Raw genomic sequence first — 458201 nt, 5'->3', positions numbered from 1 at the left:
GAACGCCTTGCCGGGGCCGGCGAGGATGTTCGAGACGGGCACGCGAACGTCCTCGAGGAGGACCTCGCAGTGTCCGAGAGGCTCGTCGAGCTGACCCATGACGGGCAGCGCGCGCTTGATCGTGACGCCGAGTGCGTCGGCCGGAACGAGGATCATCGAGTGACGCGCGTGACGGTCGGCGTCGGGGTCGCTCAGGCCCATGAAGACGAAGACCTTGCAGTCGGGGTGCGCGGCGCCCGAGCTCCACCACTTGCGACCGTTGATGACGACCTCGTCGCCGTCGATGACGGCCCGCGCGTCCATGTTCGTGGCGTCCGAGGAGGCGACCGCCGGCTCCGTCATGAGGAACGCCGAGCGGATCTTGCCCTCGAGCAGCGGCACGAGCCACTCCTCCTGCTGCTCCCTGGTGCCGTACTTGAGCAGCACCTCCATGTTGCCGGTGTCGGGGGCGTTGCAGTTGAAGATCATCGGCGAGAGCGGCGTGCGGCCGGTCTTCTCCGCGATGGCGGCATAGTCGATGTTCGACAGGCCCTTGCCGCCGCGCGTGCCGAAACGCTCGGCCCACTCGTCGCCCTCGCCCTCGGGCAGGAACAGGTTCCACAGGCCCGCTTCGCGCGCCTCGGCCTTGAGCTCCTCGATCTTCGGGTGAACGACGAACGAGTTCTCGCCCTTGGAGCGAAGCTCGGCGTAGTAGTGCTGAATCTCTTCTTCAGCGGGTTCGATGCGCTCGCGGACGAAGGCGTCCACCTCGTCGGCGAGTTCCTGGGCGCGGGGGGAGACGGTGAGATCCATGTCTTGACTGTACTCACTCTATTGAGCAATGCTCAATAGAGTGAGCGAGAAGATTTCCACCGCCCCGACCAAGCGGGTACGCCTGACGAAGGACGAGCGCAGCAAGCAACTCGTCATCATCGGCCTCAAGAAGCTGGCGTACCGCCCCATCCAGGAGGTCTCGCTCGACGAGGTCGCCGCCGAGGCCGGCATCTCGCGCGCCCTGCTCTTCCACTACTTCCCGACGAAGGCCGCGTACTACGAGGCTGTCGTGCACGCCGCCGGGCGCCGGGTCGTTCACACGGTACAACCGGACGCCGACGCCACCGGGCGTGAAGCGCTGCGCCAGGTCATCACCCGCTACATCGCACGCATTGCGCGACGACGCGAGATCTACATCGCCCTCGTGCGCGGCAACCTCAGCGACTTCGGCGGCGCGGAGGCCGCGGACACGTGGCGCGGTCGCGTCACCGACTTCGTCCTCGACGCCCTTGCCGACGACGGCGTGAGCGCCAGTCCCGTCACGATCCGCGGCTGGCTCGCCTACGTTGAAGACCTGGCCCTGTCGTGGACGAGCGGCGAAGCCGAGGGCGAACGCCCCGGCCGTGACGAACTCGTCGAGCACTGCGAGGCCGCGCTCGACGCCCTGCTCGCGGTGAACCGCACCACCCCCTTGCCGTGGGGCGAGAACCCCACCGCCTGAACCACTCGACACCCGACGAACCGCACCAAGGAGAAGAACGATGCGCGCAGTACAGGTCACCACGCTCGACGGCCCGTCGGCCGTCGAGATCAACGACATCGCCGAGCCCACCCCGGGTAAGGGCGACGTTCTCGTCGAGGTGCGGGCCGCGGGCCTGTGCTACCCCGACTCGCTGCTGACGCGCGGGCTCTACCAGATGAAGCCCGAGCCGCCCTTCGTCCTCGGCTCCGAGGTGGCGGGCGTCGTCGTCAGGGCCCCGGAGGGTTCGGGGTTCGGTGAGGGCGACCGCGTCGTTGCTTTCCCCGGCTTCAGTGGCCTCGCCGAGCGCGTGGCCGTGCCCGCGCCGTTCGTCTTCGCGCTGCCCGACGGCGTCTCCTTCGAGGAGGGCGCGGCCCTGCCGATGAACTACCTCACCGTGCAGTTCGCGCTCGACCGACGCGGCCGCCTTGCCGAGGGGGAGACCGTGCTCGTCCACGGTGCCGCCGGCGGCATCGGCATCGCGGCGATCCAGCACGCGAAGGCGCGCGGGGCCAAGGTCGTCGCCGTCGCGTCGAGCGAAGCCAAGCGCGAGATCGCGACGGCTGCGGGCGCCGACCACGCCATCGCGCCGGAGGGTTTCAAGGACGCCGTCATGGAAATCACCGAGGGCCGCGGCGTCGACATCGTCGTCGACCCGGTCGGCGGCGACCGCTTCACCGACTCCCTGCGCAGCCTCGGCGTCGAGGGCCGCATGCTCGTGCTCGGCTTCACCGGCGGCTCGATCCCCGAGGTCAAGGTCAACCGCCTGCTCCTCAACAACATCGACGTCGTCGGCGTCGGCTGGGGTGCGTTCTGGATGCCCCGCCCCGAGACGGTGCCCGAGCAGTGGAAGGCCATCGAGCCCCTCGTCGCGAGCGGCGCGCTCAAGCCGGTGCTCGGCCCCGTGCGTCCGCTCGAGAAAGCCGGCGAGGCCATCGCCGAGATGGAGGAGCGCCGCGCCGAGGGCAAGCTCGTCCTCACCCTCTGAGCTGATTTTTTCGGATGGGTAAGCGCATCGCGTACACCGAATTTCCGGGCACCGAAGTCGGCGTCCCCAAGGAGTATCACTTGGCGTTGCAGTACGTCCTGAAGCAACGCGGCGGGTGGCAAGCCTGGTGGGCGCCGGCCGAGGTGGATCATCTCGAAATCGAGCTCAATTTCCGGCACCGAAAGCGCGCCGGTGTCGTAGTGCGCCGTATCGAGCCGAAGGGGTTGCCTCCCCACATCCTGGCCTCGCTCACCAGGTTTCCTGACACGGTATGGCCAGTAGATGACCGCATCGAACTTGCGCGCTCAGATCTCGCCGTGTTGCTGCAGCGGGTCGCCGAACGCATGGGGCTAGATGCGCCGCCTGAGCTTCCGCCGCGGGGGGAGATCGCAGCGTACATTCGGGCGCTCCGGTAAAGACTGCTTCCGCTTCCGAGTGTGCCGACGTGAAAGGCTGGGGCCATGGCGTGGAGCAACAGGCAGATCGAGGTCGTCGAGCGGGCGCGGTTCGCTCCGGTCGCCGTCGGCGGGTACCACCCCGAGGATGTCGAGCGCCTGCGCCTGCGGGTGCTGACGGCGATGCGCAAGGCCAAGCCGTTGCCCGACCTCGACGCCATGGCGCTGCGGCGCGCACCCCGCGGCGGTGTCTCCCCGACGCAGGTCGCCGGTTTCCTCACGCTCATGTCGGTATGGTCCGCCACCACCGTCGTCGAGCACCCCGACGAGGTGGCGCGCCGCGAGCGCGACGCCGAGATCGCCGCGCTGACGACACGGGACGACGACACGACGCTGCGCTGGACGCACGAGCAGATGGACCACGTGCGCGAGAAGAAGTTCACCCTCGTCGGGCGCGCCTCGACGAGCTACGACGAACACGACGTCGACGACTACCTCGACTCGGTCGTCATCGCGATGCGCCGTGGCATCGAACTGCCCGATCCGCAGTACGCGCGGTTCGACTCGGCGGGGCTACGCCGAGGGTACGACCCCAAGGAGGTCGACGACTTCCTCGACGAGATTGCCCACATGCAACCGGAGGGCTGATGAGCGACCAGACGCACGAGCAGGAGCGCGAGATCAAGGCCAAGGTGGCCGCCGAACTGCGCGAGGCGACGGTGGCCGAGGCCTCGGCCGAGGAGTTGCCCGACGAGAACACCGTCTCCAAGGCGGCCGTCTACCTCAACACGAAGCTGCCCAAGACCCGCACCATCGCGCAGGCACTCGTGCGCGACGAAGCGGGCGGCGTCATGCTGTGCGAGCTCTCGTACAAGCGCTTCTGGGATCTGCCCGGCGGCGTTGTCGACCCCCACGAGTCGCCCGCACACGCGGTGGTGCGCGAACTCGACGAGGAACTCGGCGTCAAGGCCACCCTCACCGGGCTGCGCGTCGTGTCGTGGCTGCCGCCGTGGCGCGGCTGGGACGACGCGATGCTCTACGTCTTCGAGGCCACGCTCGACCGCTCGAGTGACGACTTCACCCTGCAGCGCAAGGAGATCGCCGGCATCCACCACGTGGCGCCCGGCGACCTCGACGACCACGTCGCGGCGTACACGGCCAAGGTGATCCGCCAGGCTATCGCGGCCGCCGACGCCGGACGCTTCGGCGTCTACCTCGAGAACGGCGAAGCGCCCGACTGGGCGTGATCGAGGCTCAGTAGCGCGACATCGTCGGCCCGCCCGGGCGACCGGGGCCGCGGCGGTCGTAGCCGCGCGGCGCAGGACGGCGGGTGTCGTCGTCGGTGTCGAAGAAGAGGCCCAGCACCCACGACACGAACGTCACGACGAGGGCGCCGAGCACTGCCGTCGGCCAGAACTGGTCGACGTGGAAGTCGAGACCGAACACTCCCGCGAGCCACGACGTCAAGGCCAGCATGGCCGCGTTGATGACGAAGATGAACAGCCCGAGCGTCACGATGAGGAACGGGAAACCGAAGAACTTCGCGACGGGCCGGACGACGGCGTTGACGAGGCCGAACACCGCCGCGACGACGGCGATGGTGAGCACCTTGGAGGTCGTGGTGCTCGCTCCGTCGGCCAGCGTGATGCCGTCGACGAGCGCTGCGGCGGCCCAGAGTGCGAGGCCGTTGATGGCGATCTTGAGCAGAGTGCGCATGGCCCCAGTGTGACCCCGGTAGCTGTGTCGCAGGTGGGAGGACCCCTGAATCGCCGTCGCCGTGCGTCGGTTACCGACCGCCCGAGATGCCGAAGGCAGCGCCCTGCGGATCGGTGATCACCGCGGTGAAGATGCCGCCCGGAGCCTCGTTCGGTCCGGTGACGATCCGGCCACCCGCCGAGCGAGCCCGGCCGAGGGCATCATCCACACTCGGCACTGTGAAGTAGCTGAGCCACGCCGGACCCTCCCGTCCACCGAGCTGCATGATGCCTCCCGCAGCCTGGCCGTCGATCTCGACGATCTGATACCCGCCCGATTCGCCCATCTCCAGCTTCTCGCCGGTGTTCCAGCCGAATACCGACGCGTAGAAGGCCACGGCGGCCTCCGGGTCAGTGGTCGTCAACTCGTGCCAACTGCCGTGGCCGATGCGCTCGGGTTCGAACGCTCGCGAGTTCGGCGGCTCCTCCGGCGGGCGTGGGGCCATGATCGAGAAGACGGCGCCTTGGGGGTCGGCGACGACGGCGAAGCGGCCAGTGTCCGGAATGTCGCTGGGCTCCATGAGTACCGCCCCGCCCGCTTCGGCGACGGCACGGGCCGACGCGTCGGCGTCCGCGACCTCAAGGTAGAAGACCCAGTTCGGCGGTGGTTCCCCCTCCTGGTCGGCGAGCCGCATCATGCCCGCCACACCGTTGCCGTCGGCGTCGAGGCCCACGACGTAGTCGGAACCGCCTTCGTTCGCCGTCTGCCAACCAAGGACGGCAGCGTAGAACTCGCTCGCCGCCTCGAGGTCGTCGGTGCCCAGTTCGTACCAGCAGGGCGGGCCGGGTCGTGCTGTGTAGGTGCTCGCCATCGTCGTTCCCCTTCCGTGGCGGCTCGCAGGGCGAGCCGTCGGGCTCTCACCGCCGGGCGGCAGCTTCTTCGACGGTAGAGCGGCGGTCCGGGCATGGCAACGGATCGAGCCGACTTCGTGCGACCGTATGGTGGGGCCCATGACAGACGAGACCCTCGCCACTCCCGTCCGCCTGCGTACGACGCTCGACTCGGTGCCCGGCTACAAGCCCGGCAAACCGGCCGCAGCTGAGGGGGACACGGTCGTCTACAAGATCTCGAGCAACGAGAACCCGTACCCGCCGCTGCCGTCCGTCGTCGAGGCCGTCCACGAGGCCGTCGCGACGATGAACCGCTACCCCGACATGGCCTCCTCGGAGCTCACGCACGCGCTCGCGCAAAAGCTCGGTGTCAGTGACGACGAGGTCAGCTTCGGCACCGGATCGGTCGGCATCCTCGCCGCGCTCATCGCGATCACGTGCGAGCCGGGTGACGAGGTCGTCTACGCGTGGCGCTCGTTCGAGGCCTACCCCATCGTCACCGCGCTGACCGGCGCACGCTCGGTTCAGGTGCCCCTCGACGCCGATGCCCGCCACGACCTCGACGCCATGGCAGCCGCCGTCACCGACCGCACCCGCCTGCTCATCGTGTGCACCCCGAACAACCCCACCGGCCCCAGCGTTCGTACCGACGAACTTCGGGCCTTCATCGAGAAGCTTCCGAAGGATCTGCTCGTCGTTCTCGACGAGGCCTACCTCGAGTTCGTCGAGGCCGACGACGCTCCGGACGCGCTCGCGTTCTACCGGGAGTTCCCCAACGTCGTCGTGCTGCGCACGTTCTCCAAGGCCTACGGCCTGGCGGGGCTGCGCGTCGGCTACGCCGTGGCGCGCCCGCGCATCACCAAGGCCCTGCGCAAGGCGGCCACGCCGTTCGGCGTCAACGACATGGCACAGAAGGCGGCTGTCGCCAGCCTCGCTGCGTACGACGAACTCGAGGAGCGCGTGCAGGCCCTCGTCGCCGAGCGTCGACGCGTCGTCGAGGCGCTCGCCGACGCCGACCTCAACATCCCCGACACGCAGGCCAACTTCGTCTGGCTGCCGCTCAGCGAGCGCACGGAGGAGTTCGCCGGCGTCGCGAAGGACGCCGGACTCGTCGTGCGTCCGTTCGCGGGGGAGGGCGTGCGCGCCACCATCGCGGAGCCGGAGGCCAACGACCGCCTCGTCGACGTTGTGAAGGGTTTCGTCGGCACTCGATGACCACATGGTGAGACTCTCCGCTCACCCCTCGAAATCCGCGGCGGCGCAAGGAAAAAGTGACGTGCGGGTAGTGCTTTGCAGGTCGTTTCGTCGGGTACCGTCATCATCGGTGGCGTGACCTGCGTCACAAGATCCCGACGAGGTGGTACGGCGCATCAACCGTCCACCACCGAACGCGGGGGTGACGCATCGTTCGCCTCCGCCGAGGAGGAACGATGACGATCTCCGGAGCATCGGAAGGCATCGACGGCGTCACGCACGTCGCAGGCCACAAGCTCGACGGTTTGCCCGACGTCACGGACGGCGGCCCGGACATGGTGCAGCTCATTGCGCCCGACGGTTCGCGCACGCCGATGTCGAGCGTCAACGAGCCGTACGTGGAAGCGCTCAAGGCCATCACGGCCGAAGAGGTGCGCGCCATGTACCGCGACATGGTGCTCGTGCGCCGGTTCGACATCGAGGGCTACAGCCTCCAGCGCCAGGGTGAGCTGGGCCTGTGGCCGCAGCTCCTCGGCCAGGAGGCCGCGCAGGTCGCCGCCGGCCACGCCATGCGTGAGCAGGACTTCGCCTACCCGGGCTACCGCGAGCACGGCGTCGCGTTCTGCCGCGGCATCACGCCCGCGCAGGTCTTCGCCACCTACCGCGGTGTGAGCCACGGTGGCTGGAACCCGGCCGACCACAACTTCGCCACGTTCACCATCGTCATCGGCAACCAGATGCTCAACGCCGCCGGCTACGCCATGGGCGTGCGCCTCGACGGCCTCGTGGGCACGGGAGACGACACGAAGGACACGGCCGTCATCGCGTTCACGGGTGACGGTGGCACGAGCCAGGGTGACTTCAACGAGGCCATGGTCTACGCGGCCGTCAACCACTCGCCGATGGTCTTCTTCATCCAGAACAACGGTTGGGCGATCAGCGAGCCCAACACGCGTCAGTTCATCATTCCGCCGTACAAGCGCGCGGACGGTTTCGGCTTCCCCGGTGTGCGCACCGACGGCAACGACGTGCTCGCCACCTGGGCCGTCACGCGCCGGAGCCTCGACAACGCACGCAGCGGGCTCGGCCCGACGCTCATCGAGGCCTTCACCTATCGCATGGGCGCCCACACGACGTCCGACGACCCGACGCGCTACCGCGAGGACGCGCACGTCGAGGCGTGGAAGGCCAAGGACCCGATCGCGCGTCTGCGCGCCCTGCTCGAGCGTGAGAACCACGCCGACGCGTCGTTCTTCGGCGATGTCGACGCCGAGGCGAAGGATCTGGCCGCCGGTTGGCGCCGCTCCTGCGTCGAGATGGCCGACCCGGAGATGACGGCGATGTTCGACCACGCCTACATCGACCTCGACCCGCAGCTGCGCGCGCAGCGCGAGGAGTTCGCCGAGTACCTCGCGTCCTTCGAGGAGGCGAGCGCGTGAGCACGTCGGAGACCGCTGAGAAGGCTCCCGTTCGCGCCAAGAAGCCGCCGAAGCTCTCGCTCGCCCGCGCTCTCAACGCGGCGATGCACGACGCGATGGTGGCCGACGACAAGGTCGTCGTCATCGGTGAGGACGTCGGTGACCTCGGCGGCGTCTTCCGCCTCACCGACGGCCTCAAGCGCGAGTTCGGCGAGCGCGTCATCGACCCGCCGCTGGCCGAGTCCGGCATCGTCGGCTCGGCTGTCGGACTCGCGATGCGCGGCTACCGCCCGATCGTCGAGATCCAGTTCGACGGCTTCGTGTACCCGGCCTTCGACCAGATCGTCAGCCAGGTGAGCAAGCTGCACAACCGCACCGGTGGGGCGGTGAAGCTGCCGATGGTCATCCGCATCCCGTTCGGTGGCGGCATCGGCGCCGTCGAGCACCACAGCGAGTCGAACGAGTCGTACTTCGTGCACACCGCCGGCCTGCGGGTTGTCGTCTGCTCGCGGCCAGTCGACGCGTACTGGATGATGCGCCAGGCCATCGACTCCGACGACCCGGTCGTGTTCTACGAGCCCAAGCGTCGCTACCACGAGCCGAGCCCCGACCAGCTCGACCTCGCAGCCGGCCCGCAGCGCGGCCTGTACGAGGCCGAGGTCCTGCGCGAGGGCACCGACCTCACGCTCCTGGCCTACGGCCCGATGGTGCGCACCTGCCTCGACGTGGCCAAGGCCGCCGAAGAGGAGGGACGCTCGCTCGAGGTCATCGACCTGCGCACGCTCTCGCCCCTCGACGAGGAGACGATCTGCGAGTCGGTTCGCAAGACCGGTCGCGCCGTCGTCGTCCACGAGGCCGCCCGCACGCTCGGTATGGGCGCCGAGATCGCCGCCATCATCCAGGAGAAGTGCTTCTACTCGCTCGAAGCGCCGGTGCAGCGCGTCACGGGATACGACATCCCGTACCCGCCGAGCCGCCACGAGCGCGAGTACCTTCCCGGCCTCGACCGCATCCTCGATGCCGTCGACGCAGCCTTCAGCTTCTAGGAGACACGCCAGTGCCTGTTCTGCAGTTCCCCCTGCCCGATCCCGGTGAGGGCCTCGTCGAGGCCGAGATCGTCACGTGGCACGTCGCCGCGGGCGACACCGTGGAGGTCAACCAGCCCGTCCTCGAGATCGAGACGGCCAAGTCGCTCGTCGAGCTGCCCATCCCGTGGGAGGGCAAGGTCGTCGAGATCCTCGTTCCTGAGGGTGAGACCGTCGAGGTCGGTACGCCGATCGTGACGATCGAGGTCGGAGGCGACGTCGACGTTGCCGAAGCCGAGGCCGCCGTCGACGGTGCTGCCGAGGTCGACGCCTCGACGTCCGAGACGCCGGCCGAAGAAGCGGCTGACGACATGCAGGCCTCCGCCGAGGTCGCGCCCCCGGCCGACGACGCTCCGGCGGCCACGGCAGCCGAGGGCGACGAGGAGCCGCAGCAGAAGACCCTCGTCGGGTACGGCCCGACGGCGTCCAGCACGAGCCGCCGCGCCCGTCGCAACCGCCCGGACGCAGGTGAGCGTGCGCTCGCCGCCCCGGCGACGCGCGGTTTCGCGAAGGCGCAGGGCGTCGACATCGACGAGGTGAAGGCCTCGCGCGACGACGGCGTCGTCAGCCGTGACGATGTGTCGGCTGCGGCAGGAGCGTCGACTCCCCGCCACATGCGTCCCGACGCGCCTGCGGCTCCGGCTGCCCCGAGCGCGGTCGACGCCGCTGCGGCCGCTCGCTCGACGGCCCCCGAGCGTCCGGTCGTTCCGGCAGCGGCCCCGGCTGCTTCGGGCGGCCTGACGGACGAGCGTCTGCCAATCAAGGGCGTGCGCAAGGTGACGGCCCAGGCGATGGTGAGCAGCGCGTTCACCGCGCCGCACGTCAGCGAGTTCTACACCGTCGACATGACGCGCACGATGGAGTTCGTCAAGGAGTTGCAACGCGACCGCGAGTTCCGCGACGTCAAGGTGACGCCGAACCTCATCGTCGCGAAGGCGTGCCTCATCGCGATGAAGCGCGAGCCGATGATGAACGCGCTGTGGGACGAGGCGAACGCCGAGATCGTCATGCGCTCCGAGGTGAACCTCGGCATCGCGGCGGCCACCGACCGTGGCCTGCTCGTGCCGAACATCAAGGACGCCGGACGCTTCGGGCTGCTCGACCTGGCGCGCGAGATGGCGAAGCTCATCGACATCGCCCGTCACGGCAAGCCGAGCCCGGCCATCCTCAACGGCGGTACGTTCACGATCAGCAACATCGGCGTCTTCGGAGTCGACGCCGGAACGCCGATCATCAAGCCCGGTGAGAGTGGCATCCTGGCCATCGGCGCGGTGCGTCCGATGCCGTGGGTCGTCACGAACGACGCCGGTGAGCAGGACATCGCGATCCGCCAGGTGGCCCAGCTCTCGCTGAGCTTCGACCACCGCCTCATCGACGGCGACGTCGGCTCGCGCTTCCTCTCGACGGTCGGCCAGATCCTCGAGAACCCCGCGAAGGGCATTGCCTGGGCCTGACGCCGCCCGTGTGGCAGGGCGGGGATTACGCTCGGGGCGGGCCGCAGTCAGGCGGCCCGCAGGGCGGAGATGGGAAGCCGATGCGTGATCAGTGGGTCAAACGGCTGAGGTTCCGGCACGCGGGGCAGGTCGTTGTCGCCGCATTCGCGGCAGCGGTCGCGGTCGGCACGGCGTTGCTCATGCTGCCGATCGCCACCACGGCGCCAGGCTCTGCGCCCGTCGTCACCGCTGTGTTCCACGCGACAAGCGCCGTATGCGTCACCGGCCTGTCGACCGTCGACACGCCGAACTACTGGACGCCGTTCGGCCAGGTCGTCATCCTCGTCCTCATCCAGATCGGCGGCTTCGGCGTCATGACGCTCGCGTCGTTGCTCGCCATCGTGCTGACGAAGAAGCTCGGGCTGCGCAGCCGCCTCACAGCTGCCAGCGAGACGAAGGCCGAGGGTCTGGGCGACATCCGCAACGTGCTGTTAGGCGTCGTGCGCGTGACGTGCACCGTCGAGATCCTCGTCGCGACAGCCCTGACTCTGCGATGGTGGCTCGGCTACGGCCATTCGTTCGGCCGTGCCGCGTACCTCGGTGTCTTCCACGCCGTTTCGGCGTTCAACAACGCCGGTTTCGCGCTGTTCAGCGACAATCTCATGAGTTACGCGCGTGACGTGTGGATCATTGCGCCCATCAGCGCCGCGATAATCCTCGGTGGGCTCGGGTTCCCGGTCATTATGGAGGTGATCCGGGTCCGCAGGCGGCGCCGTTGGAGCCTGCACACGAAGATCACCCTCATGATGTCGACGTCGTTGCTGCTCATCGGCGCCGTCGTGATCACCGCAGTGGAGTGGAGTAACCCGAAAACGCTCGGCCAGATGGGCCTCGGCGAGAAGCTCCTCGTGGGCACGTTCCACAGCGTCTCGCCGCGCACCGCGGGATTCAACGCGTGGGATTACGGCCAGGTCGACGAGGGCACCCTCTTGTCGACGATCATCCTGATGTTCATCGGTGGAGGATCCGCCGGTACTGCGGGCGGCATCAAGGTGACGACGTTCTTCCTCCTGTTCGTCGGCATCGTCGCGGAGATGCGCGGGGAGACGCATGCGACGATCTTCGAGCGGCGCATCGCCGATCGCACGATGCGCCAGGCGCTCAACGTCGCCCTCATCGGCATCGCGGCCGTCGTCGCCTCGACCCTGATCCTCACGCAGATATCCGACATTCGCCTCGCCGAGTTGCTGTTCGAGTCGACGTCAGCGTTCGCGACGGTCGGGTTGTCGACCGGTGTCACGGCCAAGCTGCCGGATGCCGGTCAGCTGCTGCTCGTCGCGCTCATGTTTCTGGGGCGCCTCGGGCCGATCACCCTCGTCTCTGCATTGGCGCTGCGCGAAAGCACACGCCGCTACACCTACCCGGAGGGGCGCCCGCTCATCGGCTGAGCGACCCACGCGCCGGACGTCAGTCGTCGGTCTCCCGGGCGGCCAGCTCGCGCATCGCTCCGGCCAGGCGGGCGTACTCGTGGCGCTTGGCCCACTCGGCCTTCTTGGCCTGCGACTTCTTCGCATTGCGGCGCGCCCCCACACCCCAGACGACGGCCAGGACGATGGGGAACCAGACCTTCGGATGGTCGAGCAGCCACACCACCCAGCCGGGCGGCGTCCAGTCCGGCCACGGGATGCTCGGCAGACTCGGCCACGGGATGTCGGGCCAGTTGATGTTGGGCAGATCGGGCCACGGGATGCTCGGCAGCGAGATGTTGGGCCAGCCGATGTCGGGCACGAGCGGCGCGAGCAACTCGACGATCCACGCGATGACGGTGGCGATGATCTCCGTGATGACCGGCGCGAGCAGGAGCATCACGATGGCCCACCCGCTCTTGCCGAGCCCGCCGAGCAGCGGGTAAACGACGCGCTTCCACGGGGACGCGTCCATCGCGTCCTGACGACGGGCAGCTGGGGAGTCCTCGGGCGGCTCGAAGGCGACGACCTCGTCCTCGGTCTTGAGGTGGATGTCGGTGAGGTGACGCCCCAGCGGGTCGGCCGTGATGTCGAAGCACGGCTTCGTCGCGGACGAACTCGAGGTGAACTTGCCGTCCGGCAGCGAGCGCGCCATCGGTGCCTTGCGCGAACCGATGCTCTGGTGGCGCGAGATCGTGCTCCCGTCACGGGTGATGACGAGCCCCTGGCGCTGCCACTGCTCGTTCATGCCGAGCATCGGGCGCACCCGACCGGCAAGGCGCCCCAGCCGTCCGTCGGCCTTCTTCGCCGCCGCAGTCTGCGCGAGCGCTTCGGGCGAATCGTCCTCGTCGGGTTCGGGGTAACTCGGGTCGATCTGGCGCAGTTCGTCATGCCATCCGACGTACGCCTCGAAGCGGCCGAGGCCCGGATGGTCCAGGCTCCATTTCTCCATCTTCGATCCTCTTCGCGCTCACGAGTGGTCGGCGTGCGCCGACATTCCATCACACGCAAATGCCCGCCCCGGCAGAGCCGGAGCGGGCATTTGAGGTGACGTCGTTCAGTCGTCCGATCGACGGTGACGCGGGGTCTTGTGTGCGACGTCCTCGCCCTGCTCGCGAAGTTCCACACGAACCTCGGCGTCGTGGACGGCCTCCGGGACGGGCTGACCGTCCGCGGCGATCTCCTCGATCGTCGGCGCTGCGCACCACGCGGAGCCCGTACCGACGACCTCCTCGGCCGGCGAGGTGCCACTGACGTGACCGTCGGCAGCGCGAGTGGTGGAGGGAGCCTCACCCTCGTCCATGCCATTGGCACTCGCAGCAGCGGCGGCCTCGCCCTCGGCCTTCGACTTGGCCGCAGCAGCGGCCGCCATGCCGGACTGCGTGCGCAGCTCGATCTTCGGCAGGAGCAGCAGCACGAGGAAGCCGAGGACGGAAATGCCCATCGCCGTGAGGAAGACGTGGTCCATGGCGTCCGCGAAGCCCGCCTCGAACGGGTGCGCGATGGCCTTCGGCAGACGCGAGATGACGGAGGAGTCCTCACTCACCGAGTTGAGCGCAGCGCCACCACCCTTCGGGTTCGCGAGACCCTGGACGATGCCGTAGGCCTCCTTGTCGGCCATGAGCGTCTTGTCGCCGAGCGCGGTCTGCAGAGCCTGCTTGAACTCCGGCGTCGCGGCGGCCGCCGTCATGTTCTCCTTGATGCGGTCGCCGACCGTCGAGAACAGCATCGACAGGAAGACGGCGACACCGATGGTTCCACCCATCTGGCGGAAGAACGTCGCGGACGACGTGGCCATACCGATCTCGCGCGGCGACACGGCGTTCTGCACGATGAGCGTCAGCGCCTGCATGCAGTTACCGAGGCCGAGGCCGACGAGGAGCATGAATGCCATGACGACCCACAGCTCGGAGTCGGCCGTGATGTGCGACAGCGCAAACATGCCGATCGACAACAGGGCCGTACCGATGATCGGGAAGATACGGATGACGCCGGTGCGCGCTGTGATCTGACCCGAAATGATCGAGGCCGACATCATGCCGAGCACAAGCGGAAGCATCATGAGGCCGGACTTCATCGGCGACGCGCCGTGCACGATCTGCATGTAGAGCGGCAGCATCATCATGGCGCCGAACATCGCCATACCGATGATGATCGAACCGACGATCGTCACCGAGATGGCGCGGCTCTTGAAGATGCGCAGCGGGATGAGCGCGTCGTCCTTCATGCGCGCCTCGACGGCGATGAACAGCAGGATGCCGATGATGCCGATGACGAAGCAGGCGATCGACTTCGTCGAGTCCCAGCCCCACGTGCGGCCCTGCTCGGCCACCGTCAGGAGCGGCACGAGGCCGATGACGAGCGCAGCCGCGCCCAGGTAGTCGACGCGAGCCTCGCGACGCTCGTGGTGCAGGTGCAGCGTGCGGGCCACGAGCATGAACGCGACAATGCCGAGCGGCACGTTTATGAGGAAGACCCAGCGCCAGCCCGTCAGGCCGAGGATGGAGCTCTGCTCGGCGAAGAAGCCGCCGATGACCGGGCCGAGCACCGACGTCGTACCGAAGACGGCGAGGAAGTAGCCCTGGTACTTGGCGCGCTCACGCGGCGGCAGGATGTCGCCGATGATGGCGAGAGCCAGCGACATGAGGCCGCCGGCCCCGATGCCCTGGATCGCGCGGAACGCGGCGAGCTGGTACATCGTGTCCGCGAACGAACAGGCGAGCGAGCCGATGATGAACGTGACGATGGCGAACAGGTAGAACGGGCGGCGCCCGAACATGTCCGACAGCTTGCCGTACAGCGGCGTCGCGATCGTCGAGGTGATGAGGTAGGCCGTCGTCACCCACGCCTGCGCGGACAGCCCGTGCAGGTCGTCACCGATGGTGCGGATCGCGGTGGAGACGATGGTCTGGTCGAGGGCTGCGAGGAACATGCCCATGAGCAGCCCGTAGAGGATGCGCATGATCTGCGCGTGGGTGAATTCGCCGGCTGCGGGCGCGGGGGCCGGCGGCGCTGCGGGTGACGTCACGTGTTGTTCCTTCGTGAGGAGTCTGTGGTGGGGGAGGCGGTGTCGGTCGCCGGCGCCGCGTAGGCGTCGAGCGAGGCCGAGAACTTGGTGAGGAGCCGTTCGAACTCGAGTGCTTCGTCGCTGCTCCAGTCGGACAGGAGCGACTGCACCCAGCGGGCGCGGCGCTCTCGCATGTCCTCGATGAGGGCGGTGCCCTCGTCGGTGAGGCTGACGAGCTGGGCTCGCCCGTCCTCGGGATCCTGGATCTTGGCCACGAGGCCGCCTCCGGAGAGGGCGCTCACCTGACGGCTGACGGTCGAGACATCCGAGTGGATGACCTCGGCGAGTGCGGAGACGCGTAGCGGCTCGGCCGCGAGGGCGTGGAGCAGCGGGAGCGACCCTTGTTCGGCGTGGGGGTGGGGGCGTGGGAGGCGACGCTTGTGCGCGCTGAGCGCTTTGAACGTGCCCACGAGCGACGTGGCGATTTCGCGCGCCACGGCTCGGTCGACGGTCATGATGTCCTTCGCGGGGTGGGTGGTGCCGCGTCGGGCGACGGGCGTTCTTTGGCGCGAACAACTATATGTTTGGTTGTGCCATACAAGCAAACCGTGCGGTCGCGAGGCCGTGATCGGCTTGTCGTGGCCGAACCGTATGCTTGGAACCATGTCGACGAACGCCCCCGAAACGCCCCGTGCCGGCTCTGCTGCGTCCACGTCGCGGGGGTCGGCTTCGGGGGTCAGCGGCCCTCAGGTTCTCCTCGTCGTCCTTTGTGTCGCGGTCGTCGTGGCTGCGGCCACCATCATCTTCACCGGCGCGAGCAAGGCCCAGCAGCTTCTCGACTCGGGTGCGCTCGTGCGCTGGGGCATCGCCGTGTTCAAGCCGGTCGCGGACGTCGCGATGGCGGCCACGATCGGATTCGCCGCGCTCGGCGCCTTCGTCGTGCCCGAGGGCAGCAAGACCGCTCGTGTTGCTCGGGCCGGACGCTGGGCCGCCATCAGCGCCACGCTGTGGTTCGCGGCGCTCGTCGTCGTCAGCTTCCTCTCCTACGGCGACCTCGCCGGTTTGCCCGTGAGCAGCCCCGGGTACGTGGGGCAGTGGTGGAGCAACACCTGGCAGATCGAGCTGCTGCGCAACCCCGCCCTGACAGCGCTCGCGGCCCTCGTCATCGCGCTCGTGTGTTGGTGGAGCGCCACCCGCGTCACGCTCGCCTGGATGACGGGGCTCGGTTTCCTCGCACTGTGGCCCATTGCGCTCAGCGGGCACGCGGCCGGATCGACCGATCACGAGACGGCCGTCGACTCGCTCATCCTGCACATCGCGCCGGTCGCCGCGTGGGTCGGCGGCATCATCGCGCTCGGCGTGATGTGGCCGCGCCTCGGCAAGGGAGCCGCGGCGTCGCTGCGCCGTTTCTCGGCCGTCGCCACGTGGTGCATCGGCCTCGTCGGTCTGTCGGGTGTTCTCGCTTCGACCCTGCGCGTGCACGAGATCGGCGAGTACTTCTCGACGCGCTACGGTCTCGTCATCGTGGCCAAGGCCGTGTGTCTTCTCGCGCTAGGAATCATCGGTTGGCAGCAGCGCCGCCGCGTCGTCGCCGTCCTCGAACGTGACGCCTCGGACAAGCCGAGCAAGGCCCTGTTCGCACGCCTCGCGTTCGTCGAGGCTCTCGTCATGGGTGGCGCGATGGGCCTCGCCGCCGCCCTGGCCCGCTCCGCCCCGCCGGTCGGTGAGGTGACGGAGAGCTCCGACCGCATCGTCAACCTCACGGGCTACGCGGCACCGCCGCCTCTGTCGGTCGAGAACTTCTTCGGCCAGTGGCGCATCGAGTGGCTGTTCACGGTCGTCGCGGTCGTCGCCATCGTCCAGTACGTGCGGTGGGCCGAGCGCCTGCGCCGGCGCGGTGACGCCTGGCCGATCCACCGCACCATCCTGTGGGTCGTCGCCTGGCTCGTCTTCCTCGTCACGGTCAACGGCGGAGCCGGCGTCTACGGGCGCGTCATGATGAGCGTCCACATGGCCGGCCACATGGTCATCTCGATGACGGTGCCCGTCCTCCTCGTCATGGCTGCTCCCGTGACGCTCATGCTGCGCGCCTGGGCGAAGCGCAAGGACGGCACGCGTGGCCCGCGTGAGGTGCTGCTTTCGGTCGTCCACAGCCGCTACCTCAACGTGGTGGCGAACCCGGCCGTCGCGGCGGCGCTGTTCTTCGTGAGCCTGTTGGCGTTCTACTACACTCCGCTGTTCGAACTGGCGCTCACGACGCACACCGGCCACATCCTCATGAACGTCCACTTCCTCGTGAGCGGTTACCTCTTCGCGTGGTCGCTCATCGGCATCGACCCGGGCCCCAAGAAGTGGCCCGCACCGCTGCGCCTGCTCGTGCTCCTCATCACCATCACGTTCCACGCGTTCTTCGGTGTCGCGATGATGACCGGCGACACGCTGCTCGCCCCGGGGTTCTTCGAGCAGCTCGGCTTCGTCGACAACCCGCTACGCGACCAGCAGGCCGCGGGAACCATCACGTGGGGTTCGGGTGAGGGCCCGACGTTCCTGCTGGCCATGATCGTGGCGTCCCAGTGGTACCGCTCCGACCGCATCGAGGGTGAGCGTGCCGAGCGTCAGGCCGAAAGGGACGACGACGCCGAACTTCGCGCCTACAACGAGTACCTCGCGGCGCGCGGTGGACGCCCCGCTTCGGGGGTGGAGCGTGACGGCGCCTCGTCGGCTACCGTCGAGAACGAAGAGGCCCGTTCGAACTCGTCGACCACGAAGGACTGAGAACATGCGCGTCGCAGTCATCCAGCTCGCCTACACCGACTCGGAGCCGATGGCCGAGCGCATCCACCGCGTTGCCTCGCTCGTCGAGTCGCAGGAGGGCGCCGACCTCGTCGTGCTGCCCGAGCTGTGGAGCGCCGGAGGTTTCGACTACCCGGCGTGGCCCGACAAGGCCCAGGACGTCGAGGGTCCGGTCGCGCAGGCGCTCTCCGAGGCCGCTGCGAACCTCGGCGCGTACGTGCACGCCGGTTCGATCATCGAGAAGTCGGGCGAACCCGGCCCCGAGGGGCGTGGACTGTGGAACACGTCGATGGTGTTCGACCCCGACGGTGAACTCGTCGGCACTTACCGCAAGATCCACCGCTTCGGGTTCGGCAACGGCGAGCCCAAGCTTCTCGAGGCGGGCGAGGATGTCGTCGTGCTTGACCTCGACGAGCCGTCGTCGGGGGACGAAAGCGGCAGCAACAGCGTCAAGGTGGGCCTCGCCACCTGTTACGACCTGCGCTTCCCGGAGCTGTTCCGCAAGCAGGTCGACGAGGGCGCCCAGATCTTCGTCATCCCCGCCGCGTGGCCGGCGGCACGCATCGCAGCGTGGCGCACGCTCCTGCAGGCACGGGCCATCGAGAACCAGGTCTTCGTCATCGCCTGCAACACTGCGGGCACGCACGCGAAGACGGAGATGGGTGGCAACTCGGCCGTCATCTCCCCGAGCGGTGAGGTGCTCGCCGAGGCGGGCCGCGGTGAGCGCGTGCTCACGCTCGACATCGACGTGGACGAGGTGCGCGCGGCCCGGGAGAGCTTCCCCGTTCTGTCGGACCGACGCCTGTGAATGGTTGTGTACGAGCGGGACGCCTGAGTCACGCTCGTACACAACCATGAGCGGAGAGATAGCGCTGGATCTGCGCGAAGAAGGGCTCCGGGCTGACACGTAGGGCCAACCGAGGGATACGCATCACGGTGAGTCCGCCCATCGCTATCTCGTTCTGACGCAGCGCGTCGGCCATGGGTACGTCGCCGACGTAGTGGTGCGCGCCGTCTATCTCGACATACAAACGTGCCGCTTCCCACAAGACATCGAGGTACATCCGCCCGCGGGGGCCGGGCCCCAGCACTTGCCGATCAGGTATCGGAAGGCCGCGGCGCCGACATTCGGCGACAAAGTCCAGTTCACCCATCGATTCGCTACCTCCGCTGATATCCGCAATCACGTCGCGGATGAAAGCGCGGCGTCGAAGTTTGGGAAGCAGGTCCAGCGCCTGCGTCATCCGGGGTGCGTGAACCAGCCGTTGCTGGACGCTCATGGACAGAAGTGCCGCGGCCTGACGGTCTGTCTCGGCCCACGCCGCCGCGCGCACGGCTGCGATGGCTTCGTGGGCGCGCGGTATGGGGTGGGGCCAGCGCAACGGCGTGACGGTGACGCGGTGGTGTCGAACCTCTGGCGTGGAGCGAGCCGAGGCGGTGGCGGGCATGGCCAGGTCGATGCAGTTCGACCGCCACCCGCTCAAGCCGGCGAGGAGAAGTGCACTCACCCCGTCTGCCCAGGCTGTTGGAGCGGCGTCGAAGGCTGCGGCGACGATGGGCGAGCGGACGTCGTTCCATGCCACGTCGACGACGCGCAGCGAGTGGTGCCCGAGGGGTTCCCACCGGCCGAGGCGGATCTGGGTGCGCACATCGAAGCGGTCGACACCCACGAGGGCGAGACGTCGCCTCGACAGGACGCCGTAGGAGGACGAAGCGAGCTCTCGGCCCAGGGCGGAGACGTCCCGATGTCTGCGAGTCATACGCCCCACTGTCGAAGAAACCGGTGGGGTGCTGCGGGAGCCCTGTGGACAACGCGAATGTTCGAGTATCAGCGTGACCGGGCAGTCTCGCTGATACCAAACATCGACCGTTAGGGTGTCGCGCATGAAACTTCGCGCCCCCGAACTGACCGGACGCGGCTGGCTCAACACCGGAGGCGGCGACGTGCGCCTGGCGGACCTGCGCGGCAAGGTCGTCGTTCTCGACTTCTGGACTTTTTGCTGCGTCAACTGCCTCCACGTCCTGGACGAGCTGCGCCCTCTCGAGGAGAGGTTCGGCGACAAGCTCGTCATCGTCGGGGTGCACTCGCCGAAGTTCGAGCACGAGGCCGACCCGGAGGCGCTCGCGGCCGCCGTCGAGCGGTACGCCGTGCACCACCCGGTGCTCGACGACCCGGACCTCGTGACGTGGCAGGCGTACGCCGCCCGCGCGTGGCCGACGCTCGTTGTCATCGACCCGGAGGGCTACATCGTCGCGTCGATGTCCGGCGAAGGTCACGGCCACGGCCTCACGACGCTCGTCGAGGAACTGCTCGTCGAGCACGAGGCCAAGGGCACCCTGCGCTCCGGCAGCGGCCCGTACGTTCCGCCGCCCGCGCCGAGCACGGCGCTGCGTTTCCCCGGCAAGGTGGCGCGCCTCGCCGACGGCACCTTTGTCGTGAGCGACACCGCGCATCACGAGGTCGTCCGCCTCGCGGCCGACGGTGAGAGCGAGCTCGCACGCTTCGGTGGTGAGGGTGTCTTCAACGAACCCCAGGGCCTGCTCGTCCTCCCGCCGGAGGTGGCCGAGCGCACCGGTGACGACCTGCTCGTCGCCGACAGCGTCAACCACGAGATCAAGGGCATCCGCCTGAGCGACGGGCGCGTGCGCACCCTCGCCGGAACGGGGGAGCAGCTGCGCGAGCGCGAAGGCTCCGGGCCGGGGCTCAAGCAGGCGTTGTCGACGCCGTGGGACCTCGCGTGGTGGTACGACCGTGTCGTCGTCGCCATGGCCGGAACACATCAGCTGTGGGTGCTTCACCTCGCCGAGGACCCGGCGCACAACACGGTTGCCGTGCTCGCCGGAACGTCGAACGAGGGCATCCGCGACGGTGCTGCCCACGACGCCTGGTTCGCCCAGCCGAGCGGCCTCGCCGCTTCGGCCGACGGTTCGCGCGTGTGGATCGCCGATTCGGAGACATCGGCGCTGCGCAGCATCGCCGTCACCGACGACGGTTTCGAGGTGACGACCCACGTCGGGCAGGGCTTGTTCGACTTCGGGCACGTCGACGGACCGGCCGGCGAAGCGCTCCTCCAGCACCCGCTCGGCATCGCGGAACTGCCGGACGGCTCCGTCGTCGTCGCCGACACCTACAACGGCGCACTACGCCGCTTCGACCCTGCGAAGGGCGAGGTCTCAACGCTCACGACCGGCCTCGCGGAGCCGAGCGACGTCATCGTCGTTCCGGCGACAGGCGACGACCGCGCCCATCTGCTCGTCGTCGAGGCGAACGCCCACCGCCTGACGCCCGTCGCGCTGACGCAGGAAGCACAGCACGTGCGCGGCGATGCGCACCAGACGCAACGACCCGTCACCGAGATCGCGAGTGGCGCAGCGGAACTCGTCGTCACGTTCGAACCGCCTGCGGGGCAGAAGCTCGACATGCGCTGGGGTGACCCGACGATGCTGCAGGTGAGCAGTTCGCCGGAGGCGTTCCTGCGCGAAGGTGCCGGCAAGGGCCAAGGGCTCACTCGATCGCTCGTCATCGACGAGAGCGTCGGCTCGGCGATCCTTCACGTCAGCGTGCGCGCGGCGGCCTGTGACGGCGATCCGGTCACCGGTGAGGTGCCCGAGCACGCCGCGTGTCACCTCTACCAGCAGGACTGGGGCATCCCCGTCATCGTCGTCGACGGAGCGCCGTCGACGCTGACGCTCGACCTGCGCGGAGTCTGAGCGCGGACCCGTAGCGCCCTCGGGCGTGCGCCGGGCTCAGACCAGAGGGGCGTAGAAGTAGCTCTGGCGGAAGGAGACCTTGCCGTCGGGCGCGAACCGGAAGAGGTCGGCGAACTCGAGCGACGCCTGATCGCCGTTCTTCAGCACGCCCTCGAACGAGCCGCCGACGAAGCCCTCGTCGCCCTCGAGCACGAGCGTGTGGACGCTGTGGCGTCCGCTCTCGATGACGCGCTCACCCTCGTAGAACGCCCGCAGTGCGTCCGCGCCCACCATGTCGGGGTAGCCGGGGCGGCGGTAGGTGGCATCCGGCGTGAAGATGTCGAGCACTCCCTCGACGTCGGCGGCGTCGACGACCTCGTAGTAGCGGTGGATGTGGGCCTTCTTGGCTTCACTCATGGCCGGTGCCTCCTGTGCGCTGTCGGGTTCGGTGCGACACACGATAGGGGTCGAGTCCGTGAGCCGTGGGTTTCGCACGCGCCGCGCGAACGGCAAGATGGGCGCATGACTTCGGCGCGCGGCACCCTTCACGTCCTCAACGGCCCGAACCTCAACCTGCTCGGCGAGCGTGAGCCCCACATCTACGGGGCCGACACCCTCGGTGACGTCGAGGAGCTGGCTCGCCGCACGGGCGGCGAGCTCGGGTTCGACGTCGAGTGCTTCCAGAGCAACCACGAGGGCGCGCTCGTCGACGAGATCCAGCGCATCCGCCGCACGAGCGTCGGCGTCGTCATCAACGCAGGCGCGTACACGCACACGAGCGTCGCCATCCGAGACGCCCTCGCGAACCTGGAGGCACCGTTCGTCGAGGTGCACCTCTCGAACGTCCACGCGCGCGAGCCGTTCCGCCACCACTCGTACCTGAGCGACAAGGCCGCCGCCGTCATCGTCGGTTGCGGTGTGCAGGGGTACGAGTTCGCGGTACGTCGCCTCGATGCCCTCGTTCCGGGTGGGGAGATCGCGGTCTGAGACGAATGCCCTCGCTAGGGTGGAGGCATGTCGCGCACCGTCTTTGTGACCTCGGCCGAAGGCGAGACGGGTAAGTCGACCGTCGCCTACGGCCTCCTCGACCTCCTCTCCCGCCAAGCGGGCCGCATCGCCGTCTTCCGGCCCGTCACGGCTGCGCGCAGGGACAAGGTCGTCGACCTCCTCCTGTCGCACCCGGCCGTCGATCAGAGCTACGAGGACGCCATCGGCGTCACGTACGACGCCCTGCACGACGACGAGCAGGCCGCACTCGGCACGATCCTGCAGCGTCGGGACGCCGTGGCCCAGAACGCCGACGTCGTGCTCGCCCTCGGCAGCGACTTCGCCGACGTCTCCACCGGTCGGGAGGCCGAGTTCAACGCGAAGATCGCCGCGAATCTCGGTGCACCGGTCGTTCTCGTCGTCCACGGGCGTGAGCGCACGCCCGAGGAGATCGAGCAGGTCGCTGTCATGGGCTGCGCGCAGCTTCGCGCCCAGCACGCGGTGCCCGTCGCGCTCGTCGTCAACCGCGCCACGAGCGGTGACACCGACGCCATCCGCGCCGCGCTGGCGCAGGACCCCGAGACCGAGAGCGTGCCCGTCGCAGGCGTCGTGCCCGAGGTGCCCCTGCTCGTCGCGCCGACGATCCAGGCGCTCGCGGACGCGTGCAACGCGACGCTGTGGCGCGGCAACCCCGAGTGGCTGCAGCGCGAGTCGCGTGGGTTCGTCGTCGCCGCCATGTCGCTGCCCAACGTGCTGACCCGCCTCGTCGAGGACGTCACCGTCATCGCCCCGGGTGACCGCTACGACGTGTTGCCCGGTCTCGTGCTCGCCCACCAGTCGGGCACCTTCCCGGGCCTCGCCTCGGTCGTCCTGACCGGCGGCTACCGCCCGCCCGAGAGCGTCCAGCAACTGCTCGACGGCACCGAGCTCGACGTGCCGATCCTCGTGACGAACGACGGCACCTTCGAGACGACAGCGGCGCTCGCGGGCACGCGCAGTGCCCTGTCCTCGGGGAGCCTCGCGAAGAAGCAGACGGCGCTGCGCGTGTTCAGCGAGTCGATCGACGCCGAGCGACTGCTCACCGCGATCGAGGTCGACGAGGCGGCCGTCGTCACGCCGCTCATGTTCGGCCACCGCCTGCTCGACCGCGCACGCGGCGACCGCAAGCACATCGTGCTGCCCGAGGGTGACGACATCCGCATCCTGCAGGCCGCCGACGAGGTGCTGCGCGCCGGCATCGCCGACCTCACGATCCTCGGCGACGAGAACCGGGTGCGCGGCCTCGCGAGCAGCAAGGGCCTGGACATCCGCGGGGCGCGCATCGTTTCGCCGCAGGACGAGGAACTCGTCGAGAAGTTCGCCACCGAGTACGCGGAGCTTCGCAAGCACAAGGGGCTGGAGCTCGAGAAGGCCCGCGAGATCGTTCAGGACGTGTCGTACTTCGGCACCATGATGGTGCACCTCGGGCTCGCCGACGGCATGGTCTCGGGTGCCGCGCACACGACGGCGCACACGATCAAGCCGAGCTTCGAGATCATCAAGACGGCTCCGGACGCGAAGATCGTCTCGAGCGTCTTCCTCATGGCGCTCGCCGATCGCGTGCTCGTCTACGGCGACTGCGCGGTCAACCCCGACCCGAGCGCCGAGGAACTCGCCGACATCGCCGTCAGTTCGGCGCGTACCGCCGAGGCGTTCGGCGTCGATCCGCGCGTTGCGATGCTGTCCTACTCCACCGGCACGTCCGGTAGCGGTGCCGACGTCGAGAAGGTACGCAGCGCAACCGAACTCGTGCGCGAGCGGGCGCCTAAGCTGCTCGTCGACGGGCCGATCCAGTACGACGCGGCCGTCGAACCGAGCGTCGCGCGCTCGAAGATGCCTGACTCGCCGGTGGCCGGACGCGCGACGGTGCTCGTCTTCCCCGACCTCAACACGGGCAACAACACGTACAAGGCCGTGCAGCGCTCCGCGGGCGCCGTCGCCATCGGACCGGTGTTGCAGGGGCTCAACAAGCCGGTCAACGACCTGTCGCGTGGTGCGCTCGTCGAGGACATCGTCAACACGATCGCCATCACCGCCGTCCAGGCGCAGGAGCAAGCACGATGACCCAGCGCGACGGCAACGTCCTCGTTCTCAACGCCGGCTCCAGCTCGCTCAAGTACCAGATCGTCGACCCCACCACCGGCGAGCACCTCGTCAAGGGTCTGATCGAGCGGATCGGGCACGACAACGCGACGATCACGCACGAGTACGACGGAGAGAAGACCCACCGCGAGGTGGCGATCGCCGACCACGCCGTCGCGCTCGAGCAGATGACGGACGTCATGAGCGAGACCGGTCTCGCACTGGCGGACGCGGGCGTCGTCGCCGTCGGTCACCGCGTCGTCCACGGCGGGCGAAACTTCTCCGCCCCCGTGCTCGTCGACGAGCGGGTGCTCGCCGAGATCAAGCGCCTCGGCACCCTCGCGCCGCTGCACAACCCCGCGAACGCGACGGGAATCGAGGCGGCACAGCGCATCCTTCCCGACCACGCCCACGTCGCCGTGTTCGACACCGGCTTCTTCGCGACGCTACCGCCCGCGGCGTACACCTACGCCATCGACGCCGCGCTCGCCAAGGAGCACGCCCTGCGTCGGTACGGCTTCCACGGCACGTCGCACGAGTACGTGTCGGCGCGGGTGCCGGAACTGCTCGGCGCCGATCCGGCCTCCCTCAAACAGATCGTCTGCCACCTCGGCAACGGTGCCTCGATGTCGGCCATCGACGGCGGTCGTGCCGTGGAGACATCGATGGGTGTGACGCCGCTGGAGGGCCTCGTCATGGGCACGCGCGGCGGAGACATCGACCCCGGTGCCGTGTTGCACCTCAACCGCGTCGCGGGGCTCGGCGTCGACGAGATCGACACCCTCCTCAACAAGGGCTCGGGCATCCTCGGCATGGCCGGTGCGACCGACTTCCGCGACCTCATGGAGCGCGTCGAGGCGGGTAACGAGACGGCGACGCTCGCGTTCGACGTCTACGTGCACCGCCTCGTCAAGTACATCGGCGCCTACACATCGGTTCTCGGTGGCGTCGACGTTGTGACGTTCACCGCCGGCGTCGGCGAGAACAACGCCGCGGTCCGGGCCGCCGTCTGCGAGCGTCTCGCGTGGCTCGGCGTCGAGCTCGACGAGGCCGCGAACGAGGTGCGCAGCGACGACCCGCGCGTCGTCTCGACTCCCGCCTCGAAGGTGGCCGTCTGCGTCGTGCCGACGAACGAGGAACTCGCCATCGCTCAGCACACCGTGGCCGTCATCGACTGAGCACCGTAGTGCCCGACCGGAGTCGTGCACAGCGATGTCAGCGAATTTTCACCTATCCTCCGCCCCGATGTCACCCCGCCTCTCCTAGCCTTGACCTTGCACAAGGGAACGCAGTACCAGGGGACACACATGAAAATTCGATCGATCTTCTCGACCGTTCTGTCGGTCACGGTCGCGGCGCCGTTCGCCGCGTGGGGAAACAGCGTGGCGGGTGCGGAACCCCATCCGTCGCCGGGAGCCGGAACCGTCGCATCCACGTCGCCCTCGGCACCGCAGGTGGTACCCGGCGCCGAGCCCACCACGACGGTGCCCGGTAACGCTTCGAGCACACCGCCGACGCCCACACCGTCGTCGTCCGAACCCTCGGCGTCCTCCCCGGCGACGAGCAGCAGCACGACTTCGTCACCGCCCACGCCGACGCCTACGGAGCCGACGAGCACCTCGCCCACCCCGGCGCCGATCCCCGTGGGTCCGCACGTCGCCACCGTCACCGGCATCGAAGCCCTCGGCAAGCCGACGAGCACCGAGCAACGGTGGTACCGAGCCGGTGGTGGTTATGCGCAACACTTCGAGAGGGGCCTCGCCCTGATCGCCGTGGACGCTTCGGGACGGCCGATTCCGACGATCGGTGGTGTGGTGCTCGACGGCTTTGCGGAGTACTACAAGGCGCATCCGAACACCGGCTGGCCGGTGAGCCCTCAGATGTCGGACGCGAAGGGTCTCTGGCAGCGGTTCGACTCGCCGAACCACGCGTACCGGGGCGCGCTCATGCGCGCCTCGGCCTCCGCCCCGATCCACGGGGTCGATTCACGGGTCTACGACTACTACGTCTCGAATCCCGCCGTTCGACAGATGGTGGGGAGCGCGACGGCGTCGTCGTCCGCGGTGAAGGCCTGGACGCGAGTCGGCGGAGGCACCGTTCATCCCTTCGCCGGCGGCTGGGTGACGGTGGCCAACTCAGGTGCGAAGGCCGTTGTGCCGGCGTCGTTCAAGCCGAACACGCGGGTGCCTGGCACGACGAAGTTCGCCTGGGACGGCATGTATGCCCACGGGTGGCCCAAGGGGCTCCCGACCACGCGGTGCGGTGGTGCGGCGATCCTGACGGAGAAGGGCACGGGATACGCGATGGGCGACACCCGGTGGTGCCCGAGTGCGAAATACGCCCAGCCTCTGACCGCCATCCCGAAGCAACCGATGCCGTACGCCCTCACGTCCGCAGGCGGCGGGGACGCAGGCTGGAATGTCAAGATTCTGCAGCGTTTCCTCGGGGTGCGCGACAGTAAGGGAACCGCCCACACCCGCTTCGGACCGCTCGAGCGGCTCACCGGCACGACGGCCTCCGCCCTCGCACGCAAGCGTGCTTCCATCGGTTGGGCCCGCACCCCCAGACTCGACAAGGGACTGTGGAACAAGCTCGGTATCGGGACGCCCTGGGATGAGGCGACGGAGCCGAATCAGCCTGTGCTCGGACTCGCGGCGACGCGGCAGGAGCGGATCAACACGATGATGAGCTACGTCCGGAACAAGACCTACGCGAACGGTTACGAGTACACGTACGGCGCGGCGGGCCCCGGGCGCGTCGGGTTCGACTGCTCCGGACTCATGCTCGCGGGGATGTACCACGCCGGTGTGTATCCGCGCAGCGCGAACATTCTCGACGACATCATCCACCCGACGAAGCTCACGCAGGCGCTCTACAACGACACCTCGCTCAAGAAGGTGCCGGTCACTCAGCGTCAGCCTGGCGACCTCATCTTCTACACCTCGAACGGCTCGGCTTCGGGGATCGGGCACGTCGGCATGTACGTGGGCCGCGACCGCACGTTCGACACGGCGAACAACGGTTACGAAGGGGCGAACCGTGACATGTACTGGCTGACGAGGTCCGGGAGCATGTCGATCATGCCGTACGCCGTCCGCCCCGTGGCCGAGGGATGACCATGATGCGTCGAGTGCCCGCAGCCGTCGCGTGCTTGGCCGTCGTCGCGGCGCTGACCGGCTGCAGCGATGAGGGGAACGTCGAGAGGAACGCTCCGAGTGGAACCCCGGTGCCGAGCGCCACACGCACATCGGACGCGGGAACCTCGTCGCCCGGATCCACGGCGCCGAGTGCACCGATTTCGGCCACGGGGACGAGGAGTTCGGGAGCGGCGCATGTCGGCATCGTCATCGACCAGCGCTTCCAGGTCATTCCGCGGCGGATGAAGACAGAGGGCGACGTGCTCCTGCTCGACGGGAAGGTGGATGCGCAGGGAGTCTTTTCCGGGGTGCGGGCCGGCGGGGAACTGCGGGCGCCCTCGTTGTCGGAGAAGGTGAACGTCGTGTGGATGTCGGCCGATACCGCGACGAAGGTCGAGTCCTGGGGACCGTGCGCGTCGTCGTGCAAGCCGGTGAAGGTGCCCGCCGGCGCCCAGTACGTCCTCGTGCAGAGCTCGGATGCCGGCCTCGTCGAGATCGCCGAAGGAACAGGAATCACCGTCCAGATGACGAAGGCGAACGTCCCCGCGAACAGCGCCCCGGACCGGGCGACATCGACCCTGGCACCGTGACAACAGCTCTCTCTGAGAAGGGGTGACGTAAACCACAGCCGAGGGAGTACTTTGAGCCATCGTTGTCGCGTCGTGCGGCGTCGAGCCATGGCAGATCGTTCTGATGTTCACACGCGACGCGCATGGTGGGGGGAGCGCCAGCGCTCACCGTCGCACTCGCTCCGGCTCCCGCAGCCATGGCAGCGACCGCACCCACGCTGGCGCAGAGCCGAGCTTTCGGTCTGCGGATGCTTGCCACCATGCGTCAGCACGAAGGGGATCGGTTCGTCTGCGGCGCAACGGGCCCGACGCGCTGGGATTGGTCGGGGTTCTTCCGGTGGGCGCACGAGGCAACGGCCGATCCGCTGGGTAAGCACGCGGGCTACTACCTCCCGCACAACGCCTCCGCCATCCGCTACTGCACCGTGCATCTGAAGCTGCGCGTGTAGGTTCCGATCCTCGAGGCCGCGAAATACGCTCAGCCCGGCGATGCCGTGTTCTTCCACGACAGGCACGGCGTTCACCACTGCGGCATCGCCGAGGGCGGCAACCGCTTCCACTCGGCCGCAGGATGGACCCGCCGGCGTGGGTCTGCTCCACGACCTTCGACTTCTACGCCAAGTACTCCATCGACTCGAGCGCCGAAGCCCAGGCGTCCGGCCGCTACACCCACGTCTCGATCTGCTCGTTCGTCGGACCGGGCGTCTCCGCCACGACGACGGCTCCCACCCCTGCGACGCCCGCACCGAAGGGCACGGTGACCAAGCGCGCCAAGGCAGGCGTGAAGCTCAACGTGCGGACCGCGCCCTCGACCACGGCGAGCCTCGTCGGCAAGCTGGCAGCCGGAACCGCCGTCACCGGAACCTTGTCCGGCGGATGGATGAAGATGACAACCGGCGTCTACGCCGGTCGCTTCGTCAGCGCGACGTATCCGTCGGCCGACCTGTGCGAGGTGCCGTCCTGGATGAACACCGCGTGGGCTCCCAAGACGCCTCGAACCCTGCAGTGCAACGCCCTCGCGGGTCTGCTCGAGATGAACAAGGCCTTCAAGGCGAAGTTCGGGTACAACCTCGTGCTCGACGAGGGGTTTCGCGACCTGCACACGCAGAACATGTACGCGAAGGTCTACGGGTTCCCACGCGCGGCCAAGCCGGGAACCTCCAACCACGGCTACGGGCGAGCGATGGATCTCCTCGGTAACACGAGCGCGCTGGCTGAAGGGCGCAGTAAGTCTCCGTTCGAGTTCGGGAGCACGGCCCATACGTGGCTCACCCTGAACCGGCAAGGCCTACGGGTGGGACCGCCCCGAGCACCTGGACCAGAACGGATCGAACCCCGAGTACTGGCACTACAACTGGATCGGCTGAGTTCGAAACGCTCGCTAGCCTGGGCGCCATGCCGCTTCCCCTGCCGATCGCTACCGCGCGCACGACCCTTCGTCCGTTCACCGACAACGACGTCGACGATCTGCTCGACTATCACGCGCGCCCCGGCGTGGCCCGCTATCTGCTCGAGGGGCCGCTCGATCGCGCCGGCGTGATCGCGAAGATCGAGCGGCACAAGACTCAGGTCGGGCTCGACACGGACGCCCGAGCGGTGGCCGTCGCCGTCGAGTACGAAGGCTCCGTCGTCGGTGACGTCGGCATCTGGCTTCTCGACGAGACGAACGAACGGGCCGAGATCGGGTGGGTGTTCTCCCCGGAGGTGGCAGGGAAGGGGTTGGCGACCGAGGCTGTGGCGGCCTTCATCGACGCCGTCTTCGCACACTTCCCGCTGCACCGCCTCGAAGCGCAGATGGACGGTCGCAACGATGCCTCCGCGCGCCTGTGTGAGCGCCTCGGGATGACGCGGGAGGCGTACCTGCGCGAGGACTTCTGGTCGAAGGGCGAATGGACCGACACGATCAAGTACGGATTGCTCGCCTCCGACCGGACGAAGTAGCCGTAGGAAAGCCGAGTGGCCCGGCACCCGGGGTGGGGGTGTCGGGCCACTCGCGTGGAGCGTTCGGATCAGAACGCAGCTTCGGGGACGTCCATGAGGGCGCCGTCCTCGGCGAGGGTGACGGCCTTCTCCGACGCCATGCGCGGCAGCACCGTGCGCGCGAAGAACTGCGCGGCGGCCACCTTGCCGGTGTAGAAGTCCTCGTCCTTGCCGGCGTCACCCGCGTCGAGACGGGCCTGCGCGACGACGGCGGCCTTGAGCAGCAGCCAGCCGATGACGACGTCACCCGCAGCCAGCAGCAGGCGCGTCGACGTCAGGCCGACCTTGTAGGCGTCCGTCGGCTTCTCAAGCGAGTTGATCGCAGCGCCGAACATGAACTCGCCCATGTCCTTGAGGTCGGTCGCGGCTTGGCCGAGCAGGCCGGCCTCTCGCTGCAGCGAAGCCGGGGCCTCGGAGATCGTGGCCATGATCTGCTTCTGCAGCTCACCGAGTGCGACGCCCTGGTCCTTGACGATTTTGCGGAAGAAGAAGTCGAGGCCCTGAATGGCGGTTGTGCCTTCGTACAGCGTGTCGATCTTCGCGTCACGCACGTACTGCTCGACGGGGTACTCCTTGAGGAAGCCCGAACCGCCGTACGTCTGCAGCGACTCGGTGCCGAGCAGGACCCAGGCGCGCTCCGAGCCGACGCCCTTGACGATGGGCAGCAGCAGGTCGTTGAGGCGAGCGGCCAGCTCTGCCTCGGTGCCCTCTTCGAGCTCGACGGCCGGGTTGCCCTTCTGCGCCTGGTCGACGATGTCCTGCTGGCACGCCGTGTAGACGACGAGCGAGCGCAGACCCTCGGCGTATGCCTTCTGCAGCATGAGGCTGCGGCGAACGTCCGGGTGGTGGGTGATCGTGACGCGCGGGGCGTCCTTGGCCGGCGTCGTCATGTCGGCGCCCTGGACGCGCTCCTTGGCGTACTCGAGCGCGTTGAGGTAACCGGTCGAGAGCGTCGCGATGGCCTTCGTGCCGACGAACATGCGGGCGTTCTCGATGACCTTGAACATCTGCGCGATGCCGTCGTGGACATCGCCGAGCAGCGTGCCGACGGCCGGGTGCTCGTCACCGAAGGTGACCTCGCAGGTCGTGGAGACCTTGAGGCCCATCTTGTCCTCGACGTTCGTCACGTAGGCGCCGTTGCGCTCGCCGAGCTCACCGGTCTCGAGGTCGACGTGGTACTTCGGGACGATGAAGAGCGACAGGCCCTTCGTGCCGGGGCCTGCGCCCTCGGGGCGGGCCAGGACGAAGTGGACGACGTTGTCGACCATGTCCGACTCGGCCGAGGTGATGAAGCGCTTGACGCCCGTGATGTTCCACGTGCCGTCGTCGTTCTGCGTGGCCTTGGTGCGGCCGGCGCCGACGTCCGAACCGGCGTCGGGCTCGGTGAGCACCATGGTGCAGTGCCAGGCGCCGTCGACGATGTGCTTGGCGAGCTTCTTCTGCTCGTCGTTACCCATGTAGTACAGGAGGGAGGCGAACGCGTAGCTGGCGGAGAACATGTGGACGGCCGGGTTGGCGCCGCAGACGAGCTCGGCGAGCGACCAACGCACCGACGGCGGAACCTTCATGCCCTCGAGCTCGACGGGGGCGTCGAGCATGCCCCAGCCTGCGTCGATGTATGCGGAGTAGGACTTCTTGAACGACTCGGGCATCGTGACCGACTTCGTTGCCGGGTCGTAGACCGGCGGGTTGCGGTCGGAGTCGACGAGGCTGGCGCTCAGATCGCCCTCGGCGAGCTTCGCCACCTGGTGGACGATGTCGCGGGCCACGTCCTCGTCGACGTCTTCGTAGATGCCGGTGCCCAGGACGTCCTGGCGGTTGAACACCTCGAAGAGGTTGAACTCGATGTCGCGAACGTTGCTCTTGTAGTGAGTCACGGATCCTCCGCAGCGTGAAAAATGGGTCTCCTGCATTGTGCTACTCGCGAGTAATGCTCGCAACACGGGGGTGCGCTTGCCCGTCCCGGGGCCTCGGGTGACGATGGAGGCGTGGGCGAAGCGAAGAGTCGGGTCGAAGCTGCGGTGGAGCGTCTGCGCGCTGCGGGGGAGCGGTTGACGCCGGGCCGCCGTGCCGTCATCGAGGTGTTGGACGCCGATTCGCGCCACCTCGACGCGGAGGCGATCGCGACGGCGGTGGCCGATCTCGAGCCGGGGGTGCACCGGGCGACGATCTACCGCTCGCTCCAGGCTCTCGTCGACGGAGGAATCGTGCGGCACACGCACGTGCCCGGCGGAGCCACGATCTACCACCTCGCGAGCCTCGAGCAGCTGTCCGCGGCAGGCGATGATGCCGCTGAAGATGCCCGTTCGGGTCACGCCGGGCACGGTCACGCGCATCTGCAGTGTGTGCGCTGCGAGCGCTTCACGGATGTCGACGTCGAGGAGTTCACGCCACTCGTGGCGCGGATTCGGGAGCTCACCGGCTTCTCGGTGGACGCGCAACACGCGGCATTGCTCGGGGTGTGCGCCGAATGTGCCGCTCGAAAGGCGGACGAGGACGACGTGTGATGGAGCGGGCGACGGGAATCGAACCCGCGTGTCCAGCTTGGGAAGCTGGCGCTCTACCATTGAGCTACGCCCGCACGGCCCCGGATTTCCGGGGCGTTTCGTTACTTTAGCGGGTCGCGGGGACGCGTGCACGCCGACCCTCCGCGCAGTGATCCGTTGCCGTTCTTCGAGCAGACTGCCTCGGGCGCCTGCTCCCGGAACGCCGGTCGACTACGGTGTGAGACGTGCTGCTTTCTGACCGGGACATCAAGCGACAGATCGACGACGAGCGGGTCGTGCTCGACCCCTTCGACCTGTCGATGATCCAGCCGTCGAGCATCGACGTTCGTCTCGACCGGTTGTTCCGCCTGTTCGACAACCACAAGTACCCCTTCATCGACCCGGCCGAGGAGCAGCCCGAGCTCACGCGCCTCGTCGAGGTCGAGCCCGACGAGCCGTTCATCCTTCACCCCGGCGAGTTCGTGCTCGGCTCCACGTACGAGACGATCACGCTGCCGGACGACGTCGCGGCGCGCGTCGAAGGAAAGTCGTCGCTGGGCCGCCTCGGTCTGCTCACGCACGCGACCGCCGGCTTCGTCGACCCGGGATTCTCGGGGCACGTGACCCTCGAGTTGAGCAACGTCGCCACCTTGCCGATCAAGCTGTGGCCGGGCATGAAGATCGGCCAGCTGTGCTTCTTCCAGCTCACCTCGCCCGCCGAGCACCCCTACGGCAGCGCGCGGTACGGCTCGCACTATCAGGGCCAGCGTGGCCCCACCGCCAGCCGCAGCTTCGCCAACTTCCACCACACCACGGTCTGAGCCGTGACGGGCGCCGAGGCGAGTAGCGCGAAGTCGTCGGGCGCTGCGGAAGCGCCGCGCTCCGAACCGGTGCCCGACGCGCCGGCCCGAACGGTCGACGAGAGTGAGTTCGGCGACCGCGTGGCCGACACCCTCGACGACGTGGCCGACTCCCTGCTCACCGACGGCTCGATCGAGGACGACGACGTCGCCTCCCTCGACGACGAAGCTGTCACCGTCGAGGCGCCCAGTCGGCTCGCGACGACGAAGCGATCCGGCAAGCCGGTCACCGCGAGTCCGGTGCTCTCGTTGCCGCGAGCCAAGCATCCCGAGGCCGTCGCCCTGTTCATCCACGGCGGCGAGGTCAACGCGAGCATCGCCATGTACCGCGGCGACCCGGCCTACCTGCGCGTCATCCCCTTCGCCCGCGACGTGGAGCGCCGCAGTCACGGACGGATCGGGGGCGCCGTGCTGCGCCTCGCGGTGCGCGGCTGGAACGACCCCGAGAAGCCGGCCGTTCAGGACGCCCGGTGGTCGCTGCGTGAGCTGCGCCGCCAGTACCCGGGGCTGCCCCTCGCCGTCGTCGGCCACTCGATGGGCGGACGCGTGGCCCTCGACCTCGCCACGAGCGACGAGGGCGATGACCTCGCGGCCGTCGTCGGTCTCGCGCCCTGGGCGAGTGACGAATACGAGGCCGAGCCGTTCGGCACGACGCCGTTCCTCGGTATCCACGGACGCCAGGACACCGTCACCGATCCGGCGGCGACCGCCGATCTCGTCGAGCGCATCACCGCCGCCGGTGGCGACGCACGGTTCGTCGATCTGCCGGGCTGGCACGCCATGCTGTGGCGGCCGATGCGTTGGCACAAGGAGTCGTCGCAGTTCCTCATCGATCACCTACTGCGCAACGGGAGCGGCGCGCCCGACGGATGGTAGGGCTCCGACTTTCCCTGGGGCGGTTGTGAGGGCTTCGTCTCGGAGGACGGATCCACCGTTGCGAGATCGAATGTGTAGGTGCGGGCGTTGCCGGTGAAGAACTTCTCGGTGGATTGCTCGTACTGCGCCACCTGCGATTCGGGATGGCTCCTGACCTGTTCCGAGATGGCCTGGTAGTTGTCCTTGTAGCGCGCCATGCTGTGCGCCTCGAAGTTGTCCGTCGAGCCGTCCGGCGCGGTGAGCGAGCCTGGATCCGTGAACACGACCCGGGTGCGGTTCGGTTCACCGGTTCCGTTGGCGCGCCCGTCGATCCGGTGCACGGGGTCGGCCGAGTTCTCGACGTTGAGCACGGAGGTCTTGTGCGGCACCTTGAGGTGTCCCACCGGCGAGCCGTACGTGACGACGTGCGTGATGTTGATGTCACCCTTCACCTGGTGGCGCGCCATGTTCGTGGCCACCATGCCACCCTGAGAGTGGCCGAGGACGATGACCGGCTCGCCCTTGCCTGCCACGCCTTCCTTCGCCATGGCCTGACGCAGGGCCGTCAGCGCCGCAGCTTCGACCGGACTCTGGCGGCCGGCTGCGGCGTAGAGGTTGCCGTTGCCGTTGAAACCGTTCTTGCCGTTCGGGGCGAACGTCGAGGTGCCCGGCAGGATGAGCGTCCACGCCCCCTGACCCGTTGTCGGATCGACGACGCGTTGCACCTGGATGTGCCCGGCGTTCTCGGGGTTCTTGTAGAGCTCCGGGATACGCCCGGCCGCCTCGCTCACGCTCCGCACCTCCGGTGCCTTAGTCGCCGAGTTCGGGTCGGACGTCAGTCGGGTGCCCACGCGTTTCGGGACGCCTGTGAGAACGATCGTGGCGGCGTGCAGGGCCGTGATGTCCTGGGCGTAGGGGCCGGGCAGCACATCGGAGACGACCTGGACGACCATGTCGATGGCATCGGGTGCCTCGCGTTGGATCGTGGCCAGATCGACGTCCTTGCCCGAGATGGCATCCGCGATGACGTGGTTGAGCTTCAGGCCGGTCATGACGAGGTCGGCGGGGAGGGCTAGCCGGTCGACGAACTGACCCGCGATCAGCTCTGCGTCCTCGTAGGTCTTGACCGAGTAGTCGAGGAACGCCGCCATGATGCTGGCGCGCACCTGCGCGGCCATCAGGCCCTGCTTGCCGATGGTCAGGCCGAGGATGGCCTTCGCACACGCCGCGCTCGTGCCCGGCGACAGGACATCGCCGCGGAAGGGCAGGTTCCACTCGATGGTGAAGACGGTGGAGAAATGACCGTCACACTCGTCGGCGACCGTGCGGAAGGTTGCGGCGGTGAGCCGCAGGTCGGACAGCTTCGCGTCGACGTGCGAGGCGCTCGGGCCGTGGACCTTGAACGAAACGGACGACGACCCGTCGGGCGCCCTCACGACGTCACCCCGGCCACCGTGAGCAGGTCGAGCGCCGCCAGGACGATGCCGCTCCGCACGTCCTCCCAGGTCGTCGGGGTCGGCTCGAGCGGCTGGCGAAGGGCGGTCCAGACACCTGCGCGTCGTTCGGCGAGCGCGTAGACCTGCACGTCCTCCTCGACGCTGACGACGGCCGCCACAGTGCACCGCTCGCTCGAATCCGCCTGCTCGACCTCACTCGTCAGGCGGGCGACGACGTCCTCGACCGCGATGGTCTCGGCGTCACCTCCGGCGACACCCACCGCGAATCCGTCGCCCACGGCTCGACACGTCCGCGTCGTCGAGGCGTCGCCCACGTCGACGCGCACGGACAGCTCCGGCCGCGCGCACGTCAGGCTGCTCACCACGCCGCACCTCCCCGGATGGCTTCGGTGGGGATGGGGCGAGACTGCGCGGGCGGTCCGGTCACGGCGTCGGCAACACGTCCCGGTAGGCCCGCGATCGCCTCGATCGTGTCGACGCGGGACTCGACGCTCGCCGCGTGCGCGTCGATCTTGGCCGCGAGGGCATGTGCGTCAGCGCTGCGCTGATCCATGATCCGCGTGAACTCCGTCAGCTTCTGACGGCAGAAGTCGGCCGACGTCGACTTCCAGTGCATCGTCGTGATCTTCGTGCGGGTGTTCGACGCGGTCGTTGACAGAGAGGTGCCGACCGTACGGGCCACCCGCGCCTGGGCCCTGATGTCGTCTGCGAGGCTGCTCATGCCCGCGACGTTACGAAGCGCTCACCGCGTCGTCATGCGCCGCCTCGAGCGACCTGTGGAAGGGCCCGCCCGGCCCGAGTGAAAGAGCCCGCAGCAGTCACCTCCTGTGGACGAACACCGCAAACAACGAGGCGTGGCACCCACCGAATCGGTGGGTGCCACGCCTCATGTCAGCCGTGCGGAAGCGATCAGACGGTCTGTTCCGCCTCGTCGTTCTCCTTCTGCTCCTCGCCGCGGCGCACAGCCGCAAGGAGCATGTTGGCGACGTCGACGACCTCGACCTCTTCGCGGGCGTCGCCGTTGCTCTGCTCGGCGGTGAGGCCGTCCGTCATCATGACGCGGCAGAACGGGCAGCCGATGGCGATGCGGTCGGCGCCGGTTGCGACGGCTTCCTTCGTGCGGTTGACGTTGATGCGCTGGCCGAGCTTCTCCTCCATCCACATGCGCGCGCCACCGGCGCCGCAGCAGAACGAGGTCATGCCCGAACGTTCCATCTCCTTGTACTCCACACCCGGCAGAGCCCCGATGAGCTCACGCGGCGGCGCGTACACGTTGTTGTGACGGCCGAGGTAGCACGGGTCGTGGTACGTGACGCTCTTGCCCGTGGAGGCAGCGCCCGACTTGTCCTTCGGCTGCTTCGCGAACTCCTCCGGAGCGGCCACCGGCGTCAGCTTCTTCTCGCGCACGAGGCGGTTGAGCAGCTGCGTGTGGTGGACGACCTCGAACTCGCCGCCGATCTGCGGGTACTCGTTCTTGATCGTGTTGAAGCAGTGCGCGCAGGTGACGACGATCTTCTTGACGTTCGCGTCGTTGAGCGTCTCGACGTTCTGGCCCGCGAGCATCTGGAACAGGATCTCGTTACCGGCGCGACGAGCCGGGTCACCGGTGCAGCTCTCGCCGTCACCGAGGACGGCGAAGTCCACGCCCGCGGTGTGCAGCAGCTCGGCGACGGCACGCGTCGTCTTCTTCGCACGGTCCTCGTAGGCACCGGCGCAGCCGACCCAGAACAGCCACTCGACGTCGTCGGCGGACTCGACGTCGGAGCCGATGACCTTGACGTCGAACGGCAGACCCTTGGCCCAGTCGAGGCGCGCACGCGCCGACATGCCCCAGGGGTTCTGCTTGTTCTCGAGGTTCTTGAACAGACCGGCGAGCTCCTGCGGGAACGCGGACTCGATGAGGGTCTGGTAGCGACGCATGTCGACGATGTGATCGACGTGCTCGATGTCGACGGGGCACTGCTCGACGCAGGCGCCACAGGTGGTGCACGACCACAGGACGTCCTGGTCGATGACGGCGTCGGGGCCGTGCGGGTTGTACGCCGTCAGCGGGTTCGCGATGTCGTAACCCGTGTCGCCGATGAGGGCCGTCTCGAGGAGGTTGACGTTGCTGTAGTCGCCCTTGGGTGCCTCACCGTCCGTCGTCGCGGGGGCGCTCTTGCCGGCCGCAGCGGCCTGCAGGAACGGCGCCTTCGCCGACGAGTGGTCGCGCAGCGTCATCATGAGCAGCTTGGGCGACAGCGGCTTCTCGGTGTTCCAGGCGGGGCACTGGCTTTGGCAGCGACCGCACTCGGTGCAGGTGGAGAAGTCGAGCAGGCCCTTCCAGGTGAAGTCCTCGACCTTGCCGACGCCGAAGCTCGTGTCCTCGTCGAAGTCGAGCTCCTCGACGTTCGTCACCGGCTCACCGTCGACCTTCATCGGCTGCAGCGCGCCGAGCGACGTGCGGCCGTCGGCGTTGCGCTTGAACCAGATGTTGAAGAAGGCGAGGAAGCGGTGCCAGGCGACACCCATCGTCGTGTTGAGGGAGATCGTGATCATCCAGGCCATCGAGATGAGGATCTTGATGGCGGCGACGGCGACGATGAACTGCTCGATGCCCCCTCGGCCCATCGACTCCAGCGGCATGCCGAGGAAGAAGGTGAGCGGGAAGTGCAGGGCGCTCGCGTGGTCGTTGTCCGTGACTGCGGCGAGGGCGTACTCGAGAGCGCGCAGCGTCAGGATGCAGGCGCCGACCCCGAAGATCGTGAACTCGACGTAGTAGGCCTGCCAGAATGTCGAACCGAAGAAGCGCGACTTGCGTCCGTCCTTACCCGCCGAACGCGCCGGGTGGTGCTTGCGGCGGTTCCAGATGAGCCACAGGATGCCGGCGAAGCCCGTCCACGCCATGAACTCGGTGAGCCACTCGTACGGCGGGAAGTGGCCGATGAGGGGCAGGGCGTAGGCCGGGTCGAAGATCTGGCCGTAGGCGTTGACCAGCGTGAAGAACAGCACGCCGAAGCTGATCATCGTGAACCAGTGGGCGATCGCGACGATCGGCAGGCGCGCCATGCGCGTGTGGCCGAGGAATTCGCGAAGGAGCGTGGCGGTGCGGGCACCCGGTGAATCGGTGCGCTTTTCGGGGGCGCCGAGTCGGAACAGCGACGTCATCCGCATGACCGCTCGCACCAGCAGCGCGACGCCCACGACGGTGATGACGACGCAGATCACTGCGGCGACGATCTGAAGGGCTGACATGCTCCTCATTCTAAACGGCGTTACCGGCGCGTAACTGCTGGGATGCACCATCACATGTCACCCGGGAATTAGTCAACGCCCCCGTGTGCTAAAGGAAGTGAAGCCATCGGGGGAAGGTTTCGCGATAACCGCACGTTGGTATGCTCATAAGCAGTTCTAATCATCCAGCTCACCCGGATCACACGGAGGTCAGTCCGCATGCCCATCCTCGACGACGTCACCCAGGCCATCGGCAACACGCCGCTCGTGCGGATCAACCGCATCATCGACTCGGGCGCCACGGTGGCCGCGAAGCTCGAGTTCAACAACCCCGGCGCGTCCGTCAAGGACCGCATCGGCAAGGCGATCATCGAGGCCGCGGAGGCCTCCGGTGAGCTGAAGCCGGGCGGCACGATCGTCGAGGCCACCTCGGGCAACACGGGTATCGCGCTCGCCATGGTCGGCGCCGCGAAGGGCTACGACGTCGTCCTCACGATGCCGGAGACGATGTCGAAGGAGCGTCGCGCGCTGCTCAAGGGCTTCGGCGCCGAGCTCGTGCTCACCCCGGGCTCGGAGGGCATGAAGGGCGCCGTCGCGAAGGCCGAGGCCATCGCCGAGGAGCGGGGCGCCGTCCTCGCCCGTCAGTTCGCCAACACGGCCAACCCCGAGGTGCACCGCCGCACGACGGCCGAGGAGATCTGGCGCGACACCGACGGCGCCGTCGACATCGTGGTCGCGGGCATCGGCACGGGCGGCACGATCACGGGCGTCGGCGAGGTGCTCAAGGAGCGCAAGCCCGAGGTGCAGATGATCGCCGTCGAGCCGGCCGAGTCGGCCATCCTCAACGGTGGTCAGGCCGGCCCGCACAAGATCCAGGGCCTCGGCGCCAACTTCGTGCCCGAGATCCTCAACCGTGAGATCTACGACGAGGTCATCGACGTCGACGCCGCCACCTCCGTCGAATGGGCGCGCAAGGCCGCCACCGAGGAAGGCCTCCTCACGGGTATCTCCTCGGGCGCCGCGCTCTACGCCGCCTCGCAGGTCGCCGCTCGTCCCGAGAACGAGGGCAAGACGATCGTCGTCATCATCCCGAGCTTCGGTGAGCGCTACCTGTCGACCATCCTGTTCGAGGGCGTCCTCGACGACTGATGTGGGGAAGACGACCGGCCTTCGAGGGGTTGACCCTCAAGGCCGGTCGCTTCACTGGTGACCTGACGAGGAGGAACGGTGGCGAAGAACCCACTCACGCGCGTGCGTGACGCAGGCAAGGCCGTGGCCCGAACCATGGCCGAGGACGTCGACGCTGCGCTGGCGCGCGACCCCGCGGGCGGCTCGCGCCTCGAGATGGCGCTCGCGTCGCCCGGTCTGCACGCCGTGTGGAGCCACCGCGTCACACACGCCATGTGGCAGCGCGGCGGGCGCTGGAAGCTGCCCGCGCGCCTCGGCTCGCAGGTGACGCGCGCCGTCACCGGCGTCGAGATCCACCCGGGCGCGACGATCGGTCGCCGCTTCTTCATCGATCACGGCATGGGCGTCGTCATCGGTGAGACGAGCGAGGTCGGCGATGACTGCATGCTCTACAACGGGGTCAACCTCGGTGGGCGCACGCTGGCCAAGGTCAAGCGTCATCCCACGCTCGGTGACGGCGTCACGGTCGGCGCGGGTGCCCGCATCCTCGGGCCCGTCGTCGTCGGCAACGGCGCTCAGGTGGGCGCCAACGCCGTCGTCGTCAAGGACGTCCCGGCCACGGGCGTCGCGGTGGGTGTTCCGGCGAAGGTTCGGGTGCCCCAGGCGCCTGCCGTCGACCCGTTCACGGACCCCGCGCTCTACATCTGAACGCACCCCATCCGACGGTTCACCCCGTCACCTTGGGGTGAACCTCCCGACCAAGGAGGTCATGTGCGCGCACCACGCGTAGCGATCATCGGTGCCGGCCCCGCAGGAATCTACGCGGCCGACATCCTCACCAAGGAGCACGAGAGTGCGACGGTCGACATCTTCGACCGACTTCCGGCTCCGTACGGGCTCGTGCGCTACGGGGTGGCGCCCGATCACCCGCGGATCAAGGAGATCGTCAAGGCGCTGCGACGGGTGCTCTCGGGGGATCGCATCCGCTTCATCGGCAACGTCGACTACGGCACGGACGTCGACCTCGAGCGTCTGCAGCAGCATTACGACGCGGTGATCTTCTCCACCGGGGCGTCCTCGGACCGCCCGCTCGAGATCCCGGGCATCGACCTTCCGGGCAGTTACGGCGCCGCGGACTTCGTCAGTTGGTACGACGGTCACCCGGACGCCCCGCGCGATTGGCCGCTCACGGCGAAGAGCGTCGCCGTCATCGGTGCCGGCAACGTGGCCCTCGACGTGGCCCGCATGCTCGCCAAGCCCGCGGACGAGCAGCTCACGACGGAGATCCCGGACAACGTCTACCAGGGCCTCTCGCTCAACGAGGCGACGGATGTCCACGTGTTCGCTCGCCGCGGCCCGGCGCAGCTGAAGTTCACGCCGATGGAGTTCCGCGAGCTGTCGCACTCGCCGAGCGTCGACGTCATCGTCGAGCCGGAGGGCTTCGAGATCGACGAGGCCGGCCAGGCGGCGATCAGCGCGAGCAAGTCGACGAAGCTCGTCGTCAACACGTTGCTCAAGTACCTCGACACCGAGCCCACCGGGGCACCGCACCGCATACACATCCACCTCTGCCAGGCGCCGGTCGAGGTGCTCGGTGAGGATGCCGTGACGGGGCTGCGCACCGAGCGCACCGAGTTCGTCGGGGACGGCAACGTGCGCGGCACGGGGGAGACGATCGACTGGGACGTGCAGGCCGTGTACCGCGCCGTCGGGTACTACTCGTCGCCGCTGCAGAACCTGCCCTTCGACGACGCCCGCGGCGTCGTGCCGAACGAGGCCGGCCGCGTGCTCGACCAGTCCGGAGAGCCGATTGCAGCGACGTACGTGACGGGCTGGATCAAGCGCGGCCCTGTGGGCCTCATCGGCCACACGAAGTCGGACGCGTCGGAGACGATCCGTTGCCTGCTCGAGGACCTGCCGTCGCTCGTGGCGCCGGCCGTCGACGACGAGGACGCGCTGTTGCGTCACCTGCTCGACAGCGGTGTCGACGTGACGCTGTGGGACGACTGGGAGCGCTTGGACGCGCAGGAGATCGCCCTCGGCGCGGGCGCGGGCCGCGAGCGCGTGAAGATCGTTTCGCGCGAGGACATGATCGCGGCCGGTCGCGCGCACGCGGAGCAGGTGGCTTCCTGACCCGAGTTCATCGTCAGGTCCGACGTTCGAGCATGACGAAGGGCCCGCGCCGTGTCGGCGCGGGCCCTTCGTGTGTCAGGCGTTGGGTCAGCCCTTGGCAGCAGCCTTGAGCTTGGAGCCTGCCGTGACCTTGGCGGCGTAGCCGGCCGGGATCTCGATCTCGGCGCCCGTCTGCGGGTTGCGGCCCGTGCGGGCGGCGCGCTCGACGCGCTCGATCGTGAGCAGACCCGGGAGCTGGATCTTCTCGCCGCGGCCGACGGCCTCGATGATGACGTCATTCAGGCCGGCGATGACGGCGGAGGCGTCCTTGACGCTGACGCCGGTGCGCTGGGCGATGGTGCTGGCAAGATCACTGCGGTTCATGGATGAATCCTCTTCTCTAACCTGTCGCAGCCAGAACGGTGCCCCGAAGGCCCCGCGTTAGGCCGCGTTGTCTGCGAATCTACGCGATGCGCCGCGAAATGTCGCGCCCGAAGGGGTGAAAGACCGGCCCGGAAGGCTTCACGACGCGTCGCAGTCGGAATTTGGGCGTACGACCCGAAAGGTCAGGGAAGCTTCTCGCCGCCCGGGCCGAAACCGCTCGTGTCGGCGTGGAGTTCGCCGTCCTCGCCGCGGTGGATGGTCTCCGGCAGGTCCTTGTCGCCGCGGTTCGCGACGGCGTCCTTGGCGTCGCCGGCCTTGGCGGCAGCAGCCTGGCCCGCGTTCTTGCCCGCGTCGGCAGCCTTCTGGCCGACGGCAGCAGCGACGGCGGGTGCCTTCGTCTTGACCTGCTCGGTTGCGGCGGTGACCTTCTCCTGGACCGCCGGGTTCTGCCAGGCCTTGTCGGCCTGCTTCTTGATCTGCTCGTAGCGCTTCTCCCCGGCGCGGGTGCCGAAGACGTAACCGACGGCGGCGCCGGCGAGGAATGAAACCTTGCCCATCATGGTGTGGCTCCTTCGTAGTCGTAACTTGCTTGTCACCCTACCGAATCCGCGGCTTTTCGCCAGGGGGCGTAGCATGGTTCCTCGCTGCGGCACGCCTTTCGGGGTGGGCCGTGGTCACACGAGGAGGGCTCGCATAGTGGCCTAGTGCGGCGGTCTTGAAAACCGCTATGGGTTTACGCCCATCGTGGGTTCAAATCCCACGCCCTCCGCAGATGAGTAGGACCCCCGCCGGATCAGCGATGAAGTCGCCCGGCGGGGGTCCTACTCATCTGCGGCATGACAGGTTGGGGATTTGGGAGGGGCGACGCGCGAGTGAGCGGTAGCGAGCCCGCGCGGCGCGACGGTTCCCACGCCCTCCCTCCTAACGGTGCAGAGCGACTCAACTGCGATTTTCGTCCACATCTGCGATTTTCGTCCACAACGATCGGCCGACTGTTGCTCCTGCACACCGTGGTCCTTGGGTGGCATGAGGACCCCATTCGTCGGGGCTGACGGTCGACATCAGGGAGCGCTGAAATGCTCGACGACACCCAGGACACAGGCGCCCGCACCAACACCACGCATCACGCCGGCGCCGGCGCCTACCCGTCCGGCATCCAGGGCGACGGTGTTCACGACAACACCCACCCGCCATACCCACGCGACGGCGCTCGTCGGACCACTACCCGCGACGCCGGTGCCCGCACGTCAGGCGCCGACGCCGACGTCAGGGCCGCCGGTGGACTCGACCCTGCAGGTGTGATCGTCGCCCAGGCGAACGAGGCGCCCACCGCAGAACGCCCCGTCGAGGGCGTCGTTCAGGTTCTCTCACCCCGCCAGGTTCCGCTCGGCGGGCTGCGTGCCCTCGAGGTGCGACGCACCCTGCCGCACCGCGACCGCTCGTTCGTCGTGGCGTGGTGCTTCGTCGACCACTACGGCCCGGAACGCGGCGTCGGCATGGACGTGCCGCCGCACCCCACACCGGGCTGCAGACGGTCTCGAGGTTGTTCGAGGGCGCCATCGAACACCATGATTCTGGTGGCGCGCACGCCGTCGTCCGCCCCGGCGAGGTCAACCTCATGACGAGCGGCCGCGGCATCGTCCACTCCGAGGTCTCGACGCCCGGCACCGAGACGCTGCACGGCGTCCAGCTCTGGGTGGCACTGCCCGACGTGACCCGCGACGGCGCCCGCGCGTTCGAGCATCACGCGCCCGAGTGCTTGCCGCTAGCGCGGCTCCGGCAATGGCGGCGAACCCGTGTTCGCAGATCATCAAGGGCCGTCCGCTGCCTGCGTCGGCGTTCTTCGCGTTCAACACGAGCGCCGGTGGCACGATGAACCTGACGAACGGCAAGAGCTACGCGTTGACGGGCGGCACCGGCGTCGCGGGCTCCGGTACAGCCGGCACGCCGAACGGCGGCTGCAGTGGTCCTGCCAGTTCAACAGCCCAGGACTGCAACACGTACATCGGCATCTCACTCACGAACTCCTCCGGCACGAGCAGCGCCAACCCGGCCCCCGTGTCGCTCAGTGACCTCGTGACTGTCGACGGCTAGGGCACGACAACCGTGACGCTCAACGTCGCGTCCTTCATCAAGGACGGCACCAAATGGGCGGGTCGGGCGTCACGTTCTCCTGACCATCGGAGCGCAGTGTCGGCGCACAACGCCTCCCCACCCAAGGATGTTGGGTCATGAACGCGCGCTATCTCGCGTGGTCGTGACACAACATGGGCCATCTCGATGCTCATTCTGCTCGGAGCGCCTGAGCCCCGACGGGGCCTGAACGGCCGCCTGTTTCACCACTTTCGCTGACCGGGCCGGCGCGACGTCAGCGCCTCAGCGCACCCGGTAGTCGATGGGTTTGCAGACGCCGGCGTTCGATTTCTCGGCCGAGCAGGCCGTCAGCCCGACGAACAGGTCGGCTTCGGCGCGGATGGCGAAGACGTCACCCGCCTGCGTCGGCGGCGGGTCGATGTGCAGTTCACCGTCGGGGCTCGTCCACACGTCCATGAAGATGTTGAGCGTCGTGCCGATGTGGTCGGGCGCGACGCCGACGGGTTCGAGCGCGCCGCACAGGTTCGCGAAGCAACTCGGGTGCGGGGCGCCGTCGAACTCGGGGTAGAGGATGTCGAACGTCTGCTGGCTGCACGGCGTCACCGTCATGTCGTGGATGCCCACCGAGTCCGCGACGATCGTCGCCATGACGCTGCTGCGGTTGCTCCACAACCGGTGCCCCGTCGATGGGTACAACGTGTTGTTGTAGTCGACGGTGCGCCCCGCCGAGAAGCACTCGGCGATGTCGCCCTGCATGACGGCGTAGAAGTCGCTCACCTGCTCACCGCACGGGTCGACGACCTCGAGCACCTGACCGGCCGCCAGCGGCACGAGCACCCCCGTCTGCGGGGCGATGCGCGACCAACCGTCGGCGGAAGCTTCGGGGCCGCCCGCGTACGGCGGCCGCGGCGTCGGCGGGTGGGGGGAGCGCGGGCGTCGCGGGTCAGTCATCAGGATTCTCCTTCGAAGGGTGCGCGGTGAACGGGGCACGCCAGTCGTCCTCCACGTGCCGCCCAGAGTACTGACGCGCCTCCGACGAGCGTCCATGATCGGTGACGACCGGATTGATCGAACCCTGCAACGCAGCATCGCGGCGGCGGATCGCGTCGCGCATCCGGTCGAAGCCGCCGTCAGCTCGCAGCTGCTCGAACTGATCGTGCAGGTTGAACACGACCGTCGTCAGCGGAGCACGGCGCGCGATGCGCGAGGCCCGCGGATGCAACCCGACGAGGAAGAACGGCACGCCGCCGAGGCTGAAACTGAAGTGCGGTGACGTCGTGTCGGGCGACACACGCTCGGCCCACGGCGCGTCGTCACGATCGTGCAATCGCTGCAGCATGCCCCACAGGAGGTTCTCGAACTCCCGCTCGTCACCCGCCCGCGGGCGACGGAAGACGGCGATGAACGAGCCGAACTCGCGCGGGCCACGCTCGATCGCGGCGAAGTCAGCCAGCTCAGCGCTGAGCGTTGAGAGGCACGCGTCATCGGTCATGTCGTCGAAGACGCGGACGAGCGCGCCGTCGCGTTTCAGCGCCGAACGCGCTCCGAGGCACGGAAACCGAGGGTGCTCGATCATCGCGCCGATGACGTCGCGGATGGTTGCCTCGTCCGCGCCCTCGAGGCCCGCGTCGGCTTGTTCGGCGAGCCACTCGGCGAGGTCACGGGCCTGCGACTCGTCGTCATCGGTTGGGTGCGTCGACGAGCCGGATGATGAGGTGGGGGCCGCGGCTGGCGGCCAGTGATCGTCAGACACATGACCACCGTAGCCGCGCGCCAGACCCCACAACACGGCTTGAGGGCGCGTCTGCACGTCCATCGCGCGGTAGGCGCCTCTGATGTGCGACTCGATGCTGTTGACGCTCAGGTGCAGGCGCTCGGCGATCTGCGCGTTCGGCATGCCCGAGCAGATGAGATCGACGATCTGCGCCTGACGTGCGGTCAGCCCGTCGGAGGGGACGGTCGGCCGCGCGTCCGTGGGGGAGGGTCGAAGCACCGCGGGGCGGACGATTCGACCCGCGACCACGTCATCGACCCCGGCGCGCAGATCGGCGGCGCTCGCCGACCGTCCGACGACTCCCGACGCGCCGCGCGCGAGGAGCCGGCTGATGGCGGCATCGTCGGTGTGCAGCGACGACACGAGCAGCTTCGTCGTCGGGTTCGCGGCGTGCAGCGCGCGCAGTTGATCCCAGGCGTTGCGGTTGGGTTCGTTCCACTCGAGCACGGCGACGTCGGCATCGAGCGCGAAATCGGCGCGCAGGCCCGGGCCACGCACGAGCACGAGGCGTGTCGCGACGCCGAACGCGTCGAGAGCCGCCATCGCGCCGCATCCGAACAGCTCGCTACGTGCGACGACGGCGACCGTGAGGCGGGGCACAACTCTCCTTCGAGCGATCCGACGATCAAGGGTCGTGAGGTGTCGGTGGTGATGAAAAGTGTTGTCGCTCACCGTTTTTCGCGCCACACCCGCAAGGAGGTGAAGCGTCGGCTGCCTGATGGACCGCCGGTGCGCGGCGCCATGCTGGAAAGTGGTGAGCGTCGACGTGCAGTCCGCGCGCGACGCCCCACAGCACCGCCTCGCTGCGGGAGGCGACGCCCATGGTGCGGTAGGCGGAGCGGATGTAGCTCTTGAGCGTGTTGAGGGAGACGTTGAGTTCGTTCGCGATCGCGCCGTTGGGCAGGCCGCGGCAGATGAGCGTGACGGCCTGCGCCTCTCGCTCGGTGAGCCCCTCGGCGGCGCCCGGGCCACCAGTCGTCACCCAGCTCGACGGGGAACGCGGGGTCGACGGCGCGCTCGCCGCGGGCGACGCGTTCGAGTGCGGTGACGAGCTCGTCGGCCGTCGCGTGCTTCGTCAGTATGCCCGCGACGCCGAAGTCGGTGAGCGCGCCGACGTGCGCCTGCGGAGGGTCGTTGGTGTAGACGACGAGGCGCGTGACGGTGGCTGTGTCGCGCAGGCGCGCCAGCGTCGCCCACCCCGCCTCGGGGGCGGCGAAGCAGTCGAAGAGCGCGACGTCGGTGAGTTCGGTGGGTACGCCGCGGCTGCACGTCGCCTCGACGCGTGCAGTGTAGGGCGAGAGGAGTGCCTGAAAACCGGCCATGACGAGGGCGTCGTCGTCGACGAGGGTGACGCGCAATGCGCAGGGTGCGGGCGCGCCCCTCGACTCCTCACCCGTCGCCAGACGGAGGTGTGCGGCTCCATCGGTGCTCGGGTGGGACGACATGCGGATACCTTGCCAACATGTCGCGACACAAGGAAATCAACCATGACGAAATTCCGACATCGACCGTGTTGCGTGGGGCTGGTCGCGTGCACGGTGACCTCCTGGGCTGACGATGGCACCCGTTCTCGCAGACCTGCAGGAGGTCGATCATGGAATCGCGCGACTAGTTCGTCACCAGCTACGTCGCTCATCACTGGGCCGCATCGAAGGGTGGGCTCGACCTGTTCGAGCGCGCGTCGCGCTCGCAGAGTTCGGCGCGCACGCGGAAGGTGCTCGCGACGCTGACGCGGGAGATCGCCGAGGACCGCGCACGCCTGCGCGTCATGGCCGACGCGCTCGGGGTGGGTGAGGCGCGGCTCGCGCAGCTCGCGCTGAGCGTCGGCGAGACCGTCAGCCGCGTGAAACTCAACGGCCGCTTCGTGCGCCGCTCCCCGCTGAGCGACGTGCTCGAACTCGAGGCGCTGCTGTCGGCCGTTCGTGGCAAGCGGGCCGGCTGGGAGGGCCTGCGCGTGCTCGCGACCGACGATGCGCGCATCGACGTCGCCGAACTCGACGACCTCATCGTGCGCGCTGACAGCCAGCTCGAACGCCTCGTCGCCGCCCACGCCGAAGCGGCCGCGACGCTGCGCTGAACTGACATTCGCTGCGCTCCGCTGGTGAGCCGTCGGACGAGTCGCCCCGCTGGACCGCTCGGGCGCCTCGCCTTGCCTGATCGCCCTGACGCGGCCTGACCCCAGCTGTCCAGGTTGGTCGGTGGTGTCCGCCATGTGTGGCGTCCCTCCCGAGGCGCTTTCATGGGCGCCACCTACGGGCCAAAAAGAACAAGGATCATTCACGTGTGGCGCTCACTACACTGCATGCCGCCGCGACATTCGAGGTGAAGTTCATCAGCACCCTGCTGTGCAATGTCATCGACGGCGAGGCACCGCACCGACGGCGACAGGCCGGCCTGGTGCTGAGCGGCCCCAGGCGTTGTGATTGCAAGCTCTGGGGGATGGGGTGGCCGCTGCGTCACCTTCGTCGATGGGATGGCGGGTGACTCACGGGTCGGCGCGTCGTTGCGTGCCTACCCGTGAGTTACCCGCTCTCCCGTCGCATGGCCGGGGGCGGGGCCGACGCGCTCAACCCATCGCGACGATGCGCTTGGCTTCCTCGACGGCGCCGTCGAACGCGAGCTCGGGGCGGGTGCGCAGCAGGTCGGTCGCGCGAGCATGTTCGGTGACGGCCGCGTCTTGGCTCCGGATTGCCGACGTGACCGCTGGGACGGCGGCGTCGCCGAGACCAAGCAATGCGACGCTCAACGCCATCTGCGTGCCGGCGTCACCACGGCCGAACTCCTTGACCAATTCGTCAGCGAGAGAGCCATGTTGACTCTCCGGGGCCAGCGCGGCGGCCGCGCGCCAGGCGGTGCGGGCGAGATCGTCGTCGGCGTCGTGCAGGAACTCGGGCGTGATCCAGGGCCATGCGCGCTCGTCGCCGACCTTCGACAGCACGTGCAACGCCTGCGTGCGCGCCTGGATGTTCTTCGACGCCAGCTCGCGCTGAACGCGCGGCAGGACGTCGTCAGCCGGCAGGCGCGTCAGCGCCCAGGCGAGGGTCTCGCGGACGAAGAAGTCGGGCTCGACGCCGCAGCGACGCACGAGCGTCTCCAACAGATCGGGATGCGGATGTGTGCCCGCCGCCATCGCGGCCTGCAACCGCACCGACTGATCCTGCACGTCGAGGGCGCGGGCGATGTTCGCGGCGTACTGCTCGGGCGTCATGCTCACTGCAGCGCCCGTCGCGCCCGCACTATTCCGCGCAGCACTCCAGGCGGCGCCGCCTGGACGTAGAACGCACGATGGCGGTAACTCACAGGTCGGCGCCTAACCGCGCGCCTACCCGTGAGTTACCCGCCATCCTGTGGTGGCCGGGCGGCCGGGTGGCCCAGCGTCTCGGTGGACGCCGACCCGATCCCAGGCCGTCAGTGCGTCAGGGCTTGAGGACGACCTTCTGGCAGCCGTCCTGCTTCTTCTGGAACACGTCGTACATCGTCGCCGCCTCGTCGAGCCCGACGCGGTGAGTCGCGAGTTGCTCGACGCCGAACGGGTCGGCGTCGACGAGCACGTCGCGCAGCTCGCCGGTCCACTGCTTGACGTGGCACTGGCCCATGCGCATCGCGATGCCCTTGTCGAACATCTGCATCATCGGCATCGGGTCGAGCGCGCCGCCGTAGACACCGGAGACGGAGACGGTGCCGCCGCGGCGGACGCTGTCGATCGCGGCGTGCAGCGCGGCGAGACGGTCGATGCCGGCATTCTTCGCGAGCGGCTCCGAGATCGCCGACGGCAGCTTGCTCACGGCCGACAGGCCCGCAGCGGCAACCGGGTTGCCGTGTGCCTCCATGCCGACGGCCTCGACGACGCCGTCCGCACCGCGCCCGTCCGTCAAGTCGCGCACCGCGTCGCCGACGGCGCTGACCTGCGAGCCGTCGAGGTCGTCGAGGTTGATCGTGCGGGCGCCGCGGGCCTTCATGCGCTCGAGGCGCTCCGGCACGCGGTCGACGACGATGACGTCCTCGATCCCCAGGTACTGCGCGCTCGCGACGGCGAGCTGACCGACGGGGCCGGCACCCATGACGGCGAGCGTGTCGCCGGGGCGCACGTTCGCCCATTGCACGCCCTGCCACGCGGTCGGCAGGATGTCGGACAGGTAGAGGTAGCGCTCGTCCTCGCCGGCCTCAGGCACCTTGATGGGGCCGAAATCGGCGTGCGGCACGCGGACGTAGTCCGCCTGGCCGCCGGGCACCGCACCATACAGGCTCGTGAAGCCGAACAGGCTCGCGCCGGTGCCCTGGTCGACGTTCTGCGTCGTCTCGCACTGCGCGAACAAGCCTCGGCTGCACATCCAGCAGTGGCCGCAGGAGATGTTGAACGGCACGACGACGCGGTCGCCGGGCTTGAGGTTCGTGACGCCCGAGCCGACCTCCTCGACGATGCCCATGAACTCGTGGCCGAGGATGTCGCCCTTCGTCAGGAACGGCGCGAGGACGGTGTAGAGGTGCATGTCCGAACCGCAGATCGCGGTCGAGGTGACGCGCACGATCGCGTCGGTGGGCTCCTGGATGCTCGGGTCGGCGACCTGCTCGACCGAGACCTTGCCCTGGCCCTGCCAGGTGAGTGCTCGCATCAGTTTCTCTTCGAGAGGATCACCGCGACGTGCGGCGATCGGGTGGTGGGGATGGGGTGGTGGGGAGCGTGGCGCCGGGAGCCGCCGCGCGTCGGTTCGGCTCCCGGGTTCGTCACAGCTCGGTCGTGGCGCTCTGGCCCTTCGGACGCTCGCCGCTGACGCGCGCCTTGACAATGCTCGCGAGCGCGGAGGCCTTGCCTCCGGGCTGGCCCCAGAACTGCGCGGACTCGCTGACGACGCGGACGAGACCGAGGTCCGGGTCGTCCTTGCCGCCGTCGTACCAAGCGGCGACGTCGTCGCCCCACAGCTCGTCGATCTTAGCGCGGTCGGCGACGAACTCGACGCGTCCCGCGACGGACAGCCACGAACCGAGGTGCGCGAACGACAGGTTGACCTGCGGGTTGCTCTGCAGCGCCTGCGCCTGCTCGGTGCCGAGGCCGACGAAGAACCACACGTCGGCGTCGTCCGTCACCTCCTGCGGCGTCATCGGGTGGCTGTGCAGGGCCCCGTCTACTGCGATCGAGGTGAGCATGACGAAGCGCTCACCACGCATGATCTCGACGACCTGCTCCTGCGAGATGTCGGACTTCGGGGTTCCAGCAGACATGGTGCGTACCTTTCGTCGGGGGCCTCGGATGGTCGGGTGGTTGGGTTCAAATCTTAGGGTGGCGCGACCCGGGGCCGCTCAACCCTCGGGTTCGAGGTTGCTGCGCGACGCGCGATCACCGAGGGTCGTGAGGAGCTTTACGAATCGTCCGGCCCTAGGTGCGAGCTTGGATCCGGGGACAGGCGTCGTCGCACCGGGAACGGGCCCGGGCAGCGCACGCCCGACGAGGCCCATGACGCGCGTCGTCACACCCGGCATGACGCCGTGGACGCGCGCGCCGAGCTTCGCGGCGGGCGTGAGGATGACGTACGGCTTGCCGGCGAGGACGCCGTCGACCATGCGTCGCGCGGCCTTCGTGGCGTCCATGCTGACGAACGGCAGCGACGCGGCGGGCGCAAACCACGCGTATTCGGCCTGCGCGTTGCCGTAGAACTGTGCGGCCGTGTGCGAGCCGGTGCGCATCAACCCCGGGGCGATAACGGTGGCGCTCACACCCGTGCCGGCGAGCGACGCGGCGAGGCCCTCGGTGTAGCCGATGGCCGCGAACTTCGCCGTCGAGTACGCGAGCAGGTGCGGTGCGCTCAGCAGGCCGCCGATGGAGGTGACGACGCCGAAGCGCCCGCGCCCGCGTTCGCGCATGCCGGGGATGACGGCGTCGGAGAGGTTGATCGGCCCCCACGCCATGATGCTCATCGCGCCTTCGATGTGCTCGTGCGTCGTGTTCTCGGCCGGGCCGACCTCTATGACACCGGCGACGTGGATGGCGACGTCGATCGGGCCGTGCTCGCCCTCGACCTGGGCGACGGCTCGAGCCACCCCGTCGCGATCGCTCACGTCCATGACGATCGTCGAGACGGCACTGCGCGCGTGACCGTGGGAGACAAGCGTGTCGGCGGCCTTCGCCAGGGCGTCGGCGGAGCGAGATGCGAGGACGACGCGGTGCCCGGCGTCGGCGAGGGCGGTGGCGACGAGAAAACCCAGCCCGCGCGAGGCTCCCGCGACGAGTGCCAAGGGCTTCTCTGACGAATCCGATGCATTCTGGTTCGGCAAACTGACCGGGTGATCCGACTGGCTGCGCGACGTCTCCATGAGTTTCACCCTAGAGTCGATCCCTAATTTTTCCCATGGGTTTCGCCTCTCACACCGAGTCGTCACCCACACGGGTGCCCGGCGGCTCATGTCCCGTCAGCGCCCTGGGCCTCCCTGCGATTATTGTCCACATCTGCGATTTTCGTCCACATCCGTAGGGGCGTGGTGAGAGGGGGGCGGTGGCCTTACTCTCCGACATAGGGTCGAGAGGCCATGATCGAACGACCACCAGCATGAGGAGAGCCATGAGCGACAACGAGCGCACCACGAGCCCCGACACGCGCGGCACCGGGGACGAGCTGCACCAGGGGGTGAGCGGTGGCAACGCCATGACGACGTCGCAGGGTATTCCGATGACCGACGACCAGAACCAGCTGCGTGCGGGCGACCGCGGCCCGTCGCTGCTGCAGGACGCCGCGTTCCGCGACAAGATCATGCACTTCGACCACGAGCGCATCCCGGAGCGTGTCGTCCATGCCCGCGGCTACGGCGCGCACGGCGTGTTCGAGAGCTACGACGACCACAGCGACCTCACGGCCGCCTACCTGTTCGGCAAGAAGGGCCGTCAGACGGAGACGTTCGTTCGTTTCTCGACGGTCGCCGGCAACATGGGCTCCGCCGACCTCGCGCGCGACGTCCGTGGCTTCGCGACGAAGTTCTACACCGAGGAGGGCAACTGGGACCTCGTCGGCAACAACATCCCCGTCTTCTTCATCCAGGACGCGATCAAGTTCCCCGACCTCGTGCACTCGGTCAAGGAGGAGCAGGACCGCGGTTGGCCGCAGGCGGCGAGCGCGCACGACACGTTCTGGGACTTCATCTCCCTCATGCCCGAGTCGACGCACATGGCCCTGTGGGCGATGAGCGACCGCGCGATTCCGCGCAGCTTCCGCTTCATGGAGGGCTTCGGTGTCCACACCTTCCGCTTCGTGACGGCCGACGGCAAGAGCTCGTTCGTCAAGTTCCATTGGAAGCCCGCACAGGGCATGCAGTCGGTGGTCTGGAACGAGGCCGTCAAGATCAACGGCGCCGACGCCGACTTCCACCGTCGTGACCTGTGGAACGCGATCCAGAGCGGCGACTTCCCCGAGTACGAGCTCGGTGTCCAGGTGTTCGACGACGCGTTCGCCGACAGCTTCGACTTCGACGTGCTCGACTCGACGAAGATCATCCCCGAGGAGATCGTCCCGATCCGCCCGCTCGGCAAGATGACGCTCAACCGCGTCGTCGACAACGTCTTCTCCGAGACGGAGCAGGTCGCGTTCATGACGCAGAACGTCGTGCCCGGCATCGACTTCACGAACGACCCGCTGCTGCAGGGCCGCAACTTCAGCTACCTCGACACGCAGCTGTCGCGCCTCGGCTCGACCAACCACACGCAGCTGCCCGTCAACGCGCCGAAGTGCCCCGTCGCGCACTTCCAGCGTGACGGTCACATGCAGTTCGCGCACCAGAGGGGCCGCGCCAACTATGAGCCGAACGGTTTCTCGGGTGACGACCGTGGCCCGCGTGCGCTGACGACGTTCCAGCCGGACACGTACCCGACGAAGGTCGAGGGTGAGGCGCGCCGTCTGCGTGCGGAGTCGTTCGCCGACCACTACAGCCAGGCCAACCAGTTCTGGAAGAGCCAGACGGAGGTCGAGCAGAAGCACATCGTCGACGCATTCGCGTTCGAGCTCGGCAAATGCGAGATCACCGAGATCCGCACGCGCATGCTCGGCAACCTGCGCAACGTCGAAGAGTCGCTCGCGCAGCGCGTCGCCGACGAGCTCGCGATGGAGCTGCCGGAGGCCTCGCCCGCGAAGGTGGCGCCGCGTCACGACCTGCCCGTCTCCGACGCGCTGAGCATCGTGAAGAACGGACCCGACAGCTTCGCCGGCCGCAAGATCGGCGTCGTCGTCAGCGACGGAACCGACGCCGACCTGCTCGCCGCGGTGCGTTCGGCCGCCGAGGCCGAGGGCACGGTCGTCGAGATCGTCGCGAAGGCCGTCGGTGGCGTCACGCTGTCGAACGGTGAGAAGCTCGCCGCCGATCACGCCATCGCCGGTGCGCCGTCGGTGCTGTTCGACGCCGTCGCGCTGCTGCCGTCGGCTGACGGTGCGGCGACGCTCGGCAAGGTCGCCGAGGCTCGTGACTTCGTGACGGACGCCGTCGCGCACAACAAGTTCCTGGCCCTCGGCCCGGACGCGTCGGGTCTCATCGAATCCGCGGGTGTGGCGTCGAAGAAGGACGACGGGTTCGTCGACGTCAGCGACGCGGCCGGCGCAAAGGGCTTCGTGGAGACGTGCCGTGCGCTGCGCTTCTGGAAGCGGGAGCTCTCCGCTTGAGCGAACCCTCTCGCGTGCTGTGCCGCCCCGATATCCCTGCTGGGGACGTCGGGGCGGCGCTTGCCGCTGCCGGTGAGTTCGCTTCCGCCGCAGCGGCGTTGGGCCGCGACAGCGCGGTGTATCTCGACACGCTCCGATCGCTCGGCGCCTTCGACCTGACGACGGCGCGCGTCATCGAACCGCACCTCGACGCGCTTGCGATCCTCGCCGAGGCGGGGGTTGCGCCGGGTGACGTGCTGCCCGGCGGTGAGGACGGCGCCTGGGGTGTGTTCGCGGCGCGGGCGCCGGGCCTCGCCGCGCGTCGCGAGGGTGACGGCTGGGTGCTCGACGGGGTGAAGCCGTGGTGCTCGCTCGGTGAGCAGTTGTCGCATGCGCTCGTGACGGCCGGTACGCCTGAAGGACAGCGGTTGTTCGCCGTCGACCTCACGGATGCGCGGGTGCGTGGCGCCGAGGAGCCTTGGGTGTCGCGTGGGCTCGTCGCGATCCGTTCGACGTCGCTGACATTCGACGCGATGCCCGCGACGCCCGTCGGGGAGCCAGGTTTTTATCTCGGCCGTGACGGTTTCGCGTGGGGTGGCATCGGTGTCGCCGCCGTCTGGGCGGGCGGCGTGGACGGCCTCGTCACAGCGGTTCGTGCGGCTGCGGGGCGGCGTGAACCCGATCAGATCGCGCTCATGCATCTGGGCCGGTTCGAGGTCATCGCGTATCTGCTCGACGCGGTGCTCGCCGACGCAGCCCGCGCGATCGACGGTGGAAACGCTTGCGGTGCAGCGGGTCTCGCGTTGTCGTCGCGCGTGCGAGCAGTCGTCGCCGATGCGGTGGAGCAGGCGCTGACGATCTGTGGCCACGCGCTCGGCCCCGGCCCGTTGACGAGCGACGAGACCCACGCGCGGCGCGTTGCCGACCTCGGCGTCTATGTGCGTCAGCACCACGCCGAACGCGACCTCGCCGCCATCGGCGCCGCCACGCTGGAGCGTCACTGATGCGCGGGATGCCCGCCGCGCCGGCCTCGTGGTCGTCGCGGGAGCCCGGCACGAGCGAACGCACGTGGTTGCGAGGGACGCCATGGGCGTCGCTCGGGCACCTCGACGTCGAAGCCCTCGCTGCCCGGTACAGCCGCGTCGTCGTCGTCGCGGCTCACCCCGACGACGAGACCCTCGCCGTCGGCGCATTCTTGGCGATGCTCGCGGACGCGGGGTTGGCCGTAGACGTCGCCCTCGTCACCGACGGCGAGGGATCGCACTCTGCGGCAACGGGATTGACATTCGAGGTCGTCCGCGAAGTCCGTCGTCGCGAGTTCGACGACGCTCTCGGTGTGCTGCTCGGCGGCGCGCTCGGGCGGGTTGAGCGCCTTGCGCTACCTGACGGCCGCGTCGCTGACCACCGTGCCGAGCTGGCCGCTGCGCTGGAGCGCGTCGTGCGGGTAACTGCGGCGGAGGCATCCACGGTGTCGGACCAGTCGCCCTCGAGAGCGGTCGGCTGCGATGACGCAGCCACCGATGTGACCTCGACGGTGGCGCCGTCGATGACGCCGGTGCGTGGGTCGGGAACTGAGCGGGTGCTCGTCGTCGCCCCGGCGGAGGCCGATGCGCACATCGACCACGACACGTGCGGAGCCGTGGCGCGTGACGTCGCGGCGCAGCTCGGGGCGGCGTGCGTCAGCTATCCGTTGTGGTGGTGGCACTGGGGCGACCCATCGTCGGTTGCCGAAACAGTCTGGGAGAGAAGCGTTCTCACTGTTCCCGACGTCGCCTCACTCCAGCGCAAACGCGCAGCCATCGCGGCGTACTCGTCACAGATCGGGACGTTCGCGCGCCCCGCAGCCGAGCCTGCGATGCTCGACGCCGGCGTCCTCGCCCACTTCGAACGTCTCGTCGAGACACTCTTCGACCCCGACGGCGCGCTGCCCCGCGTCGCCTCGTCCGATGATGGACGCACGCCGGCGGCATCCTTCGACGCGATGTTCGAGGGCAGCGACGACCCGTGGGGTGTCGAGACGCGCTGGTACGAGCGGCGTCGCCGTGCCCTCATCGAGGCGATGCTGCCTGAAGAGCATCTCGGGCGCGTGCTCGATCTCGGATGCTCCACGGGCGTCCTGACGCAGGTGCTCGCCGAGCGCGCCGACGGCGTGGTCGCGGTCGACGGGAGCGCCCAGGCGCTGGCGCGCGCTCGTCGACGTGACGTCGACGGCGTCGACTGGCGCCACGCCGAACTGCCTTCTGTGCTCGATGAACTCGCCGACGAAGGGCAGCGGTTCGACACCGTCGTGCTGAGCGAGATCGGCTACTTCCTCGACGGCGCGACGCTGCTGGCGACCCTCGCCGGCATCGACGCACTGCTGCGCGATGACGGTGTCGTCGTCGTGGCGAACTGGCTGCACCCGACGCGTGACATCCCCCTCGACGGGCGTCTCGTCGATGAGCAGGTGCGCCTCGTGTGGCCGACGCTCGCGCGTTACGAAGACGACGACGTCGCCATCGTGGTCGCTCGCCCGAGCAACGGCGATGCCCCAACCGCCGCAACGGCCCCCGTGTCGCGCGACACCCGCGCCGTCCTGCGAATCCCGTCCACATCGGCGAATCCTGTCTACACCGGCGATTTTCGTCCACATTCGTCGACTGACGGCGAGCGCGGCATTGGCGCCGTCAGCGGCGAAAGTGCCAGAGATGACGTCGAAGGAGAGGCCTCATGACAGTGCCTGCCGTCGAGGCGACGCCTCGCAACCTGCACTACGGCGAGTTCTACGGTCTCACCGACCCCGTGCCGACGGCCGATCCTGACGGCCGCCCGGTGCTCGTCGTCCACGGCAACTGCCAGGCGGAGTCGCTGCGCGTACTTCTCGACGGTCGGTACGGCGATCGCATCCGCACGATCCGCCTCGTCCCGGCGCACGAACTGGTCGCCGATGACGTGCCGCACCTGCATCGCACCCTCGCGCAGGCCCAGTACCTCGTCACACAACCCGTCGCCCCCGGGTATCGCGGCCTGCCCGTCGGCACGGAAGAACTGCCCACGGCGGCGCCGCACGTCAGGTCGACGATCGTGCCCGTCATGCGGTGGGCGGGGCTGCACCCGGCGCAGGTCATCGTCCGCACGCCCGCGGGCGAGCCGCCGATCGTGCCGTATCACGATCTGCGCGTCATCGCGGCGTGCCGCCGAGCGGGTGACCACGCGGCTCGTGTGACGAGCGCCGACCTGCCGCAGCTCGACGAGCGCGCCGTCGGTGCCCTGCGCGACGCATCCCTCGCCGAGCTGACGCGGCGCATCGAGGCGCACGGCGCCGTCGACATTCGTGATGCCCTCACGCGCCCTGGACGGCGCAGCGTCCACGTCATCAACCACCCGACGAACGACGTCCTCGTCGAGGTCGCCGACCGCATCGCGGCCGCCCTCGACCTCGGCGCACCCCGCGAGTACGACCCTGGCCGGTCGCTGCTCGGTGCCCTCGTCGCGCCGATGGACGAGCGCGCCGCCGCGCTCGCGCAGGTGCCGATGAGCGATGACGACGTCGCCCGCGTGTGGCAGGTGCGCGGTCAGGCGGTGGGCGAGGACGAGCTCGTCGCCGCCCACGCCGCGTGGTACGCCGAGCACCCGCAGGCACTCGCGGACGCGGTGCGTCGACATGCGACGTTGCTCGAGATCGTGGACGGTGACGTGTGAGCGCCGCACCGAGCGGCGATGCGTTCGAACATCCGACAGACGTCAAGATGACGAGAAGCGCCGTCGCACATGACAATACGAGGATGACGACGACGCGCCCGGCGAGCACTGCCGCTGAGGACCCCCGCAGCGCGCACGTTGCATCGGGTGATGCGGCTGCAACCGTCGACCACCTCCTGCTCGGCCCGCCCGAGCACGGGGTGACGCGCCACGGGGCGGCTCTCGCCGGTGCGCGCCGCACGTCGATGCTCGACGTGGGGACCGGCGCGCGTGACCTCGCGGCGTACCTCGCGGACGATGCCGGGCCCGTGCATGTTCACCTCACCGACGCGCTGCTCGGCGCCGACCACCGGGCGATCGAAGCCGGGGTGCGCGCGATCGAGGGCGCCGCACGGCCCGTGCACGTCACGCTTCACGACATTCCGCAGCCCGCCGAGGGGCAGGCGCGCTACGAACGTCGCGCTGCGCTGTATGCGCGCATCGTCGCGGCCGCCGCGTCTGTTCAGGTGTGCAGCGAGGCCGAGCGCGCGATGCTGGGTGACGTCGTCGCGGCGCCTGCCGGTGACGCTGACAGCGCCGCTCGGGGTTTCGGCGACGCCGATGTCGCTGGCGTCGGTGTCGCCACGTTGCCGGTCGATGCACGACCGAGTGCAACTGCGGCGGGCGACGCGGTGCTCGCCCTGGGCGATGACGCGCCCGTCGGCGTCCTCGGGTTCGTCCATCCGGGCAAGGATCCGCAGTTGGCGCTCGATGTTGCCGCGGCGCTGGGTCGCGACCTCGTCCTGCTCGGCGCGGTGGTCGAGGGGCACGAGAACTTCGTCGATGACTTGCGCCGCGCCGCGAACGCGCGCGGAATCGAACTGCGCGTTCTCGGGCACCTGAGCGAGGACGAGATGGACGCCGCGATCGCGACGATCGCCGTGCCGCTCGCGGCCTACCGTCACATCTCCGCGTCGGGTTCGATCGGCCGATGGATCGCCGCCGGTCGCCGGCCGATCACGCTGGCCACGCCGTGGGTCGGCGAACTGTCGACGACGGCACCCGGGTCGGTGGCGGTCGTCGAAGCTTCTACTAGTGCAGGCGAATCGGGCGATCGTGATGGTGTGATCGATGTGCTCGTCGATGCCGCCCGGGCGGCGCTGAGCGACCCGATGGTGACCGTGACGAACCCGTCGCATCCCGGCTTGCTCACGACGCCGGACGCCGCGCGTCGCCAGAGCGAACTGCTCGCCGCGCACCTGACGCCCCTGGGTGGTGTCGGGTGAACGCGAACGCTCGCGCGGGCGAGCAAGGGGCTGACCTGAGCGTGGGTGACGGACACGACGTCGACGTCGTCGTCACGCATTTCGAGGACCCACAGCGTCTGCGATGGGTTCTGGATTCCCTGGCGGCGCAGGATGATTCGTCGCTGCGCCTCCACATCGTCGTCGCGGATGACGGTTCAGCCACCCCGCCGAGCGTCCCCGACGGCGTCACGCTCCTGCGACAGGCGAACGAGGGCTTCCGCGCCGCGGCGGTGCGCAATCTCGGCGCGCGCGCCGGGTCGTCACCGGTCGTCCTCTTCCTCGACGGCGACACCGTGCCGACGCCCGGCTACTGTGCCGCGATGGTCGACGCCTTGCGAGAGGCGCCGGGTGCCGGCGCCCTCGTCGTCGGAGCCCGTCGGCATGCCGATCTCAGTGCCGTCGCTGCGCGGGGTGACGACGTCGTGTCCTGGTGTGCGGCAACCGATCCTGAGGCGCCGGCCGACGGTGACGTCCTCGCCGCACCCCAGTGGCTGCGCGACGGCTACGCGCGCACGAACGACCTGCGTGACGCCGGCGACGGCGACTGGCGACTCGTCATCAGCGCCGTCATGGGCATGACGCGCGACGCGTTCGAACGACTCGACGGGTTCGACGAGAGCCTCGTCGGGTACGGCGGCGAAGACTGGGATCTCGCCTATCGCGCCTGGAACACCGGCGTCGCCCTGCGTCATGCGCCGGCCGCGGTGGGCTGGCACGACGGCCCCGACGCGGGGGAGCGAGCCGATCTCGCGCAGCTCAAGGAGGGCGAGCAACTCGCGCTCGCTGCCCGCATTCCACAGCCAGACGTGCGGGGGCGCCACGGTATCTGGCGCGCCCCGCGCGTCGTCGTGTTCTGGCGGCCGGCGCGAACGGTGGCACCGAGCGGCGAGTACGCCGCCCTCGAGTCGTGGCTCGCGCTCGCGGACGTCGGGATCTGGTGCGGTGAACGCCGACCCGACGTGCTCGCCGATGACCCTCGCGTGTGCGCCGGCGAACCGTCCGACGACGTTCTGCAGCGCGCTGAGTTCATCGTCGACGTCATGCAGCCGTGCGTTCTGCGCGATGCCGAGGGTCTGCTCGCAGCGTGCGACGGCGCGCCATGGGTGGGCGGCGGCGTGACGGCGGCGCGCACCCGTCATCGGACGAATGTGGACGAAAATCGCAGAAGTGACAGGGTCGCTGGGCCGGTCGAATCGCTCGCGGATGCGTCACCGATCGTCGAAACCGTGCCCGCAGACGGGCCCCTCGACCTCGAGGCCTGGGGCCGACGGAGGTGGTCATGAGCGAGCGCACCTATCCGTGCGTGACACGTGCGCTCACTCGCAGCCGTGACGGTTCGCCTCGCCCTGCTCTCGCCGGCGCCACCGTCATCGTGCCTGCGCGTGACGAAGAGCAGGCGCTTCCGCACTGCCTCACGGCGCTCGAACGAGCGCTCGTCGAGGTTGCTCATCTCGCGCCGGCGATGACGTTGCGTGCGTGCATCGTCCTCGACACGTGCACCGACGACAGCGAGGCCATCGTGCGTGCCTTCGCGGGCGCGGCGGCGCACCGCGGGCAGTTCAGCGTGGAGCCGCTCGTCGTCACGGCGGGGAGCGTCGGGCGAGCGCGTGCCGCGGGAGTGCGCTGCGCGCTCGAATGGGCGGAACGTGACGGAATCGATGCCGACGCGCTGTGGCTCGCGTCGACCGACGCCGACACGCACGTCCCGCCGCACTGGCTGAGCGCCCACATCGCGACGGCCAACGCCGGCGCCGACGCGTACGTCGGCACCGTCGAACCGGATGCGGCTCTCACCGGCGCGCGGCGCGCAGAGTGGATGGAGCGGCACCATCTGCGGGAGGGGCATCCTCACGTGCACGGCGCGAATCTCGGTGTGCGCGCTTCTGCGTACCTGCGGGTCGGTGGGTTCGCGCCGCTGTCGCTGCACGAGGACGTAGACCTCGTCGAGCGGCTGCGCGCCGAGGACGAGCGCCTCGTGCGGGCGGCCGATGACGCGCGCGTCGTCACGTCGAGCCGTCTCGACGGGCGAGCTGTCGGCGGGTTCGCGACGTATCTGGCCAACCTGCGAGGAGGAGTCGCATGACGTCGCTGCGCATCGCCGTGCTCGCCACGAACCGCAACCCGTTGAGCGAGCCGTTCGCCGGCGGCCAGGAATCGCTGACGGCGGCGCTCGTCGCCGGGTTCCGTCGGCGCGGCCACCACGTCGTGCTGTTCGCGGCCGAGGGGACGCCGGCCGATGTGGCCGACGAGGTCGTGGCGTACCCGGCGCTGCCGCGGTTCTCGGCGGTTGCCGCGCTCGACCCGCAGCTGCCGGAGAAGCCGTTTCTCGACGACCATCACGCGTTCACGTTCGCGGCCGCCGAACTGGCGCGCCGGGATCGTGCCGGTGAGCTCGACGTCGTCGCCAACCACAGCCTGCACCACCTGCCGATGTCGCTGTCGCGCGCTTACGACGCGCCGGTCGTCACGACGTTGCATACGCCGCCGTTTCCGTGGATGGAGCTCGGCGCTGCCCTCGCCTCGCCGGCGTCGCGGTTCGTCGCGGTGTCGAAAGCCCTCGCGGCGCAATGGTCGACTGTGACGCGGCAGGTCGTGGCGAACGGTGTCGACGAGTCGCGTTTCGTCCTCGGGCCGGGCGCTGACGACGGCCGTCTCGCCTGGGTCGGTCGGATCACGCCGGAGAAGGCGCCGCATCTCGCGATCGATGCGGCGCGGATGGCCGGGCGACGGCTGGCTCTCATCGGGCCGGTCAGCGATGCGGCGTACTTCGAGGCGCAGATCGCGCCGCGGCTCGGGGGTGACGTCGAGCATCTCGGCGCGGTGCGGCCAGATGAGGTCGCGAAGGTCGTCGGGCGGAGCGACGCGTTGTTCGTCACACCGGCATGGGATGAGCCGTTCGGCCTCGTCGCCGTCGAGGGCGCGATGTGCGGGACGCCCGTCATCGCCCTCGCGCGAGGTGGTCTCGTCGAGGTGGTGCGACCGGACATGGGTGTCCTCGTCGACGCGTCGACGAATCCGGTCGTGGATTCGTCTGAGCTCCCGGCAGGAGCCATGACGGCGGCGCCCGACGACGTGCTCGTCGCCCGACTGGCCTCTGCCGTCACCGAACTCGACGCTCTCGACCGCGCGGCGGTGCGCGAGTGCGCCGTCCGCCATTTCTCTCTCGATGCCTGCATCGACGGGCATCTCGCGGTGCTGACGGAGGCGGCTGACGCGGCGCGCCGTTCGCAGCCTGCGTCGGGCGCGCGACCCGTCGAACGTTACACACCGCTGGACCCGCTCCCGAGCGACGCCGACGCGCGGCGGCTCGTCATCCGTGAGGACATGAAGCCTTCAGCCGGGGTTCGTCCGGGCGTGAGCGCGCAGAACGGCACGGGCAGTGACGTTGCGGACCGTCCGTTGCTCCCGGGGAGCCTGTCGGGCGACAGCGTCTCAGGCGGCGCCCAACCGGACGCGACAGGGGCGATGTCGTGATGCGCATCGGTTACTACGTGCACCATCACGGGCGGGGGCACGCGACGCGGGCGGGCGTCATCGGCGCCGAACTGACGCGGCGCGGGCACGTCATCACCTATCTCGGCAGCGGCGCACTGCCCGACGGGGATCAGGTCGCGCTCGCGTCGGATGCCGATGAAGCGGATGCACCGTTCGTCGACCCCGATGCGGGTGGGCGTCTGCACTGGGCTCCGCTCGGCGGTGGCTACGCCGAGCGTTCGGCGCAGATCGCGGCGTGGGTGACGCAGGCGCGCCCGGACGTCGTCGTCGTCGACGTCTCCGTCGAGGTGACCGCTCTCGTGCGGCTGCTCGGCGTCCCCGTCGTCGTCGTGGCTCAGCCCGGGCGACGCGACGACGCACCACATGCGCTGGCGTTCGACCTGGCGGCGGCTGTGCTGGCGCCCTGGCCGGCGCGGCTCGAGGTCGCGCCGCACCTCGAACGCCATCGCGACAAGACGGTCGAAGTCGGTGGCCTGTCGCGCTTCGCGGGTCGTGCTGCGGGGCCGAACGCTGCGGGCGGTGGTTCGTCGGCATGTGCCTCCCCGAACTCCTCGGAAAGTGTTGCGTCAGGCCCGCGGGCGGCCAGTTCCCGCGATGCCGGCGGCTGCGGCGTCGCGGCGGACGTCTCGCAGAGCACTGCACCGGGCGCCGGATCCGGCGGTGCAGCAATAGACGCTGCGGGAGGCCCTTCGCTGGGCGCACGGCGAGGGGCCTCGTCAGATGCCTTGGCGGGCAGCGATTCTGACGGTGCTGCGGTGAACGTTCCGGATGGCCTTTCGGCGGGCATGCCGAGAGGGGCCTTCTCGGACGCGAGATCGCGGGTCGCGCAAGAGATACCAAGGTTGCGTGGCGTGCTCCTCGTCGGCGGCGAGGGCTGGGACGACGCTGAGCTTCCGGGCGCCGTCGAACGCGCTGTGCCGCAGGTCCATTGGCGGACGCCCGACGCCGACCACCCCGTCGAGGTTCTGCTCGCGACGGCTGACGTCGTCGTCACCCACGCGGGGCAGAACGCTCTTGCGGACGTCGCTGCCTTCGGTGTTCCTGCCGTCGTCGTGCCGCAGGAGCGTCCGTTCGACGAGCAGGCCGACATGGCTCGTGCTCTTGACGACGCCGGCATCGCGCGCGGGCTGACTCTGGGTGCGACCGCTGACGAGGTCGCTGCCGGCATCCGTGAACTCCTCGCCGGGGACGACGAGCGATCGACAGGACGTGCGTGGGCGCGCTGGTGCGTCGACGGCGCTGTTGATCGCGCGGCTGACGTCATCGAAGCCGCAGCGCGCGGGGGCGTCGCTGACCTAGCTGCTGGAACTGACGCCGACGATCTGGAAGGTGCTGTGCGTGGGAGCAGGCACGGCATCGACGATGTTGCGCGCGCAGGTGTCGCAGAGCGAGGCGTCCGCGAAGCCGGCGGCGCGGCGCGTGGAGTCGTCGAGGGCGGCTCCGGCTGGCCAGCCGCTACCGGCGCCGAGGCGCCCGCACTCGGAGATGGGACGCTGCAGTGATGACCGACATGGGGTCGGGCCGGACGCTGCCCGTCGCCGTCGTCACTCCGGTGCGGGGGCGTCTCGAGCACCTCGTCAATCAGCGACGGTTCCTCGACGAGGTGGCGCCCGACGTACGACACGTCATCGTCGCCGTCGACATGCCTGATCTGGGTGACGACCTGCGCGCGGCGGGCGTCATGGGTGAGAGCGTCAGCATCGTGCCCCTCGACGATCACCCGCTGGGCATGCCGACCGCGCGGGCCCGCAACGTCGGCGCGACGGCGGCACTCGATGATGGCGCGGAACTCATCGTCTTCCTCGATGTCGACTGCGTCCCCCTGCCCGGTTTCGTCGATGCGTCGCGTGACGCGCAGTGTCAGCTCGATGCTCGCGGCGAGCGTGCCGTGCTCAACGGCATCGTCACGTATCTGGGGGAGGACGATCGTCTCGACGGTGAATTCCCGGCGGCTGCGAGACGTTTCGTCGCTCCGCATGCTGCGCGCCCCGCGCCGTCGTCGGGTGCGGTCGAGGTCGACGACGACCATCGTCTCCTGTGGTCGCTCGCGTTTGCGCTCGATGCCGACGCCTGGCGCGCGTGCGGCGGTTTCGACGAGCGGTACGTCGGGTACGGCGCGGAGGACACCGACTTCGGCATGCGGGCCCGTGACGCGGGCCTGCGGATGGCGTGGGTCGGCGGCGCGCACGCGTTGCATCAGTGGCATCCGAGCGCGAACCCGCCGCGCCATCACGTCGTCGACATCGTGCGCAACGCGAACCTCTACCGCGAGCGGTGGGGCACCTGGCCGATGGAGGGCTGGTTGCAGGCGTTCGCCGACGAAGGCCTCGTCGAGTGGACCCCTACGTCGTTGTCCCTGGCGTCGCCGCATTGAGCCTTGCGGTGTGCCCGAATGTGGACAGGATTCGCAGGCGTGTCCAAGAATCGCGAATGTGGACGAAAATTGCAGTTGTACACGGCGCGCCGGGGCCATCCTGCGATCTACGTCCCCATCTGCGAATCCCGTCCACCTTCGCGAACCCCGTCCATATTCGTACCGCGGGGTGGCGCAGCGCCACCGAGACGAAGAGCGCGGACGGGCCGGCTACGCGACGTCGCCGCCGCTGGGCGGGGAGGCCTCAGCCTGGGCGCTTTCATCGACGCGGATGCGGCTGTACATGAACATGTCCTTGCGCGAATCGCCCACCTGCTGCCAGGAACGCAGCAGCCCCTCGCGTTCGAAACCACAGGCCTCGGCGCAACGCCATGACGCCTCATTCCACGGCTCGACGTAGAGCTCGAGGCGGGCCACATCTTCGAGCGTCTCGGCCCAACCGCTCAGGATGGCGAGTGCGCGCTTCGCGTAGCCGCGTCCCCGGAACGCCGGCGCCAGCCAGTACCCCGTCGAGGCACGCCCCTGGTGGATGGAGCTGAGCCACAGGCCGATGTTGCCGATGCACTGATCGTGCTGGTCGGTGATGGCGAAGGAGTACCCGGCGCCGGTCCGTAGTCGCTCGTGCTGACGCGTTGTGTAACTCAGCGCGTCGTCATGGGAACCGCTCGCGGGGACGGTCGTGATGAGGGGAATCCGCGGGTCGCGGGCAACGCTGCGAACCAGATCCACGTCATCGTTCACGAAAGCGCGAAGGGTGACACGTCCGTCCCCCAGGTTCGGCAGTTCGGCGGGGAGCATGGTCTCACTCTCTCCCCATCGGCGATCAGCGGCAACCGGGTGACATGCGAAGGCTCAGGATGCGCGGTCAGGGGGTAAGTCTCGCGATACGGTTGGGAAGTTGCCTCGCGGTCTTCGTCCGTGCTGCACATCGCCTGAGCGTTATCGCCCCGATGATCGGAACCTCGAATGTTCTCGCTCGAATCGCCACTGCAGACCGACGCATGGGCCAAGGTCCAACGCAAGCTCGGCAAGCCGACGTCGACACTGCAGGGTGACGGGTGGTCGGCACTGTGCGTCGAGGAGAAGCGCGCGGTCGGCTCCTACCTGTACGTGCCGTACGGGCCGATCTGCCGTGACGCGGGCGCACTCGACGACGCCTTGCGTGCCATCCACGCCCATGCTCGTCGACGGCGAGCCTGGTGGGTTCGCGTCGAGCCGCGCAGCAGCGAACGCGAGGCCCTCTGGTCGGACCTGCCGCTGTGGCGGGACGTGCTCGAGGCCGACAGATTCCACCCGGCGCTGCACGATCACCAACCGAAGCACACTCGCCTCATCGACCTGACTGCGGGCCCGGACGCCATCCTCGCCGCGGCGACGGGCAGCATCCGCACGATTCACCGCAACCACGCGAAGAAGGGCCTGGAGGTGCGGACGAGCCGCAACCCGGACGACGTCACCATCCTCGCCGCGTTCCTGTCGCAGGCTGCTGGGCACAAGCACATCGTCGTCCGCTCGACCAGCTACCTGCATGCGGTGGCTTCCGCGATGATGCCGGTGGACGCGGCGACCCTCTATTCGACGTGGAAGGACGGCGCCCCGCTGTGCGCCACCCTCGTCTACGACAGCCCCACCCAGCGGCTCTTCGCCCACGCCGCGATGCCCGTGGAGCATCGAAAACTGCGTCCGAACCAGCCCCTCATCACGCGCGCGCTGCTCGACGCCCACGACGCAGGCATTCGGACCGCTGACCTGTTCGGCCTCGCACCACCGGACGAGCCGAACCATCCCTGGGCGGGATTCAGCGCCTTCAAGCGTTCCTTCGGTGGCGAGGACGTCACCCACCTCGGCACCTGGGAACGCGACATCGTGCCCGGAGCGCGACGTGCCCTCGAAGCCCGCGAGCATCTCGCGGAACGTCGTCAGACGCAGCGGGCTCGAGGCCCGGAGGCCACCGCGGACTCGTCGGCGCCCGTGGCGACGACGGTGTCAGCGGAGAACAGCTCGGTGCCGCACTGACGATTGGCCGACGGGTCAACGGCGCGACTGGGGCGTCGTAGGGTCCGCGGGGGGCGACGGGGCAGCGGTGGTGACCACGACATCGCCGATGTGACGAGGATTCGCAGACCGGGACGCGGCTCGCAGAGGTGGACGAAGATCGCGAATTTCGTGCACATTCAGGCACACGACGTATGTCGCTCACAGACGCGCCAGGGGCGACGTCGCTTCAACGAGTGGGAATGCTGGCGCGGTAGATCTCGGAGTGAACGCGTGCTCCGGCATCGCGTTCGTCGCGGCGTTCAGCGACGTCGGCCGGGGCGGCGCTCCCTTGGTCGACGGCGACCAGGATCGTGTCGGCAAGCCTGCGAGCGTCGACGGTGGCGTCCTCACTCGCGGCCGCACCGTCCTCGGCCTCATCGCCCCGGCCCGCGAGATCGTAGAGGACGGGCGCGTGCTGTTCGCCGTAGAACCCGATGTTCGGTGCCACGACGCGCACGCCGAGGTCGTGACACATCTCGATCCACCCCGAGTGGGCGCCCCAGACGTTCGCCATGACGCTGACGTCGAGGCCTCCGACGAACGCGAACAGCGTCGCGTCATCGATCGGCTCGTGCAGGATGAGCGTGATGGCGCCGCGCGTCGCCAGTGCCTCGGCGCGCTCGACGACGCAGGCGTCGTGACCGCGATCGGTCGGGTCCGCAACGGCGCGGTGCATCGTCACGACGATCTCGACGTCAGGCCGCTCATCGGCGACGAGGGCGAGTGCGTCGAGCGCTCCCGCTGCGTCGACGTTCGTGCGAAGACTCTTGAGGTGCTAGCCGATTCGCCGACGATTATTTCGCGCGGGCGCCGCTGTGCTGTCGTCGCTCGACCGCGCGTCGGCGCGGTTCGTCCGAGAGGAAGTGTCATCGAGCAGGAGCGCGGCCATGACGTCCAGCGGCACGATGTGCGGGTGGTGCACGACGACGGCGTCGCGACTCCAGCGAGCCAGGATCGCATCAGCCGCGCCCTGGGTCAGCGTGATGACGGCGTCAGCCGCCGGCACGAGCGCGTCGAGTCGGCTGAGCTGCGCCGCCGGGTCCTTGATGTGCGGGTTGCGCAGGTCGTGCACCGTGACGACGACGCCCTTGCCCAGCTCGTGCGCCACGTCGACGACCTCGCGCAGGTGCTCAGGGCTGAACGACTCGAACCCGAAGTGGACGTGCAGCACGTCGAACTCGCCGGCATGCTCGCGTAGCCAGGCCGGATCGAGGATGCGCGGCGGCCACCAGCGCGTCGAGCCGTCGTCAGCGATGACGGGCGGGTCGGTCAGGCGGATCACCTCGTCGCACCCGTCGCCTGGTGTCTCGCCGGTCGGGGAGAGGTGCGCGACGTAGGGGTGATCGGCCGGAACCGACGCGACACGAATCATGGCTTCTCCTGGACGCGATCTCATCGGCTACGACACTGAGCACGACACAGTGAACGCGACCGAGGGCGGGCGCCGTCACCCTACCCGCAGGCTCGCCCGTTGACGGATCATCGTTGCCCGGATTCGCGTCATGTTCGACGCCAATCCGGGCAACGATCGTCCCTCGGCCTGACAAGTGCATCGCGCATCTGCAGTCAGACGGTGCCGCCGACATGAGCCAGGCCCGGGGGAGGCGGCGCGAGGCAGCCCCGTCTTCATCGGCGCGGGCATGTCAGACGTGCTCCGGTGGACACGCGGCGGCGTGGGCCGTCACAGTGGGCGGGTGAGTGAACCCGAGCGCACCCCGGACGGTCGCTACATCGTCGTGAACGGTCGACGCTGGCGCGCGTCCGACCCTGGCATCCCGCCGAAGCTGCGGCAAGAACTCGTCGACGAACTGATGGCCGCCCGTCGCCTCGTGCGCACGGACGCCGAGCACGCCCGACCGCGCGTGCAGGAGGCCAAGATCGCTCTCGGCGAGCGGGGCTACGAATGGTGGACTACTCCGTCCGACGACGAACGCGACGTCCGCATCGAAGCGACGATCCGCGCGCTGCTGCGTCATCGCGCCGGCAAGAGCATCTGCCCCAGCGACGTCGCGCGCGTGGTCGGCAGCGGCGCGCACACTGACATCCATGGCGACGGTATTTCGAAGGCGAGTGGCCACGAGACGGAGACCCAAGTCGGAGGCGAGTCGACCACCACCGGGGGCAGCGATGCGACGAACGGCGATGACGGGTGGCGCGACCTCATGCCCGCCGTCCGCGCCGTGGCGCATCGAATGCGAGCGGCCGGCGAGGTGCTCGTCACCCAGGAGGGCAAGGCCGTCGACGAGACAGCTCGCGGGCCCGTCAGGATCATCTTTGCCGACGGTGGCGCTGACGATGACATTCGTGCTGACGCTGGGGAGCGCCCCTCGTCGTGATGTTCCCCGACATCGCGTCGCTGCCGACGCGATGTCGGCGAAAATCGCTGACGCTCAGTCTGACGACGGGGCGTATCGCTCGAGATCCGCCGCGACCGTCCCCCGACGCCGCGCTGAGTGCCAGCCTGGCACCACAGGTTGACTTCCACCGTAGATCGCAGCGGGGGGACACCCCACGTCAAGGGCGTCGGGCTGCCGATCTCACTACACGACGTGCGGCAGGACGAACAGCATGAGCATCGACCACGTCAGGTGCGTGACGATCGGCCCCGCGAGCGAGCCCGACTGCTGACGCAGCACGGCGACGACGAAGCCGAGCATCGCCGCGGCGAGTGCGAGCAGCGGAATGCCGGTCAGGGCCGTGACGGCCGTGTAGGCGACCGTCGTCCACAGCACGCGCTTCCTCGGCGACAGCACGCGCCAGAGCCCGCCTCGGTAGAACGCCTCCTCGGCGATGCCGTTGACGGCCGTCGTCAGTGCGACGATCGGCAGGCTGCCCTTGCGGGCATGGTCGAGCAGGTGCGAGACGGGGTCGCGCAGCGCCGGGATGAAGCGCACGAGAAACGCGCCGACGACGAACAACAGCGCCAGCGCGATGCCGATGCCGAACGCCTCGAGCAGTTCGCGTCCGTCAGCGCGCCAGCGCAGCCTGGTCGCGCCGACCCGGCCGGCCGCGAAGATCCCCGCTCCGTAGATGACGGAGACGAGGAACGTCGCCGGGTAGAACAGGGCCTGCCCCGGCTCGAGATTGAGCGACCACGAGAGGGCGACGGCGGCCGCGACGCCCGTCGCGCCGATGATGACCCGCGTCGCCCCGAGACGATGCTCCGGCACGGGATCGGCCCCGGCGTCACGTAGTTCGACGTCGCGTGCCCCTGCGAGCGCGGCGCCGAAGACGTGGCGAGGTGAGCGGTGCGATGTCGCCATCAGCGTCCCGGGTTGCGACGGGCGATGACGGCGCTGAGGACGGTGGCGAACCCCGTCCACGCCGCGTACGGCGCGAGCACGACGCCCTTCTCCGGCGACGCCCTGTGCGCGCGGCGCACGAGGTCGGCCGAACTGGCGGCGAGCACCGCAGCCTCCAGCACCGCCGGACGCAGCTCCTTCGCGGCGAAGAACGTTCCGTTCCAGCCGACGTTGAGGGCCAGGTTCGCGGCGAGCGCCGCGATGTACGCGCGCTGTTCCTTGGTGCGGCCCGTCTCGGCGAGGTCGGCGATCGTCAGGCTCGAGATGAATGCGAGGTCTGTGTAGAGCGCGCTCCACACGATCGGGAACGCGGCGGGCGGCGGCTGGATCTCCGGTTTGCGCAGCGTGCGGTACCACGCCGACTTCGGGTTGGTCAGCAGCGAGCCGGCGACGGCGGTCGCGGCGACGGCGGCGGACGTCAGCCCGAGCGTGCGTACCCAGCGCGAGGTGTCGAGGTCCTTCACGGCCGCGCGCACGGCATCCTCGAACGACGTGTGACCGCCCGGAGGTGCGCCGACGAGGTCGTCGAGGTCGCGTTCGTGGACGACGGTGTCGTGCTGCAGGCTGCCGATGAGCGGCGCCGCCAGGCTGCTGGAGACGGGCGTCACGAGGCCGATCCAGTGCCCGGCGAGTCCGGCCGTCGTCACCGGCGCGGTGCCCACGATGCGCGGCAGCCAGCGCTTCGTCGCCTTCGCGTAGCGCTTCATCATGTCGCCGTACGGCATCGGTTCGGGGCCGCCGATGTCGAAGGTGCGGCTGACGTCGGCGGGCAGGTCGGCGGCACCGACGAGATAGTGCACGGCGTCGGCGACGGCGATCGGCTGGATGCGGTTCTTGATCCACTTCGGCGCGATCGCGCCGGGCAGGCGCTCGCTGAGGTTGCGCAGCATGATGAATGACGAAGACTCGTCGCCGATGACGACGCCCGCCTGCAGCGCCGCCGTCGGAACGCCGGAGTCGATGAGCACGTGGCCCACCTCGACGCGCGAGCGCAGGTGGTCGGACAACTGCTCGACGTCTTCGTCGTCCGGGTGCAGGCCACCGAGGTAGACGATGCGCGAGACGCCGGCGTCGCGGGCGGCGTCGGCGAACGTCGAGGCCATCTCCTTCTCCTCGGAGACGAAGTCGTCGGACGTGCTCATGGAGTGCAGCAGGTACCAGGCGACGTCGACGTCCTCCATGGCGCGCGCGACGTCGGAGGCCTCGGACGCGTCACCCTCGACGACCTCGACGTGCTCGCCCCACGGCAGCGCACGCACCTTCTTCTCGCTGCGGCTGAGCACGCGCACGCGCCATCCCCGCTCGACGAGTTCAGCGGCCACCTGGCCGCCGACGTATCCGGTGGCCCCGGTGACGAGGGCGAGGCGAGAGGTCATGAAGTCCATCCGTTTAATCGAGGAATGCGCGTGGATCACGTTGGAATTTCAGGATAGTCGTACCTGACGCCGGCGTCAGCGGCGCCGGTCACAGCGGGGTTGCTCAGCGCGGGTGTCAGCTGCGCCGTTCATGCGGGCGCACCTGAGCGCCGCGGTGCGTGGGGAACGGCTCGCCGTCATTCCAGCCTGCCGGCGCCCAGAGGGGGCTGGGCGGCTGCGGCCTACACTCCTCGACGTGTCCGAACCTCAGGGCGAGCCCTCGCACCCGCCGCTCCGAGCCGAGCGCCGCTCGGCTCGGCGCGAGCTTTCGGCGGCTGCATTGCTCGTCCTCGGGCTCGTGCTGTGCGTGGGCGCGTACGTCGCGGCGGTGCATGCTCGGGGCGCGTCGTTCTCCTGGCGGCGCGCGATGATCAGCGACCTCGGACGCACGATCTGCCGCGACTGGCACGGATTCTGGGTCTGCTCGCCGCGCGCCGACCTCTTCAACGTCGCCGTCGGCGTCGCAGGAGCCTGCATCCTGACGGCGGGGGTTCTGACGCGCGATCGACTCGGACGATTCGTGACGGCGGCGCTCGTCTGCCTCGGCGTCGGACTCGTGTGGGTCGCGGTCTTTCCCGCTGACGGAGCCATCGGGGTGCACATGGTGGGTGGCGTGCTCGCGCTGCCGGCGCCGTCCGTCCTGTTGCTCGCACATGGGCTGGTGGGGGTGCGGTCGGCCGGCTCACGAGGGGATCGCGATCGGTTCGCGAGAGAGCGCGAGCCCCGTCACACGCTGACGCGCGTGCTCGGGGCGCTGGGTGCCGTGTCGTCGCTCATGAGTCTCGACCACGTCATGCCGGCGCCGGCACCCATCCCGCGCGGGGTGGCGGAGGGCATCTCGTTGCTGGCGCTCGCAGTTGCCCTCGTCGTCGTGGCGTTCGACCTGCTGCGACGCCCGCGCGACATCACCGCACCCTGACACACCCCGCCTCCCTCGATGTTGCCCGGGTGTCACGGCGCTCGCGCCCCAAGAAGCGGGCAACATCGCGGCCTTGGACGCGCGCCGCGCGACACGAGGAGCAGGGGAGTGCGCCTCAACCGCCGAGGCGGCGCAACGTCGGCCAGACGGCGCCCCATCCTCCTCGAGGGTCGGAACATCGCAGCATCGTCGTGCCGTCGAGGCCGAACGGGTCGTGCGGCGCGATGAGCCGCCCGGCGGGGTCGCAGCGCGTGAACGCCGCACGGATGCGGTGCTCGTCCCCGCCGACGGCGAGGACGTCACGCGTGCCCCCGTCGCTGCGTGGCGGCCCGAGGCTCCAGAGCGCGTTGTGCCACGAGGCGACGTCGGCACGCGGCACCCCGAGCGCAGGGCCGTACTGATGTGCAGCTCCCGCGAGGGCATACGAATCGGTGACGATGGCCGCACCCGTCGGACGGGCTGTCGCCATCTGAGCGGCGAGTGACGGCCAGTCGGTCTGGTCGCGCTGCATGGGGTCGAGGGCGGAGACGATGGAGAACGCCGGTGACGAAACGGGCGCGATCGGTAGGCAGATGAGGGCTGCGACGACGGCGTTCGCCGTCACGACGATGGGCGCGCGTCGCCACACGTACTCCTCGTCCGCAGCCGCCCGCGCCCAGCCGACCGCGACAAGCGGCAAGAACACCGCGACCGCGTAGTAGGGCTGCGCAGGGGAGACGAGCGCGAACACAAGGACGATCGCGCCCATGACGGCGAGCACCGGCCCGGTGCGCTGTTGTGGTGGGTCCGGGGCGATGCGGCCGGCGTGACCGTCGTCGGTGGAGAAAAGATCGTTCGTGACGCCGCCGAACGCCTTGACGCGGGCGTCGTCAGCGGGACGGCTGCGCCAGCCGTCCGCCTCGACGTGCCGACCGTCGTCGTCGCCGCCGTCAGCTCCGGGGTGGGCGGCGCGACGACTTCCCGGGCGCCACCACAACCCCCGCCATGCGACCTGGACGAACGGCGGTCCGACGAACACGACGAGCAGCGGCACGACGAGCCATCGGTTGAGCACCCCATGACGGGCGACGAGGTCGGCCGAGACGTCGAGCATCGGCACGCCGTGAACGATCTGCGCCCCCACCTGGAACCCTCCGAGCGCGACGAGCAACGCGGCGCCGCACCAGGCGTCACGGGTGCGCAGCACCCACCGGGCGCACGTGGCGAGCGCGACGAAGGCCGCGGCGACGAGCACGAGGACGAGCAGCTTGTTCCAACATGCCACCCCAGCCGCCGCGCCGGCCCACGTCAGCGCATGGCGACGCCCCGTCAGCGCAGCGACGACACCGAGCACGACGAGCTGCCACGCGAGCAGATCGAGGCTCGCCGTCAGCATGACGTGCCCCATGAGCAGCGGATAGACGGTGAACGCATGCGCCCACGCGGCGATGCGCTGCACCCTCACATCAGCGCCGAGAAGCCGCGGAAACAGCCCCGCGACGAGCGCGCCCGCCCCCGCCGCGAGCGGGGCCGGCAGCCGTTGCACCCACACCGCGTCACTCACCGACGCCGCTGCGTGCGCGAGCCAGACGGTGAGCGGCGGCTGATCGTCGTACCACCACGCGGGCGGCAACATGCGAAAGTACAGCTCGTCGCCGTGAAAACCGTGGCGCGACGCCGTCGCGAGCAGCACGATCATGACGGCCAGCGCTGCCGGAGCACCGGGGCGCCACCACGGCTGCGCCTCGACGAACCGCGCCGACACACGCCACCTCGATGAACTCGACGCGGACGGCGTCACGTCATGCCCCGCCGACGAACTGTTCGATGGCGGCGACGGCCGCGCCCGCGCCGTCCTCGGTCGCCACCTGACGTCCGAGATCCGCTGCACGCTCGCGCATTCCAGCACTCATCGCCGCGCGCAGCCGACGCGTCAGCAACCCCGCGGTGAGCAGTCGGCGCGGCAGCGGCGCGGGTGCGAGGTCGAGCGTGTGGAGGCGGTGCGCCCAGTGGTACTGGTCGGCGAAGTGCGGGACGACGACGCTGGGCGCGCCCGCGGCGAGCGCGGTACCCGTCGTCCCCGACCCGCCGTGGTGGACGACGGCGCGCACCTGCGCGAACAGCGCGTGGTGCGGCTCGTCATCGATGCCGACGACGACGCCATCCGCCTCGCGCGGCGCACCGTCGAGCTGGACGAGCGCGCGCACGCCGAGTCTCCGGCATGCCTCGGTGACGACGTCGACGACGCGGCCCGGTGAGTTCTGGTGCATCGAGCCGAACCCGACGGCGATCCACTCGTCGCCGGAGGCGAGCAGCGCCCGGGTGCGCTCCGACAAGCCCTCGTGCGGCGCCTCGCGCCACCACCCCGTGACGACAGTGCGGGAGTCGTCCACTGGCTCGGCGAGCAGCGGGCTGTACGCGTGCAGCGAGCCAAGAGTCGCCGTCGTCAGGCCCGTGGGGTGGGCGGCGCGCAGGTCGAGTCGGCCGTCGGCCCATCCGCCGTCGACGCCCGCGAAGTACGGTTCGACGCGCCGCAGCGCTCCACGCGCGCGACGCCGCACACCGGTGGGCAGCGTCCATGCGTACGGCAGCAGCGGCATCGGCCCGTCGAGCGTGTCGAACTCGGGCCACAGGTGCGCGCGGACGACGGGGACGTCGGCGCGCATCGCCTCGTCGACGGCGGCGATGGCGAAGCTGGAGGCGACGAGGACGTCGGCGCCCGCGAGCGCCTCACGCGTGGTCGGCCCGAACGACTGCAGGAACTCGGCGAACACGTTGCGCGTGCGGTTGAGCGCGCGCAGATCACCACGCCGCAGTGCGGTGCCCGCCGGGCCGGCGAGGAGGGCACCCGGATCGCTCGCCACCGTCACGACGCGCGGGCCGTCCGGCATGACGTGCGCGAGCGACGCGTGGGTGACGACGGTGACGTCGTGCCCACGGGCGACCAGACGCGCGGCGAGCACCCCGAACGGGACGGCGTCGCCGCGGCTGCCGGCTGCGGCGATGACGACCCTCATGCAGCCCGCTCCGACGGGTGAACGCACGGGGTTTCGGTGCTCGCGTCGCGTTCGCGCGGGCGTCGGAATCGCATGGCACACCTTCGAATAGCCGGACGGGTGCCCTCATCGTAGTGCCGCCACGACGGCGCGAACGGGCCCGCAGAGTCGCCGCGGCACGGTCGCGAACGCCAACCCCCATGGTCGAATTCCGTGATTTTCCAACGCCTCCGGGGCGCTCGCATCGGCGTGTCGGCGGCTATGCTCATGGTTCGGACCCGCGGGCAGGTCACCCTCACCTGCGACCGGCCGATGGACGTTCACACCCCGTCACCCGTGGAGGCACTCGTGACAGACCCCGAGGCCCTCCTCACGCATGGCTACCGCCAGGCGCGCGACATTACCCGCATGTACGGCACGACGTACTACTGGGGGACGCTGTTCCTGCCGCCGCAGCAGCGCCGCGACGTCTACGGCCTGTACGCCCTGTGCCGCCTGGCCGACGACATCGTCGACGAGCCCGACAAGGCCACCGGGCACGGCCTCGACGCATCGTTGCCGCCGGGGGAGCGTCTTGCGCAGTTCGAACAGCGCTTCCAGGCCGACCTCGCCGCGGGGCGCAGCGACGACCCGTTGTTCGCCGCCATCGTCGACACCGCCCGGCGTCTCGACCTCGATTCCGGTTGCTACGACCGCTTCTTCGGCGCCATGCAGCTCGATCTCGTCCGCACGTCGTGGGCGTCGTGGCCTCAGCTGCGCGACGAGTACATGGAGGGCTCGGCAGCCGTCATCGGCGAGATGATGCTGCCTGTGCTGCGCCCGCGCTCGCGGGAGGCCGCGTTCGCGCCGGCCCGCGCGCTGGGGCTCGCGTTCCAGCTGACGAACTTCCTGCGCGATGTCGGCGAAGACCTCGAACGCGGTCGCGTCTACCTGCCCGCCGACGAACTCGCCGCGCACGGCGCCGACCCGCGGCTGCGCCGCGTCACCCCGCAGTGGCGCTCGTTCATGGCCGAGCAGATCGCCCGAAACCGCGCGCTGTTCCACGACGCCGAAGCCGGTCTGCCGCACCTGCCGGCCTCGTCGCGACGGTGCGTCGGCGCGGCGCTCGCGATGTACTCACGCATCCTGTGCCTCATCGAGGCGGCCGACTACGACGTGTTCAGCACGCGCCACCGCGTCTCCGCCGCACGCAAGAGCGCCATCGCGGGCGCCGTCGTCGTCACCGGACGCGCCCGGACCGCGGCGCCGGTCGCGCCCTCGTCACCGGCCGCGGTCGACAGGACAGGCGTGACGTCGTCCGCGTCATGAGCGAGGCGCACCCGACGATGGAGACCGACTCGACCCACCGCACCCCCCTCGCCCACCCAAACTCGCCGAAGGAGCCGCAGATGAGACGCCCGCCCCGCAACCGCGCCGAGCTGCGTGCCGAGATCGCGCGGCGCAACCCGATCCGACGCGTCCCCCAGCCGCCGGAGGAGCAGATCCGCTCGACGTGGCGTCAGGCTGCGGTGCCCCGCATCGAGCGGATGCTGGCGCGCGCCCTCGCCCAGGACGCGGGTGGCTGGCACGTCGCGGCGGCGAGCACGGACGTCGTCGCGGGGCGTTCGACGGTGCGCACGATCCTCGGACGCGAGATCGCGTTGTGGCGCGGCGACGACGGCTCGGCGCTCGCGGGGCCGGGCGCGTGCCCGCACATGGGTGCGCTGCTGGAGAACTGCCACACCGATGACGGCGACGTGCTGTGCCGCTGGCACGGGCTGCGGCTGCCGAGCGAGTGGCCGGGCGAATGGCTCACCTACCCCGCGCACGACGACGGCGTCCTGTTCTGGGTGCGGTTGCCCAGCGACGGTGAGACGCCGAGCGCCGAGCCGGTGCTGCCCGCGCGCGCTCCACTCGACGAGGCGCTCGTCGCGGTCTACACGCGTGAAGCGCGGTGCGAGACGTCCGACGTCATCGCGAACCGTCTCGACCCGTGGCACGGGGCCTGGTTCCACCCTTACGCGTTCAGCCACCTCGTCGTCGACGAGGACGCGAGCGACGACGACTGCCTGGTCACCGACGTGACGTTCCGCCTCAACCACACCTACGGCGTGCCGGTGCGCGCGGCGTTCACGTGCGCCGACAGCCGCACGATCACGATGACGATCATCGACGGCGAGGGCGTCGGCAGCACCGTCGAGACTCACGCGACGTGCGTGCAGCCGGCGAGCGCCGAGCAGCCGGCTCACAGCGTCATTCACGAGGCGACGATCGCGCACTCCGAGCGCCCCGGTTTCCGTGCAGCGCGGGCGTTCGCGCCGCTCATCCGCCCGCTCGTGCTGCGCACGCAGGGCCAGTTGTGGGTCGACGACCTCGAGTACGCGGAGCGTCGCTACGAACTGCGTTCGGGTTTCGCGCGGGACGGGCAGTCGTGACGGCGGCCGACGTCGTGGTGGGGTGGGCGACATGAGCCTGCCCGCGTCCTGGGATCCCTATCAGTACCTGCTGCTCATGGGTGGATGCCTGCTCATCACGCTGCCGCTCGAACTCGTCCTGCGCGCCCGCGTGTACTCACGCCCGCGACGGTTGCTCGCGGCGCTGCTGCCCGTCATCGTGCTGTTCAGTGCGTGGGACATCGTCGGGATCGTGCGCGATCACTGGTCGTACTCGCCGCGGTTCACGTCGGGTTGGGATGTGCCGCTGACACCCATGCCCATCGAGGAACTCGTCTTCTTCGTCGTCATCCCGATCTGCGGGTTGCTGACGTACGGAGCCGTCGGGTTCTGCCTGCGCCTGCTCGCCGCGTGGCGCTCCAGCGGGAGCGCGAGAAGTGCTCTCGCCCGGGTCGATTCGGACGGGCGGGCGGGCGAGGGACGCCATGTGGCGGCTGATGGCTCGTCCGCGCGAGGCGATCATCGCCCGTCGGGGGAGGTGTGACGTGCCCGAGTACACCGTGCTGACCGTCGCGTCGATGATCGGCGTCGTCGCTCTCGAAGGGCGTTGGCGCACCGGCATCTTCACCTCGGCGCGCTACTGGTGCTCGATGGTCATCGTGTTCACGTTCCAGATCCTCGTCGACGGCTGGCTGACAAAGTTGAGCGACCCGATCGTCCTCTACGGGCGTGATCAGTTCCTCGGCATCCGCTTTCCGTGGGACATCCCGATCGAGGACTTCGGCTTCGGTTTCTCGATGGTGACGCTGACGATCCTGCTGTGGGAACACCACGGCCGTCGTCGAAAGGAGAACGCACGATGAGCGCGACGATCGAGGCCTTCACGGCAGGGCTGCGACGAGTGCCGCCGTGGCGCCCCGGACGTGATGCGGCGGCCGAACGGCATGAGCCTGACGGTCGGGGCGGCCCTGCTGCGTCGAGGGTGCCGGACGCCGCGGCCCCCCACGTCGTCGTCGTGGGTGGTGGGATCGCCGGCATCAGCGCTGCCGTCGGGCTGGCCGAGCGCGGCGTGCGCGTCACGCTCATCGAGGCAGAGAGCAGCCTCGGTGGCCGAGTGCGCAGCTGGCCCGTCGACGTGCCGACCCCGGGCGCTGACGCGTCGGGCGCCCCGGACGATCGAGCGACGATGAGCCGCGGGTTTCACGCGTTCTTCCGCCAGTACTACAACCTGCGCGCGCTGCTGCGCCGCGTCGACCCGAGCCTCGAATGCTTGCGCCCCGTCGCGGACTACCCGCTACGTCACGCGGACGGTACGCAGGATTCGTTCACGCAGATCGCGACGCGGCCGCCGCTCAACTTCCTGTCATTCGTCGCCCGCAGCCCCTCGTTCGGTCTGCGCGACCTCACGCGCGTCGACGCCCACCGCGCCCTCGACCTGCTCGACGTCGATTTCCCCGCCACGTATTCGCGCTACGACGGGGTGAGCGCCGCCGACGCCCTCGACGCGCTGCGATTCCCCGAACGCATGCGCTCGCTCGCGCTCGAGGTGTTCGCACGCAGCTTCTTCGCCGACCCGCGCGACTTCTCCGCCGGCGAACTCGTCGCCATGTTCCACATGTACTTCCTCGGTTCCGGCGAGGGGCTGCTGTTCGACGTCAGCCGCGACGACTTCGACACGACGATGTGGCGACCGCTGCGCTCCTACCTCGAAGGCCTCGGCGCGCACGCCGTGACGGGTTGTCGCGTCGAGTCGATCGAGCGCGACGGCGAGGGTTTCCGTATCAGCGCCGGCGCGGCTGCTGCGGGTGCCGACGACGCGAGTCGCGGCCGCATTGACTTCGCCATTGACCGTGACGATGCCCATGGCTCGCTCCGCGCCGACGCCGTCGTCATCGCGACGAGTCGTGACGTGCTGCAGCGTCTCGTCGACGGCACCGACCTCGGCGACGAGGCCTGGCGTGCGTCCGTGCTGACCGGGGAGATGGCGCCTCGTTTCATCGTGCAGCGACTGTGGTTCGACCGCCCCGTCGCGGCGGGCAGCGCGCCGTTCGTCGGCACGGCCGCGTACGGCCATCTCGACAATGTCTCGCTCGTCCACGACCTCGAGGACGGCGCCGCGCAGTGGGCCAAGCGGTGCGGCGGCAGCGTCGTCGAACTGCATGCTTACGCGGTGCCCAACGACGTCACCGATGACGAAGTGCTCGCCGACCTACGACATCAGCTCGACCGCCTGCACCCTGAGCTCACCGGGTGCGAGCCGGTGCACGAGGAGGTGCTCGTCGAGGCCGACTGCCCCCTCGCCGGTACGGACGAGTGGGCCGCGCGCCCGGGCGTCGTCACGCCGCAGCCGAAGCTCGTCCTCGCCGGTGACGGCGTGCGCTGCGAGCTGCCCGTCGCGCTCATGGAGCGGGCGGCGACGACCGGTTTCCAGGCCGCGAACGCGTTGCTGCGCCACTGGGGGCTGCCCGGGCACGAGCTGTGGAGCGTGCCGACGCGGGCGCGGTTCCCGCGCTCGCTGCGCGCCGCCCGTGCGGCGCTGCGCCTGCGCGAGCGTGGCCTCGCGACGGTAGGTCGCGATTCGTCAGGGCGTGGCCGATGAGCGGACGGCAGAACGACGTCGCCCTCGACGCCGGACGTTCCGGGCTCGAAGGACTCGGGCGTGAGCGGCGCGCCGCGGGACGCTGCGACACCGAGAGCCGAGATGGAGGACGCCGCAGCGACGCGTGCCGTCTCACCGATGCCGCCAGCTTTCTCGACGCCGTGCAGGCACGCGTGGCCGAGAGCCTTGCCTTCGCGGCCGACGCCGGCGGTGTGGTGACGGCCGGACTGCCCTCGTCAGCGCTGGTCGAGGCATCGTCGCTCGAGACGCTCGTGCGTGATCTTCTCGCAGCCGGCGGCAAACTCGTGCGGCCCCGGCTCGTCCGCCTCGGGTACCTCGCGGCGCGCGAGTGCACCAACCCCGACGACGACCCCGCGACCACCGACGCTGTCGTTCGTGTCGCTGCGGCGTTCGAGTTGTTGCACCTGTTCGGGTTGCTGCAGGACGACGTCATGGATACCTCCGACACACGACGCGGCGCTCCGACCGCGCACCGCCGGGTGAGAGCCGCCGCAGCTCAGCCCGACGGCCCCGACGCTGCGCGCCTCGGCGACAGCGTCGCCGTCCTCGCCGGTGATCTCGCGTTCGCGCTCGCGAACCGCCTCGTCCGCGCTCTGCCGGAGCACGTGGCCGACGCGTGGGACGCAGCGGTCGTCGAGCTCGTCACCGGGCAGCGGCTCGACCTCGTCTTCGCCGCCGAGGCACGCCTCGACGAGGTGAGCACACGCCGCGTCGCGCACGCAAAGTCGGGCGCGTACACGGTGCAGCGCCCCCTCGAGATCGGCGCGTTGCTCACCGGCGAGAGCGCGCCACCGGCGTGGCTGAGCCGATTCGGTGCCGCGCTCGGTGAGGCGTTCGCGCTCGCCGACGACATTATCGGCCTGTGGGGCGAACCCGCCGTCACGGGCAAACCGGCGGGCGAGGATCTGCGCGAACGCAAGCCGACGACCGTCCTCGGCCTCGCCGACTCGGCCCTCGACGGCGAGCTGACGCGACGCCTGGCGCCGGGTCGCGAACCACTCGACGAGGCCGAGACACACGCCTGGTTGCAGCGCCTCGACGCGGCGGGCGTGCGCGCGCAGGCCGTCGCCCGCATCGCCGAGCGCCACGCTGACGCCCTCGATGCTCTCGCGGCGCTGCCGCAGGGCGCGGTGCGTGACGAACTCACGCGTTTCGCGGACGAACTGGCGGTGCGCGATGCGTGAACGTCATCAGGATCATCCAGCACCTCACGCCGACGACTCGAAAGAAGCACCCCCGATGCGCGAGACGCCGATGATCGACGCACCCGACAAGCCAGCGGAAGCGACGTTCGGTGCCGCGCCCGCCGCTCCTACTACGGGTGTGCCGGCCGCGACCGACGACGTCGTCGTCCTGCTCGACGATGACGGCGCCGCGATCGGCACGTGCCCGCGCGCCGAGGTGCACACCCGTGACACGCCGCTGCATCGCGCCTTCTCGAGCTACCTGCTCGACGACGCGGGTCGCCTGCTGCTCACCCGTCGCGCGCTGACGAAGGTCGCGTGGCCGGGTGTGTGGACGAACACCTGTTGCGGGCATCCGCGCCCCGACGAACCCACGCAGGACGCGGTGAGCCGGCGCGTGCGTGAAGAGCTCGGGCTGGATGTGACGCTGTTGCGTGTCGTCCTGCCGAGCTACCGTTACCGCGCGGTCGACGCGTCCGGCATCGTCGAGCACGAGATCTGCCCGGTGCTCGTCGGGCGCATCGACCCGGCGCAGCTCGAACCGCACCCCGACGAGGTATGCGAGTGGGCCTGGATCGCCTGGCCCGACGCGGTCCACCTCGCGCGTCGCACTCCGGCGCTGCTCAGCCCGTGGGCGGCCGAGCAGATCGTGCTGCTCGCCGAGCAGCTGGGGGAGAACGGACTCTCGCCGCTCGCGCTCCCGCACGATGAGACCGCGCACGAGCACACGCAGCACGAAGAACACGAACCCCTCGATGAGAAGGATCTCGCATGAGTCGCGTCGTCGTCATCGGAGCCGGCCTCGCCGGCCTGGCCGCAGCCTGTCATCTGCGCGGCGCCGGGCACGACGTCGTCATCGTCGAGAAGCAGGCGCAGGCGGGTGGGCGCGGTATCCGCCTCGAGCGGGACGGGTTCACGTTCGACACCGGCCCGACCGTCCTGACGATGATCGATCTCGTCGACGAGGCCCTCGCGCGGATCGGCGTCGGCGTGCACGACGTGCTCGACCTGACGCTGCTCGACCCCGCCTATCGCGCCTGCTACGCGGACGGTTCGACGATCTTCGTCCGTCACGGTCATGAGGCGATGCGCGAGGAGATCGCGCGCGAGTGCGGCGCGAAGGACGCAGCGGCGTTCGATGACTTCGTCGCATGGCTGCGGCGGCTGTACGAGGTCGAGATGCCGCACTTCATCGACGCGAACTTCGACTCACCGCTCGACCTGCTGCGCAACCCGGCCGCAGCCGCGCGGCTCGTGAGGCTCGGCGGGTTCCGTCACCTCGGGCCCGTCATCCGCGAGCGCTTCGACGACGAACGCCTGCACCGCATCTTCTCGTTCCAGGCTATGTACGCGGGCTTGGCACCGGAGAAGGCGCTCGCGCTATACGCCGTCATCACGTACATGGATTCGATCGAGGGCGTGTGGTTCCCGGCCGGCGGCATGCGCGAGGTGCCGGAGGCGATGGCGCGTGCGCTGGGGCGCACAGGCGTCGAACAGCGCTACGACACGACGGTGACGCGCATCCTCACCCGCGCTGACGGCGCCGTCGCCGGGGTCGAGATGTCCGGCCCGAGTGGTGACGAGCGCCTGCCGTGTGACGCGATCGTCTGCACGACCGACCTGCCCATCGCCTACCGGACGCTGCTCGACGACCTCGAACCGCCGGCCGTCCTGAAGCGTGCGACGTACTCGCCGTCCGCGGTCGTCTGGCACCTCGGGGTCGAGGGTGTGCCGAGCGACGTCGCGCACCACAACATCCACTTCGGCACGGCGTGGGAGGAGTCGTTCGACGATCTGCTCGTGCGCGGCACGCGGATGCAGGATCCGTCGCGGCTCGTCACCATTCCGTCTCGTGACGACGCCACCGCCGCGCCGGAGGGTTGTTCGACGTTGTACGTCCTCGAGCCCGCACCCAACCTCGACGTCGGGCGTGTCGACTGGGCGGCCGAGCGGCCGCGCATGAAGGAGGAGCTGCTCGCTTTCCTCGATGACGCCGGCTACCCGACGACGATCGTCACCGACGAGTTCGTCGATCCCACCGACTGGCAGGCGCAGGGTATGGCCGCGGGAACGCCGTTCGCGCTCAGCCACACGTTCCTGCAGACCGGCCCGTTCCGCCCGCCGAACGTCGAACGCCGCCGCCCCGGCGTATTCTTCGCCGGTTCCGGCACCGTGCCGGGTGTCGGCGTGCCGATGGTGCTCGTCAGCGGCAAACTCGCCGCGGCGCGCGTCGAGGCCTACGTCGGGCGCTGACGGCTCGACGCTCAGGCGTCTCAGGGCGCTGGCACGAGGACGCGCAGGGCGTCGGGCAGCGCACGGAACGTCGTCGGCGACGCCTCGAGCAGGTCGCCGTCGGCATAGACATCCCCGACGTGGGGCGTGATGACGCGGATGTCGCGTCCGCGCAGCGCTCGAACACGTACCCCGTCGACATGGGTGCCGCGAAACAGGCGCGGCAGCATCGCCGGGTAGCGCCAGCGTGGGATGTCGGTGACGACGGTGACGTCGAGCAACCCGTCGCTCATCGACGCGTCGGGGTTGACGCGCATCCCGGCGCCGAATCGCCCCGAGTTGCCGATCGCGACGTTCCACCCGGTGAACTCGTGCGTCACCCCGTCGACGACGAGCGTCAACGGTCGCGGCAGCGCGTGCACGAGCGTTCGAGCGCCGCCGTAGGCGTAGACGAGCGAACTCGGCACCGCGCGCGGAGCGTCGTTGGCGTACGTGTTCGCCATCGAGTCGTAGCCGAGCGTCGCCACGCCGAGGAAGACCGTGGCGGTCGACGGGCCGCCGTCGCCGGCCAGTCCGACGTCGAGGCGGCGTTCGCGCGCCACGGCGAGCAGCTGCGCGCCGAGCTCGCCCATCTCGTCAGCGGCCCAGGCGCGGTGGTCGGTGCCGACGGCGTGGTGGTGCGTGATCGTGCCACCGTGCGCCGCGATGACGTCGCTCGCGGCCGTCTTGACGCGGCGCCACTGGGCGAGAGGGTCGCTCTCCTCGCGGCAGAAGAACGTGTAGTAGAGCGAGGCGCCGCCGTCGTAGAGGTGCGAGACGTGGCACTGGACGACGGCGTGCGGGCCGACCTCGGCACTGATCGCATCGCGCACCGCGCGGTAGAGCGTCGGCAGGTTCGCCCACGTCGTCGCCGTCTCGAGCGTCTCGACGAAGATGCCGCGATCCATGAGGTGGTCGCGCTGGTAGGGCCCGCGGAAGCGGTGGCTGATCCAGTGCTCGGCGATCGCCGCGGGCGCACGTCGCGCACCCGACGCGCGCAGCACGCGGTGCGCCTGTCGCCGGCGCCGACGCAGGGTGGTGCGGTCGGTGTCCTCCCAGCGCAGCACCCCGAGCGACGGCTCGCGGGCGCCGCGCGCGGCGAAGGTCGCCATCGCCGCGAGCCCTTGCGCCGACTGGGCCAGGATCGTGCGTGATTCCTCACCGTCGGAGAGGCGGCTGACGTCCGGCATGACGCCGTGGCCGAGATCCTGCGCGAGCGCCCGGAACGCGTCGAACCCGTCGGTGAACGAGTCGAACGCCCAGGTCTCGTAAGCGAACTCGGTCGGTCCCTCGTGCAGCTGCAGCGTCATCTCGGTGATGACGCCGAGCGTGCCCTCGCTGCCGATGAGTACGTCGATGAGCTTCGGCCCGGCGGCCGTCGCCGAGCTGGGAGTGCGCCCGCCGAGCGTCAGCTCGCCCTCGGGCGTGGCGAGGGTGACGGCGACGACGTTCTGCTCGAACCGTCCGTACCCGGAGGACGCCTGCCCGGAGCTGCGCGTCACGAGATATCCGCCGAGCGTTGCCTGTTTCGTAGCTCTGCGGGAAGTGTCCGAGCGTGAGTCCGCGCGGACGCAGCACGGCTTCGAGCTGGGCGCCGCGCAGCCCGGGCTGGAGCGTCGCGGTGCGCGACGTCTCGTCGATGCTGACGACGGCGTCGAGGCGCCGTAGGTCGAGACTGATGGCGCTCGCGAACCGACCGCGCACCGGGTCGACACCGCCGACGACGCTCGTGCCACCGCCGAACGGGACGACGGCGATCTCTCTCTGCGCGGCGAGGCGCAGCACCTCGACGACCTCGCTGCCGTCGGCGGGAAACACGACGGCGTCCGGCGCGTGACTGCCGTCGCCGGTGCGCAGCCGGTACAGGTCGGGGTAGCTCTTGCCCCCGGCGTGCTCGATGCGCTCGCGTCGTTCGACGCTGACGTGCGCGTCGCCGACGAGTGTGCGCAGGGCTGCGAGGTCGTCGTCGTCGTCGAGGGTGGAGGCGGGCAGCTCGACGTCGTCGAGCGCGACGGGCGGAGTGTCCTGCTCAGCCGGTTCGATGCCCTTGGCGAGCTTCAATCTGCGCCAGACGAGTGGGGAGAGTTCTTTCTTGAGCTGCGGGTCTCCCCAGCCGTGCCACACCGAGCGCGGGGCGGTCTCGACGAGGTCCGCGTCATCCCTCGTGGCTCCATCATGCCGTGCGTGAGACACTGAAGCACCATTTGTCTCAATGTTTCATCGTTTCGATGGGCCCGTCGTGGCGGCGACCACACAGCGAGGAGGGCGCATGACTCAGGACGATGCAATCCTGGCCGCAGTGCGGGCGGAGGTCATCACCTACGGTTTTCGCCGCGCGACGATGTCGTCGGTGGCTCGTTGGGTGACCACTTCGGTCGCAAGCGCGTCTACGCCCTCGGTGTCCTCAGCTTCGTCGTCGCCTCCGTCGCGGTGGCCCTCGCGCCAACGATCCACCTGCTCGTGTGCGCCCGCGTCGTCCAGGGTGTCGCCGCCGCGGCCCTGACGCCCGGCAGTCTCGCGATGCTCCAGTCCACCTTCGGCGAGAAGGACCGCCTCGAGGCCATCGGCGCATGGAGCGGCATGCTCGGCATCGCCACCGCCGCGGGGCCAGTCGTCGGTGGCTGGCTCGTCGGCATCGACTGGCGGTACGGCTTCTGGCTCAACGTACCGCTCGGCGCACTTGTCCTGTGGCTGTTGCGCGACGCCCCGGAGAGCAGCGATCCCGACGCGTCGCACCGCTTCGACGTGCCTGCCATTGTCCTCACCGTCACGATGCTCGCCGGGCTCACCTGGGCTCTCACCGACTGGAGGGCCGGCGGGCCCTTCGCCGCTGCCGTCGCGGTGGTCTCGGCCGTTGCTCTCGTCGTTGCCGAGAAGCGCTCGTCGCACCCGATGATCCCGCTCGTCCTGTTCAGGAACCGCATCTTCACCTGGGTCAACGTCGCCACTCTGTTCGTCTACGCGTCGTTCACGGGCAGCATGTTCTTCGTCGCGTTGTTCCTTCAGGTCTCCGCGGGCTGGTCGCCGCTCGAAGCGGGCGCCGCGAGCCTGCCGATCTCTCTCATCATGCTCGTGCTCTCGGGCTACTTCGGGGGCGTCGCGCAGCGCCGCGGCGCGCTCGTGCCGATGGTGGGCGGCATGGCGCTCGTCGCCGTCGGGTTCGCGCTTCTCGCCCTCGCACCTGCGAACCCGACCTACATGCGCGACATCCTGCCCGGCATCAGCATTCAGGGCTTCGGCATGTCGATGCTCGTCTCGCCCCTGACGGGCACCGTCCTTGCCGCCGCGCCGTCCGGACGCTCCGGCCTGGCGAGCGGCATCAACAACGCCGTCTCGCGTACGGCCGGCCTCGTCGCCGTCGCGGCCCTGCCGATGCTCGTCGGTCTCGTTGGCAGCGCCTATCAGGACGGCGAAAGCGTGGCCGAGGCGTTCGGCACCGCCATGTGGTGGTGCGTCAGCTCGGTCCTGCTGGGCGCGATGGCCACCGCCGTCGGCCTGGAGAGCGACGTCAGGCGTCGAGCATCTTCGTCAGCAGAGCACGCAGCTGTTCCTGCTCATCACCCGTGAGGTGGCGGGTGAGCTCGTGGGTCTGCTCCGCGCGGACCGCGCCGATCTCCTGACGTAGCGCGCGCCCGGCGTCCGTCAGCGTCAGCGCCGTGGCGCGTCGGTCGCTGGGGGAGGGGTGACGTTCGACGAGCCCACGCTCCTCGAGGGCGTCAACGACCTCCGTCGCCGAGCGAGCCGAGATGTCGAGTCGTGCCGCGATCGACGAGGGGCGCACCTCGCCGTCGCCGGAAAGCCGCTCGATCATGGCGAGCGCTCGCGACAGCTGGGGCGTGATGCCGTACGGCTCGAGCGAGTCGAGATGGGCTCGGCGCATTCGGCGGGCAGTGAGAGCCAGAAGGCTCGCGAGGTCCGACTCGTGCGTCGGCCGGGAATGAATCGCCATGGCACGATTGTTACATTCCCGGATAGTGAGGCAACCTCACTAAAGCCGAAAGGACGTGATCACCACGACCAGCCAACCGAACCCCCACGGCCCGGGCCCCGGCCACGGCGCCGGCCGCTCCGGCATGCGCGTGAGCAAGGCCGACATCGCCCAGCTCGACGCCCACCCCGTCTCCATGCGCCGCATCACGCGGCTCTTCGCGCCGCACCGCGTGTCCATGGCCGTCGTGCTCGCGATCATCGTTGTCAGCGCCGTCATCGCGCTCGCGCCGCCGTTCCTCACCAAACACCTCATCGACGACGCCATTCCGCACCAGGACGTGCCGCTGTTGCTCACGCTCGTCGGCGGCATCCTGGCCGTCACGATCGTCACGCAGCTTCTCGGCGTCGTGCAGACCTGGCTCGCCACGCGCACCGGCCAGCGCGTCATGCACACGCTGCGCACCGACCTGTTCTCCCACCTGCAGCGCCAGCCCCTCGGGTTCTTCACCCGCACGCGCGGCGGCGAGCTGCAGAGCCGCCTGACCAACGACATCAACGGCATGCAGGGCGTCGTCACGGACGCCGCCACGTCGATCGCGAGCAACGTGACGACCGTCATCGGCACCGGGATCGCCATGGCCGTGCTCAGCTGGAAGCTTTCGCTCATCAGCCTCGTCGTCCTGCCGCCGGCCATCTGGCTGACGCGCCGCGTCGCGCGTCTGCGCCGCGCGGTTCAGTCGAAGGCGCAGGGAACGCTCGCCGACATGCAGACCCAGATCGAGGAGGGCCTGTCCATCAGCGGTGTCGTGCTCGCCAAGACGATGGGCGCGGGCCCGCAACTCAGCAGCCGCTTCACGCGCTCGTCCGCGACGCTCACCGAACTCGAACTCCAGGCCCAGATGGCCGGACGCTGGCGCATGGGCACGATGTCGATCATCTTCGCCGTCATCCCCGCGCTCATCTATCTCGCGGCCGGCCTCCCCGCCACGGGTGGTGGCATGACGATCGGAACGCTCGTGGCCTTCACCGGTCTGCAGTCCGCGCTCTTCCGCCCGCTCATGGGCGTGCTCAACGTCGGCATCCAGCTGACGACGAGCAAGGCGCTGTTCAGCCGCATCTTCGAGTACCTCGACATGCCCGTGGCCATCGCCGACCCGGCCGAGCCGGTTCGCCTCGAGCCTGACGCCGTGCGCGGCGAGGTGCGCTTCGACCACGTCACTCTGCGCTACCCCGGCGCTGACCGACCCGCGCTCGACGACGTCGATCTCACCGTGCCCGCCGGCTCCAACGTGGCCGTCGTCGGCGCCACCGGCTCCGGCAAGTCCACGCTGGCGGCACTCGTCAGCCGGTTGCACGACCCCGACGCGGGCAGCGTGCGGATCGACGGCGTCGACCTGCGCGACATGACGCTCGCCGACGTGAGCGACCTCGTCGGTGTCGTCGTCCAGGAGCCCTACCTGCTCCACGCGACCATCGCCGAGAACCTGCGCTACGCCAAGCCCGACGCCACGGACGACGAGATCGTCGCCGCCGCGAAAGCCGCCGCCATCCACGACGTCGTCGCCGGTCTGCCCGACGGGTACGACACCGTCGTCGGCGCTCGCGGACACCGTTTCTCCGGCGGCGAGAAGCAACGCCTGGCGCTGGCGCGCACTCTGCTGCGCAACCCGCCGATCCTCGTCCTCGACGAGGCGACGAGTGCGCTCGACACCCGTACGGAACGCTCCGTCCAGGACGCTCTGGAGCGCCTGAGCGCGGGCCGCACGACCCTGACGATCGCCCACCGTCTCTCCACCGTCCGCGACGCCGACCGCATCGTCGTCATGGACGCGGGACGGATCGTCGAGGCCGGCACGCATGCCGAACTTCTCGCCCGTGGTGGGCGCTACGCGGAACTCGTTGCGGCAGCCGACCACGAGGAGCAGGCAGCCTGAGGCCGAACGGGTGCCGCCCGTCGCTGTGCGGTCATGCACTGTTCACGTTTGCGGGCGTCGCGCATGAGCCTCGGGGAGGCGGCGCGTGTTAGCGTGATGGTGGTTGCTTTGCAGTACCTCGGTTTTTCCTGTTGTTTCAACCTCAGGCGCCTATGGCATGCACATCAGCCTGAGTTTCAAAAGTTGAAGCTCAACGCAACACGATAGATAGAGGGATTTCCCATGGCACAGGGCACTGTGAAGTGGTTCAACGCTGAAAAGGGCTTCGGCTTCATCGAGCAGGACGGCGGCGGCGCTGACGTCTTCGTTCACTACTCGGCCATCCAGACCAACGGCTACCGCTCGCTCGACGAGGGTCAGCGCGTCGAGTTCGAGATCACGCAGGGCGACAAGGGCCCGCAGGCCTCGAACGTCACCTCTGCCTGATATCAGGTAGACCTCACGAAGGCCCCAGCCGGTTCGGCTGGGGCCTTCGTCGTGCCCGGATATCTCGTCACGTCGGGATCAGCTGTGGAGCGTCCTCGTCGAGGTCGTGCGATCAGCAGGTGGAGGTCGTGTCGCTCACAGGCTCCTCGGTGGTCGAGGTGCTCGTCGAGGGCGTGGTCGAGCTGGACGTCGACGTCTTCTTCGGTGCGGGCTTCTTCGTGGCCTTCGGACGCTCCAAGCCCTTCTTCACGAGCGAGCGCACCTTGTCGTAGTCCGGGTTGCTGTCGCTGATGATCGGGTAGGCCAGATTGACGCTCTTCATCTGGCCCTTCTTCATCGTGTTGGCCAGATCAGCGAGGTCGGGGAGCTGGTCCTGGGGGAGGTCGAGGAGGATGTTCTCCTTGGCCACCTTCATGATGTCGGGGAAGCGCTGGACCATCTGGAACGGGTTCGTCTGGCTGACCAGAGCGTTGACCATGCAGCGCTGACGGCGCATGCGGTCACCGTCGCCCGTCTCGACCCGGCTGCGGGCGTACCAGAGGGCCTGCTGACCGTCGAGGTGCTGCTCACCCTCGGGGATGCGCCCGGTGATGCCCGTCTTCACGCCGTTGACGATCTTGCCACCGATGGCGATACCGCCGGGCGGAATCGTCATGTCCACGCCGCCCATGGCATCGACGAGATCCTGGAAACCCTCGAGGTTGATGACGGTGGAGTAGTCGATCTCGAGGCCGGTGATCTCCGTGACGACATCGCGTGTCGAGTTGAGGCCGGCGTACTGCTGACCCTTGAACAGCTCGGGGTGCTGCACGGTGGCCTCGGTCCACACGGCGTCCATGATGCACTGCTCGCTCGCGCCACGGTCCGGGCAGGTGAATCCGTCCGGGTAGAGGTCGTGCAGCGGGTTGGACGTGGGGAACGGCACCTTCTGCCAGTTGCGCGGGATGCTGATGAGGGTCGTGTCGCCGGTCTTCGTGTCGACGGAGGCGACCATGACGGAGTCGGTACGCACCTCGAAGCGATCCTTGCCCGCATCCGAACCGACGAGGAGGAAATTGACACGTTCGTGCCGCTTGAACGCGTTCTCCTTCGCGCTCTGGCCGCCGCCGTTCTTGATGAAGATCGAACCGAAGGCGTCCTGCGTCACCGTGACGTACCGGACTGCCTCAGCGGCAGGGAGCGTGACCGCGAGGCACATGAGCGCGGTGAAGCCCTTGAAGACGGTCTCGCCGCGGCGCGACCACGCCGTCATGTGTGTCGTGCGCGCCGTCAGCACGATCGAGAACAGCCACAGCAGGACCGCCCCGATCGTGACGGCGAGGGCGATCTTGAGGCCCTTCGCCGTGAGCACGTTCGCCGCACCGGTGATGAGCCCACCACCGACGAGCACGACGGCCAACGTGAGGAGTGCGAGCAACGTGAACGCCGCCAGCAGAATGCCCAGGCGGCGGCGGCGCGTCCACACCAGCCCCAGCCCCGGCAACAGCGTGCTCAGGAAGGTCAACGACAAGCTGCGGCGCAACGACGCCCGACGGCGCTGACGCTCACCCGAGCGAGTTGCCACACGGAGCCCCTCCGGCCCCGAATGGCTCGCGTACGAGTCGTGCGTCATGTGAAGATCCCCAATAGCTGACCGCCCGTCGGAGCCACCGGCCCGGCGAACTTGAAAAGTGCTGCTCACCATGATGAAGGACGAACCTGGAAAAGTCTCAATCCGGTGACGATCAGGTTCTGAGAGTTCGCTGGAGGTGCTGCGCTGGTGTGTCGCGCCTCGGTCTCGTTCCCTGAGGCGGAGGAAGCCGTCGTCCGGGCGCGGGCTCGCTTCGCTCGCGGGCGCCCGGACTCCTCCCAAATCCCCCGTGCTTTCATCAGCGAATGTGAAGGGCCCCTCCCCAGGGCGACTTCGTCGCTGATCCTGGGGAGGGGCCCTTCACATTCGCTGGCGGAGGCGGAGGGATTTGAACCCTCGATGGGGCTATAAACCCCAAACCCGCTTAGCAGGCGGGCGCCATAGACCGGACTAGGCGACGCCTCCTCCACGAGCAGTAAGCACTGCAAGCCCTGAAAGGGTATCGGACAGCCCGGCGCACACCAAACCGCGCCGTCACAGGGGGCTTCGGTCGCTCAGCGCGTGAAGATTCGGCGGAAGACGACGAAGCGCACGACCGTCGCGATCGCGTTGCCGATCGTCACCGTCACCGTGTCCCAGAAGGTGCCCGCGTTCGGCCACAGGTGGTGCTCCAGCGCGAGCGCGCCCGTTGTCACCGCGAGCGTGACCGCTAGGATCGCGAGGCTCTGGACGTGGGCGGCCTTGCCGCCCGAGTGCCCCGCCGCATCGAACGTGAATCGCTGGTTCACCCACGTGTTGAGGACCGTGCACACGAGCAGCGCCGTCACGTTCGCGAGGTGGTGGTTCATGCGCATGTCGAGGAGCATGAAGAGCAGCGTGTAGAGAACCGTCGAGCCCACGCCGACGAGCGCGAAGCGCATGGCGTGCGACACGGTGCCCCGTTCGCCGGCTTCGGTTTCCGGCGCCGCAGACGGGTTCGTCGCGGCGGCGAGCGCCTCGTTCTCGTTCATCGTCACCTCCGGGTGTCGTCCGACATCATGCTCCGGCTGCCTCGGGTGACGCGAGTCGGCCCCTCGGTTCGATGGGCAGACGCACGGTGAACCGGGTGTTCCCGGGTTCGCTCTCGACGCTCACCGTGCCGTGGTGCGCGGTGACGACGGCGTGCACGATTGACAGGCCCAGACCAGTCGAGCCCTCGGTGCGCGTGCGCGCGACGTCTCCGCGGGTGAAGCGTTCGAAGAGGTGCGGCGTGAACTCGGCTGGGACTCCGGGGCCGTTGTCGGTGACGCGGACGATCACGTCGTCGCCCTCGCGCGCGAGCCCGGCCGTCACGACCGTCCCCGGCGGTGTGTGACGGCGCGCGTTGGCGAGCAGGTTGATGACGACCTGACGCAGACGCGCCTCGTCGCCGACGACTTCGGGCACCTCGTCGAGGTCCTCCGGGAGGTCGAGGTGCCAGACGTGGTCGGGCCCGGCCGCGTGGAGGTCGCTCAGGCTCTCGACGACGATGCGGGTGAGGTCGACAGGCTCGCGCTCGAGTTCGCGGCCGGCGTCGAGACGGGCCAGCAGGAGCAGGTCCTCGACGAGCGTCGTCATCCGCCCGGCTTCGGATTCGATGCGCCCGAGAGCGTGGGTCACGGACGGCGGGACGGGCTCGGTCTCGCGGCGCGACAACTCGGCGTAGCCACGGATCGAGGCGAGGGGAGTGCGCAGCTCATGGCTCGCGTCGGCCACGAACTGGCGCACCTGCATCTCGCTCTCCTCGCGAGCGTCGAGGGCGGAGTCGACGTGGTCGAGCAGGTTGTTGAGCGCCAGGCCGACGGTGCCGACCTCGGTGCGCGGGTCGGTGTCGACCGTCGGCACGCGCTCGTCGGTGCGTGCGTCGCCGCGTCCGAGGGGCATCTCCGAGACTCGTTCGGCGGTGGCCGCGACCCGGCGCAACGGACGCAGGTTGCTGCGCACGAGCAGGAAGCTCGCGCCGCCCACGGCGACGAGGCCGAGCAGACCCATGAGCGCGATGTTCCGGGCGAGTTCACCGACGTTCCGGTCGATGGGTTCGAGCGGCATGCCGACGATGGTGACGTCGCCGTTCGAGCGCGAGACGGCGACGAGGCGGTAGGTGCCGAGGCCGCCGCCGACGTCGACGGTCTGAGGGGCGGTGCCGAGCGAACTGTTCCACAGCGTCAGAACCTGGGCCTTCGACAGCGTCGAGATCGAGCCGGGCGTCAGGACGACGTTCTCGCTTGTGCGGATCGTGTTCGCGGTGGAGGAGGCGTCGATCGTCAGGCGCAGCATGCTGCCGCCGAGCCCGGGCGCGGCGCGGTGGTAGCCGTCGGTGTGACCGGGGGCGTCGCCCTCACCGGGGCCGTCGAGGGAGCGCTGTGCGTCGGCGAGTTGGGCGTCCACCTGCGTCATGAGCGAGTTGCGGGTGGTGAGGACGGTCGCCGCGCCGATGATCGCGATGATGACGACGAAGAGGGTGACGATCGAGGCGAGCAGCTTCGTGCGCAGCGGCCACCGGGCGGGATTGAACACGGGGCGGCGGCTCAGGAAGCGGGCTTGAGCACGTAGCCGGCGCCGCGCATCGTGTGGATCATCGGTGCGCGGCCGGCGTCGATCTTCTTGCGCAGGTAGCTGATGTAGAGCTCGACGACGTTGGCCTGGCCGCCGAAGTCGTAGTGCCACACCCGGTCGAGGATCTGAGCCTTGCTCAGTACGCGCTTGGGGTTGCGCATGAGGAAGCGCAGGAGTTCGAACTCCGTTGCGGTGAGGGTGATCTCCTCGTCGCCGCGCATCACCTCGTGGCTGTCCTCGTCGAGGGTGAGGTCGCCGACGCGCAGCAGCGAGCTCTCCTCCTCCTGCAACTGGACCGAGCGGCGCAGCAACGCGCGCACGCGGGCCACGACCTCCTCGAGGCTGAAGGGCTTCGTGACGTAGTCGTCGCCCCCGGCCGTCAGACCGGCCACCCTGTCCTCGACGGCGTCACGCGCGGTGAGGAAGAGGACCGGCAGCGTCGGGTCCTCGTCGCGCATGCGGCGCAGCACCTCGAGGCCGTCGAAGTCGGGCAGCATCATGTCGAGCACGACGGCGTCGGGCTTGAACTCCTTGGCCGTCTTGACGGCCGCGTTGCCGGTGGCGGCGCTCTTGATGTCCCACCCCTCGTAGCGAAGGGCCATCGACAGCAGTTCGGTGAGGTTCGACTCGTCGTCCACGACGAGGACCCGGACGTTCGTGCCGTCGGGGCGCTTCAAAGCGGGGGCAGCGGAGCTCATGTCACTCAGTGTCGCCCCGGCGGCTATGCGGTTCCAAGGTCGTTTCTGTGACGTTCCTGTGCATGGACGGTGGGTCGGCCCGGGCGATGAGCATGGTGAGGTCGTCGAGAACGTCCTCGCGAAGCTGGTCCAGTTCCGCTGGGCCCAACTCGGGGTGGCGACGATCGGCGCGCAGGAGGACTCCGTCCACGAGCAGTTGGACCGATGAGGGGTCCTCGGTGAGATCACCGCGGTATTGCGCGGTGCCGCGGGGCGGCACGCTGCCATCGAGATCGAGCCACAGCGCACGGCCGGGGCGCAGGAAGAGCAGCACAGCGTTGGCAACGCCCGGCACGCGTGAGTACGCGAGCGGACCCTGCCAGGCCTGGTGCGTGAGGGAGCGCACCTCGACGAACTGCGTCAGGCTCAGCACGAGTCCTCGAACGAACACCATGAGCGCCACGAGCCCGACCACGAGGGCGATGTTTCGATGCTCGTCGTAGTGGTGCCAGCACAGGGCCAACGTCGCGAAAGATCCCGCAGGAATCGGATAGAGCCTCATCCGGTTGATCAGCCCCCGAACCCCAGTACCGGCGTGCGAGGGGGTCGTCGAGGGCTGCGGGGCGATGCTCTCCTCGAGGTCGGCGAGTTCGGCCAGCGTCAAGTGCTCCATGGCCGCGATGTCCACGCCCTCGGCGTCGTCCGAGGCGATCGGGAAGGGGATGAGGCTCGTTCGACGGCGCGGTAGGACGGCGCGCCAGAGGCCGGAGACCACTGCGACACCGCCGGCTCCGGCTGCCATGAAGAGACTGCCGAGTGTCGGCTCCGACAAGCCCAAGTCGTCGAGGACGATGGCGTAGTCGCTCGCCGGCAGCGCGACGGCTTCCACCCGCGCGCCCACTCGAGGCTCGTCGACCATGACGCACGACGACACCTGCTCGCCGGCCGCCTTGCCGGCCGCGTCGCTGAGAACGAAGGTGCACAAGGTTTCGTCGATCTCCGGGTCGGCGACGGTCTTGGTCACCGTCACGGTTTCTGTGTGACCGAGAGCGACAACGCCTGCCATCCCCAGCGCAGTCAGCACGAAGGCGCCGGCTAGTGCACCCCAGAATCGGGGGAACAGCAGCCACGCCCAGGTCGTGAGGGGAGCTCGCTGCGCCGTTCGTGAGGCTCGTCGAACGACCGTGGCGAGGCCCTCGCCGCCGAACAGTTCCGGACCGTCGTCACGGCCTTCGAGGTTCCAGCCCCACGGGGCATCGTCCGGTTGTGCAGTTGCGCGACGTGTGGCCGTGTCGGTGGCGGCAGGTGGTGTGGCGATGACGAGTCGCCGTCGGGGCTGCCACAGGACGACTCCTCCCTTGTGGGCGATCGCCCGCACAGCCCTCGGGGGATAACCGTCGAGCCGGCTGACCAACGCGCTGCACCCGCCACTTTCGCAGCCGGAGAAGTCGATGTCGTACCGACGCAGGGCCGCGCGTCCCAGGAGCAGCGTGACGATGAGAGCTGCGAGGAACCCGGCCAGGAAAGCGATGACATCGAGGGGCACGATGCATCGTACGGCCGACTCGCCCCGGAGACCGGCCTCTACACGCCACCGCCCCCACCCGCGGCAGGCGGGAGGGGGCGGAGGGAACCGGTGAGCAGCAGGTCAGCGGGTGGCGAGCACCTTGCGCAGACTCGGGCGCGGGTCGGGAGCCTCGAGGCGCGCGGCGTCGGAGGCCTCGTCGGTCTCGAGCTCCTGCGACTTGCGCTCGGCCTCGACACGCTCGACGTACGAGGTGATCTCGGCGTTCTTCGTCTCGTCCGACCAGCCGAGCAGCGGCGCGATGATGTCGGCGACCTCCTGCGCCGCGTCGGCGCCGCGGTGCTTGGTCTCGATCGACATGCGCGTGCGGCGGGCGAGGACGTCCTCGAGGTGCAGCGCGCCCTCGTTCGTCACGGCGTACGCGATCTCGCAGCGCAGGTACTCGTCGGCGGCCGCGACGGGCGTGAGAAGCGACGCGTCGTCCTGTGCCAGCTCGAGCACCTCGTACAGACGCGAGCCGTAGCGGCCGAGCAGGTGCTCGATGCGCCACTCCGGCAGGCCCGACTCGGCGGCCAGCTCGTGTTTGAGGTTGAGCATCGCGGCGTACCCGTCGGCGCCGACGAGCGGCGTCACCTCCGTGACCGAGTCCTTGATCGGGCCCAGGTCCTCGGCGGCCGCGTTGACGGCGTCCTCCGCCATGACGCGGTAGGTCGTGTACTTGCCGCCGGCGATCGAGATGAGGCCCGGCTGAGGGCGCGCGACGGCGTGCTCACGCGAGAGCGCCGAGGTGTCCTCGCTCTCGCCCGCGAGCAGCGGACGCAGGCCGGCGTACACGCCGAGGATGTCGTCACGCGTGAGCGGCGAGGCGAGCACCGTGTTGACGTGCTCGAGGATGTAGTCGATGTCTTTGCTCGTCGCCGCGGGGTGGGCGACGTCGAGGGCCCAGTCGGTGTCGGTGGTGCCGATGAGCCACTGCTGACCCCACGGGATGACGAACAGCACCGACTTCTCGGTGCGCAGGATGAGGCCCACCTCGCCGGCGATACGGTCGCGCGGCACGAGGATGTGCACGCCCTTCGACGCGCGCACGCGGAAACGGCCACGCCCACCCGTCATCTTCTGGATGTCGTCGGTCCACACACCGGTGCAGTTGATGACGACCTTGGCGCGGACCTCGAGCTTCTCGCCCGTCTCGACGTCACGCACGACGGCACCGACGACACGGTCGGCCTCGGTGACGAGTTCGACGACCTCGGTGGAGTTGCGCACGATGGCGCCGTACTGCGCGGCGGTGCGCGCCACTGTCATCGTGTGACGCGCGTCGTCGGCCTGCGCGTCGAAGTAGCGGATCGAGCCGACCATCGCGTCCGGCTTGAGACCCGGGAACAGCTTCATCGTGCCGCCGCGGGTGAGGTGCTTCTGGCGCGGCACCGAGCGGGCGCCGCCCATCTGGTCGTACATCGCGATACCGCTCGCGACGTACGGGCGCTCCCAGGCGCGGTGGCTCAGCGGGTAGAGGAACGCCACCGGGTGCACGAGGTGGGGAGCGATGCGCGTCAGCATGAGCTCGCGCTCCTTGAGCGCCTCGGCAACGAGAGCGAAGTTGAGCTGCTCGAGGTAGCGCAGGCCGCCGTGGAAGAGCTTCGACGAGCGGCTCGAGGTGCCGCTCGCGAAGTCGCGGGCCTCGACGAGGCCGGTACGCAGGCCGCGCGTGACGGCGTCCAGCGCGACGCCCGCGCCCGTGACACCACCGCCGATGACGAGGACGTCGAGTTCGCGCTCGCCGAGCTCGCGCCACGATTCCTCGCGGGCCTGCGGGCTCATCTTCGCGCTGTAGGGGTGCATCGTCATGGGTACCTCCGAAAGGGGAGCGAGGGGTCTCACGGGCGCCGCGCGGAACGCGGCTTCCCCTCCACCTTAGACCGCTCGAATGGACGTTTCGCGAGTCCGGAGCGTGGGCCTTTCGTCACACGACGAACGGAGAGCGAAGCCTTCGTCGCGCCCGCTGCGGAACCCCCCCCGCGACCTCAGCCCACCGCGTAGGGTGCGAAACGAGCATTCCCGGGGCGCGCCCGTCACGGGATCCTTCACGAACGGAGAACGCATGTCACTCGGACAAGTCTTCCTGAGCGAAGTCGTCGGAACGGCGATCCTCATCGTCCTCGGTGTGGGTGTCGTGGCCAACGTCCTGCTGCCGAAGAACGGCGGCTTCGGCGGCGGCCCTCTCATGATCAACATCGGGTGGGGCTTCGCCGTCTTCTCCGGCGTGTTCGCCGCCTACAAGTCAGGTGCCCACCTCAACCCCGCGGTGACCCTCGGCATGTGGGCGAGTGGCGCCGACACCTACGCCAAGGGCGTCGACATCACGGCCGCCTCGACACTCACCTACATCGCCGCCCAGTTCGTCGGCGGCTTCATCGGCGCCGTCGTCGTGTGGATGGCCTACAAGAAGCAGTTCGACGAGCACGAGGACGCGCCGACGAACGTCTTCTCCACCTCGGCCACCGTCCGATCGCCGTTCTGGAACGTCATGACGGAGGTCGTCGGAACGTTCGTCCTCGTCTTCACGATCCTCGTGTTCGCCAAGACGCCGAGCCAGGCCGGACCGCTCAACGTTGCTTTCCTCGTCGTCGCCATCGGTGTCTCGCTCGGTGGTCCGACGGGCTACGCCATCAACCCGGCACGCGACCTGGCGCCGCGCCTTGCGCACTTCCTCCTTCCCATCCCCAACAAGGACGACTCCAACTGGAGTTACGCATGGGTGCCGGTCGTCGGCCCCGTCATCGGCGGCCTCATCGCAGGCTTCGCCGCCAATCTCTACATCGGCTGACCCGTTCGGGGCAGACTCGACATCAACCGCCAACGCCAACTCGACGCACGAGGAGCAGAACATGGCTGAGAAGAAGTACGTCGCATCCATCGACCAGGGCACGACGAGCACGCGCTGCATGATCTTCGACCGCGACGGCAACGTCGTCGCCGTCGGCCAGATGGAACACGAGCAGATCTTCCCCAAGGCCGGCTGGGTCGAACACGACGCGGCCGAGATCTGGGACAACACGCGCAAGGTCTGTGCCGAGGCGCTCGCCAAGAAGGACCTCGACTCCGACGACATCGCCGCCGTGGGTATCACCAACCAGCGCGAGACGACCGTCGTGTGGGACAAGAAGACGGGCAAGCCGGTCTACAACGCCATCGTCTGGCAGGACACGCGCACCGACCCGATCTGCAAGGAGCTCGCCGGTGACGACGGCGCCGACAAGTACAAGGACGTCGTCGGCCTGCCGCTCGCCACGTACTTCGCCGGCCCGAAGGTCATGTGGATCCTCGAGAACGTCGACGGCGCTCGCGAGAAGGCCGAGGCCGGTGACCTGCTGTTCGGCACGATGGACACGTGGGTCATCTGGAACATGACGGGTGGCACGAACGGCGGCGTGCACGTCACCGACGTCACGAACGCCTCCCGCACCATGCTCATGAACCTTGACACGCTCGAGTGGGACGAGTCCATCGCGAAGGACATGGGCATCCCGATGTCGATGCTCCCGGAGATCCGCAGTTCGTCCGAGGAGTACGGCAAGGTGCGTCACCGCGGCGTCCTGCGCGGTGTGCCGATCGCGGGCGCGCTTGGCGACCAGCAGGCCGCCACGTTCGGTCAGGTCTGCTTCGAGCCGGGTACGGCCAAGAACACCTACGGCACCGGCAACTTCCTCATCCTCAACACCGGTGAGGAGAAGGTGATGAGCAAGAACGGTCTGCTCACCACCGTCTGCTACCGCATCGGTGACCAGAAGCCGGTCTACGCGCTCGAGGGCTCGATCGCCGTCACCGGTTCGCTCGTGCAGTGGCTGCGCGACAACCTCAAGCTCATCAAGGACGCGAAGGAGGTCGAGAAGTACGCCAAGGAGGTCGACGACAACGGTGACGTCTACGTCGTCCCGGCCTTCTCCGGCCTCTTCGCGCCGCACTGGCGCAGCGACGCTCGCGGCGTCGTGGTCGGCCTTACCCGCTTCGCCAACCGCGGGCACCTGTGCCGCGCGGCCCTCGAGGCCGTGGCGTACCAGAGCCAGGAGGTCGTCAAGGCGATGAACGCCGACTCCGACGTCGAGATGACCGAGCTCAAGGTCGACGGCGGCATGGTCGTCAACGAGACGCTCATGCAGTTCCAGAGCGACATCCTCGACGTCGAGGTCATCCGCCCGAAGGTCAACGAGACGACGGCCCTCGGTGCCGCCTACGCGGCCGGCCTCGCCGTCGGGTTCTGGAAGGACCTCGACGACCTGCGTCGTCAGTGGGCCGAGGACAAGCGTTGGAAGCCCTCGATGGAGGACGACGAGCGTCGGCGCCTGCTGGGGCGCTGGAGCCAGGCCGTCGAGCGCACCCTCGACTGGGCGGAGTGACCTGTCGGCGGCGCGGCGTGTCGGGGCACCGCTGCGCCGCGCCCGCCTAGGGTTGAGCCATGGTCGTCATCAGCGTGTGCAGCCTCAAGGGCGGGGTGGGTAAGACCTCCGTCGTCCTCGGGCTCGCCGACGCCGCGATGCGCAAGGGGCTCGCGACGCTCGTCGTCGACCTCGACCCGCAGGGTGACGCCACCTATGCCCTCGGTGCCAAGGCTACCGGCAGTGCGAGTGGTGACGTGCTGGAAAGCCCGAAGCGCAAGGTGCTCGAGCAGACGATCGTCGCCTCGGGCTGGGAGGGTGCGGGGGAGCTTCACGTCCTGCCCGGTGCCCCGTCGACCGCAGCGCTCGATCGCCCGGACGCCGAGGGGGAGAGCCTCCACACGCTGCGCAAGGCGCTCGGCAAGCTCGACTACGATCTCGTCCTCATCGATGCACCGCCGTCGCTGTCCGGCCTGACGCGCAGCGCGCTCGTCGCGAGCGACCGCGCCATCGTCGTCGCCGAACCTGGAGCGTTCGCCGTCAATGCTGCGAACCGACTCTTCGCCGCGATCGACGACCTGCGTCGACGTGAGGCGGGCGGGTTGCAACCGCTTGGCATCGTCGTCAACCGGTCCCGTCCATCGGTCCGCGAACACGCCGAACAGGTGAAGGTACTGGAGCGGACCTTCGGGCCACTCGTCCTCTCACCTGTCCTGGCGGATCGGGCTGTGATTCAGCGGGCTCAGGGAGCACGCCAGCCTCTCAGCGCCATCGCCGGATCGGCTCCAATGACGGACGCTTACGATGCGCTGCTGTCACGCATCGGACGCACGGCCAAGGCCCTTCGTCGGCGCACGTCCTGAGCCACCTCGGGCATATTTCGTCAGGTGACATGCAACCTGTCGGTCCGGTGTGCGTCTTTTCTGTCATGAGGACGATCGACCGCGCGGGCCAGGCACCCGCTTGCGCGGACACTTGGGTCGATCGGCTTGCCCCGGCCCGCGTTCCTCGCCGACACTGGATGATGGGGCATCGTCCGAATCGCCCTGCAGAACATCGGCGTCGGCATCTGCCGTGTGATGAGGGGAGCGGGCGCATGACTTTCGTCCATGCAGCGCTTCCGCTTCCCCCGGCGCCCTGGTGGGCCATCTCGGAAGGGGCGCGAAGCGCTCGTTCAGAGCGCGCTGCGTCGACCGGTGACGACGCGACCTCGGGGGCGAACACGTCCTCGCAGGGCTGTCCCCCGGACGAGGTCGACCTCGACGCCCTGTACGTCAGTTCGTACCACGACATGGTGCGTTTGGCTCGTCAGCTGGTCGACGACATCGAGTCGGCGCAGGACGTCGTGCACGACGCCTTCCTCGGTCTGCACCGCAACGTCGACTCCCTCGAATCGCCCGCGAACGCCCGCCCGTACCTGCGTGCGTCCGTGCTCAACCACGCCCGCTCGGCGCTACGGCGTCGCCGCACCGCCCGCGAGTACGCCGCTGCTGCCGAACCCGAGGCCGGGCCCGGCTCCGACGAGCCCGTTCTTCTGGCCGACGAGCACCAGCAGGTGCTCGGCCACCTCGACGCGTTGCCCACCCGCATGCGCGAGGTTCTCGTGCTGCGGTACTGGGAGGGGCTGAGCGAGGTCGAGATCGCGTCGACCCTCGGGATCAGCCAGGGCACGGTGAAGTCGCAAGCCTCACGCGCCATGGCCAAGCTCGCCCAAGCGATGCGAGACGCCGATGGCTGATCTTCGACCCGACGAGTTCGCCGCCCTCGAGCAACAGTTGCGTGATGCGCTGTCCGCTCGGGCCGCAACGGTCACTCCGTCCGCCCTCGACGCCGGTAAGGCCGAGGCTTTGCGCGAGGCGCTGAACGACCCGTCCGGGGCCGCCGCCGGATCCGGTGCGGCCGGAGCGCCGGGCGCCGGCGGAACGGTGAGCACTTGGGCCGCCGGCGCCGCGCTCGTGGGCCTTGCCGCAAGCGTGGCGGCCGGCGTCGTCCTGCTGGACGACGGTGCCGCCTCGAGTTCCCGTGGACCGAACTCCTCCTCGAGTGCGCCGGCCGATCCGTCGTCGTCCTCCACGGACACTCCCACCGCGTCGTCGACGGCGTCGGCGACGAGTCAGCCGACCTCGACGTCCACCTGGGCGACGAGCGCCCCCCGCACGAACGAGCGCGCCGCCTTCGAGCGAGGGAACAACGGCCCAGTCGTTCCGTCGGGCTCCTCCGCGGTCACCCTGCCGCGCCTGCCAGGCTTGCCGTCGGCAGGCGGATCCCCGTTGCGCACAACGACGCCGGGCGCCGCAACGCCGACGGGTTCGGCCACCGTGCCGGCGTCCGTGCTGCCGCCGGTGCCGTCCGGTTCGGCGACGGCTCCCGCACCGGGCACTTCGGCGTCGCAGGCTCCCACGTCGACCGCTCCCGCGCCGTCGGATTCGTCGACGAGCGGACCGAGCACGACGCAACCGACGTCGCCGACCACCGAACCCACGTCGAACCCGACGACGCCGACGAGCGAACCGAGCACGGAACCCACGACGCCGACGAGCGAACCGTCGCAGCCGACGACGTCGAACCCGACCACGCCGACCACCGAGCCGACGCGTCCGTCGGAACCGACGAGCCCCTCGCCGTCGACTCCGACGAATGAGCCGACGCAGCCGACACCGTCACCCACGTCGCCGACGACCACACCGACCCCGCCGACGACGTCCTGGCCCAGCACATGCGTGCCCTTTGGATCGCGTGACCTGCTGGGTGACCCGAAGAACGGGCACTCGGTGTGGTGGACGGATCTGCTCGGGATCCGCTGGCACCTGTGGTGTTCCAATGGGGTGATCAGCCCGGGTCGACCTCCAGGACGGTGAGCCCCGCCCACGCGACCATGTTGTGCTCGATGCGGCGGGCGTTCGTCTCGTCCGAGCCGAGAGCGTGCGCTCGAGCGTCCTCCGTGCTGCGCCCGTAGCGCTCGTGACGTTCCACGAGTCGGGTGCGGCGAGTCGATTCGTCGGGCGTCAGGACCCATGCGGTGTCGAAGAAGTTGGCGAGGTTGCGCCACGGGTGCTCGTCGAGCAGCAGGTAGTTGCCCTCGACGACGACGAGACGGTGTTCGGGGCGAATCTCGACGGCGCCGGTGACGGCGTCCTCGATCTCGCGCCGGAACTCGGGCGCCCAAACGGACGGATCCCCGGGCCGCTGCCCCGCGATACGGGCCACCAGGGCGACGAAGCCTTCGGCGTCGAACGTCTGGGGTGCTCCCTTGACCTGCGCGAGGCCGAGTCGTTCCAGTGTTCGGTGCGCGAGATGCCAGCCGTCCATCGGGACGACGATCGCTGACACGTCGCGGTTCTGCGCTTCCGCGAGCAGGAGCTCGCAGACGGTGGACTTGCCTGCGCCGGGTGCGCCTGCCACAGCGAGGACGAGCCGGTCGTGCGGTGACGCGTGCAGCGCCGAGAAGAGCCCCTCGCGGGCCTCGGCGAACGTGATCAGTTGATCGTCACCTTCTGCGTCGAGGACTTGCTCACCGGGCCCGAGTCGCCGCAGAAGTACGTGGTGGTCGTGACGGTGTACGTCCCCGCGGCCGCGTAGGTGTGGGTCTGCGTCGGCAACTTGTCGGCGAATGCAGCGAGGGGCGACTTCGGTGCGCACTGGAGCGCGCCGAGGTCGGCGCCGTCCATGTCGCTGCCGTCACCGAAGTCGATCGTGACGCCACGGCTGTTCGGCGCCGCGATGACCGCGTTGTTGAGCTGCGAACGGTAGAGGTGCTGCTTGCCCGACGCGCTGTACGTATAGGAGAGGGTACGACCGTTCACCGACGTCACGAGACTCTGGGTGGCGACGGCTGCGCCCGTCTGAGGGCCCCCGTCAGGAGTGGTGACGTGTACAGACGACACGGGGGTGTTCTCCAGTGCGGACTTCTTCACCTGCGTCGGGGTGGGCGCCTTCCCCTGTGCTGTGGACGGCGAGACGGACACGTGTCCCACGGCGGAGGGCTGCGAGGAGCTCGATGGGGTGGCCGTGCTCTCGGCCGAGGGCGAGCTCGCCGCGCCGGACGACTGCGTCGAGCCCGATGAGTTGGTGCTCGTGCCGGTGGAACTGCTCGTCGAGGACGACTGCCCGGCCCCCGAGGTGGCGCTCGAGGCCGAAACAGGCGTCGAGGTCGCGGAGGACTGCCCCTCGGCCTCGGGTGACGAATTGCCGCAGGCCGCGAGAGCGAGCGGCAGCGCGAGGGCGGCGGCGGTCAGGGCGAACGAGCGTGACATCGGTTTCCTCGGGGAACGGGGACGTGCGGTTGACTTCGAGCGTACGGGGCGTACCTGCGAACTGTCCGTAGGACGCTCGGTGGGCGGACGGCGGAGATGACGCAACCTCCCGCTCGCGAGCAGCGAACGGGAGGTTGCGTGACCGACGACGGTCAAGTGACGGTCGGCCGGGACCGCCACGTCTGATGGGCTCAGGCGCCGAGGCGCTCCTTGAGGCCGTCGAGCTCGACCTGAAGCTGAACCGGGAGCTGGTCGCCGAACTTGGCGAACCACTCCTCGATCTGCGGGATCTCGGCCTTCCACTCCTCGACGTCGACCGCGAGGGCGGCCTCGAGCTCGGCGTCCGTCATGTCGAGGCCCTCGACGTCGAGCGACCACGGCGTCGGAACGTGACCGATGGGCGTCTCGACCGCAGCGGCCTTGCCCTCGATGCGCTCGATGATCCACTTGAGGACGCGGCTGTTCTCGGAGAAGCCTGGCCACAGGAAGTCACCGTTGTCGTCACGACGGAACCAGTTGACGTAGAAGATCGCGGGCAGCTTGCTCGCGTCCGCGTCCTTGCCGACGTTGACCCAGTGCTGGAAGTAGTCACCGGCGTTGTAGCCGATGAAGGGCAGCATGGCCATCGGGTCGCGGCGCACGACGCCGACCTGGCCGGTCGCGGCGGCCGTCGTCTCGGACGAGAGCGTCGCCCCCATGAACGTGCCGTGCAGCCAGTCGCGAGCCTCGGTGACGAGCGGAACCGTCGTCTTGCGGCGGCCACCGAAGAGGATCGCCGAGATCGGCACACCCTGCGGGTCGTTGTACTCGTCGGCCAGGATGTCGCACTGCTCGATCGGAGTGCAGTAGCGGCTGTTCGGGTGGCTGGACAGCTCGTCGCTGTCGGGCGTCCAGGGGTTGCCCTTCCAGTCCGTGGCCTTGGCCGGCGGGTTCTCGAGACCCTCCCACCAGACGTCGCCGTCCTCGGCGAGCGCGACGTTCGTGAAGACGGAGTTGCCCTTGTTGATCGTCTTCATGGCGTTCGGGTTGGTGTGCTCGTTCGTGCCCGGCGCGACGCCGAAGAAGCCGAACTCCGGGTTGACGGCGTACAGGCGGCCGTCCTTGCCGAAGCGCATCCAGGCGATGTCGTCGCCGAGGGTCTCGACCTTCCAACCCGGAACGGTCGGCTTGAGCATGGCGAGGTTGGTCTTGCCGCAGGCGCTCGGGAAGGCCGCAGCGATGTAGTAGACCTGGTTCTCCGGGGAGATGAGCTTCAGGATGAGCATGTGCTCGGCCAGCCAGCCCTCGTCACGCGCCATGACCGAGGCGATGCGCAGCGAGTAGCACTTCTTGCCGAGCAGGGCGTTGCCGCCGTAGCCGGAGCCGAAGCTCCAGATCGTGCGCTCCTCGGGGAACTGCACGATGTACTTCTCGTCGTTGCACGGCCACGCGACGTCCTTCTCGCCGTCGGCGAGCGGGGCACCGACCGAGTGCAGGGCCGGGACGTAGCGGGCGTCGTCACCGAGCCCCTCGATGCGGTCGAGGATCTTCGTGCCGCAGCGGGCCATGACGCGCATCGACGCGACGACGTACTCGGAATCGGTGATCTCGACACCGAACATCGGCTGCTCGGCCTCCAGGTGACCCATGACGAAGGGGATCACGTACATCGTGCGTCCCTTCATGCAGCCCTTGTAGAGGCCACGCATGATGTCCTTCATCTCGTTCGGGTCCATCCAGTTGTTGGTGGGCCCGGCGTCCTTCTCGTCGACGCTGCAGATGTAGGTACGGTCCTCGACGCGCGCGACGTCCTGCGGGGAGCTGGCGGCGTAGAACGAGTTCGGCTTGATGTCCTCGTTGAGGCGCGTGAACGTGCCCGTCTCGACGAGCTTGTCCGTGATCTGCTTCCACTCCTCGTCCGAACCCGTCACCCACTGGATGCGGTCGGGGGTGGTCATCTCGGCGACCTCGGCAACCCAGGCGGCAAGGCCCTTGTGCGTCGTGCCGCCGATCGTCTCGATGTCAGTCGTAGTCATTGGATCGGCCATCCTTTGTGCGAGCGGGCCCGAACGGGATCTCCGTTCATCACCCGAGTCATCGCTGTCGTCGGTCGTCCCGGCGCGCAACCGACTTCGAGAAGTCGAAGCGTAGCGCCCGGTGGGACTCCTCGAACGTACGGGTATCTCGACGTCGAAATATAAGTGGCCGAGGGTTCCAAGTTGTGACGTGGCTCACAAACGCATGGTGCGCTGTTGGGTTTCTGCCACCAATGTCGGAAATGTTCATTAACGGTTCGAGAATCGAACATTTACCGCCATCGACGTGACCTGCGGCACGGGGTGCCGAGGCGCGACGACGGGTCCCGGGATGGGGTCGGGCGACGAACCCCCGACCTTGGGGGTTTTGCAGTCGAACGGTGTGGTGTTGGCTGCGAAACTCCCAACGTTGGGTGATTCGCCCTAGGAGCCGGTCTTGTCGGCATCCTCGTGGGCTGTGGATAACTTTCGCGGTGGTCGGCGCGCGAAATCGCGACGCTGGAGGTATGGCCCCTTCTGCTTCCGCCTCTTTCCCCTCGTCCGGAGCGCGTCCGTCGCGCCAGAGCGTGGCAGCACGTCGACGTGCTGCCCTGGACAGGCTCGGCGCGCTCCCGTTCACCTCGGACGAGGCCCTCGCAGCAGGGTTGAGTCGGAGCGACCTCGACAGCGCGGACGTACGCCGTCTGTTCCGGGGTGTCTTCGCCGATGCCCGCGTGCCGGTGGGGCACGGGCTCCGCTGCGTCGCAGCGGTGCGACGGTGTGGTGAGGGCGCGCGGATCTCGCGACTCGATGCGGCGCTCCTGTGGGGTCTGCCGGTGCCGTGGCCCGAGGGCGTGTCGGTGAGCATCCCGGCGAGCCGGGACGTGCGCGGTGCGGGACTCGCCGTGCACCGTCACCTCCGAAACTCGAAGACGTCGAGCGTTTGGGTTCCCTCGGTGCGGTTGCGGCTGCCGACTACGGCGCCGGTCGACCTCGTGCGTGAGTGTTTGCCCCGGCTGTCGCTCGTCGACGTCGTCGTGCTCGCGGACGCCGTTCTCAGGCTGCCCGGGGTGGAACCGGAGTCGGCGCGTGCGTCGTGGTCGTCCAGCGGTGCGGGGCCAGGGCGCGCACGAGACCTGGTGAGGCTCGTGGATGCCGGTGCCGAGTCGGCCATGGAGTCGCGGCTACGGGTCCTGCTCGTGTTGGCGGGGTTACCCCAGCCGGTCGCGCAGTTCGAGGTGGTGGCTTGCGGGCGTCGTCGAAGGCTGGATCTCGCGTACCCGGATCTCAAGATCGCGATCGAGTACGACGGGGACCACCACTACGTCACTGAGGCTCAGAAGCATGCGGACATCGAGCGCGAAATGTCCCTGCGCACCGAGGGGTGGGAGGTCATCCGCGTTGTGTCCCACGGCATCTACCGCGACCCGGCCGGAACGGTGAAGGCAGTCGCCGCGGCCCTGGAGCGCCGCGGCCGTTCGGTACGGCTGTCGGACGGTTGGCGCCCCCACTTCCGACAGCTCGCGTAAAACCCCAACCTTGGGGGTTTTGCAGCCGAAGGGATGCTGCGTGGCCGGAAAACTCCCAACGTTGGGCGATCTCAGCGCAGGCGGACCCCGACGTCGGCCGCGACGGCCTCGACCATGCGGGTGAGGCGGACCGTGCGTTCAGGCATCGAATCGCGGTACTCCGCGAGCGTCACGAGGCCCGGGCCCGGGAAGGCCCACGCGCGGGCGCGCGCCGTCGTGGCTTCGTCGGCTGCGGCGGCACGGGTGAACACGGCGCGTGCTGGAGCGTCGAACAGATCCCACGCGTAGAGCAGATCGACGGCAGGGTCGCCCACGCCGAGTGCGCCGAAGTCGATGACGCCGGCCAGGGTGCCGCCGTCCCTGACGAGGACGTTCTCGGCCGAAAGGTCGGTGTGCACCCAGGTCCGGGAGCCGGTCGCGGCCTCCACTTCCCGCAGGCGTGCCCAGGCCAGGCGCACCTGCGTCGGGTCGAAGAGGTCGCTCAGCGTGGCGGCGGCCTCGTCGACCCACGCGTCGGTGGCGTCGGTCACCGGATCGCCGCACCGGTAACCCCAACGCTCGGCGCCGCCGACCTCGCCGTCCGTGTCGACGGCGTGAAGCTCGGCGACGAACTCCCCGAGTGACGACGCGAGCGACCGCTGCGCCGAAGCGTCGAGGTTCGTCGGAGTTCGACCCTCGATCCAGGTGACGACGGCCCAGTGTCGAGGGAATGTCTCGCTCGGCGTTCCGACGAACTCGACGCGCGGGATCGGCGTCCTCACGCCGGCTCCGAGCGTCGGCAGCCAGGTGATCTCGTTGCCCAGATCCGTGGCGTAGTCGTCGGAGCGTGGGAGGCGAAGTGCGAGGTGACCTCCAACGCGAAACACCCAGTTGCTGCTGCCGGAGGCCGGGCTCGGGCGCACGGCAAGCTGGGCGAGGTGCGGTGCCTGCTCGCGCAGGAGCTGCGTGGCCAGCGCGGCGTCGGGTGCACAACTCATGGTGTCGGGAGTTTTACAGCCGGATCCTCGCGCGGCGACCGATTTTCCCCAGCGTCGGGCGAAACGCAGCGTCAGGCACGCAATGCGACGACGGTGATCTCGTGCCGGTTGTGCTGCAGCTGTCGGGCGAAGGTGATGTCGTACGCCTCGCTCAGCATGTTCATCGCCTCGTCGGCCTGCTTGACCGGGTTGTTCGTGCCCAACTTCAGCGTGACGATCGCCGTTGCGCCCGGGTTTAGCATGTCGGACGCCTCGAGCATCGTGTGGGCCGACAGCTGCGGGGGCATCCGCATGTCGTTGACGATGAGGTCGACCCGACGCGGGAAGGTAGCGACGAACTCCCCGGCCGTCGTCCGGTGGTGTTCCACGCCGCCCAGGTCGAGCACGCGCTGGTCGAGACCGGCCGGGTCGACGGCGTGCACGTGGCCGTACCCGCGCGAACGCAGGATGCGTGTCCACCCGCCAGGGCTGGCGCCGAGGTCGACGGCCACGTCCCCCTCGGGCAGGTCGATGTGGGTGAACAGCTCCTCGAGCTTGAACTCCGCGCGGCTGACCTGCTCCTTGCGCGAGGCAAGACGGATGCGTCCACCCGCCCAGTCGGACAGGGCGTAGCGCGAGGGCGTGACACCCGTCGTCACCCGGTCCTCACCGAGGCAGACCGACAACGCGAGGTCGGCGCCGCCGGGCACGACTCGGACGCCCTCGTCCATGAGCATCTCGAGGAGGGGCCGACGCACCTTGCCGGGCGCCCACGGGCCCTGCCCCGAATCCCATGTGTGCAGGGAGATGGCCGAACCGGGCGTGTACTCGCCGGAGTCGGCCAGTGCCTCGAGGCGCGTGGCGATGCCGTCGAAGGCCCACCCGGCGATCTCCTCGGCGTCCTCGTGCTCAAGGGACTTCGTCGTCGCGTGCTTCTCGACGGCGGCGAAGTGCTTGCAGAAGCGCAGGTAGCCGGACGAGGCGAGTTCGTGAAGTCGCTGGATGCCGCCGTTCTTCAACTGGACGAAGCCCGCGTCCTCACCCACGCGCGTCACCTTCTCCACGTCGGCCTCGCGGCGTAGTTCGACGACGGCGAAGCGGTAGTAGTCGGCGGTCGTGGAGAACAGGACGGGAAGGTCGATCACGTCAGTCAGTCTAGGCGTGAGGACGCGTACGGCCGCCGCCCGGGAAAGGTACGGCGGCCGCAGCGCGTGGAACGGGTGAGCGATCAGCTCGTGACGTACTCGTCACCGTCGTCGATGTCGTCGAAGACCGCGGCGTCGATGCGGTTGCGCACGAGGAACCAGCCGCCGACGAGCAGGAGTACGAGGATCGGGCCGCCGAAGCGAACGGCAGCGGCCGACTCGGGGCTGCTGTCCGTCGGGTCGATCGCGATGAGCACGAGAACCGCAGCGAGGAACACGAGCGCGATGATGTTGAGCACCGGCGCACCCTTGAGGCGGAAGTCCGGACGCTCCAGCTCGCCGCGCGCGGCCTTGCGGACCATCATCATGTGCGAGATGAGGATCATCGACCAGACGCCGATGATGCCGAGGGTGGCGGCCTCGAGAGCGATCTCGAAGGCATGCGACGGCCACTTGAAGTTGATGACGACGCCGACCGCACCGAAGGCGGCCGTCGCCAGGATGGCGGCGTAGGGAACCTGGGTGCGGCTCATCTTGCCGAGGATGCGCGGCGCCGTACCGGCCACGGCCATCGAGCGCAGCACGCGGCCGGTCGAGTACAGGCCCGAGTTCATCGACGACGCGACGGCCGAAATGAGGACGACGGTCATGATGTCTGCCATGCGCACGCCACCGACGTGGAAGCCCACGCGGTCGAGCACAGTGACGAAGGGTGACTCGCCCTGCTTGTACTGCGCGGTCGGCAGGAGGAAACACAGAAGCGTGATGGTGCCCACGTAGAAGATGAGGATGCGCCACAGCACCGAGCGGACGGCCTTCGGCATGACCTCACGCGGGTTCTCGGTCTCACCGGCGGCGACGCCGATGAGCTCCATGGCGGCGTAGGCGAAGATGACGCCGGTCAGCAGTGTGAACATCGGCGAGACACCGTTGGGGAAGAAGCCCGAGTCGGTGATGTTGTGAACGCCGGCGCTGGCGGGCTTGCCGCCGCCCGAGAGGTCCTGGCCCACGATGATGAAGTAGATCGAGGCGAGCATGAACAGGATGATCGTGCCGACCTTGATGGCCGAGAACCAGAACTCCATCTCGCCGAACAGCTTGACGCCGATGAGGTTGATGGCCAGGGCGGTCACGAGAGCGATGGCGGCCCAGCCTCCCTGCGGAAGGGCGTCCTTGAGCGGGCTCCAGAAGATGAGGAAGCTCGCGATGACGGTGGAGTCGGCGATGAGCGTGAACGCCCAGTTGGTGAAGTGGAACCATCCCGCTGCGTACGCGCCCTTCTCGCCGATGAACTCGCGGCTGTAGGACACGAAGGCGCCCGAGGAGGGGCGGTAGAGCACCATCTCACCGAGCGCGCGCACCACGATCATGGCGACGGCGCCACAGATGGCGTAGGCGAAGATGAGCGACGGGCCTGCGGAGTGCAGTCGCCCGGCCGAGCCCATGAAGAGGCCGGAGCCGATGGCGCCACCGATACCGATCATCCGGATGTGGCGGTTCTTGAGGTGCTTGGCGTAGCCGGCGTCACCAGAGTCGCCGGAGCCGCGAGGTGCGGCCGGCGGGGCGTCGAGAGTCGAGGACATGCGGAGCCTTTCAAGGAGAAGGGCCTTCCCGCTGACCCCGTGACTCGAGTGGGCGGAAAAGTGCCGTGCGTCACTGTAGGGCTCGCTCAACTCCCGAAAAACGAGACGATGCTGCGTCGCCGCGACCAACCTGTGAGACGGACTGCGCTGCAGCGGTATTCGATCCAACCAGAGGTGTGGCTCACAGCAAGATGAAATCGATCTGTGACCTGTTGAGTGCTTGGTGGACGACTACCGTCAGGTATTGCAGGTCACAATCCGACGCTCGTGCGCAGATCACCTGAGCTGGACACGGCAAGAGGCGCACCTCCCGAATCGGGAGATGCGCCTCTCGTACAAGCGGTGTCAGACACCGAGAACGATCAGTTCTTGAAAGCGTCCTTGATCTTCTCGCCGGCCTGCTTGAGGTTGGCGACGCCCTGGTCGCCCTTACCCTCGGCCTCGAGCTGCTCGTTGTCGGTCGCCTTGCCGTAGGCCTCCTTGGCCTGGCCGAACTTCTCGTCCTTGGCGTTGTCCAGCTTGTCGTCGAAACCCATTGCTGAACTCCTTTCACTCGATGACAGTTGCTTCGACCCTACTCCGGGCCCTTGGCCTTGGCCAGAGGTTTTTCACCGGCTCACCCGGGTGGGTGGAGCTCCAAGCGCTGACCGGCCCAGCGTCGGCGCAGCATCCGGTCGTGGCTCGCGACGACGACCGCCCCGGGGTAATCACCCAGGGCGCGCTCGATGTCTTCGGACAGGAGCAGGGAGAAGTGGTTGGTCGGCTCGTCGAGCAGCAGGACGTCGGGCGGCAGCGCCAACAGGAGGGCGAGGTCGAGTCGGCGCCGTTGCCCGACGCTCAGGCTGTTCACCGGCCGGAGCTCGTCGCGTCCGGCGATCAAACCGAACGTGGCCAGCGGACGTCTGGCAGCGAGTTCGGCGCCGACGAGTTGCTCGTACGTGTCGCGGACGCTGTCGTCACCGCTCACTTCGGCGTCCTGGCCGAGCAGGGCGACGCTCCCGCGCGGGGCGACGGTGACGCTGCCGTCGTCGGGAGCGATGCGCCCCGCAAGAGCCTCGAGCAGTGTCGACTTGCCGCATCCGTTCGGGCCCTCGACGAGCAGACGCTCTCCGGCTGCGAGCGCGAGACTCGTCGGTCGTAACCGATCTCGGAGGGTGACGTTCGACGCCGTGACGAGCGCTCCGCTCGGCAACTCGCCGAGGCGGCGGGCTGCGGCGAGCGACCGATCCGCGTTGAACCGCAGGTGCTTCGGCGGTTTGCGCACCTGCTCGTCCTCGAGGCGCTCGAGGGCGGTGCGGGCATCGTTGACCCGGCGAGCGACGACGGTGGCGTTGCGGTCGGAGTAGAACTTCTTCGCGCCGCGCGCCTCGGTACGCGGCCCGCGCTCGGGGTGTCCGACGCGGTGATCGTCGTGCAGTCGCCCGCGCAGACGGTTCAGTTCGTCCTGCTCGCGCTCGTACTGCTCCTGCCAGCGCGTCAGTTCGTCGGCCCGGGCGACGACGTATTGCGAGTAGGTGCCGGTGAACCGGGTGACGCCGTGGGCGGCGCCTGCGTCGGAGGCGTCGGCGACGCGATCGACCTGACGGTGCGGCATCGGCCGCGGATCGAGGTCGAGCAGGTGGCTGACCGATTCGTCGAGGAAGGCGCGGTCGTGGCTCGCCATGAGCACCGGTCCCGGCCATGTGTGGAGCATGCGTGCGAGCAACTCGGCGCCACGGTCGTCGAGGTGGTTCGTCGGTTCGTCGAGCAGGAGCGTCTCCGGGCGGCGCACGAGCATCCACGCGAGCGAGAAGCGGGCGAGTTGGCCCCCCGAGACCTCGCGGACGGGGCGCTCGCGAGGGATGTCGGCGATACCGAGGCCTTCGACCAACTCGTCGATCGTGTGGTCGAGCTCCCACACGCCGCGGCGTTCGGCCTCGGCGAGGGCGAGCTCGAGTCGAGTACCCGCTCCGGGGTCGTCGGGGTGCGCGGCCAGGTGCTCACCGGCCGACGTCACCTCGTCGCCCAGAGCGCGCAGGGGCGCGGCGGCGTCCCGGAGCACCTCATCGGCGGTGAGATCGAGTGAGAACGGCGGCTGCTGGTGGAACAGGCCGACCTCGCCGGGCGCGCTCACCGTCCCCACGTCGGCGTCCTCGAGGCCCGCGACGATGCGCAGGAGCGTCGACTTGCCGGTGCCGTTCTCCCCGATGAGCGCGGCCCGTTCGCCGGCGGCGACGGCGAAGGAGATGTCGGTCAGGACGCGGCGGTCGGGGTAGCTCTTCGAGATGCCGTCGAGACGAAGGTGTGTGCCGCGGGGTGGGTTCGGATGCATGGGCCTCCTCGGGTCCGGAAGCTCCCACCGTACGAGTGGGGCGCCGTCGTCGGCACCCGATTTTTCGCCGGGCTCAACCGGTCAGCGCGGCTCGTCGATCTCCTCGCGGGTGCGGCCGGTGTCGCGCAGCTTCGTGTCGAGGCTGACGCGCTCGTCGAAGATGAAACACTCACCGTCCCAGTCCTGCTCGGCGTCCGGCATCTGCTGGAAGTAGTTGAGGATGCCGCCCTGCAACTGGAAGACCTCGAGCCCCAGATCCTGCATCCAGGGGCTCGACTTCTCACAGCGGATGCCGCCCGTGCAGTACATCGCGATCTTCGTGCCGTTCTCGCGCCACTCGTCAGCGTGGTCTTCGACGTAGTCGGCGAAGTCGCGGAAGTTCACGACGCCCGGATCGACGGCGTCACGGAAGCGGCCGGCGCCGTATTCGAAGCTGTTGCGGTTGTCGAGGACGACGACATCGTCGCGGCGGATGAGTTCACGCCACTGCTCGGGCGGCACGTCAGTCGCGTGCACGTCGTCCATGCGGTTCGGCATGTCGAGGCCGTCGACGCCGAGGGGCACGATCTCCTTCTTTGCCTTGACGAGCATGCGACGAAACGGCGGGCGCTCGAACGCCGTGCGCTTGACGACGATGCCGTCGAAAGCGTGAGCGACCGTCGCGTCGGCGCTCGCGGTCTCGAGGAAGGCATCGATCTGCTGCGGCGTGCCGGCCAGCATCCCGTTGACGCCTTCGGACGCGACGAGCACCGAACCGCTGAGCCCGTGGGTGAGTGCGCGCAGACGCGCCACGGCGGCGTCGACGTCGTCGAAGGCGACGAATCGGTAGAACGCGATGTGGTCGCCGCGGGTGGGCAGGTCGTTCAACGTCGTCGGGTCGGGACGGCGATCACGCATGCTGCTCATGGCGACCATTGTCGCCCACGGCGCGCTCACAGCGCGGTGACGGGACGTTTGACAGCCTCATCACGGCCGCGGGCCGTTCTCTCGGGCGGTGGGGGTGGCCCGCGTTGTGCGAGCTGCCCTCAACTCCTCATGAGAGAAGGGAAGAAGATGTTGAACAACACGACGAAGATCGTGGCCGGCCTCGGCGCGGCGGGCACGCTGGCCGTCTCCGGAGCAGCGCTGGCGAACTCGCAGTCGCCGGCTCCCACGCCGTCCAGTTCCTCGAGCACGCAGGCTCAGCCCGGTGACGCGGGCAAGGGCGGCCCCGGCGGTCACAAGCACACCGAGGTGACCGGAGCGACGAAGACGAACGTCGTCAACGCCGTCAAGGCCAAGGATGCCGCGGTCTCGATCGAGCGCGTCATGGCCGACCCGGACGGCTCGTACGACGTGCTGGGCACGAAGAGCGGTGCGAAGGTCATGGTCGAGGTGAGCAAGGACCTCAAGACGGTCGAGGTGCGCACCGGCGGTCCGGGCGGCCCCAGTGGGCGTGATGGGCACGGCGGGCCCGGTGGTCACGACGGCAAGCAGCGCCCGGCCGACGTCACCGGCTCGACCCTGACGAGCGTCAAGAGCGCCGTGAAGGCGAAGGATGCTGCTGTCACCATCGAGCACGCGTTCAAGACACCCCAGGGTGGCTACGTCGCGCTCGGCACGAAGTCGGGCCAGCGCGTTGCCTACGCGGTGAGCGCGGACTTCAAGACCGTCACGCTCGACTCCCACGGTCCGCGTGGAGGCCACAGCCCGCACGGCGAGCGCGGTCAGGGCGGGTCGACGCAGCAGTCACCGTCGGCGGGCCAGGGTTCGGCTTCCTCCTCGACCTCGACGGGCGCCGTCAACTCCTGATTTCGCGGCACCCATCGGCTTCGGGGCTGAGCAGCGCCTCACGCGTGGCTCGGCCCCGAATGCGTGGGAGCCCTCAGTCGTCGTCCTCGGCGTCCGCCGTGGGGTCGGAGGCGCCCTCGTCGACAAGGCTCGGGTCGTCCCAGCCGACGAAGCGCCAGTCGCCCGGGCGCCCCTCGAGCGTCACGACCGCGGTGTTGAGCAGGCGCTTGTGCTCGGCGTCCTTGGGCGTGATGCCGGACGCCTGCGACGTCGCCCAGAGGCGGATGACGGCGCCGTGGCTGACGACGGCGACCGCTGCGTCGTCCGCGAGCCCTTCGACGGCGCGCGCGATGGCGGCCTCGTAGCGTTCGAGAACCGAGTGGCCGTCGGGGCCGCCGGGTATCCGCTCGTCGAGCTCGCCCTCGGACCAGTCGAAGACGGTCGTCAGGTAGGTCATGTGTGACTCGTGCGTCGTCATCATCTCGAGATCGCCGGCCCCCACTTCGCCGAAGCCCTCGTCCTGCAGAGGCTCGAGCGCCCGTGCGCGAGTGAGTGGCGCGGCCGTCAGAACGGCGCGGCGGTGCGCTGAGGAGACGACGCGATCGAGGGGTGTGCCGTCGAAGCGGCGCACGAGATCCTCGGCCTGGCGCATGCCGAGATCGGTGAGGCCGGCGCCGGGCAGTGCGGTGTCGAGGGCACCCGCGACGTTGTTCGGAGTCTGTCCGTGCCGAATGAGGTGCAGCGTGGTCATGCCCCGATTGAATCACCGCAGCCGGCACCCGCCGGGAGCGTGTCTCGCGGTCGAGAAGGTGCGGTGACGCCCGACCTTCGCCATGATGAAGCGATGAAGCCTTCCCCCGCCGCCTTGTGCCTCGTCTCCGTCCTCGGGTTGAGTGCCTGCAGCGGCGATCGTGGATCGGACGGTTCGAGGAACGGCGAGTCGCAGGCCTCGACGTCGAGTGCGGGAGCTTCGGCGAACTCCTCGCCGCAGCCGTTCAACGGAAAGACCTCGTGCACGGACGTCGTCTACGTCGGTGACTCGGTGAGTGTCGGCATGGTGAGCCAGGACCAGATTCCGAACCGGGCGGAGCGGCTCGAGGCGCGCTTCGCGAACGTCGGCGTCAAGAACCTGTACGTCAACGCCTCCGGCGGCCGGTCTGTCTTCGAGCGCTTCATGAACCGGCCCAACGTCATGGACGTGCTGACGCCGAAGCTCACCTCGACGTTCAAGGGCTGCTACGTCATCGCCACCGGCACGAACGACGCGGCTAACGACCACATCGGCAGCAACATGAAGATCCGCCAGCGCATCGACACCGTCATGAAGGCGACGAAGGGGCGGCCCGTGTTGTGGCCCCTGCCTGCGACGATCGCGACGAACGGGTCGTACAACGACGCGTACATGCGCGACATGGATGCTCAACTGCGCGACGCGACGAAGCGCTACCCCAATCTGCGGCTCTACGACTGGCGAGCCGAGCGCGAGGAGGAGTGGGTCGAGGGGGATCGGATCCACGACGACCGTCTCGGCTCGCGCTACCGTGCCGCGATGTACGCCAACGCCCTGGCCGTCGCGTTCCCCCAGGGGCGCCCGGCGAACCCGAGCACCGTCGTCGGCTCGGCGTGGGGCAAGAAGCCGTCGCCGGCGAACCGGCCGAAACTGCCGTCGGTCAAGGGGGACGCCGTGGCGTTCTGGGCCGGCGACAAGAAGGCGGTCGAGCTGTACGAGAGCGGTCGCAAACCCTGAGCCATCCGAAAGGGGAGTTGGCTGCGCGCCACTCACTACGTCGGTAGTGTGATCTGCGGCACAAATTCCGAGATCTGGTGGTGACGGTGATGACGACGACTGCAGAGCTCGTCAGTGGCGTGGTGACGAACAGGGTGAAGCCCCTCGTGCGCTGGGGCCTGACGCATGCGGTGCCGAGCCGCGTCCTCAAGGACGGAGCCGACAAGGGTGACCTCCAGGCGCGCCTCACGGTCGAGGCCCAGAACCTCTCGCCCGAGGAGATCGCCGAGCTGTTCAGCCAGATCCGCGCGCAGGGCCCGCTCGTGCGCAGCACGTTCTCCTACGTCAGCGTTGACCACGCCGTCGTCAAGGAGGTGCTCAGCTCCACCCAGTTCCGCACCGGCTTCCCCGGTGACGACCGCCCGGCGATTTCGCGCCTCGTGCAGTGGGCACGGCGCGAGGGCCTGCACCCCGTGGAGCCGCCGTCGATGCTCGTCACCGACGGCGACGATCACACGCGCTACCGCAAGCTCGTCTCGCGGGTGTTCACCGCGCGCGCCGTCGAGGGGCTGCGCGAGCGGACGGAGGCAATCGCTGCCGACCTGCTCGACGAACTCGCGGCCAGGGGCGGGCCGGTCGACCTCGTCGCCGCCTACTGCGAGAAGCTGCCGGTCGCCGTCATCTCGGAGATCCTCGGCGTTCCCGAGAGCGAGCGGGCCAACGTCCTGCGCATGGGCGGACATGCCGCAGCGAGCCTGGACCTCGGCATCGACTGGTCGACGTTCCGCGCCGTCGACGGCGCCCTCGACGAGTTCGACGAATGGCTCGGTAGGCACTTCGACCACCTGCGCGCCAACCCCGGCGACGATCTGTTCTCGACGCTGCTGCACGCCACGGACGACGAGGGGCACCTCAGCGAGCGTGAACTCAAGGCCACCGCCGGCCTCCTGCTCGCCGCCGGGTTCGAGACCACCGTCAACCTGCTGAGCAACGCCATCCGGCTGCTCGTCGAGCACCCCGACCAGTTGGCCGGCCTGCGCGCCGACCCGTCCGGTTGGGGCAACGCCGTCGACGAGGCACTGCGCTACGACCCGCCCGTACTGCTCACCGGCCGCTCGGCGGCCGAAGACACCGAGGTGGCCGGACAGCGCGTGGGTGAGGGCTCGATGACGACGCTCGTGCTCGCCGGCGCGAACCGCGACCCGCAGGTCTTCGACAACCCCGACGCCTTCGACGTCGCGCGCGAGAACGCCCGCGACCACCTGTCCTTCTCCGCGGGCAGGCACTTCTGCCTCGGAGCGGCGCTCGCGCGCATGGAGGGGGAGGTGGGCCTGCGTGCCTTCTTCGACCGCTTCGACGTCGAGTTGCTTCCCGGGGCGGGCCGCCGACCGACACGCATTCTGCGCGGGTACGAGACGCTTCCCGCCCGCCTCGTGCAGCGCTCGAACTGAGTGGCTGCCGGGCCTTGTCACCGCCCGGGGCTAGGGTCGAAACTGAAGGCGACACATCGACGCGGAAGGAGGGCCGACATGGGGTTCTCACCACTCGAATGGCCTGTCCTGCGTCAGGTGCGCTCGGGTGACTTCCTCGGCCGCGGCCCGTCTGTGACGAGCGAGAAGACGCGCACGCTCGAGCCGCGCACGACGACGGCCGACCGCAGCGTCCAGTCGGTGTGCCCCTACTGCGCCGTCGGCTGCGGCCAGCGCGTCTTCGTCAAGGACGAAAAGGTCGTCGCCATCGAGGGCGACAAGGACAGCCCCATCTCGCGAGGCCGCCTGTGCCCCAAGGGTGCGGCGAGCGAGCAGCTCGTCAACAACCCCTCGCGGATCAAGCAGGTGCTCTACCGCAAGCCCGGCGGCACCGACTTCGAGCCGATCGAGCGCGACAGGGCCATCGACATGGTGGTCGAGCGGTTCCTCGACACGCGTCGACGCACCTGGCAGGAGCGTGACGAGAAGGGCAACTTCCTGAGGCGAACGATGGGTATCGCCTCGTTGGGCGGAGCGACGCTCGACAACGAGGAGAACTACCTCATCAAGAAGCTGTTCACCGCAGCCGGGGCCATACAGATCGAGAACCAGGCGCGTATTTGACACAGCGCTACGGTTCCCAGTCTGGGGGCCTCATTTGGGCGTGGTGGAGCCACTAATCCACTGCAGGACATGGCGAATGCCGACCTCATCATCATCGAGGGGTCGAACATGGCCGAGTGTCACCCCGTCGGTTTCCAGTGGGTGACCGAAGCCAAGGCGCGCGGCGCCAAGGTCATCCACATCGACCCGCGCTTCACGCGCACCTCGGCGGTGGCCGACAAGCACGTCACCATCCGTGGTGGCTCCGACATCGTCTTCCTCGGTGCGCTCATCAACCACGTCCTGTCGACGGACGCGTACTTCCACGACTACGTCGTCGCGTATACGAACGCCGCGACGCTCGTCAGTGAGGACTTCGTCGACACCGAAGACCTCGACGGGCTGTTCTCCGGCTACAACCCCGAGACGGGTCAGTACGATCAGAGCTCGTGGCAGTACGCCGACCCCTCCGGCGAGCAGGGCACGTCGAGCGACGAGATGAGCGGTTCGTCCGGGCATCACGCGTCCGGTGGTGCGGAGTCGCACGGTTCCGGCGGTCCCTCGCTCGCCCACGCCGAGGTGCTGCGCGACGAGACGCTGACCGATCCCCGCACGGTCTTTCAGATCCTCAAGCGTCACTACGCGCGCTACACACCCGAGCTCGTCGAGGAGGTCTGCGGCGTCTCGCCGGAGGACTTCCGCTACGTCGCCGATGCCCTCGTCGCGAACTCCGGGCGCGAACGCACCACGATGTTCGCCTACGCCGTCGGCTGGACCCAGCACGTCTCAGGCGCGCAGATGATCCGCTCGGCGGCCATCCTGCAGCTGCTCATGGGCAACGTCGGACGCCCCGGCGCGGGCATCATGGCGCTGCGCGGGCACGCGACGATCCAGGGGTCCACCGACATTCCGACGCTGTTCAACCTGCTGCCGGGTTACCTGCCGATGCCGCGCGTCGCGGAACACGAGACGATGGAGGACTACGTCGACTCCATCGTGTCGAAGGACGCGAAGGGCTACTGGGCCAACGCGGACGCGTACGCCGTCTCGCTGTTCAAGGCCTGGTTCGGCGAGCACGCGACGCCCGAGAACAACTTCGGACTCGACCTCATGCCGCGTCTGACGGGTGCGCACGGCACCTACCAGTCGATGATGGGCATGATCGACGGCGACGTCGAGGGGTTCTTCGTCCTCGGCCAGAACCCGGCCGTCGGGTCTGCGAACGGCAAGCTGCAGCGCAACGGCCTGCGTCACCTCAAGTGGCTCGTCGTGCGCGACTTCCAGCTCATCGAAACGGCCACGTTCTGGAAGGACGCGCCGGAGATCGCGTCCGGCGAGTGGAAGACCGAGGACATCGACACCGAGGTGTTCTTCTTCCCTGCGGCCACGCACGTCGAGAAGGCCGGCTCGTTCACCCAGACGCAGCGCCTCGTGCAGTGGCGCCACAAGGCCGTCAACCCGCCGGGTGACGCGCAGAGCGAACTCGACTTCTTCCACGAGGTGGGCGTGCGCATCCGGGCCCGCCTGGCTGATTCCGATGACCCGCGCGACCTGCCGCTGCAGGCCATGACGTGGGACTACGCGAAGGACGAGCACGGCGAAGTGGTGCCCGAATCCGTCATCGCGGAGATCAACGGCACCGACGCCGAGGGCAAGCCGCTTTCGACGTACGTCGACCTCGCGGCCGACGGCTCGACGTCGTCCGGCTGCTGGCTGTACGCGGGCGTCTACGCCGACGGCGTCAACCAGGCAGCGCGACGCAAGCCCGGGCACGAGCAGGACGAGACGGCCGCCGAGTGGGCGTGGGCGTGGCCGGCGAACCGGCGCACGCTGTACAACCGCGCGTCGGCCGACCGCGACGGCAAGCCGTGGAGCGAGCGCAAGAAGCTCGTGTGGTGGGACGAGGAGGCCGGTCGCTGGGCGGGGCACGACATCCCCGACTTCCCGGCGACGACGGCACCCTCCTACCGGCCGGACAAGGGAGTCGGCGGGCCTGACGGCCTCGCCGGCGACGACCCGTTCATCATGATGGCCGACGGCAAGGCCTGGCTGTATGCGCCGCTCGGCCTCGTCGACGGCCCACTGCCGGCGCACTACGAGCCGGCCGAGTCACCCCTGGCGAACCCGCTGTACCGACAGCAGGCCAACCCGACGCGCGTCGTCTTCGAACGCAAGGACAACCTCAACGCGCCGAGTTTCGGCACGCCCGGCGGCGACGTCTACCCGTTCATGTTCACCGTGAACCGGTTGACCGAGCACCACACCGCCGGCGGCATGAGCCGGTGGCTGCCGTACCTCGCGGAACTGCAGCCGGAGATGTTCGTCGAGGTCTCGCCTCAGCTGGCGCAGGAGCGTGGGCTCGAGAACGGCGGATGGGCTACCGTCGTCTCGGCCCGTGCCGCGATCGAGGCGCGCGTCCTCGTCACGGAGCGAGCGCGACCGCTACGCATCGGCGGACGCACGGTGCACACGATCGGCATGCCGTATCACTGGGGTTCGAGTGAGTTCGCCCAGGTGGCAGGCGATTCCGCGAACGACCTGTTTGGCGTCGTGCTCGATCGCAACACTCAGATCCAGGAGGGCAAGATCGGCATGTGCGACATCCGTGCCGGCAGGCGCCCCGCGGGGGAAGCGCTGGAACGGCTCGTCGCCGAGTACCAGAGCCGCGCAGGCACGACGGTCATGACGGGCAACGACCTCGCCCAGGGTGACGTCGAGGAGAGTGAAGACAACGCATGAGCGCACTGACGAGTTACGTCGCGCGCCAGTTCGGCGGCGCGGGCGACCCGGCCAAGGAAGCCGCGTGGGGTACCCGTGCGGCGACGGAGCGCACGGGCGGGGCCCCGAACGAGCCGCTCGCGGAGCGGGTCGGCTTCTTCACCGACACGTCCATCTGCATCGGCTGCAAGGCGTGCGAGGTGGCTTGCAAGGAGTGGAACCGCAACCCGGAGGACGGGTACGGGCTCACGGGCCACTCGTACGACAACACGGGTGAGCTCGGCTCCGACACGTGGCGTCACGTCGCGTTCGTCGAGCAGTCGGGGGAGCGCATCGCGGCGGCCCGTGAGTCGGGGCGCAAGCTCGTCGACCTCGGTATGCCGAGTGTGCGCAGTGCTGCGTCGACCGAGACGCCCAGTGGCGCGGTCGATGTGCAGCCTGAGACCTCGCTCGACGTCGACGTGTTCGCCCTGGCGTCATCGCCGGAGGGCCTGACGCCGACCGCCGGTAGCGACGTGCCCGATTTCCGCTGGCTCATGTCGTCGGACGTCTGCAAGCACTGCACCCATGCGGGGTGCCTCGACAACTGCCCCACGGGAGCGATCTTCCGCAGCGAGTTCGGCACCGTCGTCATCCAGGCCGACGTGTGCAACGGCTGTGGGTATTGCGTCGGCGGGTGCCCGTTCGGCGTGGTCGAGCGTCGTGAGAAGGACGCCGTCATCAACCACGGCAACGCACAGAAGTGCACGCTCTGCTACGACCGGCTCACCGAGGGGCAGACGCCCGCGTGCGCACAGACGTGCCCCACGACGTCGATCAAGTTCGGGCCGCTGTCGGAAATGACGCGCCTCGCCGAGGAGCGCGTGGCCGAGCTTCACGCCCGCGGCATGACGGAGGCGCGCCTGTACGGCGCGGGCAGTGACGACGGTGTGGGCGGCACCGGCTCGGTGTTCCTGCTCCTCGACGACCCGGAGGTGTACGGGTTGCCGCCCGACCCGGTGGCGCCGTCGCGACACCTCGCGTCGTCGTACAAGCGGATGCTCGCCGCAGCCGGCGGCATGGCGGCTGCGGCTGCCATCGCGTTCGTCGGGGGTGGCGTGTGACCAACCCGCTCGATTCCTACCGTGACCCCGAGGGTCCACGCCGCCGCCGTGGTGGCGGTGACAAGCGTCGCCGTCCGACGGACTGGCTGAACGACCGCCGCGAGGGACGCGGCGAGCGCGCGCTCGTGCCGGACGTGGAGTTCGACTCGTACTACGGGCACAACGTGGTCAAGCCGGTGCCGTGGGAGGCGCCGATTCCGATCTACCTCTTCACCGGTGGGCTCGCGGCGGGATCGCAGCTGCTCGCGGCTGGCGCGTACGTGACGGGGAACGCGCCCTTGCGACGCGTCACGCGCCTGACATCCGGAGTGGCGACGGCGGTCAGCGGCGCTGCGCTCGTCGTGGACCTCGGGCGACCCGAACGGTTCTACAACATGCTGCGGGTGGCGAAACTGAGCTCCCCGATGTCGGTGGGTACGTGGATCTTCTCCGCGTTCGCCGGGGGCGCAGTGCCGCTCGCCGGGTTGGAGGCGCTGCGTCTGCTGCCGCGCAAGAACAGCGGTTCGTTGGCCTCGCTCGTGGGGCGCGCGGAAAACGCCGTTGCCCAGGTCGGTGGTGTGCGCCGCGGGGCGGTGGCGCCTCGGCGCGCCGGCGTTCTCGGCTTCGTCGAAGAGGCACTCGATCTTGTCGAGGCGCCGAGCGCTGCCCTCGGTGCTCTGGCTGCCGGACCACTCGCGACGTACACCGCTGTGCTGCTGTCGAATACGGCGACGCCGACGTGGGCCGAGTCGCATCATCACCTGCCGTTCGTGTTCGCCGGCTCGGCGTCGGCCGCGGCGAGCGGAAACGCGATGGTGTGGACGCCGGTGGCGCACGCGGGGCCGGCCCGTGCACTCGCGCTCATCGGGTCGTCCGTCGACCTCGTGGCTCTCAACCGGCTCGAGAAGCACCTCGACGCCCACGGCGTCGGCGAACCCTTGCACCACGGAACGGCCGGAAGGCTCAACAAGGCGAGTCTGGCGCTCAACGTGGCGGGCTCCGTCGGGACGGCGCTGTTCGCGCGGCGCTCGCGGGTGGCGTCGGTGCTTTCGGGAGCGTGCTTCGTCGCCGGTTCGGTGTGTACCCGCTTTGCCGTGTTCGAAGCGGGAATGGAGTCGGCGAAGGACCCGAAGTACACGATGGCGCCGCAGCGGCGCCGCCTCGACGAGCGCGGCGGGACCGGCAACATCACGACGGGTCCGCGCACGGCCGACGGACGTCGTCCGTTGCCGGGGCCGGACGGTCACCCGGTCCTTCGGGACTGATGGAGAAAAGCGCTGGTTGTGCACGATATTTCGCGCACAACCAGCACTTTCGCGCTCGATCCCTAGCGCACCCGGATGCCAGGTTCACCCTTCACGGTGCGGCCGATGATCGGCGCGCCCGGCACCTCGCCGATGACGAGGAGCCCGCCGGAGGTCTGGGCGTCGGCGAGCAGAAGCAGTTCGTTCTCGTCGACCTCGGACTCGATGTGCGGGGCCACCCAATCGAGGTTGCGGCGTGTGCCGCCGGAGACGTAGCCGTCACGTGCCGCCTCGCGGGCGCCGTCGATGTAGGGAACGGCTGCGGCGTCGATCTCCGCCGCCACGCCCGAAGCGCGCATCATCTTCCACAGGTGGCCGAGCAGGCCGAACCCCGTGACGTCGGTGGCGGCCTTCGCGCCGGCGTCGACCGCGGCGACGGAGGCGTCCCGATTGAGCGTCGTCATCACGTCGACGGCCTGGGCGAAGACCTCACCCGTGCGCTTGTGACGGTTGTTGAGCACGCCCGAGCCGAGCGGTTTCGTCAGCGAGATCGGCAGGCCCGCCTCGGCGGCGTCGTTGCGCAGCAGCTTGGCCGGATCGGCAATGCCGGTGACGGCCATGCCGAACTTGGGCTCCGGGTCGTCGATCGAGTGCCCACCGATGACGGGGCAGTTCGCGGCGCGGCCGATGTCCGCGCCGCCGCGGAGCACCTCGGCCATGACGTCGAGGCCGATGCGTTCACGCGGCCACCCGACGAGGTTGATCGCGACGACAGGGGTGCCGCCCATGGCGTAGATGTCCGACAGCGCATTCGTGGCGGCGATGCGCCCGAAGTCGTACGGGTCGTCGACGACCGGGGTGAAGAAATCGGCAGTCGACAGGACGGCTTGGTCGCCGACACGGACGGCTGCGGCGTCATCACCGTCGTCGAGCCCGACGAGGACGCTCGGGTTCGGCTCACCGACGAGGCCCTTGACCGCCTCCTCCAACTCGCCGGGCGGGATCTTGCACGCGCACCCGCCACCGGAGGCGAACTGCGTCAATCGAATCGGCTCCATGGTCCGACCCTACGCACGGCTCTCACTGGGATGTGATCGGGGCCGGTGCGAACCTGGCGGCCTGAGATGCGCCTGCCGCAGGTCGTGCACGATCGAACCCCGCCACCCGCGACAGCGTGTTCGCTTGGTGAATGGACCAACATTCACTACCGTTGAGCACGGAGGTGTCAGGGTTCCTGGTGGGCCCCCCGGTCCTCAAAACCGGTGAAACCGAGTATCTCGGTTTGGCAGGTTCGATTCCTGTCCACCTCCGCCATTTGATTCTTCGCAAGCTCAGACCCAAATGGCCTGTGTTTTTTTGCCGCGTCTTCCGGCCAGCGGCCTCGCAGGCTCGGCCTCTGGCTCGGTGCGACACGGGCCTTGCTCGCAAGCTCGGAAAGCTCTGGCCTGTTTTGCCGCGTCTTCCGGCCAGCGGCCTCGCAGGCTCGGCCTCTGGCTCGGTGCGACACGGGCCTTCCTCGCAGGCTCGGCCTCTGGCTCGGTGCGACACAGGCCTTCCTCGCGGGCTCGGCCCCGTCTTGGTGCGACACGGCGAGCTTCCTCGCAGGCTCGCCTGAGAGGATGGCCGGGTGAGTGACGACCCGCGCCGCAGCATCCCGCGCACCGACGCACTGCTCGCCGACGCGCGCTTCGCTTCGGCTGTCCGCCGACTCGGCGTCGACGTCGTCAAGGCGTCTGTCGTCGAAGCCCAACGCCGCGCTCGCTCAGGCGAACTCGCGCCCGACGCCGTGGCGACCATCGCCCTCGAAGCGCTTCCCGGATCGGCGACGACGCTGCGCCGGGTCATCAACGCGACCGGAGTCGTCGTACACACCAACATCGGTCGCGCGCCCCTCGGCGATGCTGCCCGCGAGGCGCTGCTCGCCGCAGCAGGTCACGTCGATGTCGAGTTCGACCCCGCCACAGCACGTCGGGCACCGCGTGGCCGCGGCGCCCTCGAAGCTCTTCGCGAACGCGTCCCCGCAGCGGGGGGCGCCCTCGTCGTCAACAATGGTGCCGCCGCGTTGCTCCTGGCCTGCCTGACACTCGCCGAGGGGCGCGAGGTCATCGTCAGCCGCGGCGAACTCGTCGAGATCGGCGACGGTTTCCGTCTGCCCGACCTCCTCCAGTCCGCAGGAATCCGTCTGCGCGAGGTCGGTACGACCAACCGAACGCACCTTCGCGACTACGAGGCTGCGTCGGGGGACGCAGGGGTCATCCTCAAGGTGCACACGAGCAACTATCGCGTCGAGGGTTTCGCCGGTGTGCCGCGCGTTGCTGAACTCGCGACACTGGGCCTGCCCGTCGTCGCGGACGTCGGCAGCGGCCTACTCGCGCCCGAACGGGTCCTGCCCGACGAGCCCGACGCCGCGACGTGGCTCGACGAGGGTGCCACCGTCGTCACTGCGAGCGGCGACAAGCTCCTCGGCGGCCCGCAGGCCGGCCTCGTGCTCGGCGACGCCGACGCGCTCGAGCGCATCCGACGTCATCCTCTCGCTCGTGCTGTGCGCACCGACAAGCTGACGCTCGCAGCCCTCGAGGCAACCCTGCGAGGCCCCGTCCCGCCCGTCCTCACAGCCCTTCGGGAAACGCCGGAGACCCTTCGCGAGCGCACGGAACGACTCGCTCGCCGGGTCGGCGGCGACGTCGTCGAAGTGGACGCCCGCGTCGGTGGTGGTGGGGCCCCCGGTGTGCCGTTGCCGAGTCTCGCGGTTGCCCTCCCCGACAGCTTCGCGGAGCCCTTGCGGCTCGGCGAGCCGTGCGTGGTCGCACGGACAAACGGCGGGCGCACCCTGGTCGACCTTCGCTGTGTGCCAGGCGAATCCGATGACGAGGTGGGGGAGGCCATTCTCGCCGTCGCTGCTGCCGTGGGCCATTGACCATGCGGGTCATCGCCACGGCCGGGCACGTCGACCACGGCAAGAGCACACTCGTTCAGGCGCTCACCGGCACCGACCCCGACCGGTGGGCCGAGGAGAAGCACCGCGGCCTCACGATCGACCTCGGATTCGCGGGTCTGGAGTTGCCGAGCGGTGAGCACGTCGCCTTCGTCGACGTGCCGGGCCACCGAAGGTTCATCGGCAACATGCTGGCCGGTCTCGGGCCCGCTCCCGCCGTCATGCTCGTGGTCGCAGCCGATCAGGGGTGGCAGGCGCAGTCGAGCGAACACCTCGACGCCATCGACGCACTCGGGCTCGAGACGGGTCTGCTCGTCCTCACCCGGTGCGGCCTCGCCGACGCCGACCGCGTCGCCGAAGTGCGCCGCTCTGCTCTCGAGCACATCGCGCAGACCTCCCTCGGCGCCGTGCGCGTCGTCGAGACGGACGCCGTGCAGGGTGACGGCATCGGTGATCTCCGTTCGGCCCTCGACGACCTCGTGGCGGGCATGCCACCGCTCAACGGTGAAGGCTCGGTACGGATGTGGCTCGACCGCTCCTTCTCGATCAAGGGTGCGGGCACCGTCGTCACCGGCACACTCGCCCACGGCACGTTGCGCGTGGGGGACGAGGTGAGCGTCGCGGGCGAGCGCGCGACGATCCGCTCTCTCCAGGTGCTCGGAGAATCGCGTGACGAGGTCGGCCCCGTCTCGCGTTGCGCTGTGGGGTTGCGCGGGATCACCCGGGACGCCGCTCCCCGCGGCAGCGCGCTGCTTCGTCCCGCCGGGGGTCTGGAGTCCACGACGATCGACGTGCGCCGTGAGACGGGTTGCGCGTGGTCGGAGTCCTCGCGTGAGGTCTCCGTGCACGTCGGCACCGCGGCTGTGCCTGCCCGTGTGCGGCCGTTCGACGACGAGACCGCCCGACTGCGGCTCGAATCACCGCTGCCGCTGCGGCTGGGAGATCGCGTCATCGTGCGCGACGACTCGGCCGCGCGCATCCACGCAGGCGCCACCGTGCTCGATCTCGACCCGCCACCGCTCGAGCGGCGCGGTGCTGGAGCCGCCCGCGCCGCGACGTTGGCGGTGTGGGAGAGCGGCCGCGCGTCCGATCTCGTCGTCGACCGGGGGCACGTTTCGGTCGCCTGGCTCGAAGGCGCCGGAGCGACGGGTTGGGGCGACTGGCCACTGGCTCTGCCGAACGGAGACGGCTTCGGGATCGTCGACCGCGTGGCTGTGTCGGCCTCGCAGGTGACCGCGTGGTCGCAGCAACTCGACGAACTCGTGAGCGACGACGCCCGTGACCCGCTGAGCCCTGGTGTCGCTGTTGCAGCGCTCGCGCGCGAACTCGACACGTCCCCCGCCGTCGTCCATCTGCTGGCCGCGGCCTCCGGCCTCGACGTGGACGCCGGACGCGTGCGGGGCACCGAACACCGACGTGACCTGGGCGGAGCGGACACCGCCCTGGCCCAGCTCCGTGAACGCCTGCAGGCGAGCCCCTTCGATGCTCCTGAGGCCGACGACCTCACCGCTTGGAAACTCGGCTCCCGGGAGATCGCTGCCGCGGCCGAGCGGGGACTCGTGCTGCGCCTGCGAGCGCAGCCGGCGGACATCGTCCTGCTGCCGGATGCGCCGGCGCGAGCCATGCGTGAGCTCGCGGCGCTGCCGCAGCCGTTCACGACGAGCGATGCGCGTCAGGCTCTCGGCACGACCCGCCGTGTCGTCATCCCGCTTCTCGAGCACCTCGACGCTCGCGGCTGGACCCGGCGCGACGGTAATACCCGCACGGTTGTGCGGTGAGCGCTACGTCAGTGCAACGCGAGCGATGACGCCCAACGCACTCGTCGTCGCGAGGGCGAAAACGACCCGCTTGAAGCGAGCCTGATCGATACGGTGACGCAACGGCTGGGCCAGCAGCGCGCCGACGGCCAGGAACGGCAGCCACCCGAGGCCGGCCGTCCAGGCGTCGCGAGGTAGCTGACCCCCGACGACGAGACCGGTGAGTGAAAGTAGCGAACCGACGAGGAAGAACGGCGCGAGCGTGGAGCGTGCGCGTTGTGGCGGCTCCTCCTGAAGCGCGAGGCTGAAGAAGGGGCCGCCGATCGACGCAGCCGTCGCCGAGACGCCGGTGAGGGCGCCGGCGACGGACGACGTCACGGCCCCGGCGCGTACCCGCACGCGGGTGAGGGATCCGGCCACTGCGACGAGCACCATGAAGGCCACCCCGAGGGATATGGCGTCGCCAGAGGCGTGCGCCACGACCCAGACGCCGAGCGGCATGGTGAGCGCACGGAAGCCGATGGCCCAGCCGAACGGGCGCCACAGGATGTCTCGCCCGTTGCGCAGGATCTCGACGACAGGCAGGGGCAGGACGACGAGCAGAAGCGCCGCCGGCATGACCTGCGGCGCGAACGTCACGACGAATGGCGCCGCGACGACGGCCAGGCCGAACCCGGCAATGCGCTGGACGAAGGCACCCGCGCAGACGAGGAGCCCGAGCAGGACGAACGTCGTACCGCTCAGGCCCACGTCACGGATCCGGTCAGCAGGATGTCGAGCCGTTCTTGTTCTTCTTGTACGTGCAGACGTGGACGGCCTTGCCGGCAGCGTTGCGCAGGGTGGCGGTTTCACCGCTGTTGTTCCACACGAAGCTGTTGCGGCTCACCGGCTTGAGGCCCTTGACAGCCTGGCCCCAGTAGAGCGTCGTCGAGGAGTTCTTGCCCTGGCCGGAGCGAATGACGACCGACTTCTTGGCCCCGAGCTTGAAGCCCTTCGGGATGACGTAGACGTGCTTGGAGCCCCTGTCCGAAACGCGGTAGCCGCCGATGGTGATCGTCTTCGCGGTCGTGTTGGTGACGGTGATGTACTCCTTGTTGAGGTTGGCAGCCGTCACCTTGTCGGTGCCCGGCAGGTCGACGACCCAGCGCGAGAACTTCACGGCGGGTGCCGCCTGAGCGGCCGGTGCCAGCATCGGGGCGGCGAGCATCATCGTGGCAGTGGCGAGTACGGGCATCGTGCGCATGGAAATGTCCTTCAGGATCAGGCGTGGTCGTGCACCCGACCCTGACGCGTCATCCTGACGTGGACCGCGCCTTGTGGGGCGGGCCGTTGCAGGTGCTCGAGGGGAGGCGCTTCGTGGCTGCGATGACAGCCAGGGTGATTCTACGTTCAACTACCGCCGGAAGTGAGCCGTTCGCCGGGAGAGGTGTGACATCCGGGCGTAGGAGGTTTCGGGAACAAAGCAAGAGACCCTCACCGAAGTGAGGGCCTCTTCCATCTGTCTCAACACAGAGTGCACCCGTAGGGATTCGAACCCCAAACCTTCTGATCCGTAGTCAGATGCTCTATCCGTTGAGCTACGGGTGCGGGCTGCGAGGCGCTTATCGCGCGTTGCAACGAGATAGAACTGTACACATCTGCAGCCCGAAACGCGAATCGGCTCCTGCCACGGGCTGACGGCCTGCTCAGCCGCCGTAGGGGAGCGTCGGCAGACCGATGACACCGGGCGTGCAGGCGAAGAGCGCGCCCGCCTCGGGTTCCGCGTCGTCGGGCAGGTTCTCGCGTGACGTCGTGATGTAGAGAGTGTCGAGGTTGATGCCCCCGAAGGCGGGGCAGGTCACCTGCGACGGGCCGACCTCGACGATCTCGGAGAGCTCGCCGGCGGCGTCGTAGCGGCGCACCGCGGACCCGCCGAACAGTGCCGTCCACACGCCGCCCTCGGCATCGACGGTGAGACCGTCGGGGTAGCCGATGCCGTCCTCGAGCCGGACGAACGGGCGCGGGTTCACGAGGCCGTCCTCGGGGTTCCAGTCGAAGACCTGGATCGTGCGGGTCGGGGTGTCGTTGTAGTAGGCGAGGGTGCCGTCCGGCGACCAGCACAGGCCGTTCGAGATCGTCACGTCGCCGAAGACGTGCGACGGCATGTGGTTGGGGTCGAGGCGCCACATCGACGCGGCGCCTTCGCTCTGGTCGTAGGCCATGGAGCCCATGTAGAAGGAACCGTCGGGGGAGCATCCGCCGTCGTTGAAACGGGTGCGCGGCTCGTGATCGGCGGGCCACAGGTCGTCGATGCGCTCGATGTCGTCGAAGTCGGCGGAGCGTGTGAGCGCGAAGCCGCGCTCCGTGGCGACGATCGCGCCGCCGCCGAGGCGGGGGCGCAGCGCTGCCGCGACGTCGCCGACGTGGAAGCGACGCACGTCGCCGTCGTCCTGCAGTTCGAGGACGTCACCGGCGAGCATGTCGACGTAGCGCAGGGCCGCGTGCCCGTTGCCCCAGTCGTTGTGCCAGATGACACCCTCGCCGTGGTACGTGTGCGGTGTGGAGACAGCCTCGGCTTTCATGGCTCCAGGCTAGCCTCCCGCGAAGATGGTGGGTTCGAGTGCCGGACTAAGCTCAGACGTCCTCGGCCTTCGTGGTGGCCGGGTCCCACTTCGTCAGGCCGTCGTACTGCCAGCCGCGGTCCTTGACGGCCTCGCGCGACTCGAGGCGCATCGTCGGGGTGAGGCGGTCGAGGTAGAGGTAGCCGTCGAGGTGGTCGGTCTCGTGCTGGAGCATGCGGGCGAAGAAGCCATGGCCCTCGAGGACGACTTCGTTGCTGTCGAGGTCGGTACCTGTCACCTTCGCCCAGTCGGCGCGCGCCGTCGGGAAGTGCTCGCCCGGCACCGAGAGGCAGCCCTCGTTGTCGTTCTCCTCGTCGGCCTCGCCGGCGGGCACGCGGCCCTTCTCGAGCTTCGGGTTGATGACGACGCCCTTGCGGTTCTCACCGAGGTCGTCGTCGGGGCAGTCGTAGACGAAGATGCGCTGCTTGACGCCCACCTGGTTCGCCGCGAGGCCGACGCCATTCGCGGCCTCCATCGTCTCGAACATGTCGTCGACGAGGGTGCGGATGTCGTCCGTGATCTCCTTGACCCGCTTCGTCGGGGAGTGCAGAGCCTTGTGGCCGACGATGGTGATGGGGCGGATGGCCATGAACGAACCTCTGGTGTGACGTGGGCGGGTGGCCGCTCCGGGCTCGGGGCGACCAGCCAAGTTTACGCGGCCGTTCAGGTGTCCGAGCCGGGCACGACGAAGGCCCCGCCCCAGCAGATTGCCGGAGCGAGGCCCTCGTGACCCGAAGGTGAGCGTCAGTGGCGCTCGTCGGACGAGTAGCGCTCGTCCTTCGTGAATCCTTCGCCCACCGAGGAGTCGAGGTCGGTGGCGTACACGCCGTCACCGACGCCGCCCTGCAACTGCGGGTTGCGACCGACGCGCGAGTGGCGCTGACCGTAGGCGAAGTAAATGATGAAGCCGATGAGGAGCCAGACGGCGAATCGCAGCCACGTCTCCACCGGCAGGTTGAGCATGAGGTAGAGGCAGATCGCCGCCGACAGCCACGGCAGAACCGGGCTGCCCGGCACCTTGAACGGGCGCTCGAGGTCGGGGCGGGCCTTGCGCATGATCGGCACGGCCAGCGAGACGAGGAAGAACGCCGAGAGGGTACCGATGTTCACCATCTCTTCGAACTCGCCGATCGGGATGGTGGCCGCAGCCACCGCGATGAGGAAGCCCATGACGAGCGTCATCGGCACCGGCGTACCCGTCTTGGGGTTCGTCTTGGCCATGCCGCGCGGCAGGAGGCCATCACGCGACATCGCGTACATGACGCGGGTGGCGCCGATCATGAGGGTCATGACGACGGTGGCCAGACCAGCCACAGCACCTGCGGAGATGATCTGCGCGTAACCGGGGTGCCCCGCGTCTCGGAAGGCTGCAGCGAGCGCTCCCTTCGGGTCGATCTTGTCGTACTTCACCATGCCGGTGATGACGAGGCAGACGGATACGTAAAGGATGGTGCATACGACGAGGGAGCCGATGATGCCGATCGGCAGGTCGCGCTTCGGGTTGCGGGTCTCCTCGGCCGTCGTCGCGACGACGTCGAAGCCGATGTAGGCGAAGAACACGAGGGCAGCACCTGAGATGACGCCCATGACGCCGAAGGCCTGCGGCTCCATGCCCGTGAGAATCTCCCACAGCGGGCGGTGCATCGTCTGCGACTCGCCCTCGAGCGGCTGAGCCGGCGGGATGAAAGGGGTGTAGTTCTTCGAGTCGATGTACTGAATACCCATCACGATGATGAACAGCACGATGAAGACCTTGACAGCCACGAGCGCGAAGTTGATGCGCAGCGACTCCTTGATGCCGACGGCGATGAGGCAGGTCAGCGCGGCGACGAGACCGAAGGCGGCGAGGTCGAAGTGGTCGAACCAGCCGGTTCCTCCCTGCAGCTTCTCGGGCAGCTTGAGGCCCCACTCGCCGAACAGGATGTTGAAGTACGCGCTCCAGCCCTGAGCGACGACGCCGGCGGCGAGGATCAGCTCGAGGAGCAGATCCCAGCCGACGATCCAGGCGATGAGTTCACCCATCGTCGCGTACGAGAACGTGTAGGCCGAACCCGAGACAGGCACGGTCGAGGAGAGCTCGGCGTAGCACAGCGCGGCGAGGCCACAGCAGACGGCGCCGAGCAGGAACGACAGGACGATGGCAGGGCCGGCCATCGTGGCGGCGGCGCTGCCGGTCACCGTGAAAATACCGGCGCCGATGATGACGCCGATACCGAAAACGGTGAGGTCGAGAGCCGAGAGATTCTTCTTCAGCTGGAACTCGGATGCCTCCGAGTCAGCGATCGAAGCCTCGATCGACTTGGTACGCAAAAGGCTCATAGGAGCGACCTTCCACAGGTGAGTTTTAACCGTGTGAGATTACTCGCCGTCTCGCCATGTGGAGGGTGGGTCCGCATACCGAGAGCGTCGGATGGTCTGTGGGGCGGTCGCGTGTTCGCGGCTCACCGACCAAGCCGAGTCATCGTCCGTGTCGTCCGATTCCTCGCCCACGTCACGAAATTCACCGTAAGCACGGTCACGCTCGTCGGCCCAGAGCGGACGGCTGAATGTGACCATTCCGTAAGGATCGGTCTCATCGCTGGAGCGCGGAACCGGTCCGCGGGTGCGACCGGGACGTTCGTCTGTCCCGAATTGCGTGTCGCGCGTGCGAACGCGGACCGGGAGTGTCTTGTTTTCGTCGCGGTACGGGTCAAACACCTCGTCCGAATGATGCGGATGCTGCGAGGGGTGGTCCTCGTCGTCACCGACGCCGAAGATGAGACCGCAGATCTCGCGGTACTTCGAGTCGGGCTCGCTCACGTAGTCGATGACGTTGAGCGCCTGCTCCTGGCCGGCCGACTCGATGACGAACGTGCCGTAACCGAGGATGCGCGCCGCAGGGGAGCGGTTGTACGACATGTCGGTCACCTTGGACAGCGGCATCATCGCGACCTTCTTGAAGAAGAGGCCGTGCAGGAGGATGAGGCGCTTGTTCGTGATGACGAAGGTCTTGTCCCACCACTCGAAGAGGCGCCAGACGAAGTGAAGGAGGAGGACGAACCAGATCCACCAGGCCGCATTGGTCACCGGGCCCATCCAGGCGGGGGCGCTGAGGCCCGCGACGACGACGAGGACGAGGCCGAGCAGACAGGAGCTGAGGGCGGGCAGGAGCTGCGCCCAGTGCTGCTTCATCTCGAGAACGACGTGCTCGTTCCTGGCGAGGTACCCGGCGACGCTCTCGGACGGGCGGGTCGGGCGCAGCGGGCCCATGGCGTCAGCTCTTGCCGAGCAACGCGTCGAAGAACTCGCCCAGGTTGGTGACCGCGTTGCGCAGGACGTTGCCGATGGAGCGGACGACGTCCGCCGACTGACCGGGCGAGCTGAAGATGGCGTAGATGAGGAACGCGAACAACAAGAACTTCAGGATCGATTTGAAGTTGATCTTGTCCATTTCGATGTCTTCTCTCTCGGGTGGGCGACGCGCCCAAAGAGGGACGGGCAACTCGTGCATTCTTCCAGCGCCTGGGGTATGAGCGAAGAAGGCGCGCCGGGGCACGGATCAGTAGGCTCGCGCCTGTGGATCTGTCGATGACGTTGCGTGAAGCCCTCGAGCGCGAGGCCTCGGGGACGGCGCTCAAGCAGTTGACGACGGCCGTCGAGCGGCTGTCGACGCGTTACCGCGCGGTCGCTGCGGCGTCCGACCCCATCCTCGCCAAACCGGTCGATGTCCTGGCCTATGCCCACTACCGGATGCCGGCGACGTTCGGCGCGGTGCGCGCCGCGCTGCGGGCGCTCGCGGCATCGGGGACGTTCGAGGCGGGCTCCGTGCGTTCGCTCGCCGACCTCGGCGGCGGGACGGGGGCCGCGGCCTGGGCGGCCGCTGACGTCTTCGACTCGCTCGAGGAAGTGAGCGTTCTCGATCAGGTGCCCGAAGCACTCGACCTGGGGCAGCGCTTGGCGAAGGCCAGCGGGGTGTCCGCGCTCGCGCGCACCGTATGGCAGGAAGGGCGCGTCGGGTCGTGGAACGTCTCCGTCGGGTCGCCGTCCGCGGGTGGGGCTGACCTCGTCACCGTCTCGTACGTGCTCAGTGAACTGACGAGCGAGCAGGCCGACAAGATCGTCGCCGAGGCGGCTGCTGCGGCGACGCGCGCCATCGTCATCGTCGAACCCGGGACGCCGGACGGCTACCGCCGCATCCTGCGAGCACGCGATCAGTTGCTCGCGGAGACCTGGCAGGTGGCGGCGCCGTGCCCGCACCAAGGCGAGTGCCCCCTGCTGGCGAAGGACGAGCCCGACTGGTGTCACTTCGCGGCCCGGGTGAATCGCTCGTCGGTGCACCGGCAGATCAAGGGCGGCGAATTGTCGCACGAGGACGAGAAGTTCAGCTACGTCGCGATGGTGCGACGACCGGCGCATCTCGCGCAGGGCTTCGCGGCTCCGGCCGCCGACGCGTCAGCCAGTGAGCAGCCGGCGCGTGTCATCCGGCACCCGCGCAAGAACAAGGGCTTTGTCGAACTGCAGGTGTGCGAATCGAACGATGCCTCGAACGCCAGTGGACAGGTGCGCCGCGCCGTCGTGAGCAAGAAGCAGGGCGCGCTCTACAAGCAGGCACGCGACATCGGCTGGGGCGACACGATCGACCTGGGTTGAGCCGTCGCGCCGCCAGTGACGGCGAATCTCAGGCGTCGTTCTTCGCGATGCCGTAGAGGCGGTCACCCGCGTCGCCGAGGCCGGGCACGATGTAGCCGTTTTCGTTGAGCTTCTCGTCCATCGCGCCGGTGACGACGGTGATCGGAACGTTGATGTGCGCCGTGAGCTCGCGCAGCTTCTCGACGCCTTCGGGCGCCGCGATGAGGACGACGGCGGTGATGTCGTCGGCGCCGCGCTCGACGAGGTAGTCGATCGTCGCGGCCAGCGTGCCACCTGTGGCGAGCATCGGGTCGACGACGTAGACCTGGCGGCTCGAGAGGTCGTCGGGCAGGCGGTTGGCGTACGTCGTGGCCTCGAGGGTCTCCTCGTTGCGCACCAGGCCGAGGAAGCCGACCTCCGCCGTCGGCAACAGCCGCACCATGCCGTCGAGCATGCCGAGCCCGGCGCGCAGGATCGGCACGATGAGGGGACGCGGCGTGGCGAGCTTGATGCCGCGCGCTTTCGTCACCGGGGTCTCGACGTCGACCTCTTCGACGCGCACGTCGCGCGTGGCCTCGTACGCGAGCAGCGTGACGAGTTCGTCCGCGAGACGGCGGAACGTGGGGGAGTCGGTGCGCTTGTCCCGCAGCGTCGTGAGCTTGTGCGAGATGAGCGGGTGGTCGGCGACGATGACACGCATGGGACAAACTTAACCCGTGGACCTGCCTGCAGCACCTGCCGTAGAGACGACGTATGCGACGTGGATGGCGGACGCCCTCGCCCGAGCGCGCGAGGCGGCGGCTGCGGGGGACGTTCCGGTGGGGGCGCTCGTCGTCGACGAGAGCGGCGCCGTGATCGGTGTCGGCGCGAACTTGCGTGAGGCGGACGGCGATCCGACCGGGCACGCGGAGATCGTCGCGATGCGGCGGGCCGCGACGTCCCGCGGGAGTTGGCGCCTCGACGGCTGCACGCTCGTCGTCACGCTCGAACCGTGCCTCATGTGCGCCGGTGCAGCTGTCCAGGCGAGATTGCCGCGCATCGTGCTCGGCGCGTGGGATCGCAAGGCCGGCGCGTGCGGTGGGCTGTGGGACGTCGTGCGTGACTCCCGCTCCACGCACCGCATCGAGGTGGTCGGCGGCATCCGGAAAGCAGAGTGCGCCGAGGTGCTCACCGACTTCTTCCACCGCCGCCGCGCCTGACGCAGGAGGCGCCAGAAGTTGGTGACAGTTGGGGTACCTGGTGACGTTCAACCGTCACCAGGTACCCCAACTGCCACCAACTCCGAGTTATCCACAGGGTCGAGATGGCCATGCGTGACAACGTTGCCGAGTCGATCCAGCCTTGAGACATGCCCGCCGCTCCCTTACCGCCGTATCTCGCCCGCCGTCTGGCAGACGGCCTCACCTACGTCACCCGGCGTGATCTCGCCTCCGCAGGGATCGACGTCTCAACGCTGAGGGCGTGGCGTCGCGCAGGCTTCGTGACGCCGTACAGCTACGGGGCGTACGGCATCGTCGATCCGTGCGCCGCGGACATGGACCACTTCGCCGCTCGTCGACTTCACCATGTGCGCCGCTGTGAGGCACTCCTGCAGACGCTCCCGGGGGCGCACCTCATCGGCGGATCCGCCCTCGTGGTTCACCGGCTCGCGGTCCTGCGCTTCCCTGATCGCATCGAAGTGGCGCGCCACCCACGGGTGCAATCGAGGCGCGACGACTTCGTGTGCCGTCGGGCCTGGGGCGAGGCGCCGGAGCAGGTCGATGGGCTGGGTGTGCAGGCTGCCGCTGAGGCCGCCATCGAGGTTGCCGCACACGAAGGTCTGCGGGCGGGTGTCGTGAGTGCCGACTCCTACCTGTTCGAGGGCGGAACCCCGGGGGAGCTCGAATCAGCACTGGTCGCCTACGGTCGCAAGGCCGGTGTCGGGCAGGCTCGTGCAGCGGTCGAGCTCGCCGACGGAGCGATCGAATCCGCCGGCGAATCACTCCTGCGGTTGATCTGCCGGGATGCCGGAATCGCAGTGATTCCGCAGGTGGAGATCTGGGACGACGAGTCGCTCCCGTTCGCCCGCGTTGACTTCCTCGTCGAAGGGACTCGTGTCGTCCTCGAGTTCGACGGCATGGTGAAGTACACGCACCCCGAGGCGCTGCGTGCCGAGAAGCGACGCGAAATGCGACTGCGGCGACTTGGCTACGTCGTGGTGCGCTTCACCTGGAGCGACCTGTCGGCGCCGGTTCGGGTGGTTCGAACGATCCGCGAGGCGATGGCTGTCACGCGAGCGGCGTGAAGCCCCTGGAGAAGTTGGGGACAGTTGGGGTACTTGGTGACGGTTGAACGTCACCAAGTACCCCAACTGTCACCATGTGGGCCGGAGCGTGGTGTCAGCCGCGGGCGAAGGCGTCGAAGAGGCGGGCGCCGTCGGCGAGTGCGTCCTCGTCGAGCAGGAACCCCGGGTGGTGCAGGTCGGTCTCCTCGCCCTTGCCGGAGTGGACGCCGAAGCGTAGGTAGACGCCGGGCACGGAGTCGAGGTACCAGGAGAAGTCGTCGCCGCCGGAGGACTGCTCCGCTGTGCCGACACCCTCCTCACCGAACACCGAGACGACGGCCGCGCGCGCCCGCTCGGCGCACTCCTCGTCGTTGATGACCGGCGGAGGCCCCTGGGTGTACGTGACCTCAGCCTCCACGCCGAACGTGGCCGCGATCGACGCGACGGACGTCGTGACGAGTTCCTCGCCGATCTCCCACACGGCACGCTTCGCGCTGCGCAGCGTGCCCCACATCTCCACCTTCGCGGGGATGACGTTGACCGCACTGCCGCCGTTGATCGAACCGAACGTCAGCACCGCGCCGGCGCGCGGGTCGACGCGGCGGTCGAGCGCCGCCGTCAGCCCGGTGACGATCTGCGCAGCGGCGAAGATCGTGTCGCCCGTTTCGTGCGGACGGGCCGTGTGACCGCCCGACGACGTCACGGTGATGCCGAAGTTGGCGTTCGAGGAGGTGATGGGGCCGGCGATGACTCCGACCTCACCGGTGGGACGGTGTGGGTCACAGTGCAACCCCATGAGCTGCGTCAGACCGTCGGTGACGCCCTCCTCGACGCACTTCTTCGCACCGCCGGGCTGTGTCTCCTCGGCCGGCTGGAAGATGAGGCGCACGGGCTGCGGGGGCGGGTCGGCCACGAGCAGCGACGCGGCGCCGAGCAGCATGGCCGTGTGCGCGTCGTGCCCGCACGCGTGGCTGACGCCCTCGTTGGCGCTCGCGAAGTCGAGCCCCGTGTCCTCCGTCATGGGCAGGGCGTCGATGTCGGCGCGCAGCCCCACGACGTCCTTCGACGAGGCTCCGTCGGCGGCGGGAACGTCACACCACAGACCGGTGCCCATGTCGAAGCGGTGAACCTTGAGGCCCATGTCCTCGAGCACTGAGGCGACGTAATCCGTCGTCTCGTGCTCCTCGTACGAACGCTCGGCGTTCTCGTGAAGCCACCGCCGCCACTCGACGACCTGCGCGGCGAGGTCGCCCCCCGACGCCTTGGAACCTTTGCCTCGACCGAACATCAGCCCAGTACCTCCTCGAGAAATGCGACGACCCGGTCACCGAGCTGGTGCCGGTTGGCTCTCTTGACGAACTCGTGGCCCTCGTCCTCGAACAGGAGCAGGTCGGTGCCCACCCCGTTCGACTCCAGGACGGCGATGGCCTGACGTGTCTCGTTGACGGGCACGTTGGTGTCGTGCGCGCCGTGGACGAAGAGCACGGGAACGATGACCTCTCCCAGCCCGTGGATCGGCGACAACTCCTGCAGCAGTTCGCGCTCCTGCAGGGGGTGGCCGTACTTCGGCAGAGCGGCGACGGCGATCCACGGCTCGGTGTCGCGGTAGAACGTTTCGAGGTCGCTCATGCCGCAGGCTGCGATGGCGCCACGCCACAGCTCGGGGTGACGCACGAGCGTCGCGAGGGTGAGGTAACCGCCGTACGAGCGTCCGCTGACCACCATCTTCTCGGGGTCGGAGATGCCGGTCTTCACGAGGTGGGCGACGGTGTCGGCGACGTCGTCGATGGCTGACAGGCGCGAGTAGCGCTCGTCGGCGTGGCTGAACGCACGCCCCTGGCCGGACGAACCACGCACGTTCGGCGCGACGACGGTGTAGCCCGCGTCGACGGCCTGACGCAGCACGTTGTTGTAGCTCGGCCGCGACTGCCCCTCGGGGCCACCGTGGAAGTAGACCATCGTCGGCGCGGGCTCGTCACCGCAGCGGTAGACCCACGCCGTGAGCTCGAGGCCGTCGCGTGCGGGGTAGCGCACGAGTTCGGGGACGAACGTCGCGCTGCCGGCGTCGACGAGCACGGTGAGGGGACGTGAGTCAGCCTCGTCGGCCTGGGGGTCGGGCGCTGCCGTTTCGCCCTTCGGCTCCGCGCTGTAGCGCGCGAGCGGGCCGGGCGCGCCGATGGGCGGCCTCGGATACTCGGGCGACAGGTTCGCGCCGGGCTCGTCGCCGGTCCACGTGCCGTGCGCGACGTCCCAGAGCACGACGCGCGGTGGGAACTCGGGGCCCTGCACACAGAACGTGAGCAGCCGTCCGTCCGCGGTGAGGGACGGCGACGTGACGACGACCTTCGGCAAGCGCGGCGCGGGGAGTTCGCGGGGTTCGCCGTAGCGCAGGTCGAGGATCTGGATGCGGCTGCGACCGTCGTGGTTCCACAGCAGCGTGGCGGTGGAACCGTCACGGCTGACGGAGAACTCGTCGAGATCGGCGTCCGCCCGGGCGGCGAGTTCACGGACGTCGGTGCCGTCGGGGCCGACGCGCACGTCGAGCAGACGGAAGCGTTCGCCGTGGTGGTCGCTGCGCACGAGGGCTCGCATGACGCCGCTCTCGTGCCCTGCGTCGAGCACGACGCCGGCGTCGGTCGTCGACCCGGGGTCGGGCGGTAGAAGCGGCCACCAGGCGCCGCCGACGTCGACGCGCAGCAATTCGCGGTGGCCACGCGAACCGACGCGGAAGAGCGCCACGCCGTCGCGGACGTGGACGAGTTCGCCGCCGACCCGCCGGTCGACGACGCGCACGTCCTGGGTGACGGCGGACAGGACGCGACCTTCGGCCAGACCCGAGTCGTCGATGGCGGTGAGGGCGAGTTCGACGCCGTCCCAGCAGACGATCTGCACGGTCGCGTCGGTGAACTCGAACGGGTTGACGGCGCTCTGGTCGTCCGGGTCGGTGGTGAACAGCCAGATCTCCTCGCGCTCACCACCGTCGGGGCCGACCTCGCAGGCGATCCAGTGACCGTCGTGGGAGTACGCGACGTTGCGCACCGGGCCCGGCGTCGGGATGGGCACGGTGCGTTCGGGGCCGGCGCCGACGCCGTCGGGCGTGGCGAGCGGACGTTGCACGGCGTGCGGGTAGCCGTCCTCGTCGATGACGACGGCGGCGAGCAGCTTGCCGTCGGGGGACAGGCACGGGTGAAGGGAGTGGCGGACCGACGGCCGGGCGGGCGAGGTCTCGCTCGTTCGGGGGTTGAAGCTCACGACTTGATCCAGGTGTCCTTCCCGCCTCCACCCGCGGAGACGTTGACGATCATCGTGCCCACCGGAGCGACTCGCGTCATCGCGGTGGGCGCCGTCTGGGCGATCGTGCGCGAGGGGTCGTCCGGGTCGGGGCGTTGCATGACGAAGGCTCGCAGATCGACGTGACTGGGCGCGAATGCTCCGTCGGAGAGGGCCGGCAGTGTGGAGAGCGGGATGATGTCCTGCGCGACGAACCGCTCCGGCGTCTCTCGGATTTCGCTGCGTCGCTCCTCGAGTTCGTCCTCAGAGCACTCGGGACCGACGGTGATGCCGGTGCCGCCGTAGCCGTCGATGGGCTTGACGACGAGCTCGTCGAGCCGGTCGAGGACCTCCTCGCGCTGCTTCTCGTCGGAGCACAGCAACGTCGGCACCTGGCCGATGAGGGGTTCCTCGCCGAGGTAGAAATCGATCATGTCGGGCACGAGTGCGTAGACGGCCTTGTCGTCGGCGAGACCGTTGCCGGGGGCGTTGATGATGGTGACGGCACCGGCAGCCATGACGTCGCGCAGTGTTTCCCCGAGCTTGCGCCCGTCGGCGCCCTCGGAGCCGAACAGTTCCTCCTCGCCCATCCGCGGATTGAGGAGGTGGACGCGGCGGCGTTCGTCACCGTCGAGGCGGTACAGGATGCCGTCGTCGACGAGCAGCTTGTCGGCGGTGACGAGGGCCGCGCCGATTGCGCCACTTACGAGGTTCTGCTCGTACCACGTGGTGTCGGTTTCACCGGGGGAGACCATGCATAGGCCGAGTTCGTCGTCGGCGTTTGCGCCCTCGACGAGAGCTGCTGCCGCGAGGAAGGCTTCGCGCAGGATGGGGTAGGCCTCGCGGGGGTGACGCAGTTTGCCCGGCGTGGGCAGGATCTCGGCGAAGTGGTCTTCGAGGATGCGCCGGTTGATGTGGCTCATGCCGAGCCCACCGGGCATCCGCAAGTTGTCCTCCAGGACGATCCATTCGCCGGCGGAGGGGGAGACGAGGTCGAGCCCGCACAGGCCGGCGCGGACGAACCCTTCGGGCACCTTGTGGCCGTCCTTGGAGTAGCCGGGCGCGCGGCGCAGGGCCTCGCGGTCGATGCGGCCGGCTTTGAGGATTTCGCCCGGGCCGTAGACGTCACGCAGGAACAGCTCGTGCGCGCGCACGCGCTGTTCGAGGCCGGCGCTGATCTCGGCCCAGCGTTCGGCGGTGATGATGCGGGGCGCGATGTCGATGGGGTAGGGGCGGTTGCCGTCCTTGGAGTTGATCGTGACGCCCAGTTCTTCGAGGTCATCGGCGGTTTCCCGGAGGCGCGCGGTGAGGCGTTCGGAGCCGAGGGCTTCGATGCGGCCGAGGACGGTGCAGTAGTCGGGCCGCATCTTGGCGTCGTCGGTGACGGATTCATCGTGCACACCCTCGGTGGCGGGGATGTAGTCGCGGTACGCGGAGAACGCGCCGGGAACGCCCTCGTGGGGGCCGCTGTTGGTGGGGTTTTCACCCGCGGACGTCGTCGTCATGCGATGACGCTACAGCGCGTCGCGGTGCGGCGGAAGGAACGCGAAAACTCCCGTCATGACGCGTCGTAACACTTCACCCCAAAGGGGGAGAAAAGCCTTGCGGTACGACGATTTGGGCACCGCACGAAGGGAAACGATCAACCCGGCGGGTATGAAGAGCTGGGTACGACAACGGGGCCGCAACACTCTTGAGTGCGCGACCCCGCTGGAAGCGGACTCCCCCGAGTGCTGTCGCACCGAGCGTGACGGCCGAGCCTGCGAGGCCGTCACGCTCGGTGCGACAGCACGAAGGGAATCACTTCATGACGACGACAGGCGCCTGGCTCTTGCCCTTCTTGGCTTCCTTGGCCTCTTCCTCGGCGCGCTTGACGAGCGCCTGCGGCGGGTGGCCGGCGGACTTGGTGTAGTAGTCGGCTGCGCGACGCTCGGCGTACATCTTGGCGGCGGCGAGGGCGCCGGTGGAGATGGCGGCGTAGATGGCGGCTTCGAGGATGCCGGCGTTCGGGTCCTTGGCGCTGCGCGGGCTCTTGCCGGTGGCGGTCTTCCAGCCCTTGGTCGCGACGGTGGTGGCTGCCTTGCTGGCGACGATTCCGGCGCCGAGGCTGAGTACCTTCCAGACGAGGTTGCCCATGTTGTCTCCCCTTCCAAGGGTGGTCAATGTCTTGTGCCCATATTCGCAGGCGGTGTTGTGTGTTCGCCAGTCGTGCGGGCCGATTGGTCGACGTGTAATGTCGCCTGCGAACGACAGGGGAGCGCACGTTGCGCTGAGATCGTGCCGAGGTAGGGCACTAAACCCTCGAACCTGAACCGGTTAGCACCGGCGGAGGAAGTCGAGACTCACCCGTTCGTGCGCGGCTCGTGCCGCTTGCGGGCGTGGTCCCTCACTCGAGGTGAGGAGGACGTCGTGATGAGCAAGTTCCACGTGACCGAGCGGACGGGTGGTTCCCACCCCGTCCCGACGACGGTGGCTGCGCTGGTGGCCGGTGTTGCGGTGTTGGCGACGTCGGCGTGCAGCGTCAGTGACACGAAGACGACGTCGTCGGCGTCAGCGTCGGATGCGAAGAGCAAGACGGTGACGCTCGTGACCCACGAGTCCTGGGCGCCCGACAAAGACGTCATGGACGAGTTCACGAAGCAGACCGGCTACACCGTGAAGGTGTCGAAGTCGGGCGACGCGGGCACCCTGGCCAACAAGTTGGTGCTCGCGAAGAACAATCCGACGGGCGACGTCGTCTTCGGCATCGACAACACGTTCGCGTCGCGGGTGACGAAGGAGGGCGTGCTCGAGCCGTACACGTCGAAGGCTGCCGCTGCGTCGACGTCGACGTACGACCTGCCGGACGGCCAGGGCAAGGGCGTGCTGTCGCCCATCGACACGGCGTCGGTGTGCGTCAACGTCGACGACGCGTGGTTCACGAAGAACAACAAGAAGAAGCCGGCGAGCCTCGACGACCTGACGAAGCCGGAGTACAGGAACCTCATGGTGGCGCCAGGCGCCTCGTCGAGTTCGCCCGGCATGGCGTTCTTCCTCGCCACGGTCGGCAAGTACGGCGAGAACGGCTGGAAGCCGTACTGGACGAAGCTCATGAGCAACGGCCTCAAGCTGACGTCGGGCTGGAGCGACGCCTGGAACGTCGACTACACCGCCGGTGAGGGCAAGGGCAGCCGCCCGATCGTCGTCAGCTACGACAGTTCGCCGGCGTTCACGGTGGACGGTGCGGGCAAGTCGACGACGTCGGCGCTCGGCAACACGTGCTTCCGCTCGAACGAGTACGCGGGCGTCATCAAGGGCGCGAAGAACCCCGAGGGCGCCAAGGCGTTCATCGACTTCATGAACGGCAAGAGCTTCCAGAAGTCGTTGCCGAACTCGATGTACGTCTTCCCGGTCGACTCCTCGGTCGAGCTGCCGCCTGAGTGGGCGAAGACGGTGAAGCCCGCCGAGAAGACGATCGACGTCTCGCCGGCGCAGATCGACGAGAAGCGTCAGACGTGGCTGACGCAGTGGAAGGACGTCACGTCGAAGTGAGCCGTGACGGCGTGGCTGCGCCGGCAGCACGAGCACGCGCGGGAGCCTCGTCGTTCCCGCGCGTGCTCGTGCTCGCGTTGCTCGCCGCGGTGCCGCTCGTCTTCCTCGGCATCTTCTTCGCGTGGCCGGTTCTCGCGATGGCGGTGCGCGGCGTCACGGGCGACGGTGGGGGCGTTGACCTCGCGGGTGCCTGGGACGTCGTCACCCGCCCGCGCACCCTGCGCGTGCTGTGGTTCACGTTGTGGATGGCGGCGCTCGCGACCTGCTGCTCGGTGGCGCTCGGGCTGCCCGTCGCGCACGTGCTCTACCGCTTGCGGGTGCCGCTGGCGGGGCTGTGGCGTGCCCTCGTCGTCCTGCCGTTCGTGTTGCCGACGGTCGTCGTCGGCGTGGCGTTCCGCTCGCTGTTCGCCCCCGGCGGGCCGCTCGCGGCGCTGGGGTGGGACGGAACGTGGCAGCCGGTGCTGCTCGCGATGGTGTTCTTCAACATCTCCGTCGTCGTGCGCACGGTCGGGCCGATGTGGGCCTCCCTCGACCCGCGCACCGCGCAGGCGGCAGCCGGCCTCGGAGCATCGCCCGCCCAGGTCTTCCGGACGGTGACGTGGCCGGCGTTGCGTCCCGCCGTCGTCAGTGCCGCGACGGTCGTGTTCCTCTTCTGTTCGTCGGCGTTCGGCATCGTGCTCATGCTCGGCGGGCTGCGTTACGCGACGCTCGAGACAGAGATCTACTCGCTCACGGTCGAGTTCCTCGACCTGCGCGCCGCCGCGGTGCTCTCGACCGTGCAGTTCGCCCTCGTCGCGCTGTTGCTGCTCGGCGCCGAGCGGGCCCGCTCGGGTCTGCGGCGCAGTGATTCCGTTGTGCGCCGCGGCGTCGCGGTGGCCGACGAGCCGCGCCGAGTCACCCGATCCGACGCCCCGGCGCTCGCTGCCACCCTCTTCGCCTTGGCTCTCGTCGTCACACCTCTCTTCACCCTCGTCCTGCGCTCGCTGCGTGACGGCGACGGCTGGTCCCTCGTGCACTACCGCGCGCTCGGCGGAGAACTGGCCGCCCTGGCCGCCCTCTCGGTTTCGTGGCGCATCGCCCTCGACGCGGCTCTGCTCGCGCTCGCGCTCGGCGTCATGGTGTCGGTCGTCGTCTCGTGGCGGGCTCGCACGCCGCGCGGCCGCCGCGTCATTGCGGGCCTCGACGCTGCGTTCATGCTGCCGCTCGGCGTCTCGGCCGTGACGGTCGGCTTCGGTTTCCTTCTCACCCTCGACCGTCCGCCGCTCGATCTGCGCAGCTCGCCGATCCTCATCCCGATCGCGCAGGCCACCGTCGCGCTGCCGCTCGTCGTGCGCACGCTCGTACCCGTGCTGCGCTCGCTCGACCCGAGGTCGCGTGAAGCCGCGGCCGCCCTCGGCGCGAGCCCGTTGCGCGCCTGGATGACGGCCGACCTGCCACACCTGTGGCGTCCCTTCGTCGCCGCGGCGGGGTTCGCCCTCGCCGTCTCGCTCGGCGAGTTCGGGGCGACGGCGTTTCTCGCCCAGCCCGAGTCGCCGACGCTACCGGTGCTCATCTATCAACTCCTCGGCCGCCCCGGCGCGGGCAACTTCGGCGCCGCGATGGCAGCTTCCGTGTTGCTCGCGACGGTGACGGCCCTCGTCATGGCTGCCGTGGAACGCATCGGCGGCAGCGCCGCGGGAAGGATGGACGGATGACGCAGCCCCAGGATCGGGAGGACGCCGGAGGCCTCGAGGTGACGGACGCCCGCGTCACCTTCGCCGGCAACGCCACACCGGCACTCGACGACGTCTCCCTCACGCTGCCGCGCGGGCGCGTGCTCGCCGTGCTCGGCCCGAGCGGCTGCGGCAAGTCGACGCTCCTGCGCGCCGTCGCCGGTCTGCAGGCGCTCGAGGCCGGGCGCATCGCCTTCGCCGGCACCGACGTGACACGCGTGCCCACCCACAAGCGAGACTTCGCGCTCATGTTCCAGGACGGGCAACTCTTCGGCCACCTCGACGTGGCAGGCAACGTGGCGTACGCGTTGGCGCGACGGGGCGCACCGGCCGCCGAGCGTGATGCCCGCGTGGCCGAACTGCTCGACCTCGTGGGGCTCTCGGGGCTCGAATCACGCCGTCCGGCAACGCTTTCGGGCGGCCAGCAGCAGCGGGTTGCGCTCGCGCGGGCGCTCGCCGCGCGCCCCCGGCTGCTCCTGCTCGACGAGCCGCTGTCGGCTCTCGACCGCTCGCTGCGCGAACGCCTGGCGGGCGATCTGCGCTCCGTTCTGCTCGCCGAGGGTGCGACGGCCCTCTTCGTCACACACGATCACGACGAAGCGCTCACGGTCGCGGACGACATGGCGATCATGCGCGACGGTCGCATCGTTCAGCACGGCTCGACGCGCGAGGTCTGGGCTCACCCGGTGGACGAGGAGACCGCTGACTTCCTCGGGTTCACCACGCACCTCACCCCGGACGAGGCACAGCGACTCGGCCTCGAACGCGCTGCCTGGGCGCTGCGGCGCGGTGGCCTGCGGGTCGTCGGGGTCGACGCCCCCGGCGCTCTGCCCGGAAGGGTCGTGCGCGTGTCGGCGTCGGGCGAGGCGACGCACGTCAGCGTCACCCTCGACGCGCTGCCGGGACGCGAACTGGAGGCGATCGCCTATCCGAGCGATGACGCGCCGACTGCCGCGACGCTCGACGAGGGCGCGCGTGTCGGAGTCCGCGTCAGTTCCTCGGGGGCGGTGCGCTTCGGCTGAGCGCGCACGAGCGGCGAACCTTCGGGCGCCGTCCACGCGCCGCGGGCGACGAGCACCTCACGCAGCAGGTCCGGTCGGTCGGTGATGACGGAGTCGACGCCCGCGTCGAGGTAGCGGGTCATCTGGGCGCTGTCGTTGACGGTCCACGTCACGAGGCGAAGCCCGGCGTCGTGCGTCATGTCGACCAGGCGTGCGGCGGCTCGCGCATCCGCCATCCACGGGATGCCGCCCAGCCGGGTGGCGATGTGGGCGGCGAACGCGCCGTGAAGCACGCGCCGCGGGGCTCGGGTGCCCGTCTTCGCTGCACCCATGAGCGTCAACAGGCCGCGCCAGCCGAGCGAACGCGCGCAGCCGGTCGTCTCGGCGACATCGCGCAGCCAGGTGTCTCGGCCGTCGGCGACGCAGACGCGCTCGGCACTGCGCGTGCGGCGCACGGCGTCGACGAGTGGGGCCGCTGCGCGCACCGTCTTGAGATCGATGAGGAAACTCGCGTCGGGAAAGGCGTCGAGCAGGGTGTCGAGGCGCAGGATCGGCTCACCGCCAACCCGGACGGCGCGCAGTTCCTCCCACGTGAGATCTCGCACGCGCGCGTCGATCCCGGCCGTTCGCGCGAGGGTCGCGTCGTGAAAGGCGAGCGCAACACCGTCCTTCGTCACCTGGACATCGGTCTCGAGCAGGCGCAGGCCGAGGGCGTGCGACATCTCGAACGCGGCGAGGGTGTTCTCGGGCGCGAGGCCGGCGCCGCCCCGGTGGGCGAACGCGATGTCGGTGAGGCTCACGTGCTCACCGTCGCCGACGCCGTCAGCGACACGCCAGGGGCTTCACCGAGAGTTTGCCGGACGTTGCGCGACCCTTCCGCGCGGTGCAACGTGCCCTCCGACCGCAGGGGCCGGAGGGCACGTGGGGAGAGCGACGGATCAGCTGCGCTCGGGGTAGCGCGAGTGCTCCGGGAAGTTGCCGTAGAGCATCTCGCCCTCGGGCCCCTCGGTCACGGCCTGCACGAGCAGTTCGCCGCCGACGAAGCAGCCGAGCCACGAGGCGCCGTACCCACCGAACGGCTCGGCCTTGTCGCCGCGCGAGCGGGGCTTGTTGATGCCGACCTTGAACGCCTGCAGTTCGCGCGCGAGGCGTCGTGCGAGCACCTCGTCGTCACAGGCCAGGCTCGCCACGAGCGCACCGTTCGACGCGTTCATCTGGGCGAGCAGCTCGGCCTCGGTGTCGACGACGACGATCGTGTCGATCGGGCCGAACGGCTCGGCGTGCATGAGCGAGCTGGCCGTTGCGGGCGACAGCAGCGTCGTCGGGGCGACGTAGGCCGAGGTGTCCTGGCCCTCGAGGAAGCGCCCGCGCGCTTCGACGTCGGCACGGTAGATCGGCACGGCGCCGCGGTGCATCGCGTCGTCGACCTGCTCGCTCAGCTCGCGGGCCTTGGAGGCGCTGATCATCGGGCCGAAGTCGAGTTCCGGCAGATCGTCGTCGTCGTTCTCGACGGCCAGCGGGTGGCCGAACTTCAGCTCCGACACGATGGGCAGGTAGATCTCGAGGAACGTGTCGACCAGCTCGCGTTGCACGACGTAGCGCGGGTACGCGGTGCACCGCTGCTTGCCGTACTCGAAGCCCTTCTTGAGGTGGGCGGCCAGGCCCTCCCAGTCGGAGAAGTTCCAGATGCCCCAGGCGTTGAGACCCTCCTGCTCGAGCATGTGGCGCTTGCCGGTGTCGACGAGCTGCGCGGCGATCTTGCCGCCGTTCGAGCGTCCACCGACGAAGGCCATGGCACCGATCTCGGGTGAGCGCACGAGCACCTCGGAGAGGTCGGCGCCGCTGCCGGAGATGAGCGTCGCGGGCAGTCCCTCGCGCGCCATCATCGCGTGCGCGAGCGTCAGGCAGGTCGCGCCGCCCTGCGAGGGCGTCTTCGCGATGACGGCGTTGCCCGCGAGCATCTGCACGAGCTCGGAGTGCACGAGCACCGACATCGGGTAGTTCCAGCTCGCGATGTTGCTCACCGGCCCCTCGAGCGGGCGGCGGCCGTCCATCATCGAGTCGATCTCCTCGACGTACCAGCGCACGCCGTCGAGGGCGCGGTCGACATCGGCGCAGGCCAGGCGCCACGGCTTGCCGATCTCCCAGGCGAGCAGCAGCGCGAGGTCGTCGCGCACCTGGGTCATCGCCTCGACGGCGGCGAGGACGCGCTTCTTGCGCTCGGCCAGCGGAACGTCCTGCCACTCGCGGTGCTGTTGCGTCGCGGCGTGGACTGCGGCCTGAGCCTCCTCGACGGAGAGCTTCGGCAGGTTGATGAGCGAGCTGCCGTCGACGGGGCTCGTCAGCATCTCGTCGGTGCCGTTGGAGAGCCACTCACCACCGACGAGGTTCTTGAGGCGGCCTTCGCCGAAGGCCTCCGGGGCGGCGGTGGCGGCGCGGTCGAGGACCGAACTCCACTCGGTGCCCGGCTTGACGTGCAGGGCGTTGGGCAGGGCGGCGAGCGCTGTGTCGTGCTCGGCGGGCAGGGCAGTCATGGGGACTCCTCACGCGTAAAGGGTGCGCAGGACGGCCACTCGAGCGAGTCACGAAACACGTGATCCGGGTACGCGTGAGCGGCCATCAATTGGGGTTAATCGAACGCCGGGATCGCGGTGGGCGATAAGGGCGGACATCCCGACGAAGGCGGGATGCTCGTCGATCTCCTGGCCAAGTGGGTGCATGACGTTCCGGAGCAATGTCGACGAAGTCGTGCCGGGCGCCTCGAAACGTGGGAGGCGTCGTGCACGGCCTGTGCTTTGCAGTGCCACGACTGTAGCGAGCCGATTCGATTCTGTGTGCCGAATCGCGACAATCGGCGTTGTCGCGCCGATGATGCTGGGGCGGGTCGCCGCAGCAGATCAACCCTTGAATCAGCCCTTGCTCGGCATCTCGCGCACGGTGAGGCTCTGCGCGATGCGCCCGACGGGGCCGTGGATGTCGTGCAGCGTCGTCATCGTCACGCCGAGGCCGCTCTCGCCCATGGCAACCGTCGTGTCGAAGCCGGTGGCCGTCGGGTCGGGCCGGCGGAAGAGGTGGACGGTGAGGTCGACGTTCGGGAACATCCACTCGCGCGGGTCGACTCGGACGGCAATGCCGTTCGCGCCGTCGATGACGCACAGGAAATGCGTCGTGGGGCTGATCTCCTCGCCCAGGACGCTCGGCAGGTCGGTGCGCAGCCACGTGCGGTTGCGGCCCGGCACGTAGCCGGGAGGTGCGTCGAAGCGCTCGACGGAGCGGATGAACCCGCCGGGCCACATCTTCCCCATGTCGACGCGTTCGCACTCCTCGATGGGAGGCAGCGGTTCGAGGCCGGCGCCGGCGACCGGCGAGGAATCTTGAACCGACAGGCGCCACGCGCGCGCCACGATGATGAGGCGCCCGTCGACACTGAACTCGGCCTCGACGAGTTCGATCGTGCGGCCGGGGCGGATCGTGCGCACGCGCACGTGGGTGGGACGCAACGGGATGAAGCCGTAGACGTCGAACGTCACCTTCGCGAGCTGCATCCCCTCACGCGGCTCGTGACGCTCGATCTCGTGCACGATGAGCCCGGCCGACGCCGCGAGGTGCTGCTCGGCCTCGTTCCACGCACCCTGGACGTGGATCGTCGGCTCGAACAGCCGCCCACCGTCGTGCTCGCCCAGCGGGACGAAGTACGCGTCGACGTCCTCGCGGGGCGTGAACTCGGCGGTTTCGGGGGAGGTGCTCGCAGCCATGCTCACACCCTAACCGCCCCCGACGTGGCGCAGACCACACCCCCGGTTCGGCCTCGAACACGCACGAAGCGCGGGTGAGAGGACGCATCCTCTCACCCGCGCTTCACGCGGTGCTCACCTCAGGCGACCCCGAGGTAGGCCTCCTTGATGGCCGGGTCGGCCTTGAGCTCCCGGCCCGTACCGGCCCGCGTGATCGAACCCGTCTCGAGCACGAACGCGCGGTGCGAACGGCTCAGCGCCTGGTTGGCGTTCTGCTCCACGAGCAGAATCGTCGTGCCCTGCGCATTGATCTCCTTGATGATCTTGAAGATCTGACGGATGTACTGCGGCGCGAGACCCATCGAGGGCTCGTCGAGCAGGAGCAGCTTCGGGCGTGCCATGAGCGCACGCGCGATGGCCACCATCTGCTGCTCGCCACCGGACATCGTGCCGCCGAGCTGGCTCTCGCGCTCCTTGAGGCGCGGGAAGAGCTCGAAGACGCGGTCGTAGTCCTCGTCGATGCCGGCCTTGTCCTTACGGCCGAAGGCGCCCATGCCGAGGTTCTCGCGCACCGTCATGCCGGGGAAGACACCGCGACCTTCCGGTGCCTGGCAGATGCCGAGGCCCGGACGCAGATGCGGCTTCACCTTCGTGATGTCCTCACCCTGGAACGTGATGTTGCCCGACGACGGCGACAGCAGACCGGAGATGGTCTTCATCGTCGTCGTCTTGCCCGCACCGTTCGCGCCGATGAGGGAGACGACCTCGCCCTCCTCGACGGTGAACGTCAGGCCGTGAAGTGCCTGGATGCGTCCGTAGTGCACCGAGACATCGTTCAGCTCAAGCAAGCTCATCGTCGTCGTCCTCCTCGTCCTCGCCCAGGTAGGCGGTGATGACCTTTGGGTCACTCGTGACCTCGGCCGGTGTGCCGTCCGCGATCTTGCGCCCGAACTCGAGCACGACGATGCGGTCGGTGACGCCGGTGACGAGCTTCATGTCGTGCTCGATGAGCAGGACGGTGTACCCGTCGGCGCGGATGGTGCGGATCAACTCCATGAGCTGTTCCTTCTCCGCCGGGTTGAAGCCGGCCGCCGGCTCGTCGAGGCACAGCAGCTTCGGCTCCGTGGCGAGGGCTCGCGCGATCTCGAGACGACGCTGGTAGCCGTAGGGCAGGTGCTTCGCGAGACGCTCGGCCGAGTCGGAGATGCCGACGAACTCGAGGAGCGCGGCGGCGTGGTCGACCGCGCTCTTCTCCTCGCGGAAGTGACGCGGCGAGCGGATGAGCGCACCGGGCACCGAGGTGCGGTGACGCGCGTCGAGCCCGACGACCACGTTCTCGAGCGCCGTCATCTCACCGAACAGACGGATGTTCTGGAAGGTTCGGGCGATACCGGCGCGGGTGATCTTGTGCTTGGCCAACCCGTTGAGGCGCGTGTCCTCGAGGATGACGTCGCCGCTCGTCGGCTTGTAGACACCCGTCATCGCGTTGAAGCAGGTTGTCTTGCCGGCACCGTTGGGCCCGATGAGGCCGAGGATCTCACCGCGGTGGATGTCGAACGAGACGTCGTCCAGGGCGGTGAGGCCGCCGAACTTCATCGTCAGGTTCTTCACCTCGACGAGCTTCTCGCCGACACCGACGGCGATGTCACGGTCGGTGGAGATGACCTTGGCGACCTCGAGAGGAACACCGGCCTCGGCGAGGTCGTCGAGCTTGACGCCCTTCTCCCTCACCTTCTCCGTGCTGCTGCCGATGGCTGCGAGCTCTTCCTCGACGGCGGGCGTGTTCTGCTCGTTCGTCATTTCTCGTCAGCCTCCTTCTCGGTTGCGAGGTTCAAGGTCTTGGAATCCCCTGCGAACGGGTTGTCCTCGGACTCGGGGGCAACGATTTCCTTGCCGGTGGCCTTCTGGTACGCGCGCTTGGCGTACGTCAGCAGGTGCATACGAGCCGGCATGAGGCCCTCGCTGCGGAACAGCATGAGCAGGATGAGTGCGATACCGAAGATGAGGTACTTGTACTCGGCGATGCCGGTGAAGCGCACCGGCAGGTACGCGACGATGGCGCCACCGATGGCCGCACCCACCTTGTTGCCGCTACCACCGAGGATGACGGCGGCGACGAACAGCATCGAGGTGACGACGTCGAACTTCGCGTTGTTGACGAAGCCGATCTGACCGGCGAAGAGCGCGCCGGAGAGGCCACCGAGACCGGCGCCGAGCGCGAACGCCCAGACCTTGTACTTGAACGTGGGCACACCCATCGTCTCGGCTGCGTCCTCGTCCTCGCGGATGGCGATCCAGGAGCGGCCGACGCGCGAACGCTCGAGGTTGCCGACGAGGATCATGACGAGCAGAAGCACGGTGAGCGTCAGCCAGTACCAGGGCAGACCGTTGCTGTTCGTGAACAGCGGGGTGCCGTCGGACGCGGTACCGGGGGGAGCGCCGACCTTGCTGAAGCCCTCCTGGCCACGCATGGCCGGGATGATCGTGGCGAGCAGGCGGACGATCTCACCGAAGCCGAGCGTGACGATGGCGAGGTAGTCGCCACGCAGACGCAGCGTAGGAACACCGAGCAGCACGCCGAAGATCATCGTGACGATGACCGCGACCGGAAGCGTCCACAGGTAGGGGATCTTGAGGTAGGGGCTGTCGGGGCTCGTCAGCATGGCCGCGACGTAGTTACCGACCGCGAAGAACGCCACGTACCCGAGGTCGAGCAGACCCGCGTAACCGATGACGATGTTGAGGCCGACCGCGATGAGAGCCATGCGCGCCATGTCGAAGCACGCGATGGAGAAGTCGGAGCCACCGCCGTCGGTGGAGATGATCGGCGGGTTGAGCACCGGCAGGAGGTAGAGCGCGAGCGCGACGACGATGAGCGCCGCCCATTGCTGCCAACGCTCCAGCATGTGCCAGCGCTGCATGAAGGTGACTTTGTCGGTCTTCGTCGTCTCGGACGACTCGGCGACGGTGCTCATGCCTTGCTCCTTCCGAGGGTCTGGCCGAGCAGACCCTGCGGGCGCACGACGAGGACGAGGACGAGGACGGCGAAGACGACGACCTGCGACCAGTTGGAGTCACCGAGCAGGAACGGCGCGTAGTTGCTGATCACGCCGATGACGAGACCGCCGACGAGGGCGCCGCGGATGTTGCCGATACCACCGAGGACGGCTGCGGCGAATGCCTGCAGGCCGAGGAGGAAGCCACCGTTGTAGATGACGCCCGAGGGCACCTTCATGACGTAGAACAGTGCAGCTGCACCGGCGAGGAGACCACCAATGGCGAACGTCGCGAGGATGATGCGCTCGGAGTTGACGCCCATGAGCGTCGAGGTTGCCGGGTCCTGCGCGACGGCGCGGATGCCGCGGCCCGTCTTCGACTTCGCGATGAAGCGATCGACCGCGATCATCATGACGACGGCCGCGATGATGATCGTCAGCTGCTGGCTGTCGATGATGGTGCCGCCCAGGTCGAAGATCGGCTTCGGCGTGAACATCGTGACGGCCGGCTCCGCGTTCTTGCTGTGGAAGGCGAAGATCGCGTACTGGATGACGAAGCTGACGCCGATCGCGGTGATGAGGAAAACGAGGCGGGGCGCGTTGCGCTTGCGCAGCGGCTTGTACGCGAGGCGCTCGACGGCGACGGCTGTCGTACACGACGCGATCATGCCCACGATCATGGCGAGCAACAGGTTGAGGATGATCGGCCCGATGCCGAGGTTCGGCGGTGAACCGTTGAAGCCGAGCGCCGACAGCGTGAAGATCACGCCGTACGCGCCGACGATGAACACCTCGGAGTGGGCGAAGTTGATGAGGTTGAGCACGCCGTAGACGAGCGTGTAACCGAGGGCGACGAGCGCGTAGATGGCACCGAACGTCAGACCGTCGATCGTGGCCGGGCCGAGGTTGGAGATGAGGGCGTTCCAGTCGAAACTGAGCCACTGCGTCGAACCCGACTCTGCCATGGGAAGCAGTGCACTGAGCATGGTGATGCTTTCGTACTCACCGGCAGACGCCGCCCGCACTGGGCCCGATCAGGGCTGGCGGGCGGCGTCGACCGTGGTGGGTGGAGCGGATCAGATCTTGCCGATGGGGACGATCTTGCCGCCCTCGACCTTGTAGCCGTAGACGTCGGGCTTGGCGAGCTCGCCCTTGTCGTCCCACTTGTAGTGCTTGCTCAGGCCGTCCTTGTCGTAGGTCTTGACCCACTCGAGGAGCGACTTGCGGTCCGTCTTGCCGGCGTCGATGCCCGCGAGGAGCACGGTGGCGGCGTCGTAGCCCTCGATGGAGTACGTGCCGGGAGCGGCGTTGTTCGCGGTCTTCTTGTAGGCGTCGTTGAAGTCCTTGATGAGCTCACCCGGGATGCACGGGCAGGTGAAGTACGCGCCGTCCGAGGCCGAACCGGCCTGCTTGATGAACTCGTTGTCCTTCACGCCGTCCGGGCCGACGAAGCTGCCCTTGAAGCCCTTGGCGCGAAGCTGCTGCGCGAACGGCGAGGCCTCCGCGTAGTAGCCGGCGTAGAACACCGCGTCCGGCTTGGCGTTCATGATCTTCGTGACGGTGGCCGAGAAGTCCTTCTGCTTGGTCGTCACCTTGTCGGAGCCGACCTGCTTGTCGCCGAGGGCCTTCGTGGTCTCGCCGCCGAGGCCGACACCGTAGGGCGAGTCGTCCTGCACGACGAAGACCTTCTCGGCCTTGAGCTTCTCGGTCATGAGCTTGGCGGCAGCCGGGCCCTGGACCGAGTCGTTGCCGAGGCCGCGGAAGAAGGTCTTCCAGCCCTTCGTCGTCAGCTCCGGGAGCGTGGCGGCCGGCGTGATGTGCACGAGGCCCTTGCTCTCGAAGATGTTGCCCGTGGCGTTGGACTCACCGGAGAACGGCAGACCGACGACACCGACGACCTGCGACTTGTTGGCCATGGTCGTGACCGGGCCCGGCGCCTTGTCGGGGCTGCCTTCGGTGTCGAGCTTCTCGAACTTGACCTGGCAGTCCTTGTTCGCCTGGTTGTGCTCGTTGATGGCGGTCTGGATGCCGTTGTAGATGTTGACGCCGAGCTGGGCGTTGTCGCCCGTCACAGCGCCGACGTAACCGATCGTGACGTTGGAGCACTTGGCCTTGCCGTCACCCTTGGGCATGACGGGCGACTTGGGGGTGTCGACCGTCTGGACGGCCGGGAGGTTGACGCCCGAGGCGCCACCGCTCTCGGAGGAGTTCGAGGTCTTCGAGCTGTCGTTGGCGCACCCAGTGAGGGCGAGTGCGGCAGCCGCGCCGAGGCCGGCGACACGGTAGGTGAGCTTTGCGTTCACGGTGGTTTCTCCCACGCAGAAGGGGCCGAAAGGCGACCCGCTGATAGTGAGAGGAGACTAGAACGGTTTATGGCCGTGCAACTTCTGATGAATGCTGTTGTGACCTTCTTGTTACGGCCAAGCCCGAGGAAAACGAATTAGTTGCCGAACTATGTTTGTTTTCATTGTGCTTTATTTGGCTGCGCCGCAGTGAAATTGGGTGAATCTGAGCGAGAAATTCCAACGATTAAGATGGAGAATTCCCTCGCTCGAGAAACGTCGCGCGAAGCCTCAGACGCGGGGGTCGGAGAGCGGGAGTGACGGCAACGCGGGAAGGGGTAGCGCTCGGAGCCACGCGTCGAAGAACTCGCCGAGATCCTGACCGGCGACCTGCTCGGCGAGAGCGATGAAGTCGGCCGTCGTCACCGTGGCATACCGGTGCTCGGTCACCCAGCGGCGAAGGAGGCCGAAGAAGGCCTCGTCGCCGAGGAGGGTGCGCAGCGCGTGCAGCGTCAGGGCGCCCCGCTTGTAGACACGGTCGTCGAACATGTCGTCCGGGCCCGGATCCTGCAGGCGCAGATCCTGCGGCAGCCGCGACAGGCGCCCGTGGTGCTCGTGGGCGCGCTGGATGGCCGTCGCGAGCCCCGCCTCCTCGCTCCACAGCCACTCGCTGTAGCAGGCGAAGCCCTCGTGCAACCAGATGTCCTCCCACGCCGATGAGGTGACGGCGTTGCCGAACCACTGATGGGCGAGCTCGTGCGCGATGAGGCGCTGGGCATCCCACGAGCGGTTCGTGAAGCTCGCGCCGAACGTCGAGAGGGTCTGCGACTCGAGCGGGATCTCGAGGTCGTCGTCGGTGATGACGACGGTGTAGCCGTCGAAGGGGTAGTCGCCGAAGCGTGAGGAGAAGAAGTCGATCATGTGCACCTGGTCGGCGTACGCGGTGCGCACGGCCTCGCGCAGGCGCGGCGGGTAGACGAGGCGCACGTCGGACGGCGAGGTGCGCAGCTGCTTCGTTTCGTACTGGCCCATCTGCAGCGTCGCGAGATAGGGCGACATCGGGCTGGGGCACTCGTAGGTCCACGTCGTGCGGCGTCCGGCCTGACGGCGGCGTACGAGCGAGCCGTTGGCGACGACGGCGTAGTCGGAATCGGTCGTCACGACGAAGCGGTACGTGGCCTTGTCCGCGGCGCGGTCGTTGCACGGGAACCACGTCGGCGAGCCGTGGGGCTGCGACGCGACGATGACGCCGTCCGTCAGCTCCTCCCAGCCTGCGTCGCCGTCGAGGCCGCGCATCGGGCCGGGCGAGCCCTTGTAGGCCACCGTCACCGTGAACGGCGTGCCGGCCGCGAGGGGCTGCTCGAAACGGACGAACAGGCGCGAGTGGTCGTGGCCGTACCGTCCGACGCGGGCGCCGGCGACGGCGAGCTTCGTCACCTTGAGTCGGCTGTGCAGGTCGAGCTCGATGCGTGCCACGGGCTCGGTGACGTCATCGGCGATGCGGCACGTCAGCACGGCTTTGGCGTCGAGGTGGTTGCCGGCCGGGGAGTAATCGAGCGTGAGGTCGTAGGCGTCGACCCCGAACGTCGTGTCGCCGTGACCGGGCACGTACGGGTCGGCGCCGCCGGTGGGGGTGTGGTGGCGTCTCATGCTCGTGCGCTCCGTTCACGGGTGGTTTCCGGGGTGTCGTCGTCGTCCTCGAGCCACGGGCCGATGGGGTTACCGAGCCAGCGGGTCTTGTCGGGGACGCTCTCGCCACGCATGACGAGCGACGTCGGCCCCACCGTAGCGTGACGGCCCAGCGCGGCTGCGGGGAGCACAACACTGTTGGGTCCGAGGGTGGCGCCGTCACCGAGGGTGACGGTGTCCATGGCGAGGATGCGGTCGTGGAAGAGGTGGGTCTGCACGACACAGCCCGCGTTGACGCAGGCGCCGTCGCCGAGGCGGATGAGGTCGGCCTCGGGCAGCCAGTACGTCTCGCACCACACGCCGTGGCCGATCTTCGCGCCCATGAGGCGCAGCCAGAGGTTGAGCACCGGCGTGCCCGCGTTCGCGCGGATGAGCCACGGTGCCGCGATGACCTCGGTGAAGGTGTCGGCGAGCTCGTTGCGCCACACGAACGAACTCCACAGCGGGTACTCGGTGACCCGGAGCCGACCGACGAGCAACCACTTCGCGACGACGGCCGAGAGGCCGCCGAGGGCCCCGGCCACGACGAGGACGCAGCCTCCGGTGAGGGCCGCGGCGAGCCAGCTGTAACGGTCGGCGACAGCGAGCATCGTGAGAGCCGACCCGGCGATGAGCGCGGAGTGGAGGCTCTGCGGCACGATGCGCAGCGCCTCGACGACGGCGCGGGCCACACGCAGGCGCTGCGGCGGCGCGGTGGTGCGGCTCGTGTCCGACGCGCCGGCTTCGCGGCGCAGGCGCTGTGGAGGAGAGCCGAGCCAGCTCGTGCCCTTTTTCGCGCTGCCGCGAGCGGGTGCCGCAGAGAGGACCGCGACGAGTCCGCGCTTGGGCACCTTGCGGCCGGGCGCGGCCATACCGGAGTTTCCGAGGAAGGCGCCCTTGCCGACCTTGACCGGCGCGATACGGATCCAACCGCCGCCGAGCTCGTAGTTCGCGACGAGGGTGTCGTCGGCGAGGAACGACCCGGCGCCGATGTCGGCCATCTTCGGGAGCATGAGCACGGTCGAGGCCTCGACCTCCTTGCCGATGCGGGCGCCGAGCGCACGCAGCCAGACGGGCGTGAGGGTGCTCGAGTAGAGCGGGAAGAGCCAGGTGCGGGCCTCGTCGAGGAGGCGGATCGTCGTCCACGCGCGCCAGCCCTGGCCGCCGTGGATCGGGTGGTAGCCCTCGCGCAGACCGTGGCCGAGCAGGCGCACGGCGCCCAGGATGACGAGGGCCGTCGTGACGAATCCGACGAGGGTGGCGGGCACGACGCCGATCGCGGTGATGCGAGCGAGGTCGGCGACCGAGTCGGCGTCCTTCAGCCAGGGCCAGCAGACGGCGATGCCGACTGCGGCCCCGACGGCGGGCACGAGGGAGGCTGCGATACCGGAGGCGGCGTAAGCGCCGAGCCAGATCGGCTTGTTCGGCGGCGCCTCGTCCTCCCACGGGCCGCGTGCCTCGCCGATGTGGACGGCCGGCGCTCCCGACCACAGTTCACCGGCGTGGACGTCGCCGAAGACGCCAGAACCGGGGGCCACCTCGGCACGCTTGCCGATGCGTGCGCCCGGCAGGAGCGTCGAGCGGGTGCCGACCCGGGCGTTCGCGCCCACCTCGATGCGCCCGAGGTGGAAGACGTCGCCGTCGATCCAGTGCCCGCGCAGTTCCACCTCGGGCTCGACCGAGCAGCCCTTGCCGAGCGTGAGCAGGCCGGTGACCGGAGGCAGGCTGTGCAGGTCGACGTGTTTGCGGATGTCGCAGCCGAGCAGTCGTGCGTAGAACTTGACGAGGGGAGCGCCCGCGAGCGTCGTCGCCCCGAGTTCGTCGGCCAGACGCTCGGCGAGCCAGACGCGCAGGTGGGTGCGTCCACCACGGGTGTAGGCGCCGGGCTGCACGCCCCGCAGGATGACGCGGGCGGCGAGCGCGGCGAGGATCATGCGTCCCGGCGGCGCGACGAAGAGCACCCAGCCGAGGGCGATCCAGAACCAGTCGAGCGTCGGAATCCACGCGAGTCCGACGGCGTGGGCGAGGTTCGCGCCCGCTCCGAGCCACGTCAGCCACCGCAGCGCGGAGAACTGCCGGACGGCGAGGGAGGCGACCACCTGCATCGTCTGGGTACTGCGTCGCACCCGGACCACGTCGTCGTTGAGGCGCGTGGTCGGCGAATCCATCGCGTCGATCGCGGCGGCGAGCTCGGCGATCGACTCGTTCTCGTAGACGTCGGCGACCGTGAACTCGGGGTGCGTCTCGCGGACGCGGGTGACGAGTTGGGCGGCGCTGAGCGAACCGCCGCCAAGGTCGAAGAAGTTGTCCTCGGGGGAGGCTGGCGGTGCGCCGAGGATGGCGGTGTAGAGCTCGCGAAGGCGGGCCGCGGTGCCGGTGAAGGCGCCGTCCTCGTCGTCGGAGGCCATCTCGAGCGGCCACGGCAGGGCGTCGCGGTCGATCTTGCCGGAGGTGCGCGTCGGCAGCGTGTCGACGACCGCGAGTTGAGGCACGAGCGCGGCGGGCATGGTCTCGCGCAGATGAGCGGTGGCGGCCTTGCGGTCGAAACCGTCCTCGACGGTGAGGTAGCCGACGAGAAGCTTGTTGCCGGTCTGGGAGGTACGCACTGCAGCGGCTGCGCCGCTCACGCCGGGAAGCTGGAGGAGGTTCGAGTCGATCTCGCCGAGCTCGATGCGCCGGCCGCCGAGCTTGATCTGGTCGTCGGCGCGGCCGTTGAAGACGAGGCCCTGTGGGTCGTTCACGACGATGTCGCCGCTGCGGTAGGCGCGCTCCCAGCCGAGCGTCGGCATGGGGGCGTACTTCTCTGCATCCTTGGCCGGGTCGAGGTAGCGGGCGAGGCCGACGCCGCCGATGATGAGCTCGCCGGGTTCGCCCTCGGGCACGGGGTTGCCCTCGCCGTCGACGACGGCGAGATCCCAGCCGTCGAGCGGCAGGCCGATGCGCACGGGCGGCTCGCCCGTCAGCTGCGCGGCACACGCGACGACGGTGGCCTCGGTGGGGCCGTAGGTGTTCCACACCTCGCGTCGCTCGTTCGCCAGGCGCGCGCCGATCTCGGGCGGGCAGGCCTCTCCACCGAGAATGAGCAGGCGCACTTCGGCCAGCGCCTCGTGCGGCCAGAGCGCGACGAGCGTCGGCACGGTCGAGATGACGGTGATGTCGTTGGCGCTCAGCCACGGGCCGAGATCCATGCCGGACTTCACGAGGCTGCGCGGCGCGGGCACGAGGCAGGCCCCGTGACGCCACGCGAGCCAGATCTCCTCGCAGCTCGCGTCGAACGCCACCGACAGGCCGGCCATGACGCGGTCGCCCGGGCCGATGGGGGCGTCCTGGAGGAAGAGGTTCGCTTCGGCGTCGACGAAGGCCGCGGCGTTGCGGTGCGTCACGGCGACGCCCTTGGGCTTGCCCGTGGAACCCGACGTAAAGATGATCCATGCGTCGTCGGTGAGGCCCGGGTCGCCGGTGTGGGTGGTGTCGCCGTCGTCCGCGTGCTCGTGTTCGCGGGGGCTGATGACGAGGTCCTTGCCCGCGATGGCGGCGACGTCGGCCTCACCGAAGACGGTGTCGGCGCGCTCGTCAGGATCGTCGAAATCGACCGGGACGTAGGCGCATCCAGCGACGAGGGTGCCGGCGATCGCGACGTAGAGGTCGAGCGTTCCGGACGGGATGCGGATGCCGATGCGTTCGCCGGAGCCGATACCCATCTCGTGTAGGGCGTCGGCGAACTGCTCTGCGGCGTCGGCGAACTCGGCGTACGTCATGACGTCGACGCCGTTGTCCACCGCCGGCGCATCCGGGTTGGCGGCCACCGTCTCGCGCAGGATGTCGACGAGCGTTCGTGGCGCGGGCGCCCGGTCGGCCCGCAGCAGCGTACTTTCGGGTGAATCGCTCGTCATGAGGCGCATTGTCCTACCTCCAAATGACCTGGAGGTGACATGAGCCGCACCGGTGAGCCGAATCACTGCGCCAGCCGGTGGCTGGGCGGGGCGTCCGGTGGGAGAGACGCCGGCGCCTCCATTCGTCCCGCCGGGACGAATGCGTGAGACTGGAAGCATGAGCATCGGCATTCTCACCAGCGGGGGCGACTGCCCCGGACTCAACGCCGTCATCCGCGGCGCCGTGATGAAGGGCGACAAGATCTACGAGCAGGAGTTCGTCGGTATCCGGGACGGTTGGCGCGGGCTCATCGTCGACGACATCTCGCCGCTGCCGCGTCGGCGGGTGCGAGGGCTCTCCAAGGAGGGCGGCACGATTCTCGGCACCTCCCGCACGCACCCCTACAACGGCATCGACGGCGTGGGCGGGCCGAAGGCGATCCGTGAGGTCATGGATCGCCACGGCATCGAGGCCGTTATCGCCATCGGCGGCGAGGGCACGCTCTCGGGCGCCGCGCGGCTCGCGATCGACGGGCTCCCCATCGTCGGCGTCCCGAAGACCATCGACAACGACCTGACCGGCACGGACTACACCTTCGGTTTCGACACGGCGGTCTCGATCGCCACGGAGTCGATCGACCGTCTGCGCACGACCACCGAGGCGCACCACCGCTGCATGGTCGTGGAGGTCATGGGCCGTCACGTCGGCTGGATCGCGCTGCACGCCGGTATCGCGAGTGGCGCGCACGCCATCCTCATCCCCGAGGTGTCGGTGACGCTCGAGCAGATCGCCGAGTGGGTGCGCCTGACTCAGGCCCGCGGTCGCGCGCCTGTCGTCGTCGTCTCCGAGGGTTTCCAGCTCAAGAACGACCGCGGCGAGTCGGAGAACATCGTCGCCGAGCGCGGCCTCGATGCCGCCGGGCGTCCGCGTCTGGGTGGTATCGGCGAGGCGCTCGCGCCGCTCATCGAGGCGAAGACCGGCATCGAGACGCGCGCTGCGACGCTCGGCCATCTGCAGCGCGGCGGTGTACCGACGGCGTACGACCGTGTGCTCGCCACCCGGTTCGGGCACGCCGCCATCGACGCGGTGATGCAGCGCAAGTGGGGGCAGATGGTGGCGCTCAAGGGAATCGGCATCGAGACGGTGCCGATGGACGAGGCCACCAAGGAACTCAAGAAGGTCCCGCGTGGGCAGTGGGACGACGTCGCCGTCCTCTTCGGCTGATGGCGTCGAGGTTCGTGCGGACGGCGCTCGCCTACCTCGGAATGGTGGGCGACGAGTCCGCTGAGTCGCGCCAGGTGGGCACCGTTGCCGCTCCGGCCCGTCAGGATCGTTCGCGTTCGGGCGGGTTGGTCGTCGTCGTGGTGTTCGTGCCGCGGGAGGCTGCCGACCGTGTTCGACGGGCGGCGGCCCGTGCCGGCGCCGGGGCGATCGGTAACTACCGGGCCTGCTCGTTCAGCGCGGCAGGTGAAGGGCGATTCGAGCCCCAGGTCGGGGCCCGCCCGACGATCGGTCGGGTCGGTGAGCCCGAGGTCGTCGACGAGATGCGCGTCGAGATGGTCGTGCCTCGGCCTGACGCTCGCCGCGTCGTCGACGCCGTCCTGGCGGCGCACCCGTACGAGGAGCCGGCCTGGCACGCTTACGAGACGCTGGGGCTCGCCGAGCTCTAGCCCTCGGGCGTGAAGATGTCCTCGATGCGGCACGCGAAGACGCGCGCGAGGCTGAAGGCCAGGGGGAGCGAGGCGTCGTAACGCCCCTTCTCGATCGAGATGACGGTCTGCCGCGAGACGCCGAGCTCGTCGGCCAGCCGCTGTTGCGACCATCCGCGCTCGGCGCGCAGCGCGGGAAGGTTGTTCTCCATGTCAGCTCTCGCGTCGCTTGGTGAGCAGGTAGCGCGCGCTCACGTCCGCAGCGGCGAAGACCATGCAGGCGACGAGGGCGTCCGACGCGGTGAGTCCGTCGCGCCACTGCGGCACGACGCTCAGTGCCATCGCGGTGAGACCCATGACGACGAGCAGGTCGTGGAAGGTGCCGCGCGTGGCCCTGTCGTACCACTGCGCTTCGATCGACTCCTCCGGGTTGCGCACCGCGCCCTTCACGGTGCGCCGGTCGACGACGAGGATCCACCCGAGTGCGAGACCCGGCATGAAGGACGCGGCGGCGAGAACGATGCCGTAAACGACACCGTTGGTGCCGCTGGCGAACGCCCAGGCGGCGAGGCCGAGGACGACGGCCACCGCAACGCCGATTCCGATGGCGCCCGGCCAGGGCGAGCGGCCCGAACGTGTGGTGCCCCAGGTGCTCTGCGTGGTCATGATGGCTCCCTTTTGCAATGTCAAAGACGCTTTACTGTGAAGGTTCCTTTACAGTAAAGCGTGTTTGACATCTTGGTCAAGGGTCTACCCGAAGCCGGTGTCGCTCGAGTGCCGAGGATCGTCGGGTGTGGTCCTCGGGTGGGGGATCAGGGCCAGAGCCAGCAGTAGATGTGCTTGCCCTCGTCTTGCGCGCGCAGCGTCAGGGCGACGAACTCGGCGAGGAAGTCGGCGAGATCGAGCGGGCGAGGGTTCCACTCGTCGGCGTCCTCGGGTGCTTCGACGGCGGCCCACTGGGCGGCCAGCCCGTCGAACGGAGCCTCGCGCGTCGACATGAGCGCCACGAACCCCGGATCGACCTGGAGAACGAACTTTTGTTCGTCGGCGCTGACGGCCACCGGTGCGGGCCAGCCCGAGTCGAGGAACTCCTCGACGGGGACTCCCGTGAGCAGCTCGTTGAGGTAGCCGAGCGCGAGGCCCGGGTCGACGTCCTGACTCGCGACGACGTCGTACTCGGGTGCAGCGGAATCGGACTCGTCGTCGAAGGGGAGGGAGCGCAGGCCGGATTCGAGATCGACCGTGCGAGCGGCCTCCTCGTCGGTCGCGGCGGCGAAATAGTCGATCTGAAGGGCCATGCCGTCAGCCTACGGCCGACGGGCCTACTGCGAGCATTACCGCAGGCGTGCCGTGCCGTCGACGAGGAGGCCCAGGGCTGCCGTGTAGGTGGACATGACGATGCCGTCTGCGACGTCGCGGCCACGCCCCTCGGGCAACACCTGCCGCGCCACGATGATCGCGTCGGAGACGAGGAACAGTGGGCCCCCGATGCGGATCGCCGCGAAGGGGCCGGTGCCCGCCGGTGCCCCCTGCGTCAGAGCCGCCATCGAGGCGAGCAGGACGCCGTACCCAGCGACGACGGGGTCGGGTGTGCTGCCGGCGCCGTCGCGACGTGCCGCAAGGCCGTCGACGACGGCGAGGGCGGCCAGCGTGGCGCCCGCTGCGACGCTCGCCTCGCGGCGGAAGCGGTAGCCGGCGCGAGCGAGCACCGTCATGAGGCCGAGCTGCTGCACTGCGAACGCCGACGCGCCACGCCGCAGGTGAGCCCGGGCCGTCGTGCCGGTGGAGCGGGACTCGGCGAGCATGAAGTGATCGCCGAGGGCGGAGCCTGCGAGGGCGGTGAGCAGGGTTGCCGTCGCGGTGCGGCGGTCGGGGCTGAAAGCGCCCGGCTGCGCAGCCAGGTCGAGCATGAGTAGGGGCGCGACGGCGTACTTCGTCGCGGCGTGTACGCGGTCGTTGCCGACGGCGGTGGCTCCGCTCGTCAGGGCTGAGGCCGCGGCGTAGAGCCGGCCGGTCGGGCGTCGGAGGAAGCCGGAGGAGCCGGCGAGTGGGCGCATCACGAGGCGTCCCGCTTCGCGCGACGCTCGACGAGCTTGGGTGCCTGGTCGAAGGCGGCGCTGAGCAGGGCGTCCATGGCGCGGTCCGGCAGGACGCGGCGTGCGGCGACGAGGGGCTTGGCTCCCATGCCGATCGTGTACTTGCTGCGCGGTCGTTTCGCCGTGCACGCCGCGACGACGGCGCGCGCGACGACCTCGGGTTCGGAGGAGTTCGCGTCGCTGCCGCGCAGCATCGTCGCGAGGGTGCGGGCCTGCGTCGCGTAGGGCCCGTGGCCACTGCGCTGCTCGAGCGAGTCGGCGGAGATGCCGGCCCACTCGGACTTGATGCCGCCGGGCTGCACCGTGACGACGTCGATGCCGAACGGTTTGAGTTCGAGGCGCAGGGAATCGGACAGGCCGTTCACGGCGAACTTCGTCGCGTGGTACCAGGAACCGAGCGGTTCGTAGATGTGGGCGGCCATCGACGAGATGTTGACGATGCGTCCGCTGTGCTGGGCGCGCATCGTCGGTGTGACGAGCTGCGTCAGGCGTGCGAGGCCGAAGACGTTGACCTCGAACTGGCGGCGGGCCTCGTCCATCGGCACCTCCTCGAGGGCGCCGTACGAGCCGTAGCCGGCGTTGTTGACGAGGGCATCGATGCGTCCGCACTCGTCCAGGATGCGCTGAACACCCGCGGTCATTGACGCGTCGTCCGTGACGTCCATGCCGAGAACGTGAGCGCCGCGGTCGGCGAGGCCCGCCATGCGATCGACGCGGCGTGCTGCGGCGTACACCGTCCACCCTTCGTCGAGCAGGGCGCGTGCGATGGCCTCACCGATACCGGCAGAGGCTCCTGTGACCAGGGCGATCTTCGTCGTCATGTCGGTGAGGGTAACGCCCGGCCCCGACAACGCACGGGCACTCCACGGATGCCACAGGCACGTGGACGGCCCGGTGCGCGAACTGAAGCGCGCGCACCGGGCCGAACGTCGGGCGTCGGCAGACCTCCTGCCGACTCACCCTTCGCTGATGTCACCGCCGTGCGGCATCGACGCCACGGCTTCGCGCAGACGCTTCTCCTTGGCCTCCGCGATCTCCGACGCGCTCGCGCGGTAGGGGCGGATGCCGTCGGCGGGCACGTGGCCGAGGCGGCCGCGCTGGAAGTCCTCGAACGCCTCGATGACCTCGGCCTTGGTGTTCATGACGAACGGGCCGTACTGCACGACGGGCTCGCGCAGCGGGCGTCCGCCGATGAGGAGCACCTCGAGCGACGGGGTCTCGACGTCCTGACGATCGTCGGCCGTCAGCGTCAGCAGGTCGCCCGGGCCGGTGACGATCGTCTGGCCGGCCTTGATCGGGCGACGGTCGCGGCCGATCGACCCCGAACCGGAGAAGACGAAGACGAGACCGTTGTAGGACGCGTCCCACGGAATGTCGGCGCGGGCGCCGGCGGCGATGGACGCGTGCGCCATCGTGATGGGCGTGCGGGTCGAACCCGGACCGCTGTGGCCGCCGATGGAGCCGGCGATGATGCGGATGAGAGCGCCGCCGTCGTGCGTCGTGATGAGCTCCGAGTCGCCGCCCTCGAGGTTCTGGTAGCGCGGGTCGGCCCACTTCTCGGCCCTGGGCAGGTTGACCCAGAGCTGGACGCCGTGGAAGAAGCCGCCGGAAACGACGAGCTCAGCAGGGGGCGTCTCGATGTGAAGCACGCCCGAACCAGCGGTCATCCACTGCGTGGCGCCGTTCTCGATCATGCCGCCACCGCCGTGGCTGTCCTGGTGCTGGAAGCGGCCGTCCATGATGTAGGTGACCGTCTCGAAGCCGCGGTGCGGGTGCCAGTCGGTGCCGCGCGGCTCGCCCGGCGCGTAGTTGACCGCGCCCATCTCGTCCATGTGGACGAACGGGTCGAGCTCGGCGTGGGTCAGGCCGGCGAAGGCACGGGTGACGGGAAAACCCTCACCCTCGAAGCCCTTCGGCCCGGTGATCTGGCGGCGCACGGAGCGCTCGACGGCCTGCGGGCTCGCCTCGGGCAGGTGCGGCAGCGCGAGCGTGTCTGCGGTGACTGCGGGCATTGGGGGCCTCCTCGGTGGCCGTGAAGTGTTGGCGCTTCCTTCAATGTAGTTGAAGGTTCAACTATTCCGCCAGTCCTGAATGAACGTCAGATGACGATTCGATGCCGATCGCCTCGCAAACGGATTCGAGGGCCGAAACTTCCCGCAAGATGGTCGGGCACCCTCCCCGCGCCTGCGGCGCAGCCGAATCCGAAGGACACCCCCAACCATGTCGAGCTCCCTCGTGCGCCGATCCGCATTCACCGGCGTCCTCGCCCTCGCGTGCGCCGGCACGTTCGCCCCCTCCGCGCTCGCCGCTGCGCCTGTCGACTCCCTCGACGGCGACCTCACGCCTCTGACGCTCCTGGGTACCAACGACTTCCACGGCCACTTCACCAAGGACTTCGCTTGCACCGTGGCGTCGGCGAAGGCCGAGTACCCGGACGCGTCGTTCATCTCCGCGGGCGACAACGTCGGTGGCACGCCGTTCGAGTCGGCCTCGCAGCAGGACAACCCCTCGATCGACTTCCTCAACGCTCTCGGTCTCGAGGCCAGCTCGGTGGGCAACCACGAGTTCGACAAGGGCTTCGACGACCTCACGGGCCGGGTCAGTTCGCGCGCGAGCTGGACCTACCTCGGCGCCAACGTCTACAAGGGCGGCACCACGACACCCGCTCTGCCCGAGTACAAGGTGCTCGATGTCAACGGCGTCAAGGTGGCCGTTGTCGGTGCTGTCACGACGGACACGCCGAACATGGTGGCCGGTGACGGCGTGGCCGGCCTGACCTTCGGCGATCCGGTGGCTGCCGTCAACCGCGTGGCTGCCACGCTCAAGGACGGGAACGCCGCGAACGGTGAGGCCGACGTCGTCGTCGCCGAGTACCACGAAGGTGCGCCGGAGGGCGGCGAGGCGACCCTGTCGTCGATGCAGGCCGCGAGCCCTGTGTTCAACAACATCGTGACGAAGACGAGCGGCGATGTCTCGGCCATCTTCACCGGTCACACCCACCAGCTCTACAGCTGGGACGCGCCCGTTCCCGGCGGTGAAGGAACGCGCCCGATCATCCAGACCGATTTCTACGCGAAGTACCTCGGCGTCCTGCAGCTCGGCTACGACAAGGCGAGCGGCAAGGTGACGCAGTACAAGGTGACGAACCGCCCGGTGAGTGCACCGAGCGACGCGTGCACCTCGCTGCCCGCGTACACGGCGGCTGCCGCTGTCGTCGACTCCGCCAACGCCCGTGCCGAGGAGATCGGTAAGCAGGTCGTCGCCCAGAGCAGCGGTCCGATCACCTCGGCGCTCAAGGCGGACGGTAGCCGCGACGACCGTCTGGCCGAGTCGAACCTGTCGAACCTCATCGCGCAGAGTTACGTCGACTCGCTCAACAAGCCGGGCCGCACCGGCAGCGTCGAGATCGGCCTCATGAACCCCGGCGGCGTGCGCGCCGACCTCGTGCCCGACGCGTCCGGCAACCTCACCTTCGCGCAGGCCGCCGCCGTCATGCCGTTCAACAACACCGTTGCAACCCGTGAGGTCACGGGCGCAACGCTCGTCAAGATTCTCGAGCAGCAGTGGCAGCCGGAGGGCAGCTCGCGCCCGTTCCTCAAGCTCGGCCTGTCGAAGAACGTGACGTACACGTTCGACGAGAACAAGCCCGCCGGTGAGCGCATCACTTCCGTGCTCGTCGACGGCAAGCCGCTGGACGAGTCCACGAGCTACACGGTGGCGTCCAACTCCTTCCTCATCACCGGTGGCGACAACTTCACCGCCCTCAAGGAGGGCGGAGCCGTGAGCGATTCCGGCCTCATCGACCAGGGTCTGTTCGTCGAGTGGCTCAAGGCCGCGAGCCCGCTCTCGCCGAGCTACGCCAAGCAGTCGCTCTCCGTGGTGGACCAGCCGACGAAGCTCACCGCGGGCAAGGAGGCGTCGTTCACCGTCTCCGGCTTCGACATGACCAGCAAGGGCGCGCCCGCCAACAAGAGCGTCGAGGTCTTCGTCGACGGCACGTCCGTGGGCACGTTCCCCATCACGACGAGCTCGTCCACGACACCGCCCTACCCGGCCAACCACGGCACGGCTTCGGTGAAGTTCACGGTGCCGGCCGACGCCTCGGGTGATGCCCTCGTCACCTTCAAGGCTGCGCCGACCGGCACGAGCGGCGGCTTCCCCGTCACGATCGAGGGTGGTGCGCCGACGACGACCCCGACCGGCCCGACCACCGAGCCGACGGACCCGACCACGGGACCCACGGACCCGACGAGCGAGCCGAGCGACCCCTCGAGCACGAGCGAGCCGAGCGACCCGTCCACCACGGACGAGCCGACGGCGTCCCCGACGGACGGTACGAGCACGAGCGGTGGCGGTAACCCGTCATCCTCCAGCACCTCGACCACCGGCCCCAAGGTCGAGACCGACGGGATGAGGAACGAGCAGGCCGTCACTGGCCTCGCGGGCCTCGGCCTCCTGCTCGTCGCCGGCATCGGCGCCGTCGTCGCTCGCCTGCGTCGCACCGTCTGATGTCTCCTGGCGGCTGACGCCGTCGCTCCCCGCCCCGACCTGGCTCACGCCACGGTGGGGCGGAGGCGTGAGCGCAGCGCGCCAGAGTTGGTGGTCGAGTTTCAGCGTGTCGACGCCGAGCAGGCAGGCGGCCCGCGTCATGACCGCAAGGAGCTCCGTCTCCGGTGCGGCGGCCGCACGCCGTCCGAGGTGACGCCGGACGAACCGCCGCGTGAGCGGGCAGACGAGGGGATCGTCCAAGCCCGCGGCCAGCAGCAGATGCCGCCAGGTGAAGCCGCTCGACTGGCCGGTGACGGCACACCACGCTCCGCGCAGCAGCTCGTCCCGAGCGCGTTCGACGAGGTGGTCGGCGGCCCACACGTCGTAGTGGCGCAGCACCTCGGCAGCCTCGGCTACGACGTCGGCCTTGTACGGGGCGTCCTTGCGCGGCACGACCCGATGGCTCGTCAGAACCTCAGTGCGCCACCGCTCGGCCCCGAGCTCGTCCATCGCGCCCCGGAGGACATCGAGGTCGCCGTCACCGAAGCGGTCGACGAACCTCGTGACGGCGTTCTCGACCGTGACGGAGGTGACGCGGGGCGTCATGATCGCGTCGATGACTGAGGAGGCGAGCCCGGCCCGTCGGGGCGCAGCGCGCCATTCGCGGGGGTCGCCTCGCTCCTGGCTGATGCCCGCCGCGAGCAGCAGGGCGTGCCAGTCGAGGTCGTCGTCCAGACAAGCTGAGGTGGCGTGGCGTGCGTCCGGGAGCGCTGGGCTGGTGCGGAGTTCATCCGGGTCGCTGCTCACCAGGACGAGGCGGGAGGTCTCGGTTCTCGGGTCCATGAAAAGGAGCGTGGCCCGAACTGACCAACCACGAAAGGGTCGCGTGGTGCGGCCTGTGGAAGGGCCCGCTCGAGCCGATCGAAGAGCGCGATTCCCGCGCTGCTTGTGGACACCGAGCCTGCAGTGCGCAGCCGCGCTGCGAAGAGTGAGTGTGCCCGGGGCGCATCACACAAAGGGGGGAACGGGAGCACGACCCCGGGCACGTCATTGAACGTACAACTACTTTTTCAGAATTTCTTCTCATGCGACCTGCCGCGGCCAAGGGTGGCCTCGCGCGGTGGGCGACGCCCTACTGTGGACGCATGAGCGCACCGAAAACGCCTCCCCACACGGGTGGCCGAGCACTGCGTGTCCTCGTCGTCGACGACGAGCCCGGGCTCGTCGACTCCCTCACTGCAGGTTTCCGCTTCCAGGGGTGGGACGCCGAGTCGGCGCCCACCGGGGAAGTGGCCGTCGCCAAGTGCCGCATCAGCGAACCCGATGTCGTCGTCCTCGACATCGGTCTTCCCGACATCGACGGCTTCGAGGTGCTCGCTCGGCTGCGTGCGCTGAACCCCGAGGTCGGCGTCATCTTCCTCACGGCGCGGGACGGCGTCGACGATCGCGTTGCCGGCATCCGCCAGGGTGGTGACGACTACCTGACGAAGCCCTTCAGCCTCGAAGAGGTCATTGTGCGAGCCGAGGCCCTCGTGCGCCGTCGCGGCCTCACCGCAGCGGCGCAGGGTGATCACCTCGCCGTCGACGACCTCGTCATCAACACCTCCACCTTCGAGGTGGAGCGTGCGGGCGTGCCCATCAAGCTCACCGCCACGGAGTTCGCGCTCGCCCGGCACCTCGCGGAGAACGCCCGTCGGGTGTGCTCGAAGCAAGAGCTGCTCTCGGCCGTCTGGGGTGAGGACTTCGCCGGCGGCGAGCACGTCGTCGAGCTCTACATCTCGTATCTGCGCAAGAAGATCGATGCCGACGGGCTCCCGCTCATCCGCACCGTGCGGGGCATCGGGTACACGATGCGCCCAGGCGCATGAGAGCACTGCGCAGCTTCTTGCCGCGCACCCTCGAGCGTCGCATCGTCACGCTGATCGTCCTTCTGGTGCTCTTCGTGACGGCTGTCGGCACCAGCGTGTCCGTACTCGTCACCCGCACGGTCATGCACGACTCCATGGACAGGCAGTTGCGTACGGCGGTGTCCCATCCCCAGGCGAGCGTGCAAGAACTCGCGTCCGAACTGCCGGGCGGAAGCCTCGCGTTGTGGCAGACCGGCGACGACGTCGACATCGCGGCCGTCGGTGAGGACCGCACGGTCACTGCGGCCGATCGCGACGAACTCGGGCGTCTCGTGCAGGGGCCGCCGGGGCTTCACTCGGTCACGTTCCCCGACCGGGACGAGATGCGCGTGCTGGTCGCCGTAACACCCGAACGGCGGGTTCTCGTCGCGACCTCCGACGAGACGACCGAGCGTGACCTCGCCAAGCTGGGACTCCTCGAAGGGGTCGTGTGGCTTCTCGCGGGCCTCCTGGCCGCCGGCGTCGGAGCCCTCGGAACGCGTCGGCTCACGCGGCCCCTGCGGGAGATCGCGGCCACGACGTCGGACATCGCGGCCACACCGGTCGGCTCGGTGACGGACGCCGTGCGCCGACGCGTCCCCGAGGGGGAATCGAGTGTCGAGGAGGTCGATGCGGTTGCTCGCTCGGTCAACAACCTCCTTGAGCAGGTCGAGGAGGCTCTGCGACGGCGCGACGAGGGGGAGGCCACCCGGCGCGCCTTCCTTGCGGACGTCAGTCACGAACTCCGGACGCCCATCGCCGTCGTCCGCTCGCACGCGGAACTGTCGGGTTCGATCGTCGACGACTACTACGCCTACATGTCGCACGTGTGGCCTGCGCGCCTGGAGCCCGGCGAGAAACTCACTCCGGCCGAGGCCGATGAACTCTTCGCGGCCATCACGGCGCTCGCCCCGGAGGGCAACCAGCTGCGTCCGTCGCTCGAGCGCATCGAACGCGAGGGGCGGCGCATGGGCCGGCTCGTCGACGATCTGCTCGTGCTTGCGCGCGTCGAGGACGAGCGTCAACTGGACGACGCGGAGGTCGACGTCACGTTCATCGCCCTCGAAGCACTCTCCGACGCCACGCTGCTCGCGCCGGAACACCGGTGGGCGTTCCACGCCGGTGACGAGCCCGCCGTCGTCGTCGGTGACGAGGCGAGCGTGCGTCGCGTCGTGACGAACCTCGTCGCCAATGCTCGGCGGCACACGCCGGCGGGCACCAACGTCGGTGTCACGGTCGACGTGCGAGACGGTGGAGTCGTGGTGCGGGTGGAGGACAACGGTCCGGGCCTGCCCGAAGCCGTGGCCGCCTCTCCTGGAAAGAGATTCGGTAACCGCGACCGCACGAGCGCGACGAGTTCGGGGCTCGGTCTGGCCATCACGACGGCCCTCATGGAATCCGTCGGCGGGCGCCTCACGTTCGATTCGAGCCCGGACGGCCTCACCGTCGAGGCCTGGTTCCCCAACGAGCGTCCGCGCTCAGACCAGCGCGCGCCCGAGCGCCATGCCGACGAGAACCGCAGAGACGCAGACGAGCACTGACGCGAGGACGTAGGCCAGAGCCGTCACGCCGCGGCGCTCGCGCACCAAGCCGATCGCTTCGACGCTGGCCGTCGAGAACGTCGTGAACCCGCCGCACACCCCTGTGACGACGAAGGCGGTCACCGTAGCGCTCGTGTTCAGTGCCGCGACGAGGCCGAGCACGAACGAGCCGACCACGTTGATGCACAGCGTGGCGATCGGCCAGGTGCGGCGGGAGCGCAGCTTGATCTCGCCGTCGGTAACCGAACGCAGCACCGCGCCGAGGGCGCCGCCGATGGCGACGAGAAGCGCCGTCATGCCCGCCGCCTCGAGGTGGCGGCAGCGCCGACGACGGCGCCGAAAGCGGCGGCGACAAGACCGCACGTCACGTGGAGCGCGGCCCAGCCCACCCCGACGCCGAAGCCCCTGTCGAGGGTCACGATGTCGTGCGCGAAGGTGCTGTACGTCGTGAAGGCACCACAGAACCCGGTGCCGAGGACGAGGCGTACGGAGCGGCGTGCTCCGGTGTCGGGTCCGCTGCGGGTCAGCGCTTCGAGCAGACAACCGAGCACGAAGGCACCCGCGATGTTGACGACGAACGTAGCCCACGCAACGTCACCGTAGGCGTGGGGCAGCGCCTCGGCGACGCCGAAGCGGGCCACCGCGCCGAGCGCCCCACCGAGCGCCACGAGAGTCACCGCGCGTGGATGGCGGTGGGCGGGGCGGGCGTCGTCGGGCATCGTGGGTCAGCGTAGAACGTCCATGCTGGCGCGCGGGCGCGGACACGAACGAGCGGCCCGACGCGCACCGTGCGCGCTCGGGCCGCTCGCTCAGACGATCGGTTGCGTCACTTGGCGTACGAGACGATGACCGACGGGCGCGGGAAGGCGTCCGTGTGCGGCCACGTGCTCGTGGGCTTCTCGAACGTGGCGTCGTCCGTCTCACCGGGGTGCTGCACGGCGGTGAAGACCGACAGCTGGTCGGGGGAGACGAGCGGGCCGCAGGTCTCGGCGCCGAAGGGCACGGTGAGGAACTGCTGCACGCGTCCGCGCTCCGGGCCCTCGGTGGGCACCCGGAAGAGGCCGTCGTTCGAGCCGAGGACGTTGCCGTCCGTGGAGATCCACAGGTTGCCCTCGGCGTCGAAGGCGACGTTGTCCGGGCACGAGATCGGGCTGACCTGCTCCTTCGGGAAGCCCGCGAAGTAGGTCTCCTGCGCGGCCGGGTCGCCGCAGATGAGCATGAGATCCCACGTGAACGACGTCGCCGTCTTGCGGCCCTTCTCGGTGATTTCGAGGACGTAGCCGTTGCGATTGCCCGACTTCGCCGTCAGCGGCGCACCGAGCGACTCGCGCACCATCGACGTGCCGAGCGGGTTCGCCTCGTCCGTCGTGAACTTCTTGCCACGGTCGGAGTTGTTCGTCAGCGCGCAGTAGACCTTGCCGTTGACCGGGTTCGGCTCGATGTCCTCGGGGCGGTCCATCTTCGTCGGGCCCACCTTGTCGGCCGCGACGCGCGTGTGGATGAGCACCTCGGCGACGCTCATGCCCGGCACGTAGGACTTTCGGTCGCTCGTGAGCGGGATCCAGGTGCCGGTGCCGTCGTGGAGGCCGTCAGCGGTGCCGTCACCGGTGAACTTACCGACGTAGAGGGTGCCGGCCGACAGCAGCGCCTTGTTGTGGCGGCGCGAGTGCGGCGAACGGTCGCGGCGGTAGCGGTCGCGCGAGACGAACTTGTAGATGTACTCGCCCTTCTCGTCGTCACCGGTGTAGGCGACGACGCGGCCGTCCTCGGCGATCGTGACGTTGCAGCCCTCGTGCTTGAGGCGCCCCAGCATCGTGTGCTTGACCGGCGGCGCGCTCGGGTCGAGCGGGTCGAGTTCGACGACCCAGCCGAAGCGGTTCGGCTCGTTCGGGGCCTTCGTCAGGTCGAAGCGCTCGTCGACGTCCTTCCAGCCCTTGCCCTTGCCGTTGATGCCGTAGCGCGCGTACGCAGCGGACTGCGTCGAGCCGAGCGAACCGGAGGCGTCGAAGTAGCCGTGGAAGTTCTCCTCACCGTGCAGGGTCGTACCCCACGGCGTCGTGCCACCGGAGCAGTTGGCGAACGTTCCGAGGATCGTGCGGCCGCGCGGGTCGGCCTTCGTGCGCAGCATCGGGTGGCCTGCGGCGGGGCCGTCGACCTGGTGCGGCGTGGACGCCGTGACGCGGCGGTTGTAGCGCGAGCGGCGCGGGTCGACCGTGTGCCACGAACCCTTCTTGCGGCCCTTCTCGATGGCGACGACGGCGAGGCCGTGGGCAGCCATCTCCACCTTCTTCTTCGTCAGCTCGTCCATGCCTGCGGGGAACATGAGCTCCGGGTCGGTGTACTCGTGGTTGACCGACAGCAGAGCGCGGCGGCCGTCGAGCGGGATGAGACCGACGTAGTCATTGTTGTAGCCGAACTGCTGGGCCTGAGCCTCCGGCGTCTGCTTGTAGGCGTTGAACCTGGGCGCGCGTGCCGTCACCGGGTCACCCCAGCGGATGACGACGTCGTGCGTGAACTCGGGAGCGTTGACGACGTCGTCCTTGCGGTTGGGCGCGACGGAGGTGAACTCCGTCGTTCCGACCTTCTTCGGACCGCGGTGGCCATGGCCGTGGCCGTGCCCCTTGCCGCCTGCTGCGGCCGGCGAGGCCGCGAGGCCGCCGAGAACCATCGTTCCGGCCGTGGCTTTGAGCACCGAGCGGCGAGCGATGGCGCGACGGGCGAGCGTCGCGAACTCCTCGTTCTCCGACGTGTTCGGCGTCGGGGCGTCGCACTGGTTCGCGCAGCGGTACTCACACGTCTTGTAGCTGCGCGAGCCGTGACGAGTGTTGACGAGGGGAAGCAGCTTCGGGCTCACGGGAGACTCCTGGTGCGTTCGGAAATGGGGCGAGGGCCAGGGGCATCCGCAGACGCCCACGGGGAGCGATCCTGTGGCGTGCAAGCGCTCGGCAAGCGACGTGAGAGCAGACGTGAGGTGAACTGCGCCAAAGCATTCCGTGACTGAGGTTCGCCTAAGACGTGAACCTGAGCGCCTGTCGTGGCAGGGTGGCGAGCATGGACGAAAACCAGCAGGGCGGGCTCGCCGAGCGGCCCGTCGAAGACACCGAATCCGCACGTCAGAACGGTGAGGACGGCGCATCGCCCGACAAGGGCTGGATGGCTGTCGTCACCGATGGGTGCGACGAATGCGGCTTCTCGCCGGACTTCGACGTCCAGACGACCGGGAAGCGCGTTCGCGCGACCATCCCCAAGTGGGAGGCCGTGCTCGACCGCCTCGACGCGCCGCGTCGTCCGGCTCCGGACGTGTGGTCACCGCTCGAGTACGCCTGCCACGTACGTGACATCAACGTGCTGTACCGCGGCCGCCTCGACCTCATGCTCGCGCAGGACGACCCGACGTTCCCGAACTGGGATCCGGATACGGTGGCCGTCGATTCGCGCTACGGCGAGGACGACCCGCAGGGTGTGGCCGAGGCCTACCGCCGTGAGGCGACGCAGACGGCCGACCAGTGGGACGCCGTCAGGGACGATGAGTGGGGTCGGCGAGGCCTGCGGGACAACGGTTCGACCTTCACCGTGGCGACGTTGGCTGTCTACTTCCTCCACGACCTCGAGCATCACCTCAAGGACGTGAGCGCCTGACGGAGGCGTGCTGCGTTCGCCCTACAGGCAGGCGGACGCTCGAACGAGAACGTGAGGAGGCGACGGGAACCGGGCGGTTCCCGTCGCCTCCTCACGTTGGTTCGGCTCGTGACGACGAGCTGATCCGCGGCGATCAGCCGTTGACGCGCGCCCACAGCCGCGGGTAGCGACGCTTCATCTCCTCGTCGTCGTCGAAGTCGAACTCCTCGCCGAGGTCGGGTTCGTCGGGGATGTCGCGATGCAGCGGCATCTGTTCGCCCGTGACCTCCTCGTAGGCGACGAAGGGCGCGCCTTCGAGTTCCTCGCACTCGTAGGCGTTCTCGTCGATCTCGCCGTCGGGCACGAGATCGACGAGCGAATCAGGGTCGTCGATGACGGTGTCGAACGCCTCCCTGCCTTGGAGGATGAGCCAACTGCGGAAGTAGTCGAAGCTGTCGTCGCTGCACCCGCCGAGCAGGAGCGAGATGGCGCCCCAGACGTCCCACGAATAGGCGTCGTGCATGAGTTCGCGATGGCGCAACCACGCGTCGGCGATCTCGTCGGCGCCGTGCTCGGCGAGCGCGGTGACGAAGGCGTCGGCCTTCTCGTCGCAGTCGCCGTCCGGCACGGCGTCACGTGCCTGTTCGATGAGTTCCCAGTACTGCGTCCGGTCCATCGTGTGCTCCCGAGTCGAGGCTTTTCAACAGGCTACGACCGCGCTCGTGCCCGTGGGAAGAGGGTGAGGTGACAGCTCGGTCTCGACTTTGGCGCTGGGTCTGACGGCTTCAGCCGCACGCTGCGGCCGGAGCGTGGGCGTGCTCGTGGTCGAGGAGAAAACGCTTGGCTTCCTCGCCCCCGAGGTAGTTGCCGTAGCCGCCGTCGCTACGCACGACGCGGTGGCACGGCAACACGATGGGCAGCGGGTTGGTGGCGCACGCCGAACCGACGGCGCGCACCGCCTTGGGGCGCCCCGCGTTCGTCGCCACCTGCGCGTAACTCGCGGTGGTGCCGTACGGGATGTCGGCGAGCTTGCTCTGTACCTCCCGCCGGAACGGTGCGCTCGACAGGCGCAGGTCGATGCGCGTCTCGAAGTTCGAGCGCACGCCCGCGAAGTACTCATCGAGCTGACGGCGCAGATCGTCGGCCGGCGCTGCGGCCCGCAGGGTGCGGCGTCCGACGCGCTCCCCGAGGCTCTCGAGCACGACGTCGAACCCTTCGCGCTCGAACGCCACGCGCACCAGGGCATCGTCGGCGAGGGCGAGCAGCAGGGTGCCGACGGGCGAGTCGTGAGTGCACCAGACGATGTCGACGTCGCCCGAGCCACTCGCCGCGAGACGGGTGGCGAGCCTCTCGGTGTCATGGGTTTGCGCGAAGGCCGCGAGGCGCTCCTCGAAAGCGGTTTCTGCCGGTGTGGATGTCATCGGGACTCCTCGGTGGGCGTGTCGGACGGCACGAGGCGAGCTCGCAGGGCGGCGACGGCGTCGGAGCCGCAGCGTCGCGCAGCAGCCGGGCTGCAATCGAGTTCGGCTGCAATCCCACCGAAACTCCACCCCGCCACGTACCGGTGGACGATGACGAACCGTTGCCGCGGCGTGAGCGTCACGACGTGCTCCCACACCTCGTCCGGGAGCGCGAGCTCGTCGGCGCCCGGAGCGTGGTCGCGACCCAGCTCCCCGAGGAGGTCGGCGTCGTCGATCGGCTGCTCTCGCCGACGGCCACGCAGGACGTCGATGCAGCGTCGACCGGCGACCCGCACGAGCCACGCCTCGACGTTCGCTACCCCGTCGAAGGGGTAGGCCCTGAGCGCCGAGACGAAGGTCTCCTGCCACGCGTCTTCGGCGTCGGGGCCGGGGCCCAGGACCGAGGCGCACACGGCGAGCACCGCCGAGGAGTGGGCCTCGACGATCTCGTGGAAGAGCGGTTGGTTCGTCATCACCGGGTAGTCGCGCGACGGGGCCGAAGTGTGAGGTCGCGGCGGAAAGAAAGGTTCGACACGGCGGACGGAGCGATCAGAACAGGCGCGTGGCGCGCTGTTCGTCGCTCTCCTCGTGGGCGAGCAGCCACCGTTTGCGCTCCAGCCCACCCGCGAAGCCGGTGAGCGAACCGTCGGATCCGACGACGCGGTGGCACGGCACGACGACGGAGACCGGGTTGTGCCCCACGGCCTGCCCCACACCCTGGGCGAGCCCCGGCGTGAGTTCACCGTCGTCGCTCAGGGCTGCGGCGATGGCGCCGTACGTCGAGGTGCTTCCCGGTTCGATGAGGAGCAACTGCTGCCACACGCGCTGCTGGAACGTGGTGCCCACCGGCGCGAGCGGCAGGTCGAACGTCAGGCGGTCGCCGGAGAAGTACTCACTCAGCTGTCGCGAGCCCTCCGTGAGGACGTCGTCGCCGGTGCCCGTGACGTCGTCGCCGAACCACGCGGTCTCCGGCTGGTACTTCTGGCCGTCGAAGTAGGCGCCGACAACGGCGTCGGCGCTCGCGACGAGGAGCAGATCGCCGAGCGGCGTCGTGATGCGGGTGTGCCGGCGCGAGGGGCTCATTGGCGCTCCTCGATGGCGCCGGGCGGAGTCGGATCGCCGCCTGCCGCCCGCTCGCCGTGGAAGCGCTCCCACGGAAGCCACTTCCGCTCGAGTGCCGCCTCCGCGTCGATTCCGGCGCGCCCGGCGAAGACGAGCACCATGGCGAGCACGTCGGCGACCTCGCCCTCGAGGTCGGTGCGCAACTCGTCCGGGCTCTTGCCGCGGTTGCGCCCCTGACCACTCAGCGCGAGGTGCGCCTGGGCGAGTTCGCCGACCTCCTCGGTGAGTTTGAGTAGCGTCCACTCGGGCGAGCGCTCGACGCCGTAGTAGTCGCCGTAGCCCGCCGACACGCGTTCGACGCGCTCACTCCACTCACCGAGTTCCATGCCGTCATGCAATCACGCGGAACCGACAAGGCCGGCCCCGTCAGCCGAGGGCGAGTTGGAAGGCGTCCTCGGACCGCTTGTCGAACAGGACGAATCGGACGAGGTCGACGTTCTCGCACGACGCTGCCTGGACGGTACGCACGGCGACGCGAGCGACCTCGTGGACGTCCCAGCCGTACACGCCGGCGCTGATGGCGGGGAAGGCGACGGACCGGCAGCCTGCCTCGTCGGCCACCTGCAGCGATTCGCGGAAGCACGACTCGAGCAGCGCCGGGTCGGTCTGGCCGGCGTGACGGTTCGGGCCGACCGTGTGAACGACGTGACGCGCCGGCATCCGACCGGCCCCCGTGATGACGGCTCGGCCCGTCGGGAGGCCGTCCGGGTAGTCGCTCGCACGCACCCGCCTGCACTCCGCGAGGAGGTCGGGACCGGCTGCGGCATGGATCGCTCCGTCGACACCGCCACCCCCGAGCAGGCTCGAATTGGCGGCGTTGACGACGGCGTCGACGTCCTCCGTCGTGATGTCGCCCAGGGTGATCTCGATGCGTGGTGTGGCCATGGGTTCATCCTGCGCCTGACGGGGTGGTCGTCGTCAACAGTGCGTTGCCCGAGGCGGGTGCGCGAAGGTGATCTGCGCGACACCGGGGAGGGTCGCTGAGAGGCTCGTCACGCGGGTAGCGTGGCAGGGTTGACGTATGGGGTGAGAACCCCGTGAGAGCGAGGGGCGAACGATGACGAACGAATCGGTGTGGGCGGGTTCCTACGCCCCGGGTGTGCCGCTGCACCTCGACTACGGCACCGAGACGCTCGTCGAGCAGTTCGAGCGCGCCGCAGGCAAGTTCAGCGACCGCCCCGCCATCGACTTCATGGGGCAGGTGACCTCGTACGGCGATCTCGCCCGTGACGTCCACCGCGTCGCCGCGGCCCTCGTCGAGATGGGTGTCGAAGCCGGTGACCGCGTCGCCGTGCTCCTTCCCGGCTGCCCCCAGAACATCGTGGCGACGCAGGCGATCATGCGCATCGGCGCCGTCGCCGTGCAGCACAACCCGCTCTACACCCAGGACGAGCTCAAGGCGCCGTTCGCCGATCACGGCGCGCGCATCGTCATCGCGTGGGACAAGATCACGCCGATGATCACCGACCTCGCGCAGACCACCGACATCGACACCATCATCTCCGTCGACGTGACGAAGGCGCTGCCGCTCGCGAAGCGCCTTGCGCTGCGCCTGCCGGTCGCGAAGGCGCGCGCCTCCCGCGAGAAGCTCACCGGCCCCGCGCCCGACGGCGTCATGGCCTGGGAGAACCTGCTCACGTACGGCGACCTGCCGATCTGGCACCCGCGCCCGAGCAAGGACGACGCCGCCGTCATGCTCTACACCTCGGGCACGAGCGGAACGCCGAAGGGTGTGCCGCTCACGCACGCGAACCTCGTGGCCAACTGCCTGCAGGGCAAGGCGTGGGCGCAGCTCGAGGACGGGCGCGAGACGTTCCTCGTCGTGCTGCCGATGTTCCACGCCTACGGCCTGACGATCTCGGTGCTCGCCGGCATCAACCTGGGCGCGTGCCTGCTCGTGCTGCCGGCGCCGGAGGTGCCGCTCATCGTCAAAGCCATCAAGCGCCGCACCCCGACGTTCGCTCCCGGAGTTCCGCCGCTGTACGGGAAGATCATCGAGGAGGCCGAGAAGCGCGGGGTGAGCCTCAAGGGCATCCGCATCGGTCTGTCGGGTGCGATGTCGCTTCCCGTCGACCTCGTCGAGCGTTGGGAGCAGGCCACCGGCGGCCACCTCATCGAGGGCTACGGCCTGACGGAGACGAGCCCCGTCGTCGTCGGCAACCCGATCTCCGCCGACCGCCGCGCCGGCTCGATCGGAGTGCCGTTCCCCGACGTCGAGATCCGCCTCGCCGACCCCGAGGACGTGACGAAGGACGCCCCCGCCGAGGGCCCGGGCGAACTGCTCGTGCGCGGACCCCAGGTGTTCGGCGGCTACTTCGGCCGCGCCGAGGAGACGCGTCAGGCGTTCCACGACGGCTTCTTCCGCACCGGCGACGTCGTCGAGATGGGCGCGGGCGGCTACCTCACCGTTGTCGACCGCATCAAGGAAATGATCGTCACCGGCGGATTCAACGTGTACCCGAGCGAGGTCGAGGGCGCCCTGCGTCAGCACGATTCGGTCGAGGACGTTGCCGTCGTCGGCATGCCTGCTTCGGGTGGTGGCGAGGACGTCGTCGCGGCCGTCGTCTTGGCGGAGGGGCACAGCGATGTCGACACGAAAGCGCTGCGCAGTCACGTCAAGCAGACCCTCACCGCGTACAAGGCACCCCGCCGCTTCGTCGTCGTCGACGAACTGCCGACGAACCAGATGGGCAAGGTCCAGCGCCGCGACGTGGCCAAGCTCGTCGAGGAGAAGGAAAAGGCTGCCGACGCTCGCTGAGCCGGTGATCAGGTTCGGCGCGCGATGACGACAGCCTGAGGCTCGCGCTCGCCGCCGACTGCCGGACGCTCGAGCCGTGCGATCACCTCGAGCCCTACCTCCTCGAGCGCAGCTGACATGTCGTCCGGCGTACGCAGGTACCGAGTGAGGACGATGTCGTGGCCCCGTTCTCGGTAGGCGCCCGAGGCGTCGCGTTCGCCCTCGCCCGCCTGGAAGGCGACGAGGACGCACCCGCCGGCGCGCGTCACCCGCGCGAGCTCGGCGAGCATCGTCGGCAGGTCGCTGTCGGGGTTGTGGATTGTCGAGTACCAGCTGAACGCTCCGTCGAACGACGCAGTGTCGTGGGGGAGCGCGGTCAGCGTCCCGACGCGCGTGGTGAACTGCGCGTGATCACGGTGCGCTCGACGAATCATGGCCGGTGACAGGTCGACGCCCTCGACGTCGGCCCCGAACCGGGCGAGCAGCGGCAGCATCCGGCCAGCTCCGCAGCCTGCGTCGAGCACCCGCGGGCGCGCACGGTCAGCGCTGGTGAGCAGACTGACGAAGTGCTCGATCATGGCCACGTCGACCGGCTGCTCGGCCTCAGTGGCGCGGAAGTGCTCGGCGTAGAGGTCGGCCACGTTGTCGTAGGCGGCCCGTACGCCGTGCTCTTTTGAGGTCACGCGAGCGAGGGTAGCGAGCGTTGGGCAGACTTCGGTGCGGTTGGGCCGAGGCGGGCACTGCCCAGCCGCAGGTGAGTCTGCCCAACGCCACGCGAAACCTCTGAACACGCGCCGCGGGCCCACCCACCGAACAGGTGAGCGGTCCCGCGTCAGGCGAAGCGTGGGCGATCAGACGCCGGCCAGCCTCTTGCCGTCGCCGAGGTCCTCGCCATCGGCTTCGGCTTTCGCGACGTCGTGCGCGTGGAACGGCAGCTCGTCGTGGTCGAGATCCGGGTTGTCGTGCTGGGTCTCGACGAGCTCCTTGGCCTCCTCCTCGCTACCGACCGTCGGCATCGAACCGGGCAGCGGCCTGCGCGCCGATTCCTTCATGCCGATGAGGGCGATGCCGCCGAGGACGGCGAAGAACATCGTGTAGAGCGCCGGCGACGCCTTGCTGCCCGTCAGCTTGACGAGGGACTCACTGATCGTCGGGGCGGTGCCGCCGAAGAGCGAGACGGCGATGTTGTACGACAGGGCCATGCCGCCGAAGCGCGATGCCGTCGGGAACAGCGCCGGAAGCGTCGAAGCCGACATGGCGACGTAGAACGTCACGGAGAACGCCAGCATGAGCATCGAGAGCCACACGAGGCTCTTGTTCTCCATCATGAGGTACGCGGGGTAGGTGAACACCAGGGTGGAGATGATGGCGATCCAGTAGACCGGCTTGCGGCCGATGCTGTCCGACAGCTTCCCCACGAAGGGGACGGCCAGGGACAAGGCGATGAGGGCCGGGATCGTCGCGGTCGCGGCGCCGAGTGTCGTGTAGTCGTGGTTGGACTCGAGATACCCGGGCATGTACGACGTGAGCGAGTAACCCGCCGTGTTCGTGGCGCCGACCAGGGCCATCGCGATGAGCAGGGGGCGCCAGTGGTGCTTGACGATGCCGATGAGGCCGAGCTGCGTCTGCGACTCGTCGATCTCGTCGTGCTTCTCCGCGGCCGCGTTGGCCGCCTGCGTCGATTCGAAGGTCGGGGACTCCTCGATCTTCATTCGGAACCACAGAGCCAGCAGGCCGAACGGGATAGCGAGCAGGAACGGCACACGCCAACCCCAGTCGAGCATTGCGTCGTCGCCGACGCCGAAGCTCAGGGCGGCCACGACGGCGGCACCGATGGCGAAACCGAGGTAGGAGCCGGTGTCGAGGAAGCTCGCGAGGTAGCCGCGCTTCTTGTCGGGGGAGTACTCGGCGACGAAGGTCGTCGCGCCGGAGTACTCACCACCGGTGGAGAAGCCCTGGACCATCTTCAGGACGATGAGCGCTGCGAACGCCCACCAGCCGGCTGTGGCGAAGGACGGCAGGAGCCCGATGAGGCCGGTGCCGAGCGACATCGCGATCATCGTGATGGCGAGCGTCTTCTGGCGGCCGATCTTGTCGCCGAGCGGCCCGAAGAAGATGCCGCCGAAGGGGCGAGCGAGGAAGCTCACCGCGAAGACGGCGTACGTGATGATCATGCCGGTGGTCTGGTCGGTGGTCTCCGGCTGGAACACCTTCGTCATCGTGGCGGCGAGGTAGCCGTAGATGCCGAAGTCGTACCACTCCATGAGGTTGCCCATGGTGGCGCCGGAGATGGCCTTCTTGAGGGGGCCCTTCTCGACGACGGTGACGTGGTTGACCTCGAGTTCGGGGTGTGCGCCGTGAGGTCCGTCCCCCACGGACCCGGCTGCTTGGCGGACGTCAGACATCGTTCCTCCTGCGCACACGCGGCGGACGAACCCGAACCGGGGCGCTGGGATAGCGAGCATTATTCGTTTGAGCGACCGTCAAGCAAACCGGCGGGGTTGCGTCTTGTCCATTCGAAATGGCCTGCGAGGGCGCGAAATTCGTAGCGAGTCCCGCGAGCGACCCAAGGATGCCAACGCAATTCGTGAGTGGTGTGAAGTGCCACACACATAGAGCGACGATGCATCTTTTCGGGTCGATCGCGCGACCGATTCCTCGGCCGACGTCGTTCCGGGTGTTCACCGGCCGTGGCGGTGAGTGACCTGCTTCACTCGCGGTTGTTACCCTTGGCCGATTTCGCGAGAGCGCGGGCTCATGGGCGCGCCCTCGGGGTCGCCGATTTCCACTGTCTACAGGAGCCACCATGTCCACGAGCGTCGATTCGCCGCCCCCGATGCCAGGAGGCGAAGGGAGCCTGCCCGGCGGGGCCGGCGACAACGACCTGCGCCGCGACCTCAAGGCGCGCCACCTCAACATGATCGCCATCGGTGGCGCCATCGGAACGGGCCTGTTCCTCGCCTCCGCCGGCTCGATCAAGGACGCCGGACCCGGCGGCGCGCTCGTCGCCTACGCCGTCATCGGTTTCATGGTGTGGCTGCTCATGCAGAGCCTCGGTGAGATGTCGACGTACCTGCCCCTGGCCAACTCCTTCGAGGCGTACGGCACGCGCTTCGTCAGCCCCAGCTTCGGCTTCGCGCAGGGATGGAACTACTGGATCAACTGGGCCGTGACGGTGGCCGCCGAGATCGCGGCGGCCGGCATCATCGTCAGTTATTGGTGGCCGGACGTCGACCAGAGGTTGGTCGCCATGGTCTTCTTCGCGGTGCTGTTCACGATCAACGCCGTGAGCGTCAAGGCATTCGGGGAGAGCGAGTTCCTCTTCTCCTCGATCAAGGTCCTCACCGTGCTCGTCTTCCTCGTCGTCGGGGTGCTCATGATTTTCGGCATCGTGACCGACGCCCCCGGCACGAAGAACTGGACGACGGGTGACGCGCCGTTCGTCGGGGGCTTCACCGGCCTCATCAGCATTTTCATGATCGCGGGGTTCAGCTTCCAGGGCACCGAGATGATCGGTGTTGCCGCGGGCGAGGCCGACGAACCGGAGAAGACGATCCCCAAGGCGATCCGAGCGGTCTTCTTCCGCATCCTGCTCTTCTACGTCGGCGCCTTCATCGTCATCGGCTTCCTCCTGCCCTACACCGACCCGAAGCTCGCGAAGTCTGCCGACGGCGACATCACGGCGTCCCCGTTCACCCTCATCTTCGAGAAGGCCGGCGTCGTGGGCGCAGCGAGCGTCATGAACGCCGTCATTCTCACGGCGATCCTTTCCGCCGGCTCGTCCGGCCTCTATGTGTCGACGCGCATGCTGTACTCGCTCGCGCAGTCCGGCAAGGCGCCCAAGATCTTCCTGCGCACGAACGAGCGGCACGTGCCGATGCTGGCTCTCCTCGCAACGGCCGGTGTGGCGCTGGCCTGCTACGGCCTCAGCCTCGCGTCGGAGGATGCCTACACCTGGCTGGTCAATGCCTCCGGTCTCGCCGGATTTATCACGTGGTGCGGCATCGCATGGAGTCACCTGAAGTTCCGCCGCGCGTACGTGGCCCAGGGCGGCGACATCGCCGACCTTCCGTTCCGCGCAAAGTGGTTCCCCCTCGGACCCATCGTGGCGCTCGTCATGTGCGCCGTCGTCATCGTTCTGCAGAACTCGGATCTGATCTTCGAGGGAACCGTGGAGCCGGGCGGTCTGCTCGAGAGCTACATCTTCCTGCCGATCTTCCTGGCCGTGTGGGCGGGCCACAAGCTCGTCACGAAGTCGAAGAAGGTCGAGCCCCTGGAGGCCGATCTCACGCGTACGCGCAACCACGACTGACGCTTCCGGTGACCACGAGACCCTCGCCTTCGGGCGGGGGTCTCGTACATGTGGGGCGGTTGCGATCGGCCCACGCACACCCCTGCGGACGTGGTGGGTCGCACTTCGTCGGGGATAGCTTATGAAAAAGGTCACGATCTAAGGTTGCGCCGCCACGAGCAAGTGCTCCCATGAAGTTGGAGGTCCGAATGGCTGACCCGCACACGACCCGAGGCAACGCAGACGAGATCCACCAGGACGTCCGCGACGACGATGTCATGACGACGCAGCAGGGGAGCGTCGTCTACGACGACCAGAACTCGTTGCGCGCAGGGGATCGCGGTCCGACACTCATGCAGGACGCGCACATGCGCGAGAAGAGGGCCCGAACCTGACTTCTGTGCACGCGTCGTCGCCGCGTGCGCGGACGACGCCCTCGTCGTCGGGCGCCGTCGGCACGCCGATCTGAGCGCTTTGGGGCGCGCGGGCGTAGCCGCCTTGGCCGCCGGTGAGCTCGCGGACGACCACCTTCCGCTCCTCGAGGAACCGCAATGGCTGCGTGAGGGTTACGCGCGCACCCGTGACCTCGCCGAAGCGGGCCCTGATGACTGGCGTTACGTCATCAGCGCTGTGCTCGCTGTACCCCGTGCGGTATTCACCGCGCTCGGCGGTTTCGACGCCTCACTCGTCGGCTATGGCGGTGAGGACTGGGATCTCGCGTACCGCGCCTGGAATGCCGGGATTGCGCTGCGTCACGTTCCGAACGCAGTGGCGTGGCACGACGGCCCGGACGCCGCCGGGCGTCAGGGTTTCGCAGAGGCCAAGGAGCACGAACAACTGGCCGTCGCGGAACGCATCCCGCAACCGTCGGTGCGGGGCCACGGTGGCGTGTGGCGTCAACCGCGCACCGTCGTGCGCTGGCAGGTCGGCGAGATGACGTCGAGCGCCCAACACGCCTGTCTGCTCTCGTGGTTGGCCCTCGGAGACGTCGAGGTGCGCCCCGATCGCCGCCTCCACACGCCGCTGGCTCGTGACCCGCGTGTCACCTTCTCGGGCGATGACGCTCTGTTGGCACGGGCGGAGTTCCTCGTCGAGATCGAGGGCGCCATCGAGCTGTGCGAGCCCGCAGAGTCCCTCGCGACACTGGGCGTCGGACCGCACGAGGCGCGGGGTGTGGCCGGTGCACGGACCCGGGACAGGGCACTCGGCGTCGCGGCCCGCCCGTTCGCCGAGGGGATCCTGATGTCACTCGACCCGAGCGCACGTGTCGACCTCGAAGCCCAGGGGCGTCGCCCATGACACGAGTGGACGCCCTCACCGTCGTCATCCCGGCTCGCAACGAGGTGCTCGCCTTACCTGCTTGCCTCGAGGCGCTCCACGCGTCGTTCCAGCTTGCCGGCCCACATGCCGATGTCATCCTGCGCGCGATCGTCGTGCTCGACTCGTGCACGGACGGCAGCGACACCGTCGTGCGCGCCGCCACCCAGGCGTGGCACCAGGCGGGGCGTGCCGCACTCGAATCGATCACCGTCATGGCCGGTGGTGTCGGGTTGGCGCGCGCCATTGGGAACGCGCGAGCGCTCGCACTTCATGCCGGGGCGGGTCACGAACCCGACACACTCTGGCTGGCCTCCACCGACGCCGACACCCTCGTGCCCGGCCACTGGATCTCAACGCATCTTTGCGCTGCCCGAGCCGGTGAGGACGCGCTCGTCGGCACGGTCGAACCGGACGCGACGCTGCCGCTGCACGATCGTGCCCTGTGGCTCGAGCGACACCACCTCGTCGAGGACCACCCCCATGTCCACGGTGCGAACCTGGGGGTACGGGCCTCGGCCTACCTCGCCGTCGGCGGGTACCGCGCTCTGACCCTGCACGAGGACGCCGATCTCGTCGGCCGCCTGCGCGCGGCACCCGGGGTGCGTGTTCGTGCGACCGACGCGCACCGGGTGGTGACGTCGAGTCGGCTCGAGGCACGCGCGAGCGGTGGGTTCGCGACCTACCTGAAGAACCTCACACGGGGGGTCTCATGATGCGCATCGCTGTCCTCGCGACGAACCGCAACCCGCTGGTCGCCCCGTTCGCCGGAGGCCGGGAGGCACTCACCGCCGCCCTCGTCGGGGGTTTTCGCCGACGCGGTCATCACGTCGTCCTGCACGCTGCGCCGGGAACTCCCGCTTCGCTGGCCGACGAGGTGATCACCTACCCCGAGCTGCCACGCCTATCGGAGGTGGCGGCGCTCGACCCCCAGGTGCCGGAGGCGCCCTTCCTCGCCGATCACACACGGATTTCGGGCAGCGCGCCCGGACTGCGGGGGTGTCAATGGCATGGGTCGGGGGAGCCCACGTGGTGCATCAATGGCATCCGAGCGTGATGCCGCCCGTCCACCACCTCGTCGACATCGTGCGCAACGCAGGCGTGTATCGCGAGCGGTGGGGGGCCTGGCCGATGGAGGGGTGGCCGGCGCAGTTCGCTGCGAGCGGCTACGTCGTGTGGAGCGATGCGTCGCTGGAACTCACCGACGCAGGCCGTGCCGCTGCGGCGCAGGCGCGCTCGTAGATCGCGGCGTGAGCGCGAGCGATGTCGAGCCGCTGGGCTCTTCGCTGCTGCGCGGCGGCGCCGGGCGGTCGGGGCTGCGCCAAAGCGCGGGCGACGGCGTCTGCGACCGTGCGGGGGTCGAGCCCGCCGTCTGCACCGAGAGGGTAGAGCGTGGGCTCGTGTTGCTCTCGGTAGAAGCCGATGTCGGGGGCGACGACGCGTACGCCGAGGTCGTGACACATCTCGATCCATCCCGAGTGGGTGCCCCACCGGTAGGGCATGAGGCTGACGTCGAGCGAGCGCAGGTGGGCGTGGAGGGCAGCGTCGTCGTACGGCTCGTGAAGAACGAGATCGATGCGCCCTGCGGCGGCCAGCTCGTGCGCCAACCGGGAGACCTCGGGGTCGTGACTGGGATCCCGCAGGTCGTCCGTGACGGCGTGCATGGTGACGACGGGGTCGGCGAACTCACTCACGAGAGCGAGGGCGTGCAACGCTCCGAGAGCATCGACATTGGCTCGCAAACTTTTGAGGTGCACACCCACGCGCGGACGGGGCGTCGCGGGTACGAACGGGGCGGCCTCTGTTTGTGACAGGTCATCCAGCTCGACGATGTGAGGGTGCGCGACGACGTGCGCTTTTCTCCCCCAACGTTTCTCGATGACGTCTCGAGCACCCTCGGTCAGAGTCACCACGGCGTCCGCTGACGGCACGAGCACGTCCAGCCGCTCGAGTTGAACGCGCTCGTCGGGGATGTGCGGATTGACCAGATCGTGCACGGTGACGACCAGTGCCTTCCCGTGTTCGCGCAACTCGCGCACCACCCGGGCCAGTGCGTGTGGAGTGAACGACTCGAACCCGAAGTGGATGTGCAGGACGTCGAAGTCCGTAGCGTTTCGTGCGACCCAGCCCGGTTGGAGCATCCGCGGCGGCCACCAGCGCACACTGCCGTCCTCACCGACCACGGGTGGGTCGGCGAGGCGCAGGACACGGCGACCGGCATCGGCCTCGTCACCGGGCGGTGGCGCGAGGTGACGGACGTAGGGGTGGTCGGCCGGAACGGAGGCCACCCGCAGGGCTGCAGGTGGCCGTTCTCCGCAGATCACGAGGCGCGCAGATCCTCGTACTCGGGGTGCTTGCTGATCCACGAGTCGACGTACGGGCAGGTGGGCTGCACCTTCTTGCCGCCGGCGCGGATGTCGTCGAGCGCGAACTTGACGATCTGGCCCGCGAAACCGCGGCCTGCGAACTGCTCGGGGACGACGGTGTGCGGCATGTCGACGACGTCGCCGGACTCGCGGTAGTCGGCGATGCCGACGAGCTCGCCGTCGAGGAAGCCCTCGAAGCGGCCGGTCTCGGCGTTCTTCTGGACGGAGATGACATCACTCATGCCCCCACCCTGCCACGCGCAGGCTGCGTTGATGGTGGCTCTCGCTAGGGTGAACGCAGCGACCCGCCGCTCGCCGACGAGCCCTGCCCCACAGGAGGACACCCCGTGCCCAGCACCCTCGATCTGCTCACCGCCCTCATCGACGGTTCGACGAGCCGTTCCGAGGAGCGCGAAGTGCTCGACATCCTGCGCTCCGCGCCCGCCGCCGAGCTCGACGAGGCCATGGAGAAGCTCGACACCGTCGAGTTGTTCGACAGCGTCGACAACCGGCTCATCGGCCGCGATCACCGGGACGACCTCGTGCAGCTTCTGGCCTACGAGCGTCGTGACGACCTCGGCCTGCACGCGCAGGCGTCGATCATCCGCGGTATGCAGGAGGGCCACACGGACGAGGTCATGGAAGCGGCGATCCGCGACATACTGCTCTCGCACGCGGGCAACGACCTGTCGCACCTGAAGAACACGATCAACCTCGCGAAGGGCCGCCACGACCTCGAGGGCCTCGTGTTCTCCGACGTCGATGACGAGGGAATTCGCGAGGAGATCCTCGCCCACTTCGCGGCGAGCTCGTCGCTGGACGGGGAGCGTCAGGCGAAGGCGTTGTCGGACATCGACGACACGGCGCTGGCGAAGATCCACGAGGACCGCCACCCGAAGGGCAGCGTCATCCCCGGCGTGCTCGAGTTCTACGAGGCACTCGACCTGGGCCCGCGCGACGAGCCGATCTCGCGGGGCGACCTCACCTTTGTCACGGCGCGACCCTCGGATGCGCTCGGGCTCATGAAGGGTCACAGCCGCGAGACGCTGACGAAGGCCGGGCTGGCCGACATGTCGATCATGACCGGCAGCATCTTCAACCTCGCGACGCACGACTCGATGGCGGCCAAGAAGGTCGAGAACATCGACCACTACGCCAAGCTCTACCCCGAGTACGACCTCGTCTTCATCGGCGACTCGGGCCAGGGTGACATCGCCGTGGGTGAGGCCATCGTCGAGGCGCACGGCGACGTCGTGCGGGCCGTGTTCATCCACGACGTCGTCGCGATGGCTCCGGCTGAACGAGAGAAATTGGCCGCGAAGAACATCTGGGTGGTCGACACGTACGTGGGCGCCGCGGCGAAGGCGCACGAGCTCGGGCTTGTCTCGCCGGCGGGTGTGAAGCGGGTGATCGCGGAGACGAATCGACTGCTCGACGAGATGGCTTGGGAGACACCGGAGCAGGAGCAGACGATTCGGTCGCTCGTCCAGCGCGACGCTGCCGCAGCAGGTCTCTGACACCTGGAACATACCGATCCGTTCGCAAAATGTATCGAATCGGTATGTGCCGGAGCGTTACAGAACGTTCACCTGTGTTCGGGGTGTTGACCTTTAAAGCGTTGCCCGAAGGTGGCACGGTAGAGGGCATGAGCCTGGAAGAGTCGCTTCTCCTCGTCGTGAGCTCGGTGATCGTGATGTTCGTCCTGATCTTCGTGCTGGCGACGGTGGAGGAGCGGATGTTCGACGCGGTGCTCGTCTCACCCGACGAGGACGAGGCCGTGGATGCCACAGCCGACACCGTGACAGAACTCAGTCGCGCGGCGTAACACCGCCGCCGTCCAGCGCGCCCAGGCCCTCGTCGGGCAGGCGCGTGAACAGATCGATCGCCGTGCGCACCCGCGTCGGCGATCGGTCGATGCTGCACGAGCATCCGATGTCCGTTGTCCCTGTCGGTGTCGGCCACTAGCGTCGAGGCATGGCCAATCGTCTTGCCGCATCCCTGAGCCCGTACCTTCGTCAGCACGCCGACAACCCGGTCGACTGGCGCGAGTGGGACGACGCGGCGTTCGCCGAGGCGCGTGAGCGCGACGTTCCGATCCTGCTCTCCGTCGGGTACGCGGCCTGCCATTGGTGCCACGTCATGGCACACGAGTCGTTCGAAGACCCCGAGGTCGCGGCCGTCGTCAACGCGAACTTCGTCGCCGTCAAGGTCGACCGCGAGGAACGCCCCGACATTGACGCCGTGTACATGAACGTCACGCAGGCGCTCACCGGCCACGGCGGCTGGCCCATGACGGTGTTCCTCACGCCCGACGCTGCACCGCTGTACGCGGGCACGTACTTCCCGCGCGACCACTTCCTCCAGGTGCTCTCCGCCATCGACGACGTCTGGCGCACTGACCGCGAGCGCGCCGAATCGAGTGGCCGCGCCATCGTCGACGCCGTGAGCGGAATGACGGTGAAGACCTCCACCAGCGCTATCGAGTTCGACGACGAAGCGCTCGCCGCGTCGATCACGGCGTTGCGGCGCGAGTTCGACGACGCTCGCGGCGGCTTCGGGGGAGCCCCCAAGTTCCCGCCGTCGATGACGCTCGAACACCTCCTGCGGCACCACGCCCGGACGGGTGACGCCGACGCGCTCGCCATGGCCGAGCGCACCTGCGAGGCGATGGCTCGCGGCGGAATGTACGACCAGCTCGACGGCGGCTTCGCGCGCTACAGCGTCGACGCCGCGTGGGTCGTGCCGCACTTCGAGAAAATGCTGTACGACAACGCCCAGTTGTTGCGCGTCTACGCCCACCTGTGGCGCGCCACGGGTTCCGCGTTGGCCCGTCGCGTCACGGTCGAGACCGCCGAGTTCATGTTGCGTCGGTTGCTCACCGACGAGGGCGCGTTCGCTTCGGCACTCGACGCGGACACCGACGGCGTCGAAGGACTCACCTACGCGTGGACGCCGGCGCAGCTCGTCGAGGTACTCGGCGACGAGGACGGTGCCCGCGCTGCGCGTCTGCTCGAGGTGACGCCGCACGGCACGTTCGAGCACGGCAGTTCGACGCTGCAGCTGCGCCAAGACCCCGGAGACGTGTTCGCCCCGGACGAGGTGGGCGACCCCGACGCGTGGTGGCACGACGTTCGTTCGCGGTTGCTCGCCGCGCGCGACCGGCGGCCTCAGCCGGCCCGCGACGACAAGGTCGTCACCTCCTGGAACGGACTCGCGCTTGCAGCTCTCGCGGAGGCGGCCATGATTCTCGACGAGCCGCGCTGGCTCGACGCGGCGCGCACCGCGGCCGACGTCGTGCTCGAAGCACACGTCGTGGACGGTCGGCTGCGCCGCACCTCGCTCGGCGGTGGGGTGAGCGAGGCGCTCGGCTGTGCCGACGACTACGGCAACCTCGCCGAGGGCCTACTCGTGCTCCACCAGGCCACCGGGGAAGCGTGCTACCTCAGGCACGCCACGGAGCTGTTCGATGCCTCGCGCGACCTCTTCGTCACGGACGGCGTCGTCTACGACACGGGCTCGGACGCCGAACAGCTCTTCACCCGGCCCCGTTCGACAGGCGACAACGCCGAGCCGTGCGGCGCGTCGGCCCTGGCGAACGCGGCGGTCATGGCGTTCGCGCTCACGGGAGAGGCGGCCTACCGCGAGTTCGCGGAGGTGTGTCTCGGGCAGTTGGGTGCCGTCGCGCGTCAGGCGCCCCGGTTCGCCGGGTGGGCGCTCGCTGCAGCCGAGGCGCTCGCGGCGGGGCCGGTTCAGGTGGCGATCGTCAGCGACGGCAATTCGCCCGACACTGACGCCATGGCCACCGGCGCCTGGCAGGCGACGAGCCCTGGCCTCGTGCGAGTGGTGGGCCGTACGGATGCCGAGGGCGTTCCGCTGCTCGCCGACCGCCCGGCCACAGGCGGCCGTGCCACTGCCTACGTCTGCCGGGGATTCGTCTGCGACGCGCCGACGACGGACGTCGGCGAACTCGAGCGGAGCCTGCGGGAGGTCTGACCCGGCCGCCCGACATCAGCTGACGCACTTCGGTGCATCTGACGCGGTTCGAGCTGGTTCAGACGTGCATCACGTGCACCGAACTGCGTCACCTGCGACGGTCCGGGCCAATGTCCGAATCCTGCCTGGCTCGTGCTTCGGCGCTGTTACCGTCACGCGCATGACGAGTGGGGGCGCGGCGAACGGGGTGCGCGCGGACGACGTTCTGCCCACTCGCGTGCGCGCGGGGTACGGCCTGGGATCGGTCGCGACGGGTTCGTTCGGCGCCGTTCCGGGGCTGCTCCTTCTGCCCCTGCTCACGGACAACCTCGGTGTCGCGGCGTGGCTCGCCGGCCTTCTCGTCTTCCTGCCGAAGGCGTGGGACGTCATCTTCAACCCCATCGTCGGCGGCATTAGTGATCTGCGCGGCGCATCATCCCGACGCCCGTTCCTCCTGCGTGGTGGCCTGACGCTCGCCGTCCTGTTCGCTCTGCTCTTCTTCGGGCCGAGCTCGACGACGGCGGGGGCGATCTGGGTCGTCGTTCTCTACTTCGCGTGCGCCAGCGCGTACGCGTTCTTCCAGGTGCCGTACATGGCACTGCCCGCCGAACTCACCTCCAGCTACGACGAACGCACCCGCCTCATGACGTGGCGCGTCGCCGTGCTCGCGCTCGCCATTCTCGTGAGCGGCGGCCTCGCACCCGTCGTGCGTGACGCGGTGGGCTACTGGGCTGTCGGACTGTTCGTCGGCGCCCTGATCGCGGTGGGCACGCTCGCGTCGTGGCGCGGGACAGCCGGCGTCACTCCACGCGTGACGACGAGTTCCGTGGGGTCGCTGCGGGAGCAACTGCGCGTCGTCAGCGCGAATCGTGCCTTCCGAAACCTGGTGTGCACGTGGATCATCCAGGCCCTCGCCACCGGAGCGATGCTCGCCGGCGTCGACTACGTCGCACGCTGGGTTCTGGAGGACGACGGTGCGGCGACCGTCCTGTTCGTCTGCTTCGTCGGGCCGGCGCTCCTCGTCACTCCGCTGTGGCAGCGCTTCGCCGAGCGTCGCGACAAGCGACAGGGCTACGTCGTGGCGTCCCTCGTCTTCGCGGTGGGCGCGCTCACGACGTGGTGGGCCTCGAACGTCGGCATGGCAGCCACAGCCCTGACGCTCGCTGTCGTCGGCGTCGGCTACGCGGGCATTCAGCTCTTCCCCATGGCGATGCTGCCGGACGTGGCGGCCGACGACGCGACGGCGTCGGGCGAGAACCGCATCGGCACGTTCACCGGGGTCTGGACCGCGGGGGAGACACTCGGCCTCGCCCTCGGCCCGTTCCTCTACGCCGCCGTGCTGGCACTCGGTGGGTACGCACCGTCGACCGGAGGCGGCGCGACCCAAACCGGCCAGGCGATCACCGCCGTGGCGCTCGGTTTCACGGTGATGCCGGCCGTGCTCGTCGTCGTGTCGCTGCTGTTCCTGCGCCGCTACCGCTGAGAACCGAGACGGTTCTTCGTCTTCGCGGTGGCGACGTGCGTCGTCGGATCCTCGGGCCACGGGTGCTTGGGGTAGCGCCCGCGCATGTCGGCGCGCACGCCCGCGTACGGCCCGGCCCAGAACGACGCGAGGTCGTCGGTGATCGCGAGCGGACGCCCCGCCGGTGAGAGCAGGTGGAACAGCACCGGGGCGCGGCCGTCGGCCAGGCGCGGGGTCTCATCGAGCCCGAAGCACTCCTGAAGCTTCACCGCGACGACCGGTGGATCGGCCGGGTCCTCGGGGTAACTCACCCGGATGCGCGAGCCGCTCGGTACCTCGAAGCGTTCGGGTGCGAGGTCGTCGAGGCGGGTCGCTTCGGGCCAGGGAAGCAGACGACGTAGCGGGTCGAGCAACCGCACCGACGACGCCTTCGCCCCGCGAGCGAGTGCGTCGAGCTCCGGGCCGAGCCACTCGTCGGCGCGGTCGAGGAGGCTCGTATCGTCCATCGCCGGCCAGAGCTCGCCGAGGTGGTGATGGAGGAAGGCGAGGCGGCGACGCAGAGCCGTCGCTTCGTCGCTCCAAGTGAGCAGGTCAAGGCCGTGCCTGTGCAGAGCGTCATGGACGGCCGCTCGCGCGGCCTCGGGTGTCGGCTTCGTCGGGGTAGCCGAGAACTCGATCGCGCCGAGGGCCTGCACGCGACGCGCGGTGACACGGCCGTCGTCCCAGGTGGCGCGGACTTCGTCGACGAGGAGGTGGCTCGCGGCGCGCTCGGCCAGTTCGCGCGTCAGCGGCGCGGCGAGCCTGACGACGGCGCCCGTGCCCTGCGCGACGCGTCCGTCGGCCCGCGCGGCCGCGGCGACGGCGAGCCATTCGTGGTGGCGCAGGGGCGAATTCGGCGGGAGCGCCGCGCGGGTGCCCGAAGCGAGAAGGTAGACGCCGTCAGTCACCCGCCGAGCCACCCGCTCGGGGTAGGCGAGGGCCACGACGAACCCGTCGGCGCATTCCCCAGGCACGGGCGGCGTTTCGCGTCCCGCTTCGCTCGGGTGGTGTTCAGCAAGGCGGGTGAGGCGGTCGCGTTCCTTCGACCACCGGGCTCGGGCGGGGCCGCTCAGCTCTCGCAAAGCGCGGGCGAGGTCGGCGTCGTTCGCGCGGAGATCGTCGGAGAGGGCCGCCACGACCCCGGCGGCCCGACAGACGTCGACTCCCTCGCCCGCGACGAGCAGCGCCCGCCCCAGGCGCGGGTCGGTCGGCAGGCCCGCGAGGGTGCGACCCAGCGGGGTGAGACGGCCGTCATCCGAACCGTCCAACGCCCCGAGCGCGGTGAGCGACTCGTTCGCCGCCCGCAGCGCGGCAGCGGGTGGCGCCGTCGGCAACCGCAGCCCGACGCCGCCGGGTGTGCCCCACGCGGCGAGCGTCAGCGCTGCGGAGGTGAGGTCGGCCGTCGAGATCTCCGGCGTGACGTGCTCGGGCATCCGCGCGAACGTCCGCTCGTCGTAGCAGCGCACGACGCGTCCCGGCCCCAGACGGGCCGCGCGCCCGGCGCGCTGTTCGGCGGATGCGCGCGAGCACGCCACCGTGACGAGGCCCGCCATGCCGCGTGCCGCATCCCGACGCGGTTCGCGCGCCAGGCCGGCGTCGATGACGAGCCGCACGCCCGGCACGGTGAGTGACGACTCCGCGATCGCCGTCGAGACGATGACGCGCCGCGGCTCGTCTGGCCCGCGCCCGGCCGTGATGCGGTCCTGCTCGCGCGCGTCGACGCGCCCGTGCAATTCGAGCAGGTCACGATCCGGTAGGGCACGGCGGACGGCGTCGGCCACGTGCGACACCTCGCGCACGCCGGGCAGGAGCACCAGAGCGTCGTCGTCGCTGGTGCGAGCAGCGTCGACCGCGACGCGGGCAACGTGGTCGAGGAAGTCACGCGTCACGCCGCGCGCATCGGTGCGTGGTGCGTCGAAGGGCGCCCAGTCGAGCGTCAGCGGGTGCAGCGCCGAGGGGCAGTCGACGAGCGGGGCGACGCCGTCGTCCCTGCCGAGGACGTCGGCGAACGTCGGGGCGTCGAGTGTGGCCGACATTGCGACGAGGGCGAGATCGTCGCGCAGTCCGCGCACGTCGGCGAGCATGCCGACGAGCAGGTCGGAGTCGAGTGAGCGCTCGTGGACCTCGTCGAGCACGACGGCGGCCACACCCGTCAGTTCCGGGTCCGCCAACAGGCGGCGCACGAGCAGTCCCGGCGTGACGAACTCGACGAGCGTTGACGCGCTCGTGCGCGCATCACCGCGCACTGCATATCCGACGTGCTCGCCCAGCGTCGTGCCGGAAAGCTGCGACAGCCGTCGGGCTGCTGCGCGCACCGCGACCCGTCGCGGTTGCGTCACGATCACACGCCCCGCGCCTGCGACGTGGTTCGCCACGAGCGGCGGCGCCAGCGTCGTCTTACCGGTACCCGGCGGTGCCTGAACGACGGCGGCGCCCCGCGTCAGGGCATCGCGCAACGCGTCGAGAGACGCCGCGAAGGGCAGCCCCGCGCCGATGCGGTCGAGGTCGAATTCAGGCACGTTCGCCATCCTTTCGTGCCGGGCGCGACGCACGCCAGCGGCAACCCGAGCGACGCAGCGTCAGGGCGATGACGTGGGTGGCCGCCCGGCCTGCGAGAGTGGACCTCAACACCGTCATTTTGCGAGAAGGAGTCACCGCGTCATGCCCAGGTCAGTGTCGTCGCTTCGAGAACTGCGCGACTCGGGTTGGCCCGGAGTGGTGGCGCTCGCCGTCGGCATCTTCGCGATGGTGACGGTGGAGGAACTGCCGATCGGCGTTCTCACCCTCATCTCCGACGACCTGGATGCGTCGAAGGGCGCCGTGGGTCTCGGTGTGACGCTCGCCGGCGCCGTCGCGGGTGTCATGGGTCTGTCGACGAGCGTCGTCATCGGCACGCTCGACCGGCGCCTCGTGCTCGTGGTTGCTCTGCTCCTCGTCAGTGCCGCGACGGCAGCGACGGCGGCTGCGCAGAACGTGGCCGTCTACCTCGTGGCGCGCCTCATCGCGGGCCTCGGCATCGGCGTGTTCTGGGCGCTCATCGCCATCGTGGCGTCACGCATCGTGCGCCCGGAGCGCGCGGCGCTCGCGACGACGGTCGCGTTCACCGGCGCCGCGGCGGCCACGATTCTCGGCGTTCCGCTCGGCACCTGGCTGGGCACGACGTGGACGTGGCACACGGCCTTTTTCGTCCTCGCCGCCCTGTGCCTCGTGACGGCCGGCGCGCTGTGGGTGCTCGTGCCGCGCGTCCTCGTCACGGAGCGCTTCACGTTCGACGGCTACCGCCACGCGTGGTCGATCGGCCCGGTGCGGTTGGCCCTGTTCGTCACCGCGGTGCTGGTCGTCGCGCAGTTCTGCGCGTACACGTACGCGAGCCCGGCGCTGCAGGAGTTCGCGGGCGTGAGCGAGGCCGGCGTCGGCGGAATGCTGCTGCTCATGGGTGTTGCGGGCCTCATCGGCAACGTCGGCTCGGCGCCGATCATGCGCACGCACCCGATGCTCGCGCTGCTGCTCGTGACCACCGGCATGACCGTCGGCGTGTTCGTTCTCATGATTTCGGGCGCACCCATCGTCGCGGCGATCGCCATGACGATCTGGGGCCTGTTCGGCGGCGCGATGGCCGTCGTGCTTCAGCACTGGGTGCTCACGTCGGCGCGTCAATATGCCGAGCCCGCAGCCGCGCTCGACTCGGGCATCTTCAACTTCGCCATCGCCGGCGGCGCCGCGCTCGGAGCCCTCGTGCTCGACACGAGCAGCATCCACGCGGTCTACGTCGTCGCCGCCATCGGCATGCTGACGGCGACGCTCATGGTCGTCGCCTACCGCCGTCGCATCACCCGCGCAGCCGCGCGCTGATGCGCACGATGTGAGTGTTGGCCCGGTCTGTGACCGGCGCCGCTCACACACTGGGCCAACACTCACAGGTTGTTTTCCCCAGGTATGACGCTCTGACACCCCTTTCCACAGGCGGCGGGCCCGACGTCGGCACGAGGCAGGCGACGCGACGCGACGCTGACGGCATGACCGAACCGCTGAAGCGCCGTCTCGCCGAAGGCCGCCATGACTTCCACCGTTCCGACGCCGATCGGCAGGGCCTGTCGAAACGCACCCTCGCCTCCTGGGTCTCCGCCGGACTACTGGAGTCGTTGGGCGGTGGGGACTACCTCATCGTGGCACCACTCGTTGGCGTCACCGCGTTCGAGCGTGCCCGATGCCTTCACCTTCGACGTTGCGGCAGTCTGTTGGCCGGACGGCCAGACCTGTACCTCGTCGGACGTTCCAGCGCGGTGGCTCACGGCGTGGCCGTCCTGTCCGAACCCGAACGGGTCGAGGTCTCCCGCCGACCTCGCGTGCAGGCTTCACGCGGAGTGCTGCATTCCTTCATGCCGTGGGGCAGCGAGACCGTGGTGATCGAAGGCCTGCGATGTCAGCGGCTCGAGGAGGCCTGCGTTCAGATTGCCGCTGCCCACGGTCCGCGAGCGGGACTGGTGACGGCGGACGCCGCCGCGCACGCGGGCGTGACTAGGTCCAGCCTGCTCCAAGCGTCGCAGGTCTTCGGGAAGCGCCCCGGCGCTCGCGAGGCGCGCCTGGCCGTCTCGTTGGCCGATGGTCGGGTGGAATCGGTCGGCGAGTCACTGGTGCGGTGGGAGGCACACGTGGCCGGGGTGCGACTCGTGCCGCAGGTCGTCGTCCACGACGACGTCGGACGGTTCGTGGCCCGGGTCGACTTCGTCATCGAGGGCACGAACGTCGTCGTCGAGTTCGACGGAATGGGAAAGTACGCCTCACCCGACGACCTCCGCCGCGAGAAACGTCGGGAGATGGCGCTGACTCGCCTCGGATATCGAGTGCTGCGTTTCACGTTCGATGACATGCGTCGCCCCGGATATGTGGGCTCGATGCTGGCGCGAGCTGCGGCGACGGCCGCATAACGATGTGAGCGTTGGCCCGGTCTGTGACCGGCGCCGCTCACACACTGGGCCAACACTCACAGGTGGGGCGGCTGCTCACTTCACACGAGCTTCGTCGCGAACTCGACGGCCATGACGACGCCGAGCGCCACGAGCGCCCACCCGGCGAGGACGACGGCGCGGCGGTAACCGGTGTCCGTGAGTCGGTCGCGCCCGCGGGAGACGAGAACGGCGAGGACGGCCTTCGCGCCGACGAGCATGAGGTAGAACACCGCGACGAACGCGATCGCGGCCGCCGGACTCGAGCGCCACGCGGTCACCGTCAGCGGCCCGAGGAACGTGAGCCAACTGATCCAGGGGTGCGGGCTGACGAGGTTCAGCGCGATGGCGCGGCGCACCTCGTCACGACCCGTGCGGCGTGGGGCGTCGGCGCCGAGCGCCAGGCTTTCCGAACGAGCCTCCCGCATCGTCTGCACGCCGACCGCGGCCACCGCGATACCGCCGACGACACCGAGCCAGGCCAGCCACGACGTCGGCATCCGGCCCAGCGCAAGCAGCGTCACGCCCACGACGACGGCGTCGCTGAGCAACGGCACACAGGCCACGGCGAGACCCCGGCGCAACCCGCCACGCAACGTCGCGGTGACGACGAGCACGAGCAAGGGCCCGGGGCTGACGCCGGCGGCCAGCCCGAGGCCGAGCGCCGTCACCACGGTTGAGATCACCGGGCCATCGTAGGGAACGCTTCGCCGACTGGACGCTCCGTCGTGGCGCCCTCCGCTCTCGGCATACTGGTGAGCATGTCCGAACCACTGCACTTCATCACGACCGACGCGGACCGCTCCCAGACCGAGCCGCTGCGTGACGACATCCGCCTCCTCGGCGGCCTGCTCGGCGACGTCGTGCGTGAGCACGAGGGCGAGCGCGTCTTCGGCCTCGTCGAGGACGCCCGCGTGCGCGCGTTCGGCGTGCGTCGTCAGGAGGTGGACCGCGGGTCGTTCGGCGACACGCTCACCGGCCTCGGCACCCGCGACGCCCTCCACGTCATCCGCGCCTTCAGCCACTTCGCGCTGCTCGCGAACATCGCCGAAGATCTGCACCGTGAACGCCGTCGCGCCAGCCATGTCGCGGCGGGCGAGCAGGCCCCGGACGACTCCCTCGCCGCCACCTACCGCAAGCTCGCGGGCGCGAGCATCGACGGTGACCTCGCGGCCGAGCGCCTGGCTGGCGCGAGCGTCGTGCCCGTCATCACGGCCCACCCCACCGAGACGCGCCGCCGCACGGTCTTCGAGGCGCAGAGCCACATCAAGTCCCTCATGCGCGAACGCGAGCGCATGACCCTCGACCAGGTCGAGGACGCGGAGAACCTGCGCCAGATCAAGCTGTGGATCCTCACGCTGTGGCAGACGGCCCTGATCCGCCTGTCGAAGATCACGATCACCGACGAGATCGACGCCGGCCTGCGCTGGTACGACGCGGCGTTCTTCGACGTCATGCCGCAGATCAACGCCGGCCTGCGCACCGCGTTCGACGAGCTGTACCCGGGCAAGGGCATCGGCGAGGAGCCCATGCTGCGCGCCGGCTCGTGGATCGGCGGCGACCGTGACGGCAACCCCAACGTCACGGGCGAGGTCGTCGACTACGCCACGCGGCGCGCGTCCGAGACGGCCGTCGGGCACTACCTCGACGAGCTGGCGCAGCTCGAGAAGAGCCTGTCGATGTCCGTTCGAATGTCGCCGACGAGCGACGACCTCCTCGCCCTCGCCAAGCGCGGCGCCAACGCCGGCGACGCGCGCGACGACGAGCCGTACCGTCAGGCGCTCGCCTGGGTCCGCGCGCGCCTGTCGGTGACGTTCGAGGCCTTCTTCTCCGAGGCGCACGCCAAGGCGATGACGCTCGACGCGACCGCTCCGGCGTACGAGACGCCGGAGGAGCTGCTGGCGGATCTCGACATCGTCGATGCGTCGCTGCGCAGCACCGGCGACAACCTCATCGCCGACGACCGGCTCGCCACCCTGCGTGAGGCCGTGCGCACGTTCGGCTTCCACCTCTACGGCCTCGACATGCGCCAGAACTCCGAGACGCATGAGGCGACGATCGCCGAACTCTTCGCCTGGGCCGGCGTCCACGACGACTACGCCTCGCTCGACGAGGACGCCCGCGTCGAACTCCTCACCGCCGAGCTCGCGTCGAACCGTCCCCTCGCGGGCCCGTCGGCGTCGTTCAGCGAGACGACGCAGAAGGAGCTGGCCATCACGGCGGCCGCCGCCCACGCGGTGCGGACCTTCGGCGAGCAGGCCGTGCCGAACTACGTCATCTCGATGTGCACGAGCGTCTCCGACATGCTCGAGACGGCCGTACTCCTCAAAGAAGCGGGCCTGCTCACCGTCGACGGCGGCACGCCCGTCTGCTCGGTGAACATCGTACCGCTGTTCGAGACGATCGAGGATCTCCAGGTCTCCGCGACGACGCTGCGCGCCGCGCTCGACGTGCCCGCCTACCGGGCGCTCGTCGACGGCAAGCGTGGGCTGCAGGAGATCATGCTCGGCTACAGCGACTCCAACAAGGACGGCGGCTACATGGCCGCCAACTGGGCGCTCTACCGCGCCGAGCTCGACCTCGTCGAGGTGGCCGAGGACGCCGACATCCGGCTGCGCCTGTTCCACGGCCGCGGCGGCACCGTCGGTCGTGGTGGCGGCCCGAGCTACGAAGCGATCCTCGCGCAGCCGCCCGGCGCCGTCCGCGGCTCGCTTCGCCTGACCGAGCAGGGCGAGATCATCGCCGCGAAGTACGCCGAGCCGAAGCTCGCCACGCGCAACCTCGAAGCGCTCGTCTCCGCGACGCTCGAATCGTCCCTGCTCGACGTCGAGGGTCTTGAGCCCGACGAGGTGGAGGCCGCCTACACCGCGATGGACGAGATCGCCGCGCTCGCCCGTGAGGCGTACGGCGACCTCGTGCACCGCACCGACGGCTTCGTGGAGTACTTCAAGACCTCGACGCCCGTGGCCGAGATCGGCGAGCTCAACATCGGCTCGCGCCCCAGCTCACGCAAGGCAACGAACTCCATCGACGATCTGCGCGCCATCCCGTGGGTCATGTCGTGGTCGCTGTGCCGCGTCATGCTGCCGGGTTGGTACGGCACCGGCGCTGCCCTCGAGCGGTGGATCGGTGACGACGAGAAGCGGCTCGAGCAGCTGCGCGGGTACGCGGAGCGGTGGCCGTTCTTCCAGACCGTCATCTCCAACATGGCGCAGGTCATGGCGAAGTCGGATCTCGGTCTGGCCGCCGAGTATGCCGAACTCGTCGAGGACGAGGAGCTGCGTGAGCGCGTCTTCGGCCAGATCCGTGACGAGCACGCGCGCACCCTCGCGATGTACGAGAAGATCACCGGCCACGACGACCTGCTGTGGGACAACGCGGCGCTCAAGCGTTCGGTGTTCAACCGTTTCCCGTACCTCGAACCGCTCAACCACCTCCAGGTCGAGCTGCTGCGTCGCTACCGCGCCGGTGACGACGACCCGCAGCTCAAGCGCGGCATCCTGCTCACGATGAACGGGCTGGCCACGGCGCTGCGCAACTCGGGCTGACGGCTCTCCGCTGCCCACGGTCGTTCGGGCAGTTGGCAGGATGGGGCCATGAGCAACGTCGTCATCGCGCACCAGCACGTCCTTCTGCCCGACCTGACCGAGGAACTGACAACCGAGGACGGCGCGCTGTGCCTGCCCGCCGACGAGAGTGAGCGTCGCAGTTTCCTCGATGAGCACGGCGCCGGCGTGAAGGTTGCCGTGACGTCCTCGTTCGCCGGTTTCGACGCCGACCTCATGGACGCCCTGCCCGATCTCGAACTCATCGCGAACTTCGGCGTCGGCTACGACAGCACCGACGTCAAGGCGGCGAGCGAGCGCGGCATCACCGTCTCGAACACCCCCGACGTCCTCAACGACGGCGTCGCTGACCTCGGCGTCGGGCTCATCATCGACGTGCTGCGCGGGATCAGCGCGTCCGACCGGTTCGCCCGCGCGGGGAAGTGGAAGAACGGCGCGTTCCCGCTCCAGCGCGAGGTGACGGGGCGGCGCGTCGGCATCCTCGGTCTCGGCCGCATCGGCCAGGAGGTGGCGACGAGGCTCGAGGGGTTCCGGTGCGAGATCGGCTACCACAACCGCAACGAGGTCGAGACGAGCTACCGCTACTTCGGCAGCGCCGAAGAGCTTGCCGGCTGGGCCGAGGTGCTCGTCGTCCTGACGCCCGGCGGTGCCGCGACGAAGGCGCTCGTCGACGCCGACGTCCTTGCTGCGCTCGGGCCGGAGGGCTACCTCGTCAACATCGCGCGCGGCACCGTCGTCGACGAGGACGCGCTCGTCCAGGCGTTGAACGACGCCACCATCGCGGGGGCGGGCCTCGACGTCTACCCGAACGAGCCCCACATCAACGAGGCTCTCATGGCGCTCGACAACGTCGTGCTCACGCCGCACATTGCGAGCGGCACCCGCGAAACGCGCCGTGCGATGGCCGACACCGTGCTGGAGAACGTGCGCACGTGGCTCGCCGACGGCCGCGCGGTGACGCCGGTCAACTGATCGCTCCGTCGAGCCGCGACACGACGAAGCCGCCCGTCCCCATGGGGGAGGGCGGCTTCGGTGCGATCTGGGCGCCTGGTGGCGCGACGGATCAGCCCTTCGTCGACAGCAGCGTGATGAGGCCACCGGCAGCGGCGACGTTGCCGAAGAACTTCGTCATCTGCTCGTTGCGCTCCTGCGGGTCCTCGAGGTTCCAGAAGTCGTGCGCAGCGGCCGTCGTCACGCCGATCATGCCGAGCAGGCCGATGGCGGACAGGTTCGGCTTGATGCCGAGCGCGAGGGTCGAACCGAGGGCGACCATGCCGGCGCCGTTGGCCTGGATGAGCTGCTCGGAGGTGGCGGGCACCTTCTCCTTGACGCCGTACGTCTCCTGCGCGTTGTCGATCAGACCCGTGAGGTGCTGACGGTTCACGAGAGCGTTACGGCCTCCGTAGATGAACAGCGCGCCGATGAGTGCGCGGCCGAGGGCCTTGCCGGGGTTGACCATGGAGAATCGGAACCTTTCGGGGAATGTCGGTGGAGGGCAGCGTCGCCCACGTCTGCCAACGCATAAGCCTGCCCGATCGGGCGCTATTCCGCACGGAGCTCATGATGTGACCGATCCGACATCGGCTCGGTGTCATGACGCTGGTGTCTCGATGCCCTCCACGGGGCGACCGTTCTCGAGGTAGAGGCAGTCCGGCGCATCCCACGCGGCGAGGACGCGTCGTCGGACCGGCTTGGAAAGGAGGGCTTTCGCACCCTCTCGATCAACGAAGCGGTGGCTGCGGATCTCGCTCTCCTGCAGCCTGATCGACGCGATCCGCTGGTCTGTGAGCGTGCCGCAGTGGAAGAGGAAGCGCAGGCCGATCGTGCCCGTCTGCTTGTCGGGCCGGGTGTCGACGACGGCGAGGCGCCCCGAGGTGACGACGAGCCCCGTCTCCTCGAGCACCTCACGGCGGCAGGCGTCCCAGGGTGATTCGCCGTCGGCCTCCATCGCGCCGCCGGGGATCGTCCAGCCCTTCTTGTAGGTCGGTTCGAGGACGAGGAGGTTGCCCGCCTCGTCGAAGAGCATGGCGCCCGCGGACGCCGGGATCTCGGGTGGGAACCACGTCATGTCCCCGAAACTACCCCGCGCCTTCGCTGGTTTCGACCCCAAGTCCGGGCGGCCCCGTCTCGTTCCGGTGGGGCCGTGTCCGGGGTTGTCGGTGACGTGTGATGTGATCGGGAACACGTTGAGCGACGGAGCGAGGAGCGAATCATGGAGCTGGCTGGCAAGGTGTGCATCGTCACGGGCGCCGCGGGAGGAATCGGCGCCGCGATGGCGGAGGCCTTCCTCGACCAGGGGGCCAAGGTCGTCATCAGCGACCTCGACGGTGACCGCCTCGAAGCGACGCGGGAGCGCCTCGCACAGACCCACGGGGCCGTCGCCGCGCGGGCGGGCAACGCGGCTGACCCGGCCGACATCGCCGCCATGATCGCGCTGGCCGAGGAGACCTTCGACGGGCCCGTCGACGTCTACGCCGCGAACGCGGGTATCGGCGGTGGAGCAGACCTCGCCGACGAGGCTGCGTGGGCGGCGTCGTTCGACGTCAACGTCATGGCGCACGTGCGCGCAGCGCAGGCGCTCGTGCCGGGGTGGGTCGAGCGCGGCGAGGGCTACTTCGTTTCGACGGCGTCGGCCGCCGGCCTCATCACGCAGCTCGGCTCGGCCACGTACGCCACGACGAAGCACGCCGCCGTCGCGTTCTCCGAGTGGCTCGCCGTCACCTACGGCACGAAGGGTGTGCGTGTGTCGTGCCTGTGCCCCATGGGCGTCGACACGGCGCTGCTCACCGACGTGAGCGAGGGGTCGCGCGTTGCACAGCGCGCCGTCACGGAGTCGGGGCCGGTGCTCAGCCCCGAGCAGGTGGCGCAGGACGTCGTCGATGCCATGCGGGCCGAGACCTTCCTCATCCTCCCGCACGCCAACGTGCTCGACATGCTCCGCGGCAAGACGGCCGACTACGACCGCTGGATCTCGGGCATGCAGCGCTTCGGGGAGCACCTCGCGTCGAGCTGACGGTTCGGCTCGTCGCGGACCGCCGACCGGGCTCAGTGCCCGTGGTGGGCGAACTCGTCGCGTGCCGGCACGCGGTAGCGCAGGCAGGCCAGGGCCAGCAGCGCTGCCATGACGATGGTGGCGACGAAGTAGACGCCAACGGGTGTGTCTGCGCCGAAGTGGTCGATCGCCATGCCGAGGACGAGCACCGGGATGGCGCTGCCGCAGTAGGTGACCACGTACATGAGGCTCACCGAGCGTGCCACCTCGCGCGGCGGCGTCAGCGCGCTCATCGTGGCGAACAGCGTGCGGAACGCGACGCCCTGGCCACCGCCGATGAGGAAGCCTGCGACGACGAGGGCCGGTGCGGTGTGGGCGTGGTCGGCGTAGAAGGCGAGAGCGAGTCCGCCGGTCATGAGGGTGAGGGCCACCGCGGCCTTGTGCGCCCCGCGGATCGGAGCGAGCTGTGCGGCGGCCGAGCTGCCGAGCGCGATCGTCGCGAGCATGCCGGCCATGAGGCGCGAGCCGCCGAGCAGATCGGCGTAGCGACCGGGGGCGATGGCGAGGAAGTAGCCGAACACGGCGAAGGAGAGGAACCCGGTCGCCGCAGCGAGGGTGAAGATGCGACGCGTCGTCGCGGACACGCGCGGCACCGCGGGCATGAGCGTCAGCCAGCGCGGGTGGTCGGCGGGCGGAGGCGCGACGGGCGGGAGCGGCTTCACCGCGATGAGCAGGCCGAGCAGCACGACGACGGCGGCACCGTGGACGAGGTAGGGCGTGTGCATCGGGTCGCCGAACTGCGAGAGCAAACCGCCGATGAACGGGCCGGTTGCCACGCCGCCCGCCGAGCTGAGGAGCGTCAGAGCCGTGGCGAGTTCCGATCGCTCGCGCAGGAGGTCGCGCAGGCTCGCCGCTGCGGTGCCGGTGGCGAGCGCGACGGCCGCGCCGTGCAGAGCGCGGCCGAGCACGAGCGCGCCGAGCGATTGCGCCGTGACGAACGCCGCTGTCCCGAGCAGGGCGACCACCACGGCGACGGCCATGACGGCCCGTCGTCCGTAGTGATCGGACCAGTGACCGACGATCGGTAGCCCGACGACGAGCGGCACGATGTACGCGACGAAGGCGAGCGTCACGTCGCTCGTCGTCAGCCCGAGGCGCGCGGAGAACAGCGGGAACAGTGGCGTGATGAGGTTCGCGCCGACGAGCAGGACGAAGATCGAGGCCGCTGTGAGCGTGATGCGCACGTGCGTCGGAGCGTCCCAGCCCGAGTGGGGGCGGGGAGCCCGCCGCGTCGAAGGGGTCGCTCGGGTCGTGTCGATCTGCGTCACTGGTGTCCTTCGCTGAGGGTGGGCGAGGGTGGAACGCCTGCGTCGGGGTCGCCGTCGCGGGCGGGAGAACTCGCCAAGGATGGACGGTTCTTGTCGACGTGGTCAAAACGAGTGGCGTGGCTCACGTGGGCATCGCATCAGGCCCGCTGGATACCGCGAACACCGTCCTCGATGCGGAAACGGGCCTTCGTCACGGCGTCGGCGCCGGGCTTCGTCACGATGTCGAGCGAACGGAACTCAGCCGTCATCGCCTCCGGGGTGATGCGCGTGGTGACGTAGCCGCGGTCGTCGTTGAAGAACTTCAGGTGGGGGTTGATGCGCTGGTTCGGGCTGGTCGTCGAGTGGGAACCGTCACCGGTCGACGTGATCGACGAGCAGACGAGCTCGGAGCCGACGACGGGGGAATCGGGGTCCGACCAGTCGAGCTTGAGGTCGTTTGCCCAGTGTTTGTGCACGTCCCCGGTGAGGACGACCGGGTTGCGGACGCCCGCCTCGGTCCACCCCTTCGTGAGGCGCGAACGGTTCGCCCGATAGCCGTCCCACGCGTCCATCGAGTACTTCTCGCCGGGGCCGGCGTCGGCATCCTGCGCGGCGAAGAACACCTGCTGTCCGAGAATGTCCCAACGCTGGCGCGAAGCAGTGAACCCGTCGAGCAGCCACTTCTCCTGAGCTTCTCCCGTCATCGAACGTCCGGGCGTGTCGATCTCGGGGCCCTTGGCCTTCCACCCGTCGCCGTAGAGCTGGTCGTCGCGATACTGGCGCGTATCCATCATGTGGAAGGTGGCCAGGCGGCCCCACTGTGTGCGGCGGTAGATCCGGAACGAAGCGCCCTTCGGCTGGGGCAGGCGCAGCGGCATGTTCTCCCAGTAGGCGCGAAAGGCGTCGCGTCGCCGCGCAGCAAACGCCGCGGGCGTACCGTTGTTTTCCTCGGCCTCGGTGTTCTCGGGCACGCCCGCGGCCCAATTGTTGTCGATCTCGTGGTCGTCCCACACGACGAGCCACGGCGCGACGGCGTGTGCGCTCTGCAGGTCTTCGTCGGCCTTGTACTGGGCGTGGCGTTGGCGGTAGCTCGCGAGGTCGCACGTCTCGGGCCCGGCATGGTCGCGCACGTTGCCGTCCGGGGAGACGTAGGTGTTCGCCCTGTACTCGTACTGGTAGTCGCCGAGGTGAAGAACGAGGTCCGGGTGATCCTGTGCGAGTCGCCGGTAGGCCGTGAAGAAGCCGTGTTCGTACTGCGCGCAGCTGGCGAAGGCCATGGCGAGCGAGGCCGGCATCTCGTGAGGGGCGGGTGCCGTGCGGGTGCGGCCGATCGGTGAGAGCCAACGCATCACCTTGAAGCGGTACCAGTACTCGCGTCCAGGCCGCAGCCCTCTGACATCGACGTGGACACTGTGGGCGTTCTCCGGCCTGGCCCTGAAGGTTCCGCGACGTACGACGCGCCGCATGCCGGGATCCTCGGCGACCTGCCACTGCACCGGAACGGTGCGCGCCGGCATGCCGGCGAAACCGCTCTCGTCCAGCGGGTCGACGGCGAGGCGGGTCCAGAGGATGACGGAGTCGGACAGGGGGTCGCCGGAAGCCACTCCCAGAGCGAACGGGTTCTGAGATAGTCGGCCCCCGCCGGGGGAAGCTGTGGCGTTCGCTCCGATGAGCGTCGCGCCGAAGCCGGCTCCGGCGCCGACGACGAAGTGGCGGCGAGAGATGTCGAACATGATGCGTCCTGATGGTCGAGTGCTGTAACACAACGACTTTCGATGATTTTCCGCCGCTGTGAGTGGCCCTGCCGTGAACGTGGAGCGCACGCTGCGTGAAGAGCGTCGCGGAGATCACACTGTTCGGCGAATACCCCGTGGGGGTATGCTGTTGTCCTCACCGAGCGGCTGCGCGCCGCACCCGAGAGGAGAAGACCATGGCTCACGAGAACAGCTACACCGTCACCGGAATGACCTGCGGCCACTGCGCTGCGTCCGTCACCGAAGAGGTCGAGGAGATCGCGGGCGTCCGCGACGTCACGGTCGACCACGAGAGCGGCAGCCTCACCTTCGCCTCCGACGAGCCCGTCTCGCGCGAGGCCGTCGAAGCGGCCGTCACCGAGGCCGGCTACCAGCTCGCCTGATCGGCCGAACGGCGACGGCGAACCGCAGTCGCAGCTGAAGGTGGCTCCCCACGTCCGCGCCGTCTTCAGCCGCGCTCCGCATCGAGTGAGGAAGGACGAGGATGCAGGCGACCACCACCCATGACGAGGTCGAACTCGCGCTCACCGGCATGACGTGCGCGTCGTGTGCCAACCGCATCGAGCGCAAGCTGAACAAGCTCGACGGCGTCGACGCGAGCGTCAACTACGCCACGGAAAAGGCGCACGTCAGCTACCCCGGGGGCACCGACGTCGCCGACCTCCTCGCCACCGTAGAGAAGGCCGGGTACGGCGCGAGCGTCATCGAACCCGAGCCGCTCACCCCTGTGGGCGACGCTGATGCCGATGGTGCTGACGCGCCGCTGTCGGATGCCGAACGGCACGCGGAGGAGTTACGTCAACGCCTCCTCATCAGCGCGGTTCTCACCGTGCCGGTCGTCCTCATGGCGATGGTGCCGCCGTTGCAGTTCACGAACTGGCAGTGGCTGTCGCTGACGCTGGCCGCGCCGGTCGTCGTGTGGGGCGCGTGGCCCTTCCACCGCGCGGCGTGGACGAACGCGCGCCACGGCTCGACGACGATGGACACGCTCGTCTCCGTCGGCGTCCTCGCGGCCTTCGGCTGGTCGCTCTACGCCCTCTTCTTCGGCCACGCCGGCATGCCCGGCCTCAAGCACGGCTTCGAGTTCGCCTCCTCGAGCGGGCACGGCAGCTCGAACATCTACCTCGAGGCCGCCGCAGGCGTGACGACGTTCATCCTGCTCGGCCGCTACATCGAGGCCCGCTCCAAGCGTGCCTCCGGCGCGGCGCTGCGCGCGCTGCTCGACCTCGGGGCCAAGGAGGTCACCGTCCTGCGCGGCTCGGGCGGTTCCGAGCGCGAGGAGCGCATCCCCGTGCGCGCGCTCGCCGTCGGTGATCGCTTCGTCGTGCGCCCCGGCGAGAAGGTGGCGACCGACGGCGTCGTCGAGCACGGCACGTCGGCCATCGACGCGTCCATGCTCACCGGCGAGTCGGTGCCTGTCGACGTCACGGACGGCGACGAGGTCGTCGGGGCCACCCTCAACGCGGGCGGCAGGCTCGTCGTGCGCGCCACCCGCGTCGGCTCCGAGACTCAGCTTGCGCGGATGGCGAAGCTCGTCGAGGACGCCCAGAACGGCAAGGCCGACGCCCAGCGTCTGGCCGACCGGATCTCCGGTGTCTTCGTGCCGGTCGTCATCGCCCTCGCGGTGCTGACGTTCGTGGCGTGGCTCGTGATCGCCGGCGACGTGGAGGGTGCCTTCACCGCCGCTGTCGCCGTGCTCATCATCGCCTGCCCGTGCGCGCTCGGCCTTGCGACGCCCACGGCCCTCATGGTCGGTACGGGTCGCGGCGCGCAGTTGGGCATCCTCATCAAGGGCCCGCAGGTGCTCGAATCGACCCGTCGCGTCGACACCGTCGTGCTCGACAAGACGGGCACCGTGACGAGTGGCGAGATGGGCGTACAGACCGTCGTCGCCGCCGACGGTGAGGCCGACGGCGACGTGCTCACCTACGCCGGCGTGCTCGAGAGCGGTTCGGAACACCCCATCGCCCAGGCCATCGCGCGGGCTGCGCAGGACCGCACGGCGCTGCGCCCGACGCTCGACTCCTTCGAGAACGTGCCCGGTCTGGGCGTCCAGGGCGTCGTGGTCGACGGCGACACGAGCCGCCAGGTCGTCGTCGGTCGACCAGCGCTGCTCGAGGACTGGTCGATGCCGGTTCCCGCTGCCCTCGCCGACGAAGCGGCTCGCCTTCAAGCGGGTGGCGCCACCGTGGTCGCGGTGGGTTGGGACGGCGCGGCGCGCGGCCTCGTCGCGGTCGCCGACACGATCAAGCCCACGAGCGCCCAGGCCGTCGCCGAGCTCAAGGAACTCGGCCTGCGCCCGGTGCTGCTCACCGGCGACAACGAGCGTGTCGCGCACGCCGTGGCTGCCGACGTGGGCATCGCCGATGTCATCGCCGATGTGCTGCCCGCCGACAAGGTCGACGTCGTCACGCGCCTGCAGGGTGAAGGCCGCGTCGTCGCGATGGCGGGCGACGGCGTCAACGACGCTGCCGCGCTCGCGACGGCCGACCTCGGCCTCGCGATGGGCACGGGCACGGATGCTGCCATCGAGGCGGCCGACATCACGCTCGTGCGCGGCGATCTGCGCGTGGCGGCTGACGCCGTCCGCCTCGCCCGTCGCACCCTCGGCACGATCAAGGGCAACCTCTTCTGGGCCTTCGCCTACAACGTGGCGGCCATACCGCTGGCCGCGTTCGGCCTGCTCAATCCGATGATCGCGGGCGCGGCGATGGCGTTCAGCTCCGTGTTCGTCGTCCTCAACAGTCTGCGTCTGCGAGGCTTCGCCGCCTCGTCGTCGAACGGGAAGGACCAGTCATGACCGAAACGCCTTCGGTGGCCGAAACCTGCTGCACGAGTGACGAATCGGCTGAAACGCCCGGCTACCACGACTCGAAGAGGGCGCTCTCGCGACGCCTCAAGCGGATCGAGGGGCAGGTGCGGGGCATCGAGAAGATGGTCGACGAGGACCGCTACTGCATCGACGTGCTCACCCAGATCTCGGCCATCCAGTCCGGCCTCAAGGCCGTCGCGCTCGAACTGCTCGACGACCACATGGCCCACTGCGTCGTCGACGCGGCCCGCGCCGGGGGAGACGAGCAGGAGATCAAGCTCGCCGAGGTGCGCGACGCCATCGGCCGCCTCATTCGCTGACGGTTCTCTCGCCCGCGGCGGCGCCCAAGCGTCCAAGCGGCGCGGCTGAGTGCGCTGGCGCCGCGTAAGCGCTACGCCTTCCGACCGCTCAGCCGTTGAGGCCGCGGGCGGCCACGGCCCACGTGTCGAGGCGCCGCCCGTCCTGCACGACGTCGACCTCGTCCGCGTAGTTGATCGCGTTGCAGCAGTGATTGGGCACGAGGCGCACGGTCGAGCCGAGCGCGGGCAACGACGAACCGCCCATGTCGACGACGGCGTGGTGCTCCGACAGCTGCACGATGCGGGCGTCGGGGTGGTCGAGCAGACGCCCGTGACCGGTGGCCCAGGCCGCCTTGTCGGGGGCGAGCACCTTGCTCCCGGCGTTGACGACGAGGCGTCCTCCCGCGTGACTGACGACGGTGCCGTGCGCGGTGAGGGCGATGTCCTCGGCGGTGCACGCCCCGAGTTCCCACTGCTGAGCGTCGTTGAACACGTAGGCGCCAGGCCGCATTTCGGTGGGCGCCGACGAGGCCGCGTCGGCGGGTGCAGGTTCGCCGACCGTCAACGAGGTAGGTGAGGTTCGCCCCGACGAAGCAGACGGCCCGTCGCTGACGAACGCCATGCTCGGGCTCGACCCGCCGCTTCGCACGCTCGGTTCGACGCCCTTGGCTCGCATGGCCTGGGCAGCCAGTGAGAGAGCGGCGCGCTCGTCCTGGGCGGCGCTGCCGCGCGCCTCACGGGCGTAGGAGTGCCCGGGGAAGGTGAACGCGCCGACGACGTCGAGGCCGAGCCCGGCCACGGCAGCCGCCAACTCGCCCGCGTCGCCCGGCGTCACGCCGCTGCGGTGTTGGCCCGAGTCGACTTCGATGAGCACGCGCAGCGAAGCGGCGCCCGTATGGCGACGCAGGGATCGGGCTGCATCGAGGTTGTCGCACCCCACGGTGATCTGCGCCGACTCGCTCAACCGCGCGAGCCTTGCCCCGTCCTCGGCATCGACCCAGAGCGGGTAGGCGATGAACAGGTCGTCGAAGCCCGCCGCGGCGAAGACCTCGGCCTCACCGATCGTGGCGAGCGTGAAACCCCGGGCGCCGGCGTCGCGTTGCATGGCGGCGATCCGGGGGATCTTGTGTGTCTTGGCGTGCGGCCGAATCGGGAGCCCGGCGCGCCGCCCACGGGCCGCCATCGTCTCGATGTTGCGTTCGAGCACGTCGGGATCGACGACGAGGCGCGGTGCGGCTGACATGGGTGGATCCTTTGATGGGGTGAACGCACCCTAGTGCGCCGGGCCCGCCGTCCGCGAGCGCCGACCGGCCGTGAGGGGAACCGCTCAGGCGCAGCGCTTGGCCGTGGAGACGACCTGGTCGAACAGCATGGTGAGCTCGCCGGCGCGGCGGTCCTCGAGCTTGAGGCCGTTCTCGGTGAACTCGCTGAACAGCAGGAGCGAGACCTGCTGGCGCACGACGATCATGTGGAAGTTGGCGAGGATCTGGCGCCAGTGCTCCACGGCGCGCACGCCGCCGTCGGCGCCGTAGGAGACGAGGCCGACGGGCTTGCTCTGCCACTCCGGGCCGAGGGAGTCGACGGCGTTCTTGAAACCGCCGGGCACGCCGTGGTTGTACTCGGGCGTGACGAAGACGTACGCGTCACACGCGTCGATCGCCTTGCTCCACGCCGTCACCTGCTCGTTGTCGTAGGAGCGGTTCGCCTGGGCCGGGAGGGTGGCACTCGTCAGGAGCGGCACGTCGAACGAGGCGAGGTCGATGAGCTCGAACTCGGCGTCGTCACGTGCGGATGACTGGTCGAGCACCCACTGCGCCACGAGTTCGCCCTTGCGGGTGTCACGGATGGATCCGAGAACGACGCCGATCTTCATACCTGCTCCTTCGAAAGGGGGTGTCGACCCAGGCTATTGAACGTTCAACGAATCACCAAGGGCTGCTGCGACCCCGTGGACAGATGGGGGCGGTCACGGCGCCTCCCACATGCGCGAGATGCCGCGCGAGTGGGGAACCCTTGGGCTCTGACCTCCCCACATGCGCGAGGAGTCGCGCATGTGGGAGAGCCTCGCCCCGGACGGGGAACGCGACGCTCAAGCCGAACGCCTCGCACTCACCAGTTCGCGCGTGTCGTCTCGTGCTGGCCCTCGAGTTCGGTGAAGCCGGCGTCGATGATGCTGACGCGGCCCGCGTCGGCGGCCCAAGCCGCTTCCGTGTCGCGCACGACCCGCACGCGGTGGCCGTCGTTCGCCCAACGGCTGCGCTCGTCGGGCGTCATCGCCTCCCACGCCCGCTGCGCCGCGTGGGCACACTGTGCGGCCGTTTTGCCGCTCGTCATCTCGACGAGGGGGCTGATGCGCACTGTCACCATCGCGTTCTCGGTGGTGCTCTCACCCTCGGGCAGCGCGGTGCCTTCGACCTGCATCTTCGCGAGTTCGGGCGGCAGCGGCTTGACCGGTGCCGGGACGAAGGCGCGCGCCTCGGCGCGGCCCTGCGTGCACGTGAAGCCGGGCACGGTCTGCGCGTCGTCCCAGCGCTTGCCGCGGGCGCGCCGCACGATCTTGCGGATGGCGATGCCGCGCCACGCGTCGACGGCCTCGAGCCACGAGGTGTCCACCACAGCCTCGTCCGATTCAGCGAGCGGGGCGGCGGCCCGGCGCTCCGCTTCGACGATCAGCCCGACGCACGCGCGAGCGGCCGCTTCACAGGCGTCGATGTCGCTCGGTGGGTCGCTCTTCTCCACGCGCAGCGCGATCTGCATGGCCCAGGGGACGTCGCTCGTGTTCACGTCCGGCATTGTCTCAACTCGCGGGTGCGCCCACGAGGCGTGATCACAGGGGCGTGCTGAAGGCGACCGCCGCACCGTCGGCGCCCTGGAGGTCGAAGGTGCCGCTCGTGTCGAGATTCGGTGCGAGCCAGTAGCGGGCCCGGGGGAGTCCCTCGATGTCGACGATCGGTTGGGTCGGCGTCGTGACGGTTCCCGCGAGCAGAGTCATGGCCTTGGCCGACACCATGCCCGCCGACAGGGTGGAGGTGTCGTCGAGCTCGAGTTTCACGTCGCGTGTCGTCGTCTTCGAAAGGGTTGCGACGAAGGAGCACGAGCCGGAGGCGCGCACGTCGTCATCCTTGCGCGGCTGCGCGAGGGCGCGTCCCGCGGCCTTCGTCGAGGGCACCTCACCGTCGCGTCCCGCGACGAGGCCCAGGCAACGGTGCTCACCCTTCGTCGACTGCACGAGTCGCCAACCCCAGTCGCCGCTCATGCCTGTGGCGACGGACGACCACGGTGAGTCGGTCACGGCGGCCTCGGGGGAGCCGCACGCCACGACACTCGCGCTCAACAGCGCGTACAGCGACGCGACGATTTTCTTCATGTCACTCGTCCTCACGAGAGGCGAACGGCTGCGCTGATGCGCCCGTCCGGTACCTCGCAGACTACCCCCGCTGCGAGCCGGGGCCGCCGGGACGAAGGTCCGGCGGCGGCTCCCATGCGGGTGACACGGCGGTGACAGGGGCGCCACAGCGGGCACGGTGACGCTCATTCGCAAGACAACCTCGAAGGAGAGAACCGCCATGACACGAACGCTTCACCGTCATCGCCCCATCCGCACGCTCGCCACGGTCACGCTGACCGTCGCGGCCACGCTCGTCGCCCTCGGAGCAGGGGCTCAAGCGGTCGTCGCGTCGTGGGCCACGGATGCCAGTGCCGCCGCGCGGGCCGAGCTCAGCGACACCGCCACCGCGACGCAGGTGCGCAACGTGACGACGGCCGTCCGCTCGCTCGTCCCGGACGCCACCGTCGAGAACGTGACGAAGGAGGGTGACGCATTCGTCGTCACCGTGACGAAGAACGGCGAGCAACGCGTCTACCGCGTGCCCGCCGATCTCTCGTCCGCCACCCGCATGCTGGGGTAGCGGCCTGCCTCAGTGTGTCTCGTTCTCGACGACGGCCGGGGCCGTCTCCTTCTGATACCAGACGACCGGCAGCACACAGAGGGCGACGACCGCGATCATCGCGCCGGGGGCGGGCTTCCAGTCGGTCATCTCGATGAGGCGCTCGCCGACGAGCGGGGCGAACCCACCGAAGATGGCCGTGGCCGTCGTGAAGCCGAGCGCCATGCCGGACATGCGTGCCTTCGACTTGAACTGCTCGGCGATCGTCGACGCGGCGACGGCGCTCCAGCCACCGGCGACAGCGGCGAGGACGAGTGCTCCGGTGAGCGCTGCGCCTCGGCTGCCGGAGGCCATGAGCTGGAACATCGTCAGCGAGGTCACCGCCGCGAGGACGCCGAACAGGAGCAGGATCGGGCGGCGCCCGAAGCGGTCGGCGGCCATGCCCGCGAAGGGCGTCACGAGGATGACGGCGACCGCGGCTGCGGTACCGAGCCACAGGGCGTCGCTCTCGCTGAACTTGCCGGCGTTCTGCAGGAAGGTCGGCGCATAGCCGATGCCGACGTAGTAGGTGATCGAGCCGAGCGCGGAGATAGCGAAGCCGCGGGCGACGGCGCCGGGCTCGACACGAAGCACCTCGACGAGGGGGTTCGTCGCCTTGTCGTCCTCGTCCTCCTCCTCGAAGACGGGCGACTCGTCCATGCGCGAGCGCATGAGGAGCGTGGCGCCGGCCATGATCGCCCCGATGAAGAACGGGATGCGCCAGCCCCACGAGTCGAGGTCCGGGCCGGTGAAGAACGACGTCGTGAGGGCGGCGAGACCGACAGCCATGAGACCGCCGACCTCACTGGCCGCCGAGGCCAGCGACGTGATGAATCCGCGACGCTTCGGCTCCGCACCTTCGACGAGGTAGGTGATGACGCCGGAGTACTCACCGCCGACGCTGAAGGACATGAGGCAGCGCATCGCCATCATGAGCCAGCCCGCCGTCGCACCGATCGACGCGTAGGTCGGCAGCAGTGCGGTGACGAGCATCGCGACCGTCATGAGCGCCATCGAGATGAGCAGAACCGGCTTGCGCCCGATCCGGTCGCCGATGTGACCGAACACCGCCGCGCCGACCGGGCGCAGCAGGTAGGTGAATGCGAACACGAGCAACGTGGCGGCGGTGCCGCCGGTGCCGCCCCCGAAGAAGACGCGGGAGATCACCGTCGTCATGTAGAGATACAGCGTGAAGTCGTACCACTCGATGATGGTCGACATGCCGGCCACCGTGAGCGAACCACGGCTGATGGGCGGGTGATCGTCCAACCGACGGGCTGGTGTGTGGGCGATGGCGGCCATCGAATTCCCCTTGTGCTGTCGGCGTCCTCGGCACGCGGATCGCGTGCCGTCAGGTTCTTCGGGCGGGCGCGGTGGACGGATTGGTCTGCGTGCAGCCTAGGCACGTGTGCGGTGCGTTGCCCAGCCTATGGGCACACAAGGATGGGGCGCCGACGGCTACGATTCACGCGTCCGGGGTGCCCGGGACGTGAGCGGCGGCACACAGGAGTCTGCCTGTACAGCGCGTAGACTGGCCGTTCGAGCAGGTGGCCGGTCGGCCGGAGGCGACGTTTCTCGCCCGTCGACCCGGTGATCGTGAGAACAACGAGTTCGCCTGCGACGCGAGGTGTTACGCCTCGCGGGTGAATCCATGTGTTCGGAGATTTCTTGACTTCCTTTGCCGATCTCGGCGTGCCCGCCGTCCTGTCGAAGACGCTCGACAAGCTGGGCATCACCACGCCCACCCCCATCCAGGCCGCGACGCTGCCCGACTCCCTCGGTGGCCGTGATGTTCTCGGCCGTGGCCGTACCGGCTCGGGCAAGACGTTCGCGTTCCTCCTGCCGCTCGTCTCTCGCCTCGACGAGACGCGCTACGAAACGCGCACGTACAAGCCGCGTTCGCTCGTCCTCGCACCGACGCGTGAGCTCGCCAACCAGATCGCCGACTCGCTGCGTCCCCTCGCCGAGGCCGCCGGCCTGACCTTCACGACCGTCTTCGGTGGTGTCGGCCAGAACCCGCAGGTCAGGGCGCTCGCCGCCGGGGTCGACGTTCTCGTCGCGTGTCCCGGACGCCTCGAGGACCTCATGGGTCAGGGCTTCTGCAACCTCGAGGACGTCGAGGTCTGCGTGCTCGACGAGGCCGACCACATGGCCGACATGGGCTTCCTGCCCGGCGTCAAGCGCATCCTCTCGAAGGTGCCGAGCGACGCTCAGCACCTGCTGTTCTCGGCGACGCTCGACAACGGCATCGACGTTCTCGTCAAGAAGTTCCTCACGAACCCCGTGACGCACGAAGCCGATTCGGCCAGCTCGCCGGTGGCGACGATGGAGCACCACGTGCTCGCCGTCGACAAGGACACGCGCATGGACGTCCTCACCGACCTCGTCTCCGCGCCGGGGCGCACCGTCGTCTTCACCCGCACCAAGCACGGCGCGAAGAAGCTGTCGAAGCAGCTCGCCGCCCGCGGTGTGCCGTCGGTCGACCTGCACGGCAACCTGTCGCAGAACGCCCGCGTGCGTAACCTCGACGCCTTCCACTCGGGCAGCGTTCGCACGCTCGTGGCCACCGACATCGCGGCGCGCGGTATCCACGTCGACGACGTGTCGCTCGTCGTTCACGCCGACCCGCCGGCCGAGCACAAGGCTTACCTGCACCGTTCGGGACGTACGGCACGCGCCGGCGCGGCGGGCACCGTCATCACGCTCATGACGCCGGATCAGCGCGGCGACGTGAAGTCGCTCCTGCGCGCGGCGAAGATCACCGCGACGACGACGTCGGTCGACAGTGCGCACCCGCTCCTGCAGGAACTCGCGCCCGGTGAGCGTTCGCTCCTCGACGCCAGTGCCGTGGCTGCGGCGATGCCGACGGCGCCCGTCCAGCAGCCCTCGAAGAGGGGCGGCTCATCCTCCGGCGGTCGCAGCCGTGGTGGTCAGGGCGGTTCGGGGCGTTCCGGCGGCCAGGGCGCGCAGGGTGGCCAGCGCGGTTCGGGCCAGAAGCGCGGCGGTTCCGGTCGCGGTGCGTCGCAGGGTTCGAGCGAACGCGGCGGCCAGGGCGGCGGAGCCCGCGGCGGCTCGCGCCGTAACGGGTCGGCCACGGGTGGCCGCAGCGGTGGGGGAGCGGCGTCGTTCTCCGCTAACTCGCGCAGCGGCCGACGCTGACGCGGCAACGTTTCTTCCGAACGACGGACGGCCGGTGAGGTTCACTCCTCACCGGCCGTTCGTCGTCTGGGGGCCGTCTGGAGCGGGTCAGTGGGGCCCGTGCGAGGCTTCCGAGGTGGAGGAGCGCGCGACGTCTGCCTCGTCGAGCAGATCGGCCATGATGCGCCGGCCGTCCTCGACGGCGCGGCGCTGAACGTCCTCAGCCCGGCCGACGACGGAGATGCGCGCCACGTCGGCGGGTGGTGAGACCTGCAGGATGCGCGGGTCGTCGTACATGAGCGACTCGAGCTCCACCTTGCGTTCCGCGCGACGCTTCCACGCGCCGGCCGAACCGGGCGCGTGCCGCGTCATCCACCGCGCCACGAGCTGACGTTCGATGCGCTTGTCGGGGGAGATCTCCAGGGACGGCGCCTTCGTACGAAGCACCAGCACGTGCGTCGCACCCTGCTCGAGGGCGGTCTCGATCGGCACGTTCTCGCTGATGCCGCCGTCGATGTACAACTCCCCGTCGATCTCGACGGGCGGCCCGCCCAACACGGGCAGACGGGCCGTGGCCCGCATGGCGTTCTGCAAACTCGCCTTGTCGTGGATCGTGTTCACGAGGTCGACCGATTCGCCCGTCGCTGCGGCCGTGGCGATGGGGTGGTACTCGACGTCGCTGGCGAGAATCTCCTCGAAGCCCATGGGCGTGACGTTCTCGTACAGGTCGTAGACGATGACGTCGGTGTCGACGACCGGCTTTCCGCGCAACGCGTTTCGCGGTCGGATGGTGGCGTTCATGCTCTCGGGAGCCCACCAGCCGTGGATGTTGGCTCGCGCGCGGCCGCACACGAGCCAGGCCCCGTTGAGCGCTCCGGCGGACGTTCCGTAGACGGCGTCGACGGCCGGGAGGAGGTCACGCTCCTCCATCTCGGCCACCATGCCGCCGCCGTACGCGGCACGTGAGCTGCCGCCCTCGAGGACGACAGCGAGGCGTGCGTCGTCGTCACGCGAGCCGGGCGTGGAGCCGGCCGCCAGTCGCCGCCGGAGGAGATCGAGTACGTCATGCACCGGCTCATTGTGACGACCTCGTCCGTGCCTCACAAACGGGGAATCTTGTGGCGCGCGTCCATCGGTGTTCAATGGTCTCGTGGATCTCACCGTGACGACGCTCGCTGCCGTCACCTGCGCCATCCTCATCGGTGCTGTGCTGCAACGACTCTCGGGTTCCGGCATGGGTCTCGTCCTCGCCCCGACGCTCACCCTCGTCATGGGAGCGGCTACCGGCGTCCTGCTCGCGAACGCGACGACGACCGTCTCGGGGCTGCTGCTCACCCTCACCCTGCGCCGCCAGGTGGATTGGCGCCGCGCCGCCGTCATCTGTGCGTGTGTCGTGCCCGGCGCGGTCGTGGGCGCGCTCGTCGTGAGGGCGGCGTCGGCCGCGTGGCTGCAGGTCGTCGTGGGTGCGGCGGTGCTGGGCGCCATCGCGTTCACCGCGCTCGCCGATCGCCTCGGCCGCCTGCCCCACGTCACCCGCGCCTGGCCGACGCCCGTGGCCGGCGTTGTCGGCGGCTTCTTCAACACGGTCAGCGGGGTGTCCGCGCCGGTGCTCGTCATTCACTCGCGCCTGACGCGCTGGGAGCACACGTCGTTCGCGGCCACGCTCCAGCCGATCTTCATGACGATGGGTGCCGTCTCGGTGGCCGCGAAGGTGCTCCTCGGCTCGACGGGCGTCCACGAGTTGCCGCCGCTGTGGCTGCTGCCGTACGTGGTCGTGCTCGTGCTCGTCGGTATCGGGATGGGAAGCGGGCTCGCACGCCACGTTCCGACGGAGCGGGCCAAGGCGCTCGCCATGCTCCTGGCCGGCATCGGCGGCGCGAGCGCGCTCGTGCGCGGCCTGATCTCGCTCTGACGGAGCCGCTCACGAATCCGGCAGACTTGGTTCCGTGGACGAACGCCCGGTGCTCATGGCCTACCTCGAGAAGCAGCGCGGCCACGTGCGTGGCTGCCTCGAGGGACTCGACGACAACGCTGCCCGCAAGACCCCGCTTCCCTCGGGCTGGAGCCTCCTGGGTGCCGTCCACCACCTCGCGCTCGACGTCGAACGCTTCTGGTTCCGCTGGGTCATGGCCGGTGAAGGGGTTCGACTCGCTGACGACGCGTGGCAGGTTCCCGAGCGCGAAACGCCCGGGACCGTCCTCGACTTGTACGAGCGCGAGTGCCGCGCGGCCGACGCCGTCATCGCCGGCATGTCACTGGAAGCACGTCCACTGCAGTGGCGCGACGCGTGGGGCCCCTGCCACGTCGAGAACCTGCGCGATGCGCTGCTGCACGTCATCACGGAGACAGCCACTCACGCGGGCCATCTCGATGCCGCCCGCGAACTGATCGACGGACGTCAGCACCTCGTGCTCGAGTGACGCCTGAGACGATGCAGACATGACGATCCTGCGCTCCGTCGCCCTGTTCGCCCTCGCCGCGCTCACCGAGATCGGCGGCGCTTGGCTCGTGTGGCAGGGCGTGCGCGAACACCGCGGTTGGGCGTGGATCGGCGCGGGTGTCGTCTCGCTCGGCATCTACGGATTCGTGGCCACCTTGCAGCAGGACGCGAACTTCGGGCGCATCCTCGCGGCCTACGGCGGGGTCTTCGTCGCGGGCTCGCTGCTGTGGGCGATGGCGCTCGACGGCTTCCGCCCCGACCGCTACGACATCGTCGGCGCGCTCGTCTGCCTCGTGGGCGTCGCCGTCATCATGTACGCGCCCCGCGGCTGAACGGGAGGTTGCGAACGCGTCTCGACGCCGCGTGGCGTGTGATTGGGACGTTCGTGCGTGTCATGATCGCCTCGTCGCACGCACAGGAGACGAGGTAGGCATGACGCTGGTGGAGCGCTACGGTGCCGACCCCGTCGCCGAACGACTCTGGACCCCGGCAACGGTCATCACGTTCGTGCGTACCATCGCCTCCCTCGCGGTGGCGGCGCTCGCCGTGGTCAGACGTGACGAGCACCTCCTGTGGGCGGCGCTCGGCATCTACTGGGTCGGCGACATCCTCGACGGTGCTGTTGCTCGCAAACTCGGATGCGAGACGCGCATCGGCGCGGTGCTCGACATCCTGTGCGACCGCGTCAACTGCGCGCCCGTCTACCTCGGCCTCGCGTGGCTGCACCACGATTTCGTCGTGCCGATCTTCATCTACCTCTTCCAGTTCATGACGATCGACGCGTTCCTGTCGATCGCGTTCCTCGCCTGGTGGGTGCGTTCGCCGAACTACTTCTTCCAGGTCGACCGGACGATTTTCACGTGGAACTGGTCAAAGCCCGCGAAGGCGGTCAACTCTGCGGCTGTCGTCGTCCTCATGCTCCTCACCGGGTCGATGTGGGTGGGCCTCGTCATCGCGCTCGCGCTGGTCGTGCTCAAGGTCGTGTCGTTGCGCCGACTCCTCGCGATCGGCCTGCCGATTCCGCCGTTCACCGGCGCAGCGCACTCGGCGCCAGAGACCGGAACCACCGGAACCAATGGAGCTGCCGTAACGAGTGATCGGTGACGGCGCTGCTCCTGGCCTTCGGGGTCGGTGTCGCGTCGGCGCTGCTGCCGTTCTTCAACGTCGAGGCGTATCTGCCCGTCATCGGGCTGCGCTCCGACCCTGCGCTGACGGTAGGGCTCGCCCTCGTCGCCGCTGCCGGTCAGACACTCGGGAAGGTCGTCTGGTACGTGCTCGGTGCACGGGGCACCGAGTCGACGTGGCTGCAGAAGAAGCTCTACAAGGGCAAGCGTCGGGAGACGTACGAGCGGTGGTCGATCCGGCTCACGCAGCAGCCGCTGCTGTCGACCGGAATCATGCTGGCGTCGTCGTTCGTCGGGTTGCCGCCGCTGCTCGTCATGGCGGTCGTCGCGGGCAGCGTGCGCATGAGCATGACGATCTTCCTCTCCACCGTCCTCGTGGGACGATTCGCACGTTTCTGGCTGCTGCTCGAGGGCGCTTCCGCCCTGTGGCACCTCGACCTGTTCGGCTGACGAGGCCCGTCCCGCCCACCGAAATCGAACGGACGCCACCTTTCGTCGACCGCTTGCGAGTAGTCGAATAGAGCCATGACGACTTACGAACTGGCAGGCCATTCCGTCGCTCGCGTCGGGTACGGCGCCATGCAGTTGCCCGGCCCCGGCGTGTTCGGGCCGCCACGAGACCACGACGAAGCCATCGCCGTGCTCAAGCGCGCGGTCGAGCTCGGCGTCAACCACATCGACACGTCGCAGTTCTACGGGCCGAACGTCTCCAACGAGCTCATCCGTGAGGCGCTGCACCCCTACGCCGACGACCTCGTCCTCGTGTCCAAGATCGGTGCCCGCCGCGACGAGCAGGGCAACTGGCTGCCCGATCAACACCCCGACGCCCTCAAGGCAGCGGTTCGCGAGAACCTCGACACCCTCGGCGTGGAGCGCCTCCCCGTCGTCAACCTGCGCGTCATGCCGAAGGACGAGATGAGCGACCCGGGCACCGAGTACTGCCCGCTCGACGACCAGCTCGCCGCCATGCAGGAACTGGTCGACGACGGCCTCCTCGAGCACTTCGGCGTGAGCAACGTGACGAGGGACGAGGCCGCCCGGGGCATCGACGCCGGCGCCGTCTGCGTGCAGAACCCCTACAGCCTGCTCGCCCGCGACGACGAAGCCACCCTCACGCTGTGCGCCGAGCGAGGCGTGGCCTACGTGCCGTTCTTCCCGCTCGGTTCGGCCTTCCCGGGCATGCCGAAGGTGACGGAGAACGAGACCGTCAAGGCTATCGCCGAGGAGCGCGGCATCACGCCTTCGCAGGTCGGCCTCGCGTGGCTGCTCGGGCGCTCCGAGAACGTCCTGCTCATTCCGGGCACCTCGTCGGTGGCGCACCTCGAGGAGAACTGCGGTGCGGGCGACGTCACGCTCGAGCCCGGCGACATCGACGCGCTCAACGCCATCGGCGCCTGACCGGTCTTCCGGGCGCCACGTGAGCGACCGCGTCGGGGGACACCCGGCGCGGTCGTCCACGTTTCCGTGACATTTCCCCTAACTGATCGCACGTCCGGGATAACCTGTGCGGGTCGTTGACGTGTCGTGCGTCACAGAGGAAGGCGAACGGAATGCAGAAGCAGAGCAAGCGGGTCTCGGCGCTCGCGATGATGGGCGCTCTCGCCGTCACGGCGGGTTCGCTCGCCGGGGCTCCGGCGGCGTCGGCCGAGACGAACGCCCCGTACCTCGTGGGTGCGGGCATCTACGACATCACCGGCGCGGTGGCCGAGACCGGTGCTTTCGGATACGCGGCCAACCAGGAGATGAACGGCCTCCAGGAGCGCCTGTACTCGCACGCCTACGTCATGGGGGACCCGAAGACGGGCAAGCGCGTCGTCTTCGTCAGCGCCGACGCCGGTGCCATGTTCCAGTCGGTGAAGCTGGGCGTCGTCAACAAGCTCAAGGCCAAGTACGGCAGCCGCTACGACGACTCGAACGTCATGCTCTCGGCCACGCACACCCACGTCGCCAACTCCGGCCAGTCGCACGACAAGCTCTACCAGATCGCCGGGGCCGACAAGTCGGGCTCCGGCTACGACCAGCGCAACTTCGATGCCATGGTCAACGGCATCGTCGCCTCCATCGAGCGCGCGGACGCCAACGTCGAGCCGGGCAACATCTCCGTGACGAGCGGCAACCTCTCGGGCGCGACGAAGAACCGCTCCGCGAAGGCGTACGAGGCGAACAAGGACGCCGGTTCCTTCGACTCGAACGTCAACGAGACGATGACGGTGCTCAAGCTGACGTCCGCGTCGGGTCAGCCGGTCGGAATGATCAACTGGTTCTCGACGCACCCGACGCAGTTCTCGAAGGACACGACGCACATCAGTGGCGACACGAAGGGCCGCGCGCAGTACGAGTTCGAGAAGAAGATGAAGTCCGACCCGACGAAGGCCAAGACCTTCGTCGCGGCGTTCGCCAGCTCGGACGAGGGCGACGTCGTCTCCACGCAGGGCAACTCGAAGTCGGCGCCCGGCTTCGGTGGTTCGAGCGACGACTTCGTCAACACCGAGATCGACGGAATGCGCCAGTACACGCGGGGCGAGCAGCTGTGGAACGGCCCGTCGACCCCGGTAACTGGTCCCATCGATTCCCGTGGGCGTTGGGCCAACTTCGGCGACTACACGGTCAAGGGCGAGTACACGCAGGGCGCCGGTGAAAAGAAGCTGTGCAAGCCCGCTCGCGGTTGGTCGTTCGCGGCCGGCGCCGAGAACGGCCCGTCCGACATCCCCGGCATCTACGAGGGCATGACGAAGGGCAGCTTCAGCGTCACCGACAAGTACAACAAGATCGACACCTCGGCCCTCGGTGGGCTCACACGCTTCGCGCTGGCGTCGCTCACGACGATCCTCGGTGCCGACGACGCGTGCCAGGAGGAGAAAGCCGTGCTCCTGCCGGACGGCAAGCTCGGTATGGCCCCGACGGCGGCTCCGGTGCAGATCCTGCGCATCGGCAACGTCGCGCTCGTCGGTGTTCCCGCCGAGGCCACGACGATGAGCGGTCGCCGTATCCGGGCCGAGGTGAGCAAGCAGCTCGCCGGTACGGGCGTCGACAACGTCGTCGTCGCAGGCCTGACGAACTCCTACATGGGCTACCTCACGACGCGTGAGGAGTACGCAAAGCAGCACTACGAGGGTGCCTCGACGGAGTTCGGCCCGAACCAGCTCGGTGCCTTCCTCCAGGAGTACTCGGGCCTGGCCAAGGCCATGCGTGACGGGACGAGCGTGAGCAACCAGGTCACGCCGACGACGAAGTCCGGTGGCGCGTCGCGCGCCGGTGTCGTGCTCGACGACAAGCCGCTCAGCCAGTCGTTCGGCCAGGTGCTCACCCAGCCGAAGGCCTCCTACTCGCGTGGCGAGACGGCGACGGCGGTCTTCCGCGGCGGTCACCCGAAGAACGACTTCCGCACGCAGCGCAGCTTCCTCGAGGTGCAGCGCAAGGAGGGCTCGCAGTGGGTCACCTACCTCACCGACCGCGACTGGGACACGTCCTACACGTGGAAGCGCGAGGGCGCCTCGTACTCGCGCACGACGGTGGACTGGCGCATCCGGGGCGACGTCCCCGCAGGCACCTACCGCCTCGTGCAGACGGGTGACTGGACGAACGGCTGGAACGGCAAGGTCTCGCCCTACACCGGTACCTCGCAGGAGTTCACGGTCAACTGACCTGTGGACGCACCTCGGCCCCGCAACGTTCGCCGTTGCGGGGCCGAGCTGTGTTGGTGCGGCTGGTTCAGTCGGCCATGTCGGTGGCGTGGCGCTGGGTGACGATGCCGCGCGCGATGAGCGCGTCGTCGCCGCGCACCATGCCGGCGACGTTCATCGCGACGCCGCGCACCCGCATGGCGGGGTGGCGCGGTTTGCTCGGCGGCTCGAGCTCGCGCACGGCTTCTTCGCCCCCGTCGTGGAGCAGGCAGAGCTTCGCCACCTCGTGCGCGTGGCGGTACATGACGGAGTGCGCGGCGTTGTCGACCTCGACGGCTCGGCCGCGAGGAACGAGCTCGACGAGGCGCTCGGCCCACTCGCGAGGGCAGTTCGCGTCGTGGTCGCCGCGCACGATGAGCGTGTCGGCCTGCACGGCGCCGATGCGCTCCTCGATGCGGTAGCGCATCATGCGAGGCAGGGTCTTGAGGATCCAGCGCGGGCCGCACATCGCGTACGACATCCCGACGAGCACCCGCACCGCGCCCGGTTCGTAGAGCGCGGAGTGCGCGAGGCGAAGGATCTGCTGGGGGATGGTGCGGGCGTCGGCGTCGATGACAGGGCCGATGAGGACGAGCGAGGTGAGCTCGGGGCGGCGGGCGGCGAGTTCCGTGGCTACCTGAGCGCCCATCGAGTGACCAATGACGACGGGGTCGTCGAGGCCGAGGTCGTCGATGACGGCGCCCGCGATCTCGGCGAAGTCGCCGATGTCGAGCGCGCGGTCGCGGTGACGCACCCCGCCGAACCCGGGCAGGTCGATGGCGTGGACCGAACCGGTGGTGTTGAGGTCCGCCGCGAGGCGTACGTAGTAGTTCGAGGCGACGCCGATGCCGGCGAGCAGGACGAAGTCCCGGCCTGCCGGACCCTTGAGCGTGGTGACGCGGGCCTGGGTCGTGCCGCGGCGCACGCGACGGACGGTAACGTTCTCGCCCTGCACCTTCTCGTCGGCAGCAACGGCCTGTGCGCTCACGTGTTCGTCACCCTCTGCATGTCGTCTCGATGGGGTGGGCTTGCCGATCGCCCCACTGCCCGAAGAGCCTACCCGGCGGTAATCAGTGCGGCCGGTGACGGCATAACCGCACGATCGGCGGCGTTCTCGTGTGCGTGATCCACGATTCCCTCGTCATCGGAGCCGGTCAGGGTGGCCTGGCGTCGTCCTATGCGCTGAAGCGGCGGGGCATCGAGCACGTCGTGCTCGACCGCGATTCCGGCCCGGGCGGGGCGTGGCAGCACCGCTGGGACGCGCTCACGATGGACGACGTCCACGGAGTCGCCGACCTGCCCGACTCAACCGCGCCCGGGCGCTCACCGGAGCGGGCGAACGTCGTCATTCCGGAGTACTTCGGTGAGTACGAGAGCGAACACGACCTGCCGGTCGAACGGCCCGTCAAGGTGACGCGCGTGGAGGCGGAGGACGGGGCGCGGCAGGGCCCGCTCGTCCTCACGGCCGACGACGGCCGTACTTGGCGGACGCGGACGCTCGTCAACGCGACGGGCACGTGGACGCGACCGTTCGTTCCTGCGTACCCGGGCGCGTCGAGCTTCGCGGGCGAGCAGTTCCACACCGTCACCTACCCCGGCCCGGAGCACTTCCGCGGCAAGCGGGTGGCCGTCATCGGCGGGGGAGCGTCGGCGGTGCAGTTCATCGGTCAGATCGCCCCGATCGCCGACATCGTGTGGGTGACGCGGCGCGAGCCTGTCTGGCGCGACGGGTTCGACGGCCTCGAGGTCGTCACCGGCATCGAGGAGCGCGCGGTGCAGGGGTTGCCGACGCAGAGCGTCGTCTCGGGTACTGCGCTCAGCCTGCGGCCACAGGAGTACGAGGCGTCGCGGCTGGGCGCCTACGACGGGCGGCTGCCGATGTTCGAGGGCATCGAGCCCGAGGGCTTGCGGTGGGCTGACGGCCGGTTCGAGCGGGTCGACATCATTTTGTGGGCCACGGGTTTCCGGCCCGCGATCGACCACCTCGCGCCGTTGCACCTGCGCTCGTCAGCCGGTGGCATCGCGCTCGAGCGGGTGCCGGGCAACATTCAGGGCGCGACGACGGCCGCGCTCGACCCGCGGATCCACTTCGTCGGCTACGGGCCGTCGGCGAGCACGATCGGAGCCTCCCGCGCTGCTCGTCAGGCGGCCCGGGCGGTGGAGACGTACCTCGCCGAGGACCGATCGCGAGACTGACGCCCGCGTGCTGCGTTTCGCCCGATCTTGGGAGTTGTTCAGCCGACCGGCCCGCCCCGCCGTCCCGCCGAAAAATTGTAGGTTCCCGCTCGGCTTGTCCGAGCGACAGGGCCTCTGACCTGCGGTGGGACAACTTTGTGGGACGCGTTCCGTCCCACTAAGTTGTCCCGTTCTTTGCCTTGCCTGCCGAGTTGAGCCGAGCGGTGAGGTGTTGCCTGGCGGGTGCCGCAGCGCCATGCTGAGCCGATGGTCAGCAGATTGGGCTACGACACGGACGCAGACTTTGAGTTGCTGCGTCACACATTGGCGGTCACGGAGTCGTACAAGCCGATGCTCGACGCCTTGACGTGGCCTTCGCATGAGAGTTCGGAGTTGGCGCGGATCGACTCGCTGGTGGGCAGCAACATCACGGTGACCGAAACGTGCATCACGGGACAACGCACTGCCGTTGGGTGCGTCTTACACCTGGCTGAACTTTTCCGTCAGGGTATTGAGCCCCGAGCTTCAGTTGCGGTGTCACTCTCGCGTACGGCCTTGGTCAGCAGCGCGCACATCGTCTATGTGCTCGGGGCTCCCGATCCGGACATCCGGGTTGCGAATGCCAGAACGGTACTGCGACGCCAAGCGGGCAGCCATCTGTCGTCAACCCGGGAGTTCGCGGAGTTCGAGAGTCTGATCGGTCTGCGCCCGCCGGCCGATCTGGTGCTCACGCTGGAGACAGCACGCCGCAATATCGGGGGATCTGGCGCTGGTGAGGGGGCGATGGTCCTGGAAATGGCTGACAGCATGGCGCGAGTGCTGGTTGGCTCCGAGTACCAAGAGTCCGGAGACCTTGGCGCGCTGCGTGAACACCTCGCATGGGTGTGGCATGTCTGGTCCGGCACGGCACACGGATGGGCCTGGCCAAAGCACGTGCCGGGCCTCGACGATGACGATCACGACGTGGCCCCGGGCCATTGGGCGACTGACTTCTTCCAGTTAGCCGTGATCGTGCAGCACGCAGTTCGGCTGGTCGTGGACGGCCTGACTTCACGTGAGTGACAAGGGAGCTGCTCTCGTCAGGCCTGCTGTTGTGATTGCTTTCGTACGTCCGCGAAGACGCGCGGCTTGCCGTCGGTGACCAACAGCACCTCGTAGGGGTCGAACTGATCTCCATGCTCCATGCCTGGGCTGCCCGTAGGCATCGCTGGCACGCTGAGGCCACGGCTGCCCTTCGGTGGGTCAGCCAAGTACTCCAGCACGAAGCGTGCCGGGACGTGCCCAACGAAGACCTCGCCATTTGAGTTGAGGGCCAGGTGGCATGACTGAAGGTCCAGGGGGATGTCGTGGCGCGCCCACACCTCGTGGAGGGCCGTGGATTGCTCGGTGGTGATGGAGAACCCGTTGTTCTCAGCATGCTCGACCCAGCCGCCGCAGCATCCACACGAGGGGTCCTTGTAGACGGTCATCGACAACCGCGTCGGGTTAACGCCATGGCCGGCCGATTTCGCCGGGGGTGAGGTCGTCTCCCTTGCGGAGGACGTTGAACGGTCATCTGCGCAAGCGGTCAGTAGTGACACCGACCCTGCGCCGGTCAGGAGGAAGAGTGTCCGGCGGCTGAGCTGGCGACCGGCTGTGGATGTTTCGGGAGGCATCGATCAGAACTTTCTGTGTCGTTGCCAGTGGGCCGGCAAGCCATGCTCGGCCGGGCCCACTGGCAGGGGCTGATCAGAGGGAGGCGCGCAGCTCGCGCATCTCCTTGATCTCTGCGTTCTGGTCGCGGATGACGTCGGCCGACAGTTGCATGGCGTCCGAGTTCTTGCCGTCCTTACGGTGCTCCTTGGCCATCTTCACGGCCCCTCGGTGGTGCTCGATCATCTGGTCGAGGAAGAGCTTGGAAGCCTGTTCGCCGTTGGCATCCTTCAGCTTCGTCAGGTCCTTGGGACTCAGCATCCCGTCATGGTCCATGCCCATGCCGTCGGAGCCGCCGTGGTCCATGGTGGAGCCGTCTTGGCCCCAGTCCTTGAGCCAGGACTGCATTTCTTTGATCTCGGGGCCCTGGGCCTTCTTGATCTGCTTGGCCAGCTTCACGACGTCGGGGTCTATTCCCGACTTCTCGAGGATGATGTCGGACATCTCGACGGCCTGCTCGTGGTGCATCGTCATGCCCTTGGCGTATTGGACGTCGGCGTCGTTGAACTGTGCCGAGGGCTTACTGCTGGTACTGGTGGCGTCGTGTCCGTCGTGCGAGCCGCCTGCGCCGTTGGAGCAGCCGGTGACGACGAGCGCGGCCGCAGCGGCGGTCGTCAGTGCCTTGATCGTGGTGTTCTTGCGCATGTGTCATCGTTCCTTGTCTTGAGTTCCGATTGAGTGGGCAGGAGTGCTCCGCTTGATGTCGCGAGGTGCGTCATCAAGCGGAGATCAATGCCTCACGTTCGGCTTGTGCACAAACGGATCAATGACACGCCTGCCATGGTTCCCGGCCGGAGCCACGGATGATCGGTCCCTGCGCGTAGCCACGAGGGACGCCAGCGCCACGGGGAGCCACGTCGTCCGCGCATCACGAACGTCAAGAACAGCAGCATGAATATGCACATCGCAGCCATGGCGCCGGGGCCATCGCAGGCGAGGGGCGGGCAGTGCTCGCCTCCCGTATTGGCGGGCGGCGACTCTGCCGCGTGGTCGATCGATGCACTTGCGTGCTGCTCGGATCCGACGACCGGGGAATGGTGGCCGATGGAGAACCCGTGCATAGCGAGCAGGCCAGCAATAACCGCGGTCGCCAATGCCACCAGAACCAGGGCTCACCGGCCCGACAGTGTGCGGCCACCCTGCGGGTGAACGCGACACTGCTGTCGGGGAGCATGCCCACCAGTCTAGGAACTGCGCCGTCGGGCACGCAAGGTAGGTATCGCCATAGGGTCAGGCGTGGTCGGTGTCCACGGTGTAACCGGCTCATTTGATCGCCGTGTGGACGGCGTCATCGGTCACCGGCGCGTCGGTGGTCACCATCAGACTCCCTGTGGAGGTGTCGACGGCGACATCAGTAACGCCGTCGATCTGCTCGACGTGGTCGGTGACCTTGCTCGCGCAGCTTCCGCAGGTTATGCCGGAGACGGTGTAGGTGCTGTTGGTGGCCATGGGATGGCCTCATTTCTCTGTGGTTTCCGGGACACTTCGTCCCGGAGGGTTCGGGTGCGCTTGCGAGATGGATGGTCAGGCGCGGATTGGGGTGCGCGGGTCGCCGCTGGCGCTGGTTGCTGGCTCTGCGGCATCCCCGGGCAGCTCTGCCGGGTCATGAGTCGGTGTGAAACCGCGCAGGCGCAGGCTGTTGGTGACGACGAAGACCGAGGAGAAGGCCATCGCGGCGCCGGCGAGCATCGGGTTGAGCAGCCCGGCCGCGGCCAGAGGCAGGGCGGCCACGTTGTAGGCGAACGCCCAGAACAGGTTGCCCTTGATCGTGCCTAGGGTGCGCCGGGAGAGGCGGATCGCATCGGCCGCGGCGCGCAGATCGCCGCGTACCAGGGTGATGTCGGAGGCTCGTGTGCGGGCTGGCAGGCAGCGGGCAGGTCCTGCTGTCCGGCCGGGTCGGACAGGGGGTGGGTGCCGCGCTGCTCTCGCCCGCGGCAACTGTCGGTGGTCGTTCGCCTCTTCGAGGGCCAGGAGCGCAACCGCGCCCTGGGGATCTGGTCGGCCCTTGGTGGCGGCGGGGCGGCGATCGGTGTGCTCCTTGGGGGGCTGATCGCCGCCGGACCGGGGTGGCAGTGGGTCTTCTTCGTCAATATCCCGGTCGGCCTGGTCATCCTCGTCGCGCTCGTCCTGCTGTTGCCCGCCATGCCGCGCGCTACGCAGGAGCGGGCTCGTCTGGATGTGCTGGGCGCTGTGCTGGTCACCGCGGCAACGGCCTCGCTCATCTATGGCTTGGTGCGTGCGGGTGAGCCCGGGGGCGCTGGTGCTGCCGGTGGCTTCGTGGCTGGTTCCGTCGTGCTCTACCTCGCCTTCGCCGTGTGGCAGCGCACGACGAGCAGTCCGCTCATGGATCTCGCCCTGATCGGTCGCCGCTCAGTGGCCGCAGGGGTCTTCGTCATCCTCATCGGCACGGCCCTGATGGTCGCGGTGTTCTTCCTGGGGACGTTCTACTTCCAGGGTCGAGAAGGTCACGGGCCTCTGATCACCGGGCTGCTGTTCCTGCCGATCGCGCTGACCACGATGCTCGGCGCAAACCTCGCTGGCCGTCTCATCGCGACCGTGGGCGCTCGGCGGCCCGGCGTGGCCGGACTGGGCGTCGCTGCCGCAGGGCTCCTCGTCCCTGCTGTGTGGTCCACCACGCTGGCCACCGTCCTCGGGGTCTCCGTCGGCGCCCTGGGCATCGGCGCCATCTTCGTCGTCGCCGCGGCCACCGCCCTGAGCCAGGTTGATCCCAGCGAGGCCGGCGTCGCCTCCGGCCTGCTGAGCACCTTCCACGAGTTCGGCGCCTCCATCGGAGTGGCCACCGTCTCCAGCGTGGCCGCTGCCAGCCTTGCCGGCACCGACGCGTCTGGATTTCAGACGGCCTTCCTCGTCGCTGCGGTCGCGGCTCTGGTTGGCGCAGTTGTCGCTGGCGTGGTGATTCCCCGCGCACGTCAGTAGCTGCACCAAGCCATGTTCACCCGACCCGCTCCCCGGTGGCGACCGCCGTCGGGGAGCGGGATACCGCGCGTTGACTTATACCCCTAGGGGGTATAACTTCCACGTATGAGCTCGAGCCATGACCACATGTCAGCACCGGGATTAGACGAGCGCGAGAAGCGCAACTCGCACCAAGCGGACAGTCCCGGGCACACACACGCGGGCCATCAGAATCACGACACAGGCCATAGCCAAGCTGATCACGGCGGGCATGCAGGTCACGGTGACCATGTCGGGCAGTTCCGTCGCCTGTTTTGGATCATGCTCGTCCTGGCAGTCCCGGTCGTCGGCTTTAACGACATGTTTGCCGACCTCGTCGGTTATGACCTCCCCAGTTGGGAAGGGGTTCGTTGGGTCTCGCCCGTGCTCGGCACCGTTATGTACCTCTGGGGTGGTTGGCCCTTCCTGACCGGCGCCGTCAGCGAAATCCGCAGCCGCAAGCCGGGGATGATGCTGCTCATCGGACTGGCCATCACCGTGGCCTTCATCTCCTCCTGGGGCGCCAGCCTGAACGTCCTCCACCACGAGCTGAACTTCTGGTGGGAGCTGGCCCTGCTGGTGGTGATCATGCTCCTGGGTCACTGGATCGAGATGCGGTCCCTAGCCCAGACGACCTCGGCTCTGGATTCTCTGGCAGCGCTCCTGCCCGACGAGGCCGAGCGTCTTGAGGGCGACGACGTGGTCACGGTCGACCCTGCCGAGCTGGTGGTCGGTGACGTCGTGATCGTTCGTCCCGGTGCAGCTGTGCCTGCTGACGGACGGATCGTCGATGGTTCCGCGAGCATGGACGAGTCGATGGTCACGGGCGAGTCCAAGACCGTGCGCCGCGGCAAGGGCGAGAGCGTCGTGGCGGGCACGGTGGCCACCGACTCCGGTCTGCGCGTGGAGGTGACAGCGACCGGCGAAGACACCGCCCTGGCCGGGATCCAAAAGCTTGTGGCCGACGCCCAGGCGTCTTCCTCCCGCGCTCAGCGCATCGCCGACACCGCGGCCGGGTGGCTGTTCTGGTTTGCCCTCGGCGCCGCAGCGATCACCGCCGTTGTCTGGTCGCTGCTCGGCATGCCCGATGACGCGGTGGTGCGCACTATCACCGTCCTGGTCATCGCCTGCCCCCACGCGCTCGGCTTGGCGATCCCGCTCGTGGTCTCCATCGCGACCGAACGTGCCGCCCGTGGCGGTGTTCTCATCAAGGATCGGTTGGCGCTGGAGTCCATGCGCACCGTCGATGCCGTTCTGTTCGACAAGACCGGCACGCTGACCAAGGGCGAGCCCACCGTCACCGCCATCCAGGCGTTTGAGGGTCGCGACGACGACGAGGTGCTCGCCTTGGCCGCGGCCGCCGAGAGTGACAGCGAGCACCCGCTGGCCCGCGCCATCGTCAGCGCCGCTCGCGCCCATGAGCTCGAGGTCCCGCGAGCAGGTGACTTTTCCTCCTCACCCGCGGTGGGGGTGCGGGCCATCGTGGACGGGAAGACAGTTGAAGTTGGTGGCCCCCACCTCCTGGAGCAGCACGGCCTCGACGAGCTCCCCGTCGCGGACGCCTGGCGCGAGGAGGGCGCGATCATCCTGCACGTCGTGGCGGACGGCGCAGTCATCGGCGCACTGCGCCTGGCCGATGAGATCCGGCCCGAGTCCCGCGTTGCCGTCGACGCCCTCCACGCTGCCGGCGCCCAGGTCGTGATGATCACCGGGGACGCTGAGGCCGTGGCCCAGACCGTCGCCGCCGAGCTGGGCATCGACCGCGTGTTCGCCGGCGTCCGTCCAGAGGACAAGGCCGCCAAGGTCGCCGCGCTCCAGGACGAAGGGAGGAAGGTCGCGATGGTCGGCGACGGCGTCAACGACGCCCCGGCCTTGGCTCAAGCCGATGTCGGCATCGCCATCGGCGCTGGCACCGACGTGGCCATCGGCTCCGCAGGGGTGATCCTCGCCAGCTCGGATCCACGCTCCGTGCTCTCGGTCATCGACCTCTCCCGCTCTTCCTACCGCAAGATGAAGCAGAACCTGTGGTGGGCCGCCGGCTACAACCTGATCTCCGTGCCCCTGGCAGCAGGCGTCCTCGCCCCCATCGGATTCGTTCTCCCAATGAGCGTCGGAGCGATCCTCATGTCCGCCTCTACCGTCGTTGTCGCGCTCAATGCCCAGCTCCTACGCCGCCTCGACCTGTCACCGGCCACCAGTACCGCGAAGTTCATCGACGACGAGAGTGCAGCCTGCGCCGGAGACTCTGGACAGGCCAGGGAGTCGGATGCTGGCTGACGCCTCAACCGACTGTCCGCGGGAATTCGCCTGCAAGGCGGCGGGGGAGAGGTTCGTATGGGAACAGATCGTCGGGGGTGAGGTTCCAGGTCGTCCGGAGGTTTTGTCGGGGAACTGCGCCGTTGAGGTCCTCCAGTTTCGAGAGCGGCCCGCAGGTGTGGATGAGCGCTTCGCGCAAGTCGTTGCGTTGACTACTCCAAGTCAATCGCTGGTGGGCCCATCCGTCTTCTCGCAGGTTCGTCGCTGGGTCCATGACCCCAAGGTCCTGCTCGCGTCCATTCGCGGAAATGATGGGAACCAGACGGCTGATCAGTTGTCGGACGTTCTGGCAGTACGGGTCATGGTCGCGGCCTGCGCTGCGTCTGCTGGGTAGTCCCGGGCGACTCTTCAAGGCGGCGTCCAGGTGAGGGGGCCATCGACGGTGTTCCCGTGATGACCGATTAGGCGTTCGTGGTACTGCCGAAATAGGACGTCGTGTGCGTCGTCGAGGTGCTGCCTTTGTGCGACATGTTCCAGATGCGCTGAGGTTCCTCCTGGCGTCCCCAGCGGATGGGGGGCCAAGCGGATGTCGCCTCCCGTGAACACCTCCCAGAATCGGCGAAGGCCAGCGAGATCATCATCGCGGTGCGCGCCGACCACCTTCGCAAGTTCGGCCACGCTGTGAGCAGCGCGCCGCCGTGCGCTGTAGTTGATCGGCGGCGGTGCCTGTCGCAACTGGGTGAAGAGATCCTCCATGTCCTGCAGGACATTTGGCCAACGATGATGGTGGAGGGACCGGAGTCGGGTTCCGGCGGAGCGTTGGAATGTGGCGGGCAGTCCGAGTTCGAGTGCGATGTGGCTCCATGGCGTAGTCCGCCCTAGTCGCAGCAAGATCATGGATAGCACGGGCCCGTCGTCTTCTTGGACGTCGTGGGCGCGTAGGGCGATAGTCCAGAGAGACTGCGGGACCCAGCTTGCGGGCGGCAGGAGGGGCTCTGTCTGGTGTTCTTGGAGGATGTGCTGCCCGTGGTCCCGAGGTGAGGTCCACTCCGGTGGGTGGGCGGCCCATGCGCGGGCTGTTCGGAAGGTGAGTCGGGAGCTCGGTGGGATGGCGGATGCGATGTTGCGAATCCCGGCGGCGACCAGGATGGGGCCGAGGTCACTGCGGAGCGCCTGTGATCGGGGTCCGAGTAGCCCGGTGGTCTGGTGGTCCGAGAGCATGAGGTTGATGGTCGGTCCGCTGCCGTCGGTCTGGTTGAGATCGTCAAATGCCGCGCTGGCTCGGGCGAGGTGGTCGGCCCAGGAGGAGGCTGAGCGGGCCTGAGCGACGGACAGTCGCAGGAGTGCGCAAAACGTGTGTAGGTGCTGACTGGCGGTGGCTGACCACGGCCCAAGGCTCCTTGGGCCGCCCGGGTCCCGGTGCGCCGCGTCCACGAGAACGAGGAGTCGTTGCTGGGCGTGCAGGGCCGCATCGTGAACCGGGATCTGGGCTGCGTCGCCGAGGTTGCCGTTGCACCAGGGACGGATGCTCCGTTGCGATGTGCCGCCCTTGGGCCTGGGCTCACGTTCGGTGCAGCACGCTTGGCCAGCCAAGCGTCCGCCCCAAGACGATGACGACCACGGCCGCTGACCGCAGGATGGACAGGTTGCGATGAGGGCGATGTGGTGGTGGGGGCATGCGAATGTCCAGGGCTGCTGCCAGAGTGTCGACCAACCGAACCCTGACGCGAGGCATTCGGGGCAGTATCTGCTGGAGGTGTTCTTGGGCACCGACTCTGAGAGACGCCCGTCGTCGATCAGCGGGATCTTCACGGGCTCGGGTGGCTCGGTGCCGAGCACGGCATAAAATCCCGAACGCTTGTCGAGCAGTACTCGCTCTAGGCCGCTCCCTGGGGGATTGCCGGGGATGTGCATTGCAGTGAGGAACTGGCGCGGGGTGAGCCCGTACCGGTGGCTCGCTCTGACCAGCCAACTGCGTGGCTGTTCGTTCGGCTGGGGCGGGACGCATATCGGCCACTGCGAGCGGTGAGTGGCCGGGACAAGATCTCGGAGGTATTCTGTGGCCGGGTCAGCCCGTACTGGCGTCCTCGGCGGCGTTGTCGACGACGACGGAAGCGAGGATTCGCGAGTCAATGGTTTCGGCTCCTGTGCTGATCGCGAGACTGCAAGCACGGTCGATCAAGTTGGTGACAGAGACCATGTAGCCCTGGGTGCGGCGGAGGATCTCTTGCGCCTGCTCGGTGAGACAACCGGGCTGGGCGTCTGCGAGCTTGATGCGACCCTCAAAGACCTGAAGCATCGCTACCCAGGCCCGCATCCCACCGTCGGTCTTGATGTTGAAGGGGGGCCATCGTGCACCGCGTAGCCCGGCGACTCGTCTGGGCGTAGGCCGCCTCGCTGTGGTGCAGTCCTTCGTCGAAGAACTGCTTCTGGGAGAGCCCGACGCCGACGTAGACGAAGGTGGCTGGCATCTCGTTGGCGAGCCACTTGAGGTGGTTGCTCAGGTCCATCCCGTTGCGATGGTTGAAGTTGATGAAGTGCAGGTCATCCAGGATGATCAAGCGGGTCTCGGCCGTGGCAACGCAGTCCACCGCGAGGTCTCCCAATTCGGCGCGGGTAGCGCGTCCTGCTGCTGGGTGGTCGTAGAAGCGCAGCAGTTTCTGGTTGAGGTTCTTCAGGGACATGTTCGCCGTGAGGGCGATGAACGCGACAGGCAGACGCGGGCTCCCGTAGGCTGTGAGATGCCCGTAGCGACGGCGCTGTCGACGATCAAAGGTGCGACCGAAGCGCGTGGCAGCGGTCGTCTTTCCGAGGCCCGGGAGCGAGTCTAACAACACCGACCCGCGCAGGCTGTCCCCGTCACGATGCGATGACGCCAAGACCTGCTCGAAGATGCCGTTCACACGCTGAAGTTGTGGCGTCTTGATCACGGGTGCGTTGGCGTGCCACACGCCTCGGACCTCGTTGTAGTCCACCAAGGACTCGCCGTCGAGCTCATCCATCTCAGAGCGCGAAAGAGTGGCGAAGTCCTCGCGGGGGGCGCCGTTCACGAAGTCAATCCAGCCGCGCTTCGTGCCGAGGCTGTACCTGGAGGTGCCGTGCAGCGTCAGCCATTCAGCCCACGGGTTCGCCGAAGAGGCATCATCTCCTCCGTCCTCGTGGGTCCGCCGTTCCAGCGAGCCCACGGGGATGGGGGAGGGCTGGTCCTTGCTCATTCGTCGAACACCTCCAGGCCGCCGTCGTTCGGGCGCTCCTCGTAGTACCGCTCGAAGACGTCCAGGTCGGAAGGGTGGTCATGTCGATCCCGGTCGCGCTCGGCTCGTCGGGTCATGAAGTCGATGACGTCCGGTGACTGGCTGTCTGTCTGTGTCGGGAGCCTGGATTCGACGTCCTCTTGGGCCGCTAGGCGCTGGGCCAGGACCTTCTCGCGCCGCCCGAGCACCTCGTCGCGTTGCCACCGCACCAGCAGGTCCTGGACGGCCTGCTGCGGGTCGACGTGCCGGTTGGCGCGGACACTGACCCGGCGGGTGTAGTCCGCAGCGTCCTTGCTGAACGGGGCTGTAATGCCCGGGGCCAGACGCCACTGCAACGGGTGCCAGGCCTTGTCCTCGGGGTCTTGGAAGTAGACCTTGCGGATGTCGTCGACATCGACGTGGAAGGGCCACTTGCCGGCATGCGCGCCGCCGTGGTCGGAACGGCGTCCGCGGTAAAGGTTCAATGCCTCGCCGTCGTAACGGCGTCCGTCGATGTCGATGCCGTAGTGGTGGATCTGGCGCCACGCCACCTCCAGCAGCTCGTAGCGCAGATCCTCCGCCGCCGGTAGCCGCAATAACCCGGAGACCTCGATCCCGCGGTTGAACATCTCCTCCGGTGACAGGTCAACCTTCGGCAGCAGGGGGTCTCGTAGCCCCCGGTGCGCGGTGCGGTGGTAGACCTCCCCGATCCACTCGCGGATGAGCTGTTCCAGCTCGCTGACGTAGTAGAACGCGCCCTTCTCCACGTCCTTGCCCCGCTCGTACACGTTGGGGCCCTTGTAGCCCTCCAGCTGGTCCAGCAGGGACAGGCGAAGGGTGCGGAAAAATCGTTCCAGTGCGGGTTTGTCGGTCGGCTTGTTCGGGATGGCCGGCTGGATCGAGATCCCCAGACGGCGGCACACCCCGAACGTGTGCTGCGACATGTACACCTTGCCGTGATCGATCACGATCGTGTCCGGGAAGACCCCTTCCGAGCCCAAGACGACGTGCTCCGGGACACCGCTGAACGGACCCTTGGCCGCCTCTGCGCCTCGACCCCAGACCTGCGGGGTCAGGCACTGGAAGAGCACGCTGGCCACGTCCGCCGACTTCGCAGCCACGGGACGCAGCCGGATGCCCTTGATCGACCGGTCGTACAGGTCCATCGCCACCGTCAGCTCGGTGTTGACCCACCGCATCGTCACCGGCTCCATCGCGAACACATCCAGCCTGTAGCCGTCCATCAGGATGTACTCACCCGGACGCTTGGGCCGCAGCTGCCCCAGCACCCCCTGCGGGCGCTTCGACACCGACCGTCGCTGCTTCGCCTCACCGAAGGTGTACCGCCCCTTGTCGAGTTCTGCGACCCGCACGTAGGCGACCGACTGGCTGGGCGTGCGCCCGTCAGGCACTTGTTCAAGGAACGCCGAATTGGCGCGCCGGATGACGGTCTGGCGTGAAGGGTTGGCGCGGTTCGTGAAGTCATCGAGCACGGCGATGCAGGCCTCGTCCCAGCGAGGGTCAACAGAGGTGCGTCTCTGATTGATCAGACGTTCATCCAGCAGGCCGGCCGGGCCCAACTGACGCAGCCGTTCCAGGCGCCTCCGGACCGTGCGCGTGGAAATACGAAGTCGGGCGGCGGCTTCGTCCAGTCCTTCGATGCGTCCGCTGTCCTCATGCGCGGCTAGAAGTGGGCCGAGTACCTCGAACTGCTCCTCGATGGCCTGTCGCTGCTTGGTCGTCAGCGAGGCAAGTGTCGTCGAGGACAACGTCTCGTCTCGGGCAGGCGGCGTGGCGCTGGGGTCGTCGATGCCGTGTGCGTGATGCATCAGATCATCGATAGCGACCGTCCGATACTGGCCGTCGTCTGTGAGCTGCACGGTCGCCCCGCTCAGGCGGCACACCGTCCAGACAGCGCCGTCGAACCACAGGCGTGAACCCACCCGAACGTCCAGTACGTCGCCACTCATGCTGGCTCCTCGATCTGGCTGATGATGGCCTCGTGCGTGAGTGGCACGGAAAGGTCGATCACCCACTCCTGGAGCCACAGCAGACGCAGCAACGCAGCGCGCAAAAGGCCGGGCGAGGCGGCACCTTGACGCATTGCCCGGGCCAAGGTCGCCTTCAAGGACAGGCCCACCAGCCCTGACTCGCGGAGCGCGCAGAGCGCTTCCTCGTCGACCTGGGAACGGCGCCCCTGGGCGAGAAAGCGCAGATTTTCGAGGAGCCGTGGATCTTCCCCGCTCCATATCTCGTAGCGCCATCCCCGTTGCGCTATGACTGTTGCCGTCCATTCCATGATCTCGCTGACTTCCGGTCGGTCGAGCAGTCGAGCCGGCTTGACGTCGACGACCGTTGGATCGTCCGTCCCTACCAAGAGGTAGTCAGGCACGTGTCGACGCTCGCTGCCGGACACCAGTCCGGTGATGCCGAAAGGCTGGCTCGCGATGCCCTTCACGGCTGGATCGAAGTCTGCGACGAGTAATCGGTCTCGCTCCAGCAGGCTCTCGTAGCCCACCAGGTCCTTGTTGGTTGAGGACCACCACCAGCCGGGGTAGTGGCGCATCCCGGCGTAGGAGCCGAACCGCCGCACTGGCATGCCTTGGACGATGGCCGTTGCCGAGGCATCTGCCAAGGCAGTTCCGATCGGCGCCCCGTCGGCGGGCGCGAACTCGACGATCACGTCAACGTCACGTGCTGTGACCACGCCCACAGCATCCTCTGGTGACAACTTGGCAGGAACGTGACACGCCGTGACAAGAAGATAGGAGAATGACAAGTTACGCCGGAACCCACAAAATTTTCTTGAAAAAGATCCTTCGGCACCCGGGAATGATCCACCGCTCACGAAAGTTGAGTCAGATAAGAGCAACTTTGGTGAGTCTGGGATTGACACTGCAGACCAACCGGAGTTGAGTCAGCATCAGTCAACCTGACGGCTCGGGTCATGCGGCCCGGCGTCGTCGTGAGCAACACGAAGGAGCATCCCTCATGGGTCGCGCAGTAGGTATTGACCTCGGTACCACCAACTCGGCCGTTGCCGTCCTCGAAGGTAACGAGCCCAAGATCATCGCGAACGCCGAAGGCGCTCGCACCACCCCGTCGGTCGTCGCGTTCTCCAAGGGCGGCGAGATTCTCGTCGGCGAGATCGCCAAGCGTCAGGCCGTGACGAACGTCGACCGCACCATCCGTTCCGTCAAGCGCCACATGGGCACGGACTGGACGACGGAGATCGACGGCAAGAAGTACACGCCGCAGGAGATCTCGGCCCGCACGCTCATGAAGCTCAAGCGCGACGCGGAGTCCTACCTCGGTGAGGACGTCACGGACGCCGTCATCACGGTTCCGGCGTACTTCGACGACGCCGAGCGTCAGGCCACGAAGGAGGCCGGCGAGATCGCGGGCCTCAACGTCCTGCGCATCGTCAACGAGCCCACCGCTGCTGCTCTGGCCTACGGCCTCGACAAGGGCAAGGAAGACGAGCTCATCCTGGTCTTCGACCTCGGTGGCGGTACGTTCGACGTCTCCCTCCTCGAGGTCGGCAAGGACGAGGAGGACGGCTTTGCCACCATCCAGGTGCGCGCCACCTCCGGTGACAACAAGCTCGGCGGTGACGACTGGGACCAGCGCATCGTCGACCACCTCGTCAACAAGGTGAAGAGCGAGTCGGGCGTCGACCTGTCCAAGGACAAGATCGCCATGCAGCGTCTGCGTGACGCCGCGGAGCAGGCCAAGAAGGAACTGTCGAGCTCCAGCTCGACGAACGTCTCCCTCCAGTACCTGTCGATGGGCGAGAACGGCCCGATCCACGCGGAGGAGACCATCACCCGCGCGCAGTTCGAGAAGATGACCTCGGACCTGCTCGAGCGGACGAAGCAGCCATTCGAGAACGTCCTCAAGGACGCGGGCGTCAAGGTCGGCGAGATCGACCACGTCGTGCTCGTCGGTGGTTCCACGCGTATGCCGGCCGTCACGGAGCTCGTGACGAAGCTGTGCGACGGCAAGGAGCCGAACAAGGGCGTCAACCCGGACGAGGTCGTCGCCGTCGGCGCTGCCCTGCAGGCCGGTGTGCTCAAGGGTGAGCGCAAGGACGTCCTCCTCATCGACGTCACGCCGCTGAGCCTCGGCATCGAGACGAAGGGTGGCCTGTTCACCAAGCTCATCGAGCGCAACACGGCCATCCCGACGAAGCGCACCGAGGTGTTCTCCACGGCTGAGGACAACCAGCCGTCGGTCGACATCCAGGTGTTCCAGGGTGAGCGTGAGATCGCCAAGGCCAACAAGCCGCTCGGTAACTTCGAGCTCACCGGTATCGCCCCGGCTCCCCGTGGCGTGCCGCAGATCGAGGTCACGTTCGACATCGACGCCAACGGCATCGTCCACGTCTCCGCGAAGGACCGTGGCACGAACAAGGAGCAGTCGATGACGATCTCCGGTGGCTCCGCGCTGCCGAAGGAAGACATCGAGCGCATGGTCAAGGAGGCCGAGGAGCACGCCGCCGAGGACGCGAAGCGTCGCGAGGAGGCTGAGGCTCGCAACACGGGTGAGGCTCTCGTCTACTCGACGGAGAAGTTCCTCGAGGAGAACGGCGACAAGGTGCCTGCTGACGAGAAGTCCGCCACGGAGAGCGCCCTCGCCGAGCTCAAGGAGGCCCTGAAGCCGGAGTCGTCCGCGACGCCGGAGGACATCAACGCCAAGGCCACGGCGCTGTCCGAGGCCAGCCAGAAGATGGGCGCTGCGATGTACGCCGCGAGCGCCGAGGCCGGCGACGCCGGTGCTGAGGGTGCTGCCGGGGAGCAGCCCCAGTCCGGTGGCGACGACGACGTCGTGGACGCCGAGGTCGTCGACGACGAGGACGACACCAAGAAGTGATGCGGTGACGGGTGGAGGCCGGTGACGGTCTCCACCCGGGCCCTCACATCGTCGAGCCATGGCTCGGCACGACACGGATCTGCACGGCCGGTGGGCTGCCCACAGGCAGCTCACCGGCCGCTGTGCCACCCGGATCACCCGCGTGGCAGGAAGGAGTCCGACATGACGGACGCACAGAACAACCCCGCACCGGGCGAGGGTGACAACTCGTTCGCCGGCGGTGTCGGCGACGACCTGCCCGGCGGCAAGAACACGAAGAACGTCAAGGCGTCCGCGCAGGACGCGGCCGGCGAGAACCTTCAGCAGCAGGCCGACGAGGCCGAATCGGCGTCGACGCCGGACGAGGTCGCGGGCGAGTCCAGCGAGAGCGTCGAGGAGAACGAGCACCCCGACACCAAGCTCGCGGCCGAGCGCCTGGCCGACCTGCAGCGTCTGCAGGCCGAGTACGTCAACTACCGCAACCGCGTCGAGCGTGACCGGGCCCGCGAGAAGGAGACGACGATCGGTTCGGTCGTCGAATCCCTCATCCCGGTGCTCGACGACATCGAGCTCGCCCGCCAGCACGGCGACCTCACCGACGGCCCGATGAGCAAGATCGCCTCCAAGCTGGAGACGACGCTCGACCGCTACGGTGTCGCTCGCTTCGGCGAGGCCGGTGAAGCGTTCGACCCGAACGTCCACGAGGCCCTCATGCACGTCGAGGCCGAGGCACCCGAGGGCGTCGACGGAACGTTCGTCGTCCAGGTGCTGCAGCCCGGCTACAAGGTGGGTGAGCGCGTCGTGCGCGCCGCCCGCGTCTCGGTGGCAGGCTGACGCCGAACCACGTCGGCGTGGGGCCGCACGAACCGTTCGGTCCCACGCCACCACGGGTGAGCGACTCGCTCACCTCGACCACATTCATCTTTCGCACGCGCACGCGATACGCGCCCCCAGCGTCCCGGACGCCGGACGACGCGCCATCACACAGATCAGGAGGTGCGCATGGCCAGTCAGGACTGGTTCGAGAAGGACTTCTACGCCACTCTCGGTGTCGCGCAGGACGCGAGCGAGGACGAGATCAAGAAGGCCTACCGCAAGCTCGCCCGCACGTGGCACCCGGACAAGAACCCCGGTGACGCTGCCGCGGAGCAGAAGTTCAAGGACATCGGCGAGGCTCACCAGGTGCTCGCCGACCCCGAGCAGCGTCAGCAGTACGACGCCGTTCGCCAGATGGCGCGCGGCGGTGCCCGCTTCGGCGGCGGCGCCGGGGGAGCCGGCGGCTTCGAGGACGTTTTCTCCTCGATGTTCGGTGGCGGCGGTGGTGGCGCCCGCACGTATTCGGCGGGTGGCGCCGGTCAGCAGGGCCTCAACCTCGAGGATCTGCTCGCACAGTTCGGCGGAGCCGGTGGTGGCTTCTCCGGCGGAGGGTTCCCCGGTGGGGGCGGCTACCAGCGTCAGGCGCAGCCGCGCGGTGGCCAGGATGTCGAGGCGCGCGCCTCGATCACGTTCCGTCAGGCCGTCGAGGGCAGCGAGGTGCGCATCAGCGACGCCGATGGCCAGAGCTTCACCGCGCGCATTCCGGCCGGGGTGAAGGACGGGCAGAAGATCCGGTTGCGCGGCAAGGGCCGTGCCGGCTTCGGCGGTGGCCCGAACGGCGACATGATCCTGCACGTCAGCGTCGGCACCGACCCGATCTTCGGCCGCGACGGTGACAACCTCACCGTCGAGCTGCCCGTGACGTTCGCCGAGGCGACCCTCGGCGCCACGGTGCAGGTGCCCACCTTCGACGGCAAGAGCGTCAAGGTCCGCGTCGCGCCCGGCACGCCCTCGGGCCGCAGCCTGCGCGTCAAGGGCCGTGGCGTGAAGACGAAGAAGGCGACCGGCGACCTCATCGCGAAGGTTCACGTCGTCGTGCCGAAGGAGCTCACCGACGAGCAGCGTCAGGCTGTCGAGACCCTCGCGGCGGGCGAAGCCGACCCGCGCGAAGAGCTGCTCGCTAAGGCGCGTCAGGCCGCGTCGTGACACCGCGCGAGAGCGGTGGTTTCCGCTCCGGGCAGGCCGACTTCGTGCGTGCCGACCCGTCCAAGCCGGTCTACGTCATCTCGGTGGCGGCCGAACTGGCGGGCATGCACGCGCAGACGTTGCGCCAGTACGACCGTCTGGGGCTTGTCACCCCCGAACGCACGGGTGGCGGCGGTCGCCGCTACTCGATGCGCGACATCGCGCAGTTGCGTCAGGTGCAGGAGTTGTCGTCGGAGGGCGTCTCGCTCGCCGGCATCCAGCGCATCATGGAGCTTGAGCACCAGGTCGCGGCGCTGCGGGCGCGGATCGAGGAGCTGAGCGAACAGAACGCGCAGTACCGCGACGCGCTCGAATCGCGCTCTCACACGCGCGTCTTCGCGGCCGGGCGCGACGGCATCGTCGCGCTGCGGCCCGGCGAACGACCGCGCCCGCGCTCGACCGGGCGTTCGCTCGTGCCGTACGGCACCCGCTGAGCCCGAGCTCGTCAGACGCACGTCGCACCCTCCGGAGCGCGCGACGCAGCGCCACACCGTCGTCGTACAACACCTGCATGGCCGATGCCCTCATCCCCGACTCGGGATGAGGGCCTCGGCGCGCGATGCGGGCGTCAGGTCGCCGTCACAGGATGCCGTGCTCGCGCAGCAGCACGCCGATCTCGGTGGAGTCGAGCCCCTTCGCGATCTTGCGGCGCAGTACGGCGGGGCCGGGCAGCTCGGTCTTCTCGCCGTCTTTGAGGCGCGCCGAGGCGTCGAGCAGCGTCCGCACGTCGTAGGTCGAGTTGAACACATCGGGAACACCGCGCTCGACGCCGAACAACTGGTAGGTGGCTTCCATGCCGGTGCGCACCGAGTACTCGGTCGTGAAGATGCAGTCGCGGCTCGTCTCGGCGAACTGGCCGATGAAGGCGAAGTTCTCCGCGCCCTCCGGCACGACGTCAGGGCGGTCACCGGCCTTGCGGGGCATGAAGAACGACGTCACGTACGGCATCATGACCGGTACGCACTTCGCGCCCGTCGCCGCGAGTTCGGGAATGTCAGCCTCGGGCACACCGAGGTGGTAGAGCCACTCGGCGGTGATCTCCTCGCCGGTGCACTCGCTCATCGGCTTCTTGACGTAGTCGCCGGGCGTGTCGACGAACAGGCTGTAGACCCACACGACGATCTGGTCCTTCGGCTGCTTCTTGAAGTGCGGCTGGCGGTTCACCGTCCAGCTCATGAGCCAGCTTGAATCCTTGACGGTGACGATGCCGCCCGTCACGACCCGTCCGCTGAAGGGGTCGCGCTTGGCGATGCGCCGGATGTACTCGGGGATGCGCTCATCGAGCGTCGTGACGGTCGCCGACTCCCACTTCGTCTCGTCGATGGAGCTGCAGAACACCTCGGGGCGCCCGAACGACAAATCCTTGCGCGCGATCTTCTTCCACAGGTCCCACGCCGACGCAGGGCCGCGGTTCAGCGTCGCGGCGGTGTGGTGGTCACCCTCGTCGGAGTTGTCGACGAGTGAGCCGATCGTCATCAGGACGTAATCGTCTTCCCCGAGGTCGACGCCCGTGTCACCGGCGTGCTCACCGGTGCGGGTCCACTCGATGCGGGTCGCGCGCTTGGCCGACGCCGTCAGGTCGAACTCGACGTCCGTCACCTCCGTGCCGTACTGGAAACGCACGCCCTGCTCGCTCAGCCACTTCGTCATCGGCAGCACGAGCGACTCGTACTGGTTGTACTTGGTGAACTTGAGCGCCGAGAAGTCCGGCAGTCCGCCGATGTGGTGGATGAAGCGGTGCAGGTACAGCTTCATCTCGAGTGCGCTGTGCCATTCCTCGAACGCGAACATCGTGCGCCAGTAGAGCCAGAAGTTGCTGTCGAGGAAGTCGCGGCCGAACACCTCGTCGATGCGCTTGTTCTCCATCTCCTCGCGCGTCGCGAGGAACACCTTGACGAGGTCCTTCTGCGCCTTCTTGTTCAGCGTGAACAACCCGTCGGTGTGCGCGTCCTGGCCGCGTTCGACGGTGGCGCGCTGCAGCGAGTAGTTCGGGTCGTCCTTGTTGAGCCAGTAGAACTCGTCGAGCACGGACGCGCCCTCGACCTCGAGGCTGGGGATCGTGCGGAAGCAATCCCACAGGCACTCGAAGTGGTTCTCCATCTCGCGTCCACCGCGGATGACGAACCCCTTCTCGGGCTCCTCGATCCCGTCGAGGGCGCCACCGGCGAGGGAGCCCTTCTCGAGGATCGTGATGTTCTCGCCGGGGACGGCGGCGTCACGGATCATGAAGACGGCCGCCGCGAGGCCCGCGAGGCCGCTGCCGACGATCCAGGCGTGCTTGCTCGCGGCGTCCTTCGGCGGGCGGGGACGGGCGAAGGCTTCGTAGTTTCCACTGCTGTAGTACATGGGACCTCCTCGAGGTCGGGTGCGCGAGATCATCGCGCCGGACGATGGGTGAGCGGACGGCTGCGTGCGCCGTCAGGGCTGCAGGATGAAACGGATCGGGTTGCCGTCCTTGCGCGCAAGCCGCTCGAGCACCTCGGGCGCTTCCTCGAGCGGGAAGACCCCGCTGATCGACGCCGACAGGTCGAGCCGCTTCGTGCGGGTCAACGCGACGAGCTGGTGGACGTCCGTTCCCTCGCTGCCGTAGTGACCGCGCAGCGTCAGCTGCTTGTAGGCGAATGCGGTGTCGGACGGAATCTCGACGGGCCGCCCGGCGAGGCCGACGATGACGAGACGTCCCTGCGGCGCAAGGGAGGCCATCGCCTGGGCCCGCACGGGGGCCACGCCCGCGAAGTCGAACGCGACGTCGAGACCGCGGGGCGAGAGCTGACGGACGGCGTCCTCCGCGTCTTCAGGGGCGCACGCCACGTCGGCGCCGACGGCGAGCGCCCGTTCGCGGGCGGCCTCGAGCGGGTCGATCGCGACGATGGGGGAGGCGCCGATGAGACGCAGCAACTGCACGGCGTGAATGCCCAGCCCGCCGAGGCCCCAGACGCCGACGGCCTCCCCGGCGCGCACGCGCCCGCTCGTCTGGATGGCTGCCCACGGCGTCGAGACGGCGTCGGGGATGATGGCGGCCTGCTCGAACGGGAGGTCACCGGGGATCGGGACGAGCGTCTCGGCCTGCGCGACGGCGTATTCGGCGTACCCGCCGTCGTAGTCGACACCGCGCGTCAGGATGCGGCCGTTCGGGAGGCGGTGGCCGGCCTGCAGCAGGACGCGGCTGCCCACCTCGATGCCGGGCAGTGTCGGCACGCCGTCACCGAGGGCGGTGACGATGCCCGCGACCTCGTGACCGAGCGTCACCTTCTCGCTGTCGAGGAACTGCGGCGCGATGAGCCCTTCGAGCAGGTGCACGTCCGACAGGCAGACGCCCGCCGCCTTCACCTCGATGACGGCTTGGCCCGGCCCTGGCGTCGGGACGGGTACCTCCTCGACGTTCAGGGTGTGGTGCCTGACGTCGAGGCGTGCGGCCTTCATGGTGTCCATGGTGTCTCCTTCGTTTCCGATATTTTTGACTGTACTCATTTTTTGCGGCGCCACCAGGGCCTTTCGGCCCGGGTAATGTTTCGATCCATGACGCTTCCCCTCAGCGCCACGGCCGCGTCCGCGACACCGTCGGCCGATTCGACGGCACCGATGAGGACGGCCCCCACGCCGGGTACGCCTGACGCCACGGTCGTGACCCGCCGACGTCCCGTCGCGAGCGGCGCGGACCAGCAGGGTCGTCGCGCACGCAACAAGGCCGACAAGCGGGCCCGCATCCTCGCGGCTGCCGAGAGCCTGCTCGGTGAGGTGGGGTACGAGCGCATGACGACGGCCGAGGTGGCCAAGCGCGCCAACGTCGCCGCCGGCACCGTGTTCCAGTACGCCCCGACGAAGGCGGAACTGCTCATGATGGTCGTCGAACACGAGTGGCGTGATCTCGTCGACGATCACCTGCCCGACGACGCCGGTGACGGTGGGGTGCGCGAGCACGTCCTGCGTCTGCTCGAACCGTTCGCGCAGCAGGCCCGTGACTACCCCGAGAACGCGATGGTCGTCGGACGGGAGGTGCTGTTCGGTGCGCCCGGGCCGTATCGCGAGAAGGTCGTCGCGCTGGTCGCCGGTCTCGAGGACGCCATCGCGGCGCTGCTCGTCGCAGCGGGGGGTGACGCGGAGCGCAGCGTCGTCGCCGCGGGCCTCATCGTCTCCGGTGGGGTGCTCGAGCTGAACCGCACGCGTACCGGACGCGCCGAGGTCGAATCCGTGGCGCGCCGCCTCGGGGATCTCGTCGACGTCGCGGTGCGCGGCGCGGGCGTCTGATCGCCCGTGAGCGTGACGCGGGCGCTCAGCCGGCGTGGCGTTCACCTGCGCGTGCCCTGACCTCGACGGCGTCACCCGCGCGCGCACGGGCCAGTCGCTTCATGCCGTCCGCGGGGCGGATCGGTTCGGGCCACTTCGGGGGGAGCGAATCGCCCTCACGGACGCCGTTGATGCGGCGCCGGAAGAGGGGGATCACCTCGGTGGCGAGCCATCGGCTCTCGGTGCGGATGCTCTCGCGCCAGTGCGGCGCCTCGAACGGAGGCAGCTCCGGCAGTTTGAGCGTGTGGGGGATGCCGAGTTCGGCGAGCACGTAGGCGGCGAGGTGCTTGTGCCCGAGCCGGCTCATGTGGATGCGGTCGAACGCCCACATGCGCGGGTCGTCGAACTCGCGAAACTGGGTGTGATCGACGAGCAGGCAGCCGTACTGGCGGGCCAGTTCGCGCACGGAGTCGTTGTAGAAGACGATGCGCCGCCGCAGCGGCTCGAGCGCCGTCGAGATTTTCACGTCGAACGTCGTGAACAGCAGCACCTGCGCGCCCGATCCGACGAGGCGCTGCAGCGCGGCCTCGTAACGCTCCATGATGGCGGGCATATCGGAGCGGACGGCGAGGATGTCGTTGCCGCCTGCGTAGAAGGAGATGAGCGTCGGGTTCAACGCGAGTGCGGCGTCGAACTGGTCGTCGACGATCTCGTCGAGGCGTTTACTGCGGATGGCGAAGTTCGCGTACTCCCACGTCGCGTCCGCGCGCCCCATCTGGCGGGCCATACGATCGGCCCACCCGCGCACGCCGTTGGGGTACATGAGGTTCGCGTCACCGACGCCCTCGGTGAACGAGTCACCCACCGCCACATAACGTCCGTTCATCGCCGCGAACCTAGAGCCGACGGCCGACGTCGTCGTGGCGCCCCGACGACCGGCGTGCGACGACGTCGTGAAAGCCGGGTGAACCGAGCCGTCGTCACATCTGCGGGTTGTTCCTCGCGATGACCTCGACGGCGCTCTTGCTCTCGACGAGACCGAGCCCGGTGGCCTTGCGGTACACCGCGATCGCCTCGACCTCGCGGCCGTTGTTCACGAGGTAGCTGACGCGCTGGGAGATGTCCTGGCCGCTGCGCAGATCGGTCACCTCCTGCTCGAGCTGGCGCACGCGCTTCTGCAGCGCGAAGTTGCTCAGCGCGACGAGCACGAGAAGGATCAGCGCGATGACGAACGCCCAAGTCATTCGGGGGACTCCTTGAGTGGGGGAACGCCGCCCAATCTACCGGCGGCGCGTCCTGTGGCAATCGGCGAGCTCGCTTGGCACAGTGGTGGCATGACCGAGTACCTCATGATCTTCCCCGAACGCGAGATCGCCGACGAGATCGCTGAAGACCTGCTTGAGGAGGACGACTTCACCGAGGTGCGCGTCGTCCGCGAGGCGCTCGCCGGTGAAGAGGACGACGAAGACCACGACTGGGGCGTCTACGTGCGTCAGGCGACGATCGACGACGCCGCCTCCGCCGTCGCGCAGGCGCTCGCCGAGCGCTTCGAGAAACTGGCCGAGGAGCACGGCGGCTGGCTCGACGACAACCCCGCGCAGCAGCCCACCCGCTGACCGACGCCCGCTGACCGACGCGACGAAGCGCCGCACCCCCTTTCGGGCGTGCGGCGCTTCGCCTTGTGCGCTTCAGGCGTCAGCTTGCGGCCAGCTCGGAGAGCTTCTGCAGGCTCTCCTCGAGCGCGTGCTCCTGGACGAGCGGGAAGTGCACCTTCTTGAGCAGTTCCTTGTCGGTGACCTTGCTCCAGTCGTACGTGAGGGTCACCTCGGTCTCGTTCGGGCCCTTGGCGTCGAGCTCGTACATCCACTCCCAGCCCTTCGGCTCGGTGCCGGCCGGCGCCGTCTGCCAGGCGACGAGCTTGTCGTCGACGTAACCGGTGACGTGGTTGTCGGTCTGGTATTCGCCGCCCATGTGCTCGCCCTCCATGTTCATGGTGAACACCTGGCCGACCTTATGGATGCGGTCGCCGTGGTCGACGCTGCGGATGAAGCCGGAGCCGTCGAGCTTCACGTGCTCGGCCGGGTTGGTGAGCACGTTGAACACGCTCTGGGCCGGAGCCTCGATCGTGCGGGTAACGGTGATCTTCTGGTTGTCAGTCATGCCTTCACCTTTTCTCACTCGGCAGCGCTCCGCAAGGGGTGGCCGCAGGGGAGCGTGCCTTCGACCGCTCCGGTAGCGTGAACGTGAAACCGGGTGGCGCACCGCGCCACGGACGAAGGAGTCACAGATGAGCGACCAGCGAGGCGTCGAGCGCCCCTTCGACGGGCGCCGCGACGAGGCGGACGGCATGGTGCTGCACGAGGAGCGCCTGACGCCCGGCGTCGAACGCTACGAGGTGGGGCGGGTCGAGGTGCGCAAGCGCATCATCGTCGAGGAACTGACGGTGACGCTGCCCGTGCGCCGTGAGGTGGCTGACCTCGTGCGGGTCTACGACGACGGCAGCGAGGAGGTGCTCGATCTGCCTCCGTCGTACTGGGAGCCGCGCATCGAGGACCGCACCGGCGGCATGCCGTACGGCTCGAAGGAGACCCCCGCCGGCGCCTACGGCGAGGCCGAAGGCCGGGACGACGATGCCATTGACGGCGTGCGCTCCGACTCACGCGACGAGGTTTACGACGGCCAGCGCGACGAACGCGAGCGCTCCGGAGCCCGCCGTTCGGCAGAGGCCGACAGTTACGACGTCGTGCTGCACGAGGAGCGCCCGGTCATCAGCACCGAGGTGTACGCCGTCGAGCGGCTGCGTCTGAGCGTCGATCGCGAGACGCAGAACATGACCTACACCGACACGGTGCGCCGAGAAGTCGTCGACTTCGACCTCGACGGCGACACCTACCCCGACGTCACCCGCTGACACGGAGGACGGGAGGCGGTGGTCCACGATTGCGCCTCGTCGTCCGTCGCCCCGCACGGCGGGAACGTGGTCGCACGTGAGCGGCGCGCCCTCGACGGGAAGCATCGCACCCAGCACGAACAGGGCATCATGCGCCGAGGTACTGCTGGAATAGTTCAGCGCGAGAGGCGTTGAGCCTGAGCAGGATTCAACCTGATCTGGAGGTCACACCATGTCCGAGTCCAAAAAGCCCCAGGCCGACGAGGCCGAGCACGGCGCGTACTTCCCCTCGGTGTACTCCCTGGGCCAGTACGTCCCGGCGAAGAGCGATTTCGACGGCGGTGAGAAGCGCACCGTGACCGAGGGGCCGAAGAAGATCCTCGCCGTCATGGTCGATGAACGTTACCTGCCCGTCGAGGGAGAGGCGCTGTTCAGCACCGGCAACCACCCGATCGAGACGCTCGTACCCCTCATGCACCTGAGCGAGGCGGGGTACGAGATCGAGATCGCGACGCCGTCCGGGCTCATGGGCAAGTTCGAGTACTGGGCGTTCCCCAAGGAGGACGACGCCGTCAAGGACGCGTTCGAGACCCTGTTGCCCAAGATCCGCAACCCGAAGAACCTCGCGGACGTCGTGAAGAACGAGCTGGGCGCCGACAGCGAGTACGTGGCCATCTTCATTCCGGGCGGTCACGGTGCGATGATTTCGCTTCAGGATGACGAGAACGTCGGCGCGGTGCTGCGCTGGGCATTGGACGTCGACCGCTACGTCATCACCCTCTGCCACGGTCCGGCTGCGCTGCTCGCGGCCGGCGAGAACGGCTCCTCACCGTTCGACGGCTACTCGATCGCGGTGTTCCCCGACTCTCTCGACGAGGGCGTCAACGTCGAGATCGGCTACCTGCCGGGCAAGCTCACCTGGGCGCTCGGTGAAGCGTTGCGCGGTCAAGGCATCACGCTCGTCAACGACGACATGACCGGTGCCGTTCACGCAGACCGCAAGCTGCTCACGGGGGACAGCCCGCTGGCCGCGAATGCGCTGGGCCGTCTCGCCGTCGAGCACCTCACCGGCACGGTCTCCTGACGCGATCGTCTGCGCCCGGCTTGGGTGGCGGAATCCTCGCTTCGCTCCGGTCCCACCACCCAAGCCGTTCTTGTCAGCCCGCGATCACATGACGCGGTTGCCTGCGCCCGGAGCCAGCGCGGACATCCTCGCTCCGCTGCGGTGCCCACGCAGGCTCCGTTCTTGTCAGCCGGCGATGTCGTATTCCTTGAGGCGCTTCTTGTCGGTCTTGCGCCCCGAGGCCTGCAGGGCCAAAAGCTCCGCATAGATGCCGCCGGAGACGGCGAGTTCCTCAGGGGGCCCGATCTCGTCGATGCGCCCGTCACGCAGCGTGACGATGCGGTCGACCGTGCTGATCGTCGAGAGGCGGTGCGCGATGATGAGCGACGTGCGCCCCTCCATCAGCTCGTCGAGGCCGGCCTGCACGAGGCGCTCCGACTTCGTGTCGAGCGCGCTCGTCGCCTCGTCGAGAATGAGGATCGGGGCGTCCTTGAGCATCGCTCGCGCCACGGCGATGCGCTGCTTCTGCCCACCCGAGAGCTTGAGACCGCGTTCGCCGATCGTCGTGTCGTAGCCGTCGTCGAAACGGCGGATGAAGATGTCGGCGTTTGCGCGCTTCGCGGCGTCGACGATCTCTTCCTCGCTCGCGTCGGGCCGCCCGTACGCGATGTTCTCCCGGATGGTTCCGCTGAACAGCGAGCTGTCCTGGAAGACCACGCCGAAGTCCGAGCGCAGCTGCGCGAGCGGCGTCTCGTCGACGTCGCGACCGAAGACGCTGAGGCGGCCCTCGCGCAGGCGGTAGAGGCCGAGCAGCAGGCTGATGAGCGTCGTCTTGCCGCCGCCCGACTCGCCGACGAACGCGATGCGCTCACCGTGTCGGATGGAGAGGTCGATGTGCTCGAGCACCGCGCGATCGTCGTCGTAGCCGAAGGTCGCGTCGTCGAACTCGATCACGGTGTCGTCGCGGCCGTCGACGCTCCCACGAGCCGTCGCGCTGCTCTCCCGCGACGCCGGCGCATCGTCGGCAGCGAGGGCGGCGATGTCACGCTCGGGCATTTCGTCGAGCACCTTGAAGTAGTCGCGGCTGCCCGCGACGGCGCGCTGGCCCGAGTCGACGAGGTAACTCATCATCATGACGGGCTGGCGGGCCATGTTGACGAGCTGGATGAGCAGCACCATGTCGCCGATGGTGAAGACGCCGCGCACGGTCTGTACGAACACGATGGCGTACACGCCGAAGAAGATGACGTTGAGCGAGCCGCGGCGGGCGGCGTCCATGAGGTGCCAGTAGCGCGACTGCACGCGCGTGGTCGCGACGGTGCTGGCGTACCGGTCGTCGAACGACGTGAGCTCGCGCTTTTCCTGGCCGAAGCTCTTGACGACGCGGATCTGCCCGACGACCTCCGCGAAGCGGCCGCCGGCGATGTCGAACTGCTCGTTCTTCTGTTGCTCGAGCACCTGCCACTTCTTGCTCGTGAGCGTCGTCAGGTACATGTAGACCGGGAAGACGATGAGCAGCAAGAGCGCGAGTGGCCACGAGTAGACCGCCGAGATGATGAGTACCGCGAACGTCGTGAGCAACATCGGCAGGAAGTTGTTCGCGAACATGTTGAGGAACTGCGTCGTCTCGGAGATGTTGCGCGACAACCGGTTGATGATCGTGCCGGTCAGTTCACGGTCGAAGTAGCTCTGCGGCAGCGTGAGCAGCTTCTCGAAGTAACGCGTCGACAGGATGCGGCGCATGCGTACCGCGGCGACGTCACCGATGTACCCGCCGATGTTGCTGATGAACGTGTTCGCGAGGTCAGCGACGAGTAGCGCGACGGCGAACCACACGATCGTCTTCACATGCCCGTCGGTGTGCCCACCCGCCTTGACGACATCGACGACCTCGTCGGTGGCACCCGAGATGATGAACGGCATGAGCAACGCCGTTGCGGTGATGAGCACCGAGGTGAAGAGGATGGCGACGTAGGAGGGCCACAACACGCGTGTGGAGGAGAGGATCTTGCCGAGACTGCGCACAGTTCAGAGTCTCACCGGGGTGTGACAACCCGAAATCGCGTCAATCGTCCGGCGCGAGCCGCGAGGATGGTTGCGGGGGCTCGCGGGCTCCGATCAGGCGTCGCCTCCCGGACTCGTCGAGGTCCGCATCTCGCAGCAGCGAACCGGCAGCGACGTCGGTGACCGTGTCGTTGGTGGAGAAACGCCGCACTGGCGACAGCCTTGAGTGGAATAGGCTCAACTTTCCTGTCGTTGACGATGACAAGCAGTGTTGCACCCAGTAGAACTGTTCCCAGTGACACGGTGAAAGCAGCACGCATCGCACACGTTTCAAGGGCAAGGAGTCAGCCAATGGATCTTCAACTAACCACGAAGGCGCAGGAGGCCCTCTCCGGCGCCGTCACCGCAGCGCAGACGGCGGGCAACCCGTCGATCGAGCCTGCCCACATGCTCAAGGCGCTCGTCGAGCAGACCGACACGACGACGCGTCCCCTGCTCGAGGCCTCGGCATCGAGCCCGGCCGCCGTCACGGCGGAGGCCGACCGCGTGCTCGCCACGTACCCCAGCTCGAGCGGCGCCAGCGTCGGACAGCCGGGCATGAGCCGCGAACTGCTCAACATCCTCGAGCAGGCGCGCACGATCATGTCGTCGATGGGTGACTCGTTCACCTCCACCGACCACATCCTTCTCGCGCTCGCGCGCACCGGCCGTTTCTCGTCGCTCGACGCCGAGGGCATCGAGGCTGCGATCCCGGGCACACGTGGCGGGCGCAAGGTGACGAACGCCGACCCGGAGGGCACCTTCGAGGCGCTCGAGAAGTTCGGTACCGACCTCACCGCCGTCGCCCGCGAGGGCAAGCTCGACCCGGTTATCGGCCGCGACAGCGAGATCCGTCGCGTCGTGCAGGTGCTCAGCCGCCGAACGAAGAACAACCCGGTGCTCATCGGTGAGCCCGGCGTCGGCAAGACGGCCGTCGTCGAGGGCCTCGCACAGCGCATCGTCGCCGGTGACGTGCCGGAGAGCTTGCGCGACAAGCGCCTCATTTCGCTCGACCTCGGCGCCATGGTCGCCGGAGCCAAGTACCGCGGCGAGTTCGAGGAGCGCCTCAAGGCCGTTCTCGAGGAGATCAAGAGCTCCGACGGCGAGATCGTCACCTTCATCGACGAGATCCACACGGTCGTCGGCGCGGGCGCCGGCGGCGACTCGTCGATGGACGCGGGCAACATGCTCAAGCCGATGCTCGCGCGCGGCGAACTGCGCCTCGTCGGCGCGACGACGCTCGACGAGTACCGCGAGAACATCGAGAAGGACCCGGCGCTCGAGCGTCGCTTCCAGCAGGTGTTCGTCGGTGAGCCGAGCGTCGAGGACACGATCGCCATCCTGCGCGGGCTCAAGGAGCGCTACGAGGCGCACCACAAGGTGGCCATCGCGGACCAGGCGCTCGTCGCCGCGGCGTCGCTGAGCGACCGCTACATCACGAGCCGTCAGCTGCCCGACAAGGCCATCGACCTCATCGACGAGGCCGCATCGCGCTTGCGCATGGAGATCGACTCCTCGCCGGTCGAGATCGACCAGCTGCGCCGTAGCGTCGACCGTCTCAAGATGGAGGAGCTGCACCTCGAGAACGAGACCGACCCGGCGTCCGTCGACCGGCTCAAGAAGCTGCGGGCCGACCTCGCCGACACCGAGGAGCAACTCGCCGCGCTGACGGCGCGCTGGGAGGCGGAGAAGGCCGGCCTCAACAAGGTGGGTGACCTCAAGGCTCAGATCGACGACCTGCGCACGCAGGCCGAGCGGCTGCAGCGCGAGGGCGACTACGCGTCGGCGTCGAAGCTGCTCTACGGCGACATCCCGACGCTCGAGAAGCAGCTCGAGGAGGCCCAGGCGGCCGAGGCCACCAGCTCGACGGCCGGTGGCGAGGCGCCGATGGTCTCCGAGGAGGTCGGAGCCGACGACATCGCCGAGGTCATCGCGGCCTGGACCGGTATCCCCGCGGGCCGCCTGCTCGAGGGCGAGACCGAGAAGCTCCTGCGCATGGAGGACTTCCTCGGTGAGCGTCTCATCGGCCAGCGTGATGCCGTGGAGGCTGTGTCCGACGCCGTGCGCCGTTCGCGCTCCGGCATCGCCGACCCCGATCGTCCGACCGGTTCGTTCCTCTTCCTCGGCCCGACGGGTGTGGGTAAGACGGAACTCGCGAAGTCGCTCGCCGACTTCCTCTTCGACGACGAGCGCGCCATGGTGCGCATCGACATGTCGGAGTACTCGGAGCGTCACGCGGTGGCTCGCCTCATCGGCTCGCCGCCCGGATACGTCGGGTACGAAGAGGGCGGACAGCTCACCGAGGCCGTGCGTCGTCGCCCGTACTCGGTCGTGCTGCTCGACGAGGTGGAGAAGGCTCACCCCGAGACCTTCGACATCCTGCTGCAGGTGCTCGACGACGGACGCCTCACGGACGGTCAGGGCCGCACGGTCGACTTCCGCAACGTCATCCTCGTCATGACCTCGAACCTGGGCAGCCAGTACCTCGTCGACCCGACGATGAGCCCGGACGCGAAGCGTGACGCCGTCATGGGTGCGGTGCGCGGGCAGTTCAAGCCCGAGTTCCTCAACCGTCTCGACGAGGTCGTCATCTTCGATCCGCTGACGCAGGACGAGCTCTCGCACATCGTCGAACTGCAGGTGGCGTCGCTCAGCCGCCGCCTCGCCGACCGCCGCATCACGCTCGACGTGACGCCGGCCGCGCGCGAGTGGCTCGCGGCGACGGGTTACGACCCGGCCTACGGCGCACGTCCGCTGCGCCGACTCGTGCAGAAGGAGATCGGCGACCGCCTCGCGCGTGCGCTGCTCGGCGGCGAGGTGCTCGACGGGCAGAACGTCGTCATCGACGTCGAGCGCGGCGAGGCGCTGAAGATGCCCGAGGGTGTCGAGGCGCCGGCGGGTATGGAGGCTCCGGTCACGGGCCTCAAGGTCGTGCCCGGTGCCGTGAGCTGACACGTTCCCTCACGAGAGGCGGCGGTTCCCCTGGGAGCCGCCGCCTCTCTTCGTGCCGGCCACGGTTTCTCGTTCAGGGGAGCACCCTTGGGAGGGGACCAATCTCACCCGACGGGCGGTAAGTTCGACTCATGGCAAACAACGACTCTGCAGTGCCCGCGGGCGGCTCCCGCTACCTCGTCGCCTGGGGTGGCGACAAGCGCTCCCAGGACGCCCTCAAGCTGGGCTCCGTGCTGGCGCGCACCTTCGACGCCACACTCGACATCGTCTACGTCGTGCACCACCCCACGCACACGGCGACGCTGGCCATCGGCGACACGAGCTTCGAGAAGGGGGTGGAGAAGGAGGCCCGCGGCTGGCTGAAGAAGGCCGCGAAGTCGGTCGACAAGGACGTCAACGTCGAGACGCACGTCGCGCACGACACGTCGATCACGCAGGGCATCCTGCGCACCGCCGAGCAGCTCGGCTCGGCCATGATCGTCATCGGTGCCGGTTCCGGCCCCGGTCAGGCCGTGGCGACGAACCCCATCGTCGGGGGTCTGCTCCACGCGAGCCCCGTTCCGGTGGCGATGGCGCCGCGTAACTACCGCAAGTCGAAGTTCGACACCCTCGCGTCGCTGTCGGCGGCCATCGGCCCGCGCCCGGGCGCGCAAGAGATCGTGCTCGAGGCAGCCGAGGGTGTTGCCCGCGTCGGCCTGCCGCTCGACCTCGTCTCGCTCAAGGACGACAAGCAGCTGCACGTCGACGGCTTCGACGAGGCCGAGCGCGTGCTCGCTAACGCGGCGAAGCGCATCGGTGCGCGCGCCGACGTCACGACGCGCGTCGGCAAGGGCCGCTCGCTCAAGCACGCCGTCAAGAAGATGGACTGGGACGAGCGCACCGCCCTCATGGTCGGCTCCTCGCGCCTGGCGCGCGGGCGCACGACGTTCCTCGGCACGTCGGCCACGCGCATGCTCGCCGCTCTGCCGGTGCCGATGATCATCGTTCCCCGCAGCGACGCCCGCTGAGGCTGACGCCTGGTTGACCGCGAAAAGTGGAGGTTGTGCACGATATTTCGTGCACAACCTCCACTTTCTGCATCACTGGGGTTCGGGGCCACCGCTCACGCGGCGGGCGCGCCACAGCAGGAGGGCCGCGCCGACGGCCGTGGCCGAGCAGATCGCCCAGACGGCGAGGTAGCCGCCCAGCGGCGCGTGGTCGCCCACGTCCTCCGTCTGCCCGGCCGAGGCCAGGCACAGGGCGAAGATGCTGGACGCGATCGCGCCGCCCACCGTCTTCGCCATGTTCGTCAGCCCCGTCATCTGGCCCGTGTGCGACGCCGGTGCCGCACCGGCGGCGGCCACCGGGAGCGCCGCCACGAGGGCGCCGCTTCCGATTCCGGCGATCATCATGTTGACGAGCAGGCCGACGACCGAACCGTGACTGACGACGTTGAGCCCGTACCCGAGCGCCACGAGGCACGCGGCCACCGCCAGCGCGCCGAACTCGCCGAGCCGCTTCGCGAGCGCGGGCGCCGTCACGGCACCGAGCCCCATGGACAGCACGTAGCCGCCGATGAGCATCGAGACCCCACCCGCGCTGGCGCCGAGGCCGTAGCCCGTGACGTCCGGGTCGGTGCGGGCGAACGTCGACAGCGGGATTTGGGCGCCGAGCACGCTGAAGCCGAACAGGCCGGTGGCCAGCTGCACCGACAACTGACGGCGCTCACGCAGGAGGCGTACGTCGATGACCGGGTCGGGGTGGCGCATCTCGTGGCGCACGAACGGCACGACAAGGCCGGCTCCGACGACGAGGGCCAACCACGGCCACGGGCTTCCCGGCCCGACGAAGCGCACGAGCATCAGCCCGGCCATGACGGCGAGCAACAACCCGCACAGCAGCGCGGCACCCGGCAGGTCGAGGCGGTGCGAGCCCGTCGGGGGCGTCTCGGGCACCCCGAACCAGATGACGACGAAGCACGCCGTGATCGCGACTGCCGGGATGGCGAGCAGACCCGTCATGCCGATCACCGGTTGGAGGGCGCCTGACGTCAGCGCTCCTGCGATGACGCCGACCTCGAGCGCGAGGACGAGCACGGCAGCAGCCGTCCGGGTGCGCGAGCTATCGCCCTTCGTGCGCCGGTGAACGAGCGCGATCTCGAGCGGCAGCCACACGACGTACGGCCCCATGAGCGCCCAGGCGATGAGGAAGAGCCAGAAGTTCGGCGCGAAGGCGACGCCCCATGCGGCGCACGCCGTGATCGCACTGGAGAGCAGGAGCACGCGTTTGTGCCCGACGATGTCGCCGAGGCGCGCCAACACCGGCACCGTGACCGCGGAGACGAGCAACTGCGCCGCCTCGAACCAGTTCACATCGGCGTCGTGGATGCCCAGATGCCGCGCGATATCGGTGTAGAGCGGCGTGAAGTAGCCCTGGATGACGCCGGACGTCAGTTCCACCACGACGAGGAAGCCGACGACGGCGGCGATCTTCGGAACGACGTCGCCGCCCGATCGCGTGCTCAGCTCCACGGGAATCAGGCCTCCTCGACGAGACGCTCGTACCAGCGCACGCCCTCGAGCCACGAGGCCCGCGTGATGCGCTCGTCGACGTTGTGCAGACTCTCGCGCTGCGCTTTCGACATATGGAACGGGGTGAAGCGATAGACGTGCGGCCACACGGCGTGGAAGTGACGGGCGTCCGTGGCCTGGTTCATGACGTAGGGAGCGACGTGGGCGTCGGCCAGCACCTCGCGTGTCACGCGGCGCAGCGTCTGGAACGCGGGGTGATCGACGGGCGCCACCTGCGTCGGCCCGCTGCCGCCGATGAGCTCGACCTGTGCGTGGGGCCTGACGGCCCGCTCGACGGCGTGCACCGCTTCGTCGAGGCTCTCGCCGACACTGATGCGCATGTTGACGCCGGCTGTCGCGGTGGTCGCGATGACGTTCTGGGCCTTCGAGCCCTCGAGCATCGTGACGGCCCGCGTCGTGCGGACGATCGCGGCGGTCTCGGGGCCGAGGCGCGTGAGAATCCGGGCGAAGAGGCCGCTCGCCGACCCGATCCGGCCCAGGACGAGCGAGAGGGGTCGGGCCGCGACCTCGGCGACAGCCTCGAACATCGCGACGGCGGTCGGCGTCAGCCGCGCGGGGGCGGGGTTGGCGTCGAGTGCCGAGATGGCGCGGGCCAGTTTCGCCGTGGCGCCGCCCGTCTTCGGGGTCGAGGCGTGCCCGCCGTCGCCGTGTGCGACGAGCCGGAGATCGGCCGTGCCCTTCTCGGCGACGCCGATCATCGCGACGGGCTTCGTCACGCCGGGGAAGACCTCGGAGGCCACGGCGCCGCCCTCGTCGAGCACGAGGAACGGCGTGACGCCGCGCGCCCGCAATGCCTCGACGGCGGCCGCGGCGTGATGACCCATGACTTCCTCGTCGGCGCCGAAGGAGAGCCAGACGTCGCGACGGGGCGTGACCCCGCGGCCGAGCAACCGCTCGATCGCCACGCAGATGGCGACGAGGGAACCCTTGTCGTCGAGTGTTCCCCGGCCCCAGAGGAACTCCCCGTCGTCATGGGCGTCGAAGGGCGGGTGCGTCCACGTGTCGCTCGGTTCGATCGGGACGACGTCCTGGTGAGCCATGAGGACGAGCGGATCGGCGTCGGTGGTTCCGCCGACGCGCAGAAGCAGAGCGTCGCCCGGCACCTCGACCGACTCCGCCGCGGCGAACAGCAAGGGGAATGACGAGCGCAGCGTCTCGTGAAACGCGCTGAACACCGCGGCGTCGTAGGCGCTTCCGGCGACGGTCGGGTGGCGCAACGCGGCACGGAAAGCGGCCACCGCGTCGTCGTCCGTCATCGCCTGGGCAGGGTCGTGGTTCGACATGGGCTCACGCTACGACCGAGGCCCGGCGCCCCGTGCCGAAACCGCCCCACCCCATGACGATGTTGAGCGGTGAGCGCGGCATCGGTGTCGCGCTCACCGCTCAACATCGTGAGAGGGGGGCGTGGCTCAGTGCTCGTCGGTGGCCTTCGAGTCCGTGAGGGAGCGGGCGCCCAGGGCTACGAAGCCGGCGACGACGACGGCCATCATGGCGAAGCTGATCTGCTCGGCGTGGATGAAGTTGTCGACGAGCGCCTGCGGCCACTGGCCACCGGGAAGGTTGATGCCGACGACGATGGCCATGACGGTGCCGATGATGGCGACGCCGACCGAGTTACCGAGCTCCTGCACGGTGTCGTTGAGCGCGGCACCGAAGGACGTCTGGTCCTCGGGCAGGTCGTTCATGAGGGCGAGGGCGGCGCTGCTCATGGTGCAGCGGACGCCGACGACGAGGATCATCGTGGCTGCCGCGATGGCGATGAAGTTCTGCGCGACGGCGAACGTCATGACGACGAGGCCGAGCACCGCCATCGAGCCGCCGAAGACCGACGTCTTGCGCTGACCGATCGTCGCGATGAGCTTGTCGGCCAAGGGCGACGCGGCGAGCATCGCGAAGACGAACGGCAGGTTGGCGAAACCGGCCTCGACCGGGCTCCAACCCCAGGCGAACTGGAACTGCTGCGAGGTGCCGTACATCGTGCCGACCATGGCGAGCATGACGGCGGTCTGGATAAGGGCGCTGCCGCGGACGGCGGGGCGAGCGAGCAGGTTGAGGTCGACCATCGGGTTGGCGGCGCTGCGCTCACGAAGGTAGAAGCCGATGCCTGCGGCGACGGCGACGGCGAAGCAGGTGAGCGTCGTCGTCGAGGCCCAGCCGTTCTGGAGGCCGCTGGTGAAGGAGTAGAGGCCGACGGCGAGCGTCGTGATGGAGAAGAAGGCGCCGACGGTGTCGAGGCTGCCGGTGCGAAGTTCGCTCTTCTCGTCGGCCGGGATGCCCCAGGCAACACCGAGCACGGCGATGAGGGCGACGGGCGCGTTGAGCAGGAGCAGGACGTGCCAGCTCATGTGCTCGACGGCGAGGCCCGAGAGCACCGGGCCGATGGCGAAGCCGATCATCGCGACGGTGACGATGAGGCCGATCGCCTTGCCAAGCAGGGCGCGGATGGCGGCGAGCTGCCACGCCGCGTCGATGAAGAGGACGCCGAGGCTGACGGCGCCAAAGGCGCTGAGACCGAGGAGGAGGCTGCGGCGGCAACCGAACATGTCGCCAAGCGTTCCGCCAGGCGCGCCCGTGGACGGCGGCGCACTTCATGCACGACATGGAGCTGCAGGAGAACCCACTCGTGTTCTGGGAGGGCATCGGCCAACACCTGTTGCGCCTCGACCTCACGGATCGGCACCGCTTCCAGGCCGTTTCGGTCGTCGTCAACTACGTCGTCGGCATGGGCGCGCAGATGGCGATCGAGCAGGCACCCGAACCCGAGCCGGGGGAGAACCCCGACGAGATGCGCGAGCGCTATCTCGGCGAGTGGGCCGACACGTGGATGCAGCGCGACCCCAAGGTGTTTCCCTTCGCACACTCGATGGCGCCGATCTTCCGCGACCACGACGACGTCGAGCAGTTCGTCGCCGGCCTCGACCTCATCCTCGCGGGGCTGGAGCGTCAGGCAGGGCTCGCCTGACGGCAAGCCGCCCCGAGAAGTTGCCTGGGAAACGCGGGACCGGTGCCCCGGTGGCCGCTCAGGATCGGAGGATGGCGGCGGCCACCTCGTCGGGCGCCTCGTAGGTGAGCATGTGCCCCTTGCCCTCGAGGAACTGAGCGTCGGCGTCCGGCAGTGCCTCGGCGAGCGCCTTGGCGTGCCGCGGCGGGGTGAGCATGTCGCGCGTGCCGACGAGAATCGTCACCGGGGTGTCCTTGAGTGACTCAAGGGCCGCGAGCTCGTCGTGGGCCATGAGGGCCTTGTAGTAGCTGCCGGTCGTCGACAGGCGGGTGCCGCGCATCTGGGCGCGCGCGGCGATGACGTCCTCCTTGCGGGCCTCCTGGCCGAACGCGATGCGCTGCGAACGCGTCGTCGCGAAAACGCCCGGGCGCCACGGGATGTGGCTCAGGGCCCGCATGGCGAGTGCTTCGCCGGGGATGCGCAGGCCGCGCAGCTGCCCGGCGGACGTCGCCACGAGGACGACGGACGTGACGCGCTCGCGCACGACGTCGGGGTGCATGCCCGCGAACGCCATGATCGTCATACCGCCCATCGAGTGGCCCGCCAGGATGATCGGTGAGCCCGCCGGAACGGCCTTCTCGATGACGAGGGCGAGGTCGTCCCCGAGCGCGTGGACGCTCGCCTCCCCGCCACGTCGTGCGCCACCGGCGACGCTTGAGCCGCCGTGTCCGCGCTGATCCCACGCCACGATGCGACGCCCGCCCTCGGCGGCGAGCCGCTCGGCGACGGGCTCCCAGGAGCGGTGATCCAGCGTCCACCCGTGCGCCATGACGATCGTCGTCGCGTCCGGGGCGAGACCGGCCGGTTCGTGGACGAAGACGGCAAGTCGGGCGCCGTCGGGCGCAGTCACTTCGCGGGTGTTCCAGTCGATGCGGGCCATGAACACACCCAAACACACGCTGCCGCCGACAGGTGGGCGGAACCGGGAAGGCTTCGGCGAGCGTCTCAATCGGGAAACGCCAATGCGCACAAATGGGGCGCTCGCGCGCCCCCGATGGATAGGTTGACCGCATGACCGCACAGTTGCCCTCCCGCCGCATCGCGCTCGCCGGAGCTTTCGCCACGCTCGCCCTCGCCGGGTGCTCGTCGACGAAGAAGTCCGACACGTCGGACGACAGCGACGCCAGCACGCGCCTCAAGGCCGCGCAGGACGTCATGGCGAAGACGGCGGGTTACCACGTCAAGCTCACCTCCTCGGGGACGCCGGACCAGGAGTCGTCCCTGAAGTCCGGTGAGGGCGACGTCGTCAACTCGCCGCAGTCGTTCAAGGGCACGGTCACCGCGAACACCGGCGGCAGCGACGTCAAGGCCGAGGTCATCAGCATCGAGAAGGAGAGCTGGGTCAAGCCCGGCTTCTCGTCGAAGTACATCGCCGTCAACCTCGACGACATGGGTGTGCCGCTGCCGTCGTCGCTGTTCAACGCCTCGAAGGGCCTCCCGGCACTGCCGGTGCTGAGCAAGGACATGAAGAAGACGGGCGAGAAGCTCGTCGGCGGCGAGAAGGTGACCCTGTTCAAGGGCACGGTCGACGGACCCACCGCCACGAAGGCCATGGGCTTCGGGCGCACGCGTAAGAACTACACGGTCGAGGTCGGTCTCAACGACAAGAACGAGATGCGTTCGATGGCGATCAACGGTTCGTTCTTCGACTCGTCCGACGCCACGTACAACCTCGAGATGTCGAAGTTCGGGCAGAAGGCAACGATCTCCAAGCCCGCATGAGCACGGACGCCACCGTGACGCCCGCCGTGAGCGAGCCGACGCCCCGATCGAAGACGCTGCTCGCCACGGCAGCGCTCGCCGTCCTGTTGACGGCTGCCGACACCTACGTCGTCGTCCTCGCGCTCGAGGAGATGATGTCGGGCGTCGGGCTCGGTATCGACCAGCTGCAGCGTGCCGCGCCGATCGTCTCGGGTTTCCTGCTCGGCTACATCGCGGTGCTTCCCCTCATCGGGCGGCTGTCCGACCTCGTGTCACGCCAGCGCGTGCTCCTGTGGTGCCTCGTGCTCTTCGGCCTCGGAAGCGTCGTGACGGCGCTCGCCGTGGACCTCCCGGTCATCGTTGGAGGCCGTGTCATTCAGGGCATTGGCGGTGGCGGCCTCGTGCCCGCCACGCTCGCCCTGGTGGCCGATCTCCTGCCGCGCGGACGCCGCGGCGTCGCCCTCGGCATGGTCTCGGCCGTGCAGGAGATCGGTGCCGTCATCGGCCCGCTGCTCGGCGCAGCCGTCCTCGCGTTCTGGTCCTGGCGGGCCATCTTCTGGCTCAACGCCGGCGCGGCGGTCGTCCTGGCCCTCGTCATCGCCGTGCTCGGCCGCGGCGCGCCGACCGGTGAACCGCTGCGTCTCGGCGCTCGCTGGGTCGCACGCGTCGGCTGGATCGCCGGAGCGCTCGGCACGGCCGTCGTCATGTTCGCGCTGTGGGCGCCGGAGAAGCTGACGTCCAACGTCACTTACGGCCCGCCGTTCGTGCCGTACGAGGGCTACACGTCCCGCCTCATCACGCCGATCGGGTTCTGGGGTCTCGGCCTGCTCGCCGGCTTCGTCGTGCTCACGGCTCCGGTGTGGTGGCCGCGCCTTCGGGCGGTCGACGTGTTCGGTGCTGCCCTGCTCACCGGCGCGCTGGCGTGTGTCGTGTGGACGTTCGCCACCGCCGACTCCTCGAAGCAGGTCATGAGCGACTCGGGTGTCTGGCTGCTGCCGGTCGCCGGGGTGTCGCTCGTCGGCTACGTCGTGCGGCACCTGACGGCGAAGCAGCCGCTCATCGAGCGCGGCGTGCTCACCGGACGTGTGCCTGCGGCGCTGCTCGTGTCATTCCTCGTCGGGACGGCCCTCGTGGCGGTCGTCGTCGAGATCCCGGTGCTCGCGCGCCTCACGATGACGAACTCGCAGACGACGGCAGCCTTCGTCCTGCTGCGCTTCCTCGTCGCCGTGCCGATCGGTGCGCTCGTCGGCGGTCTCCTGCTGCGCCGCATCGGCCCGGCGTTCGTCGCGGCTCCCGGGCTCGTGCTCGCGGGCGGGGCCATCGTCGTCATGTCGGGGTGGCGCAGCGGAGCCCTCTCCGATCTCGTCATCTCGACGCTCGTGCTCCTCGTCGCGGGCTTCGGCATCGGTCTCGCCATCGCCCCCGTCAACGACGCGGCGCTCGCCGACGCCCCGGAGAGCGCACACGGCGTGACGTCCGCGCTCGTCGTCGTCGGCCGCATGATGGGCATGGTCGTCGGACTCGCGCTGCTCACGGCCGTCGGTCTTCACCGCTTCTCGACGGAGATGCAGAAGGTCGACCGGCCCAACGCCCAGACGGTGCGCGACGCCGGCGTCGTCCAGGTGCACACCGTCTTCATCGGCGCCGGCGTCGCGGCACTCGTGGCTGCCGCGATCGCACTGTTCTTCCTCGGCCGCTCGGTCATCGCCGCGCGCGACGTGGCGGATCCGCTGGAGAGCTGATCGATGTCGGCTCAGGTCCGACAACGTGAAGGAGGTAGGCACCCCAGCCAGGTGCCTGCCTTCTTCACGTTCGCTCGGAACTCAGCGCTCGCGCTGCATGAGCCGCGAGACGATGTAGAACGGGAGCGCCACGAGCAGGGCGCCGCCGATGAAGTTGCCGAGCGTCGTCGTCGCGAGGTTACGCAGCATGCCGTGATCGCCGAAGTCCCACGTGATGGGCGTGGCGGGCGCGGCGTCGGGGTGGAACGCGTGGAGCAGCCACGGGAAACCGATGAAGCCGATGTTCGCGATGACGTGCTGCGTGCCGCCGACGACGAAGGCGAACGGGCCGTAGAACGCTAACGCCATCCGGGTGCCTTCATTGCGTGCCTTGAAGAACATGAACATGGCGGTCTGCAGGAACCAGGTGCACAGGACGGCGAGCAGGATGGCCGAGAACGTGCCCTCACCGCTCTTCGCGACGCCGACCTTGAGCGCCTGCTCGGTGAACGGCTTCGCGAGATAGGGCCCACCGGCGAGGGCGGCCACCGTGACGAAGAAGAGGGTGCCGAGCAGGTTTCCCACGAGCCCGAGCCCGAGGAACCGGGCGTACGCGCCGACTCTGATCTGGCGGCGCAGCAGGAGGATGAGGCCCGCGGCCATGTCGGCGGTGATGAGCGAGACGCCCGAGACGAGGATGAGGACGAACGACATCCCGAAGGCCAGGCCCACAACGGGGGATTTGAGGCCGGGCGTCGACACGTTGGTTGCCACCGTCAGGGAGAGCAGGACGCCGAAGGCGACGAAGACGCCGCCGATGAGGGAGCGCACGAAGTGCGACAGCGGATGGCTCGCCTTCTCCAGGGCTCCCGAAGCGACGCGGTCGACCATCTCGGGGATGGTCGAGAACTCGGAGACGGGTCGCGCGGCGGGCGTCGGGCTCGTGCCGGACGAGCGGTGCGCAGGCACGTGCTCGTCGCTGTTCTGGGCGTCCGAGGCGCTGTCGCCCGGGCGCTCGAGGGTGTCGGTCATGGTGGTCCTTCTGGTTTCGGTGGAGCGTCAGATCTCGTAGGTGAGGGCTGCTTCGTTCCAGTCGTGCATCGTGCCGGAGTGGTAGAGCAAGGGGCCCTTGTCGTTGCGCTGCATCTCCTCGATGTGGGTGAGGAGGATGACGTGGTCGCCCGCGTCGTAGATGCGCTCGACGAAGCCGCTCACCCACGCCGAGGTGCCGGCGAGCAGGGGCGAGCCGTTGGCCGAGCTGGAGTAATCGAGTCCGGCGAACCGGTCCTCGCTGCGTCCGGCGAACAACCGCGCGACGCTCTCCTGGTCACGCCCGAGCACGTTGACGGCCATGTGCTTGCCGACGCGGAACGCCGGCAGGCTGCCGGCCGTCCGCGCCACGCAGACCAGGAGCAACGGTGGCTTGAGCGAGACCGAGGTGAACGAACTCACGGTGAGGCCGACGGGTGTCGTCCCTCCGGTCGTCGTCGTGATGACGGTGACGCCCGTGGGGAACGCGCCCATCGTGTTGCGCAGGGCGACCGGGTCGATGTAGCCGGGGTCGGTCCAGTTGTCGTCCATGCCCGGCCTCAGTTCGCCTGGGAGAGCTCCCAGCGCAGCTGACCTTCGCTGGGGCTCTGAACGGGAATGAAGGTCGCCTCGCGGAAGCGGCGCGACGCCGGGGTGGCGCTCGCGTAGCCCTTGCCGCCGGCGGTGCGGATCTCGAGACCGGCAGTGGCCGTCGCGACCTCTGCGGCGGCGAGGCGCATCGAAAGCAGTTCCTTCGGGCGCGGAGCCTCCTCGGTGCCGACGGAGGCGGCGAGGCGACGCGTCGTCGTCTCGATGAGAGCGTGGCGGCCGCCCGTCGTGTCGACCTCGGCGGTGAAGACGGAGTTCACACCGACGAGACCTTCCCGGGCCTCCTCGAGGCTCTTGCTCGCGAGGCCGACGCACATCGCCGTCTGCAGGGTGAGGAACGTGGGGCGGATGCCGCGCAGGAACGTCTCGAAGTTGCGGGAGAGCACCTCGTCGTTGCTGACGAACACCTCGTCGAGCGTGACGAAGGACGACGCCGTCGACCCGAGGCCGAGCAGGCCGAACGGCTTGCCGAGGCTCACGCCGTCACGCTCGAGGGGGAGGGCGAAGGCGAACTTCGAACCGTCGCCGGCGCGGGCCGCGCTCACCATGAGGGAGTCGTCGTAGAGGTTGCTCGCCCAGCGCAGCGAACCGCTGATCGTGTAGCCGCCGTCGACCTCGGTGGCCGACAGGTCGACGGAGCCGCAGCCGGCGACGTCCTTCATCGCGGACGCCATGCCGGTCACGCCGAGGCGGTTGCTGGTGGCGAGCTCGTCGGCCCAGCGCGAGGCGGTGTCGGTGCCGGCCGCGCGCAGGTACTCGATCGTCATGCGCGTGGCCCACAGCGCGAACGCGCTGCTCATGCACTCGCGGGCGACGGCGCGGATGACGTCGACCTGGGCGGGCAGGTTGCCGCCGGAGTTGTGCGGAGCGCCGAGATCGAGCAGGCCGCGCTCGCCGAGCTTTGGGAAGGAGCGGCGAGCCTGCTCCTCACCGCGGTCGAGGGCGCTCGCGTGCTCACGGATGTCCTCGAGCAGGGCCTCGTCGATCGTGGGGACGGAGGTCTGGGGTGCGCGGGTCGCGGTGGTGGTCATGGTTCCTCCGGGTGGTCGGGCAGCGCGCCGTGGGCGGCGCGTCGAGTGGGTCGGCGTCGGTGCGTGGGCCGTCGGCGGCGCACAGGGACGACGCGAACGGCCCCGCACCGGGGTTGGCGCGGGGCCGTTCGAGGGGTGCGATCAGGCTTCGATCGTGAGGTCGGAGTCGACCTTCACGTTGCGCGTGTAGGTGCCGACGACCGGCGACCACTTGACCGCGTTGTCGTGGATCTCCTGCAGGACGGCGTCGTCGGCGTCACCGGCGAGCGTCACCTTGATGCGGACGTCGGAGAAGCCCGTCTGCTTGTCGTCCGGCACGTCGCCGACGCCCCAGACGGCCGAGATGTCGATGTCGCCCTCCATCTCGACAATGATCTTGTCGAGCGTGACGCCGCGGTGCGTCGCGTTGGCGAGCAGGCCGACGGAGACGCAGGAGCCGAGGGCGGCGAGGGCCATCTCGCTCGGGTTCGGCGCGGAGTCGTCGCCGAGGAGTGCCGGCGGCTCGCCGACGAGCACCGGCTTGAGGTCGCGCACGTACGTCATGTTGCGGAAGCCGGCCTCGCACTCGGTGCGTGCCTTGAGCGTCTTGCGACGGGTCGAGGGGTCGTCCTTGGCGTTGCAGGACAGCTTGTCGATGGCCGCGGCGTCGATGCCTTCGAGCTTGGCGTTGACCGTGGTCGTGGATTACCTCCTGGTCGAGATCGAGGTTCCGGCGTAGCAATAACCAGGGGTTTCTCTAATCCCAACATCTTGCTCGTCGATGTGGACGCAGGCTGCGACGAAGCCCCGGCGTCACCGGTGGGGCGACGTCGGGGCTTCCGATGTGAGTGATTGGACGGCGTCAGTTCTCCGCGCGCCGCAGGATCTGCTGGGCCTGCTTGAACACCGGCCCGTCGACCATCTGACCCTCGTACGTGAAGACGCCGCGCTCGCCCTCGGCGGCTGCGAGGAGGCCCTCGGCCCAGGCGACCTGCTCGTCGGTGGGCGCGTAGGCGTCGCGGATGACCGCGACCTGCTTGGGATGGATGGCGACCTTCGCGTCGAAGCCGATGTTCACCGCGTCGTCGGTCTCCGCGGCGAGGGCGTCGAGATCGCCGATGTCCATGAAGACCGAGTCGAGGGCGAAGCAGCCGTGGGCCTTGGCGGCGAGCAGGACGCTGCCGCGCACCTGCGTCACGATCGGGTGATAGCTGCCGTCGGCGAGGCGGCTACGGCGCCCGCCGAGCCCTGCGGTGAGGTCTTCCGAACCCCACATGAAGCCGACGACGTTCTCGGCCGCTGCGATCTGGGAGGCGTTCACCGCGCCGAGCGGCGACTCGACGAGGGCGATGACCTCGTACCCGTCGAGCTTGTCGACGTCGGCGCGCGTCTCCGTCTTCGCGAGCATGACGCGCCGGTATGGCGTCTTCTCGAGCGCGGCGAGGTCGTCGGCGAACTCGTCCGTGGTGGCCGCGTTGACGCGCACGACCGTGCGCTCGACGTCCTGCAGGTCATCGATGATCGACTGACGCGCTCCCGCCTTGGCGTCCGGGCTCACCGCGTCCTCGAGGTCGAGGATGACGACGTCCGCGGCTGCCGCGGCCTTCGCGTAACGCTCAGGGCGGTCGGCGGGGCAGAAGAGCCAGCCGGGGCCGGGCATCGTCCACGAGGTTGCAGTGTCCATCGGTTCCTCCGGGTCGAAAACGGTGACGGTTGGGGTACGTGGTGACGGTCAGACATCACCACTTACCCCAACCGTCACCAGGTGCTGGTCATGAGGTCGGCTGGTTCAGGAAGCCGGTGCGCACTTCACGAGCGTCTGACGCACCGCCACCGCGACGACGTCGCCGTGCTGGTTGCGCCCGGTGTGGCGCAGCGTGACGATGCCCTGGCCTGGGCGCGATTTCGACTCGCGCTTGTCCTCGACGGTCGTCTCCGCGTAGAGCGTGTCACCGGCCTTCATCGGCGCCGGGAACGAGATCTCGCTGAAGCCGAGATTCGCGACGATGGTGCCCATCGTCAGCTGCGCGACGCTGAGGCCGACGAGGGTCGAGAGTGTCCACATCGAGTTGACGAGGCGCTCGCCGAACTCCGTCTCGGCGCCGTAGGCGGCGTCGAGGTGCAGGGCCTGCGTGTTCATCGTCAGCGTCGTGAACAGAGTGTTGTCGGCTTCGGTCGCCGTGCGTCCGGGGCGGTGCAGGTACGTCGTACCCACCTCGTACTCCTCGAACCACAGGCCGCGCTGCTCGACGGTCTTGCCCTGCGTGACGTCGTCCGGCGTCTCGGGGATGGGGGTCATGGGAGTGTCCTCACTCGTGGGTGTGGCGTGTTCAGGAACATTTTCATGGGGACTCTTCGGTCACTCGTTCCGGTCCGGTGCTCGCTGCGCTGCGCTCCGATCCTCACGAGTGATTCAGAGTCATCGTTTTTCTTGGGACTCGTCGGTCACTCGTTCCGGTCCGGTGCTCGCTGCGCTGCGCTCCGATCCTCGGGAGTGATTCAGAGTCATCGTTTTTCTTGGGACTCTTCGGTCACTCGCTCCGGTCCGGTGCTCGCTGCGCTGAGCTCCGATCCTCAGGAGTGATTCAGAGTCAGCCTTTGTGGGGACTCTTCGGTCACTCGTTCCGGTCCGGTGCTCGCTGCGCTGCGCTCCGATCCTCACGAGTGATTCAGAGTCCCAGTTCCCGGGCGATGAGCATGAGCTGCACCTCGGTGGTGCCCTCGCCGATCTCGAGGATCTTCGAGTCGCGGTAGTGGCGCGAGACCGTGTACTCGTTCATGAAGCCGTAGCCGCCGTGCACCTGCGTGGCGTCGCGGGCGTTGTCCATCGCGGCCTCGGAGGCCACCATCTTCGCGACGGACGCGGCCTTCTTGAACGGCTTGCCGGCCAGCATGAGCGCTGCGGCGTTGTAGTAGGCCGAACGCGCGGCGTGGGCGCGGGCCTCCATGCGGGCGATCTTGAACTGGATGGCCTGATAGGCGCCGATGTTCTGCCCGAACGCCTGACGCTCCTTCGCGTACTTCACCGACTCGTCGACGCAGCCCTGCGCGGCACCGACGGCCAGCGCCGCGATGGCGATGCGGCCCTCGTCGAGGATGCGCAGGAAGTTGGCGTAGCCACGGCCGCGCTCACCGAGAAGGTTGGCCTTCGGCACGCGCACGTCGTCGAAGCTGAGGGGGTGCGTGTCGGAGGCGTTCCAGCCCACCTTGTCGTAGGCCGGTTCTGCGGTGAAGCCCGGCGTGGAGGTCGGGACGATGATCGTCGAGATCTCCTTCTTCGTGCGGCCGTCACTCGTCTGCGACTCACCCGTGACGGCGGTGACCGTGACGAGCTTCGTGATGTCCGTGCCGGAGTTGGTGATGAACTGCTTCGAGCCGTTGATGACCCACTCGTCGCCGTCCTCGCGGGCCGTCGTCTTCGTGCCCGACGCGTCGGAACCGGCACCGGCCTCCGTCAGACCGAAGCCACCGAGGGCCTCACCCGAGGCGAGCTGCGGCAGCCACTCGCTCTTCTGCTCCTCGTTGCCGAAACGGAAGATCGGCATGGCGCCGAGGCCGACGCCGGCCTCGAGCGTGATGGCGACGCTCTGGTCGACCTTCGCGAGCTCCTCGAGGGCGAGGCACAGGGCGAAGTAGTCGCCGTCCATGCCGCCGTACTCCTCGGGGAACGGCAGCCCGAACAGGCCCATCTCGGCCATGCCCTTGACGACCTCGTACGGGAACGTGTGGTTCTTGTCGTGCTCGGCGGAGACGGGTGCGACGACCTTCTGGCTGAAGTCGCGCACCATCTTCTGCAGGTCGGCGTACTCGTCGGGCAGGTTGTCGGCCGCGAGGAACGACGTGTCCATGGGTTTCTCCTTCGGTCGGGAGGAAGTCGGTGAGCTGGTATCGGCGCGCGTGACGCGCCGCGGGTGATCGGTCAGGTGGCATCGGGTGGGGTGATGCGGGCGAGCACCTCGTCGACGGCCACCTGGGTGCCGGCGGGGGCGAGGATCTCGACGGTGCCGTCGATGGGCGCGGTGAGCGAGTGCTCCATCTTCATGGCCTCGACGATGACGATCGTCTGGCCCGCGCTCACCTCGTCGCCGTTCTCCACCTGCACCGCGATGACAGCGCCCGGCATCGGGCTCTTGATGTCGCCGCCCGCAGCGGCAGCCGCGTCTCCGTGGAGGCTGACGTGCTTGGCCTCCTTGACCGCAAACGTGCCCTCGGGCGAGCCGACCCACACGGTGCGCACACCCTGCTTGTCGGTGACGACCTCGGTGGTGAACGAGCGGCGCAGCCCCGCAGTCGTCACGGCGAGACGGCCCGAGCCGTCACGGCGCGTGATCGTGGCGCGCGTGGCGTCACTGCTCGCGGCGTCGGCCTGCGGCTGGCTCGCCTGCTGGGGCGGCAGGCCGCGGCGCAGCGTGACGTCCTCGCCGCCGTCCTTCGTCGAGACGAGAGCGACCTCGGTGACGCTCGTGCCCGATTCGCTCTCGGCGTCGGCCACCTCGAAGCGCACCGTCCGTGCGCTGCGGCGTCCGCCGACGCGCCAGCCGTCGATGCCCTGCCACACGGCCTGGGCGCCCGTCGGTTCGGCCTCGGCTTCGGAAGGCTCGAGAAGCGTTGCCGCAGCGGCGACGAGCACGTCGTCGGGGGCCGGGGTTGCGACGTAGTCGCCGACGCGGGCATCGAGCAGGCCGGTGTCGAGTCGACCCGCCTGCACGTCGTCGTCGGCGAGGAGGAAGCGGACGAAGTCGATGTTCGTCGTCACGCCGAGCACGTGGGTCTTCGCCAGGCCCTCGTCGAGCGAGGCAAGAGCAGCGGTGCGGTCTTCGCCGTAGCCGATGACCTTGCTCAGCATGGGGTCGTAGTCGGAGCCGACGACGGTGCCACGGGCGATGCCGGAGTCGATGCGCAGGTTCGCGGCCTGCGGCTCGTCAAGCCCGACGACCGTGCCACCGGTGGGCAGGAAGCCGCGGGCCGGGTCCTCGGCGTACACGCGCGCCTCGACCGCGTGGCCGGTGAGCGTGACGTCGTCCTGGGTGAACGGCAGTTCCTCACCGGCGGCCACGCGCACCATGAGCTCGACGAGGTCGAGGCCCGTGACGAGCTCCGTGACGGGGTGTTCGACCTGCAGGCGGGTGTTCATCTCCATGAAGAAGAACTCGTCCGGCGCGTCGGCCGAGACGATGAACTCAACCGTTCCCGCACCGACGTAGTCGACGGATCGTGCTGTGTTGCAGGCTGCTTCGCCGATTCGAGCACGCGTTTCGGCGTCGAGCAGGGCCGAGGGCGCCTCCTCGATGACCTTCTGGTGCCGGCGCTGCAGCGAGCACTCGCGCTCACCGAGGTGGATCACGTTGCCGTGCTTGTCCGCGATGACTTGCACCTCGATGTGGCGCGGGCGCAGGACGAAGCGTTCGAGGAAGAGCGTGTCGTCGCCGAAGCTCGTCGCGGCCTCGCGGCGGGCGCGGGCCACGGCGTCGGCCATGTCCTCGGCGCGCTCGACGACATGCATGCCCTTGCCGCCACCGCCGGCGCTCGGCTTGATGAGCACCGGGAAGCCGACGTCGGACGCTGCGGCGACGAGTTCGTCGTCGGTGAGACCCGGGCGCGCGATGCCCGGCACGACCGGCACGTCGAACGCCATGACGGCGTTCTTCGCGGTGATCTTGTCGCCCATCGTCTCGATCGCGTGCGCGCTCGGGCCGAGGAAGGCGATGCCGTTCTCCTCGCACGCGGCCGCGAAGGCCGTGTTCTCGGAGAGGAAGCCGTAACCGGGGTGGACGCCGTCGGCGCCCGTGAGGCGGCACGCGGCGATGACGCGGTCGATGTCGAGGTACGGGTTCTTGGGCCGGCCGTCGGGGTAGCGCTCGTCGGAGGCTCCCTCGAGCAGTTCGGGGGAGGCGAGGCGGACGGCGTCGTCGGCCTCGCGCACGTGCAAGGCACCTGCGTCGGCGTCGGAGTAAACCGCGATCGAGCGGATGCCCATGTGTCGCAGCGTGCGGATGACGCGCACCGCGATCTCGCCGCGGTTGGCGATGAGGACGCTCGTGATGGCGCGCTGCTCGGGCGCCTGGGCCGTGGTCGTCGTGCTCTCGTTCATCTCAGATCACATCCGGAAAACGCCGTAGGAAACATCGTCGAGCGGGGCCTGGGCGCACGCGCCGAGGGCCAGGCCGACGATGTCGCGCGTGTCGGCCGGGTCGATGACGCCGTCGTCCCACAGGCGCGCGGTGGAGTAGTAGGGGTTGCCCTGGTCTTCGTACTGCTGACGGATAGGCTCCTTGAAGGCGTCGGCGTCCTCGTCGCTCCACGGCGTGCCGGCCGCTTCGAGCTGGTCGCCGCGAACCGTCGCGAGCACCGAGGCCGCCTGCTCGCCGCCCATGACGGAGATGCGGGCGTTCGGCCACATGAACAGGAAACGCGGCGAGTACGCGCGACCGCACATCGAGTAGTTGCCGGCTCCGTACGAGCCGCCGATGACGACGGTGAGCTCGGGCACGCGGGCGCACGCGACGGCGGTGACCATCTTCGCGCCGTGCTTCGCGATGCCGCCGGCCTCGTACTCGCGCCCGACCATGAAGCCGGTGATGTTCTGCAGGAACAGCAGCGGCGTCTTGCGCTTGTCGGCGAGTTCGATGAAGTGCGCGCCCTTCTGGGCGCTCTCGCCGAAGAGAACACCGTTGTTCGCGATGATCGCGACGGGGTGGCCGTGGATGTGCGCGAAGCCCGTGACGAGCGTCTTGCCGTACTCGGCCTTGAACTCGTGGAACTCGCCGTCGTCGACGATGGTGTCGATGACGTCGTGCACGTCGTAGGGCGTGCGCAGGTCGACCGGCACGACGTCGTAGAGGCGCTCCTGGGCGTGCTTCGCGGGGCGCGGCTCCACCATGCGCCACGGAACCTCGGCCTTCGGGCCCAGGGTGCGCACGATGCTGCGCACGCGACGCAGCGCGTCGTGGTCGTCGTCGGCGAGGTGGTCGGTGACGCCGGAGGTTTTGGAGTGCAGGTCCCCACCGCCGAGATCCTCGGCCGTGACCACTTCACCCGTGGCTGCCTTCACGAGCGGCGGACCGCCGAGGAAGATCGTGCCCTGATTGCGCACGATGACGGTCTCGTCGCTCATCGCCGGAACGTAGGCACCACCGGCGGTGCACGATCCCATGACGGAGGCGATCTGCGGGATGCCCTTCGCCGAGAGGGTGGCCTGGTTGTAGAAGATGCGGCCGAAGTGCTCGCGGTCGGGGAACACCTCGTCCTGCTTGGGCAGGAACGCGCCGCCGGAGTCGACGAGATAGATGCACGGCAGGTGGTTGTCGCGGGCGATCTCCTGCGCGCGCAGGTGCTTCTTCACCGTCATCGGGTAGTACGTGCCGCCCTTGACGGTGGCGTCGTTGGCCACGATGACGCATTCGCGGCCCTCGACGCGTCCGATGCCGCCGATGACACCGGCGCCGGGGCACTCGTCGCCGTACATGCCGTCGGCGGCGAGCGGGGCGATCTCGAGGAACGGGCTGCCCGGGTCGAGGAGGGTTTCGACGCGGTCGCGCGGCAGCAGCTTGCCGCGGCTGACGTGACGCTCGCGGGCCTTGTCGCTGCCACCGCGTGCTGCGGTGCGGAGTTTGCCGTCGAGCTCCTCGAGCAGGCGCTGGTGCTCTGCTCGGTTCGCGGCGTGATCGAGGGCCATGCGTTCGCTCCCGGAAGTCGGTGGGTCGGAAGGCGGTTCGTGGCGAGTGACGTCACATCGCGCTCGTGCGCGCCGTTGAGCACCGCGTGACGTGAGTCACTCGCAAACTCAGTTAATCACAATTAACTGAAATGTGGGACTCTGCGCGAATGTCGGCTTCACGGGCATGTGAAACGGCCCCGAACCGTCAAGGTTCGGGGCCGTCGTGATCGCAGCGAAGCCGGGGCGAAAGAGGCACCCGCCTGTGCACGCGCTCGGGGAAGCGAACTGAAGTGGTGTGGTCGACTCAGCCGCCCGGGAAGCGCTGGAGGGGTTCAGCCGTAGTAGCTGATGCTGCTTCCCTCGCCCTGACGGGTGCTCGCCGGCCCCGTGCCGCCACCTGGTCCGAAGTGGACGGTGACGGGGTGATCCTCTTCGAGGAAGCGCTGTTCGGCGTGGTTGCCGAAGCCGTCTGGGCTGGAGCGAATCGCGCGGCGCTTGTGGTCCTTGTTCCATGCGAGCGCGAGCGCGATCACGATGGCGGCGATGACGATTGACCAGAACACCATGGTGTGGGCCTTTCCTCGTGTCCGGTACCACGACCGGCTCTTGAGGGGAGCGTAACGCCGTCGCGATCGGGGCGGAACGGTTCGAGTGGTCACGGTTTTGTGTCGCCATGTGCGCGTTGTCGAGGCTCGGAGCCGCGCGGCGACGCGGTGCGAGGAAGGCCGCCGCTCGTGGAGCTGTCGCTCCGGCCCCGTCCAGCAGCATCGGTAGAACGTGGTGTGATGCCCACGTGGACATCGACATTCGCAAAGAGACTTCGTCGGACGCCTCTGTGCGCGCGTAACGGCGAACCAGTCGTATGCGCTCAGGGTGGCCGGTCGCTTGCCGCCTCGTCAGGGTGACGCTGCCGTCGTCGGTGGCCGTGACGACGAACTCCTCCGTTGACCGCTTGCCCGGCGGGGGTGAGCAGGCGTCGGAGACTGTGGCGAGGGCGACCACGTGATCGGGGTCGCGCAAGGGCTTGCCCTCTCGTTCCACGACGAGGAGTTCGTCGTCACGTTGGACGAACGCCTTCTTGTGTGAGCAGTCGACGTATGTCACGAGCGTGGTGTCCTGCGAGAGAGCATCGTCGCGATACATCTTCGTCGTCGTGACGGTCCCGGCCCGCCGGGCAGCCGCCGCGTCGAGCCGATCGAGTTGGTCCACGGTGAACACATCCCCCTTGCGCACCTTGCTCAGGTCCAAAAGCCGGCCTGCGACGCCCGGGCCGGACGATGCGTGTGCTGACAGCCTCGTCGATCCCTCGGTGGGAGTGTGCCCCTTGGGGGCTCGCGGCTGCCCGTCGCTGCTCGCTGCGGCGCAACTCGTCAGGGCCAGGGTCGTTGCCACGAGTTCGACCGTGCGGGCCGCCGCTGTTCTCTTGGTCGTCGCCGAGGACGATCGATGTGTCAGGGCCATGGTCCGCCGCCTTCCGTGCGCTCGCGTGCTTCGTGAAACAACCTCTTCGCGCCCCCGCAACGGCGTTCGGCGCCCCTGGGCGCGCGCTGGAGTGTCCACGGTTCACATGTCGTTTCGGTTAACTGTGCTTAACTGAAATCTCCAGCGACCGAGAGCGAGACGGCTATGACGGCGACCGACGCGGCGGCGGACACGCGCACCGCCCGCGAACGCAGCAAGGCCGAGCGTCGTCAGCAGATCCTCGACGCCGCGGCCGAACTCATCGCCGACCGTGGTCTCGCCGGCGTCCGGCTCGAAGACCTCGGCAAGGCCGTCGGCATCAGTGGCCCGGCGGTCTACCGACACTTCGCCAACAAGGAAGCCGTTCTCGAGGAGCTCCTTGTCGGCATCAGTGAGTACCTCCTCACCCACGGCTCCGCGGTCGTCGAGGCAGCACCAACGCCGCAGGCCGCGCTCGAATCGCTCGTCGACTTCCACATCGACTTCTCCCTGACGAAGCCCGCACTCATCCGGGTGCAGGGGCGCGACCTCGCGAGCCTCGACGCCGACGCCCGCCACACGGTGCGTCAGCTGCAGCGCCGCTATGTCGAGATCTGGGTGCGCGTTCTGTGCGATCTCGACCCCGAACTCTCCGTCGAGAGCGCACGCATCAAAGCGCACGCCGGGTTCGGCGCCCTCAACTCGACACCGCATTCCAGTGGCCGCACGACCCCCCTCGCCGCGGCTCAGGGGGAGCGTACCCGCGGCGTCCTGCGTCAGATGGCGCTCGCCGCGCTCACGCCGTCGCGCTGAGACAGCCGAAGAATTTCGGTTAACAACCATTAACTGAACCCTTGTGATGTGGTTCACTGGCCGGACCGACCTGTGACCCCAGTCACCGTGCGCGCAGCCCGGACGCCGCGCCGAAAGGGAGCTGACGATGACCGAAAAGCTGGACGCCGCACTCAGCCACACGCGCGGTGAGACGGACACCCCGCTGATCGAGCAGACGATCGGCGACAACCTCGACGCCACCGTCGAGACCTATGCCGATCACGAGGCGCTCGTCGACATCGAGAGCGGCCGTCGCTGGACCTACGGCGAGTTGCTCGCCGACGTCGAGACGCTCGCTGCGGGCCTGCTCGAAGCCGGCGTCGAGAAGGGCGATCGCGTCGGTATCTGGGCGCCCAACTGTCCCGAATGGACCTTGACGCAGTACGCCACCGCGAAGATCGGCGCCGTCCTCGTCAACATCAACCCGGCCTACCGCAGCCACGAACTCAAGTACGTGCTCGAGCAGGCGGGCATCTCCACCCTCATCTCGATGCCGAAGTTCAAGACGAGCAACTACGCGCGCATGATCGAGCAGGTCAAGGACGACTGCGAGCAGTTGGCGCGCATCGTTTTCATCGGTAAGCAGACCTGGGACGAACTGTTCGCCGCCGGACGCGACGCGGGGGAGCGCGGCGTCGCGGCCGTTCGCGAGATCCAGGCCGGTCTCGACAACGGCGAGGCCATCAACATCCAGTACACGAGCGGCACGACGGGCTTCCCCAAGGGCGCGACGCTGAGCCACCGCAACATTCTCAACAACGGCTTCTTCGTCGGCGAGCTGTGCAGCTACACAGCCGACGACCGCGTCTGCATCCCGGTGCCCTTCTACCACTGCTTCGGCATGGTCATGGGCAACCTCGCGTGCACGACGCACGGCGCCGCCATGATCATCCCCGCGCCCGGTTTCGACCCCGTCAGCTCCCTGCGAACCGTCGAGGCCGAGCGCTGCACGAGCCTCTACGGCGTCCCGACGATGTTCATCGCCGAACTGGCCCTCGACAACTTCGACGAGTTCGACCTCACGAGCCTGCGCACCGGCATCATGGCCGGCTCGCCGTGCCCGGAGCACACGATGCGCCAGGTGATGGAGAAGATGCACATGGAGGAGGTCTCCATCTGTTACGGCATGACGGAGACCTCGCCGGTGTCGCTGCAGACGCGCAAGAACGACACCGTCGCCCAGCGCACGCAGACGGTCGGCCGCGTCGGCCCGCACCTCGAGGTGAGCATCGTCGACCCCGTGACCAACGAGGTCGTCGGCCGCGGCGAGCCCGGCGAGCTGTGCACCAAGGGCTACTCGGTGATGCTCGGCTACTGGGAGCAGGACGACAAGACGGCCGAGGCGATCGTCGACGGCTGGATGCACACCGGCGACCTCGGCGTCATGGACGAGGACGGCTACGTCGCCATCACCGGGCGCATCAAAGACATGGTGATCCGCGGCGGCGAGAACATCTACCCGCGTGAGATCGAGGAGTTCCTCTACAACCACCCGGACATCGTCGACGCGCAGGTCATCGGCGTGCCCGACGAGCGCTTCGGCGAGGAACTCATGGCGTGCGTGCGCCTGCGGGACGGCGCCGAGGAGCTCACAGCGGAGTCGCTACGCGAGTACTGCAGCGGCAAGCTCGCCCACTACAAGGTGCCCCGCTACGTGCGTGTCATGGAGGAGTTCCCCATGACGGTGACGGGCAAGATCCGCAAGATCGAGCTGCGCGAGCAGGCCTCGGAGTACATGAAGTGACGCCGGTCGCCGGCGCGCGAGCAGCCCTTGGGTTCGCTCGCGCGCCGGCATCCGTTAGGTTCGCCGCGTGCAGATCGTCCTCGTTCACCCGCAGATCGCGCCCAACACGGGCAACGTCATCCGGCTTGCGGCGAACGTCGGGGCGAGCCTGCACCTCGTCGAGCCGCTGGGCTTCTCGATGGACCACCGTCTCCTGCGCCGCGGCGGGCTCGACTACCACGAGCTGACGGAGGTGCACGTTCATGTCGACCTCGATTCAGCCCGCGAGGCGTGCCCGGGACGGTGGTTGGCGCTCACCTCCCGTGGCGCTCGTCGGTATGACGAGGTCGACTACCGCAGCGACGACGTTCTCGTCTTCGGCTGTGAGGCAACCGGTTTGCCTGACGAAGTGCTCGCGACCTTCGCTACGGACGAGCGTGTGCACCTGCCGATGGCGCCGGGTAACCGAAGCCTCAACCTCGCAAATGCCGTCGCCGTCGTCGCCTACGAGGCGTGGCGTCACCTCGGCTTCGAGGGAGCGGGCGGGGCGGCGACGAGCATCGAGGCGATTGCGGCGCAGCCCCTCGACTGAGGCTGTCACGACTCGCGTCGCCCACCCCGGCGAGTGGTTGTGAACGCCGGTGGCGCCCGGCAGGATTGGCGCATGGCCGACTCGATGCCCCTGCCCCGCGCACCCAAGGTGCTCGCCATCGTCCAAGCCGGCGGAAAGGGCTCCCGCATGGGAGCGCTCACCGCCGACCGCGCGAAGCCGGCTCTGCCTTTCGGAGGTACTCACCAACTCATCGACATCACCCTGTCGAACATCGCCAACTCGGGCATCGGCTCGGTGTGGGTTTCAGTGCAGTACCAGGCCGGTTCACTCGACGAGCACCTCCAGCACGGGCGGCCGTGGGATCTCGACCGCAACGTCGGCGGCTTCCGGCGCGTCGTGCCCGACGAGGTCGACGCCGTGCGCACCGGTGGTTTCGCAGCGGGTAACGCGGACGACCTCTACCGCATCCGCCGGGAGATCGAGCGCGAGGACGCCGACGTCGTCGTTGTCCTGAGCGCCGACCAGATCTTCGCCCTCGACCTGCGCGACGTCATCGCGGCTCACCTCGAGACCGGGGCCGCCTGCACCATCGTCACCACGCAGGTGTCGCGCTCGCAGGCCTCCGACAAGGCCGTCGTCATCACGGACGCCACCGGCAAGGTGACGCGCGTCGAGGAGAAGCCCGAGAACCCGGAGAGCACGACCATCTCGGCGGAGATCTTCGTGTACGAGAAGGACGCCCTCCTCTCGGGCCTCAACAAGGCCGAGAAGGCCACCCGCCCTGACGACGGGAAGGGTGACGACGCCGTCGACGAGACGGGCCTCGGTGACTTCGCGGAGCACCTGCTGCCGCAGATCATCGCGGACGGCCTGGTGCGCACGTACCCGCTCGAGGGGTACTGGAAGGACATGGGGCGTCCGGAGTTGTACCTCGCGGCGCACCGTGACCTCGTGCGCGGCGTCGTGCGTGTCTTCGACGACGTCGACTGGCCGATGCGGACGCTCGCGACGAACAGGGGCGCCGCGCGGGTCCGTGCGGGGGCCGTGGTCGAGGAGAGCGTCATCTCGCCCGGATGCGACATCGCGGGAACGGTGCGGGGTTCGACGCTCGGCCCCGGCGTCGTCGTACGCGAAGGCGCCGTGGTCGAGGACAGTGTCATCTTCGACGCGTGCGTCATCGAGCGTGATGCCGTGGTGAGCACGTCCATCCTCGACGCGAACGTCGCCGTTCGCGCGGGCGTTCGCGTGGGAACGTCGAGCGCCGGTAAGCGAGCGCATGACGACGCGATCGCCGTTGTGGGGCACGACAGTGTGGTGCGATCCGATGTCGTGGCAGGGAGCCAGATCGACCCGGGAAGCACCGTCGCCTGAGGCGCTGACATTGCCGCTCACCTGTGGACAGCGACGCCTGCGCAGTGTTGTCCACAGGCCCGAAGGCTGCTCTCGGCAGCGACGAACCGCGTCGCTCTAGCGTCGGACCATGACGCTCCTCGACGACACCCAGATCCAGGAGGGCGGCGCCGACTTCATTGTGTTCGGTGTGCTCTTCCTCGCCCCCGTCGTGCTGTTCGGCGGCCTGACGCTCTGGCTCATCACGTCACATCCTGCGATGACGAGCCTGCACAAACGGCCGAGGCTTCTCGTCGACACGTTCGACGGGTGGCGCCGCTGGCGCACGCTCGTCTGGGCACTGCCGGTGCTGGGCCCGCTCGTCTACTTCGTCGCCTGGGTGTCTCGTCGCTCGCAGCTGATGCCCGAGCAGTTCGAGGCAGCGCGTGAGCCGTTTCCGGAGATGCCGCCGATCCGCGGCTTCGTGCCGCCAATACTGATGCAGCCGCCACCGGGGTACGTTCCGCGCCCTGGCTCCGTTCCACCAGCACCGAACGACCCGTGGCAGCCGCCCGGCGACGGAAGCCAGGTCAGGTGAAGAGGAAGTCGATCGCGTCGGGCCGTGTGAGGCGCTGTTCGTACTCGCCGACGCCCCCGGGCCACAAGGTGCGGTTCTCGCCGTCGTCATCGAGGTACCAGGACGTGCAGCCGCCTTGACGCCACACGGATCGTTCGCTGCGCTCGCGCATCTCGCGGGTGAAGGCGGGCACGAGTTCGGGGCGCACCTCGACGGATGACGCTCCGCGGCGGTCGCGCTCGTCGAGCAACCGCATGACGTGGGCGATCTGCGCTTCGACCATGAGCAGAACGCTCGTGTGACCGAGGCCCGTGTTCGGCCCGAGCAGCATGAAGAGGTTGGGGAAGCCCGCCATCGTCACGCCGAGGTAGGACTCGACGCCGCTCTGCCACTCCTCGGCGAACGAACGACCGTCACGTCCGGCGATCTGCAGGTGCGCGTAGGAACCCTTGGGGTCGAAGCCGGTGGCGAGCACGAGCGCGTCGAGTTCGTGGACGGTGCCTTCTTCGGTGACGACGCCGTCGGGCATGACGGCGACGATCGGCTCGGTGACGACGCTGACGTCCTCGCGCACGAGAGCGGGGTAGTAGGTGTCGGAGAGGACCACGCGCTTGCACCCCATGGTGTAATCGGGGGTGAGTTTGCGGCGCAGGTCCGGGTCCTTCACCTGGTTCTTGAGGTGTCGTGACGCTTCGCGCGAGGCGATCTCGAGCAGCTTGGGGTGGCTGTCGAACGCGACGGCGCGCAGATCGTTCTTGCGGCGTAACGCCTCACGGTGAACGCGCATGAGGGCGGGGTGGCGGCGGAAACGGTCGATCGTCGCGTCGGAGTACTCGTCGTTGTTCTGCGGCATGATCCACGGCGCGCTGCGCTGGAAGACGGTGAGGTGCTCGGCGTCCTCGGCGAGCGGCGGGATGCACTGCACGGCAGACGCGCCGGTTCCGATGATGCCGACGCAGCGGCCGAACATCGACGTCTCCTGCGGCCATGACGCGGTGTGGATGAGTTCGCCGCCGAAGGTGTGCAGACCGTCGATGAGCGGGATGTGCGGCATGTGCAGGGCTCCGACGCCGAGCACGAGGGCGCGGGCCGTGACGACGGAGACGGAGCCGTCGCTTCCCATCGAGGTGACCTGCCACGTGCCGGAGGCGTCGTCGTAGGCCGCGGCCTGCATCCACGAGTCGAACCGCACGTGCTCACGCAGGCCGTGCTTCTCGACGACCGAAAGCAGGTAATCCTGGATGACGTCGCCGCTCGAGTACGTGTGTGACCAGTACGGGTTGAGGTCGAAGCTGAACGAGTACAGGTGGCTGGGCACGTCGCAGGCGACGCCGGGGTAGCGGTTCTCACGCCACGTGCCGCCGATCTCGTCACCCTTCTCGAGGATGACGAAGCTGCGTCCGGCGGCCTTCAGCGCAACGGCCATGCCGATGCCGGAGAACCCGCTCCCGACGACGACGACATCCACTTCGGCCACTGCACTCACGCATTCCAACCTAACGGTCTGTGCGCGCCGGGGACGGTACCGACACTGCCCGGTGGCCGCCCGATGTGTGCGGCGTCAGTCGAGATCGACGATGACAGGCGCGTGGTCGCTCGCGCCCTTGCCCTTGCGCTCGTCACGGTCGATCTGCGCGCCCTCGACGCGCTCGGAGAGCGCGGGGGAGCACAAGGCGAAGTCGATGCGCATGCCCTGCTTCTTCGGGAAGCGGAGCTGCGTGTAGTCCCAGTACGTGTAGGTGCCCGGGCCGGGGGTGAAGGGGCGCACGACGTCGCTGAAGCCCGCGTCGATCATGGCCTGGAACGCGTCCCGCTCGGGCGGTGTGACGTGGGTCTTGCCTTCGAAGAAGCCAATGTCCCACACGTCCTCGTCGGTGGGGGCGATGTTCCAGTCGCCCATGAGCGCGATCTGGGCCAACGGGTCCTCGGCGAGCCACTTCGCACCGTCGAGACGGAGCCGTTCGAGCCACTCAAGTTTGTAGGAGTAGTGCGGGTGGTCGATCTCGCGGCCGTTGGGCACGTAGAGCGACCAGGCGCGCACGCCGCCGCAGGTCGCGCCGATTGCGCGGGCCTCGGCCGCGATCGGGTCACCGAAACCCGGCATGTCCTCGAAGCCGATCGAGATGTCCTCGAGCCCGACGCGGGAGGCGATGGCGACGCCGTTCCACTGGTTGAGGCCGTGGTGCGCCACCTCGTAACCCGCCTCTTCAAAGCGCGCCATGGGGAACTGCTCGTCCTTGCACTTCGTCTCCTGCATGGCGAGCACGTCGACGTCGTGACGCTCGAGGAAGGCGACGACGCGGTCGACGCGGGTGCGGATGGAGTTGACGTTCCACGTGGCGATTCGCATGCCCCAACCCTAGAACGCGCCGCCGACAACCCCCGAAAAGCAGGTGTCCTACAGGTACTCCGTCCAATCCGCCCCATCGACCGTGACGGGGAGGCTCTCCTGGAAATAGGTGAGAGGATGCACGGCAAACGCTCCCTTTCGGGGATCCCGGATGCGCACTGGGCGGTTGTGGATCCACGGGCCGTACACGTGCTCCCCACCTCGATCGGGGTGTCGATCCAGGGGCGGTTCTTGCAAGAGGTGTCGCCAAGCAATCAGTGTTGCCCAGGCGTCCTGTGGGGTGAAGGGGCACAAGGGAATGTCGGCCCAAACGGTGAGTCGCCACGAGCGAGCTGCGTTCGGGGTCAGATACATGTCACCGACTCCTGCGCAACGCACCTCATGGGGAGATCGGCGGATGGCCGCAAGGCAGCCCGTCACCTTTGCCGCCTCGACGACGAAGGTGGACAGGGAGATGTCCGTGACGCCAATGGTGAGCAGTGCTCCCGTCGGAGACTTGTGCGGCTGGTAGTCCCCGAGATCGTCAAGGTCGGTCACTTGGTCTGGCATCTTCCCTCCGGGTGGTTTCCTCGGCTTCCTCCCCGCCACCCAAGGGCCTCGATCCAAGGTGGGAAGCCGCGGGCATGCCGCTCAATGACCTTTCATGTGATCTGCGTCATGTGCGAAGTCTAGGGTTCGGCATGACCCGAATTGACCCGCTGCGCTCGCCTCTCGCATGTCAGAGTGAAGCCATGACAACAGCACTCGTCACGGGAGCCAGCGCCGGGATCGGCCGGGAATTCTGCGAACAACTCGCCGCACGTGGGCACGACCTCGTCGTCGTGGCCCGACGGGCCGAGCGGCTCGAGGAGATCAAGGCCGAGATCGAGGCCCGCCACGGCGTGAAGGTCGAGGTGCTCGCAGCCGACCTCGCCGTCGCGGACAACCTGCGCCGCGTCGCCGAGCGCGTGGGTCGACGTGACGAACCCGTCGACGTCCTCGTCAACAACGCAGGCTTCGGCGTGAAAACCTCGTTCCTCGACACTCCGGTCGAGAAGGAGATCGAGTCGGTCGACGTCATGGTCAAGGCCGTCGTCGTGCTCACCCATGCCGCGGCGGGCGCGATGGTCGAGCGTCGACGTGGCACCGTCATCAACGTGTCGTCGGTCGCGAGCTTCATGGCGAGCGGCACGTACTCGGCCGCCAAGTCGTACGTCACCGTGTTCAGCGAGTCCATCGCGGCGCAGCTGCACGGCACGGGTGTCACCGTCACCGCGCTGTGCCCCGGCTTCACACACACGGAGTTCCACGAGCGCGGCGAGATCCCCGTCGACAAGACCAGCCCGCTGGCCAAGCGGCTGTGGCTCGACGTCGATCGGCTCGTGCGCGACGGTCTCGCCGACGTCGACGCCGGCAAGGTCGTCTCCGTACCCGGCCGCCAGTACAAGGCCATCACCGGCCTGCTGCGCGTCGTGCCGCGCCCGCTCGTGCGCAGCCCGCGTCTGAGCAACCGCCACCGCCCTCGCGAGTGACGTTTTCTAGAATCGCTGCCATGACGAACATCGACGCCGATCGCGCCGCGCTGCTGCAGCTCATCAAGGACCAGGCCATCGTCCACGGAAAGGTGACGCTGAGCTCCGGCAAGGAGGCCGACTACTACGTCGACCTGCGCCGCATCTCGCTCTCCGGCGAAGCCGCGCCCCTCGTGGGTCGCGTCATGCGCGACCTGACGTCCGACTTCGACTACGTCGCCGTCGGTGGCCTGACGCTCGGCGCCGACCCGGTCGCCACGTCGATGCTCCACGCCGCGGCCGCCGCAGGTGAGCGTGTCGACGCGTTCGTCGTCCGCAAGGCGGGCAAGGCGCACGGTCTCCAGCAGCGCATCGAAGGCCCGTCGATCAAGGGTCGTCGCGTGCTCGTCGTCGAGGACACGACGACGACCGGCGCTTCGCCACTCGAAGCCGTTGCCGCGTGCCGCGAGGAAGGCGCCGAGGTCGTCGGCGTCGCCACGATCGCCGACCGCGCCACCGGCTCCAAGGAGAAGATCGAGGCCGAGGGCCTCACCTACGTCAGCGCGTTCTCGATGGAGGACCTCGGCCTCGCCTGATCGCGTCGCTGAACGCCACACCCCGGATGGCGGGTTTGGCTGAAGATGGAGGCAACGTCCGTTGCATCTTCAGCCAAACCCGCCATCTTCGTGCCCGCCGGGGCAACCCACGCCGGGCACAATGGCCGAATGGCCATCCTCATCGATCCGCCGCGCTGGCCCGCATGGGGCACGATCTTCAGCCACCTCGTCTCCGATGCGTCGCTCGAGGAACTGCACGAGTTCGCCGCAGCCAACGGCGTCCCTCGCGCGGCCTTCGATCACGACCACTACGACGTGCCCGAGCGTATGTACGACGCCCTCGTGGCCGCCGGAGCCGAGGCGGTGCGCGAGACGGAACTCATCCGTCGCCTCATCAAGGGCGGGATGCGGGTGCGCGCCACCGAGCGCACCCCGAAGCGCAAGGCCGCGACGACGCGGGCGCGCGACGCGTGGCCGAAGCTCCTGCCCGGCGCGCCGCAGGTCGGCGCCGACCTCATCGAGCGCTGGAGCGAGCCGCACCGGCACTACCACGACGTGCGTCACCTCGTCGGGACGCTCGACGCTCTCACCCGCCTGGGCTGCGACGACCGCAGCGTCCTGCTCGCCGCCTGGTTCCACGACGCGGTGTACGACGGCGCCCCGGGCCAGGACGAGGAGGCGTCCGCTCAGCTGGCCCGCGAGCAGCTCACGCCGCTCCTTCCCGCCGACGAGGTCGCGGAGGTCGAGCGACTCGTACGCCTCACGATCACCCACGACCCGGCCGACGGCGACGAGCGCGGAGCGCTCCTGAGTGACGCCGACCTCGCCGTCCTCGGCGCCAATGCCGGGCGCTACGACGTCTACGCCCGCGACGTGCGCCTCGACTTCGACCACCTCGACGACGCCACGTTCCGCGCCGGTCGCATCGAGGTTCTCGAAGGCCTCCTACACGCGAAGCGGCTGTTCCGCACGGAACTCGGCCACGACCTCTGGGAGGACGCCGCCCGCGCGAACCTCGAGCGGGAACTGGCTTCGTTGCACCGCCACAGCGCCTGAAGAGTTGTCAGACACGCCACACGGTCGCTCAAGGACGGGCGGAATGGCGAGGAAGGATCCGATCTGCGGAACGCTCGGAAGCGCCGCGCCCACCTCGTCTAGCGTCGAAGGCCCATTCGAGGCGGTGAACCGCCCGACGCGACGAAGGAGTGATGGCCATGGCGGGCAAGGTCGTCCTCGTCGGCGGTGGGCCGGGTGCGCTCGATCTCCTCACGCTGCGCGCGGTTCGCGAGCTCGAGCGCGCCGACGTCATCGTCGCCGATAGGCTCGGTCCGCGTGACGAACTGGGCAGCCTCGACCTCTCGGCGCGTATCATCGACGTCGGCAAGTCGCCGCACCATCACCCCGTGCCGCAAGACGAGATCAACGCGACCCTGGTGCGCGAGGCGCGGGCCGGCCGGTACGTCGTGCGTCTCAAGGGCGGCGACCCCTATCTGCTCGGCCGCGGTGGCGAGGAGTACCTCCACTGTCGGGCACACGACATCGAGGTCGACGTCGTTCCGGGCGTGACGAGTGCTGTCTCTGCGCCGCTAGCGGGCGGAATCCCCGTGACGCACCGGGGCGTTTCGGCCGGCGTACTCGTCTTGTCCGGTCACGATGACCTGTCACTCCCGGCCCTGGCCGCATGGCCCCACACCATCGTCGTCCTCATGGGCATGGGACGTCTCGCGGAGCTCGCTGCGGGGCTCGTCGATGCGGGCAAGAGCCCCGCGACGCCTGCGGGCGTCGTGCATCGGGCGTGGACGCCGGCTCAACGCGTCGTCAAGGCGACGCTCGCCGACATCGCCGCACGTTGCGCTGAGCACGGCATCGGAAACCCGAGTGTCATCGTCATCGGTGACGTCGTCGACGCGCTCGGTGACGAGCAGATCGCAGCCCTCAGCCACAACATCGAAGGGGAGCGCGCATGACGCAGGATCTCGCCGGACGCCGCATCGTCCTCACCGCCCAGCGCCGGGCCGAGGAATTCGCCGGAGCACTCGAACGACGTGGCGCCGAGGTGATCCACGCGCCGACCATGTCGCACGTCCCCCACGTCGATGATGCCGAACTCAACGCTCGGACAAGGGAACTCGTCGACAAGAAGCCTGATCTCGTCGTTGTCACGACGGCGATCGGTTTTCGCGGGTGGCTCGAGGCAGCCGAGGCGGCCGGGCAACGCGAAGCGCTCGTCGAAGCTCTCGCCGGCGCTCGCATCCTCACCCGCGGACCCAAGGCCCGCGGTGCCGTTCAGGGCGCCGGGCTCGAGGTCTCCTGGAGTGCCGAAAGTGAAACAGCAGACGAGGTGAAGCTGCATCTGGCGACCCTCGATCTGCGCGGCACGCGTGTAGCCGTGCAGCACCACGGCGCAGGGTCCGACGGCATCGACGAGCAACTGCGCGACTCGGGTGCCGACGTCGTCTCGCTCGTCGTCTACCGCTGGGGTCCGGCGCCGGACCCGCGGGCCGTCGAGCGTGCCGTCCACCTTGTCGCTCGCGGCGAGGTGGACGCCATTGCCTTCACGGCAGCCCCCGGCGCGGATGCCTTCTTCACCGCAGCGCACCTCGCGGGGGTTCGGGACGAGGTCGTCGCCGCACTGCGGGAGGGGCGTGTCCGCGCAGCCGCCGTGGGCGACACGACGGCCGCGCCACTGCGTGCCTACGGCATCGAACCGCTCGTACCGGAGCGCTTCCGCCTGGGAGCGCTCGTCAAACTCGTCATCGCCGAACTCGGTCGGGACGCCTCGTGACGACGAACTCGAGCGCCGGCGAAGCAGTACCGACGAGCAGCGAATCGACCCGATGTGCCGTCATCCTCGTCGCCCACGGGACGGCGAACGAACGGGGCCGGCAGGTCGTTCTCGACCTCGTCACCGCCGTGCAGAACCGACGGCCGGAACTCGATGTCACCGACGCTTACGTCGACGTGCAGGAGCCACCCGTCGCCGACGTTGTCGCTCAACTCGCCCCCCGCTACGACGAGGTCGTCGTCGTGCCGCTGCTCTTCTGCGGCGGGTACCACGTCCGTGTCGACGTGGCGAAGGCCGTCGATGCGTGGCCGAACGCCCGCTCGACCGGCGCCCTGGGTCCGTCGCGCCGAATCGCCGATTTGCTCGTCCAACGCCTGACCGAAGCAGGCGTCGAGCGCCGGGATTCTGTTGTCATGGCCGCCGCCGGTTCCAGCCGGCTCGAGGCCGCGGCCGACGCCCGCGCTCAGGCGCGCCTGCTCGCCGAGGCGTGGGGTGCCGAGGTCGATGTCGCGTTCGGTTCGGCCGGCACGCCCGCAGTGCCCGACGCGGTCAACGCCAACCGCGACCGGCCCGGTGCTCGCGTCGCCGTCGCCTCGCTCCTGCTCGGGGAGGGGCACTTCTCCGAGAAGCTGCGCCGATCGGGTGCTGACATCGTCACCGAGCCGCTGGGCGCCGCCCCCGAGGTGGTCGAGCAGATCCTCGCGCGTCTCGACGAGGCCTGAGCCCGCAGCCGAGCAGCACGCCCTACGATCGTCGCCATGAAGCATCCCGCCGCAGTTCCCCTTCTGGCCGTGGCCGCCGTCCTGTTCTGGGCGTGGTCGATCTACGGTTTCGTCGCCGGTGTGCTCAACGGCTACGGCGACGGATCGGGCGGCAATGCCGGGCGTCTGGGCGCCGCCGCAGGCGTCCTCATGACGGGCCTGGTCGCCCTCGCGGCGACGATCTACCTCGTCAAAGCGCTCAAGGTGCGCCGCGGTCGGTGAACCGGGCCGCCCCGCACAGCGTGATCGGTGCGCACTGTTCGGCTAGGGTCGAACCAACCAAGCTGATACTCCGGCACACACGTTCAATTGGAGCCTTGTCATGACGTGGGTCATCATCCTTCTTCTCATCATCGTCGCGCTCGCCGTGGCTGCCGTTGTCATGTACAACGGCCTCGTCAAGCAGCGCAACACGGTGCAGGAGGCGTGGCACCAGATCGATGTCGAACTGACGCGCCGCCACGACCTCATCCCGAACCTCGTCGAGACGGTCAAGGGCTACGCGCAGCACGAGGCCAAGACGCTCGACGACGTCATCCGCGCTCGCGGCGCTGCCGTCAACACGCACGGTTCGCCCGACCACGCCGCTGACGCGGCCGCTGCGGAAGGCGAGCTGACGCAGGCCCTCGGTCGCCTCATCTCGGTCTCCGAGGCCTACCCGGACCTCAAGGCCAACCAGAACTACCAGCAGCTCATGGGCGAGCTGTCGGCCACCGAGGACCGCATCGCCTCCGCGCGTCGCTACTACAACGCCTGCGTGCGTGACCTGAACTCGAAGGTCGACTCGATCCCGACGAAGTTCATGGCCGGCCCCGCCGGTGTGACGAAGGCCGAGTACTACGAGGCCGACGAGGCCACGAAGGGCGCGCCGCAGGTCAACATGACGAACGCGGAGGCTCCGTCGGTGCAGTTCGACGCCCCGCAGAGCCAGCAGCGTCCGTACAACGAGCAGCCGCAGCTGCCGCCGTCGCAGATGCCGTACCCGACGCAGGGTGGCCAGTCGAACACGTTCCAGGCTCCTGGTCAGCAGGGCTACGGGGTGGAGTACCCCGAGCAGCGCAAGTGATCCGATCCAGACGACGCCCCGAATCGCAGCAGCGGTTCGGGGCGTCGCCCGTTTCCGCTTCCCGGCTGCGGATGATGAGCCGGACGAGCGAGGCCGAGGCCCAGCAGGCGGCCTCCGACGACCCGATGAAGTACCTGTGGGCCACCGAGGGTGCCTTCCGGATGCTCACCCTCGCGTACTCGCTCTTCATCCACACGGGCGCCGTCGATCACTACACGCGCCCGCACCTCGCGACGGCGCTCATCGCCGTGCAGTGCATCTGGTCGGGTGTCGTGGCCCTCGCACTCTTCGCACGCCCGCGGTGGCGTTCCTGGCTCGTCGCGGGCGACATCGTCGTGACGCTCGGACTCATGTACGCGACGTGGATCGTCGCCGACGCGAGCTGGTGGGACCACAACCAGAGCCTGCCGACGACGATGTGGGCCACGAACGCCGTGCTGGCCGCCGGCATGCAGTGGGGCGTGACGGCGGGCTTCCTCGCCGGCGTCGGTATTTCCCTCGCAAGCCTTCACATCGGCGACGATCTGTCGTGGATGGTGCGTTCGCCGACGATGCCGATTCTCGTGAGTTCCGGCATCGCAGCCGGTGTCGGGGGTGTCGGTGCGCGACGCTCACACGCTCAACTCGTCGCCGCTCTCGAGCTGCGTACCCGTGCGGCCGAGCGAGAGCGGCTCGCGCGAGAGGTGCACGACGGCGTGCTACAGGTGCTCGCGCTCATGGGGCGTAAGGGCCCGTCGTTCGGTGCGGAGGGCGCGGCCCTCGGGCAGTTGGCCACCGAACAGGAACGGGCGCTGCGCACCCTCATCGCCGACGTCGACGAAGCGCCGATCGCAGCGGCTCGAGCGACCTCCGAGCCGTCCGGCGGATCGATGGACGATGCACCGGTCGACTTACGCCGTGAGCTCCTCGCACTGGCCGATGACCGCGTTCGCGTCTCGGCAGGTTCGGCGCCCGTGCTCCTCGACGCCGCTCGAGCTGGGGAACTGCTCGCCGCGACGAAGCAGGCACTCGCCAACACCGAGCGGCACGCGGGGGAGAGCGCCACCGCCTTCGTCCTCCTCGAAGACCTCGACGACGAGGTGACGCTCACGGTCCGCGACGACGGCCCCGGCATTCCTGACGGCCGCCTGGCCGAAGCCAAGGCCCAGGGGCGAATGGGGGTGAGCCGGTCGATCGTCGGACGCGTCGAGTCGATCGGTGGCCGAGCCCACCTCGAAGCAGCACCGGGGGAGGGTGTCGAGTGGGAGTTCACGCTGCAGCGTTGAGACACATCGCCGATGGCCCGCGCGAGAGGATGGGTCCATGACTTCCGACGGTGCCGCCCCCACCACGCGACTCATGGTGGTCGACGACCACCCGATGTGGCGCGACGCCGTCGCGCGTGACCTGCGCGAGCACGGCTACGACGTCGTCGCGACGGCCGGCTCCGTGCGCGAGGCCGTGGATCGCGCCAAGGCGACCTCGCCCGAGCTCGTCCTCATGGACATGAACCTGCCCGACGGCAACGGCACCGATGCCACGAGGGCCATTCGCGCGGTTTTCGACGACGTCAAGATCCTCGTGCTGTCCGCGTCCTCCGAGCGCACGGACGTGCTCGACGCCGTCCGGGCCGGAGCGTCCGGCTACCTCCTCAAGAGCGCCGGCGCCGCGGAACTGCTCACGGCCGTCCACGACACGGCGCAGGGACGCGCCGTTTTCACCCCGGAACTGGCCGGCCTCGTCCTCGCCGAACTGCGCGGACGCGAGCGCGAGGAAAGCCCCGATCCCACTGCCGTGCTCACACCCCGCGAGACGGAGGTGCTGCGCATGGTCGCCAAGGGCCTGGCATCGAAGCAGATCGCCACCCGCCTCGGCCTGAGCCACCGCACCGTCGACAACCACATCGCCTCGACGCTGCGGAAGCTGCAACTGGGCAACCGCGTCGAGCTCACCCGTTTCGCGTTGGAGAACGGGCTCGACTGACGCTGCTGTTCACTCGGGTGAGCGTGCACAGATCACCCAGGCCACCTGAGTAGCACTACTCAGGCCCGCGAGCCCCGTCGTCGCGAGGCTTGATGCATGAACACACAGCAGCCGTACGGCACCCCCCAGGCCCCCCGTCCCGACCACCCCACGTCCTTCCCGCCGCCGCAGCCCATGAACGTTGCGGCGGCGCCGTCACGTCCGTCGCACACCGAGTACCCGCAGCACGCGCAGACCCCCATCAGCAACAACGCGGACGCTGCCGCACGCGGAAGCCAGGGTCCGTGGAGCGTCCCGATCCCGCCTCAGGGCGCTCAGCAGTACGTCCCGCCGTTCCAGGGCGGCCACTCCGGCGGTCCGATGTCCCCCGGCGGTCCCGGTGGCGCCGGCTTCGCCGGCCGGCCGCCCTACGATCAGACGCCGACTCCTCCGGCTCCGCGTGAGCCGCGCTTCAGCCGCGAGCAGATGGTGGCCGCGCTTCTCGCGGCCGCCGGTATCGCAGTGACGCTCATCGGCGTCGTCCTTCTGCTCGCAATGGCCGCTCGTGAGGGCTTCCGCACCCCGCCGGTCCGTGTCGGTGGAGGCGCCGTTCTCGTCGGTGCTCTCGCCGCTGCCGCGCAGTGGGTTCGGCCCCGTCCGGGAGGTCGCATCGGTTCCGTCGCTCTCCTCACGACTGCGGTCGCCGGAGCCTTCTTCGACGTCGTCGCCGTGACGCGCATCTACGACTGGATCCCGCTCACGGCCGGCCTCGGTCTCGCGCTCGTCGTCGCAGCGGCAGCTAGCTTCCAGGCTCTGCGCTGGGACGAGAAGTGGCTCTTCATCGCTGTGACGATCGGCGTCGCGGCGCTTGCGCCCTACCTCACGGGCGGCATCACGGCGACGTTGGTCGGATTCCTCGCCGTGCTCCAGATCGCCGGTGCCATTCCCGAGATCACCAAGGGCTGGGACGAAACGGCGCTCGCCCGCACGATCCCCGTGTCGTTCGCCGGCATGTTCTGGGTGGCGCTCGAGGCGTCATCGACCCGCACGCTCGTCTTCGGTGCGTCGACGATCGCGGCCGTCGGCCTGCTCACCGCGGTTCAGGCCGGTCTCACGCGTCGTGACGCCATCGGTGCTCCGGTGGCACTGGCCGCCTCGTGGATTCCGCTGTGGGTCTTCGCCGGCTTCGAAACCGGAATGCGTTCGGCCCTCGTCGCCTCGATCATGGCCGTCGTGGCGCTCGGCGGCTTCGCCGTCCTGCGGACGAGCGGTTCCACCGTTCGGATCGCGACGCTCGTGCTCGCCGGTGTCAGCGCCGTCATCGCCGGTGTCTCTGCCGCCCAGGCCGACTGGTTCGCGATGCCGTTCCTCGTCATCGCCGTCGTGCTCATGGCCGTGCACGCTCGCGTTCCCGGCCCGATCGTCGGAGGTGGCGCCGTCATCGCGTTCTTCCTCGGATTCATGGCGCAGGGGACGGTCACCGCGTACGTGGACTTCTTCTACCGCAGCCGCGTCACCGACATGACGATGCAGACGCTCGTCACCGGGCTGATGTTCGTTGTCTTCGCAGCACTCACGGTTCCCGCCGTGCGTGGACGCAAGCTCGACGCCACGTATGCCCAGTTCCTGCTCGTCGTCGGCGGTTTCGCCGGGATCGTCGGCACGGCCATGACGATGCTGAGCGTCTTCGGTAAGGCACCGACGGGCTTCTTCCTCGTGCACCTCGCCATCACGGTGATGTCGCTGGCGCTCGCGGCCCTCGTCCTCACGTCCGGTCTGAGCCGGCCGCGTCACCTGACTGCGTCGATGGGCTGGGGTCTGGCGCTCGTCGGCTGCGCGCTCGTGAAGCTGTTCATCTTCGACCTGCAGTACATGGGCTCGATGACGAAGGCGTTCACCTTCATGGCCGCGGGCCTCGTTCTTCTCGCCGCGGGTACGAAGTACGCCCGGATCTACGGCGAGGCAGCCGCCGAGCGCAAGCGCGGCGAGCAGGCCGGACCGCAGGAGTTCGGCACTCACGCACCGGCGTCGTTCTGAGAAAGGAGCCGTGCGGCGCAGCCGGTGCGCGAAGGGCGGGTGAGGTGGCCAGGGGGCTCCTCACCCGCCCTTCGTCATGTCGGGCGGCGTCGTTCGTCAGTTGGCGACGGCGAAAGCCTTGCCCGAGGAACTCGTGCACGACGAGGCGCGCTTGCCGTTGAACTCGCCGGTGGAGCACTGGTACTTCTCACCCTTGTACTCGACCGATTCGTTGGAGGCCTGGTCGCTCTTGCCACCGAACGCGTTCCACACGCCCTTCGCGTCGTCGCAGCTCATGCCGATGACGGAGGTCGTGGCTTCCTTGCCGTCGACCGAGATCTTGCAGTCGCCACCGGCCTGCGACTGCATCGACTCGAGACTCTTGGACGCCGAGGCCAGCTGGTCGTCGGCGTTGGCACTCGTGTCGCCGCCGGCACTCGTGGCCGCGGAACTCGCGCTGGAGGCGGCCTTGCTGGCCGTCGTCGCGGCGTCCTTCGCCTTCTCCTTGTCGTCCGACGAACAGCCGGTGACAGCGAGCATGCCGATCAGGGCCGTGGCTGCCAGAGCGGAGCGTGTGTTCTTCATCGAGATCTCCCCCCTCGTGGTGTCGTGAGTGTTTTGATCATGGCATCCACAGGGGTGAGCGCGGGGGAAGCACCGCATGACATCGCGGGTAGCGTGAAGCGCATGTCCGACCTGTTCTGCCCGGCCCGCTTCTTCGTCGCGCGTCACGGTGACGCTGCCTACGAGACTCCGCGCGGTGTCATCACGGAGGCCGGCGGGTGGCTCACGCCGCTGGGCCTTTCGCAGGCGCGGGAGCTGGGGGAGAGCCTGCGGACCGAGAACATCGCGACGGTGGTGTGCTCCAACGTCGCCCGGGCGCAGGAGACGGCCCGCGTCGCCGCCGAGATGCTGGGCGTCGACTGGACGAGCCTGCCCGGCTTCGAGGAGTACCGCGTCGGGGAGCTCGTCGGTCAGCGGTTCGGTGACGCCGGCATGCAGCGCGTGCTCGCCGCCTGGATGGACGGTGACCTCGACGCCGCCTTTCCCGGAGGGGAATCGGGCCTCGACGTGGTGAACCGGTACCGAGAAGCCTTGCGGGACCTCGCCGATCAGTACCGCGGCGAGAGCGTGCTCGTCATCAGCCACGGCGGCGTGATGTCGCTCGCGCTACCGCGTCTGTCGACGAACGTGCGCAACGACCTCGCGCGGCGTCAGTACATTCCGAACGCCGTGCCCGCCGAGGTGCTCGTCGACGCCGATAGCTTCCGCATCGAGCACTGGCCCGGGAAGGCGGACAAGAGCGTCATCTGACGCTGCCACTGCACGGTAAAGGCGGGTTGGCGCAGCGCCTTCAGGACCCGAGCTGTCCGGCCCATCCGCGCGGGAGGTCGAGCCAGGTGGCCATCGTCGCGAGTTCTCGCTCCAGGGCGCCGGCCGCTTCCGGGTGGCGCGTGAGCGCACCCGGCTCCCAGTGCACCGCGTGGGCCCGGAGGACGCCGTTGGCCCGGTCCGCCTTGAGGTCGACACGGGCCACGAGGTGCTCGCCGAAGAGGAACGGCAGCACGTAGTAGCCGTACTGACGCTTCTCGGCGGGTGTGTAGATCTCGAGCCGGTAGCGGAAGTTCCACAACGCCTCGGTACGTTCGCGCTGCCACACCAGCGAGTCGAACGGCGACAGGAGCGCCTCTGCCTCGACGCGCCGCGGAGTTTTCGCATCGACGTGGCGCCACGCCGGCTTGTCGAAGCACTCGACGTCGACGGGCTCGAGTTCGCCGGCGCGCACGAGATGGTCGATGGCCGGCACGACCTGTGCCGTCTTGAGTCGGAAGTAGTCGCGCAGGCACAACACCGTGCCCACGCCGTGCGCGATCGCGCTGCGGCGCACGAGGTCGACGACGTCGTCGAAGAAGTCGACGTCGTCGCCGGCCGGCGGGGCGAGAAGCGGTTCGGGGGAGAAGAAATCCTCCGCGACGGCGCTCGCGGCGATCTCACGGGGTAGGACGCGCTCGAGGCTCGCGTACCGGCGCTCGAACTGACGGGTGCGCCCTGCCGACGTGATGCGCCCGGCCCAGAACAGGTGCTCCAGCGCAGCCTTGACGAGGGACCAGTTCCAGCCCCAGTGCTCGCGTGAAAGTTCCTCGTCGTGCGCGAGTTCCGCCTCGATCGTCTTCGCCGTGGCGGGAGCGTGCGTCGTCACGTACTCGTAGACGCGCTCCACGAGCTCCGGGTGGTCCGCCGCGACGCGACGCATGCCGCCCCACGCGTCGGAGTGAGCGCGCGCCATGCGGTGACGCAGCAGCGGCCACACCTGCGGGGAGACGAGGCTGGCCTCGTGCGCCCAGTACTCGACGAGACGGCGCGGCGCGCGATCGCGCAGAGCGTCGAGGGCGGCCGGGTCGTAGGGACCGAGACGGCTGAAGAACGGCAGGTAGTGGCTGCGCGTGAGCACGTTGACGCTGTCGATCTGCACGACCTGAAGTCGCGCCGCGGTCGCGCTCAGGTGGCGGGTGGTGACCTCGTCAGGACGCGGGCGCGCGAAGCCCTGCGCCGCGAGGGCGATGCGACGAGCCTGGGAGGCACTGATGCGACGCGGCGAACTCATGCCCGGAGCCTAGCGGCGACCACCGACACCGGTCGTCACGGCAGAAAATGCGCCGCGGGGCATCGTGGGGTGCGGCGGGCGTTTCTATTACCGCGCCCCGCGTCGGTACCGTGAACGCATGGACGAGGTGAGGCGCCACGCGCGCAAGAACATGATCCGCGGCGCCGTGATGCTGTGGATCGTCGCGCCGCTCTTCATCGGTGGCGGCATCGCGCTCATCACCAACCTCGCGAACGACGGCCACCGGGGCGCCCTCGTCATTACCGGCGTCGTCATTTGGGCGATCCTCTCGCTCATCGTTCTGCTCGGCGGGTTCGGCTCCCTCCTCATCGGTGTCTTCCTGTGGTGGAAGGCGCGCCAGGAGCGTCCGGTCGTGACGACGAACGTGTCGCGCTCGGAGCGCGACGAGGTGCTGCGAGACCTTCGCGGCGGAGCGCGCAGCGCGGAACCCACGCCGCCGGCGGACGATTCGCTGGAGCCCGGCGCGCGCCGGTAAACTTCGCAAGTTATGTGCACGCGGGGGTGCGGGACGGCTCGTCGTCCGGCACCCGGCAATTCGAACGAGGTGTGACGTGCCGGTCGGCAAGGTCAGGTTCTTCAACGCCGAAAAGGGTTTCGGCTTCGTCTCCGGCGACGACGGCGACGACGTCTTCCTGCCCGCGAGCGCGCTCCCAGCGGGCGTCACCCAGCTGCGTGGCGGCACGCGCGTCGAGTACAGCGTCGCCCAGGGCCGCAAGGGCGCTCAGGCCATGCACGTCGAGGTGCTCGACAAGATGCCCTCCATCGCCGAGCGCAAGCGCAAGCCCGCCGAGCAGATGAGCGTTATCGTCGAAGACGTGATCCGTCTGCTCGACGACCTGTCCTCCGGTCTGCAGAAGGGGCGCTACCCCGACCGGTCCCATTCGAACAAGATCGCGGCGGTGCTGCGCGCCGTCGCCGACGACCTCGAGGTCTGAGACCCATGACTGAACCCGCAGTGGCCGAACCGGAGCGCGTCGAGGACTTCGCCGCCGACGCCGAGGTGACCGCACCGACGTCCGAGGCACCTCGTGCGACGCGCGCTCGCCGCGCCAAGGCCGTCAAGCACGACGCCGTTCTCGCGAGCGAGGCGGCGCAGAAGCTCGCGCTCGAGGCCGTCACCGCCATCGCCGATCCGGGCGCCGTCGGCGAGCACGTCGACTTCGTCATGGACGCGGAGCGTCTCGGAACGCACTACTTCGCGAGCAACGCCAAGGGCTACCCCGACTGGCGCTGGGCCGTCACGGTGGCCCGCGCGCCGCGTGCCAAGGCGGCCACGGTCTGCGAGACCAACCTCATGCCGTCCAAGACGTCGGTGCTCGCGCCCGAGTGGGTGCCGTGGGCCGACCGCCTCGCGCCGGGCGACCTTAGCGCTGGTGACGTCCTTCCCTACAAGGAGGACGACCCGCGCCTCGAGGCAGGCTTCGAGGCCACCGGCGACGAGGACGTCGACCAGGTCGCGTTCTTCGAGCTCGGCCTCGGCCGCAAGCGTGTGCTCTCGGCCGAGGGCCGTGACGAAGCAGCGCAGCGTTGGTACGACGGCGATCACGGCCCGAGCGCCGAGGTGGCCCGCAAGGCCCCCGCGCAGTGCGGTTCGTGCGGCTACTTCGTGCCGATGGCGGGCGTGCTGCGTCAGCAGTTCGGCGTCTGCGCCAACGACTGGTCGCCCGCCGACGGCAAGGTCGTTGCGCTCGACTTCGGCTGCGGTGCGCACTCCGAGGTGGAGATGGAAGCCCCCGAGGCCCACGACCACCAGGACGCTCCGGTGCTCGACGAGTTCGACGCCGACCTCGAGGTCGAGAACGCCGAGACCGACGCCTCGGATGCGACGAGTGACAAGGCGAACGAGAGCGAGTCGCCGAAGGCCTGAGCCCGCCTCGTGGCACCGAGGGCGGATTTCTTCCCTTGTGGTGCCCAAGGCCGTCGCTTACGCACACGACGGGAAGGTTTCTTCCCTTCTTGTGTCCGAGAACCCGGCCCATGACGAAGGCCGCTCACCTCGTGAGGTGAGCGGCCTTCGTCATGCTCGCACGGTGCGTCAGACGGTGGGCTCGCGCCACTTGCGCTCGAACGGCAGACGCCAGCCCCGGGGTGCGATGAGCTGGTGGATCTGGTTGGGGCCGTAAGTGCCCGGGTCGTACGGGCGCACCGGCGGCGGGTTGTCGAGCAGCAGCTGGCTGACCTCCCACAGGCGCTCGATGCCGTCGGCCGTCGTGAACAGGGTGTGGTCGCCGCGGATGGCGTCGTAGATGAGACGCTCGTACGCCTCGAGTGCGCCTCCAGCCCAGTCGGTGTCGCCCATGGCGAACTGCATCGACAGCTTGTCGAGGCGGAAGCCCGGCCCGGGGCGCTTGCCGTAAAAGCTGAGCGACATGCGGGCCTTGTCGGCGAGGTCGAACGTCAGGTGGTCGGGGCCGTGCTGACCGACGCCCGATCCGCTCGGGAACATCGACTTCGGGGGCTCCTTGAAGGCGATCGAGATGATGCGTGCGCCCTCGGCCATCTTCTTGCCGGTCCGCAGGTAGAACGGCACGCCGGCCCAACGCCAGTTGTCGATGTAGCACTTGAGCGCGATGAACGTCTCGGTCTCGCTCTCGGGGCCGACGCCCTTCATGTCACGGTAGCCGAGGTACTGCCCGCGCACGACATCCTCGGGGTTGAGCGGCATCATCGAGCGGAAGACCTTGTTCTTCTCCTCGGTGATGGCATCAGGCTCGAGTGACGTCGGCGGTTCCATCGCGGTGAACGCGAGCACCTGGAAGAGGTGCGTGACGACCATGTCGCGGTAGGCGCCGGTGGACTCGTAGAACTCGGCACGCGTCTCGAGGCCGAGCGTCTCGGGCACGTCGATCTGCACGTGGTCGATGTTGTTGCGGTGCCAGATCGGCTCGAACAGGCCGTTCGCGAAGCGGAAAGCCAGGATGTTGAGCGCCGCCTCCTTGCCGAGGAAGTGGTCGATGCGGAAGATCTGGCTCTCGTCGAAGTACTCGTGAACCGCGGCGTTGAGCTTCTTCGCGCTCGCGAGGTCGGTGCCGAAGGGCTTTTCCATGATGACGCGGCTGCGCTCGACGAGCCCCGCCTGGTGCAGCTCGGCGAGGACGGAGAGGGCGGCCTTCGGCGGGACGCTGAGGTAGTGCAGGCGCTGGCTGCCCTGCGGGAAGTGCGACTCGGCCTCTTCGACGGCCTTGCGTAGGGCGTCCGGGCCTGCGTCGGAGCGGACGAAGGTGAGGCGGTCGTCGAAGTCGTCCCACTGCTGGTCGGTGACCGGGTGGGAGGAGAACTCGGCGATGGCGGTGCGCGCGAACTCGCGGAACGACTCCGTGTCGAAATCCTCGAGCGACGTCCCGACGACGCGCAGGTCGTCACACAGGTCGCTAGCGAACAGGTGGAGCAGCCCGGGAAGGAGCTTGCGTCGAGCGAGGTCGCCGGTGGCGCCGAACAGGACGACGGTGGTTGCTGGTGCTGGCATGGCCCCAGCATTGCCGCTGGGCGGGCAAAAGGGAAGGTGCGCTCATCGGTGTGCGCGCGGCGCGTGAAGGCCGTGGCTCACGTGCGATGAGCCACGGCCTTCACGCGCAGGAGTGCGCCGTCATGCGAGGCCGAGGCCGCGGCGTCCGATCTCGTTGAGCTCTGCTTCGGTGAAGCGTCCCTCCCAGTCGACCTCGTAGTTCTCGTCGGGGAAATCGCTCGGGCTGGCGCCCGTTGCGAAGGCCTCGCGAACACTGGCGCTGTACGCCTCGTTGCGCGGGCACCACGGGGCGGCGGGGATGTACATGACGTTGCCCCAGCCCTCCTGGTTGGTCACGTCTTCGACGGCGTGCACCATGTCGCAGTGCCACCAGACCGAGTCGCCGGCTTCGACGTCGGGGATGACCGACAGAGCCTCCATGAGGTGAGGGTGCCACTTCCAGTTGCACGGGAAGACCTGACCGACGGTGACGCCGCACATGTCGTCGTCAGGTACGTCCTCGACGAGCGGTCGAAGCATGAGGTAAGCCATCGCCTCGGGGATGGGCACGCTCTGCAGGACGCCCTGGTCGTTCTTCATGTCCGACAGCGCCGTCCAGCCCTGGAACGTGCGGAAGGCCGAGCACATCGTCGAACCGGGGTACTGCGGCCCCGACGTGCGGTGAGCGGCGTCCCAGGGATCGTATTCCTCGGGGCGACCGTCGAAGAGTGGCGCGAAGTGCCTCTGGTACTCCTCGGTCATCCACAGGTCGAGCGTTCCCGGGTCGAGGTGTGCTCCGAGGCCGGCGGAGTCCGCGCCCGGAGGGCGACGGCGGATGCGGTCCGGGTAGAGCGAATCGCGGTTCGGGTCGAACCACTGCTGCCCGTCGGACTCGCTGGTCCAGACGCTGTTGAGGAAGGCTTGGACGGTTGCCATCCGTTCACTCTGGCGGGCTTGCATCTGCGGCTTGCCCCAGTAGATCGGGTAGATCTCAGGCTTCGAACCGACAGTGCCGAAGAAGTCGTCCCCGGGGCCGCGGTAGTTCTCGAAGAAGGCGTTCTTCTCGACGTAGTCGACGATCTCGGCATCCCACTCCAGGGCCTGTTCACGGGGGAAGTGCCCCTTGATCACGGCGCACCCGCGGCGGCGGATCTGCTCGCGCAGGGTGTCGCGCTTCGAATCGTCGAGGAGGTCTTCGTACCGCACGACCGGCCATGGGTTCTCGCCGCGCGCCTTCATCTCCTTGAGTTCTTCGACCTGGTCCGCGACGCGCTTCTCGACGACCTCGAAGACCTCTTCGACCGTGCGTCCCGACGCCTCGACGCGTGCGCGCAGTGCGGCCTTGATCTCTTTGATCGCCCCACGCAGGTCGTCGGGCGTGGACTGCCAGTGGGGAAGCTCCCTGGCCTCGGGGGCAGGCGACATCGTCACCGCGATCCTTTCGTAAAGGAGGTTTACAAACTAGGTGTCGTCAATCTAAGGCGCCCCCCTCGCTTTTGTAAAGAGGGTTTACGATTCAGGGGTGACTGACACCGGCCCCCACCTCGTCCGAGCGTCGACCGATCGTCGAGTGCTCACGGTGTTGGTGCACGAGCGGGAGGCGACGCGTGCGTCACTGGCCGAATCCGCGGGCCTCTCACGCCCCACCGCCGCGACGTCGGTGTCACGTCTCGTCGCTGCGGGCCTGGTCGAGGAAACGGGGGAACGCACGTCCGGGCGCGGACGGTCGACGGCGATCGTGCGTCTCGCGCCGCAGGTGGGGGCGGCGCTCGCGCTCGTCGTGGCGCCGGTCGGGGTCAGTGGCGCCGTGGTCGACATCCACGGTGACGAAATTGCCCGTGCCCGCTCCGTCGACGGCCCACACGAGCAGCGACTGACTCGAGTGGCCAAGGATCTCTTGGCCCAAGTTTCGCGAGACGGCCTCGTACCCGTGCGGTGCGCTGCCGTCTCGGTGGCTGATCCTGTCGACCGGCACACTGGGCGGGCGGTGCAGCTCCCCGACGAGCCGTTCCTTGTTGGCGAACTCGACGCTCGCGCGGCGCTGGCTGACCTGTGTGACGACGTCATCGTCGACAACGACGTCAACTGGGCCGCGAACACGCTCGTCGAGGAAGGGTGTGTCGGGCTCATCCATCTCGGTGAGGGGCTGGGCGCTGCGATCGTCGAGGACGGCCGTGTGTTGCGAGGCGGTCGCGGTCTCGCCGGGGAGATCGGGCACATGGTCGTCCCGGGGCCGGACGGCCCGGCGATCCCCTTCACCGAGGTGTTCGCGCGGCTCGGGCTGCGTCAGCCTGGTTCGAGCGCTGTCGATGTGGAGCGTCTGCTCGAGGTGACGGCATCGGATGGCTCGGTGCTTCAGGCACTCGCAGTGGCTGTGTCGGCCGTGGTGGCCTCGCTCGTCGGGTGGGCTGATCCGTCGAAGGTCGTCGTGACCGGACCGTGGGCGAAGCAGGTGGCCGCTGCCGTGCGCGCCGAAGTGGCGCGAAGCGCGCGACCGGTCGATGTCGTCACGGCGCTCGACGACGATGCCACGGCACGAGGAGTGCGGCTCGCGGCCGTCGAGCGCTTGCAGGCCACCGTCCTGGGGGTAGCGGTCAGTAACCTCGGCAGAGAATAGGTGGGTGCGCGTCCCGGACGTATCGAACCCGCGACCTCCTAGCTTGAGGTCGCGGGTCCGATTGCTGGTCGGAGGCTCAGCTCACGCCGAGCAACTGCTTGATCGGGTCGATGGCGAAGTAGACGACGAACATCGCGGCCACGACGTACATGAGCGGGTGCACGTCCTTCGGCTTGCCCTTGACGAGCTTGATGAGCACGTAGCTGATGAAGCCTGCTCCGATACCCACCGCGATGGAGTACGTGAACGGCATGAGCGCCATCGTGAGGAAGGCCGGCAGGCCAATCTCCATGTTCTTCCAGTCGATGTCGGTGGCCTGCGTCATCATGAGGTAGCCGACGATGACCAGCGCCGGGGCCGCAGCCTCCGACGGCACCATCCCGACGACCGGCGACAGGAACGTCGCGAGCAGGAACATCGTGCCCGTCACGATGGATGCGAGACCCGTACGGGCACCCTCGCCCACACCCGAGGCCGACTCGATGAACGCCGTGTTCGAACTGATCGAACCCGCACCACCGGCCATCGCGGCGATCGAGTCGACCACCATGATGCGCTCGGAGTGCTCCGGAACGCCGTTCTCGTCGAGCAGGTCACCTTCCGCGCCGACCGCGTACATCGCTCCCATGAGGTCGAAGAACGCGCCGAGCACGAGCGTGAAGATGATGAGGATGGCGGAGATGGCGCCGACCTTCGCGAACGCACCCGTCAGGGAGAAGTCGCCGATGATCGAGAAGTCGGGGGCCGTGAGCAGATCCTTCGGCATCGACGGAATGGTGAGCGACCAGCCCGTCGGGTTCTTCTCACCCTTCGCGCCCAGGTCCGCGACGCCCTCGATGACGAGCGCCAGCGCCGTCATAGCGATGATGCCGATGAGCATGGCACCGTGCACGCGACGCGCCATGAGCGCCGCGATGAGGAGCACGCCGATGATGAAGACGAGCACCGGCCAGCCCTGCAGGTTGCCCGTCGGGCCGAGCTGGAGGAAGCCGCCACCGGCGGAGTTGAAGCCCGCGTCATGAAGCGCGACGAGGCAGATGAACAGGCCGATACCCACCGAGATGGCGGTCTTGAGCGAACGGGGGATGGCGGCGAACAGCGCCTTGCGGAACCCGCTCACGACGAGCAGGAAGATGATGAATCCCTCGATGACGACGAGGCCCATCGCGTCGTTCCATGTCATGCCGGGGATCTTGGCGACGGAGAACGCGAGGAACGCGTTGAGGCCGAGGCCGGTGGCGATGGCGATGGGGAACTTGGCGACGCTGCCCATGAGGATGCTCATGAGGCCGGCGACGAGGGCCGTCACGGCGGCGACGGCGGCGAGGTTCGGCTCGGTGCCGCCTCCGATGTAGTGACCCGTCGAGTCGGCCTGGGTGCCGATGATGAGCGGGTTGAGCACGATGATGTAAGCCATCGTGAAGAACGTGACCAGACCGCCGCGGATCTCGCGACCGACGGTGGAACCGCGCTCGGTGATCTTGAAGTAGCGGTCCAGTGCGCCGGACGGTGCGCCCCCGGGCTGGGCAGTCATGGGTGTGCTCGACATGGCACTGATGGTATTTCGTGCGGCAGCGTGCCCGTGTTCGGCGCCGAGGGGTGGGCGCTCCAGGCCGTGAACTAGGCTGGACGCCGTGACACCAGACCCCTCCCGTCGTGCGCGCGAACCGCGCCCGGACGGCGCGACGCCCCGTTCGGTGGAGCGCGCGCGGGAGATGCGCGAGCGCGCCGAGGTCTCCATGTCGTACGAGGCCGGCGTCCGTCTGCCGCAGGAGGGTGCGCCCCCGCCTGAGGAGTCGCCCTACGAGCGGTTCTTCACCGGCGGCGACACCGTCATTCCGAAGCCGCAACCGCTTCACCTCGACACCGCCCGGGTCATCCTCGGTGGCATCGCCGTGTGGGCGCTCGCGCTCGTCGTGACGCTGCTCGTGCCGGCCCTTCATGAGGGCGACCGGCACTGGTGGCCGTGGACCTGCGTCGCCGGCATCGTGCTCGGCTTCATGGGTTGGGCGTACGTGCGTCGCGGGCGAGGGAACGCCGAAGCGGCCTGACCCCTGCGTCAGTTGATGCGGAAAAGTGCAGGTTGTGCATGAAATATCGTGCACAACCTGCACTTTCGGCGTCAGGCAGCTGACGGGCCGAAGAGCGCGTCGGCGTGACGGATGGCGTCGCGCAGGAGCGCGCCCACCCGGCCGGCGTCGATGTCTCTCGCCATGATCCTCACGACGACCCACCCGAGACGTTCCAGGTCGCTCTGACGAAGCGTCTCCGCCCGTAGGTCGCCGTCGTGACGGTACTTGCCCAACCCGTCGACCTCGACGATGACGCGATGCCCGCGCACGACGAAGTCCGCTCGGGCGACGAACCCTCCGCGTTCGTCGAGGACTCGCAGTTGCGGGTCGAGGGCGATGCCTTCGAGCGCAGCCGCCCACGCGACCCGTGTCTCGAGCACCGACTCGCGTCGACCGTCCGCGAGGGCCAATGCCGCTCGGGCGTGGGCGCTGCCCCTGCGTCGGCCCCAGGCGTCGAGGAGCGCATCGGTGTCGAGCAGGAGGCCGCGGCGTGCGGCGACGTCGGCGGGAACGAGACCGGCCAACGTCCCCTCGAGTGCCGCGACCTCGATGACGGCCGCCGTCGCCTGCTGCGTCATGAGGCCGTCGACCGGCTCGACGGAATGCGGCCACGGACGACGCGAAACGACGCCCGCTCGGTTCGAGTGGAGCTGTCGCTCCCGGGACAGATGAATGGCTGACGGTGGGTTCAGCAGCGGGAGATTTTGTGCCAGACAGGCGCTCGGGCCGACGAGATACGTGCCGGGGAGTGCCGCCATGAGGGCGCCCGCCCGCTGGAGGTACTGCCTCCGCTGTTCGGCGAACGTCGCAGGCGCAGCTTCGGCGACGACATAGACGCCGTGGGTGATGCGTCGCAGCTGCCCACTGGAACAGAGGCGTCGGCGCGCGTGGGCGTCGTACCCCAGCGCAGTGAGGGCGGCGGTCGTCAGGGGAGCGCCCGGCGGAAGGTCCATGCCACCACTGTGGCTGCACGAACGTGGGCGCCGCAGAGACCCTGTGGACAACCCGTCGTCACCGTCAGGTGATGCGGAAAAGTGCAGGTTGTGCATGAAATATCGCGCACAACCTGCACTTTCGGCGTCAGCGTCCTGACGGTCATCAACACCGTGCAGGCGCGGCGAAAGCGTTGGCGCAGCTGACCTCAGATGTCGCTCTCGTCGACGATGCGGTAGGCGTAGCCCTGCTCGGCGAGGAAGCGCTGTCGGTGGGCGGCGAAGTCGGCATCCACGGTGTCGCGCGTGACGATCGAATAGAAGTGCGCCGTGCGCCCGTCCGCCTTCGGTCGCAGCACGCGCCCGAGGCGCTGGGCCTCCTCCTGACGTGAACCGAACGTTCCGGAGATCTGCACGGCGACGCTCGCCTCCGGCAGATCGATCGAGAAGTTCGCCACCTTGGAGACCACGAGCTTCGTGATCTCGCCGTCGCGGAACTGCTGGAACAACTTCTGGCGCACCGCGACGGACGTCTCGCCGGTGATGAGGTCGGCGTCCAGACGGTTCGCGATCGTCTCGAGCTGGTCGAGGTACTGCCCGATGACGAGCGTCGGTGCGCCCTCGTGCTGCGTGACGATGCGCTCGACCACCGGGTCCTTCACCGTTGCGCAGGACGCGAAGCGGTACCGCTCGTCGGGCTCCGTCGTCGCGTAGGCCATGCGGTCGGCGTCGGACAGGCCGACGCGCACCTCCACGCAGTCGGCCGGCGCGATGTAGCCCTGGCTCTCGATGTCCTTCCACGGCGCGTCGTAACGCTTGGGGCCGATGAGGGAGAACACGTCGTCCTCACGGTTGTCCTCGCGCACGAGCGTGGCCGTCAGGCCGAGGCGGCGGCGGGCCTGGAGGTCGGCCGTCATACGGAAGATCGGCGCGGGCAGCAGATGGACCTCGTCGTAGACGACGAGGCCCCAGTCGCGCGCGTCGAGCAGTTCGAGGTGCGGGTAGACGCCCTTCCGCTTGAGCGTGAGCACCTGGTACGTCGCGATCGTCACCGGGCGGATCTCCTTGCGCGCGCCGGAGTACTCGCCGATCTCGTCCTCGGTGAGCGAGGTGCGCTTGAGGAGTTCGTCGCGCCACTGGCGGGCGCTGACGGTGTTCGTCACGAGGATGAGCGTCGTCGCCTTGGCCTTCGCCATCGCGCCCGCGCCGACGAGCGTCTTGCCGGCACCGCACGGCAGGACGACGACGCCGCTGCCGCCGTCCCAGAAGCCGTCCACGGCCTGCGCCTGGTAGGGACGCAGCTGCCAGCCGGAGGTGTCGAGCTCGATCGGGTGGGCCTCGCCATCGACGAAGCCCGCGCGGTCCTCCGCGGGCCAGCCGACCTTGATGAGCTCCTGCTTGATCGCGCCTCGCTCGCTCGGGTGGACGACGACCGTCAGCTCGTCGAGGCGTTCGCCGACGAGGGGCTTGATCTTCTTGTGGCGCAGCACCTCTTCGAGCACGGGCTTGTCCGTGGAGTGCAGGACGAGCTGTTCGCCGTCCTTCTCGAGCACGAGGCGCCCGTAGCGATCCATCGTCTCGGCCACGTCGAGCAGGAGGGACTGCGGCACGGGGAAACGGCTGTGCGTGATGAGCGCGTCGACGACGGTTTCGGCGTCGAGGCCGGCAGCGCGAGCGTTCCAGAGGCCGAGCGGCGTGACGCGGTAGGTGTGCACGTGCTCCGGCGCGCGCTCCAACTCGGCGAACGGCGCAATGGCCCGGCGGGCCGCCTCGGCATTCTCGTGGTCGACTTCGAGCAGGATCGTGCGGTCACTCTGGACGATGAGTGCGCCGTTCGGCACGTGATGGCCCTTTCGCCGGATGTCTGGGTTCTCTCAGCCTAACGACGAGGGGCGCGGGGCCATTCCGGCCTTGGGTGGGGGAGCGCGCCCGGCCCGAGCCGCCGCCGCGCACCCGCTATTGACAGTTGGTCAGTTGGTAACAAATCGGCAACGACTATTGACCCTGCAATGTGGCACAGGACACATTTGGTGAACGCCCGTGCGACTCCGCTCGCGCTCGAATCGCCCCGCGCCTCAACGTCATTGAAGGAGTTCCCATGGCCGACACCTCGGCAGCCGTGAGCGACGCCGTCCAAGCCATCCCTGCGAGACGGCGTCGCCAACTGCTCATCTCGAGTCTGCTGAGCAGTTCGATCGAGTGGTACGACTTCTTCATCTTCGGTACCGCCGCCGCACTCGTCTTCCCGCACATCTTCTTCCCGGACAGCTCGGCCCTGACGGGTACGCTGCTCTCCTTCGGCACCTTCTGGGCGGCCTTCCTCGCCCGCCCGCTCGGAGGCATCCTCGCTGGGCACTACGGCGACAAGATCGGGCGCAAGCCCGTCGTCGTCTTCTGCATCTTCGCCATGGGAATCGCGACGTTCGGCATCGGCCTCCTGCCGACCGCCGCGACGATCGGTGTCGCAGCGCCGATCCTCCTCGTGCTCCTGCGCTTCGTGCAGGGCCTCGCGGCGGGTGGTCAGTGGGGCGGCATCATCCTGCTGCTCACCGAATCCGAAGGCCCGAAGAAGCGCGGCTACGCGGGAACCTTCGGGCAGATGGGTGTGCCGATCGGCGTCATCCTGGGCAACCTCGCCTTCCTCACGGTCTCGCACTTCGTCTCGGCCAAGGCCTTCCTCGACTGGGGCTGGCGCATCCCGTTCCTCCTCAGCGCCGTGCTGTTCCCGCTGGGCCTGTTCATCCACAAGCGGGTCGAGGACTCGGCCGAGTTCAAGGTGCTCCAGGAGCGCGCAGCCAAGCGCGCTGCTCAGGTCGGCAAGCAGGCACCGGTGTTCGAGGTGGTCAAGAAGGGCTGGAAGCGCATCCTGCTCGGCTGTCTCATGATGGGCGGCACGAACGCGATGTTCTACGTCGGCATCGTCGGTTCGTTGAGCTATGCCTCCAGCGACCTGGGCATGTCGCGTGACTCGCTGCTGGCGATCATGCTCGTCATCTCGTTGTTCAACATCCCGGTCATCCTGTTCGCGGGTGCTCTGTCGGACAGGGTCGGCCGCAAGCCCGTCGTGCTGTGGTCCGGCATCGGTCTGGCGCTGTCGATCTTCCCGTATTTCGCGCTCATGAACACGAAGAGCCTCGCGTTGTTCGCCGTCGGTTCGTTCATCACGAGCTTCTTCCAGTCCTCGATCTACGGACCGCTGGCGGCGTACCTCGGTGAGATCTTCCACCCCAAGATGCGCTACTCGGGCATGTCGCTGGCCTACCAGCTGTCCGCGATCGCGCTCGCCGGTCCGACGCCGATGATCATGGCGACCGTCATCGAGAAGACGGGCAGCACGAACGGCATCGCGGCCTACATGGTGCTCCTCGGCGTACTCACCGCCGTCGGGGCGTTCTTCCTACCCGAGACCAACCCCAAGGAGGTGCGGGACGACCCCAACGCGCTGCCGGGCATCGTCGACCTCGACGACGACGTCGCCGAGCCGGCGCGCTGAGGCTCGAACCTCCTTCCTGCCGAACGTCGCCGTGGGTCCTCGAACTCGCGGCGGCGTTCGCTGTCAGCGCGGGGTGAGAAGGTAGGGGCATGACGAGCAAGATCAACTCCGGCCTGGACGTGACCAGCTTCGACCCGGACGTGCGCCCGCAGGACGACCTGTTCGCGCACGTCAACAACACGTGGGTGGCCAACCACCCGATTCCCGAGGACAAATCGCGCTACGGCGCCTTCGACATGCTGCGCGAGGCGAGTGAGAAGGCCATGCGCGACATCATCGAGGAAGCTGCGGGCAAGGCCGAGGCCGCCGAGAACGACGGAACGGACGCGGGGCCCGCCACGCAGAAGGTCGGCGACCTCTACCGCTCGTTCATGGACACCAAGCGCATCGCCACCCTCGGAACGTCGCCGATCCTCGAGGACCTCGCCGTCATCGCCGGCCTCACCGACAAGCGTGACCTGCTCATGCTGCTCGGCCACCTCGAGCGCTACGGCATGGGCGGCCTGTTCGGCTTCTACGTCAGCGCCGATGCGAAGAACAGCGACGAGTACATCGTCTACCTCGGCCAGAGCGGCCTGGGCCTTCCCGACGAGGCCTACTACCGCGAGGAGCAGTACGCCGAGATTCGCGACAAGTACACCGCTCACATGGAACGTCTCCTGACGCTCGTGGGCGTCGAGAACGCCGACGAGGTCGCCCCGCGCGTCTACGAGCTCGAGAAGGCCCTCGCGAAGCACCACTGGGACAACGTCTCCACCCGCGACGCCGTCAAGAGCTACAACCGCTTCTCGCTCGAGGAACTGCGTGACCTCTTCGGCGCGTTCGACATCGACGCGTGGCTCGAGGGTCAGGTCGTGCCGGACGGCGCGTTCGCGAATGTCGTCGTCGGCCAGCCGAGCTACTTCGAGGCCCTGGGCGAGTTGTTCGACGAGCGTGACGTCGAGGACTGGAAGGCGTGGATGACGTGGCACCTCGTGACGTCGTTCGCCAGCTACCTCACCGACGACATCGTCGAGGAGCGCTTCGACTTCGCGGGCCGCGCCCTGTCGGGAACGCCGCAGCTGCGTGAGCGCTGGAAGCGCGGCGTCGGCCTCGTCGAGGGCGTGCTCGGCGAGGAGGCGGGCAAGCTCTACGTCGAGCGCCACTTCCCGCCCAAGGCCAAGGAGCGCATGGTCGAACTCGTCGACAACCTCGTCGAGGCCTTCCGCCGCAGCTTCCGCGAGAGCGCGTGGATGAGCGAGGAGACGCAGGCCAAGGCCCTCGAGAAGCTCGACCGGTTCACGCCCAAGATCGGCTACCCCGACAAGTGGCGTGACTTCTCCGAACTGCAGATCCTCGCCGATGATCTCGTCGGCAACGTCAAGCGTTCGGCGTCGTTCGAGACCGACTACCAGCTCGCCAAGATCGGCGGCCCGATCGATCGCACCGAGTGGCTCATGAGCCCGCAGACGGTCAACGCGTACTACCACCCGATGATGAACGAGGTCGTCTTCCCGGCCGCCATCCTGCAGCCGCCGTTCTTCGACGTGGACGCCGACGACGCCGTCAACTACGGCGGCATCGGCGCCGTCATCGGGCACGAGCTCGGCCACGGTTTCGACGATCAGGGTTCGCGCTTCAACGGCGACGGCGAACTCGTCGACTGGTGGACCGAGGGCGACCGCGAGCGGTTCGACGCCCTGGCGAAGAAGCTCATCGAGCAGTTCTCCCAGTACGAGACGCGTGACGCACCGGGCGTCAAGATCAACGGTGGTCTCACCGTCGGCGAGAACATCGGCGACCTCGGCGGCCTGACGATCGGCTACAAGGCGTACACGATCGCCTGCGAAGAAGCCCCTGCGCCCGTGCTGGAGGGCTTCACCGGCGCGCAGCGCTTCTTCCTCGGCTGGGCACAGGTGTGGAGCGGCGTCGCGCGTGAGGCCGAGGCCAAGCGCCTGCTCGCCATCGACCCGCACTCGCCGATGGATGTGCGCGCCAACGCCGCTCGCAACCTCACCGAGTTCGTCGAGGCGTTCGACGTGAAGCCCGGTGACGGTATGTGGATCGACGAGGAAGAGCGCGTTCGCATTTTCTGATCGACACGGTTTGCTCGTCCGCCGCGAGCCGACGACGAGGCCCGCTCCGCACGCCGGGGCGGGCCTCGCCCATGCCACCCTCGGGGCGCAGCCGTCCACGCAGGTGGACGCGCATTCGTCCGGCAGGGCTCCCGCGCGGTCGAATAGCCCCATGACGCCCCGCCACATCGCCCACGCACTTCTCGTCGTGCTCATCTGGGGCGTCAACTTCGTCGTCATCCACGAAGGCCTCGAGGGCGTGCCGCCGCTGCTGTTCGCGGCCATTCGCTTCAGTTGCATCGTGCCGTTCATCGCCGTCGTACCGCGCCCGAAGGTGGCCTGGCGCGACCTCGCCCCGGTGGGCCTGCTCATGTCGGCGGGGCAGTTCGGTTTCCTCTACTCGGCCATGGCCGCCGGTCTCGCCTCCGGGATGGCCTCACTCATCCTCCAGGCCCAGGCGCTCTTCACCGTCGTCATCGCGGCGGCTCTGCTCAAGGAGCGACCGAAGGCGATCCAGCTCGTCGGCATGGGTGTGGCTCTGGCCGGTCTCGTCCTCGTGGCCTCCGGGCGATCGGGCGCGACGCCACTCGTCGGGGTGATGCTCTGTCTCGCCGGTGCGCTGAGTTGGGGCGCGGGGAACGTCGCAGCCCGGCGGTGCGCCGGCGCGTCCGGCCTCGGCCTGACGGTGTGGGGCAGCCTCTTCGTGCCGCTGCCCTTGTTCGCGCTGTCCTTCGTCATCGAAGGTCCGGACCGCATGGCCGAAGGGCTCCAGCACTTCGGAGGCGCAGCGGTCGCCTCGACCGCCTACACCGTCGTCCTCGCAAGCCTGGTGGGTTACACGATCTGGAACGGCCTCATGGGCCACTACCCGGCTTCGAACGTCGCACCGTTCACTCTGCTCGTGCCGGTCGTCGGCTTCCTCGCCGGGTGGCTGTTCCTCGGGGAGGTGCCGTCTGTCTCGGCGTTCGCCGGAGGAGCGCTGCTCCTCGCCGGTGTTGCGATCATCGTCCTCGGCCCCAGGTATCTGGGACGAAGGACCCGCGTTCAGATTCCGGTGTGACTGGCGAGGGTCGCGCCGTCCGCGGCGTAGGTGAAGGTGGCCTCGTCGAAGCCACCAGCAAGCGCCGCAGGGAGCCAGTGGACGTTGTCCGGCCACATACGGCTCGTGGGCAGAGCGTCGACGGGCACCCACGTGACGAGCAGTTCGTCCGAGTCCTTCGGTTCGCCCGCGGCCGCCTCGGTGACGAAGACGTGCACGCGCATGTCGACCCCGCCGCCGTCCGGGAAGGCGAAGGTGACGACGCCCCGCGCGTCCAGATCGGCATCGTTCACACGAAGCGACGTCTCCTCGAACAGCTCCCGCGCGGCCGCTCGGCGAGGTGTTTCACCCGGATCGACCTTGCCGCCCGGCACGACCATGCGGCCCTGGCCGAACCCGCGCAGCTTCTCCCCGAGCGCGAGGTGCGTGCGGCCCTCGAGGGTCCGGGTGACGACGACGAGGCACGTCTCGATCGGCTCGCTCACGCCGGTGCCACCCCGGTGATGCGGTGGATGGAGAACGAGCGGGTGGTCGTCGTGTTGTCGCCGATCTGCCCGACGACGCGCCCACCCGAGACGCTCGTCGGCCGGAAGAGGGCGCGCTTGATGTCGCCCGAGGCATCGACATAACCGATCCAGACGGGAGCCCGATCGGCGGCAGCGTCCTGCAAGGAGGTGAGTGTGACCGTCGGGTCGGACGAGGGGATGCGCGTGCGCTCGTCGTGCTGCGAGGGGCGCACGGCGCTCTTCTCCGCCTCCCGCATGCGCTGCGTCATGGCCGTCGCTTCGTCACCGTCGAGGCGGACAACACGAACTGGCGTGCTGCGGCGCCCGGGCGTGGGGGAGCGCTTCACCTCTTCGGTGCGCACGACGACGCCACCGTCCGAGGTCTCGGCAACCGGCGCGTGACGGTGCTCACGCAGAACGTCGAGCAGCGTCGAGGCGGGCAGGGGCGAGACGCACACGGTCGGAGCGATGCGGCGTAGCTGGAGCGAGGCGAGCGACGAGTCAGCGACGAGGGCGTCGAGCGATCCCTCGTCGTCGCTGCGCACGTACGAACCGACGGAGCCGACGCGCAGATGGCCGTATCGACGCGCGACGTCGCCGAGAAGGTACTCGAGCGCCTGGGGGACCGGTGTCATCGAGTGACGCCGGAGGGCCTCGAGCGCTTCGCCCGAGGAGACGCCGTGGTCGAGCAACCGTCGGATGCTGCTCTCGGTGAACCGGAAGACCGTTGCGCCGCCACGTGATTCGACGTCGGCGCTGCGGCGCATGAACGTCGCGACCTCTTCCGTGAGAGGCCCTGGCGCAATAGCGGTGAGGTCGCCCTGGAGCATGACCTGCGAGACAGGCTGGGGCATGGAGGCGGCCATGAGGGCGGCGACGGACTCGAGGTTCGCCTCGCTCGTCGGGACGGAGTCGTCGCTCGGCACCGCGAGGAGCGCTCGACCGGCGGAGGTGAGGGCCGAGCGGCCCGTCACGCCGAGCCAGCCGGCCTCGCGCGACACGTCGTCGGCGCGGGTGGGGGCTCCCTCGGGAAGGCGCAGAGGTCGTTTCCAGCGCAGCAGGGCGTCGACCTGTTCGGTGGTCGGGGCGCTGCCTGCCTCGAGCGCGGCGAGCGTGGCGAGGACGTCGGCGCGGCGAGCCCGCATGAGCGGCCACGAGGCGTCCTTGCCGAGGACGTTGACGAGAGTGCCGTCGATCGTCTGACCGGCGAGGCTCGCGGCGCGCGTGGTGTCGCGCCACGCGAACGCCAGATGGGCCCAGCGACGGGCAGGAGTCCACGTGGCCCACTCGTCGTAGAACTCGGTGGGCCGCCACAGCGGATCGACCTCCCCGTCGGGAGCGAGAAGGCCTGCGGCGTAGGAGAGTTCGAGGACGAACGCCGTCAGATCGCTCGAACTGTCGATCGCTACGGCCGTGCGTCGGTGGTCGCGTACGGCGACGCCTCCGGTGCGCAGCACGCGGGGCGGTTGGGCGTCCCAGGCGGCGACGACCTCGTCGAGACGCCACAATAGATCGAGCACGGCGCCGGCCGCCGCGTCGTCGGCACTCGCCTGCTCGACGTGGGTCATCTCGGCGGTCGGGGGAGCCCACGCCTCGCGGTACAGACGCCCGCCACGCAGCGCGAGCCCGACCTCACGCGGGATGACGGCGTCGCTGCCGCGCTCGCCGTCGACGGCCACCATGAGGCCGGCACCGACGAGTTCGCGGCGCACATCGCGCAGGGTCTGCGTGGTGAACGAGCCGCGTGCGGATGTCCACCGGAGTTGGTCGATGACGGCCTGAGCACGCGGTGAGAGCGCGTTGTAGGCCCGTGTCACGGCGTCGAAGTCGCCCTCGGAGCCGACGGCAAGGTCGTCCAGTCGTACGTCAAGATCGCTCGCGCTTCGTCCCAATCCTGCTGGGTGCGTGAGGGTTTCGCCGACAGCTCGGGCGGTGCGCCACCCGTCGGGAGAGCGCCAGACGAGAGCCTGGTGCCACAGCTCGCGGATACCGTCGTCGACGGCGGAACGTGACGCACCGAGCGCCGAAGGAGCGCCCTCGGCGCCGACGACGAGCAGCGCTTCCACGAGGTGGAGGAGGCGCGCGTCGAGGTGTTCGAGAGCGCGCTGGACGCTGGCGCGCGTGGAGGCCCGCGCGGCAAGCGACGTGATGTCGGCGGGTGCCGGGCGCGCCAGATCGGGCCGGGCGAGAAGGAGCGCCGCGAGGTCGTCGTCCGCGCGGCCCCTCAGGTCGTCGGCGAAACTACGGGCAGATCGAGGCACTCTCACCACGGTAGTCGCCGCGGGCGGCATCGGCATCCGCGGCGTCCATCGGGGTTCGATGTTGAGCGGTGTGGGCGGTACCCGTGCCGCGCTCACCGCTCAACATCGAGTTTCAGGCGCCGGTGATGCCGAACGGGGCGCTCCACGTCTCGCCGGGCGCGAGGGTGAGCAGGCCCTCCCCGGTGTTGAAGGCGTTTGCGGGGCATGTCATCGGTTCGACGGCGAGCCCGGAACGGCGGTTCTTCGGTTCGGGCAGGCCATCGCCGGTGAAGGTCTGGACGTAGCGGTACGCACTCGCGTCGGCCCACAGTGTCGTCGTGCGCGAGCCGTTCGTGACCGACGCCCGCCAGCGGCCGTCGGTGACGCGGATGTCCGTGAAGCACGTGTCGAGTGAGACCCCCTCGAGCGGGAGCCCGCCGGAGAAATCGTGGGTGCTCGTCTCGCGCCCGGTCGGGATGAGTCGCTCGTCGACGGTGAGCTGCGTGGCGACGTCGAGCGTCAGGGCGGCGTCGTCGAGCGAGGACTCACCCGCGGTGAGGTACGGGTGCGCTCCGAACCCGAACGGGCACGCGGTGGACGACAGGTTCGTGACGTTCGGGGTGACCGTCAGGCCGTCGGGGTCGAGCGAGTAGGTCATCTCGACGCGCAGGGTCCACGCCCAGCCGGGCTGGGGATGGAGGGTGACGCCGACGGTTAGCCGGTGGGTCGAGCGCTCCACGAGATCCCAGGCGAGCCACTGCACGAGACCGTGCGAGGCGTTCGCCAGCCCCGGTTCGGTGTGCGCCAGGAGGTAATTCTCGCCGTCGAACGAGTACCGTCCGCCGTCGATTCGGTTGGGCCACGGCGTGAGGACGTGTCCCCGCGCGGCGTCCGCCATTGCCTCGACGGCATAACCGAAGACGAGGTCACGCTTGTCGTGGGTCAGGCGGCGCAGACCACCACCCACCTCGACAACGGTTGCCTCGTAGCCGTGCGCCGCGATGGTCCATTGCTCGCCGCTCGGGGCGGGGAGGTCGTTGAGGGTGCTCACGTCGGTCAGGCTAACGGCCCTGTCAGGGTCGGGCCCACCGCACACTCCCACCCGGGAGCGGGCAGGACCGGGCCCACCCGAGTGTCCGTCACACCCTGGCACGTGTGGCCTTCGGCGGCGGGGTGCGCGAGACTGGCCCGGTGAATCCTTCGACCGCTATGGCCACCGTCCTCGTCGACGAACTCGTGCGCCTGGGCATCACCGACGTCGTCCTCGCGCCCGGCTCACGTTCCGCGCCGCTCGCCTACGCGGTGGCGCGGGCCGACGCCGCGAAGAAGTTGCGCCTCCATGTGCGCATCGACGAGCGTTCGGCCGGCTTCCTCGCCCTCGGACTCGCGAAGATCTCACGTAACCCGGTGCCGGTCATCACGACGAGCGGCACGGCCGTCGCGAACCTCCACCCGGCCGTCCTCGAAGCGCACCACGCGCAGGTGCCGATGATCGTCATGTCGGCCGACCGTCCCGCAGAGCTGCGTGACACAGGTGCCAACCAGACGACGGATCAGGTCAAGATCTTCGGTCAGGCCACGCGCTGGTTCCACGAGTTCGCCACGCCCGCCGAGCGTGAGGGGCAGAACACCGTGTGGCGCTCGGTCATCGGTCGTGCGGTCGCGCACGCCGTGGGAGTGCCCACCGGCGACGCCGGACCGGTCCACCTCAACCTGCCGTTCCGTGAGCCGCTCACCCCCGAAACCTCCGACGACGGGACGTGGCCAGAGTCCCTCGAGGGCCGCGATCGTGGACGCCCGTGGCTGCAGTTGCGAGCCCCCGCCTCCCGCGTCGCCGTGGCGGACGGGCCGGGCATCGCCCCGGTGCCGCGCACCCTCGTCCTCATGGGCGACCTGCCCGACCCGCGCATGAGCGCGGAGATCGCCGAACTCGCGGACGCCGCCGGTTGGCCCGTCATCGCCGAGCCGTTCGGTGACTACCACCGTGGCCGCGCGATGCCGCACGGTTCGCTCATCCTCGCCTGCCACGACTGGCTGGACAAGCACCTGCCGGAACGCGTGCTCGTCGCGGGCCGCATGACGCTCTCGCGTGACGTCGCCCTGCTGCTGCGCAACCCCGAGGTGACGGTCGAGATCGTCACCGGATCGAACGCGTGGGCCGACCCCTCACACGTCGTCCAGCGGGTCCACGAGTGGGCCACGATCGCCCGTTCGCACGAGTTGGTCTCGGCATGCGCCGACCGTCGCTGGGCCAGCGCGTGGCGGATGGCGGGCCATCGTCTCACCCAGGTCGTCGGGCCGCTCGTCGCTGACTCGTGGCCCTCCGGAATGTCCGCGACGTCGACCGTCGTGCAGCACCTGCCGGCCGACTCGGCGCTGCTCGTGGGTTCGTCGAACACGGCGCGCGACCTCGACCTCGGGCGTAACCCGCAGCAGATCGCTCGCAAGGTGTCCGCGGTCGGCAACCGTGGCCTGTCCGGAATCGACGGGCTCGTCTCGACGGCCATGGGCATCGCACTCGCGCACGGGCGGCCGAGCTTCGCCCTCATGGGGGACCTCACGTTCCTGCACGACAGCAACGGGTTGCTGCTCGGCCCCGGCGAGCCACGCCCCGATCTCACCATCGTTGTCATCAACGACAACGGCGGGGGCATCTTCGGCACCCTCGAACAGGGGCGGCCGGAGTTCGCCGAGCACTTCGAGCGCGTCTTCGGTACGCCGACGGGCGCCGATCTCGAGCTGGTGTGCCAGGCGCGCGGCGTCGAGTACACCCGGGCCACCTCGCGTGAGCACCTCATCGATCTCGTCTCGAACCCGCGGCCGGACGTCCAGGTGGTCGAGGTGACGGTCGATCGCAGCGGTGAGCGTCTCGGCCGCCGCAATCTCGTGGCCGCCGCCGTCGAGGCCGTTGCCGGTGCCGAGGAGATGCCGACGCGGTTCGAGCGTCGCTGAGCGCCGGCCCGGACGCGCTCGGTGTGCGTCAGGCGATGAGGTTGGCGGCGACGGTGGCGCCGAACTCGCGGGCCTCGGCGAGGTCGACGTCGCTCAGTTCGCCGAGGCGTTCGTACGGTTCGGCGACCAGACGAAGGTCGAGCCCGGTGGTGATGGCGTCGAGGGCACGACGCGCGCCGGTGGCGTCGCTGCGTCCGTGAACCCAGTAGGAGAAGGGGCGGCGCGCCACCTCCTCGAGCAGGTCGTCGTACGTCGAGTCGAAGCTGTGCTTGAGTGCGCCCGAGATGTAGCCGAAGTTCACGGGCGTGCCGAAGAGGTAGCCGTCGGCGTCGAGGTAGAGCTGCGGATCGGTGGCCTCGAGGGCTGCCACGGCGTGCACGTCGACCTCGTCGGCGAAGAACTCGGGATCGCTCGCACCCGCGAGCACGGCGTCGCGCAACGCAACGGTGGCAGGCGTCGGGGCGTGTGTGATGACGAGGAGTTGCTTCATCCCTCGACGGTAGCGGCGATCAGCGCAGCGCTTCGCGCATCGGTGCGAGTTTGGCGACCGACTCGGCCACCTCGCTCACCGGATCCGAGCCCTCGACGATGCCGCAGCCGGCGAACAGGCGGATGCGGCACGGGTTCTCGATGTCGATCTGGCCGCTGCGCAGGGCAATGCCCCACTCGCCGTCACCGCGCGCGTCGATCCACCCGACGGGCCCGGCGTACCGGCCGCGGTCCATGTGTTCCAGCTCGTCGATGACGAGGGCGGCCTCGCGCGTCGGCGTACCGCAGACGGCGGCCGAGGGGTGCAGTGACGCCGCGAGCGTGAGCGACGACGCGCCGTCGGTGAGAGCCCCGGAGACGTCCGTCGCGAGGTGCATGACGTTCGGCAGGTGCAGCACGAAGGGAGCGTCGGGCACGTTCATCGACGAGCAGTGCGGCCGCAGCGCGGCCTCCACCGAACGCACGGCGAACTCGTGCTCGACGAGGTCCTTCGAACTGCGCGCGAGGCTCGCCGCTAGAGCCAGGTCATGGTCGTCGGAACCGGTGCGCCGGATCGTTCCGGCGAGCACACGCGAGGTGACGAGGCCCTTGTCCGAGCGCACGAGCAGCTCCGGCGTGCCGCCGACGAGCCCGTCGACGGCGAACGCCCACGTGTCGCGGTAGGCGGTGGACAGGCGGGCCAGGAGCCAGCGCGGGTCGATGTCGGCGTCGGCGGTGTGGATCTCGTCGCGCGCGAGGACGACCTTGTCGATGCGTCCGGCGCGGATGTACTCGATGGCGTCTCCGACAGCGCCGCGCCACTGCGCCGGCGACAGCGCCCCGTCGGTGCGCTCCACGCCGGTGGGTGCCTCGGCGGGCTTCACCTCCGGCAACTGGTCGGTGGTGCGGTTGATCGTCGTCAGCCACGCGTGGCCGTCACGCCGACCGACGATCATCTCCGGCACGACGAGCGCAGCGCCTTCGTCGGAAGAGTTGCGGAAGCTGAACGAGCCGAAGCCGACGAGGCCGGTGCCCGGTCGTTCTACCTCGTCGACGACGTCGGCTGCGGCGACGAGGGCGTCCCACCACTCCTCGGCGTCGGCGAAGCGAGCGTCGCCGGAGGTGGAAACGGCTGCCGCGCGTCCCCAGCCCACGAGCCCTTCCTCGCGCCGAACCCAGGACATGACGTCCTCCGCGGGGCGCCCTGCGGGGATGAGGCCGACGAGGTCACCGGGGTCGGTGAGCTCGTACGTGCGTACGCGCAGACGCGGCGTGGCGGCGGGACGGGCTTCGTTCACAATGGACCAGCCTAAGGCGCGCTTCGGCCCAAGCGGTGACGGGTGCGAGAATGCAGGCATGAATCGAGCAGGCCTGGACAAGCGACCCTCCGACGTGGCGCGCATGTTCGACGACGTGGCGGCACGCTACGACCTCATGAACGACGTGCTCTCCCTCGGTCAGGACCGTCGCTGGCGCAAGCAGGTGCTCAAGGCGCTGGCTCCCCGGCCCGGTCAGGTCGTGCTCGACATCGCCGCCGGAACCGGCACGTCGTCGGAGCCCTTCGAAGCCGCGGGAGCGCACGTCGTGCCCGCCGACTTCAGCCTCGGCATGCTGCGCGAGGGCAAGAAGCGCCGCGCCGACATGGCCTTCACCGCCGCGGACGCGACGAAGCTGCCGTTCGCCGACGCCTCGTTCGACGCGGTGACGATGAGCTTCGGCCTGCGCAACGTCGTCGATGTCGACGGCGCCCTCGCCGAGTACGCCCGCGTGACGAAGCCCGGTGGAACCCTCCTCATCTGCGAGTTCAGCCAGCCGACGAACGGTGCCTTCCGCAAGATCTACGGCGAGTACCTCATGCAGGCGCTCCCGCCGGTGGCGCGCGCCGTCAGCTCCAACCCGGAGAGCTACGTCTATCTCGCCGAGTCCATTCAGGCCTGGCCGGCGCAGCGTGAACTCGCCACGCGCATCAAGGCAGCAGGCTGGGGCGACGTCGAGTGGCGCAATCTCTCGGGTGGCATCGTCGCGCTTCACCGCGCGGTGAAGCCTGCGGCGGCGAAGGGACAGAAGAACCAGCCGAAGTCCAAGGGCGGGGCGGCGTGAGCGACACCTCGAACCTCACGCCGGGCACCGGTGTGAACAGCGCAGACGCATCCGAGCGCGCCGACGTCATCGTCGTCGGCGCCGGCCCCGGCGGTTCGACGATGGCCGCGTACATCGCGGACGCGGGCCTCGACGTCCTGCTCCTGGAGAAGACGCGCTTCCCGCGCGAGAAGGTCTGCGGTGACGGCCTCACGCCGCGCGCCGTCAAGGAACTCGACCTGCTCGGCATTGCGACCCCCGAGAGCGAGGGGTGGATCCGCAACAAGGGGCTGCGCCTCGTGGGCCGCGGTATGCGGTTGCAGGTCGACTGGCCCGAGGCGTCCGGCTTCCCGACTTACGGCCTCGTGCGCACCCGCCAGGACTTCGACGACATCCTCGCGCGTCACGCGGTGAGCAAGGGTGCCCGTCTCCTGCAGGGTGTCAATGTCACCGAGCCGCTGCGCGAGGGCTCGCAGGTCGTCGGTGTCAGGGCCAAGCTCCTCGGTGAGGATGGCCGTGCCACGGGGGATACGGCCACCTACCGTGCCCCGCTCGTCGTCGCGGCTGACGGCAACTCGAGCCGCTTGGCGCTCGCCGTCGGGCGAGAGAAGCGCGAGGACCGCCCCATGGGCGTCGCAGTGCGCGGCTACTACACGAGCCCCCGCACGCACGACGACTACCTCGAGAGCTGGCTCGAGCTGCCCGGACGTGACGAGCACGGACGCGAGGTCCTGCTCCCGGGCTACGGCTGGATCTTCGGCGTCGGCGACGGCACCTCGAACGTCGGCCTCGGCATCCTCAACACCTCCAAGGCGTTCGGGCGCACCGACTACCGCGAGGTGCTCAAGCGCTGGGTCGCGCAGATGCCGGCCGAATGGACCTTCACCGACGAGACGCTCGTCGGCGACCTGCGCGGCGCCGCCTTGCCCATGGGTTTCAACCGGACGCCGCATTATGCGGACGGCCTCATGCTCGTCGGTGACTCGGGCGGCATGGTCAACCCGTTCAACGGCGAAGGCATCGCCTACGCCATGGAGGCCGCACGCCTCGGAAGCGAGGTCGTCGCGAGTGCCTTCACCCGTGGCCGCCATGACGACGCTGCCCGCGAGCGCGTCCTCGAGACCTACCCCAAGGTGATGAAGGACGCCCTCGGTGGGTACTTCACCCTGGGGCGTCACTTCGCCACGATCATCGGCAACCCGCAGCTGATGAAGCTCGCCGTGACATACGGTCTGCCGCGGGAAGACCTCATGAAGCTCGTCGTCCGGGTCATGGCGAACCTCGCCGACCCGAAGGGCACGAGCACCACCGACCGCCTGTACAGCGCCCTGACGCGCATCACGCCCAGCGCGTGAGCGACGACGAAAGAGTGAACCGATGACATCCCCTGCCGCTGCGGTCGTGCCCGAGGCGTCGGACGAACTGACGCAGCGCCTCGCCGACGGTCTCGTGCGCGTCAACGACCGCCTCGACGAGGTCGTCGATCACGACAGCCCCCTCGTTAAGGAGGCGAGCCACCACCTCGTCGACGCCGGGGGCAAGCGTTTTCGCCCGCTGCTCACGTTGCTCACCGCCGAACTCGGCACGGGCGCGAGCAACGAGGTGGTCGATGCCGCCGCCGCTGTCGAACTGACGCACCTCGCCTCGCTGTACCACGACGACGTCATGGACGAATCCGACCTGCGTCGCGGGGTGCCGAGCGCCAACTCGGTCTACGGCAACTCGACGGCGATCCTCGTCGGTGACCTGCTGTTCGGCAAGGCCTCCGAGCTCGTCGCTCACCTCGGCTCCGAGGCCGTGCTCCTGCAGGCGCGTACCTTCGTCCGCCTGTGTGCAGGCCAGATCGAGGACGAGCGTCAGGCTCCTGACGGCGAAGACCCCATGGCCTATTACCTGCGTGTGCTCGCCGACAAGACCGGTGTGCTCATCGCGGCCGCCGCGCAGTACGGCGCCATGTTCTCCGGCTGCGACGCGCGCGTCATCGACCTGCTCGGCCGATACGGCGAACTCGTCGGCCTCGTCTTCCAGCTCTCCGACGACATCATCGACATCACGAGCGACGCCGAGACGCTGGGCAAAATGCCCGGCACCGATCTGCGCGAAGGCGTGGCGACCCTGCCGACGTTCTACGTCAACGCCTCGAACGACCCGGCCGACGAGCGGCTCAAGGAGCTCCTCGCGCGCCCGTTGGTCGATGACGCCGAGCACGCCGAAGCCCTTGAGCTGTTGCGTCGTCACCCCGCGATCGACAAGGCACGTGAGCGCACTGCCTCGCTGGCTCGTGAGGCGGCTGCGCTCATCGACGAGTTGGGCGAAGGTGACGCGCAGACGGCTCTCAAGGCGCTACCGATGAGCGTCGCGTCGCGTTCCGCCTGAACCCGCGAGACGCGTCACGCAGTCCGATAGTTGAAAGATGAATGGGTTTCTTTCGTCGGGTCACGCGTCCTCATGAGGGAGTAGGGTCGCAAGCATGCCTCGGTTGGACATCGACACGCGCAGGACGCAGCTCATCGACGCTGCCATCCGCATCGCGCTCCGTGACGGTCTCGACAACACGACGGTGCGGCGCATCGCGACGGAGGCGGGTGTGTCGCTCGGAACGGTGCACTACTGCTTCGACAACAAGCGGGCCCTGCTCGAAGCAGTAGTCGAGACCCTCCTTCAGCGTGAGGTCGACGTAGCCGAGTTCGACCTGCCCGACGGCGCCACCCCCGTCGACGCCATCAAGCAAGCCTTCCGGTACTACTGGACCTTGAGTGGTGCCCAGACCGAGCGGCAGCGCCTGGTCTACGAACTGGTGGCCTACCTCGTGCGCCAGGAGGCTCCGGGTCCGGAGCTCGCGCAACGCATCTTCGCGAACAAATACGAGGTCGTGCGCGGCTTCCTCGAACTGTTCCAGAAGAAGGGGGAGGCCGAACTCGGTCTGCCCGTCGATGTCATCGCCCGGATGACTGTTGCCATGACGGACGGTGTCGCTCTCGCGTGGCTCGCGGACGGGGATGACGAGAAGGCCCTCGAGGTTCTCGACAGCTTTGCAGAGATTCTCGCGCGGACCCAGACATGACCTCCGTGTTCGACGCCCCCATCGATGCAGGTGAGGGGCCGCAGTTCGTCGTCGATCAAGGCGTGCTGCGTGAGAACTTCGAGAAGTTGCGTCGCGCCGCCGACGGTGTGCCGCTCCGGCTCGCGAGCAAGTCGGTGCGCGTGCGCTCGATCCTCGAATGGGGCCTCGAGCAGGACGGGGTCTGCGGTCTGCTCGTCTACTCGGCGGCCGAGGCGCTCTGGCTCGTCGAGAACGGCGCCCACGACGTCGTCATTGCCTACCCGAGTGTTGACGTGGCGACGATGGCGATGGTTGCGCAGAACGACACCGCCCGCCGCGAGATCACGTTCATGGTGGACCTTCCCGAGCACCTCCAGATGATCGGGCGGATCGGACGCGAGCACGGGTGCGAGTTGCGTGTGAGCCTCGACGTCGACGCGTCCCTGCGGATCGGGCGCCTCTCACTCGGCGTCCACCGATCGTCGGTGCACACCGCCGAAGAGGCCGGAGAATTCGCGCGCCTCGCCTCCGAGACCGAGGGCGTGCGCCTCGTCGGCATCATGATGTACGAGGCCCAGGTGGCCGGCGTCGCCGACGCCACCCCCGTGCACCGTCTCATCAAGCGCCGCTCCGTGCAGGAGCTGGAGGTGCGTCGCGGTGCGGTGCGTCGGGCCGTCGAGCAATACGCCGACCTCGAGTTCGTTAACGGTGGCGGAACCGGCTCGGTGCACCTGACCGGAAACGACGGTGTCGTCACCGACATCGCTGTGGGCTCCGGACTGTTCACCTCGACGTTCTTCGACAACTACCGCGATCTGACCACCAAGGCGGCCGCTTACTTCGTCTCGCCGGTCGTGCGGCGTCCGTCCGAATCCGTCGTCGTCACGTTCAGCGGCGGCTACCTCGCCTCCGGTGTCGGTAACTCGTCGCGTATGCCCACCCCGGTGTGGCCCGAGGGGTTGCGCTATTTCGGTCAGGAGGGCCCGGGCGAGGTGCAGACCCCGTTGCGTGGCCCCGGAACGCGTGGGCTCGCGATCGGCGACAACGTCTGGTTCCGCCACACCAAGGCGGGCGAGGCGTGCGAGCGTTTCGACACCGTTCACGTCGTGGAGGGTGGGCGCGTCATCGAGACGGTGCCCACGTATCGAGGGGAAGGCAAGAACTTTGGCTGAGTGGAGCAACTGGGCGGGCAACGTCACGGCGACGCCGTCACGGGTCGTCTCGCCGAGCGATACTGCCGCGATGGCGGAGCTCGTGCGTGAGAGTACTGCGGCTGGACGCAAGGTTCGCCCCGTCGGTGCCGGCCACTCGTTCACTCCCATCGCGCAGCCGGTCGACACCCAGGTGCGTCTCGACGCGATGTCGGGCATCGTCTCGGTCGACGAAGCGACGAACCGCGTGCGCGTCAAGGCGGGCACCCACCTGTACGAGCTCGTCAACCTGCTCGCCGACCGCGGCCTCGCGCTCGCGAACATGGGCGACATCGACCGTCAGACGATCTCCGGCGCCGTCTCCACCTCGACGCACGGCACGGGCCTCGCGTGGACCGGCTTCGGCGGCACTGTCGTCGGCGGCGAGATGGTCACGGGCACCGGCGACGTGCTGAGCTGGAGCGAGGGCGGCGAGAACAGCGACCTCGTGCCGGCGCTCGGCGTCACGCTCGGAGCACTCGGCGTGCTCACCGAGGTGGAGCTGCAGTGCGTGCCCGCGTTCACCCTCTCGGCCGTCGAGCGTCCCTCGACGATGACCGAGGAACTCGCCGTGCTCCCCGCGACCCTCGCCGAGACCGATCACTACGAGTTCTACTGGTTCCCGCACACCGACAAGGTGATGATGAAGCGCAACACGCGCGGCGCCGGCGATGCCCCGACGAAGCCGTTGGCTCAGTGGCGCCACAAGCTCGACGACGAGTTCCTCTCCAACACGCTCTTCGACGCGATCTGCCGCCTGAGCGTCGCTCGCCCGAACCTCACGCGCCGGATCAACAACGTCTCGGCGCGGGCCCTCTCGGCGCGAGAGTTCAGCGACGTCAGCCACAGCGTCTACGCCTCACCGCGCACCGTGCGTTTCCGCGAGTCGGAGATGGCTGTGCCGGTCGAGGCAGCCGAGTCGATCCTGCGTGATCTTCAGGCCTGGGTGGAGCGCACCAACGAGCCTGTCGCCTTCCCCGTCGAGGTGCGCTGGACGGCCGGCGACGACCGCTGGATGTCGACCGCCTACGGCCGCGAGAGCTGCTACATCGCCATCCACCACTACGTGAAGGCCGACCACCGGACGTACTTCAAGTACTTCTGGGACATGGCTCGCGCTCACGAGGCGCGCCCGCACTGGGGCAAGATGCACGACTACGACGCGGAGTACCTGCGCACCGTCTACCCGAAGTTCGACGACTTCGTGGCGCTGCGCGAGCGCTTCGACCCGCAGCGGGTCTTCACGAACGCCTACCTCGACCAGGTGCTCGGCGTCTGACGCTGACCTCAGGCTCTCCGGCCGGCCCCGCCTCGACCTCGGTCTAGGTGGGGTCGGCCGCTGACGTCTCCAGGGGCGTCGCGCGGCGCGCTCGCCGGGTTCGCCGGGCTTGGGCGAGGGAGTCAGCCGTGAGGACGACGAGGGCGATCCAGACGAGGCCGAAGCCCACCCAGCGTCCGGCGCTCATCGTCTCGCCGAGCACGAGCACGCCGCACAGCAGCTGCATGACGGGCGTCATGAACTGCAGGAGCCCGATCGTCGAGAGTGGGATACGGCGCGCGGCGGCGGCGAAGAGCAGCAGCGGGATGGCGGTGGCGACGCCTGACAGGGCGAGCAGCAGGGGGTGCCACGAGCCGTTGCCGGACCACGTGCTGCGCCCCGTGGCGCCGAGCCACACGAGCATGACGGCCGCGAACGGAGCGAGGACGACCGTTTCTGCGGTGAGCCCCTCGAGCGCGGTGAGACGCCCGCCGACACGTTTCTTCATCAGCCCGTACGCCGCGAAGCTGAGGGCGAGGCCGACGGAGATCCACGGCGGGCTGCCGTAGTCGACGGCGAGGTACACGCAGGCGATGACGCCGATGGCCACGGCGAGCCACTGCATCCGACGTAGCTTCTCGCCGAGCACGAGAACCCCGAGCATGACGGTGACGAGCGGGTTGAGGAAGTAGCCGAGCGCGGCTTCGGTGACGTGCCCCGTCGTCACGGCGAGGACGTAGACGACCCAGTTGATCGCGATGAGCACCGCTGCGATCGAGATGGCGCCGAGGCGTTTGAGATCGCCGAACAGGCTCCTGAGGAAGCCGAGATGACGTGTGACGCCGAGCAGGACGACGCACAGCAGGAGCGTCCACAGGATGCGGTGGGCGAGGATCTCCCACGGCCCGGCAGGGATGAGGGCGTGGAAGTAGAGCGGGAACATGCCCCACGCGAGGTACGCTAGGAAGCCGTAGAGCGTGCCCTTGCGTGTCTCGTCCTCGTTGCTCACGAAGCCCGTCCCTTCATCACCCCGTCGCTCCGGTTTCGGGGCGCGACCTCATTCGATCACGCCGCCCGAACCGGCCGACGGGGGTGTTCACGCTGCGGCCTCAGCCGTCCTGCTCGCGCAGACGGTGACGCAGCCCGGAGGCGCGCAGGATCGGCGTCTCCACAGCGAGTTCGACGGCCTCACGCGTGCCGACGACGGTGAGGCGCTCTGTCGCTCGGGTGAGAGCCGTGTAGAGCATCTCGCGGGTGAGCAGGCGCGAGCCGACCGGCGGCACGATGACGGTGACGTGCTCGGCCTGGCTTCCCTGGGCCTTGTGCACGGTCATGGCGTGCATCGTCTCGAGGTCGCCCAGGCGCCACGGCGAGAACGTGCGCACGCCGGAGGCGGTTTCCATCGCGGCCACGAGCGCGGTGCCCTGGCGGATGATGACGCCGCTGTCGCCGTTGAAGAGCCCGAGGGCGCGGTCGTTCTTCGTCACGATGACCGGGCGCCCCACGTACATGGCGTACGGCGTGACGTCGGGGAACCGCTCGGCGAGGGCGTTCTCGATGAGACGGTTCCACCGCGCCATACCGAACGGCCCGGTGCGGTGCGCCGCGAGGAGCCGACTTGCGCGAAGCTGCGCGACAGCCGCCTCTGCGTTGCCCGTGGCCGCGACCTCGCGCAGCCGGGAAGCGGCCTCGACGAGGTGAGGCAGCATCGTGAGGTCGGGGGCGTCGGTCTCGAGGAACTCGACGCCGTCGTCCGGGCTGTCGATGGCTGCGAGCACACGCTCCGAGGACGGCGGGACAGTTCCTTCGCCGCCGTCGGGATGGTCGCCGGTCGGCTGCGCGAAGGCCTCCGCCACCGCTGCGCGACCCTGCGTGAGGCGGTGGTGCGTGGCGAGCCGGATCACTCCGGTGTCGAGCCCGGCGACGAGGTCGCCGAGCACGGAACCCGCCTCGACGCTCGCGAGCTGGTCCGGGTCGCCGACGAGCACGAGGCGCGTGTTCGGCCCGAGCGCTTCGAGCAGGCGTGCCATGAGGCTGAGCGAGATCATCGACGCCTCGTCCACGACGACGACATCGTGCGGGAGCGGATTGCCCCGACCGTGGACGAACCGTTGGGAGTTGGTGCGGTCGTAGCCGAGCAACCGGTGGAGCGTGAGCGCGTCGTTGTCAGCGAGCACGTCCGCTTCGCGCAGCGATTCGGCCATGCGTGCCGCGGCCTTGCCCGTGGGGGCAGCGAGTGCGATGCGTGTCGTGTCGCCGAGGGCTGCTCGGGCGGCCACGAGCATCGCAGCGACCGTGTAGGTCTTACCCATGCCGGGTCCACCGGTGAGGACTGTCGTTGCGGACGTGAGTGCCGAGTGCACTGCGGCGCGTTGGGCGTCGTCGAGGGCGCGCCCTTCGAGGGCCGCACCTGCGCGCCGGAGAGCGTCGTCGTCGACGGGCGCAACACCGCGTGAGCGCAGGAGACCGGCGACGATCACCTCGTCGCGGTAGTAGCGATCGAGGTACGCCAAGCCGTACTCGAGGTGCACGACACCCTGCTCGACGAGGGGACCGGCGCGCAGGTCGTCTACCAGCTGGTGCGACGACGGTGGCGCGACGATGTCGGCGAGCGTGATGGTCGGTGCCTCGGTGTCGTCGTCGAGCGAACGGTCCCGTTCGGGTGTGAGGCGGCCGATTTCGTCGAGTGCGAGCGCGCTGGAGCCCTCGCGCACGGCGCGCACGGTCAGCGCGAGCGTGGCGATCTGCCACGTGTCGGTCGGCGCGTCGACGAGCCGGGCGACACGGCTCGCGACAAGGGCATCGCCCTCGGTGACGAACGCCGCCGCCCTGAGCGTCTCGAGCGGAGTGCCGTTCGGTGGGTCGCCGCCCGGCTCTGCGGAACGCTCGCCGGGTGTGGTCGGCAGCTGCGTGTCGGTCATCGGACACCACCTGCCCGTACCCCGTCGACGGCGTCGGACAGCGCGACGACGAGCGTCGCCGGCGGCCGCCAGGTGAAGACTCCGCACGGCGTGCCGTTCTCGCGCGGCGTGTCGGGGCCGGCCATGCCACGGACGTAGAGGTACATCACGCCTCCGAGATGCTCGTCGGGGTTGTAGCCGGGCAGCCGCCAACGCAGGTAGCGGTGCAGCACGACGGAGTACAGGATCGCCTGCAGCGGGTATGACGAGTGGTTCATCGCCTCGACGAGCCGCGACGGCGCGTAGTCGGCCAGCGTCAGCGCCGCGTCGACATCGCCGAGTCGGTTGGTCTTGTAGTCGACGACGAAGTAGCGGCCACCGTGACGGAAGGTGAGGTCGATCGAACCCGTGAGGTAGCCGCGCAGGAGCTCATCGCCGAGTGCCGAGGTATCGAGCTGATCCGGATAGGTGCGCAGGGGGTCGCCTTCGTCGAGGTGCTCGCGCAGGAGCGGAGCGAAAGCGCGCAACGTCGAGGACGGGTGGGGCTCCTCGCCGCCGGAGAGAGGGAGTTCGAAGTCCATCTCGGGCAGTCGATCGGTGGAGACGATGTCCCGCAGCGTCACGTCGTCGGCCAGGGGGCCGAAGGGCGTGTGCATGACGGCGACGAGGGCGTCGGCGAGTGACTCGACCTCGACATCCGCGGGCCAGCGCATCTGCTGCTCGAGGATGTGGGCCCGCAGCTCGTCGCGCAGGTCCGCGGCCTGGAAGTCAGCCTCCTCGAGCACGCCGTGGACGAGGGAACCGAACGTCGCGCCCATCGGCTGATTCGCCATGGGGGAGGAGATCTCGCTGCCCGGCATGTCCGGGGACGGCGGCGTCGCGAGTTCGACGTCGGCGTCCTCGTCGAGGCGGACGGCGAGGTGCTCGGGTTCGCTTGTCACATCACCGAGGGCGGCGAGTTCGTCGGCGGCCTCACCGGCGGCGGAGAGCGCCGAGTAGGACGTACGGCGCCAGGCGCGATCGACGTCCGCGTCGTCGAAGGTGTTCACCGCAAGCCGCGCGTCACCCCGCCTGACCGTGATGTGCGGAGGAACGGTGTTGGGGTCGATTTCATGGACGGTGAACGCGCCGTGCTTCGCCCAAGCGGCAAAGACCTCGCGGACCCGGTCCACCTTGGGGGTGCCGTTCTGTTCCGTGGTGGTGAGCCACTTCTCGGATGCTCCGTCGGCGCGCTCTTGAAGGAGCGCATCGAGGGCCTCGGGGCCGTTGGCCTGCCCGAAGAGCAACCGGTGCAGGGCGCTCTTGGACGTGTTCTGCTTCGTGCCGGCCCACCATAGGATGAGGCCGCTCTGCGCCCGCGTCATCGCGACGTACGCCAGACGCATCTCCTCCCCGGTGTTCTCCTCCGTGGCCTCGGGAGCGTTCACCGTCGCGGGGTCGAAGGACAGCTCCCGGCGGTTGTTGCGGTGCACGACCCCCGGAGTCTTGGTCGGCTGGTCGTACCGGTCCCACAGCGTCGGGGCCAGAACGATGGGGTATTGCAGACCCTTGCTGCTGTGGATGGTCGACAACGTGACGGCGAGGGCGTCGGAGTCGAGGCGCATGATGCGTGCGTCGGCGGTTGCTTTGGCGTCCTGTGCGCTCTGCTCCTGCAGCCAGGCGACGAGCGAGGAGATGCCGGCCTGGGCCGACATCTGCCGGGCCGTGAGCAACTGGGCGCAGTGTTCGATGTCGGTGACGTCGCGTTCTCCGCCGGTGCGGCGCAGGAGGCGGGCGAGCATGCCGCGCGCACGTAGCGCGTCGACGATGCCAGGAACGCCGCCGGAATGGAACCGCGCCAGCAACATGGCGACGAGTTCGGCTGCCTCGTCGACGCCCGAGTCGTCGATCGCGTCGAGGCGCTCGGCGGACCACCCGACGAGCGGCGTGAGGCAGGCGGCCCTGACCCGCTCGGGGCGGTGCGGTTGCTCGAGTGCCATGAGCAGTTCGAGCCACCACTGGCCGGCGGAGCTGCGCAGCACCGACTCGCTCGACATCATGACCGCCGGAATGCCCAGCTCGCGCAGGTACTCGCGGACCTCGACGAGCTGACTGTTGGTACGGCACAGGACGGCCAGGTGATGGGGAGCGAGGGGCTCCCCGTCGAACGACGTTTCCCCGGCGAGAAGCTGCGCGGCCTTCGCTGCGACGTCGCGCAGCACGATGGAGCGGGCCAGCCCGACGGCCAGCCCGGACTCGGGAACCCAGCGCAGTTCGACGGGGGCGTCAGCCTGCCCTGGCTGTCCGCCGAGGCGTGAGGTGTGCTGGGCCGCGTCGACGCGGTGCGTCACGATGCCGGGTGAGAGCTGGACACCAGCCATCAGTGTCTGCAGGCTCTCGACGAGCGGAGCGTCGCTGCGGTAGTTCGTCGGCAGCGTGAAGGAGTTGACGGCCGTTTTCGCTGCCGACAGGTATGTCTGTACGTCGCCACCGCGGAAGGCGTAGATGGCCTGTTTCGGGTCGCCGACGAGGATGAGTGAGCGGCCCTTCTCGCCGAATGCGCGGGAGAAGACCTCCCACTGGACCGGGTCGGTGTCCTGGAACTCGTCGACGAGGACGACGCTCCAGCGCTCCCTCATGCGATCACGTGCGGGGGAATTCTCGTCGTTGAGCGCCGAGCGCAGCTGGGAGAGCAGGTCGTCGTACTCGAGGATGCCGCCGCGGCGCTTGCGGCGTGCGTACTCCTCCCGCACGGCACGGCTGAAGGCGATCGCGGTCTCGAGGTGCGCCGGCGGCGGAACCGGGCCGATCTCTGCGGTGCTGTTGTCCAGCGTGGCCTTCGCGTATTTCTGCGCTTCCTCGTAGTCGAGGGTGAAGTTGGCTTCCTTGCTGAATCGGAGGAAGACGTCGTCGACCACCTCCTGGCGCAGGGTCTCGGTGTCCTCGACGAGCGTGGCGTACGGGTCCGAGTCGCCCGCGACGCCCAGACTCTTGAGCACGTAATGGCAGAACTGGTGGATCGTCGCGATGGTGGCGGAGTCGAACGTTGCGAGCGCTCGGGCCAGACGGGCCCGGCGCTGATCCACCGCCTCGGCGCCGCCGCCTCGCAGCGCCGTGACGAGTTCGTCGTCGTCATCGCCGGCTGGTGCGCCGAGGCGGTGCAGCGTGTCCTCGAGCTGGCCGCGGACGCGTTCACGCAGTTCCTGGCTCGCGGCGCGCGAGAACGTGACGACGAGAAGCTCGTCGAGGGGGAGTTCCTCCTCGGCCACGAGCCGGGTGACGAGCGCGGCGAGGGTCCACGTCTTGCCCGTGCCGGCACTGGCTTCGATGAGTGTGGTGCCCTCCGGGATGGGAGCGGTGATGCTGAACGGCTGCATGACGTTCGGCACGGTGTCGGGCAGCGCGGGCTGGTATCCGCTCATGACGAGAGCTCCTGACGGTGGTCGACGATGGGGCCCCACAGGCGCGGCGCCAGCAGCGTGAAGCGCCCCTCCGCGTCCAGGCGAGCGAGGCTGGCTCGCCCCTCGAAGACACGGCTCCACCACTCGTTGGCGTCTTCCCGGGTGTACTCGTAGCTGCTCTCCCACTCCCGACGAGCCTTCATGAGGCCGCGCTCCACGGCCTTCGCCTCGTTCGGGTTGGCGCTGCGCATCGCGGCACGGTAGCCCTCCACGTACGCAAGGCCGGTCTTGGCCGGGACCGGTAACGGAGCGCGCAGCCCGTAGCCGCGGTTGAGGACGAGTGAGACGAGGCTCTCGCGCGCTTCGGCCGAGTCGACCGTGAGAACGCACGAGCCGCTCCTTCCGCGAACCGCAGCCCGCCAGGTTCGGTCGGGGAAGCAGGCGGCCAGGGCGAGCACTTTGACCCACCCCGAAGCGAGGTGCCGGGCGTTGACGCTGCCGTAGTTGACCACCTGGATCTCGTCGCCGATGACCCCCGGCACCACACCGGTGAGACGCACCGAGGTGCTGGGCGCGCCCTCGGCGCTCGGCGGCAGGGCGAGATCGAGGTGGATGTCGTGCGACGTGCGGTCGCCCGGGGGGAGACCGTCGAGAACGCCACGCACCTGCCTCTCGATGGTGGCCGCGTCGTCGCGGCCCGCCTCGAGAAGGTCCGGAGGCAGACTGCCTCGGCGCCTCTCGTCGGCCAGCGCACGATCCAGAGCTTGGCCGGAGAGCACCTGGCGCAGAACGCGGTCACCGACGGCCCACTTTTCAAGGGGATCGAGTTGGATCGGTAGACCGTCCTCGACTTCCTCGGCCTCGTAGGTGACGCCGATCTGCAGGCGCGAGCGCAGGAAGGTGCGTGCAGGGTTCTCGAGGAACGACGTGAGGTCGTCGAGCGTGACGTCGGTCGGGGGTGCGGGCGCGAGCGGTTCGGAGAGCAACGCCGGACGGGGCAGAGGGTCGGCGTGAAACTCGCGCAGGGCCCGGGCTCCCTGGAGCGCGGCGATGTCGTAGGAACCGCCGGGCAGGGGGGAGGCCTCGACGAAGTTACGTTCGTCGAACGCCTGAAGGGGGTGCAGGTGCTCGAACGGCGCCCCCTCGTCCGCACTCTGGGCCGTGTTCTGGGCAGGGGATTCGCCCGTGCCGGTCCGAGCGGCCGCCGAGATGATCTCCTGCAACGGGACGGCCGGTGGGCGGCGGGTGCCGTCACGCTCGTCGAAGCCGGAGTAGAACGCGATGAAGTGCTGCTGTGCCGCCATGAGGGCGTCGAGCAGGAGCTGCCGGTCCTCACTGCGGGCATCGCGTTCGCCGACGAGTGGGTGGCGGGCCAACACGTCGTCGCCGTCGACGACCTGAGCGCGCGGGAACGTGTCGTCGTCGAGACCGAGCAGGACGACGGCCTTGTGCGGCACCGAGCGCATGGGCGTGAGCGTGCAGACACTGACGGCCCCGTTGCGGAAGTTGCTGCGCGTGCGGCGCGGACCCCAGCGCTGCTCCAGCATGACGCGCACATCGGTGATGCGAAGCGCGGCACCCGATGCGGAGCCGGTTTCGAGGAACGACAGTTCGCGTTCGAACTCGGCGCGCTGCCAGGCCATGTCACGAGCGGGTGCAGCGACGGCGAGCACGTTGCGCCGCAGCCACGCGAACCACTCCTCGGGAGTGAAGCTCGCCCGCGGCAGGGCGGGGTCGACGGCGCTCACGCGGCGGATCTCCCACGCCGCTTCGCTCACCTTCGTGAGGAGGGCGACGAAGGCCTCGGCGACGGCGATGTCGGAGCTTCCGAGATCGTCGACCGGGACGAATTGCGACGCCGCCGCGTCCGTGTCAGCGCTCATGGCGACGCCCAGGGCCAGCCGGTCGAGGGCCTGCGCCCAGGTGTTGTTCTCAAGGCCGCCGAGGCTGTACTCGCCGCGATGCTGGGCATCGAGACCCCAGCGAGCCTCCGTCGTGCGGACCCACCGGGCGATGCGTTCGAGCGCGTCGGTGTCGAAGCCGAACTTCTCGGCCACCGCGGGGAGCCCCGCGAAGTCGAGCACCTGCGAGGCTGTGACGCGGCTCGTCACGAGTTCGACGAGACGCTGCGCGGCTTCGGCCAGCGGGTTGGTGGCCGAAACGGCGCGGTCCGCCAGTTGCACGCGTAGACGCCGGCCGGGGTGGTGGTCGTGCTCGTCGACGGCCGCGAACGTGGCCTTGATGAGCGGTGCGTACGTTTCCACGTCGGGGCACATGACGACGATGTCGCGCGGCTCGAGATTGCCGCCCTCGGCGCTCACGAGCCACAGGAGCGTCTCGCGCAGTGCTTCGACCTGACGGGCAGCGCCGTGGCACACGTGGATCTGCACCGAGCGATCGTCTTCGGGCACGCTCGGCACCGACGACGGCGCTCGGTCGGCGCGGATGTCGTCCTGCATGAGAGCGAGGCGGGTCGGCGTCGCCCGAGAGGCGTCGCGACTCTCCCCACCGCCAGAATCGGTGGCATCGACGACACTGCGTGCGAGCAGAGCCGCCTCGACCTCACGGATGTCACGGCCCAACGTGGCGAGCAGCGGATGCGCGGCCGCCTCGGCGCTCGCATCATCTCGGCGGGCGACGATGCCCTGCGGGTTCTCGGCCAGCGCGGCCCAGAGGGCCGGGCTCGGGTGCGGCAGCCACACGTGGACATCGCACACCTGCCCGAGGGCCTCGAGCAGGTCGAGCATGGCGGCCGGCATGCGCGTGTAGCCGAAGAAGGAGACGCGTTCCGGCAGGTCGCTCGGCGCCGTGCCCGCCCGCAGATCGGCGAGGGTGCGGTCGAGGCGCTGGACGGGGGAGGCGTCGGCGCTGCCACATGCCAGGACGCGCTCGACCACGGTGCGCCACAGCGGGGCCTGCCACGCGAGATCAGGATCGACGAGGTCGTTCTCGCGGCCCGCCTCCCAAGCACGCATGAGCTCGGGGCGGTCGTCGGCATACCGGGCGAACAGGCCGGCCACACGGCGCGCCACCGCGTAACGGCGCGACTGCCGGGCACGGTGCCACCACGGATCCTCACCCGCCCGCACCGCATCGGCACCGAGATGCCGCGCCAGAGCCTCGAAGCCCGAGCGTGAGACGCACTCGTCCATGGCTGCGAGCACCGCCCACGCGAGGCGGTCGGGGTGCCACGGATCGTCGTTCTCCCGCCCCAACAGGAGCGAGATGAAGGTGTGCGGTGTGCGCACGTCGAGCCCCGCGCAGACGCCGTCGTCACCGAGCGTGGCGCCGAGGCGGTGCGAGAGCCGCTGCGTCAGCCAGCGTTCGACGCCGGCCGAGGGAGCGACGACGAGCTCGCGGGCGAACACGTCGAGCGGTGCCTCGGCGAGCAGCTGCGCGAGCTGGTCGGCGAGGGCCGTGGGATCGTCACGACGATGCAGGATGAGGGCCACGTCGCGACACTAACGCGAGCCTCCGACAACCGCGCCGTTGCGCGAAAAACCTCCGCTCGAACGGTCTGGTGAACCACGGGCCCCTCGAGCCGGGCGGAGGGACGGCGCGTATGGTGCCACGCCCGATGTGTCTCACTGTGAAGACACGCACTCCCAGCCTTTCCGCCCCCGGCGAGTCGGCTCGTTACGCTTGCCTGGTGAATTCCGGACTCCTGGGCTACCTCGTGGTGCTCGGCGTCACCCTCGGGGGCGTCGGTCTCTTCACGGCTGCCATGGTGGTTCGTCGAGTTCTGGCACCGCGAGCTCCGAGTGGGGCCAAGCTCGCCACGTACGAGTCGGGAGTCGACCCGAGCGGCGGCGACTGGCAGCAGTCGGGCTTCCGCTACGTGGCGTACGCGTTCCTCTATGTCGTCTTCGCGGTCGACGCCGTCTACCTCTTCCCGTGGGCGCTCGTGCTGCGCACCTCCGGGCTCGGCATCGCTTCGGTCGTCGAGATGGGCATCTTCATCCTCGTGCTTCTCGTCGGTCTGGCCCACGCCGCCCGTCGCGGCGTCCTGAGCTGGCTGTGAGGCGGGTGATCCGATGACGACCGATCTGCCCATGCCCACCGTGCGTCCGAGCGTCGGCGCCGTTCAGGAACACGCCCCCAAGCCGATGCGCCTCGTCCTCAACTGGGGTCGCCGGTACTCGCTGTGGGTCTTCAACTTCGGGCTCGCCTGCTGCGCCATCGAATTCATCGCCGGGTCGATGTCGCGTCACGACTTCATCCGCCTCGGTGTCATCCCGTTCGCTCCCGGCCCGCGGCAGGCCGACCTGATGGTCGTCTCCGGCACGGTGACCGACAAGATGGCTCCCGCCGTGCGGCGCCTCTACGACCAGATGCCAGAGCCGAAGTACGTCATCAGCTTCGGTGCGTGCTCGAACTCAGGTGGGCCGTACTGGGATTCGTACTCCGTGACGAAGGGCGTCGACCAGCTCGTGCCCGTTGATGTCTACGTGCCCGGCTGCCCGCCGCGCCCTGAGGCGCTGCTGCAGGGCATCGTCACGCTCCAGAACCAGATCGCTGAGGAGAAGGTGAGCAGCGAGGGCATCCTTGCCCGCCTCAACCCGTTCGCCGGCCGGGGGCGCACCGCCGCGTCGGTGCAGCGCCCCCTCGTGACGAAGCCCGCCGCACCCGAGGCGGAGACGGTGGCAGAGCCCGCGAAGGAAGGTGCGGCCACCGAGTCGAAGGCAACGCCCGAGCCCGCACCTGCGGACGCCAAGCCCGCCGGCAAGGCGACTCTCAGCGACGACGAGCGCGCCGCCCGCGTCGCGGAAGCCCGCCGCAAGGCGCGAGAGCGCAAGGCGGAGAAGGACACCTCGCCGGCCGCCGGGGAAGGCGCGAGCGACAACGGCGGCAAGCCCGCCGCGAAGACCGACCTCTCCGACGACGAGCGTGCGGCCCGCATCGCGGAGGCTCGTCGCAAGGCGCGTGAGCGCAAGGCCGAGCAGGAGAAGGCAGCACAGTCAGGCGGTACCAAGGAAACAGCCGCCGACGTGGCCAAGCCGGCCTCGAAGGCCGACGCTCCAGACGACGAGCGCGCCGCCCGCATCGCCGAGGCGCGCCGTAGGGCGCGTGAGCGCAAGGCGGAACAGGAGAAGGCTGCGCAGACGGGCGACCCCGAAAAGGCCCCCGACAAGGCACCGACGACGAAGGCCGACACCTCTGACGACGAGCGTGCCGCCCGCATCGCCGAGGCCCGCCGTAAGGCACGCGAACGTCGCGCCGCCGAGCAGGCGAAGACCGACGAGACCAAGACGGGGCCGACCAAAACGAAGCAGGCGAAGACCGACGAGGACGGTGAGGGATGACGCGCGACGTCCCCACCCACGACGTCGAGACGTCCGACTGGGTCGAAGCCCATGAGCGTCTGCGCTCGGAGGGCTTCACGTTCTTCGACTTCCTCACCGCCGTCGACGAGAGCGACCGTGGCGAATCCGGTCCCTCCGACGGCAAGCCCGCGGGCTTCGACATCGTCACGCACCTGTACGACATCGCCGGCGGCGCTCGCCGCAGTATCCTCATGCGCACGCGCCTCGAAGTCGACGACCACGGTGCGGGCGCCCCGAGTATCGCCAGCCTCACCGGGCTGTGGCGTGGCGCGGCCTGGCACGAGCGCGAGACCTTCGAGATGTTCGGCATCGACTTCGCCGGCTTCGACGACGGCACGGGGCAGGGCGTGCGCAAGCTCCTGCTGCCCGCGAGTTTCACCGGTACGCCACTGCGCAAGTCGTTCGTCCTCACGGCGCGCGCGAGCAAGGAGTGGCCGGGCATCAAGGATCCCGGTGAGTCCGGCGGCCGTGCGGCAGCCTCGAAGCGTCGCAAGGTCATGGCCCCCGGCGTGCCCGACGAGACGTGGGGGCCGCGATGAGCGTCCTCGAGATCGTCCTGCGCAGCGTTGCCGTGCTCGTGTGCTTCATGGTGCTGCCACTCGTGCTCGGTCAGGCCGAGCACAAGGTGATGGCCCACATGCAGGGGCGCCTCGGCCCGATGAAGGCCGGTGGTTTCCACGGCTGGGCGCAGCTCGTCGCCGACGGTGTGAAGTTCGCGCAGAAGGAGGACGTCGTTCCTCGCGCCGCCGACAAGCCGGTCTTCCGCCTGGCTCCTGCGGTGTCGATGTTCAGCTACCTGCTCGCGCTCGTCGCCATCCCGTTCACGCCGTCCACCGTGGCCGGCGACCTGCCAGCGTCGCTCGTCTACGTGCTGGCCGTTTCCGGCATCGGCACCATCGCGACGCTCATGGCCGGTTTCGGTTCGGGTAACAAGTACGCCATGCTCGGCGCGTTCCGTTCCGCCGCTCAGCTCGTCAGCTACGAGGTGCCGCTCATCCTCGCGTGCGCGTCGTTCGCGATGGCGGCAGGGTCGCTCTCGATCGGCGGCATCGTGCACGCCTGGCACCCGATCTGGCTGCTGTGGCAGCTGCCCGGTGCGATCGTGCTGCTCATCGCGGCCACCGCCGAACTGCAGCGCCCGCCGTTCGACATGCCCGTGGCCGACTCCGAGGTCGTCATGGGTGCGATGACGGAGTACACCGGCCTGCGCTTCGCGCTGTTCCTGCTGTCCGAGTACGCGGGCATCGTCGTCATGTCGGCGCTGTTCGCCGCGCTCTACCTCGGCGGGTGGAACGGTCCGTTCGACGGGGCGCTCGGCTTCGTCTGGATGCTGCTCAAGACCGCCGCCGTCGCGTTCGTCGTCCTGTGGGTGCGCATGAGCTGGCCGCGCCTGCGCGAGGACCAACTGCAGCGCTTCGCGTGGTTCTTCCTCGTTCCCCTTGCCCTGTTCCAGTTGGCTCTTACCGCGGCAGGAGTGATCTACACCGCATGACCGAGCAGAACGCGAACCACGACCACGGCGAGCACGTGCACGAGCACGCTCACCACGTCCACGACCTGCCCGCCTCGGGCCGCGAGAAGGGGCCGATCCGCGGCCTTCTTTCCGGAATGGCCACGACGGCGCGCACCATGACGAAGAAGACGTCGACGCGTCAGTACCCGGACGAGAAGCCGGACCTGCCGCCGCGTAGCCGCGGCGTCATCGCGCTGCTCGAGGAGAACTGCACCGCGTGCATGCTCTGTGCGCGCGAGTGCCCCGACTGGTGCCTCTACATCGATTCGCACAAGGAGACGATTCCCAGCGAGACGCCGGGTGGGCGTGACCGTCAGCGCAACGTCGTCGACCGCTTCGCCATCGATTTCTCACTGTGCATGTACTGCGGCATCTGCATCGAGGTGTGCCCGTTCGACGCGCTCTTCTGGAGCCCGGAGTTCGAGTACGCCTCCGGCGACATCCGCGACCTGCTCCACGAGAAGGAGCAGCTCGGCGAGTGGATGCGCACGGTTCCGGCCCCGCCCGACCTCGACGAGCGTGCCCCCGAGGCGCCCGAGGTCGCAGCGGCGAGCAAGCCCCCACGGGTGGCGCGCCGGAACGTGACGAAGTGACCCGAGCCAACGCGACGACGACGAAAGGAGTGAGCCCATGACCGTGCACGACGCCCTCTTCGGCTGCCTCGGCCTCATCAGTGCCGTGTCGGCCGTCTGCGCCGTAACGACGCGTCAGCTCGTACACGCCGCGCTGTGGCTCACCCTGTGTATGACGACGTTGTCGGGCTGCTACCTCGTGCTCGGCGCCGAACTCGTCGCGCTCGTGCAGCTGCTCGTCTACGTCGGTGCCGTCGTCGTGCTCGTGTTGTTCGCCGTCATGTTGACGCGCGCTCCCATCGGCAAGAGCGCCGATCACGACGTGCCGATGGCCGGCCGGATGGTGGCCCTCGTCATTTCCGCAGCCACCGGTGGCCTGCTCTTCGCCGCCTTCGCGGCAGCCTTCGGGTCGCAGCAGGTCGGCCTCGACGGCGGAACGAACGCCAACCTCGCCGCCAACCTCTTCGGCCGCTTCGCCTGGCCGTTCGAGGTGCTCTCGCTCGTGCTGCTCGCCGCGCTCGTCGGCGCCCTCGCGATGATCGGCACGCGCAAGGACGGTGGCTCGAAGTGATCCACCTCCTCCTGCCCTTCGCACTCGCCGCCGTGCTCGCCGGTTCGGGCGTCTACGGCGTGCTGGCGCGCCGTAACGCCGTGCTCATGCTCGTCGGGGTCGAACTGATCCTCGCCTCGGCGAGCCTCATCCTCGTCACGATGAGCACGACCCTTCCCGACGACGCCGCAGCAGGGCAGATCCTCACGATCTTCGTCATCACGCTCGCCGCCGCCGAGGTGACGCTTGCGCTCGGCATCATCCTGGCCGCGTTCCGACTGCGCGGGCACATCGACCTCACCGAGCGCCTCGACGACGACGCGGCCCACGCGCCCGTCGACGACCGCACCGACGGGCGGGTGACGTCGTGACCGCACACCTCGCGCAGGCCGCCGTCGCCGTCCCGCTGCTCGGCGCGGTGCTGGCTTTCCTCCTGGGGCGCCGTAACGCCGGCGCCTACGCGCTCGCGGCCCTCGGCACGCTCGGTGGCCTCGTCGCGGCGATTCTGCTCGTCGCGCAGCAGCTCACGACGCCGGTCGCCCAGCACCTCGTCACCGTCGGGTCTCTGCCGCTCGGGCCCGCGCTCAAGGCGCCGCTCGAACTGCGGGTGACACCGACCGGCGCGCTCATCGCGGCCGTCGCGCTCTTCGTCGCGACGTGCGTCCAGATGTTCGCGCGCTGGTACCTGTTCTCCGACCCGCGCTACCGCTCGTTCGCCGCCACGGTCTCCGCCTTCACCGCCGCCATGGTGCTCGTCGTCCTCTCCGACGACGTGCTGCTCACCCTCGTCGGCTGGGAGGTCATGGCCTGGTGCTCCTACCTGCTCATCGGCCACGAGAGCAACCAGCCGGGCCCGCGCCGCGCCGCGCTCAAGGCGTTCCTCGTCACGCGCGTGGCCGACGCGCCGCTCGTCGTCGGGCTCGCCGGCCTCGCCATGGGTGCGCGCACGACGCGCATCAGTGAGATCGTCACGGCCTGGAGCACCTCGAACCTCGACGCCCACGGCACCCTGCGCCTCGTTCTTCTGCTCGGCCTCGTGTGCGGTGTGCTCGGCAAGTCCGCACAGCTTCCGTTCACCGACTGGCTGCCCGACGCCATGGAGGGCCCGACGCCCGCGTCGGCACTCATCCACGCCGCGACGATGGTGGCCGCGGGCACCGTCGTCCTCGCCCAGTTCCTGCCGCTCTTGGCCGCCGAACCGACGGCCCGTCTCACCCTCGTCATCGTCGCCGGCGCGACGTCCGTGTTCGCTGCGGTGAGCGCGTTCGCGCAGGTCGACATCAAGCGGCTGCTCGCGTGGTCGACGATCAGCCAGGTCGGCCTCATGCTCCTCGGCCTCGGCGCGCTGGCCCCGGGCGAGGGCGCCGACGCCGCGCTCCTGCACCTCGTCGGTCACGCCTTCTTCAAGTCGCTGTTGTTCCTGCTCGTCGGCTGGCTCGCGGTGGTCGTCGGCTCCACGCTCGTCACCCGGATGACGGGCGCAACCCGTCGGTTGCCGAAGACCTTCGTCCCCGTGACCCTCGCCCTGTTCACGATGGCCGGCCTGCCGCCGACCGTCGCGTTCGTCTCGAAGGACGCGATGCTCGAGAACGCCGTGCGCTCGCAGAGCGACGGACACGTCGAGGGACTCGTCGGCTTCATCATGCTCGCGCTCATCATCGTCGGCACCGCCGCGTACTCGGCCCGCGCGTGGCTCATCCTGCAGCACCGCACCGTCCTCGAACGGCGTGGTGAACGTCAGGTGCTCACCGACTCCCACACGGTGCGTGACGTCGACATCGTCGAGATGCTGCGCAGCACTCCGGAGGTCAACGAGTTCGGTGACGAGGTCGACCCGATCGAGGAGATCGAGGAGGACGAGGTGCTGCCACGCCCGGGCGTCTCGGTGCGCCTCGCGCTGTGGCTGCTCGTGCTCGGGGGAGTGTTCGGCGGGCTCCTCGCCTTCACGCGGCTGTTCGACATCGACACGAGTCACCTCAACCTCGCCATGATGGGCGCCTCGGTACTGCTCATCGTCGCCACCGGTCTCGTCGTGCGCATCATGTCGCTCGGCCAGCTCTACGGTGACGCCGCCCGTCGCCTGCCGCGCCACATCCCGCTGGCCGCCTCGCGAGGGTTCGGTGTCGAGACGCTCTACCGCACTCTCGTGACGCGTCCCGTGCTCGCGCTGGCTCGCGGCGTCCACCGCCTCGACTCGGGCGTCGACGCTGCCGCAACGCACGCGCCCGGTGCCCTGGCCCGCGCCGGCAAGGCACTCGACGGCGTCCATGGACGACGTCCCGCGACAGGCCTGTCGTGGGTGATCGTCGGCGTCGTCATCGCTTCGATCCTGGGGGTGACGCTGTGGTGAGCCTCGTTCTGCTCGCTGCCGTGGCGGTGCCGCTCGGCGTCGGTGCCGCCCTCATGGCGGGCGACCGACTCGGACGCCCTGTCGGTCACACCGGCGCCTGGGCCGTCGCGATGCTCGCGAGCGTCGTCTCCCTCGCCGCGTGCGTCGCGGCCGTCGTCACGGACGCCCACATCGACAAGCCGTGGGTGCCCGGCCTCGGAATGCGCCTCCACCTGGCCACCGACGGCATCAGCGCTCCGCTCGTCATCCTCGCGGCGGCCGTAACGCTGCTGGCCGTCGCCGTCAGTTCCCGCCAGCGCCCGAAGGGCACACCCGGGCTGTTCTACGGCTGCCTGCTCGTCGTTCTCGGTGGTGCCGTCGCGGCGTTCAGTGTCCGTGACGCGGTTGCGTTCTTCATCGCCTTCGAAGTCGTTCTCGTGCCGATGTGGGTACTCATCGACCGCTTCGGTGACGCCGCGGCCGACCGCCGTCGTGCCGGGTGGATGTTCGTTCTCTACACCGTCGGCGGCTCGATGTTCATGCTCGCCGGCATCCTCCTGCTCGTCGTCTCGGCGGGCACGAGCGACCTCGAACGGCTCGCCGGTGGTGCGGCTGCCGCACTGCCGTTCCCCATCGCGATGACGGCAGGCGTGCTGCTCACGCTCGGCCTCGCCGTCAAGGTGCCGCTCATCGGTGTTCACTCGTGGCTGCCGTGGGCTCACACGGCCGCCCCGACGGCCGGCTCGATGCTCCTGGCCGCCGTCCTGCTCAAGCTCGGCACGTACGGCTTCATCCGTCTCGTCGTCCTGCCGCTGCCCGTCGCGTGGCGCACGATCGCCCCCGTCATCGCTGTTCTCGCGGTGCTCGGCATCGTCGTCGGGGGGCTCGTTTGCCTCGTCGAACGCGACCTCAAGCGCCTCGTGGCGTGGTCGTCGATCGCGCACATGGGCTTCGTCATGCTTGCGCTCGCAGCCGGTCAGCAGATCGGTCTGCAGGCTGCGCTGTACGGCAACATCGCACACGGGGTCATCTCCGCGCTCCTGTTCGCCGTCGTCGGCGCGCTCAAGGCGCGTCGCGGTGCGGTGGACGTCGACGAACCGATGGTCGGCTTGCGTAACAGCGATCCGCGGCTCGGTTTCGCCCTCGTCGTCGGCACCGCCGCAGCCATCGGCCTGCCCGGTCTCGCCGGCTTCTGGGGTGAGATCCTCGCCCTGTTCGCTGCCTGGGGTGCTCCGCACCGCCCGGGCGCCCTGTTCCACGTCCTGACGGCAGTGGCCGCGTTCGGCGCCGTTCTCGCTGCGGCCTACGGCGTGCGTGTGCTGCGTGCGGTGTGGGCCGGGGAGCGCTCGCCCGAGGCCGCTGACGCCGCGCTCGGCACGAGCGACGGGGCCACCCCGGCGTCCACCGCCGGCGAGCACGCCGAGGCGAGCGCCCCTGTGGCCACCGAGCGGGTCGTCGGTCTCGAATGGCTCGCCATCGGCGTGCTCGTGGCGGCCGTCTTCGTCCTCGGCCTTGCGCCGACGCTGCTCATGAACGTGGCGGACGCCGACCTGCCGCGTCTGCTCGGAGGCCTCAAGTGAAGATTTCCTTCGACGCCCTCGCGCTCGCTCCCGCCGTCGTGCCGATGGTGGGTGCCCTTCTCGTGCTCCTCGTCGACGTCGTCCTGCCCGGGCGAGCCCGCCTCCCGTGGGTGCTCGCCGTCCTCGCATGTCTCGGCGGCCTCGGTGCACTCGTCGCCGGCGCCGTGACCGGCGGTCACGGCACGAGCCTGTGCGACGCCTCCGGCGGCTGCTACTGGCAGGCCGACCAGACAGGCGTCGGTCTGCAGGGCCTGGCGCTCGCCTCCGCGGCGGTGGTCGCGGTGCTCGCCCTCGCCGAGAAGACCAGCGACGTGCCCGGCACGAAGGGCCACCCCGCGGTGCGGGCGATGCTCGTGCTCGCCGCGACGGCCGGCTGCGTCGGCGTCGTTGCGGCCCGTGATCTCGCCTCCTGGCTCGTGCTCATCGAGCTCGCCACGATTCCCAGCGTCGCGCTCGTCGCTCTGCGTGGGGGCCGGCAGGCCGCTCACGGCGCCCTCACCTTGCTCGTGACGGCCCTCGTCTCGTTCGCCGTCCTCGCCCTCGGCGCGGCCGTGTGGTTCGCGGCCACGGGTACGGCGTCGATGACCGGCGACCAGGTGCTCGACGCCTTCGCCGACCCGGCCCGCAAGCCCCTCGTCGTCCTCGCGATGATGCTCGTCATCGCGGGTGTCGGCTTCAAACTCTCCCTCGCTCCGTTCCACGCGTGGACGCCGGAGGCGTTCGAGGGCTCGGGCTCCTGGGTCGCGGCTTTCCTTGCCACGACGTCCAAGGTCGGTGCTCTCGGCGGCATGCTCGTCGTCCTACGCGCGGCGTCGTCGCTCGGCTCGTCCGCTCTCACGGCGCTCGCCGTCGTCGCGGCCCTGTCGATGACGGTCGGTAACGTCATGGCCTGGCGTCAGGACGGTCCGCTGCGCTTCATGGCGTGGTCGACGGTGGCGCAGGCCGGATGGGTCGTGCTGCCGATGACGGTCGTCGCCGGTGGTTCCGTCACCGCGGCCGCCGCCTATCTCGCGCTCTACACGATCGGCACGCTCGCCGTCTTCGTCGTCCTGGCGGCCCTCGAGGACGCCCGTTCGCGCGAGCACGAGACGACGATCGGCGACCTGCGCGGCCTGTTCCGCACCCGCCCGATGATGGCCGCGACGCTCGCGCTCGGCCTTCTCGCCCTGGCCGGGCTGCCGCCGAGCATCATCGGCGTCGTCGCGAAGATCGTGGCGCTCAAGCCGGTCGTCGCCGGGGGAGTGTGGTGGCTCGTCGTGATCGCGCTGCTCAACGCCGTGCTCGGCGTGGCGGTGTACCTGCGCTGGATCGCCGCGATGTTCGCGCCCGTCGCCACACCCGCGCCCGAGAACGACGACGTCTCCGACGAGGCAGCCGCTGTGGCGGCGCTGTCGGGCGACGAACCCGAACTCACGCCCCTGCCGCGCCCGAAGAAGGTCTACGGTGTCCTCGCCGCGCTCGTCTCGCTCGCCGTCGTGACGACGAGCCTCGCGCCGAACGTCCTTCTCGCCCTCTTCTGACGCGCTCCGCCGCACAGGCTGTGACCTTCAATCCGGTCCGTGACCTGCGCCGGTCACAGATCGGGCCAGAGTTCACATCTGGGGCCGACCGCGCCGGAACATCCGCACCCGAGCCTTCGTTGGACCGGACATGCACAGGCATTTCAACGGGCTGAAGACGGCCGCGCTGTTCGGGCTCATCTGGGCCCTGCTGCTCGGCCTCGGCGCGGTGATCGGCAACGGCCGCTACATCGGGCTGTTCGCCGTCATCGGTCTCGCGATGAACTTCTACGCGTACTGGAACTCCGGCAAGCTCGCCATCCGCGCGATGCAGGCGTACCCGGTGAGCGAGACGCAGGCGCCCGCGATGTACCGCATCGTGCGCGAGCTGTCGACGAAGGCCGGCAAGCCGATGCCCGAGCTGTACATCTCGCCGACGCAGGCACCCAACGCGTTCGCCACAGGCCGTAACCCGAACAACGCGAAGGTCTGCTGCACCGAGGGCATCCTCGGCCTCCTCGACGAGCGTGAGCTGCGCGGCGTGCTGGGCCACGAGCTCATGCACGTCTACAACCGCGACATCCTGACATCGTCCGTCGCCGGAGCCCTCGCCGGCCTCATCACGAGCGTCGCGCAGATGATGATGTTCTTCGGCGGCGGCTCGAGCAGCGAGAACCGCCCGAACCCCATCGTCATGCTCTTCATGGCGTTCCTCGCGCCGCTCGCAGCGTCGGTCATCCAGATGGCCATCAGCCGCACGCGTGAGTTCGACGCCGACGAGGACGGTTCCAAGCTGACGGGCGACCCGCTCGCGCTCGCCTCGGCGCTCGCCAAGCTCGAAGCGGGAGTCGCCTCGGCCCCGCTCGCGCCGACGCCGCAGCTGCAGAACGCGAGCCACGCGTTCATCGCCAACCCGTTCCGCGCGCAGGACATCTCGCGCATGTTTTCCACGCACCCGAAGACGGCCGACCGCATCGAGCGCCTCGAGCAGATGGCCGGCCAGCGCATCCGGATGCCCCAGCGCTTCGACGGGCCCTACCGGCCCGGTCCGCACCAGGGCTGAGCGTCGAGCGCTGCCTCGATACTGTGATCGCATGAGCGGCGAAGGAACGGCCCGGCGCGCGGAGCGTCGGGATGTTGACGCGTTGGTGGCGCTTCGAGCGGAGATGTTCACCGCCATGGGCGCCGAGGGCACCCGCGCCTGGCAGCCAGAGGCCCGACGCTGGTTCGCCGAACGCCTGGACAGCCCTGGCTACGGGTTCTTCGTCGTGGAAGCCGACGGCGAGGTCGTGGCAGGTGCCGTCGGGGCCGTCCGTGACGCGGCGCCTTCACCGGCGGTTCCGCACGGCCGCGACGTTCTCATCAGCAATGTGTGTACCTTTGCCGACCACCGCGGGCGCGGCTTCGGGCGTCAGGCCTTCGACGCGGTGCTGGCGTGGACCAGAGGAACGGGTGTGGGTCGGGCCGAACTCATGACCACCGAGGCGGGCCGCGTCTTGTACGAGCGCGCCGGCTTCACCGAGGTGGCCTTCCCCGCGATGCGCGTCACGCTCACGTCGTAAGGAACGTTCGAGGAGCCAGCCCGTGAGGCGTTCCGCTTTCGGCGTGTCGCGACGCGCTCGCGCTCCCCTCAACGACTCGGTCGCGGTGGCAGGATGAGCCCATGACGCTGACCCGTGACGAAGCCCGCGAGCGCTCGCAGATCGTTCGCCCGGAGCACTACGACATCGAGCTGGATCTCGACCGCGGCCCACGGGAGTTCGCCTCGACGACGCGGCTGACGTTCACGGCGCAGAACGGTGCCTCGACGTTCGCCGACCTCGACCCGGTGAGCCTCGAGTCGGCGACGCTCAACGGCCGCAAGCTGCCCGCGTCGGCCCTCGACGGACGCCGTCTGCACCTCACGGATCTTGCCGAACACAACGAACTCGTCGTCACCGCGACGATGCGCTACGGCCGCGACGGTCAGGGACTGCACCGTGCCGAGGACCCGGCGGACGGCGAGGCCTACGTCTACGGTCACCTCTTCATGAATGCTGCGCCGCGCGTCTACGCGTGCTTCGACCAGCCCGACCTCAAGGCGCCCTACGACGTCACGGTGCGCGCCCCCGGCGGCTGGAGCGTCGTGGCGAACGGTGCGATGCGCGAGGTCGAACCGGGCCTGTGGCGGGCCGAGACGACGAAGCCACTGGCCACCTACTTCGTCACCGTCTGCGCCGGTCCGTTCGCCACGGTGACCGACGAGCACGACGGCATCCGCCTCGGCATCCACGCCCGCGCGTCGCTGCGAGACCACCTCGAAGCGCAGGCGCCCGAGATGCTCACGGTGACGAAGCAGTCGTTCGACCACTACCACTCGCTCTTCGGCATCCGGTACCCGTTCGGCGAGTACCACCAGGTGTTCGTGCCCGAGTTCAACGCGGGCGCCATGGAGAACCCCGGCTGCGTCACGTTCCGCGACCAGCTCGTCTTCACCGGGGCGGCCGGGCGCACCGAGCATCTCGTGCGCGCCAACACGATCAGCCACGAGATGGCCCACATGTGGTTCGGCGATCTCGTCACGATGCAGTGGTGGGACGACCTGTGGCTCAACGAATCCTTCGCCGAGTACATGGCGAATCGGACGCTCGAGGCCGCCACCGAGTTCGACGACGCCTGGGTCGACGTCGCAGCCTCCCGCAAGGCCTGGGGATACGCGGCGGAGCGCTCGCCGTCCACGCACCCCGTCGCAGGGGCGCCCGCCGACGACACTGACACGGCGTTGCAGAACTTCGACGGCATCTCCTACGCCAAGGGCTCGGCCGTTCTGCGTCAGCTCATCCACCACATCGGGGACGACGCGTTCGTCGCCGGGGTGCGCGCTCACCTCGAGCGTCACGCCTTCGCGAACGCCACCCTCGCGGACTTCCTCGAGGCACTGTCACAGGCGGCGGGACGCGACCTCACCGAATGGGCGCAGGCGTGGCTCGTGACGGCCGGAATGGACACGTTGCAGATCGAGCGCGACGGCGACAAGTCGGGCGAGACCGCGAGCCCCCGGCTCGTCATCACGCCCGATCCCGACCGTCCTGCGAAGCGTGTCCACACGGTGCGCGTCGCCGCCTACGACCGGACGGGTGCCGAGGTGGCCGCCGACGATCTGCGCGGCGTGAGCGGGCGCGTGAAGCTGCCGAACATCGCCGCTGCGACGGGAGGCGAGAGCGTTGCACTCGTCGTGCCGAACGCGGGTGACCTCACGTGGGCGGGTGTGGCGTTCGACGACGCGAGCCTCGAGGCCATGGCGGGGGCGCTACCGGGAATCGACGACGCGACGACGCGCGCCATGATCTGGACGGCGCTCGCGCACGGCCTGGCCCGCGCCGAGGTGGCGCCCGAGCAGATCCTCGCGATAGCCGAGGCCGCGCTTCCGGCCGAGACGCAGATGCCCGTGCTCGACGTCGCCACCTCGCTCGCTCTGGGCGCAGTCGTCCGTCGTTTCCTGCCGTGGTCCGAGCGTCCGGCTGCGCTCGCCGGGCTCGCGGACCTTGCCGAGCGCGTGCTGGCCGAGGCCGACGGTGAACACGACCCGCGCACCCTCGCGGGCGCGCGCCTGTTGGCCGGTACGGGTGACGCCGGGCGCCTCACGCCGTGGTTCCGGGGAGAAGACCTGCCCGCCGGGCTCGACGGTGACACTCCGTTCCGTTGGCGGGTGGCGCGCCGCCTCGCGCAGCTCGACGCCGTCACGATCGACGATCTCGACGAGGCGCTCGCCGCCGACGACACGATGTCCGGGCGCCTGGGTTACCTCACAGCTCGCGCGTCGTTCCCGGACGCCGCGACGAAGGTGTGGGCCTGGGAGGAGCTCACGGCAGCGCCGAGCGAGGATTCGCCGGCTCACAGCAACTACGAGATGAACGCGCTCGCCTCCGGTTTCTGGTCGGCCGACGACGAGGCCACTCTTGCGCCGTACGTGGAGCGCTACGTCAGCGACATCCCGCGCATGCGTGAATGGGTGGGGGAGGACGCCCTCGCCCGCGTTGCGGCGCTTGCGTTCCCCGCAGCCCTCGCGAGCGAGGAGCTCGATGTCGAGGTGCGCCGGATGCTCGATCAGCAGCTCCCGGCGTCGGTGCGCCGCTCCGTTGTCGATGCGCACGCCGCGATGCGCGAAGTCATCGCCTCCCGCGCCGTCTTCGCCCGCTGACGGGCGGCGTCTTTCCGGACAGTACGGGGAGGAAGACGAACGAGGCCCGACCGCGGAGCAGGGACTCCGGGTCGGGCCTCGCGTCAGCGGCGACGCGCGTCAGGGCACGATGACCGACAGCGTCTGTGCGACACAGGCCGGGCGCTCCTCGCCCTCGATCTCGACGGTGAACGTCATGGCCACCTGAGCGCCCTTGGGCGACTCCTTGACCTCGTCGAGCACCGCGGTGCCGCGCACCCGCGAGCCGACGGGAACCGGCTGCGTGAAACGCACCTTGTTCGAGCCGTAGTTGACGGCCATCGAGATGTTCTCGATCGACCAGATCTCGGCAGCCAGCATCGGCACGAGGCTCAGCGTGAGGTAGCCGTGAGCGATCGTCGTGCCGAACGGGCCGGCCTTCGCCTTCTCCGGGTCGACGTGGATCCACTGGTGGTCGCCCGTCGCCTCGGCGAACTGGTCGACCATCGTCTGGGTGACCTCGTGCCACTCGCTCGAGCCGAGTTCCTCGCCGACGGCGGCCTTGAGTTCCTCGAGTCCGTTGAACGTACGCATGAGCTCCTCCTTCAGTTCAGGGGTCCGCCGGCGACGTAGAGCACCTGGCCGGAGACGTACCCGGAGCGCTCGTCGCAGAAGAACGACGCCGCGTTGGCGATGTCCTCGGGGCGGCCCACCTTCTTGACGGCCGTGGCGTCCGCCGCGCCCTTCATGAAGTCGTCGAACGGCACGCCGACACGCTCGGCGGTGGCCGCCGTCATGTCCGTGGCGATGAAGCCTGGAGCGATGGCGTTGACGGTGACGCCGAACTTGCCGAGCTCGATGGCGAGGGTCTTCGTGAAGCCCTGCAGACCGGCCTTGGCGGCCGAGTAGTTGGCCTGACCGCGGTTGCCGAGCGCCGAGCTCGACGACAGGTTGACGATGCGGCCGAAGCCCTCCTTCGTCATGTGCGACTGGGTCTCGCGGGCCATGAGGAAGCTGCCGCGCAGGTGAACGCCCATGACCATGTCCCAGTCGTCGACGCTCATCTTGAACAGCAGGTTGTCGCGCAGGATGCCGGCGTTGTTGATGAGCACGGTGGGGGCACCGAGCTCGTCGGCGACGCGCTGGACGGCCTTCTTGACGCTCTCCTCGTCGGAGACGTCGGCGCCGACGGCGATGGCCTTGCCGCCAGCGGACGTGATGGCCTCGACCGTCGAGGCGCACGCGCTCTCGTCGAGGTCGATGACGGCAACCTGCAAGCCGTCGGAGGCGAGACGCTGGGCGACGGCCGCGCCGATGCCGCGCGCGGCACCGGTGACGATGGCGGTTCGCTGGGTCATGGGGATGTCCTTTCGTCGGGAGTTCGAGGGTTTCGGGATGCTCAAAAGCCGCCGGTGAGCGTGATGCCACCGTCGATCGGCAGCGTCTGGCCCGTCACCCAGGCCGCATCCTCGGAGGCGAGGAAGGCGACGGGGCCGGCAATGTCCTCGGGGCGGCCGAGGCGCTTGAGCGGGTACGGCTTGGCGACCTCGTCCTCACGGCCTTCGTAGAGGGCCTTGGCGAAGTCGGTCTTGACGACGGCGGGGGCCACGGCGTTGACGCGCACCGTGGGGCCGAGCTCGACGGCCAGCTCCTCGGTGAGGTGGATGAGGCCGGCCTTCGTCACGCCGTAGTAGGCGATGCCGGGGGCCGTGCGCAGGCCGGCGATGCTGGCCAGGTTGACGACGGAGCCGCCGTTTTCCTTCATCCACAGGTTCCACGCGGTGCGCGTCCAGGACAGCGTGGCGAGGAGGTTGACCTCGGAGATCTTCGTGGCCGCTGAGTCGTCGAGGTCCATGAGGCCACCGAAGACGGGGTTGATGCCCGTGTTGTTGACGAGCACGTCGAGGCGGCCCCAGGTGTCGAGCGCGGTGCGCACGACGTCCTCCTGGTGCTCCTTGTCCTGAGCCTTGCCCGCGCGCGCCAGCGCGGCGTCACCGAGCTGGGCGACGGCGGCGTCGAGAGCCTCCTGGCCGCGCGCCGTGATGATGACGTTGGCGCCCTCGTCCACGAGGCGTTGCGCGATGGCAAGGCCGATGCCGCGGCTCGCTCCGGTGACGATGGCCACCTTGCCCTCGAAGCGCTTGGTCTGTACTGGCATGCGCGATGCTTCCTCTCGATGCTTATTGAGCGTTGCTCAACAACTCTATTCCCCGGTGGAGTACTGGGTGCGCAATTCGCGCTTGAGAACCTTCATGCTCGGCCCGAGCGGCAGCTCGCCGACGATCTCGACGCGGCGCGGGTACTTGTGCGATCCGAGGCGCTCGCGGCTCCAGGCGATGATCTCGTCGCCGTCGAGTCGGGCCCCTTCGCTCGGCACGATGACGGCCATGATCTCCTCGCCGTACTGCTCGTCCGGCACTCCGATGACGGCGACCTGGTCGACGCCCTCGTGGCGCATGAGCGCTTCCTCGACCTCGCGCGGGTAGACGTTGTAGCCGCCACGGATGACGAGGTCCTTCGTGCGGTCGACGATGCGCAGGCGCCCCGACTCGTCCTGGATGCCGATGTCGCCGGTGCGGAACCAGCCGTCCTGCAGCACCTCGCGGGTGGCGGCCTCGTTGTTCCAGTAGCCCGCGAACACGGCGTGGCCGCGGACGATGACCTCGCCGCGCTCCCCGGCGGGCACGAACTCGATGTGGTCGGGCACGGTGACGTCGGCGATGGCGATGTCGATGCCCCACAGGCTGTGGCCGACGCTGCCGGCCTCGACGCCGAGCTGCTCCTGGTTCGACGTGATGGACGGCGAGGTCTCGCTCAGGCCGTAACCCTCGTGAATCTTGGTCGAGAAGGTGGCCTCGAAGCGCTCGAGCACCGCGACCGGCAGGGAGGCGCCGCCACTGACGGCGTCCTCGAGTTGCGGCACCGGAATGTCGGGGTTCTCCGCCACCGCGGCGAGAAGCTGGATGTACATCGTCGGCACCGCGCAGATCATCGTGACGCCCTCGCGGTTCATGATCTCGAGGGCCTCCCTCGCGTCGAAGCGCGGCTGGAGCACGAGCGTCGCGGTGTGGCGGAAGCCCGCGTTGAGCGAGACCGACTGGCCGAAGACGTGGAAGAGCGGCAGGCACCCGAGGGCGATCGTGCCGGGCGGCACGCCGTTGCCGTCGAAGGCGCTGACGGTGGCGTTCATCACGAGGTTGAGGTGGGTGAGGATGGCCCCCTTGGGGCGTCCGGTCGTGCCGCTCGTGAAGAAGATGACGGCCGGGTCGAGCGGCTCGCGCGTGACGAACGTGGTGAGTGGCTCGGCGTCGGTGCCGTACGTCGTGATGTCGTGGGTCGGCACGCCCGTCATCTCGGCAGCCTTAGTGGCCGCAGCGGCGACGGCCGGGTGGTACATGAGGTGGCTCGCCTCGGCGGTGTCGATGAGATACGCCGCCTCGCGGCCCTGCAGAAGCGTCGGAATGGGAACGACGACGCCGCCCGCAGCGAGGATTCCGTAGTACGAGGTGACGAACTCGATGACGTTCGGTGCGAGCAGAGCGACGCGGTCGCCGGGCTGCACGCCGTCGGCCACGAGCTGTGCTGCCGTGCGGCGCGCCCGCTGCCACGTCTCGGCGTACGTGAGGCGCTGCTCTCCCTGGACGAGGGCGATGGCGTCCGGCTCTCGACGGGCCGGCTCGGCGAGAACGCTGGCCAGGGAGAGGGTCGTGGAAACGTAAGGCATGTTGGACATGGAGAAACCCCCGCGAAGAGAAACGTCGATGTGCTCTGAATCACATCACATCGGTGATGCTGCAACAACTATTGAGCGTTGCTCAATAGTTCCCGGTCCAGTCGGCTGTCGTGAATTGAACTCCCTACGATGCCGCTTCCCGGAATCGCTGGGTTGTCGGTGGCCGTGTGTAGCGTGAATGTCATGAGCGAACGAGTGTTACTGGTGGTCGACGTGCAGGTCGACGTCATGGGGGAGTCGGTCGGTTCCGAGGCCGTCATCGCGAACGTGGCGAAACTGGTCGAGGCGGCTCGCGCCGCCGACGTTCCCGTCGTGTGGGTGCAGCACTCCGACGCAGGGCTCGCGAAGGGTAGTGCCGAGTGGCAGATCGTGCCGCAGCTCTCGCCCGCCGACGACGAGGCGATCGTGCACAAGACGTGGAGCGACTCCTTCGTCGAGACCGACCTGGCTCAGCAGCTGGAGGCGCTGGGGTCTCGCGAGATCGTCCTCGCGGGCGCGCAGACCGACGCGTGCATCCGCAGCACGTTCTACGGCGGCATCCACCGCGGCTACGACGTGACGCTGGTCTCCGACGCGCACACCACCGGTGATATGCGGGAATGGGGCGCCGAGTTCTCGCCCGAGCAGTCGATCGCCGTGCTCAACGCGCAAGCCGCCTCCACCAAACAGCCCGGAGCGACGGGCGCCGTGACGACGACGGCCGAGGCCTTCATCTGACGCGCAGCCTGACGGTTGGCTGCACCCCCCCAGGCGGGGTGATTCGCTGATGCCGCGTCGCGGCTTGAGCGCAAGACTCCCAAGGTCATGCGTTCGTCAGTGCGGGAATGGCAAAGGGCCGGTTGGAGCACACGCTCCAACCGGCCCCAGCCGTCAGACTTCTTCTACTGCGTCACAGCCCCAGGTCACGCCCGATGATCATCTTCATGATCTCGTTCGAGCCGGCCCAGATCTTGTGGACGCGGGCGTCGCGCCAGGCGCGCGCCACGCGGTACTCGTTCATGAAGCCGTAGCCACCGTGCAGCTGCACGCACTCGTCGAGCACGTCGCACTGCACCTGAGCGGCCCACCACTTCGCCTTGGCGGCGTCGACCGCCGACAGCTTGCCCTCGGCGTGAGCGGCGACGCAGTCGTCGATGTAGGCCTCGGTGACCTCGACCTTCGTCACCATCTCGGCGATCTTGAAGGTGTTGTGCTGGAACGAACCGATCGACTGGCCGAAGGCCTTGCGGTCCTTCGAGTACTGGATCGTCTCGGCGAGGATCTGCTTCGCGTTCGCGATGTTCGCGATGGCGTTGCCGATGCGCTCCTGCGGCAGGTGCTTCATCATCGCGATGAAGCCCATGTCCTCCGGGCCGAGCAGGGCGTCGGCGGGCAGGCGCACGTTGTCGAAGAACAGCTCGGACGTGTCGGACTCGACCTGACCGACCTTGTCGAGCTTGTTGCCCTTCGAGAAGCCTTCCGTCCCGGCCTCGACGATGAACAGCGAGATGCCCTTGGCACCCTTGCTCGGGTTCGTGCGGGCCGCGACGACGGCGATGTCGCACTGGTGGCCGTTCGTGATGAACGTCTTGGAGCCGTTGAGGATCCAGTCGCCCGAGCCGTCGTCGGCCTTGACGGCGGTCGACTTGAGGTTGGCGAGGTCGGAGCCGCCGGAGGGCTCCGTCATGCCGATGGCGAGGATCTTCTTACCTGCGGCGACGTCCGGCAGATACTTCTGCTTCTGCTCCTCGGTGCCGAGGCTCACGATGTACGGCGCGGTGACATCCGAGTGGATGCCGAAGCACGACGCGACGGCTGCGGTGAACTTGCTGATCTCCTCGGCGAAGATCGCGTTGAAGCGGTAGTCCTCGATGCCGGCGCCGCCGTACTCCTCGGGGATGCACAGGCCGAAGAAGCCCTGCTTGCCGGCCTCTTCCCAGATGTCGCGCGCGATGACGTGGTCGCGGATCATCTCTTCGGCGCGCGGCGCGAGCGTGCGCTCGACGAACTCGCGGGCGGAGGAGCGGAACGCCTCGTGGTCTTCGTCGTAAATGTTGCGGGGCATGGTCGCAGCCTTTCGATACTGATGGGTAGCTCCAGCCATGCTACGACGCCGACGATGGCGGCGCCTCCCACCCCGCTTCCCTACGCAGGCGTAAGCCGCGGGGTCTCACGAAACGCTCCCGAGGGGCCGTTCATTCGACGTTCAGTTGCGGGTTACTGAGGAGTAGAGGCGGCCGGGCATGATGTTGGGACGATCGCCCAGCCCGAGAAGAGGTCTCCCCGTGTCCGACATCTCCCGCCGCAGTGTCCTCAAGGGTGCCTCAGGCTCCCTCGCCGCCCTCGCCTTCGCCGGCGTCGCCACCGATCGCCAGGTTGCCTACGCGGCGTCGCGAAGCGTGTTCACCAAGGGCACGACGCTGGCGAACGTCGCGACGCCGAAGGCCTCGTCGGGTTACGCGCGCCTCACTGCCGGGCCGGGTTGGGCACTCGTCGTGCGCGACGAGTTGGTCGCAGCCAAGCCGAACCGCGACGACACCCGAAAGGCGCTCGCGAGCATCGTTCAGTTCACCGACCTGCACATGATCGACGCCCAGAGCCCGGTGCGCTTCGAGTGGTTGAGCACGGTCAACGGCAGCGCGTTCCGCCCGCAGGAGCCGCTCGGCTCGCACGGTGGGGCGCAGCTCGTCAAGCGCATCAACGATCTGGCGAAGGGGCCCTTCTCCGGGCGCGTCTTCGACTGCGTCGTCTCCACCGGCGACAACACCGACAACCACGAGTCGGTCGAACTCGACTGGTTCCTCGCCGTGATGAACGGTGGAACGATTCGGCAGAACACCGGTGCCGCCACCGAGTGGGAGGGCGTCGCCACCGGCGGTGACGAGCAGTTCTACAACGTGAGCGACGACGTCGTGCGCGACCGGTACAAGGAGGCCGGCTTCCCGACGGTGCCCGGATTCTTCGCCCGCGCCGTTGCGCCGCACCGCAGCCACGGCCTCAAGACGCCGTGGTTCAGCGTCTTCGGTAACCACGACGACTCGATGAGCGGGGTGCTGCCGAGCGACTGGGCGGCCGTCGCGAAGCTCTACACGAGCGACAAGAAGTTCATGCAGTTCAAGGCGTCAACCTCGAACACGCAGCTACGTCGTGCCTACACCGGCGCCTCGCGCACCCTGCCGCAGACGTCGTCGATGACGACGCGCAGCGTGACGCCGGACGCCCGTCGCGCGCCGTTCACGCCCGTCGAGTACATGAAGGCGCACCTGCCGAGCGGAGGACACGGCTTCACCGAGGAGAACGTCGCCACGGGCCGCGGCTACTACGCGTTCCGCATCGCCGACGGCGTCACCGGCATCGCCATGGATTCGACGAACCGCGCGGGCTGGACCGAGGGCAGCCTCGGTGACGAGCAGTTCCGCTGGCTGCAGCGCCGTCTGGAGGCCGGCAGCAGCCGGTTCTTCGATGTCTGGGGCGCCGAGCAGAAGCGTCAGGTCGACGACGAGTTGTTCGTCCTGTTCAGCCACCACACGAGCGAGTCGATGAACAACCTGCTCCTCGACCCGGGCAAGCCCGAGATCCGCCACGGTGGCCTCGAAGTCGTCAACACCCTGAAGCGCTTCCCGAACGTCATCGCCTGGGTCAACGGCCACACTCACGTCAACAGCATCACCGCGCGCCGTCACCGCGATGCCGAGCGCAGCTTCTGGGAGATCAACACGGCCAGCCACGTCGACTTCCCCCAGCTCGCCCGCATCATCGAGGTCTTCGACAACGCCGACGGCACGCTGAGCCTCTTCACGACGCTCGTCGAGTCGGCGGCGCCGTACCAGGCCGCCTACTCCGACGGCTCTCAGGCTGCGCTGGCGTCCCTCTACCGCGAACTGTCGTACAACGACATCAACGCCGAGCGCGAGGGGCTGGGCACCCCGGCCGACCGCAACACCGAACTCCTCCTGCCCAACCCACTGCACTGACCGGCGGCTCTCAGCTGCGGAGCGTCCGTCCGGCGCGCACGCGGGAGGCCACGGCCCCGAGGAGCCACAGGAACGTGATGAGGGCTCCCGTCGAGGCAAGAACCCGCACGAACGCGGGCTCCTCCGGGTAGGTCGCGACGAACACCGCCACCGCCAGGGCGAGCACGAGCAGGCACGTCGTCAGCGGGAAGGTCTCGACGAGCATCTGCGCTTTCTCCTCCTCGTCCTCCTCGTCCTCCTCGTCCCGGGCGGAACCCAACAGCTTCGTCGGGGTGGGCGCGGCAGGGCGCAACGTGGCCATCCGACGATGGTGTCCACGCCCCATGAGCGCGAGCGCGACGAGTGAGACGACGAGTGTCACGGCGGACGAGGCCAGGCGTGCTCCGTGTGCCCAGGCGACCGTTTCCTCGTCGTCGGCCAGCGTGTCGACGAGGCGTTCGCCACCGGCCGCGGCGAGAACGACGAGAACGAGCACGAGTGCCCACGTCCGTAGCGCGTGGGACTCGCGGAGGGAGGTCATGGCCGGGTCAGCGGTAGTTCGTGAACTGCAGGGCCACGTCGAGGTCGGCGCCGCGAAGGAGCTGCTGCACGGCCTGCAGGTCGTCACGGCTCTTGCTCGTGACGCGCAGTTCGTCGCCCTCGATACGTGCCTTGACCGTCTTGGGGCCCTCGTCACGGATGAGCTTGCTGATCTTCTTGGCGTTCTCCGACGAGATGCCCTCCTTGAGGGCGGCCTCGAGTCGGTACTCCTTGCCGGAGAGCTTCGGCGTCGGCTCGTCGCTGCCGTAGTCGAGCGTCTTGAGCGAGACACCGCGCTTGACGAGCTTCGTCTGCAGCACGTCGAGGACGGCGAGGGTGCGCTCCTCGGAGTTGGCCTTCATGACGATCGAGTCGCCGGACAGCTCGACGGAGGCGCCGACGTTCTTGAAGTCGTAGCGCGACGAGATCTCCTTGGCCGCCTGGTTGACGGCGTTCGCGACTTCCTGCTTGTCGATCTTGCTGACGATGTCGAACGAGCTGTCTGCCACGGTGTCTCCTCGGGTCGCGGGTGAGTGCTTTCTCCAGCGCCACGATAGAGCCCGACACGCCGGTTAGGGGAGGCGGTCGGCGAAGGTGGGGTCGCGGGGGTGTGACGCGCGAGCCGATTCGCCCAGCCTCCCGCCTCTTTGCTATGGTTTCCGAGCACGCGAGCCAGGTTGCCCGAGCGGCCAATGGGAGCGGACTGTAAATCCGTCGCGAAAGCTTCGAAGGTTCGAATCCTTCACCTGGCACCCCAGTGCACGAAGGCCCCGCAGCATCAGCTGCGGGGCCTTCGTCGTGTCTTTGCTGCTGTTCACGCCTGCGTGCCGGGCAACTCGAGCGACTCGGCAGAGCTGACAGCGTTGACGGGCAGCACGCCGCCGTACACGTGGGGGAAGCGCTCGCTCTCGGGGTCGTCGGGCGCCGCCGGTTCGACGCGCACCTCGAGGCCCGCCTCGGCCAAGGCCTCCGGGTCGAGCGTGAGCAGGACGAGCGGCGCGTCGACGTCGGAGTAGAAGCGCTCGAGGGTCGGGCGAACCTGCTCGGGGAAGCTCGCGTGCAGGTAGCCCGCGGCGTCGATGCTCACGCCGAGCGTCGACGTCGCGTAGGTGCCCTCACGCTGCGCCTCGTCCCACTCGTCGGCCAGGGCGATGTGCTGGATCGTCTGCATGATCCGACCCTAACGGCGCTCGCTGCACGCCCGGCCGTCACGAGGCAGCGACCGAAGCGAACGCCGACGGCGGCCCCGCTTCCTTGAGCTGGGCCGCCGCCTGGGCTGGTGCGAGGATTTCGTGTCAGCGGGTGACGCCGGCGCGGTCCTGGCCGAGGTCGATGAGGTCGTTCTCGAGCCAGCCCTCGGGGATGCCGAACGCCTCTGTCAGCATGACGGCGTGCGGGCGCAGCTCGCCGCACAGCGAGTTGATGCGCGTCGTGACGGCCTTGGAGCGCGCCACCGAGAGGCGGCCGTGCTCCATGAACCAGCCCTTGTCCTCCTCGATCGACGACAGGGCGTAGAGGTCGAAGACCTTCGCCATGAGGTCGCGGGCCGGGCCGTCCTCCATCGCCTCGAGGCCGTCCTGGAAGGCTTCGAAGACGCGCAGGTCGATGTCGGCCTTCGCGGCAGCGAGGATGTGGTCCTGGGCGTTGTTGAACACCTCGAAGCCGTTGTCCTTGCCGGCCTTGCGCAGACGCATCGCGGCCGTCTCGAGCAGGTGGCTCGCGCGCTCGGAGAACATCGACTCCTGCCAGCCGCGCGAGTCGAGAGCGGTCTCGTCGTTGCGCGGCGTGGCGCCGTCGATGAGCTTCTGCAGGCCGGCGCGCTTGAGCGTGTTCTCCACGAGACCCTCGACGGTCTGGGAGGCCACGCGGGCGATCATGCCGGCGATGTCGAGGTCGCCCCAGCTGTCGCGGTACTCGGTGAGCAGACCCTTGGCGACGAGCTGCATGAGGACGGTGTTGTCGCCCTCGAAGGTGGCGAAGACGTCGACGTCCGCGCGCATCTGCGTCAGGCCGTTGACGGCCATGTACCCGGCGCCACCGCAGGCCTCGCGGCAGGCCTGGATGGTGTCGAGCGCGTGCCAGGTCGTCTGCGCCTTCATGCCGGCCACCCACGACTCGAGTTCGCGCTGGGCGTCCTCGTGGTCGGGGCCGGGCGTGCCGCCCTCGGCGGATTTGGCCGCGTCCTCGAGCTCCTGCAGGCGCGAGGTCATGGCGTTCTGCGCGAACCGCAGCGCGTACGACTTCGCGAGGCGCGGCAGCAGCTTGCGCTGGTGCGCGAGGTAGTCGAGGACGACGATCTCCTGCTCCTCACCCGGAGCGGCGAACTGACGGCGCTGGTCGCCGTAGCGGATGGCGATGGCCAGCGCCTTCTGCGCAGCGGAACCCGAGCCGCCACCGACGCAGACGCGGCCGCGCACGAGGGTGCCGAGCATCGTGAAGAAGCGTCGGTTGACGTTGTCGATCTCGGAGACGTAGGCGCCGGTCTCGTCGATGCCGCCGAACTTGTCGAGCAGGTTCTCGCGCGGCACGCGGACGTGATCGAACGCGATGGTGCCGTTGTCGACGCCCGGCAGGCCGCCCTTGGCGCCGTTGTCGCCGATCGTGACGCCGAGCATCGGGTTGCCCTCGTCGTCGCGGATGCGCACGAACAGGGCGTGCACGCCGTGCTCGCCGCTCTCCTCCTCGCCGTCCGGGACGTCGCCGACCTGCGGCACGACGAGCTGGGCGAAGACCACGGCCGCCTTGCCGTCCTTCGCGGCGTTGCCGATGTAGGTCTTCGTCGCGGAGACGGTGGGGGAGTGAATGACGATCTCGTCGGTCTCGATGTCGTACGTCGCGGTCGTCTCGACCTCTGCGACGTTGGAACCGTGGCCGATCTCCGTCATGGCGAAGCAGCCCATGAGGCGCCCCGACATGATGTCGGGCAGGTACGCCGAGAGGTGACGCTCGGTGCCGAGGCGGGCGAGCGCGCCGCCGAACAGGCCGAACTGGACGCCGAGTTTGATGAGGAGCGACAGGTCGCCGAAGGCTTGCATCTCGAACGCGACGCAGGAGGCGCCGTAGTCGAGGGTGCCGCCGTGCTCGGTCGGGAAGCCGATGGAGCCGTAGCCCATGTCCGCGAGGGCGAGTACCTGACGGGTGACGCGCTCGCGCTGGACGTCGATCGGCTCGCCCGGGGTGCCCGTGATGGCGTCGGCCGGCAGTTCGCGGCGCACGCGCTCGCGAAGGTCGCGCCACGGGCCGTCGAGCGCGGCGCGCAGGACGTCGACGTCGGCCTGTGCGCCGAGCGGTTCGGCGGCGTTCGGGTTTTCGTGAGGGGGAGTGGTGTCGTTCGTGGTCGCGCTCATGTCGTCCTCCTGGGACGCGCCGTTGCGTGACGCGTCGTTCTGGTTGGGATGAAGGGCATCGTCTGGTCAGGATCGTGTCATCGACGGCGCGGGTGTGGGGCCGATCCGTCGGAAGTCGGGAGCTCGCCGTGGCCGGCCAGGCCGGTGTGGGCGAACGCTGCGAGGTGGCGCGCGAGGTCCGTACGCGTGAGGCCGTCGGGGTTTTCGAGCCAGCGATCGGCCGACTCCTTGACCATGCCGACGAGCGCCCAGGCCAGCGCCCGATTCCGCCCCTGGGTGTGGGCGTCGTCCGGCTGTAGCTGCGCGAGCAGGTGGGTGAGGTTGTCCGCAATACGCCCCGAGAGGCCGGTGACCGGGTCGCTCGCCGGCAGGTCGTCGGGAAGCGTGACGTCGGGGCGGCGCACGACGAAGCGGTAGACCTCGGGGTCGCGTTCGACGAGGCGCAGGTAGCTGTCGATGACCGCGCCGAGGATCCGGGGGAGGTTGACCTCGGCCGTCGTGGCGAAGCCGCCGGACGAGGCGGTGGCCTGCTCGATCTCGGCGAGGATGCGGGCGTCAACGGATTCACAGACCGCGAGGTAGACCCCGTGTCGGTCGCCGAGGTGGCGGTAGATGACGGTCTTGCTCGTGCCCGCCTGCGCGGCGATCTCCTCCATGCCGACGCCGGCGCCGTGCGTGCGGATGGCCCGCACGGTGGCGTCGACGAGCTCACGGCGCCTGGCGACGCGGTGGGCGGCCCAGCGCACGTCGCGCCCGTCGCGGGGCGTCTGGCCTTGGTCGGAGGTGCTCGAAGGGGCGGACATGTCCCAGAGGGTACCGCGTACCGCGCGTACCTGCTACTGTCCGTATCGGTAAGTTTCAATGAGCACTTCTACTCACGTCGAATCGCGAACGCGGCTCGGCGACCAGGGTTCTCACGACCATCGGAGCGAGAAATGACCACGATCCGTGACGCCTACGTCATCGGCGGCAACCGCATCCCCTTCGCACGCTCGGGCGGCGCCTACCTCAAGGCGAGCAACCAGGACATGCTGACGGCGGCCATCGACGGCCTCGTCTCGCGCTATTCCCTGGCCGGCGAGCGCCTCGGTGAGGTCGTCGCGGGCGCCGTCATCAAGCACGCGCGCGACTTCAACCTCACCCGCGAGTCGGTTCTCGGCAGCCACCTGGCGCCGACGACGCCGGCCTACGACATTCAGCAGGCCTGCGCCACCGGCCTCGAGGCCGCCATCCTCGTGTCGAACAAGATCAAGCTCGGCCAGATCGACTCCGCCATCACCGGCGGCACCGACACGACGTCCGACGCCCCGCTGGCCCTCAACGACGGCCTGCGCAAGACGCTGATGAAGGCCAACTACGCGAAGACGACGGGTGACCGCCTCAAGGCGCTCGCCTCGATCCGCCCGAACCAGCTGGCCCCGGAGCAGCCGCGCAACGAGGAGCCGCGCACCGGCCTCACCATGGGTGACCACATGGCCATCACGGCCGAGAAGTGGGGCATCACCCGCGAGGCTCAGGACGAGCTCGCGGCCGCCAGCCACCAGAACATGGCCGCTGCGTACGACCGCGGTTTCTTCGACGACCTCATCACGCCCTTCCTGGGCCTTTCCAAGGACAACAACCTTCGCCCCGACAGCACGGCGGAGAAGCTCGCCAAGCTCAAGCCGGTCTTCGGCAAGGGCGAGAACCGCACGATGACCGCCGGCAACTCGACGCCGCTCACCGACGGCGCCTCGGCCGTCCTGTTCGGCAGCGAGGAGTGGGCCAAGGAGCGCAACCTGCCGCTGCTCGCCCGCTTCGTCGACGGTGAGGGCGCCGCGGTGGACTACGTCAACGGTGACGAGGGCCTGCTCATGGCTCCCGCCTACGCCGTGCCGCGTCTGCTGGAGCGCAACGGTCTGTCCCTGCAGGACTTCGACTTCTACGAGATCCACGAGGCCTTCGCCTCGACCGTCCTCGCGACGCTCAAGGCGTGGGAGGACCCGGAGTTCTGCAAGGAGAAGCTCGGTCTCGACGCGCCCCTGGGCTCGATCGACCGCAGCAAGCTCAACGTCAACGGCTCGTCGCTCGCGGCGGGTCACCCCTTCGCTGCCACGGGTGGGCGCATCATCGCCCAGCTCGCGAAGCAGCTGCACGAAAAGGGCTCCGGCCGCGGCCTCATCTCCGTGTGTGCCGCCGGTGGCCAGGGCGTCGTCGCGATTCTGGAGGCAGTGTGATGGCTGACGGTTACTCGAACTTCGTCAACAACGGTTTCGGCAAGAAGCTCGCCAAGCAGCTGGGGCTTCCCCAGCCGCCGGTGCTGCGCCGCTACGAGGTGGGCCAGGCCCTCCTCGACGGCCCCGCCGCCGTCGGTGTCGTCGGCGCCGGTGTCGCTGCCGCCAACGCCGCCGCGATCATCCGCTCGTCCGACGCCACGGTCGTCGAGGCCACGTCCGACGCGTCCTACGGCGACAAGCTGGGCGCCCTCGTTATCGACGTGACAGACGCCAAGACGCTGGCCGACCTCGAGGCGTTCCGCGCCATTGCCGTGCCCGCCGTCAAGGCGCTCGGTCGTTCGGCTCGCGTCATCGTCCTCGCGACGACGCCGAGCGAGATCGACGACGTCGAGGCCGCCGCCACCGCTCAGGCGTTCGAGGGCATCACGCGCTCGATCGGCAAGGAGCTGCGTGCCGGCGCTTCGGCCAACCTGTTCTGGGTCGACCCGAACGCTCAGGGCGACAGCTCGGTGCTCGCCGCGCCGCTGCGCTTCTTCCTCTCGAGCCGCTCGGCGTACGTCTCCGGCCAGCCGGTGCGCATTCGCAAGCACGGCGTCCAGGAGGTGCTCGACTGGCACCGTCCGTTCGACGGTCAGGTCGCCGTCGTCACCGGCGCCGCTCGCGGTATCGGTGCGCAGATCGCGCGCGTCTTCGCCCGCGCCGGTGCGCACGTCATCGCCGTCGACATCCCCGCCGCCGGTGACGCCCTGAGCAAGGTCGCCAACGAGATCGGCGGTACGTCGCTCGGCCTCGACATCACGACGCCGGACGCCGGTCACAAGATCGCCGAGGCCGTGGCGCGCAAGGCCGACAAGCTGGACGTCATCGTCCACAACGCCGGCATCACGCGCGACAAGCTGTTCGTCAACACCGACGCCGACCGCTGGGGTTCCGTCATCGACGTCAACCTCGCCTCGCAGCTGCGCATCAACGAGGTGCTCCTCGACCCGGCCACCAAGGGCGGGCTCAAGGACGGCGGCCGCATCGTCTCCGTCGCCTCCACCTCGGGCATCGGCGGTAACCGTGGCCAGGCCAACTACGCCGCGTCGAAGGCCGGTGTCATCGGTCTCGTCCGTGAGCTGTCGGAGCACCTCGCCGACCGCAACATCACGGTCAACGCCGTCGCGCCGGGCTTCATCGAGACCGACATGACGTCCAAGATCCCCGTCGCCACGCGCGAGGTGGGTCGTCGACTCAACTCGATGCTCCAGGGCGGCCAGCCGGTCGACGTGGGCGAGGCCATCGCCTTCTTCGCCGAGCCGGGTTCCGCGGGTGTGACCGGCCAGGTTCTGCGCGTGTGCGGTCAGAGCCAGATCGGAGCCTGACGTGGCATCTGCTCGGACGATCGAACTGAAGGGCGAGCCCAAGCTCGGACCGATGTTCGCGAAGGCCGTGGCCACGGGCGGGCGCCGGAAAGGCAAGACCCTGCCGGACCTCGAGGTCGTGCGCCGGGACGTGACGCCGAGCGTCACCGACGTCGCCGACTACGACGCCGTCTGCGGGTTCGCTTTGAGCAACCGCCTGCCGAGCACGTACCTGCACGTGCTCGTCTTCCCGCTGCAGGTCGCGCTCATGTCCGACGAGGCCTTCCCGTTCCCGCTCATGGGCAGCGTGCACCTCGAGAACAGCATTACGCAGCACCGTCCGGTGCTGCTCGGTGAGACGCTCGAACTGCGCGCTCGTGCCGAGAACCTGCGTCCGCACTTCCGCGGCGCGCAGGCCGACCTCATCGGTGAGGTCTACGTCGGCGGCGAGCTCGTGTGGGAAGGGCGTTCGACGTACCTCTTCCGCGGCCGCAAGGTCGAGGGCGAGGTGCCGCCGAAGGTGGACGAGCCGGACGCCGTCGAGGGCTTCGGAGCCACGTGGCGCCTCGGGGGAGACCTCGGGCGTCGCTACGCCAAGGTCTCGGGCGACGTGAACCCGATTCACATGAATCCGCTTGCCGCCAAGGCGCTCGGTTTCCCGACGACGATCGTGCACGGCATGTGGAGCAAGGCGCGCATGCTCGCGGCGATCGAGAACCGCTTGCCGGACGCCTACGAGGCGACGATGAGCTTCCGCAAGCCGCTGCTCATCCCTAGCACGGTGTCGTTCGTGGCCGAGGGTGCGCGCGACGGCGGTTTCGACCTTGCCCTGCGCAACGCGAAGAAGCGCACGGAACACGTGCGCGGATCGGTGCGTCCGCTCGCCTGAGCCGCATCGGATCGCGGCGCAAAAGAAGCGCCGAAAAAACGCCTCGGGGCGTCGGGAACTTTCCCGGCGCCCCGAGGCGTTTGTCCGGGTGTCCTCGCGTGGAGCCTGACGTCCACGTCGAGGGCAAGGGTGAACAAGGTGCAGACGGCGGGGCCACCTCTGGGGGAGGCCCCGCCGTCATCTTTTGGACGAACGGCCTCAGGCGGCCCCAAACGGCCCAGAGTGGCCCGAGTGCCTCGGCGCAGCGTCGGGAATGCCCGGGTGCCGGTCGGTGTTACACGGTCGTAGCGATGGCGTCACGAAGCGGCGTCGTGTGTGGTCGAGAACACCCGCATCCGCAGGTCATCTCGATTTCACTTTGGTTACCCACCCGTGTAAGGTCTTCCTCGCGCCCAAAACGTGTCGAGCCTTCGATACCGGTGGCGCGAGGCCCCTATAGCTCAGTCGGCAGAGCGTCTCCATGGTAAGGAGAAGGTCAACGGTTCGATTCCGTTTGGGGGCTCGCTTGAATGTTTCGGGCTCGCCCGGAAGGTTCACGGCGCGGCGGGGTAGCTCAGCTGGTTAGAGCGCACGACTCATAATCGTGAGGTCGCGGGATCGAGTCCCGCTCCCGCTACCAATCTCCATGACAACAGATTTCGACTTTCCGAGAGCAGGTGTGGGACATGGCCTCCAAGAGCGCTGACGTTCGCCCGAAGATCACGATGGCTTGCACCGTGTGCAAGGAGCGCAACTACATCACCAAGAAGAACCGTCGGAACAACCCCGACCGTCTCGAACTGGCGAAGTTCTGCAAGCGCTGCGTGAAGCACACGGCGCACCGCGAGACCCGCTGATCTCGCGCACGAAACATCCACGGAGGGTCGTCACCGCACGGTGACGGCCCTTCGTCATGTCTGAGCCGCTCGCGCAGGTTCGGCGTCGGCCGCGACTTCCGGGTAGCCCTGCGGGGCGCCTACGGTCGAGTCATGGCAGTCAACCCGGCCGTCGAGGGCCGCACCTATTCCATTCCGGAGCCGCATGTCGTGACGCAGGACGAGCTCGACGCCTTCGCCGCGGCCGTTCGCTCGCCCGGCGCCAGCTCGGGCGCGACGTCACAGGCTGCGCCCCTGACGTTCGCCGTCACGATCGCACAGCGCGCCGAGGCCGAGTTCATGGTCGATCCGGAGGCGAACGTCGACTTCTCGCGGCTCGTCCACGGCGAGGAGGGCTTCACCTACCACGCCCCGATCGTCGCGGGTGACGAACTCGTCGCCACCACCACGGTGCGCCGGGTGCGCTCGGCCGGGGGCCACGACATGGTGACGCTCGAGACGGGCGTCGAGACCACTGCGGGCGAGCCCCGCGTCACGACGACGAGTGTCGTCGTCATTCGAGGGGAGCAGGCATGAGCACCGTGACATCCCTCACCGACGCCGAGGTCGGTGACGAGGTCTGGTCGACGACCCACCGTCTGCTGCGAGCCGACCTCGTGGCCTACGCCAACGCGAGTGGCGATCAGAACCCCATCCACCAGGACGAGGAGTTCGCCCGCTCCGTCGGTCTGCCCGACGTCATCGCGCACGGCATGCTCACCATGGGCCTCGTGGCTTCCGCCGTCGAGACGGCAGCGGCAGGGCGTGAGGTCGCATCCTTCACGACGCGCTTCGCCGCCCCGGTCGTCGTGCCGGCCGGTGACGACGGCGTCGAGGTGGCGCTCGTTCTCACGATCGCCGCAACGGACGAGTCCGCCGGCACCGTGACGCTCGATGCGGCCGTGTCGGTAGCAGGCACTAAGGTCTTGAACCGAGCCCGAGCGGTCGTCAACATCTGAGTGAGGTCTTCGTGCAGGAGCAGTTCGACATCCCCCTGGCATCGCTGACGACGATGCACGTCGGCGGCCCCGCACGCCGCCTCGTCGTGGCCGAGACCATCGACGAGATCGTCGACGCCGTGCGCGAGACCGACGACGCGGGCGAGCCCCTGCTCGTTCTCTCCGGTGGCTCCAACCTGCTCATCGCCGACGAGGGGTTCCCCGGAACAGTCGTCAAGATCGCCAACCAGGGCCTCGAGATCGAGCACGACTCAGACTGCGGTGGCGTCACCGTCCGCGTCGGCGCCGGCGTCGTGTGGGACGACTTCGTGCGGGAGGCGTGTGAGCGCGACTGGTCGGGCATCGAGGCGCTCTCCGGCATTCCCGGTCTCGTCGGCGCCACCCCGGTGCAGAACGTCGGCGCCTACGGGCAGGAGGTCGCCCAGACGATCTCCAGCGTGCGCACCTACGACCGGGTGACGCAGCAGATCAAGACCTTCGCGAACGCCGACTGCGAGTTCACCTACCGCCACAGCATCTTCAAGAACACCCCGTATCGCGAGGGTGACAAGAGCGGGCGCTACGTCGTGCTCGATGTCTCGTTCCAGTTGCGCAAGGCAGACCGCAGCCAGCCCATCGCGTACGCCGACCTCGCGGCCGGCCTCGGCGTCGAACAGGGCGAGCGCGTGCCGCTCGCCGACGCGCGTGCAGGCGTCCTCGCGCAGCGCGCGAAGCGCGGCATGGTGCTCGAGGCGGGCGATCACGACACGTGGTCGTGCGGCTCGTTCTTCACCAACCCCATCGTCACGCGTGAGCAGATGGACTCGATCGTCGCGCGCGCCGAGGAGCGCCTCGGCGCCAAGGGCCCGGTGCCTCCGCAGTTCCCTGCGGGCGCGGCACACCCCGACATGCTCAAGACGTCGGCCGCGTGGCTCATCGACAAGGGTGGCTTCGGCAAGGGCTACAACCTGCCGGGCCCCGCGGCCCTCTCGACGAAGCACACGCTCGCCCTGACGAACCGCGGTACGGCCACTGCTGCCGATGTCGCAGCGCTCGCCCGCGTCGTCGTCGACGGCGTGGAGGAGGCCTTCGGCGTCCGTCTCGTGCCCGAGCCCGTCTGGGTCGGCCTCACGCTCTGAGCGTCACGCCTCGTTGGTCTGGGTCGAGCCGGTGGGTTGGGCGAGCAGCCACGCGTCGATGTCGGCGTTCGCGCGCTGCACGACGTCCTGCGGTGCTCGGGAGATGGCGAAGCTGTCGCGTGCCAGCTGCGCGAGTTCGGCGTCGCTGAGGCCGTGGACGTCGCGCGCCGTGCGGTACTGATCGCTCAGGCGCGAGCCGAACAGCAGGGGATCGTCCGCGCCGAGCGCCATCTTGGCTCCCGCGTCGAAAAGGCGGCGCAGGGGCACGTCACGGGCTTCCTCGTAGACGCCGAGCGCGACGTTGCTGCCGGGACACACCTCGAGGCCCACACCGTCGTCGACGACCCTGCGCAGGACGTCATCGGAATCCGCACTACGCACCCCGTGGCCGAGGCGGTCGGGACGCAGGGCATCGAGCGTTTCCGTGACCGCGTCGGGGCCGAGCAGCTCACCGCCGTGGGGGAGCGAGGCGAGCCCGGCGTCCCGGGCGATGCGGAAGGCCGGCGCGAAGCTCTCGGTGTCACCGCGGCGCTCGTCGTTACTCAACCCGAAGCCGACAACCGGGCCTGCGTTCCTCGCGGCGAGCCGGGCGAGTGTGCGGGCGTCGAAGGGGTGCTTGAGGCGCGAGGCAGCCACGACGACGCCGACGCCGATGTCGTGGCGCTCGGACGCCTTATGCGCTTCGTCGAGCACGATCTCCAGCGCGGGTGTGATTCCGCCGACGAAGGGGGCGTAGGAGGTGGGGTCGACCTGGATCTCCAGCCATCGCGAACCCTCCGCGGCGTCTGTGGCCGCGGCCTCGTCCACGATGCGTCGCATGTCGTCCTCCGAGCGCACGCAGGCGCGGGCCGCGTCGTAGAGGCGCTGGAAGCGGAACCAGCCGCGTTCGTCCATGGCAGAGGCGAGCGTCGGCGGCCAGTGGGCCGTGAGGCTCTCCGGAAGGCGAACTCGGTGAGCGACGCTGAGGTCGAGCAGCGTGTCGAACGCCATCGAGCCAGTGAAGTGCAGATGCAGGTGGGCCTTCGGGAGGGTGTCGATGTCGCGGGCGGTCCTGGTCGTTCCGGTCACGCCCTCATCCTGTCACCGAGCACGTACGTTCCCGAGCGTGGCGCAGCCTCGCGGCCGTGGGGCCACCCCGATTTCCACCCAGCGCCGTTCGTCCCGTAGACTCGAGCGCCGGTAGACCGGACACCCATTCGGGATACCGCGCGGGGCAACCCGCGAAGGGCACTAGCTCAATTGGCAGAGCACCGGTCTCCAAAACCGGGGGTTGGGGGTTCAAGTCCCTCGTGCCCTGCACAGCGCACTGATCCGGAAGGGTGACACTGTGGCAGACAACGACGCAGCGACGAGCACGGCCGTCGCAGGCGAGCGTGAGCGCCGCGGTTTCTTCGGCCGCATCCTGTTGTTCGTCCGACAGGTGATCGACGAGATGCGCAAGGTCGTCTACCCCACGCGTGACGAACTCACCAGCTTCACGATTGCCGTCCTGGTGTTCCTCGCGGTCATCATGGCCTACGTCAACGGTCTAGACTGGATGTTCACGCGTGCGGTGTCGTGGGTCTTCGGCTCCGGCTGATCCCCGAGACATCACGAGAGTCGCCGCCTGGGCGCCCGCTTCGCGGGAGGCACGGGCGGCGCGCTTGTGTGGCGCACCACTTGAATGTAGTTCCCCTCATGTGAAGGAAGCAGGGTCGATGACCGAGCAGAACCCCGAGCAGCTCTCGCCCGCCGCTCGAGAAGAGGCCGAGTACGCGGCCGACGCCGCACAGACGCCGGACGCCGATCTCACGCCCGAGCTCGGCGAGATCGGCGAACTGCCGACGGCCGACGAAGCCGACGAGGAGAACGCCGCGCGCACCGAGGACGAGGCGTCCGCTTCCGAGGACGGCGCCGACGAGGCTGCCGTCGACCCGCGCGAGGCCTTCATCGCCGACCTCAAGTCGCAGTTCGGTGACTGGTACGTCGTCCACTCCTACGCCGGCTACGAGAAGCGCGTGAAGACGAACCTCGAGCAGCGCATCACGAGCCTCAACATGGAGGACTACATCTTCCAGATCGAGGTGCCGATCGAGGAGTACACCGAGATCCGCAACGGTCAGAAGAAGTCCGGCACGCGCGTTCGCATGCCCGGATACGTCCTCGTGCGCATGGACCTCACGGACGAGTCGTGGGGCGCCGTGCGTCACACGCCGGGCGTCACCGGCTTCGTGGGCAACGCCCACCAGCCGTCGCCGCTGTCGATCGACGAGGTCGTCACGATGCTGAACCCGACGTTCGACGAGCCGGAGAAGGCTTCCGACGCCGCTGCCACCGGAGGCGCCAAGGGCGGCTCGGGCACGGCCCCGGTTGCTGTCGACTTCACCGTCGGCGAGTCCGTCACCGTCATGGAGGGCCCGTTCGAGACGCTGCCCGCGACGATCTCCGAGATCAACGCTGACACCGCGAAGCTCAAGGTCCTCGTCTCCATCTTCGGCCGCGAAACGCCGGTCGAACTGGGCTTCAACCAGGTCGCCAAGATCTGATCAGCCCCACCTGTTCCTCTCGTCGCCCGTCCGGGTGACGAGGATGCAACCGGGTCATCGCCCACGGCGTCGGCCCACAACACGAAAGAGGTGGCACCATGCCCCCGAAGAAGAAGGTTTCCGGCTTCATCAAGCTGCAGATCCAGGCCGGCGCGGCTACGCCGGCACCGCCGGTCGGTCCGGCGCTGGGTCAGCACGGCGTCAACATCATGGAGTTCGTCAAGGCGTACAACGCCGCGACGGAATCCCAGCGTGGCAACGTCATCCCGGTCGAGATCACGGTCTACGAAGACCGCTCCTTTACCTTCATCACGAAGACGCCGCCGGCTGCTGAGCTCATCAAGAAGGCTGCGGGCGTGCAGAAGGGCTCCGGCGAGCCCCACAAGACGAAGGTCGCTCACCTGAGCAAGGACCAGATCCGCGAGATCGCCGAGATGAAGATGCAGGACCTGAACGCCAACGACATCGACATGGCCTCGCGCATCATTGCGGGAACGGCGCGCTCGATGGGTATTACGACGGACTGAAAGTGCACCGACGGAACGGACGCCGCGCGTTCGCTTCATAGGTGACGGTCCGGCGGTGTGCTTTCAGTCCAGAAAATATGGCCTGATCTCCACCGCTGTCGTCCTCGAAGGGCCCAGCTCACCGATTTCGGTGGTCTGGGCCCTTCGGCTATCCTTGAAGGGTTGCCCTTGTGGCATCAGCGGCGTTCGGAGCCTTTCCGTCCGTCGTGAACCTCACGGTTCGAAAGTGGTTGGGCCCGCGCTGGTCCGTACAACCACGACCTCCACCTGTTCCAAGGAGAACTCATGAAGCGCAGCAAGGCTTACCGCGCGGCCGAAGAGAAGATCGAGGCCGGCAAGCTCTACTCCCCGCTCGAGGCGGTTCGTATCGCCAAGTCGACGAGCGAGACGAAGTTCGACGCCACCGTCGAGGTCGCGATGCGTCTCGGTGTCGACCCGCGCAAGGCCGACCAGATGGTCCGCGGCACGGTCAACTTGCCGCACGGCACGGGTAAGACGGCCCGCGTCCTCGTCTTCGCGAACGGCGACAAGGCAGCTGCGGCTGAGGCCGCCGGCGCCGACTTCGTCGGTTCGGACGACCTCATCGCCAAGGTTCAGGGCGGCTGGACGGACTTCGACGCCGTCGTCGCCACGCCGGACCTCATGGGCAAGGTCGGTCGTCTCGGTAAGGTCCTCGGCCCCCGCGGTCTCATGCCGAACCCGAAGACGGGCACGGTGACGATGGACGTCGCCAAGGCCGTCTCCGACATCAAGGGCGGAAAGATCGAGTTCCGCGTTGACAAGCACGCGAACCTTCACTTCATCATCGGCAAGGCCTCGTTCGACGAGCGCGCCCTCGTCGAGAACTACGCGGCTGCGCTGGAGGAGATCCTGCGCCTCAAGCCGTCCGCGTCGAAGGGTCGCTACATCACGAAGGCCACGCTGGCCACCACGATGGGCCCCGGCATCCTGCTGGACCAGTCGCGCACGCGCAACCTCATGGAGGAGTCGGCCGACCAGGCCTGATCCCTCTTAAGAACGCCACGAGGCCCCGCCGAGTTCGACTCGGTGGGGTCTCGTCGTTCGCCGGGGTTGCGGCTCGATTTGGTCATCCCCGTCAGCCCCGGTAATCTCGTACCTACCAATGACCGCCGGTTGTCATGAGTTGCTTCTCGAAGCGGCGCACGACCGAAGGCCTCACGAAGGTGAGCAGCCCGCGTAGGTGAGCTAAGTCGTCCATCGTGGCCGCACTCCTTGAGTGCGTGTCATCGGTGCTTTCGAGCCTCAGCGCACCTGCGCTTGAGGCTCTTTTTCATGTGCGCCCTCACGACTGGCATTCACCACCGAAGGAGGCACGCATGGCTACTGCCGCAAAGGATGCAGCCATTGCCGAGCTCGCGGACAACTTCCGCAACTCGGATGCTGCCGTGCTGACGGAGTACCGCGGCCTGACCGTGGCGCAGATCACCGATCTGCGTAACTCCATTCGTGAGCACGCCACTTACTCCGTGGTGAAGAACACGCTGACCGCTCGTGCGGCTGCCGAGGCCGGAGTCACGGCCTTCGACGGCCAGCTCCAGGGCCCGTCCGCTATCGCCTTCGTCACCGGTGACCCGGTGGAGACGGCGAAGAAGCTGCGTGACTTCGCCAAGGCCAACCCTCTCCTCGTCATCAAGGGCGGCGTCCTTGACGGCAAGGCCATGTCGGCCGAGGAGATCAACAAGCTTGCGGACCTCGAGTCCCGCGAGACCCTGCTCGCCAAGCTGGCCGGGGGCTTCCAGGCCTCGCTCAGCCAGGCGGTTTACCTCTTCGCGGCCCCGCTGTCGCAGAGCGCTCGTGCAATCGAGGCCCTGCGCGCGAAGGTCGAGACCGAGGGCCCGGTTTCCGACGCAGCTCCGGCTGCCGAAGAGGCCACCGCAGACGTCGCCGAGGGTGGCGACGAGGCCTGATCTCGACACCCGTCGAGCAGGTCGCACCCAACACAACGCCACTCACGGCACGGATCGCCAGAGAACATCTGCGATCCGACAAGAACAGAAAGGACGCCCATCATGGCGAAGCTCTCCAACGACGAGCTCCTTGAGGCTTTCAAGGAAATGACGCTCATCGAGCTCTCCGAGTTCGTGACGCTCTTCGAGGACACGTTCAACGTCACCGCTGCTGCCCCGGTTGCAGTTGCCGGTGCCGCTCCGGCTGCCGGTGGCGACGCTGCCGCTGCCGAGGAGAAGGACGAGTTCGACGTCATCCTGGCCGCTGCCGGTGACAAGAAGATCCAGGTCATCAAGGAGGTCCGCGCCCTGACGTCCCTCGGTCTGAAGGAGGCCAAGGACCTCGTTGACGGTGCTCCGAAGCCCGTTCTCGAGGGTGTCAACAAGGAGACCGCGGACAAGGCCAAGGAGTCCCTCGAGGGCGCCGGCGCCACCGTCGAGCTCAAGTGATCTCGTCCCGGGCTCGCCTGGGATCGTGAACTTCGACCATCGGGTCGCACCTGCGGGTGCGGCCCGATGGTCGTTTGTGTCGGGGCAATATTCGTGTGCGGTTGTCACCGGCTGCCTCTAATGTGTTCCGGGCCATGAGTCAGCAGTCAGCGTCCGCTCCCACCCGATCGGCTTCCGAAGCCCATCGGGCTCCTGTCGACTGGCGACGCCTGCGTGGCCCCGCCGCTGTGATCGCGCTCGTTGCGCTGGCCGTCTCGTCGGTGGGTCCCTCGATCGCGGCGCTCCTCGCAGGGCGGCTCGCGGAACATCCCGAGGGTGGGCTCGTCGCGTGGCTGGCCGTGCTCCTGCTCGGCAGCGCCGTGCTCAACACGGTGGGTCGATACGTGTGGGCCACCGTCGTCGATCGGGCTGCCGGCGCGCTGCGCCAGGACCTCGTCGACGCCGTGCTGCACCAGCCCCTCGCGGCGCTGTCGGAGCAGGCCGTGGGAGAGGTGCTCGACCGCGTCGACGACGACACCCACGAGGTGAACAACCTCGTGCGCATGCAGCTGTGGATGGTGCTCAACACCGTCTTCGCGCTCGTGCCCATGTGGGTCGTGGCGGGCGTGTCCTGGACTCCCGCGTGGGTGATGTTCCCGCTCTTCGCCGCGGGGGCCTTCTGGCTCATCAAGCCCCTGCTGGGCAAGATCGCCGAGCGGAAGGTCATCGAGGAAGCCCAGTGGACAGAGCACGCCGCTGCGTTCGAAGAGGGCGTGGCCGCGCGTGACGACATCCGCACCAACCTCGGCCAGGGCTTCGTCCTCGCCAACATCGTGCGCCTGTCGTCGGTGGTGCACCGTCGTTTCCAGGACGTGCTGCGCCTCGAAGTCGGCGTCATCCTTCGCTCCGGGCTGACGCTGCATCTCCTGCTCGCCGTGGCGATGGCGGTCAGTGTCGTTCTCGCCTCGCGCGGTGACCTCGCGGTCTCGCAGGTTGTGACGCTCGTGCTCGTGACGAGCACCTTCGTCGGGCGGGTCGGGCGCCTCGCCGAGCAGCTTCCCGACCTGCAGGCCGGCCTCGGCGCCATCACCCGACTGCGTCAGCTCATGGCGGTCGAGCCCGAGCGCGTCGAGGGCGATCCGGTCCCCGACGGCGATCTCAGCCTCGAGTTCCGCGACCTCACGTTCTCCTACACGGGCGACGACGTCGTCCTCGAGAACGTCGACTTGCGGCTTCCCGCCGGTGCGACGCTCGCGCTCGTCGGGCGCACGGGTTCCGGCAAGTCGACGCTCGCGAGCCTCGTCTCCAGGGCCGTCGAGCCGCCTGCGAGCCAGGTGTTCGTCGGCGGGCGTGATGTGCTCGAGCTCGACGTCGACGCCCTGCGCGCCGCTGTGGGGACGGTGACCCAGAAGACCGACATCCTCGCGGGCACGCTGGCCGAGAACGTCACGCTCTTCGGCGAGGCGGACAATGCCCGGGTGACGGCGATCATGGCCGAGCTCGGGTTGAGCGACTGGGTCGAGGGACTGCCGAACGGCGTCGACACCCTGCTCGGCCCGGGAGGCATCACGCTCTCGGCGGGGGAGGCGCAACTCGTCGCCTTCGCCCGTCTGCTCGCACGCGACGTCGAGGTCGTCATCCTCGACGAGGCCACGGCGCGGATGGATCCGGTGACGGAGGCGCGCGTGGTCGCGGCGTCGGAGCGGCTGCTCAAGAACCGCACCGGGGTCATCATCGCCCACCGCCTCTCGACCATCGAACGCGCTGACTTCGTCGCGGTGCTCGAGCGCGGCCGCGTGGCGCAGTTCGGCACGCACGACGAGCTGTCGCAGGCACCGGGCCACTTCAGCCGCCTCCTCGAGGCTGCGGAGGCAGCCGACGCTTCGGTACCCGAGGCCGATACGCCTGACGCGCCGTCGGCGCCGGACGATCAACCCGTTCTGCGAGCTCGTCGGCGCACTGACGTGCCTGCCGCCCGCAAGGTCGACCCCGCCCCTCCGCTGTGGCGGGGTATCCGTGACGCGCTCCTGGTCAAGCCCCTGTGGGGCGCCATCCCGGGGCTGGGCTTCCTCGCCTTCTCCCTCGTCGGTTCGGTGGGAGCCATCACCGGTTGGGTGTGGGGAACGACGGTCGAGGCCCTCGTCGCGGACGCTGAGTGGCGCCCCTGGCTCGTCGCCTCCCTCGTCGCGGTGCTGCTCGGGCCGGGCATCCTCGCGTGGGCCGTCTCGCGCTACCCCCGGTGGTGGATCGAGGTGCTCCTTCGAGTGCGCCTCAACGTGCTGCTCGGTCAGACGGCAACGTCGCGGCTCGAGGCCACCCCGCCCGGCGAGGTCGTGGCCCGAGCGATGGACGCCGACCGCTTCGTGAAATACGCCGACCGCTGGGTCGACTTCCTCAACGGTCTGGCCATCGTCGCGGTGACGTCGCTCGTGTCCGGCACACCGCTCACCGGTGCCGTGCTCGCCGCCATCATGCTCGTCTCCTCCGCTGCTTCGGCCCTCGGCCGTCCCCTCGCAGGAAGTTCCGCCGCTGCGGCGTCGAAGAGCCGTGCCCGCTTCGGCCGGGCGCTGGTCTCCGTCGTCGAGTCGGCGCGCACCGTGAAGCTGGCGGGGCGTCTGCGGGAGGCGCGCGAGCACCTGCGCCAGGTGGACGCGGGCCGCGTCGACGCCGCCGTGCGGGAGCACCGCATCGCCGCCGTGCTCCAGGGCGTTCCGCTCGTCGCGATCGAAGCCGGTGTCGTCATCGCCTGGGCCGGCGTCGTCTGGGACGTCTGGAGCCTCGCGACGGGCCTCCTCGTCGCGAACGCGGCGATGGGGTTCGAGTGGTTCGGCCAGGTGGCCAGCGCCGTGGTCACGGAGGCTCCCGGCACCCGGGCGTGGCAGCAGGCCACGGTGGCCTACGCGGGTGGTCGTGACATCACGTCGCTGCCCAAGGGCGTCGACCTCGCGGCGGGCCGGGCCCCGGCGCCCCAAGAGGAGCCGGGGGAACCGCTCGAGAGCCTGCGCCTCGAGCACCTCTCGGCCGTGCACGACGACGGCACGCTGGGCGTCGAGGACGTCTCGCTCACCGTGGAGGCGGGCGAACTCGTCCTCGTCCTCGGTCAGGTGGGCGCAGGTAAGTCGAGCCTGCTCGGCGCGCTCGCCGGGCTCGTGCGCCACACCGGCGAACTGCGGTGGAACGGGAAGGTCGTCGAGGACGAGGAGAGCTTCCTGCGGCCGGGCCAGGTGGCGTACGTGTCCCAGACGCCCCGCGTTCTGTCGGGCACCTTTGGTGACAACATCCGTCTCGGTCTGCCGCGACGGTACGACGAGGCTGTCGCCGATGCCCGTCTCGTGCCCGACATCGAGCGGGCCGGGGGTGTCGATGCGCTGGTCGGTCACCGCGGCCTGCGGCTGTCGGGCGGGCAGGTGCAACGTCTCGCCCTGGCGCGCGCACTCGCCACCAACGCCGAACTCATCGTCGCCGACGACGTCTCGAGCGCCCTCGACGCCACCACCGAGCTGGAGTTGTGGAACGCGCTGCGCGAGCGAGGCTCCACCGTCATCGGGGCGAGTTCGAAGCGGGCCGCACTGGCCCGGGCCGACCGCGTCGTCGTGCTCGTGGACGGGCGCGTCGCCGCTGTCGGTCCGTGGCCCAGGCTGAGTGGGCGGTTCGGGGCTCTGGCGGGCTAGCCGGAGCCTCGGGCGCCCGCTCGGCGACCTGCCGCGAATCACCCGGATGGGGTGTCATCACGGGGGTTTTGCCGGTCGCTCGGGCGCGGCGCGGTGTGGGTGCTTGACTGGCGAGCCCGGCTGAGCCATCCTCATGTAACTCAATACGAGCCTCGGGGGAGAGGCTCGTTCCATATCGACTCAGGTGGAGCGCGACGCACGAAGCGAACGCTCGACGACGTCGAACTTGCATGTGCCCGACCGGGGGACTATTCTGCTATTTTGCGCTGCCTTGTCTCTGGGCACCCTCGAAAACCAACGAAGCACGACGACGAGATCGACTGTTCGACCGGCTGCGGCCGCGTCGCGTCCCGGTCACCACGACGGGTGGGTTCGATCCTCGCGCTCGAGTGCGTTGGGGTTCGGGTTCCGTCCGGGGCTGAGGGCACGTATTAGCCGCTCTGTTAGGCCTGTGGAAGGAACACTCCTTGGCTGCCTCGCGCACCGCGACCCAGACTCTGTCCTCGGCGAAGACTGCCTCCGGCCGTCTCACCTTCGCCAAAATTCGTGAGCCCCTCGAAATCCCGGATCTGCTCGCGTTGCAGACCGAGAGCTTCGACTGGCTCCTCGGCAACGAGAAGTGGCAGGCCCGCGTGGCCGCCGCCAAGGCCGAGGGCCGTGTCGACGTCCCCGAGCGCTCCGGTCTCGAGGAGATCTTCGAGGAGATCTCCCCGATCGAAGACTTCTCCGGCTCCATGTCGCTGAGCTTCCGCGACCACCGCTTCGAGGACGTCAAGTACTCGATCGACGAGTGCAAGGAGCGCGACATGACGTACGCGGCTCCCCTCTTCGTCACCGCCGAGTTCATGAACGCCGAGACCGGCGAGATCAAGAGCCAGACGGTCTTCATGGGCGACTTCCCGCTCATGACCGACCGCGGCACCTTCGTCATCAACGGCACCGAGCGTGTCGTCGTCTCGCAGCTCGTGCGCAGCCCCGGCGTGTACTTCGAGCGCAGCATCGACAAGACCTCCGACAAGGAGATCTACACGGCCAAGGTCATCCCGAGCCGCGGTGCCTGGCTCGAGTTCGAGGTCGACAAGCGCGACATGGTCGGCGTTCGCGTCGACCGCAAGCGCAAGCAGTCCGTCACCGTCCTGCTCAAGGCCCTCGGCTGGACCGAGGCTCAGATCCTCGAGGAGTTCGGCCAGTACGAGTCGATGCGCGCCACCCTGGAGAAGGACCACACGGCCGACCAGGACGCCGCGCTGCTCGAGATCTACCGCAAGCTGCGTCCGGGCGAACCGCCGACGCGTGAGGCCGCTCAGCAGCTGCTCGACAACCTGTACTTCAACGGCAAGCGTTACGACCTCGCGAAGGTCGGCCGCTACAAGGTCAACAAGAAGCTCGGTGTCGACGGCGGCCTCGAGGACTCGACGCTGTCGGTCGACGACGTCGTGGCCACCATCAAGTACATCGTCGCGCTGCACGCCGGCGAGGACACGATGAAGGGCAAGCGTCACGGCGAGGACGTCGACGTGCGTGTCGAGGTCGACGACATCGACCACTTCGGCAACCGTCGCCTCCGCAACGTCGGTGAGCTCATCCAGAACCAGGTCCGCACGGGTCTTTCCCGTATGGAGCGCGTGGTTCGTGAGCGCATGACGACGCAGGACGTCGAGGCCATCACGCCGCAGACCCTGATCAACATCCGCCCGGTCGTGGCGTCGATCAAGGAGTTCTTCGGCACCTCGCAGCTGTCGCAGTTCATGGACCAGAACAACCCGCTCGCCGGTCTGACGCACAAGCGTCGTCTCTCCGCGCTGGGCCCGGGTGGTCTCTCCCGTGACCGCGCCGGCATGGAGGTCCGTGACGTCCACCCGTCGCACTACGGCCGCATGTGCCCGATCGAGACGCCGGAAGGCCCGAACATCGGCCTCATCGGTTCGCTCGCGTCGTACGGTCGCATCAACCCGTTCGGATTTGTCGAGACCCCGTACCGCAAGGTCGAGAACGGCAAGGTCTCCGACGAGGTCGTCTACCTGTCCGCCGACGAGGAGGACACCTACGTCATTGCGCAGGCCAACGCCCCGCTGACGCAGGACAACGAGTTCGTCGAAGATCGCGTGATGGCCCGCACCAAGGGGGGCGAGGCGAGCGACGTCGCGCGCGACGAGGTCGACTTCATGGACGTGTCCGCACGTCAGATGGTCTCGGCCGCCACCGCGCTCATCCCGTTCCTCGAGCACGACGACGCCAACCGCGCCCTCATGGGTGCCAACATGCAGCGTCAGGCCGTGCCGCTCGTGCGCTCGGAGGCCCCGCTCGTGGGTACCGGCATCGAGTACCGCGCGGCACTCGACTCGGGTGACGTCGTGCGTGCGACGAAGGCCGGTGTCGTGCAGGAAGTCTCCGCCGACCTCGTGACCGTCGCCAACGACGACGCCACGTACAGCACCTACCGCATCGCGAAGTTCACGCGTTCGAACCAGGGCACCTGCTACAACCAGCGTGTCGTGGTCACCGAGGGTGAGCGTCTCGAGGAAGGCGCTGTCATCGCCGACGGTCCCGCGACCGACGGTGGCGAGATGTCGCTCGGTAAGAACCTGCTCGTGGCGTTCATGCCGTGGGAGGGCTACAACTACGAGGACGCCATCATCCTCAGCCAGCGTCTCGTCCAGGACGACACGCTCTCCTCGATCCACATCGAGGAGCACGAGATCGACGCTCGTGACACGAAGCTCGGCCCGGAGGAGATCACGCGGGACATCCCGAACGTCTCCGAGGAGGTCCTCGCCGACCTCGACGAGCGCGGCATCATCCGCATCGGTGCCGAGGTCCGCGACGGCGACCTGCTCGTCGGCAAGGTCACGCCGAAGGGTGAGACCGAGCTGACGCCGGAGGAGCGCCTCCTGCGCGCCATCTTCGGTGAGAAGGCCCGCGAGGTCCGTGACACGTCCATGAAGGTCCCGCACGGCGAGACCGGCACGGTCATCGGCGTCAAGGTCTTCGACCGCGAGGAGGGCGACGAGCTTCCCCCGGGCGTCAACCAGCTCGTGCGTGTGTACGTTGCGAACAAGCGCAAGATCACCGACGGTGACAAGCTCGCCGGCCGTCACGGCAACAAGGGCGTCATCTCGAAGATCCTGCCGGTCGAGGACATGCCGTTCCTCGAGGACGGCACGCCGGTCGACGTCGTGCTCAACCCGCTCGGTGTTCCGTCCCGAATGAACCCGGGTCAGGTCCTCGAGCTGCACATGGGCTGGGCCGCATCGCGTGGTTGGGACATCGAGGGCACCCCGGAGTGGGCCGCCAAGATCCCCGAGGACGCGCGTCAGGCCGACGCCAACACGCGTATCGCCACCCCGGTGTTCGACGGTGCGCGAGAGGCCGAGATCCGCGGACTGCTCGACTCGACGAACAAGACCCGTGACGGCGTGCGTCTCATCGACAACTCCGGCAAGGCGCAGCTGTTCGACGGTCGTTCCGGCGAGCCGTTCCCGGACCCGGTGTCGGTGGGCTACATGTACATCCTCAAGCTCCACCACCTGGTGGACGAGAAGATCCACGCCCGTTCGACCGGCCCGTACTCGATGATCACCCAGCAGCCGCTCGGTGGTAAGGCGCAGTTCGGTGGTCAGCGATTCGGTGAGATGGAGGTGTGGGCCCTGGAGGCGTACGGCGCCGCCTACGCGCTGCAGGAGCTGCTCACCATCAAGTCGGACGACGTCACCGGCCGCGTCAAGGTGTACGAGGCCATCGTCAAGGGCGAGAACATCCCCGAGCCCGGCATTCCGGAATCGTTCAAGGTCCTCATCAAGGAAATGCAGTCGCTCTGCCTCAACGTTGAGGTCCTCAGCAGCGACGGCACGGCGATCGACCTTCGCGACTCGGAGCAGGAAGTCTTCCGCGCTGCCGAGGAGCTGGGTATCGACCTGTCGCGCCGCGAGCCGAGCAGCGTCGAGGAAGTCTGATCACGGCCAGACCGGGGCGCGCTCGCGCCGAGCGTGACGAGCGCGCCCCGGTCCCCGGCAGACGTTAGGTCCCGCGCCTATCGGCGTGCGGACAACCACAACAGCAACGATCAGACTTTTCAGATTTAGGCGAGAGAAGGAATCAGCACAGTGCTGGACGTCAACTTCTTCGATGAGCTTCGTATCGGCCTCGCGACCGCGGACGACATCCGCACGTGGTCGCACGGCGAGGTCAAGAAGCCCGAAACCATCAACTACCGCACCCTCAAGCCCGAGAAGGACGGCCTCTTCTGCGAGAAGATCTTCGGCCCGACTCGCGACTGGGAGTGCTACTGCGGTAAGTACAAGCGTGTCCGCTTCAAGGGCATCATCTGTGAGCGCTGCGGCGTCGAGGTCACCCGTTCCGCGGTTCGCCGTGAGCGCATGGGTCACATCGAGCTCGCCGCTCCGGTGACGCATATCTGGTACTTCAAGGGTGTCCCGAGCCGCCTCGGCTACCTGCTCGACCTCGCCCCGAAGGACCTCGAGAAGGTCATCTACTTCGCGGCCTACATGATCACCTCGGTCGACGAGGAGCAGCGTCACGCCGACCTGCCGTCGCTCGAGAACCAGATCGAGGTCGAGAAGAAGGAACTCGAGAACCGTCGCGACGGCGACATCAACACGCGTTCGTCCAAGCTCGAGGCCGACCTCGCGGAGCTCGAGAAGGAGGGCGCCAAGGCTGACGCCCGCCGCAAGGTGCGCGAGTCCGCCGAGCGCGAGATGACGCAGATCCGCAAGCGTGCGGACCAGCAGATCGAGCGCCTCGAGCAGGTCTGGGACCGCTTCAAGAACCTCAAGGTCCAGGACCTCGAGGGCGACGAGGTCCTCTACCGCGAGATGCGCGACCGTTTCGGTCTGTACTTCGAGGGCGGCATGGGCGCCGCTGCACTGCAGAAGCGCCTCGAGAACTTCGACCTCGACGCCGAGGCCGAACTGCTGCGCGAGATCATCGCCACGGGCAAGGGCCAGAAGAAGACGCGTGCGCTCAAGCGCCTGCGCGTCGTCACGGCCTTCCAGCAGACCGAGAACAAGCCTGCCGGCATGGTTCTCAACTGCGTTCCGGTCATCCCGCCGGACCTGCGCCCGATGGTTCAGCTCGACGGTGGCCGTTTCGCGACGTCCGACCTCAACGACCTGTACCGCCGCGTGATCAACCGCAACAACCGACTCAAGCGACTGCTCGACCTCGGTGCGCCGGAGATCATCGTCAACAACGAGAAGCGCATGCTTCAGGAGGCCGTCGACGCGCTGTTCGACAACGGCCGCCGTGGTCGTCCGGTCACCGGTCCGGGTAACCGTCCGCTCAAGTCGCTCTCCGACATGCTCAAGGGCAAGCAGGGCCGCTTCCGTCAGAACCTGCTCGGTAAGCGCGTCGACTACTCCGGCCGTTCGGTCATCGTCGTCGGCCCGACCCTGAAGCTGCACCAGTGTGGTCTGCCCAAGCAGATGGCGCTCGAGCTGTTCAAGCCGTTCGTTATGAAGCGTCTGGTCGACCTCGAGCACGCGCAGAACATCAAGTCGGCCAAGCGCATGGTCGAGCGTGCTCGCCCGGTCGTGTGGGACGTCCTCGAAGAGGTCATCCGTGAGCACCCCGTGCTGCTCAACCGTGCACCGACGCTGCACCGTCTTGGCATCCAGGCGTTCGAGCCCCAGCTCGTCGAGGGCAAGGCCGTCCAGATCCACCCGCTCGTCTGCTCGGCCTTCAACGCCGACTTCGACGGTGACCAGATGGCCGTCCACGTGCCGCTGAGCTCCGAGGCGCAGGCCGAGGCCCGCATCCTCATGCTCTCGAGCAACAACATCCTCAAGCCCGCCGACGGTCGTCCCGTGACGATGCCGACGCAGGACATGATCATCGGCCTGTTCCACCTCACCTCCGAGGTGCTCGACGCCGACGAGATCAAGGACGAGGACATCCGTTCGTTCTCGACCGTCGCCGAAGCCCGCATGGCCTTCGACGCCGGCGAGATCAAGATCGGCACGCCGATCTCGGTTCGCCTTCGCGACTTCGTTCCGACGGCCGGCACCTCGCTGCCCGAGGGCGTCGAGGCCGACGAGAACGGCTTCGTCTCCGAGCTGCGGATCCGTACGACGCTCGGTCGCGCGATCTTCAACGGCACGCTGCCCGAGGACTACGAGTACATCAACAAGCCCGTTGACAAGAAGGTCCTCTCGGCCATCGTCAACGACCTTGCGGAGCGTTACTCGAAGGTCCAGGTCGCGGCGTCGCTCGACGCTCTGAAGGAGACCGGTTTCCACTGGGCCACGCGCTCGGGTACGACCGTCGCCATCTCGGACGTCGTCATGCCGTCGAACAAGAACGAGATCCTCGAGGGCTACGACGCGAAGGCCGCGAAGGTCCAGCTCCAGTTCGACCGTGGTCTCATCACGGACGACGAGCGCCGTCAGGAGCTCATCGAGATCTGGACGCAGGCGGCCAACGAGGTCTCCAAGCAGATGGAGAACAACTTCCCGAAGGACAACCCGATTTACCGCATGGTGAACTCGGGTGCCCGAGGTAACTGGTTCCAGCTGCGTCAGCTCGCGGGTATGCGTGGCCTCATGGCCAACCCGAAGGGCGAGATCATCCCGCGTCCGATCAAGGCCAACTTCCGTGAGGGCCTGTCGGTGCTGGAGTTCTTCATCTCGACCCACGGTGCTCGTAAGGGTCTGGCCGACACCGCTCTGCGTACGGCTGACTCGGGTTACCTCACGCGTCGTCTCGTCGACGTGTCGCAGGACGTCATCATCCGCGAGGAGGACTGTGGCACGAAGCGCGGTCTCGTCCTGCCGATCGCGCAGCGCAACGCCGACGGGGCGCTCGTCGAGCACGAGGACGTCGAGTCGAGCGTGTACGCACGTAACGTCGCGACCGACATCGAGATCGACGGCAAGACGTACCTGCAGGCCGGTGACGACCTCGGTGACGTCGCGCTCGACGCGCTGATCGAGGCCGGCATCGAAGAGGTCAAGGTCCGCTCGGTCCTCACCTGTGAGTCCCGCGTCGGTACGTGTGCGAAGTGCTACGGCCGTTCGCTGGCCACCGGCAAGCTCGTCGACATCGGTGAGGCCGTCGGTATCATCGCGGCCCAGTCGATCGGTGAGCCCGGTACCCAGCTGACGATGCGTACCTTCCACACCGGTGGTGCTGCCGGTGACGACATCACGCAGGGTCTGCCCCGAGTCGTCGAGCTCTTCGAAGCTCGTACGCCGAAGGGTGTCGCCCCGATCGCCGAGGCCGCCGGAAGGATCGAGATCGAGGAGACGGACAAGGCCCGTCGAATCCACCTCGTTCCGGACGACGGCTCCGAGCCGCACGCCTACCCGGTGAGCAAGCGTGCGCGCCTGCTCGTCGCGGACGGCGACCGCGTCGAGGTCGGCACGCTGCTCGTGCAGGGTGCGATCGACCCGAAGCAGGTGCTGCGCATCCTCGGCCCGCGTGAGGTGCAGAAGCACCTCGTCGACGAGGTCCAGGGCGTGTACCGCCAGCAGGGTGTGTCGATCCACGACAAGCACATCGAGGTCATCGTGCGCCAGATGCTGCGTCGCGTGACGATCATCGAGGCCGGTGACACCGACCTGCTCCCGGGTGAGCTGGCGGAGCGCGCGCGCTTCGAGGACTCTTCGCGTCAGGCTCTCGCCGAGGGCGGACGTCCGGCGTCGGGTCGTAGCGAGCTCATGGGTATCACGAAGGCGTCGCTGGCCACCGAGTCGTGGCTGTCGGCCGCTTCGTTCCAGGAGACGACGCGCGTCCTCACCGAGGCCGCGATGAACGTCAAGAGCGACCCGCTGCTGGGCCTCAAGGAGAACGTCATCCTCGGTAAGCTCATCCCGGCCGGTACCGGCCTGACGCGCTACCGCAACGTCAAGGTCGAGCCGACGGAAGAGGCGAAGGCCGCGATGTACGCGCTGCCGGACTACCAGCCGTACGACTACCCGGTCTTCGGCCCGGGGTCGGGTGAGGCCGTCCGCCTGGACGACGCTTCGCTCGGCTTCGACAGCTGATCGTTCGCAGGACCAACGCCGAAGGCGGCCCCGGTTTCGACCGGGGCCGCCTTCGGCGTTTCAGTTGAGCTGTGCGTATGGGGAGGACCCCTGTCGGGCTCGCGCGTGCTGGGTCAGCTCGCGAGTTCTCCCTCGCGGAACTGGCGCAGGATGCCCTCGACCGTCGCCGAGACGCCGACGGGCAGGGGAGTGGTGGCGTACGCGTTGAGCTCCGGCAGCACCATGGAGCGCAGTCGCAGGTCGCTCGACTGCGCGGAGGCCAGCTTGGAGGCGGCGTAGATGACGTGCGGCTTGCGCTTCGTCAGGTGACGTAGCAGGCCGATCAGCTCGCCGATCGTCACACCGTTGCCGCTGGCGAGGATCTTCGTCGTGTGCGCGAGGTCGCGCTCCTCGGCCGTCTCGACGAAGGCGAGCGCCATGGCGGCGCAGTCGTCGGCGTAGAGGTAGTCGCGGATCGTGTCGATCGGCACGTAGACCCCGAGCGGGCTGCCGGAGACAAGCGTGCGGCCGAGGTGGGAGATGAGTCCCTGCATCTTGGCCAGGTTCTGTCCCGGGCCGTAGAGGTTGGCGATGCGGCCGATGGCGAGGCGCTGATGTGCGTCACCGAGGATTCTCGTCGCGACCTGCTCCATGGCGAGCTTGGCGTGGCCGTAGGGCGCCAGAGGAGCGGGTTCGGTTGCCTCGGTGAAAGGCCGAGGACCGTCGGCACCGGCGAGCAGGCCGCCGGCCGACGAGGCCAGAAACACGGTGCCGCGCTGGTCGCCGGCCGCTGCGGTGAGGTGCTCGAGGAATCCGGCGAACTCCTCGACCTCCCGATCGAGCGCCTCCTGGGACGTGCCGACCACGCCGGCGCCTGCGCACCACATGACGCGCCACGGCGCGTCTTCGACACTCGCGAGAAGAGCGTTCGCCGCGGCGGCCAGGTCGCCCGGCGCGTCCGGTGTGCTCCACCGGACGCGGGCGCGCAACGCCCGGTCACCGAGCAGCGTGCTGACGGACGAACCGAGCAGGCCGCTCGATCCGACGACGAGCGTCGGACGATCAGCCATCACGTCGCGCGGGCTGCTCGACGCCGGCCTGGGGCCCGCTCTGAGCGCGGGCGCGGCCGAGGGGTCCGGCAGCCGGATCGGGCACGATGAGGTACAAGGGTTTACCCATCGCCATGTTGACGTTGACGCCGATGTACTCGGCGATCATGCCGAGCGAGATGAGTATCGCGCCGCCGATGATGAGGAGCGCGACCATGAGAGACGGCCACCCCGAGGGCAGGCTGGGCTCGAAGAAGAGTTTCGCCACGACGAGGACGACGGTGAGGACGAGACCGGCGATCGCGGCGACCACGCCGAGGAGGCTGACGGCACGCAGGCCGCGTGTACCGCTGGTGAGGAACATCCGCCAGAAGTGGCCGAAGAGACTCTTGTAGTTGTAGCCCGAGGGGCGGTCGCCCTCCTCGCGCAGATCGATCGGGCAGGTGGCGACGTCCTTCGTCACCCAACCGAGCGCCACGTCGAGGTAGATGTTCGGACCCGCGTACGCGGCGACACTGCGACCGATGGAGCCCAGCATGAGGCGGAAGCTCTGGAAGTCCTTGGCGTTCTTCAGGCCCGACGCGGAGCTGAGCACACGCTTGGCGCCCACCGAGGCGAGATTGCGTACGAAGCCGTGGGGCGGAGGGTTGCGCGCCATGCTGTAGACGAGACTCGCCTGCTGGGTGAGAGCGGTGTCGAGCATGTCGGCGATGAACTTCGGGTCGTGCTGACCGTCCTCGTCCATCGTGACGATCCAGTCACCGCCGGTGGACGCCATACCCGCCAGCGTCGCCGCGTGCTGTCCGAAGTTGCGGCTCAGCCAGACCGGACGGACCACGGGGTGCGCCTCGGCGAGAGCACGCATGGTGTCGTCGCTCGCGTCGGGTCCGTTGTCGTGCACGAGAAGGATTTCCGACACCTGGAACTCGGTTCCGCGCGCGGTTCGGCTGGGCTCGGTGTAGGGGAGCAGCTCGTCGATGACCGAGGGCAACGTGGTCTCACCCTGGTAGATCGGAATCACGATGGAGATGGTGTGCAAGTGCGTGCCCTCGCCCTGAGTCGTCGGAGACTGGATCAACGACATCGTAGACGCAGGCCGGCAGCACGGGCCGGGGGCCACCGTAGAGGCGGCGACCCGACGTCGACCCGCACGACGCGGGCCCCTCCGGAGGGGGTGCTCCGACGACGACGCCGCAGGAGAGTCGAGGGATCCGGGTGGCGACACCTCAGGCGGCGTGTCGGGTTGCGGTCCAGGTCGGATTTGGCCGCGTGCACCCCGACTCGGTACTCTTGATGGGTGCTTGGGCGGAAGTCTGCCCATTGCCACACCCTCGCCGGGCAGTCGTATGTCAGGCAAGGTCCGCCGGACCGGCGGATCGTCTGCGCGAAAGTGCAGGGGAGGGGTCGCGCCGGACACGCCCGAGAGCGTGGGTGCGCGGCATGACAAGGAGCTCGTCGGCCCAGGTCGGCGAGCGGAACAGAAACGACACGTTCGGAGAACCAGGTTGCCTACGATCAACCAGCTCGTCCGTAAGGGTCGCCAGGACAAGGCCGTCAAGGCTGCAACTCCGGCTCTTAAGGGCAGCCCCCAGCGACGCGGTGTCTGCACCCGCGTCTACACCACGACCCCGAAGAAGCCGAACTCGGCTCTGCGCAAGGTCGCCCGCGTCAAGCTCACCTCGGGTATCGAGGTCACGGCCTACATCCCGGGCGTCGGCCACAACCTGCAGGAGCACTCGATCGTGCTCGTGCGTGGCGGCCGTGTGAAGGACCTTCCCGGTGTGCGCTACAAGATCATCCGCGGCTCGCTCGACACCCAGGGTGTCAAGGGCCGTAACCAGGCGCGTAGCCGCTACGGCGCGAAGAAGGAGAAGAAGTAATGCCTCGTAAGGGTCCTGCTCCTAAGCGCCCCCTCGTCGTCGACCCGGTCTACGGTTCGCCGCTCGTCACGCAGCTCGTCAACAAGATCCTCGTGGATGGCAAGAAGTCCATCGCTGAGCGCATCGTGTACGACGCCCTCGAAGGCTGCCGCGAGAAGACGGGCACCGACCCGGTCGTCACGCTGAAGCGTGCGCTCGACAACATCCGTCCGTCGCTCGAGGTCAAGTCCCGCCGCGTCGGCGGTGCGACCTACCAGGTGCCGATCGAGGTCAAGCCGGCCCGCGCCACGACGCTCTCGCTGCGTTGGCTCGTCGGCTACTCGCGTCAGCGTCGTGAGAAGACGATGACGGAGCGCCTGATGAACGAGATCCTCGACGCCAGCAACGGCCTGGGTGCCGCTGTCAAGCGTCGCGAGGACACGCACAAGATGGCCGAGTCCAACAAGGCCTTCGCGCACTACCGCTGGTGATCGAGTTGGGGTGGCGGTCCGTTCTCTTCGTAGAATGGATCGGGCCGTCACCCCGGCTCACCCAGTACTGATACTGAACTTCGAACGAGAAGAGACACCGTGGCACAGGACGTGCTGACCGACCTGAAGAAGGTCCGCAACATCGGCATCATGGCGCACATCGACGCCGGCAAGACGACGACGACCGAGCGCATCCTCTTCTACACCGGCGTCAACCACAAGATCGGTGAGACGCACGACGGTGCGTCGACGACCGACTGGATGGAGCAGGAGAAGGAGCGTGGCATCACGATCACGTCCGCTGCTGTGACGTCGTTCTGGGAAGGTACCCAGATCAACATCATCGACACCCCGGGTCACGTGGACTTCACGGTCGAGGTCGAGCGCTCGCTGCGCGTTCTCGACGGTGCCGTCGCTGTCTTCGACGGCAAGGAGGGCGTCGAGCCCCAGTCCGAGACGGTGTGGCGCCAGGCGGACAAGTACGACGTTCCGCGCGTCTGCTTCGTCAACAAGATGGACAAGATGGGCGCTGACTTCTACTTCACCGTCCAGACGATCAAGGACCGCCTCGGCGCGGAGCCGCTCGTGCTCCAGCTGCCGATCGGTGCCGAGAACGACTTCGTCGGTGTCGTCGACCTCATCTACAACCGCGCTCTCGTGTGGCCGGGTGACGCCAAGGGTGACGTCACCATGGGTGCCAAGTACGAGATCCAGGAGATCCCGGACGACCTCAAGGCCAAGGCCGAGGAGTACCGCAACGCGCTCGTCGAGCGTGTCGCCGAGTCCGACGACGACCTCATGGAGAAGTACCTCAGCGGCGAGGAGCTGACCGAGGACGAGATCAAGGCCGGCATCCGCAAGCTCACGGTCAACTCCGAGCTCTACCCGGTCCTGTGTGGCTCCGCATTCAAGAACCGCGGCGTCCAGCCGATGCTCGACGCCGTCGTCGACTACCTCCCGAGCCCGCTCGACGTGCCGCCGATGATCGGCCACGTCCCGGGTGACGAGGAGCAGGAGATCACGCGTAAGCCGGCTCTCGACGAGCCCTTCTCGGCCCTCGCGTTCAAGGTCGCTGCGCACCCGTTCTTCGGTTCGCTCACCTTCATCCGCGTCTACTCGGGCAAGATCTCCGCCGGCTCGCAGGTCGTCAACACGACCAAGGGCAAGAAGGAGCGCATCGGAAAGCTCTTCCAGATGCACGCCAACAAGGAGAACCCGGTCGACGAGGCACAGGCTGGTCACATCTACGCCGCCATCGGTCTCAAGGAGACGACGACGGGTGACACCCTGAGCGACCCGAGCAGCCAGATCGTCCTCGAGTCGATGACGTTCCCGGAGCCGGTCATCTCGGTCGCCATCGAGCCGAAGACGAAGGGTGACCAGGAGAAGCTCTCCACGGCCATCCAGAAGCTGGCTCAGGAAGACCCGACCTTCCAGGTCGAGCTCGACGAGGAGACTGGCCAGACCATCATCCGTGGTATGGGCGAGCTCCACCTCGACATCCTGGTCGACCGCATGAAGCGTGAGTTCAAGGTCGAGGCCAACGTCGGCGCCCCGCAGGTGGCGTACCGCGAGACGATCCGCAAGGCCGTCGCGAAGTACGACTACACGCACAAGAAGCAGACCGGTGGTTCCGGTCAGTTCGCGAAGGTCCAGATCACCTTCGAGCCCCTCGACACGTCCGAGGGCGAGCTCTACGAGTTCGTCAACGCCGTCGTCGGTGGTCGCGTGCCGCGTGAGTACATCCCCAGCGTCGACAACGGCATCCAGGACGCCATGCAGCAGGGTGTCCTCGCCGGTTACCCGCTGGTGGGCCTCAAGGCCACGCTGGTCGACGGCGCCTACCACGACGTCGACTCCTCGGAGATGGCGTTCAAGATCGCCGGCTCCATGGCACTGAAGGAGGCCGTCCGTAAGGCCGACCCGGTGCTGCTCGAGCCGATGATGGCAGTCGAGGTCCGTACGCCCGAGGAGTACATGGGCGACGTGATCGGCGACATCAACTCCCGCCGTGGCCAGATCCAGGCCATGGAGGACGTCAGCGGCGCCAAGGTCGTTCGTGGCCTCGTTCCGCTGTCGGAGATGTTCGGGTACGTTGGTGACCTTCGTTCCAAGACGCAGGGTCGTGCCAACTACACGATGCAGTTCGACTCGTACGCCGAGGTTCCCCGGAGCGTCGCGGACGAGATCATCAAGAAGATCCGGGGCGAGTGAACGGGTCCGTCCCGTCTAGAGACCCGTAACACAACCTGTAAACAACAGACGCGTCCCGGCGCCTTCAACCCCGAAGGCGACAAAGCGTTTGACCAACACAAGTCCTGAGGAGGACCCAAGTGGCGAAGGCGAAGTTCGAGCGGAGCAAGCCGCACGTCAACATCGGCACCATCGGTCACATCGACCACGGCAAGACGACGCTGACGGCAGCAATCTCTAAGGTTCTGCACGACAAGTACCCGGAACTCAACCCCTTCACGCCGTTCGATGAGATCGACAAGGCGCCGGAGGAGAAGCAGCGCGGTATCACGATTTCGATCGCGCACATCGAGTACCAGACGGAGAAGCGTCACTACGCTCACGTCGACTGCCCCGGTCACGCTGACTACGTGAAGAACATGATCACCGGTGCTGCTCAGATGGACGGCGCCATCCTCGTGGTCGCGGCCACCGACGGCCCGATGCCGCAGACGAAGGAGCACGTCCTCCTGGCCCGCCAGGTCGGCGTTCCCTACATCGTCGTCGCGCTGAACAAGGCTGACATGGTCGACGACGAGGAGATCATGGAGCTCGTCGAGATGGAGGTCCGCGAACTGCTGTCCTCCTACGACTTCCCGGGTGACGACCTGCCGGTCGTTCAGGTCTCGGCGCTCAAGGCGCTCGAGGGCGACGCCGAGTGGGGCGACAAGCTCATGGAGCTCATGAACGCTGTCGACGACTCCATCCCGGAGCCGGAGCGCGACATCGACAAGCCGTTCCTCATGCCGGTCGAGGACGTCTTCACGATCACCGGTCGTGGAACCGTCGTCACGGGCCGCATCGAGCGCGGTGTCCTGAACGTCAACGAGGACGTCGAGATCGTCGGTATCCACGAGGGCCCGGCCACCAAGACGACCGTCACGGGCATCGAGATGTTCCGCAAGCTGCTCGACGAGGGTCGCGCCGGTGAGAACGTCGGTCTGCTCCTTCGCGGTGTCAAGCGCGAGGACGTCGAGCGTGGCCAGGTTGTCGTCAAGCCGGGTTCGATCACCCCGCACACGGACTTCGAGGGTCAGGTCTACATCCTCTCGAAGGACGAGGGTGGCCGTCACACGCCGTTCTACGACAACTACCGTCCGCAGTTCTACTTCCGTACGACGGACGTCACGGGTGTCGTTCACCTGCCCGAGGGCACCGAGATGGTCATGCCCGGCGACAACACCGACATGACGGTGGAGCTCATCCAGCCCATCGCCATGGAGGAGGGCCTGAAGTTCGCCATCCGTGAGGGTGGTCGTACGGTCGGCGCCGGTCGCGTCACCAAGATCATCAAGTGATCTGATCCCTTCGGGGATCCATCCGCAAAGGGTCTCGAGGCATTCGCCTCGGGGCCCTTTGCCGTGCTCGGGGCACTGTCTGCGGCGCCGTAGGATGTTCCGGTGCTGAACCGCCGTAACGCCCCACCACTCGTCGTCCTGCTCCTCGTGGTGTTCGCCGCTCCGGTTCTCGTCGACGTCGAACCGCTTGCGGCTTTGCGGTACGCCCTCTGGACAGCTGTGTGGTGGGTCTTCGGTTGGGCCCTGGTCGGGCGCTACACCACCGGTGGGTTCGAGCGAGCCACGATCGGCGCGGCCGTGGGCATCGGGGCGCAGCTCGCGAACTGGCTTCTGTGGCAGGTCGTCGGTGCGCCGTCGTTCACGGTTGCCGGCGGCGTAGTGGCCCTCGTCGCGGCAGGCGTTCTGGAGCGACGCGCCAGGAATCGAACGGCACTGCTCAGCGGAGACGAGCACGACGTGGCCGACGAGCGCGTCGGGGAGCGTGAGGCTGCGGTTCGGGGCATCCCGACCGGCTCGCTGTGGCTCCTCACCGTGTCGACGTTCTGGATGGCGTGGCTCTTCGTCGGATTCGGACGTCACCAGTCGCGCCCGCCCGGTCCCAGCACGATGTACCAGGACCTGTACTGGCACGTTGGAATCGCTGCGGAACTCAAACGGACGGCGCTGCCCACGGTTCCTCACGTCGAGGTTCTCGGCCAGCTCAACTATCACTGGTTGAGCAACGCCTACATGGCGTCCGGGAGCCTGGGCTCCTTCACCTCGACGTCGGACGTGGCGACGCGCCTGTGGTACCTGCCTGTTGTTGCTCTGGCCCTCGCCCTCTGCCTCGTCGTCGGGCGCAGGCTGAGCGGGGCCTGGATCGCAGGGACGGCGGCGATCGTCCTGTTCGTGATTCCGGCAGGCATCGTGCCCATGGCCTGGAAGGGCCCGACCGGCCCGACGACGGCTTTCGTCTGGCCCAGCCCGTCGCAGATCTTCGGTCTCGTCTTCACCCTGTGGGCCGCGTGGCTGTTCGTGCCGATCCTGCGGGGAGCACGCATCGGCTGGAAGGGCGCCATCGTCTGCTTGGTGACCGCCTTCGTGTGCGCCGGCGCGAAGTCGAGCATCCTGCCGGTCTTCTGCTGCGGGGCCCTCGCGGTGGGGGTCGTGTACGTTCGCAGGTCTGCGGTGCGACGTGGTGCCGCGATCGTCTTCGGTTCCTGCCTCGCCGGAATCGCCCTCGCGTTGCCCCTGTTCGCGGGCGGCTCCGCCGGGTCCAAGATCCGACTCTTCTCAAGCTTCCGGCACCAGAGCCCGTACAAGCACTACGTCGAGCCGCCGAACACGTTCGACCACGGCCCCTTCGTGATGCCGCATCTCGAGACAACGGGAGTGGTCGTGCTCGTTGTCGGTCTGTTCGTGGCTCTCGCCGTGCAGTACGGCTACGCCGCAACGAGCGTCGCCCTGGGGCGCACGTGGCGGACGGACCCCGCACCCGTCTTCCTGCTCGCGTCCTTCGCGGCGAGCCTCGCCGCCTACCTGCTCGTGGACCACACGGGGATGTCGCAGGGCTACTTCCCGATGGGCGCCCTGCCCCTCATCGCCCTCCTTGCAGGGTGGGGATTCGCCGAGCTGTGGGAACGAAGCGCCTCGCGCCGGTGGCAGATGCTCTCGGTGGGATTCATCATCGGTGGGCTGCTGCTTCTGGCCCTTCGTTGGGCGAGCGGCACATCGGTGCCCGACCGGACGGACATCCCGGCAAGCGTGCTCGCCTTCGCGCTCCTGACGCTGGCGCTCGTCGTCGGTGCACTCGTGGTCAGTCGTTACCGGCCGCTCGTCGGAGCCGGAATCCTCTTCGGAGCGGCACTGGTCTTTCCCGCGTTCAACGTCGGCAAGAACAACGGTGGAAGCCTGTTCTCCACCGTGACGGACGACAAGGCATGGACCGTGTCCGCACAGGAGACGTCTGCGGCACAGTGGGTTCGAGATCACTCGGGCGCGACGGACGTCGTGGCCACCAATGTCCACTGTCGGGTGCCCGAGGACGCCGAGTGCGACTCGCGCGCCTACTGGGTGAGCGCGCTGACCGAGCGGCGGGTCTTCATCGAGGCATGGGGCTACACCGATCCCGCGCAGCGCAACGCAGGTAGGGGCGGTCTACCGGCGACGTCGCAGCCGTTCTCGGATCAGAAGCTCTTCGCGCTCAACGAGAAGGTCTTTCACGATCCCGACCGTGCCACCGTCGAGCAACTGCAACGGCGGGGAGTCCGTTGGCTCTACGCCGACACCGCGGCCAGCGACGTCTCTCCCGACCTCGCGGATTACGCGGATGCCGTACATCACTCCGGAACCGTCACGGTCTATCGACTGGACTAGGGGAACGCACGAACGTGGGCCGGGGGGCACGCGATGGTCCCGGCCCACGTCCGTTCGAACTCAGAGCGTGCCGCTCTGGCCGACGAAGCAGGTGCTCGCCTTCCAGTCGCGCGGCGCTTCGTGCAGCTCAGCCTTGAAGGTGCCGCTCTTGGCGCCCTTGACGTCCGGCAGGCCGTGGCCGACGATCACACGCTTGTTCGCGTCCATGCAGATGGCCCGGATCCCGGTGACCGGCGAGTCACCGTTCGCGGCGTAGTTGCCGGTGATGACCGGGCGGCGGTTCGGGCCGTCGTTGTTGATCTTGACGTTGCTCATCGTGATGTCGTCCGAGCGGTCGTCGGTCTCGTTCTTGGTGAGGCTGAGGCGCACCTTCTTGATGCCCGCCGGGGCCTTGCCGAGCTTGGTGCTGATCTTGATCATGTCCTTGCCCTTGCCGACCTTGATCGTGTCCTCGACCGTGCCGATCACCTTGCCGCTCGCGTCGAGCATGTCGTAGCGGACCGTGGCCTTGCCCGGGCCGGTGCCGTCGACCTTGAGGACGGCGTAGAACTCGCCGTACTTGCTGTCCGGACGCTTCTGGTAGCCACCTGCGGTGACGAGCGTCGCCTTCGTCACGGGGCCGCTGGGCATCTTGGCCGCCTGTTCGGGTGATGCTGCCCCCTGGTCCTTCTCGTCCGTCGTGCCGGCGTCCTCGGTCGGGTCGGAGGGCGTCGTCGTGGGCGACGTCGTGTCTTCGCTCGACTTCTCGGACTGCGTCGACGGCGAGGCCTCGTCCGTGCTGCTGGACTTCGACGTGGTCGAGGAGGAACCGCTCCCGCCGGTTGCCGACTCCGGGCCGCAGGCGCCGAGAGCCAGCGCCGAGGCGAGGGAGAGGGAAAGGACCGTAGCTCGTGCCGTCTTACCCATGATCGTCTTCCTTCGTGTGTGAGCCGGGCTGGATGAACGTCTGACGGGCCTGCGCGCCAGGAGGTTCCATCGAATTCGTATACGCGGAAGTCTGCTCGAACCCGAGGCGGCGTTGGGGGAGTGAGACGTGTCTGGCTGCGGGGCTCCGTGCGTGGAAGGATGAGAACGACTGTGAGCGACCGGAAGGAACCCGATGACCCTCGCCGACATGGCCGCCGATGACCTGGCGGGCCTGGTGACATCCCTGCATGACGAGTACGAGCAGCTGAAGGGCAAGGGGCTGAAGCTCGATCTGACGCGCGGCAAGCCTTCGGCCGAGCAGCTCGACCTTGCGAACGCCTTGCTCACCCTCCCCTCGCAGACGACGGCCGACGGCGTCGACGTACGCAACTACGGCGGGCTCGCGGGCCTCCCTGAGATCCGCAGCATCTTCGCCGAACTGCTCGGTGTGGGGCTCGACCAGATCGTCGCGGGCAACAACTCGAGCCTCACGATGATGCACGACACCCTCGTGTACCACCTCCTGCGTGGCGGCCTCGACTCCCCGCGCCCCTGGGCACAGGAGGAGAAGGTTCGCTTCCTGGCCCCTGTGCCCGGCTACGACCGCCACTTCGCGCTCCTGGAGTCGTTCGGCATCGAGATGATCACCGTCCCGATGAACGACGACGGCCCCGACGCCGACGAGTGCGCCCGCCTCGTGGCGACCGACCCGAGCATCAAGGGCATGTGGGTCGTGCCCACCTACGCGAACCCGACGGGGGCCGTCTGCTCGCAGGAGGTCGCGGCCGCGCTCGCCGCGATGCCGACCGCAGCTCCCGACTTCCGAATCTTCTGGGACAACGCCTACGCCGTGCACCACCTCGACGGCGTGGAGGCCAAGACGGCGGACATCGTCAGCCTCGCGCAGGCCTCGGGTCACCCGAACCGCCCGATCATGTTCGCCTCGACGTCGAAGATCACCTTCGCCGGTGCCGGTGTCGCCTTCCTCGCGGGCTCGCCCGACACCGTGGCCTGGTACCTCGAGAACCTGGGCAACGGTTCCATCGGACCGGACAAGGTCAACCAGCTCGCCCACGCCGAGTTCTTCGGTGACGCAGCCGGGGTGCGCGCACACATGGCCAAGCACCGCGACATCATGGCGCCGAAGTTCGCCGCCGTCGGAGCAGCCCTCGAGGCTCGGCTCGGAAGCTACGACGTCGCGCGATGGAACACGCCGCACGGCGGCTACTTCGTCAACCTCGACGTCGTGCCCGGCACGGCCTCACGCGTCGTGGAACTCGCCAAGGAAGCCGGCATCGCGCTGACACCCGCCGGCTCGTCGTTCCCCTACGGCAAGGACCCGAAGGACGAGAACATCCGTCTCGCACCGTCGCTCCCTCCGCTCGACGAGGTACGCACGGCCATGGAGGGTGTCGCCCTCTGTGTGCTGCTCGCAGCGGCCGAGGCGAAGAACACAGCCTGAACACGACACACGACCGAACCACGGTCCCGTGCCGGGGTTCGACAGAACGGGCCCGCCCGGGGCGCACCGTGCTCGAACCGAGCGGTGCGCTCCGAGGTGGGCTCGGTCGGTGTGTGAGGGCAAGGCGCGGTGTGGCCATCGCCACGGCCGCCCCGATTTGGCCATCGCCGAGGCATCTGGCACTATGGACAAGTTGCTTGACGCGTGGTGAAGGTCCGTACCTGCACTGCCGCCTCTGAAACGCACCTGTTCTGCGCCTCCTGAAGGTGCGACCACCCCGAGCGGGTGACGTGCGATTCAGGGAAGCGCAAGCACCGGCTGAAAAGCCCTCGCCTCCACGACGGAGGCGACGGCCCGAAGGGGTCGCGACACGCCCGAGCGCGTGGGTGGGGAGCCGGCACTGAACATGATTGGCGAGAAGAGAGACTCACGCGAATGGCGGGACAGAAGATCCGCATCCGACTGAAGTCGTATGACCACGAGGTCATCGACAGCTCGGCGCGCAAGATTGTCGACACGGTGACCCGTGCAGGCGCAACGGTCGTCGGACCGGTGCCGCTGCCGACGGAGAAGAACGTTTTCTGCGTCATCCGGTCGCCGCACAAGTACAAGGACAGCCGCGAGCACTTCGAGATGCGTACGCACAAGCGCCTCATCGACATCGTTGACCCGACGCCGAAGGCCGTCGACTCGCTCATGCGACTCGACCTTCCGGCTGACGTCAACATCGAGATCAAGCTGTAAGCGAGGGTTTGACTCATGACTGCAACCACTGAGCGCTCCGTGAAGGGGCTCCTCGGCGAGAAGCTCGGCATGACCCAGGTCTGGGACGCCGACAACCGCCTCGTCCCCGTCACGGTCGTCGCCGTCGGTCCCTGCGTCGTCACGCAGGTCCGTAACGCTGACGCCGACGGCTACAACGCGGTCCAGATCGGCTACGGCCAGATCGACCCGCGCAAGGTCACCAAGCCGCTGACCGGCCACTTCGAGAAGGCCGGCGTCACGCCGCGTCGTCACCTGGTCGAGCTGCGCACCTCCGACGCCGGCGAGTACTCGCTCGGCCAGGAGATCACGGCCGAGGCTTTCGAGGCCGGCCAGAAGGTCGACGTCGTCGGCCGCACCAAGGGCAAGGGTTTCGCCGGTGTCATGAAGCGTCACGGCTTCGCCGGTGTCTCGGCCTCGCACGGTGCGCACCGTAACCACCGCAAGCCGGGCTCGATCGGTGGCTGCGCCACGCCGGGTCGTGTCTTCAAGGGCATGCGTATGGCCGGTCGCATGGGCGGCGTTCGCCAGACCACCCAGAACCTCCAGATCCACGCCGTCGACGCCGAGAAGGGTCTGCTGCTCATCAAGGGTGCCGTTCCCGGCCCCGCGGGCGCTGTCGTTCTCGTGCGTACGGCACTCAAGGGAGCCTGAGCATGACTACCGTTGACATCCTGAGCCCTGAGGGCAAGAAGTCCGGTTCTGTCGAACTGCCGGCTGACATCTTCGACGTTGTCACCAACGTGCCGCTGATCCACCAGGTCGTGGTGGCTCAGCTCGCAGCAGCTCGTCAGGGCACTCACGCCACCAAGACCCGCGGCATGGTCCGCGGCGGTGGCCGCAAGCCTTACCGCCAGAAGGGCACCGGTCGCGCCCGCCAGGGCTCGACCCGCGCGCCGCAGTTCGCCGGCGGTGGCACCGTCCACGGCCCGCAGCCGCGTGACTACAGCCAGCGCACGCCCAAGAAGATGAAGGCCGCCGCTCTGCGTGGCGCCCTGTCGGACCGTGCACGCTTCGAGCGCATCCACGTTCTCGAGTCGGTCGTCGCGGGCGAGACCCCGTCGACGAAGGCCGCCGCGAAGTTCCTCGCGTCGCTGTCCGACCGCAAGAACCTGCTCGTCGTCATCGATCGCTTCGACTCGGTCTCCGAGCTCAGCGTTCGCAACCTGCCGAACGTTCACGTTCTGTGGGCCGACCAGCTCAACACGTACGACGTGCTGTGCGCCGACGACATCGTCTTCACGAAGGCTGCGTTCGACGGCTTCGTCGCCGGCGGCGCCGCCGCTCAGAAGGTGGAGGAGGAGAACAAGTGAGCACGCTGAACAAGGACCCGCGCGACGTCATCATTAAGCCGGTGGTGTCGGAGAAGTCTTACGCGCTCCTCGACGAAGGCAAGTACACGTTCATCGTTGACCCCCGTGCGAACAAGACGGAGATCAAGATCGCCATCGAGCAGATCTTCGACGTCAAGGTCGCTTCGGTGCACACGCTGAACCGCAAGGGCAAGACGCGCCGTACGCGTTTCGGCATGGGTAAGCGCAAGGACACCAAGCGCGCCATCGTCTCGCTCACGGAAGGCAACATCGACATCTTCGGTCAGGCTTCCTGACCAACAGATGACGATCGCCGAATCAATCCAAGACTGAGGACGACTTAGACCCATGGCTATTCGCAAGTACAAGCCCACGACCCCCGGTCGTCGTGGCTCGAGTGTGGCCGACTTCGTCGAGATCACTCGCTCCACGCCCGAAAAGTCGCTGGTGCGCCCGCTCTCCAAGACCGGTGGCCGCAACGCTTCCGGTCGCATCACGACCCGTCACATCGGTGGTGGCCACAAGCGCGCCTACCGTGTGATCGATTTCCGCCGCGCGGACAAGGACGGTATCCCGGCCAAGGTCGCTCACATCGAGTACGACCCCAACCGCACCGCCCGCATCGCGCTGCTTCACTACGCCGACGGCGAGAAGCGCTACATCATTGCGCCGAACCGCCTCAAGCAGGGTGACCGCATCGAGAACGGCCCCGAGGCCGACATCAAGCCGGGTAACAATCTGCCGATGCGTCACATCCCCGTCGGTACGGTCATCCACTGCGTCGAGCTCCGCCCCGGCGGTGGCGCGAAGATCGCCCGTTCCGCGGGCGTTCGCGTTCAGCTCGTCGCCAAGGACGGCCCCTACGCCCAGCTGCGTATGCCCTCCGGTGAGATCCGCAACGTCGACGTCCGCTGCCGCGCGACGATCGGCGAGGTGGGTAACGCCGAGCAGAGCAACATCAACTGGGGTAAGGCTGGCCGCATGCGTTGGAAGGGCAAGCGCCCGACCGTCCGCGGTGTCGCCATGAACCCGGTGGACCACCCGCACGGTGGTGGTGAGGGTAAGACCTCTGGTGGTCGTAACCCCGTCAGCCCGTGGGGCCAGAAGGAAGGCCGCACCCGCCGCCCGAACAAGGACAGCGACAAGCTCATCGTGCGTCGCCGTCGCACTGGCAAGAAGCGCTGATAGGAGCCTTTCGAAATGCCTCGTAGCCTCAAGAAGGGCCCCTTCGTCGACGATCACCTCGCGAAGAAGGTCGAAGCCCAGAACGCCGCCGGCACGCAGAACGTCATCAAGACGTGGTCGCGCCGCTCGATGATCACCCCGGACATGCTCGGCCACACCCTGGCCGTGCACGACGGCCGCAAGCACGTCCCGGTCTTCGTGACCGAGAGCATGGTCGGCCACAAGCTGGGTGAGTTCGCTCCTACTCGTACCTTCAAGGGTCACGAGAAGGACGACAAGAAGGGTCGCCGTCGCTGACGCGGCGGGGGTACTCCACCATGACTGACGAAAGTAAAGGGACAGCGATGGAAGCCAAGGCGCAGGCGCGGCACGTCCGCGTAACGCCGATGAAGGCCCGCCGCGTCGTGGACATGATCCGTGGCAAGCAGGCCGCTGACGCGATCGCGCTGCTGCAGTTCGCTCCGCAGGCGGCCAGCGAGCCGGTTCTCAAGACGCTCAACAGCGCCATTGCGAACGCACGATTCACGGCGGACAAGAACTCCGTGGCCTTCGACGAGAACGCGCTGGTCGTCAAGACCGCGTTCGTCGACGAGGGTCCGACCATGAAGCGATTCCGTCCGCGCGCTCAGGGTCGCGCAAGCCGCATCCTCAAGCGCACGAGCCACATCACGATCGTTGTGGGCGAGCGCGACTCGAAGGGAGGTAACCGCTGATGGGTCAGAAGATCAACCCGAACGGTTTCCGCCTCGGTATCACCACCGAGCACAAGAGCCGCTGGTTCGCCGACTCGACCAAGCCGGGTCAGCGCTACAGCGACTACGTCAAGGAAGACGTCGCGATCCGCAAGCTCCTCTCGGAGGGCATGGAGCGCGCCGGCATCGCCCGCGTCGACATCGAGCGCACGCGTGACCGCGTTCGCGTCGACATCCACACCGCTCGCCCGGGCATCGTCATCGGTCGCCGCGGCGCCGAGGCCGACCGCCTGCGCGGTCGCCTGGAGAAGCTCACGGGCAAGCAGGTCCAGCTGAACATCCTCGAGGTCAAGAACCCCGAGGCCGACGCTCAGCTCGTCGCCCAGGGCATCGCCGAGCAGCTCTCGGCCCGCGTGTCCTTCCGACGCGCGATGCGCAAGGGCATCCAGTCCGCACAGCGCGCCGGCGCCAAGGGCATCCGTGTCCAGTGCTCCGGCCGTCTGGGCGGCGCAGAGATGAGCCGTTCGGAGTTCTACCGTGAGGGTCGTGTGCCGCTGCACACGCTGCGCGCGAACATCGATTACGGCTTCTTCGAGGCCAAGACGACGTTCGGTCGCATCGGCGTCAAGGTCTGGATCTACAAGGGTGACCTGACGGCCAAGGAGCTCGCTCGCGAGCAGGCCGCCGCCCCGCAGCGTCCGCAGCGCGGTCGTCGTGGCGACGGTCCCCGCGGTGAGCGTGGAGAGCGCGGTCGCGGTCGCGGCCAGCGTTCGGAGCAGACCGCACAGGCGAACGACGTGGCCACCGAGACCACCGAGTCCGCCCCGAAGACCGAGGGAGCTGAAGCCTGATGCTTATTCCCCGTCGTGTGAAGCACCGCAAGCAGCACCACCCGAAGCGTACGGGTATGGCCAAGGGCGGCACCGAGGTGACGTTCGGCGACTACGGCATCCAGGCTCTCGAGCCGGCCTACGTCACCAACCGTCAGATCGAGTCCGCTCGTATCGCCATGACGCGCTACATGAAGCGTGGCGGAAAGGTGTGGATCAACATCTACCCGGACCGTCCGCTCACGAAGAAGCCGGCCGAAACCCGCATGGGTTCCGGTAAGGGTTCGCCGGAGTGGTGGGTCGCCAACGTCAAGCCGGGCCGCGTCATGTTCGAGGTCAACGGTGTGTCCGAAGAAGTTGCTCGTGAGGCCATGCGCCTGGCGATGCACAAGCTGCCGATGAAGTGCCGCTTCGTCGCGCGTGAAGGTGGTGACATCTGATGGCCAAGGGTTCGGAGGACCTGCAGCCGCAGGCACTGCGCGAGATGACGGACGAGGTGCTGGCTACGAAGCTCGCAGAGGCGAAGAAGGAACTCTTCAACCTGCGCTTCCAGTCGGCTACCGGCCAGCTCGAGAGCTCGGCACGTCTGCGTTCCGTCCGCACGGACATCGCGCGTATCTACACGGAGATGCGTGAGCGCGAGCTCAACATCGGCCGTGACGAGAAGGTTGGCTGAAGATGAACGACAAGCAGGAGACCGCCGTGAGCGAGAGCGCCGAGCGTAACTACCGCAAGACGCGCCAGGGCTACGTCGTCAGCGACAAGATGGACAAGACGGTCGTCGTCGAGGTCGAGGACCGAGTCAAGCACGCGCTCTACGGCAAGGTCATGCGCCGTAGCAGCAAGGTCAAGGCCCACGACGAGCAGAACAGCGCCGGTATCGGCGACCGCGTGCTCATCATGGAGACCCGCCCGCTGTCGGCAACCAAGCGCTGGCGCATCGTCGAGATCCTCGAGCGCGCCAAGTAAACCGGATGGCACAGCCGGAGCCGGGGACGTTCTGAGCCACGCACACCACGGGGGACGAGCCTGCTCGTCCCCCGTGGGAGGGCGCAGATTACCCCGGTTTTTGGCTGTGCGGACCGGTATGAGACCATTAAACGTTCCGCAAGGCTCGCTCAGGTAGGGCGAGAACCAGTGAGACGACAGGAGTAGAAACTGTGATTCAGCAGGAGTCGCGACTTCGTGTCGCCGACAACACCGGTGCCAAGGAGATCCTGTGCATCCGCGTGCTCGGTGGCTCTGGCCGTCGGTACGCCGGCATCGGTGACACCATCGTGGCCACCGTCAAGGACGCCATCCCCGGTGGCAACGTCAAGAAGGGTGACGTCGTCAAGGCCGTCATCGTTCGCACCAAGAAGGAACGCCGTCGTGCAGACGGTTCCTACATTCGCTTCGACGAGAACGCGGCCGTCATCCTCAAGGGCGACGGCGACCCGCGTGGTACGCGCATCTTCGGCCCGGTCGGGCGCGAGCTGCGCGACAAGAAGTTCATGAAGATCATTTCGCTTGCCCCGGAGGTGCTCTGAACCATGGCGGCCAAGATGAAGATCAAGAAGAACGACCTCGTCCAGGTCATCAGCGGCCGTTCCGAGAAGAACGGTGGCGACAAGGGCAAGCAGGGCAAGGTCATTGCCGTGTTCCCGGAGACGCAGCGAGTCCTCGTCGAGGGCATCAACCGCGTCACGAAGCACGTCAAGGCCGGTCAGCCCGGTGCCGGCACCGGCGGCCTCACGGTCGTCGAGGCGCCGATCCACGTCTCGAACGTGGCCCTGGTCGACCCTGAGACGAACAAGCCCACCCGTGTGCGCACCCGCGTCGAGCAGGTCGAGCGCGACGGCAAGACCAAGAACGTGCGTACCCGCGTGGCCGTGCGTTCCGGTAAGGACCTGTGATGTCTGAGACCACCAAGACCACCCCGCGTCTCAAGACGCGCTACGCCGACGAGATCAAGGGCCAGCTGCAGGGCGAGTTCAACTTCGCCAACGCGATGCAGGTTCCGGGTGTCGTCAAGGTCGTCGTCAACATGGGTGTCGGCGACGCCGCGAAGGACAGCAAGCTGATCGAGGGCGCCATCCGCGACCTTGAGGCGATCACCGGCCAGAAGCCGGCCGTCACCAAGGCGCGCAAGTCCATCGCTCAGTTCAAGCTGCGCGAGGGTATGCCCATCGGTGCGCACGTCACGCTGCGTGGCGACCGCATGTGGGAGTTCCTCGACCGTCTGGTCTCGGTTGCGCTCCCGCGTATCCGTGACTTCCGCGGCCTGTCGCCGAAGCAGTTCGACGGCAACGGCAACTACACGTTCGGTCTGAACGAGCAGTCGATGTTCCACGAGATCGACCAGGACAAGATCGACCGCGTGCGCGGCATGGACATCACCGTTGTGACCACGGCCGCCAACGACGACGAGGGCCGCGCCCTGCTGCGCGCCCTCGGATTCCCGTTCAAGGAGAAGTGACGATGGCGAAGACCGCACTGATCAACAAGGCGAACAAGAAGCCGAAGTTCGGCGTCCGTGCCTACACGCGCTGCCAGCGCTGTGGCCGTCCGCACTCGGTTTACCGCAAGTTCGGCCTCTGCCGTATCTGCCTGCGGGAAATGGCGCACGCCGGCGAGCTGCCCGGCGTCACCAAGTCCAGCTGGTAAGAACTCACAACTCCCACAATTCTCTCTACACCGTAGGTCGACCAGGAGTGGTTGAAACCCCGGTGAGGAAGGGCGGAGAAGCCCAATGACCATGACCGACCCGATCGCGGACATGTTGACGCGAGTCCGGAACGCCAACTCGGCGCACCACGACTCGACGTCCATGCCGTTTTCGAAGCTGAAGTCCCACATCGCTGAGATTCTCGAGCGCGAGGGTTACATCGCCGGCTGGACCGTCGAGGACGCCCGCGTCGGCAAGACGCTCACGATCAACCTGAAGTACGGCCCGAACCGTGAGCGCGCCATCGCCGGCGTGCGTCGCGTGTCGAAGCCCGGTCTTCGCGTGTACGCCAAGTCCACGAACCTCCCGCGGGTTCTCGGTGGCCTCGGTGTTGCCATCATTTCCACGTCGTCCGGCCTCCTGACCGACAAGCAGGCAGCCGCGAAGGGTGTGGGCGGGGAAGTCCTCGCCTACGTCTGGTAATCAGGAATTAGGAGGAGAAACAGATGTCACGTATTGGACGTCTCCCGGTTCCTGTCCCGTCCGGTGTCGAGGTGACCATCGACGGCCAGGACGTCACGGTGAAGGGCCCCAAGGGCACCCTCGACCTGACGGTTCCCGCGCCGATCACCGTCGCCAAGGGCGAGGACGGTTCCGTCGAGGTGACGCGTCCGAACGACGAGCGCGACTCGCGCTCGCGTCACGGCCTCACGCGTAGCCTCATCAACAACATGGTCGTCGGTGTCACCGACGGCTACACCAAGAAGCTCGAGATCCACGGCACGGGTTACCGCGTCACGGCCAAGGGCAGCGACCTGGAGTTCGCTCTGGGTTACTCGCACCCGATTCTCGTCAAGGCGCCCGAGGGCATCACCTTCGCCGTCGAGAACCCCACGCGCTTCTCGGTCTCCGGTATCGACAAGCAGCTCGTCGGCGAGATCTCGGCCAACATTCGCAAGCTGCGCAAGCCCGACCCGTACAAGGCGAAGGGTGTCCGCTACGAAGGCGAGCACATCCGCCGCAAGGTCGGAAAGGCTGGTAAGTAAGCCATGGCAAAGATCGTCAAGCGTTCTGCGTCCAAGTCCGCAGCTCGTGGCCGTCGCCACCTGCGTCTGCGCAAGAAGGTCACGGGTACGGCTGTCCGTCCCCGTCTGGTCGTCTCGCGTTCCAGCCGTCACGTCTTCGTCCAGGTCGTCGACGACACCGTCGGTAAGACGGTTGCGTCCGCTTCCACCATGGAAGCCGACCTGCGCACCTTCGACGGTGACAAGTCCGCCAAGGCCCGCAAGGTCGGTGAGCTCGTCGCCGAGCGCGCGAAGGCTGCCGGCATCGAGGCCGTCGTCTTCGACCGTGGTGGTAACCGGTACGCCGGTCGCGTCGCCGCGATCGCCGACGGTGCCCGCGAGGGTGGCCTGAGCCTGTGATGACCAACAAGAACAACGCCGAGAAGAGGAATGTCTGATGGCTGGACCCCAGCGTCGAGGCGCCGGTACCGCTCAGACGGGCGGCGAGCGCGACAACAACCAGCGTGACAACCGTCGTGACGGCGGTCGTCGTGACGGCGGCCGTGGCCGCGGTCGCGAGGAAGAGCGCAACCAGTACGTCGAGAACGTCGTCACCATCAACCGTGTCGCCAAGGTCGTGAAGGGTGGTCGTCGCTTCAGCTTCACCGCCCTCGTGGTCGTCGGTGACGGTGACGGCACCGTGGGTGTCGGATACGGCAAGGCCAAGGAAGTTCCGGCCGCCATCGCCAAGGGTGTCGAGGAGGCGAAGAAGAACTTCTTCCGCGTCCCGCGCATCCAGGGCACCATCCCGCATCCCGTCCAGGGTGAGGACGCCGCAGGCGTCGTCCTGCTGAAGCCGGCTTCGCCGGGTACCGGTGTCATCGCCGGTGGTCCGGTTCGCGCCGTGCTCGAGTGCGCAGGTATCCACGACGTCCTGTCGAAGTCCCTGGGTTCGTCGAACTCGATCAACATCGTCCACGCGACGGTCGCGGCCCTCAAGGGTCTCGAGCGTCCGGAGGCTGTCGCCGCCCGCCGTGGTCTGCCGCTCGACGCAGTTGCCCCGGCAGCGATGCAGCACGCGATGTCGGCAGGAGCTGATGCGTGATGGCTAAGCTCCAGGTGACCCAGATCCGTTCCGAGATCGGTGGCAAGCCGCAGCACCGCGAGACCCTGCGTTCGCTGGGCCTCAAGCGCATCGGCCACACGGTCGTCAAGGAGGACCGCCCCGAGTTCCGTGGCATGGTCCGCGCGGTCGCGCACCTCGTGACCGTCGAGGAGGTTGACTGACAATGGCTGACACCAAGGCAGCTACGGGCGGTTCGACCCTGAAGATCCACAACCTGCGTCCCGCCCCGGGAGCCAAGACCGCGAAGACCCGTGTCGGTCGCGGTGAGGGCTCGAAGGGTAAGACCGCAGGCCGTGGTACCAAGGGTACGAAGGCTCGTTACCAGGTTCCCGCCCGCTTCGAGGGTGGCCAGACGCCGCTGCACATGCGTCTGCCCAAGCTCCGCGGCTTCAAGAACCCGTTCAAGGTCGAGTACCAGGTTGTGAACCTGGACAAGATCTCGGCTCTCTTCCCGAACGGTGGCGACGTCGACGTCGCTGCGCTCGTCGAGAAGGGTGCGGTCCGCAAGGGCCAGCCGGTCAAGGTGCTCGGCACCGGTGACATCACCATCAAGGTGAACGTCACGGCCCAGAAGTTCTCGGCTTCGGCCAAGGAGAAGATCGAGGCCGCCGGCGGTTCCGTCACCGCTGAGTGACGCACTGTTCGACCGATGAACCCCGGTCCGGGGGAGTCACGATGTGACCGCCCGGGCCGGGGTTCTTCGCATTACGGGGGAACAGACAGGTATCGTTCATCCGTTGATGCTTGCGCCCGGCGTACCCGCGCCCGAGTCGCGAACTCACCTGACGGCCTCCTGGCCCGACGGATCGATCCAAACACCTGCCACGTAAGCGCGTGGCGCAGGAGGTTGTAGTGCTCACCAGTTTTGGACGCGCCTTCCGGACGCCCGAACTGCGGAACAAGATCCTGTTCACGCTGGCCATCATGGCGCTGTTCCGGCTCGGGTCGCACATCCCGACGCCCGGCATCAGCTTCGACCTGGTGAAGAAGTGCCAGGAGGCGGCGACCGGATCGGGCAGCCTCCTCGGCCTGGCCAACCTGTTCTCCGGTGGCGCGCTGCTCCAGCTGTCGATCTTCGCGCTCGGCATCATGCCGTACATCACCGCGAGCATCATCGTTCAGTTGCTCACAGTGGTCATTCCCCGCTTCGAGCAGTTGAAGAAGGAAGGCCAGAGCGGCCAGGCCAAGATGACGCAGTACACGCGTTATCTGACGATCGCTCTCGCTCTGTTGCAGAGCTCGACGCTCATCACGGCGGCCCGCAACCCGTCCTCGATCCTGGGTGGCTCGCCGGCGACGTGTTCGACGATCATGCCGGACGACTCGATCCCGACGATCCTCATCATGATCATCACGCTCACGGCGGCCACGGGCCTCATCATGTGGCTCGGTGAGCAGGTCACGGAGCGTGGAATCGGCAACGGAATGTCGCTGCTCATCCTCACCGCCGTCGCCGCCAGCGTGCCGCAGAGCATCTGGGCGATCCGCGATCAGGGTTGGGGCAAGTTCCTCATCGTCGTCGTCATGGGTTTGGCCATCACCACGGCCGTCGTCTTCGTCGAGAACAGCCAGCGTCGCATTCCGGTGCAGTACGCCAAGCGCATGATCGGTCGCCGTTCCTACGGCGGGACGACGACGTACATCCCGCTCAAGGTCAACATGGCCAACGTCATCCCGATCATCTTCGCGACGTCGTTGCTCTCGCTGCCCATGCTCGTAGCGCAGTTCCAGGGATCTTCGACCAACCCGCCGAAGTGGGTGGAGATCATCAACACCTACTTCGCGCGAGGCGACCACCCGCTGTACATGGCCGTGTACACGGTGCTCATCGTGTTCTTCACGTTCTTCTACGTCTCGATCACGTACCAGCCCGACGAGGTTGCCGACAACCTCAAACAGGCCGGCAGCTTCATCCCGGGCGTGCGCGCCGGATCCTCGACGGCGAAGTACCTCAGCTACGTGCTGAACCGCATCACGACGGTGGGTGCCATCTACATCGCGGTGCTTGCGCTCATTCCGCTCATCGCCCTCGCGCTCGTCAACGCGAACCAGAACTTCCCGTTCGGTGGCGCGTCGATCCTCATCCTCGTCGGTGTGGGTCTTGAGACCGTCAAGCAGGTCGACTCCAAGCTCCAGCAGCACAACTACGAAGGGTTCCTCCGATAATGCGACTCATCATTCTCGGCCCTCCCGGGGCCGGCAAGGGAACTCAGGCCGAGCGACTCGCGGCCGGACGCGGTATCCCGCACATCTCGACCGGTGACATCTTCCGGGCGAACATCAAGAACGAGACCGAGCTCGGTCTCAAGGTGAAGGACATCCTCGCCTCGGGCGGTTACGTCACGGACGAGATCACCAACGAGATCGTCAAGAACCGTCTGGCCGAGGACGACGCGAAGGCCGGCTTCCTCCTCGACGGCTACCCCCGCACGGCGAACCAGGTGGATGCTCTCGACGCCATGCTCGCGGAGAAAGGTGAGGCGCTCGACGCCGTCCTCGAGCTCACGGTCGACGCGGAGGAAGTCGTGCAACGACTCGTCAAGCGCGCCGAGACCTCGGGTCGTAGCGATGACACCGAAGAAGTGATTCGCGAGCGCCAGGAGCTGTACGTGCGTGAGACTGCACCGCTCGCGGAGGCGTACACGCAACGCGGGTTGCTCGTCCAGATCGACGGCATGGGTTCCATGGACGAGGTCGAGGCTCGCATCAACGCCGCGCTCGATCAGGTTTCCTCGGCACGCTGATGTTCGGACGCACTCGCCTTCCCCTGAAGTCGAGCGACGACATCCGCGCGATGCGCCGGGCCGGTCTCGTGACCGGCTCGGCGCTTCGTGCGTCCGCGCTCGCCGCCCGTCCCGGCATGACGACGCAGGACGTCGACGCCGTCGCCCACGACCACATGCGTGAGCGTGGCGCCACGCCCTCCTTCCTCGGCTACCACGGCTTCCCGGCCACCTTGTGCATCTCGGTCAACGACGAGGTTGTTCACGGCATCCCCGGGCCCCGGGTCCTGAGCGAGGGCGACGTCGTCTCCCTCGACTGCGGTGCGATCGTCGACGGCTGGCACGGCGACTCCGCGCTGACGTTCGTCGTCGGCGCGAGCGACGACAACCCGGCCGGCGCCGCACGGGTGGCGGCTCGTCACGCGGGGGAGGACCCCCACCTCGACGAAGCAGGGCTGATCGCGGCCGCCGGGGGCGATGCCGTGCGTTCCCTCGTCCTCGCGACCGAAGGTTCGATGTGGGCCGGCATTCGAGCCCTTGCCGCCGGCAAGCGCCTCAACGACGTCGGCTCCCAGGTCGAAGCCGCCCTGCGCACAAGGTACGCCGAACTGGCCGACTTCGAGATCGTCGACGGGTACACGGGCCACGGCGTCGGGCGCGAGTTGCACCAGGAGCCGACGGTCTACAACGAGGCAGTCTCGGAGCGGCTGCCGAAGGTCGAGACCGGCCTGGTTGTCGCCGTCGAGCCGATGGTGACGCTCGGAACGTACGAGACCCACGAACTCGACGACGGCTGGACGGTCAAGACCGACGACGGCTCGCTCGCCGCCCACTTCGAGCACACGGTCGCCGTCACCGAGCGCGGCCTGTGGGTTCTCACCGCGCACGACGGCGGGCGCAGCGCGCTCGGCGACCTCTACGGAGGGCTCGACGACTGAGGTGTCCGTGCGCCTTCTCAGGCGTGTGCCTCGGCGCCCGCCATCCCCGATTTGGGGATGGCGGACGCTGATCGTAGACTGGTGAACGGTCTGTTTGTCACACCCTTCCCGAACCTGGGTCACGGCGTGTCGCGGACCTGCACGAGATCACACCCAACCGGGGTGGGATCGCTCAGCGAAATGCGGAGGACATGGCCAAGAAGGACGGTGTCATCGAGATCGAGGGCACGATCGTCGAGGCTCTCCCGAACGCAATGTTCCGGGTCGAGTTGACGAACGGTCACAAGGTGCTCGCTCACATCTCGGGCAAGATGCGTCAGCACTACATCCGAATCCTCCCTGAGGACCGGGTCGTGGTGGAGCTCTCGCCGTACGACCTGACCCGCGGCCGTATCGTTTTCCGTTACCGCTGATTCAACCCAGTCCCTGGCCGGCGCGCTGCTCCCTCGCGGATGCAGCGCGGCTCGCGTGTCAGGGGCGCGATCGACAAGACAGCAGGCAGATGAAGGTTCAGCCGAGCGTCAAGAAGATCTGCGACAAGTGCAAGGTGATTCGCCGTAACGGGCGCGTCATGGTGATCTGCGACAACCTGCGCCACAAGCAGCGCCAGGGCTGATCATCGCCTAGAGCATCTTGCTCGCAGCGTCTTCCACAGGACGCAGCAAAAACAACTGCAGCACCCGGCCCCACTGGGCTCTGACGAGATCCGCACGCGGATCGTCGTCGAGATCTCATCAGAGCGATGGAAACAGCGATCTGTTCACGAGACACGCCAGTGGACGTCACCCCCGGCGCGGAGGCCGGGGACCCGCGGACCCGCCGACATCGGCAACGGGGTTCACGCCATAGCGGGACCGGTGTTGCTCCAGACCTCCGCTCATGATTCAGGAGAACTCATGGCACGTCTCATCGGTGTCGACCTGCCGCGCGAGAAGCGCGTCGAGGTCGGCCTCACTTACATCTTCGGCGTCGGACGCACCCGCGCTCAGGAGACGCTGGCAGCAACCGGCGTCAACCCGGACACCCGTGTCCGCGACCTCACCGAGGAAGATCTCGTCAAGCTGCGTGACCACCTCGAGGCCAGCTTCCGCCTCGAAGGTGACCTGCGCCGTGAAATCGCCGCCGACATCCGCCGCAAGGTCGAGATCGGTAGCTACGAGGGTCTGCGCCACCGCCGTGGCCTGCCCGTGCACGGTCAGCGCACCAAGACGAACGCTCGTACCCGCAAGGGTCCGAAGCGCACCGTGGCCGGCAAGAAGAAGGCCAAGTAAGTCACTCAGCTCACGCTGAGCACGACTACTTCCTCTAACGAGCGTCGAAACAGGAGATTCGAACTATGCCTCCCAAGAGCCGTACGGCCGCGGGCGCCAAGAAGGTGCGCCGCAAGGAGAAGAAGAACGTTGCTGCGGGCCAGGCCCACATCAAGAGCACGTTCAACAACACCATCGTTTCCATCACGGACCCCACCGGTGCCGTGATTTCGTGGGCGTCCGCGGGCCAGGTTGGCTTCAAGGGCTCCCGCAAGTCGACCCCCTACGCAGCGCAGATGGCCGCCGAGGCCGCCGCGCGTCGTGCCATGGACCACGGCATGCGCAAGGTCGACGTCTTCGTCAAGGGCCCGGGTTCCGGTCGTGAGACCGCCATCCGCTCGCTCACCGCAACCGGCCTCGAGGTCGGCGCGATCAGCGATGTCACGCCCACGCCGCACAACGGCGTCCGCCCGCCCAAGCGTCGTCGCGTCTGATCACCAGATCCGCACGACCTTCCTGACGAACTAGGAGACAACCCACCATGGCCCGTTACACCGGCCCGATCACCAAGAAGTCGCGTCGACTCAAGACCGACCTCGTCGGTGGCGACAAGAACTTCGAGATGCGCCCCTTCCCGCCCGGACAGCACGGCCGCGGCCGCGTCCAGGAGAAGGAGTACCTCCACCAGCTGCAGGAGAAGCAGAAGGCTCGCTTCACCTACGGCGTCATGGAGAAGCAGTTCATCCGTTACTACAAGGAGGCCGCGCGCCGTCCTGGTAAGACCGGTGAGAACCTGCTCGTCATCCTCGAGTCCCGCCTCGACAACGTCATCTACCGCGCAGGCCTTGCCCGCACCCGTCGTGCCGCTCGTCAGCTCGTGACGCACGGTCACTTCGAGGTCAACGGCAAGCGCGTCGACGTTCCGTCCTACCGCGTGGAGCAGTACGACATCATCACGGTCCGCGAGAAGTCGCGCGAGGCCTTCCCGATCCAGCTCGCTCGCGAGACGTTCGGCGAGCGTCCGGTCCCGGCGTGGCTGCACGTCGTGCCCGGCACGCTGCAGGTGCTCATCCACCAGCTGCCGACGCGTGAGCAGATCGACAGCCAGCTCACCGAGCAGCTCATCGTCGAGCTCTACTCGAAGAACTGATCCTTCTTCACGTCGGACGGCGGCAGGCCGCACCCAGTGCGCCCGCCGCCGTCCACCGGCCGGTTCGAGAGACAGAGCTCGTTCCGGCGCAGGACTCGATTCCTGCTCGTTCACCCGGCGTCAAATAGCGGTCGCCGTAGGAAAGGACATCGACAGTGCTCATCGCACAGCGCCCCACCCTGTCGGAGGAAGTTGTCTCCGAGAGCCGTTCGCGGTTCGTCATCGAGCCCCTGGAGCCGGGCTTCGGCTACACGCTCGGCAACTCCCTGCGTCGCACCCTGCTCTCGAGCATCCCCGGTGCCGCCGTCACCAGCCTTCGCATCGACGGTGTGCAGCACGAGTTCTCGACGATCCCGGGCGTCAAGGAAGACGTCACCGAGGTCATCCTCAACATCAAGGGTCTGGTCGTCTCCTCGGAGCACGACGAGCCCGTGGTGATGTACCTGCGCAAGCAGGGCCCCGGAGTGGTCACCGCCGCTGACATCGCGCCCCCGGCCGGTGTCGAGGTGCACAACCCGGACCTCGAGATCGCCACGCTCAACGACAAGGGCAACATCGAGATGGAGCTGACGGTCGAGCGCGGCCGCGGTTACGTCTCGGCAGCGCTGAACAAGTCGGCGGAGCAGGAGATCGGCCGCATCCCGGTCGACTCCATCTACTCGCCCGTGCTGGCCGTGACCTACAAGGTCGAGGCCACGCGAGTCGAGCAGCGCACCGACTTCGACAAGCTCATCGTCGACGTCGAGACGAAGAACTCGATGGCTCCGCGTGACGCCATGGCTTCGGCCGGTTCGACGCTCGTCGAGCTGTTCGGTCTGGCCCGTGAGCTCAACGTCGAGGCCGAGGGCATCGACATGGGCCCGTCGCCGACCGACGCCGCGCTCGCCGCGGACCTGGCTCTGCCGATCGAGGACCTCGACCTCACCGTCCGCTCCTACAACTGCCTCAAGCGCGAGGGCATCCACACCGTGGGTGAACTCGTGTCCCGAAGCGAGGCCGACCTGCTCGACATTCGTAACTTCGGTTCGAAGTCGATCCACGAGGTCGCCGACAAGCTCCGTGACATGGGCCTCCAGCTGAAGGACAGCCCGCCCGGGTTCGACGCCAGCGTCATCGCCGACCGCTACGACGAGGACGCCGACGGCGCGGACCTCGCCGAGGACGAGCAGTACTGAGCAGCTTTTCGGATCGCTCCGAGCCCACTCGGAGCGGACCGGTAGACCAAGGAGAAACACATGCCTACCCCCACGAAGGGTGCCCGCCTCGGCGGTAGCCCGGCGCACCAGCGGCTGATCCTGGCCAACATGGCCACGCAGCTGTTCGCCCACGACCGCATCACGACGACGGAAGCCAAGGCCAAGCGCCTGCGTCCGTACGCCGAGCGCCTCGTGTCGTTCGCCAAGCGCGGTGACCTCGCCTCGCGTCGTCGCGTCATGCGTTCGATCGGCGACAAGGGCGTCGTCCACCGCCTCTTCACGGAGATCGCGCCCGACATGGCCGAGCGTCCGGGTGGTTACACGCGCATCACCAAGATCGCTCCCCGTAAGGGCGACAACGCCCCCATGGTCGTCATCGAGCTCGTGCGTGAGGCCTACTCCGCCAAGCAGTCGACGGTCAAGGAGGCCGAGGCTGCCACGCAGCGTGCGGCCAAGGACGAGCAGGCCGCTCCGGCCGCGACTGAGGCTCATAAGGTCGACGAGGCCTGAGCGTCACGCTCGTGATTCCCGCCTTGCGGTGATCATCTCGGACGGAGCCCACCCTTCCTCTTCGGAGGTCGGGTGGGCTCCGTCGTTGTCGGTAGGCTTTCGCCCATGCGCTTTCGGATCGACTTCGCCTACGACGGCACCGAGTTCAGCGGGTGGGCGGCGCAGCCGGGACGCAGGACGGTCGAAGGCGAACTGACCTCGGCGCTCGAGACGGTGTGCCGCGTCGACGGCCTCAAGCTCACCGTGGCCGGCCGGACGGATGCCGGTGTCCACGGCCGTGGGGGCGTCTGCCACGTCGACCTCGACCGGACGGTGGCTGAGCGTCTTCCGGGACGCAGCGATCGCACGCCCGCCGAGGCGCTCGTCACCCGCCTCAACGGAGTTCTCGCGCGTGACGTCGTCGTGCGACGCGTGGCGAGGGTCTCCGAAGACTTCGACGCGCGCTTCTCGGCGACACAGCGGCGGTATTCGTATCGCATCCTCGATCGGCCGGAGCAGCTCGACCCGTTGCGCCGCCACGACACGGTCGTCGTGAAGCGGGGCCTTGACGTCGAGGCCATGAACGAGGCAGCCGCGCGACTCGTCGGGCTGAACGACTTCGCGGCGTTCTGCAAGAAGCGCGAGGGCGCCACGACGATTCGCACTCTCCTGCACTACGGCTGGAGCCGGGACGACGAGGGTGTCGTCGTCGGGCGGATCGAGGCCGATGCCTTCTGCCACTCGATGGTGCGGGCCCTCGTCGGCGCGGTGGTGCCTGTGGGGGAGGGGCGCAGGGATGTCGGCTGGCCACGCGAGGTGATGACGTCCGGCCGTCGTGACCCGGGCGTCGTCGTCATGCCGGCGCACGGCTTGTGCCTCGAGGAGGTCTCGTACCCGCCGGCCGAGGAGTGGGCAGCGCGCGCGGAGGCGTCGCGTGTCATGCGCGAGCTGCCGCACGCCTGAGCTCAGCTCGGCGGCAGGGGCAGCGGGATGACGGTGACGGCCACCCGGCGAGCGCCGGGTGTACCTGCACCCATACGGCGGTAGCGCCCGAGCAGCGCCTCCATCTCGGAACGCAGCGCGCTCATCTGCTCCTCGCTCACCAGGACGGGAGCGTCGAAGGCCCGGCACTCCTCCTGCCACACGTAGGTCCAGCCCTCCTGCTCGTCGACCCAGGCGTGGGCGCGTTCGCTGACGTGGGTGACGTAGTCGTGCTCGAGCCACCGCGCGTCCTCCGCGTCGGCCTCGTCGATGAAGCCGAGAGCATCGGTCGTCGGACCGTCGTCATCGTCGGTTTCGTCGTCGGCGATGGCCCACACCCGGGTCTTGGCGTTGCCCAGCCCGGTGTCCTCGACGAGGCCCGCCGACTCGAGGACACGTACGTGGTAGCTCGTAGCGCCGGTGTGTGTGCCGAGTGCGCGGGCGAGCTCGGCGGAGGTCGAGCCGCCGTGCAGACGCAGATGGGCGAGGATGCGTGAGCGCAGAGGGTGAGCGAGCACTCGGTAGGTGTCGGCGGCAGCCGTGGGCTCCATGGCATCCAGGGTACGACGCGTAAAGATTTTGCACAAAAGTTGTGCAAAGAATGACTCGTGCGCGGAGGTGGCCCACTGAACGGCGATGAAAAGCGTTGGGCCGCAATGGTTTGCACGATTTGCGCGCGATTGGTTCGGGCCCGCAGGGCCGCGTAGCATTGATATCTGTTGCTTCGCAGCGCGCCCTGCACAGGGCGTGACGTGCGAAGTGGCCGCCCCCATCGTCAACGACAGAACGAAGGGAACGACCGTGCGTACGTTCACCCCCAACCAGGAGTCGGCTCAGGCCGACCGCGCCTGGCACGTCATCGACGCCACCGACGTCGTTCTGGGTCGCCTCGCGTCCCAGACCGCGGCGCTGCTGCGCGGCAAGCACAAGCCGACGTTTGCTCCGCACATCGACACCGGTGACTTCGTCATCATCATCAACGCCGACAAGGTTGCCCTCACCGGCGCCAAGCTCGAGAAGAAGAAGGCCTACCGCCACTCCGGTTTCCCGGGTGGTCTGACGGCGACTTCCTACACCGAGCTCATGGCGAAGGACCCGGAGAAGGCCGTCGAGAAGGCCGTCCGAGGCATGCTGCCCAAGACGAAGCTGGGCCGCGCCCAGATCGCCAAGCTCAAGGTGTACCGCGGTGCCGAGCACCCGCACGCCGCGCAGCAGCCCAAGCCGTTCGAGATCACCCAGGTCGCGCAGTAATCGCGCCTGCCAAGAATTCTTAGGAGAAACGTGGCAGACCAGAATGTCGAGCTCGACGCCCTCGAGACGGACGAGCCGCAGCTGACGGAGTACACGAGCGAGTCGACCGGCCCGGTCGGCGAGGACGGCGAGGTTCGTCGTCCGTCCGCATCCGCACCGGGTGCGGCCACGGGCCGTCGCAAGCAGGCCATCGCCCGCGTGCGCATCGTCCCGGGCACGGGTGAGTGGAAGATCAACGGCCGCTCGCTCGAGGAGTACTTCCCGAACAAGGTGCACCAGCAGATCGTCAACGAGCCCCTCGTTGCCCTCGAGCTGAACGGTGCGTACGACGTCCTCGTGCGCGTGCACGGCGGTGGCCCCTCGGGCCAGGCCGGTGCCGTTCGCCTCGGTGTCGCTCGTTCGCTGAACGGCGTCGACGAGGAGCTGAACCGTCCGGTGCTCAAGAAGGCCGGCTTCCTCACGCGTGACGCACGCGTGCCGGAGCGCAAGAAGGCCGGTCTCAAGAAGGCCCGCAAGGCTTCGCAGTTCAGCAAGCGCTGATCCACGCGCTGCACTGCTCGAATCGCTCCGTATCCGGCCCATGCGCCGGGTGCGGAGCGATTCGCGTACCGCCGCGTATTGTGGAGAGAGATTCCGAAGACCTCAGGAGGGGCACATGGGCCGCATGTTCGGCACTGACGGTGTGCGTGGCGTCGCCAACCAGGACGTCACGGCAGAGCTCGCACTCGGGCTGTCCGTCGCAGCAGCACGGGTACTCGTCGAGGCCGGGGAGGTCTCGGCCGATCACGAGCGTCCCGTCGCCGTCGTCGGACGCGACCCGCGCGCGTCGGGGGAGTTCCTCGGTGCGGCCACCGTCGCCGGGCTCGCAAGCGCGGGCGTCGACGTCTACGACGCGGGCGTGCTGCCGACGCCGGCCATCGCCTACCTGACGGCGACGATGAACGCCGACCTCGGCGCGATGCTGTCCGCCTCGCACAACGCGATGCCCGACAACGGCATCAAGTTCTTCAGCCGCGGCGGCCACAAGCTGCCCGACGCGCTCGAGGACGCGATCGAGGCGCACCTGCATGAGGAATACGAGCGTCCGACGGGTGCGTCGGTCGGTCGTGTGCATTCCTACGCCGAGGGCAGTGAGAAGTACATCGGTCACCTGCTCGGGGCGCTTCCGCACCGCCTCGAGGGCCTCAAGATCGTCGTCGACTGCGCGCACGGCGCGGCCTCCGTCGTCGGGCCCGAGGTGTTCCGCCGCGCGGGCGCGGACGTCATCGTCATCGGTGCGACGCCGGACGGGCTCAACATCAACGACGGCTACGGCTCGACGCACCTGGAGAAGCTGCAGGAAGCGGTCGTCGCGAATGGAGCCGACTTCGGTGTGGCCTTCGACGGTGACGCGGACCGCTGCCTCGCCGTCGACGGAACGGGTGAGGTGGTCGACGGTGACCAGATCATGGCGATCCTCGCGCTCGACCTCAAGGAGCGCGGCGTGCTCGCCGAGGACACGCTCGTCGCGACGGTCATGAGCAACCTCGGCATGATCAAGGCGATGGAGCGCGAGGGCATCACCGTCAAGCAGACCGGTGTCGGCGACCGCTACGTGCTCGAGGAGATGCGCCGCGGGTCGTACTCGCTCGGGGGCGAACAGTCCGGGCACGTCATCGCACTCGACCACGGCACGACCGGTGACGGCGTGCTCACGGGCCTGCTCCTCGCTGCGCGCGTGGCCTCGAGTGGGCGCTCGCTCGCCCAGCTCGGCGCCGTCATGCAGCGGATGCCGCAGAAGCTCATCAACGTCAAGGGCGTCGACAAGTCGGCCGTCGATTCGCACGAGGGCGTCCAGGCCGCTGTGCGCGCCGCCGAGAGCGACCTCGCCGGCGCCGGGCGCGTGCTGCTGCGCAAGTCGGGCACCGAACCGGTCGTGCGCGTCATGGTCGAGGCCGACACCGCCGAACGCGCGGACGCCGTCGCCTCGCACCTCGCCGACGTCGTCAAGCGCGAGCTGTCGATCGACTGAACTGCCGGCTACGCGCTTTCGTCCTGCGCCCAGATGCACCGGGTGCATCTGGGCGCAGTCGTCTGCCTCCCAGTCGTGTGGTGGCCCGGCGAGCTGTCGACGGGAGCTGACGAACAGCGCCGACGGCCGTCACGCGTGCGGGGTGTGTCACAGTGGCAGACATGAGCCTGCCAGCCGCCCAGCCGAGTCGACGCAGCGACGTCGAGCCGTTCCACGTCATGGAGGTGCTTGCCGCGGCAGCGGAACGTCAGCGCACGCATGGCGACGTCATCAGCCTGTGCGCCGGCCAGCCCTCGACCGGCGCGCCGCGCGCAGCCCGGGAGGCGGCCGTCGCGGCGATCGAGGCTGATGCGCTCGGATACACCGAGACGGTCGGCATCCGGCCGCTGCGTGAGGCGATCGCCGCGTATCACCGCGACCTCGGCGTCGACGACGTGAGTGCTGACGACGTCGTCGTCACGACCGGGTCGTCGGGCGCGTTCACGCTGCTGTTCCTCGCTGCGTTCGACGGCGGCGACGAGGTGTGGATGACCCGCCCGGGCTACCCCGCCTACCGCAACACGCTGCGGGCGCTGGGGACGTCCGTCGTGGAGCTCGCGTGCGGCGCCGAGGTGCGCTACCAACCCACCGTCGCGATGCTCGAGGCGGAACGTGCCGCGCGCGGCGCCGCGCCGAAGGGGCTCGTCGTCGCGAGCCCCGCTAACCCGACGGGCACGATCATCGACGCGGACGAACTCGCAGCTATCGCGCGCTGGTGCGACGCACACGGCGTGCTGCTCGTCAGCGACGAGATCTACCACGGCATCTCGTTCGGGCGCGCGACGTCGAGCGCGTGGCAGACGTCGCGCCAGGGCGCCGTCATCGGTTCGGTGTCGAAGTTCTTCTCGATGACGGGTTGGCGCGTCGGGTGGATGCTCGTGCCCGCGCACCTGCGCCGACGCGTCGCCATTCTCGCCTCGAATCTCACGATCTGCCCGCCGGCCGTGTCACAGCATGCGGCGCTCGCGGCCCTCGGCGAGGCGGCACGCGGTGAGCTGGAGGAGCACGTCGAGACGTACCGGCGCAATCGTGAGTTGGTGCAGCGGCGCCTTCCCGAGATCGGGGTGACGACCTACGCGCCACCGGACGGCGCGTTCTACGCCTGGTGCGACGTCGCGCACCTCACCGACGACTCCGCGCGCTGGTGCGCCGACGTGCTCGCCGCGACGGGCGTCGCCATCACGCCAGGGGTCGACTTCGACCCCGCCGACGGGCACCGGTTCATGCGGATGAGCCTCGCCGTCGCGAGCGATGAGCTCGACGAGGCGTTCGACCGGATGGTGAGGTTCGTCGATAGCTCGTCATGACGCTGTGACGTCCTGCGGTTCACCAGTCGTGCCGGCTACGTCAGACGGCCCCGGTCGCTCGGGCCTTACTGTTCGTGGGATGCACGTCGGCGCGTCAGGAACCCCCCTGGTCTCCTGACGCGCCGACGCGCGGTCTCGACGCTCAGATGAGCCCGAGGGCTCGGACGGCGTCTCGCTCACTCGCGAGTTCGGCGACGCTCGCATCGATGCGGGCGCGGCTGAACTCGTCGATCGTCAGGTCCGGCACGATGCGCCAGGCGCGGTCACGCACCGTCACGGGGAAGCTTGACACGAGGCCCTCGGGGACCCCGTAGGAACCGTCCGACGGAACGGCCGTCGAGACCATCGCCTCGGTGCCGAGCGCCCAGTCGCGCGCGTGATCGATGGTTGCGCTCGCCGCGCTCGCGGCCGAGGACGCTCCGCGCGCCTCGATGATCGCGGCACCGCGCTTGGCGACGGTGGGAATGAAGACGTCGTTGAGCCAGGCGTCGTCGCCCACCTCGAGGCGCGCGGCACGGCCATGGACCGTCGCGTGCGTGACGTCCGGGTACTGCGTCGCGCTGTGGTTGCCCCAGATGATGACGTCGTGGATGTCGGTGACGCTCGACCCCGTCTTCGCCGCGAGTTGGGCGACGGCGCGGTTCTGGTCGAGGCGGGTCAGCGCGCTGAAGCGCTCGTTCGGGATGTCCCGCGCGGCGTGCATCGCGATGAGGCAGTTCGTGTTCGCGGGGTTGCCGGTGACGGTGACCTGCACGTCGTCGGCTGCGGCGTCGTTGAGCGCCTCACCCTGCGGGCCGAAGATCCGGCCGTTGACCTCGAGCAGATCACCGCGTTCCATGCCCGGGCCGCGCGGCTTAGCCCCGACGAGCAACGCGTGGGAGACGCCGTCGAACATGCGGCGCGCGTCGGAGCCGGTCTCCATGCCCGCGAGCAACGCGAACGCGCAGTCCTGCAGTTCCATGACGGTGCCCTCGAGCGCGCCGAGCGCCTCGTCGACCTCGAGCAGGCGCAGCTCCACCGGCTGATCGGGCCCGAGCAGCTCACCCGCCGCGATGCGGAACAGGAGGCTGTATCCGATGGCACCTGCAGCTCCACTGACGGCGACGCGGACGGCGGGCTTGGGCATGACGGCTCATTTCGTCGGCGGGTTCTCGGACGAGACCTCGGGTCACCACTGACAGTAGGCCGAGCCGGCCCGCCGCGTCAGGGCCGAACGTCCCTGCGGGCCCTCCCGAGGCCCCCGAGTGTGCGAGTGGCCCGGGAGGGGCGCACAGCAGCCTGTGTGTGCCGCGACATCAGGCGTGCCGCCACTCGCTGGGGGACGGCGGCACGGTGACAGCGTCGGACGATCAGGCCGTGATGTCACCCAGGGTGCCGACGACGTGCGCCTCGCCCTCACCGATGTCGTAGTGCACGGCGACGACGGCGAGCCGGCCGGCGTCGATGCGATCACGGATCAGCTGACTGCGCTGGGGGAGGAGCTCGCTCGTCGCCCGGGCATGCTCGGCCTCGAACTGCTCGCCGGTCGTCAGCCCGTGCTTGCGCCCGTGCAGGATCGACGGCATGACGCGCTCGATGATCGTGTGGAGGTACCCCGGCGGCATGTCGCCGGTCTCCTCGGCGGCGAGCGTCGCGTTGATGGCGCCGCAGCTCTTGTGCGCGAGCACGACGACGAGCGGTGCGCGCAGCACCTCGGTGCCGAACTCGATCGAGCCGAGCACGCTGGGGTCGAGCACGTGGCCCGCGGTGCGCACGACGAACAGATCGCCGAGGCCCTGGTCGAAGATCATCTCGGCCGGCACGCGGGAGTCGCCGCACCCGAAGATGACGGCCTGGGGTGCCTGCCCGGCGACGAGCTCGCGCCGGCGCTCGCCGTCACTGTGCGGGCGCTGCGTCGTGCCGGAGACGAAGCGTCGGTTGCCCTCGACGAGGGTGTCCCAGGCCTGCTGCGGCGTGAGGGTGCTGCTCATGGTGGCTCCTTGGTGATGTCGCCGACGCCGTCAGCTCAGGCCGGGGCGGGTGGTGATGGTCATGGCGGTGGGCTTCGCGGTGGTGGCGAAGAAGTCGTTGCCCTTGTCGTCGACGACGATGAACGCGGGGAAGTTCTCGACCTCGATCTGCCACACGGCCTCCATGCCGAGCTCAGGGTATTCGAGCACCTCGACCTTCTTGATGCAGTCGAGGGCGAGACGCGCGGCCGGGCCGCCGATCGAGCCGAGGTAGAACCCGCCGTACTCCTGGCAGGCCTCCGTCACCTGGGCGCTGCGGTTGCCCTTGGCGAGCATCACCATCGAGCCGCCGGCGGCCTGGAACTGCTTGACGTACGAATCCATGCGGCCGGCCGTCGTCGGCCCGAACGAACCGGACGCCATGCCCTCCGGCGTCTTCGCGGGGCCTGCGTAGTAGACCGGGTGGTCCTTGAGGTGCTGCGGCATCTCCTCGCCGGCGTCAAGGCGCTCCTTGATCTTGGCGTGCGCGATGTCGCGCGCGACGACGAGCGTCCCCGTCAGCGAAAGGCGGGTCTTGACGGGATGCTTGCTCAGCTCGGCGCGGATCTCGTCCATCGGGCGGCTCAGGTCGATGTCGACGGCGGCGCCCTTGCCGGTCGAGCCCGCGCCGATTGCCGCGTCGCCGCTCTCGATGAGGTGCGCCTCGGTGACGTCGGGCAGGAACTGCGCCGGGTCGGTCTCGAGCTGCTCGATGAAGACGCCCTCGGGCGTGATCTTCGCGAGGCACTGACGGTCGGCCGAGCAGCTGACGGCGATGGCCACCGGAAGCGACGCACCGTGGCGCGGCAGGCGGACGACGCGCACGTCGTGGCAGAAGTACTTGCCGCCGAACTGGGCGCCGATACCGAAGTTGCGGGTGAGCTCGAGGATTTCCTCCTCGAGCTGCGGGTCGCGGAAGCCGTGGCCGGTGGCGGCGTCACCGGACGTCGGCAGCTCGTCGAGGTACTTGGCGCTCGCGTACTTGGCCGTCTTGAGCGCGAACTCGGCGCTCGTGCCGCCGATGACGACGGCGAGGTGGTAGGGCGGGCACGCGGCGGTGCCGAGGCTGCGCAGCTTCTCGTCGAGGAACTCGAGCATGCGCTTCGGATTAAGGATCGCCTTCGTCTCCTGGTAGAGGAACGATTTGTTCGCGCTGCCGCCGCCCTTGGCCATGAAGAGGAACTTGTAGGTCGTCTCGTGCCCCGGCTGGCTGTCGGCGTAGACCTCGATCTGCGCGGGCAGGTTGGAGCCGGTGTTCTTCTCGTCCCACATCGTCACCGGCGCCATCTGGCTGTAGCGCAGGTTGAGCTCGGTGTACGCGTCGTAGATGCCCTTGGAGAGGGCCTCTTCGTCGGGCGCCGACGGGCTGTCGACGAGCACCTGCGAGCCCTTCTTGCCCATGACGATGGCGGTGCCGGTGTCCTGGCACATCGGCAGCACGCCGGCAGCCGCGATGTTGGCGTTCTTGAGCAGGTCCAGGGCCACGAACTTGTCGTTGTTGCTGGCCTCGGGGTCGTCGAGAATGCGGCGCAGCTGCGCGAGGTGCGCAGGACGCAGGTAGTGGGCGATGTCGTGCATCGCAGTCTTCGCGAGGAGCTCGAGTGCGCTCGGGTCGACCTCGAGGAACGTTCGCCCGCCCGGACCCTCGACGCTGCGGACGCCCTCGTCGGTGAGCTTGCGGTAGGTCGTCGTGTCCTCACCGATCGGAAGGAGGTCCGAGTACGCGAAATCTGCCATGCGCGGAGCCTATCGGAGCGGTCGTCGTGTCCTCGGTGCGCCGCCGCCCCGAATGCCGTCGTCGCGAGGGCGCGCCGAGGGCGGACATCTGTCCACAACTCACCCCTCGGAGGGTGACTGTTCGACCCTTATCGCCGCTCGCATAACGGGCCGGTTGCTGCTGCGTAACCGTTTGGTCTCGGTGCTCACCTGACTATGGCGATCGTCACATGTGCAGGCGATCATGAAACGTCAATCATCAAGGATGGAGCGGTGTTCATGAACACATCCAAGTCTCGCCGACGGGTAGCCGTCGCAGCATCGATGGCGATGCTCGCGACGGGCGTGCTCGCCGGTTGCGGCGGTGACAGCGGCGGGGGCAGCACGCCCACGCTGACCTGGTACATCAACCCTGACGTCGGTAACTCCGACGCCAGCAAGGGTGGCCAGGCCACGTTGGCCGCTAACTGCACGAAGAACTCGGGCGGCAAGTACAAGATCAAGGTCGAACTGCTGCCGAACTCGGCCTCGGATCAGCGCACGCAGCTGCTTCGTCGTCTCGCGGCGGGTGACAGCTCCATGGACATCATGAGCGCCGACCCCGCCTTCGTCACGGAGTTCGCGGCCGCGGGTTACCTCGCGCCGATTCCGGCCGGGATGGAGAAGAACTTCACCGAGGACCGTGTGCAGAGCTCCATCGACGCCTCGATGTACAAGGGCAAGCTGACGTCGGTTCCGTTCTGGGCCAACACCCAGCTGCTCTGGTACAAGAAGTCCGTCGCCCAGAAGGCCGGCCTCGACATGAGCAAGCCCGTCACCTGGGACCAGCTCGTCAGCGCCGCGCAGAAGACGAACACCAAGGTCGGTGTCCAGGCCAAGCTCTACGAGGGCTACGCGGTGTGGATCAACGCGCTCGTCGCGGGTGCCGGTGGCAAGCTCGTCGAGAACCCCAGCGCCACGTACGAGAACATCAAGCTCGGCCTCGACTCCGAGGCGGGCAAGAAGGCCGCCACGATCATCAACAAGTTCGCCACGAGCGGTGTGGGTGGCCCGGCCGTCGGCTCTTCCGACGAAACGGCCTCGCTGACGCTCTTCCAGGCACCCAACGGTGGCTTCCTCGTGAACTGGCCGTACACCTACGGCGCGTACACGGGTGACAAGAAGGACGTGGCGGCGGCGATCTACCCGCGCACGGTCGCGGACAAGGACTCCGCGCCGCCGTTCGGTGGGATCCAGCTCTCGGTCGGCAAGAACTCCAAGCACACGGACCTCGCCTACCAGGCCATCGACTGCATCACGAACCAGGAGAACACCACGGCTTACATGGTGGCCTCGGGTAACCCGAGCAGCCGCAAGAAGTCGTACGACGACGCCAAGGTCAAGGAGGCCTTCCCGAACGGAATCGCCGCCCAGATCCGTACGTCGCTCGACAAGGCCGTCCCGCGCCCCCTCTCGCCCTACTGGGGCGACGTCTCCGGTGCGCTCCAGCTGAAGTTCTCGCCGCCCAGCGCCGTCAACCAGCAGACCCCGGCCACCGCTCAGAAGTACATCCTTGACGTTCTGAAGGGGAAGGCACTGCTGTGAGTTCCGCTGCTGTAGACACCAAGAAGTCGGCCGCAGCCGACTCGGGCAAGCCCAAGAAGGCGCGCCTTTCCGACCGCGCGAAGGCCGAGCGCAATCTCGGCTGGAAGCTTGCGGGCCCGGCGTTCGTCGTCATGGTTCTCGTGACGATGTACCCGATCCTCAACGCCCTCTACCTGTCGTTCTTCAAGTACCGCCTCACCGACCCGGCGGGCAAGAAGTTCGTCGGTCTGCAGAACTACCTGTCCGCGTTCAAGGACACGCTGTTCTGGGAGGCCATGTGGACGACGCTCATCATCACGCTCGTCACGGTCGTCGTCGAACTCGTTCTCGGCTTCGCGATCGCGATGCTCATGAACAAGATCGTCGTCCCGCGCCGCACGCTGCGCACCGTCGTCCTGCTGCCGTACGCGATCATCACGGTCGTCTCCGCGTTCGCGTGGAAGTTCGGCTTCGACGTCTCGACGGGCTTCGTCAACCACTGGCTGCACACCCTGTCGTTCGGTAGCTTCCCGCTCGACTACGACTGGTTCGGTCAGCGCTGGAGCGCGCTGTTCGTCATCTGCCTGTCAGAGATCTGGAAGACGACGCCGTTCATGTCCCTGCTGCTCCTCACGGGTCTCGCCCAGGTCGACTCCTCCATGGAGGAAGCGGCCAAGGTCGACGGCGCCACGTGGTGGCAGCGCCTCACGAAGGTGATCCTGCCGAACATGAAGGCCGCCATCATGGTCGCCCTGCTGTTCCGCACGCTCGACGCCTTCCGCATCTTCGACAACCCGTACGTCATGACCGGCGGTGCCAACAAGACGACGTCCCTGTCGATGCTCGTCTCGCGTGAAGCCATCGACCGAGTGGAGATCGGCATGGGCTCGGCCCTCGCCGTGATCCTCTTCCTCTGCGTGCTCATCATCGCGGCGATCTTCGTCAAGGGCTTCAAGGTCGACCTGGCCGCTGGGAGGAACAACTGATGGATACCAACGTCTCCAACAAGGCCAAGTGGGGAATGCTCGGCTTCGCCATTCCCGTCATGATCTGGACGCTGCTGCCGCTCGTGTGGATCTTCGCCCTGTCGCTCAAGAGCGACAAGGCCCTGACCGACACGACGGGCAAGGAGAACACCTTCGGTAACTTCTTCCCGACGAACCCGAGCTTCGAGAACTACGAGCTGATCCTCAAGGGCGGTGCGTCCGACCTGTTCATGCCGGCGCTGCGCAACTCGATCATCGTCTCGCTGCTCGCCACGGTCATCTCGGTCATCCTTGCGACGTTCTGTGCGTACGCGATCGCCCGCCTGGACTTCCCGGGCAAGAAGGTCATCCTCACGATGGCCCTCGCGGTCTCGTTCTTCCCGGTCATCGCCATGGTGACGCCGCTGTTCAACATGTGGCGTCAGATCGGCTTGTTCGACACGATCCCCGGCCTCGTCATTCCGTACCTCGCGCTGACGCTGCCGCTGTCGATCTGGACGCTCTCGGCGTTCTTCCAGCAGATCCCGTGGGAGATGGAGCAGGCGGCTCAGGTCGACGGCGCCTCCTCGTGGGAAGCGTTCCGCAAGGTCATCGCTCCGCTGGCCGGCCCGGGCGTCTTCACGACGGCGATCATCACGTTCTTCACGGCGTGGAACGACTTCGTCTTCGCCATCTCGCTGACCTCCGGCAACGCCCGCACGGTTCCCGCCGCGCTGAGCTTCTTCACCGGTGCCAGCCAGTTCACGCAGCCGACCGGCGCCATCGCCGCGGCGGCCGTCATCGTGACGATCCCCGTCATCATCCTCGTCCTGATCTTCCAGCGTCGGATCGTCTCCGGCCTCACGTCCGGCGCCGTCAAGGGCTGACGCCCGGCCCTCTTAGGAGAGACAGAAAATGTCAAGCATTCAGCTCAAGAACATCGTCAAGAAGTACGGCGACGGCTTCCCGGCCGTGAACGACGTCAGCCTCGACATCGCCGACGGCGAGTTCATGATCCTCGTCGGTCCGTCCGGCTGTGGTAAGTCCACCCTGCTGCGCATGGTCGTCGGCCTCGAGGACATCACCTCCGGTGACCTCGAGATCAACGGCAAGCGCGTCAACGACCTGGCCCCGCGCGACCGCAACCTCGCGATGGTGTTCCAGAACTACGCCCTCTACCCGCACCTGACGGTCTTCGAGAACATCGCGTTCCCGCTGCGCCTTTCGAAGGGCACGCACTCCGAGGACGAGATCCAGCGCAAGGTGCGCGAGGCGAGCAAGATGCTCGAGCTCGACGACCACCTCGACCGCAAGCCGGGCAACCTCTCCGGTGGTCAGCGTCAGCGAGTCGCCATGGGCCGCGCCATCGTCCGTGAGGCCGACGCGTTCCTCTTCGACGAGCCGCTGTCGAACCTCGACGCCAAGCTGCGTGGCCAGATGCGTACCGAGATCGCTCGCATGCAGCGTCGCCTCGGCATCACGACGATCTACGTCACGCACGACCAGACCGAGGCCATGACGCTGGGTGACCGCGTCGCCGTCCTCAAGAAGGGCGTCCTGCAGCAGTGCGCGAGCCCGCGTGAGCTGTACGAACAGCCCGTCAACCTCTTCGTCGCCGGCTTCATTGGCTCCCCGCCGATGAACTTCGTCCCGGCTCGCGTCGAGGGCGACCAACTGCGTCTGCCCTTCGTCTCGGTTCCGATGACGCCGCAGCTCGCTGCCGACGTCAAGGGCAAGGACGTCGTCATCGTCGGTATCCGCCCCGAGTACATCAAGGACGCCGAGGTCAACCCGGTCTCCGGCGGTGCCACGTTCCGTGCGCTCGTCGACCAGACGGAGTGGCTGGGTAACGAGCAGTACGCCTACATCCCCTTTGAGCAGGACTCGTCGGTCCAGGGCCACCTCGATAACCTCGAGAAGGAGCTCGACGGCGAAGGCGCTCGCAGCCAGATCGTCGTCAACCTCGACGCTCGCTCGCAGATCTTCGAGGGTGACGAGGTCGAGTTCGCGTTCGACCCGGCACACATGCACGTCTTCGACCCGGAGTCGGGCCACAACTACACGCGCAACGAGGAGAAGGCGGGTCGCATCGCCGAGGCCTCGGAGAAGCAGCGCAAGGCTGCTCTCAAGCGCGCGCAGGAGCGTGACGCCAAGGGCGCCATCTCGCGTGGCAACGACGTCGCCTGAGTGGTGAACGCCGATCGCCTGATCCACTGACGAGGGCCGCATCCTCCCGAAGGGGAGGGTGCGGCCCTCGTCATGCCCGGTTCTGGCTCGGGGCGATCAGACGGCGATCGGGTTGGCGATCTCTCCTGTCTTGATGAGCGAGCCGACGGTGTCGTCGAGGCTCACCATCTCGAGCGGGTTGCGCAGCTGGAGTCGGTTGAGGCAGCTGCGGGCGAACGACGGCGCTCGCAGCGGCAGCGACGTGGCGTACTCGGGGTGCTCGCGCTCATACGTGGCGACGACGTCGCTCACCTCGTTCCAGAATTCGGCCTCGGTGAGCAGCCCGTCCTCGACGAGGATCGGCGCGAGGAACCGCAGGAAGCCGTCGAAGACGTCGGTGAAGAGCCCGAGCGCGATGTCGTCGCTGCTCGCCTCGACGGCGATGCGCCGGATCTCCTCGGGAAGCGCGGCAACGCGTTCGGGTGAGGACCCGTCGTCCATGAGGCCGACCTCCTCGCCGATGTCCTTGAGGAAGGCGCCGACGACGCGGTGATCGCGAAGACGCAAGATGATGTTCTCGCCGTGCGGGATGAACGCCAGACGGTGCGCCGACAGCATGTGCACGACCGGCAGGACGTACGCGTCGAGGTAACCACGCAACCACTCGCGTGCCTCGAGGCCCGAAGCTTCGACGAGTTCGGTGACGAACGCCCGCCCGTGCGGATCGCGGTGGAGCAGCGCCGCCATCGTCATGGCCTGCTCGCCCTTGGAGGTGCGGGAGGCAGCGGACTCGCGCCACAGCCCGGCGATCATCTTCGTCTGCGGGCCGGTGAGGTTCTCTCGGTGGAAGACGTCACCGGTGTAGCCGATGGCGGCGAACTCGGTGAGAACGTCGAAACGGGCTGCTTCGAGCGTGGCGTCATGGCGGACGATGCTCGCGACGTAGTCGTTGATCGCAGGCGTCGCGCGCATGTAGGCGGGCGACAGTCCACGGACGAACCCCATGTTGCGCACTGCCAGGGCAGTCTTCACGTAGGGACGGGCGGGGTCGTCGACGTTTGTCCAGGTTCGGATCGACTGGCAGGCGCGGTGGTTGTCCGTGTCCTCGCCGAGCAGGACGATGCGCCGACGCGCCACGTCCTCGGCGAAGGTCGTCCGGACCCGCTCGCTCCACTGCCACGGGTGCAAAGGCATGACCCGGTGGGTGCTCGGCTCCACGCCAACCTCCCGCATGCGCTCCTGCAGACGCTCGTACTGCGCGTCACCGAGCGCGAGACGGTAAGCGCGTTCTTCGTCGAGCTGATCGCTGTGCGACAGGTGTGAGACGTCCTTCGGTACGGCAGCCCACAACGGCCGCACGTCGGCGCCGGCCTCGGGGGAGTAGGCCGCGAGGTCGTCGGCGGAGAAGCCGATGCGCCCGTTCGTCGCGACGAAGCACGGGTGGCCCTCGGCCATGGCCGCCTCGACGTCGTGTGCGGGGGCATCGAGCAGGTCCGCGCTCGTCGGACGCGACGGGTCGCTCGTGCGCACGCGGTGAGCGACGGTTGAGGAGAGTTCCTCGAGATAGGTGGTGAGCAGGTCTCCGTCGAGGCTCAGAGCGTCGCGCAGGTCGAGGACGAGCGTCGTGGCGCTCGCCGGGCCGATGCGCCCGTCGAGGGTGCGGCGTTCGATGCTGCGCGGGTCGACGTGCCAGTGCTCGAGCGCGTAGCGCCGCGCGCGGAAGTACCAGTCGACGGCTTGCCGGTCGTCACTCGCGGGGATGCGCAGTGCGTAGGCGCCGGATTCGAGCGGCTCTGGAGTGATGAGCAGCTCGTGGGCGAACTCGCCGATCGCCTTGGCCGTGACGAGGCGTTCGGCTTCGTCCCACGCACGGTTCGTCGGGGAGCACGCGCGGGTGAACGCGTCGCGGGTGCAGACGCTGAACGCAGCCCGCTTGTCGGGAAGCTGAACGTCAGCCACGCGCTCGAACCCGACTTCGGCGTTCTTCGCGTGGACGGCGGTGTTGCGCACATCGGGTTCGACGACGATGCGGTCGGCGCCGCGGGAGAAGCAGAACCCGACGACGTCTTCCATGACGGCGCTCGTCAGGCCGCGGCGTGATTTACCCTCCGGCGGGGCGACGAGCAGGTGCATGCCGAGGTCACCCTCACGCACATCGGCGCCGACTGCCGGGTCGGAGAGGGGGTGGTGTGCGGGATCGTACGTCTCGACGAGAACGATCGGTGTGCCGTCGATCTCTCCGATCCAGGCGTCCTCGTGCGGGGATTCGGCGGTGCGGCGGTAGCCGGCAGCAACGTCGTCACGCGTGGCCTCCTGCATGTCCCAGAAGTGCGAGCGCGGGTGAGTCAGCCAGCTGTGCACGAGCGGGACGTCCCGCTCGACGTCGAGTGGCCTGAAGTTGACGTCCTGGGCGCGGACGCTCTTGCCGGCGTGGCGGTTGGGGCTGGTCTGGGTGTCAGTCATGGAGCGGACCGAACGTCTGGAACGCGATGCGCTCTTCGACGCGGTATGCCTCCCTTCCGAGGATGCGGTTGAGGATGACGCTGTTGCGGTGGGCACCCATGCCGAGGTCGGGCGCGGTGAGCGAGTGGGTGTGCTCCTCCCCGTTCTGGATGAAGATGCGCCCGCGGCCGTCGTCGAGCGTGAAGTCGCGGGTGACGGCGGGGCGACCCCGCTCGTCGAGCTGTACGTTCGGCAGGCCCTCGACGAGGGAGCCGACACGGGAGACGTAGCCCGTGGCCGCGACGATGCGCTCGCTCGTGAGCGTCGAGGTCTCGTCGGTGTCGAGGTGGCGAAGCTGAAGGAGCTGGCCGTCCGCTGTCGTCTCGGCGGCGACGACCTCCTGTGCGGTGCCGAGCCGGGCCGGCACGCGTCCGTGCAGCGACGCCTCGTAGAGCGTGTCGTAGATGGCGTCGATGAGGTCACCGCTGATGCCCTTGAACAGGTTGCGCTGATCGCGCCCCAGATCGTCACGACGAGCGCTGGGCAGCGCGTGGAAGTGGTCGACGTAGTCGGGTGACGTCATCTCCAGCGTCAGCTTCGTGTACTCCATCGGGAAGAAGCGCGGAGACCGTGTCACCCACGTGAGGTCGCCGGGAGCGTCCTCACCGCGCCGCACGAGCAGGTCGTGGAAGACCTCCGCGGCACTCTGGCCACTGCCGACGATGGTGACGCGTTCTGTTTCGGCGAGCTCGTCGCGGTGGTCGAGGTAGTCGGCGGTGTGGATCACGCCGTCGAGGTCGGCCAGTGATTCCGGCACGTGCGGTGCGGTGCCGACACCGAGGACGAGATGCCTTCCGTAGCGGGTGACCTGAGTGCCGTCGGCGAGAGTGCAACGGGCCTCGAAGGCGTCGCGTCCTTCGTCGTAGGTCATGCGATCGACGTGGTGCCCGAACTCGACGGACTCGAGCTCGCTCGCGACCCAACGGCAGTAGGCGTCGTACTCGGCGCGCAGCGGGTAGAACGACTCACGGATGTAGAAGGGGTAGAGCCGCTCGTGGTGCTTGAGGTAGTTGAGGAACGACCAGCGCGACGTGGGGTCGGCCATCGTCACGAGATCGGCCATGAACGGAACCTGGATCGTGGCGCCCTCGAGCATCATGCCGGGGTGCCAGGAGAACTCGTCGCGTGCCTCGAGGACGGCGACGTCGAGGTCAAGTGGTTCCACGAGGGCCGCGAGGCCGAGGTTGAACGGTCCGCAGCCGACCGCGAGGACATCGTGAACCGTGCTCATGCGCTCACCTCCGCACTCAGGTCACCGGCCAGGAGGTGGCCGGTGCGCACGACGTCGTCGAACGTCGCGCGCAGATCGGCCGCGTCGGCCATCGGGTTGAGCAGCGTGAGCTTGAGCCACGTCTCACCGCCCCAGCGGGTGCGGGCGATGACCGTGCGGCCCTCCATGAAGAGGGTCTCGCGGATGGCGTCATTGACGTCGTCGCGCTGTTCGAGGTCGACGGCCGTGAAGCGGAAGAGCAGCATGTGGGTCGACGGGCGCTCGAAGACCTCGAGATCGGGCATTGCCTCCGCGATCGTGTGGGCCTCCTGCGCGAGGTCGAGCGAGGCGTCCAGCCACGATCCGATGGCGTCGGCGCCGTGGGTGCGCAACGTGATCCACGGCTTGAGCGCATCGAAGCGACGCGACGTGGCGAGGCTCTTGTCGACGAGGTTGGGCACACGCGCGTGCTCGGGGTTGAGGTAGTCGGCATTCGTGCGCGAGTGCGCGAACATGCGGCGGTCCCGCACGAGCAGGGCGCTCGCGGCCACAGGCTGGTACCACGTCTTGTGGAAGTCGACCGTGACCGAATCAGCGCCGCCGATCCCGTCGAGCAGCGAGGAGTGGCGGCTCGACGTCACGAGCGCGCCACCGACGGCGGCATCGACGTGCAGCCACAGCCCGCGTCCGTGCGTGATCTGTGCCAGCGCGGCGAGCGGGTCGACGGCGCCGCGGTCGGTCGTCCCCGCAGTGGCAGAGACGGCCATGACCGTGAGGCCAGCTTCCTCGGCGTCGTCGATGGCGCTCTCCACGCCGTCGGGGCGCAGACGGCCGCGCTCGTCGGTGGGGCAGTGGACGACGGCGTCGGCTGCGAGGCCGAGAGTTCGGGCGGCCTTCGTCACGCTGAAGTGGGCCTCGGGTGAGGTGAGGATGCGTAGCGCGTCGAGGGGAGTGCCGTCGGCGGTGGAGTGTTCCCGAGCGAGCAGGAGCGCCTGGAGGTTCGACGCCGTGCCGCCGCTCGTGAAGACGCCGTCGGCGAGATCGCCGAGTCCGAGTCGGCCGGCCAGCCACTCGAGCAGATGCGTCTCGATGTGGGTGGCAGCGAGGCTCTGATCCCACGTGTCCACCGACGTGTTGACGCTCGAGGCGATGACGTCGGCCGCGATGGCGGCCGTGGCGACGGGGCAGTTGAGGTGGGCTTGGTAGCGGGCGTCGTGGAACCACACCGCGTGCTCGAGGAAGAGGTCGCGTGATTCCTCCAGTGCCGAACTCAGCTCACCGAGGGGGCGATCGAGGTCGACCTGGCGGACGACGGAGCGCAGGTGAGCCGGTGGCCGCGGTGTGGCCGGGTGGTTCGCCGAGGCCACGGCGTCGGCAACGACGGCCCCTGCTTCGCTGATCGCCTGCTCGTACTCGGGCAAGCTCTTGCCGCTGAAGAGTGCGTTGGGACGCACGGCACCTCCTGAATTAGTTAGGTAAGGCGAACCTAACTAAACCAAAGGGTGGAATGCATCCGTGGGAGGCGCGGGGTGAGAAGTCTCACGCCTCGTCGGCGACGACCTCGTGGCGGTGAGGTGGGTTCGAACCGGCGCGCGTCACCGTCGTGGCCGAGGTGAGGAGGGCGCGCTCGAGGGCGGGGCGCACGTCGTCGGCCTGCGCCATCTCGAGGCGGCTACGGGCTTCCGTGCCACCCAGCAGGCCGGCGTCGAGGAGGCCGGAGATGAGACCGGACATGAAGGAGTCGCCGGCGCCGACCGTATCGGTGACCTCGACGGAGTGGCCCGCGAACTCGAGCTCCTCGCCGTTGCCCACGACCACGAAGGCGCCGTCGCCACCGCGCGTGATGACGACGAGTCGCGGGCCGAGCTCGGCCCAACCGTGCGCGATCTCGCGCAGGCTACGGTCCGGGTAGATCCACTGTGCGTCCTCGTCGGACGACTTCACGACATCGATGTGGTGGAGGAACTCCTCGACGCGAACCCGCTCGTCCTCGGGGGACTTCATGAGGGAGGGCCGCACGTTCGGGTCGAACGACGTCGTCGCGGCGCTGCGCGCAGCCTTGAGCGCGTCGAGAACGGAAGCGGCCCCCGGGTCGAGAGAGGCGCCGATCGAGCCGGTGTGGAGGTGTTCGGCGTCATGCGAAATGCCGGTGACGGGAGGCCACTCGATGGCGAACTCGTACTCTGCGGCACCGTCCTCGCCGAGCGTGGCCTGGGCCGTCGAGGTCGACTCGAGGTCGAAGCTCGACATCGTGACGTCGACGCCCTCGTCCGTGAGCAGGTCACGGATGCGCTCGCCACGTGCGTCGTTGCCCAGGTGCGTGGCAAGCACGGCGGTGTGCCCCAGCCGAGCGAGGCCCACGGCGACGTTGAGCGGGCTGCCGCCGACGTGCTCGGTCGCGTCACCGTCGAGTGCGTGGACGACGTCGATGAGTGCCTCGCCGATGACGAGCGTGGTGCGGGTGTTCGGCTGGGACATGCGGCTCCTCGTGGGGGCGTGAACCCCCACGAGGAGCGCGGGGGACGGGTCGTGCTTACTGGTACTGCTCGGAGGCGTACTCGGCCACCTTGCTCAGGCGGTGTTCGCCCTCGATGGCTCGTACGGTACCGCTCTTGCTGCGCATGACGAGGGAGCTGGTCGTGCAGCCGTCCTCGCGGTAGCGCACGCCGCGCAGCAGTTCGCCGTCGGTGACGCCGGTGGCGACGAAGAAGCAGTTGTCGCCGCGCACGAGGTCGTGCGTCGTGAGGACGCGGTTGATGTCGTGGCCGGCGTCGAGAGCGCGCTGCTTCTCCTCGTCGTCCTTCGGGGCGAGACGGCCCTGGATGACGCCGCCGATGCACTTGATCGCGCAGGCGGCGATGATGCCCTCGGGGGTGCCGCCGGTGCCCAGGAGCAGGTCGACGCCGGTGTTCGGGCGGGCGGCCATGATGGCGCCGGCGACGTCACCGTCGGAGATGAACTTGATGCGGGCGCCGGCGTCACGGATCTCCTGGGCAAGGCCCTCGTGGCGCGGGCGGTCGAGCAGGACGACGGTGACGCCGTTGTTCGAGGTGCCCTTGGCCTTCGCGATGCGTCGGATGTTCTCGGCGACAGGCAGGCGGATGTCGACGACGTCCGCAGCCTCGGGGCCGGTGGCGAGCTTGTCCATGTAGAACACGGCGCTCGGGTCGTACATGGAGCCACGCTCGCTCACGGCGAGCACGGAAACGGCGTTCGGCATGCCCTTGGCGGTGAGCGTGGTGCCGTCGATCGGGTCGACGGCGACGTCGACGTCCGGGCCCGTACCGTCCCCGACGCGCTCGCCGTTGAACAGCATCGGCGCCTCGTCCTTCTCGCCCTCACCGATGACGACGGTGCCGTTCATGCTCACCGTCGAGATGAGCGTGCGCATGGCCTCGACGGCGGCACCGTCGGCTGCGTTCTTGTCGCCGCGGCCCACCCACGGGCCGGCGGCCATCGCGGCGGCCTCCGTGACGCGCACGAGTTCGAGCGCGAGGTTACGGTCGGGGATCTGATAGGTCGGCAGGGACGTGGTCACGTCGATGTCTCCTCGGGGTTGGAACGACGGCGTCGAACGGCTCGGCATCGCACCGCCGTGAGCGCTCGAACGGACCCGGTTCGCTCCGACGGGGCATTGTCGGAGACGATAGGGGCGTGAGCACGCCCCCCGAAACCGCCACGAACGACAACCCGACACCCCAGCCGCCGAAGCGGCGTGGGATGCAGGGCAATGCCAAGAGCATGGTCCTGTCCATGATCGCCTGTATCGCGGGGTGTTTGGTGCTTTTGGCCCTGATTCCTCGTCAGGGTGCGACGAAACTCGCCACGGTCGACGCGGCAGGCGTGGCCGGGCAGGTCTCGCAGTCGAAGAAGTGGGACGTCGCTGTTGCCGACGGCCTCGGTTCGCCCTGGCGTCCCGTTCACGCGGCGATGATCCCTGGCGACAAGGAGAACCCGGAGCGTTGGCGCGCCGGATACCAGGGTGCGGGCGAGGACTACCTCTCGATCCAGCAGCGCAAGGACGGTGGCGCGGCGTGGTTCGCGAAGGTCGCCAAGGGCGCGAACTCCGGTGAGCTCAAGGCTGGAGGTGCCACGTGGCGCAAGGTCGAGATGGACGGCGACCAGAAGGCGCTCGTGCGCACGACGCCGCTGGCGGGCCTCGACACCGTCGTCACCGGCAAGGGCACGTGGAATCAGCTCGAGCAGGTCGCGAAGTCGGCCAAGCCCATCAGCGCCGTCACGAAGTGACGCTGCGGCTCGGCCGTCGTCGGTCGAGCTGAATCTCGGAACTCCGACGCCCGGCCGGTCAGCTCACTTCTTCTCGGCGTCACCCTCACCGTCGCGGCCCTCGCGCCGCGCCACGGCGTCCTCGATGCGTGACTGTGCACCGTCGAGCCACGTCGAGCAGTGATCGGCGAGAGCCTCGCCGCGTTCCCACAGGCGCATGCTCTCCTCGAGTGGGGTGCGGCCACTCTCCAGCGTGGACACGATGGACGCGAGTTCGTCGCGCGCCTGCTCGTAGCCCATCTGGGCGATATCGCTGGTGTCGACGGCCGTGAGTGTCGAGGCGTTGGTGCCGGTCGCTTCGCCTGCGTTCTGTGTGTCGTCGCTCATGCGTCGTCTCCTCGTGTCTTTCGGGCGGCGTTCGTCTTCTTCTTCGGCGTGGGCGCCTTCGAGTCTCGCGTCGGGGGTGCTGACACCGGGGTGGCGGCGAAGTTGCCGTCGGCCACCGTCACCTTGAGCAGGTCGTTGGCGCTGACGCTCTCACGCGAGGTGACGAGGGTGCCGTCGACCTGCTGGACGACGGCGTACCCACGATCGAGCGTGCGTTGCGGTGAGAGCGCGACGACCTGCGCACGGGCGTGAGCGACTTGGTCGTGGGCGCGCGAGAGGCGTTGGCGCAGGGCGTAGGCGCTGCGGTTCGTCATGCGGTCGAGGTCGTCACGTCGGTCGGCGACGAGCGAACTCGGGTCGGCCAACGCCGGCCGGGAAACGAGGGCGTTGAGGTGGCGCCGTTCGGCGGCGAAGCGCCCGCGCAGCCCCTGGCTGAGGCGCACCCGCGCCTCACGCAGCGACGAGCTCTCGAGGGCCAGGTCCGGCACGATGCTCTTGCCCGCGTCCGTGGGCGTCGACGCGCGCAGGTCGGCCACGTGGTCGAGCAAGGGCGTGTCGACGTCGTGGCCGATGGCACTGACGATCGGCGTGCGGGCTGCGGCGACGACGCGCACGAGTGCTTCGTTGCTGAACGGCAGGAGATCTTCGAAGGAGCCGCCGCCGCGCGCGACGACGATCACGTCGACGTCGTCGATCTCGTCGAGTTCGCGGATGGCACCGCCGACCTGCTGCACCGTGTCGGGGCCCTGGACGGCGACCTGCCGAATCTCGAAGCGTGCTGCGGGCCATCGTCTGCGAGCGTTCTCGACGACGTCGTTCTCTGCGGCACCCGCTCGGCCGGTGACCAGCCCGATGCGGCGGGGGAGGAACGGAAGGGCCTTCTTGCGGTCGCGGTCGAAGATGCCTTCGGCCGCGAGCGTTCGCTTGAGTTGCTCGAGACGGAGCAGCAGTTCGCCCTCGCCGACAGGACGCATGACGCGACCCTCGAGCATGAGTTGGCCACGTTTCGTCCAGAACGTCGGTTTCGCGTGGACGACGACGCGCGCCCCCTCGCGCACGAGCGGCCCCATCGCGTTGAGCGTGTTCGTCGGGACGGTGAGCGACAGGGACATGTCGACGTCGGCATCACGCAGGGTGAGGTAGGCGGTGCGGGCGCGCACGTTGAGCTGGACGATCTGGCCCTCGACCCACAGCGGCGACATGCGATCGACGTACTCGGCGATCTTCATGCTCAGCACGCGCACGGGCCACGGCGATTCGGCGCTCGTGTCACCCGCCAGCTGAGGAAGGTGTGGGGGAACGTTCGTCACCCCGCCCACTGTAGGCGTCAAGGCGGCACACAGCGCGGGTCGTTACCATGGGGTTGTGGAAACTCAGACGAAGCGTGTCCTGCTGGCCGCCCCGCGCGGGTACTGCGCGGGCGTCGACCGTGCCGTGATCACCGTCGAGAAGGCTCTCGACCTCTACGGCCCGCCGGTGTACGTGCGTAAGGAGATCGTCCACAACAAGCACGTCGTGACGACGCTCGAACGTCGCGGCGCGATCTTCGTCGACGAGACCGACGAGGTGCCCGAGGGCGCCACCGTCGTCTTCTCGGCGCACGGTGTGGCCCCCGTCGTTCACGACGAGGCCAAGGCGCTGTCACTCAAGACGATCGATGCCACGTGCCCGCTCGTGACGAAGGTGCACCGCGAGGCCATCCGGTTTGCGGATGCCGATTACGACATCCTGCTCATCGGGCATGAGGGGCACGAAGAGGTCATCGGTACTTCCGGCGAGGCGCCCGAGCACATCACCCTCGTCGACGGCCCCGACGACGTGAAGAACGTCGAGGTTCGCGACCCGGAGCGCGTGGTGTGGCTGTCGCAGACCACGCTGTCCGTGGACGAGACGATGGAGACGGTGCGCCGTCTGCGCGAGAAGTTCCCGAAACTGCAGGATCCGCCGAGCGACGACATCTGCTACGCCACGCAGAACCGTCAGCTCGCGGTCAAGGAGATGGCGGCGGACACCGACCTCATGATCGTCGTCGGCTCGCGTAACTCGTCGAACTCGGTGCGTCTCGTCGAGGTGGCGCTCGAGCACGGTGCCAAGGACGGTCACCTCGTCGACTACGCCGCCGAGATCGACCCGGCGTGGCTTGACGGCGTCGGCACGGTCGGCGTCACCTCCGGAGCCTCGGTTCCCGAGATCCTCGTGCGCGAGGTTCTCGAGTTCCTCGCCGAGCGCGGTTACGAGGACGTCAAGCCGATCATCTCGGCCGAGGAATCGCTGACGTTCGCGCTGCCGATGGAACTGCGTCGCGACCTCAAGGCGCGCGGTCTTCCGGACGGTGCCAAGGTCGTCGGTCAGGGTTTCGTCGCAGACCTTCACTGACCTCGCGGCGTAAGACGATTTATGGCTCACCCCCGCGGGTGAGCGTTGTCAAATCGTGACCGGAATGCCCCGGAATTTCAGGGGGCATTAAGAGTCCTTTCTTATGGTCGGACCACGCGGTGGGCGGGGAACTCCACCGTGGTGAGTCGATTTTTGAAGTGAGGACGCCGGTGCCACGGCCCACAGACGCGCGCGCTGCTTATTACCCGGGGTTGGACGGCCTGCGTGCCATTGCCGTCGCCCTCGTCATCGCCTACCACGTGGGTGTGCCACATATGAGTGGTGGCCTGCTGGGCGTGGGTGTGTTCTTCACCCTCAGCGGGTACCTCATCACGTCGCTGCTCATCAGTTCGTGGCAGCGCAAGGGCAGCCTGGGGCTGAAGACGTTCTGGATCCGTCGTGCCCGCCGACTTCTGCCGGCCGTCGTGCTCCTGCTCGTCGTCGTCATGATCGCGGTTGCGTTGCTCACGCCCGACAAACTCGGCGAGCGAACGAGCGAGGCGCTTGCGGCTCTTTTCTATGTGGCGAACTGGCGCACGATCCTCGAGGGCGACACCTACTTCAACCGCTTCGAGGGGCCCTCGCCCCTGGAGCACCTGTGGTCGCTGTCGGTGGAAGAGCAGTTCTACGTCCTGTGGCCGCTGCTCGTGCTCGGTCTCCTCACGGTGTTCAAGGGGCGCTTCAAGCAGGTCGCCGGTGTGACGTTCGCGCTCGGGCTCGTCTCGATGATCCTGCTCGCCGTCGTCGCGCCGACGGGCAACGCCGACGCCACACGGGCCTACGAGGGCACGGACACCCGTGCCGGCGGGCTCCTCTGGGGTGCTGCCCTGGCCTTCCTGTGGCACCCGAGCGTCGCCGAGCGTTTCGCGAGCGCTGCTCATCGCGCGGGCGTGGCCCTCATCGGCGCCCTAGGTCTCGTCGGCATCGGCCTGCTCGCGGCGTTCACGACGGAGACGTCCCCCTTCATCTACCGCGGTGGCATCGCGCTGCTCACGATCGCGACGTGCATGGTGCTCTTCGCCGCGGCACACCCGAACAACGTCATCGCGAAGGTGCTGTCGGTGCAGCCGTTGCGCTGGCTCGGTGAGCGTACGTACGGCATCTACCTGTGGCACATGCCGGTTGCGGCGTTTCTGCCCGAGCGTTCGTTCTACGGCAACACCCTCCTGCGCGGCACGATCGTCGTCGTGTTGACGCTCGTCATCGCGTCGCTGTCATGGGTCGTGGTGGAGGACCCGATCCGTCGTTACGGGCTCGTCGGGGCGTGGAAGCGCGGCACGGCGCCGATGCGTGCAGGTGCGAGCCGACGTGTGCTGCCGCCGTTCATCGTCGGCGGTGCAGCTCTGACGGCGCTCTCCGTCGGCGCAATGGCGGCGGTCGGCAACCTGCCGCAGATGTCGGTCAAGGAGATCGCGGCGAAGCAGAATGCGGACTCGGAGAAGAAGGCGGCGAAGAAGGCCGCTGCGGCTCCTGCCGTTGCCTACCCGCAACCGGGGAAGCCGCTCAAGACGTCCTGCGACAAGGTTGTGCACATCGGTGACTCGTCGTCGCTCGGGCTCGAGGACGGCGCCTCGACCAACATCACCGATCCGGCCAAACGCATCCGTGCGCGGTACCAGGGCGTTGGAGTGACGACGGTGCTCGAGGACATCAAGGGCGGCCGCAACATCATCGAGCACTTCGGTAGCGACACGAACGGCAAGGAGGCCGTGGCGCAGCACGTGCGAGAGGGCTTCGACGGCTGCTGGGTCCTCGCGCTCGGCATGAACGATGCCGCGACGATGGCGAAGGGCGAGTCGCCGTTCACGGCCGACATGCGCGTCGATGCGCTGCTCAAGCAGATACCGAAGAACGCCAAGGTGCTGTGGGTGACGTCGGTGACGCAGGCCTGGGTGAACAACCCGCTGTACGCCAACAAGAACATGGCGGCGTTCAACGAGAAGGTCGTGGCGGCCACGAAGCGCTACCCGAACCTGCGCGTCTACGACTGGGCGTCGGAAGCCCTGCCGCACCCCGAGTGGTTCCTCCAGGATGATGCGAACCACAACAACGGCACGGGGTCGTCAGCCAAGGCGCGGGGCATTTCTCGGGCGCTCGCGGTGGCGTACCCGAAGGGTGGCGACCCGATCGGCGTGTCGACGGTGTACGCCGACAAGCCGAAGGCGGCCGCAGCCAAGTAGTCGGCTGTTCTCGTCTCGTCGTTCGCCGCCCGGCCTCAGGCTCGGCGGCGTTCGTCGTCCTCGGGGTCGTCGTAGATCGCCTCGAGGAGCGATTCGTGGGTGAGCGGACGCGGCACCGAGGTGAGGGGGGTGACCTCGGGCGCCGGTGCGGTGGCGAGGTCGAGCTCGTGCATGCGGCGCGACGTCACGAGGACGCGAGATTCGAGGGAACCGACGAAGAGGTTGTAGGCCTCGACGCTGCGGCGCAGTGAGCCGCCGAGGTCGTGGGTGTGCTTGGCGAGGGTGCCGATGCGCTCGTGGAGTTCGCGACCGAGCGTGAGGAGTTCGCGGGCGTTGTCCTCGACGGTGGCGTGCTGCCACAGCACCGCGACGCTGCGCATCGTGGCGAGCAGGGTGCTCGGGGAGGCGAGGACGACGCGCCGCTCCATGGCGCTCTCGAGCAGGCCAGGTGAGGCGTTGAGCGCAGCGGCGAGCATGGCATCGCCGGGCACGAACGCGATGACGAAGTCGGGGGAGGTGGCCACGGCGCTCCAGTAGCGCTTCGACGCGAGAGTGTCGACATGCGCCGCGAGGGCCTTGCCGTGGCGTTTGAGGGCTGCGGCGCGCAGGGCGTCGTCGGTGTCCGTGGCCTGCGCCTCGAGGAACGCGCTCATGGGTGCCTTGGCGTCGATGACGAGCTGGCGGTTGCCGGGCAGGTGGACGACGACGTCCGGGCGCACGGGGCGGCCTTCGTCGTTGTGTCCGCGCCACTGCTCGTCGAAGTCGCAACGGTTGAGCATGCCGGCGAGTTCGAGGATGCGGCGCAACTGCGCCTCGCCCCACTGCCCGCGCACGCTCGAGGCGTTGAGCGAGCCGGCGAGCGACGACGTCTCGCGCCGCAACAGCTCCGTGCTGGCTCGCACGTCCTTGAGGGCGACGTCGACGTGGCTGTACTGCTCCACGCGGTCACGTTCGAGCGTTGCCACCTGGTGTTCGACACGGGCCAGGGTGTCGCGCAGCGGCAGCAGCGCGGCGGCCGTCTGGGCGTCGTCGCTCACGGTGGCTTCGAGGTCGACCACGCGTTCGCGCAGCACGTCACGCTCGGCACTGACGGCGGCGAGGTCGTCGCGTGCGCGCCCCGCGGTGACCAGCGCGGTGAGGCGCCAGGCGACGATGGCGCCGAGCGTCAGCCCGAGGGCGAACAGGGCGACGGCGAGAAGGGGGGACATGCCCTCACGATGGCATGGGCCACCGACAACCGCGGAACGACGGGGATTTCGGTGACCCCGCGCGTCAGCGGTGTGCGCGGTTGAAGTGCCGCTGCGTCAGGGTGAATCGGCTCTCCTCGCCGAGCTGGCGCCACACGAGGCGCTCGATCACGAGCGTCACGACGCCGGCAATGAGCATGCCTGCGATGTTGAGGCCGAGTTGTGCCAGCGAGCCGCGGATCTCCTGCCAGTCCCAGATCGCGAGGCCGAGCGCCACATTGCCGGCGGCGGGCACCGTCGTCACGCTGATGAAGACGCCGACCATGGCACTCGACTTGTCGATGGCCATGGCGAGCACCCCGGCCGCGCCCGCGAGAAGAGCGACGATGAACGACCACTTGTCCGGCCGCCAGATGAAGTTCGTCTGCGGTCGCTCGCGCGTCACCATGTCGGCGTCGAAGAGCCCGACGTGGAGGCCGACCCACGCGAGCGCCGTGATGACGGCGATGGCGGCGCAGAAGGTCCAGACGAGAAGCGCGAACGAGCGGCCGGCGAGGTGCCACTCACCCATCGCGAGGCCGACGCAGGTGGCTGCGACCGCGGCGAACTCGGGGCCCACGACCATCGCTCCGACGACGAGCACCGACGAGTCGGTGAGAACTGCGATCGAGGCGAGAGCCGTGGCGATGACGAGGAACGCCAGGTAGTTGACGGTGATGTGGCTTGCGCCCTTCGCCCGCTCGACGAGGAGGCGCCAGATGACGGCGTCGTCGGGGTCGCCGTGGGCCGCACGCTCCACCGATGAGGCGCGCTGGAACGGGGTGGCGAGGGGCTCGCCGACGACGATGCCGCCGGAGTCGCCGAGGCCCATGTCGGTGAGGTCGTCGATGACGAAACTGACGGCTTCGCGGGCGACGTCGGCTTCGATGAGGTCGCCTTCGGGCTTGAGCACCACACCAGCCGAGACGGTGACGTTCGTGACGGCGTCGTCGTTGACGAGGCGGGTGCGAACCTGCGACGACAGTGCGCTCGGCACGGTGAGGCGCAGGTGCATCAGCATGCTCTCACGATACGGCGGCCGCAGGGTACGCCCGGCGAATAGGTCGACCGATGGTCGGTCGGTAGAATCGTCGATCGTGGCACTCACCATCGGAATCGTCGGTCTCCCCAACGTCGGCAAGTCGACGATGTTCAACGCACTGACGAAGAACAACGTCCTCGCAGCCAACTACCCGTTCGCAACGATCGAGCCGAACGTCGGCGTCGTCCCGTTGCCGGACCCGCGCCTCAAGGTGCTCGCGGGCATCTTCGGGTCGCAGGCGATCCTGCCTGCGACGGTGTCGTTCGTCGACATCGCGGGCATCGTCAAGGGGGCCTCGGAGGGTGAGGGCCTCGGTAACAAGTTCCTCGCGAACATCCGTGAGGCCGACGCGATCTGCCAGGTCGTGCGTGCGTTCATCGACGACGACGTGCACCACGTCGATGGCAAGGTCTCTCCGAGCTCGGACCTCGAGACGATCAACACCGAGCTGGTGCTCGCCGACCTGCAGACCCTTGAGAAGGCCGTGCCGCGCCTCGAGAAGGAGGTCAAGGGCAAGAAGACGGACAGGGCCGTGTACGAAGCCGCCGTCGCTGCCCAGAAGATTCTCGAGGAGGGCAACACGCTCTCCAGCCAGGGCTTCGACGTGTCGGACATCCGCGAGCTCGGTCTGCTGACGGCGAAGCCGTTCATCTACGTGTTCAACGTGGACGAGTCGCAGCTGACGGACGAGGCGTTCCAGGCCGAGATGCAGAAGCTGGTGGCTCCGGCGGACGCGATCTTCCTCAACGCGCAGCTCGAGTCCGAGGTGGCCGAGCTGGACGAGGACGAGGCGAAGGAACTGCTCGAGTCGGTCGGCATCACCGAGCCGGGCCTGGAGCAGTTGGCGCACAAGGGCTTCAACACGCTCGGGCTGCAGACGTACCTGACGGCCGGGCCGAAGGAGACGCGTGCCTGGACGATCCACAAGGGTTGGACCGCGCCGCAGGCCGCCGGCGTCATTCACACCGATTTCCAGAAGGGCTTCATCAAGGCGGAGATCATTTCGTTCGAGGATCTCGTCGAGTGCGGTTCCGTCGCTGAGGCCCGCGCCAAGGGCAAGGCCCGGATGGAGGGCAAGGACTACGTCATGGCCGACGGCGACGTGGTGGAATTTAGATTCAATGTGTAAAAAGCCTCATCACGTTTAATTTTGAACATGTCATTCTGAGTCATTCCACCGGACTTCGTCCGTCGAGTCGATGGTCATGTGAACCGCTTCGAAACTTCCCGCCTGACACCACAGACCGGGAGTACTGACCCCCGATATGAGGGGTCGTTGCGCGCGGTGACTTCGGGCTGACACAGCCCGTTGACGTCGTGGCAGCGGCCCCTTACTTTTGAGGTCTATCTCACACCCCTAACAGATCGAGGAACCACGATGACAGGAACTGACGACGTTGCCCCGACGCGTTCACCCGAGGTAGCGGTGATCGGGGGCGGGATCGTCGGTCTGTCGACGGCGTACGCGCTGCGGGAGCAGGGCGTGCCGGTGCGCCTGTACGAGGCCGGTCTGCCCGGATCGGGTCAGTCCGCGGGCGAGTCGCGGATCTTCCGGCATGCTCACGACGACCCGCGACTCGTCGCTTTCACGCGCGAAAGCCGCGGTGTATGGGATGAGTGGGCCGAACACTTCGACGTCGAGCTGGTCTCATCAGACGGTGTCGTGGCGATCGGCGAGAGCGCCCTGGCACGGCTGCGGGTGCTCGACGAGGTCGGCGGCGTGGAAGCGCACGAGATCGATGCAGTCGAGCTCGCCCAGCGAATGCCGCTGCTCGCTGGGTACTCGGGGCCAGCGATGCTCGACGAGTCGGGCGGCGCGATCCGCACCCGCGCCGCGATCACGGCACTCGCGGGTGCCCTCGGAGATGCCGTCACCACCGCAGAGGTCATCTCCATCGATCCCCGCGCCGATGGGACGGTCGAGGTGCGCAGCGTCACCGACCGGGCTGTCTACTCCAAGGTGGTCGTATGCGCCGGCCGCGAAACCGCCCGCCTGGCCCGCAGCGTCGGCCTGTCGCTGCCGGTTCGCCTTGCCGCACACGTCCGGCTGACCTTCGACGTGAAAGACGCCGCCCCGGCACGAGTCGCGTGCCTGCAGGACAGCAGCGGCGTCTTCGGCGAAGTCGGCGTGTACGCGACGCCGCTACCGGGCAACAGCAGTTATTCGGTCGGACTCAGCGACACCGTCGGCGTCCGCGACGACGGAACGTTCATCGACCCTGCGGCGATTCGATCGCTGGACGAACGCGCGCGCGAATACGTGACACGGGCGCTGCCCGGTCTCCACCCAGAGCCGCGCGACTTTCTTCACTGCTGGGTGACCGACCTCCCATGGAGCGAGGACGGCGTGGCCGTGTGGGAGGCAGATTCTGTCCTTTTTGTGGCCGGTCACAATCTGTTCAAGCAGGCACCTGCGCTGGGTCGCGCTCTTGCCCGGGCTGCGACCGGCGGTGGTCTCGCCGACGACCTCACGCCCGCCGCTCGCCTCGGCGAAGCCCTGCGATAGTTCGCCTGACCCCAGAACGGACGCACTCAATGGGTTAACGTCTCCTCGTCGAGGACGACGGCAGCCCGCCCTGGGTCAACTCAAAAGTCGCGGCTGGACAGCATTCACAGGCTGAACCACCTTGTCATGGGGTGTCTTCATCGTGAGGATCGGTACGCGGAGGTGCCGCAACGGGATGCGCAGAATGATCCGGCCTCCCGCGTAGAGTCGATCGGAATAGACCCGTCGATCGCCACAGAGGTGCGCCGATGCTCACCGAATTCGCCCGCGACCATGCATTCACGATCGCGTGGTTCGGCCTCATGTCGTTCGTCTGGTTCGGATGGGGGCAGGAGGACCCGCCGAGATCCCGCAGAGGGTGGCTGGGAGCGGGTTCCGCTGTCGGGCTCATCGTGGCCGGGATCTTCGGCTTCGCCATCTTCACCCGCTGGAGCGACAGGTCAGCGCTCGACGGCCAGTACGTCTGGTTCGGGGTCGTGGTCGGACTGGAGGTGCTGCTCGCGGCAGTCGGCTGCTTCGTCCTCGCGCGGCGGGGCCAGGGGCGCTGGATGGCGTGGTGGGTCGCAGTCGTGGTCGCGCTGCACTTCCTGCCACTGGCCGTCTTCCTCCGGGATCCGTCACTGGCGGGCCTAGGGGTCGTCCAAGCCATCGGCCTCGCTGTCCTGGTCGGCCGCCTGAGGAGAACGCAGGCACCGACCAGTCGGCCCGTGGGGCCCTGGATGGGGGTGACCCTGCTCGTGTTCGCAGGGATCTCCACGGCGATCTTCCTGCCAACCATCGGGTCCCCCTGGTGAGGGGTGAGGTAAGACGCAGGTGCGAACAGCCCTGTTTGTCTGGCGTCCATGCGTAAAGGTGCGCTCGTCTCAACAGGCGTGGCAGACGTCCAGAGTCGCAGGCATGACGCGTCTTCCGATCACGGCCGACAAAGTCGGCTCTTTGATGTGAAGTCCATCCGCGAATCCTGCGCTCATCGTCAGCCGCCGCACGAAGTCGCCCATTCGCGGTTGTTTGAGCTGGTTCACCCCTACTGTGCACGGGGGACTCATTCTGCATGATTGCGATTGCCGGCCATTCGCCGATGAGGCGCAGGAGTAACGAGATGCGGGCACTCGTGGCGCCGGTCGAGACGATCTTCCTCGACGCGATGTTCGAGTCCGAGCTCGCCGACGACGAGGCCGCGGAGATGCTCGAGATGAGCGAGCAGGACGAGGCCGGCCTCGACCAGCTGGCGCGCGTGGGCTTCTCCACGCTCGGGCTGCGGACGTACCTCACCGCCGGACCCAAGGAGTCGCGCGCCTGGCGATCTTGCAGGGGGCGACCGCGCCCGAGGCGGCAGGCGTCATCCACTCCGACTTCCAGAAGGGTTTCATTAAGGCCGAGATCGTGACTTTCGAGGAACTCGATCAGCACGGCTCGATGGCCGATGCCCGCGCCGCCAGCCGCGTGCGCATGGAGGGCAAGGACTACGTCATGGCCGATGTCTATCTCAGGATGACTGATTCAAGCTTCCTGACGTATCGGGAGCTCGCGCGAACGTGACGGTTCGGCGGCACACGCCTGTGTCGCAGGTGCGAGCGAGAGGACCAGAAGCGAGGCGCAGATGCCCGCGAGACCAGCCCATCCGATGGCGGGGAGGCGCTCACCGACGAGGACCACGGCCAGGAGGGCGGCGATCGAGGGTTCAGCGAGCGTGAGCGTTGTCGCGGCGCTTGGAGTGACGCGCGTGAGGCCATACCCGAAGAGCAGATAGCCCAGGAGCATCGGGACCAGTGCCATGTAGATCCCGACCGTCATCGGTTGGGCGGAAGCGGTGCGCCGGTCAGCAGGAGTACAGGCATGAGGGCAATGCCGTCCAGGTCGACGACAGCGCCCATCGCGGCGGCGCGCCCGACGCCGGGATTCGTGAGGCGGTGAGGCGCCGCCGAGAGTCCCTGTCGCTGGGCTTGAAAGGGCGGTCCCGGTGGAAGGAGCGGGTCGTTGGATGGGTAGCCGCAAAAGCTCGAATTGCGCTGGGCCAACAAGGACGTGGCGCTTATCCCCACGACCGCCAACCGGTACGCGTACTCGTGGGCCGAACCCAAGGACCCGGGCTACTGCGAGCCCCACATCCTCGTGTGCGAAGAGACGGTCACCCCTCCCCGGCGTCGAAACTGGACCTGCAGACGAACTTTGAGCCAGCCGACAAGGCTGCGTGACGATCCAACGTCACCCATCCGAGCAGCAGCCCCTGACTTCGGGGCGCATTCAACGATCAGAGGCCAGGAGCAGGCTGCACCGGTCGCTTCGGGCAGTGGACCAAGCCCACCTAGCATTGAAGTATGGGTACGTTCGAATCACCTGCTGGACGGTCGCGCCGGTCGGTCCTCGCTGGGCTGCTGACGGTCCCTTTCGCTGGGCTAGCGAACGGATGTGCACCCATCAGCAGGAACGACGACGAGACTTCGGATGCGCGGATCGCCCTGGTGTACCGCGGACCGGCGGGGTGCGCAGGATGCTCGGAAACTCTTGCTGAGCGACTGTCGCAATCACCGCTTGGTATGGACGTTGCGTTTATCGGCCCGCACGAAGAATTCCCTCTCGAATCAAGTGCCCTTTCTGGAGTCGCTCTCTACGCTCAGCCGGGCGGTGGAGACGATATTCGTGCCGCTGCCCAGAGTTTTCCTGCGGATTTCATCCGCGGGGTGAGTGACTTTGTGGCCACCGGCGGTAGCTACCTCGGCATCTGCATGGGTGCATATCTTGCAGGGAGCGAGGGCTTCGGCTTTTTCAGTGAATCCGTCGAGGGGGAGGTGGGCGTTCCCGACTTCCCTGTGAAAGATAGTGCGGATGATGTGGTGGCAGTCACGTGGGGCGACACGTTGCGATGGACCTACTTCCAAGAGGGCGCGCGGTTGCCTGTAGACGGCGCTGAGGCCTACGCCCATTACGAGACAGGCGACCTCGCCGCCGCGTGTTATCGGTTTGGCGATGGCAGTGTGGGCTTGATTGGCCCTCATCCGGAGGCGGACGCAACCTGGTTCGAGGACGCCGATCTCTCTGATCGAGACGGCGACGACTGGCGATATGCGCTCCCGCTCGTCAAACGGATTCTCAGTTGACCGTCGGGACGGCCAAGTGCGACACAATTGGCCCAGGGGGGAGCAACAAAGCCCACTCTTGTCCTCCAAAGGCTCACTCCTCGCACCACGGAATAGCTCTCCGGCCGGCCAGCGACCGGCAACTCTTTGCGCTTCTCGAACCGAGAATTGCCGCGTTCCTGACAAGACTTTTAAGACTGAGCAACTACCAATGCTGTCATGTACTCCAGCTGCGAAACGCCGTCGAATTTAGGACGGGTCTCACGTCTGGAGGTAGGAAGTGATCAGGGACGCGCACGACGCGAACGAGACAACGAAGACGAACGACTTCGAGCTGACACGCCTCCGCGCGGCCCTGCCCGAGTACTTCGACAAGGACGGTGGCTTCAGGCTCGACCGCCTTCAGGACGCGCTCAGTTCGACCGATGTCTCGATGACCCGCGAGGCTACGACCTCAAGTCCCTCGGGAAGTCCTACGCCAAGTACCTGACCTCGACGCGGACCGAGACGGTTATGGCGCCTGACCTTGAGCACAACGCCGACGCGACGAACGCTGAGTCGGAGAATCTGTACATCGTCGGGGACAATCTAGATGCGCTCAAGCATCTGCTGGGTGAAGCGCCCTGGGTTTCGTTCCGCGCTTATGTGGTGACGAGGGTTCTCGTCTGGGATTGATCGTAGGACGCTTCGA

Annotated in this window: 418 protein-coding genes, 9 tRNA genes, 6 pseudogenes and 1 riboswitch (1 of these 434 running past the window's edge); of the genes and pseudogenes, 248 read left to right on the top strand and 185 right to left on the bottom strand. The window is 68.5% G+C overall.

Annotated features, from left to right (window positions below):
• Nucleotides 1–792, bottom strand: the 5' portion of a protein-coding gene (locus tag IM689_RS02145; RefSeq protein ID WP_193642673.1) for an acyl-CoA dehydrogenase family protein. Its footprint begins 486 nt before the window's first position; 792 of the gene's 1278 nt are visible here — the first part of the coding sequence; the start codon lies at nt 790–792; the stop codon falls past the left edge of the window.
• 40 nt (nt 793–832) lie between these two features.
• Between IM689_RS02145 and IM689_RS02140 the strand changes: the two genes are divergently transcribed.
• Genes IM689_RS02140 through IM689_RS02120 form a run of 5 tightly spaced genes read left to right on the top strand, consistent with a single transcriptional unit; the run spans nt 833 to nt 4122 of the window.
• Entirely contained in the window at nt 833–1474 is a 642-nt protein-coding gene (locus tag IM689_RS02140; protein WP_319803760.1) for a TetR/AcrR family transcriptional regulator, read from the top strand.
• Between the two features lie 40 nt (nt 1475–1514).
• On the top strand, nt 1515–2480 hold the full coding sequence (locus IM689_RS02135) for an NADPH:quinone oxidoreductase family protein (protein WP_193642672.1): 966 nt from the start codon (nt 1515–1517) through the stop codon (nt 2478–2480).
• A gap of 14 nt (nt 2481–2494) precedes the next feature.
• Nucleotides 2495–2896 (top strand): hypothetical protein, encoded by a 402-nt coding sequence (locus tag IM689_RS02130; protein WP_193642671.1) that lies wholly within the window; start codon nt 2495–2497, stop codon nt 2894–2896.
• Between the two features lie 45 nt (nt 2897–2941).
• Nucleotides 2942–3523 (top strand): DivIVA domain-containing protein, encoded by a 582-nt coding sequence (locus IM689_RS02125; RefSeq protein WP_193642670.1) that lies wholly within the window; start codon nt 2942–2944, stop codon nt 3521–3523.
• Nucleotides 3523–4122, top strand: a complete 600-nt coding sequence (locus IM689_RS02120) for an NUDIX domain-containing protein (RefSeq protein WP_052946811.1) — start codon at nt 3523–3525, stop codon at nt 4120–4122. Before IM689_RS02125 ends, IM689_RS02120 begins: the two co-directional genes overlap by 1 nt.
• Nucleotides 4123–4129: 7 nt before the next feature.
• Here the strand turns inward: IM689_RS02120 and IM689_RS02115 are convergent, their stop codons facing one another.
• Both IM689_RS02115 and IM689_RS02110 read right to left on the bottom strand, forming a co-directional pair.
• Nucleotides 4130–4591 (bottom strand): phage holin family protein, encoded by a 462-nt coding sequence (locus IM689_RS02115; protein WP_082128643.1) that lies wholly within the window; start codon nt 4589–4591, stop codon nt 4130–4132.
• Between the two features lie 70 nt (nt 4592–4661).
• Complete coding sequence (locus IM689_RS02110; protein WP_193642669.1) at nt 4662–5441, bottom strand: VOC family protein; 780 nt, start codon at nt 5439–5441, stop codon at nt 4662–4664.
• 139 nt (nt 5442–5580) lie between these two features.
• On the opposite strand from IM689_RS02110, the gene hisC reads away from it, so the two are divergent.
• The 5 genes from hisC (at nt 5581) to IM689_RS02085 (ending at nt 12038) form a co-directional block, all read left to right on the top strand.
• Nucleotides 5581–6675: a histidinol-phosphate transaminase gene (gene hisC, locus IM689_RS02105; RefSeq protein WP_193642668.1), complete on the top strand. Its 1095-nt coding sequence runs from the start codon at nt 5581–5583 to the stop codon at nt 6673–6675.
• A gap of 215 nt (nt 6676–6890) precedes the next feature.
• Nucleotides 6891–8093 (top strand): thiamine pyrophosphate-dependent dehydrogenase E1 component subunit alpha, encoded by a 1203-nt coding sequence (locus tag IM689_RS02100; protein WP_193642667.1) that lies wholly within the window; start codon nt 6891–6893, stop codon nt 8091–8093.
• Nucleotides 8090–9118 (top strand): alpha-ketoacid dehydrogenase subunit beta, encoded by a 1029-nt coding sequence (locus IM689_RS02095; RefSeq protein WP_193642666.1) that lies wholly within the window; start codon nt 8090–8092, stop codon nt 9116–9118. The genes IM689_RS02100 and IM689_RS02095 overlap by 4 nt, the downstream gene beginning before the upstream one ends.
• A gap of 11 nt (nt 9119–9129) precedes the next feature.
• Nucleotides 9130–10611, top strand: coding sequence for a dihydrolipoamide acetyltransferase family protein (locus IM689_RS02090; RefSeq protein WP_193642665.1), 1482 nt, complete (start codon nt 9130–9132; stop codon nt 10609–10611).
• An 80-nt stretch (nt 10612–10691) separates the two neighbouring features.
• A complete protein-coding gene (locus tag IM689_RS02085; RefSeq protein WP_193642664.1) occupies nt 10692–12038 on the top strand; it encodes a TrkH family potassium uptake protein in 1347 nt (448 codons plus the stop codon).
• Nucleotides 12039–12057: 19 nt separating this feature from the next.
• Here IM689_RS02085 and IM689_RS02080 read toward each other — a convergent pair whose 3' ends face one another.
• The 3 genes from IM689_RS02080 to IM689_RS02070 form a co-directional block, all read right to left on the bottom strand.
• Nucleotides 12058–13008 carry a hypothetical protein gene (locus IM689_RS02080; protein ID WP_193642663.1) on the bottom strand — a complete coding sequence of 317 codons (951 nt, stop codon included), beginning with the start codon at nt 13006–13008 and terminating at the stop codon, nt 12058–12060.
• 105 nt (nt 13009–13113) lie between these two features.
• The gene (locus IM689_RS02075) at nt 13114–15018 is read right to left on the bottom strand and encodes an MDR family MFS transporter (protein ID WP_193642844.1); all 1905 of its coding nucleotides are present in this window, start codon (nt 15016–15018) and stop codon (nt 13114–13116) included.
• 62 nt (nt 15019–15080) lie between these two features.
• Nucleotides 15081–15578 (bottom strand): MarR family winged helix-turn-helix transcriptional regulator, encoded by a 498-nt coding sequence (locus IM689_RS02070; RefSeq protein ID WP_193642662.1) that lies wholly within the window; start codon nt 15576–15578, stop codon nt 15081–15083.
• A gap of 148 nt (nt 15579–15726) precedes the next feature.
• Here IM689_RS02070 and IM689_RS02065 point away from each other — a divergent pair, with 148 nt between their 5' ends.
• Nucleotides 15727–17838, top strand: a complete 2112-nt coding sequence (locus IM689_RS02065; protein WP_193642661.1) for a cytochrome c oxidase assembly protein — start codon at nt 15727–15729, stop codon at nt 17836–17838.
• A gap of 4 nt (nt 17839–17842) precedes the next feature.
• Nucleotides 17843–18664: a carbon-nitrogen family hydrolase gene (locus IM689_RS02060; RefSeq protein WP_193642660.1), complete on the top strand. Its 822-nt coding sequence runs from the start codon at nt 17843–17845 to the stop codon at nt 18662–18664.
• Nucleotides 18665–18692: 28 nt separating this feature from the next.
• Here the strand turns inward: IM689_RS02060 and IM689_RS02055 are convergent, their stop codons facing one another.
• Nucleotides 18693–19526: a PDDEXK family nuclease gene (locus tag IM689_RS02055; RefSeq protein WP_193642659.1), complete on the bottom strand. Its 834-nt coding sequence runs from the start codon at nt 19524–19526 to the stop codon at nt 18693–18695.
• 214 nt (nt 19527–19740) lie between these two features.
• Here IM689_RS02055 and IM689_RS02050 point away from each other — a divergent pair, with 214 nt between their 5' ends.
• Complete coding sequence (locus tag IM689_RS02050; protein WP_193642658.1) at nt 19741–21567, top strand: NHL domain-containing thioredoxin family protein; 1827 nt, start codon at nt 19741–19743, stop codon at nt 21565–21567.
• A 36-nt stretch (nt 21568–21603) separates the two neighbouring features.
• Here the strand turns inward: IM689_RS02050 and IM689_RS02045 are convergent, their stop codons facing one another.
• Nucleotides 21604–21963, bottom strand: a complete 360-nt coding sequence (locus IM689_RS02045) for a nuclear transport factor 2 family protein (protein ID WP_193642657.1) — start codon at nt 21961–21963, stop codon at nt 21604–21606.
• A gap of 105 nt (nt 21964–22068) precedes the next feature.
• Here IM689_RS02045 and aroQ point away from each other — a divergent pair, with 105 nt between their 5' ends.
• From aroQ to IM689_RS02030, 3 genes are read left to right on the top strand one after another with little or no spacing between them, the layout of a single operon-like run.
• Complete coding sequence (gene aroQ, locus IM689_RS02040) at nt 22069–22533, top strand: type II 3-dehydroquinate dehydratase (protein WP_193642656.1); 465 nt, start codon at nt 22069–22071, stop codon at nt 22531–22533.
• Nucleotides 22534–22560: 27 nt separating this feature from the next.
• On the top strand, nt 22561–24636 hold the full coding sequence (pta, locus tag IM689_RS02035) for a phosphate acetyltransferase (protein ID WP_193642655.1): 2076 nt from the start codon (nt 22561–22563) through the stop codon (nt 24634–24636).
• Entirely contained in the window at nt 24633–25832 is a 1200-nt protein-coding gene (locus IM689_RS02030; protein ID WP_193642654.1) for an acetate/propionate family kinase, read from the top strand. Before pta ends, IM689_RS02030 begins: the two co-directional genes overlap by 4 nt.
• Here the strand turns inward: IM689_RS02030 and IM689_RS02025 are convergent.
• Nucleotides 25805–26245, bottom strand: coding sequence for a hypothetical protein (locus IM689_RS02025; protein ID WP_193642653.1), 441 nt, complete (start codon nt 26243–26245; stop codon nt 25805–25807). The two genes, IM689_RS02030 and IM689_RS02025, sit on opposite strands and share 28 nt — an antisense overlap.
• Nucleotides 26246–26297: 52 nt before the next feature.
• Here IM689_RS02025 and IM689_RS14960 point away from each other — a divergent pair, with 52 nt between their 5' ends.
• Complete coding sequence (locus IM689_RS14960) at nt 26298–27770, top strand: C40 family peptidase (RefSeq protein WP_193642652.1); 1473 nt, start codon at nt 26298–26300, stop codon at nt 27768–27770.
• On the opposite strand, the gene IM689_RS02015 is transcribed toward IM689_RS14960, so the two are convergent.
• Nucleotides 27733–28002 (bottom strand): hypothetical protein, encoded by a 270-nt coding sequence (locus IM689_RS02015; protein WP_193642651.1) that lies wholly within the window; start codon nt 28000–28002, stop codon nt 27733–27735. The genes IM689_RS14960 and IM689_RS02015 overlap by 38 nt on opposite strands.
• A gap of 31 nt (nt 28003–28033) precedes the next feature.
• Between IM689_RS02015 and IM689_RS02010 the strand changes: the two genes are divergently transcribed.
• From IM689_RS02010 to IM689_RS01995, 4 genes are all read left to right on the top strand, one after another.
• Nucleotides 28034–28381, top strand: a complete 348-nt coding sequence (locus IM689_RS02010) for a hypothetical protein (protein WP_193642650.1) — start codon at nt 28034–28036, stop codon at nt 28379–28381.
• A 176-nt stretch (nt 28382–28557) separates the two neighbouring features.
• The gene (locus tag IM689_RS02005) at nt 28558–28809 is read left to right on the top strand and encodes a hypothetical protein (protein ID WP_193642649.1); all 252 of its coding nucleotides are present in this window, start codon (nt 28558–28560) and stop codon (nt 28807–28809) included.
• A gap of 122 nt (nt 28810–28931) precedes the next feature.
• Nucleotides 28932–29900, top strand: coding sequence for a hypothetical protein (locus IM689_RS14540; protein ID WP_227484448.1), 969 nt, complete (start codon nt 28932–28934; stop codon nt 29898–29900).
• Nucleotides 29828–30301 carry a GNAT family N-acetyltransferase gene (locus tag IM689_RS01995; RefSeq protein WP_227484417.1) on the top strand — a complete coding sequence of 158 codons (474 nt, stop codon included), beginning with the start codon at nt 29828–29830 and terminating at the stop codon, nt 30299–30301. Before IM689_RS14540 ends, IM689_RS01995 begins: the two co-directional genes overlap by 73 nt.
• Before the next feature lie 68 nt (nt 30302–30369).
• Here IM689_RS01995 and IM689_RS01990 read toward each other — a convergent pair whose 3' ends face one another.
• On the bottom strand, nt 30370–32217 hold the full coding sequence (locus IM689_RS01990) for an acyl-CoA dehydrogenase (RefSeq protein WP_193642646.1): 1848 nt from the start codon (nt 32215–32217) through the stop codon (nt 30370–30372).
• A 111-nt stretch (nt 32218–32328) separates the two neighbouring features.
• Between IM689_RS01990 and IM689_RS01985 the strand changes: the two genes are divergently transcribed.
• On the top strand, nt 32329–32847 hold the full coding sequence (locus IM689_RS01985) for a Fur family transcriptional regulator (protein ID WP_193642645.1): 519 nt from the start codon (nt 32329–32331) through the stop codon (nt 32845–32847).
• Here IM689_RS01985 and IM689_RS01980 read toward each other — a convergent pair.
• Nucleotides 32848–32921, bottom strand: a tRNA-Gly gene (locus IM689_RS01980).
• Between the two features lie 150 nt (nt 32922–33071).
• Between IM689_RS01980 and dcd the strand changes: the two genes are divergently transcribed.
• Nucleotides 33072–33647 carry a dCTP deaminase gene (gene dcd, locus IM689_RS01975; RefSeq protein WP_193642644.1) on the top strand — a complete coding sequence of 192 codons (576 nt, stop codon included), beginning with the start codon at nt 33072–33074 and terminating at the stop codon, nt 33645–33647.
• Between the two features lie 3 nt (nt 33648–33650).
• The gene (locus IM689_RS14955; RefSeq protein ID WP_193642643.1) at nt 33651–34562 is read left to right on the top strand and encodes a dienelactone hydrolase family protein; all 912 of its coding nucleotides are present in this window, start codon (nt 33651–33653) and stop codon (nt 34560–34562) included.
• Here IM689_RS14955 and IM689_RS14950 read toward each other — a convergent pair.
• The 4 genes from IM689_RS14950 to IM689_RS01950 all read right to left on the bottom strand — a co-directional run bounded on the left by IM689_RS14950 (nt 34520) and on the right by IM689_RS01950 (nt 39232).
• Entirely contained in the window at nt 34520–35977 is a 1458-nt protein-coding gene (locus IM689_RS14950) for a PGAP1-like alpha/beta domain-containing protein (RefSeq protein ID WP_193642642.1), read from the bottom strand. The two genes, IM689_RS14955 and IM689_RS14950, sit on opposite strands and share 43 nt — an antisense overlap.
• Complete coding sequence (locus IM689_RS01960) at nt 35974–36360, bottom strand: hypothetical protein (RefSeq protein WP_193642641.1); 387 nt, start codon at nt 36358–36360, stop codon at nt 35974–35976. Before IM689_RS01960 ends, IM689_RS14950 begins: the two co-directional genes overlap by 4 nt.
• Complete coding sequence (locus tag IM689_RS01955) at nt 36357–36719, bottom strand: hypothetical protein (RefSeq protein ID WP_129666500.1); 363 nt, start codon at nt 36717–36719, stop codon at nt 36357–36359. The genes IM689_RS01960 and IM689_RS01955 overlap by 4 nt, the downstream gene beginning before the upstream one ends.
• Nucleotides 36720–36907: 188 nt before the next feature.
• Nucleotides 36908–39232: a (Fe-S)-binding protein gene (locus tag IM689_RS01950; protein WP_193642640.1), complete on the bottom strand. Its 2325-nt coding sequence runs from the start codon at nt 39230–39232 to the stop codon at nt 36908–36910.
• Nucleotides 39233–39430: 198 nt separating this feature from the next.
• On the opposite strand from IM689_RS01950, the gene cysK reads away from it, so the two are divergent.
• The 3 genes from cysK (at nt 39431) to IM689_RS01935 (ending at nt 42472) form a co-directional block, all read left to right on the top strand.
• Complete coding sequence (cysK, locus tag IM689_RS01945) at nt 39431–40360, top strand: cysteine synthase A (protein WP_118912908.1); 930 nt, start codon at nt 39431–39433, stop codon at nt 40358–40360.
• Nucleotides 40361–40495: 135 nt separating this feature from the next.
• A complete protein-coding gene (gene epsC / locus IM689_RS01940) occupies nt 40496–41047 on the top strand; it encodes a serine O-acetyltransferase EpsC (RefSeq protein ID WP_187037782.1) in 552 nt (183 codons plus the stop codon).
• A 63-nt stretch (nt 41048–41110) separates the two neighbouring features.
• Nucleotides 41111–42472, top strand: a complete 1362-nt coding sequence (locus IM689_RS01935) for an FAD-dependent oxidoreductase (RefSeq protein WP_193642639.1) — start codon at nt 41111–41113, stop codon at nt 42470–42472.
• 87 nt (nt 42473–42559) lie between these two features.
• Here IM689_RS01935 and IM689_RS01930 read toward each other — a convergent pair whose 3' ends face one another.
• Nucleotides 42560–42835, bottom strand: a complete 276-nt coding sequence (locus IM689_RS01930; RefSeq protein WP_047310606.1) for an HU family DNA-binding protein — start codon at nt 42833–42835, stop codon at nt 42560–42562.
• Between the two features lie 182 nt (nt 42836–43017).
• Nucleotides 43018–43395, bottom strand: coding sequence for a YtxH domain-containing protein (locus tag IM689_RS01925; protein ID WP_193642638.1), 378 nt, complete (start codon nt 43393–43395; stop codon nt 43018–43020).
• A gap of 122 nt (nt 43396–43517) precedes the next feature.
• On the opposite strand from IM689_RS01925, the gene IM689_RS01920 reads away from it, so the two are divergent.
• From IM689_RS01920 to IM689_RS01910, 3 genes and pseudogenes are all read left to right on the top strand, one after another.
• A tRNA-Ser gene (locus tag IM689_RS01920) sits at nt 43518–43604 on the top strand.
• 307 nt (nt 43605–43911) lie between these two features.
• Nucleotides 43912–44603: pseudogene (locus IM689_RS01915) on the top strand (pirin family protein); the annotation flags it as partial.
• A gap of 14 nt (nt 44604–44617) precedes the next feature.
• Nucleotides 44618–44929, top strand: a complete 312-nt coding sequence (locus IM689_RS01910; protein ID WP_047310605.1) for a hypothetical protein — start codon at nt 44618–44620, stop codon at nt 44927–44929.
• Between the two features lie 282 nt (nt 44930–45211).
• On the opposite strand, the gene IM689_RS01905 is transcribed toward IM689_RS01910, so the two are convergent.
• Genes IM689_RS01905 through IM689_RS15115 form a run of 3 tightly spaced genes read right to left on the bottom strand, consistent with a single transcriptional unit; the run spans nt 45212 to nt 47685 of the window.
• On the bottom strand, nt 45212–45880 hold the full coding sequence (locus tag IM689_RS01905) for a DUF1989 domain-containing protein (protein WP_082128635.1): 669 nt from the start codon (nt 45878–45880) through the stop codon (nt 45212–45214).
• Nucleotides 45873–47303: a guanitoxin biosynthesis heme-dependent pre-guanitoxin N-hydroxylase GntA gene (gntA, locus tag IM689_RS01900; protein WP_193642637.1), complete on the bottom strand. Its 1431-nt coding sequence runs from the start codon at nt 47301–47303 to the stop codon at nt 45873–45875. Before gntA ends, IM689_RS01905 begins: the two co-directional genes overlap by 8 nt.
• A gap of 25 nt (nt 47304–47328) precedes the next feature.
• Nucleotides 47329–47685 (bottom strand): response regulator transcription factor, encoded by a 357-nt coding sequence (locus tag IM689_RS15115; protein WP_193642636.1) that lies wholly within the window; start codon nt 47683–47685, stop codon nt 47329–47331.
• Nucleotides 47686–48417: 732 nt separating this feature from the next.
• Between IM689_RS15115 and IM689_RS01890 the strand changes: the two genes are divergently transcribed.
• Complete coding sequence (locus IM689_RS01890) at nt 48418–48780, top strand: hypothetical protein (RefSeq protein ID WP_193642635.1); 363 nt, start codon at nt 48418–48420, stop codon at nt 48778–48780.
• 489 nt (nt 48781–49269) lie between these two features.
• Here IM689_RS01890 and IM689_RS01885 read toward each other — a convergent pair whose 3' ends face one another.
• From IM689_RS01885 to IM689_RS01870, 4 genes are all read right to left on the bottom strand, one after another.
• Nucleotides 49270–49911 (bottom strand): HEAT repeat domain-containing protein, encoded by a 642-nt coding sequence (locus tag IM689_RS01885; protein WP_225910997.1) that lies wholly within the window; start codon nt 49909–49911, stop codon nt 49270–49272.
• Nucleotides 49912–50119: 208 nt separating this feature from the next.
• Nucleotides 50120–51316, bottom strand: coding sequence for a zinc-dependent alcohol dehydrogenase (locus IM689_RS01880; RefSeq protein ID WP_129666514.1), 1197 nt, complete (start codon nt 51314–51316; stop codon nt 50120–50122).
• 112 nt (nt 51317–51428) lie between these two features.
• Nucleotides 51429–51923, bottom strand: a complete 495-nt coding sequence (locus tag IM689_RS01875; protein ID WP_193642634.1) for a pyridoxamine 5'-phosphate oxidase family protein — start codon at nt 51921–51923, stop codon at nt 51429–51431.
• 78 nt (nt 51924–52001) lie between these two features.
• A complete protein-coding gene (locus IM689_RS01870) occupies nt 52002–53012 on the bottom strand; it encodes an SDR family NAD(P)-dependent oxidoreductase (RefSeq protein ID WP_193642633.1) in 1011 nt (336 codons plus the stop codon).
• 245 nt (nt 53013–53257) lie between these two features.
• Here IM689_RS01870 and IM689_RS01865 point away from each other — a divergent pair, with 245 nt between their 5' ends.
• The 10 genes from IM689_RS01865 to IM689_RS01820 all read left to right on the top strand — a co-directional run bounded on the left by IM689_RS01865 (nt 53258) and on the right by IM689_RS01820 (nt 66154).
• Nucleotides 53258–55339: a catalase gene (locus IM689_RS01865; protein WP_193642632.1), complete on the top strand. Its 2082-nt coding sequence runs from the start codon at nt 53258–53260 to the stop codon at nt 55337–55339.
• Complete coding sequence (locus IM689_RS01860; protein ID WP_227484355.1) at nt 55336–56322, top strand: acyl-CoA dehydrogenase family protein; 987 nt, start codon at nt 55336–55338, stop codon at nt 56320–56322. The genes IM689_RS01865 and IM689_RS01860 overlap by 4 nt, the downstream gene beginning before the upstream one ends.
• Nucleotides 56322–58031, top strand: coding sequence for a PIG-L family deacetylase (locus tag IM689_RS01855; RefSeq protein WP_193642631.1), 1710 nt, complete (start codon nt 56322–56324; stop codon nt 58029–58031). Before IM689_RS01860 ends, IM689_RS01855 begins: the two co-directional genes overlap by 1 nt.
• Nucleotides 58028–58999 carry a WcbI family polysaccharide biosynthesis putative acetyltransferase gene (locus IM689_RS01850; protein ID WP_193642630.1) on the top strand — a complete coding sequence of 324 codons (972 nt, stop codon included), beginning with the start codon at nt 58028–58030 and terminating at the stop codon, nt 58997–58999. The genes IM689_RS01855 and IM689_RS01850 overlap by 4 nt, the downstream gene beginning before the upstream one ends.
• A gap of 83 nt (nt 59000–59082) precedes the next feature.
• Complete coding sequence (locus IM689_RS01845) at nt 59083–60264, top strand: hypothetical protein (protein WP_193642629.1); 1182 nt, start codon at nt 59083–59085, stop codon at nt 60262–60264.
• Nucleotides 60265–60305: 41 nt separating this feature from the next.
• The gene (locus IM689_RS01840; RefSeq protein ID WP_193642628.1) at nt 60306–61568 is read left to right on the top strand and encodes a glycosyltransferase family 2 protein; all 1263 of its coding nucleotides are present in this window, start codon (nt 60306–60308) and stop codon (nt 61566–61568) included.
• A complete protein-coding gene (locus IM689_RS01835; RefSeq protein ID WP_047311137.1) occupies nt 61565–62368 on the top strand; it encodes a glycosyltransferase in 804 nt (267 codons plus the stop codon). Before IM689_RS01840 ends, IM689_RS01835 begins: the two co-directional genes overlap by 4 nt.
• Nucleotides 62365–63759: a glycosyltransferase gene (locus IM689_RS01830; RefSeq protein WP_193642627.1), complete on the top strand. Its 1395-nt coding sequence runs from the start codon at nt 62365–62367 to the stop codon at nt 63757–63759. Before IM689_RS01835 ends, IM689_RS01830 begins: the two co-directional genes overlap by 4 nt.
• Nucleotides 63759–65282: a glycosyltransferase gene (locus tag IM689_RS14525; RefSeq protein ID WP_227484409.1), complete on the top strand. Its 1524-nt coding sequence runs from the start codon at nt 63759–63761 to the stop codon at nt 65280–65282. Before IM689_RS01830 ends, IM689_RS14525 begins: the two co-directional genes overlap by 1 nt.
• Nucleotides 65282–66154, top strand: coding sequence for a glycosyltransferase family 2 protein (locus tag IM689_RS01820; protein WP_193642626.1), 873 nt, complete (start codon nt 65282–65284; stop codon nt 66152–66154). Before IM689_RS14525 ends, IM689_RS01820 begins: the two co-directional genes overlap by 1 nt.
• A gap of 210 nt (nt 66155–66364) precedes the next feature.
• Here the strand turns inward: IM689_RS01820 and IM689_RS01815 are convergent, their stop codons facing one another.
• Nucleotides 66365–66952 (bottom strand): GNAT family N-acetyltransferase, encoded by a 588-nt coding sequence (locus tag IM689_RS01815; RefSeq protein WP_047310597.1) that lies wholly within the window; start codon nt 66950–66952, stop codon nt 66365–66367.
• Nucleotides 66953–67120: 168 nt separating this feature from the next.
• Here IM689_RS01815 and IM689_RS01810 point away from each other — a divergent pair, with 168 nt between their 5' ends.
• The gene (locus IM689_RS01810) at nt 67121–68170 is read left to right on the top strand and encodes a lipid II:glycine glycyltransferase FemX (protein ID WP_193642625.1); all 1050 of its coding nucleotides are present in this window, start codon (nt 67121–67123) and stop codon (nt 68168–68170) included.
• 208 nt (nt 68171–68378) lie between these two features.
• Here the strand turns inward: IM689_RS01810 and IM689_RS01805 are convergent, their stop codons facing one another.
• Nucleotides 68379–68873, bottom strand: a complete 495-nt coding sequence (locus IM689_RS01805; protein WP_193642624.1) for a hypothetical protein — start codon at nt 68871–68873, stop codon at nt 68379–68381.
• Between the two features lie 93 nt (nt 68874–68966).
• Nucleotides 68967–69563 (bottom strand): glycosyltransferase family protein, encoded by a 597-nt coding sequence (locus IM689_RS01800; protein ID WP_193642623.1) that lies wholly within the window; start codon nt 69561–69563, stop codon nt 68967–68969.
• Nucleotides 69564–69885: 322 nt separating this feature from the next.
• Between IM689_RS01800 and IM689_RS01795 the strand changes: the two genes are divergently transcribed.
• The gene (locus tag IM689_RS01795) at nt 69886–70527 is read left to right on the top strand and encodes a DUF3253 domain-containing protein (RefSeq protein WP_319803757.1); all 642 of its coding nucleotides are present in this window, start codon (nt 69886–69888) and stop codon (nt 70525–70527) included.
• A 204-nt stretch (nt 70528–70731) separates the two neighbouring features.
• On the opposite strand, the gene IM689_RS01790 is transcribed toward IM689_RS01795, so the two are convergent.
• The gene (locus IM689_RS01790; protein WP_047310595.1) at nt 70732–71454 is read right to left on the bottom strand and encodes a CPBP family intramembrane glutamic endopeptidase; all 723 of its coding nucleotides are present in this window, start codon (nt 71452–71454) and stop codon (nt 70732–70734) included.
• Nucleotides 71454–72869 (bottom strand): tryptophan-rich sensory protein, encoded by a 1416-nt coding sequence (locus IM689_RS01785; RefSeq protein WP_193642621.1) that lies wholly within the window; start codon nt 72867–72869, stop codon nt 71454–71456. Before IM689_RS01785 ends, IM689_RS01790 begins: the two co-directional genes overlap by 1 nt.
• Nucleotides 72870–73104: 235 nt before the next feature.
• Here IM689_RS01785 and IM689_RS01780 point away from each other — a divergent pair, with 235 nt between their 5' ends.
• On the top strand, nt 73105–73827 hold the full coding sequence (locus IM689_RS01780; protein WP_193642620.1) for a DUF998 domain-containing protein: 723 nt from the start codon (nt 73105–73107) through the stop codon (nt 73825–73827).
• 115 nt (nt 73828–73942) lie between these two features.
• On the opposite strand, the gene IM689_RS01775 is transcribed toward IM689_RS01780, so the two are convergent.
• Together IM689_RS01775 and IM689_RS01770 are read right to left on the bottom strand one after the other, a co-directional pair.
• Nucleotides 73943–75571 (bottom strand): glycosyltransferase family 39 protein, encoded by a 1629-nt coding sequence (locus IM689_RS01775; RefSeq protein ID WP_193642619.1) that lies wholly within the window; start codon nt 75569–75571, stop codon nt 73943–73945.
• Between the two features lie 37 nt (nt 75572–75608).
• On the bottom strand, nt 75609–76823 hold the full coding sequence (locus IM689_RS01770) for a glycosyltransferase (RefSeq protein WP_193642618.1): 1215 nt from the start codon (nt 76821–76823) through the stop codon (nt 75609–75611).
• A 327-nt stretch (nt 76824–77150) separates the two neighbouring features.
• Between IM689_RS01770 and IM689_RS01765 the strand changes: the two genes are divergently transcribed.
• The 8 genes from IM689_RS01765 to crtI all read left to right on the top strand — a co-directional run bounded on the left by IM689_RS01765 (nt 77151) and on the right by crtI (nt 85231).
• Nucleotides 77151–78110, top strand: coding sequence for a phytoene/squalene synthase family protein (locus IM689_RS01765; RefSeq protein ID WP_193642617.1), 960 nt, complete (start codon nt 77151–77153; stop codon nt 78108–78110).
• 80 nt (nt 78111–78190) lie between these two features.
• Nucleotides 78191–79216 carry a DUF5914 domain-containing protein gene (locus IM689_RS01760; protein WP_193642616.1) on the top strand — a complete coding sequence of 342 codons (1026 nt, stop codon included), beginning with the start codon at nt 78191–78193 and terminating at the stop codon, nt 79214–79216.
• 31 nt (nt 79217–79247) lie between these two features.
• Nucleotides 79248–79718, top strand: coding sequence for a lycopene cyclase domain-containing protein (locus IM689_RS01755; RefSeq protein ID WP_047311128.1), 471 nt, complete (start codon nt 79248–79250; stop codon nt 79716–79718).
• 1 nt (nt 79719) lies between these two features.
• Nucleotides 79720–80037: a lycopene cyclase domain-containing protein gene (locus tag IM689_RS01750; RefSeq protein WP_255352605.1), complete on the top strand. Its 318-nt coding sequence runs from the start codon at nt 79720–79722 to the stop codon at nt 80035–80037.
• Nucleotides 80034–81773, top strand: coding sequence for an FAD-dependent oxidoreductase (locus IM689_RS01745; RefSeq protein ID WP_193642615.1), 1740 nt, complete (start codon nt 80034–80036; stop codon nt 81771–81773). Before IM689_RS01750 ends, IM689_RS01745 begins: the two co-directional genes overlap by 4 nt.
• Nucleotides 81770–82978: a polyprenyl synthetase family protein gene (locus IM689_RS01740; protein ID WP_193642614.1), complete on the top strand. Its 1209-nt coding sequence runs from the start codon at nt 81770–81772 to the stop codon at nt 82976–82978. Before IM689_RS01745 ends, IM689_RS01740 begins: the two co-directional genes overlap by 4 nt.
• Nucleotides 82979–83033: 55 nt before the next feature.
• Nucleotides 83034–83753: an isopentenyl-diphosphate Delta-isomerase gene (gene idi / locus IM689_RS01735; protein WP_227484353.1), complete on the top strand. Its 720-nt coding sequence runs from the start codon at nt 83034–83036 to the stop codon at nt 83751–83753.
• Complete coding sequence (gene crtI, locus IM689_RS01730) at nt 83750–85231, top strand: phytoene desaturase family protein (protein WP_193642613.1); 1482 nt, start codon at nt 83750–83752, stop codon at nt 85229–85231. Before idi ends, crtI begins: the two co-directional genes overlap by 4 nt.
• A gap of 20 nt (nt 85232–85251) precedes the next feature.
• On the opposite strand, the gene IM689_RS14945 is transcribed toward crtI, so the two are convergent.
• A complete protein-coding gene (locus IM689_RS14945; RefSeq protein WP_319803756.1) occupies nt 85252–86751 on the bottom strand; it encodes an FAD-linked oxidase C-terminal domain-containing protein in 1500 nt (499 codons plus the stop codon).
• Nucleotides 86752–86830: 79 nt separating this feature from the next.
• Nucleotides 86831–87034: pseudogene (locus tag IM689_RS14940) on the bottom strand (FAD-binding protein); the annotation flags it as partial.
• Between the two features lie 48 nt (nt 87035–87082).
• On the opposite strand from IM689_RS14940, the gene IM689_RS14935 reads away from it, so the two are divergent.
• A complete protein-coding gene (locus tag IM689_RS14935) occupies nt 87083–87445 on the top strand; it encodes a hypothetical protein (RefSeq protein ID WP_319803781.1) in 363 nt (120 codons plus the stop codon).
• Nucleotides 87446–87607: 162 nt separating this feature from the next.
• Nucleotides 87608–88816 carry an MFS transporter gene (locus IM689_RS01720; RefSeq protein WP_193642612.1) on the top strand — a complete coding sequence of 403 codons (1209 nt, stop codon included), beginning with the start codon at nt 87608–87610 and terminating at the stop codon, nt 88814–88816.
• Here IM689_RS01720 and IM689_RS01715 read toward each other — a convergent pair.
• Entirely contained in the window at nt 88758–89198 is a 441-nt protein-coding gene (locus tag IM689_RS01715; protein ID WP_193642611.1) for a MarR family winged helix-turn-helix transcriptional regulator, read from the bottom strand. The two genes, IM689_RS01720 and IM689_RS01715, sit on opposite strands and share 59 nt — an antisense overlap.
• 124 nt (nt 89199–89322) lie before the next feature.
• On the opposite strand from IM689_RS01715, the gene IM689_RS01710 reads away from it, so the two are divergent.
• Together IM689_RS01710 and IM689_RS01705 are read left to right on the top strand one after the other, a co-directional pair.
• Complete coding sequence (locus IM689_RS01710) at nt 89323–91113, top strand: ABC transporter ATP-binding protein (protein WP_193642842.1); 1791 nt, start codon at nt 89323–89325, stop codon at nt 91111–91113.
• Nucleotides 91114–91335: 222 nt separating this feature from the next.
• A complete protein-coding gene (locus tag IM689_RS01705) occupies nt 91336–91539 on the top strand; it encodes a cold-shock protein (protein ID WP_047310585.1) in 204 nt (67 codons plus the stop codon).
• Between the two features lie 112 nt (nt 91540–91651).
• Here IM689_RS01705 and IM689_RS01700 read toward each other — a convergent pair whose 3' ends face one another.
• From IM689_RS01700 to IM689_RS01670, 7 genes are all read right to left on the bottom strand, one after another.
• The gene (locus IM689_RS01700) at nt 91652–93151 is read right to left on the bottom strand and encodes an LCP family protein (RefSeq protein WP_193642610.1); all 1500 of its coding nucleotides are present in this window, start codon (nt 93149–93151) and stop codon (nt 91652–91654) included.
• Nucleotides 93152–93479: 328 nt separating this feature from the next.
• A tRNA-Ser gene (locus IM689_RS01695) sits at nt 93480–93574 on the bottom strand.
• 89 nt (nt 93575–93663) lie between these two features.
• Nucleotides 93664–94119 carry a GtrA family protein gene (locus IM689_RS01690; RefSeq protein WP_147362615.1) on the bottom strand — a complete coding sequence of 152 codons (456 nt, stop codon included), beginning with the start codon at nt 94117–94119 and terminating at the stop codon, nt 93664–93666.
• Nucleotides 94120–94144: 25 nt separating this feature from the next.
• Nucleotides 94145–95644, bottom strand: a complete 1500-nt coding sequence (locus tag IM689_RS01685; RefSeq protein ID WP_319803755.1) for a sensor histidine kinase — start codon at nt 95642–95644, stop codon at nt 94145–94147.
• 11 nt (nt 95645–95655) lie between these two features.
• Nucleotides 95656–96381: a response regulator transcription factor gene (locus IM689_RS01680; protein WP_319803754.1), complete on the bottom strand. Its 726-nt coding sequence runs from the start codon at nt 96379–96381 to the stop codon at nt 95656–95658.
• Between the two features lies 1 nt (nt 96382).
• A complete protein-coding gene (locus IM689_RS01675; RefSeq protein WP_193642609.1) occupies nt 96383–97906 on the bottom strand; it encodes a hypothetical protein in 1524 nt (507 codons plus the stop codon).
• 102 nt (nt 97907–98008) lie between these two features.
• Nucleotides 98009–99736: a glycerol-3-phosphate dehydrogenase/oxidase gene (locus tag IM689_RS01670; protein ID WP_047310581.1), complete on the bottom strand. Its 1728-nt coding sequence runs from the start codon at nt 99734–99736 to the stop codon at nt 98009–98011.
• Between the two features lie 253 nt (nt 99737–99989).
• Here IM689_RS01670 and IM689_RS01665 point away from each other — a divergent pair, with 253 nt between their 5' ends.
• The 4 genes from IM689_RS01665 to IM689_RS01650 all read left to right on the top strand — a co-directional run bounded on the left by IM689_RS01665 (nt 99990) and on the right by IM689_RS01650 (nt 104002).
• A complete protein-coding gene (locus IM689_RS01665) occupies nt 99990–100715 on the top strand; it encodes an MIP/aquaporin family protein (RefSeq protein ID WP_193642608.1) in 726 nt (241 codons plus the stop codon).
• Nucleotides 100716–100776: 61 nt separating this feature from the next.
• Nucleotides 100777–102285, top strand: coding sequence for a glycerol kinase GlpK (glpK, locus tag IM689_RS01660; protein WP_193642607.1), 1509 nt, complete (start codon nt 100777–100779; stop codon nt 102283–102285).
• Between the two features lie 59 nt (nt 102286–102344).
• Nucleotides 102345–103127 (top strand): ParA family protein, encoded by a 783-nt coding sequence (locus IM689_RS01655; protein ID WP_193642606.1) that lies wholly within the window; start codon nt 102345–102347, stop codon nt 103125–103127.
• Between the two features lie 233 nt (nt 103128–103360).
• Nucleotides 103361–104002: an RNA polymerase sigma factor gene (locus tag IM689_RS01650; RefSeq protein ID WP_193642605.1), complete on the top strand. Its 642-nt coding sequence runs from the start codon at nt 103361–103363 to the stop codon at nt 104000–104002.
• Nucleotides 104003–104377: 375 nt separating this feature from the next.
• Here the strand turns inward: IM689_RS01650 and IM689_RS01645 are convergent, their stop codons facing one another.
• The 3 genes from IM689_RS01645 to IM689_RS01635 form a co-directional block, all read right to left on the bottom strand.
• Nucleotides 104378–104980 (bottom strand): hypothetical protein, encoded by a 603-nt coding sequence (locus IM689_RS01645; RefSeq protein WP_193642604.1) that lies wholly within the window; start codon nt 104978–104980, stop codon nt 104378–104380.
• A gap of 113 nt (nt 104981–105093) precedes the next feature.
• Nucleotides 105094–105702, bottom strand: a complete 609-nt coding sequence (locus tag IM689_RS01640) for a nucleoside/nucleotide kinase family protein (protein WP_227484402.1) — start codon at nt 105700–105702, stop codon at nt 105094–105096.
• Between the two features lie 38 nt (nt 105703–105740).
• Nucleotides 105741–106067, bottom strand: a complete 327-nt coding sequence (locus tag IM689_RS01635; RefSeq protein ID WP_193642603.1) for a hypothetical protein — start codon at nt 106065–106067, stop codon at nt 105741–105743.
• A 61-nt stretch (nt 106068–106128) separates the two neighbouring features.
• Here IM689_RS01635 and IM689_RS01630 point away from each other — a divergent pair, with 61 nt between their 5' ends.
• On the top strand, nt 106129–106617 hold the full coding sequence (locus tag IM689_RS01630; protein ID WP_193642602.1) for a hypothetical protein: 489 nt from the start codon (nt 106129–106131) through the stop codon (nt 106615–106617).
• 91 nt (nt 106618–106708) lie between these two features.
• Here the strand turns inward: IM689_RS01630 and IM689_RS01625 are convergent, their stop codons facing one another.
• Nucleotides 106709–108532 (bottom strand): phosphoenolpyruvate carboxykinase (GTP), encoded by a 1824-nt coding sequence (locus tag IM689_RS01625; protein ID WP_193642601.1) that lies wholly within the window; start codon nt 108530–108532, stop codon nt 106709–106711.
• Between the two features lie 566 nt (nt 108533–109098).
• Here IM689_RS01625 and IM689_RS14930 point away from each other — a divergent pair.
• Complete coding sequence (locus IM689_RS14930; RefSeq protein WP_193642600.1) at nt 109099–110040, top strand: endonuclease domain-containing protein; 942 nt, start codon at nt 109099–109101, stop codon at nt 110038–110040.
• A gap of 71 nt (nt 110041–110111) precedes the next feature.
• Here the strand turns inward: IM689_RS14930 and IM689_RS01615 are convergent, their stop codons facing one another.
• The 6 genes from IM689_RS01615 to trhO form a co-directional block, all read right to left on the bottom strand.
• A complete protein-coding gene (locus IM689_RS01615) occupies nt 110112–111017 on the bottom strand; it encodes an aminoglycoside phosphotransferase family protein (protein ID WP_227484352.1) in 906 nt (301 codons plus the stop codon).
• A 71-nt stretch (nt 111018–111088) separates the two neighbouring features.
• The gene (locus IM689_RS01610) at nt 111089–112141 is read right to left on the bottom strand and encodes an SAM-dependent methyltransferase (RefSeq protein ID WP_319803753.1); all 1053 of its coding nucleotides are present in this window, start codon (nt 112139–112141) and stop codon (nt 111089–111091) included.
• An 83-nt stretch (nt 112142–112224) separates the two neighbouring features.
• Complete coding sequence (locus IM689_RS01605) at nt 112225–113724, bottom strand: amino acid permease (protein WP_193642599.1); 1500 nt, start codon at nt 113722–113724, stop codon at nt 112225–112227.
• A 362-nt stretch (nt 113725–114086) separates the two neighbouring features.
• Nucleotides 114087–114260, bottom strand: a complete 174-nt coding sequence (locus IM689_RS01600; protein ID WP_047310571.1) for a CsbD family protein — start codon at nt 114258–114260, stop codon at nt 114087–114089.
• Nucleotides 114261–114340: 80 nt separating this feature from the next.
• Nucleotides 114341–116035: an ABC-F family ATP-binding cassette domain-containing protein gene (locus IM689_RS01595; protein ID WP_193642598.1), complete on the bottom strand. Its 1695-nt coding sequence runs from the start codon at nt 116033–116035 to the stop codon at nt 114341–114343.
• A gap of 81 nt (nt 116036–116116) precedes the next feature.
• Nucleotides 116117–116941 (bottom strand): oxygen-dependent tRNA uridine(34) hydroxylase TrhO, encoded by an 825-nt coding sequence (gene trhO / locus IM689_RS01590; protein ID WP_227484351.1) that lies wholly within the window; start codon nt 116939–116941, stop codon nt 116117–116119.
• Nucleotides 116942–117088: 147 nt separating this feature from the next.
• Between trhO and IM689_RS01585 the strand changes: the two genes are divergently transcribed.
• Nucleotides 117089–117826: a hypothetical protein gene (locus tag IM689_RS01585; RefSeq protein ID WP_193642596.1), complete on the top strand. Its 738-nt coding sequence runs from the start codon at nt 117089–117091 to the stop codon at nt 117824–117826.
• 73 nt (nt 117827–117899) lie between these two features.
• Here IM689_RS01585 and IM689_RS01580 read toward each other — a convergent pair whose 3' ends face one another.
• Nucleotides 117900–118556, bottom strand: coding sequence for a histidine phosphatase family protein (locus tag IM689_RS01580; RefSeq protein ID WP_193642595.1), 657 nt, complete (start codon nt 118554–118556; stop codon nt 117900–117902).
• 93 nt (nt 118557–118649) lie between these two features.
• Here IM689_RS01580 and IM689_RS01575 point away from each other — a divergent pair, with 93 nt between their 5' ends.
• The 5 genes from IM689_RS01575 to nrfD all read left to right on the top strand — a co-directional run bounded on the left by IM689_RS01575 (nt 118650) and on the right by nrfD (nt 126668).
• The gene (locus IM689_RS01575) at nt 118650–119552 is read left to right on the top strand and encodes an SGNH/GDSL hydrolase family protein (RefSeq protein ID WP_193642594.1); all 903 of its coding nucleotides are present in this window, start codon (nt 118650–118652) and stop codon (nt 119550–119552) included.
• 89 nt (nt 119553–119641) lie between these two features.
• Entirely contained in the window at nt 119642–120982 is a 1341-nt protein-coding gene (locus tag IM689_RS01570) for a cytochrome P450 (protein WP_193642593.1), read from the top strand.
• A gap of 78 nt (nt 120983–121060) precedes the next feature.
• Complete coding sequence (fdh, locus tag IM689_RS01565; RefSeq protein WP_193642592.1) at nt 121061–124342, top strand: formate dehydrogenase; 3282 nt, start codon at nt 121061–121063, stop codon at nt 124340–124342.
• A complete protein-coding gene (locus tag IM689_RS01560; protein ID WP_193642591.1) occupies nt 124339–125424 on the top strand; it encodes a 4Fe-4S dicluster domain-containing protein in 1086 nt (361 codons plus the stop codon). Before fdh ends, IM689_RS01560 begins: the two co-directional genes overlap by 4 nt.
• The gene (gene nrfD, locus IM689_RS01555) at nt 125421–126668 is read left to right on the top strand and encodes an NrfD/PsrC family molybdoenzyme membrane anchor subunit (protein ID WP_193642590.1); all 1248 of its coding nucleotides are present in this window, start codon (nt 125421–125423) and stop codon (nt 126666–126668) included. Before IM689_RS01560 ends, nrfD begins: the two co-directional genes overlap by 4 nt.
• A gap of 62 nt (nt 126669–126730) precedes the next feature.
• Here the strand turns inward: nrfD and selD are convergent, their stop codons facing one another.
• Entirely contained in the window at nt 126731–127705 is a 975-nt protein-coding gene (selD, locus tag IM689_RS01550) for a selenide, water dikinase SelD (protein WP_193642589.1), read from the bottom strand.
• A gap of 160 nt (nt 127706–127865) precedes the next feature.
• Between selD and IM689_RS01545 the strand changes: the two genes are divergently transcribed.
• The 3 genes from IM689_RS01545 (at nt 127866) to selB (ending at nt 131360) form a co-directional block, all read left to right on the top strand.
• A tRNA-Sec gene (locus tag IM689_RS01545) sits at nt 127866–127961 on the top strand.
• 313 nt (nt 127962–128274) lie between these two features.
• Complete coding sequence (gene selA, locus IM689_RS01540; RefSeq protein WP_193642588.1) at nt 128275–129564, top strand: L-seryl-tRNA(Sec) selenium transferase; 1290 nt, start codon at nt 128275–128277, stop codon at nt 129562–129564.
• Between the two features lie 2 nt (nt 129565–129566).
• Nucleotides 129567–131360: a selenocysteine-specific translation elongation factor gene (gene selB, locus IM689_RS01535; protein ID WP_193642587.1), complete on the top strand. Its 1794-nt coding sequence runs from the start codon at nt 129567–129569 to the stop codon at nt 131358–131360.
• Between the two features lie 3 nt (nt 131361–131363).
• Here selB and IM689_RS01530 read toward each other — a convergent pair whose 3' ends face one another.
• The 8 genes from IM689_RS01530 to IM689_RS01495 all read right to left on the bottom strand — a co-directional run bounded on the left by IM689_RS01530 (nt 131364) and on the right by IM689_RS01495 (nt 137369).
• A complete protein-coding gene (locus IM689_RS01530; protein WP_193642586.1) occupies nt 131364–132089 on the bottom strand; it encodes a TSUP family transporter in 726 nt (241 codons plus the stop codon).
• A 13-nt stretch (nt 132090–132102) separates the two neighbouring features.
• Nucleotides 132103–132582, bottom strand: coding sequence for a lamin tail domain-containing protein (locus IM689_RS01525; RefSeq protein ID WP_193642585.1), 480 nt, complete (start codon nt 132580–132582; stop codon nt 132103–132105).
• A 271-nt stretch (nt 132583–132853) separates the two neighbouring features.
• A tRNA-Arg gene (locus IM689_RS01520) sits at nt 132854–132926 on the bottom strand.
• 98 nt (nt 132927–133024) lie between these two features.
• Entirely contained in the window at nt 133025–133900 is an 876-nt protein-coding gene (locus tag IM689_RS01515; RefSeq protein ID WP_193642584.1) for an SMP-30/gluconolactonase/LRE family protein, read from the bottom strand.
• A 52-nt stretch (nt 133901–133952) separates the two neighbouring features.
• Nucleotides 133953–134528: a peptide deformylase gene (gene def, locus IM689_RS01510; protein ID WP_193642583.1), complete on the bottom strand. Its 576-nt coding sequence runs from the start codon at nt 134526–134528 to the stop codon at nt 133953–133955.
• 155 nt (nt 134529–134683) lie between these two features.
• Nucleotides 134684–136258, bottom strand: a complete 1575-nt coding sequence (locus IM689_RS01505) for an APC family permease (protein WP_193642582.1) — start codon at nt 136256–136258, stop codon at nt 134684–134686.
• A gap of 39 nt (nt 136259–136297) precedes the next feature.
• Nucleotides 136298–137188: a PH domain-containing protein gene (locus tag IM689_RS01500; RefSeq protein WP_193642581.1), complete on the bottom strand. Its 891-nt coding sequence runs from the start codon at nt 137186–137188 to the stop codon at nt 136298–136300.
• Nucleotides 137189–137192: 4 nt separating this feature from the next.
• The gene (locus IM689_RS01495) at nt 137193–137369 is read right to left on the bottom strand and encodes a hypothetical protein (protein WP_165357884.1); all 177 of its coding nucleotides are present in this window, start codon (nt 137367–137369) and stop codon (nt 137193–137195) included.
• 125 nt (nt 137370–137494) lie between these two features.
• Here IM689_RS01495 and IM689_RS01490 point away from each other — a divergent pair, with 125 nt between their 5' ends.
• Entirely contained in the window at nt 137495–138568 is a 1074-nt protein-coding gene (locus IM689_RS01490) for a small ribosomal subunit Rsm22 family protein (RefSeq protein WP_319803752.1), read from the top strand.
• Nucleotides 138569–138596: 28 nt separating this feature from the next.
• On the opposite strand, the gene upp is transcribed toward IM689_RS01490, so the two are convergent.
• Nucleotides 138597–139247, bottom strand: a complete 651-nt coding sequence (upp, locus tag IM689_RS01485; protein WP_129663991.1) for a uracil phosphoribosyltransferase — start codon at nt 139245–139247, stop codon at nt 138597–138599.
• A 64-nt stretch (nt 139248–139311) separates the two neighbouring features.
• Between upp and IM689_RS01480 the strand changes: the two genes are divergently transcribed.
• On the top strand, nt 139312–139746 hold the full coding sequence (locus tag IM689_RS01480) for a nucleoside deaminase (protein WP_193642835.1): 435 nt from the start codon (nt 139312–139314) through the stop codon (nt 139744–139746).
• Nucleotides 139747–139895: 149 nt separating this feature from the next.
• Nucleotides 139896–140831, top strand: coding sequence for a DUF559 domain-containing protein (locus IM689_RS01475; RefSeq protein ID WP_193642580.1), 936 nt, complete (start codon nt 139896–139898; stop codon nt 140829–140831).
• 94 nt (nt 140832–140925) lie between these two features.
• Here IM689_RS01475 and IM689_RS01470 read toward each other — a convergent pair whose 3' ends face one another.
• The 4 genes from IM689_RS01470 to IM689_RS01455 all read right to left on the bottom strand — a co-directional run bounded on the left by IM689_RS01470 (nt 140926) and on the right by IM689_RS01455 (nt 146216).
• Nucleotides 140926–142098 carry an amidohydrolase gene (locus IM689_RS01470; RefSeq protein ID WP_193642579.1) on the bottom strand — a complete coding sequence of 391 codons (1173 nt, stop codon included), beginning with the start codon at nt 142096–142098 and terminating at the stop codon, nt 140926–140928.
• Nucleotides 142098–144062 (bottom strand): S9 family peptidase, encoded by a 1965-nt coding sequence (locus IM689_RS01465; RefSeq protein ID WP_319803751.1) that lies wholly within the window; start codon nt 144060–144062, stop codon nt 142098–142100. The genes IM689_RS01470 and IM689_RS01465 overlap by 1 nt, the downstream gene beginning before the upstream one ends.
• Nucleotides 144059–145585: a circularly permuted type 2 ATP-grasp protein gene (locus IM689_RS01460; protein ID WP_193642578.1), complete on the bottom strand. Its 1527-nt coding sequence runs from the start codon at nt 145583–145585 to the stop codon at nt 144059–144061. Before IM689_RS01460 ends, IM689_RS01465 begins: the two co-directional genes overlap by 4 nt.
• Before the next feature lie 295 nt (nt 145586–145880).
• Nucleotides 145881–146216, bottom strand: a complete 336-nt coding sequence (locus IM689_RS01455) for a DUF4235 domain-containing protein (protein WP_047310552.1) — start codon at nt 146214–146216, stop codon at nt 145881–145883.
• A gap of 105 nt (nt 146217–146321) precedes the next feature.
• A riboswitch (TPP riboswitch) is annotated at nt 146322–146431 on the top strand.
• A 61-nt stretch (nt 146432–146492) separates the two neighbouring features.
• On the opposite strand from IM689_RS01455, the gene IM689_RS01450 reads away from it, so the two are divergent.
• From IM689_RS01450 to IM689_RS01440, 3 genes are read left to right on the top strand one after another with little or no spacing between them, the layout of a single operon-like run.
• Nucleotides 146493–147611, top strand: a complete 1119-nt coding sequence (locus IM689_RS01450) for a thiamine ABC transporter substrate-binding protein (protein WP_193642577.1) — start codon at nt 146493–146495, stop codon at nt 147609–147611.
• A complete protein-coding gene (locus IM689_RS01445) occupies nt 147575–149305 on the top strand; it encodes an ABC transporter permease (RefSeq protein ID WP_319803750.1) in 1731 nt (576 codons plus the stop codon). The genes IM689_RS01450 and IM689_RS01445 overlap by 37 nt, the downstream gene beginning before the upstream one ends.
• On the top strand, nt 149302–150345 hold the full coding sequence (locus tag IM689_RS01440) for an ABC transporter ATP-binding protein (RefSeq protein ID WP_193642576.1): 1044 nt from the start codon (nt 149302–149304) through the stop codon (nt 150343–150345). Before IM689_RS01445 ends, IM689_RS01440 begins: the two co-directional genes overlap by 4 nt.
• On the opposite strand, the gene IM689_RS01435 is transcribed toward IM689_RS01440, so the two are convergent.
• The 10 genes from IM689_RS01435 to IM689_RS01390 all read right to left on the bottom strand — a co-directional run bounded on the left by IM689_RS01435 (nt 150249) and on the right by IM689_RS01390 (nt 164897).
• The gene (locus IM689_RS01435) at nt 150249–151124 is read right to left on the bottom strand and encodes a glycerophosphodiester phosphodiesterase family protein (protein WP_193642575.1); all 876 of its coding nucleotides are present in this window, start codon (nt 151122–151124) and stop codon (nt 150249–150251) included. The two genes, IM689_RS01440 and IM689_RS01435, sit on opposite strands and share 97 nt — an antisense overlap.
• Nucleotides 151125–151262: 138 nt before the next feature.
• Complete coding sequence (locus IM689_RS01430) at nt 151263–152858, bottom strand: aldehyde dehydrogenase family protein (RefSeq protein WP_193642574.1); 1596 nt, start codon at nt 152856–152858, stop codon at nt 151263–151265.
• A 375-nt stretch (nt 152859–153233) separates the two neighbouring features.
• Nucleotides 153234–154079, bottom strand: coding sequence for a thioesterase family protein (locus tag IM689_RS01425; RefSeq protein ID WP_193642573.1), 846 nt, complete (start codon nt 154077–154079; stop codon nt 153234–153236).
• A gap of 119 nt (nt 154080–154198) precedes the next feature.
• Nucleotides 154199–154912: an ABC transporter ATP-binding protein gene (locus IM689_RS01420; RefSeq protein WP_193642572.1), complete on the bottom strand. Its 714-nt coding sequence runs from the start codon at nt 154910–154912 to the stop codon at nt 154199–154201.
• Nucleotides 154899–155858 carry an ABC transporter ATP-binding protein gene (locus IM689_RS01415; RefSeq protein WP_193642571.1) on the bottom strand — a complete coding sequence of 320 codons (960 nt, stop codon included), beginning with the start codon at nt 155856–155858 and terminating at the stop codon, nt 154899–154901. The genes IM689_RS01420 and IM689_RS01415 overlap by 14 nt, the downstream gene beginning before the upstream one ends.
• Nucleotides 155855–157033, bottom strand: a complete 1179-nt coding sequence (locus tag IM689_RS01410; protein ID WP_047310547.1) for a branched-chain amino acid ABC transporter permease — start codon at nt 157031–157033, stop codon at nt 155855–155857. Before IM689_RS01410 ends, IM689_RS01415 begins: the two co-directional genes overlap by 4 nt.
• Complete coding sequence (locus tag IM689_RS01405; protein ID WP_227484350.1) at nt 157030–158019, bottom strand: branched-chain amino acid ABC transporter permease; 990 nt, start codon at nt 158017–158019, stop codon at nt 157030–157032. The genes IM689_RS01410 and IM689_RS01405 overlap by 4 nt, the downstream gene beginning before the upstream one ends.
• Nucleotides 158020–158130: 111 nt before the next feature.
• Entirely contained in the window at nt 158131–159357 is a 1227-nt protein-coding gene (locus IM689_RS01400; RefSeq protein WP_047310546.1) for a branched-chain amino acid ABC transporter substrate-binding protein, read from the bottom strand.
• 270 nt (nt 159358–159627) lie between these two features.
• Nucleotides 159628–160986, bottom strand: coding sequence for a M1 family metallopeptidase (locus IM689_RS01395; protein WP_193642570.1), 1359 nt, complete (start codon nt 160984–160986; stop codon nt 159628–159630).
• Nucleotides 160983–164897, bottom strand: coding sequence for a Pls/PosA family non-ribosomal peptide synthetase (locus IM689_RS01390; RefSeq protein WP_193642569.1), 3915 nt, complete (start codon nt 164895–164897; stop codon nt 160983–160985). Before IM689_RS01390 ends, IM689_RS01395 begins: the two co-directional genes overlap by 4 nt.
• Before the next feature lie 157 nt (nt 164898–165054).
• On the opposite strand from IM689_RS01390, the gene IM689_RS01385 reads away from it, so the two are divergent.
• A complete protein-coding gene (locus IM689_RS01385) occupies nt 165055–166101 on the top strand; it encodes a 6-phosphofructokinase (protein ID WP_193642568.1) in 1047 nt (348 codons plus the stop codon).
• Nucleotides 166101–166547: a hypothetical protein gene (locus IM689_RS01380; RefSeq protein WP_227484349.1), complete on the top strand. Its 447-nt coding sequence runs from the start codon at nt 166101–166103 to the stop codon at nt 166545–166547. Before IM689_RS01385 ends, IM689_RS01380 begins: the two co-directional genes overlap by 1 nt.
• Here the strand turns inward: IM689_RS01380 and IM689_RS01375 are convergent.
• From IM689_RS01375 to IM689_RS01350, 6 genes are all read right to left on the bottom strand, one after another.
• Nucleotides 166544–166738, bottom strand: a complete 195-nt coding sequence (locus IM689_RS01375; protein ID WP_193642567.1) for a helix-turn-helix transcriptional regulator — start codon at nt 166736–166738, stop codon at nt 166544–166546. The genes IM689_RS01380 and IM689_RS01375 overlap by 4 nt on opposite strands.
• Nucleotide 166739: 1 nt before the next feature.
• Nucleotides 166740–167192: a hypothetical protein gene (locus IM689_RS01370; RefSeq protein ID WP_193642566.1), complete on the bottom strand. Its 453-nt coding sequence runs from the start codon at nt 167190–167192 to the stop codon at nt 166740–166742.
• A 146-nt stretch (nt 167193–167338) separates the two neighbouring features.
• Entirely contained in the window at nt 167339–167824 is a 486-nt protein-coding gene (locus IM689_RS01365; protein WP_193642565.1) for a hypothetical protein, read from the bottom strand.
• Nucleotides 167825–167860: 36 nt separating this feature from the next.
• Nucleotides 167861–168583, bottom strand: coding sequence for a lysoplasmalogenase family protein (locus IM689_RS01360; protein ID WP_227484395.1), 723 nt, complete (start codon nt 168581–168583; stop codon nt 167861–167863).
• Nucleotides 168583–169443 (bottom strand): oxidoreductase, encoded by an 861-nt coding sequence (locus IM689_RS01355; RefSeq protein WP_118912857.1) that lies wholly within the window; start codon nt 169441–169443, stop codon nt 168583–168585. The genes IM689_RS01360 and IM689_RS01355 overlap by 1 nt, the downstream gene beginning before the upstream one ends.
• Before the next feature lie 135 nt (nt 169444–169578).
• Complete coding sequence (locus tag IM689_RS01350) at nt 169579–170634, bottom strand: pirin family protein (RefSeq protein ID WP_193642563.1); 1056 nt, start codon at nt 170632–170634, stop codon at nt 169579–169581.
• 208 nt (nt 170635–170842) lie between these two features.
• Here IM689_RS01350 and IM689_RS01345 point away from each other — a divergent pair, with 208 nt between their 5' ends.
• The 3 genes from IM689_RS01345 (at nt 170843) to IM689_RS01335 (ending at nt 176537) form a co-directional block, all read left to right on the top strand.
• Entirely contained in the window at nt 170843–173131 is a 2289-nt protein-coding gene (locus IM689_RS01345; protein WP_193642562.1) for a bifunctional metallophosphatase/5'-nucleotidase, read from the top strand.
• A gap of 1124 nt (nt 173132–174255) precedes the next feature.
• Nucleotides 174256–174978: a response regulator transcription factor gene (locus tag IM689_RS01340; protein ID WP_047311104.1), complete on the top strand. Its 723-nt coding sequence runs from the start codon at nt 174256–174258 to the stop codon at nt 174976–174978.
• Nucleotides 174975–176537, top strand: coding sequence for a sensor histidine kinase (locus IM689_RS01335; protein ID WP_193642561.1), 1563 nt, complete (start codon nt 174975–174977; stop codon nt 176535–176537). The genes IM689_RS01340 and IM689_RS01335 overlap by 4 nt, the downstream gene beginning before the upstream one ends.
• Here the strand turns inward: IM689_RS01335 and crcB are convergent.
• The 3 genes from crcB to IM689_RS01320 all read right to left on the bottom strand — a co-directional run bounded on the left by crcB (nt 176475) and on the right by IM689_RS01320 (nt 179391).
• On the bottom strand, nt 176475–176834 hold the full coding sequence (gene crcB / locus IM689_RS01330) for a fluoride efflux transporter CrcB (protein ID WP_193642560.1): 360 nt from the start codon (nt 176832–176834) through the stop codon (nt 176475–176477). The two genes, IM689_RS01335 and crcB, sit on opposite strands and share 63 nt — an antisense overlap.
• Nucleotides 176831–177256, bottom strand: a complete 426-nt coding sequence (locus IM689_RS01325; RefSeq protein WP_193642559.1) for a fluoride efflux transporter FluC — start codon at nt 177254–177256, stop codon at nt 176831–176833. Before IM689_RS01325 ends, crcB begins: the two co-directional genes overlap by 4 nt.
• Nucleotides 177257–177363: 107 nt before the next feature.
• Nucleotides 177364–179391, bottom strand: a complete 2028-nt coding sequence (locus tag IM689_RS01320; RefSeq protein WP_193642558.1) for a PhoX family protein — start codon at nt 179389–179391, stop codon at nt 177364–177366.
• A gap of 197 nt (nt 179392–179588) precedes the next feature.
• Here IM689_RS01320 and IM689_RS01315 point away from each other — a divergent pair, with 197 nt between their 5' ends.
• Nucleotides 179589–180176, top strand: coding sequence for a DinB family protein (locus tag IM689_RS01315; RefSeq protein ID WP_193642557.1), 588 nt, complete (start codon nt 179589–179591; stop codon nt 180174–180176).
• Between the two features lie 133 nt (nt 180177–180309).
• Here IM689_RS01315 and IM689_RS01310 read toward each other — a convergent pair whose 3' ends face one another.
• From IM689_RS01310 to IM689_RS01285, 6 genes are all read right to left on the bottom strand, one after another.
• A complete protein-coding gene (locus tag IM689_RS01310; RefSeq protein ID WP_047310533.1) occupies nt 180310–180831 on the bottom strand; it encodes a DUF4240 domain-containing protein in 522 nt (173 codons plus the stop codon).
• A 109-nt stretch (nt 180832–180940) separates the two neighbouring features.
• Nucleotides 180941–181576: a methylated-DNA--[protein]-cysteine S-methyltransferase gene (locus IM689_RS01305; RefSeq protein WP_187036086.1), complete on the bottom strand. Its 636-nt coding sequence runs from the start codon at nt 181574–181576 to the stop codon at nt 180941–180943.
• Nucleotides 181573–182088, bottom strand: coding sequence for an RNA polymerase sigma factor (locus tag IM689_RS01300; RefSeq protein WP_193642556.1), 516 nt, complete (start codon nt 182086–182088; stop codon nt 181573–181575). The genes IM689_RS01305 and IM689_RS01300 overlap by 4 nt, the downstream gene beginning before the upstream one ends.
• Nucleotides 182089–182164: 76 nt before the next feature.
• Nucleotides 182165–182698 carry a methylated-DNA--[protein]-cysteine S-methyltransferase gene (locus IM689_RS01295; RefSeq protein ID WP_047310531.1) on the bottom strand — a complete coding sequence of 178 codons (534 nt, stop codon included), beginning with the start codon at nt 182696–182698 and terminating at the stop codon, nt 182165–182167.
• Nucleotides 182695–183063, bottom strand: coding sequence for a MazG nucleotide pyrophosphohydrolase domain-containing protein (locus IM689_RS01290; protein WP_047310530.1), 369 nt, complete (start codon nt 183061–183063; stop codon nt 182695–182697). Before IM689_RS01290 ends, IM689_RS01295 begins: the two co-directional genes overlap by 4 nt.
• Before the next feature lie 40 nt (nt 183064–183103).
• The gene (locus tag IM689_RS01285; RefSeq protein ID WP_187036078.1) at nt 183104–183622 is read right to left on the bottom strand and encodes an O-acetyl-ADP-ribose deacetylase; all 519 of its coding nucleotides are present in this window, start codon (nt 183620–183622) and stop codon (nt 183104–183106) included.
• A 172-nt stretch (nt 183623–183794) separates the two neighbouring features.
• Here IM689_RS01285 and IM689_RS01280 point away from each other — a divergent pair, with 172 nt between their 5' ends.
• Entirely contained in the window at nt 183795–185495 is a 1701-nt protein-coding gene (locus IM689_RS01280; protein WP_193642555.1) for a long-chain-fatty-acid--CoA ligase, read from the top strand.
• Nucleotides 185496–185503: 8 nt separating this feature from the next.
• Here IM689_RS01280 and IM689_RS01275 read toward each other — a convergent pair whose 3' ends face one another.
• Nucleotides 185504–186157: a class I SAM-dependent DNA methyltransferase gene (locus tag IM689_RS01275; protein ID WP_319803749.1), complete on the bottom strand. Its 654-nt coding sequence runs from the start codon at nt 186155–186157 to the stop codon at nt 185504–185506.
• Between the two features lie 168 nt (nt 186158–186325).
• The gene (locus IM689_RS01270; RefSeq protein ID WP_193642554.1) at nt 186326–187879 is read right to left on the bottom strand and encodes an MFS transporter; all 1554 of its coding nucleotides are present in this window, start codon (nt 187877–187879) and stop codon (nt 186326–186328) included.
• Nucleotides 187880–188280: 401 nt separating this feature from the next.
• Between IM689_RS01270 and IM689_RS01265 the strand changes: the two genes are divergently transcribed.
• The 5 genes from IM689_RS01265 to IM689_RS01245 all read left to right on the top strand — a co-directional run bounded on the left by IM689_RS01265 (nt 188281) and on the right by IM689_RS01245 (nt 192139).
• On the top strand, nt 188281–189786 hold the full coding sequence (locus tag IM689_RS01265; protein ID WP_193642553.1) for an amino acid permease: 1506 nt from the start codon (nt 188281–188283) through the stop codon (nt 189784–189786).
• A 188-nt stretch (nt 189787–189974) separates the two neighbouring features.
• Nucleotides 189975–190160 carry a catalase gene (locus tag IM689_RS01260; RefSeq protein ID WP_227484348.1) on the top strand — a complete coding sequence of 62 codons (186 nt, stop codon included), beginning with the start codon at nt 189975–189977 and terminating at the stop codon, nt 190158–190160.
• A gap of 103 nt (nt 190161–190263) precedes the next feature.
• Complete coding sequence (locus tag IM689_RS01255; protein ID WP_193642551.1) at nt 190264–191064, top strand: glycosyltransferase family 2 protein; 801 nt, start codon at nt 190264–190266, stop codon at nt 191062–191064.
• Nucleotides 191061–191798: a glycosyltransferase gene (locus IM689_RS01250; RefSeq protein ID WP_225911093.1), complete on the top strand. Its 738-nt coding sequence runs from the start codon at nt 191061–191063 to the stop codon at nt 191796–191798. Before IM689_RS01255 ends, IM689_RS01250 begins: the two co-directional genes overlap by 4 nt.
• A complete protein-coding gene (locus tag IM689_RS01245) occupies nt 191795–192139 on the top strand; it encodes a glycosyltransferase family protein (protein WP_187036073.1) in 345 nt (114 codons plus the stop codon). The genes IM689_RS01250 and IM689_RS01245 overlap by 4 nt, the downstream gene beginning before the upstream one ends.
• Nucleotides 192140–192248: 109 nt before the next feature.
• Here IM689_RS01245 and IM689_RS01240 read toward each other — a convergent pair whose 3' ends face one another.
• Together IM689_RS01240 and IM689_RS01235 are read right to left on the bottom strand one after the other, a co-directional pair.
• Nucleotides 192249–193406, bottom strand: a complete 1158-nt coding sequence (locus IM689_RS01240; RefSeq protein WP_193642550.1) for a glycosyltransferase family protein — start codon at nt 193404–193406, stop codon at nt 192249–192251.
• Nucleotides 193403–193690 (bottom strand): GNAT family N-acetyltransferase, encoded by a 288-nt coding sequence (locus tag IM689_RS01235; RefSeq protein WP_047310523.1) that lies wholly within the window; start codon nt 193688–193690, stop codon nt 193403–193405. Before IM689_RS01235 ends, IM689_RS01240 begins: the two co-directional genes overlap by 4 nt.
• Before the next feature lie 105 nt (nt 193691–193795).
• On the opposite strand from IM689_RS01235, the gene IM689_RS14925 reads away from it, so the two are divergent.
• The 4 genes from IM689_RS14925 (at nt 193796) to IM689_RS01215 (ending at nt 198903) form a co-directional block, all read left to right on the top strand.
• Nucleotides 193796–194965, top strand: coding sequence for a phosphatase domain-containing protein (locus tag IM689_RS14925; protein ID WP_193642549.1), 1170 nt, complete (start codon nt 193796–193798; stop codon nt 194963–194965).
• 74 nt (nt 194966–195039) lie between these two features.
• Nucleotides 195040–195273 (top strand): hypothetical protein, encoded by a 234-nt coding sequence (locus IM689_RS01225; protein WP_047310521.1) that lies wholly within the window; start codon nt 195040–195042, stop codon nt 195271–195273.
• Between the two features lie 149 nt (nt 195274–195422).
• Nucleotides 195423–197441 carry a thioredoxin domain-containing protein gene (locus tag IM689_RS01220; RefSeq protein WP_193642548.1) on the top strand — a complete coding sequence of 673 codons (2019 nt, stop codon included), beginning with the start codon at nt 195423–195425 and terminating at the stop codon, nt 197439–197441.
• A 160-nt stretch (nt 197442–197601) separates the two neighbouring features.
• Nucleotides 197602–198903: an MFS transporter gene (locus IM689_RS01215; protein WP_193642547.1), complete on the top strand. Its 1302-nt coding sequence runs from the start codon at nt 197602–197604 to the stop codon at nt 198901–198903.
• Here IM689_RS01215 and hrpB read toward each other — a convergent pair.
• Nucleotides 198894–201449: an ATP-dependent helicase HrpB gene (gene hrpB, locus IM689_RS01210; protein ID WP_193642546.1), complete on the bottom strand. Its 2556-nt coding sequence runs from the start codon at nt 201447–201449 to the stop codon at nt 198894–198896. The genes IM689_RS01215 and hrpB overlap by 10 nt on opposite strands.
• A gap of 133 nt (nt 201450–201582) precedes the next feature.
• Between hrpB and IM689_RS01205 the strand changes: the two genes are divergently transcribed.
• Together IM689_RS01205 and IM689_RS01200 are read left to right on the top strand one after the other, a co-directional pair.
• On the top strand, nt 201583–202773 hold the full coding sequence (locus tag IM689_RS01205; protein ID WP_193642545.1) for an MFS transporter: 1191 nt from the start codon (nt 201583–201585) through the stop codon (nt 202771–202773).
• 164 nt (nt 202774–202937) lie between these two features.
• On the top strand, nt 202938–203849 hold the full coding sequence (locus IM689_RS01200) for a DUF559 domain-containing protein (protein WP_129664073.1): 912 nt from the start codon (nt 202938–202940) through the stop codon (nt 203847–203849).
• Nucleotides 203850–203929: 80 nt separating this feature from the next.
• Here the strand turns inward: IM689_RS01200 and IM689_RS01195 are convergent, their stop codons facing one another.
• Nucleotides 203930–204553: a LysE family translocator gene (locus IM689_RS01195; RefSeq protein ID WP_193642544.1), complete on the bottom strand. Its 624-nt coding sequence runs from the start codon at nt 204551–204553 to the stop codon at nt 203930–203932.
• Nucleotides 204554–204628: 75 nt separating this feature from the next.
• On the opposite strand from IM689_RS01195, the gene ppc reads away from it, so the two are divergent.
• Both ppc and IM689_RS01185 read left to right on the top strand, forming a co-directional pair.
• Complete coding sequence (ppc, locus tag IM689_RS01190; protein ID WP_193642543.1) at nt 204629–207415, top strand: phosphoenolpyruvate carboxylase; 2787 nt, start codon at nt 204629–204631, stop codon at nt 207413–207415.
• 48 nt (nt 207416–207463) lie between these two features.
• Entirely contained in the window at nt 207464–208405 is a 942-nt protein-coding gene (locus IM689_RS01185; protein ID WP_193642542.1) for a 2-hydroxyacid dehydrogenase, read from the top strand.
• Nucleotides 208406–208496: 91 nt separating this feature from the next.
• Here IM689_RS01185 and IM689_RS01180 read toward each other — a convergent pair whose 3' ends face one another.
• A complete protein-coding gene (locus IM689_RS01180) occupies nt 208497–208892 on the bottom strand; it encodes a DoxX family membrane protein (protein ID WP_193642541.1) in 396 nt (131 codons plus the stop codon).
• Between the two features lie 132 nt (nt 208893–209024).
• Nucleotides 209025–209501: an NUDIX domain-containing protein gene (locus IM689_RS01175; protein ID WP_193642540.1), complete on the bottom strand. Its 477-nt coding sequence runs from the start codon at nt 209499–209501 to the stop codon at nt 209025–209027.
• Nucleotides 209502–209645: 144 nt separating this feature from the next.
• Between IM689_RS01175 and IM689_RS01170 the strand changes: the two genes are divergently transcribed.
• Nucleotides 209646–210446 carry an SDR family oxidoreductase gene (locus IM689_RS01170; RefSeq protein WP_193642539.1) on the top strand — a complete coding sequence of 267 codons (801 nt, stop codon included), beginning with the start codon at nt 209646–209648 and terminating at the stop codon, nt 210444–210446.
• Nucleotides 210447–210478: 32 nt separating this feature from the next.
• Here IM689_RS01170 and IM689_RS01165 read toward each other — a convergent pair whose 3' ends face one another.
• Both IM689_RS01165 and IM689_RS01160 read right to left on the bottom strand, forming a co-directional pair.
• Nucleotides 210479–211753, bottom strand: a complete 1275-nt coding sequence (locus tag IM689_RS01165) for an MFS transporter (protein ID WP_193642538.1) — start codon at nt 211751–211753, stop codon at nt 210479–210481.
• Nucleotides 211754–211890: 137 nt separating this feature from the next.
• Complete coding sequence (locus IM689_RS01160; RefSeq protein ID WP_193642537.1) at nt 211891–213465, bottom strand: alkaline phosphatase D family protein; 1575 nt, start codon at nt 213463–213465, stop codon at nt 211891–211893.
• 197 nt (nt 213466–213662) lie between these two features.
• Between IM689_RS01160 and IM689_RS01155 the strand changes: the two genes are divergently transcribed.
• The 3 genes from IM689_RS01155 (at nt 213663) to IM689_RS01145 (ending at nt 216618) form a co-directional block, all read left to right on the top strand.
• Nucleotides 213663–213869 (top strand): heavy-metal-associated domain-containing protein, encoded by a 207-nt coding sequence (locus IM689_RS01155; protein WP_118912817.1) that lies wholly within the window; start codon nt 213663–213665, stop codon nt 213867–213869.
• 101 nt (nt 213870–213970) lie between these two features.
• Nucleotides 213971–216286 (top strand): heavy metal translocating P-type ATPase, encoded by a 2316-nt coding sequence (locus IM689_RS01150; RefSeq protein ID WP_193642536.1) that lies wholly within the window; start codon nt 213971–213973, stop codon nt 216284–216286.
• Nucleotides 216283–216618, top strand: a complete 336-nt coding sequence (locus IM689_RS01145) for a metal-sensitive transcriptional regulator (RefSeq protein WP_047310507.1) — start codon at nt 216283–216285, stop codon at nt 216616–216618. The genes IM689_RS01150 and IM689_RS01145 overlap by 4 nt, the downstream gene beginning before the upstream one ends.
• A gap of 88 nt (nt 216619–216706) precedes the next feature.
• On the opposite strand, the gene IM689_RS01140 is transcribed toward IM689_RS01145, so the two are convergent.
• From IM689_RS01140 to IM689_RS01125, 4 genes are all read right to left on the bottom strand, one after another.
• Complete coding sequence (locus tag IM689_RS01140) at nt 216707–217840, bottom strand: alanine racemase (RefSeq protein ID WP_193642535.1); 1134 nt, start codon at nt 217838–217840, stop codon at nt 216707–216709.
• An 84-nt stretch (nt 217841–217924) separates the two neighbouring features.
• Nucleotides 217925–218470, bottom strand: a complete 546-nt coding sequence (locus tag IM689_RS01135; protein WP_193642534.1) for an NADPH-dependent FMN reductase — start codon at nt 218468–218470, stop codon at nt 217925–217927.
• Nucleotides 218471–218706: 236 nt separating this feature from the next.
• Nucleotides 218707–219381, bottom strand: a complete 675-nt coding sequence (locus tag IM689_RS01130; protein ID WP_406565483.1) for a peptidyl-tRNA hydrolase — start codon at nt 219379–219381, stop codon at nt 218707–218709.
• A 43-nt stretch (nt 219382–219424) separates the two neighbouring features.
• On the bottom strand, nt 219425–219964 hold the full coding sequence (locus tag IM689_RS01125) for a hypothetical protein (protein ID WP_193642533.1): 540 nt from the start codon (nt 219962–219964) through the stop codon (nt 219425–219427).
• 199 nt (nt 219965–220163) lie between these two features.
• Here IM689_RS01125 and IM689_RS01120 point away from each other — a divergent pair, with 199 nt between their 5' ends.
• Nucleotides 220164–220505 carry a hypothetical protein gene (locus IM689_RS01120; RefSeq protein WP_193642532.1) on the top strand — a complete coding sequence of 114 codons (342 nt, stop codon included), beginning with the start codon at nt 220164–220166 and terminating at the stop codon, nt 220503–220505.
• 9 nt (nt 220506–220514) lie between these two features.
• On the opposite strand, the gene IM689_RS01115 is transcribed toward IM689_RS01120, so the two are convergent.
• A complete protein-coding gene (locus tag IM689_RS01115) occupies nt 220515–221825 on the bottom strand; it encodes an MFS transporter (protein WP_187036035.1) in 1311 nt (436 codons plus the stop codon).
• A gap of 366 nt (nt 221826–222191) precedes the next feature.
• Here IM689_RS01115 and IM689_RS01110 point away from each other — a divergent pair, with 366 nt between their 5' ends.
• Nucleotides 222192–223682: a DEAD/DEAH box helicase gene (locus IM689_RS01110; RefSeq protein ID WP_193642531.1), complete on the top strand. Its 1491-nt coding sequence runs from the start codon at nt 222192–222194 to the stop codon at nt 223680–223682.
• Between the two features lie 87 nt (nt 223683–223769).
• Here the strand turns inward: IM689_RS01110 and IM689_RS01105 are convergent, their stop codons facing one another.
• Nucleotides 223770–224732: a patatin-like phospholipase family protein gene (locus tag IM689_RS01105; RefSeq protein WP_193642530.1), complete on the bottom strand. Its 963-nt coding sequence runs from the start codon at nt 224730–224732 to the stop codon at nt 223770–223772.
• 79 nt (nt 224733–224811) lie between these two features.
• Here IM689_RS01105 and IM689_RS01100 point away from each other — a divergent pair, with 79 nt between their 5' ends.
• The 7 genes from IM689_RS01100 (at nt 224812) to IM689_RS01070 (ending at nt 230869) form a co-directional block, all read left to right on the top strand.
• Nucleotides 224812–225573 (top strand): sulfite exporter TauE/SafE family protein, encoded by a 762-nt coding sequence (locus IM689_RS01100; RefSeq protein ID WP_319803748.1) that lies wholly within the window; start codon nt 224812–224814, stop codon nt 225571–225573.
• A gap of 34 nt (nt 225574–225607) precedes the next feature.
• Complete coding sequence (locus IM689_RS01095) at nt 225608–226081, top strand: DinB family protein (protein WP_223059965.1); 474 nt, start codon at nt 225608–225610, stop codon at nt 226079–226081.
• Nucleotides 226082–226100: 19 nt separating this feature from the next.
• Entirely contained in the window at nt 226101–226433 is a 333-nt protein-coding gene (locus IM689_RS01090) for a YnfA family protein (protein ID WP_047310498.1), read from the top strand.
• Nucleotides 226434–226533: 100 nt separating this feature from the next.
• The gene (locus IM689_RS01085; RefSeq protein WP_193642529.1) at nt 226534–227205 is read left to right on the top strand and encodes a CDP-alcohol phosphatidyltransferase family protein; all 672 of its coding nucleotides are present in this window, start codon (nt 226534–226536) and stop codon (nt 227203–227205) included.
• Nucleotides 227202–227675 carry a YqaA family protein gene (locus tag IM689_RS01080; RefSeq protein WP_193642528.1) on the top strand — a complete coding sequence of 158 codons (474 nt, stop codon included), beginning with the start codon at nt 227202–227204 and terminating at the stop codon, nt 227673–227675. Before IM689_RS01085 ends, IM689_RS01080 begins: the two co-directional genes overlap by 4 nt.
• A 75-nt stretch (nt 227676–227750) precedes the next feature.
• On the top strand, nt 227751–228623 hold the full coding sequence (locus IM689_RS01075) for an oxidoreductase (protein WP_193642527.1): 873 nt from the start codon (nt 227751–227753) through the stop codon (nt 228621–228623).
• A gap of 152 nt (nt 228624–228775) precedes the next feature.
• The gene (locus IM689_RS01070) at nt 228776–230869 is read left to right on the top strand and encodes a neutral/alkaline non-lysosomal ceramidase N-terminal domain-containing protein (RefSeq protein ID WP_227484346.1); all 2094 of its coding nucleotides are present in this window, start codon (nt 228776–228778) and stop codon (nt 230867–230869) included.
• Between the two features lie 67 nt (nt 230870–230936).
• On the opposite strand, the gene IM689_RS01065 is transcribed toward IM689_RS01070, so the two are convergent.
• A complete protein-coding gene (locus tag IM689_RS01065) occupies nt 230937–231875 on the bottom strand; it encodes an alpha/beta fold hydrolase (protein WP_193642526.1) in 939 nt (312 codons plus the stop codon).
• Nucleotides 231876–232012: 137 nt separating this feature from the next.
• On the opposite strand from IM689_RS01065, the gene IM689_RS01060 reads away from it, so the two are divergent.
• Together IM689_RS01060 and IM689_RS01055 are read left to right on the top strand one after the other, a co-directional pair.
• On the top strand, nt 232013–233083 hold the full coding sequence (locus tag IM689_RS01060; protein WP_193642826.1) for a flavin-containing monooxygenase: 1071 nt from the start codon (nt 232013–232015) through the stop codon (nt 233081–233083).
• Nucleotides 233084–233305: 222 nt separating this feature from the next.
• Nucleotides 233306–234124 carry a hypothetical protein gene (locus IM689_RS01055; RefSeq protein ID WP_193642525.1) on the top strand — a complete coding sequence of 273 codons (819 nt, stop codon included), beginning with the start codon at nt 233306–233308 and terminating at the stop codon, nt 234122–234124.
• A gap of 17 nt (nt 234125–234141) precedes the next feature.
• Here the strand turns inward: IM689_RS01055 and IM689_RS01050 are convergent, their stop codons facing one another.
• From IM689_RS01050 to IM689_RS01035, 4 genes and pseudogenes are all read right to left on the bottom strand, one after another.
• Nucleotides 234142–234531, bottom strand: a complete 390-nt coding sequence (locus IM689_RS01050; RefSeq protein ID WP_182434790.1) for a DUF411 domain-containing protein — start codon at nt 234529–234531, stop codon at nt 234142–234144.
• A gap of 259 nt (nt 234532–234790) precedes the next feature.
• Nucleotides 234791–235399, bottom strand: a complete 609-nt coding sequence (locus tag IM689_RS01045) for a DUF305 domain-containing protein (protein ID WP_193642524.1) — start codon at nt 235397–235399, stop codon at nt 234791–234793.
• A gap of 618 nt (nt 235400–236017) precedes the next feature.
• The gene (locus tag IM689_RS01040; protein WP_193642523.1) at nt 236018–236203 is read right to left on the bottom strand and encodes a heavy-metal-associated domain-containing protein; all 186 of its coding nucleotides are present in this window, start codon (nt 236201–236203) and stop codon (nt 236018–236020) included.
• Between the two features lie 75 nt (nt 236204–236278).
• Nucleotides 236279–236602 (bottom strand): annotated as a pseudogene (locus tag IM689_RS01035) (heavy metal translocating P-type ATPase); the annotation flags it as partial.
• A 96-nt stretch (nt 236603–236698) separates the two neighbouring features.
• Between IM689_RS01035 and IM689_RS01030 the strand changes: the two are divergent.
• Nucleotides 236699–237691: an MFS transporter gene (locus tag IM689_RS01030; protein ID WP_319803746.1), complete on the top strand. Its 993-nt coding sequence runs from the start codon at nt 236699–236701 to the stop codon at nt 237689–237691.
• Nucleotides 237692–237817: 126 nt separating this feature from the next.
• Nucleotides 237818–239986, top strand: a complete 2169-nt coding sequence (locus IM689_RS01025) for a heavy metal translocating P-type ATPase (protein WP_193642522.1) — start codon at nt 237818–237820, stop codon at nt 239984–239986.
• Between the two features lie 387 nt (nt 239987–240373).
• On the opposite strand, the gene IM689_RS14495 is transcribed toward IM689_RS01025, so the two are convergent.
• From IM689_RS14495 to IM689_RS01005, 6 genes and pseudogenes are all read right to left on the bottom strand, one after another.
• Nucleotides 240374–240721, bottom strand: a complete 348-nt coding sequence (locus IM689_RS14495) for a hypothetical protein (protein ID WP_182434792.1) — start codon at nt 240719–240721, stop codon at nt 240374–240376.
• A gap of 909 nt (nt 240722–241630) precedes the next feature.
• Nucleotides 241631–241879 (bottom strand): annotated as a pseudogene (locus tag IM689_RS15110) (TniQ family protein); the annotation flags it as partial.
• A 154-nt stretch (nt 241880–242033) separates the two neighbouring features.
• Nucleotides 242034–242264, bottom strand: coding sequence for a hypothetical protein (locus IM689_RS14485; protein WP_227484447.1), 231 nt, complete (start codon nt 242262–242264; stop codon nt 242034–242036).
• Nucleotides 242248–243180, bottom strand: a complete 933-nt coding sequence (locus IM689_RS01015; protein WP_227484345.1) for an ATP-binding protein — start codon at nt 243178–243180, stop codon at nt 242248–242250. Before IM689_RS01015 ends, IM689_RS14485 begins: the two co-directional genes overlap by 17 nt.
• Nucleotides 243177–245168, bottom strand: a complete 1992-nt coding sequence (locus IM689_RS01010; protein WP_182434788.1) for a helix-turn-helix domain-containing protein — start codon at nt 245166–245168, stop codon at nt 243177–243179. Before IM689_RS01010 ends, IM689_RS01015 begins: the two co-directional genes overlap by 4 nt.
• Nucleotides 245165–245905: a TnsA-like heteromeric transposase endonuclease subunit gene (locus IM689_RS01005; protein WP_193642520.1), complete on the bottom strand. Its 741-nt coding sequence runs from the start codon at nt 245903–245905 to the stop codon at nt 245165–245167. The genes IM689_RS01010 and IM689_RS01005 overlap by 4 nt, the downstream gene beginning before the upstream one ends.
• A 284-nt stretch (nt 245906–246189) precedes the next feature.
• Here IM689_RS01005 and dnaK point away from each other — a divergent pair, with 284 nt between their 5' ends.
• From dnaK to IM689_RS00985, 4 genes are all read left to right on the top strand, one after another.
• Nucleotides 246190–248070, top strand: coding sequence for a molecular chaperone DnaK (gene dnaK, locus IM689_RS01000; RefSeq protein ID WP_193642519.1), 1881 nt, complete (start codon nt 246190–246192; stop codon nt 248068–248070).
• Nucleotides 248071–248232: 162 nt separating this feature from the next.
• Nucleotides 248233–248883, top strand: coding sequence for a nucleotide exchange factor GrpE (locus IM689_RS00995; protein WP_193642518.1), 651 nt, complete (start codon nt 248233–248235; stop codon nt 248881–248883).
• A gap of 168 nt (nt 248884–249051) precedes the next feature.
• On the top strand, nt 249052–250071 hold the full coding sequence (locus tag IM689_RS00990; protein ID WP_129664115.1) for a DnaJ C-terminal domain-containing protein: 1020 nt from the start codon (nt 249052–249054) through the stop codon (nt 250069–250071).
• The gene (locus IM689_RS00985; RefSeq protein ID WP_370448525.1) at nt 250068–250544 is read left to right on the top strand and encodes a heat shock protein transcriptional repressor HspR; all 477 of its coding nucleotides are present in this window, start codon (nt 250068–250070) and stop codon (nt 250542–250544) included. Before IM689_RS00990 ends, IM689_RS00985 begins: the two co-directional genes overlap by 4 nt.
• Before the next feature lie 145 nt (nt 250545–250689).
• Here IM689_RS00985 and IM689_RS00980 read toward each other — a convergent pair whose 3' ends face one another.
• Together IM689_RS00980 and IM689_RS00975 are read right to left on the bottom strand one after the other, a co-directional pair.
• Nucleotides 250690–252456: an oleate hydratase gene (locus tag IM689_RS00980; RefSeq protein ID WP_193642517.1), complete on the bottom strand. Its 1767-nt coding sequence runs from the start codon at nt 252454–252456 to the stop codon at nt 250690–250692.
• A gap of 72 nt (nt 252457–252528) precedes the next feature.
• A complete protein-coding gene (locus IM689_RS00975; protein ID WP_193642516.1) occupies nt 252529–253542 on the bottom strand; it encodes a zinc-binding dehydrogenase in 1014 nt (337 codons plus the stop codon).
• An 87-nt stretch (nt 253543–253629) separates the two neighbouring features.
• Here IM689_RS00975 and IM689_RS00970 point away from each other — a divergent pair, with 87 nt between their 5' ends.
• On the top strand, nt 253630–254358 hold the full coding sequence (locus tag IM689_RS00970) for a TetR/AcrR family transcriptional regulator (RefSeq protein ID WP_193642515.1): 729 nt from the start codon (nt 253630–253632) through the stop codon (nt 254356–254358).
• A gap of 25 nt (nt 254359–254383) precedes the next feature.
• On the opposite strand, the gene IM689_RS00965 is transcribed toward IM689_RS00970, so the two are convergent.
• Together IM689_RS00965 and IM689_RS00960 are read right to left on the bottom strand one after the other, a co-directional pair.
• The gene (locus IM689_RS00965; protein WP_193642514.1) at nt 254384–255223 is read right to left on the bottom strand and encodes an SGNH/GDSL hydrolase family protein; all 840 of its coding nucleotides are present in this window, start codon (nt 255221–255223) and stop codon (nt 254384–254386) included.
• 94 nt (nt 255224–255317) lie between these two features.
• Nucleotides 255318–255581 (bottom strand): hypothetical protein, encoded by a 264-nt coding sequence (locus tag IM689_RS00960; protein WP_193642513.1) that lies wholly within the window; start codon nt 255579–255581, stop codon nt 255318–255320.
• 90 nt (nt 255582–255671) lie between these two features.
• Here IM689_RS00960 and IM689_RS00955 point away from each other — a divergent pair, with 90 nt between their 5' ends.
• Nucleotides 255672–255953, top strand: coding sequence for a hypothetical protein (locus tag IM689_RS00955; protein ID WP_193642512.1), 282 nt, complete (start codon nt 255672–255674; stop codon nt 255951–255953).
• A gap of 79 nt (nt 255954–256032) precedes the next feature.
• Here IM689_RS00955 and IM689_RS00950 read toward each other — a convergent pair whose 3' ends face one another.
• Entirely contained in the window at nt 256033–256497 is a 465-nt protein-coding gene (locus IM689_RS00950) for an SRPBCC family protein (RefSeq protein WP_193642511.1), read from the bottom strand.
• A gap of 127 nt (nt 256498–256624) precedes the next feature.
• Between IM689_RS00950 and IM689_RS00945 the strand changes: the two genes are divergently transcribed.
• Both IM689_RS00945 and hchA read left to right on the top strand, forming a co-directional pair.
• A complete protein-coding gene (locus IM689_RS00945; protein WP_193642510.1) occupies nt 256625–257248 on the top strand; it encodes a DUF2382 domain-containing protein in 624 nt (207 codons plus the stop codon).
• Nucleotides 257249–257459: 211 nt separating this feature from the next.
• Complete coding sequence (hchA, locus tag IM689_RS00940; RefSeq protein ID WP_193642509.1) at nt 257460–258311, top strand: glyoxalase III HchA; 852 nt, start codon at nt 257460–257462, stop codon at nt 258309–258311.
• 165 nt (nt 258312–258476) lie between these two features.
• Here the strand turns inward: hchA and IM689_RS00935 are convergent, their stop codons facing one another.
• Entirely contained in the window at nt 258477–260315 is a 1839-nt protein-coding gene (locus tag IM689_RS00935) for an ABC transporter ATP-binding protein (RefSeq protein ID WP_193642508.1), read from the bottom strand.
• Nucleotides 260316–260645: 330 nt separating this feature from the next.
• On the opposite strand from IM689_RS00935, the gene clpB reads away from it, so the two are divergent.
• The gene (gene clpB, locus IM689_RS00930) at nt 260646–263285 is read left to right on the top strand and encodes an ATP-dependent chaperone ClpB (RefSeq protein WP_193642507.1); all 2640 of its coding nucleotides are present in this window, start codon (nt 260646–260648) and stop codon (nt 263283–263285) included.
• A gap of 131 nt (nt 263286–263416) precedes the next feature.
• Nucleotides 263417–264292: a universal stress protein gene (locus tag IM689_RS00925; protein ID WP_193642506.1), complete on the top strand. Its 876-nt coding sequence runs from the start codon at nt 263417–263419 to the stop codon at nt 264290–264292.
• 72 nt (nt 264293–264364) lie between these two features.
• Here the strand turns inward: IM689_RS00925 and IM689_RS00920 are convergent, their stop codons facing one another.
• From IM689_RS00920 to IM689_RS00910, 3 genes are all read right to left on the bottom strand, one after another.
• A complete protein-coding gene (locus IM689_RS00920; protein WP_129664133.1) occupies nt 264365–265795 on the bottom strand; it encodes an MFS transporter in 1431 nt (476 codons plus the stop codon).
• 5 nt (nt 265796–265800) lie between these two features.
• Complete coding sequence (locus IM689_RS00915) at nt 265801–267138, bottom strand: M20/M25/M40 family metallo-hydrolase (protein ID WP_227484344.1); 1338 nt, start codon at nt 267136–267138, stop codon at nt 265801–265803.
• A 126-nt stretch (nt 267139–267264) separates the two neighbouring features.
• Entirely contained in the window at nt 267265–268398 is a 1134-nt protein-coding gene (locus IM689_RS00910; protein ID WP_193642505.1) for an MFS transporter, read from the bottom strand.
• Between the two features lie 47 nt (nt 268399–268445).
• Between IM689_RS00910 and IM689_RS00905 the strand changes: the two genes are divergently transcribed.
• Nucleotides 268446–268817 (top strand): TetR/AcrR family transcriptional regulator C-terminal domain-containing protein, encoded by a 372-nt coding sequence (locus IM689_RS00905; RefSeq protein WP_227484343.1) that lies wholly within the window; start codon nt 268446–268448, stop codon nt 268815–268817.
• Nucleotides 268818–268875: 58 nt separating this feature from the next.
• Here IM689_RS00905 and IM689_RS00900 read toward each other — a convergent pair whose 3' ends face one another.
• Nucleotides 268876–269736 carry an alpha/beta fold hydrolase gene (locus tag IM689_RS00900; RefSeq protein ID WP_129664139.1) on the bottom strand — a complete coding sequence of 287 codons (861 nt, stop codon included), beginning with the start codon at nt 269734–269736 and terminating at the stop codon, nt 268876–268878.
• Between the two features lie 131 nt (nt 269737–269867).
• Here IM689_RS00900 and IM689_RS00895 point away from each other — a divergent pair, with 131 nt between their 5' ends.
• Nucleotides 269868–270578: an LppX_LprAFG lipoprotein gene (locus IM689_RS00895; RefSeq protein WP_193642504.1), complete on the top strand. Its 711-nt coding sequence runs from the start codon at nt 269868–269870 to the stop codon at nt 270576–270578.
• Nucleotides 270575–272299 carry an MFS transporter gene (locus IM689_RS00890; RefSeq protein WP_193642503.1) on the top strand — a complete coding sequence of 575 codons (1725 nt, stop codon included), beginning with the start codon at nt 270575–270577 and terminating at the stop codon, nt 272297–272299. The genes IM689_RS00895 and IM689_RS00890 overlap by 4 nt, the downstream gene beginning before the upstream one ends.
• A gap of 81 nt (nt 272300–272380) precedes the next feature.
• Here IM689_RS00890 and IM689_RS00885 read toward each other — a convergent pair whose 3' ends face one another.
• From IM689_RS00885 to IM689_RS00840, 10 genes are all read right to left on the bottom strand, one after another.
• A complete protein-coding gene (locus tag IM689_RS00885; RefSeq protein WP_193642502.1) occupies nt 272381–273310 on the bottom strand; it encodes a formate/nitrite transporter family protein in 930 nt (309 codons plus the stop codon).
• 27 nt (nt 273311–273337) lie between these two features.
• The gene (locus IM689_RS00880; protein ID WP_193642501.1) at nt 273338–273859 is read right to left on the bottom strand and encodes a flavin reductase family protein; all 522 of its coding nucleotides are present in this window, start codon (nt 273857–273859) and stop codon (nt 273338–273340) included.
• Between the two features lie 8 nt (nt 273860–273867).
• Nucleotides 273868–274947, bottom strand: coding sequence for an acyl-CoA dehydrogenase family protein (locus tag IM689_RS00875; protein ID WP_193642500.1), 1080 nt, complete (start codon nt 274945–274947; stop codon nt 273868–273870).
• 141 nt (nt 274948–275088) lie between these two features.
• Nucleotides 275089–275490, bottom strand: a complete 402-nt coding sequence (locus IM689_RS00870; protein WP_227484342.1) for an OsmC family protein — start codon at nt 275488–275490, stop codon at nt 275089–275091.
• Between the two features lie 298 nt (nt 275491–275788).
• Nucleotides 275789–276610, bottom strand: coding sequence for an HpcH/HpaI aldolase/citrate lyase family protein (locus IM689_RS00865; RefSeq protein ID WP_193642499.1), 822 nt, complete (start codon nt 276608–276610; stop codon nt 275789–275791).
• 105 nt (nt 276611–276715) lie between these two features.
• A complete protein-coding gene (locus IM689_RS00860) occupies nt 276716–277225 on the bottom strand; it encodes a MaoC family dehydratase (RefSeq protein WP_047310477.1) in 510 nt (169 codons plus the stop codon).
• 370 nt (nt 277226–277595) lie between these two features.
• Nucleotides 277596–278774, bottom strand: coding sequence for an acyl-CoA dehydrogenase family protein (locus IM689_RS00855; protein WP_193642498.1), 1179 nt, complete (start codon nt 278772–278774; stop codon nt 277596–277598).
• 71 nt (nt 278775–278845) lie between these two features.
• Entirely contained in the window at nt 278846–281017 is a 2172-nt protein-coding gene (locus tag IM689_RS00850; protein WP_193642497.1) for an ATP-binding protein, read from the bottom strand.
• A 6-nt stretch (nt 281018–281023) separates the two neighbouring features.
• A complete protein-coding gene (locus tag IM689_RS00845) occupies nt 281024–282601 on the bottom strand; it encodes a carboxyl transferase domain-containing protein (RefSeq protein ID WP_193642496.1) in 1578 nt (525 codons plus the stop codon).
• A gap of 314 nt (nt 282602–282915) precedes the next feature.
• Entirely contained in the window at nt 282916–283149 is a 234-nt protein-coding gene (locus IM689_RS00840; protein ID WP_193642495.1) for a hypothetical protein, read from the bottom strand.
• Between the two features lie 1060 nt (nt 283150–284209).
• Here IM689_RS00840 and IM689_RS00835 point away from each other — a divergent pair.
• From IM689_RS00835 to IM689_RS00815, 5 genes are all read left to right on the top strand, one after another.
• On the top strand, nt 284210–284836 hold the full coding sequence (locus IM689_RS00835) for an SACE_7040 family transcriptional regulator (RefSeq protein ID WP_193642494.1): 627 nt from the start codon (nt 284210–284212) through the stop codon (nt 284834–284836).
• 127 nt (nt 284837–284963) lie between these two features.
• Complete coding sequence (locus IM689_RS00830; RefSeq protein WP_193642493.1) at nt 284964–286601, top strand: AMP-binding protein; 1638 nt, start codon at nt 284964–284966, stop codon at nt 286599–286601.
• A 67-nt stretch (nt 286602–286668) separates the two neighbouring features.
• On the top strand, nt 286669–287172 hold the full coding sequence (locus tag IM689_RS00825; protein ID WP_193642492.1) for a tRNA (cytidine(34)-2'-O)-methyltransferase: 504 nt from the start codon (nt 286669–286671) through the stop codon (nt 287170–287172).
• 72 nt (nt 287173–287244) lie between these two features.
• Nucleotides 287245–288504 carry a glucose-1-phosphate adenylyltransferase family protein gene (locus IM689_RS00820; RefSeq protein ID WP_227484341.1) on the top strand — a complete coding sequence of 420 codons (1260 nt, stop codon included), beginning with the start codon at nt 287245–287247 and terminating at the stop codon, nt 288502–288504.
• Nucleotides 288505–288613: 109 nt separating this feature from the next.
• Nucleotides 288614–289060, top strand: a complete 447-nt coding sequence (locus IM689_RS00815; RefSeq protein WP_193642491.1) for a hypothetical protein — start codon at nt 288614–288616, stop codon at nt 289058–289060.
• Here IM689_RS00815 and IM689_RS00810 read toward each other — a convergent pair.
• Together IM689_RS00810 and IM689_RS00805 are read right to left on the bottom strand one after the other, a co-directional pair.
• A complete protein-coding gene (locus IM689_RS00810) occupies nt 289053–290525 on the bottom strand; it encodes a flavin-containing monooxygenase (protein WP_193642490.1) in 1473 nt (490 codons plus the stop codon). The two genes, IM689_RS00815 and IM689_RS00810, sit on opposite strands and share 8 nt — an antisense overlap.
• A 75-nt stretch (nt 290526–290600) precedes the next feature.
• Entirely contained in the window at nt 290601–291389 is a 789-nt protein-coding gene (locus tag IM689_RS00805) for an exodeoxyribonuclease III (RefSeq protein ID WP_193642489.1), read from the bottom strand.
• A gap of 731 nt (nt 291390–292120) precedes the next feature.
• Here IM689_RS00805 and IM689_RS00800 point away from each other — a divergent pair.
• The 11 genes from IM689_RS00800 (at nt 292121) to IM689_RS00750 (ending at nt 302026) form a co-directional block, all read left to right on the top strand.
• Nucleotides 292121–292900: an SDR family NAD(P)-dependent oxidoreductase gene (locus IM689_RS00800; RefSeq protein WP_193642488.1), complete on the top strand. Its 780-nt coding sequence runs from the start codon at nt 292121–292123 to the stop codon at nt 292898–292900.
• A 20-nt stretch (nt 292901–292920) separates the two neighbouring features.
• Nucleotides 292921–293475, top strand: coding sequence for an orotate phosphoribosyltransferase (gene pyrE / locus IM689_RS00795; RefSeq protein WP_118914548.1), 555 nt, complete (start codon nt 292921–292923; stop codon nt 293473–293475).
• Nucleotides 293476–293604: 129 nt separating this feature from the next.
• Nucleotides 293605–294492 carry a DUF4031 domain-containing protein gene (locus tag IM689_RS00790; protein WP_193642487.1) on the top strand — a complete coding sequence of 296 codons (888 nt, stop codon included), beginning with the start codon at nt 293605–293607 and terminating at the stop codon, nt 294490–294492.
• A 158-nt stretch (nt 294493–294650) separates the two neighbouring features.
• On the top strand, nt 294651–295403 hold the full coding sequence (gene cobA, locus IM689_RS00785; protein ID WP_227484339.1) for a uroporphyrinogen-III C-methyltransferase: 753 nt from the start codon (nt 294651–294653) through the stop codon (nt 295401–295403).
• Nucleotides 295400–296221: a uroporphyrinogen-III synthase gene (locus tag IM689_RS00780; RefSeq protein WP_193642485.1), complete on the top strand. Its 822-nt coding sequence runs from the start codon at nt 295400–295402 to the stop codon at nt 296219–296221. The genes cobA and IM689_RS00780 overlap by 4 nt, the downstream gene beginning before the upstream one ends.
• Entirely contained in the window at nt 296218–296943 is a 726-nt protein-coding gene (locus tag IM689_RS00775; RefSeq protein ID WP_193642484.1) for a sirohydrochlorin chelatase, read from the top strand. The genes IM689_RS00780 and IM689_RS00775 overlap by 4 nt, the downstream gene beginning before the upstream one ends.
• Before the next feature lie 36 nt (nt 296944–296979).
• Entirely contained in the window at nt 296980–297204 is a 225-nt protein-coding gene (locus tag IM689_RS00770) for a hypothetical protein (protein ID WP_047310459.1), read from the top strand.
• A gap of 100 nt (nt 297205–297304) precedes the next feature.
• A complete protein-coding gene (locus tag IM689_RS00765) occupies nt 297305–298048 on the top strand; it encodes a LemA family protein (protein WP_047310458.1) in 744 nt (247 codons plus the stop codon).
• A 74-nt stretch (nt 298049–298122) separates the two neighbouring features.
• The gene (gene macS, locus IM689_RS00760; protein ID WP_193642483.1) at nt 298123–299313 is read left to right on the top strand and encodes a MacS family sensor histidine kinase; all 1191 of its coding nucleotides are present in this window, start codon (nt 298123–298125) and stop codon (nt 299311–299313) included.
• A 37-nt stretch (nt 299314–299350) separates the two neighbouring features.
• On the top strand, nt 299351–300010 hold the full coding sequence (locus tag IM689_RS00755) for a response regulator (protein ID WP_193642482.1): 660 nt from the start codon (nt 299351–299353) through the stop codon (nt 300008–300010).
• 96 nt (nt 300011–300106) lie between these two features.
• Nucleotides 300107–302026 carry a hypothetical protein gene (locus IM689_RS00750; RefSeq protein WP_193642481.1) on the top strand — a complete coding sequence of 640 codons (1920 nt, stop codon included), beginning with the start codon at nt 300107–300109 and terminating at the stop codon, nt 302024–302026.
• A 96-nt stretch (nt 302027–302122) separates the two neighbouring features.
• On the opposite strand, the gene IM689_RS00745 is transcribed toward IM689_RS00750, so the two are convergent.
• A complete protein-coding gene (locus tag IM689_RS00745; RefSeq protein ID WP_193642480.1) occupies nt 302123–302590 on the bottom strand; it encodes a hypothetical protein in 468 nt (155 codons plus the stop codon).
• A 102-nt stretch (nt 302591–302692) separates the two neighbouring features.
• On the opposite strand from IM689_RS00745, the gene IM689_RS00740 reads away from it, so the two are divergent.
• Entirely contained in the window at nt 302693–303319 is a 627-nt protein-coding gene (locus tag IM689_RS00740) for a histidine phosphatase family protein (protein ID WP_193642479.1), read from the top strand.
• Between the two features lie 40 nt (nt 303320–303359).
• Here the strand turns inward: IM689_RS00740 and IM689_RS00735 are convergent, their stop codons facing one another.
• Complete coding sequence (locus tag IM689_RS00735; protein WP_193642478.1) at nt 303360–304610, bottom strand: winged helix-turn-helix domain-containing protein; 1251 nt, start codon at nt 304608–304610, stop codon at nt 303360–303362.
• 118 nt (nt 304611–304728) lie between these two features.
• On the opposite strand from IM689_RS00735, the gene IM689_RS00730 reads away from it, so the two are divergent.
• From IM689_RS00730 to IM689_RS00720, 3 genes are all read left to right on the top strand, one after another.
• Nucleotides 304729–305106 (top strand): hypothetical protein, encoded by a 378-nt coding sequence (locus tag IM689_RS00730; RefSeq protein ID WP_129664195.1) that lies wholly within the window; start codon nt 304729–304731, stop codon nt 305104–305106.
• 76 nt (nt 305107–305182) lie between these two features.
• Complete coding sequence (locus IM689_RS00725; RefSeq protein WP_118912295.1) at nt 305183–305566, top strand: cold-shock protein; 384 nt, start codon at nt 305183–305185, stop codon at nt 305564–305566.
• A gap of 5 nt (nt 305567–305571) precedes the next feature.
• On the top strand, nt 305572–306498 hold the full coding sequence (locus IM689_RS00720) for a DUF3027 domain-containing protein (protein WP_193642477.1): 927 nt from the start codon (nt 305572–305574) through the stop codon (nt 306496–306498).
• Nucleotides 306499–306666: 168 nt separating this feature from the next.
• On the opposite strand, the gene zwf is transcribed toward IM689_RS00720, so the two are convergent.
• Together zwf and IM689_RS00710 are read right to left on the bottom strand one after the other, a co-directional pair.
• Nucleotides 306667–308097: a glucose-6-phosphate dehydrogenase gene (gene zwf / locus IM689_RS00715; RefSeq protein WP_193642476.1), complete on the bottom strand. Its 1431-nt coding sequence runs from the start codon at nt 308095–308097 to the stop codon at nt 306667–306669.
• Between the two features lie 120 nt (nt 308098–308217).
• Nucleotides 308218–309501, bottom strand: a complete 1284-nt coding sequence (locus tag IM689_RS00710) for a DUF1479 domain-containing protein (RefSeq protein WP_193642822.1) — start codon at nt 309499–309501, stop codon at nt 308218–308220.
• A 97-nt stretch (nt 309502–309598) separates the two neighbouring features.
• Here IM689_RS00710 and IM689_RS00705 point away from each other — a divergent pair, with 97 nt between their 5' ends.
• Nucleotides 309599–310693, top strand: coding sequence for an ROK family transcriptional regulator (locus IM689_RS00705; RefSeq protein ID WP_193642475.1), 1095 nt, complete (start codon nt 309599–309601; stop codon nt 310691–310693).
• Nucleotides 310694–310769: 76 nt separating this feature from the next.
• Here IM689_RS00705 and IM689_RS00700 read toward each other — a convergent pair whose 3' ends face one another.
• Complete coding sequence (locus IM689_RS00700) at nt 310770–312242, bottom strand: NCS2 family permease (RefSeq protein WP_047310449.1); 1473 nt, start codon at nt 312240–312242, stop codon at nt 310770–310772.
• Nucleotides 312243–312327: 85 nt separating this feature from the next.
• Between IM689_RS00700 and IM689_RS00695 the strand changes: the two genes are divergently transcribed.
• Nucleotides 312328–312744, top strand: coding sequence for a DUF2530 domain-containing protein (locus IM689_RS00695; RefSeq protein WP_231579496.1), 417 nt, complete (start codon nt 312328–312330; stop codon nt 312742–312744).
• A gap of 71 nt (nt 312745–312815) precedes the next feature.
• On the opposite strand, the gene IM689_RS00690 is transcribed toward IM689_RS00695, so the two are convergent.
• Together IM689_RS00690 and IM689_RS00685 are read right to left on the bottom strand one after the other, a co-directional pair.
• Entirely contained in the window at nt 312816–313718 is a 903-nt protein-coding gene (locus IM689_RS00690) for an AbiEi antitoxin N-terminal domain-containing protein (protein WP_193642474.1), read from the bottom strand.
• Nucleotides 313719–313906: 188 nt separating this feature from the next.
• A complete protein-coding gene (locus IM689_RS00685; protein ID WP_193642473.1) occupies nt 313907–315538 on the bottom strand; it encodes a DNA repair helicase XPB in 1632 nt (543 codons plus the stop codon).
• 257 nt (nt 315539–315795) lie between these two features.
• Here IM689_RS00685 and IM689_RS00680 point away from each other — a divergent pair, with 257 nt between their 5' ends.
• The 3 genes from IM689_RS00680 to IM689_RS00670 all read left to right on the top strand — a co-directional run bounded on the left by IM689_RS00680 (nt 315796) and on the right by IM689_RS00670 (nt 320304).
• Nucleotides 315796–317190, top strand: coding sequence for an MFS transporter (locus IM689_RS00680; RefSeq protein WP_193642472.1), 1395 nt, complete (start codon nt 315796–315798; stop codon nt 317188–317190).
• A gap of 89 nt (nt 317191–317279) precedes the next feature.
• Nucleotides 317280–319265, top strand: a complete 1986-nt coding sequence (locus IM689_RS00675) for a M13 family metallopeptidase (RefSeq protein WP_193642471.1) — start codon at nt 317280–317282, stop codon at nt 319263–319265.
• A gap of 151 nt (nt 319266–319416) precedes the next feature.
• Entirely contained in the window at nt 319417–320304 is an 888-nt protein-coding gene (locus IM689_RS00670; protein WP_193642470.1) for an EamA family transporter, read from the top strand.
• Here IM689_RS00670 and IM689_RS00665 read toward each other — a convergent pair.
• The 3 genes from IM689_RS00665 to IM689_RS00655 all read right to left on the bottom strand — a co-directional run bounded on the left by IM689_RS00665 (nt 320289) and on the right by IM689_RS00655 (nt 324080).
• Nucleotides 320289–320768: an 8-oxo-dGTP diphosphatase gene (locus IM689_RS00665; RefSeq protein ID WP_193642469.1), complete on the bottom strand. Its 480-nt coding sequence runs from the start codon at nt 320766–320768 to the stop codon at nt 320289–320291. The genes IM689_RS00670 and IM689_RS00665 overlap by 16 nt on opposite strands.
• On the bottom strand, nt 320765–323050 hold the full coding sequence (locus IM689_RS00660; protein WP_319803745.1) for a helicase-associated domain-containing protein: 2286 nt from the start codon (nt 323048–323050) through the stop codon (nt 320765–320767). Before IM689_RS00660 ends, IM689_RS00665 begins: the two co-directional genes overlap by 4 nt.
• A 112-nt stretch (nt 323051–323162) precedes the next feature.
• Nucleotides 323163–324080, bottom strand: a complete 918-nt coding sequence (locus IM689_RS00655; protein ID WP_319803744.1) for an aldose 1-epimerase family protein — start codon at nt 324078–324080, stop codon at nt 323163–323165.
• Nucleotides 324081–324220: 140 nt separating this feature from the next.
• Between IM689_RS00655 and menD the strand changes: the two genes are divergently transcribed.
• The gene (gene menD, locus IM689_RS00650; protein ID WP_319803743.1) at nt 324221–325981 is read left to right on the top strand and encodes a 2-succinyl-5-enolpyruvyl-6-hydroxy-3-cyclohexene-1-carboxylic-acid synthase; all 1761 of its coding nucleotides are present in this window, start codon (nt 324221–324223) and stop codon (nt 325979–325981) included.
• A 28-nt stretch (nt 325982–326009) separates the two neighbouring features.
• Here menD and IM689_RS00645 read toward each other — a convergent pair whose 3' ends face one another.
• Both IM689_RS00645 and IM689_RS00640 read right to left on the bottom strand, forming a co-directional pair.
• Nucleotides 326010–326471, bottom strand: a complete 462-nt coding sequence (locus IM689_RS00645) for a flavodoxin (protein WP_118912283.1) — start codon at nt 326469–326471, stop codon at nt 326010–326012.
• A gap of 19 nt (nt 326472–326490) precedes the next feature.
• Nucleotides 326491–327747: an isochorismate synthase gene (locus IM689_RS00640; RefSeq protein ID WP_240730142.1), complete on the bottom strand. Its 1257-nt coding sequence runs from the start codon at nt 327745–327747 to the stop codon at nt 326491–326493.
• A 58-nt stretch (nt 327748–327805) separates the two neighbouring features.
• Here IM689_RS00640 and IM689_RS00635 point away from each other — a divergent pair, with 58 nt between their 5' ends.
• From IM689_RS00635 to IM689_RS00610, 6 genes are all read left to right on the top strand, one after another.
• Nucleotides 327806–328549 carry a demethylmenaquinone methyltransferase gene (locus IM689_RS00635; RefSeq protein ID WP_047310441.1) on the top strand — a complete coding sequence of 248 codons (744 nt, stop codon included), beginning with the start codon at nt 327806–327808 and terminating at the stop codon, nt 328547–328549.
• Nucleotides 328546–329883 carry a geranylgeranyl reductase family protein gene (locus IM689_RS00630; RefSeq protein ID WP_193642466.1) on the top strand — a complete coding sequence of 446 codons (1338 nt, stop codon included), beginning with the start codon at nt 328546–328548 and terminating at the stop codon, nt 329881–329883. The genes IM689_RS00635 and IM689_RS00630 overlap by 4 nt, the downstream gene beginning before the upstream one ends.
• Nucleotides 329884–329905: 22 nt before the next feature.
• Nucleotides 329906–330904: a polyprenyl synthetase family protein gene (locus tag IM689_RS00625; RefSeq protein WP_193642465.1), complete on the top strand. Its 999-nt coding sequence runs from the start codon at nt 329906–329908 to the stop codon at nt 330902–330904.
• 94 nt (nt 330905–330998) lie between these two features.
• A complete protein-coding gene (locus IM689_RS00620) occupies nt 330999–331592 on the top strand; it encodes a TetR/AcrR family transcriptional regulator (protein ID WP_193642464.1) in 594 nt (197 codons plus the stop codon).
• Complete coding sequence (locus IM689_RS00615) at nt 331589–332743, top strand: alanine racemase (protein ID WP_193642463.1); 1155 nt, start codon at nt 331589–331591, stop codon at nt 332741–332743. The genes IM689_RS00620 and IM689_RS00615 overlap by 4 nt, the downstream gene beginning before the upstream one ends.
• Complete coding sequence (locus IM689_RS00610; protein WP_193642462.1) at nt 332736–334040, top strand: D-arabinono-1,4-lactone oxidase; 1305 nt, start codon at nt 332736–332738, stop codon at nt 334038–334040. The genes IM689_RS00615 and IM689_RS00610 overlap by 8 nt, the downstream gene beginning before the upstream one ends.
• A 43-nt stretch (nt 334041–334083) precedes the next feature.
• Here IM689_RS00610 and rarD read toward each other — a convergent pair whose 3' ends face one another.
• The 4 genes from rarD to recC all read right to left on the bottom strand — a co-directional run bounded on the left by rarD (nt 334084) and on the right by recC (nt 343751).
• Nucleotides 334084–334962: an EamA family transporter RarD gene (gene rarD, locus IM689_RS00605; protein WP_227484377.1), complete on the bottom strand. Its 879-nt coding sequence runs from the start codon at nt 334960–334962 to the stop codon at nt 334084–334086.
• Nucleotides 334963–335128: 166 nt separating this feature from the next.
• Nucleotides 335129–336940, bottom strand: a complete 1812-nt coding sequence (locus tag IM689_RS00600; RefSeq protein ID WP_193642460.1) for an AAA family ATPase — start codon at nt 336938–336940, stop codon at nt 335129–335131.
• Complete coding sequence (locus IM689_RS00595; RefSeq protein ID WP_193642459.1) at nt 336937–340320, bottom strand: UvrD-helicase domain-containing protein; 3384 nt, start codon at nt 340318–340320, stop codon at nt 336937–336939. Before IM689_RS00595 ends, IM689_RS00600 begins: the two co-directional genes overlap by 4 nt.
• Nucleotides 340317–343751 (bottom strand): exodeoxyribonuclease V subunit gamma, encoded by a 3435-nt coding sequence (gene recC / locus IM689_RS00590; RefSeq protein ID WP_193642458.1) that lies wholly within the window; start codon nt 343749–343751, stop codon nt 340317–340319. Before recC ends, IM689_RS00595 begins: the two co-directional genes overlap by 4 nt.
• 197 nt (nt 343752–343948) lie before the next feature.
• On the opposite strand from recC, the gene IM689_RS00585 reads away from it, so the two are divergent.
• From IM689_RS00585 to pepN, 13 genes and pseudogenes are all read left to right on the top strand, one after another.
• Entirely contained in the window at nt 343949–344320 is a 372-nt protein-coding gene (locus IM689_RS00585; protein WP_118912274.1) for an NADH-quinone oxidoreductase subunit A, read from the top strand.
• A 13-nt stretch (nt 344321–344333) separates the two neighbouring features.
• A pseudogene (locus IM689_RS00580) lies at nt 344334–344927 on the top strand (NADH-quinone oxidoreductase subunit B); the annotation flags it as partial.
• 671 nt (nt 344928–345598) lie between these two features.
• Nucleotides 345599–346162, top strand: coding sequence for an NADH-quinone oxidoreductase subunit C (locus IM689_RS00575; RefSeq protein ID WP_193642456.1), 564 nt, complete (start codon nt 345599–345601; stop codon nt 346160–346162).
• A complete protein-coding gene (locus IM689_RS00570; RefSeq protein ID WP_187035942.1) occupies nt 346159–347115 on the top strand; it encodes a complex I subunit 1/NuoH family protein in 957 nt (318 codons plus the stop codon). The genes IM689_RS00575 and IM689_RS00570 overlap by 4 nt, the downstream gene beginning before the upstream one ends.
• Complete coding sequence (locus IM689_RS00565; RefSeq protein WP_082128608.1) at nt 347112–347729, top strand: NuoI/complex I 23 kDa subunit family protein; 618 nt, start codon at nt 347112–347114, stop codon at nt 347727–347729. The genes IM689_RS00570 and IM689_RS00565 overlap by 4 nt, the downstream gene beginning before the upstream one ends.
• A 37-nt stretch (nt 347730–347766) precedes the next feature.
• Nucleotides 347767–348279, top strand: coding sequence for an NADH-quinone oxidoreductase subunit J family protein (locus IM689_RS00560; RefSeq protein WP_047310432.1), 513 nt, complete (start codon nt 347767–347769; stop codon nt 348277–348279).
• Nucleotides 348276–348629, top strand: a complete 354-nt coding sequence (gene nuoK / locus IM689_RS00555; protein WP_047310431.1) for an NADH-quinone oxidoreductase subunit NuoK — start codon at nt 348276–348278, stop codon at nt 348627–348629. Before IM689_RS00560 ends, nuoK begins: the two co-directional genes overlap by 4 nt.
• A complete protein-coding gene (locus IM689_RS00550) occupies nt 348626–350608 on the top strand; it encodes an NADH-quinone oxidoreductase subunit 5 family protein (protein ID WP_193642455.1) in 1983 nt (660 codons plus the stop codon). The genes nuoK and IM689_RS00550 overlap by 4 nt, the downstream gene beginning before the upstream one ends.
• Nucleotides 350605–352167: a complex I subunit 4 family protein gene (locus IM689_RS00545; RefSeq protein WP_193642454.1), complete on the top strand. Its 1563-nt coding sequence runs from the start codon at nt 350605–350607 to the stop codon at nt 352165–352167. Before IM689_RS00550 ends, IM689_RS00545 begins: the two co-directional genes overlap by 4 nt.
• Complete coding sequence (locus tag IM689_RS00540; protein ID WP_193642453.1) at nt 352164–353687, top strand: NADH-quinone oxidoreductase subunit N; 1524 nt, start codon at nt 352164–352166, stop codon at nt 353685–353687. Before IM689_RS00545 ends, IM689_RS00540 begins: the two co-directional genes overlap by 4 nt.
• A gap of 130 nt (nt 353688–353817) precedes the next feature.
• A complete protein-coding gene (gene htpX / locus IM689_RS00535) occupies nt 353818–354729 on the top strand; it encodes a zinc metalloprotease HtpX (protein ID WP_193642452.1) in 912 nt (303 codons plus the stop codon).
• A 31-nt stretch (nt 354730–354760) separates the two neighbouring features.
• Nucleotides 354761–355228 (top strand): GNAT family N-acetyltransferase, encoded by a 468-nt coding sequence (locus tag IM689_RS00530; protein ID WP_193642451.1) that lies wholly within the window; start codon nt 354761–354763, stop codon nt 355226–355228.
• Nucleotides 355229–355329: 101 nt separating this feature from the next.
• Nucleotides 355330–357846 (top strand): aminopeptidase N, encoded by a 2517-nt coding sequence (gene pepN / locus IM689_RS00525; protein ID WP_193642450.1) that lies wholly within the window; start codon nt 355330–355332, stop codon nt 357844–357846.
• A gap of 99 nt (nt 357847–357945) precedes the next feature.
• Here pepN and IM689_RS00520 read toward each other — a convergent pair whose 3' ends face one another.
• The 4 genes from IM689_RS00520 to IM689_RS00505 are packed head-to-tail and all read right to left on the bottom strand — an operon-like array spanning nt 357946 to nt 361537.
• Nucleotides 357946–358398, bottom strand: a complete 453-nt coding sequence (locus IM689_RS00520) for a MaoC family dehydratase (protein ID WP_047310426.1) — start codon at nt 358396–358398, stop codon at nt 357946–357948.
• 11 nt (nt 358399–358409) lie between these two features.
• On the bottom strand, nt 358410–359162 hold the full coding sequence (locus tag IM689_RS00515) for an SDR family oxidoreductase (protein WP_227484338.1): 753 nt from the start codon (nt 359160–359162) through the stop codon (nt 358410–358412).
• A gap of 41 nt (nt 359163–359203) precedes the next feature.
• A complete protein-coding gene (locus IM689_RS00510) occupies nt 359204–359962 on the bottom strand; it encodes an SDR family oxidoreductase (RefSeq protein WP_193642449.1) in 759 nt (252 codons plus the stop codon).
• A 45-nt stretch (nt 359963–360007) separates the two neighbouring features.
• Nucleotides 360008–361537, bottom strand: a complete 1530-nt coding sequence (locus tag IM689_RS00505) for a long-chain-fatty-acid--CoA ligase (RefSeq protein ID WP_193642448.1) — start codon at nt 361535–361537, stop codon at nt 360008–360010.
• A 183-nt stretch (nt 361538–361720) separates the two neighbouring features.
• Here IM689_RS00505 and IM689_RS00500 point away from each other — a divergent pair, with 183 nt between their 5' ends.
• Entirely contained in the window at nt 361721–362254 is a 534-nt protein-coding gene (locus tag IM689_RS00500; RefSeq protein WP_193642447.1) for an isochorismatase family protein, read from the top strand.
• Between the two features lie 172 nt (nt 362255–362426).
• On the opposite strand, the gene IM689_RS00495 is transcribed toward IM689_RS00500, so the two are convergent.
• A complete protein-coding gene (locus tag IM689_RS00495) occupies nt 362427–363581 on the bottom strand; it encodes an acyl-CoA dehydrogenase family protein (RefSeq protein ID WP_193642446.1) in 1155 nt (384 codons plus the stop codon).
• A gap of 220 nt (nt 363582–363801) precedes the next feature.
• On the opposite strand from IM689_RS00495, the gene IM689_RS00490 reads away from it, so the two are divergent.
• Complete coding sequence (locus tag IM689_RS00490) at nt 363802–365490, top strand: TIGR03767 family metallophosphoesterase (RefSeq protein ID WP_319803741.1); 1689 nt, start codon at nt 363802–363804, stop codon at nt 365488–365490.
• A 10-nt stretch (nt 365491–365500) separates the two neighbouring features.
• Here IM689_RS00490 and IM689_RS00485 read toward each other — a convergent pair whose 3' ends face one another.
• Both IM689_RS00485 and IM689_RS00480 read right to left on the bottom strand, forming a co-directional pair.
• Nucleotides 365501–366010, bottom strand: coding sequence for a hypothetical protein (locus IM689_RS00485; protein WP_193642444.1), 510 nt, complete (start codon nt 366008–366010; stop codon nt 365501–365503).
• 7 nt (nt 366011–366017) lie between these two features.
• Nucleotides 366018–366518: a YajQ family cyclic di-GMP-binding protein gene (locus IM689_RS00480; protein WP_118912259.1), complete on the bottom strand. Its 501-nt coding sequence runs from the start codon at nt 366516–366518 to the stop codon at nt 366018–366020.
• 162 nt (nt 366519–366680) lie between these two features.
• On the opposite strand from IM689_RS00480, the gene IM689_RS00475 reads away from it, so the two are divergent.
• A tRNA-Tyr gene (locus IM689_RS00475) sits at nt 366681–366761 on the top strand.
• A 62-nt stretch (nt 366762–366823) separates the two neighbouring features.
• Here the strand turns inward: IM689_RS00475 and IM689_RS00470 are convergent.
• The 3 genes from IM689_RS00470 to IM689_RS00460 form a co-directional block, all read right to left on the bottom strand.
• Nucleotides 366824–367180 (bottom strand): DUF952 domain-containing protein, encoded by a 357-nt coding sequence (locus IM689_RS00470; protein ID WP_193642443.1) that lies wholly within the window; start codon nt 367178–367180, stop codon nt 366824–366826.
• A 124-nt stretch (nt 367181–367304) separates the two neighbouring features.
• On the bottom strand, nt 367305–369356 hold the full coding sequence (locus IM689_RS00465) for an acyl-CoA dehydrogenase family protein (RefSeq protein ID WP_193642442.1): 2052 nt from the start codon (nt 369354–369356) through the stop codon (nt 367305–367307).
• Between the two features lie 77 nt (nt 369357–369433).
• Nucleotides 369434–370159 (bottom strand): TetR/AcrR family transcriptional regulator, encoded by a 726-nt coding sequence (locus IM689_RS00460; RefSeq protein ID WP_193642441.1) that lies wholly within the window; start codon nt 370157–370159, stop codon nt 369434–369436.
• Between the two features lie 132 nt (nt 370160–370291).
• Between IM689_RS00460 and IM689_RS00455 the strand changes: the two genes are divergently transcribed.
• The 9 genes from IM689_RS00455 (at nt 370292) to IM689_RS00415 (ending at nt 376735) form a co-directional block, all read left to right on the top strand.
• Nucleotides 370292–371572 (top strand): acetyl-CoA C-acetyltransferase, encoded by a 1281-nt coding sequence (locus IM689_RS00455; protein ID WP_193642440.1) that lies wholly within the window; start codon nt 370292–370294, stop codon nt 371570–371572.
• On the top strand, nt 371572–372936 hold the full coding sequence (locus tag IM689_RS00450; protein WP_193642439.1) for a 3-oxoacyl-ACP reductase: 1365 nt from the start codon (nt 371572–371574) through the stop codon (nt 372934–372936). The genes IM689_RS00455 and IM689_RS00450 overlap by 1 nt, the downstream gene beginning before the upstream one ends.
• 1 nt (nt 372937) lies before the next feature.
• Nucleotides 372938–373804: a MaoC/PaaZ C-terminal domain-containing protein gene (locus IM689_RS00445; protein ID WP_319803740.1), complete on the top strand. Its 867-nt coding sequence runs from the start codon at nt 372938–372940 to the stop codon at nt 373802–373804.
• 429 nt (nt 373805–374233) lie between these two features.
• Nucleotides 374234–374306: transfer RNA gene (locus IM689_RS00440), tRNA-Thr, on the top strand.
• 40 nt (nt 374307–374346) lie between these two features.
• A tRNA-Met gene (locus IM689_RS00435) sits at nt 374347–374423 on the top strand.
• Between the two features lie 46 nt (nt 374424–374469).
• Nucleotides 374470–374640 (top strand): 50S ribosomal protein L33, encoded by a 171-nt coding sequence (gene rpmG / locus IM689_RS00430; RefSeq protein WP_047311061.1) that lies wholly within the window; start codon nt 374470–374472, stop codon nt 374638–374640.
• Nucleotides 374641–374772: 132 nt separating this feature from the next.
• Nucleotides 374773–375195, top strand: a complete 423-nt coding sequence (locus IM689_RS00425) for an FAS1-like dehydratase domain-containing protein (RefSeq protein WP_118912253.1) — start codon at nt 374773–374775, stop codon at nt 375193–375195.
• Nucleotides 375192–375617, top strand: coding sequence for a MaoC/PaaZ C-terminal domain-containing protein (locus IM689_RS00420; protein ID WP_193642438.1), 426 nt, complete (start codon nt 375192–375194; stop codon nt 375615–375617). Before IM689_RS00425 ends, IM689_RS00420 begins: the two co-directional genes overlap by 4 nt.
• Nucleotides 375618–375628: 11 nt before the next feature.
• Nucleotides 375629–376735: a UDP-N-acetylmuramate dehydrogenase gene (locus IM689_RS00415; protein ID WP_193642437.1), complete on the top strand. Its 1107-nt coding sequence runs from the start codon at nt 375629–375631 to the stop codon at nt 376733–376735.
• A 3-nt stretch (nt 376736–376738) separates the two neighbouring features.
• Here the strand turns inward: IM689_RS00415 and IM689_RS00410 are convergent, their stop codons facing one another.
• Complete coding sequence (locus IM689_RS00410; RefSeq protein ID WP_193642436.1) at nt 376739–377803, bottom strand: adenosine deaminase; 1065 nt, start codon at nt 377801–377803, stop codon at nt 376739–376741.
• Between the two features lie 156 nt (nt 377804–377959).
• On the opposite strand from IM689_RS00410, the gene IM689_RS00405 reads away from it, so the two are divergent.
• The 10 genes from IM689_RS00405 (at nt 377960) to IM689_RS00360 (ending at nt 393854) form a co-directional block, all read left to right on the top strand.
• Nucleotides 377960–378032, top strand: a tRNA-Trp gene (locus IM689_RS00405).
• A gap of 30 nt (nt 378033–378062) precedes the next feature.
• Nucleotides 378063–378314 (top strand): preprotein translocase subunit SecE, encoded by a 252-nt coding sequence (gene secE, locus IM689_RS00400; protein ID WP_118912249.1) that lies wholly within the window; start codon nt 378063–378065, stop codon nt 378312–378314.
• Between the two features lie 118 nt (nt 378315–378432).
• Nucleotides 378433–379260: a transcription termination/antitermination protein NusG gene (gene nusG, locus IM689_RS00395; protein WP_193642435.1), complete on the top strand. Its 828-nt coding sequence runs from the start codon at nt 378433–378435 to the stop codon at nt 379258–379260.
• 98 nt (nt 379261–379358) lie between these two features.
• Nucleotides 379359–379787, top strand: coding sequence for a 50S ribosomal protein L11 (gene rplK / locus IM689_RS00390; RefSeq protein WP_047310409.1), 429 nt, complete (start codon nt 379359–379361; stop codon nt 379785–379787).
• Nucleotides 379788–380072: 285 nt separating this feature from the next.
• Entirely contained in the window at nt 380073–380792 is a 720-nt protein-coding gene (gene rplA, locus IM689_RS00385) for a 50S ribosomal protein L1 (RefSeq protein WP_193642434.1), read from the top strand.
• A 332-nt stretch (nt 380793–381124) separates the two neighbouring features.
• Nucleotides 381125–381715 carry a 50S ribosomal protein L10 gene (gene rplJ / locus IM689_RS00380; RefSeq protein ID WP_047310406.1) on the top strand — a complete coding sequence of 197 codons (591 nt, stop codon included), beginning with the start codon at nt 381125–381127 and terminating at the stop codon, nt 381713–381715.
• Nucleotides 381716–381817: 102 nt separating this feature from the next.
• On the top strand, nt 381818–382204 hold the full coding sequence (gene rplL, locus IM689_RS00375) for a 50S ribosomal protein L7/L12 (protein WP_129664284.1): 387 nt from the start codon (nt 381818–381820) through the stop codon (nt 382202–382204).
• A gap of 134 nt (nt 382205–382338) precedes the next feature.
• Entirely contained in the window at nt 382339–385854 is a 3516-nt protein-coding gene (locus IM689_RS00370) for an ATP-binding cassette domain-containing protein (RefSeq protein WP_193642433.1), read from the top strand.
• Nucleotides 385855–386321: 467 nt separating this feature from the next.
• Nucleotides 386322–389807, top strand: a complete 3486-nt coding sequence (gene rpoB, locus IM689_RS00365) for a DNA-directed RNA polymerase subunit beta (protein ID WP_193642432.1) — start codon at nt 386322–386324, stop codon at nt 389805–389807.
• A 150-nt stretch (nt 389808–389957) separates the two neighbouring features.
• Nucleotides 389958–393854 carry a DNA-directed RNA polymerase subunit beta' gene (locus IM689_RS00360; protein ID WP_193642431.1) on the top strand — a complete coding sequence of 1299 codons (3897 nt, stop codon included), beginning with the start codon at nt 389958–389960 and terminating at the stop codon, nt 393852–393854.
• Nucleotides 393855–393967: 113 nt separating this feature from the next.
• On the opposite strand, the gene IM689_RS00355 is transcribed toward IM689_RS00360, so the two are convergent.
• Together IM689_RS00355 and IM689_RS00350 are read right to left on the bottom strand one after the other, a co-directional pair.
• Nucleotides 393968–394903 carry an NAD-dependent epimerase/dehydratase family protein gene (locus tag IM689_RS00355; protein WP_118912241.1) on the bottom strand — a complete coding sequence of 312 codons (936 nt, stop codon included), beginning with the start codon at nt 394901–394903 and terminating at the stop codon, nt 393968–393970.
• Nucleotides 394896–395903 (bottom strand): glycosyltransferase, encoded by a 1008-nt coding sequence (locus IM689_RS00350; RefSeq protein WP_319803739.1) that lies wholly within the window; start codon nt 395901–395903, stop codon nt 394896–394898. Before IM689_RS00350 ends, IM689_RS00355 begins: the two co-directional genes overlap by 8 nt.
• Before the next feature lie 484 nt (nt 395904–396387).
• Between IM689_RS00350 and rpsL the strand changes: the two genes are divergently transcribed.
• From rpsL to IM689_RS00325, 5 genes are all read left to right on the top strand, one after another.
• The gene (rpsL, locus tag IM689_RS00345; RefSeq protein ID WP_047310400.1) at nt 396388–396762 is read left to right on the top strand and encodes a 30S ribosomal protein S12; all 375 of its coding nucleotides are present in this window, start codon (nt 396388–396390) and stop codon (nt 396760–396762) included.
• Nucleotides 396762–397232, top strand: a complete 471-nt coding sequence (gene rpsG, locus IM689_RS00340; RefSeq protein WP_193642429.1) for a 30S ribosomal protein S7 — start codon at nt 396762–396764, stop codon at nt 397230–397232. Before rpsL ends, rpsG begins: the two co-directional genes overlap by 1 nt.
• A gap of 99 nt (nt 397233–397331) precedes the next feature.
• Nucleotides 397332–399446 carry an elongation factor G gene (gene fusA / locus IM689_RS00335; protein ID WP_047310398.1) on the top strand — a complete coding sequence of 705 codons (2115 nt, stop codon included), beginning with the start codon at nt 397332–397334 and terminating at the stop codon, nt 399444–399446.
• 119 nt (nt 399447–399565) lie between these two features.
• Entirely contained in the window at nt 399566–400762 is a 1197-nt protein-coding gene (gene tuf / locus IM689_RS00330; protein ID WP_047310397.1) for an elongation factor Tu, read from the top strand.
• 102 nt (nt 400763–400864) lie between these two features.
• Nucleotides 400865–403117 (top strand): hypothetical protein, encoded by a 2253-nt coding sequence (locus tag IM689_RS00325; protein ID WP_193642428.1) that lies wholly within the window; start codon nt 400865–400867, stop codon nt 403115–403117.
• A 60-nt stretch (nt 403118–403177) separates the two neighbouring features.
• On the opposite strand, the gene IM689_RS00320 is transcribed toward IM689_RS00325, so the two are convergent.
• The gene (locus IM689_RS00320; protein ID WP_193642427.1) at nt 403178–404023 is read right to left on the bottom strand and encodes a hypothetical protein; all 846 of its coding nucleotides are present in this window, start codon (nt 404021–404023) and stop codon (nt 403178–403180) included.
• Between the two features lie 193 nt (nt 404024–404216).
• Here IM689_RS00320 and IM689_RS00315 point away from each other — a divergent pair, with 193 nt between their 5' ends.
• From IM689_RS00315 to truA, 33 genes are all read left to right on the top strand, one after another.
• Complete coding sequence (locus IM689_RS00315) at nt 404217–405485, top strand: aminotransferase class I/II-fold pyridoxal phosphate-dependent enzyme (RefSeq protein WP_193642426.1); 1269 nt, start codon at nt 404217–404219, stop codon at nt 405483–405485.
• A gap of 435 nt (nt 405486–405920) precedes the next feature.
• Entirely contained in the window at nt 405921–406229 is a 309-nt protein-coding gene (gene rpsJ, locus IM689_RS00310) for a 30S ribosomal protein S10 (RefSeq protein ID WP_006946210.1), read from the top strand.
• A 15-nt stretch (nt 406230–406244) separates the two neighbouring features.
• Entirely contained in the window at nt 406245–406901 is a 657-nt protein-coding gene (gene rplC / locus IM689_RS00305) for a 50S ribosomal protein L3 (protein ID WP_193642425.1), read from the top strand.
• Between the two features lie 2 nt (nt 406902–406903).
• Nucleotides 406904–407560, top strand: coding sequence for a 50S ribosomal protein L4 (gene rplD / locus IM689_RS00300; RefSeq protein WP_193642424.1), 657 nt, complete (start codon nt 406904–406906; stop codon nt 407558–407560).
• Nucleotides 407557–407856: a 50S ribosomal protein L23 gene (rplW, locus tag IM689_RS00295; protein WP_193642423.1), complete on the top strand. Its 300-nt coding sequence runs from the start codon at nt 407557–407559 to the stop codon at nt 407854–407856. The genes rplD and rplW overlap by 4 nt, the downstream gene beginning before the upstream one ends.
• 52 nt (nt 407857–407908) lie before the next feature.
• Nucleotides 407909–408745, top strand: a complete 837-nt coding sequence (rplB, locus tag IM689_RS00290; RefSeq protein WP_047310390.1) for a 50S ribosomal protein L2 — start codon at nt 407909–407911, stop codon at nt 408743–408745.
• A gap of 15 nt (nt 408746–408760) precedes the next feature.
• Nucleotides 408761–409042 (top strand): 30S ribosomal protein S19, encoded by a 282-nt coding sequence (gene rpsS, locus IM689_RS00285; protein ID WP_047310389.1) that lies wholly within the window; start codon nt 408761–408763, stop codon nt 409040–409042.
• Between the two features lie 47 nt (nt 409043–409089).
• Nucleotides 409090–409458, top strand: a complete 369-nt coding sequence (gene rplV / locus IM689_RS00280) for a 50S ribosomal protein L22 (RefSeq protein WP_047310388.1) — start codon at nt 409090–409092, stop codon at nt 409456–409458.
• A complete protein-coding gene (rpsC, locus tag IM689_RS00275) occupies nt 409458–410288 on the top strand; it encodes a 30S ribosomal protein S3 (protein ID WP_047310387.1) in 831 nt (276 codons plus the stop codon). Before rplV ends, rpsC begins: the two co-directional genes overlap by 1 nt.
• Complete coding sequence (gene rplP / locus IM689_RS00270; RefSeq protein ID WP_047310386.1) at nt 410288–410707, top strand: 50S ribosomal protein L16; 420 nt, start codon at nt 410288–410290, stop codon at nt 410705–410707. Before rpsC ends, rplP begins: the two co-directional genes overlap by 1 nt.
• Nucleotides 410707–410943 carry a 50S ribosomal protein L29 gene (rpmC, locus tag IM689_RS00265; RefSeq protein ID WP_047310385.1) on the top strand — a complete coding sequence of 79 codons (237 nt, stop codon included), beginning with the start codon at nt 410707–410709 and terminating at the stop codon, nt 410941–410943. Before rplP ends, rpmC begins: the two co-directional genes overlap by 1 nt.
• Before the next feature lie 2 nt (nt 410944–410945).
• Nucleotides 410946–411236 (top strand): 30S ribosomal protein S17, encoded by a 291-nt coding sequence (gene rpsQ / locus IM689_RS00260; protein ID WP_047310384.1) that lies wholly within the window; start codon nt 410946–410948, stop codon nt 411234–411236.
• A gap of 191 nt (nt 411237–411427) precedes the next feature.
• The gene (gene rplN / locus IM689_RS00255; protein WP_006946197.1) at nt 411428–411796 is read left to right on the top strand and encodes a 50S ribosomal protein L14; all 369 of its coding nucleotides are present in this window, start codon (nt 411428–411430) and stop codon (nt 411794–411796) included.
• Between the two features lie 3 nt (nt 411797–411799).
• Nucleotides 411800–412162: a 50S ribosomal protein L24 gene (gene rplX, locus IM689_RS00250; protein WP_047310383.1), complete on the top strand. Its 363-nt coding sequence runs from the start codon at nt 411800–411802 to the stop codon at nt 412160–412162.
• Nucleotides 412162–412725: a 50S ribosomal protein L5 gene (gene rplE / locus IM689_RS00245; protein ID WP_047310382.1), complete on the top strand. Its 564-nt coding sequence runs from the start codon at nt 412162–412164 to the stop codon at nt 412723–412725. The genes rplX and rplE overlap by 1 nt, the downstream gene beginning before the upstream one ends.
• 2 nt (nt 412726–412727) lie before the next feature.
• Entirely contained in the window at nt 412728–412913 is a 186-nt protein-coding gene (locus IM689_RS00240) for a type Z 30S ribosomal protein S14 (RefSeq protein WP_047310381.1), read from the top strand.
• A gap of 85 nt (nt 412914–412998) precedes the next feature.
• Nucleotides 412999–413397: a 30S ribosomal protein S8 gene (gene rpsH / locus IM689_RS00235; protein WP_047310380.1), complete on the top strand. Its 399-nt coding sequence runs from the start codon at nt 412999–413001 to the stop codon at nt 413395–413397.
• Nucleotides 413398–413420: 23 nt separating this feature from the next.
• Nucleotides 413421–413960: a 50S ribosomal protein L6 gene (gene rplF / locus IM689_RS00230; RefSeq protein ID WP_118912233.1), complete on the top strand. Its 540-nt coding sequence runs from the start codon at nt 413421–413423 to the stop codon at nt 413958–413960.
• A gap of 3 nt (nt 413961–413963) precedes the next feature.
• Nucleotides 413964–414338 (top strand): 50S ribosomal protein L18, encoded by a 375-nt coding sequence (gene rplR / locus IM689_RS00225; RefSeq protein WP_047310378.1) that lies wholly within the window; start codon nt 413964–413966, stop codon nt 414336–414338.
• 37 nt (nt 414339–414375) lie between these two features.
• Nucleotides 414376–415023, top strand: coding sequence for a 30S ribosomal protein S5 (gene rpsE, locus IM689_RS00220; RefSeq protein WP_047310377.1), 648 nt, complete (start codon nt 414376–414378; stop codon nt 415021–415023).
• A complete protein-coding gene (gene rpmD, locus IM689_RS00215) occupies nt 415023–415205 on the top strand; it encodes a 50S ribosomal protein L30 (protein ID WP_047310376.1) in 183 nt (60 codons plus the stop codon). The genes rpsE and rpmD overlap by 1 nt, the downstream gene beginning before the upstream one ends.
• Nucleotides 415206–415207: 2 nt before the next feature.
• Entirely contained in the window at nt 415208–415678 is a 471-nt protein-coding gene (gene rplO / locus IM689_RS00210; RefSeq protein WP_227484337.1) for a 50S ribosomal protein L15, read from the top strand.
• A 218-nt stretch (nt 415679–415896) separates the two neighbouring features.
• Complete coding sequence (secY, locus tag IM689_RS00205) at nt 415897–417210, top strand: preprotein translocase subunit SecY (RefSeq protein ID WP_118912232.1); 1314 nt, start codon at nt 415897–415899, stop codon at nt 417208–417210.
• Nucleotides 417210–417788, top strand: coding sequence for an adenylate kinase (locus tag IM689_RS00200; protein ID WP_193642422.1), 579 nt, complete (start codon nt 417210–417212; stop codon nt 417786–417788). The genes secY and IM689_RS00200 overlap by 1 nt, the downstream gene beginning before the upstream one ends.
• A complete protein-coding gene (locus tag IM689_RS00195; protein ID WP_193642421.1) occupies nt 417788–418705 on the top strand; it encodes a type I methionyl aminopeptidase in 918 nt (305 codons plus the stop codon). The genes IM689_RS00200 and IM689_RS00195 overlap by 1 nt, the downstream gene beginning before the upstream one ends.
• Nucleotides 418706–418896: 191 nt before the next feature.
• On the top strand, nt 418897–419118 hold the full coding sequence (gene infA / locus IM689_RS00190; protein ID WP_006946284.1) for a translation initiation factor IF-1: 222 nt from the start codon (nt 418897–418899) through the stop codon (nt 419116–419118).
• 89 nt (nt 419119–419207) lie between these two features.
• Nucleotides 419208–419321 carry a 50S ribosomal protein L36 gene (gene rpmJ, locus IM689_RS00185; protein WP_007928044.1) on the top strand — a complete coding sequence of 38 codons (114 nt, stop codon included), beginning with the start codon at nt 419208–419210 and terminating at the stop codon, nt 419319–419321.
• A gap of 280 nt (nt 419322–419601) precedes the next feature.
• Nucleotides 419602–419976, top strand: a complete 375-nt coding sequence (rpsM, locus tag IM689_RS00180; protein ID WP_047310371.1) for a 30S ribosomal protein S13 — start codon at nt 419602–419604, stop codon at nt 419974–419976.
• A gap of 65 nt (nt 419977–420041) precedes the next feature.
• The gene (gene rpsK, locus IM689_RS00175; RefSeq protein ID WP_047310370.1) at nt 420042–420449 is read left to right on the top strand and encodes a 30S ribosomal protein S11; all 408 of its coding nucleotides are present in this window, start codon (nt 420042–420044) and stop codon (nt 420447–420449) included.
• A gap of 47 nt (nt 420450–420496) precedes the next feature.
• Nucleotides 420497–421105, top strand: a complete 609-nt coding sequence (gene rpsD / locus IM689_RS00170) for a 30S ribosomal protein S4 (protein ID WP_047310369.1) — start codon at nt 420497–420499, stop codon at nt 421103–421105.
• A gap of 155 nt (nt 421106–421260) precedes the next feature.
• A complete protein-coding gene (locus IM689_RS00165) occupies nt 421261–422280 on the top strand; it encodes a DNA-directed RNA polymerase subunit alpha (protein ID WP_047310368.1) in 1020 nt (339 codons plus the stop codon).
• Nucleotides 422281–422340: 60 nt separating this feature from the next.
• On the top strand, nt 422341–422811 hold the full coding sequence (gene rplQ, locus IM689_RS00160) for a 50S ribosomal protein L17 (protein ID WP_193642420.1): 471 nt from the start codon (nt 422341–422343) through the stop codon (nt 422809–422811).
• A 105-nt stretch (nt 422812–422916) separates the two neighbouring features.
• Nucleotides 422917–423753, top strand: a complete 837-nt coding sequence (truA, locus tag IM689_RS00155; protein ID WP_193642419.1) for a tRNA pseudouridine(38-40) synthase TruA — start codon at nt 422917–422919, stop codon at nt 423751–423753.
• Between the two features lie 2 nt (nt 423754–423755).
• On the opposite strand, the gene IM689_RS00150 is transcribed toward truA, so the two are convergent.
• On the bottom strand, nt 423756–424322 hold the full coding sequence (locus IM689_RS00150) for a winged helix-turn-helix domain-containing protein (RefSeq protein WP_047310365.1): 567 nt from the start codon (nt 424320–424322) through the stop codon (nt 423756–423758).
• Between the two features lie 250 nt (nt 424323–424572).
• Between IM689_RS00150 and rplM the strand changes: the two genes are divergently transcribed.
• The 4 genes from rplM (at nt 424573) to IM689_RS00130 (ending at nt 428379) form a co-directional block, all read left to right on the top strand.
• Nucleotides 424573–425022 carry a 50S ribosomal protein L13 gene (gene rplM, locus IM689_RS00145; RefSeq protein WP_047311058.1) on the top strand — a complete coding sequence of 150 codons (450 nt, stop codon included), beginning with the start codon at nt 424573–424575 and terminating at the stop codon, nt 425020–425022.
• Between the two features lie 30 nt (nt 425023–425052).
• Nucleotides 425053–425562: a 30S ribosomal protein S9 gene (rpsI, locus tag IM689_RS00140; protein WP_047310364.1), complete on the top strand. Its 510-nt coding sequence runs from the start codon at nt 425053–425055 to the stop codon at nt 425560–425562.
• Nucleotides 425563–425677: 115 nt separating this feature from the next.
• The gene (glmM, locus tag IM689_RS00135) at nt 425678–427033 is read left to right on the top strand and encodes a phosphoglucosamine mutase (protein WP_193642418.1); all 1356 of its coding nucleotides are present in this window, start codon (nt 425678–425680) and stop codon (nt 427031–427033) included.
• 161 nt (nt 427034–427194) lie between these two features.
• Complete coding sequence (locus IM689_RS00130) at nt 427195–428379, top strand: aminotransferase class I/II-fold pyridoxal phosphate-dependent enzyme (protein WP_193642417.1); 1185 nt, start codon at nt 427195–427197, stop codon at nt 428377–428379.
• Between the two features lie 142 nt (nt 428380–428521).
• On the opposite strand, the gene IM689_RS00125 is transcribed toward IM689_RS00130, so the two are convergent.
• The 3 genes from IM689_RS00125 to IM689_RS00115 form a co-directional block, all read right to left on the bottom strand.
• A complete protein-coding gene (locus IM689_RS00125) occupies nt 428522–429505 on the bottom strand; it encodes a malate dehydrogenase (RefSeq protein WP_193642416.1) in 984 nt (327 codons plus the stop codon).
• A 223-nt stretch (nt 429506–429728) separates the two neighbouring features.
• Complete coding sequence (locus IM689_RS00120) at nt 429729–430349, bottom strand: carbonic anhydrase (RefSeq protein WP_006946116.1); 621 nt, start codon at nt 430347–430349, stop codon at nt 429729–429731.
• A 30-nt stretch (nt 430350–430379) separates the two neighbouring features.
• Nucleotides 430380–432104: a fumarate hydratase gene (locus tag IM689_RS00115; RefSeq protein ID WP_193642415.1), complete on the bottom strand. Its 1725-nt coding sequence runs from the start codon at nt 432102–432104 to the stop codon at nt 430380–430382.
• 258 nt (nt 432105–432362) lie between these two features.
• Here IM689_RS00115 and IM689_RS00110 point away from each other — a divergent pair, with 258 nt between their 5' ends.
• The 4 genes from IM689_RS00110 to IM689_RS00095 are packed head-to-tail and all read left to right on the top strand — an operon-like array spanning nt 432363 to nt 436798.
• Nucleotides 432363–433667: an extracellular solute-binding protein gene (locus IM689_RS00110; RefSeq protein ID WP_193642414.1), complete on the top strand. Its 1305-nt coding sequence runs from the start codon at nt 432363–432365 to the stop codon at nt 433665–433667.
• Complete coding sequence (locus tag IM689_RS00105; RefSeq protein ID WP_193642413.1) at nt 433664–434632, top strand: carbohydrate ABC transporter permease; 969 nt, start codon at nt 433664–433666, stop codon at nt 434630–434632. Before IM689_RS00110 ends, IM689_RS00105 begins: the two co-directional genes overlap by 4 nt.
• Nucleotides 434632–435498 carry a carbohydrate ABC transporter permease gene (locus IM689_RS00100; protein WP_118912221.1) on the top strand — a complete coding sequence of 289 codons (867 nt, stop codon included), beginning with the start codon at nt 434632–434634 and terminating at the stop codon, nt 435496–435498. The genes IM689_RS00105 and IM689_RS00100 overlap by 1 nt, the downstream gene beginning before the upstream one ends.
• A 28-nt stretch (nt 435499–435526) precedes the next feature.
• A complete protein-coding gene (locus IM689_RS00095) occupies nt 435527–436798 on the top strand; it encodes an ABC transporter ATP-binding protein (protein ID WP_193642412.1) in 1272 nt (423 codons plus the stop codon).
• Between the two features lie 96 nt (nt 436799–436894).
• Here IM689_RS00095 and IM689_RS00090 read toward each other — a convergent pair whose 3' ends face one another.
• The 5 genes from IM689_RS00090 to glpX form a co-directional block, all read right to left on the bottom strand.
• Entirely contained in the window at nt 436895–439240 is a 2346-nt protein-coding gene (locus IM689_RS00090) for a GNAT family N-acetyltransferase (RefSeq protein WP_193642411.1), read from the bottom strand.
• A complete protein-coding gene (locus IM689_RS00085; protein ID WP_193642410.1) occupies nt 439233–440510 on the bottom strand; it encodes a lysine N(6)-hydroxylase/L-ornithine N(5)-oxygenase family protein in 1278 nt (425 codons plus the stop codon). Before IM689_RS00085 ends, IM689_RS00090 begins: the two co-directional genes overlap by 8 nt.
• The gene (locus IM689_RS00080; RefSeq protein ID WP_129664326.1) at nt 440507–441943 is read right to left on the bottom strand and encodes a pyridoxal phosphate-dependent decarboxylase family protein; all 1437 of its coding nucleotides are present in this window, start codon (nt 441941–441943) and stop codon (nt 440507–440509) included. The genes IM689_RS00085 and IM689_RS00080 overlap by 4 nt, the downstream gene beginning before the upstream one ends.
• A gap of 85 nt (nt 441944–442028) precedes the next feature.
• Nucleotides 442029–442967 carry a carbohydrate kinase family protein gene (locus IM689_RS00075; RefSeq protein ID WP_193642409.1) on the bottom strand — a complete coding sequence of 313 codons (939 nt, stop codon included), beginning with the start codon at nt 442965–442967 and terminating at the stop codon, nt 442029–442031.
• A gap of 55 nt (nt 442968–443022) precedes the next feature.
• Nucleotides 443023–444027 (bottom strand): class II fructose-bisphosphatase, encoded by a 1005-nt coding sequence (gene glpX / locus IM689_RS00070; RefSeq protein WP_182434603.1) that lies wholly within the window; start codon nt 444025–444027, stop codon nt 443023–443025.
• 116 nt (nt 444028–444143) lie between these two features.
• Here glpX and IM689_RS00065 point away from each other — a divergent pair, with 116 nt between their 5' ends.
• Nucleotides 444144–444737 (top strand): DUF4245 family protein, encoded by a 594-nt coding sequence (locus tag IM689_RS00065; RefSeq protein WP_193642408.1) that lies wholly within the window; start codon nt 444144–444146, stop codon nt 444735–444737.
• Nucleotides 444738–444800: 63 nt separating this feature from the next.
• On the opposite strand, the gene IM689_RS00060 is transcribed toward IM689_RS00065, so the two are convergent.
• Entirely contained in the window at nt 444801–445103 is a 303-nt protein-coding gene (locus tag IM689_RS00060) for an exodeoxyribonuclease VII small subunit (RefSeq protein ID WP_193642407.1), read from the bottom strand.
• A complete protein-coding gene (gene xseA, locus IM689_RS00055) occupies nt 445100–446413 on the bottom strand; it encodes an exodeoxyribonuclease VII large subunit (RefSeq protein ID WP_193642406.1) in 1314 nt (437 codons plus the stop codon). The genes IM689_RS00060 and xseA overlap by 4 nt, the downstream gene beginning before the upstream one ends.
• A gap of 55 nt (nt 446414–446468) precedes the next feature.
• Here xseA and IM689_RS00050 point away from each other — a divergent pair, with 55 nt between their 5' ends.
• Entirely contained in the window at nt 446469–447479 is a 1011-nt protein-coding gene (locus IM689_RS00050) for a 4-hydroxy-3-methylbut-2-enyl diphosphate reductase (RefSeq protein WP_118912214.1), read from the top strand.
• 170 nt (nt 447480–447649) lie between these two features.
• On the top strand, nt 447650–449659 hold the full coding sequence (locus IM689_RS00045; RefSeq protein ID WP_193642405.1) for an acyltransferase family protein: 2010 nt from the start codon (nt 447650–447652) through the stop codon (nt 449657–449659).
• A gap of 35 nt (nt 449660–449694) precedes the next feature.
• On the opposite strand, the gene IM689_RS00040 is transcribed toward IM689_RS00045, so the two are convergent.
• Nucleotides 449695–450867, bottom strand: coding sequence for a DNA recombination protein RmuC (locus tag IM689_RS00040; RefSeq protein WP_193642404.1), 1173 nt, complete (start codon nt 450865–450867; stop codon nt 449695–449697).
• A 64-nt stretch (nt 450868–450931) separates the two neighbouring features.
• On the bottom strand, nt 450932–451906 hold the full coding sequence (locus IM689_RS00035) for a DUF389 domain-containing protein (protein ID WP_193642403.1): 975 nt from the start codon (nt 451904–451906) through the stop codon (nt 450932–450934).
• A gap of 76 nt (nt 451907–451982) precedes the next feature.
• Here IM689_RS00035 and ychF point away from each other — a divergent pair, with 76 nt between their 5' ends.
• The 4 genes and pseudogenes from ychF to IM689_RS00015 all read left to right on the top strand — a co-directional run.
• Complete coding sequence (ychF, locus tag IM689_RS00030; RefSeq protein ID WP_193642402.1) at nt 451983–453056, top strand: redox-regulated ATPase YchF; 1074 nt, start codon at nt 451983–451985, stop codon at nt 453054–453056.
• A gap of 249 nt (nt 453057–453305) precedes the next feature.
• On the top strand, nt 453306–454433 hold the full coding sequence (locus tag IM689_RS00025; protein ID WP_193642401.1) for an NAD(P)/FAD-dependent oxidoreductase: 1128 nt from the start codon (nt 453306–453308) through the stop codon (nt 454431–454433).
• A gap of 248 nt (nt 454434–454681) precedes the next feature.
• Entirely contained in the window at nt 454682–455227 is a 546-nt protein-coding gene (locus IM689_RS00020; protein ID WP_193642400.1) for a hypothetical protein, read from the top strand.
• Between the two features lie 302 nt (nt 455228–455529).
• Nucleotides 455530–455972 (top strand): annotated as a pseudogene (locus IM689_RS00015) (DUF933 domain-containing protein); the annotation flags it as partial.
• Here IM689_RS00015 and IM689_RS14920 read toward each other — a convergent pair.
• Nucleotides 455934–456194 (bottom strand): DMT family transporter, encoded by a 261-nt coding sequence (locus IM689_RS14920; RefSeq protein WP_319803777.1) that lies wholly within the window; start codon nt 456192–456194, stop codon nt 455934–455936. The pseudogene IM689_RS00015 and the gene IM689_RS14920 sit on opposite strands and share 39 nt — an antisense overlap.
• Before the next feature lie 776 nt (nt 456195–456970).
• Between IM689_RS14920 and IM689_RS00005 the strand changes: the two genes are divergently transcribed.
• Complete coding sequence (locus IM689_RS00005) at nt 456971–457531, top strand: BPL-N domain-containing protein (RefSeq protein ID WP_193642399.1); 561 nt, start codon at nt 456971–456973, stop codon at nt 457529–457531.
• Nucleotides 457532–458201: the final 670 nt, after the last annotated feature.

The sequence above is a fragment of the Dermacoccus barathri genome (assembly GCF_015070805.1).
Classification (GTDB): Bacteria; Actinomycetota; Actinomycetes; order Actinomycetales; family Dermatophilaceae; genus Dermacoccus; species Dermacoccus abyssi.
The sequence above is the reverse complement of the archived record's forward strand: the minus strand, read 5'-3'. Positions and strand labels throughout refer to the sequence as shown.

Excerpts from the sequence above, each read along its gene's own strand:
- IM689_RS02135 (WP_193642672.1), top strand. The coding sequence starts at position 1,515 with ATGCGCGCAGTACAGGTCACCACGCTCGACGGCCCGTCGGCCGTCGAG.
- IM689_RS02130 (WP_193642671.1), top strand. The coding sequence starts at position 2,495 with ATGGGTAAGCGCATCGCGTACACCGAATTTCCGGGCACCGAAGTCGGC.
- IM689_RS02125 (WP_193642670.1), top strand. The coding sequence starts at position 2,942 with ATGGCGTGGAGCAACAGGCAGATCGAGGTCGTCGAGCGGGCGCGGTTC.
- IM689_RS02120 (WP_052946811.1), top strand. The coding sequence starts at position 3,523 with ATGAGCGACCAGACGCACGAGCAGGAGCGCGAGATCAAGGCCAAGGTG.
- IM689_RS02115 (WP_082128643.1), bottom strand. The coding sequence starts at position 4,591 with ATGCGCACTCTGCTCAAGATCGCCATCAACGGCCTCGCACTCTGGGCC.
- IM689_RS02110 (WP_193642669.1), bottom strand. The coding sequence starts at position 5,441 with ATGGCGAGCACCTACACAGCACGACCCGGCCCGCCCTGCTGGTACGAA.
- hisC (WP_193642668.1), top strand. The coding sequence starts at position 5,581 with ATGACAGACGAGACCCTCGCCACTCCCGTCCGCCTGCGTACGACGCTC.
- IM689_RS02100 (WP_193642667.1), top strand. The coding sequence starts at position 6,891 with ATGACGATCTCCGGAGCATCGGAAGGCATCGACGGCGTCACGCACGTC.
- IM689_RS02085 (WP_193642664.1), top strand. The coding sequence starts at position 10,692 with ATGCGTGATCAGTGGGTCAAACGGCTGAGGTTCCGGCACGCGGGGCAG.
- IM689_RS02080 (WP_193642663.1), bottom strand. The coding sequence starts at position 13,008 with ATGGAGAAATGGAGCCTGGACCATCCGGGCCTCGGCCGCTTCGAGGCG.
- IM689_RS02075 (WP_193642844.1), bottom strand. The coding sequence starts at position 15,018 with ATGCGCATCCTCTACGGGCTGCTCATGGGCATGTTCCTCGCAGCCCTC.
- IM689_RS02070 (WP_193642662.1), bottom strand. The coding sequence starts at position 15,578 with ATGACCGTCGACCGAGCCGTGGCGCGCGAAATCGCCACGTCGCTCGTG.
- IM689_RS02065 (WP_193642661.1), top strand. The coding sequence starts at position 15,727 with ATGTCGACGAACGCCCCCGAAACGCCCCGTGCCGGCTCTGCTGCGTCC.
- IM689_RS02060 (WP_193642660.1), top strand. The coding sequence starts at position 17,843 with ATGCGCGTCGCAGTCATCCAGCTCGCCTACACCGACTCGGAGCCGATG.
- IM689_RS02050 (WP_193642658.1), top strand. The coding sequence starts at position 19,741 with ATGAAACTTCGCGCCCCCGAACTGACCGGACGCGGCTGGCTCAACACC.
- IM689_RS02045 (WP_193642657.1), bottom strand. The coding sequence starts at position 21,963 with ATGAGTGAAGCCAAGAAGGCCCACATCCACCGCTACTACGAGGTCGTC.
- aroQ (WP_193642656.1), top strand. The coding sequence starts at position 22,069 with ATGACTTCGGCGCGCGGCACCCTTCACGTCCTCAACGGCCCGAACCTC.
- pta (WP_193642655.1), top strand. The coding sequence starts at position 22,561 with ATGTCGCGCACCGTCTTTGTGACCTCGGCCGAAGGCGAGACGGGTAAG.
- IM689_RS02030 (WP_193642654.1), top strand. The coding sequence starts at position 24,633 with ATGACCCAGCGCGACGGCAACGTCCTCGTTCTCAACGCCGGCTCCAGC.
- IM689_RS02015 (WP_193642651.1), bottom strand. The coding sequence starts at position 28,002 with ATGACGATGCCGACATGCGCCGCTCCCGAACTCCTCGTCCCCGTGGCC.
- IM689_RS02010 (WP_193642650.1), top strand. The coding sequence starts at position 28,034 with ATGAAGACAGAGGGCGACGTGCTCCTGCTCGACGGGAAGGTGGATGCG.
- IM689_RS02005 (WP_193642649.1), top strand. The coding sequence starts at position 28,558 with ATGGCAGCGACCGCACCCACGCTGGCGCAGAGCCGAGCTTTCGGTCTG.
- IM689_RS14540 (WP_227484448.1), top strand. The coding sequence starts at position 28,932 with ATGGACCCGCCGGCGTGGGTCTGCTCCACGACCTTCGACTTCTACGCC.
- IM689_RS01955 (WP_129666500.1), bottom strand. The coding sequence starts at position 36,719 with ATGAGCAGCCTCGCAGACGACATCAGGGCCCAGGCGCGGGTGGCCCGT.
- IM689_RS01950 (WP_193642640.1), bottom strand. The coding sequence starts at position 39,232 with ATGTCAGCCCTTCAGATCGTCGCCGCAGTGATCTGCGTCGTCATCACC.
- cysK (WP_118912908.1), top strand. The coding sequence starts at position 39,431 with ATGCCCATCCTCGACGACGTCACCCAGGCCATCGGCAACACGCCGCTC.
- epsC (WP_187037782.1), top strand. The coding sequence starts at position 40,496 with ATGGCCGAGGACGTCGACGCTGCGCTGGCGCGCGACCCCGCGGGCGGC.
- IM689_RS01930 (WP_047310606.1), bottom strand. The coding sequence starts at position 42,835 with ATGAACCGCAGTGATCTTGCCAGCACCATCGCCCAGCGCACCGGCGTC.
- IM689_RS01925 (WP_193642638.1), bottom strand. The coding sequence starts at position 43,395 with ATGATGGGCAAGGTTTCATTCCTCGCCGGCGCCGCCGTCGGTTACGTC.
- IM689_RS01910 (WP_047310605.1), top strand. The coding sequence starts at position 44,618 with ATGGCGGCGAACCCGTGTTCGCAGATCATCAAGGGCCGTCCGCTGCCT.
- IM689_RS01905 (WP_082128635.1), bottom strand. The coding sequence starts at position 45,880 with ATGACTGACCCGCGACGCCCGCGCTCCCCCCACCCGCCGACGCCGCGG.
- IM689_RS01885 (WP_225910997.1), bottom strand. The coding sequence starts at position 49,911 with ATGACGCCCGAGCAGTACGCCGCGAACATCGCCCGCGCCCTCGACGTG.
- IM689_RS01880 (WP_129666514.1), bottom strand. The coding sequence starts at position 51,316 with ATGCGAGCACTCACCTGGCAGGGCCAGGGCAAGGTCTCGGTCGAGCAG.
- IM689_RS01875 (WP_193642634.1), bottom strand. The coding sequence starts at position 51,923 with ATGTCTGCTGGAACCCCGAAGTCCGACATCTCGCAGGAGCAGGTCGTC.
- IM689_RS01870 (WP_193642633.1), bottom strand. The coding sequence starts at position 53,012 with ATGGAGACGTCGCGCAGCCAGTCGGATCACCCGGTCAGTTTGCCGAAC.
- IM689_RS01865 (WP_193642632.1), top strand. The coding sequence starts at position 53,258 with ATGAGCGACAACGAGCGCACCACGAGCCCCGACACGCGCGGCACCGGG.
- IM689_RS01855 (WP_193642631.1), top strand. The coding sequence starts at position 56,322 with ATGCGCGGGATGCCCGCCGCGCCGGCCTCGTGGTCGTCGCGGGAGCCC.
- IM689_RS01850 (WP_193642630.1), top strand. The coding sequence starts at position 58,028 with ATGACAGTGCCTGCCGTCGAGGCGACGCCTCGCAACCTGCACTACGGC.
- IM689_RS01845 (WP_193642629.1), top strand. The coding sequence starts at position 59,083 with ATGACGACGACGCGCCCGGCGAGCACTGCCGCTGAGGACCCCCGCAGC.
- IM689_RS01835 (WP_047311137.1), top strand. The coding sequence starts at position 61,565 with ATGAGCGAGCGCACCTATCCGTGCGTGACACGTGCGCTCACTCGCAGC.
- IM689_RS01830 (WP_193642627.1), top strand. The coding sequence starts at position 62,365 with ATGACGTCGCTGCGCATCGCCGTGCTCGCCACGAACCGCAACCCGTTG.
- IM689_RS14525 (WP_227484409.1), top strand. The coding sequence starts at position 63,759 with ATGCGCATCGGTTACTACGTGCACCATCACGGGCGGGGGCACGCGACG.
- IM689_RS01820 (WP_193642626.1), top strand. The coding sequence starts at position 65,282 with ATGACCGACATGGGGTCGGGCCGGACGCTGCCCGTCGCCGTCGTCACT.
- IM689_RS01815 (WP_047310597.1), bottom strand. The coding sequence starts at position 66,952 with ATGCTCCCCGCCGAACTGCCGAACCTGGGGGACGGACGTGTCACCCTT.
- IM689_RS01810 (WP_193642625.1), top strand. The coding sequence starts at position 67,121 with ATGTTCTCGCTCGAATCGCCACTGCAGACCGACGCATGGGCCAAGGTC.
- IM689_RS01800 (WP_193642623.1), bottom strand. The coding sequence starts at position 69,563 with ATGATTCGTGTCGCGTCGGTTCCGGCCGATCACCCCTACGTCGCGCAC.
- IM689_RS01790 (WP_047310595.1), bottom strand. The coding sequence starts at position 71,454 with ATGGCGACATCGCACCGCTCACCTCGCCACGTCTTCGGCGCCGCGCTC.
- IM689_RS01785 (WP_193642621.1), bottom strand. The coding sequence starts at position 72,869 with ATGACCTCTCGCCTCGCCCTCGTCACCGGGGCCACCGGATACGTCGGC.
- IM689_RS01770 (WP_193642618.1), bottom strand. The coding sequence starts at position 76,823 with ATGAGGGTCGTCATCGCCGCAGCCGGCAGCCGCGGCGACGCCGTCCCG.
- IM689_RS01760 (WP_193642616.1), top strand. The coding sequence starts at position 78,191 with ATGAGACGCCCGCCCCGCAACCGCGCCGAGCTGCGTGCCGAGATCGCG.
- IM689_RS01755 (WP_047311128.1), top strand. The coding sequence starts at position 79,248 with ATGAGCCTGCCCGCGTCCTGGGATCCCTATCAGTACCTGCTGCTCATG.
- IM689_RS01745 (WP_193642615.1), top strand. The coding sequence starts at position 80,034 with ATGAGCGCGACGATCGAGGCCTTCACGGCAGGGCTGCGACGAGTGCCG.
- IM689_RS01740 (WP_193642614.1), top strand. The coding sequence starts at position 81,770 with ATGAGCGGACGGCAGAACGACGTCGCCCTCGACGCCGGACGTTCCGGG.
- idi (WP_227484353.1), top strand. The coding sequence starts at position 83,034 with ATGCGCGAGACGCCGATGATCGACGCACCCGACAAGCCAGCGGAAGCG.
- crtI (WP_193642613.1), top strand. The coding sequence starts at position 83,750 with ATGAGTCGCGTCGTCGTCATCGGAGCCGGCCTCGCCGGCCTGGCCGCA.
- IM689_RS01715 (WP_193642611.1), bottom strand. The coding sequence starts at position 89,198 with ATGGCGATTCATTCCCGGCCGACGCACGAGTCGGACCTCGCGAGCCTT.
- IM689_RS01710 (WP_193642842.1), top strand. The coding sequence starts at position 89,323 with ATGCGCGTGAGCAAGGCCGACATCGCCCAGCTCGACGCCCACCCCGTC.
- IM689_RS01705 (WP_047310585.1), top strand. The coding sequence starts at position 91,336 with ATGGCACAGGGCACTGTGAAGTGGTTCAACGCTGAAAAGGGCTTCGGC.
- IM689_RS01700 (WP_193642610.1), bottom strand. The coding sequence starts at position 93,151 with ATGACGCACGACTCGTACGCGAGCCATTCGGGGCCGGAGGGGCTCCGT.
- IM689_RS01690 (WP_147362615.1), bottom strand. The coding sequence starts at position 94,119 with ATGAACGAGAACGAGGCGCTCGCCGCCGCGACGAACCCGTCTGCGGCG.
- IM689_RS01680 (WP_319803754.1), bottom strand. The coding sequence starts at position 96,381 with ATGAGCTCCGCTGCCCCCGCTTTGAAGCGCCCCGACGGCACGAACGTC.
- IM689_RS01670 (WP_047310581.1), bottom strand. The coding sequence starts at position 99,736 with ATGACGATGCACCCCTACAGCGCGAAGATGAGCCCGCAGGCCCGCGAG.
- IM689_RS01665 (WP_193642608.1), top strand. The coding sequence starts at position 99,990 with ATGTCACTCGGACAAGTCTTCCTGAGCGAAGTCGTCGGAACGGCGATC.
- glpK (WP_193642607.1), top strand. The coding sequence starts at position 100,777 with ATGGCTGAGAAGAAGTACGTCGCATCCATCGACCAGGGCACGACGAGC.
- IM689_RS01655 (WP_193642606.1), top strand. The coding sequence starts at position 102,345 with ATGGTCGTCATCAGCGTGTGCAGCCTCAAGGGCGGGGTGGGTAAGACC.
- IM689_RS01650 (WP_193642605.1), top strand. The coding sequence starts at position 103,361 with ATGACTTTCGTCCATGCAGCGCTTCCGCTTCCCCCGGCGCCCTGGTGG.
- IM689_RS01625 (WP_193642601.1), bottom strand. The coding sequence starts at position 108,532 with ATGACTACGACTGACATCGAGACGATCGGCGGCACGACGCACAAGGGC.
- IM689_RS01615 (WP_227484352.1), bottom strand. The coding sequence starts at position 111,017 with ATGAGTTGTGCACCCGACGCCGCGCTGGCCACGCAGCTCCTGCGCGAG.
- IM689_RS01605 (WP_193642599.1), bottom strand. The coding sequence starts at position 113,724 with ATGTCCTCGACTCTCGACGCCCCGCCGGCCGCACCTCGCGGCTCCGGC.
- IM689_RS01600 (WP_047310571.1), bottom strand. The coding sequence starts at position 114,260 with ATGGGTTTCGACGACAAGCTGGACAACGCCAAGGACGAGAAGTTCGGC.
- IM689_RS01595 (WP_193642598.1), bottom strand. The coding sequence starts at position 116,035 with ATGCATCCGAACCCACCCCGCGGCACACACCTTCGTCTCGACGGCATC.
- trhO (WP_227484351.1), bottom strand. The coding sequence starts at position 116,941 with ATGAGCAGCATGCGTGATCGCCGTCCCGACCCGACGACGTTGAACGAC.
- IM689_RS01585 (WP_193642596.1), top strand. The coding sequence starts at position 117,089 with ATGTTGAACAACACGACGAAGATCGTGGCCGGCCTCGGCGCGGCGGGC.
- IM689_RS01580 (WP_193642595.1), bottom strand. The coding sequence starts at position 118,556 with ATGACCACGCTGCACCTCATTCGGCACGGACAGACTCCGAACAACGTC.
- IM689_RS01575 (WP_193642594.1), top strand. The coding sequence starts at position 118,650 with ATGAAGCCTTCCCCCGCCGCCTTGTGCCTCGTCTCCGTCCTCGGGTTG.
- IM689_RS01570 (WP_193642593.1), top strand. The coding sequence starts at position 119,642 with ATGACGACGACTGCAGAGCTCGTCAGTGGCGTGGTGACGAACAGGGTG.
- IM689_RS01560 (WP_193642591.1), top strand. The coding sequence starts at position 124,339 with ATGAGCGCACTGACGAGTTACGTCGCGCGCCAGTTCGGCGGCGCGGGC.
- selD (WP_193642589.1), bottom strand. The coding sequence starts at position 127,705 with ATGGAGCCGATTCGATTGACGCAGTTCGCCTCCGGTGGCGGGTGCGCG.
- selB (WP_193642587.1), top strand. The coding sequence starts at position 129,567 with ATGCGGGTCATCGCCACGGCCGGGCACGTCGACCACGGCAAGAGCACA.
- IM689_RS01525 (WP_193642585.1), bottom strand. The coding sequence starts at position 132,582 with ATGCGCACGATGCCCGTACTCGCCACTGCCACGATGATGCTCGCCGCC.
- IM689_RS01515 (WP_193642584.1), bottom strand. The coding sequence starts at position 133,900 with ATGAAAGCCGAGGCTGTCTCCACACCGCACACGTACCACGGCGAGGGT.
- def (WP_193642583.1), bottom strand. The coding sequence starts at position 134,528 with ATGGCCATCCGCCCCATCACCATCGTCGGCCACAAGGCTCTGCACTCC.
- IM689_RS01505 (WP_193642582.1), bottom strand. The coding sequence starts at position 136,258 with ATGAGCCTTTTGCGTACCAAGTCGATCGAGGCTTCGATCGCTGACTCG.
- IM689_RS01500 (WP_193642581.1), bottom strand. The coding sequence starts at position 137,188 with ATGGGCCCGCTGCGCCCGACCCGCCCGTCCGAGAGCGTCGCCGGGTAC.
- IM689_RS01495 (WP_165357884.1), bottom strand. The coding sequence starts at position 137,369 with ATGGACAAGATCAACTTCAAATCGATCCTGAAGTTCTTGTTGTTCGCG.
- upp (WP_129663991.1), bottom strand. The coding sequence starts at position 139,247 with ATGCGTGTCATCGTCGCCGACCACCCGCTCATCTCGCACAAGCTCACG.
- IM689_RS01480 (WP_193642835.1), top strand. The coding sequence starts at position 139,312 with ATGGCGGACGCCCTCGCCCGAGCGCGCGAGGCGGCGGCTGCGGGGGAC.
- IM689_RS01475 (WP_193642580.1), top strand. The coding sequence starts at position 139,896 with ATGCCCGCCGCTCCCTTACCGCCGTATCTCGCCCGCCGTCTGGCAGAC.
- IM689_RS01470 (WP_193642579.1), bottom strand. The coding sequence starts at position 142,098 with ATGTTCGGTCGAGGCAAAGGTTCCAAGGCGTCGGGGGGCGACCTCGCC.
- IM689_RS01460 (WP_193642578.1), bottom strand. The coding sequence starts at position 145,585 with ATGACGACGACGTCCGCGGGTGAAAACCCCACCAACAGCGGCCCCCAC.
- IM689_RS01455 (WP_047310552.1), bottom strand. The coding sequence starts at position 146,216 with ATGGGCAACCTCGTCTGGAAGGTACTCAGCCTCGGCGCCGGAATCGTC.
- IM689_RS01450 (WP_193642577.1), top strand. The coding sequence starts at position 146,493 with ATGAGCAAGTTCCACGTGACCGAGCGGACGGGTGGTTCCCACCCCGTC.
- IM689_RS01440 (WP_193642576.1), top strand. The coding sequence starts at position 149,302 with ATGACGCAGCCCCAGGATCGGGAGGACGCCGGAGGCCTCGAGGTGACG.
- IM689_RS01430 (WP_193642574.1), bottom strand. The coding sequence starts at position 152,858 with ATGACTGCCCTGCCCGCCGAGCACGACACAGCGCTCGCCGCCCTGCCC.
- IM689_RS01425 (WP_193642573.1), bottom strand. The coding sequence starts at position 154,079 with ATGGCTGCGAGCACCTCCCCCGAAACCGCCGAGTTCACGCCCCGCGAG.
- IM689_RS01420 (WP_193642572.1), bottom strand. The coding sequence starts at position 154,912 with ATGAGCTTGCTTGAGCTGAACGATGTCTCGGTGCACTACGGACGCATC.
- IM689_RS01415 (WP_193642571.1), bottom strand. The coding sequence starts at position 155,858 with ATGACGAACGAGCAGAACACGCCCGCCGTCGAGGAAGAGCTCGCAGCC.
- IM689_RS01410 (WP_047310547.1), bottom strand. The coding sequence starts at position 157,033 with ATGAGCACCGTCGCCGAGTCGTCCGAGACGACGAAGACCGACAAAGTC.
- IM689_RS01405 (WP_227484350.1), bottom strand. The coding sequence starts at position 158,019 with ATGGCAGAGTCGGGTTCGACGCAGTGGCTCAGTTTCGACTGGAACGCC.
- IM689_RS01395 (WP_193642570.1), bottom strand. The coding sequence starts at position 160,986 with ATGAGACGCCACCACACCCCCACCGGCGGCGCCGACCCGTACGTGCCC.
- IM689_RS01390 (WP_193642569.1), bottom strand. The coding sequence starts at position 164,897 with ATGACGAGCGATTCACCCGAAAGTACGCTGCTGCGGGCCGACCGGGCG.
- IM689_RS01385 (WP_193642568.1), top strand. The coding sequence starts at position 165,055 with ATGAGCATCGGCATTCTCACCAGCGGGGGCGACTGCCCCGGACTCAAC.
- IM689_RS01380 (WP_227484349.1), top strand. The coding sequence starts at position 166,101 with ATGGCGTCGAGGTTCGTGCGGACGGCGCTCGCCTACCTCGGAATGGTG.
- IM689_RS01375 (WP_193642567.1), bottom strand. The coding sequence starts at position 166,738 with ATGGAGAACAACCTTCCCGCGCTGCGCGCCGAGCGCGGATGGTCGCAA.
- IM689_RS01370 (WP_193642566.1), bottom strand. The coding sequence starts at position 167,192 with ATGACCACGCAGAGCACCTGGGGCACCACACGTTCGGGCCGCTCGCCC.
- IM689_RS01365 (WP_193642565.1), bottom strand. The coding sequence starts at position 167,824 with ATGGCCCTTCAGATCGACTATTTCGCCGCCGCGACCGACGAGGAGGCC.
- IM689_RS01360 (WP_227484395.1), bottom strand. The coding sequence starts at position 168,583 with ATGCGCCCACTCGCCGGCTCCTCCGGCTTCCTCCGACGCCCGACCGGC.
- IM689_RS01355 (WP_118912857.1), bottom strand. The coding sequence starts at position 169,443 with ATGACGACGAAGATCGCCCTGGTCACAGGAGCCTCTGCCGGTATCGGT.
- IM689_RS01350 (WP_193642563.1), bottom strand. The coding sequence starts at position 170,634 with ATGCCCGCAGTCACCGCAGACACGCTCGCGCTGCCGCACCTGCCCGAG.
- IM689_RS01345 (WP_193642562.1), top strand. The coding sequence starts at position 170,843 with ATGTCGAGCTCCCTCGTGCGCCGATCCGCATTCACCGGCGTCCTCGCC.
- IM689_RS01340 (WP_047311104.1), top strand. The coding sequence starts at position 174,256 with ATGAGCGCACCGAAAACGCCTCCCCACACGGGTGGCCGAGCACTGCGT.
- IM689_RS01335 (WP_193642561.1), top strand. The coding sequence starts at position 174,975 with ATGAGAGCACTGCGCAGCTTCTTGCCGCGCACCCTCGAGCGTCGCATC.
- crcB (WP_193642560.1), bottom strand. The coding sequence starts at position 176,834 with ATGACGGCGCTTCTCGTCGCCATCGGCGGCGCCCTCGGCGCGGTGCTG.
- IM689_RS01325 (WP_193642559.1), bottom strand. The coding sequence starts at position 177,256 with ATGCCCGACGACGCCCGCCCCGCCCACCGCCATCCACGCGCGGTGACT.
- IM689_RS01315 (WP_193642557.1), top strand. The coding sequence starts at position 179,589 with ATGGACGAAAACCAGCAGGGCGGGCTCGCCGAGCGGCCCGTCGAAGAC.
- IM689_RS01310 (WP_047310533.1), bottom strand. The coding sequence starts at position 180,831 with ATGGACCGGACGCAGTACTGGGAACTCATCGAACAGGCACGTGACGCC.
- IM689_RS01305 (WP_187036086.1), bottom strand. The coding sequence starts at position 181,576 with ATGACATCCACACCGGCAGAAACCGCTTTCGAGGAGCGCCTCGCGGCC.
- IM689_RS01300 (WP_193642556.1), bottom strand. The coding sequence starts at position 182,088 with ATGACGAACCAACCGCTCTTCCACGAGATCGTCGAGGCCCACTCCTCG.
- IM689_RS01295 (WP_047310531.1), bottom strand. The coding sequence starts at position 182,698 with ATGAGCCCCTCGCGCCGGCACACCCGCATCACGACGCCGCTCGGCGAT.
- IM689_RS01290 (WP_047310530.1), bottom strand. The coding sequence starts at position 183,063 with ATGGAACTCGGTGAGTGGAGTGAGCGCGTCGAACGCGTGTCGGCGGGC.
- IM689_RS01285 (WP_187036078.1), bottom strand. The coding sequence starts at position 183,622 with ATGGCCACACCACGCATCGAGATCACCCTGGGCGACATCACGACGGAG.
- IM689_RS01280 (WP_193642555.1), top strand. The coding sequence starts at position 183,795 with ATGACGAACGAATCGGTGTGGGCGGGTTCCTACGCCCCGGGTGTGCCG.
- IM689_RS01270 (WP_193642554.1), bottom strand. The coding sequence starts at position 187,879 with ATGTCTGACGTCCGCCAAGCAGCCGGGTCCGTGGGGGACGGACCTCAC.
- IM689_RS01265 (WP_193642553.1), top strand. The coding sequence starts at position 188,281 with ATGTCCACGAGCGTCGATTCGCCGCCCCCGATGCCAGGAGGCGAAGGG.
- IM689_RS01260 (WP_227484348.1), top strand. The coding sequence starts at position 189,975 with ATGGCTGACCCGCACACGACCCGAGGCAACGCAGACGAGATCCACCAG.
- IM689_RS01250 (WP_225911093.1), top strand. The coding sequence starts at position 191,061 with ATGACACGAGTGGACGCCCTCACCGTCGTCATCCCGGCTCGCAACGAG.
- IM689_RS01245 (WP_187036073.1), top strand. The coding sequence starts at position 191,795 with ATGATGCGCATCGCTGTCCTCGCGACGAACCGCAACCCGCTGGTCGCC.
- IM689_RS01235 (WP_047310523.1), bottom strand. The coding sequence starts at position 193,690 with ATGAGTGATGTCATCTCCGTCCAGAAGAACGCCGAGACCGGCCGCTTC.
- IM689_RS01220 (WP_193642548.1), top strand. The coding sequence starts at position 195,423 with ATGGCCAATCGTCTTGCCGCATCCCTGAGCCCGTACCTTCGTCAGCAC.
- IM689_RS01215 (WP_193642547.1), top strand. The coding sequence starts at position 197,602 with ATGACGAGTGGGGGCGCGGCGAACGGGGTGCGCGCGGACGACGTTCTG.
- hrpB (WP_193642546.1), bottom strand. The coding sequence starts at position 201,449 with ATGGCGAACGTGCCTGAATTCGACCTCGACCGCATCGGCGCGGGGCTG.
- IM689_RS01205 (WP_193642545.1), top strand. The coding sequence starts at position 201,583 with ATGCCCAGGTCAGTGTCGTCGCTTCGAGAACTGCGCGACTCGGGTTGG.
- IM689_RS01200 (WP_129664073.1), top strand. The coding sequence starts at position 202,938 with ATGACCGAACCGCTGAAGCGCCGTCTCGCCGAAGGCCGCCATGACTTC.
- ppc (WP_193642543.1), top strand. The coding sequence starts at position 204,629 with ATGTCCGAACCACTGCACTTCATCACGACCGACGCGGACCGCTCCCAG.
- IM689_RS01185 (WP_193642542.1), top strand. The coding sequence starts at position 207,464 with ATGAGCAACGTCGTCATCGCGCACCAGCACGTCCTTCTGCCCGACCTG.
- IM689_RS01180 (WP_193642541.1), bottom strand. The coding sequence starts at position 208,892 with ATGGTCAACCCCGGCAAGGCCCTCGGCCGCGCACTCATCGGCGCGCTG.
- IM689_RS01175 (WP_193642540.1), bottom strand. The coding sequence starts at position 209,501 with ATGACGTGGTTCCCACCCGAGATCCCGGCGTCCGCGGGCGCCATGCTC.
- IM689_RS01170 (WP_193642539.1), top strand. The coding sequence starts at position 209,646 with ATGGAGCTGGCTGGCAAGGTGTGCATCGTCACGGGCGCCGCGGGAGGA.
- IM689_RS01160 (WP_193642537.1), bottom strand. The coding sequence starts at position 213,465 with ATGTTCGACATCTCTCGCCGCCACTTCGTCGTCGGCGCCGGAGCCGGC.
- IM689_RS01155 (WP_118912817.1), top strand. The coding sequence starts at position 213,663 with ATGGCTCACGAGAACAGCTACACCGTCACCGGAATGACCTGCGGCCAC.
- IM689_RS01150 (WP_193642536.1), top strand. The coding sequence starts at position 213,971 with ATGCAGGCGACCACCACCCATGACGAGGTCGAACTCGCGCTCACCGGC.
- IM689_RS01145 (WP_047310507.1), top strand. The coding sequence starts at position 216,283 with ATGACCGAAACGCCTTCGGTGGCCGAAACCTGCTGCACGAGTGACGAA.
- IM689_RS01140 (WP_193642535.1), bottom strand. The coding sequence starts at position 217,840 with ATGTCAGCCGCACCGCGCCTCGTCGTCGATCCCGACGTGCTCGAACGC.
- IM689_RS01135 (WP_193642534.1), bottom strand. The coding sequence starts at position 218,470 with ATGAAGATCGGCGTCGTTCTCGGATCCATCCGTGACACCCGCAAGGGC.
- IM689_RS01125 (WP_193642533.1), bottom strand. The coding sequence starts at position 219,964 with ATGAAGAAAATCGTCGCGTCGCTGTACGCGCTGTTGAGCGCGAGTGTC.
- IM689_RS01120 (WP_193642532.1), top strand. The coding sequence starts at position 220,164 with ATGACACGAACGCTTCACCGTCATCGCCCCATCCGCACGCTCGCCACG.
- IM689_RS01115 (WP_187036035.1), bottom strand. The coding sequence starts at position 221,825 with ATGGCCGCCATCGCCCACACACCAGCCCGTCGGTTGGACGATCACCCG.
- IM689_RS01090 (WP_047310498.1), top strand. The coding sequence starts at position 226,101 with ATGACGATCCTGCGCTCCGTCGCCCTGTTCGCCCTCGCCGCGCTCACC.
- IM689_RS01085 (WP_193642529.1), top strand. The coding sequence starts at position 226,534 with ATGACGCTGGTGGAGCGCTACGGTGCCGACCCCGTCGCCGAACGACTC.
- IM689_RS01075 (WP_193642527.1), top strand. The coding sequence starts at position 227,751 with ATGACGACTTACGAACTGGCAGGCCATTCCGTCGCTCGCGTCGGGTAC.
- IM689_RS01070 (WP_227484346.1), top strand. The coding sequence starts at position 228,776 with ATGCAGAAGCAGAGCAAGCGGGTCTCGGCGCTCGCGATGATGGGCGCT.
- IM689_RS01050 (WP_182434790.1), bottom strand. The coding sequence starts at position 234,531 with ATGACCGTCTACAAGGACCCCTCGTGTGGATGCTGCGGCGGCTGGGTC.
- IM689_RS01045 (WP_193642524.1), bottom strand. The coding sequence starts at position 235,399 with ATGCGCAAGAACACCACGATCAAGGCACTGACGACCGCCGCTGCGGCC.
- IM689_RS01040 (WP_193642523.1), bottom strand. The coding sequence starts at position 236,203 with ATGGCCACCAACAGCACCTACACCGTCTCCGGCATAACCTGCGGAAGC.
- IM689_RS01025 (WP_193642522.1), top strand. The coding sequence starts at position 237,818 with ATGTCAGCACCGGGATTAGACGAGCGCGAGAAGCGCAACTCGCACCAA.
- IM689_RS14495 (WP_182434792.1), bottom strand. The coding sequence starts at position 240,721 with ATGGAGGATCTCTTCACCCAGTTGCGACAGGCACCGCCGCCGATCAAC.
- IM689_RS14485 (WP_227484447.1), bottom strand. The coding sequence starts at position 242,264 with ATGCTTCAGGTCTTTGAGGGTCGCATCAAGCTCGCAGACGCCCAGCCC.
- IM689_RS01015 (WP_227484345.1), bottom strand. The coding sequence starts at position 243,180 with ATGAGCAAGGACCAGCCCTCCCCCATCCCCGTGGGCTCGCTGGAACGG.
- IM689_RS01010 (WP_182434788.1), bottom strand. The coding sequence starts at position 245,168 with ATGAGTGGCGACGTACTGGACGTTCGGGTGGGTTCACGCCTGTGGTTC.
- dnaK (WP_193642519.1), top strand. The coding sequence starts at position 246,190 with ATGGGTCGCGCAGTAGGTATTGACCTCGGTACCACCAACTCGGCCGTT.
- IM689_RS00995 (WP_193642518.1), top strand. The coding sequence starts at position 248,233 with ATGACGGACGCACAGAACAACCCCGCACCGGGCGAGGGTGACAACTCG.
- IM689_RS00990 (WP_129664115.1), top strand. The coding sequence starts at position 249,052 with ATGGCCAGTCAGGACTGGTTCGAGAAGGACTTCTACGCCACTCTCGGT.
- IM689_RS00980 (WP_193642517.1), bottom strand. The coding sequence starts at position 252,456 with ATGTACTACAGCAGTGGAAACTACGAAGCCTTCGCCCGTCCCCGCCCG.
- IM689_RS00975 (WP_193642516.1), bottom strand. The coding sequence starts at position 253,542 with ATGGACACCATGAAGGCCGCACGCCTCGACGTCAGGCACCACACCCTG.
- IM689_RS00970 (WP_193642515.1), top strand. The coding sequence starts at position 253,630 with ATGACGCTTCCCCTCAGCGCCACGGCCGCGTCCGCGACACCGTCGGCC.
- IM689_RS00965 (WP_193642514.1), bottom strand. The coding sequence starts at position 255,223 with ATGAACGGACGTTATGTGGCGGTGGGTGACTCGTTCACCGAGGGCGTC.
- IM689_RS00960 (WP_193642513.1), bottom strand. The coding sequence starts at position 255,581 with ATGACTTGGGCGTTCGTCATCGCGCTGATCCTTCTCGTGCTCGTCGCG.
- IM689_RS00955 (WP_193642512.1), top strand. The coding sequence starts at position 255,672 with ATGACCGAGTACCTCATGATCTTCCCCGAACGCGAGATCGCCGACGAG.
- IM689_RS00950 (WP_193642511.1), bottom strand. The coding sequence starts at position 256,497 with ATGACTGACAACCAGAAGATCACCGTTACCCGCACGATCGAGGCTCCG.
- IM689_RS00945 (WP_193642510.1), top strand. The coding sequence starts at position 256,625 with ATGAGCGACCAGCGAGGCGTCGAGCGCCCCTTCGACGGGCGCCGCGAC.
- hchA (WP_193642509.1), top strand. The coding sequence starts at position 257,460 with ATGTCCGAGTCCAAAAAGCCCCAGGCCGACGAGGCCGAGCACGGCGCG.
- clpB (WP_193642507.1), top strand. The coding sequence starts at position 260,646 with ATGGATCTTCAACTAACCACGAAGGCGCAGGAGGCCCTCTCCGGCGCC.
- IM689_RS00925 (WP_193642506.1), top strand. The coding sequence starts at position 263,417 with ATGGCAAACAACGACTCTGCAGTGCCCGCGGGCGGCTCCCGCTACCTC.
- IM689_RS00915 (WP_227484344.1), bottom strand. The coding sequence starts at position 267,138 with ATGTCGAACCACGACCCTGCCCAGGCGATGACGGACGACGACGCGGTG.
- IM689_RS00910 (WP_193642505.1), bottom strand. The coding sequence starts at position 268,398 with ATGTTCGGTTGCCGCCGCAGCCTCCTCCTCGGTCTCAGCGCCTTTGGC.
- IM689_RS00905 (WP_227484343.1), top strand. The coding sequence starts at position 268,446 with ATGCACGACATGGAGCTGCAGGAGAACCCACTCGTGTTCTGGGAGGGC.
- IM689_RS00900 (WP_129664139.1), bottom strand. The coding sequence starts at position 269,736 with ATGGCCCGCATCGACTGGAACACCCGCGAAGTGACTGCGCCCGACGGC.
- IM689_RS00895 (WP_193642504.1), top strand. The coding sequence starts at position 269,868 with ATGACCGCACAGTTGCCCTCCCGCCGCATCGCGCTCGCCGGAGCTTTC.
- IM689_RS00890 (WP_193642503.1), top strand. The coding sequence starts at position 270,575 with ATGAGCACGGACGCCACCGTGACGCCCGCCGTGAGCGAGCCGACGCCC.
- IM689_RS00885 (WP_193642502.1), bottom strand. The coding sequence starts at position 273,310 with ATGACCGACACCCTCGAGCGCCCGGGCGACAGCGCCTCGGACGCCCAG.
- IM689_RS00880 (WP_193642501.1), bottom strand. The coding sequence starts at position 273,859 with ATGGACGACAACTGGACCGACCCCGGCTACATCGACCCGGTCGCCCTG.
- IM689_RS00875 (WP_193642500.1), bottom strand. The coding sequence starts at position 274,947 with ATGACCACCACCGCGACCCGCGCACCCCAGACCTCCGTCCCCACGATC.
- IM689_RS00870 (WP_227484342.1), bottom strand. The coding sequence starts at position 275,490 with ATGACGTACGTGCGCGACCTCAAGCCGGTGCTCGTCGGCGAGCCGCCG.
- IM689_RS00865 (WP_193642499.1), bottom strand. The coding sequence starts at position 276,610 with ATGGACACTGCAACCTCGTGGACGATGCCCGGCCCCGGCTGGCTCTTC.
- IM689_RS00860 (WP_047310477.1), bottom strand. The coding sequence starts at position 277,225 with ATGACCCCCATCCCCGAGACGCCGGACGACGTCACGCAGGGCAAGACC.
- IM689_RS00855 (WP_193642498.1), bottom strand. The coding sequence starts at position 278,774 with ATGGACACGTCGTTCCTCGCGGCCGACAACCTGCCCGACGAGTACGCC.
- IM689_RS00850 (WP_193642497.1), bottom strand. The coding sequence starts at position 281,017 with ATGAACGAGAGCACGACGACCACGGCCCAGGCGCCCGAGCAGCGCGCC.
- IM689_RS00845 (WP_193642496.1), bottom strand. The coding sequence starts at position 282,601 with ATGGCCCTCGATCACGCCGCGAACCGAGCAGAGCACCAGCGCCTGCTC.
- IM689_RS00840 (WP_193642495.1), bottom strand. The coding sequence starts at position 283,149 with ATGGTGTTCTGGTCAATCGTCATCGCCGCCATCGTGATCGCGCTCGCG.
- IM689_RS00835 (WP_193642494.1), top strand. The coding sequence starts at position 284,210 with ATGACGGCGACCGACGCGGCGGCGGACACGCGCACCGCCCGCGAACGC.
- IM689_RS00830 (WP_193642493.1), top strand. The coding sequence starts at position 284,964 with ATGACCGAAAAGCTGGACGCCGCACTCAGCCACACGCGCGGTGAGACG.
- IM689_RS00820 (WP_227484341.1), top strand. The coding sequence starts at position 287,245 with ATGGCCGACTCGATGCCCCTGCCCCGCGCACCCAAGGTGCTCGCCATC.
- IM689_RS00815 (WP_193642491.1), top strand. The coding sequence starts at position 288,614 with ATGACGCTCCTCGACGACACCCAGATCCAGGAGGGCGGCGCCGACTTC.
- IM689_RS00805 (WP_193642489.1), bottom strand. The coding sequence starts at position 291,389 with ATGCGAATCGCCACGTGGAACGTCAACTCCATCCGCACCCGCGTCGAC.
- IM689_RS00800 (WP_193642488.1), top strand. The coding sequence starts at position 292,121 with ATGACAACAGCACTCGTCACGGGAGCCAGCGCCGGGATCGGCCGGGAA.
- pyrE (WP_118914548.1), top strand. The coding sequence starts at position 292,921 with ATGACGAACATCGACGCCGATCGCGCCGCGCTGCTGCAGCTCATCAAG.
- IM689_RS00790 (WP_193642487.1), top strand. The coding sequence starts at position 293,605 with ATGGCCATCCTCATCGATCCGCCGCGCTGGCCCGCATGGGGCACGATC.
- cobA (WP_227484339.1), top strand. The coding sequence starts at position 294,651 with ATGGCGGGCAAGGTCGTCCTCGTCGGCGGTGGGCCGGGTGCGCTCGAT.
- IM689_RS00780 (WP_193642485.1), top strand. The coding sequence starts at position 295,400 with ATGACGCAGGATCTCGCCGGACGCCGCATCGTCCTCACCGCCCAGCGC.
- IM689_RS00770 (WP_047310459.1), top strand. The coding sequence starts at position 296,980 with ATGAAGCATCCCGCCGCAGTTCCCCTTCTGGCCGTGGCCGCCGTCCTG.
- IM689_RS00765 (WP_047310458.1), top strand. The coding sequence starts at position 297,305 with ATGACGTGGGTCATCATCCTTCTTCTCATCATCGTCGCGCTCGCCGTG.
- macS (WP_193642483.1), top strand. The coding sequence starts at position 298,123 with ATGAGCCGGACGAGCGAGGCCGAGGCCCAGCAGGCGGCCTCCGACGAC.
- IM689_RS00755 (WP_193642482.1), top strand. The coding sequence starts at position 299,351 with ATGACTTCCGACGGTGCCGCCCCCACCACGCGACTCATGGTGGTCGAC.
- IM689_RS00750 (WP_193642481.1), top strand. The coding sequence starts at position 300,107 with ATGAACACACAGCAGCCGTACGGCACCCCCCAGGCCCCCCGTCCCGAC.
- IM689_RS00745 (WP_193642480.1), bottom strand. The coding sequence starts at position 302,590 with ATGAAGAACACACGCTCCGCTCTGGCAGCCACGGCCCTGATCGGCATG.
- IM689_RS00740 (WP_193642479.1), top strand. The coding sequence starts at position 302,693 with ATGTCCGACCTGTTCTGCCCGGCCCGCTTCTTCGTCGCGCGTCACGGT.
- IM689_RS00735 (WP_193642478.1), bottom strand. The coding sequence starts at position 304,610 with ATGAGTTCGCCGCGTCGCATCAGTGCCTCCCAGGCTCGTCGCATCGCC.
- IM689_RS00730 (WP_129664195.1), top strand. The coding sequence starts at position 304,729 with ATGGACGAGGTGAGGCGCCACGCGCGCAAGAACATGATCCGCGGCGCC.
- IM689_RS00720 (WP_193642477.1), top strand. The coding sequence starts at position 305,572 with ATGACTGAACCCGCAGTGGCCGAACCGGAGCGCGTCGAGGACTTCGCC.
- zwf (WP_193642476.1), bottom strand. The coding sequence starts at position 308,097 with ATGCCAGCACCAGCAACCACCGTCGTCCTGTTCGGCGCCACCGGCGAC.
- IM689_RS00710 (WP_193642822.1), bottom strand. The coding sequence starts at position 309,501 with ATGTCGCCTGCCCCCGAGGCCAGGGAGCTTCCCCACTGGCAGTCCACG.
- IM689_RS00700 (WP_047310449.1), bottom strand. The coding sequence starts at position 312,242 with ATGTCGAGCACACCCATGACTGCCCAGCCCGGGGGCGCACCGTCCGGC.
- IM689_RS00690 (WP_193642474.1), bottom strand. The coding sequence starts at position 313,718 with ATGGACCTTCCGCCGGGCGCTCCCCTGACGACCGCCGCCCTCACTGCG.
- IM689_RS00680 (WP_193642472.1), top strand. The coding sequence starts at position 315,796 with ATGGCCGACACCTCGGCAGCCGTGAGCGACGCCGTCCAAGCCATCCCT.
- IM689_RS00675 (WP_193642471.1), top strand. The coding sequence starts at position 317,280 with ATGACGAGCAAGATCAACTCCGGCCTGGACGTGACCAGCTTCGACCCG.
- IM689_RS00670 (WP_193642470.1), top strand. The coding sequence starts at position 319,417 with ATGACGCCCCGCCACATCGCCCACGCACTTCTCGTCGTGCTCATCTGG.
- IM689_RS00645 (WP_118912283.1), bottom strand. The coding sequence starts at position 326,471 with ATGAAGCAACTCCTCGTCATCACACACGCCCCGACGCCTGCCACCGTT.
- IM689_RS00635 (WP_047310441.1), top strand. The coding sequence starts at position 327,806 with ATGAATCGAGCAGGCCTGGACAAGCGACCCTCCGACGTGGCGCGCATG.
- IM689_RS00625 (WP_193642465.1), top strand. The coding sequence starts at position 329,906 with ATGACATCCCCTGCCGCTGCGGTCGTGCCCGAGGCGTCGGACGAACTG.
- IM689_RS00620 (WP_193642464.1), top strand. The coding sequence starts at position 330,999 with ATGCCTCGGTTGGACATCGACACGCGCAGGACGCAGCTCATCGACGCT.
- IM689_RS00615 (WP_193642463.1), top strand. The coding sequence starts at position 331,589 with ATGACCTCCGTGTTCGACGCCCCCATCGATGCAGGTGAGGGGCCGCAG.
- rarD (WP_227484377.1), bottom strand. The coding sequence starts at position 334,962 with ATGTTCCCGCTCTACTTCCACGCCCTCATCCCTGCCGGGCCGTGGGAG.
- IM689_RS00600 (WP_193642460.1), bottom strand. The coding sequence starts at position 336,940 with ATGACCGACACGCAGCTGCCGACCACACCCGGCGAGCGTTCCGCAGAG.
- IM689_RS00595 (WP_193642459.1), bottom strand. The coding sequence starts at position 340,320 with ATGAGCGGATACCAGCCCGCGCTGCCCGACACCGTGCCGAACGTCATG.
- IM689_RS00575 (WP_193642456.1), top strand. The coding sequence starts at position 345,599 with ATGACGCGCGACGTCCCCACCCACGACGTCGAGACGTCCGACTGGGTC.
- IM689_RS00570 (WP_187035942.1), top strand. The coding sequence starts at position 346,159 with ATGAGCGTCCTCGAGATCGTCCTGCGCAGCGTTGCCGTGCTCGTGTGC.
- IM689_RS00565 (WP_082128608.1), top strand. The coding sequence starts at position 347,112 with ATGACCGAGCAGAACGCGAACCACGACCACGGCGAGCACGTGCACGAG.
- IM689_RS00560 (WP_047310432.1), top strand. The coding sequence starts at position 347,767 with ATGACCGTGCACGACGCCCTCTTCGGCTGCCTCGGCCTCATCAGTGCC.
- htpX (WP_193642452.1), top strand. The coding sequence starts at position 353,818 with ATGCACAGGCATTTCAACGGGCTGAAGACGGCCGCGCTGTTCGGGCTC.
- IM689_RS00530 (WP_193642451.1), top strand. The coding sequence starts at position 354,761 with ATGAGCGGCGAAGGAACGGCCCGGCGCGCGGAGCGTCGGGATGTTGAC.
- pepN (WP_193642450.1), top strand. The coding sequence starts at position 355,330 with ATGACGCTGACCCGTGACGAAGCCCGCGAGCGCTCGCAGATCGTTCGC.
- IM689_RS00520 (WP_047310426.1), bottom strand. The coding sequence starts at position 358,398 with ATGCGTACGTTCAACGGACTCGAGGAACTCAAGGCCGCCGTCGGCGAG.
- IM689_RS00515 (WP_227484338.1), bottom strand. The coding sequence starts at position 359,162 with ATGACCCAGCGAACCGCCATCGTCACCGGTGCCGCGCGCGGCATCGGC.
- IM689_RS00510 (WP_193642449.1), bottom strand. The coding sequence starts at position 359,962 with ATGCCAGTACAGACCAAGCGCTTCGAGGGCAAGGTGGCCATCGTCACC.
- IM689_RS00505 (WP_193642448.1), bottom strand. The coding sequence starts at position 361,537 with ATGTCCAACATGCCTTACGTTTCCACGACCCTCTCCCTGGCCAGCGTT.
- IM689_RS00500 (WP_193642447.1), top strand. The coding sequence starts at position 361,721 with ATGAGCGAACGAGTGTTACTGGTGGTCGACGTGCAGGTCGACGTCATG.
- IM689_RS00495 (WP_193642446.1), bottom strand. The coding sequence starts at position 363,581 with ATGCCCCGCAACATTTACGACGAAGACCACGAGGCGTTCCGCTCCTCC.
- IM689_RS00485 (WP_193642444.1), bottom strand. The coding sequence starts at position 366,010 with ATGACCTCCCTCCGCGAGTCCCACGCGCTACGGACGTGGGCACTCGTG.
- IM689_RS00470 (WP_193642443.1), bottom strand. The coding sequence starts at position 367,180 with ATGCAGACGATCCAGCACATCGCCCTGGCCGACGAGTGGGACGAGGCG.
- IM689_RS00465 (WP_193642442.1), bottom strand. The coding sequence starts at position 369,356 with ATGAGCGCGACCACGAACGACACCACTCCCCCTCACGAAAACCCGAAC.
- IM689_RS00460 (WP_193642441.1), bottom strand. The coding sequence starts at position 370,159 with ATGTCCGCCCCTTCGAGCACCTCCGACCAAGGCCAGACGCCCCGCGAC.
- IM689_RS00455 (WP_193642440.1), top strand. The coding sequence starts at position 370,292 with ATGACCACGATCCGTGACGCCTACGTCATCGGCGGCAACCGCATCCCC.
- IM689_RS00450 (WP_193642439.1), top strand. The coding sequence starts at position 371,572 with ATGGCTGACGGTTACTCGAACTTCGTCAACAACGGTTTCGGCAAGAAG.
- rpmG (WP_047311061.1), top strand. The coding sequence starts at position 374,470 with ATGGCCTCCAAGAGCGCTGACGTTCGCCCGAAGATCACGATGGCTTGC.
- IM689_RS00425 (WP_118912253.1), top strand. The coding sequence starts at position 374,773 with ATGGCAGTCAACCCGGCCGTCGAGGGCCGCACCTATTCCATTCCGGAG.
- IM689_RS00420 (WP_193642438.1), top strand. The coding sequence starts at position 375,192 with ATGAGCACCGTGACATCCCTCACCGACGCCGAGGTCGGTGACGAGGTC.
- nusG (WP_193642435.1), top strand. The coding sequence starts at position 378,433 with ATGACCGAGCAGAACCCCGAGCAGCTCTCGCCCGCCGCTCGAGAAGAG.
- rplK (WP_047310409.1), top strand. The coding sequence starts at position 379,359 with ATGCCCCCGAAGAAGAAGGTTTCCGGCTTCATCAAGCTGCAGATCCAG.
- rplA (WP_193642434.1), top strand. The coding sequence starts at position 380,073 with ATGAAGCGCAGCAAGGCTTACCGCGCGGCCGAAGAGAAGATCGAGGCC.
- rplJ (WP_047310406.1), top strand. The coding sequence starts at position 381,125 with ATGGCTACTGCCGCAAAGGATGCAGCCATTGCCGAGCTCGCGGACAAC.
- rplL (WP_129664284.1), top strand. The coding sequence starts at position 381,818 with ATGGCGAAGCTCTCCAACGACGAGCTCCTTGAGGCTTTCAAGGAAATG.
- IM689_RS00370 (WP_193642433.1), top strand. The coding sequence starts at position 382,339 with ATGAGTCAGCAGTCAGCGTCCGCTCCCACCCGATCGGCTTCCGAAGCC.
- IM689_RS00355 (WP_118912241.1), bottom strand. The coding sequence starts at position 394,903 with ATGGCTGATCGTCCGACGCTCGTCGTCGGATCGAGCGGCCTGCTCGGT.
- rpsG (WP_193642429.1), top strand. The coding sequence starts at position 396,762 with ATGCCTCGTAAGGGTCCTGCTCCTAAGCGCCCCCTCGTCGTCGACCCG.
- IM689_RS00320 (WP_193642427.1), bottom strand. The coding sequence starts at position 404,023 with ATGGGTAAGACGGCACGAGCTACGGTCCTTTCCCTCTCCCTCGCCTCG.
- IM689_RS00315 (WP_193642426.1), top strand. The coding sequence starts at position 404,217 with ATGACCCTCGCCGACATGGCCGCCGATGACCTGGCGGGCCTGGTGACA.
- rpsJ (WP_006946210.1), top strand. The coding sequence starts at position 405,921 with ATGGCGGGACAGAAGATCCGCATCCGACTGAAGTCGTATGACCACGAG.
- rplC (WP_193642425.1), top strand. The coding sequence starts at position 406,245 with ATGACTGCAACCACTGAGCGCTCCGTGAAGGGGCTCCTCGGCGAGAAG.
- rplD (WP_193642424.1), top strand. The coding sequence starts at position 406,904 with ATGACTACCGTTGACATCCTGAGCCCTGAGGGCAAGAAGTCCGGTTCT.
- rplB (WP_047310390.1), top strand. The coding sequence starts at position 407,909 with ATGGCTATTCGCAAGTACAAGCCCACGACCCCCGGTCGTCGTGGCTCG.
- rpsS (WP_047310389.1), top strand. The coding sequence starts at position 408,761 with ATGCCTCGTAGCCTCAAGAAGGGCCCCTTCGTCGACGATCACCTCGCG.
- rplV (WP_047310388.1), top strand. The coding sequence starts at position 409,090 with ATGGAAGCCAAGGCGCAGGCGCGGCACGTCCGCGTAACGCCGATGAAG.
- rpsC (WP_047310387.1), top strand. The coding sequence starts at position 409,458 with ATGGGTCAGAAGATCAACCCGAACGGTTTCCGCCTCGGTATCACCACC.
- rplP (WP_047310386.1), top strand. The coding sequence starts at position 410,288 with ATGCTTATTCCCCGTCGTGTGAAGCACCGCAAGCAGCACCACCCGAAG.
- rpmC (WP_047310385.1), top strand. The coding sequence starts at position 410,707 with ATGGCCAAGGGTTCGGAGGACCTGCAGCCGCAGGCACTGCGCGAGATG.
- rpsQ (WP_047310384.1), top strand. The coding sequence starts at position 410,946 with ATGAACGACAAGCAGGAGACCGCCGTGAGCGAGAGCGCCGAGCGTAAC.
- rplX (WP_047310383.1), top strand. The coding sequence starts at position 411,800 with ATGGCGGCCAAGATGAAGATCAAGAAGAACGACCTCGTCCAGGTCATC.
- rplE (WP_047310382.1), top strand. The coding sequence starts at position 412,162 with ATGTCTGAGACCACCAAGACCACCCCGCGTCTCAAGACGCGCTACGCC.
- IM689_RS00240 (WP_047310381.1), top strand. The coding sequence starts at position 412,728 with ATGGCGAAGACCGCACTGATCAACAAGGCGAACAAGAAGCCGAAGTTC.
- rpsH (WP_047310380.1), top strand. The coding sequence starts at position 412,999 with ATGACCATGACCGACCCGATCGCGGACATGTTGACGCGAGTCCGGAAC.
- rplF (WP_118912233.1), top strand. The coding sequence starts at position 413,421 with ATGTCACGTATTGGACGTCTCCCGGTTCCTGTCCCGTCCGGTGTCGAG.
- rplR (WP_047310378.1), top strand. The coding sequence starts at position 413,964 with ATGGCAAAGATCGTCAAGCGTTCTGCGTCCAAGTCCGCAGCTCGTGGC.
- rpsE (WP_047310377.1), top strand. The coding sequence starts at position 414,376 with ATGGCTGGACCCCAGCGTCGAGGCGCCGGTACCGCTCAGACGGGCGGC.
- rpmD (WP_047310376.1), top strand. The coding sequence starts at position 415,023 with ATGGCTAAGCTCCAGGTGACCCAGATCCGTTCCGAGATCGGTGGCAAG.
- rplO (WP_227484337.1), top strand. The coding sequence starts at position 415,208 with ATGGCTGACACCAAGGCAGCTACGGGCGGTTCGACCCTGAAGATCCAC.
- IM689_RS00200 (WP_193642422.1), top strand. The coding sequence starts at position 417,210 with ATGCGACTCATCATTCTCGGCCCTCCCGGGGCCGGCAAGGGAACTCAG.
- IM689_RS00195 (WP_193642421.1), top strand. The coding sequence starts at position 417,788 with ATGTTCGGACGCACTCGCCTTCCCCTGAAGTCGAGCGACGACATCCGC.
- infA (WP_006946284.1), top strand. The coding sequence starts at position 418,897 with ATGGCCAAGAAGGACGGTGTCATCGAGATCGAGGGCACGATCGTCGAG.
- rpmJ (WP_007928044.1), top strand. The coding sequence starts at position 419,208 with ATGAAGGTTCAGCCGAGCGTCAAGAAGATCTGCGACAAGTGCAAGGTG.
- rpsM (WP_047310371.1), top strand. The coding sequence starts at position 419,602 with ATGGCACGTCTCATCGGTGTCGACCTGCCGCGCGAGAAGCGCGTCGAG.
- rpsK (WP_047310370.1), top strand. The coding sequence starts at position 420,042 with ATGCCTCCCAAGAGCCGTACGGCCGCGGGCGCCAAGAAGGTGCGCCGC.
- rpsD (WP_047310369.1), top strand. The coding sequence starts at position 420,497 with ATGGCCCGTTACACCGGCCCGATCACCAAGAAGTCGCGTCGACTCAAG.
- rplQ (WP_193642420.1), top strand. The coding sequence starts at position 422,341 with ATGCCTACCCCCACGAAGGGTGCCCGCCTCGGCGGTAGCCCGGCGCAC.
- truA (WP_193642419.1), top strand. The coding sequence starts at position 422,917 with ATGCGCTTTCGGATCGACTTCGCCTACGACGGCACCGAGTTCAGCGGG.
- IM689_RS00150 (WP_047310365.1), bottom strand. The coding sequence starts at position 424,322 with ATGGAGCCCACGGCTGCCGCCGACACCTACCGAGTGCTCGCTCACCCT.
- glmM (WP_193642418.1), top strand. The coding sequence starts at position 425,678 with ATGGGCCGCATGTTCGGCACTGACGGTGTGCGTGGCGTCGCCAACCAG.
- IM689_RS00130 (WP_193642417.1), top strand. The coding sequence starts at position 427,195 with ATGAGCCTGCCAGCCGCCCAGCCGAGTCGACGCAGCGACGTCGAGCCG.
- IM689_RS00125 (WP_193642416.1), bottom strand. The coding sequence starts at position 429,505 with ATGCCCAAGCCCGCCGTCCGCGTCGCCGTCAGTGGAGCTGCAGGTGCC.
- IM689_RS00120 (WP_006946116.1), bottom strand. The coding sequence starts at position 430,349 with ATGAGCAGCACCCTCACGCCGCAGCAGGCCTGGGACACCCTCGTCGAG.
- IM689_RS00115 (WP_193642415.1), bottom strand. The coding sequence starts at position 432,104 with ATGGCAGATTTCGCGTACTCGGACCTCCTTCCGATCGGTGAGGACACG.
- IM689_RS00110 (WP_193642414.1), top strand. The coding sequence starts at position 432,363 with ATGAACACATCCAAGTCTCGCCGACGGGTAGCCGTCGCAGCATCGATG.
- IM689_RS00100 (WP_118912221.1), top strand. The coding sequence starts at position 434,632 with ATGGATACCAACGTCTCCAACAAGGCCAAGTGGGGAATGCTCGGCTTC.
- IM689_RS00095 (WP_193642412.1), top strand. The coding sequence starts at position 435,527 with ATGTCAAGCATTCAGCTCAAGAACATCGTCAAGAAGTACGGCGACGGC.
- IM689_RS00090 (WP_193642411.1), bottom strand. The coding sequence starts at position 439,240 with ATGACTGACACCCAGACCAGCCCCAACCGCCACGCCGGCAAGAGCGTC.
- IM689_RS00085 (WP_193642410.1), bottom strand. The coding sequence starts at position 440,510 with ATGAGCACGGTTCACGATGTCCTCGCGGTCGGCTGCGGACCGTTCAAC.
- IM689_RS00075 (WP_193642409.1), bottom strand. The coding sequence starts at position 442,967 with ATGTCCCAGCCGAACACCCGCACCACGCTCGTCATCGGCGAGGCACTC.
- IM689_RS00060 (WP_193642407.1), bottom strand. The coding sequence starts at position 445,103 with ATGAGCGACGACACACAGAACGCAGGCGAAGCGACCGGCACCAACGCC.
- IM689_RS00040 (WP_193642404.1), bottom strand. The coding sequence starts at position 450,867 with ATGTCCCCCCTTCTCGCCGTCGCCCTGTTCGCCCTCGGGCTGACGCTC.
- IM689_RS00035 (WP_193642403.1), bottom strand. The coding sequence starts at position 451,906 with ATGCTGATGCACCTGCGCCTCACCGTGCCGAGCGCACTGTCGTCGCAG.
- IM689_RS00025 (WP_193642401.1), top strand. The coding sequence starts at position 453,306 with ATGACAGGAACTGACGACGTTGCCCCGACGCGTTCACCCGAGGTAGCG.
- IM689_RS00020 (WP_193642400.1), top strand. The coding sequence starts at position 454,682 with ATGCTCACCGAATTCGCCCGCGACCATGCATTCACGATCGCGTGGTTC.
- IM689_RS14920 (WP_319803777.1), bottom strand. The coding sequence starts at position 456,194 with ATGCTCCTGGGCTATCTGCTCTTCGGGTATGGCCTCACGCGCGTCACT.
- IM689_RS00005 (WP_193642399.1), top strand. The coding sequence starts at position 456,971 with ATGGACGTTGCGTTTATCGGCCCGCACGAAGAATTCCCTCTCGAATCA.